General features: G+C 54.3%; 446 protein-coding genes, 8 tRNA genes, 4 rRNA genes, 1 other RNA gene and 1 riboswitch (1 of these 460 running past the window's edge). Of the genes, 292 read left to right on the top strand and 167 right to left on the bottom strand.

The window, feature by feature from the left end; genetic code table 11:
* Positions 1-7: 7 nt before the first annotated feature.
* On the bottom strand, positions 8-685 hold the full coding sequence (gene gntX, locus AC6I8N_RS18860) for a DNA utilization protein GntX (protein WP_208724321.1): 678 nt from the start codon (positions 683-685) through the stop codon (positions 8-10).
* Positions 686-719: 34 nt separating this feature from the next.
* On the opposite strand from gntX, the gene bioH reads away from it, so the two are divergent.
* The gene (gene bioH / locus AC6I8N_RS18855) at positions 720-1,496 is read left to right on the top strand and encodes a pimeloyl-ACP methyl ester esterase BioH (protein ID WP_497829680.1); all 777 of its coding nucleotides are present in this window, start codon (positions 720-722) and stop codon (positions 1,494-1,496) included.
* Positions 1,497-1,610: 114 nt separating this feature from the next.
* Entirely contained in the window at positions 1,611-1,880 is a 270-nt protein-coding gene (locus tag AC6I8N_RS18850) for a YdgH/BhsA/McbA family protein (protein WP_021184860.1), read from the top strand.
* Here the strand turns inward: AC6I8N_RS18850 and AC6I8N_RS18845 are convergent, their stop codons facing one another.
* Together AC6I8N_RS18845 and AC6I8N_RS18840 are read right to left on the bottom strand one after the other, a co-directional pair.
* On the bottom strand, positions 1,881-3,569 hold the full coding sequence (locus AC6I8N_RS18845) for a sugar phosphorylase (RefSeq protein WP_497829679.1): 1,689 nt from the start codon (positions 3,567-3,569) through the stop codon (positions 1,881-1,883).
* A gap of 125 nt (positions 3,570-3,694) precedes the next feature.
* A complete protein-coding gene (locus AC6I8N_RS18840) occupies positions 3,695-6,025 on the bottom strand; it encodes a Tex family protein (RefSeq protein ID WP_497830714.1) in 2,331 nt (776 codons plus the stop codon).
* 207 nt (positions 6,026-6,232) lie between these two features.
* Here AC6I8N_RS18840 and greB point away from each other — a divergent pair, with 207 nt between their 5' ends.
* The gene (greB, locus tag AC6I8N_RS18835) at positions 6,233-6,736 is read left to right on the top strand and encodes a transcription elongation factor GreB (protein ID WP_208724318.1); all 504 of its coding nucleotides are present in this window, start codon (positions 6,233-6,235) and stop codon (positions 6,734-6,736) included.
* A 100-nt stretch (positions 6,737-6,836) separates the two neighbouring features.
* On the opposite strand, the gene yjbE is transcribed toward greB, so the two are convergent.
* Positions 6,837-7,082 carry an exopolysaccharide production protein YjbE gene (gene yjbE, locus AC6I8N_RS18830; RefSeq protein WP_497829678.1) on the bottom strand — a complete coding sequence of 82 codons (246 nt, stop codon included), beginning with the start codon at positions 7,080-7,082 and terminating at the stop codon, positions 6,837-6,839.
* Between the two features lie 491 nt (positions 7,083-7,573).
* Here yjbE and ompR point away from each other — a divergent pair, with 491 nt between their 5' ends.
* Positions 7,574-8,293 carry an osmolarity response regulator transcription factor OmpR gene (ompR, locus tag AC6I8N_RS18825; RefSeq protein WP_001157751.1) on the top strand — a complete coding sequence of 240 codons (720 nt, stop codon included), beginning with the start codon at positions 7,574-7,576 and terminating at the stop codon, positions 8,291-8,293.
* Positions 8,290-9,648, top strand: coding sequence for a two-component system sensor histidine kinase EnvZ (envZ, locus tag AC6I8N_RS18820; protein WP_036626728.1), 1,359 nt, complete (start codon positions 8,290-8,292; stop codon positions 9,646-9,648). Before ompR ends, envZ begins: the two co-directional genes overlap by 4 nt.
* Before the next feature lie 78 nt (positions 9,649-9,726).
* Here envZ and pckA read toward each other — a convergent pair whose 3' ends face one another.
* The 5 genes from pckA to AC6I8N_RS18795 all read right to left on the bottom strand — a co-directional run bounded on the left by pckA (position 9,727) and on the right by AC6I8N_RS18795 (position 15,779).
* Positions 9,727-11,349, bottom strand: coding sequence for a phosphoenolpyruvate carboxykinase (ATP) (gene pckA / locus AC6I8N_RS18815; RefSeq protein WP_497829677.1), 1,623 nt, complete (start codon positions 11,347-11,349; stop codon positions 9,727-9,729).
* 259 nt (positions 11,350-11,608) lie between these two features.
* Positions 11,609-12,475 (bottom strand): Hsp33 family molecular chaperone HslO, encoded by an 867-nt coding sequence (gene hslO, locus AC6I8N_RS18810; protein WP_208724316.1) that lies wholly within the window; start codon positions 12,473-12,475, stop codon positions 11,609-11,611.
* Positions 12,476-12,500: 25 nt separating this feature from the next.
* Positions 12,501-12,902: a ribosome-associated heat shock protein Hsp15 gene (hslR, locus tag AC6I8N_RS18805; RefSeq protein ID WP_021184851.1), complete on the bottom strand. Its 402-nt coding sequence runs from the start codon at positions 12,900-12,902 to the stop codon at positions 12,501-12,503.
* Positions 12,903-12,915: 13 nt separating this feature from the next.
* Entirely contained in the window at positions 12,916-13,584 is a 669-nt protein-coding gene (gene yrfG / locus AC6I8N_RS18800) for a GMP/IMP nucleotidase (RefSeq protein WP_021184850.1), read from the bottom strand.
* Between the two features lie 53 nt (positions 13,585-13,637).
* Positions 13,638-15,779 (bottom strand): intracellular growth attenuator family protein, encoded by a 2,142-nt coding sequence (locus AC6I8N_RS18795; protein ID WP_208724314.1) that lies wholly within the window; start codon positions 15,777-15,779, stop codon positions 13,638-13,640.
* A gap of 405 nt (positions 15,780-16,184) precedes the next feature.
* Between AC6I8N_RS18795 and nudE the strand changes: the two genes are divergently transcribed.
* Positions 16,185-16,751 (top strand): ADP compounds hydrolase NudE, encoded by a 567-nt coding sequence (gene nudE / locus AC6I8N_RS18790; RefSeq protein WP_021184848.1) that lies wholly within the window; start codon positions 16,185-16,187, stop codon positions 16,749-16,751.
* Between the two features lie 89 nt (positions 16,752-16,840).
* Here nudE and mrcA read toward each other — a convergent pair whose 3' ends face one another.
* On the bottom strand, positions 16,841-19,390 hold the full coding sequence (gene mrcA / locus AC6I8N_RS18785) for a peptidoglycan glycosyltransferase/peptidoglycan DD-transpeptidase MrcA (protein WP_208724312.1): 2,550 nt from the start codon (positions 19,388-19,390) through the stop codon (positions 16,841-16,843).
* Positions 19,391-19,621: 231 nt separating this feature from the next.
* On the opposite strand from mrcA, the gene pilM reads away from it, so the two are divergent.
* From pilM to trpS, 12 genes are all read left to right on the top strand, one after another.
* Complete coding sequence (gene pilM / locus AC6I8N_RS18780; protein WP_497829676.1) at positions 19,622-20,419, top strand: type IV pilus biogenesis protein PilM; 798 nt, start codon at positions 19,622-19,624, stop codon at positions 20,417-20,419.
* Positions 20,419-20,961: a PilN domain-containing protein gene (locus AC6I8N_RS18775; protein WP_208724310.1), complete on the top strand. Its 543-nt coding sequence runs from the start codon at positions 20,419-20,421 to the stop codon at positions 20,959-20,961. The genes pilM and AC6I8N_RS18775 overlap by 1 nt, the downstream gene beginning before the upstream one ends.
* On the top strand, positions 20,954-21,445 hold the full coding sequence (locus AC6I8N_RS18770; protein WP_497829675.1) for a HofO family protein: 492 nt from the start codon (positions 20,954-20,956) through the stop codon (positions 21,443-21,445). The genes AC6I8N_RS18775 and AC6I8N_RS18770 overlap by 8 nt, the downstream gene beginning before the upstream one ends.
* Positions 21,435-21,824 (top strand): HofP DNA utilization family protein, encoded by a 390-nt coding sequence (locus AC6I8N_RS18765; RefSeq protein ID WP_208724308.1) that lies wholly within the window; start codon positions 21,435-21,437, stop codon positions 21,822-21,824. The genes AC6I8N_RS18770 and AC6I8N_RS18765 overlap by 11 nt, the downstream gene beginning before the upstream one ends.
* Positions 21,760-23,025, top strand: a complete 1,266-nt coding sequence (gene hofQ / locus AC6I8N_RS18760) for a DNA uptake porin HofQ (protein ID WP_497829674.1) — start codon at positions 21,760-21,762, stop codon at positions 23,023-23,025. The genes AC6I8N_RS18765 and hofQ overlap by 65 nt, the downstream gene beginning before the upstream one ends.
* Before the next feature lie 379 nt (positions 23,026-23,404).
* Positions 23,405-23,926, top strand: coding sequence for a shikimate kinase AroK (gene aroK, locus AC6I8N_RS18755; protein WP_021184842.1), 522 nt, complete (start codon positions 23,405-23,407; stop codon positions 23,924-23,926).
* Positions 23,927-23,964: 38 nt separating this feature from the next.
* Complete coding sequence (gene aroB, locus AC6I8N_RS18750) at positions 23,965-25,056, top strand: 3-dehydroquinate synthase (protein ID WP_021184841.1); 1,092 nt, start codon at positions 23,965-23,967, stop codon at positions 25,054-25,056.
* Positions 25,057-25,126: 70 nt separating this feature from the next.
* A complete protein-coding gene (locus AC6I8N_RS18745) occupies positions 25,127-26,140 on the top strand; it encodes an SPOR domain-containing protein (RefSeq protein ID WP_208724306.1) in 1,014 nt (337 codons plus the stop codon).
* A 96-nt stretch (positions 26,141-26,236) separates the two neighbouring features.
* Positions 26,237-27,049, top strand: a complete 813-nt coding sequence (gene dam, locus AC6I8N_RS18740; RefSeq protein WP_497829673.1) for an adenine-specific DNA-methyltransferase — start codon at positions 26,237-26,239, stop codon at positions 27,047-27,049.
* Positions 27,050-27,114: 65 nt separating this feature from the next.
* Complete coding sequence (gene rpe / locus AC6I8N_RS18735) at positions 27,115-27,798, top strand: ribulose-phosphate 3-epimerase (RefSeq protein ID WP_021184838.1); 684 nt, start codon at positions 27,115-27,117, stop codon at positions 27,796-27,798.
* Positions 27,782-28,459: a phosphoglycolate phosphatase gene (locus tag AC6I8N_RS18730; protein ID WP_021184837.1), complete on the top strand. Its 678-nt coding sequence runs from the start codon at positions 27,782-27,784 to the stop codon at positions 28,457-28,459. The genes rpe and AC6I8N_RS18730 overlap by 17 nt, the downstream gene beginning before the upstream one ends.
* Positions 28,460-28,475: 16 nt before the next feature.
* Positions 28,476-29,480 (top strand): tryptophan--tRNA ligase, encoded by a 1,005-nt coding sequence (gene trpS, locus AC6I8N_RS18725; protein ID WP_021184836.1) that lies wholly within the window; start codon positions 28,476-28,478, stop codon positions 29,478-29,480.
* Between the two features lie 56 nt (positions 29,481-29,536).
* Here the strand turns inward: trpS and cysG are convergent, their stop codons facing one another.
* The 4 genes from cysG to nirB form a co-directional block, all read right to left on the bottom strand.
* Positions 29,537-30,901, bottom strand: coding sequence for a siroheme synthase CysG (gene cysG, locus AC6I8N_RS18720; protein WP_415173672.1), 1,365 nt, complete (start codon positions 30,899-30,901; stop codon positions 29,537-29,539).
* Positions 30,902-30,980: 79 nt separating this feature from the next.
* Positions 30,981-31,784 (bottom strand): nitrite transporter NirC, encoded by an 804-nt coding sequence (gene nirC, locus AC6I8N_RS18715; RefSeq protein ID WP_497829672.1) that lies wholly within the window; start codon positions 31,782-31,784, stop codon positions 30,981-30,983.
* A gap of 30 nt (positions 31,785-31,814) precedes the next feature.
* On the bottom strand, positions 31,815-32,141 hold the full coding sequence (gene nirD / locus AC6I8N_RS18710; RefSeq protein WP_021184833.1) for a nitrite reductase small subunit NirD: 327 nt from the start codon (positions 32,139-32,141) through the stop codon (positions 31,815-31,817).
* Positions 32,138-34,678 carry a nitrite reductase large subunit NirB gene (nirB, locus tag AC6I8N_RS18705; protein WP_497829671.1) on the bottom strand — a complete coding sequence of 847 codons (2,541 nt, stop codon included), beginning with the start codon at positions 34,676-34,678 and terminating at the stop codon, positions 32,138-32,140. The genes nirD and nirB overlap by 4 nt, the downstream gene beginning before the upstream one ends.
* Positions 34,679-34,892: 214 nt before the next feature.
* Here nirB and AC6I8N_RS18700 point away from each other — a divergent pair, with 214 nt between their 5' ends.
* Entirely contained in the window at positions 34,893-36,176 is a 1,284-nt protein-coding gene (locus tag AC6I8N_RS18700) for a cytosine deaminase (RefSeq protein WP_497829670.1), read from the top strand.
* 33 nt (positions 36,177-36,209) lie between these two features.
* On the opposite strand, the gene tsgA is transcribed toward AC6I8N_RS18700, so the two are convergent.
* Entirely contained in the window at positions 36,210-37,388 is a 1,179-nt protein-coding gene (gene tsgA / locus AC6I8N_RS18695; RefSeq protein WP_497829669.1) for an MFS transporter TsgA, read from the bottom strand.
* 263 nt (positions 37,389-37,651) lie between these two features.
* Here tsgA and ppiA point away from each other — a divergent pair, with 263 nt between their 5' ends.
* From ppiA to argD, 5 genes are all read left to right on the top strand, one after another.
* Complete coding sequence (gene ppiA, locus AC6I8N_RS18690) at positions 37,652-38,224, top strand: peptidylprolyl isomerase A (protein ID WP_021184829.1); 573 nt, start codon at positions 37,652-37,654, stop codon at positions 38,222-38,224.
* Between the two features lie 99 nt (positions 38,225-38,323).
* A complete protein-coding gene (locus tag AC6I8N_RS18685) occupies positions 38,324-38,494 on the top strand; it encodes a YhfG family protein (RefSeq protein ID WP_208724298.1) in 171 nt (56 codons plus the stop codon).
* Positions 38,484-39,077: a putative adenosine monophosphate-protein transferase Fic gene (locus AC6I8N_RS18680; RefSeq protein WP_021184827.1), complete on the top strand. Its 594-nt coding sequence runs from the start codon at positions 38,484-38,486 to the stop codon at positions 39,075-39,077. Before AC6I8N_RS18685 ends, AC6I8N_RS18680 begins: the two co-directional genes overlap by 11 nt.
* A 41-nt stretch (positions 39,078-39,118) precedes the next feature.
* Complete coding sequence (locus tag AC6I8N_RS18675) at positions 39,119-39,694, top strand: aminodeoxychorismate synthase component II (protein WP_497829668.1); 576 nt, start codon at positions 39,119-39,121, stop codon at positions 39,692-39,694.
* Between the two features lie 87 nt (positions 39,695-39,781).
* Positions 39,782-41,002 carry a bifunctional acetylornithine/succinyldiaminopimelate transaminase gene (gene argD, locus AC6I8N_RS18670; RefSeq protein ID WP_021184825.1) on the top strand — a complete coding sequence of 407 codons (1,221 nt, stop codon included), beginning with the start codon at positions 39,782-39,784 and terminating at the stop codon, positions 41,000-41,002.
* Between the two features lies 1 nt (position 41,003).
* On the opposite strand, the gene AC6I8N_RS18665 is transcribed toward argD, so the two are convergent.
* Complete coding sequence (locus AC6I8N_RS18665; protein ID WP_497829667.1) at positions 41,004-43,079, bottom strand: YccS/YhfK family putative transporter; 2,076 nt, start codon at positions 43,077-43,079, stop codon at positions 41,004-41,006.
* Between the two features lie 58 nt (positions 43,080-43,137).
* Positions 43,138-43,770, bottom strand: a complete 633-nt coding sequence (crp, locus tag AC6I8N_RS18660; protein WP_013510795.1) for a cAMP-activated global transcriptional regulator CRP — start codon at positions 43,768-43,770, stop codon at positions 43,138-43,140.
* A 302-nt stretch (positions 43,771-44,072) separates the two neighbouring features.
* Here crp and AC6I8N_RS18655 point away from each other — a divergent pair, with 302 nt between their 5' ends.
* Complete coding sequence (locus AC6I8N_RS18655) at positions 44,073-44,477, top strand: OsmC family protein (RefSeq protein WP_021184823.1); 405 nt, start codon at positions 44,073-44,075, stop codon at positions 44,475-44,477.
* Positions 44,478-44,524: 47 nt separating this feature from the next.
* On the opposite strand, the gene AC6I8N_RS18650 is transcribed toward AC6I8N_RS18655, so the two are convergent.
* The 3 genes from AC6I8N_RS18650 to AC6I8N_RS18640 all read right to left on the bottom strand — a co-directional run bounded on the left by AC6I8N_RS18650 (position 44,525) and on the right by AC6I8N_RS18640 (position 46,693).
* Positions 44,525-45,394 (bottom strand): phosphoribulokinase, encoded by an 870-nt coding sequence (locus AC6I8N_RS18650; protein WP_021184822.1) that lies wholly within the window; start codon positions 45,392-45,394, stop codon positions 44,525-44,527.
* A gap of 61 nt (positions 45,395-45,455) precedes the next feature.
* Positions 45,456-45,674, bottom strand: a complete 219-nt coding sequence (locus AC6I8N_RS18645; RefSeq protein ID WP_036626752.1) for a YheU family protein — start codon at positions 45,672-45,674, stop codon at positions 45,456-45,458.
* A gap of 2 nt (positions 45,675-45,676) precedes the next feature.
* Positions 45,677-46,693: a hydrolase gene (locus AC6I8N_RS18640; protein ID WP_208724296.1), complete on the bottom strand. Its 1,017-nt coding sequence runs from the start codon at positions 46,691-46,693 to the stop codon at positions 45,677-45,679.
* Between the two features lie 61 nt (positions 46,694-46,754).
* Between AC6I8N_RS18640 and AC6I8N_RS18635 the strand changes: the two genes are divergently transcribed.
* The 5 genes from AC6I8N_RS18635 (at position 46,755) to tauD (ending at position 50,951) form a co-directional block, all read left to right on the top strand.
* Positions 46,755-47,357: a LysE family translocator gene (locus AC6I8N_RS18635; RefSeq protein WP_021184819.1), complete on the top strand. Its 603-nt coding sequence runs from the start codon at positions 46,755-46,757 to the stop codon at positions 47,355-47,357.
* A gap of 168 nt (positions 47,358-47,525) precedes the next feature.
* Complete coding sequence (tauA, locus tag AC6I8N_RS18630) at positions 47,526-48,506, top strand: taurine ABC transporter substrate-binding protein (RefSeq protein WP_497829666.1); 981 nt, start codon at positions 47,526-47,528, stop codon at positions 48,504-48,506.
* Positions 48,507-48,517: 11 nt separating this feature from the next.
* Entirely contained in the window at positions 48,518-49,285 is a 768-nt protein-coding gene (gene tauB / locus AC6I8N_RS18625) for a taurine ABC transporter ATP-binding subunit (RefSeq protein WP_497829665.1), read from the top strand.
* Positions 49,282-50,115 carry a taurine ABC transporter permease TauC gene (tauC, locus tag AC6I8N_RS18620; protein ID WP_021184816.1) on the top strand — a complete coding sequence of 278 codons (834 nt, stop codon included), beginning with the start codon at positions 49,282-49,284 and terminating at the stop codon, positions 50,113-50,115. Before tauB ends, tauC begins: the two co-directional genes overlap by 4 nt.
* Complete coding sequence (gene tauD, locus AC6I8N_RS18615; RefSeq protein WP_497829664.1) at positions 50,112-50,951, top strand: taurine dioxygenase; 840 nt, start codon at positions 50,112-50,114, stop codon at positions 50,949-50,951. The genes tauC and tauD overlap by 4 nt, the downstream gene beginning before the upstream one ends.
* A 46-nt stretch (positions 50,952-50,997) precedes the next feature.
* Here the strand turns inward: tauD and AC6I8N_RS18610 are convergent, their stop codons facing one another.
* The gene (locus AC6I8N_RS18610) at positions 50,998-52,905 is read right to left on the bottom strand and encodes an ABC transporter ATP-binding protein (protein ID WP_021184814.1); all 1,908 of its coding nucleotides are present in this window, start codon (positions 52,903-52,905) and stop codon (positions 50,998-51,000) included.
* 116 nt (positions 52,906-53,021) lie between these two features.
* Between AC6I8N_RS18610 and kefG the strand changes: the two genes are divergently transcribed.
* From kefG to slyD, 4 genes are all read left to right on the top strand, one after another.
* On the top strand, positions 53,022-53,573 hold the full coding sequence (gene kefG, locus AC6I8N_RS18605; RefSeq protein WP_497829663.1) for a glutathione-regulated potassium-efflux system ancillary protein KefG: 552 nt from the start codon (positions 53,022-53,024) through the stop codon (positions 53,571-53,573).
* Entirely contained in the window at positions 53,573-55,378 is a 1,806-nt protein-coding gene (kefB, locus tag AC6I8N_RS18600) for a glutathione-regulated potassium-efflux system protein KefB (RefSeq protein WP_497829662.1), read from the top strand. The genes kefG and kefB overlap by 1 nt, the downstream gene beginning before the upstream one ends.
* A 34-nt stretch (positions 55,379-55,412) precedes the next feature.
* Entirely contained in the window at positions 55,413-55,613 is a 201-nt protein-coding gene (locus AC6I8N_RS18595; protein WP_152521888.1) for a YheV family putative zinc ribbon protein, read from the top strand.
* Between the two features lie 196 nt (positions 55,614-55,809).
* Positions 55,810-56,367: a peptidylprolyl isomerase gene (gene slyD, locus AC6I8N_RS18590; RefSeq protein ID WP_021184811.1), complete on the top strand. Its 558-nt coding sequence runs from the start codon at positions 55,810-55,812 to the stop codon at positions 56,365-56,367.
* A gap of 34 nt (positions 56,368-56,401) precedes the next feature.
* Here the strand turns inward: slyD and AC6I8N_RS18585 are convergent, their stop codons facing one another.
* Positions 56,402-56,620, bottom strand: coding sequence for a protein SlyX (locus tag AC6I8N_RS18585; RefSeq protein ID WP_013510780.1), 219 nt, complete (start codon positions 56,618-56,620; stop codon positions 56,402-56,404).
* A gap of 271 nt (positions 56,621-56,891) precedes the next feature.
* Here AC6I8N_RS18585 and fkpA point away from each other — a divergent pair, with 271 nt between their 5' ends.
* From fkpA to AC6I8N_RS18375, 42 genes are all read left to right on the top strand, one after another.
* A complete protein-coding gene (fkpA, locus tag AC6I8N_RS18580; protein ID WP_021184810.1) occupies positions 56,892-57,722 on the top strand; it encodes an FKBP-type peptidyl-prolyl cis-trans isomerase in 831 nt (276 codons plus the stop codon).
* 168 nt (positions 57,723-57,890) lie between these two features.
* The gene (locus tag AC6I8N_RS18575; protein WP_013510778.1) at positions 57,891-58,613 is read left to right on the top strand and encodes a helix-turn-helix transcriptional regulator; all 723 of its coding nucleotides are present in this window, start codon (positions 57,891-57,893) and stop codon (positions 58,611-58,613) included.
* The gene (gene tusD, locus AC6I8N_RS18570) at positions 58,613-58,999 is read left to right on the top strand and encodes a sulfurtransferase complex subunit TusD (protein ID WP_497829661.1); all 387 of its coding nucleotides are present in this window, start codon (positions 58,613-58,615) and stop codon (positions 58,997-58,999) included. The genes AC6I8N_RS18575 and tusD overlap by 1 nt, the downstream gene beginning before the upstream one ends.
* A complete protein-coding gene (tusC, locus tag AC6I8N_RS18565; protein ID WP_497829660.1) occupies positions 58,999-59,358 on the top strand; it encodes a sulfurtransferase complex subunit TusC in 360 nt (119 codons plus the stop codon). Before tusD ends, tusC begins: the two co-directional genes overlap by 1 nt.
* Positions 59,359-59,367: 9 nt before the next feature.
* Positions 59,368-59,655, top strand: coding sequence for a sulfurtransferase complex subunit TusB (gene tusB / locus AC6I8N_RS18560; protein ID WP_497829659.1), 288 nt, complete (start codon positions 59,368-59,370; stop codon positions 59,653-59,655).
* 130 nt (positions 59,656-59,785) lie between these two features.
* Positions 59,786-60,160 carry a 30S ribosomal protein S12 gene (rpsL, locus tag AC6I8N_RS18555; protein ID WP_003852912.1) on the top strand — a complete coding sequence of 125 codons (375 nt, stop codon included), beginning with the start codon at positions 59,786-59,788 and terminating at the stop codon, positions 60,158-60,160.
* A 96-nt stretch (positions 60,161-60,256) separates the two neighbouring features.
* Entirely contained in the window at positions 60,257-60,727 is a 471-nt protein-coding gene (gene rpsG / locus AC6I8N_RS18550) for a 30S ribosomal protein S7 (RefSeq protein WP_013510774.1), read from the top strand.
* Positions 60,728-60,820: 93 nt separating this feature from the next.
* Positions 60,821-62,935: an elongation factor G gene (gene fusA, locus AC6I8N_RS18545; RefSeq protein ID WP_013510773.1), complete on the top strand. Its 2,115-nt coding sequence runs from the start codon at positions 60,821-60,823 to the stop codon at positions 62,933-62,935.
* A 69-nt stretch (positions 62,936-63,004) separates the two neighbouring features.
* Complete coding sequence (gene tuf / locus AC6I8N_RS18540; RefSeq protein WP_013507398.1) at positions 63,005-64,189, top strand: elongation factor Tu; 1,185 nt, start codon at positions 63,005-63,007, stop codon at positions 64,187-64,189.
* Between the two features lie 183 nt (positions 64,190-64,372).
* A complete protein-coding gene (bfd, locus tag AC6I8N_RS18535) occupies positions 64,373-64,567 on the top strand; it encodes a bacterioferritin-associated ferredoxin (protein ID WP_021186410.1) in 195 nt (64 codons plus the stop codon).
* Between the two features lie 100 nt (positions 64,568-64,667).
* The gene (bfr, locus tag AC6I8N_RS18530; RefSeq protein ID WP_021186409.1) at positions 64,668-65,150 is read left to right on the top strand and encodes a bacterioferritin; all 483 of its coding nucleotides are present in this window, start codon (positions 64,668-64,670) and stop codon (positions 65,148-65,150) included.
* 314 nt (positions 65,151-65,464) lie between these two features.
* A complete protein-coding gene (gene rpsJ / locus AC6I8N_RS18525) occupies positions 65,465-65,776 on the top strand; it encodes a 30S ribosomal protein S10 (RefSeq protein ID WP_006120582.1) in 312 nt (103 codons plus the stop codon).
* 32 nt (positions 65,777-65,808) lie between these two features.
* Entirely contained in the window at positions 65,809-66,435 is a 627-nt protein-coding gene (rplC, locus tag AC6I8N_RS18520) for a 50S ribosomal protein L3 (protein ID WP_021186408.1), read from the top strand.
* A gap of 10 nt (positions 66,436-66,445) precedes the next feature.
* Positions 66,446-67,051 (top strand): 50S ribosomal protein L4, encoded by a 606-nt coding sequence (gene rplD / locus AC6I8N_RS18515; RefSeq protein WP_013510769.1) that lies wholly within the window; start codon positions 66,446-66,448, stop codon positions 67,049-67,051.
* Entirely contained in the window at positions 67,048-67,350 is a 303-nt protein-coding gene (gene rplW, locus AC6I8N_RS18510; protein ID WP_010618574.1) for a 50S ribosomal protein L23, read from the top strand. Before rplD ends, rplW begins: the two co-directional genes overlap by 4 nt.
* Positions 67,351-67,367: 17 nt before the next feature.
* Entirely contained in the window at positions 67,368-68,189 is an 822-nt protein-coding gene (gene rplB / locus AC6I8N_RS18505) for a 50S ribosomal protein L2 (RefSeq protein WP_013510768.1), read from the top strand.
* A 16-nt stretch (positions 68,190-68,205) separates the two neighbouring features.
* Entirely contained in the window at positions 68,206-68,484 is a 279-nt protein-coding gene (rpsS, locus tag AC6I8N_RS18500; RefSeq protein ID WP_001138115.1) for a 30S ribosomal protein S19, read from the top strand.
* A gap of 13 nt (positions 68,485-68,497) precedes the next feature.
* Positions 68,498-68,830: a 50S ribosomal protein L22 gene (gene rplV, locus AC6I8N_RS18495; RefSeq protein WP_007891659.1), complete on the top strand. Its 333-nt coding sequence runs from the start codon at positions 68,498-68,500 to the stop codon at positions 68,828-68,830.
* A gap of 17 nt (positions 68,831-68,847) precedes the next feature.
* Entirely contained in the window at positions 68,848-69,546 is a 699-nt protein-coding gene (gene rpsC / locus AC6I8N_RS18490; protein WP_009087585.1) for a 30S ribosomal protein S3, read from the top strand.
* Between the two features lie 12 nt (positions 69,547-69,558).
* A complete protein-coding gene (gene rplP, locus AC6I8N_RS18485; RefSeq protein WP_002438716.1) occupies positions 69,559-69,969 on the top strand; it encodes a 50S ribosomal protein L16 in 411 nt (136 codons plus the stop codon).
* A complete protein-coding gene (rpmC, locus tag AC6I8N_RS18480) occupies positions 69,969-70,160 on the top strand; it encodes a 50S ribosomal protein L29 (RefSeq protein ID WP_021186407.1) in 192 nt (63 codons plus the stop codon). The genes rplP and rpmC overlap by 1 nt, the downstream gene beginning before the upstream one ends.
* On the top strand, positions 70,160-70,414 hold the full coding sequence (rpsQ, locus tag AC6I8N_RS18475; RefSeq protein WP_013510766.1) for a 30S ribosomal protein S17: 255 nt from the start codon (positions 70,160-70,162) through the stop codon (positions 70,412-70,414). The genes rpmC and rpsQ overlap by 1 nt, the downstream gene beginning before the upstream one ends.
* A 170-nt stretch (positions 70,415-70,584) precedes the next feature.
* Positions 70,585-70,956, top strand: a complete 372-nt coding sequence (gene rplN / locus AC6I8N_RS18470; protein ID WP_013510765.1) for a 50S ribosomal protein L14 — start codon at positions 70,585-70,587, stop codon at positions 70,954-70,956.
* 10 nt (positions 70,957-70,966) lie between these two features.
* Positions 70,967-71,281 carry a 50S ribosomal protein L24 gene (rplX, locus tag AC6I8N_RS18465; protein WP_013510764.1) on the top strand — a complete coding sequence of 105 codons (315 nt, stop codon included), beginning with the start codon at positions 70,967-70,969 and terminating at the stop codon, positions 71,279-71,281.
* 14 nt (positions 71,282-71,295) lie between these two features.
* Positions 71,296-71,835, top strand: coding sequence for a 50S ribosomal protein L5 (rplE, locus tag AC6I8N_RS18460; protein WP_013510763.1), 540 nt, complete (start codon positions 71,296-71,298; stop codon positions 71,833-71,835).
* Positions 71,836-71,849: 14 nt separating this feature from the next.
* A complete protein-coding gene (rpsN, locus tag AC6I8N_RS18455) occupies positions 71,850-72,155 on the top strand; it encodes a 30S ribosomal protein S14 (RefSeq protein ID WP_006120592.1) in 306 nt (101 codons plus the stop codon).
* Positions 72,156-72,187: 32 nt separating this feature from the next.
* Positions 72,188-72,580, top strand: coding sequence for a 30S ribosomal protein S8 (gene rpsH / locus AC6I8N_RS18450; protein WP_013510762.1), 393 nt, complete (start codon positions 72,188-72,190; stop codon positions 72,578-72,580).
* 12 nt (positions 72,581-72,592) lie between these two features.
* Entirely contained in the window at positions 72,593-73,126 is a 534-nt protein-coding gene (gene rplF / locus AC6I8N_RS18445; RefSeq protein WP_013510761.1) for a 50S ribosomal protein L6, read from the top strand.
* Between the two features lie 9 nt (positions 73,127-73,135).
* The gene (gene rplR, locus AC6I8N_RS18440) at positions 73,136-73,489 is read left to right on the top strand and encodes a 50S ribosomal protein L18 (RefSeq protein WP_013510760.1); all 354 of its coding nucleotides are present in this window, start codon (positions 73,136-73,138) and stop codon (positions 73,487-73,489) included.
* Between the two features lie 14 nt (positions 73,490-73,503).
* Positions 73,504-74,004: a 30S ribosomal protein S5 gene (gene rpsE, locus AC6I8N_RS18435; RefSeq protein ID WP_013510759.1), complete on the top strand. Its 501-nt coding sequence runs from the start codon at positions 73,504-73,506 to the stop codon at positions 74,002-74,004.
* A 5-nt stretch (positions 74,005-74,009) separates the two neighbouring features.
* Complete coding sequence (gene rpmD / locus AC6I8N_RS18430; RefSeq protein WP_021186404.1) at positions 74,010-74,189, top strand: 50S ribosomal protein L30; 180 nt, start codon at positions 74,010-74,012, stop codon at positions 74,187-74,189.
* A gap of 3 nt (positions 74,190-74,192) precedes the next feature.
* On the top strand, positions 74,193-74,627 hold the full coding sequence (rplO, locus tag AC6I8N_RS18425; RefSeq protein ID WP_013510757.1) for a 50S ribosomal protein L15: 435 nt from the start codon (positions 74,193-74,195) through the stop codon (positions 74,625-74,627).
* Positions 74,628-74,634: 7 nt separating this feature from the next.
* Positions 74,635-75,966 (top strand): preprotein translocase subunit SecY, encoded by a 1,332-nt coding sequence (gene secY / locus AC6I8N_RS18420; protein WP_013510756.1) that lies wholly within the window; start codon positions 74,635-74,637, stop codon positions 75,964-75,966.
* Between the two features lie 32 nt (positions 75,967-75,998).
* Positions 75,999-76,115, top strand: a complete 117-nt coding sequence (gene rpmJ / locus AC6I8N_RS18415) for a 50S ribosomal protein L36 (RefSeq protein WP_004160566.1) — start codon at positions 75,999-76,001, stop codon at positions 76,113-76,115.
* Positions 76,116-76,261: 146 nt separating this feature from the next.
* The gene (gene rpsM, locus AC6I8N_RS18410; protein WP_013510755.1) at positions 76,262-76,618 is read left to right on the top strand and encodes a 30S ribosomal protein S13; all 357 of its coding nucleotides are present in this window, start codon (positions 76,262-76,264) and stop codon (positions 76,616-76,618) included.
* A 16-nt stretch (positions 76,619-76,634) separates the two neighbouring features.
* The gene (rpsK, locus tag AC6I8N_RS18405) at positions 76,635-77,024 is read left to right on the top strand and encodes a 30S ribosomal protein S11 (RefSeq protein ID WP_004160563.1); all 390 of its coding nucleotides are present in this window, start codon (positions 76,635-76,637) and stop codon (positions 77,022-77,024) included.
* A gap of 32 nt (positions 77,025-77,056) precedes the next feature.
* A complete protein-coding gene (gene rpsD / locus AC6I8N_RS18400; RefSeq protein WP_013510754.1) occupies positions 77,057-77,677 on the top strand; it encodes a 30S ribosomal protein S4 in 621 nt (206 codons plus the stop codon).
* Positions 77,678-77,702: 25 nt separating this feature from the next.
* Entirely contained in the window at positions 77,703-78,692 is a 990-nt protein-coding gene (locus AC6I8N_RS18395; RefSeq protein WP_007891688.1) for a DNA-directed RNA polymerase subunit alpha, read from the top strand.
* Positions 78,693-78,732: 40 nt separating this feature from the next.
* Positions 78,733-79,119, top strand: a complete 387-nt coding sequence (rplQ, locus tag AC6I8N_RS18390) for a 50S ribosomal protein L17 (protein ID WP_003850180.1) — start codon at positions 78,733-78,735, stop codon at positions 79,117-79,119.
* 112 nt (positions 79,120-79,231) lie between these two features.
* Positions 79,232-79,603 (top strand): DnaJ family domain-containing protein, encoded by a 372-nt coding sequence (locus AC6I8N_RS18385; RefSeq protein ID WP_021186402.1) that lies wholly within the window; start codon positions 79,232-79,234, stop codon positions 79,601-79,603.
* A gap of 1 nt (position 79,604) precedes the next feature.
* Positions 79,605-80,048: a Zn(2+)-responsive transcriptional regulator gene (gene zntR, locus AC6I8N_RS18380; protein ID WP_415173407.1), complete on the top strand. Its 444-nt coding sequence runs from the start codon at positions 79,605-79,607 to the stop codon at positions 80,046-80,048.
* A gap of 43 nt (positions 80,049-80,091) precedes the next feature.
* A complete protein-coding gene (locus AC6I8N_RS18375) occupies positions 80,092-80,292 on the top strand; it encodes an alternative ribosome-rescue factor A (protein WP_208724287.1) in 201 nt (66 codons plus the stop codon).
* A gap of 36 nt (positions 80,293-80,328) precedes the next feature.
* Here AC6I8N_RS18375 and mscL read toward each other — a convergent pair whose 3' ends face one another.
* From mscL to def, 5 genes are all read right to left on the bottom strand, one after another.
* Positions 80,329-80,739, bottom strand: a complete 411-nt coding sequence (gene mscL, locus AC6I8N_RS18370) for a large-conductance mechanosensitive channel protein MscL (protein WP_021186399.1) — start codon at positions 80,737-80,739, stop codon at positions 80,329-80,331.
* A gap of 117 nt (positions 80,740-80,856) precedes the next feature.
* Entirely contained in the window at positions 80,857-82,233 is a 1,377-nt protein-coding gene (gene trkA / locus AC6I8N_RS18365; protein ID WP_021186398.1) for a Trk system potassium transporter TrkA, read from the bottom strand.
* 30 nt (positions 82,234-82,263) lie between these two features.
* The gene (rsmB, locus tag AC6I8N_RS18360) at positions 82,264-83,550 is read right to left on the bottom strand and encodes a 16S rRNA (cytosine(967)-C(5))-methyltransferase RsmB (protein WP_021186397.1); all 1,287 of its coding nucleotides are present in this window, start codon (positions 83,548-83,550) and stop codon (positions 82,264-82,266) included.
* Positions 83,551-83,598: 48 nt separating this feature from the next.
* Positions 83,599-84,543, bottom strand: a complete 945-nt coding sequence (gene fmt / locus AC6I8N_RS18355; RefSeq protein ID WP_497829658.1) for a methionyl-tRNA formyltransferase — start codon at positions 84,541-84,543, stop codon at positions 83,599-83,601.
* Between the two features lie 21 nt (positions 84,544-84,564).
* A complete protein-coding gene (gene def, locus AC6I8N_RS18350) occupies positions 84,565-85,077 on the bottom strand; it encodes a peptide deformylase (protein WP_021186395.1) in 513 nt (170 codons plus the stop codon).
* Positions 85,078-85,194: 117 nt separating this feature from the next.
* Between def and dprA the strand changes: the two genes are divergently transcribed.
* Genes dprA through AC6I8N_RS18320 form a run of 6 tightly spaced genes read left to right on the top strand, consistent with a single transcriptional unit; the run spans position 85,195 to position 88,991 of the window.
* The gene (gene dprA / locus AC6I8N_RS18345; protein WP_497829657.1) at positions 85,195-86,319 is read left to right on the top strand and encodes a DNA-protecting protein DprA; all 1,125 of its coding nucleotides are present in this window, start codon (positions 85,195-85,197) and stop codon (positions 86,317-86,319) included.
* Positions 86,291-86,764 (top strand): DUF494 family protein Smg, encoded by a 474-nt coding sequence (gene smg / locus AC6I8N_RS18340; RefSeq protein WP_021186393.1) that lies wholly within the window; start codon positions 86,291-86,293, stop codon positions 86,762-86,764. The genes dprA and smg overlap by 29 nt, the downstream gene beginning before the upstream one ends.
* A gap of 24 nt (positions 86,765-86,788) precedes the next feature.
* A complete protein-coding gene (locus tag AC6I8N_RS18335; protein WP_036628123.1) occupies positions 86,789-87,334 on the top strand; it encodes a DNA topoisomerase family protein in 546 nt (181 codons plus the stop codon).
* A 5-nt stretch (positions 87,335-87,339) separates the two neighbouring features.
* Positions 87,340-87,915, top strand: a complete 576-nt coding sequence (gene tsaC, locus AC6I8N_RS18330; RefSeq protein ID WP_208725594.1) for an L-threonylcarbamoyladenylate synthase type 1 TsaC — start codon at positions 87,340-87,342, stop codon at positions 87,913-87,915.
* A gap of 3 nt (positions 87,916-87,918) precedes the next feature.
* Positions 87,919-88,737, top strand: a complete 819-nt coding sequence (aroE, locus tag AC6I8N_RS18325) for a shikimate dehydrogenase (RefSeq protein WP_021186390.1) — start codon at positions 87,919-87,921, stop codon at positions 88,735-88,737.
* Complete coding sequence (locus AC6I8N_RS18320) at positions 88,734-88,991, top strand: DUF1488 family protein (protein ID WP_021186389.1); 258 nt, start codon at positions 88,734-88,736, stop codon at positions 88,989-88,991. The genes aroE and AC6I8N_RS18320 overlap by 4 nt, the downstream gene beginning before the upstream one ends.
* On the opposite strand, the gene AC6I8N_RS18315 is transcribed toward AC6I8N_RS18320, so the two are convergent.
* Positions 88,958-89,512: a gamma carbonic anhydrase family protein gene (locus tag AC6I8N_RS18315; protein ID WP_497829656.1), complete on the bottom strand. Its 555-nt coding sequence runs from the start codon at positions 89,510-89,512 to the stop codon at positions 88,958-88,960. The two genes, AC6I8N_RS18320 and AC6I8N_RS18315, sit on opposite strands and share 34 nt — an antisense overlap.
* Positions 89,513-89,979: 467 nt before the next feature.
* Between AC6I8N_RS18315 and AC6I8N_RS18310 the strand changes: the two genes are divergently transcribed.
* From AC6I8N_RS18310 to rrf (AC6I8N_RS18285), 6 genes are all read left to right on the top strand, one after another.
* Positions 89,980-91,521 (top strand): 16S ribosomal RNA (locus tag AC6I8N_RS18310).
* An 85-nt stretch (positions 91,522-91,606) separates the two neighbouring features.
* A tRNA-Glu gene (locus tag AC6I8N_RS18305) sits at positions 91,607-91,682 on the top strand.
* A 215-nt stretch (positions 91,683-91,897) separates the two neighbouring features.
* Positions 91,898-94,799, top strand: a 23S ribosomal RNA gene (locus AC6I8N_RS18300).
* Between the two features lie 105 nt (positions 94,800-94,904).
* Positions 94,905-95,020 (top strand): 5S ribosomal RNA (gene rrf, locus AC6I8N_RS18295).
* 14 nt (positions 95,021-95,034) lie between these two features.
* Positions 95,035-95,110: transfer RNA gene (locus AC6I8N_RS18290), tRNA-Thr, on the top strand.
* Positions 95,111-95,143: 33 nt separating this feature from the next.
* A 5S ribosomal RNA gene (gene rrf, locus AC6I8N_RS18285) occupies positions 95,144-95,259 on the top strand.
* The 16S, 23S and 5S rRNA genes sit together here with 2 tRNA genes alongside, the layout of an rRNA operon.
* A 141-nt stretch (positions 95,260-95,400) precedes the next feature.
* Here the strand turns inward: rrf (AC6I8N_RS18285) and AC6I8N_RS18280 are convergent.
* The 15 genes from AC6I8N_RS18280 to AC6I8N_RS18210 form a co-directional block, all read right to left on the bottom strand.
* Complete coding sequence (locus tag AC6I8N_RS18280) at positions 95,401-96,162, bottom strand: amino acid ABC transporter ATP-binding protein (protein WP_021183610.1); 762 nt, start codon at positions 96,160-96,162, stop codon at positions 95,401-95,403.
* 8 nt (positions 96,163-96,170) lie between these two features.
* A complete protein-coding gene (locus AC6I8N_RS18275; protein ID WP_021183609.1) occupies positions 96,171-97,271 on the bottom strand; it encodes an amino acid ABC transporter permease in 1,101 nt (366 codons plus the stop codon).
* A gap of 15 nt (positions 97,272-97,286) precedes the next feature.
* Positions 97,287-98,465, bottom strand: coding sequence for an amino acid ABC transporter permease (locus tag AC6I8N_RS18270; RefSeq protein WP_021183608.1), 1,179 nt, complete (start codon positions 98,463-98,465; stop codon positions 97,287-97,289).
* Between the two features lie 66 nt (positions 98,466-98,531).
* The gene (locus AC6I8N_RS18265; RefSeq protein ID WP_013510735.1) at positions 98,532-99,557 is read right to left on the bottom strand and encodes an amino acid ABC transporter substrate-binding protein; all 1,026 of its coding nucleotides are present in this window, start codon (positions 99,555-99,557) and stop codon (positions 98,532-98,534) included.
* Positions 99,558-100,102: 545 nt separating this feature from the next.
* Positions 100,103-100,399, bottom strand: a complete 297-nt coding sequence (gene fis, locus AC6I8N_RS18260; protein ID WP_003855228.1) for a DNA-binding transcriptional regulator Fis — start codon at positions 100,397-100,399, stop codon at positions 100,103-100,105.
* 24 nt (positions 100,400-100,423) lie between these two features.
* Positions 100,424-101,389 (bottom strand): tRNA dihydrouridine synthase DusB, encoded by a 966-nt coding sequence (dusB, locus tag AC6I8N_RS18255; RefSeq protein ID WP_036625605.1) that lies wholly within the window; start codon positions 101,387-101,389, stop codon positions 100,424-100,426.
* Between the two features lie 293 nt (positions 101,390-101,682).
* On the bottom strand, positions 101,683-102,564 hold the full coding sequence (gene prmA, locus AC6I8N_RS18250; protein ID WP_497829655.1) for a 50S ribosomal protein L11 methyltransferase: 882 nt from the start codon (positions 102,562-102,564) through the stop codon (positions 101,683-101,685).
* 11 nt (positions 102,565-102,575) lie between these two features.
* Positions 102,576-104,021 carry a sodium/pantothenate symporter gene (gene panF / locus AC6I8N_RS18245; protein WP_497829654.1) on the bottom strand — a complete coding sequence of 482 codons (1,446 nt, stop codon included), beginning with the start codon at positions 104,019-104,021 and terminating at the stop codon, positions 102,576-102,578.
* The gene (locus AC6I8N_RS18240; protein WP_208725593.1) at positions 104,011-104,253 is read right to left on the bottom strand and encodes a YhdT family protein; all 243 of its coding nucleotides are present in this window, start codon (positions 104,251-104,253) and stop codon (positions 104,011-104,013) included. Before AC6I8N_RS18240 ends, panF begins: the two co-directional genes overlap by 11 nt.
* A 74-nt stretch (positions 104,254-104,327) precedes the next feature.
* On the bottom strand, positions 104,328-105,674 hold the full coding sequence (accC, locus tag AC6I8N_RS18235) for an acetyl-CoA carboxylase biotin carboxylase subunit (protein ID WP_021183603.1): 1,347 nt from the start codon (positions 105,672-105,674) through the stop codon (positions 104,328-104,330).
* A gap of 11 nt (positions 105,675-105,685) precedes the next feature.
* A complete protein-coding gene (accB, locus tag AC6I8N_RS18230; RefSeq protein ID WP_021183602.1) occupies positions 105,686-106,156 on the bottom strand; it encodes an acetyl-CoA carboxylase biotin carboxyl carrier protein in 471 nt (156 codons plus the stop codon).
* A 21-nt stretch (positions 106,157-106,177) separates the two neighbouring features.
* Positions 106,178-106,630 (bottom strand): type II 3-dehydroquinate dehydratase, encoded by a 453-nt coding sequence (aroQ, locus tag AC6I8N_RS18225; RefSeq protein WP_021183601.1) that lies wholly within the window; start codon positions 106,628-106,630, stop codon positions 106,178-106,180.
* A 232-nt stretch (positions 106,631-106,862) separates the two neighbouring features.
* The gene (gene msrQ / locus AC6I8N_RS18220) at positions 106,863-107,465 is read right to left on the bottom strand and encodes a protein-methionine-sulfoxide reductase heme-binding subunit MsrQ (protein WP_497829653.1); all 603 of its coding nucleotides are present in this window, start codon (positions 107,463-107,465) and stop codon (positions 106,863-106,865) included.
* Complete coding sequence (gene msrP, locus AC6I8N_RS18215) at positions 107,466-108,470, bottom strand: protein-methionine-sulfoxide reductase catalytic subunit MsrP (protein WP_415174784.1); 1,005 nt, start codon at positions 108,468-108,470, stop codon at positions 107,466-107,468.
* A gap of 35 nt (positions 108,471-108,505) precedes the next feature.
* Positions 108,506-108,736 carry a hypothetical protein gene (locus AC6I8N_RS18210; RefSeq protein ID WP_208724277.1) on the bottom strand — a complete coding sequence of 77 codons (231 nt, stop codon included), beginning with the start codon at positions 108,734-108,736 and terminating at the stop codon, positions 108,506-108,508.
* A gap of 29 nt (positions 108,737-108,765) precedes the next feature.
* On the opposite strand from AC6I8N_RS18210, the gene csrD reads away from it, so the two are divergent.
* The 8 genes from csrD (at position 108,766) to tldD (ending at position 121,326) form a co-directional block, all read left to right on the top strand.
* Positions 108,766-110,712 (top strand): RNase E specificity factor CsrD, encoded by a 1,947-nt coding sequence (csrD, locus tag AC6I8N_RS18205; protein ID WP_497829652.1) that lies wholly within the window; start codon positions 108,766-108,768, stop codon positions 110,710-110,712.
* Between the two features lie 310 nt (positions 110,713-111,022).
* A complete protein-coding gene (mreB, locus tag AC6I8N_RS18200) occupies positions 111,023-112,066 on the top strand; it encodes a rod shape-determining protein MreB (RefSeq protein WP_003855260.1) in 1,044 nt (347 codons plus the stop codon).
* A 195-nt stretch (positions 112,067-112,261) separates the two neighbouring features.
* Complete coding sequence (mreC, locus tag AC6I8N_RS18195) at positions 112,262-113,287, top strand: rod shape-determining protein MreC (protein ID WP_021183597.1); 1,026 nt, start codon at positions 112,262-112,264, stop codon at positions 113,285-113,287.
* Positions 113,284-113,772 (top strand): rod shape-determining protein MreD, encoded by a 489-nt coding sequence (gene mreD / locus AC6I8N_RS18190; RefSeq protein ID WP_013510723.1) that lies wholly within the window; start codon positions 113,284-113,286, stop codon positions 113,770-113,772. Before mreC ends, mreD begins: the two co-directional genes overlap by 4 nt.
* An 8-nt stretch (positions 113,773-113,780) precedes the next feature.
* Positions 113,781-114,374: a Maf family protein gene (locus tag AC6I8N_RS18185; RefSeq protein WP_208724274.1), complete on the top strand. Its 594-nt coding sequence runs from the start codon at positions 113,781-113,783 to the stop codon at positions 114,372-114,374.
* Entirely contained in the window at positions 114,364-115,833 is a 1,470-nt protein-coding gene (gene rng, locus AC6I8N_RS18180; protein WP_497829651.1) for a ribonuclease G, read from the top strand. Before AC6I8N_RS18185 ends, rng begins: the two co-directional genes overlap by 11 nt.
* 166 nt (positions 115,834-115,999) lie before the next feature.
* The gene (yhdP, locus tag AC6I8N_RS18175) at positions 116,000-119,815 is read left to right on the top strand and encodes an AsmA2 domain-containing protein YhdP (protein ID WP_497829650.1); all 3,816 of its coding nucleotides are present in this window, start codon (positions 116,000-116,002) and stop codon (positions 119,813-119,815) included.
* 65 nt (positions 119,816-119,880) lie between these two features.
* On the top strand, positions 119,881-121,326 hold the full coding sequence (gene tldD, locus AC6I8N_RS18170; protein ID WP_208724272.1) for a metalloprotease TldD: 1,446 nt from the start codon (positions 119,881-119,883) through the stop codon (positions 121,324-121,326).
* Positions 121,327-121,380: 54 nt separating this feature from the next.
* On the opposite strand, the gene aaeR is transcribed toward tldD, so the two are convergent.
* Positions 121,381-122,298 carry an HTH-type transcriptional activator AaeR gene (aaeR, locus tag AC6I8N_RS18165; RefSeq protein WP_036625599.1) on the bottom strand — a complete coding sequence of 306 codons (918 nt, stop codon included), beginning with the start codon at positions 122,296-122,298 and terminating at the stop codon, positions 121,381-121,383.
* A 269-nt stretch (positions 122,299-122,567) separates the two neighbouring features.
* Here aaeR and aaeX point away from each other — a divergent pair, with 269 nt between their 5' ends.
* The 4 genes from aaeX to AC6I8N_RS18145 all read left to right on the top strand — a co-directional run bounded on the left by aaeX (position 122,568) and on the right by AC6I8N_RS18145 (position 126,127).
* Positions 122,568-122,771: a p-hydroxybenzoic acid efflux pump operon protein AaeX gene (gene aaeX, locus AC6I8N_RS18160; RefSeq protein ID WP_013510717.1), complete on the top strand. Its 204-nt coding sequence runs from the start codon at positions 122,568-122,570 to the stop codon at positions 122,769-122,771.
* Between the two features lie 8 nt (positions 122,772-122,779).
* Positions 122,780-123,709, top strand: coding sequence for a p-hydroxybenzoic acid efflux pump subunit AaeA (gene aaeA / locus AC6I8N_RS18155; RefSeq protein WP_021183591.1), 930 nt, complete (start codon positions 122,780-122,782; stop codon positions 123,707-123,709).
* Positions 123,710-123,718: 9 nt separating this feature from the next.
* Positions 123,719-125,671 (top strand): p-hydroxybenzoic acid efflux pump subunit AaeB, encoded by a 1,953-nt coding sequence (gene aaeB, locus AC6I8N_RS18150; protein WP_021183590.1) that lies wholly within the window; start codon positions 123,719-123,721, stop codon positions 125,669-125,671.
* Between the two features lie 186 nt (positions 125,672-125,857).
* Complete coding sequence (locus AC6I8N_RS18145) at positions 125,858-126,127, top strand: barstar family protein (protein WP_497830713.1); 270 nt, start codon at positions 125,858-125,860, stop codon at positions 126,125-126,127.
* 57 nt (positions 126,128-126,184) lie between these two features.
* Here the strand turns inward: AC6I8N_RS18145 and yhcN (AC6I8N_RS18140) are convergent, their stop codons facing one another.
* The 4 genes from yhcN (AC6I8N_RS18140) to argR all read right to left on the bottom strand — a co-directional run bounded on the left by yhcN (AC6I8N_RS18140) (position 126,185) and on the right by argR (position 128,139).
* Positions 126,185-126,448, bottom strand: a complete 264-nt coding sequence (gene yhcN / locus AC6I8N_RS18140; protein WP_013510713.1) for a peroxide/acid stress response protein YhcN — start codon at positions 126,446-126,448, stop codon at positions 126,185-126,187.
* A 103-nt stretch (positions 126,449-126,551) separates the two neighbouring features.
* Positions 126,552-126,824, bottom strand: a complete 273-nt coding sequence (locus tag AC6I8N_RS18135; protein WP_013510712.1) for a YdgH/BhsA/McbA-like domain containing protein — start codon at positions 126,822-126,824, stop codon at positions 126,552-126,554.
* Positions 126,825-126,913: 89 nt separating this feature from the next.
* Complete coding sequence (gene yhcN / locus AC6I8N_RS18130) at positions 126,914-127,177, bottom strand: peroxide/acid stress response protein YhcN (RefSeq protein ID WP_021183588.1); 264 nt, start codon at positions 127,175-127,177, stop codon at positions 126,914-126,916.
* A gap of 491 nt (positions 127,178-127,668) precedes the next feature.
* Complete coding sequence (gene argR / locus AC6I8N_RS18125; protein ID WP_013510710.1) at positions 127,669-128,139, bottom strand: transcriptional regulator ArgR; 471 nt, start codon at positions 128,137-128,139, stop codon at positions 127,669-127,671.
* 429 nt (positions 128,140-128,568) lie between these two features.
* Here argR and mdh point away from each other — a divergent pair, with 429 nt between their 5' ends.
* On the top strand, positions 128,569-129,504 hold the full coding sequence (mdh, locus tag AC6I8N_RS18120) for a malate dehydrogenase (RefSeq protein ID WP_021183586.1): 936 nt from the start codon (positions 128,569-128,571) through the stop codon (positions 129,502-129,504).
* 35 nt (positions 129,505-129,539) lie between these two features.
* On the opposite strand, the gene mscM is transcribed toward mdh, so the two are convergent.
* The 3 genes from mscM to rsgA form a co-directional block, all read right to left on the bottom strand.
* Positions 129,540-132,881, bottom strand: coding sequence for a miniconductance mechanosensitive channel MscM (gene mscM, locus AC6I8N_RS18115; RefSeq protein ID WP_497829649.1), 3,342 nt, complete (start codon positions 132,879-132,881; stop codon positions 129,540-129,542).
* A 14-nt stretch (positions 132,882-132,895) separates the two neighbouring features.
* A complete protein-coding gene (gene asd, locus AC6I8N_RS18110) occupies positions 132,896-133,792 on the bottom strand; it encodes an archaetidylserine decarboxylase (RefSeq protein WP_021183584.1) in 897 nt (298 codons plus the stop codon).
* 217 nt (positions 133,793-134,009) lie between these two features.
* The gene (rsgA, locus tag AC6I8N_RS18105) at positions 134,010-135,059 is read right to left on the bottom strand and encodes a small ribosomal subunit biogenesis GTPase RsgA (protein ID WP_021183583.1); all 1,050 of its coding nucleotides are present in this window, start codon (positions 135,057-135,059) and stop codon (positions 134,010-134,012) included.
* Between the two features lie 102 nt (positions 135,060-135,161).
* Between rsgA and orn the strand changes: the two genes are divergently transcribed.
* From orn to AC6I8N_RS18085, 4 genes are all read left to right on the top strand, one after another.
* Entirely contained in the window at positions 135,162-135,710 is a 549-nt protein-coding gene (gene orn / locus AC6I8N_RS18100; protein WP_021183582.1) for an oligoribonuclease, read from the top strand.
* 162 nt (positions 135,711-135,872) lie between these two features.
* Positions 135,873-135,948, top strand: a tRNA-Gly gene (locus tag AC6I8N_RS18095).
* Between the two features lie 26 nt (positions 135,949-135,974).
* A tRNA-Gly gene (locus AC6I8N_RS18090) sits at positions 135,975-136,050 on the top strand.
* A 25-nt stretch (positions 136,051-136,075) separates the two neighbouring features.
* A tRNA-Gly gene (locus AC6I8N_RS18085) sits at positions 136,076-136,151 on the top strand.
* A 425-nt stretch (positions 136,152-136,576) separates the two neighbouring features.
* Here the strand turns inward: AC6I8N_RS18085 and queG are convergent.
* Positions 136,577-137,716, bottom strand: a complete 1,140-nt coding sequence (gene queG, locus AC6I8N_RS18080) for a tRNA epoxyqueuosine(34) reductase QueG (protein WP_497829648.1) — start codon at positions 137,714-137,716, stop codon at positions 136,577-136,579.
* Between queG and nnr the strand changes: the two genes are divergently transcribed.
* The 15 genes from nnr (at position 137,715) to AC6I8N_RS18005 (ending at position 155,664) form a co-directional block, all read left to right on the top strand.
* Positions 137,715-139,232 carry a bifunctional ADP-dependent NAD(P)H-hydrate dehydratase/NAD(P)H-hydrate epimerase gene (gene nnr / locus AC6I8N_RS18075; RefSeq protein ID WP_497829647.1) on the top strand — a complete coding sequence of 506 codons (1,518 nt, stop codon included), beginning with the start codon at positions 137,715-137,717 and terminating at the stop codon, positions 139,230-139,232. The genes queG and nnr overlap by 2 nt on opposite strands.
* Before the next feature lie 3 nt (positions 139,233-139,235).
* Positions 139,236-139,712: a tRNA (adenosine(37)-N6)-threonylcarbamoyltransferase complex ATPase subunit type 1 TsaE gene (gene tsaE / locus AC6I8N_RS18070; protein WP_021183578.1), complete on the top strand. Its 477-nt coding sequence runs from the start codon at positions 139,236-139,238 to the stop codon at positions 139,710-139,712.
* The gene (gene amiB / locus AC6I8N_RS18065; protein WP_497829646.1) at positions 139,709-141,358 is read left to right on the top strand and encodes an N-acetylmuramoyl-L-alanine amidase AmiB; all 1,650 of its coding nucleotides are present in this window, start codon (positions 139,709-139,711) and stop codon (positions 141,356-141,358) included. The genes tsaE and amiB overlap by 4 nt, the downstream gene beginning before the upstream one ends.
* Positions 141,359-141,401: 43 nt before the next feature.
* Positions 141,402-143,243, top strand: coding sequence for a DNA mismatch repair endonuclease MutL (gene mutL / locus AC6I8N_RS18060; protein ID WP_497829645.1), 1,842 nt, complete (start codon positions 141,402-141,404; stop codon positions 143,241-143,243).
* On the top strand, positions 143,236-144,186 hold the full coding sequence (gene miaA / locus AC6I8N_RS18055; RefSeq protein WP_208724263.1) for a tRNA (adenosine(37)-N6)-dimethylallyltransferase MiaA: 951 nt from the start codon (positions 143,236-143,238) through the stop codon (positions 144,184-144,186). Before mutL ends, miaA begins: the two co-directional genes overlap by 8 nt.
* 102 nt (positions 144,187-144,288) lie before the next feature.
* A complete protein-coding gene (hfq, locus tag AC6I8N_RS18050) occupies positions 144,289-144,600 on the top strand; it encodes an RNA chaperone Hfq (RefSeq protein WP_021183576.1) in 312 nt (103 codons plus the stop codon).
* An 80-nt stretch (positions 144,601-144,680) separates the two neighbouring features.
* Positions 144,681-145,961 carry a ribosome rescue GTPase HflX gene (hflX, locus tag AC6I8N_RS18045; RefSeq protein ID WP_021183575.1) on the top strand — a complete coding sequence of 427 codons (1,281 nt, stop codon included), beginning with the start codon at positions 144,681-144,683 and terminating at the stop codon, positions 145,959-145,961.
* 80 nt (positions 145,962-146,041) lie between these two features.
* Positions 146,042-147,283 (top strand): FtsH protease activity modulator HflK, encoded by a 1,242-nt coding sequence (gene hflK / locus AC6I8N_RS18040; RefSeq protein ID WP_497829644.1) that lies wholly within the window; start codon positions 146,042-146,044, stop codon positions 147,281-147,283.
* Positions 147,284-147,286: 3 nt separating this feature from the next.
* On the top strand, positions 147,287-148,291 hold the full coding sequence (gene hflC / locus AC6I8N_RS18035) for a protease modulator HflC (RefSeq protein ID WP_021183573.1): 1,005 nt from the start codon (positions 147,287-147,289) through the stop codon (positions 148,289-148,291).
* Positions 148,292-148,349: 58 nt separating this feature from the next.
* On the top strand, positions 148,350-148,547 hold the full coding sequence (locus AC6I8N_RS18030; protein WP_013510694.1) for a DUF2065 domain-containing protein: 198 nt from the start codon (positions 148,350-148,352) through the stop codon (positions 148,545-148,547).
* Between the two features lie 169 nt (positions 148,548-148,716).
* Positions 148,717-150,015, top strand: coding sequence for an adenylosuccinate synthase (locus tag AC6I8N_RS18025; RefSeq protein WP_208724262.1), 1,299 nt, complete (start codon positions 148,717-148,719; stop codon positions 150,013-150,015).
* A 191-nt stretch (positions 150,016-150,206) separates the two neighbouring features.
* Positions 150,207-150,650 (top strand): nitric oxide-sensing transcriptional repressor NsrR, encoded by a 444-nt coding sequence (gene nsrR / locus AC6I8N_RS18020; RefSeq protein WP_497829643.1) that lies wholly within the window; start codon positions 150,207-150,209, stop codon positions 150,648-150,650.
* Between the two features lie 16 nt (positions 150,651-150,666).
* On the top strand, positions 150,667-153,105 hold the full coding sequence (gene rnr / locus AC6I8N_RS18015) for a ribonuclease R (RefSeq protein ID WP_497829642.1): 2,439 nt from the start codon (positions 150,667-150,669) through the stop codon (positions 153,103-153,105).
* A 110-nt stretch (positions 153,106-153,215) separates the two neighbouring features.
* On the top strand, positions 153,216-153,950 hold the full coding sequence (gene rlmB / locus AC6I8N_RS18010) for a 23S rRNA (guanosine(2251)-2'-O)-methyltransferase RlmB (RefSeq protein WP_208724261.1): 735 nt from the start codon (positions 153,216-153,218) through the stop codon (positions 153,948-153,950).
* A gap of 85 nt (positions 153,951-154,035) precedes the next feature.
* Entirely contained in the window at positions 154,036-155,664 is a 1,629-nt protein-coding gene (locus AC6I8N_RS18005; protein ID WP_497829641.1) for an isovaleryl-CoA dehydrogenase, read from the top strand.
* On the opposite strand, the gene bsmA is transcribed toward AC6I8N_RS18005, so the two are convergent.
* Positions 155,638-155,964 carry a biofilm peroxide resistance protein BsmA gene (gene bsmA / locus AC6I8N_RS18000; protein ID WP_021183566.1) on the bottom strand — a complete coding sequence of 109 codons (327 nt, stop codon included), beginning with the start codon at positions 155,962-155,964 and terminating at the stop codon, positions 155,638-155,640. The genes AC6I8N_RS18005 and bsmA overlap by 27 nt on opposite strands.
* A gap of 55 nt (positions 155,965-156,019) precedes the next feature.
* Positions 156,020-157,951 (bottom strand): methyl-accepting chemotaxis protein, encoded by a 1,932-nt coding sequence (locus tag AC6I8N_RS17995; protein ID WP_497829640.1) that lies wholly within the window; start codon positions 157,949-157,951, stop codon positions 156,020-156,022.
* A gap of 161 nt (positions 157,952-158,112) precedes the next feature.
* Between AC6I8N_RS17995 and yjfP the strand changes: the two genes are divergently transcribed.
* The gene (yjfP, locus tag AC6I8N_RS17990; RefSeq protein ID WP_497829639.1) at positions 158,113-158,862 is read left to right on the top strand and encodes an esterase; all 750 of its coding nucleotides are present in this window, start codon (positions 158,113-158,115) and stop codon (positions 158,860-158,862) included.
* A gap of 49 nt (positions 158,863-158,911) precedes the next feature.
* Here yjfP and AC6I8N_RS17985 read toward each other — a convergent pair whose 3' ends face one another.
* Positions 158,912-159,118 carry a hypothetical protein gene (locus AC6I8N_RS17985; RefSeq protein WP_021183563.1) on the bottom strand — a complete coding sequence of 69 codons (207 nt, stop codon included), beginning with the start codon at positions 159,116-159,118 and terminating at the stop codon, positions 158,912-158,914.
* Positions 159,119-159,506: 388 nt separating this feature from the next.
* Here AC6I8N_RS17985 and rpsF point away from each other — a divergent pair, with 388 nt between their 5' ends.
* The 4 genes from rpsF to rplI are packed head-to-tail and all read left to right on the top strand — an operon-like array spanning position 159,507 to position 160,946.
* A complete protein-coding gene (gene rpsF, locus AC6I8N_RS17980) occupies positions 159,507-159,902 on the top strand; it encodes a 30S ribosomal protein S6 (RefSeq protein ID WP_013510684.1) in 396 nt (131 codons plus the stop codon).
* Between the two features lie 9 nt (positions 159,903-159,911).
* Positions 159,912-160,226 (top strand): primosomal replication protein N, encoded by a 315-nt coding sequence (gene priB, locus AC6I8N_RS17975; protein WP_497829638.1) that lies wholly within the window; start codon positions 159,912-159,914, stop codon positions 160,224-160,226.
* A 4-nt stretch (positions 160,227-160,230) separates the two neighbouring features.
* Positions 160,231-160,458 (top strand): 30S ribosomal protein S18, encoded by a 228-nt coding sequence (rpsR, locus tag AC6I8N_RS17970; protein ID WP_000135199.1) that lies wholly within the window; start codon positions 160,231-160,233, stop codon positions 160,456-160,458.
* Between the two features lie 38 nt (positions 160,459-160,496).
* Positions 160,497-160,946: a 50S ribosomal protein L9 gene (rplI, locus tag AC6I8N_RS17965; protein WP_021183561.1), complete on the top strand. Its 450-nt coding sequence runs from the start codon at positions 160,497-160,499 to the stop codon at positions 160,944-160,946.
* A gap of 46 nt (positions 160,947-160,992) precedes the next feature.
* On the opposite strand, the gene AC6I8N_RS17960 is transcribed toward rplI, so the two are convergent.
* A complete protein-coding gene (locus AC6I8N_RS17960; protein ID WP_497829637.1) occupies positions 160,993-161,637 on the bottom strand; it encodes an OapA family protein in 645 nt (214 codons plus the stop codon).
* Positions 161,638-161,853: 216 nt separating this feature from the next.
* Here AC6I8N_RS17960 and bamJ point away from each other — a divergent pair, with 216 nt between their 5' ends.
* The gene (bamJ, locus tag AC6I8N_RS17955; protein ID WP_021183558.1) at positions 161,854-162,474 is read left to right on the top strand and encodes a BamJ family beta-barrel-assembly machinery protein; all 621 of its coding nucleotides are present in this window, start codon (positions 161,854-161,856) and stop codon (positions 162,472-162,474) included.
* A gap of 37 nt (positions 162,475-162,511) precedes the next feature.
* Here the strand turns inward: bamJ and AC6I8N_RS17950 are convergent, their stop codons facing one another.
* Positions 162,512-164,458 carry a bifunctional 2',3'-cyclic-nucleotide 2'-phosphodiesterase/3'-nucleotidase gene (locus tag AC6I8N_RS17950; RefSeq protein WP_497829636.1) on the bottom strand — a complete coding sequence of 649 codons (1,947 nt, stop codon included), beginning with the start codon at positions 164,456-164,458 and terminating at the stop codon, positions 162,512-162,514.
* A 284-nt stretch (positions 164,459-164,742) separates the two neighbouring features.
* Between AC6I8N_RS17950 and cysQ the strand changes: the two genes are divergently transcribed.
* Positions 164,743-165,489, top strand: a complete 747-nt coding sequence (gene cysQ / locus AC6I8N_RS17945; RefSeq protein WP_021183556.1) for a 3'(2'),5'-bisphosphate nucleotidase CysQ — start codon at positions 164,743-164,745, stop codon at positions 165,487-165,489.
* Between the two features lie 39 nt (positions 165,490-165,528).
* Here cysQ and AC6I8N_RS17940 read toward each other — a convergent pair whose 3' ends face one another.
* Complete coding sequence (locus tag AC6I8N_RS17940; protein WP_021183555.1) at positions 165,529-166,083, bottom strand: YtfJ family protein; 555 nt, start codon at positions 166,081-166,083, stop codon at positions 165,529-165,531.
* Between the two features lie 318 nt (positions 166,084-166,401).
* Between AC6I8N_RS17940 and AC6I8N_RS17935 the strand changes: the two genes are divergently transcribed.
* Complete coding sequence (locus tag AC6I8N_RS17935) at positions 166,402-166,608, top strand: DUF1107 domain-containing protein (protein ID WP_208724257.1); 207 nt, start codon at positions 166,402-166,404, stop codon at positions 166,606-166,608.
* A 46-nt stretch (positions 166,609-166,654) separates the two neighbouring features.
* Here the strand turns inward: AC6I8N_RS17935 and paeA are convergent, their stop codons facing one another.
* Positions 166,655-167,998: a polyamine export protein PaeA gene (gene paeA / locus AC6I8N_RS17930; RefSeq protein ID WP_021183553.1), complete on the bottom strand. Its 1,344-nt coding sequence runs from the start codon at positions 167,996-167,998 to the stop codon at positions 166,655-166,657.
* A gap of 451 nt (positions 167,999-168,449) precedes the next feature.
* On the opposite strand from paeA, the gene tamA reads away from it, so the two are divergent.
* The 4 genes from tamA to AC6I8N_RS17910 all read left to right on the top strand — a co-directional run bounded on the left by tamA (position 168,450) and on the right by AC6I8N_RS17910 (position 175,944).
* Positions 168,450-170,189 carry an autotransporter assembly complex protein TamA gene (gene tamA / locus AC6I8N_RS17925; RefSeq protein WP_497829635.1) on the top strand — a complete coding sequence of 580 codons (1,740 nt, stop codon included), beginning with the start codon at positions 168,450-168,452 and terminating at the stop codon, positions 170,187-170,189.
* Positions 170,186-173,956 (top strand): autotransporter assembly complex protein TamB, encoded by a 3,771-nt coding sequence (tamB, locus tag AC6I8N_RS17920; RefSeq protein ID WP_497829634.1) that lies wholly within the window; start codon positions 170,186-170,188, stop codon positions 173,954-173,956. Before tamA ends, tamB begins: the two co-directional genes overlap by 4 nt.
* A gap of 2 nt (positions 173,957-173,958) precedes the next feature.
* The gene (locus AC6I8N_RS17915; RefSeq protein WP_036625570.1) at positions 173,959-174,315 is read left to right on the top strand and encodes a gamma-glutamylcyclotransferase family protein; all 357 of its coding nucleotides are present in this window, start codon (positions 173,959-173,961) and stop codon (positions 174,313-174,315) included.
* A gap of 147 nt (positions 174,316-174,462) precedes the next feature.
* The gene (locus AC6I8N_RS17910; RefSeq protein WP_497829633.1) at positions 174,463-175,944 is read left to right on the top strand and encodes a glucosyltransferase domain-containing protein; all 1,482 of its coding nucleotides are present in this window, start codon (positions 174,463-174,465) and stop codon (positions 175,942-175,944) included.
* 71 nt (positions 175,945-176,015) lie between these two features.
* On the opposite strand, the gene ppa is transcribed toward AC6I8N_RS17910, so the two are convergent.
* From ppa to AC6I8N_RS17895, 3 genes are all read right to left on the bottom strand, one after another.
* Complete coding sequence (gene ppa, locus AC6I8N_RS17905; RefSeq protein ID WP_021183548.1) at positions 176,016-176,546, bottom strand: inorganic diphosphatase; 531 nt, start codon at positions 176,544-176,546, stop codon at positions 176,016-176,018.
* Between the two features lie 100 nt (positions 176,547-176,646).
* Positions 176,647-177,096: a DUF441 domain-containing protein gene (locus AC6I8N_RS17900; RefSeq protein ID WP_021183547.1), complete on the bottom strand. Its 450-nt coding sequence runs from the start codon at positions 177,094-177,096 to the stop codon at positions 176,647-176,649.
* Positions 177,097-177,166: 70 nt separating this feature from the next.
* Positions 177,167-177,580 carry a lysozyme inhibitor LprI family protein gene (locus AC6I8N_RS17895; RefSeq protein ID WP_497829632.1) on the bottom strand — a complete coding sequence of 138 codons (414 nt, stop codon included), beginning with the start codon at positions 177,578-177,580 and terminating at the stop codon, positions 177,167-177,169.
* Between the two features lie 173 nt (positions 177,581-177,753).
* On the opposite strand from AC6I8N_RS17895, the gene AC6I8N_RS17890 reads away from it, so the two are divergent.
* Positions 177,754-179,313 (top strand): methyl-accepting chemotaxis protein, encoded by a 1,560-nt coding sequence (locus AC6I8N_RS17890; RefSeq protein ID WP_497830712.1) that lies wholly within the window; start codon positions 177,754-177,756, stop codon positions 179,311-179,313.
* A 70-nt stretch (positions 179,314-179,383) separates the two neighbouring features.
* Here AC6I8N_RS17890 and fbp read toward each other — a convergent pair whose 3' ends face one another.
* A complete protein-coding gene (gene fbp / locus AC6I8N_RS17885) occupies positions 179,384-180,391 on the bottom strand; it encodes a class 1 fructose-bisphosphatase (RefSeq protein ID WP_021183544.1) in 1,008 nt (335 codons plus the stop codon).
* A 169-nt stretch (positions 180,392-180,560) separates the two neighbouring features.
* Here fbp and mpl point away from each other — a divergent pair, with 169 nt between their 5' ends.
* The gene (gene mpl / locus AC6I8N_RS17880) at positions 180,561-181,916 is read left to right on the top strand and encodes a UDP-N-acetylmuramate:L-alanyl-gamma-D-glutamyl-meso-diaminopimelate ligase (RefSeq protein ID WP_497829631.1); all 1,356 of its coding nucleotides are present in this window, start codon (positions 180,561-180,563) and stop codon (positions 181,914-181,916) included.
* 49 nt (positions 181,917-181,965) lie between these two features.
* Here the strand turns inward: mpl and yjgA are convergent, their stop codons facing one another.
* Positions 181,966-182,511, bottom strand: a complete 546-nt coding sequence (gene yjgA / locus AC6I8N_RS17875) for a ribosome biogenesis factor YjgA (protein ID WP_021183542.1) — start codon at positions 182,509-182,511, stop codon at positions 181,966-181,968.
* A 115-nt stretch (positions 182,512-182,626) separates the two neighbouring features.
* Between yjgA and pmbA the strand changes: the two genes are divergently transcribed.
* The 11 genes from pmbA to AC6I8N_RS17820 all read left to right on the top strand — a co-directional run bounded on the left by pmbA (position 182,627) and on the right by AC6I8N_RS17820 (position 192,068).
* Positions 182,627-183,967 carry a metalloprotease PmbA gene (gene pmbA, locus AC6I8N_RS17870; protein ID WP_021183541.1) on the top strand — a complete coding sequence of 447 codons (1,341 nt, stop codon included), beginning with the start codon at positions 182,627-182,629 and terminating at the stop codon, positions 183,965-183,967.
* A gap of 69 nt (positions 183,968-184,036) precedes the next feature.
* Positions 184,037-184,423, top strand: a complete 387-nt coding sequence (cybC, locus tag AC6I8N_RS17865) for a cytochrome b562 (protein WP_021183540.1) — start codon at positions 184,037-184,039, stop codon at positions 184,421-184,423.
* Positions 184,424-184,677: 254 nt separating this feature from the next.
* Positions 184,678-185,010, top strand: coding sequence for a hypothetical protein (locus AC6I8N_RS17860; RefSeq protein ID WP_021183539.1), 333 nt, complete (start codon positions 184,678-184,680; stop codon positions 185,008-185,010).
* 19 nt (positions 185,011-185,029) lie between these two features.
* Positions 185,030-185,392 carry an SFCGS family glycine-rich protein gene (locus AC6I8N_RS17855; RefSeq protein WP_152521872.1) on the top strand — a complete coding sequence of 121 codons (363 nt, stop codon included), beginning with the start codon at positions 185,030-185,032 and terminating at the stop codon, positions 185,390-185,392.
* Positions 185,393-185,394: 2 nt separating this feature from the next.
* Positions 185,395-185,694, top strand: coding sequence for a DUF4312 family protein (locus tag AC6I8N_RS17850; protein WP_013510658.1), 300 nt, complete (start codon positions 185,395-185,397; stop codon positions 185,692-185,694).
* 27 nt (positions 185,695-185,721) lie between these two features.
* Entirely contained in the window at positions 185,722-186,498 is a 777-nt protein-coding gene (locus tag AC6I8N_RS17845; RefSeq protein WP_021183537.1) for a DUF4311 domain-containing protein, read from the top strand.
* A 12-nt stretch (positions 186,499-186,510) separates the two neighbouring features.
* Positions 186,511-187,152 (top strand): DUF4310 family protein, encoded by a 642-nt coding sequence (locus tag AC6I8N_RS17840; protein ID WP_021183536.1) that lies wholly within the window; start codon positions 186,511-186,513, stop codon positions 187,150-187,152.
* Positions 187,153-187,161: 9 nt separating this feature from the next.
* Positions 187,162-188,295, top strand: coding sequence for an amidohydrolase/deacetylase family metallohydrolase (locus AC6I8N_RS17835; protein WP_497829630.1), 1,134 nt, complete (start codon positions 187,162-187,164; stop codon positions 188,293-188,295).
* Positions 188,279-189,400, top strand: coding sequence for a DgaE family pyridoxal phosphate-dependent ammonia lyase (locus AC6I8N_RS17830; protein WP_415173159.1), 1,122 nt, complete (start codon positions 188,279-188,281; stop codon positions 189,398-189,400). The genes AC6I8N_RS17835 and AC6I8N_RS17830 overlap by 17 nt, the downstream gene beginning before the upstream one ends.
* Positions 189,397-190,134 (top strand): 2-dehydro-3-deoxy-phosphogluconate aldolase, encoded by a 738-nt coding sequence (gene dagF / locus AC6I8N_RS17825; protein WP_497829629.1) that lies wholly within the window; start codon positions 189,397-189,399, stop codon positions 190,132-190,134. Before AC6I8N_RS17830 ends, dagF begins: the two co-directional genes overlap by 4 nt.
* Before the next feature lie 23 nt (positions 190,135-190,157).
* Complete coding sequence (locus tag AC6I8N_RS17820) at positions 190,158-192,068, top strand: BglG family transcription antiterminator (RefSeq protein ID WP_497829628.1); 1,911 nt, start codon at positions 190,158-190,160, stop codon at positions 192,066-192,068.
* An 81-nt stretch (positions 192,069-192,149) separates the two neighbouring features.
* On the opposite strand, the gene AC6I8N_RS17815 is transcribed toward AC6I8N_RS17820, so the two are convergent.
* Positions 192,150-193,049: a LysR family transcriptional regulator gene (locus tag AC6I8N_RS17815; RefSeq protein WP_013510651.1), complete on the bottom strand. Its 900-nt coding sequence runs from the start codon at positions 193,047-193,049 to the stop codon at positions 192,150-192,152.
* 128 nt (positions 193,050-193,177) lie between these two features.
* On the opposite strand from AC6I8N_RS17815, the gene AC6I8N_RS17810 reads away from it, so the two are divergent.
* A complete protein-coding gene (locus tag AC6I8N_RS17810) occupies positions 193,178-193,879 on the top strand; it encodes a pirin family protein (protein ID WP_021183531.1) in 702 nt (233 codons plus the stop codon).
* Positions 193,880-193,908: 29 nt separating this feature from the next.
* Here the strand turns inward: AC6I8N_RS17810 and dolP are convergent, their stop codons facing one another.
* From dolP to AC6I8N_RS17790, 4 genes are read right to left on the bottom strand one after another with little or no spacing between them, the layout of a single operon-like run.
* On the bottom strand, positions 193,909-194,481 hold the full coding sequence (gene dolP, locus AC6I8N_RS17805; RefSeq protein WP_021183530.1) for a division/outer membrane stress-associated lipid-binding lipoprotein: 573 nt from the start codon (positions 194,479-194,481) through the stop codon (positions 193,909-193,911).
* Positions 194,482-194,495: 14 nt separating this feature from the next.
* Positions 194,496-195,083 carry a DnaA initiator-associating protein DiaA gene (diaA, locus tag AC6I8N_RS17800; protein ID WP_013510648.1) on the bottom strand — a complete coding sequence of 196 codons (588 nt, stop codon included), beginning with the start codon at positions 195,081-195,083 and terminating at the stop codon, positions 194,496-194,498.
* A 14-nt stretch (positions 195,084-195,097) separates the two neighbouring features.
* A complete protein-coding gene (locus AC6I8N_RS17795; protein ID WP_013510647.1) occupies positions 195,098-195,493 on the bottom strand; it encodes a YraN family protein in 396 nt (131 codons plus the stop codon).
* Positions 195,451-197,502: a penicillin-binding protein activator gene (locus AC6I8N_RS17790; RefSeq protein ID WP_497829627.1), complete on the bottom strand. Its 2,052-nt coding sequence runs from the start codon at positions 197,500-197,502 to the stop codon at positions 195,451-195,453. The genes AC6I8N_RS17795 and AC6I8N_RS17790 overlap by 43 nt, the downstream gene beginning before the upstream one ends.
* 62 nt (positions 197,503-197,564) lie before the next feature.
* Here AC6I8N_RS17790 and rsmI point away from each other — a divergent pair, with 62 nt between their 5' ends.
* The gene (gene rsmI, locus AC6I8N_RS17785; protein WP_021183528.1) at positions 197,565-198,428 is read left to right on the top strand and encodes a 16S rRNA (cytidine(1402)-2'-O)-methyltransferase; all 864 of its coding nucleotides are present in this window, start codon (positions 197,565-197,567) and stop codon (positions 198,426-198,428) included.
* 33 nt (positions 198,429-198,461) lie between these two features.
* Positions 198,462-198,840, top strand: an RNA gene (rnpB, locus tag AC6I8N_RS17780) — RNase P RNA component class A.
* A 237-nt stretch (positions 198,841-199,077) separates the two neighbouring features.
* Here rnpB and AC6I8N_RS17775 read toward each other — a convergent pair.
* The 10 genes from AC6I8N_RS17775 to AC6I8N_RS17730 all read right to left on the bottom strand — a co-directional run bounded on the left by AC6I8N_RS17775 (position 199,078) and on the right by AC6I8N_RS17730 (position 205,961).
* Positions 199,078-200,052 carry a glutathione S-transferase family protein gene (locus AC6I8N_RS17775; protein ID WP_497829626.1) on the bottom strand — a complete coding sequence of 325 codons (975 nt, stop codon included), beginning with the start codon at positions 200,050-200,052 and terminating at the stop codon, positions 199,078-199,080.
* A 67-nt stretch (positions 200,053-200,119) separates the two neighbouring features.
* Entirely contained in the window at positions 200,120-200,530 is a 411-nt protein-coding gene (locus AC6I8N_RS17770) for a DoxX family protein (protein ID WP_036625565.1), read from the bottom strand.
* Positions 200,531-200,740: 210 nt separating this feature from the next.
* Positions 200,741-201,025, bottom strand: coding sequence for a YqjK-like family protein (locus AC6I8N_RS17765; protein WP_208724245.1), 285 nt, complete (start codon positions 201,023-201,025; stop codon positions 200,741-200,743).
* On the bottom strand, positions 201,022-201,420 hold the full coding sequence (locus AC6I8N_RS17760; RefSeq protein ID WP_200864654.1) for a phage holin family protein: 399 nt from the start codon (positions 201,418-201,420) through the stop codon (positions 201,022-201,024). The genes AC6I8N_RS17765 and AC6I8N_RS17760 overlap by 4 nt, the downstream gene beginning before the upstream one ends.
* A gap of 2 nt (positions 201,421-201,422) precedes the next feature.
* Complete coding sequence (locus AC6I8N_RS17755) at positions 201,423-201,728, bottom strand: ElaB/YgaM/YqjD family protein (protein ID WP_208724244.1); 306 nt, start codon at positions 201,726-201,728, stop codon at positions 201,423-201,425.
* A gap of 154 nt (positions 201,729-201,882) precedes the next feature.
* Positions 201,883-202,257 carry a DUF1090 family protein gene (locus AC6I8N_RS17750; protein WP_021183522.1) on the bottom strand — a complete coding sequence of 125 codons (375 nt, stop codon included), beginning with the start codon at positions 202,255-202,257 and terminating at the stop codon, positions 201,883-201,885.
* Between the two features lie 172 nt (positions 202,258-202,429).
* The gene (gene mzrA, locus AC6I8N_RS17745; protein WP_021183521.1) at positions 202,430-202,798 is read right to left on the bottom strand and encodes an EnvZ/OmpR regulon moderator MzrA; all 369 of its coding nucleotides are present in this window, start codon (positions 202,796-202,798) and stop codon (positions 202,430-202,432) included.
* A complete protein-coding gene (locus tag AC6I8N_RS17740) occupies positions 202,798-203,472 on the bottom strand; it encodes a DedA family protein (protein ID WP_013510637.1) in 675 nt (224 codons plus the stop codon). The genes mzrA and AC6I8N_RS17740 overlap by 1 nt, the downstream gene beginning before the upstream one ends.
* A 322-nt stretch (positions 203,473-203,794) precedes the next feature.
* Positions 203,795-204,568, bottom strand: a complete 774-nt coding sequence (gene exuR, locus AC6I8N_RS17735) for a transcriptional regulator ExuR (RefSeq protein ID WP_021183520.1) — start codon at positions 204,566-204,568, stop codon at positions 203,795-203,797.
* A gap of 91 nt (positions 204,569-204,659) precedes the next feature.
* Positions 204,660-205,961: an MFS transporter gene (locus AC6I8N_RS17730; protein WP_036625639.1), complete on the bottom strand. Its 1,302-nt coding sequence runs from the start codon at positions 205,959-205,961 to the stop codon at positions 204,660-204,662.
* A gap of 396 nt (positions 205,962-206,357) precedes the next feature.
* On the opposite strand from AC6I8N_RS17730, the gene uxaC reads away from it, so the two are divergent.
* Genes uxaC through AC6I8N_RS17715 form a run of 3 tightly spaced genes read left to right on the top strand, consistent with a single transcriptional unit; the run spans position 206,358 to position 210,719 of the window.
* A complete protein-coding gene (gene uxaC / locus AC6I8N_RS17725) occupies positions 206,358-207,773 on the top strand; it encodes a glucuronate isomerase (protein WP_497829625.1) in 1,416 nt (471 codons plus the stop codon).
* 2 nt (positions 207,774-207,775) lie between these two features.
* Positions 207,776-209,224: a tagaturonate reductase gene (locus AC6I8N_RS17720; RefSeq protein ID WP_497830711.1), complete on the top strand. Its 1,449-nt coding sequence runs from the start codon at positions 207,776-207,778 to the stop codon at positions 209,222-209,224.
* A gap of 4 nt (positions 209,225-209,228) precedes the next feature.
* Positions 209,229-210,719 carry a UxaA family hydrolase gene (locus tag AC6I8N_RS17715; RefSeq protein ID WP_021183516.1) on the top strand — a complete coding sequence of 497 codons (1,491 nt, stop codon included), beginning with the start codon at positions 209,229-209,231 and terminating at the stop codon, positions 210,717-210,719.
* Positions 210,720-210,805: 86 nt separating this feature from the next.
* On the opposite strand, the gene sstT is transcribed toward AC6I8N_RS17715, so the two are convergent.
* From sstT to AC6I8N_RS17700, 3 genes are all read right to left on the bottom strand, one after another.
* The gene (gene sstT / locus AC6I8N_RS17710; RefSeq protein WP_497829624.1) at positions 210,806-212,041 is read right to left on the bottom strand and encodes a serine/threonine transporter SstT; all 1,236 of its coding nucleotides are present in this window, start codon (positions 212,039-212,041) and stop codon (positions 210,806-210,808) included.
* 232 nt (positions 212,042-212,273) lie between these two features.
* Complete coding sequence (locus AC6I8N_RS17705; protein WP_036625557.1) at positions 212,274-213,245, bottom strand: TerC family protein; 972 nt, start codon at positions 213,243-213,245, stop codon at positions 212,274-212,276.
* Positions 213,246-213,608: 363 nt separating this feature from the next.
* The gene (locus AC6I8N_RS17700; RefSeq protein ID WP_021183513.1) at positions 213,609-214,592 is read right to left on the bottom strand and encodes a Gfo/Idh/MocA family protein; all 984 of its coding nucleotides are present in this window, start codon (positions 214,590-214,592) and stop codon (positions 213,609-213,611) included.
* Between the two features lie 151 nt (positions 214,593-214,743).
* On the opposite strand from AC6I8N_RS17700, the gene AC6I8N_RS17695 reads away from it, so the two are divergent.
* The gene (locus AC6I8N_RS17695) at positions 214,744-216,432 is read left to right on the top strand and encodes a chloride channel protein (RefSeq protein ID WP_497829623.1); all 1,689 of its coding nucleotides are present in this window, start codon (positions 214,744-214,746) and stop codon (positions 216,430-216,432) included.
* Positions 216,433-216,474: 42 nt separating this feature from the next.
* Here AC6I8N_RS17695 and AC6I8N_RS17690 read toward each other — a convergent pair whose 3' ends face one another.
* The 6 genes from AC6I8N_RS17690 to AC6I8N_RS17665 form a co-directional block, all read right to left on the bottom strand.
* A complete protein-coding gene (locus tag AC6I8N_RS17690) occupies positions 216,475-216,855 on the bottom strand; it encodes a Rid family hydrolase (RefSeq protein ID WP_021183511.1) in 381 nt (126 codons plus the stop codon).
* Positions 216,856-216,891: 36 nt separating this feature from the next.
* The gene (locus tag AC6I8N_RS17685; protein ID WP_497829622.1) at positions 216,892-218,250 is read right to left on the bottom strand and encodes an MFS transporter; all 1,359 of its coding nucleotides are present in this window, start codon (positions 218,248-218,250) and stop codon (positions 216,892-216,894) included.
* Between the two features lie 51 nt (positions 218,251-218,301).
* The gene (locus AC6I8N_RS17680; protein ID WP_497829621.1) at positions 218,302-218,997 is read right to left on the bottom strand and encodes an SDR family NAD(P)-dependent oxidoreductase; all 696 of its coding nucleotides are present in this window, start codon (positions 218,995-218,997) and stop codon (positions 218,302-218,304) included.
* Between the two features lie 13 nt (positions 218,998-219,010).
* A complete protein-coding gene (locus AC6I8N_RS17675; protein ID WP_497829620.1) occupies positions 219,011-220,300 on the bottom strand; it encodes a flavin-containing monooxygenase in 1,290 nt (429 codons plus the stop codon).
* Between the two features lie 131 nt (positions 220,301-220,431).
* Positions 220,432-221,355, bottom strand: coding sequence for a LysR family transcriptional regulator (locus AC6I8N_RS17670; protein WP_497829619.1), 924 nt, complete (start codon positions 221,353-221,355; stop codon positions 220,432-220,434).
* A 72-nt stretch (positions 221,356-221,427) separates the two neighbouring features.
* Complete coding sequence (locus tag AC6I8N_RS17665; RefSeq protein ID WP_208724236.1) at positions 221,428-221,928, bottom strand: M48 family metallopeptidase; 501 nt, start codon at positions 221,926-221,928, stop codon at positions 221,428-221,430.
* An 81-nt stretch (positions 221,929-222,009) separates the two neighbouring features.
* On the opposite strand from AC6I8N_RS17665, the gene rlmG reads away from it, so the two are divergent.
* A complete protein-coding gene (gene rlmG / locus AC6I8N_RS17660; RefSeq protein WP_497829618.1) occupies positions 222,010-223,128 on the top strand; it encodes a 23S rRNA (guanine(1835)-N(2))-methyltransferase RlmG in 1,119 nt (372 codons plus the stop codon).
* On the opposite strand, the gene AC6I8N_RS17655 is transcribed toward rlmG, so the two are convergent.
* Positions 223,129-225,132 carry an NADPH-dependent 2,4-dienoyl-CoA reductase gene (locus AC6I8N_RS17655; protein ID WP_497829617.1) on the bottom strand — a complete coding sequence of 668 codons (2,004 nt, stop codon included), beginning with the start codon at positions 225,130-225,132 and terminating at the stop codon, positions 223,129-223,131.
* 299 nt (positions 225,133-225,431) lie between these two features.
* On the opposite strand from AC6I8N_RS17655, the gene idnD reads away from it, so the two are divergent.
* The 4 genes from idnD (at position 225,432) to idnR (ending at position 229,675) form a co-directional block, all read left to right on the top strand.
* Complete coding sequence (gene idnD, locus AC6I8N_RS17650; protein WP_497829616.1) at positions 225,432-226,463, top strand: L-idonate 5-dehydrogenase; 1,032 nt, start codon at positions 225,432-225,434, stop codon at positions 226,461-226,463.
* Positions 226,464-226,472: 9 nt separating this feature from the next.
* Entirely contained in the window at positions 226,473-227,237 is a 765-nt protein-coding gene (gene idnO, locus AC6I8N_RS17645) for a gluconate 5-dehydrogenase (RefSeq protein WP_021183502.1), read from the top strand.
* 70 nt (positions 227,238-227,307) lie between these two features.
* Entirely contained in the window at positions 227,308-228,627 is a 1,320-nt protein-coding gene (locus tag AC6I8N_RS17640; protein WP_021183501.1) for a gluconate:H+ symporter, read from the top strand.
* Positions 228,628-228,655: 28 nt separating this feature from the next.
* Positions 228,656-229,675, top strand: a complete 1,020-nt coding sequence (idnR, locus tag AC6I8N_RS17635) for a DNA-binding transcriptional regulator IdnR (protein ID WP_497829615.1) — start codon at positions 228,656-228,658, stop codon at positions 229,673-229,675.
* Here idnR and AC6I8N_RS17630 read toward each other — a convergent pair.
* Positions 229,639-230,358 (bottom strand): purine nucleoside phosphorylase YfiH/LACC1 family protein, encoded by a 720-nt coding sequence (locus AC6I8N_RS17630; RefSeq protein WP_497829614.1) that lies wholly within the window; start codon positions 230,356-230,358, stop codon positions 229,639-229,641. The genes idnR and AC6I8N_RS17630 overlap by 37 nt on opposite strands.
* 109 nt (positions 230,359-230,467) lie before the next feature.
* Between AC6I8N_RS17630 and AC6I8N_RS17625 the strand changes: the two genes are divergently transcribed.
* The 4 genes from AC6I8N_RS17625 to AC6I8N_RS17610 all read left to right on the top strand — a co-directional run bounded on the left by AC6I8N_RS17625 (position 230,468) and on the right by AC6I8N_RS17610 (position 235,618).
* Complete coding sequence (locus tag AC6I8N_RS17625; protein WP_036625550.1) at positions 230,468-231,277, top strand: 5'-nucleotidase, lipoprotein e(P4) family; 810 nt, start codon at positions 230,468-230,470, stop codon at positions 231,275-231,277.
* Between the two features lie 569 nt (positions 231,278-231,846).
* Complete coding sequence (locus AC6I8N_RS17620; RefSeq protein WP_497830710.1) at positions 231,847-232,488, top strand: carbonic anhydrase; 642 nt, start codon at positions 231,847-231,849, stop codon at positions 232,486-232,488.
* A 2-nt stretch (positions 232,489-232,490) separates the two neighbouring features.
* Positions 232,491-233,939, top strand: coding sequence for a SulP family inorganic anion transporter (locus AC6I8N_RS17615; RefSeq protein WP_208725584.1), 1,449 nt, complete (start codon positions 232,491-232,493; stop codon positions 233,937-233,939).
* A gap of 254 nt (positions 233,940-234,193) precedes the next feature.
* Positions 234,194-235,618 carry a GGDEF domain-containing protein gene (locus AC6I8N_RS17610; protein WP_497829613.1) on the top strand — a complete coding sequence of 475 codons (1,425 nt, stop codon included), beginning with the start codon at positions 234,194-234,196 and terminating at the stop codon, positions 235,616-235,618.
* A 3-nt stretch (positions 235,619-235,621) separates the two neighbouring features.
* Here the strand turns inward: AC6I8N_RS17610 and ddlA are convergent, their stop codons facing one another.
* From ddlA to AC6I8N_RS17590, 4 genes are all read right to left on the bottom strand, one after another.
* Positions 235,622-236,716 (bottom strand): D-alanine--D-alanine ligase, encoded by a 1,095-nt coding sequence (gene ddlA / locus AC6I8N_RS17605; RefSeq protein WP_497829612.1) that lies wholly within the window; start codon positions 236,714-236,716, stop codon positions 235,622-235,624.
* 123 nt (positions 236,717-236,839) lie between these two features.
* A complete protein-coding gene (locus AC6I8N_RS17600) occupies positions 236,840-237,175 on the bottom strand; it encodes a C2H2-type zinc finger protein (protein WP_497829611.1) in 336 nt (111 codons plus the stop codon).
* A 45-nt stretch (positions 237,176-237,220) separates the two neighbouring features.
* Positions 237,221-237,679, bottom strand: coding sequence for a hypothetical protein (locus tag AC6I8N_RS17595; protein WP_497829610.1), 459 nt, complete (start codon positions 237,677-237,679; stop codon positions 237,221-237,223).
* Entirely contained in the window at positions 237,657-238,121 is a 465-nt protein-coding gene (locus AC6I8N_RS17590; protein WP_497829609.1) for an RHS repeat-associated core domain-containing protein, read from the bottom strand. The genes AC6I8N_RS17595 and AC6I8N_RS17590 overlap by 23 nt, the downstream gene beginning before the upstream one ends.
* Positions 238,122-238,825: 704 nt before the next feature.
* On the opposite strand from AC6I8N_RS17590, the gene tssB reads away from it, so the two are divergent.
* The 13 genes from tssB to AC6I8N_RS17525 all read left to right on the top strand — a co-directional run bounded on the left by tssB (position 238,826) and on the right by AC6I8N_RS17525 (position 254,285).
* Complete coding sequence (gene tssB, locus AC6I8N_RS17585) at positions 238,826-239,323, top strand: type VI secretion system contractile sheath small subunit (protein WP_021183490.1); 498 nt, start codon at positions 238,826-238,828, stop codon at positions 239,321-239,323.
* Positions 239,324-239,361: 38 nt separating this feature from the next.
* The gene (gene tssC, locus AC6I8N_RS17580) at positions 239,362-240,903 is read left to right on the top strand and encodes a type VI secretion system contractile sheath large subunit (RefSeq protein ID WP_497829608.1); all 1,542 of its coding nucleotides are present in this window, start codon (positions 239,362-239,364) and stop codon (positions 240,901-240,903) included.
* A gap of 15 nt (positions 240,904-240,918) precedes the next feature.
* On the top strand, positions 240,919-242,259 hold the full coding sequence (tssK, locus tag AC6I8N_RS17575; RefSeq protein ID WP_497829607.1) for a type VI secretion system baseplate subunit TssK: 1,341 nt from the start codon (positions 240,919-240,921) through the stop codon (positions 242,257-242,259).
* Positions 242,256-242,936 (top strand): type VI secretion system protein TssL, short form, encoded by a 681-nt coding sequence (gene tssL / locus AC6I8N_RS17570; RefSeq protein ID WP_497829606.1) that lies wholly within the window; start codon positions 242,256-242,258, stop codon positions 242,934-242,936. Before tssK ends, tssL begins: the two co-directional genes overlap by 4 nt.
* A complete protein-coding gene (locus tag AC6I8N_RS17565; RefSeq protein WP_497829605.1) occupies positions 242,933-244,522 on the top strand; it encodes an OmpA family protein in 1,590 nt (529 codons plus the stop codon). Before tssL ends, AC6I8N_RS17565 begins: the two co-directional genes overlap by 4 nt.
* 5 nt (positions 244,523-244,527) lie before the next feature.
* The gene (tssD, locus tag AC6I8N_RS17560; protein ID WP_497829604.1) at positions 244,528-245,031 is read left to right on the top strand and encodes a type VI secretion system tube protein TssD; all 504 of its coding nucleotides are present in this window, start codon (positions 244,528-244,530) and stop codon (positions 245,029-245,031) included.
* Positions 245,032-245,153: 122 nt separating this feature from the next.
* Positions 245,154-247,778, top strand: a complete 2,625-nt coding sequence (tssH, locus tag AC6I8N_RS17555; RefSeq protein ID WP_497829603.1) for a type VI secretion system ATPase TssH — start codon at positions 245,154-245,156, stop codon at positions 247,776-247,778.
* 148 nt (positions 247,779-247,926) lie between these two features.
* Positions 247,927-248,406, top strand: a complete 480-nt coding sequence (tli1a, locus tag AC6I8N_RS17550) for a Tli1a family immunity protein (RefSeq protein ID WP_497830709.1) — start codon at positions 247,927-247,929, stop codon at positions 248,404-248,406.
* A gap of 56 nt (positions 248,407-248,462) precedes the next feature.
* Positions 248,463-248,921, top strand: coding sequence for a Tli1a family immunity protein (gene tli1a, locus AC6I8N_RS17545; RefSeq protein WP_497830708.1), 459 nt, complete (start codon positions 248,463-248,465; stop codon positions 248,919-248,921).
* The gene (locus AC6I8N_RS17540; protein WP_497829602.1) at positions 248,909-250,828 is read left to right on the top strand and encodes a T6SS phospholipase effector Tle1-like catalytic domain-containing protein; all 1,920 of its coding nucleotides are present in this window, start codon (positions 248,909-248,911) and stop codon (positions 250,826-250,828) included. The genes tli1a (AC6I8N_RS17545) and AC6I8N_RS17540 overlap by 13 nt, the downstream gene beginning before the upstream one ends.
* Before the next feature lie 44 nt (positions 250,829-250,872).
* Positions 250,873-251,538, top strand: a complete 666-nt coding sequence (locus AC6I8N_RS17535; protein ID WP_497829601.1) for a T6SS phospholipase effector Tle1-like catalytic domain-containing protein — start codon at positions 250,873-250,875, stop codon at positions 251,536-251,538.
* Positions 251,539-251,556: 18 nt separating this feature from the next.
* Positions 251,557-252,600 (top strand): VasL domain-containing protein, encoded by a 1,044-nt coding sequence (locus tag AC6I8N_RS17530; RefSeq protein ID WP_497829600.1) that lies wholly within the window; start codon positions 251,557-251,559, stop codon positions 252,598-252,600.
* 335 nt (positions 252,601-252,935) lie between these two features.
* Positions 252,936-254,285, top strand: a complete 1,350-nt coding sequence (locus AC6I8N_RS17525; RefSeq protein WP_497829599.1) for a DUF4145 domain-containing protein — start codon at positions 252,936-252,938, stop codon at positions 254,283-254,285.
* A gap of 67 nt (positions 254,286-254,352) precedes the next feature.
* Here AC6I8N_RS17525 and AC6I8N_RS17520 read toward each other — a convergent pair whose 3' ends face one another.
* Genes AC6I8N_RS17520 through AC6I8N_RS17510 form a run of 3 tightly spaced genes read right to left on the bottom strand, consistent with a single transcriptional unit; the run spans position 254,353 to position 256,806 of the window.
* Positions 254,353-255,129, bottom strand: a complete 777-nt coding sequence (locus tag AC6I8N_RS17520; RefSeq protein ID WP_497829598.1) for a hypothetical protein — start codon at positions 255,127-255,129, stop codon at positions 254,353-254,355.
* 31 nt (positions 255,130-255,160) lie between these two features.
* A complete protein-coding gene (locus tag AC6I8N_RS17515) occupies positions 255,161-256,177 on the bottom strand; it encodes a phage integrase (protein ID WP_497829597.1) in 1,017 nt (338 codons plus the stop codon).
* An 8-nt stretch (positions 256,178-256,185) separates the two neighbouring features.
* Positions 256,186-256,806: a phage repressor protein CI gene (locus tag AC6I8N_RS17510; protein ID WP_497829596.1), complete on the bottom strand. Its 621-nt coding sequence runs from the start codon at positions 256,804-256,806 to the stop codon at positions 256,186-256,188.
* Positions 256,807-256,896: 90 nt separating this feature from the next.
* On the opposite strand from AC6I8N_RS17510, the gene AC6I8N_RS17505 reads away from it, so the two are divergent.
* Together AC6I8N_RS17505 and AC6I8N_RS17500 are read left to right on the top strand one after the other, a co-directional pair.
* Positions 256,897-257,133 carry a regulator gene (locus tag AC6I8N_RS17505; protein WP_497829595.1) on the top strand — a complete coding sequence of 79 codons (237 nt, stop codon included), beginning with the start codon at positions 256,897-256,899 and terminating at the stop codon, positions 257,131-257,133.
* Positions 257,134-257,167: 34 nt separating this feature from the next.
* Entirely contained in the window at positions 257,168-257,677 is a 510-nt protein-coding gene (locus AC6I8N_RS17500) for a phage regulatory CII family protein (protein ID WP_497829594.1), read from the top strand.
* Positions 257,678-257,876: 199 nt separating this feature from the next.
* On the opposite strand, the gene AC6I8N_RS17495 is transcribed toward AC6I8N_RS17500, so the two are convergent.
* Entirely contained in the window at positions 257,877-258,131 is a 255-nt protein-coding gene (locus tag AC6I8N_RS17495; RefSeq protein ID WP_497829593.1) for a hypothetical protein, read from the bottom strand.
* A 35-nt stretch (positions 258,132-258,166) separates the two neighbouring features.
* On the opposite strand from AC6I8N_RS17495, the gene AC6I8N_RS17490 reads away from it, so the two are divergent.
* The 10 genes from AC6I8N_RS17490 (at position 258,167) to AC6I8N_RS17445 (ending at position 265,497) form a co-directional block, all read left to right on the top strand.
* Positions 258,167-258,364, top strand: a complete 198-nt coding sequence (locus AC6I8N_RS17490) for a phage filamentation protein Fil family protein (RefSeq protein ID WP_497829592.1) — start codon at positions 258,167-258,169, stop codon at positions 258,362-258,364.
* Complete coding sequence (locus AC6I8N_RS17485) at positions 258,328-258,666, top strand: DUF5347 family protein (protein WP_497829591.1); 339 nt, start codon at positions 258,328-258,330, stop codon at positions 258,664-258,666. The genes AC6I8N_RS17490 and AC6I8N_RS17485 overlap by 37 nt, the downstream gene beginning before the upstream one ends.
* Before the next feature lie 69 nt (positions 258,667-258,735).
* Positions 258,736-258,963: a DUF2732 family protein gene (locus AC6I8N_RS17480; RefSeq protein WP_497829590.1), complete on the top strand. Its 228-nt coding sequence runs from the start codon at positions 258,736-258,738 to the stop codon at positions 258,961-258,963.
* Positions 258,963-259,190: a TraR/DksA family transcriptional regulator gene (locus tag AC6I8N_RS17475; RefSeq protein ID WP_497829589.1), complete on the top strand. Its 228-nt coding sequence runs from the start codon at positions 258,963-258,965 to the stop codon at positions 259,188-259,190. The genes AC6I8N_RS17480 and AC6I8N_RS17475 overlap by 1 nt, the downstream gene beginning before the upstream one ends.
* Positions 259,187-259,504, top strand: a complete 318-nt coding sequence (locus tag AC6I8N_RS17470) for a DUF5405 family protein (RefSeq protein ID WP_497829588.1) — start codon at positions 259,187-259,189, stop codon at positions 259,502-259,504. The genes AC6I8N_RS17475 and AC6I8N_RS17470 overlap by 4 nt, the downstream gene beginning before the upstream one ends.
* On the top strand, positions 259,497-261,506 hold the full coding sequence (locus tag AC6I8N_RS17465; RefSeq protein WP_497829587.1) for a replication endonuclease: 2,010 nt from the start codon (positions 259,497-259,499) through the stop codon (positions 261,504-261,506). The genes AC6I8N_RS17470 and AC6I8N_RS17465 overlap by 8 nt, the downstream gene beginning before the upstream one ends.
* Before the next feature lie 102 nt (positions 261,507-261,608).
* Positions 261,609-261,797: a hypothetical protein gene (locus AC6I8N_RS17460; protein ID WP_013510583.1), complete on the top strand. Its 189-nt coding sequence runs from the start codon at positions 261,609-261,611 to the stop codon at positions 261,795-261,797.
* A 426-nt stretch (positions 261,798-262,223) separates the two neighbouring features.
* Positions 262,224-263,159: a retron St85 family RNA-directed DNA polymerase gene (locus tag AC6I8N_RS17455; protein WP_497829586.1), complete on the top strand. Its 936-nt coding sequence runs from the start codon at positions 262,224-262,226 to the stop codon at positions 263,157-263,159.
* A gap of 2 nt (positions 263,160-263,161) precedes the next feature.
* The gene (locus AC6I8N_RS17450; RefSeq protein ID WP_497829585.1) at positions 263,162-264,799 is read left to right on the top strand and encodes an AAA family ATPase; all 1,638 of its coding nucleotides are present in this window, start codon (positions 263,162-263,164) and stop codon (positions 264,797-264,799) included.
* Between the two features lie 29 nt (positions 264,800-264,828).
* Positions 264,829-265,497: a retron system putative HNH endonuclease gene (locus AC6I8N_RS17445; RefSeq protein WP_497829584.1), complete on the top strand. Its 669-nt coding sequence runs from the start codon at positions 264,829-264,831 to the stop codon at positions 265,495-265,497.
* Positions 265,498-265,541: 44 nt separating this feature from the next.
* Here AC6I8N_RS17445 and AC6I8N_RS17440 read toward each other — a convergent pair whose 3' ends face one another.
* Positions 265,542-266,570 (bottom strand): phage portal protein, encoded by a 1,029-nt coding sequence (locus AC6I8N_RS17440; protein WP_497829583.1) that lies wholly within the window; start codon positions 266,568-266,570, stop codon positions 265,542-265,544.
* The gene (locus AC6I8N_RS17435; protein WP_497829582.1) at positions 266,571-268,337 is read right to left on the bottom strand and encodes a terminase ATPase subunit family protein; all 1,767 of its coding nucleotides are present in this window, start codon (positions 268,335-268,337) and stop codon (positions 266,571-266,573) included.
* A 150-nt stretch (positions 268,338-268,487) separates the two neighbouring features.
* Here AC6I8N_RS17435 and AC6I8N_RS17430 point away from each other — a divergent pair, with 150 nt between their 5' ends.
* The 11 genes from AC6I8N_RS17430 to AC6I8N_RS17380 all read left to right on the top strand — a co-directional run bounded on the left by AC6I8N_RS17430 (position 268,488) and on the right by AC6I8N_RS17380 (position 273,941).
* Positions 268,488-269,321 carry a GPO family capsid scaffolding protein gene (locus AC6I8N_RS17430; RefSeq protein WP_497829581.1) on the top strand — a complete coding sequence of 278 codons (834 nt, stop codon included), beginning with the start codon at positions 268,488-268,490 and terminating at the stop codon, positions 269,319-269,321.
* 16 nt (positions 269,322-269,337) lie between these two features.
* The gene (locus tag AC6I8N_RS17425) at positions 269,338-270,402 is read left to right on the top strand and encodes a phage major capsid protein, P2 family (RefSeq protein ID WP_497829580.1); all 1,065 of its coding nucleotides are present in this window, start codon (positions 269,338-269,340) and stop codon (positions 270,400-270,402) included.
* Between the two features lie 3 nt (positions 270,403-270,405).
* Positions 270,406-271,056, top strand: coding sequence for a phage terminase small subunit (locus AC6I8N_RS17420; protein ID WP_299458992.1), 651 nt, complete (start codon positions 270,406-270,408; stop codon positions 271,054-271,056).
* A 99-nt stretch (positions 271,057-271,155) separates the two neighbouring features.
* Positions 271,156-271,620: a head completion/stabilization protein gene (locus tag AC6I8N_RS17415; protein WP_497829579.1), complete on the top strand. Its 465-nt coding sequence runs from the start codon at positions 271,156-271,158 to the stop codon at positions 271,618-271,620.
* Positions 271,620-271,823: a tail protein X gene (locus AC6I8N_RS17410; protein WP_497829578.1), complete on the top strand. Its 204-nt coding sequence runs from the start codon at positions 271,620-271,622 to the stop codon at positions 271,821-271,823. Before AC6I8N_RS17415 ends, AC6I8N_RS17410 begins: the two co-directional genes overlap by 1 nt.
* A 3-nt stretch (positions 271,824-271,826) precedes the next feature.
* Complete coding sequence (locus tag AC6I8N_RS17405) at positions 271,827-272,039, top strand: HP1 family phage holin (protein WP_013510572.1); 213 nt, start codon at positions 271,827-271,829, stop codon at positions 272,037-272,039.
* Entirely contained in the window at positions 272,020-272,535 is a 516-nt protein-coding gene (locus AC6I8N_RS17400; RefSeq protein ID WP_497829577.1) for a lysozyme, read from the top strand. The genes AC6I8N_RS17405 and AC6I8N_RS17400 overlap by 20 nt, the downstream gene beginning before the upstream one ends.
* Positions 272,535-272,960: an Rz-like lysis system protein LysB gene (gene lysB, locus AC6I8N_RS17395; RefSeq protein WP_497830707.1), complete on the top strand. Its 426-nt coding sequence runs from the start codon at positions 272,535-272,537 to the stop codon at positions 272,958-272,960. The genes AC6I8N_RS17400 and lysB overlap by 1 nt, the downstream gene beginning before the upstream one ends.
* Positions 272,848-273,093: an Rz1-like lysis system protein LysC gene (gene lysC, locus AC6I8N_RS17390; protein WP_497829576.1), complete on the top strand. Its 246-nt coding sequence runs from the start codon at positions 272,848-272,850 to the stop codon at positions 273,091-273,093. The genes lysB and lysC overlap by 113 nt, the downstream gene beginning before the upstream one ends.
* On the top strand, positions 273,056-273,496 hold the full coding sequence (locus tag AC6I8N_RS17385) for a phage tail protein (RefSeq protein ID WP_497829575.1): 441 nt from the start codon (positions 273,056-273,058) through the stop codon (positions 273,494-273,496). The genes lysC and AC6I8N_RS17385 overlap by 38 nt, the downstream gene beginning before the upstream one ends.
* Positions 273,489-273,941, top strand: a complete 453-nt coding sequence (locus AC6I8N_RS17380; RefSeq protein ID WP_497829574.1) for a phage virion morphogenesis protein — start codon at positions 273,489-273,491, stop codon at positions 273,939-273,941. The genes AC6I8N_RS17385 and AC6I8N_RS17380 overlap by 8 nt, the downstream gene beginning before the upstream one ends.
* Positions 273,942-273,948: 7 nt before the next feature.
* Here the strand turns inward: AC6I8N_RS17380 and AC6I8N_RS17375 are convergent, their stop codons facing one another.
* A complete protein-coding gene (locus AC6I8N_RS17375) occupies positions 273,949-274,719 on the bottom strand; it encodes a DUF2971 domain-containing protein (protein WP_497829573.1) in 771 nt (256 codons plus the stop codon).
* Between the two features lie 125 nt (positions 274,720-274,844).
* Here AC6I8N_RS17375 and AC6I8N_RS17370 point away from each other — a divergent pair, with 125 nt between their 5' ends.
* The 6 genes from AC6I8N_RS17370 to AC6I8N_RS17345 are packed head-to-tail and all read left to right on the top strand — an operon-like array spanning position 274,845 to position 278,960.
* Positions 274,845-275,423: a phage baseplate assembly protein V gene (locus tag AC6I8N_RS17370; protein WP_497829572.1), complete on the top strand. Its 579-nt coding sequence runs from the start codon at positions 274,845-274,847 to the stop codon at positions 275,421-275,423.
* Positions 275,420-275,779 carry a GPW/gp25 family protein gene (locus AC6I8N_RS17365; RefSeq protein WP_497829571.1) on the top strand — a complete coding sequence of 120 codons (360 nt, stop codon included), beginning with the start codon at positions 275,420-275,422 and terminating at the stop codon, positions 275,777-275,779. The genes AC6I8N_RS17370 and AC6I8N_RS17365 overlap by 4 nt, the downstream gene beginning before the upstream one ends.
* Complete coding sequence (locus tag AC6I8N_RS17360; RefSeq protein ID WP_497829570.1) at positions 275,766-276,680, top strand: baseplate J/gp47 family protein; 915 nt, start codon at positions 275,766-275,768, stop codon at positions 276,678-276,680. Before AC6I8N_RS17365 ends, AC6I8N_RS17360 begins: the two co-directional genes overlap by 14 nt.
* A complete protein-coding gene (locus tag AC6I8N_RS17355; RefSeq protein ID WP_497829569.1) occupies positions 276,677-277,291 on the top strand; it encodes a phage tail protein I in 615 nt (204 codons plus the stop codon). Before AC6I8N_RS17360 ends, AC6I8N_RS17355 begins: the two co-directional genes overlap by 4 nt.
* Complete coding sequence (locus AC6I8N_RS17350) at positions 277,288-278,370, top strand: phage tail-collar fiber domain-containing protein (protein ID WP_497829568.1); 1,083 nt, start codon at positions 277,288-277,290, stop codon at positions 278,368-278,370. The genes AC6I8N_RS17355 and AC6I8N_RS17350 overlap by 4 nt, the downstream gene beginning before the upstream one ends.
* Entirely contained in the window at positions 278,370-278,960 is a 591-nt protein-coding gene (locus AC6I8N_RS17345; RefSeq protein WP_497829567.1) for a tail fiber assembly protein, read from the top strand. Before AC6I8N_RS17350 ends, AC6I8N_RS17345 begins: the two co-directional genes overlap by 1 nt.
* Positions 278,961-279,210: 250 nt before the next feature.
* On the opposite strand, the gene AC6I8N_RS17340 is transcribed toward AC6I8N_RS17345, so the two are convergent.
* Complete coding sequence (locus AC6I8N_RS17340) at positions 279,211-279,909, bottom strand: hypothetical protein (protein ID WP_497829566.1); 699 nt, start codon at positions 279,907-279,909, stop codon at positions 279,211-279,213.
* A gap of 241 nt (positions 279,910-280,150) precedes the next feature.
* Between AC6I8N_RS17340 and AC6I8N_RS17335 the strand changes: the two genes are divergently transcribed.
* The 8 genes from AC6I8N_RS17335 to AC6I8N_RS17300 all read left to right on the top strand — a co-directional run bounded on the left by AC6I8N_RS17335 (position 280,151) and on the right by AC6I8N_RS17300 (position 286,967).
* Positions 280,151-281,320 (top strand): phage tail sheath protein, encoded by a 1,170-nt coding sequence (locus tag AC6I8N_RS17335; protein WP_497829565.1) that lies wholly within the window; start codon positions 280,151-280,153, stop codon positions 281,318-281,320.
* Between the two features lie 12 nt (positions 281,321-281,332).
* Positions 281,333-281,848: a phage major tail tube protein gene (locus AC6I8N_RS17330; protein ID WP_497829564.1), complete on the top strand. Its 516-nt coding sequence runs from the start codon at positions 281,333-281,335 to the stop codon at positions 281,846-281,848.
* Positions 281,849-281,901: 53 nt separating this feature from the next.
* Positions 281,902-282,204, top strand: coding sequence for a phage tail assembly protein (locus tag AC6I8N_RS17325; RefSeq protein WP_021184493.1), 303 nt, complete (start codon positions 281,902-281,904; stop codon positions 282,202-282,204).
* 14 nt (positions 282,205-282,218) lie between these two features.
* Positions 282,219-282,341 (top strand): GpE family phage tail protein, encoded by a 123-nt coding sequence (locus AC6I8N_RS17320; RefSeq protein ID WP_013510557.1) that lies wholly within the window; start codon positions 282,219-282,221, stop codon positions 282,339-282,341.
* Positions 282,334-285,108 (top strand): phage tail tape measure protein, encoded by a 2,775-nt coding sequence (locus AC6I8N_RS17315; protein ID WP_497829563.1) that lies wholly within the window; start codon positions 282,334-282,336, stop codon positions 285,106-285,108. Before AC6I8N_RS17320 ends, AC6I8N_RS17315 begins: the two co-directional genes overlap by 8 nt.
* Entirely contained in the window at positions 285,105-285,590 is a 486-nt protein-coding gene (locus AC6I8N_RS17310; RefSeq protein WP_497829562.1) for a phage tail protein, read from the top strand. Before AC6I8N_RS17315 ends, AC6I8N_RS17310 begins: the two co-directional genes overlap by 4 nt.
* Positions 285,587-286,684 (top strand): phage late control D family protein, encoded by a 1,098-nt coding sequence (locus tag AC6I8N_RS17305; RefSeq protein WP_497829561.1) that lies wholly within the window; start codon positions 285,587-285,589, stop codon positions 286,682-286,684. Before AC6I8N_RS17310 ends, AC6I8N_RS17305 begins: the two co-directional genes overlap by 4 nt.
* 64 nt (positions 286,685-286,748) lie before the next feature.
* Positions 286,749-286,967, top strand: coding sequence for an ogr/Delta-like zinc finger family protein (locus tag AC6I8N_RS17300; RefSeq protein WP_497830706.1), 219 nt, complete (start codon positions 286,749-286,751; stop codon positions 286,965-286,967).
* Between the two features lie 253 nt (positions 286,968-287,220).
* On the opposite strand, the gene AC6I8N_RS17295 is transcribed toward AC6I8N_RS17300, so the two are convergent.
* The 4 genes from AC6I8N_RS17295 to AC6I8N_RS17280 all read right to left on the bottom strand — a co-directional run bounded on the left by AC6I8N_RS17295 (position 287,221) and on the right by AC6I8N_RS17280 (position 289,707).
* Positions 287,221-287,340, bottom strand: a tRNA-OTHER gene (locus tag AC6I8N_RS17295).
* Positions 287,326-288,120, bottom strand: coding sequence for a hypothetical protein (locus AC6I8N_RS17290; protein WP_497829560.1), 795 nt, complete (start codon positions 288,118-288,120; stop codon positions 287,326-287,328). The genes AC6I8N_RS17295 and AC6I8N_RS17290 overlap by 15 nt, the downstream gene beginning before the upstream one ends.
* Before the next feature lie 524 nt (positions 288,121-288,644).
* Positions 288,645-288,720, bottom strand: a tRNA-Ile gene (locus AC6I8N_RS17285).
* Positions 288,721-288,915: 195 nt separating this feature from the next.
* The gene (locus AC6I8N_RS17280) at positions 288,916-289,707 is read right to left on the bottom strand and encodes an SDR family NAD(P)-dependent oxidoreductase (RefSeq protein ID WP_497829559.1); all 792 of its coding nucleotides are present in this window, start codon (positions 289,705-289,707) and stop codon (positions 288,916-288,918) included.
* A gap of 136 nt (positions 289,708-289,843) precedes the next feature.
* On the opposite strand from AC6I8N_RS17280, the gene AC6I8N_RS17275 reads away from it, so the two are divergent.
* Together AC6I8N_RS17275 and mug are read left to right on the top strand one after the other, a co-directional pair.
* Positions 289,844-290,431: a TetR/AcrR family transcriptional regulator gene (locus AC6I8N_RS17275; RefSeq protein WP_497829558.1), complete on the top strand. Its 588-nt coding sequence runs from the start codon at positions 289,844-289,846 to the stop codon at positions 290,429-290,431.
* The gene (gene mug / locus AC6I8N_RS17270; RefSeq protein WP_021183470.1) at positions 290,428-290,940 is read left to right on the top strand and encodes a G/U mismatch-specific DNA glycosylase; all 513 of its coding nucleotides are present in this window, start codon (positions 290,428-290,430) and stop codon (positions 290,938-290,940) included. The genes AC6I8N_RS17275 and mug overlap by 4 nt, the downstream gene beginning before the upstream one ends.
* Before the next feature lie 47 nt (positions 290,941-290,987).
* Here mug and rpoD read toward each other — a convergent pair whose 3' ends face one another.
* From rpoD to rpsU, 3 genes are all read right to left on the bottom strand, one after another.
* Positions 290,988-292,832 (bottom strand): RNA polymerase sigma factor RpoD, encoded by a 1,845-nt coding sequence (gene rpoD / locus AC6I8N_RS17265; protein WP_497829557.1) that lies wholly within the window; start codon positions 292,830-292,832, stop codon positions 290,988-290,990.
* Positions 292,833-293,078: 246 nt separating this feature from the next.
* Positions 293,079-294,824 carry a DNA primase gene (gene dnaG / locus AC6I8N_RS17260; protein WP_021183469.1) on the bottom strand — a complete coding sequence of 582 codons (1,746 nt, stop codon included), beginning with the start codon at positions 294,822-294,824 and terminating at the stop codon, positions 293,079-293,081.
* A 118-nt stretch (positions 294,825-294,942) separates the two neighbouring features.
* Positions 294,943-295,158, bottom strand: coding sequence for a 30S ribosomal protein S21 (gene rpsU, locus AC6I8N_RS17255; protein ID WP_001144069.1), 216 nt, complete (start codon positions 295,156-295,158; stop codon positions 294,943-294,945).
* Between the two features lie 280 nt (positions 295,159-295,438).
* Here rpsU and tsaD point away from each other — a divergent pair, with 280 nt between their 5' ends.
* From tsaD to AC6I8N_RS17240, 3 genes are all read left to right on the top strand, one after another.
* Positions 295,439-296,452: a tRNA (adenosine(37)-N6)-threonylcarbamoyltransferase complex transferase subunit TsaD gene (gene tsaD / locus AC6I8N_RS17250; protein ID WP_021183468.1), complete on the top strand. Its 1,014-nt coding sequence runs from the start codon at positions 295,439-295,441 to the stop codon at positions 296,450-296,452.
* Between the two features lie 526 nt (positions 296,453-296,978).
* On the top strand, positions 296,979-303,911 hold the full coding sequence (locus AC6I8N_RS17245) for an invasin domain 3-containing protein (RefSeq protein WP_497829556.1): 6,933 nt from the start codon (positions 296,979-296,981) through the stop codon (positions 303,909-303,911).
* A gap of 345 nt (positions 303,912-304,256) precedes the next feature.
* Positions 304,257-305,461 (top strand): IS3 family transposase gene (locus AC6I8N_RS17240; protein ID WP_497829555.1). Its coding sequence is split into 2 segments (ribosomal slippage): positions 304,257-304,575 and positions 304,575-305,461, totalling 1,206 coding nucleotides; the frame shifts between segments, so codons are not numbered across the junction.
* A 243-nt stretch (positions 305,462-305,704) separates the two neighbouring features.
* On the opposite strand, the gene plsY is transcribed toward AC6I8N_RS17240, so the two are convergent.
* Positions 305,705-306,310, bottom strand: a complete 606-nt coding sequence (gene plsY / locus AC6I8N_RS17235; RefSeq protein WP_497829554.1) for a glycerol-3-phosphate 1-O-acyltransferase PlsY — start codon at positions 306,308-306,310, stop codon at positions 305,705-305,707.
* Positions 306,311-306,416: 106 nt separating this feature from the next.
* On the opposite strand from plsY, the gene folB reads away from it, so the two are divergent.
* Together folB and bacA are read left to right on the top strand one after the other, a co-directional pair.
* Positions 306,417-306,776 carry a bifunctional dihydroneopterin aldolase/7,8-dihydroneopterin epimerase gene (gene folB / locus AC6I8N_RS17230; protein ID WP_036625522.1) on the top strand — a complete coding sequence of 120 codons (360 nt, stop codon included), beginning with the start codon at positions 306,417-306,419 and terminating at the stop codon, positions 306,774-306,776.
* Between the two features lie 190 nt (positions 306,777-306,966).
* Positions 306,967-307,785: an undecaprenyl-diphosphate phosphatase gene (gene bacA / locus AC6I8N_RS17225; protein WP_021183465.1), complete on the top strand. Its 819-nt coding sequence runs from the start codon at positions 306,967-306,969 to the stop codon at positions 307,783-307,785.
* A gap of 17 nt (positions 307,786-307,802) precedes the next feature.
* On the opposite strand, the gene AC6I8N_RS17220 is transcribed toward bacA, so the two are convergent.
* Positions 307,803-309,035, bottom strand: a complete 1,233-nt coding sequence (locus tag AC6I8N_RS17220) for a multifunctional CCA addition/repair protein (protein WP_497829553.1) — start codon at positions 309,033-309,035, stop codon at positions 307,803-307,805.
* Positions 309,036-309,171: 136 nt separating this feature from the next.
* Positions 309,172-309,792: a TIGR04211 family SH3 domain-containing protein gene (locus AC6I8N_RS17215; RefSeq protein WP_021183464.1), complete on the bottom strand. Its 621-nt coding sequence runs from the start codon at positions 309,790-309,792 to the stop codon at positions 309,172-309,174.
* A gap of 203 nt (positions 309,793-309,995) precedes the next feature.
* On the opposite strand from AC6I8N_RS17215, the gene AC6I8N_RS17210 reads away from it, so the two are divergent.
* The 3 genes from AC6I8N_RS17210 to hldE are packed head-to-tail and all read left to right on the top strand — an operon-like array spanning position 309,996 to position 315,674.
* Positions 309,996-311,306: a CYTH domain-containing protein gene (locus AC6I8N_RS17210; RefSeq protein WP_497829552.1), complete on the top strand. Its 1,311-nt coding sequence runs from the start codon at positions 309,996-309,998 to the stop codon at positions 311,304-311,306.
* A 30-nt stretch (positions 311,307-311,336) separates the two neighbouring features.
* A complete protein-coding gene (glnE, locus tag AC6I8N_RS17205; RefSeq protein ID WP_497829551.1) occupies positions 311,337-314,195 on the top strand; it encodes a bifunctional [glutamate--ammonia ligase]-adenylyl-L-tyrosine phosphorylase/[glutamate--ammonia-ligase] adenylyltransferase in 2,859 nt (952 codons plus the stop codon).
* Between the two features lie 54 nt (positions 314,196-314,249).
* Complete coding sequence (hldE, locus tag AC6I8N_RS17200) at positions 314,250-315,674, top strand: bifunctional D-glycero-beta-D-manno-heptose-7-phosphate kinase/D-glycero-beta-D-manno-heptose 1-phosphate adenylyltransferase HldE (RefSeq protein ID WP_021183461.1); 1,425 nt, start codon at positions 314,250-314,252, stop codon at positions 315,672-315,674.
* A gap of 102 nt (positions 315,675-315,776) precedes the next feature.
* Here hldE and ubiK read toward each other — a convergent pair whose 3' ends face one another.
* Entirely contained in the window at positions 315,777-316,061 is a 285-nt protein-coding gene (gene ubiK, locus AC6I8N_RS17195; RefSeq protein ID WP_021183460.1) for a ubiquinone biosynthesis accessory factor UbiK, read from the bottom strand.
* A 171-nt stretch (positions 316,062-316,232) separates the two neighbouring features.
* Positions 316,233-316,382, top strand: a riboswitch (FMN riboswitch).
* Between the two features lie 109 nt (positions 316,383-316,491).
* Here ubiK and ribB point away from each other — a divergent pair.
* Together ribB and ygiD are read left to right on the top strand one after the other, a co-directional pair.
* On the top strand, positions 316,492-317,148 hold the full coding sequence (gene ribB, locus AC6I8N_RS17190) for a 3,4-dihydroxy-2-butanone-4-phosphate synthase (RefSeq protein WP_497829550.1): 657 nt from the start codon (positions 316,492-316,494) through the stop codon (positions 317,146-317,148).
* A 156-nt stretch (positions 317,149-317,304) separates the two neighbouring features.
* Positions 317,305-318,090 (top strand): 4,5-DOPA-extradiol-dioxygenase, encoded by a 786-nt coding sequence (gene ygiD / locus AC6I8N_RS17185; RefSeq protein WP_497829549.1) that lies wholly within the window; start codon positions 317,305-317,307, stop codon positions 318,088-318,090.
* A 44-nt stretch (positions 318,091-318,134) separates the two neighbouring features.
* Here the strand turns inward: ygiD and AC6I8N_RS17180 are convergent, their stop codons facing one another.
* The 3 genes from AC6I8N_RS17180 to tolC all read right to left on the bottom strand — a co-directional run bounded on the left by AC6I8N_RS17180 (position 318,135) and on the right by tolC (position 321,581).
* Positions 318,135-319,298 (bottom strand): glutathionylspermidine synthase family protein, encoded by a 1,164-nt coding sequence (locus AC6I8N_RS17180; protein ID WP_021183457.1) that lies wholly within the window; start codon positions 319,296-319,298, stop codon positions 318,135-318,137.
* 8 nt (positions 319,299-319,306) lie between these two features.
* Entirely contained in the window at positions 319,307-319,966 is a 660-nt protein-coding gene (locus tag AC6I8N_RS17175) for a DUF1190 family protein (protein ID WP_021183456.1), read from the bottom strand.
* Positions 319,967-320,108: 142 nt separating this feature from the next.
* Positions 320,109-321,581 (bottom strand): outer membrane channel protein TolC, encoded by a 1,473-nt coding sequence (gene tolC / locus AC6I8N_RS17170; protein WP_021183455.1) that lies wholly within the window; start codon positions 321,579-321,581, stop codon positions 320,109-320,111.
* A gap of 213 nt (positions 321,582-321,794) precedes the next feature.
* Between tolC and nudF the strand changes: the two genes are divergently transcribed.
* From nudF to AC6I8N_RS17140, 6 genes are read left to right on the top strand one after another with little or no spacing between them, the layout of a single operon-like run.
* Positions 321,795-322,430, top strand: coding sequence for an ADP-ribose diphosphatase (gene nudF / locus AC6I8N_RS17165; RefSeq protein ID WP_021183454.1), 636 nt, complete (start codon positions 321,795-321,797; stop codon positions 322,428-322,430).
* The gene (locus AC6I8N_RS17160; protein ID WP_013510528.1) at positions 322,427-322,852 is read left to right on the top strand and encodes a DUF1249 family protein; all 426 of its coding nucleotides are present in this window, start codon (positions 322,427-322,429) and stop codon (positions 322,850-322,852) included. Before nudF ends, AC6I8N_RS17160 begins: the two co-directional genes overlap by 4 nt.
* A gap of 43 nt (positions 322,853-322,895) precedes the next feature.
* Positions 322,896-323,723 (top strand): 3',5'-cyclic-AMP phosphodiesterase, encoded by an 828-nt coding sequence (cpdA, locus tag AC6I8N_RS17155; protein WP_208723591.1) that lies wholly within the window; start codon positions 322,896-322,898, stop codon positions 323,721-323,723.
* A 3-nt stretch (positions 323,724-323,726) separates the two neighbouring features.
* On the top strand, positions 323,727-324,308 hold the full coding sequence (gene yqiA, locus AC6I8N_RS17150; protein ID WP_021183452.1) for an esterase YqiA: 582 nt from the start codon (positions 323,727-323,729) through the stop codon (positions 324,306-324,308).
* A 47-nt stretch (positions 324,309-324,355) separates the two neighbouring features.
* Positions 324,356-326,251 (top strand): DNA topoisomerase IV subunit B, encoded by a 1,896-nt coding sequence (parE, locus tag AC6I8N_RS17145; protein ID WP_021183451.1) that lies wholly within the window; start codon positions 324,356-324,358, stop codon positions 326,249-326,251.
* 55 nt (positions 326,252-326,306) lie between these two features.
* Complete coding sequence (locus AC6I8N_RS17140; RefSeq protein ID WP_021183450.1) at positions 326,307-327,206, top strand: LysR substrate-binding domain-containing protein; 900 nt, start codon at positions 326,307-326,309, stop codon at positions 327,204-327,206.
* A gap of 15 nt (positions 327,207-327,221) precedes the next feature.
* Here AC6I8N_RS17140 and AC6I8N_RS17135 read toward each other — a convergent pair whose 3' ends face one another.
* The 3 genes from AC6I8N_RS17135 to AC6I8N_RS17125 form a co-directional block, all read right to left on the bottom strand.
* The gene (locus tag AC6I8N_RS17135) at positions 327,222-328,205 is read right to left on the bottom strand and encodes an IS110 family RNA-guided transposase (protein ID WP_497829548.1); all 984 of its coding nucleotides are present in this window, start codon (positions 328,203-328,205) and stop codon (positions 327,222-327,224) included.
* A 306-nt stretch (positions 328,206-328,511) separates the two neighbouring features.
* The gene (locus AC6I8N_RS17130) at positions 328,512-328,823 is read right to left on the bottom strand and encodes a putative quinol monooxygenase (protein ID WP_208723594.1); all 312 of its coding nucleotides are present in this window, start codon (positions 328,821-328,823) and stop codon (positions 328,512-328,514) included.
* Positions 328,824-328,854: 31 nt separating this feature from the next.
* Positions 328,855-329,436: an NAD(P)H-dependent oxidoreductase gene (locus tag AC6I8N_RS17125; protein WP_021183448.1), complete on the bottom strand. Its 582-nt coding sequence runs from the start codon at positions 329,434-329,436 to the stop codon at positions 328,855-328,857.
* Between the two features lie 153 nt (positions 329,437-329,589).
* Here AC6I8N_RS17125 and AC6I8N_RS17120 point away from each other — a divergent pair, with 153 nt between their 5' ends.
* Positions 329,590-330,357 (top strand): transporter substrate-binding domain-containing protein, encoded by a 768-nt coding sequence (locus AC6I8N_RS17120; RefSeq protein ID WP_021183447.1) that lies wholly within the window; start codon positions 329,590-329,592, stop codon positions 330,355-330,357.
* A 70-nt stretch (positions 330,358-330,427) separates the two neighbouring features.
* On the opposite strand, the gene AC6I8N_RS17115 is transcribed toward AC6I8N_RS17120, so the two are convergent.
* From AC6I8N_RS17115 to AC6I8N_RS17090, 6 genes are all read right to left on the bottom strand, one after another.
* Complete coding sequence (locus AC6I8N_RS17115; RefSeq protein ID WP_497829547.1) at positions 330,428-331,291, bottom strand: ketose-bisphosphate aldolase; 864 nt, start codon at positions 331,289-331,291, stop codon at positions 330,428-330,430.
* A gap of 135 nt (positions 331,292-331,426) precedes the next feature.
* Positions 331,427-332,278 (bottom strand): class II fructose-bisphosphate aldolase, encoded by an 852-nt coding sequence (locus tag AC6I8N_RS17110; RefSeq protein ID WP_497829546.1) that lies wholly within the window; start codon positions 332,276-332,278, stop codon positions 331,427-331,429.
* A 9-nt stretch (positions 332,279-332,287) separates the two neighbouring features.
* Positions 332,288-333,379, bottom strand: coding sequence for a PTS fructose transporter subunit IIC (locus tag AC6I8N_RS17105; RefSeq protein WP_021183444.1), 1,092 nt, complete (start codon positions 333,377-333,379; stop codon positions 332,288-332,290).
* A gap of 11 nt (positions 333,380-333,390) precedes the next feature.
* Positions 333,391-333,705 carry a PTS fructose transporter subunit IIB gene (locus tag AC6I8N_RS17100; protein ID WP_013510517.1) on the bottom strand — a complete coding sequence of 105 codons (315 nt, stop codon included), beginning with the start codon at positions 333,703-333,705 and terminating at the stop codon, positions 333,391-333,393.
* A gap of 22 nt (positions 333,706-333,727) precedes the next feature.
* Positions 333,728-334,198 carry a PTS sugar transporter subunit IIA gene (locus AC6I8N_RS17095; RefSeq protein WP_497829545.1) on the bottom strand — a complete coding sequence of 157 codons (471 nt, stop codon included), beginning with the start codon at positions 334,196-334,198 and terminating at the stop codon, positions 333,728-333,730.
* 18 nt (positions 334,199-334,216) lie between these two features.
* Entirely contained in the window at positions 334,217-335,776 is a 1,560-nt protein-coding gene (locus AC6I8N_RS17090; protein ID WP_497829544.1) for a BglG family transcription antiterminator, read from the bottom strand.
* Between the two features lie 411 nt (positions 335,777-336,187).
* On the opposite strand from AC6I8N_RS17090, the gene parC reads away from it, so the two are divergent.
* The 3 genes from parC (at position 336,188) to ftsP (ending at position 340,797) form a co-directional block, all read left to right on the top strand.
* Positions 336,188-338,458 (top strand): DNA topoisomerase IV subunit A, encoded by a 2,271-nt coding sequence (gene parC / locus AC6I8N_RS17085; RefSeq protein WP_021183440.1) that lies wholly within the window; start codon positions 336,188-336,190, stop codon positions 338,456-338,458.
* A 49-nt stretch (positions 338,459-338,507) separates the two neighbouring features.
* Positions 338,508-339,245 (top strand): 1-acylglycerol-3-phosphate O-acyltransferase, encoded by a 738-nt coding sequence (locus AC6I8N_RS17080; protein ID WP_497829543.1) that lies wholly within the window; start codon positions 338,508-338,510, stop codon positions 339,243-339,245.
* Between the two features lie 121 nt (positions 339,246-339,366).
* Positions 339,367-340,797, top strand: a complete 1,431-nt coding sequence (gene ftsP, locus AC6I8N_RS17075; protein ID WP_021183438.1) for a cell division protein FtsP — start codon at positions 339,367-339,369, stop codon at positions 340,795-340,797.
* A gap of 154 nt (positions 340,798-340,951) precedes the next feature.
* Here ftsP and dkgA read toward each other — a convergent pair whose 3' ends face one another.
* Entirely contained in the window at positions 340,952-341,779 is an 828-nt protein-coding gene (dkgA, locus tag AC6I8N_RS17070; RefSeq protein ID WP_021183437.1) for a 2,5-didehydrogluconate reductase DkgA, read from the bottom strand.
* A 204-nt stretch (positions 341,780-341,983) separates the two neighbouring features.
* On the opposite strand from dkgA, the gene AC6I8N_RS17065 reads away from it, so the two are divergent.
* Positions 341,984-342,910, top strand: a complete 927-nt coding sequence (locus AC6I8N_RS17065) for an AraC family transcriptional regulator (protein WP_021183436.1) — start codon at positions 341,984-341,986, stop codon at positions 342,908-342,910.
* On the opposite strand, the gene AC6I8N_RS17060 is transcribed toward AC6I8N_RS17065, so the two are convergent.
* The 5 genes from AC6I8N_RS17060 to AC6I8N_RS17040 all read right to left on the bottom strand — a co-directional run bounded on the left by AC6I8N_RS17060 (position 342,905) and on the right by AC6I8N_RS17040 (position 347,880).
* Positions 342,905-343,567 (bottom strand): DedA family protein, encoded by a 663-nt coding sequence (locus AC6I8N_RS17060; RefSeq protein WP_497829542.1) that lies wholly within the window; start codon positions 343,565-343,567, stop codon positions 342,905-342,907. The genes AC6I8N_RS17065 and AC6I8N_RS17060 overlap by 6 nt on opposite strands.
* A 106-nt stretch (positions 343,568-343,673) precedes the next feature.
* Entirely contained in the window at positions 343,674-344,864 is a 1,191-nt protein-coding gene (gene metC / locus AC6I8N_RS17055) for a cystathionine beta-lyase (RefSeq protein WP_497829541.1), read from the bottom strand.
* Positions 344,865-345,047: 183 nt separating this feature from the next.
* Complete coding sequence (locus AC6I8N_RS17050) at positions 345,048-346,334, bottom strand: TRAP transporter large permease (protein WP_415173185.1); 1,287 nt, start codon at positions 346,332-346,334, stop codon at positions 345,048-345,050.
* A gap of 15 nt (positions 346,335-346,349) precedes the next feature.
* Complete coding sequence (locus AC6I8N_RS17045; RefSeq protein ID WP_497829540.1) at positions 346,350-346,856, bottom strand: TRAP transporter small permease; 507 nt, start codon at positions 346,854-346,856, stop codon at positions 346,350-346,352.
* Between the two features lie 46 nt (positions 346,857-346,902).
* Positions 346,903-347,880, bottom strand: coding sequence for a TRAP transporter substrate-binding protein (locus AC6I8N_RS17040; protein WP_497829539.1), 978 nt, complete (start codon positions 347,878-347,880; stop codon positions 346,903-346,905).
* A gap of 343 nt (positions 347,881-348,223) precedes the next feature.
* Here AC6I8N_RS17040 and exbB point away from each other — a divergent pair, with 343 nt between their 5' ends.
* The 3 genes from exbB (at position 348,224) to AC6I8N_RS17025 (ending at position 350,935) form a co-directional block, all read left to right on the top strand.
* On the top strand, positions 348,224-348,946 hold the full coding sequence (gene exbB / locus AC6I8N_RS17035; RefSeq protein WP_497830705.1) for a tol-pal system-associated acyl-CoA thioesterase: 723 nt from the start codon (positions 348,224-348,226) through the stop codon (positions 348,944-348,946).
* A 5-nt stretch (positions 348,947-348,951) separates the two neighbouring features.
* On the top strand, positions 348,952-349,374 hold the full coding sequence (gene exbD, locus AC6I8N_RS17030) for a TonB system transport protein ExbD (protein WP_021183429.1): 423 nt from the start codon (positions 348,952-348,954) through the stop codon (positions 349,372-349,374).
* Positions 349,375-349,618: 244 nt separating this feature from the next.
* Positions 349,619-350,935 (top strand): MFS transporter, encoded by a 1,317-nt coding sequence (locus tag AC6I8N_RS17025; RefSeq protein WP_497829538.1) that lies wholly within the window; start codon positions 349,619-349,621, stop codon positions 350,933-350,935.
* An 82-nt stretch (positions 350,936-351,017) separates the two neighbouring features.
* On the opposite strand, the gene AC6I8N_RS17020 is transcribed toward AC6I8N_RS17025, so the two are convergent.
* From AC6I8N_RS17020 to AC6I8N_RS17000, 5 genes are read right to left on the bottom strand one after another with little or no spacing between them, the layout of a single operon-like run.
* The gene (locus AC6I8N_RS17020; RefSeq protein WP_497829537.1) at positions 351,018-351,995 is read right to left on the bottom strand and encodes a Csu type fimbrial protein; all 978 of its coding nucleotides are present in this window, start codon (positions 351,993-351,995) and stop codon (positions 351,018-351,020) included.
* A complete protein-coding gene (locus AC6I8N_RS17015; protein WP_497829536.1) occupies positions 351,992-354,430 on the bottom strand; it encodes a fimbria/pilus outer membrane usher protein in 2,439 nt (812 codons plus the stop codon). Before AC6I8N_RS17015 ends, AC6I8N_RS17020 begins: the two co-directional genes overlap by 4 nt.
* Positions 354,430-355,119, bottom strand: a complete 690-nt coding sequence (locus AC6I8N_RS17010) for a fimbrial biogenesis chaperone (protein WP_021183425.1) — start codon at positions 355,117-355,119, stop codon at positions 354,430-354,432. Before AC6I8N_RS17010 ends, AC6I8N_RS17015 begins: the two co-directional genes overlap by 1 nt.
* A gap of 25 nt (positions 355,120-355,144) precedes the next feature.
* Positions 355,145-355,654 carry a Csu type fimbrial protein gene (locus AC6I8N_RS17005; RefSeq protein ID WP_497829535.1) on the bottom strand — a complete coding sequence of 170 codons (510 nt, stop codon included), beginning with the start codon at positions 355,652-355,654 and terminating at the stop codon, positions 355,145-355,147.
* A gap of 29 nt (positions 355,655-355,683) precedes the next feature.
* A complete protein-coding gene (locus tag AC6I8N_RS17000; protein WP_013510497.1) occupies positions 355,684-356,253 on the bottom strand; it encodes a spore coat protein U domain-containing protein in 570 nt (189 codons plus the stop codon).
* A gap of 543 nt (positions 356,254-356,796) precedes the next feature.
* Between AC6I8N_RS17000 and AC6I8N_RS16995 the strand changes: the two genes are divergently transcribed.
* From AC6I8N_RS16995 to AC6I8N_RS16985, 3 genes are all read left to right on the top strand, one after another.
* Positions 356,797-358,896: a putative bifunctional diguanylate cyclase/phosphodiesterase gene (locus AC6I8N_RS16995; protein ID WP_497829534.1), complete on the top strand. Its 2,100-nt coding sequence runs from the start codon at positions 356,797-356,799 to the stop codon at positions 358,894-358,896.
* A gap of 155 nt (positions 358,897-359,051) precedes the next feature.
* Positions 359,052-361,133 carry a putative bifunctional diguanylate cyclase/phosphodiesterase gene (locus tag AC6I8N_RS16990; RefSeq protein WP_497829533.1) on the top strand — a complete coding sequence of 694 codons (2,082 nt, stop codon included), beginning with the start codon at positions 359,052-359,054 and terminating at the stop codon, positions 361,131-361,133.
* 107 nt (positions 361,134-361,240) lie between these two features.
* Positions 361,241-362,653 carry an aminotransferase-like domain-containing protein gene (locus tag AC6I8N_RS16985; RefSeq protein WP_415173194.1) on the top strand — a complete coding sequence of 471 codons (1,413 nt, stop codon included), beginning with the start codon at positions 361,241-361,243 and terminating at the stop codon, positions 362,651-362,653.
* Positions 362,654-362,755: 102 nt separating this feature from the next.
* Here the strand turns inward: AC6I8N_RS16985 and AC6I8N_RS16980 are convergent, their stop codons facing one another.
* Entirely contained in the window at positions 362,756-363,238 is a 483-nt protein-coding gene (locus AC6I8N_RS16980; protein WP_021183419.1) for a YlaC family protein, read from the bottom strand.
* A 261-nt stretch (positions 363,239-363,499) separates the two neighbouring features.
* On the opposite strand from AC6I8N_RS16980, the gene AC6I8N_RS16975 reads away from it, so the two are divergent.
* The 7 genes from AC6I8N_RS16975 to AC6I8N_RS16945 all read left to right on the top strand — a co-directional run bounded on the left by AC6I8N_RS16975 (position 363,500) and on the right by AC6I8N_RS16945 (position 373,134).
* A complete protein-coding gene (locus tag AC6I8N_RS16975; protein ID WP_497829532.1) occupies positions 363,500-364,120 on the top strand; it encodes a cupin domain-containing protein in 621 nt (206 codons plus the stop codon).
* A 123-nt stretch (positions 364,121-364,243) separates the two neighbouring features.
* Positions 364,244-365,683 carry a circularly permuted type 2 ATP-grasp protein gene (locus AC6I8N_RS16970; protein ID WP_013510490.1) on the top strand — a complete coding sequence of 480 codons (1,440 nt, stop codon included), beginning with the start codon at positions 364,244-364,246 and terminating at the stop codon, positions 365,681-365,683.
* Positions 365,677-366,606, top strand: a complete 930-nt coding sequence (locus AC6I8N_RS16965) for an alpha-E domain-containing protein (RefSeq protein WP_021183417.1) — start codon at positions 365,677-365,679, stop codon at positions 366,604-366,606. Before AC6I8N_RS16970 ends, AC6I8N_RS16965 begins: the two co-directional genes overlap by 7 nt.
* Positions 366,603-367,403, top strand: coding sequence for a transglutaminase family protein (locus AC6I8N_RS16960; RefSeq protein WP_415173196.1), 801 nt, complete (start codon positions 366,603-366,605; stop codon positions 367,401-367,403). Before AC6I8N_RS16965 ends, AC6I8N_RS16960 begins: the two co-directional genes overlap by 4 nt.
* A 20-nt stretch (positions 367,404-367,423) precedes the next feature.
* Positions 367,424-368,128 carry a proteasome-type protease gene (locus AC6I8N_RS16955; RefSeq protein ID WP_021183415.1) on the top strand — a complete coding sequence of 235 codons (705 nt, stop codon included), beginning with the start codon at positions 367,424-367,426 and terminating at the stop codon, positions 368,126-368,128.
* A gap of 143 nt (positions 368,129-368,271) precedes the next feature.
* A complete protein-coding gene (olsF, locus tag AC6I8N_RS16950; protein WP_208723610.1) occupies positions 368,272-369,978 on the top strand; it encodes a bifunctional ornithine lipid synthase OlsF in 1,707 nt (568 codons plus the stop codon).
* Positions 369,979-370,284: 306 nt separating this feature from the next.
* On the top strand, positions 370,285-373,134 hold the full coding sequence (locus AC6I8N_RS16945) for a sensor domain-containing protein (protein WP_497829531.1): 2,850 nt from the start codon (positions 370,285-370,287) through the stop codon (positions 373,132-373,134).
* A gap of 34 nt (positions 373,135-373,168) precedes the next feature.
* Here AC6I8N_RS16945 and ftnA read toward each other — a convergent pair whose 3' ends face one another.
* Positions 373,169-373,675, bottom strand: a complete 507-nt coding sequence (gene ftnA, locus AC6I8N_RS16940) for a non-heme ferritin (protein WP_021183412.1) — start codon at positions 373,673-373,675, stop codon at positions 373,169-373,171.
* Between the two features lie 467 nt (positions 373,676-374,142).
* Between ftnA and AC6I8N_RS16935 the strand changes: the two genes are divergently transcribed.
* From AC6I8N_RS16935 to mrdA, 13 genes are all read left to right on the top strand, one after another.
* A complete protein-coding gene (locus AC6I8N_RS16935; RefSeq protein ID WP_021183411.1) occupies positions 374,143-374,811 on the top strand; it encodes a nucleoside recognition domain-containing protein in 669 nt (222 codons plus the stop codon).
* Complete coding sequence (locus tag AC6I8N_RS16930) at positions 374,801-375,274, top strand: YjiG family protein (protein WP_021183410.1); 474 nt, start codon at positions 374,801-374,803, stop codon at positions 375,272-375,274. The genes AC6I8N_RS16935 and AC6I8N_RS16930 overlap by 11 nt, the downstream gene beginning before the upstream one ends.
* A gap of 10 nt (positions 375,275-375,284) precedes the next feature.
* Positions 375,285-376,388: an amidohydrolase gene (locus AC6I8N_RS16925; RefSeq protein ID WP_497829530.1), complete on the top strand. Its 1,104-nt coding sequence runs from the start codon at positions 375,285-375,287 to the stop codon at positions 376,386-376,388.
* A gap of 246 nt (positions 376,389-376,634) precedes the next feature.
* Entirely contained in the window at positions 376,635-378,224 is a 1,590-nt protein-coding gene (gene prfC / locus AC6I8N_RS16920) for a peptide chain release factor 3 (protein ID WP_013510477.1), read from the top strand.
* Positions 378,225-378,482: 258 nt separating this feature from the next.
* On the top strand, positions 378,483-379,097 hold the full coding sequence (gene osmY, locus AC6I8N_RS16915; RefSeq protein WP_497829529.1) for a molecular chaperone OsmY: 615 nt from the start codon (positions 378,483-378,485) through the stop codon (positions 379,095-379,097).
* A 113-nt stretch (positions 379,098-379,210) separates the two neighbouring features.
* Complete coding sequence (locus tag AC6I8N_RS16910; RefSeq protein ID WP_013510475.1) at positions 379,211-379,372, top strand: DUF1328 domain-containing protein; 162 nt, start codon at positions 379,211-379,213, stop codon at positions 379,370-379,372.
* Between the two features lie 143 nt (positions 379,373-379,515).
* Positions 379,516-380,568 carry a patatin-like phospholipase family protein gene (locus AC6I8N_RS16905; RefSeq protein ID WP_036625486.1) on the top strand — a complete coding sequence of 351 codons (1,053 nt, stop codon included), beginning with the start codon at positions 379,516-379,518 and terminating at the stop codon, positions 380,566-380,568.
* On the top strand, positions 380,565-381,341 hold the full coding sequence (locus AC6I8N_RS16900; RefSeq protein WP_497829528.1) for a TatD family hydrolase: 777 nt from the start codon (positions 380,565-380,567) through the stop codon (positions 381,339-381,341). The genes AC6I8N_RS16905 and AC6I8N_RS16900 overlap by 4 nt, the downstream gene beginning before the upstream one ends.
* Before the next feature lie 283 nt (positions 381,342-381,624).
* Positions 381,625-382,404 carry a deoxyribose-phosphate aldolase gene (gene deoC / locus AC6I8N_RS16895; protein ID WP_497829527.1) on the top strand — a complete coding sequence of 260 codons (780 nt, stop codon included), beginning with the start codon at positions 381,625-381,627 and terminating at the stop codon, positions 382,402-382,404.
* Between the two features lie 53 nt (positions 382,405-382,457).
* Positions 382,458-383,780 carry a thymidine phosphorylase gene (gene deoA / locus AC6I8N_RS16890; protein WP_497829526.1) on the top strand — a complete coding sequence of 441 codons (1,323 nt, stop codon included), beginning with the start codon at positions 382,458-382,460 and terminating at the stop codon, positions 383,778-383,780.
* 95 nt (positions 383,781-383,875) lie between these two features.
* Complete coding sequence (gene deoB, locus AC6I8N_RS16885; RefSeq protein ID WP_021183402.1) at positions 383,876-385,099, top strand: phosphopentomutase; 1,224 nt, start codon at positions 383,876-383,878, stop codon at positions 385,097-385,099.
* 33 nt (positions 385,100-385,132) lie between these two features.
* Positions 385,133-385,846, top strand: a complete 714-nt coding sequence (gene deoD, locus AC6I8N_RS16880; protein ID WP_013510469.1) for a purine-nucleoside phosphorylase — start codon at positions 385,133-385,135, stop codon at positions 385,844-385,846.
* A gap of 429 nt (positions 385,847-386,275) precedes the next feature.
* Positions 386,276-388,168 carry a penicillin-binding protein 2 gene (mrdA, locus tag AC6I8N_RS16875; protein WP_497829525.1) on the top strand — a complete coding sequence of 631 codons (1,893 nt, stop codon included), beginning with the start codon at positions 386,276-386,278 and terminating at the stop codon, positions 388,166-388,168.
* Between the two features lie 44 nt (positions 388,169-388,212).
* On the opposite strand, the gene AC6I8N_RS16870 is transcribed toward mrdA, so the two are convergent.
* A complete protein-coding gene (locus AC6I8N_RS16870; RefSeq protein WP_497829524.1) occupies positions 388,213-389,535 on the bottom strand; it encodes a methyl-accepting chemotaxis protein in 1,323 nt (440 codons plus the stop codon).
* Positions 389,536-389,728: 193 nt separating this feature from the next.
* On the opposite strand from AC6I8N_RS16870, the gene AC6I8N_RS16865 reads away from it, so the two are divergent.
* Positions 389,729-389,804 (top strand) — tRNA-Phe (locus AC6I8N_RS16865).
* An 86-nt stretch (positions 389,805-389,890) separates the two neighbouring features.
* On the opposite strand, the gene AC6I8N_RS16860 is transcribed toward AC6I8N_RS16865, so the two are convergent.
* The 3 genes from AC6I8N_RS16860 to adiC all read right to left on the bottom strand — a co-directional run bounded on the left by AC6I8N_RS16860 (position 389,891) and on the right by adiC (position 396,241).
* A complete protein-coding gene (locus tag AC6I8N_RS16860; protein ID WP_497829523.1) occupies positions 389,891-392,428 on the bottom strand; it encodes a M60 family metallopeptidase in 2,538 nt (845 codons plus the stop codon).
* Between the two features lie 157 nt (positions 392,429-392,585).
* Positions 392,586-394,892, bottom strand: coding sequence for an Orn/Lys/Arg family decarboxylase (locus AC6I8N_RS16855; RefSeq protein ID WP_497829522.1), 2,307 nt, complete (start codon positions 394,890-394,892; stop codon positions 392,586-392,588).
* A gap of 14 nt (positions 394,893-394,906) precedes the next feature.
* Entirely contained in the window at positions 394,907-396,241 is a 1,335-nt protein-coding gene (adiC, locus tag AC6I8N_RS16850) for an arginine/agmatine antiporter (protein ID WP_497829521.1), read from the bottom strand.
* 865 nt (positions 396,242-397,106) lie between these two features.
* Between adiC and yfiR the strand changes: the two genes are divergently transcribed.
* From yfiR to yfiB, 3 genes are read left to right on the top strand one after another with little or no spacing between them, the layout of a single operon-like run.
* Positions 397,107-397,676 carry a regulatory sequestration protein YfiR gene (yfiR, locus tag AC6I8N_RS16845; protein ID WP_497829520.1) on the top strand — a complete coding sequence of 190 codons (570 nt, stop codon included), beginning with the start codon at positions 397,107-397,109 and terminating at the stop codon, positions 397,674-397,676.
* A gap of 1 nt (position 397,677) precedes the next feature.
* Positions 397,678-398,892, top strand: a complete 1,215-nt coding sequence (dgcN, locus tag AC6I8N_RS16840) for a diguanylate cyclase DgcN/YfiN (protein WP_497829519.1) — start codon at positions 397,678-397,680, stop codon at positions 398,890-398,892.
* Positions 398,889-399,362 carry an outer membrane lipoprotein YfiB gene (yfiB, locus tag AC6I8N_RS16835; RefSeq protein WP_497829518.1) on the top strand — a complete coding sequence of 158 codons (474 nt, stop codon included), beginning with the start codon at positions 398,889-398,891 and terminating at the stop codon, positions 399,360-399,362. The genes dgcN and yfiB overlap by 4 nt, the downstream gene beginning before the upstream one ends.
* Before the next feature lie 83 nt (positions 399,363-399,445).
* On the opposite strand, the gene AC6I8N_RS16830 is transcribed toward yfiB, so the two are convergent.
* Both AC6I8N_RS16830 and AC6I8N_RS16825 read right to left on the bottom strand, forming a co-directional pair.
* Positions 399,446-400,690, bottom strand: a complete 1,245-nt coding sequence (locus AC6I8N_RS16830) for an LVIVD repeat-containing protein (protein WP_497829517.1) — start codon at positions 400,688-400,690, stop codon at positions 399,446-399,448.
* Positions 400,691-400,698: 8 nt separating this feature from the next.
* On the bottom strand, positions 400,699-401,763 hold the full coding sequence (locus AC6I8N_RS16825) for a sugar ABC transporter substrate-binding protein (RefSeq protein WP_497829516.1): 1,065 nt from the start codon (positions 401,761-401,763) through the stop codon (positions 400,699-400,701).
* Between the two features lie 205 nt (positions 401,764-401,968).
* Between AC6I8N_RS16825 and AC6I8N_RS16820 the strand changes: the two genes are divergently transcribed.
* Positions 401,969-403,054 (top strand): oxidoreductase, encoded by a 1,086-nt coding sequence (locus AC6I8N_RS16820; protein WP_208723626.1) that lies wholly within the window; start codon positions 401,969-401,971, stop codon positions 403,052-403,054.
* Between the two features lie 84 nt (positions 403,055-403,138).
* Here the strand turns inward: AC6I8N_RS16820 and uxuA are convergent, their stop codons facing one another.
* Entirely contained in the window at positions 403,139-404,203 is a 1,065-nt protein-coding gene (gene uxuA, locus AC6I8N_RS16815; RefSeq protein WP_036625611.1) for a mannonate dehydratase, read from the bottom strand.
* 370 nt (positions 404,204-404,573) lie between these two features.
* Here uxuA and AC6I8N_RS16810 point away from each other — a divergent pair, with 370 nt between their 5' ends.
* Positions 404,574-405,521: a diguanylate cyclase domain-containing protein gene (locus AC6I8N_RS16810; protein WP_497829515.1), complete on the top strand. Its 948-nt coding sequence runs from the start codon at positions 404,574-404,576 to the stop codon at positions 405,519-405,521.
* A 45-nt stretch (positions 405,522-405,566) separates the two neighbouring features.
* Here AC6I8N_RS16810 and AC6I8N_RS16805 read toward each other — a convergent pair whose 3' ends face one another.
* Together AC6I8N_RS16805 and AC6I8N_RS16800 are read right to left on the bottom strand one after the other, a co-directional pair.
* A complete protein-coding gene (locus AC6I8N_RS16805) occupies positions 405,567-407,435 on the bottom strand; it encodes an amidohydrolase (protein WP_497829514.1) in 1,869 nt (622 codons plus the stop codon).
* Between the two features lie 18 nt (positions 407,436-407,453).
* Positions 407,454-408,014, bottom strand: coding sequence for an antibiotic biosynthesis monooxygenase (locus tag AC6I8N_RS16800; protein ID WP_021183385.1), 561 nt, complete (start codon positions 408,012-408,014; stop codon positions 407,454-407,456).
* Between the two features lie 122 nt (positions 408,015-408,136).
* Between AC6I8N_RS16800 and AC6I8N_RS16795 the strand changes: the two genes are divergently transcribed.
* Complete coding sequence (locus tag AC6I8N_RS16795) at positions 408,137-409,045, top strand: LysR family transcriptional regulator (protein WP_497829513.1); 909 nt, start codon at positions 408,137-408,139, stop codon at positions 409,043-409,045.
* A gap of 2 nt (positions 409,046-409,047) precedes the next feature.
* On the opposite strand, the gene AC6I8N_RS16790 is transcribed toward AC6I8N_RS16795, so the two are convergent.
* Positions 409,048-410,637, bottom strand: a complete 1,590-nt coding sequence (locus AC6I8N_RS16790; RefSeq protein ID WP_497829512.1) for an MFS transporter — start codon at positions 410,635-410,637, stop codon at positions 409,048-409,050.
* A 217-nt stretch (positions 410,638-410,854) separates the two neighbouring features.
* Between AC6I8N_RS16790 and AC6I8N_RS16785 the strand changes: the two genes are divergently transcribed.
* A complete protein-coding gene (locus AC6I8N_RS16785; RefSeq protein ID WP_497829511.1) occupies positions 410,855-411,676 on the top strand; it encodes an alpha/beta fold hydrolase in 822 nt (273 codons plus the stop codon).
* A 127-nt stretch (positions 411,677-411,803) separates the two neighbouring features.
* Here AC6I8N_RS16785 and treF read toward each other — a convergent pair whose 3' ends face one another.
* The 4 genes from treF to AC6I8N_RS16765 form a co-directional block, all read right to left on the bottom strand.
* On the bottom strand, positions 411,804-413,462 hold the full coding sequence (gene treF / locus AC6I8N_RS16780) for an alpha,alpha-trehalase TreF (protein WP_497830704.1): 1,659 nt from the start codon (positions 413,460-413,462) through the stop codon (positions 411,804-411,806).
* A gap of 375 nt (positions 413,463-413,837) precedes the next feature.
* Positions 413,838-414,941 (bottom strand): NADH:flavin oxidoreductase/NADH oxidase, encoded by a 1,104-nt coding sequence (locus AC6I8N_RS16775; protein WP_021186359.1) that lies wholly within the window; start codon positions 414,939-414,941, stop codon positions 413,838-413,840.
* Between the two features lie 18 nt (positions 414,942-414,959).
* Complete coding sequence (locus tag AC6I8N_RS16770; RefSeq protein ID WP_497829510.1) at positions 414,960-415,910, bottom strand: zinc-binding dehydrogenase; 951 nt, start codon at positions 415,908-415,910, stop codon at positions 414,960-414,962.
* The gene (locus AC6I8N_RS16765; protein WP_013510426.1) at positions 415,903-416,403 is read right to left on the bottom strand and encodes a lactoylglutathione lyase family protein; all 501 of its coding nucleotides are present in this window, start codon (positions 416,401-416,403) and stop codon (positions 415,903-415,905) included. The genes AC6I8N_RS16770 and AC6I8N_RS16765 overlap by 8 nt, the downstream gene beginning before the upstream one ends.
* A 94-nt stretch (positions 416,404-416,497) precedes the next feature.
* On the opposite strand from AC6I8N_RS16765, the gene AC6I8N_RS16760 reads away from it, so the two are divergent.
* Positions 416,498-417,367 carry a LysR family transcriptional regulator gene (locus AC6I8N_RS16760; RefSeq protein WP_497829509.1) on the top strand — a complete coding sequence of 290 codons (870 nt, stop codon included), beginning with the start codon at positions 416,498-416,500 and terminating at the stop codon, positions 417,365-417,367.
* Positions 417,368-417,398: 31 nt separating this feature from the next.
* Here AC6I8N_RS16760 and AC6I8N_RS16755 read toward each other — a convergent pair whose 3' ends face one another.
* The gene (locus AC6I8N_RS16755) at positions 417,399-418,253 is read right to left on the bottom strand and encodes an SDR family oxidoreductase (RefSeq protein WP_208723634.1); all 855 of its coding nucleotides are present in this window, start codon (positions 418,251-418,253) and stop codon (positions 417,399-417,401) included.
* 101 nt (positions 418,254-418,354) lie between these two features.
* Here AC6I8N_RS16755 and AC6I8N_RS16750 point away from each other — a divergent pair, with 101 nt between their 5' ends.
* Complete coding sequence (locus tag AC6I8N_RS16750; protein ID WP_021186363.1) at positions 418,355-418,726, top strand: winged helix-turn-helix transcriptional regulator; 372 nt, start codon at positions 418,355-418,357, stop codon at positions 418,724-418,726.
* 89 nt (positions 418,727-418,815) lie between these two features.
* On the opposite strand, the gene yghX is transcribed toward AC6I8N_RS16750, so the two are convergent.
* Positions 418,816-419,706, bottom strand: coding sequence for a YghX family hydrolase (gene yghX, locus AC6I8N_RS16745; protein WP_021186364.1), 891 nt, complete (start codon positions 419,704-419,706; stop codon positions 418,816-418,818).
* A 232-nt stretch (positions 419,707-419,938) separates the two neighbouring features.
* On the opposite strand from yghX, the gene AC6I8N_RS16740 reads away from it, so the two are divergent.
* The 5 genes from AC6I8N_RS16740 (at position 419,939) to AC6I8N_RS16720 (ending at position 424,009) form a co-directional block, all read left to right on the top strand.
* On the top strand, positions 419,939-421,351 hold the full coding sequence (locus tag AC6I8N_RS16740; RefSeq protein ID WP_021186365.1) for a cytochrome ubiquinol oxidase subunit I: 1,413 nt from the start codon (positions 419,939-419,941) through the stop codon (positions 421,349-421,351).
* Positions 421,352-422,356, top strand: coding sequence for a cytochrome d ubiquinol oxidase subunit II (gene cydB / locus AC6I8N_RS16735; protein ID WP_021186366.1), 1,005 nt, complete (start codon positions 421,352-421,354; stop codon positions 422,354-422,356). It abuts the gene before it with no gap.
* Between the two features lies 1 nt (position 422,357).
* Positions 422,358-422,504, top strand: coding sequence for a DUF2474 domain-containing protein (locus AC6I8N_RS16730; protein ID WP_497829508.1), 147 nt, complete (start codon positions 422,358-422,360; stop codon positions 422,502-422,504).
* Positions 422,505-422,755: 251 nt separating this feature from the next.
* Positions 422,756-423,622: a helix-turn-helix domain-containing protein gene (locus tag AC6I8N_RS16725; RefSeq protein ID WP_497829507.1), complete on the top strand. Its 867-nt coding sequence runs from the start codon at positions 422,756-422,758 to the stop codon at positions 423,620-423,622.
* Positions 423,623-423,799: 177 nt separating this feature from the next.
* Positions 423,800-424,009, top strand: coding sequence for a hypothetical protein (locus AC6I8N_RS16720; RefSeq protein ID WP_021186369.1), 210 nt, complete (start codon positions 423,800-423,802; stop codon positions 424,007-424,009).
* Here the strand turns inward: AC6I8N_RS16720 and AC6I8N_RS16715 are convergent.
* The 4 genes from AC6I8N_RS16715 to AC6I8N_RS16700 are packed head-to-tail and all read right to left on the bottom strand — an operon-like array spanning position 424,006 to position 427,432.
* Positions 424,006-424,848, bottom strand: a complete 843-nt coding sequence (locus tag AC6I8N_RS16715; RefSeq protein WP_497829506.1) for a metal ABC transporter permease — start codon at positions 424,846-424,848, stop codon at positions 424,006-424,008. The two genes, AC6I8N_RS16720 and AC6I8N_RS16715, sit on opposite strands and share 4 nt — an antisense overlap.
* Positions 424,842-425,702: a metal ABC transporter permease gene (gene sitC / locus AC6I8N_RS16710; protein ID WP_208723636.1), complete on the bottom strand. Its 861-nt coding sequence runs from the start codon at positions 425,700-425,702 to the stop codon at positions 424,842-424,844. Before sitC ends, AC6I8N_RS16715 begins: the two co-directional genes overlap by 7 nt.
* Before the next feature lie 2 nt (positions 425,703-425,704).
* Positions 425,705-426,526 carry a manganese/iron ABC transporter ATP-binding protein gene (locus tag AC6I8N_RS16705; RefSeq protein ID WP_021186372.1) on the bottom strand — a complete coding sequence of 274 codons (822 nt, stop codon included), beginning with the start codon at positions 426,524-426,526 and terminating at the stop codon, positions 425,705-425,707.
* Positions 426,527-426,529: 3 nt separating this feature from the next.
* Positions 426,530-427,432 carry a metal ABC transporter substrate-binding protein gene (locus AC6I8N_RS16700; RefSeq protein WP_497829505.1) on the bottom strand — a complete coding sequence of 301 codons (903 nt, stop codon included), beginning with the start codon at positions 427,430-427,432 and terminating at the stop codon, positions 426,530-426,532.
* A gap of 373 nt (positions 427,433-427,805) precedes the next feature.
* On the opposite strand from AC6I8N_RS16700, the gene AC6I8N_RS16695 reads away from it, so the two are divergent.
* The 8 genes from AC6I8N_RS16695 to AC6I8N_RS16660 all read left to right on the top strand — a co-directional run bounded on the left by AC6I8N_RS16695 (position 427,806) and on the right by AC6I8N_RS16660 (position 434,370).
* The gene (locus tag AC6I8N_RS16695; RefSeq protein WP_497829504.1) at positions 427,806-428,249 is read left to right on the top strand and encodes a GlcG/HbpS family heme-binding protein; all 444 of its coding nucleotides are present in this window, start codon (positions 427,806-427,808) and stop codon (positions 428,247-428,249) included.
* A complete protein-coding gene (locus AC6I8N_RS16690) occupies positions 428,191-428,985 on the top strand; it encodes an SDR family oxidoreductase (RefSeq protein ID WP_497829503.1) in 795 nt (264 codons plus the stop codon). The genes AC6I8N_RS16695 and AC6I8N_RS16690 overlap by 59 nt, the downstream gene beginning before the upstream one ends.
* A gap of 19 nt (positions 428,986-429,004) precedes the next feature.
* A complete protein-coding gene (locus AC6I8N_RS16685) occupies positions 429,005-429,793 on the top strand; it encodes a siderophore-interacting protein (RefSeq protein ID WP_497829502.1) in 789 nt (262 codons plus the stop codon).
* A gap of 92 nt (positions 429,794-429,885) precedes the next feature.
* Positions 429,886-430,425, top strand: coding sequence for a PadR family transcriptional regulator (locus AC6I8N_RS16680; protein ID WP_497829501.1), 540 nt, complete (start codon positions 429,886-429,888; stop codon positions 430,423-430,425).
* A gap of 195 nt (positions 430,426-430,620) precedes the next feature.
* Positions 430,621-432,102: a UbiD family decarboxylase gene (locus tag AC6I8N_RS16675; RefSeq protein ID WP_021186378.1), complete on the top strand. Its 1,482-nt coding sequence runs from the start codon at positions 430,621-430,623 to the stop codon at positions 432,100-432,102.
* Positions 432,103-432,113: 11 nt separating this feature from the next.
* Complete coding sequence (locus tag AC6I8N_RS16670) at positions 432,114-432,692, top strand: UbiX family flavin prenyltransferase (RefSeq protein WP_021186379.1); 579 nt, start codon at positions 432,114-432,116, stop codon at positions 432,690-432,692.
* Positions 432,693-432,702: 10 nt separating this feature from the next.
* On the top strand, positions 432,703-433,425 hold the full coding sequence (locus AC6I8N_RS16665) for a DUF554 domain-containing protein (RefSeq protein ID WP_208723640.1): 723 nt from the start codon (positions 432,703-432,705) through the stop codon (positions 433,423-433,425).
* A 69-nt stretch (positions 433,426-433,494) separates the two neighbouring features.
* Positions 433,495-434,370 (top strand): LysR family transcriptional regulator, encoded by an 876-nt coding sequence (locus AC6I8N_RS16660; RefSeq protein ID WP_021186381.1) that lies wholly within the window; start codon positions 433,495-433,497, stop codon positions 434,368-434,370.
* Positions 434,371-434,418: 48 nt separating this feature from the next.
* Here the strand turns inward: AC6I8N_RS16660 and AC6I8N_RS16655 are convergent, their stop codons facing one another.
* Entirely contained in the window at positions 434,419-434,715 is a 297-nt protein-coding gene (locus tag AC6I8N_RS16655; protein ID WP_497829500.1) for an Rdx family protein, read from the bottom strand.
* Between the two features lie 245 nt (positions 434,716-434,960).
* Here AC6I8N_RS16655 and AC6I8N_RS16650 point away from each other — a divergent pair, with 245 nt between their 5' ends.
* The 5 genes from AC6I8N_RS16650 to AC6I8N_RS16630 are packed head-to-tail and all read left to right on the top strand — an operon-like array spanning position 434,961 to position 441,027.
* The gene (locus AC6I8N_RS16650; protein WP_497829499.1) at positions 434,961-437,357 is read left to right on the top strand and encodes a TonB-dependent receptor domain-containing protein; all 2,397 of its coding nucleotides are present in this window, start codon (positions 434,961-434,963) and stop codon (positions 437,355-437,357) included.
* A gap of 51 nt (positions 437,358-437,408) precedes the next feature.
* On the top strand, positions 437,409-438,440 hold the full coding sequence (locus tag AC6I8N_RS16645) for a hemin-degrading factor (RefSeq protein WP_497829498.1): 1,032 nt from the start codon (positions 437,409-437,411) through the stop codon (positions 438,438-438,440).
* Positions 438,437-439,261, top strand: coding sequence for a heme/hemin ABC transporter substrate-binding protein (locus AC6I8N_RS16640; RefSeq protein WP_497829497.1), 825 nt, complete (start codon positions 438,437-438,439; stop codon positions 439,259-439,261). Before AC6I8N_RS16645 ends, AC6I8N_RS16640 begins: the two co-directional genes overlap by 4 nt.
* Positions 439,254-440,255: a FecCD family ABC transporter permease gene (locus tag AC6I8N_RS16635; RefSeq protein ID WP_021186386.1), complete on the top strand. Its 1,002-nt coding sequence runs from the start codon at positions 439,254-439,256 to the stop codon at positions 440,253-440,255. Before AC6I8N_RS16640 ends, AC6I8N_RS16635 begins: the two co-directional genes overlap by 8 nt.
* Positions 440,248-441,027, top strand: a complete 780-nt coding sequence (locus AC6I8N_RS16630) for a heme ABC transporter ATP-binding protein (protein ID WP_497829496.1) — start codon at positions 440,248-440,250, stop codon at positions 441,025-441,027. The genes AC6I8N_RS16635 and AC6I8N_RS16630 overlap by 8 nt, the downstream gene beginning before the upstream one ends.
* Positions 441,028-441,109: 82 nt before the next feature.
* On the opposite strand, the gene acuI is transcribed toward AC6I8N_RS16630, so the two are convergent.
* The 6 genes from acuI to AC6I8N_RS16600 all read right to left on the bottom strand — a co-directional run bounded on the left by acuI (position 441,110) and on the right by AC6I8N_RS16600 (position 446,704).
* Positions 441,110-442,093, bottom strand: a complete 984-nt coding sequence (gene acuI / locus AC6I8N_RS16625) for an acrylyl-CoA reductase (NADPH) (RefSeq protein ID WP_021186174.1) — start codon at positions 442,091-442,093, stop codon at positions 441,110-441,112.
* A 171-nt stretch (positions 442,094-442,264) separates the two neighbouring features.
* A complete protein-coding gene (locus AC6I8N_RS16620) occupies positions 442,265-443,575 on the bottom strand; it encodes an NAD(P)/FAD-dependent oxidoreductase (RefSeq protein WP_497829495.1) in 1,311 nt (436 codons plus the stop codon).
* Between the two features lie 17 nt (positions 443,576-443,592).
* The gene (locus AC6I8N_RS16615) at positions 443,593-444,342 is read right to left on the bottom strand and encodes an amino acid ABC transporter ATP-binding protein (protein WP_208723647.1); all 750 of its coding nucleotides are present in this window, start codon (positions 444,340-444,342) and stop codon (positions 443,593-443,595) included.
* Complete coding sequence (locus AC6I8N_RS16610) at positions 444,339-445,148, bottom strand: amino acid ABC transporter permease (RefSeq protein ID WP_021186178.1); 810 nt, start codon at positions 445,146-445,148, stop codon at positions 444,339-444,341. The genes AC6I8N_RS16615 and AC6I8N_RS16610 overlap by 4 nt, the downstream gene beginning before the upstream one ends.
* A gap of 3 nt (positions 445,149-445,151) precedes the next feature.
* Positions 445,152-445,862: an amino acid ABC transporter permease gene (locus AC6I8N_RS16605; RefSeq protein ID WP_021186179.1), complete on the bottom strand. Its 711-nt coding sequence runs from the start codon at positions 445,860-445,862 to the stop codon at positions 445,152-445,154.
* A gap of 17 nt (positions 445,863-445,879) precedes the next feature.
* Positions 445,880-446,704 carry a transporter substrate-binding domain-containing protein gene (locus tag AC6I8N_RS16600; RefSeq protein ID WP_021186180.1) on the bottom strand — a complete coding sequence of 275 codons (825 nt, stop codon included), beginning with the start codon at positions 446,702-446,704 and terminating at the stop codon, positions 445,880-445,882.
* 191 nt (positions 446,705-446,895) lie between these two features.
* On the opposite strand from AC6I8N_RS16600, the gene AC6I8N_RS16595 reads away from it, so the two are divergent.
* The 4 genes from AC6I8N_RS16595 (at position 446,896) to AC6I8N_RS16580 (ending at position 452,442) form a co-directional block, all read left to right on the top strand.
* Positions 446,896-447,696: an IclR family transcriptional regulator gene (locus tag AC6I8N_RS16595; RefSeq protein WP_497829494.1), complete on the top strand. Its 801-nt coding sequence runs from the start codon at positions 446,896-446,898 to the stop codon at positions 447,694-447,696.
* A 43-nt stretch (positions 447,697-447,739) separates the two neighbouring features.
* The gene (locus tag AC6I8N_RS16590) at positions 447,740-448,444 is read left to right on the top strand and encodes an SDR family NAD(P)-dependent oxidoreductase (RefSeq protein WP_021186182.1); all 705 of its coding nucleotides are present in this window, start codon (positions 447,740-447,742) and stop codon (positions 448,442-448,444) included.
* 28 nt (positions 448,445-448,472) lie between these two features.
* Complete coding sequence (locus AC6I8N_RS16585) at positions 448,473-449,801, top strand: NAD(P)/FAD-dependent oxidoreductase (protein WP_497829493.1); 1,329 nt, start codon at positions 448,473-448,475, stop codon at positions 449,799-449,801.
* A 493-nt stretch (positions 449,802-450,294) separates the two neighbouring features.
* Positions 450,295-452,442, top strand: coding sequence for an ornithine decarboxylase (locus AC6I8N_RS16580; protein ID WP_497829492.1), 2,148 nt, complete (start codon positions 450,295-450,297; stop codon positions 452,440-452,442).
* 251 nt (positions 452,443-452,693) lie between these two features.
* On the opposite strand, the gene mltC is transcribed toward AC6I8N_RS16580, so the two are convergent.
* Positions 452,694-453,773 (bottom strand): membrane-bound lytic murein transglycosylase MltC, encoded by a 1,080-nt coding sequence (gene mltC, locus AC6I8N_RS16575; RefSeq protein ID WP_021186186.1) that lies wholly within the window; start codon positions 453,771-453,773, stop codon positions 452,694-452,696.
* A gap of 51 nt (positions 453,774-453,824) precedes the next feature.
* Positions 453,825-453,934, bottom strand: partial view of an oxidative damage protection protein gene (locus tag AC6I8N_RS16570; RefSeq protein ID WP_013510385.1) — the 3' end only. 163 nt of this gene lie beyond the right edge of the window; the window shows 110 of its 273 coding nt (coding positions 164-273); its start codon lies off the right edge, out of view — the gene reads right to left on this strand; it ends in the stop codon at positions 453,825-453,827.

Here is a 453,934-nt window from a genome sequence, read left to right as displayed (position 1 = left end):
CGACGCTCTACAAGGTACGGCAAAGGCATCCAATCTGTACGCTGGCCGCGCCTGCGGCCTGCAACATACGGCTGATTTCAGCCACCGTACTGCCGGTGGTCACCACATCGTCGATAAGCAGGATATGGCGTCCCTCTACCGGGATTTCAAGCTGAAACGCGCCGCGCAGGTTCTTTTTACGCGCCGATGCGCTCAGCTCATGCTGCACCGCAGCCTGACGTACGCGACTTATGCCTTCCCTGTAGTCACAACTTAGCCAGCGCGCCAGCGGTTGCGCCAACAGCGACGCCTGATTGTAGCCACGTCGCCAGTGGCGACGCTGATGCAGGGGCACGCTGAAGATGATATCTGGTCGGGGAAGCCCATAACATCGCCGCATGGCTAACCACTTTAGCAAAAGTAGCCGCGCCAGCATCACCCTGAGTGCGGTGGCGCGGCAAAACTTCAACTGATGAACCCAGTGGCTGAGCGGGGGTTGATAACCGCTGACGCAGATCAGTTGTTGCCACGGTGGCGGTCGTTGCAGGCAGCGCCCACAAACCTGATCGGCACGGGCGGGCAGGCCACAGCGTGGGCAAAGTTCGGGTAACACCGGCAACTGACGCAAACACCCGTTGCACAGACCGTGTTGCGCCATGCGTAGCGGCAAACGGCATAGCCAACACAGGGCAGGGATTGATAGCATAGCGACCTCCTTTTCACTTTCAGGATAATAACCGATGAGTTCGATCTGGTGGCACACCACCGGCACGGGGGATTGCGATCTTGTGCTGCTGCACGGCTGGGGATTGAATGCCGAAGTGTGGCAAAACATCATTCCGCGACTCAGCCCGCATTTTCGCTTGCACCTTGTCGATCTACCGGGTTTTGGTCGCAGCCAGGGATTTGGTGCCATGACGCTGCCCGCTATGGCACAGCATCTGGTGGAGCATTTGCCGGAACGCAGCCTGCTGCTGGGTTGGTCGCTGGGCGGTCTGGTCGCCAGTCAACTGGCGCTTACGGTGCCGGAATCCATTCGGGGGCTGATCAGTGTGGCTTCGTCGCCATGCTTTACCTCCAGCGAAGAATGGCCCGGTATTAAGCCGGAAACGCTGCATGGCTTTCAGCAGCAATTAAGTAATGATTTTCAACGCACTGTGGAACGTTTTCTGGCTTTGCAGACGCTGGGAACGGAAAGCGCGCGCCAGGATGCTCGCCAACTGAAAGAAGTGGTGTTATCGCAGCCAATGCCGTCAGTGGCGGTACTGGAAGGCGGTCTGGAGATTCTGCGTCACTGTGATTTGCGTGCGTCGCTGGATGCTCTCCAGCTGCCATTCCTGCGCCTGTATGGCTATCTGGACGGACTGGTGCCTCGTCGTATCGCGGCAGAACTGGATGTGCGCTGGCCACAATCACCATCGGTGGTGATGGAGAAAGCGGCCCATGCGCCATTCATCTCGCACCCGGAAGCATTTTGTCAGCATATTCTTAGCTTTAGTGGCCGTCTGCCGCGCTAGCTGGCAATTCTCCCGGAAAGGTCAATACTTTCCGGGTGGGCAGGAATGCTTTACCTCTGCAATCAATTTCCTGCCGACATCTCTGCAAATCAAATAATAACTGAGGGTGATTACATGAAAGTTATCAACACGGTTGTGGCGGCGATGGTGATGGGCGCGATTTCCTTTTCGGCGCTGGCAGCCAAAGAGGTGACTAAAGAAGAAGTGCAGAAAATGAATCTGGAGAAAATCGGTACGGTGACCACTACGGCAGAAACCACCTCGCCGATGGATGCCAAAAAAGAGTTGTCAAAACTGGCGGATGAGAAGGGCGGAAAATATTTTCTGGTGATTGCGGGCCGCGAACATGGCAAGTTCAGTGCCGTCGCGGATGTGTATAAATAATCAACCCCTTAGCCACATAAATTGCCAGGCAGCCAGTCGCACCGGCTGGTTGCCATCAATATTTCCACCACTGATTAAATCGTGAAATTGCCGAGCCTGCGGCAACATCGTCTCAATCTCGCGACCGCTAAGATTAAATACGCAAAGAACCGCTTCCTGGTTATCGGGCTGGTGACGACGCAGGACCAACAACGCGTTATCGCTGTCGAATAATGTCATCGGATTGTCGGGATGGAACGCAGGTTGACGTGTGCGCAGTTGAATCAGCGCGCTCAGGCGTTCAAACACCTGCTGACGAAGCGCATTGCCGCCGCTCAGCAACTGTTCCATATCACGCACACTGAACTTCTCGCGATTGATGGCACGGTTGTGCCCGGCGACATGCACGCCTTCGTTGTCGTTACGTGAACCGAGGATGCTTTGAATATAGATGGCAGGCACGCCGGGAAAGGCCAACAGGATGGCATGTGCCAGCAGGAAACGGCGTAGTCGCGTGTTGTCATCGTCGTCCTGACGATTTAGCGCATCCAGATAGGTAACGTTAATTTCATACGGGCTGGTGGTGCCATCCGGATTGTTTTTGTAGGAAACCAGCGCCCCTTCCAGCGCCAGGTCACGCACCAACGCCACAATTTCTACTTCCGATAAAATGCCGCGCGCGGGATTGAGGCCAATGCCATCATGTGAGGCGAGAAAGTTAAAAAAGGTGGTATCACCGCTACCGGTGTCCAGCGTGCTGGCCCACTGACGCAGCGCGCGGCCGGAGCTGGAATGAATGGCATGCAGCACCAACGGCGGCAGGGAAAATTGATACACCATCTGCGCTTCGTCGTGGCCGTTGCCAAAGTAACTGATGTTGTCTTTGTGCGGCACATTGGTTTCTGTGACGATCACCGTACCCGGCGCGACCACGTTGGCAATCGCGCGAAATAATTTCACCAGCTGATGAGTCTTGGGCAGGTGGATACAGTTGGTGCCAGGCGTTTTCCACATATAACCCACCGCATCGAGGCGCACGTAGTCTGCGCCTTTCTTCAGATAATCGAGCAACACGTTGACCATACGGATGAGGACTTCCGGGTTGGCGAAGTTGAGGTCAATCTGATCAGCGCTGAAGGTGGTCCAGATATAGCGCGTTGCGCCATCCGCCATTTCGAATGGCGTCAGCAGCGGCGAGGTGCGAGGCCGGGTCACGGCGCTGAGATCGGTGGCGGGTGGCATGCTGATAAAAAAGTCATCCCAGCCGGGGTCCTGCGCCAAAAAATGGCGAAACCAACTGCTGTGCGCTGACATATGGTTGCAAACAAAATCGAACATCAGCCGCGTATGGGTGTGGAGCGCCGCGACATGCTGCCAGTCGCCGCAAATCGGGTTGACCTGGTGATAGTCGATAACCGAAAAACCATCATCCGATGAATAAGGAAAGAACGGCAGCAGATGGACCAGAGAAAATGTGTCTTGCAAATGTTGCTGATAAAAACGCGAGAAGGTGGCAAGGGTAGGGACATCTGGTTCACGCAATTGGTCGGCGTAGGTAATCAGCACCACATCTTTCTCATCCCAGCGCAGTTTCCGTGGGATTTTGACCGTATCCCGTGCCGCACGTATGTGGGAAAGCAGACGCTCACGAGCCGCCACAGGGAAAGTGCCTGCATAAATCTCATCAAGTAAGGCGTTGATAATATCCATCAGATCGCTGTGCCACGCGGAGGGTCATTTTTTCACACGGATTTTTTCAGCGTAGCTGGATGGGACAATTTATCAACCTGATGTACGCGATGGCCTGGCGGCCACCGCGCTTTTTAACGCAGGGGTTAGCGTTTTTTGCCGAAGGCGGCAGCCAGTGCATCACCCATTGCGCTGTTACCGGCAGGCTGACTGGCCGGTTTGGCCCGGCCCTTATTCGCCTGTGTCGGGCGTGCCGACTCTTTACCGGCACTGCGGTTGCCACCACCGCGCGCATTGTTCTCGCCCGGCTGCTCGTCCAGACGCATGGTAAGGGCAATACGCTTACGTTGCAGGTCAACTTCCATCACTTTAACTTTGACGATATCACCGGCTTTGACGACCTGGTGCGGATCTTCAACAAACTTATCCGACAGCGATGAAATATGAACCAGGCCATCCTGATGTACGCCAATATCGACAAAAGCGCCAAAGTTGGTGACGTTGGTGACAGCACCTTCCAGCACCATGCCGGGTAACAGGTCATTGAGTGTCTCCACGCCTTCTGCAAACTGCGCGGTTTTGAACTCAGGACGTGGGTCGCGGCCTGGTTTTTCCAGTTCTTTGATAATGTCGGTGACGGTAGGCAGACCGAAGCGCTCATCGGTGAAATCACGCGCGCTGAGATTCCGCAAGCTACCCGGATTACCCATCAGTTCAGCGAGCGCCTGCTCGGTGGCTGCCAGAATGCGCTCAACCACCGGATAAGCTTCCGGGTGGACGGTCGAGGCATCCAGCGGGTTATCACCGTGATTGATACGCAGGAAGCCTGCGCATTGTTCAAAGGCTTTCGGGCCGAGACGGCTGACTTTCAGCAACTGCTGACGGTTCTGGAAGCGGCCATTCTCGTCACGCCAGCTGACAATGTTCTGCGCCATCATGCGGGTTAAACCGGCCACACGGGTCAGCAGCGCCACCGAGGCGGTGTTGAGATCAACCCCCACGGCGTTCACGCAGTCTTCCACCACCGCATCCAGTTTCTTCGCCAGTTGGCTCTGGCTGACGTCATGTTGGTACTGGCCGACACCGATAGATTTGGGATCGATCTTCACCAGCTCAGCCAGCGGGTCCTGCAAACGGCGAGCGATGGAAACCGCACCACGCAGCGAGACGTCGAGGTCCGGGAATTCCAGCGCGGCCAGTTCTGAGGCGGAATAGACCGAAGCACCGGCTTCGCTGACAATCACTTTCTGCGCTTTGATCTGCGGATATTGTTTCTGCACATCAAGGAAGAAACGTTCAGTCTCACGCGATGCGGTGCCGTTGCCAATCGCCACCAGCTCAACCTGATGTTTGGCGCACAGCGCTGCGACAGCGGTCGCCGCTTTGGCGGTCTGTCCGGTATGCGGATAGATGGTATCGGTCGCGACCAGTTTGCCGGTGGCATCGACCACCGCCACTTTTACACCGGTACGCAGGCCGGGATCGAGGCCCATCGTGGAACGCATGCCTGCCGGTGCCGCCATCAGTAGGTCGTGCAGGTTACGGGCAAAGACGTTGATGGCTTCATCTTCGGCGCGTTCGCGCACGGTGCCCATCAGTTCAGTTTCCAGATGCAGCAATACCTTGATACGCCACGTCCAGCTCACTACCGCTTTACGCCAGCTGTCTGCCGGGGCGTTATTCAGACGCAGATTCAGGTGGCTGGCAATCAGCGTTTCACCGTGGCTTTCGCGCGGTGCTTCGTCAAATTGCGGGTCGGCATTCAGCGACAGTTGCAGCACACCTTCATTGCGGCCACGGAACATCGCCAGCGCACGGTGTGAAGGCACGGTGCTGAGTGCTTCGTGATGATCGAAGTAGTCGCGGAACTTCGCACCTTCTTCCTCTTTGCCTTCAACCACGCGCGAAACCAGGTGGGCGTTTTTCCACAGATAGTCACGCACTTTTGCCAGCAGCGTGGCGTCTTCGGCGAAACGCTCCATCAGGATATAGCGTGCGCCATCCAACGCGGCGCGCACATCGGCGACACCTTTGTCGGCATCGACATAGCCGGCAGCCAGTTGCTCAGGATCGTGCGACGGGTCTTGCCACAGCGTGTCGGCCAGCGGTTCCAGACCGGCCTCAATGGCTGCCTGTCCACGGGTGCGACGCTTCGGTTTATACGGCAGGTAAAGGTCTTCCAGCTCAGTTTTGCTGAGGGTGCCATTAATGGCGCTGGCGAGGTCGGCGGTGAGTTTGCCCTGTTCGTCGATAGATTTCAGAATCGACTGGCGGCGCTCTTCCAGCTCACGCAGATAGCCAAGACGGCTCTCCAGCTGACGCAACTGGGTATCATCCAGTCCGCCGGTGACTTCCTTACGATAGCGCGCGATAAACGGCACGGTATTCCCTTCGTCAAGCAAGCGGATGGCTGCGTCAACCTGTTCGTCACGCGCCTTCAGCTCACTTGCGATAATCTGGCTCAGCGAATCTTTCATCATCAGTTACTGTCTTGCTTACACGGGGTTAAGAAACAGGGGACAGTTATACGGGCTGAGGCTGAAAATTGCCAGACGGCGGCAGGTGAATCCGTCATTTTCTGAATGCGGCGCGCAGAACATCGCGCTTACCTTGCTGATGTTCGGCTGGTCGCATATTGTTAGCCTCCACTATGCTAAATCAGACCTGTATCACGAGTTGACGCTATGAAAACCCAACTGATTACCCGCGAGGGCTATAACAAACTGCGTGCTGAGCACGATCATTTGTGGAATGAAAAGCGTCCGGAAATCACCAAAATTGTCTCCTGGGCCGCCAGCCTGGGCGATCGCTCGGAAAATGCCGATTACACCTATAACAAACGTCTGCTGCGGCAAATCGACCGCCGCGTGCGCTATCTGCGCAAATGTTTGGCAGAACTGAAGATCGTCGATTACGCCCCGCAACAGGAAGGGAAGGTGTTTTTTGGCGCCTGGGTCGAGGTGGAGAATGAGCAGGGCGAAGTAAAACGCTTTCGTATTGTCGGCCCGGATGAAATTTATGGTGAGGTAAAGGATTACATCTCAATTGATTCGCCGATGGCCCGCGCCTTGATCAAGAAAGAAGTCGATGACGAAGTGACGGTGAATACGCCGGAAGGCCAAAAGTTGTGGTTTGTGAACCGTATCGAGTATCTGCGAGACGCGGAAGAAAAAAGAGGCGGAGAATAATAGCTTTTGTAAGAAAGCCGGGGGTGACACTTATTCTCCGGTGGCGAAAGGGCTGGTAAACAACAGGGAAGGCGCCGCGTTCCTGCCGCGCCTGGTTTCATTACTTAGCGGGCATCGTGGTTGTGGTGGTCGAAGTTGAGGTGTTGGTGCCATGACCTCCGCCGCCTGCGGAGGCTAAGGCAACACCCAGTAATGCGGCAAGGGCACCAACTCCGATCGCTTCTGAGGTGCCTTTTGCGTTTGTGGATGCCTGCGTACCGGCGGCTTCACCGGTGGCAGTTGCGGCCTTAGCCTGGGTGAGGCCCGTCAGGATCAATATGCCCAGCAGAACGGCGATTTTTTTCATCTTCTTTCTCTCCACATGAACGCAATTTCACCCGCCATGAGGGCAGTGTCGGAGATTGTGTCGGGAGAAGAAAGTGGATGTTAATTATTGATTTTTATTGCTTTATTTAATGATGGTCTTTATTTCATATTCGGGGTGGGATTCATCCGAGAGCGTAAGGGCGGCGCAATAAACAAACGCCACATTTTATCCCCCTGGCAGGGTTCGATGGCCTATTCTCAACAGGAATGTGTACAAAAAAGGCCGTCAGGGAGGCAGAGCCAGCAACAATCATAAAATGCGCTGATTTTTCAGAGATCCCTTAAACATATTGATCAGCCGAGCAAAAAGCGCGAAATGCGCCACAATTATGCGGTGAAATTAAAGATAAGCTGCTGTTTAATATGCTTTGTAACAATTTCGGCTAGAATATAAACCATTAATGACTGTCACTGTAAGGCATCTTTTTTTAACAATATTGGCTCAGGCAATGGCGCCTTTGGGAGTTGAACATGCAAGAGAACTACAAAATTCTGGTCGTCGATGATGATATGCGTTTGCGCGCGTTGCTCGAACGCTATCTCACCGAACAGGGCTTTCAGGTGCGCAGCGTTGCCAACGCCGAGCAAATGGATCGTCTGTTAACCCGCGAATCTTTCCATCTGATGGTCCTTGACCTGATGCTGCCGGGCGAAGATGGCCTGTCAATTTGCCGCCGCCTGCGTAGCCAAAGCAACCCTATGCCGATCATTATGGTTACGGCGAAAGGGGAAGAAGTGGACCGTATCGTTGGGCTGGAAATCGGCGCTGACGATTATATTCCGAAACCTTTCAACCCGCGTGAGCTGCTGGCGCGTATCCGTGCCGTGCTGCGTCGTCAGGCCAATGAATTGCCGGGCGCACCGTCTCAGGAAGAAGCGGTGATTGCGTTTGGTAAATTCAAACTGAACCTTGGTACGCGTGAAATGTTCCGTGAAGATGAGCCGATGCCGCTCACCAGTGGGGAATTCGCTGTGCTGAAAGCGTTGGTTAGCCATCCGCGTGAACCGCTGTCCCGCGATAAGCTGATGAACCTGGCGCGTGGTCGTGAATACAGCGCGATGGAACGTTCTATCGACGTGCAGATTTCCCGTCTGCGCCGCATGGTAGAAGAAGATCCGGCGCATCCGCGTTACATTCAGACCGTTTGGGGTCTTGGCTACGTCTTCGTTCCGGACGGCAGTAAAGCATGAGGCGATTGCGCTTCTCACCTCGCAGTTCGTTTGCCCGCACCCTGTTATTGATCGTTACCTTGCTGTTCGTCAGCCTGGTAACGACCTATCTGGTGGTGCTCAATTTCGCTATTCTTCCCAGTTTGCAGCAGTTCAACAAAGTCCTCGCTTATGAAGTTCGTATGCTGATGACGGACCGCCTGCAACTGGAGGATGGTACCCAGCTGGAGGTGCCACCGGCCTTCCGGCGTGAAATCTATCGTGAACTGGGCATTTCGCTGTATACCAATGCGGCCGCGGAAGAGAGTGGGTTGCGCTGGGCACAGCATTACGAGTTTCTCAGTGAGCAGATGGCGCAGCAGCTTGGCGGGCCAACCGATGTGCGGGTTGAGGTAAATAAAAACTCCCCGGTGGTGTGGCTGAAAACCTGGTTGTCTCCCGATATCTGGGTTCGCGTGCCGTTGACCGAAATTCACCAGGGCGATTTTTCACCACTGTTCCGCTACACGCTGGCGATTATGCTCTTGGCGATAGGTGGAGCCTGGCTGTTTATCCGGATTCAGAACCGACCGCTGGTTGACCTCGAACATGCCGCCTTGCAGGTGGGTAAAGGAATTATTCCCCCTCCATTGCGCGAGTATGGCGCATCCGAAGTGCGTTCGGTGACACGGGCCTTTAACCAGATGGCCGCGGGTGTGAAGCAATTAGCTGATGACCGCACCTTGCTGATGGCGGGTGTCAGTCACGATCTGCGCACCCCGTTGACGCGTATTCGTCTCGCCACCGAGATGATGAGCGAGGAAGATGGCTATCTGGCGGAGTCGATCAACAAAGATATCGAAGAGTGCAATGCGATTATCGAGCAGTTTATCGACTATCTGCGTACCGGCCAGGAAATGCAGACTGAGCGCGCCGATCTGAATAGCGTGCTGGGTGAAGTGGTTGCAGCGGAAAGTGGCTACGAGCGCGAGATTGAGAACGCGGTGATGCCAGAGGAGTTGATACTGGATATCAATCCGCTGTCGATTAAACGAGCGGTAGCGAATCTGGTAGTGAATGCGGCACGCTACGGCAATGGTTGGATTAAAGTCAGCAGCGGTCAGGAGCTGAATCGCGCCTGGTTCCAGGTCGAAGATGACGGTCCGGGGATTAAGCCGGAACAGTTGCAGCATCTGTTCCAGCCTTTTGTTCGCGGCGACAGTGCCCGAAGCACCAGCGGCACCGGTCTTGGGTTGGCGATTGTGCAACGTATTATTGATGCGCATGACGGCTCGCTGGAGATTGGTGTCAGCGAGCGCGGTGGCCTGCGCATCCGCGCCTGGCTGCCCGTACCGGGAACCGGAACCGCGCTGGTCAACAGCAACCATAACGTCTGACGTAGCGGCGCGATTCATCGCGCGCCTTTGACCTTTACTGTCAACGTGCGCGATAAATCGCGTCGCTACGAGTACGTTTTACGGCAGTTGTGGACCCGCCTGCACCAACGCGGCCCCGGCAGCGTTGTCGGTGTATTTTTCGAAGTTGTTGATAAAACGCTGTGCCAGATCCTGTGCCGCTTCCTGCCATGTGTTCGGGCTGGACCAGCTGGCGCGAGGATCCAGAATCTCGTCGCTCACCTGGGCCAGGGTGGTGGGGATTTGCAGATTAAAGATCGGCAGCGTTTGCGTCTCCACATCATCCAGTTCACCCGCCAGAACCGCATTGATGATGGCGCGCGTCTCCTTCAGCGAAATACGTTTACCACTGCCGTTCCAGCCCGTATTCACCAGATACGCTTGTGCGCCAGCTACCTCCATGCGTTTTACCAGCACCTCGGCGTACTGCGTTGGATGCAGGGTGAGAAATGCGGCACCAAAACAGGCAGAAAAGGTGGGGGTCGGCTGAGTGACGCCGCGTTCCGTACCGGCCAGTTTGGCGGTAAAGCCTGACAGGAAATGGTACTGCGTCTGTTCTGGTGTTAAACGCGAGACTGGCGGCAGCACCCCGAAGGCATCGGCGGTGAGGAAAATCACCCGCTTCGCATGGCCCGCTTTGGAAACCGGACGCACGATGTTTTCTATATGCTCAATCGGATAGGAGACGCGGGTGTTTTCGGTTTTGCTGGCGTCGGCATAATCGACACTGCCATCACCGCGTACCACCACGTTTTCCAGCAACGCATCACGGCGAATCGCGTTATAGATCTCCGGCTCGGCCTGGGCTGACAGGTTGATGGTTTTCGCGTAGCAGCCCCCTTCAAAGTTGAAGACGCCGTCATCATCCCAGCCGTGTTCATCATCACCGATCAGTTGACGATCCGGATCGGTCGACAGCGTGGTTTTTCCTGTGCCAGAAAGGCCGAAGAATACCGCCACATCGCCGGATTTGCCCACGTTGGCTGAGCAGTGCATCGAGGCAATGCCTTTCAGCGGCAGCAGATAGTTCATGATGGCAAACAGGCCCTTCTTCATCTCACCGCCGTACCAGGTACCGCCAATCAACTGCATGCGTTCGGTCAGGTTAAAGGCGACAAAGTTTTCTGAATGCAACCCCTGAGCCTGCCAGTTCGGGTTAGTGCATTGAGCGGCGTTCATCACCACGAAGTCGGGCGTGAACTGTGCCAACTCTGCGTCGCTCGGGCGGATAAACATGTTTTTGACAAAGTGCGCCTGCCACGCCACTTCCATTACGAAGCGCACGCTGAGGCGCGTATCCGGATTGGCACCACAGAATGCATCGATCACAAACAGGCGCTTGCCCGATAACTGTTCAGTTACGCACTGCTTCAGCGCCTGCCAGGTTTCTGTTGAGAGTGGCTGGTTGTCATTCTTGCCTTCGCCGGTGTCGTTCCACCACAACGTGTCGCGCGTGGTGTCATCACGCACGATGTATTTATCTTTGGGGGATCGACCGGTGAAAATACCGGTATCGACAGCGATAGCCCCGCTTTGCGTCAGGATACCCCGCGCAAAACCTTCCAGTTCGGGGCGCGTTTCCTCCTGAAACAGAGTATCGAAATCAGGGTTGTACACCACTTCCGTAGTGCCATTGATGCCCAAAGCGGCAAGATCGTGCGATGTCAGGCCGTTAACGCGCATGTGAATGCTCCTCATCGGGGTCTGTTCTATTTGTAATTATGAAAGATGATCCTGCAGGTCGGCCCGGTCAGGGGCCGAGGATGATCGCGCGCAGTGTACCCGAGTTGGCGGGCCGGAAAAGGCTTGTCAGTCAGAAATGCGACTCAGGGCGTATTAAGCGGATAAATATGCCACTTATGAAACTAAAGTTAGGGAAAAGAAGGTAATTTCTTTGAAAATGAAGGGGATGTAAAAGGGCGGCTGGCCGCCCGGATAACCCTTAATGCAGTTGATCGCTGCTGCCCGTCGGCGTATTGCGGATGGCTGCGATATCGACCGCATCGTAAACGTAATGTGCGCCGCAATAGTCGCAGTGCATGTCGATCTCACCGTCTTCTTCGAGGATCTCATCGACCTCTTCAATCGGCAGCGTTTTCAATACTTCGCCGCAGCGTTCGCGTGAGCAGGTGCATTTGAAACTGACCGTGGTCGGATCGAACACCGTCGCTTCTTCCTGGTGGTAGAGACGCCACAGAACGTCAGTCGCAGACATCTCAATCAACTCTTCACTTTTCACGGTTTCGGTCAGGGTTGCCAGATGGTTGAAGTCGTCGAGATGTGGTTCCTGGGCAGGCAGTACCTGCAACAGGATACCGGCGGCACCTTTTTCATTGGTACGAATAAACAGGCGAGTCGGCAACTGCTCAGAACGCATAAAGTAATCTTCCAGACAACCGGCCAGCGTATCGGCTTCCAGACCGACGACGCCCTGATAACGCTCACCTTTCTCCGGGGAGATGGTGATCACCAGATAACCATTGCCAACCATCTGCTTCAGGCTGCTGCCAGGGGCGATCTCTTCCTTCACGCGAGCCACGCCGCGCAGCTCCTGACGGTTGTTACCGTTGATCACTGCCAGCGACAATGGGCCATCGCCCTGCAACTGCACGGTAATATCACCCTCGAATTTCAGCGTTGCGGTCAGCAGGCTGGTGGCCACCAGCAGTTCGCCCATCAGGTTTTTCACCGGCTCAGCGTAGTCGTGGTTTTCCACGATGTCGCGCCAGGTTTGGGAGACATTCACCAGCTCGCCGCGCACGGCCACATTTTCAAACAGATAACGATGCAGTTGATCTTGAACAGACATAGGTTTTCTCTCGTTGGGGCGCGAGTTATTCATCGCCCGACAATTTAAATTTCATCAGATCGCGGCGCTCCTTCTTATCCGGGCGGCGATCCGGGTGCGGCATACTGAGCGCGTTCATCTTGCGTGCCAGCGCCAGCTTTTCCCGTTTCTCAATGCTGACAGCCGTTTCAGCATACAGCGCCTGGGCTTCAGTGGCCGGGCGACGCTGATCGCTGATGGCGGTGATAATGACGGTGCGCTCATCATTGCCCTGACGTAGCGTCAGCTCTGCATCCAGCTCCACCAGCTTACTGGGTTTACTGCGCTGGCCGTTGTAATGCACCTTACCGCCTTCAATCATCTCGCGTGCGATGGCACGGGTTTTGTAAAAGCGCGCCGCCCACAGCCATTTGTCGAGGCGCACGCCTTCGCTGATTTTTTCTTTCATTGCGGCTCCTGATTTAACGCAGCGTCTCCAGTAGCTCCCGATAATCTCGCACTGCCGGATGACGGCTGAAAGATTGATCCGGCCGGCCTGAGTCCGGATTGCTGACGCCTAAACACCAACCGATGCCCCAACGCGTTGCGGCATCCAGAATCGGTTCGCTGTCGTCAATAAACAGCGTGCGCGCATTATTGAAGCCGGTTTGCTGCTGTACCGCTTGCCAGAGACGCTGGTCCTCTTTCGGATACCCAAAGGTATGGGTAGAAAGTAATAAATCAAGGTGGGCAGCCAATCCGGTCTGCGCCAGTTTGACGTCCAGATTGTAAGGATGGGCATTGGTCAGCAGGATGGTACGTTTTCCTGCCGCACGCAGAGCCTGCAAAAACGGCAGCGTATCCTCGCGCAAAGCGGCGCGATCGCGCTGTGCGAAGGTCATGGCGCGGATATCCAATGCCAGTTCCTGCGACCAATAATCCAGACAGTACCAGTTTAGCGTATGCGCAACGGCGTGATATTTTTCCCGAATCAGTTGATGCGCTTCGGTCAGCGTGATGGCGCGCTGGCGGCTCAGGGTTTCCGGGACATGTTCCAGCCAGAAGTGGCGATCAAAAGCGAGATCGAGCAAGGTGCCGTCCATATCCAGCAGCACGGTATCGATACCGGTCCAGTTAAGCGTAACTTGCATGTTTTTCCCCCGCCCTGAAAACAGGGCGACAGGGTAGCACAGAAGGGAAAGGCTCAGAACAGTGAGCGCACGCTCTGCATAGTACTGAGATTGTGGTTAAAACATTTGTCGTAGTATTGCTGAATCTCGGCCATCCGCAGGCGATTACGATGGACGCGACGCATCGCCAGCAGCCCATTAATCAATGCGCAACCAGCCAGGACCACCATCAACAAGGCGGTGCCGAGATAGCGCCACTGCGCCAGGGCATCTGGTTCATTATGCAGCGCGATATGACGGGTGCCATTGGCATCGGTGGTGATGCTGGTAATGATGCCGCTGGCGGTGAAGGGGGTGTGCAGCAGCATGCCGGACATATGTTGCAGCTCGCGCCATTGCGAGGGGGCATCCAGATCAAACAAGGGAACGGATGGCTGTGGCTGATTGACCAACTGACGACCTTCATCGCTGATGATCAGAAAACCACCCGGTGGCGGGCTGTTAAGGTTTTCCGCTGCGCGGCGTGTTTCACGCGAGAAGAAGGTGGAGGTAGCGGTATTAACCAGATTTTCCAACGCCTCAGCGCTAACCGGGCGCAGCAACACGTTCATGCCATTCAGGCGACCGGAATCCGCACGATGAATCAATGTATCCCAATCTTTCGCATTACCCAGATTGACCAGCGCGTTTTTCAGGCGCACGCAATCCTGCTGCTGGCTGCACAGGTCCTGGGTTTTTAACACCAGGTCGGAGAAATCATCCAGCAAAATCATCCCCGATTTCTGAATGGCTGAGGCGAGCTGCGGATTGAGTTTCGGATCGGTATTGGTTTCGGGATGCAGCTGACGTGTGGTGGTGTCGAGCAGTGCGGCTGCTTTATCGATAATATCGGACTGCGGTTGTGGCAGCGGTGTGGCGTTGTTCCAGTAAATAGCGGAGCAGTCGAACGGCATAAACGCGTAGCTGCGATTGCTTTGATAGTTGCCGGGCACAGAACACATGCCGGTGCCGCTGACCTTCAGGCTGTCACCAATATGCAGTGGCATCGCATTGAGTTTATCGACGCTATTCACTTCCAGACTTTCGGTGCCTTTGACCCAGGCAAGGCTGAGTTTGATCGGCATGCTGAGAGGTATCCAGCTTACCAACATCACCAACACCAGCAGCGAACCACAGGCCAGTACCAGATTCTTGCGCCAGCGCTGTACCGGGAAGTTACGAACTTCATCCTGTAACGACAGAAAGCGTCCCTGGCGTACCACCTGACGGTTCAGGTAAATATCGACATCCGTGACCTGGCCTAAATCATGCGCTACATAGGGCTGCCAGTGTGACGGGTAGATCAAATCGATAATGCCCAGAGAGATGTTGCTCTGTTCCTGATTTGACTCACCAAACAAACCCCAGCGTTTCGGTGCGCCGCGCAGGCAGTGCACCTCGCGCAGACCATTTTCGCCAGGGAAACGGTACAGGAACCACAGGCTGACGGCGATCAACGCGCTACCCAGCAGAACCATCCAGATCATCATGCTGCCGGGCAATATCAGACTGAGGAAGAACAACAAAAAGGCGAAACAGATGGTGGCGGCTTCGCGGGTGCCATCGGGGCGCGACAGTTGGTACTCTTCCGAAGTCTCTTTCCGTACGCGAAGTAACTCGACGTTTTCACTCTCTTCTTTGCGAATCGAAGCGTTGGTCGACATGGTTCGCACCAGCGGAGGTAGGGCGGGCTGCTCGACCACGTAATTCACCAGGGAATGGCCATTGAGTGAAATGACCAGCGGCATGGTCTGGGTGCGGATCAGTTCAACATAGTTTTCATCGGCAATGTACTGTTCCCACAGCGGTGGCAGATGAACTTCGACGGCATCCAGATAGTAGCGCCACTTTTGTGGATCATCGGTGGATAAACCATAACGGGTGATGGCGCGGGTGACGGGGTAGACGTTATTACTTTGCGCGGTCAGCGTCAGGCCTTCCGGTTCCTGCTGCTTTTTACCTGGCCGGGCTGCGGGCTGCTGACGCTGTTTTGTCAGGGCAGCAATATACTTTTCAACGGCAGCGCGTTCTTCATCGGTGAGTTTTCGGTAGGGCGGATTAATGAACGGCAGAGGTTTCGCCAACGGCGGACGATGCCGCATAGCGTACCAATAACCTATGCCCGCGAGCATGGAGCAAGCCATCACAATGGCCAAAATAATGATAATTGTGCTCATGCTCTGCTCAGTTCAGCCAAAAAACTGCCTTCACGTTAACGATCCGCTCCCGATGAATGATCAATACAGGTCAATTTTGGCGAGCTGATGTCATTCTGACAAGTGAAATGTCAGATAAAATAACGCGCAAAATCATTGAATTATAAATTATTAGATTATTCCTTAGTGGAATGTTATCGGGACTCCACTCAATTAAATATCGGTATTTTCTGAATTTCCCCTAGTGTCATTGACTTATTGTGAGAATTTTAATGCAGAAATAACAATATGTTGTTAGTACCCGTTAGCAAATATATGACAGCATAGTTTACCTGCGCTGTTTGTCGCACAATTGTTTGGGCTTCGGTATGCTGTGCCGATGCTGGCATTATCGCATCACAAGGTTGTGTAAAGTTTGAGGTTGATATGAAAACTCCACAGAAAAAACCTGACATCCTCAACGTCGAGACGGTGGCTCGCTCCCGGTTATTTACCATTGAAGCTGTCGATCTCGCTTTCAGTAATGGCGCGCGGCGGGTGTATGAACGGATGAAACCGTCCGAACGCGAGGCGGTGATGATTGTGCCGATACTTGGCGATGACGTAATCCTGATTCAGGAATATGCTGTTGGACTGGAAAGCTATGAGTTGGGATTCCCCAAAGGGTTGATTGATCCCGGTGAAAGCGCGTTTGAAGCGGCGGATCGCGAGTTAAAAGAAGAAGCGGGGTTCGGTGCCGCTAAACTGGAAACGCTTGGCAAACTGACCATGGCGCCCTCTTATTTCTCCAGCAAAATGAACATTGTGGTGGCGGAAGGCTTGTATGAAGAAAAGCTGGAAGGGGATGAACCTGAGCCGTTGATTGTGCGTCGCTGGCCGCTGAATAATCTGTTGGCGTTGCTTGATGAGCCTGATTTTCGTGAAGCCCGTAATGTCAGCGCGCTGTTTATGGTGCGCGAGTGGCTGGTGAAGCAGGGGCGTTTGACTTATTGAGGAAGGTGTCATCTGTAGCGGCGCGATTTATCGCGCCAGTTTGATTCGATGACCATAAAAAAGCCGGCAATCTATGCCGGCTTTTTCGATCAGAACAATTCGTGACTTTGTCCGTTGTCCATGATGGTGGTGCCCACGTCATGCACCGAGTATTCCGTCGGCTGGGTGCCGTTGATGAAATACTCCTGACGCGAATTACCGCCGCCATTGGCTAACTTGCCGGTGCTGCGATCAATGGTCACTGTCACCACGCCATCAGGTGGTGTGAGCGGTTGATCCGGCACACCATCCAGCGCGATTTTCATATACGCATCCCACGCCGGTTGCGCACTCTTCGCGCCACCTTCATAGCCAGAAATCTGGTCCGGGATAGCACCGGAAACGGTGGTGCGGCCCAGCGCGCGTGAATCATCAAAGCCGATCCAGACCGAGGTCACCACACCTGGACCATAACCGGAGAACCAGGCGTCTTTCGAGCTGTTGGTTGTACCGGTTTTGCCACCGATGTCGTTACGTTTCAGATCACGACTGGCGCGCCAGCCCGTTCCCATCCAACCCGGTTCACCAAAAATGTTGGTGTTCAGGGCGCTTTTAATCAGGAACGACAGCGGTGTGTTGATCACATGCGGCGCATACTGCTGGTCGCCTGCCGGTTGCGGCTGAGCGGGTACTTGCTCCAGCTCAGGCTGCGGCACGGTCTGGTTTTGCGCCTGATTAGACACCGCAACGTTTTCAACGCTTTCTTCGTTCAGGGCGAGGGATTTCTGCGTGTCGCCATAAATCACGGGCAGATTGCACTGCGGGCAGGCGATCTTCGGTTTGGCTTCAAACACCGTGGTCCCCTGTTCATTCACAATTTTGGTGATGAAATAGGGATCAATCAGGAAACCACCGTTTGCCATCACCGAGTAGCCGCGCACCACCTGCATTGGGGTGAACGAAGCTGCACCCAGCGCCAGCGATTCGGTATGCATAATATTCTGCGCCGGGAAGCCGAAACGTTGCAGATACTGTGCAGCGTAATCAACGCCCATCGCACGCATGGCACGCACCATTACCACGTTTTTCGACTGGCCTAAGCCCTGGCGCAGACGAATCGGTCCGTCATAGGTTGGCGGCGAGTTTTTCGGTCGCCAGTCGGTGCCGGCACCCGCATCCCAGCGAGAAATTGGGACATCGTTGAGAATTGACGCCAGTGTCAGACCACGGTCCATCGCTGCGGTGTACAGGAATGGTTTAATGTTGGAACCGACCTGACGCAGTGCCTGGGTAGCGCGGTTAAACATGCTCTGATTAAAGTCAAAACCACCCACCAGCGCGCGAACCGCACCGTCTTCAGGATTGAGCGACACCAGTGCGGAGTTCACCACAGGTACCTGACCCAGCCACCAGTCGTTGTCGACTTTGCGCACCCAAATCTGCTGACCCGTCTGCAACACCTGCGACACGCTACGCGGCGTAGGGCCTTGCAGCATGTCGGATTTGTAAGCACGCGCCCAGCGCACACCTGCCATCGTCAGTGACACGCTGCTGCCATCTTTCAGCATCGCAGTGGCTTCATCATTGCTGACGTTGGTGACAACCGCCGGGTTAAGTGGGCCGTACAGCGGCAGGTCTTTCAGGGCATTCTGAATGCGGGTTTTATCCCAACTGGCTTCACCCACTTTCCACAACACGTTGGTGGGGCCGCGATAACCGTGGCGCATGTCATACGCCATCACGTTATTGCGTACCGCCTGCTGTGCCGCTTCCTGTAAACGACGCGTCACGGTGGTGTAGACCTTGTAACCATCTTCGTAGGCACTGTCACCGTAACGTTTCACCATTTCCTGACGCACCATCTCACTCAGATAAGGTGCAGCAAAGGCGATTTCCGGGCCGTGATAGCTGGCCGCCAGCGGGGTGTTACGGGCGTCGTCGTACTGCTGCTGGGTGATGTATTTCTGATCCAGCATACGCGACAGCACCACGTTACGACGCGCCAGCGCACGTTGGTGCGAGTAAAGCGGGTTGAAAGTGGAGGGCGCTTTCGGCAGACCGGCAATCATCGCCATCTCACTCAGCGACAGTTGATCGACTGACTTGCCAAAATAAACCTGAGCGGCAGCACCGACGCCGTAGGCGCGGTAACCGAGGTAAATTTTATTGAGGTACAGCTCGAGAATCTCATCTTTGCTCAGCAGCTGTTCGATGCGAATCGCCAGAAACGCTTCCTTAATCTTACGCATCAGTGTGCGTTCCGGACTGAGGAAGAAGTTACGTGCGAGCTGCTGGGTAATGGTACTGGCACCCTGAGAGGCATGGCCGGACACCAGCGCAATGCTGGCAGCACGGAAAATACCCACTGGATCAACGCCATGATGCTCGTAGAAACGGCTATCTTCGGTGGCAATGAACGCTTTGATCAGCTCAGGCGGCATTTGTTGCAGGGTGAGCGGCACACGGCGTTTTTCACCGTACTGGGCGATAAGCTCGCCATCCGCACTGTAAACCTGCATCGGGGTTTGCAGGCGCACATCTTTTAATGTGTTCACGTCGGGCAACTGCGGCTCTATGTATTTGTACAAACCATAAATCGAGCCGGCTCCCAGCAAGATGCAACACACTGCAAGGATTAATAAATACTTTACGAACTTCACCTGAGATTTCCCATCTGTTGTCGTTTGGGCAGTTTATAAACAATCGCGCGGTAGTATAAAGGCAAGCCTGACGCTTTGATATACCCGGCATACTTCAAGTCCTCCAGGGGACGACTTTTGAGACAGGCGCACTGCCCCCTGACGGCTAACCTGAGAGTTTAGGCAGCAGCGCCCCTCCGAGGATACGAGATATTTCAGCTATTTACCTCTAACGATAAGGAGATCGCGCGCATGGCTTTTCAGCGCTGGCAAATTGGCCTGGATATTCAGAATGGGAAATTTTGTGCGGTGGCGATCCAGCGCCGCCGCCTGGGTTGGCAGCTCAGGTCCTGGCAACAGCAGACGCTGCCTGAAGATACGTTGAAGAATGGCGTGCTCCAGTCATCCCCCGCGTTATTGGCGGCGCTGAAGCAGTGGCGATGTCAGTTGCCAGGTCGATATTCATTGCGCATTGGCTTGCCGCCACAGCTGGTTCTGCAACGCTCGTTGCCGCTACCTGACGTCACGCTACGTGAACCGGCGCTAAATCGTTATGTTCAGGCATCGGCGCAGCGCTTATTCCCGGTAGAACCGGCATCGTTGGCTCTGGATTATCGTGCATCTTCTTCATCAACCCAGTTATGCATCACTGCGGCACGGCGTGAAGTGATCACACAATGGCTCGAACCATTGCAGCAGGCCGGTTTGCAACCTGATGTGTTCGAATTAAACAACCTCGCACTGGCACAGGTGGCATGGCGTTTACCTTTGCGTCATCAGCAATTATTGATTCACCCATTAACCGACCACTGGCTGTGGTATCTGGCAGGCTCTACGGCTACTTCGGGGGCGAGTACGGAACCCCTCTCTCTGGCGTATTTGCAAGCGACATTTCCAGAGATGGAATCCGCGTTAAGTACCACACCCATGACGGGATTCACCGCGGTTCAACCCTTTTCGCTGCTGCATTATTTGCAGTTACCCCTCCCGGACAACGAAGGGGATTACACTCTCGCACTCGGTCTGGCATTACGCCCGGAGGATGCCTGATGCTGACAGTTAATCTACTTCCCTGGCGTCTCCAACAGTGGCGGCGTCAGCGTCAACAGAGCCTGATGTTCCTGGCGAGTGGTTTTGGTATCAGCCTGCTGATTTTACTGCTGTGTGGCTGGCGCGGATATCTTGTCAGTCAGCAGCACCAGGCTGAGCAACAACAACTCGCACAACGACTTGGCGAGCTTGATCAACAGCTAAGTGATCAACAGCGGTTGCGGCTGCAACGTGATGCTTTAATACAAACGCAACGCCAGCAACAGACGCGGCAATTGCAGCATTTGGCCTGGCAGCAGTTCTGGCAGCAATTACCCGAACTGATGCCGGAAACGTTGTGGCTGAGCCGCATGGAGCGCAGGCAAGGGCAACTGGTGCTGGAAGGGCTGGCGTCGAGCATGGCGGCGATTGGCGATTTTCGCCGCCTGCTGGCGAAAGTGCCACTGTTCCCGGTGATTCGTCAGGGGAACGTGCAGCGTCAGCCAGATGGCCATTACCGTTTTACCTTACGCGCACAGGTGGTGGAGGTGAAAGGTGAATGAAGGGCTTAAGCGCCTGATGCATCTGGCGCTACCGTGGCGTGCCGCCTTGCTGTTGGCGTTGCCACTGCTGGTTTTGGCGCTGGGGTGGTTGGTGGTGCTATTACCGCAACAGCAGACGCGTGCCGGGCAAGAGCGCCAATTGGTACAGCAGGCACAACTTGAGCAGCAGCGCTTGCAACAACTTGCGTTGCATCCGACCGTTGCTGAGTTGCTGGTTGAGATCAGTGAGCTGCAACAACCTGCCACCTTCAGTCCACCCCAATTACTTGAAACTCTACTGGCGGCAAGGGGAACGCAACTGGAAGCCTGGCAGCCGGAAAGCCAGCCGCAGCATATTGTCCTCAAACTGAACTGGCAGCAATTTACGCCGCTGTTTGCTGAACTGGCGCATACGGCGTTGCCCGTGCCGGAACGTTTTCAACTTCAGGCAGATCAGGGAACGCTGATGACGCAACTTTGGCTGGAGAGCCGCGATGAGGGTTAGCGTGCTGCTGTGTTTCCTGTTGGGCAGTCCAGCGGTACTGGCGCGGGACCCTTTCCAACCGATGGCACCTGTATTCTGCCAGTCCACGATAGACCCACCGCAAGGGTGGCGGTTGCAAGGCATCGTCGGTATCCCTGATCACTATGTTGCCTGGCTGCGCTCACCACAGGGTAAAAATGTCAGATTGGAGCAACAGATGCAGTTGCCCCAAACGCCCTGGCGTGTGCAACACCTCACGGCACGCTCATTACTATTGCTGGCTGAACAGAGTTGTTCACCACAGCAAATACAGTTTCGTATAAAAGGAGGTTTCTATGTCACGGAAGACGCTATGGATGCTGGTGGTGCTGTGTCTGAACGCGCCATTGCACGCCAGTGAACAGAAATTGAGTCTGGTTTTTGACGATGCCCCAGTTGAAAACATTTTTCAGGCGCTGGCGGATTATCAGCAAACTAATTTGCTGATTGCTCCGGGGGTTGAAGGGCGGCTCTCCCTACGACTGGAAAATGTCGACTGGCAACGTGCTCTGGCGCTGGTTGCCCGACTGGCGCGACTGAGCGTGGTACAGGAAGAAGACGTGCTGCTGGTTTATCCGGAAAGCTGGCAGCAGTGGCAGGCGCAAAAAATCCAGGCGGAACGTGAGGAACAACAGCAACATATCGCATTGACACAGCAGACGGTCACTTTTTATTACGCCAATGCCAGTGATGCTGCACGTAGCTTGCAAACCGAGCGTTCGCTAATGACCTCGCGCGGCAGTGTCACCGTGGACAGCCGCACCAACAGTTTGTTGCTGCGCGACACGCCCGAGGCGTTGCAGAACACCGTAAGCTGGCTAAAAGCTCTGGACCTGCCACTGGAGCAGGTCGAGTTATCAGCCCATATCGTGACCATCAGCGAGGAGCATTTGCGCGAGCTGGGGGTAAATTGGGGGATCTCACCGGCGGAAGAGGTCACGCAAGCCCTGCGTAATCCGCAGTTGGCGATTCCGCTGGCGGTAAGCAATCCCGCCTTTCGCATGGGGGTGACACTGGGACAGGTGGGAGGTGATTTGCTCAATCTTGAACTGAGTGCGCTGGAGCAGGAAAGCCAGATTGAAATCATCGCCAGCCCACGGCTTTTTACCTCGCATCAGCAAACCGCCACCATTAAACAGGGAACTGAAATTCCTTATGAGGTGAAATCCGGTAACAGCGGTGCGACTGCCATCGAATTTAAGGAGGCGGTCCTGGGTATGGAGGTGACGCCGGTGGTACTCGGCAATGGCCGTATTCAGTTAAAACTTCGCCTGAGCCAGAACATGCCGGGCCGCAGTATCAACACGGGTGAGCATCAAACCTTAAGTATTGATAAGCAGGAAATCGACACCCAGGTCACGCTGCGTGATGGTGAAACCCTGGCTCTGGGGGGAATTTTTCAGCAGCAGCGGGCGCAAAACGAAAATCGCGTCCCCTGGCTGGGTCAGTTACCGGTGGTGGGAAATCTTTTTCGTCATCAAACGGATGAGCGGAAGAAAAAGGAACTGGTGATCTTCATTACTCCCAGACTGGTCAGGGAAGCAGCGCTTACGACCGGATAAAGAGGAAAATTCGCTCTGTGATGCCAACTGCGTTGACGCAGGACAGGAATTAGCTTACAAGGTTTAGCGATTTTTAAACGGTGTAACGGAACGCGACAAAAAATCTCCCGATGGGCGTCAGTCACAAGCGATACTGGCGTCAGATGAACATATATCCTGAAGTTCAAGGGGTAGCGGAGGTGCGTTACCGTCTCGCGAACCACAGACCGGTCCTGTTATGAGGTCGCCGGGGGCAATTTATTCGGTTGCCAAACGGCCATGAGTGTTGAGATAATTTTTCGTCTGACTCTTGCTAACGCTCATGAGGTCTCAGTTCCTGTCCCGCCAGCAAAAGCTGAACGCGGGGTATCATCAACGAATTCTTAGTAATACCGACAAAATGGCAGAGAAACGCAATATCTTTCTGGTTGGGCCGATGGGTGCCGGCAAAAGCACTATTGGTCGTCAGTTAGCTCAGCAACTCAATATGGAATTTTTCGATTCCGATCAGGAAATTGAGCGACGTACCGGAGCGGATGTGGGCTGGGTGTTTGACGTTGAAGGCGAAGCGGGTTTCCGCGATCGTGAAGAAAAGATTATCAATGAACTGACCGAGAAGCAGGGCATCGTGCTGGCTACCGGTGGCGGTTCCGTCAAATCCCGAGAAACCCGTAATCGTCTCTCCGCCCGCGGTGTGGTCGTCTACCTCGAAACCACCATCGAAAAGCAACTTGCTCGTACGCAGCGTGATAAAAAGCGCCCATTACTGCAAGTTGACTCGCCGCCGCGTGAAGTACTGGAAGCGCTGGCAGACGAACGCAACCCGCTTTATGAAGAGATCGCTGATGTCACTATCCGCACTGACGATCAAAGTGCAAAAGTAGTGGCAAATCAGATCATCAATATGCTGGAAAAAAGTTGATCCAGCGCCTGAGGGCTAAGTCATAGGTATCGGTCATCATGGAGAAGATCACTGTCTCGCTCGGGGATCGTAGTTATCCCATCACCATTGCTGCCGGGCTGTTTAACGATCCGGCTTCTTTTTGGCCGCTGAAAGCCGGTGACAATGCGATGCTGGTCACCAACCAGACGCTGGCGCCGATCTATTTGCAGAAGCTGTCGGCACTGCTGAGTGCAGCAGGGGTGAAAGTGGATCAGGTGATCCTGCCCGATGGTGAGCAGTATAAAACGTTGGCGGTGATGGATGAGGTGTTTACCGCCTTGTTGCAGAAGCCGCATGGCCGCGATACCACGCTGATTGCGCTGGGCGGTGGTGTGATTGGTGATCTCACCGGTTTCGCTGCGGCCAGCTATCAGCGCGGCGTGCGTTTTATTCAGGTACCGACGACCTTGCTTTCTCAGGTGGATTCTTCCGTTGGTGGTAAGACCGCCGTTAACCATCCGCTCGGCAAAAACATGATAGGCGCGTTTTATCAGCCTGCCTCCGTGGTGGTTGATACCGATTGCCTTGCCACACTGCCGCCGCGTGAACTGGCGTCAGGCCTGGCGGAAGTGATCAAATACGGCATCATTCTTGATGGTGATTTTTTCCAGTGGCTGGAGCAAAATCTTGATGCTCTGCTGGCGCTGGATGAAAAAGCCATGGCTTACTGTATTCGCCGCTGCTGCGAGCTGAAAGCCGAAGTCGTGGCCGCTGATGAACGTGAAACCGGTCTGCGCGCGTTGCTGAATCTGGGCCATACTTTTGGTCATGCCATTGAAGCCCATATGGGTTACGGCAACTGGCTGCACGGTGAAGCGGTTGCCGCAGGCATGGTGATGGCTGCGCGTACCGCTGAACGTCTTGGTCAGTTCAGTGCGGCGGATACTGATCGCATCATTGCGTTGTTGCTGCGTGCCGGTTTACCAGTGCATGGTCCGGAAAGCATGGCGGCGGAAGAGTATTTGCCGCATATGATGCGTGATAAAAAAGTACTGGCGGGCGAACTGCGTCTGGTGCTGCCTCTCGCTATCGGTCGCTCTGAAGTGCGTGCAGGCGTAGCACATGATATGGTGCTGGCTGCAATTAACGATTGTCAGAAATCATTATAATACCCGCCGGGTAAAGAAAAGAGTGGTGATGCGGCGCGTCGGATGCGTGCCGTTTTACGGAGGAGGCTAAATGGATGAGTTTAAACCGGAAGACGAGTTAAAACCTGATGCCAGTGACCGTCGCCCCACACGGCCCCGCAAATCGTCGTCTGCGCCAAAAGTAAAAGTACCGGTTTCCCGTCAGCATATGATGATGGGTATCGGGATTCTGGTTCTGTTATTGCTGGTACTGGGTATTGGTTCGGCACTGAACGGCCCGGATGAAAGCAAGCCAGCGAATACCGCAGGAAGTAACAGCCCAGCTCCGGCTTCTGGCGGCGCGGAAAAGAATATTGATCTCTCCGGTTCCACCTCCATGAGCGGCCAGCAGAACACGACGCCAGCGCCGGAAGGCAGCGCGTCACAACCCGCCGCGAATGCGCCAACCGCTGACAACGGCTCACAATCCATCACTATGCCTCCTGTGTCATCAACGCCGACGCAGGCTGCACCGGTAGACACGCCGGCGAATCAGCAACGTGTGACCCTGCCAGGCGATCTCAATACTGCACTGAATAATCAGCAGGGCCAGGTGGATAGCGCAGCACAGGGTGCGCAGGGCAACAGTTCATTGCCTACGGCTCCCGCGACGGTAAGCGGCAGTGGTAAAGCCATTTCCCCGCCGATCGCGCGTGAAGAAAAGCCGCGTGCCAGCAGCCAGCGTGAAACCCATACCCCAACGCATAAAGCCCCGACGGCCAGCAAGCCAGCCGTACGCGAGAGCAAACCGCAGTCGACAGTCACGCATAACGCCGCACCGGTCAGCAGTGGAGCCAGTAAGTCTCTGCCTGGCGGTAACTATACGTTGCAGCTGAGTGGCGCTTCGAAAGCGGAAAGCCTGAATGCCTGGGCGAAGAAACAGAATCTGAGCGGCTATCATGTGTATAAAACCACCCGTAATGGTCAGCCCTGGTATGTGCTGGTAAGTGGCTCCTACGCTACCCCCGCAGATGCCAAACGTGCAGTCTCTTCGCTGCCTGCCGAAGTGCGCGCGCAGAACCCGTGGGTGAAACCCCTGAGCCAGGTGAAAAAAGAAAGCGAGTAATCATTGTGGGGCCGCGTCACTGTGGCCCCGTTTTAAGCGCAAAGCTGCTGTCGGTACCGCCACAGCCAATAATTAAGATGTAATAACCACGACAGCATGAAAAAAAATCGCGCTTTCCTGAAATGGGCCGGAGGGAAATACCCGCTCCTTGATGACATTCGTCGTCACTTGCCGCAAGGCGACTGCCTGATTGAGCCATTTGTTGGTGCCGGTTCTGTGTTTCTCAACACGGATTATGACCGTTATCATCTGGCTGACATCAACAGTGACCTGATCAACCTGTACAACATCGTCAAAACCCGCACCACGGAATTTATCGACGATGCGCGTAAGTTATTCACACCGGAAGTCAACAACGCAGAGTTCTACTACGCGCAGCGGGTGGCCTTTAACGCCAGTCGTGATGTGTATCAGCGCGCCTTGCTGTTTCTGTATCTCAATCGTCACGGTTATAACGGCCTGTGCCGCTACAATTTGCGCGGTGAGTTTAATGTGCCTTTTGGCCGTTATCGCAAACCTTATTTTCCGGAAGCGGAACTGCTGTGGTTTGCTGAACGGGCGCAAAAAGCCACTTTTGTCTGCGAATCGTACGATGTTACTCTGAACCGCGCACACAAAGGCTCGGTGGTGTATTGCGATCCGCCGTATGCGCCCTTGTCGGCGACGGCCAACTTTACTGCCTACCATACCAACAGCTTCAGTATGCGCGAGCAGCAGCATTTGGCAGAACTGGCGGGCCAGCTGGCAAAAGAGAATCAGATTCCGGTATTAATTTCCAACCACGATACCCTGCTGACGCGTGAGTGGTATCGGAATGCGGTATTACATGTTGTTAAAGCCCGGCGTTCCATCAGCCGAAGCATAAGTGGTCGCACTCAGGTTGACGAACTGCTGGCGCTTTTCCGCTAGCCTGTTTCGTCCGCGACCAACGCATTACGCCAGCTCGTGCTGGCGCACAAAATTGGGAGAATCGGATGAAACAATTTTTACTGGCCCCTTCAATCCTGTCTGCTGACTTTGCCCGTCTGGGCGAAGACACCGCCAAAGCGCTGGCGGCAGGCGGCGATGTGGTGCATTTCGATGTGATGGATAACCACTACGTTCCCAATCTGACGATGGGGCCGATGGTGCTGAAAGCATTGCGCGATTACGGCATCACCGCACCGATCGATGTGCATCTGATGGTTAAACCGGTGGATGAACTTATCCCGGCCTTTGCCAAAGCCGGTGCCAGCTACATTACTTTTCACCCCGAAGCCAGCCAACATGTTGACCGCACGCTGCAACTGATCAAAGAACACGGTTGTAAAGCGGGTCTGGTGTTTAACCCGGCAACGCCACTCAGCTATCTCGATTATGTGATGGATAAGCTGGATATCATCCTGCTGATGTCGGTTAACCCTGGCTTTGGCGGTCAGTCTTTCATTCCCGGTACGCTGGATAAACTGCGTCAGGCGCGTCGTCTCATTGATCAGAGCGGCTACGATATCCGTCTGGAAGTGGATGGCGGTGTGAAGATCGACAACATCGGCCAGATTGCCGCAGCCGGTGCGGATATGTTTGTCGCCGGTTCCGCCATTTTTGGTCACCCCGATTACAAAAAAGTGATCGATGCGATGCGCAGCGAACTGGAGAAGGTAAATGGCTCATTTCACTGATATTCGCGCCCTGGCGTTTGATCTGGATGGTACGCTGGTGGACAGCGCACCGGGACTGGCCCAAGCCATCGATCATGCCCTGGGTGATTTGCAGTTGCCGCCGCCAGGTGTAGCGCGTGCCTCAACCTGGATTGGTAACGGTGCCGATGTGATGATGACCCGTGCGCTGACCTGGGCACTGGGCCGCGAACCGCAGGAAAATGAACAGCGTGATGCGCGCACGTTGTTCGATAAGTATTACGCCGAAACCGTGGAAGCGGGCAGTACGCTGTTCCCCCAGGTAAAAGCCACACTGGCAAAATTGGCAGAAAAGGGCTTGCCGCTGGCTATCGTCACCAATAAACCGACGCCGTTTGTTGCCCCTCTGCTGGCTTCGCTGGGCATCGCTGACTACTTCTCTCTGATTATTGGTGGCGATGATGTGGTAGTGAAAAAACCGCATCCGGCAGCGATTTTCCTCGTACTGGGACGATTTGGTGTGTTGCCACAGCAATTGCTGTTTGTTGGCGATTCACGCAATGATATCCTCGCAGCCCAGGCAGCAGGCGTACCGAACATTGGCATGACCTTTGGTTACAACTACGGCGAACCCATCGCCAGCAGCCAACCCGATTTAACACTCGACTCTTTTGACGAACTTTTGCCCGCACTCGGGCTGTGATTATCAGGATATAAGCATGAGCAAACCCATCGTTTTCAGCGGCGCCCAGCCTTCCGGTGAACTGACCATTGGCAACTACATGGGTGCGCTGCGTCAGTGGGTGCAGATGCAGGATGATTTCCACTGCATTTACTGCATCGTCGATCTGCACGCCATTACCGTTCGCCAGGACCCCGCCGCGCTGCGTAAAGCGACGCTGGATACTCTGGCGCTGTATCTTGCCTGTGGCATCGATCCGAACAAAAGCACCATCTTTGTTCAGTCGCATGTCCCGGAGCATGCTCAGCTGAGCTGGATCCTCAACTGCTACGCCTACTTCGGTGAGTTGAGCCGCATGACGCAGTTCAAAGACAAATCTGCACGTTATGAAGAGAACATCAATGCCGGTCTGTTTGACTATCCGGTGCTGATGGCGGCCGATATCCTGCTGTATCAGACCAATCAGGTCCCGGTGGGTGAAGATCAGAAGCAGCATCTGGAGCTGAGCCGCGACATCGCCCAGCGTTTTAACGCGCTGTATGGCGACATCTTCAAAGTGCCGGAGCCCTTTATTCCGAAATCGGGTGCACGCGTAATGTCGCTGCTGGAGCCGACTAAGAAGATGTCGAAATCCGACGACAACCGTAACAACGTGATCGGCCTGCTGGAAGATCCGAAATCGGTGGTGAAGAAAATCAAACGCGCGGTGACCGACTCTGAAGAGCCGCCAGTGGTGCGCTACGACATCAAAGAGAAGGCCGGGGTATCGAACCTGTTGGATATTCTCTCGGGTGTAACGGGCAAACCCGTCCCGGAACTTGAGCAGGAGTTCGAAGGTAAGATGTATGGCCACCTGAAAGGCGCCGTTGCTGATGCGGTTTCAGGCATGCTGACCGAGTTGCAGGAGCGTTACAACCGCTACCGCAATGATGAAGAGTTCCTCAATCAGGTGATGCGTGATGGTGCGGCCAAAGCCCGAGCACATGCGCAGGAGACGCTGAAGAAGGTATACGAAGCGGTTGGCTTTGTTGCTCAGCCATAAGCGCTAACGCAGCAAAGGTGAAACGGCGGGCCATGAGGATCCGCCGTTTTTGTTTCTCAGAACCAGCGTAGCCGATCGCGCAGTCCGACCACGCGACCGACAATAATCAGCGCCGGGCTGGTAAACTGCTGCGCCAGCGCGGCCAGTGCACCCAGCGTGCCGGTGGCAACGCGCTGCTGTGGGGTGGTGCCGTTTTGCACCAGCGCTACCGGCATCTCCGCGTCCATGCCATGTGACATCAATTGGCGCTGGATCTCAGGTGCCTGCGTCAGACCCATATAAAACACCAGCGTTTGCTGCTCGGCGGCCAATTTTTGCCACTCAATGTCGCCATGCTGCTGCAAATGGCCGGTGACAAAACGCACGCTCTGCGCATGATCGCGGTGGGTGAGCGGAATGCCGCTGTAAGCCGCACAACCCGATGCTGCGGTAATCCCTGGCACCACGCTAAACGGGATATGATGCTGCGCCAACACCTCCAGCTCCTCGCCGCCACGACCAAAGATAAAGGGATCGCCACCTTTGAGGCGCACCACGCGTTTACCACGCTGCGCCTGCTCCAACAGCAACTGATTAATTTCCGCCTGCGGCACACAGTGGTGACCGGCGCGTTTGCCGACAAAAATACGCTCCGCATCGCGTCGTACCAGATTGAGTATCGGATCGGATACCAAACGGTCATACACCACCACATCCGCCTGCTGGATATGTTGCAGGCCTTTCAGCGTCAGCAGTCCCGCATCGCCAGGCCCGGCACCGACCAGCACCACCTCACCTTGTTGTGACAGCGGCGCATCAAACAGCGTCTCGACCAGCGCCTCCGCGCGGGGATGATCACCGTTTGCCAGCGTTTGCGCCAGACGATCGCTGGCAAAGAAGCGTTCCCAAAAATGACGACGCTGAGCGATGCTGCTAAAGCGATTTTTCACCCGTTGGCGCAGTGAACCGGCCAGTGTAGCCAGTTGGCCCAGATGCTGTGGCAGCATCGCCTCCAGCTTCTCTCGCAACAGACGAGCCAGCACCGGTGCGCGACCACCGCTCGATACGGCGATCATCAACGGTGAACGGTCGACGATGGAGGGCATGATGGCGCTGGCCTGCTCAGGGGCATCGACCAGATTGCAAAAGATACGGCGAACTTCGGCGGCTGCGCCCACCTGTTGATTCACTGCATCATCGTTGGTGGCGGCAATCACCAGCCAGCAGTCTGCCAGCCACTCTTCAGTGAACGCGCCTTGCCATAACACCACTTTCCCCTGTTGTTCCCACTGTAAGAAAGCAGGGGAAAAATCCAGCGCGCCAACGTGCAAATCAGCACCGGCCTCCAGCAGCAAGCGTGCTTTGCGTTCCGCGACATCACCGCCGCCGACCAGCAAACAACGTTTGCCCTGAAGACGGCAAAACAGGGGAAAGTAATCCATAGCTCATCCTAAAAGAGTGCTGCTGTGATCCGTAGCGTCGCGATTTATCGCGCCGCTACGGACATTGGTGTGAAAAATATTATGCGGATTTAAGTTCTCTGGTCTGGGATGCTGCCCGTGGTCGTTGTGCCTGCGGCGTGGCGTACCAGTAACCAAGCCCCATCAGCACCATGCCGGAGAACATATTACCCAGCGTTACCCACAACAGGTTGTGACCGATACCCGCTAAAGTCAGGTCGGCATTATGCTGACCAAACCAGGACAACGCAAAGAGCGTCATATTCGCGACAGAGTGTTCATAGCCAGAGGCGATAAAGGCCAGCAGACACCACCAGATAGCGAGGATCTTTGCCGTCCCCTCGGTGCGAACTGCCATCCAGATCGCGAGGCAAACCAGCCAGTTACACAACGCACCCTTAAAGAACAATGCGCTGGCGGTTTGCGTGGTTTTCGCCAGAGCCGCGCTGTGGATCAATGAACCCGCATTGGGCAACAGCGCGCCCGCCGCGTAGTAATACATCAACGCTACGGCCACCGAACCGATCAGGTTGCCGAGCCAGGTTTGCGGCAGAATACACCACATCTGACCGGCGCGAATGCTGCCTGCTTTGACGCCAATGGTGAGGAACATGGTGTGACCGGTAAACAACTCCGAACCGGCGATGATGACCAGCGTCAATGCCAGGCCAAAGGTCGCCCCCATAATCAGTGGTCGCCAGGCCGGATCGGCGAGATTGCCCAGAGTGAAGATCAGGATAATCGCCAGCCCGACGTAGGCACCTGCCATCGCAGCACTGATCCAGAAGGCCAGTGGATTGTGTTGGGTGGTGCGCGCAATGCGCGCCGCATTGGCGGCGCATTTTTCCAGGGTGTCAGTAAACATAGTCATGTCTCAGAAAGTAAAAGAATTTTTTCAGACGCAGATTTCAACCCGGCCTTGGCTGACGCGCACCGGATAGCTCGCCACTGACCGCGCTTCATCCTCAAGACACAACCCGTCGCTCAGGCGGAAACGTTGTTTTTTCAGCGGGCTGGCAACCCATAGCGTCTGCTGATGCTCAGCAATGATGCCGCGCGACAATACGCTGGCTGCGGCAAAGGGATCGATGTTGCTCAGGGCAAACAGTTGCTCATCATCGTGGGGACGGAAAATGGCGATTTGTTGCCCTCGCACCAGTGCGCATACGCCAGTGGCGGGCAGAATTTGGTTAAGTTCACATACGGCATGCCACTGGCTCACAGGTCGGCCTCCTCAATCAGGTTAACGGCAATGCGTTCGGCAGGGCGCGCCGGGCGATGTTGATCGCGCAGGTTGATATTCTGTATCAACGGATCGCGTTGGCTGCTGTTGATAAAGGTGGCGAAGTGCGCCTGCGGCTTCGCATCCCTGACCGTTGCGGCCCATTCGCATTCCACCAGGCTGCGCAGACGCGTAATTTCGCTCTCCAGTTGGCTGTTCAGGGCGAGCTTGTCATCGACGATGACGCTGCGCAGATAATCAATGCCGCCTTCCATATTTTCCAGCCATACCGAGGTTCGTTGCAGGCGGTCAGCGGTGCGGATGTAGAACGTCATAAAGCGGTCCAGATAATGTAGCAGCGTGTCACGATCGAGGTCAGCGGCCAGCAGGTCGGCATGGCGTGGTTTCATGCCGCCGTTGCCGCAGACATACAGGTTCCAGCCTTGTTCAGTGGCGATCACACCAACGTCTTTGCCCTGGGCTTCAGCGCATTCGCGTGTGCAACCGGAGACGCCAAACTTCATTTTGTGTGGGGTACGGATGCCTTTGTAGCGGTTTTCCAGTTCGATGCCGAAGCCAAGGCTGTCACCGACACCGTAGCGGCACCAGGTGCTGCCAACGCAGGTTTTCGCCATACGTAACGCTTTAGCGTAGGCTTGCCCGGTTTCAAAGCCTGCGGCGATCAGCTGTGTCCAGATAGCCGGAAGATCGTCGCGCTGTGCGCCGAACAGGCCAATACGCTGTGAGCCGGTGATTTTGGTGTAGAGATGGTACTGACGCGCCACTTGGCCAATTGCCATCAACCCATCCGGGCTGATTTCCCCGCCGGGTGAGCGCGGGATCACTGAGTAGGTACCGTCTTTCTGGATATTGCCGAGGAACAGATCGTTGCTGTCCTGCAAGGGGGTCAGTTGTGGCTGAAGGATGTGCTCATTCCAGCAGGAGGCCAGCAACGAACCGATGGTGGGTTTACACACCTCACAACCATAACCCTGCCCGTACTTCGCCAGTAGCGCGTCGAACGAAGTTATCTCTTCCACGCGGATCAGGTGGTACAACTCCTGGCGTGAGTAAGGGAAGTGAGCGCACAGATGGTTTTTCACCTCGACACCCTGACGGCTCAGCTCGGCATTCAACACTTGGGTGATCAGTGGAAGGCAGCCACCGCAACCGGTTCCTGCGCGGGTTTCTGCCTTGAGTGCTGCCACGGTGTGACAGCCTTTTTTCACGGCGCTAACAATATCGCCTTTGCTGACGTCGAAGCAGGAGCAAATCTGTGCGTTATCAGGCAGTGCATCGACCCCAATGGCCGGTTTTTCACCGCTACCTGCGGGCAGGATTAGCAACTCAGGGCGCGCTGGCAGGGGGATTTTATTCAGCGCCAGTTGCAGCAGGTTGCCGTAGTCGCTGGTGTCACCCACCAGCACCGCGCCGAGCAGGGTTTGGTTATCTTCGCTGACGATCAGGCGTTTGTAGATGGATTGTTGTTCGTCGAGCCAGACATAGCTGCGTGCGCCTGGCGTGCGGCCATGCGCATCGCCAATGCCACCGACATCTACCCCCAACAACTTGAGTTTGGCGCTCATATCGGCACCGGTGAAGGCATTGTCGCGGCCCAGCAAGGTATCGCTGGCTACCTGGGCCATTTTGTAGCCTGGTGCCACCAGGCCAAATACCTGATTCTGCCATGCCGCGCATTCGCCGATGGCAAAGATGGCCGGGTCGCGAGTCTGACAGCGATCATCAATGGCGATACCGCCGCGTGGGCCGAGTGGCAGGCCACAGTGCTTCGCCAGTTGGTCCTGCGCGCGAATGCCGGTCGAGAACACAATAAAATCGACGTCCAGCGAGCTGTTATCCTTGAAGCGCAGCGTTTTACCCCCGTGGCTATGGTGGACAATTTCGTGCGTATTCTTACCGGTGTGCACCTGTACGCCCATCTGCTCAATCTTACGGTGCAACTGTTCGCCACCCTGATGATCGAGCTGTTCTGCCATCAGCACTGGCGCGAATTCGATCACATGGGTTTCAATACCGAGAGTTTGTAATGCGCCAGCGGCCTCCAGTCCGAGCAGGCCACCGCCAATCACGGCCCCGCGTTGACTGTGCTGTGCACAGGCTGCAATGGCATCGAGGTCTTCGATGGTGCGATAAACAAAGCAGTCGCTGCCATCCGCTCCCTGAATCGGGGGGATCCACGGGTAAGAACCGGTAGCGAAGATTAGCGTGTCATAGGGCACAACACGGCCAGTACTGGAATGAATCCGTTGCTTGTCGCGGTCAACAGCAATGGCGCGCTCACCCAGCAGCAGGTTGATCTGATGTTTTTCGTAGTAGCCTGCACTGACCAGCGAAAGCGCTTGCGCGCTGTGGTGGGTGAAATAAGCGGACAAATGGACGCGATCATAGGCGACCCTCGGTTCTTCACAAAAAACGGTGATGGCAAATTGACCGGGTTCTGCCTTATCAATTAATTCTTCTATGTAGCGGTGGCCGACCATGCCGTTGCCAATAATGACGACCTGATATTTGCTCATATTTTCCCCAAAACGAAGGTGTATGCGGCTACCTTAGCCGTTACAAGAATGGGGTTATTGATGCATATCAAATACCTCTTTATATACTCATTTAGAGGTATGTTACTGATATTAAAAACATTCACCTCTTAGCGGTAAATCGTGCGGCCAGGGGATGTGCAAGGGACGGGTATTGACGCTATTTTAAGATGTCGCGTTTCTACAGGAGAAGGGCATGGCTAAGACGTCGCTGCAATGGATCAACAATCTGCGTTTACCCGGCCAGCAGGGGTTGTGGCAAATCGAAATCGGGCAGGGGAAAATTTCCCGTATTGTCCCACAATCGGCCGAGTGCAGCGCCCAGGAAGGTGTACTCGACGCCGAAGGCGGCCTGGCGAGCGCCCCCTTTATTGAACCGCATATCCATCTCGATACCACGCAAACCGCGGGTGAACCGGCGTGGAATCAATCCGGCACGCTGTTCGAAGGTATTGAACGCTGGGCCGAGCGTAAGGCTTTGCTGAGTCATAATGACGTAAAGCAGCGTGCAAAGCAGACGTTGAAATGGCAAATCGCTAACGGTATCCAGCATGTGCGTACCCATGTGGATGTTTCGGACCCGACGCTGACCGCGCTGCAAGCCATGCTGGAAGTGAAAGCGGAGATGGCGCCGTGGATTGATATCCAGATAGTCGCCTTTCCGCAGGAAGGTATTCTCTCTTATCCCAATGGCGAAGCCCTGCTGGAAGAGGCACTGCGCCTCGGCGCAGACGTGGTGGGAGCGATCCCCCATTACGAATTTACCCGTGAGTATGGCGTTGAATCATTACACAAGGCCTTTGCGCTGGCGAGTCGCTACGACCGGCTGGTGGATGTGCATTGTGATGAAATCGATGATGAGCAGTCGCGTTTTGTAGAAACCGTCGCGGCACTGGCTCATCGCGATGGCATGGGGGGCAGAGTGACCGCCAGTCATACCACGGCGATGCATTCCTACAACAATGCCTATACCTCACGTCTGTTCCGTCTGCTGCGCCTGTCAGGTATCAACTTTGTCGCCAACCCGTTGGTGAATATTCATTTGCAGGGCCGTTTTGACAGCTACCCCAAACGGCGCGGCATTACCCGGGTTAAGGAGTTGCTGGAGGCGAATATCAACGTCTGTTTTGGTCACGACGATGTGTTTGATCCCTGGTATCCGCTCGGTACCGCCAGCATGTTGCAGGTGCTGCATATGGGGCTGCATGTCTGCCAGTTGATGGGTTATGAACAGATTGATGCGGGGTTGCAGCTAATCACTACCAACAGCGCCAAAACCATGCAACTTAGCGGTTATGGCCTGGAGCCGGGTAATGATGCCAGCCTGATTATCCTGCCAGCCGAAAGCGGATTTGATGCGGTGCGACGTCAGGTGCCGGTGCGTTATTCGTTGCGTAAAGGCGAGCTGGTGGCAGCAACGGAGCCTGCAAGCAGTGAGATCTATCTGGGTGAAACGGAAGCGGTAACCTTTCGGCGTTGAGTTGCAGGGCGGACTGACGTCCGCCCGCGCAGGTTAGTGCGTAATATGGCCGTGCTGGCGATGTTTAGTGACAAAGCCGAGCAGTACACACATCACAAACACCACGGCGTATAAGCCGTTAGCAGTCGCCAGTGCCGCATGCGCACCGCCTTTCGCCACAATCGGACCGGTGACCACAAAGGTCAACATGGTGCCGACGGTACCGCAAGTCAGGATAAAGTTGACCAGCTTCGGTGATGAGGCTTTGGTTTGCAGTGAACCCAGGGTGATGATGGTGGTGTAGATAGCGCTGGAGCTGAAGCCGAGTGTCATGATGATCCAGTGCAGCATATTGGCGTCATTGGTGCTGACAAACCAGTACATCAACACGGTGGCAATCGCCGCCAGTACCATCAGGATACGTTGCAGATCGAAGAAGCGCAGCAGGAAGCTGAACACCCACATGCCGACCATATAGGCGGTCCAGAAGTTACCTACTAACTGACCGGCAGCAGCGATATCCATCCCCATGGTTTTGGTGGCGTATTCCGGCACCCAGGAGATGAAGCCCAGTTGGCCGAGGATGTAGCACAGCGCGGCAATCGACAGGAACAGCACGCCGATACCCCATTTCTCTTTTTCCGCCGCCTGCGTTTCGGTGTTGTTTTTCAAAACCGGGAACTCAACGCACAGCGCCAGCACGAAGATGGCGATATAAATAACGCCAATGCAGGCGTAAACCCAGTACCACGGCAGGGCGCGCGCCAGCAGGATGCCAGCGATAATCGGGAACAGCGTACCGGCCATGCTGAAGAAGGAATCAGTAAACAGCAGGCGTGAACCGCGCTGGCGACCATCGTACAGATGGGTAATCAGGAAGGTGCCGATCGACATGGTAATGCCGCTCACCACACCAAGCACAAACATGCACAGTGAGAACACCGACAGGTTGTGGCTGGTCATCAGACCAAACACCGCCAGTACCATCAGCACGAAGCCAAAGATCAACTGACGTTTTAACGGCACAATCACCATCAGCCAGGCGTTAAGGAATACTGCGACCAGAATGCCGGTATTGAGAAAGGTGAAGGTGTTACTCATTTCCGAGATCGGCAGCCGGAAATACTGTGCAATATTGTCCAGTACCATCCCGGTCACAATCACCAGTGCGCCCGTCAGCGCATAAGAGAAAAAGCTGATCCAGGTAAGGCCAATACGATTACGGTTTGTCATGTGGGGGACCTGTTTTGAGCACCGAAGTTGGCAAAAAGTGTCATGAATTGTAAATGCAACTGTGATCTTAATAAACAAAGAGTGAAATAAGGTTATTAGATTTCACTAATAGTGTGATTTGCGTCACGCAAATGATTGCGTAGCGCCGAATTTCGGGCATTTGCCGCTGCCGCGTAAATATAGGTAAAACGCTGGCTCTTGTATTACATGCTCTTTACAATCAATCTCGTTTTGAGCTTGCACTTCATGGTAAGGAATCTTTCATGTTTAAACGTACTTTGACAGCGGCAGTTGCCCTGTTAGCGCTCTCATCTGTTTCCGCTTCTGCCCTGGCGGCAAAAGGCGATACTCACGTTCTGCTCACCACCTCTGCGGGTAATATCGAACTCGAACTGAATAACCAGAAAGCCCCGGTGTCGGTGAAAAACTTTGTTGATTACGTCAACAATGGTTTCTACAACAACACCATTTTCCATCGCGTGATCCCTGGCTTCATGGTGCAGGGTGGCGGTTTCACCACGGATATGCAGCAGAAGCAAACCAACGCGCCAATCAAAAACGAGGCAGATAACGGCCTGCGTAACCTGCGCGGCACCATCGCGATGGCGCGTACTGCGGAGAAAGACAGCGCAACCAGCCAGTTCTTTATTAACGTTACCGACAACGCCTTCCTTGATCACGGCCAGCGTGATTTTGGCTATGCGGTATTTGGTAAAGTTGTGAAAGGAATGGACGTAGCCGATAAGATTTCTCAGGTGCCGACCAAAGATGTGGGTCCGTACCAGAATGTGCCGTCAAAACCGATCGTTATCCTCTCCGCCAAAGTTCTGCCCTGATTTTTTTGCGCGCCATTTTGCGATGGCGCCTCCTGCCGCTCTCCGGCAAAGCGAATATTTGCTGCTTATACTTAGGGCAAATTGCTTGCCGGAGGCTCTATGACCAGCAAACTGACCGACAAACAGAAAGCCACGCTGTGGCAACAGCGCCGTGCTGCCAGCTATCAGGCCAGCTGCCGTCTGGCGGGCTATATGCTGAGCGAACCGGCCATTACGCTTGAACAGGCCGACGAACGGCTGACCTCGTTAAGGAGGCAATATGGCGGATAACTCACTGGCGGTACGCGATCCCTATCTGTGGCATAACGACAGCGTGCTGAAGAATCGCCTGGATATTCACGACAGCGCCCAATTGCGTAAAGCCGAGTTGGCGTTCAGCGCGGCACGGCTTGCCACCCTGGAGTTGGGGCCGCAGCGCAGAGGGATGCCATGGCTGTGTCATATTCATCGCACCCTGTTTCAGGATCTCTACAGTTGGGCCGGTGAGCTGCGCACGGTAGATATCTGGAGCGACGAGACGCCATATTGTCACTGCGCCTACATCGAGAAAGAGGGTAACAACCTGATGAGTGCGCTGGCGGATGAAGACGGGTTGAGCCATCTGGCGCAGGATGAATTTGTCAGGCGTCTGGCACATTACTACTGCGAGATTTATGTGCTGCATCCGTTCCGGGCCGGGAATGGCCGCGCACAACGCATCTTCTTCGAGCAACTGGCGTTGCACGCAGGCTATCTGCTGACGTGGGATAAACTGGACCGTGATAGCTGGCGTGCGGCGATTCGCGAGGCGGTAGGTGGCGATTTAACTCTGCTCAGTGCGCAGTTTGCAAAAGTGGTAAGCCCCGCCCGCTAAAATGCGTAGAATAGCGGCGGTTTGACCTGCCTGAGGGCGCTATGCTGCTGTTAATCGATAATTACGACTCCTTCACCTGGAATCTCTACCAATACTTTTGCCAATTGGGTGCTGACGTCAGGGTGGTGCGCAACGATGCCATCACCCTCGACGAAATGGAGGCGCTACCGCTCACTCATCTGGTGATTTCGCCTGGCCCCTGCACTCCGGATCAGTCCGGCATCTCGCTGGCGGCGATCCGCCGTTTTGCTGGCCGCTTACCGATCCTTGGCGTATGCCTCGGCCATCAGGCCATTGCCCAGGCGTATGGCGCGCAGGTGGTACGCGCGCGTCAGGTGATGCACGGCAAAACGTCGGCGATTCGCCATAACGACAGCGGTGTTTTTCGTGGGTTAAATAATCCGCTCAACGTCACCCGTTACCATTCGCTGATTGTGGCGCGCGCGACCCTCCCTGAAGAGTTCGAAATTACCGCCTGGAGCCTGCGTGATGGTGAACCGGATGAGATCATGGGATTCCGTCATAAAACGCTGCCACTCGAGGGGGTGCAATTTCACCCGGAAAGCATCCTCAGCGAGCAGGGCCATCAGCTTCTGGCGAATTTCCTGAAGACTTAAGTTGTGTTTGCCTTTGTGTGATTTTTTATGCATATTTTGTGATTATAATTTCACGTCAGCTCAACAAATAATCCGATGAGGTAGGCAATGGCAGCAGAAAAGCTAGCGGTAACCCGGGAAACGTTCGATAACGTTATTTTGCCTGTTTATGCACCAGCGCAGTTTGTGCCGGTAAAAGGCAAGGGCAGCCGAGTCTGGGATCAACAGGGCAAAGAATATATCGATTTCTCTGGCGGCATCGCGGTGACTGCGCTGGGCCACTGCCATCCGGCGCTGGTGGAGACACTGAAAACCCAGGGGGAAACCCTGTGGCACACCAGCAACGTGTTCACCAATGAACCGGCGTTGCGTCTGGCGAGCAAACTGATTGCCGCGACCTTTGCTGATCGCGTGTTCTTTGGTAACTCCGGTGCCGAAGCTAACGAAGCCGCGTTTAAGCTGGCGCGCTACTACGCCTGCAAAAAACACAGTCCGTTCAAAAGCAAAATCATCGCCTTCCATAACGCTTTCCACGGGCGCACGCTGTTTACCGTATCCGTGGGTGGTCAGCCGAAATACTCCGACGGCTTTGGCCCGAAACCGGCTGATATCGTGCATGTTCCCTTCAACGATCTGGCGGCGGTAAAAGCGGTGATCGACGATCACACCTGCGCCATCGTGGTCGAACCGATTCAGGGCGAAGGCGGTGTGATGCCTGCCACTCCTGAGTTTATGCAGGGCCTGCGTGCCTTGTGTGATGAGCACAACGCGCTGCTGGTGTTGGACGAAGTGCAGAGCGGCATGGGCCGTAGCGGCAAGCTGTTCGCTTACGAACACTACGGCATCACCCCGGATATCATCACCACCGCGAAAGCGCTGGGCGGCGGCTTCCCGGTAAGCGCGATGCTGACCACCAATGAAATCGCCTCGGTGATGGCACCCGGCGTGCATGGCACCACTTACGGCGGCAACCCGCTGGCTTGTGCGATTGCCGAAACGGCGCTCGACATCATCAACACCCCTGACGTGCTGGACGGTGTTGAATCACGCCGTCAGCAGTTTGTGGAAGCCTTGAAAGCGTTGGATAGCAAATTTGACCTGTTCACGGATATTCGTGGCAAAGGTCTGTTGATCGGTGCGGCATTGAAGCCGCAGCATGCCAGCAAGGCGCGTGACATTCTGCATGCCGCTGCCGCCGAAGGTCTGATGATCCTGACTGCTGGCAATGATGTGATCCGTTTTGTACCGTCACTGGTGATTGAACCGACCGATATCGAAGAGGGTATGGCGCGGTTCGCAGTGGCTATCGAGAAGGTGCTGGCGGCGTAACTCAGTTTTTCACCCGTAGTCCGGTCAGCCAGCGGCCATGATGTGGTCGCTGGCTCCAGGCCAGAGAAGAGATGGTGTGCATCACGTTCAGGTGTTGCAGAATGCGCTTCACATGCTGTTCGACAATCGTTATCGCCCCCTCATTGATGTTTTCCGGTGCTTCCAGAATATTGCTGTCGTTACCGGGGCCATCATGCTCCAGCCGCTGCTGACAGCGTTGCAGCGCGATCTCACAGGATTGCAGATACCTTTCCGCCAACTTAGGCGTCAGCATGGTATGTTCGCGAGCCAGGATAGTCATGGCGTTGATGTGTTCGACAATAAACTGACTGTGCGTCACCCAGAGCCGCATATCTTTCAGGTACTGCGAATTGAAGCCCGGCTCGGTCATCGCCTGATTCAGCGAGTTAAACATGGCGTTATGCGCCTGGTTGACCTTGATGCGCTGATACGCCAGTTTCTCCGGTGACTGCTCCGGTCCGAGCAATAATTGCATCGCTTCCTGGTCGGCTTCCAGCGCATCGTGCGCATTCTTACGCAGTAAGCCGCTCTGCCACTGCGGCCATAGCCAAATCATGCCGCCAAAGGCAATCAGACATCCCATTAGCGTATCCATCATGCGTGGCAGCAGGAACTGCGCGCCATTCAGCGACAGCAACTGGAGCGAATACACCGCCGTCACCGTAAAGCCAATCATTGACCAGCCGTAATATTTACGTGTCACCAGATAGCTGGCGAGGGTGATCGCCAGCATAAACAGCAGAGTGATGGATTCCGGTACGTCAAAGCGTAACGAGGCGGCAGCAATCAACAGCCCGGCAAAGGTGCCGAGCGCTCGGTGCTGAATTCTTACCCGCGTGGCGCTGTAGCCATTCTGGCTGACGAACATGGTGGTCATCAGAATCCAGTAAGGTTTGGGGATGTTGAAGAACAGCGCCAGCGCGCTACCAAACATCAGCATCACGGCAAAACGTGCAGCGGTGCGTAAGGCGGGGGATTTCAGCGACAGATAGCTGCGCAGCGCCGGAAAAAACGGCAGACGCCGTTGGCGGTCGGCCATCAGATCACGGGTATACAGCGGTTTCTGGGTGCGAAGCACGCGCGCAATGCGGCTGAAGTGATACAGGCAGAAATTCCCCACCGGATTGTCCGGGTGCTGGCGGGCAATTTTTTCCAGCGCACCCAGCTGCTTATCCATTTGAAACCGTTCCGGCAGCTGATGATACAAAATAGCATCGGCCAGCAAGCGCAGACGGGCGGAGATGGTCTTGGCATTCCAGCGAATCACCGCTTCAGCATGGCTCTGCTCCACCAACTTTTGCACTTCTTCCGGCTGATGCAGGCTGACGGAGATATGTTCCTGCAAATCGAGCGCCACCTGAAAGGCACGCGTCAGGCGTTTATGGCTGTTATCGCGGCTGGCAGACAGCATATGCATTTGCTGGTAGCAGGTGGTGATCAGATCTACCGCTTTTTGCTGGCGTGCCAGCAACGGCGGCAGCGCTTTCTCCGGGTCGGTCAGCTGCGTCAACAGGGTATATTTGGCATCGCAATAATCCGCCAGCTCACGGTACAGCAGGCTCAGCGACTCGCGCATCGGCTGCTCTTTCCACAGCCAAAACCAGAACCAGTTGAACAACCCATACCACAAGGTCCCGCCGATATAGAGCAGCGGAGGCACCCAGATCGGCATACGTCCCACCAGGCTCAGGGTAAAGATGGAGGCAATCAGCGTGGCAGGCAACAAGCGGCCATGCAACGGGCTGATTTCACCCGTCACGCCTACTAATAACGGCAGCACCAGCAGAATCAGCGGCAGGGGGACGTGATAATCCGTCAGCCACTGGATCAGAAAGCTGCCGGTCGCAAACAGGGAACCGCCAATAATCAGGCGTTTAAAAAAGCGTTTATGCGGCGTATCAAGACCGGCGATGTTGCAACAGGCGGGCACTAAGGAGAACAGCAAACCTTTTTGCAGGTCGCCAAACAGCCAGCCGAGGGCCACGGGCAGGCACAGCACCAGCGTTTGCCGCAGGGCATAGTTCACTTCGGGATGATAGATGATTCGACGCCACATCAGCTCATCGCAGACAAAAACGGCGTGATGCTGCCATCACGCCGTGGGTGAGAAGAAATTAGCGGGTGCCGTAAACGACGATGGTTTTACCATGTGCGGAGATCAGGTTTTGATCTTCCAGCATTTTCAGAATACGGCCAACTGTCTCGCGTGAGCATCCGACGATCTGACCAATTTCCTGACGGGTGATTTTGATCTGCATCCCGTCCGGGTGGGTCATGGCATCGGGCTGTTTGGCCAGATTGAGCAGCGTCTGCGCAATGCGACCGGTCACATCAAGGAAGGCAAGGTTGCCCACTTTTTCTGATGTCACCTGTAGGCGACGCGCCATCTGCGCCGAAAGACGCATTAAAATATCCGGGTTTACCTGAATCAGCTGACGGAATTTTTTGTAGGAAATTTCAGCCACTTCGCAGGCAGTTTTGGCTCGTACCCAGGCACTACGTTCCTGACCTTCTTCAAACAGGCCAAGCTCGCCGATGAAATCCCCCTGATTGAGGTAGGAGAGAATCATCTCTTTGCCTTCTTCATCCTTGATCAGCACCGCAACGGCACCTTTCACGATGTAGTAGAGCGTTTCCGCTTTCTCACCCTGATGAATCAGGGTGCTTTTGGATGGATATTTGTGAATATGGCAATGGGACAGGAACCATTCGAGTGTAGGGTCTGTTTGCGGTTTGCCGAGAACCATTCGCTATTATCCTCTGTTGTAATCGTGCCCAAAACACAGGGGGCAGTTTTCCCTGTCAGGCGGTGAAATCGTAGAGCGCTTCCTGTTAAGGAAAATTATTCGGGTGGACTCTTAAGCCAGGCTTCTGATTCTTCCCGCCTTCGTCTATTGCGACGAAAATATTTTCAGCTCTGTTTGTAGCACAGCTTTTGCTAGCTGTCTTCTGTTGTCTCGCTTCAGCAAAAGGGCGATTAGTCTGGATTGCTGTTTCTCAGGTGAAAGCGTACTCTGGCGGCAAATCAGCCTATTCAGGAGAAAGAATAATGCAGGCACGGGTTAAATGGGTGGAAGGGCTTACCTTTCTCGGAGAATCCTCATCAGGTCACCAGATATTAATGGATGGCAATTCGGGCGACAAAGCACCGAGCCCGATGGAGATGGTGCTGATGGCGGCAGGCGGTTGCAGCGCGATTGACGTCGTGTCGATCCTGCAAAAAGGGCGTAATGATGTGAAGGATTGTGAGGTCAAACTGACCTCGGAACGTCGTGAAGAAGCGCCACGCATTTTCACACATATCAACCTGCATTTTATTGTTACCGGCAAAGCGCTGGGCGATAAAGCGGTGGCGCGAGCGGTTGATCTGTCGGCTGAGAAATATTGCTCGGTGGCGATTATGCTGGGCAAAGGGGTAGAAATCACCCACAGCTATGAGGTTATCGAGCTCTAGCTCGGTCGTAACGGCGCGATTAATCGCGCCGTTACGGTTATGTTTGATTATTCGATGCGTTTGCCTTCAATCAGTCGCTGCACCAGCGGCGTCATAATCAGCTCCATCGCCAGACCCATTTTGCCGCCGGGCACTACCAGGGTGTTCATATGCGAGATAAAGGAATCCTGAATCATCGCCAGCAGATAGGGGAAGGCAATACCTTCCAGACCACGGAAATGGATCACCACAAAGCTTTCATCCAGCGATGGAATTTCACGCGCAGCAAACGGGTTAGACGTATCGACGGTGGGTACGCGCTGGAAGTTGATATGGGTGCGTGAGAACTGCGGGGTGATGAAGTTGATGTAATCCTCCATCGAACGCACCACCGAATCCATCACCGCTTCGCGTGAATGGCCGCGTTCGCTGGTGTCGCGAATCAGCTTTTGAATCCACTCAAGGTTGACGATCGGTACCACACCTACCAATAAGTCGACGTGTTCAGCCACGTTGTGCTGCTGCGTCACCACCCCGCCGTGCAAGCCTTCATAAAACAACACATCGGTGTTTTCCGGCAGCGGCTGCCACGGGGTGAAAGTACCCGGCACCTGATTCCACGGCACGGCCTCGTCATAGGTATGCAGATATTTGCGCGACTGACCAAGACCGGTTTTACCGTATTGCTTAAAGGTTTGCTCCAGCAGGCCAAAATCGTTGGCCTCCGGGCCGAAATAGCTGATATGACGGCCAAGGTCGCGCGCTTTGCGGATCGCCATGTCCATCTCAGGGCGCGTGTAGCGATGAAAACTGTCACCTTCGACCTCCGCCGCATGCAGGTTCAACTGCTGGAATATTTTGCGGAAGGCAAGGCTGGTGGTGGTGGTTCCGGCGCCGCTGGAACCGGTAACGGCAATGATCGGATGCCTGGCTGACATAACAAAGCTCCCTGTGAAGTCCGGCGATGAGCATTGTTAGCACGAAAAGCCGGGATGTGCATTAGCCGCGAAATTCACCGCGAGCCATGATATTGACGGTTTCGTGCAGTTCTGACCACACCAGCACTGCGTCACCGCGTTCCAGCTGGCGACGCACATCAGCGACTTTTTGCGCCAGACTGCGCTCCTGTTCACCGTAGTCGGTGCCTTCGCGTAATACAAAGGCTTCGATCAGGTTTTCCAGCGTTTCAGCTTCAAGTTGTTGCCACGGAATAATCACGATCATACATCCAGGTAAGTTGATAACCACTGCGGCACGCGTTGTTCCAGCCACATTTGCGGTCGTAGCAGCGTACCGCCAACAAAGCCGACATGGCCGCCTTGCTGCGTCAGCTGATATTGAATCGAGGACGACAGTTGCTCCGGCTTCGGTATTACTGCGTCGGTCATAAAGGGATCGTCCTTAGCATGGATGATCAGCAGCGGTTTGCGTACCCCGGTCAGCAGCGGCATCGCGCTGGCACGATGATAATAATCGCCTGCGTCGACAAAACCGTGCGCTCTGGAAGTGACGGCATCGTCAAAGTCGCGCAGGCGGCGCAGGGCGCGCAGTTCGCGTAAATCGACCGGCAGGGTGCCCGGCCAGGCTTTCAACTTACGTTTAGCGTTCTTTTTCAGCTGCGTCAGCAGGTAGTGCTGATAAAAACGTGAGAAACCGTTCTCCAGCTTCTGGCTACAGGGTTCCAGCAGCAGGGGCGCAGAGATGGCGACTGCGGCATCCAGCGGCGCATCATGTCCCTCCAACCCGGTCAGACATGCCAGCATATTTCCGCCCAGCGACACGCCGACGGCGGTGGTGGGGACATCGCCCCATTCCCGCTTTAACCAGCGGAGAAAGTAGCTGGCATCTTCGGTTTCGCCGGAATGGTAAATCCGGTGCAGGCGGTTCGGTTCACCGCTACAGCCGCGAAAATGCATCACCACTGCCAGCCAACCGCGTGCCTGACATGCCTGCATCAACCCATGCGCATAGGGGCTGTGAAAGCTGCCCTCTAAACCATGAAACAGCACCATGCGTGGTTTGTGCGCGGCCTGAATAGGGTCTTCACTCCACGCAAGATCGACAAAATCGCCGTCCGGTAAATCGAGGCGTTGCCAGTGTGGGCGCAGAGTCACGCGCCGCCTGAGCAGACGCGGCAGCAGAGTTTGCAGATGCGGATTGCGAAAACCGCTGAGAGGAATGAAGTCCTCTTCGGGCGGGGAGTCAAAATTACTGTGGTAAACGCTTGTCTGATGCATATCTCGCTGATAGTTTCGATGGGTTTTTTGGCTTTCCTGGGTGAGGAGCACCCGAATCAACATGGAACTGAGTCTGTTTTTGTCAATGCTGGGCTTTCTCTGGGTCGCTGCGATCACGCCAGGGCCTAATAATATGTTACTTACCGCCTCCGCTGCCAACTTTGGCTTTCTGCGTTCTTTCCCGTTGTTAATCGGCATCATGATCGGTATGCAGGCGATGCTGCTGATGGTGGCCTTTGGCGTGGGTGGCCTTATCCTACTCTATCCTGCCTTACATCTGGTTCTGAAAATCGCCGGTAGCCTTTATCTGCTGTGGCTGGCATGGAAAATCGCCACGGCGGAGTATGAGCAACTGGATACGGATTCGGCCCCGCCGGTGCCAACGCCGTTCTGGCAGGGCGGGTTACTGCAACTGATTAATCCAAAGGCGTGGCTGATGGCGTTGGGGGCCGTAGCCAGCTTTAGCCTGGCGGGGGCCGCTTACCTGCACTCGGTGGTAGCAATTAGCGTCGGTATGGCGTTGGTGAATGTGGTTTCCGGGGTGATCTGGATGGGCTTCGGCTCACTGATTGGTCGTTTGCTGCGAAGCCCGCGTGCGTGGAAAATCTTTAACCTGGCGATGGGAATCCTGACCGCCGCCTGTGTGCTGTTGATTTGGCACTGAGTCAATCCGAGGCGCGTCTGACGCGCCTTTTTTGTATTTGCGTATTCTGCATAGTCTTGCCCGATGATTGCCTAAGAACCGATTTTCATTAGGGATAATTTTTAATTCCTTTATGAAACCATTACTGCTGGCGACACTGCACCCAACATAAAAATATTGGGGTGTACGATGATGGCAGTGAAGAAAACCATAACCACATTGGCAGCAGCGCTGGCGTTGCTGACCTTCCAGGCCGAGGCGGTTAACGTCACGGTGGCGTACCAGACATCGGCGGAACCGGCCAAAGTGGCGCAGGCCGACAACACCTTCGCCAAACAGAGTGGCGCGACTGTTGACTGGCGTAAGTTTGATAGCGGAGCCAGCGTGTTGCGTGCGCTGGCGTCCGGCGATGTCCAGATTGGCAACATCGGCTCCAGCCCGCTGGCGGTAGCGGCCACGCAGCAACTGCCGATCGAGGCCTTCCTGTTGGCTTCGCAGCTCGGAAATTCCGAAGCGTTGGTGGTGAAGAAATCCATCAATAATCCCAAAGATCTCATCGGCAAACGGATTGCCGTCCCCTTTATCTCCACCACCCATTACAGCCTGCTGGCGGCGCTGAAACATTGGGGTATCAAACCCACGGACGTCCAACTGGTGAACCTGCAACCCCCCGCGATCATTGCCGCCTGGCAGCGTGGCGATATTGATGGTGCCTACGTCTGGGCACCGGCAGTTAACGAACTGGAGAAGGATGGCAAGGTGCTGACCGACTCCTCGCAGGTGGGAAAATGGGGCGCGCCGACGCTGGATGTCTGGGTGGTGCGTAAAGACTTTGCCCAGCAGCATCCAGAAATTGTCACCGCCTTTGCCCGCAGCGCCCTGGACGCGCAGAGAGCCTACATCGATAACCCACAACAGTGGCTGAAGCAGCCGGATAACCTCAGCAAGCTGTCGCGTCTGAGCGGCGTGCCGGAAGCACAGGTGCCGGGGCTGGTGGAAGGCAACACCTATCTGACCGCGCAACAGCAACTGGAGCAGCTCGGCAAGCCGGTGAACAAGGCGATTGTCGATACCGCGCACTTCCTGAAAGAGCAGGGCAAGGTGCCGGACGCCGCCAGTGATTACAGCAGCTTCGTGACTACCCGCTTCGTTGCCCCCTTAGTGAAATAACCGGAGGTCCTATGCTCAGCATCACCCATCTGAATGCGCGTTACGCCGGACAACCTGCGTTGCAGGATATCAATCTGCAACTGGATCAGCGTGAACTGCTGGTGGTGCTGGGACCGTCAGGCTGTGGCAAAACCACGCTGCTGAATTTAATCGCCGGATTCCTGCCGCTGGAGTCAGGCAGCATCACACTGGATGGCAAATCGGTTAACGGGCCGGGCGCTGAACGTGGCGTGGTGTTTCAGAACGAAGGGCTGCTGCCGTGGCGCAATGTGATCGACAACGTGGCCTTTGGTCTGCAACTGGCGGGGATGGCAAAAACGGAGCGTCATAGCATCGCGCGTCGTCTGATTCGCAAAGTCGGGCTGGAGGGAGCGGAAAAGCGTTTTATCTGGCAGCTCTCTGGGGGTCAACGTCAGCGCGTGGGGATTGCGCGTGCGCTGGCGGCTGACCCTCAGCTGCTGCTGTTAGATGAACCCTTCGGCGCACTTGATGCCTTTACCCGTGAACAGATGCAAACCCTGTTACTGACGCTGTGGCGCGATACTGGCAAGCAGATCCTGCTGATTACGCATGACATTGAGGAAGCGGTGTTCCTCGCCAGCGAGCTGGTGCTGCTGTCGCCAGGGCCAGGACGCGTGGTGGAGCGGCTGAAGCTCGATTTTGGTCAACGCTTCGCTGACGGGGAACCCTGCCGCAGCATCAAATCCGATCCGGCATTTATTGCACGCCGCGAATACGTGCTGAATCAGGTGTTTGCCCAGCGGGAGGCGTTTGCATGAGCGCATTAATTGATGACAAAGCACGGGCGGCGCGCCGTCGCCGTGGCCTGCGTTGGCCGTTTTCCCGGCAATTGTCGCTCAGTTTGCTGAGCGTCGCGGTGCTGTTGCTGGTGTGGTGGGGCGTTACGGCATTGGGATTGATTGCGCCGCTGTTTCTGCCTGCGCCGCAGCAGGTGCTGAAAAAACTGCTGTTGATTGCCAGCCCGCAGGGTTTTATGGATGCCACGCTGTGGCAGCATCTCGGTGCCAGCCTGACGCGTATGCTGGTGGCGCTGTTTTTTGCGGCGCTGATCGGCATTCCGGTTGGGATTGCGATGGGGCTGAGTCCGGCGATTCGTGGGCTGCTCGATCCGTTGATTGAACTCTACCGCCCGGTGCCGCCGCTGGCTTATCTGCCGTTGATGGTGATCTGGTTCGGCATTGGCGAAACCTCAAAAATCTTACTGATTTACCTGGCGATTTTCGCACCTGTCACCTTGTCCACGTTGGCCGGGGTGAAAAATGCGCAGCAGGTACGTATCCGTGCCGCACAGGCGCTGGGTGCCACGCGCTGGCAACTGTTGCGCTGGGTGATTCTGCCGGGGGCGTTGCCGGAAATCCTGACCGGGCTGCGTATCGGCCTCGGAGTGGGTTGGTCAACGCTGGTCGCCGCAGAGTTAATTGCCGCCACGCGCGGCCTCGGTTTTATGGTGCAGTCAGCCGGGGAGTTTCTGGCGACGGATGTGGTGCTGGCGGGCATCCTGGTGATTGCGTTGATCGCGTTTAGTTTAGAACTGGGCCTGCGCGCTTTGCAGCGCCGCCTGACGCCGTGGAATGGAGAGCAGCAATGAACGAACGTGTGACTTTTAGCGCACTGGGGCCGAATATCGGTGCGCAAGTGAGCGATGTGGATCTCAGTCGCCCGCTGAGCGATGCGCAATTTGAACAGCTTTATCATGGCCTGCTGCGGCATCAGGTGTTGTTCCTGCGTAATCAGGTGATTACCCCGGAGCAGCAGCGTGCGCTGGCGATACGCTTCGGTGATTTACATATTCATCCCGTCTATCCCCATGCGCCGGGCGTGGAGGAAATCATCGTGTTGGATACCCATCAGGATAATCCGCCGGATAACGACAACTGGCACACTGATGTCACCTTTATCGAAACACCCCCGGCGATTGCCATTCTGGCTTCTAAGCTGTTGCCGGAAAGCGGCGGTGATACGTTGTGGGCCAGCGGCATTGCGGCGTATGAGGCGTTATCGGAACCCTTTAAGACGTTGTTGGCCGGGTTGCGGGCCGAGCACGATTTTAAAAAGTCCTTTCAGGAGTTCAAATATCGCAAAACTGCCGAGGAACATCAGCGCTGGCAACAGGCGGTGGCGAAACATCCGCCGGTGACGCATCCGGTGATCCGTACTCACCCGGTTAGCAGGCGTAAGGCGTTATTCGTCAATGAAGGATTTACCACGCGGCTGATTGGGTTGAGTGAGAAGGAGAGCGATGCCCTGCTGGGCTTCCTGTTCGCCCATATTACGAAGCCGGAGTTTCAGGTGCGCTGGCGTTGGCAGGAGAATGATGTGGCGATTTGGGATAACCGTGTGACGCAGCATTACGCTAATGCGGATTATTATCCGGCACGGCGGGTGATGCAGCGCGCGACGGTTTTAGGCGATGTTCCGGTGTAACACGTCCGTATCGGCGCGATAAATCGCGCCGATACGGAATGGGCTGTTATGGTGCGGCCAGCATCTGTTCCAGCTGTTCTTGCGCATCCAGCCACGCCATTTCCACCTCTTCCAGCGCCGATTTACTCTCTGCCTGGCGCTGGAGCGCAGCGGTCAGATCCGCTTTGCGGCTCTGATCATAAATAGCGCTGTCTGACAGCAACTGCTCAGCTTCACTCAACTGGCTCTGCCACTTGGCCATCTGCTTTTCGAGTTTCTCAATCTCTTTACGCAGCGGCTGAGTCTGGGCGCGCAGTTCGGCGTCACGGCGCTTCTGATCTTTACGGGCCTGGGCGCTGTTGCCGCTATCCTGCCTGGGGGCGGCATCCTGTTGCGCCTGCTGTTTTTGCAGGTCGCTCAGCCACTGCTGGTAATCTTCCAGGTCACCTTCGAAGATATCCACTTTACGATCGTGTACCAGATAGAGGTCGTCAGTGGTGGCGCGCAGCAGATGGCGGTCATGTGACACCACCACCAGGGCGCCTTCAAAATCAATCAGCGCTTCGGTCAGAGCCTGACGCATATCGAGATCGAGGTGGTTGGTTGGTTCGTCGAGCAGCAACAGGTTGGGACGCTGCCAGACGATCAACGCCAGTACCAGACGGGCTTTCTCACCACCGGAGAAGCGTTCGGTCACTTCACTGACTTTATCGCCCTGGAAGCCAAAACCACCCAAATAATCACGTAGTTGCTGCTCCAGCGTTTTCGGCGCGATACGTGCCAGATGCTGCAATGGCGACTCATCGGCACGTAAAAATTCCAACTGGTGCTGCGCGAAGTAACCCAGTTTGATGCCTTTCGCCAGACCAATTTCGCCATCGATGGGGGATAGCTCACCGGCCAGCAGCTTGATCAGCGTCGATTTACCCGCGCCATTCCGCCCCAGCAGGCCAATACGCGAACCCGGCACCAGGTTAAGTTTGATGGCGTCAAGAATGATGCGATCGCCGTAGCCCGCAGTCACTTTTTCCATTTTTAACAATGGATTCGGCAGGCTTTCCGGCGGACGGAAGCTAAAGCTGAACGGGTTATCAACGTGTGCCGGGGCAATCAGTTCCATGCGCTCCAGCATTTTGATACGACTCTGCGCCTGTTTGGCTTTGGTGGCCTGCGCGCGGAAACGATCGATATAACTTTGCAGGTGCGCCACTTTTTCCTGCTGGCTTTGATACAACGCTTGCTGCTGTGCCAGTTTGGCGACGCGCTGACGTTCAAACGAGCTGTAGTTACCGGTGTACTCAAACATCGTTTGCTGTTCGATGTGGATGATCTTATCCACCACCGGATCGAGGAAGTCGCGGTCGTGCGAGATCAGGATCAGGGTGCCTTCGTAGCTTTTCAGCCAGCGTTCCAGCCAGATCACCGCATCGAGATCGAGGTGGTTGGTCGGTTCATCAAGCAGCAGCAAATCGGAACGGCACACCAGCGCTTGCGCAAGGTTGAGGCGCATACGCCAACCACCGGAGAAGTCACTCACCGGGCGTTGAAGCTGTTCCTGGTTGAAACCCAGACCGTGCAACAGGCTTGATGCGCGGGCATGGATACTCCACGCTTGTACGGCATCCAGCTTGCCATGCAGCAGCGCGATGGCATTGCCGTCATTGCGTGCGTTGGCATCGGCTAATTCGGACTCCAGCTGACGATATTCGCGGTCGCCATCGATAACATATTCCAGCGCGGCTTTGCTCAGCGCCGGGGTTTCCTGATTGACCCACGCCAGCGCCCAGTTGCCCGGGAAGGTGGCGCTACCGGCATCACTGCTCATTTCACCTTTGAGCAGCGACAACAGCGTGGATTTGCCGCAGCCGTTTTTACCCACCAGGCCCACTTTCTGGCCGGGGTTAATGGTCGCAGTTGCGTTATCCAGCAGCACATTGGTGCCGCGACGAATTTGTAACGAGGAGAAGACAATCATAAGCGCCGTATCGTCAGAATATGTTAATTTACTGGCAACATAATTAGATGAACTGTTAGTTGCGTCGAGCATGGTAGCGGAATTCCTGCGCTATGACGACGCTTTGGAGGGGAACGATGTCGCAGCCACCCAAAATCCTGCTGCTTTACGCCCATCCGGAATCACAGGATTCGATTGCTAATCGGGTTTTGCTGCAGTCGGCTATGGAACTGGAGCACGTCACGGTGCACGATTTATACGCCCACTATCCGGATTTTTTTATCGATATTCACTATGAGCAGCAACTGCTGCGTGAACATCAAATCGTGGTTTTCCAGCATCCGCTTTATACCTACAGCTGCCCGGCCCTGCTTAAGGAGTGGCTGGATCGCGTGTTGTCGCGTGGCTTTGCCAGCGGCGTGGATGGCAATGCGCTGGAGGGGAAATACTGGCGTAGCGTGGTCACCACCGGTGAGCCGGAAACCGCCTATTCGCAACAGGGACTGAACCGCTACCCGATGAGTGACATCATGCGGCCGTTTGAGCTGACGGCACAGATGTGCCGTATGCACTGGATGACACCGATGGTGATCTACTGGGCGCGGCGTCAGACACCGGCAGTGCTGCGTAATTTTGCGCAGGCTTACAGCGACTGGCTTTCTGCGCCGTTGCCGCAGGGAGGTGTCTGATGGAAGGTCAAACGTTGCTGACTGCGGGCGTCATCTATCTGGTGGCGGCGGTGCTGATTGTGCCGATCGCCGCGCGGCTGGGTATTGGCGCGGTGCTGGGTTATCTGCTGGCGGGTATTGCCATCGGCCCCTGGGGGCTGGGTTTCATCAGCGATGTGGATGAGATTCTGCACTTCTCCGAACTTGGCGTGGTGTTTCTGATGTTTATCATCGGCCTTGAGCTGAACCCGGCAAAACTCTGGGCGCTGCGGCGTTCGATTTTTGGTGTGGGTGCGGCTCAGGTGCTGATTTCTGCGGCGATTCTCGGTGTTCTGCTGTGGCTGACCGATTTCTCCTGGCAGGCGGCGGTGATTGGCGGTATCGGTCTGGCGATGTCATCCACCGCGATGGCGTTGCAGTTGATGCGCGATAAAGGGATGAACCGGAGTGAAGCCGGGCAGCTCGGTTTCTCGGTGCTGTTGTTCCAGGACCTGGCGGTGATCCCGGCGTTGGCGCTGGTGCCCCTGCTGGCGGGTGGCGACAGCGGCCATGTGGACTGGCTGAAGGTTGGCATGAAGGTGCTGGCGTTTGCCGGGATGCTGATTGGTGGCCGTTTCCTGTTGCGTCCTATTTTCCGCTTTATCGCTGCCTCCGGTGTGCGTGAAGTCTTCACGGCAGCTTCGTTGTTGCTGGTGCTCGGCTCCGCACTGTTTATGGATGCCCTGGGCCTGTCGATGGCGCTCGGGACCTTTATCGCCGGTATCCTGTTGGCGGAAAGTGAGTATCGCCATGAACTGGAAGTGGCGATCGAACCGTTTAAGGGGCTACTGCTGGGGTTGTTCTTTATCTCCGTCGGCATGGCGCTCAACCTCGGCGTGCTCTACACCCACATCCTGGAAATTCTGCTGGGCGTGGTGATCCTGGTGATGGTGAAAACGCTGGTGCTGTATGTGCTGGCGCGGCTATATGGCCTGCGTAGTTCGGAGCGTCAGCAGTTTGCCGGGGTGCTGAGTCAGGGCGGGGAATTTGCCTTTGTGCTGTTTTCGGCGGCCGCGTCGGCGAAGCTGTTTAGTGGCGATCAACTGCCGTTGTTGCTGGTGACGGTGACGCTGTCGATGATGACCACGCCGCTGCTGATGCAGGGGATTGATCGTCTGCTGGCGCATCGCTTTAATGAGGCGGAAGACGATAGCGAGAAGCCCTTTGTTGAAGATGATCAGCCGCAGGTGATCGTGGTCGGTTTTGGTCGTTTCGGACAAGTGGTGGGGCGTTTGCTGATGGCAAACAACAAACGCATCACGGTGCTGGAACGCGATATCTCGGCCGTCAGCCTGATGCGTAAATATGGCTACAAGGTTTATTATGGCGATGCAACCGAGCTGGAGCTGCTGCGAGCGGCGGGTGCGGCAACGGCGCAATCGATCGTTATCACCTGTAATGAGCCGGAAGATGCCATGACCATTGTGCATCTCTGCCAGCAGCATTTCCCACAACTGAAGATTTTGGCGCGGGCGCGTGGTCGTGTGGAAGCACACGAGCTATTGCAGGCGGGCGTGACGCTGTTCTCGCGTGAAACCTTCTCCAGTGCGCTGGAATTGGGACGCAAGGCGCTGATCTCGCTGGGTATGCATCCGCATCAGGCGCAGCGCGCGCAACATCATTTCCGTCGTCTGGATATGCGTATGCTGCGTGAGTTGATGCCTAACCAGCAAACCGATAGCGCGACCGTTTCACGCGTGCGTGAGGCGCGGCGCGAGCTTGAAGATATCTTCCAGCGCGAAATGCAGCATGAGAAGCGTCAGTTTGATGGCTGGGATGATGAGTAACTACACTTACCTTATCCGTGTGTAACGGGCAGGAATCAGTATGCGTAAACGTTTTATTGCCGGTGCGGTGTGCCCGCACTGTCAGCAGAAGGACACGCTGGCGATGTGGCGTGAAAACAATGTGGACGTGGTGGAATGCGTGAAGTGCGGGCATCAGATGCGCGAAGCCGATAAGCAGGTGCGCGATCAGGTACGCAGTCAGGAGCAGGTGATCGGCATTTTTCATCCCGAGTAGCGTGATGGCGCAGCTTTTTTTAAGCTTAAACTTACAGCGGGATTGAATTCCGCTACAATCGGCGCCATTAACGCTGAGCAGTATGCGGCATTGCGTTGTCAGCATCCTCAGTCTTGAACCTTTCTGGTTGGTGTTTTTGCTCGCAAAAATGGACCAATGAGACGGGATTCGCAGTTCTCAACGGTTAGGAGATATCATGAAAGTAGCAAAAGACCTGGTGGTGAGCCTGGCGTATCAGGTTCGTACCGAAGACGGTGTGTTGGTTGACGAGTCACCGGTGAGTGCACCGTTGGACTATCTGCACGGTCATGGTTCCCTGATTTCTGGTCTGGAAAAAGCGCTGGAAAATCACGCGGTAGGTGACAAGTTTGACGTGCATATCCCGGCAAACGACGCTTACGGTCAGTACGATGACAATCTGGTGCAGCGTGTACCGAAAGATGTCTTCATGGGCGTGGACGAATTGCAGGTTGGCATGCGCTTCCTGGCAGAAACCGACCAGGGTCCGGTACCGGTTGAAATCACTGAAGTTGAAGACGAGCATGTTGTGGTTGATGGTAACCATATGCTGGCGGGTCAGAACCTGAACTTCAACGTTGAAGTGGTCGCGATTCGTGAAGCGACGCCGGAAGAACTGGCGCACGGTCATGTTCACGGTGAACACGGTCATCACCACGATCACGACCACGACCACGGTCATGATCACGGCCAGGGCGGCTGCGGCGGCCACGGCGGTTGCGGTTGCAACCACTAAGTATTTCAGGGCCACCTTCGCGGTGGCCTTTTCTTTAGTAGTGCGGTGGTGGGGTTTCTTCAGATTGCGATGCAATCATGGATGGCGCGGCTGCCTTCACTTTATCGACCAACAGACGCACCTGCTCGCGCAGTTTGCTCATCTCAAGTTCATGTTGAACCACCGTCTGATTGAGCTGATCAATGGTGTGTTCCTGAAAAGCCAGTTTGCTTTCCAGCGCCTCAAGGCGTTGCTCCCATTCTGCTTGTTCCATCACCACTCCTCATATTACGGTGCTTGCGTATTGCGGGCGAGATTCTACGTGTTTTACCCCGGAATCGTCTGGTTTTTTGCGTAAATCCACAGGGGTGCTTGAATCTGGACATTATGCCACCATCTCTGATGAAACTTCCTGATGCAAAAAAGGTCAGAGGTTGACCGGATAATTACGTTGTGGGAGTGTTCGCCGCTGCCACGTAAAGTTATAGTGTGGGCCACAGTCCGCAATGATTCCCGAGGCGAGAGGCTTCGGTTTTGGAGAAAGGATGAAATCACTGTTTAAAGTCACATTGTTAGCTACCACAATGGCCATCGCACTGAATGCCCCGCTGGCAATGGCCGCAGAAGCGACCACCGCCCCGGCTGATGCTGCTCAGGCTGCGCCGCAGGCACCGAAAAATGCTGCCTTCAAAAATGAAGATCAGCAATCAGCCTATGCGCTGGGTGCTTCTCTGGGTCGCTACATGGACAACTCTCTTAAGGAACAAGAGAAACTGGGCATCAAACTGGACAAGCAACAGCTGATTGCTGGTGTTCAGGACGCGTTCGGCGGCAAGAGCAAACTCTCTGATGAAGAGATCGAGCAAACTCTGCAGGCGTTTGAAGGCCGCGTGAAAGGCGCTGCTCAGGCGAAGATGGAAAAAGACGCGAAAGAGAATGCTGATAAAGGCACCGCTTTCGCTGACAAATTCGCCAAAGAGAAAGGCGTGAAGAAAACTGAGTCTGGCCTGCTGTATCAGGTTGAGAAAGAAGGTACTGGCGACGCACCGAAAGACAGCGATACCGTGGTGGTGAACTACAAAGGCACCCTGATTGACGGTACCGAGTTCGACAACTCATACACCCGTGGCGAGCCGCTGTCATTCCGTCTGGATGGTGTGATTCCAGGCTGGACCGAAGGTCTGAAGCATGTGAAGAAAGGCGGCAAGATCAAGCTGGTCATCCCACCGCAGTTGGCCTACGGTAAAAACGGCGTGCCGGGTATTCCGGCGAACTCTACGCTGGTGTTCGATGTTGAGCTGCTCGACATCAAACCGGCGCCGAAAGCCGATGAAAAAGCACAGGCTCCGGCCGCTGCTGATAAGAAAGCGCAGTAATCTGCCTACCGCCGCCTCAGTGCGGCGGTTTCATTTCTGATGGATGACAAAGCTCTGGCATAACCCGGCGACATTTGCCAGACTAACGCCTGCACAACTACTACTATCAAAATGAGTCTGCCCCAGAGCTGCCGTGACAGGCTCCAGCCATTTAGGGTGATGTCTTCGATGTCTAATCCATTCAATCCCGGTGAACTGACTGACTTCGATTTACTGGAGCAACGTCCGTTTGAGCAAGCAGACTACGATATCCTGAAATCCTATGAGGCTGTCGTCGATGGCCTGGCGATGCTGATTGGCTCGCACTGTGAAATCGTGCTGCATTCACTGGAAGATTTAAAATGCTCCGCTGTGCGTATCGCCAATGGCGAACATACCGGACGTAAAGTCGGATCACCGATTACCGACCTGGCACTGCGCATGTTGCATGACATGCACGGTGCGGATAGTAATGTCTCAAAAGCCTACTTCACCCGTGCCAAAAGTGGCGTACTGATGAAGTCGGTGACGATTGCTATTCGTAATCGCCAGCAGCGGGTCATTGGCCTGCTGTGTATCAACATGAACCTCGATGTGCCTTTCTCGCAGATTATGTCGACCTTTATGCCGCCAGAGATGCAGCAGGTCGACTCTAACGTGAACTTTGCCAGCTCGGTAGAAGACCTGGTGATGCAAACGTTGGAGTTCACCATTGAGGAAGTGAGCGCCGATCGCAATGTATCCAACAATGCCAAGAATCGTCAGATTGTACTTAACATGTACGAGAAGGGCATTTTCGATATTAAAGACGCGATTAATCAGGTTGCCGATCGCCTCAATATCTCCAAACACACGGTGTATCTCTATATTCGTCAGTTTAAAAGCGGCGATTTTCAGGGACAGGATCGTTAATGCGCTACACCCTGCTGGTCACCGGCCCGGCTTACGGTACTCAACACGCCAGCAGCGCGTTGCTATTTGCCCGTGCATTGTTACAGGCCGGGCATCAGCTTGAGAGCGTGTTTTTTTATCGTGAAGGTGTGCTGAATGCCAATCAACTGACGGCACCCGCCAGTGATGAAGTCGATATGGTGCGCGAGTGGCAGCAGCTTCAGCAATCGCACGGTGTAGCGTTGAATATTTGCGTGGCTGCAGCGTTGCGGCGTGGTGTCACTGACGTTCAGGAAGCTGCGCGCTTGCAGTTGGCAGGCAGTAATCTGCAACCCGGATTCTTATTAAGCGGGCTTGGCGCATTGGCGGAAGCCTCACTGACCTGTGACCGTTTGGTGCAATTCTGATGAACCGTGTGGCTTTTCTTTTTACTCAGTCTCCCCACGGCAGCAGCGCTGGCAGGGAAGGGCTGGATGCGGTGCTGGCTACTGCTGCACTCAGCGAGGATATTGCGTTGTTTTTTATTGGCGATGGGGTACTGCAACTTAATTGCGATCAACAGCCTGAGCCGATTCTGGCACGTAACTATATCGCCACCTTTGGCGTGCTGGCGCTTTATGATATCGACCAGTGTTTTGTCTGCGAGGAATCACTGCACACACGCGGATTCAACGCTGCGTCACCGCGTGTGATACCCGCTGAGGTGCTGGACGCGGCTGCGCTACGCCAGAAACTGACGACTTATCATCGCATCATTCGCTTCTGAGACTTCACCATGCTCTACACCCTTATGCATTCACCCTGGCAATGCGATATCGATACCTTATTGTTGCTGCTGAAGCCGGAGGATGATCTGTTGCTGCTCCAGGACGGCGTGACGGCCGCGTTATTGGGTAGTGCCATGCTGGAAAAGTTACAAAACACCCCGGCAAAACTTTGGGTGTTGCAGGAAGATGTGGTGGCGCGTGGCCTGGTTGCACAAATTTCGACCAGCGTAACCTGCGTGGACTATACTGAATTCGTTGCTTTAACGGCGAAGCACCAGCAGCAAATAGCCTGGTAGTACGCTAAAACCTGGTTATTTCTTGACACCCTTTTGACACAGCCCTAAAATTCTGCCTCCTCGTAGTAATACGAGGCGATTTATTACGTGTTTACGAAGCAAAAGCTAAAGCAAATCCAGGAGCTATTTAATGGCAACAGTTAACCAGCTGGTTCGCAAACCACGCGTCCGCAAAGTTGCAAAGAGCAACGTGCCGGCGCTGGAAGCTTGCCCGCAAAAACGTGGTGTTTGTACTCGTGTGTACACCACTACCCCGAAAAAACCTAACTCAGCGCTGCGTAAAGTTTGCCGTGTGCGTCTGACTAACGGTTTCGAAGTGACTTCCTACATCGGTGGTGAAGGTCACAACCTGCAGGAGCACTCCGTGATCCTGATCCGTGGCGGTCGTGTTAAAGACCTGCCAGGTGTGCGTTACCACACCGTTCGTGGCGCGCTGGACTGCTCAGGTGTTAAAGACCGTAAGCAGGCTCGCTCCAAGTATGGCGTGAAGAAGCCAAAGGCTTAATGGTTCTCCGTTAAGTAAGGCCAAACGTTTTAACTTAAATGTCAAACTAAACTCGTAGAGTTTTGGACAATCCTGAATTAACAACGGAGTATTTCCATGCCACGTCGTCGCGTCATTGGTCAGCGTAAAATTCTGCCGGATCCTAAGTTCGGATCAGAGCTGCTGGCTAAATTTGTAAATATCCTGATGGTAGATGGTAAAAAATCTACCGCTGAATCAATCGTTTATACCGCTCTTGAGACCCTGGCTCAGCGTTCTGGTAAAAACGAGCTGGAAGCCTTTGAAGTAGCCCTCGAAAACGTACGTCCGACTGTCGAAGTTAAGTCACGTCGCGTTGGTGGTTCTACCTATCAGGTACCAGTAGAAGTCCGTCCGGTTCGTCGTAATGCTCTGGCAATGCGTTGGATCGTAGAAGCTGCTCGTAAACGCGGTGATAAATCTATGGCTCTGCGCCTGGCGAACGAACTTTCTGATGCTGCAGAAAACAAAGGTACTGCAGTTAAGAAACGTGAAGACGTTCACCGTATGGCAGAAGCCAACAAGGCGTTCGCTCACTACCGCTGGTAACAGCCACGTAGTTGTTGTTAAACCAGCGGGCGCTCAAACGGCCAACCCGCTGGGGTCGACTAACTTTGAACGTCCGAAAAACCGAGGAATAAAATGGCTCGTACAACACCCATTGCGCGCTACCGTAACATCGGTATCAGTGCACACATCGACGCCGGTAAGACTACCACTACCGAGCGTATCCTGTTCTACACCGGTGTTAACCACAAAATCGGTGAAGTACACGATGGCGCAGCAACAATGGACTGGATGGCGCAGGAGCAGGAGCGTGGTATTACCATCACCTCCGCAGCGACTACTGCGTTCTGGTCAGGTATGGCTAAGCAGTTTGAGCCGCACCGCATCAACATCATCGACACCCCGGGACACGTTGACTTCACCATCGAAGTAGAACGTTCCATGCGTGTGCTCGACGGCGCAGTAATGGTTTACTGTGCAGTTGGTGGCGTGCAGCCGCAGTCTGAAACCGTATGGCGTCAGGCTAACAAATACAAAGTTCCGCGTATTGCGTTCGTTAACAAAATGGACCGCATGGGTGCGAACTTCCTGAAAGTTGTAGGTCAGATCAAAACCCGTCTGGGCGCGAACCCGGTTCCGCTGCAGCTGGCTATCGGTGCAGAAGAGAACTTCACCGGTGTTGTTGACCTGATCAAAATGAAAGCTATCAACTGGAACGATGCTGACCAGGGTACTACCTTCGTTTACGAAGATATCCCGGCTGACATGCAGGACCTGGCTGAAGAATGGCGTTCAAACCTGATCGACTCTGCTGCCGAAGCTTCTGAAGAGCTGATGGACAAGTACCTGGGCGGCGAAGAGCTGACCGAAGAAGAGATCAAAGGCGCTCTGCGTCAGCGCGTACTGAACAACGAGATCATCCTCGTGACCTGTGGTTCTGCATTTAAGAACAAAGGTGTTCAGGCGATGCTGGATGCGGTTGTTGAGTTCCTGCCAGCTCCGACCGACGTACCGGCAATTAACGGTATGCTGGACGATGGTAAAGATACTCCGGCTGAGCGTCACGCTAGCGATGATGAGCCTTTCTCTGCACTGGCATTCAAAATCGCAACTGACCCGTTCGTGGGTAACCTGACGTTCTTCCGCGTGTACTCTGGTGTGGTTAACTCCGGTGACACCGTGCTGAACTCAGTGAAATCTGCGCGCGAGCGTTTTGGCCGTATCGTTCAGATGCACGCCAACAAGCGTGAAGAGATCAAAGAAGTTCGTGCGGGCGACATCGCTGCAGCAATCGGCCTGAAAGACGTGATCACCGGTGATACCCTGTGTGATCCAAACGCGCCGATCATCCTGGAGCGTATGGAGTTCCCTGAGCCGGTAATCTCTATCGCCGTTGAGCCGAAAACCAAAGCTGACCAGGAAAAAATGGGTCTGGCTCTGGGTCGTCTGGCGAAAGAAGACCCGTCATTCCGCGTATGGACTGACGAAGAGTCTAACCAGACCATCATCGCTGGTATGGGTGAGCTGCACCTCGACATCATCGTTGACCGCATGAAGCGTGAATTCAACGTTGAAGCGAACGTGGGCAAACCGCAGGTTGCTTACCGCGAAGCGATTCGCGCGAAAGTTACCGATATCGAAGGTAAACACGCCAAGCAGTCTGGTGGTCGTGGTCAGTATGGTCATGTCATCATCGACATGTACCCGCTGGAGCCGGGTTCAAACCCGAAAGGCTACGAGTTCGTCAACGACATCAAAGGTGGTGTGATTCCTGGCGAATACATCCCTGCGGTTGACAAAGGTATCCAGGAACAGCTGAAATCAGGTCCGCTGGCTGGTTATCCGGTAGTTGATCTGGGTGTTCGTCTGCACTTCGGTTCATACCATGATGTTGACTCCTCAGAACTGGCATTTAAACTCGCTGCTTCTATCGCCTTTAAAGATGGCTTTAAGAAAGCGAAGCCGGTACTGCTTGAGCCGATCATGAAGGTTGAAGTTGAGACGCCGGAAGAGAACACTGGTGACGTCATCGGTGACCTGAGCAGCCGTCGTGGTATTCTGCGCGGTCAGGAATCCAACGTAACTGGCGTTGTGATTCACGCTGAGGTTCCGCTGTCTGAAATGTTCGGATACGCGACTCAGTTGCGTTCTCTGACCAAAGGCCGTGCTTCTTACTCCATGGAGTTCCTGAAGTACGATGATGCGCCGAACAACGTCGCTCAGGCCGTTATTGAAGCTCGTGGCAAATAAGGCTACGGTTTAAAAATTGTGAACTGATGCCTTCATCACTGATGAAGGCATAACGTAAGGATTATCGCCATGGCGAAAGAGCAATTTCAACGTAACAAACTGCACGTAAACGTGGGCACCATCGGTCACGTTGACCACGGTAAAACCACTCTGACTGCTGCAATCACCACCGTTCTGGCTAAAACCTACGGCGGCCAGGCTCGTGCATTCGACCAGATCGACAACGCGCCGGAAGAGAAAGCTCGTGGTATCACCATCAACACTTCTCACGTTGAGTACGAAACCCCGACTCGCCACTACGCGCACGTTGACTGCCCGGGCCACGCCGACTATGTGAAAAACATGATCACCGGTGCTGCTCAGATGGATGGCGCAATCCTGGTTGTTGCTGCGACTGACGGCCCGATGCCGCAGACCCGTGAGCACATCCTGCTGGGTCGTCAGGTAGGCGTTCCGTACATCATCGTGTTCCTGAACAAATGTGACATGGTTGATGACGAAGAGCTGCTGGAACTGGTTGAGATGGAAGTTCGTGACCTGCTGTCACAGTACGACTTCCCGGGCGACGACACTCCGATCGTTCGTGGTTCAGCTCTGAAAGCGCTGGAAGGCGACGCAGAGTGGGAAGCGAAAATCGTTGAGCTGGCTGGCCACCTGGATACTTACATCCCGGATCCGGTTCGTGCAATCGACCTGCCGTTCCTGCTGCCGATCGAAGACGTATTCTCAATCTCAGGCCGTGGTACTGTAGTAACCGGTCGTGTTGAGCGCGGTATCGTTAAAGTTGGTGACGAAGTAGAAATCGTTGGTATCAAAGCGACTGCGAAATCAACCTGTACTGGCGTTGAAATGTTCCGCAAACTGCTGGACCAGGGTCAGGCAGGCGAGAACTGTGGTGTTCTGCTGCGTGGTATCAAGCGTGAAGACATCCAGCGTGGTCAGGTACTGGCTAAGCCGGGCACCATCAAGCCGCACACTCAGTTCGAATCAGAAGTGTACGTACTGTCTAAAGACGAAGGCGGCCGTCATACTCCGTTCTTCAAAGGCTACCGTCCTCAGTTCTACTTCCGTACTACTGACGTAACAGGTTCAGTAGAACTGCCGGAAGGCGTAGAGATGGTAATGCCGGGCGACAACATCAAAATGGTTGTTACCCTGATTCACCCGATCGCAATGGACGAAGGTCTGCGCTTCGCAATCCGCGAAGGCGGCCGTACCGTTGGTGCGGGCGTTGTTGCTAAAGTTATCGCTTAATTGAGCTGACGCAGGTGGCTATTTCGGTAGCCACTTGAGCACGAAAAGAAGAGCACTTCGGTGCTCTTTTTTTATGCCTGAATTTCCCCCCTCTGATATCTAATCCCACACAAAATCCAGGTTTGAAATAAAAACCATTCTCATTTACACTTTGATCAGAAAATGTACCGGAGTCCGTAGTAAATGTACGTCTGCCTGTGTAATGCCGTGAGTGATAAAACCCTTCGCGAAGTAGTCCGTCGCTATCAGCCCAAATCTATTCAGCATTTGCGCCAACTGGTTCCTATTGGCAAACAGTGTGGCAAATGCATCCGTGTCGCGCGTGAAATCATGGATGACGAACTCCAGCAGGTACCGCTGTATAAAGAGATCGCCTGATTCACGAACCGGAATGGAATAACCACAAAAACTGTCGCGTTTTTTTGACTTCTTTTTATCCGCATCTACGCTCTAATTAACTGGAAGCGGAGGAAGCGAAATGAAGGGCGACACTAAAATCATAAATCATCTCAACAAATTGCTGGGGAATGAGTTGGTTGCTATCAACCAGTACTTTCTTCATGCACGTATGTTCAAAAACTGGGGTTTAACACGCCTCAATGATGTGGAATACCACGAGTCCATTGATGAAATGAAACATGCGGACAAGTACATTGAACGCATTCTGTTTCTTGAAGGGATTCCCAACTTGCAGGATCTTGGCCGATTACGGATTGGCGAGGATGTGCCGGAAATGCTGCAATCCGATCTGGCACTGGAGCTGGAAGGGGCGAAGGATTTGCGTGAAGCCATCGCCTATGCTGACAAAGTCCACGATTACGTCAGCCGCGATATGATGATTGAGATTCTTGCCGACGAAGAACACCACATTGATTACCTGGAAACCGAGCTGGAGCTGATTAATAAAATCGGGATTCAGAATTACTTGCAGGTACAAATCAAAGAAGAGGGCGACAGTTAGGCTGATTTCACCCTCAAGCTATGCCCAGCCCGCAGCGTTCAGTGATCGCTGCGGGCTTTTCTTTTCCCGTTACGTCCTTTTCTGGTTAAAAACGCATCATGGGTTGCTTCCTGAACAGATTTGCGTATAATGCGCGGGCCTGCCGATATTGGCTGGCGCGATTCGAGCAGAATCGCAGGTGGTTATTAAGCTAGGCCACCTGACAATACTCCCAATTGGGGAGTTATATGCTGAACGATTACACTCCTCCATCAATCGTAATGGGTGTGGGTAGTAATTTTTTTCGTTTATAAAATGTTTGGAGCCTTGGTCTCATGTCGAACCAAAGAATCCGTATCCGTCTTAAAGCGTTTGATCATCGTCTGATCGATCAATCAACCGCGGAAATCGTTGAGACTGCCAAGCGCACTGGTGCGCAGGTACGTGGTCCGATCCCGCTGCCGACTCGCAAAGAGCGTTTTACCGTTCTGATCTCTCCGCACGTCAACAAAGATGCGCGTGATCAGTACGAAATCCGCACTCACAAGCGTCTGGTAGACATCGTTGAGCCAACTGAAAAAACCGTTGATGCACTGATGCGTCTGGATCTGGCTGCCGGTGTTGACGTGCAGATCAGCCTGGGTTAATCAGGTCATCGAGCGATTGAGAGGTTGATACAATGAGTGGTTTAGTCGGTAAAAAAGTGGGCATGACCCGCATCTTCACTGAAGATGGCGTTTCAATCCCAGTAACCGTTATTGAAGTTGAAGCAAACCGCGTTACCCAGGTGAAAACTCTGGAGAACGATGGTTACCAGGCGATCCAGGTTACCACCGGTGCTAAAAAAGCTAACCGTGTGACCAAACCTGAAGCTGGTCACTTTGCTAAAGCTGGCGTTGAAGCTGGCCGTGGTCTGTGGGAATTCCGCACCGAAGGTGAAGAGTTCGCTGTTGGCCAGAGCATCAGTGTTGAAATCTTCGCTGAAGTGAAAAAAGTAGACGTAACCGGTACCTCTAAAGGTAAAGGTTTCGCAGGTACCGTTAAGCGCTGGAACTTCCGTACCCAGGACGCGACTCACGGTAACTCCTTGTCTCACCGCGTACCGGGTTCTATCGGTCAGAACCAGACTCCGGGCAAAGTGTTCAAAGGCAAGAAAATGGCTGGTCAGCTGGGTAATGAGCGCGTAACCGTTCAGAGCCTGGAAGTAGTACGTGTTGACGCTGAGCGCAACCTGCTGCTGGTGAAAGGTGCAGTTCCGGGTGCGACCGGTAGCGACCTGATCGTTAAACCGGCTGTGAAGGCGTAAGGGGATAGCAATGGAATTAGTATTGAAAGACGCGCAGAGCGCGCTGACTGTTTCCGAAACTACCTTCGGTCGTGATTTCAACGAAGCGCTGGTTCACCAGGTTGTTGTTGCCTACGCTGCTGGTGCTCGTCAGGGTACTCGTGCGCAGAAAACTCGTGCTGAAGTAACTGGTTCAGGCAAAAAGCCTTGGCGTCAGAAAGGCACCGGCCGTGCGCGTTCAGGTTCTATCAAGAGCCCGATCTGGCGTTCAGGTGGCGTGACCTTCGCTGCACGTCCTCAGGACCACAGTCAAAAAGTTAACAAAAAGATGTACCGCGGCGCGCTGAAAAGCATCCTGTCCGAGCTGGTACGTCAGGACCGTCTGATCGTTGTCGAATCATTCTCTGTTGAAGCACCGAAAACCAAGCTGCTGGCACAGAAACTGAAAGACATGGCGCTGGAAGACGTGCTGATCATCACCGGCGAACTGGATGAGAATCTGTTCCTGGCTGCGCGTAACCTGTACAAGGTTGACGTGCGCGATGCAGCAGGTATCGACCCAGTTAGCCTGATCGCCTTCGACAAAGTCGTTATGACTGCTGAAGCAGTTAAGCAAGTTGAGGAGATGCTGGCATGATCCGTGAAGAACGTCTGCTGAAAGTACTGCGCGCGCCGCACGTATCTGAAAAAGCATCTACCGCGATGGAAAAAACCAATACCATCGTTCTCAAAGTTGCTAAAGACGCGACCAAAGCAGAGATCGTTGCTGCTGTTGAGAAACTGTTCGAAGTAGAAGTTAAAGACGTAAACACCCTGGTTGTTAAGGGTAAAGTTAAGCGTCACGGACAGCGTATCGGTCGTCGTAGCGACTGGAAAAAAGCTTACGTCACCCTGAAAGAAGGCCAGAACCTGGACTTCGTCGGCGGCGCTGAGTAAGTCGGAGGAGAAAGACAATGGCAGTTGTTAAATGTAAACCGACATCTCCGGGTCGTCGTCACGTAGTTAAAGTGGTGAACCCTGAGCTGCACAAGGGCAAACCATTTGCTCCGTTGCTGGAAAAAAACAGCAAATCCGGTGGTCGTAACAACAATGGTCGTATCACTACCCGTCATATCGGTGGTGGTCACAAGCAGGCTTACCGTATTGTTGACTTCAAACGCAACAAAGATGGTATCCCGGCAGTTGTTGAGCGTCTTGAGTACGATCCGAACCGTTCTGCGAACATCGCACTGGTTCTGTACAAAGATGGCGAGCGCCGTTACATCCTGGCCCCTAAAGGCCTGAAAGCTGGCGACCAGATTCAGTCTGGCGTTGATGCTGCGATCAAAGCGGGTAACACCCTGCCGATGCGTAACATCCCAGTGGGTTCTACCGTTCACAACGTAGAAATGAAACCAGGCAAAGGCGGTCAGATTGCTCGCTCAGCTGGTGCTTACGTGCAGATCGTTGCGCGTGAAGGTTCCTACGTTACCCTGCGTCTGCGCTCAGGTGAAATGCGTAAAGTCGAAGCTGACTGCCGCGCAACTCTGGGCGAAGTCGGTAACGCTGAGCACATGCTGCGCGTTCTGGGTAAAGCCGGTGCAACTCGTTGGCGCGGTGTTCGTCCTACCGTTCGCGGTACTGCGATGAACCCAGTCGATCACCCGCACGGTGGTGGTGAAGGTCGTAACTTTGGTAAGCACCCGGTAACTCCGTGGGGCGTTCAGACCAAAGGTAAGAAGACCCGTAGCAACAAGCGTACTGATAAATTTATCGTACGTCGCCGTAGCAAATAATTTTAGAGGATAAGCCATGCCACGTTCTCTCAAGAAAGGTCCTTTTATTGACCTGCACTTGCTGAAGAAGGTAGAGAAAGCGGTGGAAAGCGGAGACAAGAAGCCCCTGCGCACCTGGTCCCGTCGTTCAACGATCTTCCCTAACATGATCGGTTTGACCATCGCTGTCCATAATGGTCGTCAGCACGTTCCTGTCTTTGTTTCCGACGAAATGGTCGGCCACAAGCTGGGTGAATTTGCACCGACACGTACTTATCGCGGCCACGCTGCTGATAAGAAAGCCAAGAAGAAATAAGTAGGAGGAAGAGATGGAAACTATTGCTCAACATCGCCATGCTCGTTCTTCTGCTCAGAAGGTTCGCCTCGTTGCTGACCTGATTCGCGGTAAGAAAGTGTCGCAGGCTCTGGATATTCTGACTTACACCAACAAGAAAGCGGCTGTACTGGTTAAGAAAGTCCTGGAATCTGCCATTGCTAACGCCGAACACAACGATGGCGCTGATATCGACGATCTGAAAGTTGCGAAAATTTTCGTAGATGAAGGCCCAAGCATGAAGCGCATTATGCCTCGTGCAAAAGGTCGTGCAGATCGCATCCTGAAGCGCACCAGCCACATTACTGTGGTTGTGTCCGATCGCTGAGACTCTGGAGACTAGCAATGGGTCAGAAAGTACATCCTAATGGTATTCGCCTGGGTATTGTAAAACCATGGAACTCTACCTGGTTTGCGAACACCAAAGAATTCGCTGACAACCTGGACAGCGATTTTAAAGTACGTCAGTTCCTGACTAAAGAACTGGCAAAAGCGTCTGTATCACGCATCGTTATCGAGCGTCCGGCTAAGAGCATCCGTGTGACCATTCACACCGCTCGCCCGGGTATCGTTATCGGTAAGAAAGGTGAAGACGTTGAGAAACTGCGTACGGTCGTCGCGAATATCGCTGGCGTTCCTGCACAGATCAACATCGCTGAAGTCCGTAAACCGGAACTGGACGCGAAACTGGTAGCTGACAGCATCACTTCACAGCTGGAGCGTCGTGTGATGTTCCGTCGTGCTATGAAGCGTGCAGTTCAGAACGCCATGCGTCTGGGCGCGAAGGGTATTAAAGTTGAAGTTAGCGGCCGTCTGGGCGGCGCGGAAATCGCACGTACCGAATGGTACCGCGAAGGTCGCGTACCGTTGCACACTCTGCGTGCTGACATTGACTACAACACCTCTGAAGCGCACACCACTTATGGTGTAATCGGCGTTAAGGTATGGATCTTCAAAGGTGAGATCCTGGGTGGTATGGCTGCTGTTGAACAACCGGAACCGGCTGCTCAACCTAAAAAGCAGCAGCGTAAAGGCCGTAAGTAAGGAGAGTCGCTGATGTTACAACCAAAGCGTACGAAATTCCGTAAAGTGCACAAAGGCCGTAACCGCGGTCTGGCGCAGGGTACGGATGTTAGCTTCGGTACTTTCGGTCTGAAAGCTGTTGGCCGTGGTCGTCTGACTGCTCGTCAGATCGAAGCAGCACGTCGTGCTATGACCCGTGCAGTTAAGCGTCAAGGTAAGATCTGGATCCGTGTATTCCCGGACAAACCGATCACCGAGAAGCCGCTGGAAGTGCGTATGGGTAAAGGTAAGGGTAACGTGGAGTATTGGGTTGCCCTGATCCAGCCTGGTAAAGTCCTGTATGAAATGGACGGCGTACCGGAAGAGCTGGCCCGTGAAGCATTCAAGCTGGCAGCAGCAAAACTGCCTATCAAAACCACCTTTGTAACTAAGACGGTGATGTAATGAAAGCAACTGAGCTGCGTGAAAAAAGCGTTGAAGAGCTGAACGCTGAGCTGCTTAACCTGCTGCGTGAGCAGTTTAACCTGCGCATGCAGGCAGCATCTGGCCAACTGCAGCAGACCCATCTGCTGAAGAATGTGCGCCGTGATGTTGCACGCGTTAAGACTTTACTGACTGAGAAGGCGGGTGCGTAATGACCGATAAAATCCGTACTCTGCAAGGTCGTGTTGTTAGTGACAAAATGCAGAAATCTGCAGTTGTTGCTATCGAGCGTTTCGTGAAGCACCCGATCTACGGTAAATTCATTAAGCGTACGACTAAGCTGCACATCCACGACGAGAACAACGAATGCGGTATCGGCGACGTGGTTGAAATCCGCGAATGCCGTCCGCTGTCCAAGACTAAGTCCTGGACTCTGGTTCGCGTTGTAGAGAAAGCGGTTCTGTAATAGAATCTGCTTCCTCTAAAAAATAAGATGAACGGCTCTCGCGAGCCGTTCATTTTTTCTACCCATATGCAGGAACCGGTGTTATAATGCCGCGCCCTCAATTATGGGGCTTTTTAACGACCTGAGGTTTTGGGTCCCGAAGTAGTAGTTGACATTAGCGGAGCACTAAAATGATCCAAGAACAGACTATGCTGAACGTCGCCGACAACTCCGGTGCACGTCGCGTAATGTGTATCAAGGTTCTGGGTGGCTCGCACCGTCGCTACGCAGGCGTCGGCGATATCATCAAAGTTACCATCAAGGAAGCAATTCCGCGTGGTAAGGTGAAAAAAGGTGATGTCCTGAAGGCGGTAGTGGTGCGCACCAAGAAGGGTGTTCGTCGCCCGGACGGTTCTGTCATTCGCTTCGATGGCAACTCATGCGTTATTTTAAACAATAACTCTGAGCAGCCAATCGGAACGCGTATTTTTGGGCCGGTAACTCGTGAACTTCGTACTGAAAAGTTCATGAAAATTATCTCTCTGGCACCAGAAGTACTCTAAGGAGCGAACAATGGCAGCGAAAATCCGTCGTAACGACGAAGTTATCGTGCTTACCGGCAAAGATAAAGGTAAACGCGGTAAAGTAAAGAACGTCCTGACTTCTGGTAAAGTCATCGTTGAAGGTATCAACCTGGTTAAGAAACACTCTAAGCCGGTTCCGGCTCTGAACCAACCAGGTGGCATCGTTGAAAAAGAAGCTGCTATTCAGGTTTCTAACGTTGCAATCTTCAATGCGGCAACCGGCAAGGCTGACCGTGTAGGCTTTAGATTCGAAGACGGCAAAAAAGTCCGTTTCTTCAAGTCTAACAGCGAAACTATCAAGTAATTTGGAGTAGTACGATGGCGAAACTGCATGATTACTACAAAGACGAAGTAGTCCAGAAACTCATGACTGAGTTCGGCTACAATTCTGTCATGCAAGTCCCTCGGGTCGAGAAGATCACCCTGAACATGGGTGTTGGTGAAGCGATCGCTGACAAGAAACTGCTGGATAACGCAGCAGCTGACCTGGCAGCAATCTCCGGTCAAAAACCGCTGATCACCAAAGCACGCAAATCAGTTGCAGGCTTCAAAATCCGTCAGGGCTATCCGATCGGCTGTAAAGTAACTCTGCGCGGCGAGCGCATGTGGGAGTTCTTTGAGCGCCTGATCACTATTGCTGTACCGCGTATCCGTGACTTCCGTGGCCTGTCTGCGAAGTCTTTCGACGGTCGTGGTAACTACAGCATGGGCGTTCGTGAGCAGATCATCTTCCCAGAAATCGACTACGACAAAGTCGATCGCGTTCGTGGTTTGGATATTACCATTACCACTACTGCGAAATCTGATGATGAAGGCCGTGCTCTGCTGGCTGCCTTTGACTTCCCGTTCCGCAAGTAAGGTAGGGTTACTTCATGGCTAAGCAATCTATGAAAGCACGCGAAGTTAAGCGTGTGAAATTAGCAGACAAGTTCTTCGCAAAACGCGCTGAACTGAAAGCGATCATTTCTGATGTGAACGCTTCTGACGAAGATCGTTGGGATGCCGTTCTCAAGCTGCAGAGTCTGCCGCGTGATTCCAGCCCTTCACGTCAGCGTAACCGCTGCCGTCAAACAGGTCGTCCGCACGGTTTCCTGCGGAAGTTTGGGTTGAGCCGTATCAAGGTCCGTGAAGCCGCAATGCGCGGTGAAATCCCGGGTCTGAAAAAGGCAAGCTGGTAATTGTCACCATTTGAATCACGGGAGTAACACAGATGAGCATGCAAGATCCGATCGCGGATATGCTGACCCGTATCCGTAACGGTCAGGCCGCGAACAAAGTTGCGGTCTCTATGCCTTCCTCCAAGCTGAAAGTGGCAATTGCCAACGTGCTGAAGGAAGAAGGCTATATTCAAGATTTTAAAATCGAAGGCGACATCAAGCCGGAACTGGAACTGACTCTTAAGTATTTCCAGGGTAAAGCTGTTGTAGAAAACATTCAGCGTGTTAGCCGTCCAGGTCTGCGCATCTATAAGAAAAAAGATGAGCTGCCAAAAGTAATGGCTGGTCTGGGCATCGCTGTAATTTCTACATCTAAAGGTGTTATGACTGATCGTGCAGCGCGCCAGGCTGGTCTTGGTGGCGAAATTATCTGCTACGTAGCGTAATCGGAGGAAAACATGTCTCGTGTTGCAAAAGCACCTGTCGTTGTTCCTGCCGGCGTAGAGGTAAAACTCAACGGTCAGGAAATTTCGATCAAAGGTAAAAACGGCGAGCTGACTCGTACTATCAACCAAGCTGTTGAAGTTAAGCATGCAGACAACGCCCTGACTTTCGCTCCACGCGAAGGTTATGCGGATGGTTGGGCACAGGCAGGTACTGCTCGTGCACTGCTGAACGGCATGGTTATTGGTGTTACCGAAGGCTTCACCAAGAAGCTGCAATTGGTTGGTGTTGGTTATCGTGCAGCTGTAAAAGGCAACTCTGTGAGTCTGGCCCTGGGCTTCTCTCACCCTGTTGACCATGCACTGCCGGCTGGCATCACTGCCGAATGCCCAACTCAGACTGAAATCGTGCTGAAAGGCGCTGATAAGCAGCTGATTGGTCAGGTTGCAGCTGATCTGCGCGCCTACCGTCGTCCTGAGCCTTACAAAGGCAAGGGTGTTCGTTACGCCGACGAAGTCGTGCGTACCAAAGAGGCTAAGAAGAAGTAAGGTAACACTATGGATAAGAAATCTGCTCGTATCCGTCGTGCGACCCGTGCACGTCGCAAGCTCAAAGAGCTGGGTGCTACTCGCCTGGTGGTACATCGTACCCCGCGTCACATTTACGCACAGGTAATCGCCCCGAACGGTTCCGAAGTTCTGGTTGCTGCTTCTACTGTAGAAAAAGCTATCGCTGAACAACTGAAGTATACCGGTAACAAAGACGCCGCTGCAGCTGTAGGTAAAGCTCTGGCTGAGCGCGCTATCGAAAAAGGCATCAAAGATGTTTCTTTCGACCGTTCCGGTTTCCAATATCATGGTCGCGTCCAGGCACTGGCAGATGCTGCTCGTGAAGCTGGCCTTCAGTTCTAAGGTAGAGGTCTAAGATGGCACACATCGAGAAACAAGCTGGCGAACTGCAGGAAAAACTGATCGCGGTAAACCGTGTATCTAAAACTGTTAAAGGTGGTCGTATTTTCTCCTTCACAGCACTGACTGTGGTAGGTGATGGTAACGGTCGCGTCGGTTTTGGTTACGGTAAAGCGCGTGAAGTTCCAGCAGCGATCCAGAAAGCGATGGAAAAAGCCCGTCGCAATATGATTAACGTCGCGCTGACGCACGGCACCCTGCAGCACCCGGTTAAAGGTGCACACACGGGTTCTCGCGTGTTCATGCAGCCGGCTTCTGAAGGTACCGGTATCATCGCCGGCGGTGCAATGCGCGCCGTTCTGGAAGTCGCTGGAGTTCATAACGTTCTGGCTAAAGCGTATGGTTCCACCAACCCGATCAACGTGGTTCGTGCAACTATCGACGGCCTGGGCAACATGAAGTCTCCGGAAATGGTCGCTGCCAAGCGTGGTAAATCCGTTGAAGAAATTCTGGGGTAATCACGATGGCAAAGACTATTAAAATTACACAAACCCGTAGCTCAATCGGCCGCCTGCCTAAGCATAAAGCCACTCTGGTTGGCTTGGGTCTGCGTCGTATTGGTCACACCGTAGAGCGTGAAGACACGCCGGCAGTACGCGGTATGGTCAACGCGATTTCCTACATGCTGAAAGTGGAGGAGTAAGAGATGCGTTTAAACACTCTGTCTCCGGCCGAAGGGTCTAAACACGCTTCTAAGCGTCTGGGTCGTGGTATCGGTTCTGGCCTCGGTAAAACCGGCGGTCGTGGTCACAAAGGTCAGAAGTCTCGTTCTGGCGGTGGCGTACGTCGTGGTTTCGAGGGTGGTCAGATGCCTCTGTACCGTCGTCTGCCGAAATTCGGTTTCACCTCTCGCAAAGCAATGGTCACTGCAGAAGTTCGTCTGTCTGACCTGGCGAAAGTTGAAGGCGGTATTGTTGACCTGAACACGCTGAAAGCAGCAAACATCGTCGGTGTTCAGATTGAATTCGCGAAAGTGATTCTGTCTGGTGAAGTTTCTGCACCGGTAACGGTTCGTGGTCTGCGTGTCACCAAAGGTGCTCGTGCTGCAATCGAAGCTGCTGGCGGTAAAATCGAGGAATAAGTAGCAGATGGCTAAGCAACCGGGATTAGATTTTCAAAGTGCCAAAGGTGGCTTTGGTGAACTGAAGCGCAGACTCTTGTTTGTTATCGGTGCACTGATTGTCTTCCGTATTGGCTCTTTTATTCCGATCCCTGGTATCGATGCCACTGTACTTGCCAAACTGCTTGAGCAACAGCGTGGCACCATCATTGAAATGTTCAACATGTTCTCTGGTGGTGCTCTCAGTCGTGCCTCAATCTTCGCGCTGGGTATTATGCCGTATATTTCGGCCTCTATTATTATCCAGCTGCTAACGGTGGTTCATCCGGCGTTAGCGGAGATTAAGAAAGAAGGGGAGGCTGGCCGTCGTAAGATTAGCCAGTACACCCGTTATGGCACGCTGGTTCTGGCTGTATTCCAGTCGATCGGTATTGCTACCGGTCTGCCGAATATGCCTGGAATGCAGGGCCTGGTGATTAATCCGGGCTTTGCCTTCTACTTTACCGCTGTTGTAAGTCTGGTTACCGGGACAATGTTCCTGATGTGGCTGGGCGAACAGATTACTGAACGGGGTATCGGCAACGGTATTTCGATCATTATCTTCGCGGGTATTGTTGCGGGTCTCCCGCCGGCCATTGGCCATACCATCGAGCAAGCGCGGCAAGGCGACCTGCACTTCCTTCTGTTGCTGTTGGTTGCAGTTCTCGTATTTGCAGTGACCTTCTTCGTTGTTTTCGTAGAACGTGGTCAACGCCGCATTGTGGTGAACTACGCTAAGCGTCAGCAAGGTCGTCGTGTTTATGCTGCACAGAGCACACATTTACCGTTGAAAGTGAATATGGCAGGGGTTATCCCGGCAATCTTCGCTTCCAGCATTATCCTGTTCCCGGCGACGATAGCATCCTGGTTCGGGGGCGGTACCGGTTGGAACTGGCTGACAACAATTTCGCTGTATTTGCAGCCAGGACAGCCGCTTTATGTGCTACTCTATGCGACTGCAATCATCTTCTTCTGTTTCTTCTACACGGCGTTGGTTTTCAACCCGCGTGAAACAGCAGATAACCTGAAGAAGTCTGGTGCATTCGTACCGGGAATTCGTCCGGGAGAGCAAACGGCGAAGTATATCGATAAAGTAATGACACGTCTGACCTTAATCGGCGCACTGTATATTACTTTTATCTGCCTGATCCCGGAGTTCATGCGTGATGCCATGAAGGTTCCCTTCTACTTTGGCGGTACTTCACTGCTCATCGTAGTGGTTGTCATCATGGACTTTATGGCTCAAGTGCAAACTCTGATGATGTCAAGTCAGTACGAGTCTGCATTGAAGAAAGCTAACCTGAAAGGCTACGGCCGTTAATTCAGGCGCTTGAGAAGTTACGGAGAGTAAAAATGAAAGTTCGTGCTTCCGTCAAGAAATTATGTCGTAACTGCAAAATCATCCGTCGCGACGGTGTCGTACGTGTGATTTGCAGTGCCGAGCCTAAGCATAAACAGCGCCAAGGCTGATTTTCTCACATATTTTTCTTGCAAAGTCGGGTTGAGCTGGCTAGATTAGCCAGCCAATCTTTTGTATGTCGATGCGTTTCCATTTGAGTATCCTGAAAACGGGCTTTTCAGCATGGTTCGCATTTATTTAATTATAGGAGTGCATAGTGGCCCGTATAGCAGGCATTAACATTCCTGATCAAAAACACACCGTTATCGCATTAACTTCGATTTTCGGTATCGGCAAAACCCGTTCTAAAGCTATCTGTGCTGAAACGGGCATCGCTGAAAATGTTAAGATCAGTGAGCTGTCTGAAGAACAAATTGATCAGCTGCGTGATGCAGTTGCTAAATTCGTTGTAGAAGGTGATCTGCGCCGTGAAATCACCCTGAGCATCAAGCGTCTGATGGACCTTGGTTGCTACCGTGGTTTGCGCCATCGTCGTGGTCTGCCAGTACGCGGTCAGCGTACCAAGACCAACGCACGTACCCGTAAGGGTCCGCGTAAACCGATCAAGAAATAATCGGGGTGAGTAAATAATGGCAAAGGCACCAGTTCGTGCACGTAAACGTGTAAGAAAGCAAGTCTCAGATGGCGTGGCTCATGTCCATGCTTCTTTTAACAACACCATCGTTACCATTACTGATCGTCAGGGTAACGCACTGGGTTGGGCAACCGCCGGTGGTTCCGGTTTCCGCGGTTCACGTAAATCTACTCCGTTTGCTGCTCAGGTCGCTGCAGAGCGCTGTGCAGAAGCCGTGAAAGATTACGGTATTAAGAACCTGGAAGTTATGGTTAAGGGTCCGGGTCCGGGTCGCGAATCTACTATTCGTGCTCTGAACGCCGCTGGTTTCCGCATCACTAACATTACTGATGTGACTCCGATCCCTCACAACGGTTGTCGTCCGCCGAAAAAACGTCGCGTATAACGCCTCGTTTTTAGGATAGTTGGAGAAAGAAAATGGCAAGATATTTGGGTCCTAAGCTCAAGCTGAGCCGTCGTGAGGGCACTGACTTATTCCTTAAGTCTGGTGTTCGTGCGATCGATTCCAAGTGCAAAATTGAACAAGCCCCTGGTCAGCATGGTGCGCGTAAACCGCGTCTGTCTGATTACGGCGGTCAGTTACGTGAAAAACAGAAAGTTCGTCGTATCTACGGCGTGCTGGAGCGTCAGTTCCGTAACTACTATAAAGAAGCAGCGCGTCTGAAAGGCAACACCGGTGAAAACCTGTTAGCTCTGCTGGAAGGTCGTCTGGATAACGTAGTTTACCGTATGGGTTTTGGTGCCACTCGTGCAGAAGCACGTCAGCTGGTTAGCCACAAATCTATCCTGGTGAACGGCCGCGTTGTTAACATCGCTTCTTATCAGGTATCTCCGAATGATGTCGTAAGCATCCGTGAGAAAGCCAAAAAGCAATCTCGCGTGAAGGCCGCTCTGGAGCTGGCTGAGCAGCGTGAAAAGCCAACCTGGCTGGAAGTTGATGCGACTAAGATGGAAGGTGTGTTCAAGCGTATTCCTGAGCGTACTGATCTGTCTGCGGACATTAACGAACACCTGATCGTCGAGCTTTACTCTAAGTAAAGCTTAGTACCAAAGAGAGGACACAATGCAGGGTTCTGTGACAGAGTTTCTAAAACCGCGCCTGGTAGATATCGAGCAAGTGAGTTCGACGCACGCCAAGGTGACCCTTGAGCCGTTAGAGCGTGGCTTTGGCCATACTCTTGGCAACGCACTGCGCCGTATTCTGCTTTCTTCCATGCCGGGTTGCGCGGTGACCGAGGTTGAGATTGATGGCGTGCTCCACGAGTACTCCACCAAAGAGGGCGTACAGGAAGATATCCTGGAAATCCTGCTTAACCTGAAAGGGCTGGCGGTAAGAGTTCAGGGTAAAGATGAAGTCATCCTGACCCTGAATAAATCTGGCATTGGCCCTGTGACTGCAGCCGACATTACCCACGACGGTGATGTCGAAATCGTCAAGCCGCAGCATGTGATCTGCCACCTGACCGATGAAAACGCATCTATTAGCATGCGTATCAAAGTTCAACGTGGTCGTGGTTATGTGCCGGCTTCTGCCCGAATTCATTCGGAAGAAGATGAGCGCCCAATCGGCCGTCTGTTAGTAGACGCTTGCTACAGCCCTGTAGACCGTATCGCCTACAATGTTGAAGCTGCGCGTGTTGAACAGCGTACCGACCTGGACAAGCTGGTCATCGAAATGGAAACCAACGGCACAATCGATCCTGAAGAGGCGATTCGTCGTGCGGCAACCATCCTGGCAGAACAACTGGAAGCTTTCGTTGACTTACGTGATGTACGTCAGCCGGAAGTGAAAGAAGAGAAACCAGAATTCGATCCGATCCTGCTGCGCCCTGTTGACGATCTGGAATTGACTGTCCGCTCTGCTAACTGCCTTAAGGCAGAAGCTATCCACTACATCGGTGATCTGGTACAGCGTACCGAGGTTGAGCTGCTTAAAACGCCTAACCTGGGTAAAAAATCTCTTACCGAGATTAAAGACGTGCTGGCCTCTCGTGGTCTGTCTCTGGGCATGCGCCTGGAAAACTGGCCGCCGGCAAGCATCGCTGATGAATAACCCGATCACAGGTTAAGGTTTCACTGAGAAGGATAAGGTCATGCGCCATCGTAAGAGTGGTCGTCAACTGAACCGTAACAGCAGCCATCGTCAGGCTATGTTCCGCAACATGGCTGGTTCTCTGGTTCGTCATGAGATCATTAAGACGACTCTGCCGAAAGCCAAAGAGCTGCGTCGCGTAGTTGAGCCGCTGATTACTCTTGCCAAGACCGACAGCGTAGCTAATCGTCGTCTGGCATTCGCCCGCACTCGTGATAACGAGATCGTGGCAAAACTGTTTAACGAGCTGGGCCCGCGTTTCGCGAGCCGTGCCGGTGGTTACACTCGTATTCTGAAGTGTGGCTTCCGTGCTGGTGACAACGCTCCGATGGCATACATCGAGCTGGTTGATCGTCCAGAAGCTCAAGCAGAAGCTGCTGCAGAGTAATTTGCAGTAACGTAAAAAACCCGCTTCGGCGGGTTTTTTATTGCCTGCGGTTTCTTCCCATTTTCCCCCCTTCCGCTATGCTGATGGCAGTTATCCCTGTCAGGAGCACCTCATGTGGCTAATTGATCAACTCGCAGAACAACACATCCTTGCTGCTCAGGAAAAAGGCGAACTGAGCAATTTGCGTGGTGAAGGTGCACCATTGCAGTTGGAAGACGACAGCGCGATACCCGAAGAGCTGCGCATGGGATATCGGTTATTAAAAAATGCCGGTTTTTTGCCGCCAGAGCTGGAAATGCGTCGCGAAGCTCTGGAAGTAAAAGATCTGCTTCGTGAGCTGGATCCTGACGATCATCAGGCCCGCGAGCTGTCGAAAAAACTGAGCTTACTGGAGCTAAAACTGCGCCAGGCAGGAATGAGTACTGCATTTCTGCATGGGGATTATTGTGAGGCGATTAAGCAGCATCTGAGGCAGGAGAAATAATATGTACCGTATCGGTCAGTTGGCGAAGATGGCTGATGTTACCCCTGACACCATCCGCTTTTATGAAAAACAACAAATGATGGATCATGAGGTACGTACTGAAGGTGGTTTCCGTTTGTATAGTGACGATGACTTGCAGCGCCTGCGCTTTATCCGTTACGGACGTCAGCTAGGTTTTAGCCTTGATGCTATTCGTGGATTGCTATCGATCCGTATCGATCCCGAACATCACACTTGCCAGGAGTCAAAAGCCATTGTGGCGAAGCGCCTTGATGAAGTCAGCACGATGATCGTTGAGTTACAAACGATCCAGCGTTCACTGCAACGCCTGTCTGAAACCTGCTGCGGTGATTTACATAGCAGCGCTTGCTGCTCAATTCTCGAAGCTCTCGAAAAAGGTGAAGAACCGCATCCGGAAATTTGTTGTGGCAAGGATTGTATTTAACGTGGATAAGCCTATAGTTGCGCTGTCAATTATTGGAGGAAATATGAGCCGTTATCAGCATCAAAAAGGGCAGATAAAAGACAACGCCATCGAGGCGTTACTACACGACCCGCTGTTTCGCCAGCGTATTGAGCAGAATCAGAAAGGGAAAGGCAGCTATCGGCGTAAAGACAAACACGCGAAGCGAGGTAACTGGGAGGCCAGTGGTAAGCAAAGAAGTTTACCACTGGCCTTCTGGTTTTAAGGATAAAAAAACCGCCTGGTCAGGCGGTTTTCTCTATCAGATTTTGGTGTTTTGTTGCTTGAGCAGGTCACGAATTTCCGTCAGTAACAACTCTTCATTTGTTGGCTTCGGATCGGCTTTTTCTACTTCTTTCTTCTTGTACAATTTGTTCATCAGTTTGATGGCGATAAAAATAGCCAACGCGACGATAACGAAATCAAAAATACTCTGAATAAAAACACCATATTCCATGATCACGGCAGGCGCTGCGCCTTCCGCTGGTTTTATGATCCACTTAAACTGTTTAAAATCGACCCCACCAATCAGTAACCCCAGCGGTGGCATAATAATATTCGCCACCAACGATGAAACAATCTTGCCAAACGCGGCACCGATAATTACACCGACTGCGAGGTCAACCACGTTGCCGCGCATCGCAAAATCACGAAACTCTTTGAAAAAACTCATTGTTATCTCCTTGCCTTGGCCAATGTCTAAAGTCTAACAAACCTTTTAACATTTGCCATGACAACAAAGGATTAAGTTGGATTATCACAGCGGGCAACCAAAGCCTGCCCGCAGCAATTAAAGGAAGAAGGGACTTGGCTGGAACAGGCGTTCCACATCGGGCACAAATTTCTTATCGGTCAGGAACATAATTACATGGTCCCCTTGCTCGATACGCACATTTGCATTGGCGATGATCACCTCATCACCGCGTACCACTGCGCCAATAATCGTACCCGGTGGCAATTTGATGTCTTCGATCAGACGTCCAACTACGCGTGAAGTGGTTTCTTCACCATGAGCGATTGCTTCAATCGCTTCGGCAATCCCACGACGTAATGAGGAAACACCGACAATGTCTGCTTTACGGACGTGCCCGAGCAATGCAGAAATGGTGGCTTGCTGTGGTGAGATGGCGATATCGATCACGCTGCCTTGCACCAGATCGACATAGGCACGACGCTGGATCAACACCATGACTTTTTTCGCCCCCATTTTTTTTGCCAGCATCGCTGACATGATGTTGGCTTCATCATCATTGGTGACAGCGATGAAGAGATCGATTTGATCGACATGCTCTTCCGCCAGTAACTCCTGATCGGAAGCATCACCGTAGAAAACGATCGTATCCTGAAGCTGCTCCGCCAGTTCTGCTGCACGCTGCGGATTTCGTTCAATCAGCTTAACGCTGTACTGTTTTTCCAGCCGCTGTGCCAGGCCAAAGCCGATATTGCCGCCGCCCACCAGCATAATGCGTTTGTACGGTTTTTCCAGCCGCTGCATCTCACTCATCACGGCGCGAATATGCTGGCTGGCGGCGATAAAGAAGACTTCATCACCGGCTTCGACAATGGTCGAACCCTGCGGGCGAATGGGACGATCCTGGCGAAAGATCGCCGCCACACGCGTATCAATATGCGGCATATGCTCGCGCAGAATAGAAAGTGGGTTACCGACCAACGGGCCGCCGTAATACGCCTTCACCACTGCCAGGCTCACTTTGCCTTCGGCAAAATTAACCACCTGCAAAGCGCCGGGATATTGGATCAGACGGTAAATATTGTCGATTACCAGCTGCTCAGGCGAAATCAAATGATCGATAGGGACAGCTTCTGGCACGAACAACTTGTCTGCATCGCGCAAATAGTCAGCAGCACGGATACGCGCAATACGATTGGGAGTATTGAATAATGAGTAAGCGATCTGACAAGCGATCATGTTGGTTTCGTCTGAGCTGGTAACCGCAACCAGCATATCAGCATCCTCAGCACCCGCTTCCCGCAGGATGCGCGGATGAGAACCATGACCGTGCACCACGCGCAGATCGAATTTGTCCTGCAACTGACGTAAACGCGTGGGATCACTATCCACCACGGTGATGTCATTGTTTTCCCCGACCAGGTTTTCCGCGAGGGTTCCGCCGACCTGGCCGGCGCCAAGGATTATAATTTTCATCGCTTTAAGCTCTTGTCAGATTGCGCCGTACTATTTTTTCATCAGCTTAGCGTAGAAGAAACCATCCCCGCCATCTGTCGCAGGAAACACCTGCCAGCCATTATCCTGACCTTGCGGCAGCGCTTCTGCAATGGCATCGGGATGTGCTGCCAGGAAAGCACTGATTTGCTGATGATTCTCTTCCGGCAGAACTGAACAGGTTGCATAAAGCAACGTGCCGCCACGCTTCAGCCGAGGCCAGACTGCGTTGAGGATTTCCTGTTGCAGGCTGGCCAGCTCAGCGATATCACGATCGCGTCGCAGCCATTTGATATCGGGATGGCGGCGGATCACACCCGTTGCCGAGCAGGGTGCATCCAGCAGAATACGGTCAAATTGTTGTTCACCACACCAGTCAGCTGGCGTTCGCCCATCACCCTGACGCACATCCGCCTGCATGCCGAGACGTTGCAGGTTTTCTCTCACGCGCGTCAGACGTTGTTCATCAATATCGACGGCCAGCACGTTCGCCTGCGGTGCAATTTCAAGGATATGGGTGGTTTTGCCACCAGGCGCAGCACACAGGTCAAGAATCGATTCGCCATCTTGTGGTTCAAGCAGCAAAGCACAGCGTTGTGCGGATAAATCCTGTACCGTTACCCAACCCTGCTCGAAACCAGGTAATTGGCCGACTGCGGTTGGCGCTTCCAGGCGAAGGGCATCCGGAGCATCTCCGGCGAAGGCATGTTTTTCTGTCGCTTCAAGCAGTGCCAACCAGGCATCACGGGCGTGATGTTGACGGTTGACGCGCAACCACATCGGTGGACGCTGATTGTTGGCTTCGACAATCTGCTGCCATTGTTCGGGCCATGCGGTTTGTAAACGTTTGAGCAACCAGCCCGGATGTAAATAACGTTGCGTACCCTGATCAACTTCTGCAACCAACGTTTCCTGCTGCCGTTGAAACTGGCGCAGCACACCATTCAGCAAGCCTTTAAGGTTTGCACGTTTTAGCTCTTCCGCGCCAGCCACGGTCTCAGCCAGTGCGGCATGCGGAGGGACGCGGGTATAAAGCAACTGATACAGGCCGACCATGATCAGATAATGAAGAACACGCTGCTTACCTGTTAAAGGCCGCTCCATCAGCTTGCCAATCAATGCTTCGAGCTGCGGTAGGGTACGCATTACACCAAAGCAGAGTTCCTGTAGCAGCGCCCCGTCCTTATCGGACAGATTTTTCTGTGCGCCGGGCAAAATGGCGCTGAGCGATTCGCCCTTATCCACTACGCGTTCAATTAATTGCGCGGCGAGGCTACGCAGGTTTGTGTTTTTTTTCATGCGATTCATTCATTAAACAAAAAGCCCGGTATTAACCGGGCTACGGGATCAGGCCAGAATGCTGCCAGGCGTGAACCATTCACGACGTGAGTTAAGCAGATCCTGTGCAGACATGGCTTTTTTACCGGCAGGTTGCAGCGAGAGCAGGTTCAGAACGCCGTCAGCGGTCGCAATCTGGATACCTTGCTTATCGGCATGGAGGATTTCGCCGGGCTGTTTTCCCTGATGCGGTAGTACACGGGCTTGCCAGACTTTAACCGGTTGATCATCAACCATGAAATAGCTCATCGGCCAGGGATTAAAGGCACGAATGCAGCGTTCAAGTTGCGCGGCAGAAAGCGTCCAGTCGAGGCGAGCCTCTTCTTTGCTCAGTTTCTCTGCGTAGCTGACCAGTGCTTCATCCTGTTTCTCTGGTTGTGCGCTGCCATTTGCCAACTGCTTCAGCGTTTTGAGCATCCCTTCAGGGCCGAGCAGCGCCAGTTTGTCATACAGGGTGGCACTGGTGTCCTGCTCGGTAATCGGGCAGGCAAGTTTATGCAGCATATCACCGGTATCCAGGCCCACATCCATTTGCATGATGGTCACACCGGTTTCAGCATCGCCAGCCCAGAGTGAACGTTGGATTGGGGCGGCACCACGCCAGCGCGGCAGCAATGAGCCGTGGACGTTGATACAACCAAGGCGCGGCATATCCAGCACCGCCTTCGGTAAAATCAGGCCGTAAGCCACCACCACCATCACATCAGCCTGCAATGTGGCAACCAGTTGCTGGTTCTCTTCAGGTTTGAGTGACTTTGGTTGGAAAACCGGAACGTCATGCGCCAGCGCCAGCACTTTTACCGGGCTGGGAGTCAGTTTGTTGCCTCGTCCGGCAGGACGATCGGGTTGGGTAAACACGCCAACCACCTGATGCTCAGAAGCAAGCAGCGCGTCAAGATGACGCGCTGCAAAGTCAGGTGTACCGGCAAAGATGATTTTTAACGGTGCAGACACAGTTCAACCTTCTGTTTGCACTCAGGATGCGCGTGCATTCTGGCGTGCCAGTTTTTCCAGTTTCTGTTTGATGCGCTGACGTTTCAGCGGTGACAGATAATCAATAAACAGTTTGCCATCGAGGTGGTCGATTTCGTGCTGAATGCAGATTGCCAGCAAGCCATCGGTTTCCAGTTCGAAAGTATTACCGTCACGATCCTGAGCACGGACTTTCACCCATTCAGCACGCGGGACAAAGGCACGTTGTTCCGGAATGGAGAGACAGCCCTCTTCAATACCGGTTTCGCCGCCTTTCTCCAGCAGCTCTGGGTTGATCAAAACCAGGCGTTCTTCACGGCTTTCTGACACATCAATCACGATAATGCGCTGATGAATATCTACCTGCGTTGCCGCCAGGCCGATGCCCTCTTCGGCGTACATTGTTTCAAACATGTCGTCGACGATACGCTGTATCCCGGCGTCTACGGTTTTTACCGGCGCCGCGATTTTGCGAAGGCGATCATCAGGGAAATGTAATACCTGCAAAACTGACATAAATATCCAGATCTGTATGCGTTAAAGAAAAGATTACTGCCTCATATTGTAGACTTTTTGAGGCATGATTGACAGCATTCCACCGCATCAAGGCACAGGTCGAACAGGGAGTGAGACATGGATAAAATTGAGTGGATGCTCAGGCTGGCGAATGTGAAAGGCCTCAGTGGCCATCAAATTCTTCGCCTGGCGAATATGCTGCATAGCGCCAGCCATGTGGATGATGATTTGCTGACGATGCAACGGCTAAACGAAACGCAGCGAAAACAATTTAATACACTCTGTCCACGACAACTCACGCGAACCCGGCGCTGGCTGGACAATCCACAAAATCAGCTGCTTTCTGTTCTGGATAATACTTATCCCCCGGCATTGGCTGAAATCAGCCGTTTCCCACCCTTGTTATATGTGATGGGCAATGCCGCAGCCTTGCATACTCCGCAACTTGCCGTTGTCGGCAGTCGCCAATGTTCACATTATGGCAAGGAGTGGGGTGGTTGGTTTTCACAGCAGCTGGCGGTGAAGGGGTTAACCCTAACCAGTGGGCTGGCGCGGGGGATTGATGGCGTTGCACATCGTGCGGCGCTCAACGCCTCCGGCAAAACCGTCGCCGTGCTGGGAAGTGGGTTGAAGCACATTTATCCCAGAAACCATCAAAATTTGGCTCAGGAGATCATGAACAATGAAGGTGCCCTGGTCTCCGAATTCCCGTTGGATACGCCTCCTTATGCCACGAATTTTCCACGCCGCAATCGCATTATCAGTGGTTTGAGCATGGGGGTATTGGTGGTGGAAGCCTCCTTGAAAAGCGGCTCACTGGTTACGGCGCGCTATGCATTGGAACAAAATCGCAATGTCTATGCGTTACCCGGTTCCTTGGGGAGTGAAGGCAGTACAGGAACGCACTGGCTGATACAGCAAGGTGCATTGCTGGTCTCCCATCCTGATCAGATTCTCGACGATCTCCATTCGTCCCTTCACTGGCTCCCCCCAACTCAACCAGAAACAATATATTCACAAGACAGTGACGATGTTCCATTGCCATTTGCGGACGTGTTGGCTAACGTAGGTGATGAGGTTACACCTGTTGACGTCGTCGCTGAACGTGCCGGCCAACCTGTGCCAGTTATCTCAGCCCAGTTGCTGGAGCTGGAGTTAGCAGGATGGATCGCAGCTGTACCCGGCGGCTATGTCCGATTAAGGAGGGCATGCCATGTTCGACGTACTTATGTACTTGTTTGAGACCTATATCCATAACGAAGCCGAAATGCGCGTTGACCAGGATAAACTGACCGATGATTTAACCGATGCCGGTTTTCATCGTGAAGATATCTATAATGCGTTGAATTGGCTTGAGAGACTGGCTGATTACCAGGATGGCTTGGTTGCGCCGGTATTGCTGGCGAACGACCCGCTCTCAATGCGTATCTACACGGAAGAAGAGGGCCAGCGTTTAGATGCTGAATGCCGCGGTTTTATTCTGTTCCTGGAACAGATCCAGGTGCTGAATATGGAAACACGCGAAATGGTTATCGAACGAGTGATGGCACTCGATACCCTCGATTTTGATCTGGAAGATCTCAAATGGGTGGTGCTGATGGTGTTGTTCAACATCCCCGGATGTGAAAATGCCTACCAGCAGATGGAAGAACTGTTATTCGACGTCAATGAAGGTATGCTGCATTAATTTGCGATTAATGCATCGGGTTATATGAGTAAATCAGCACTTTTTACCGTGCGTAAACACGACCCCTGCCCCGCTTGCGGGGCAGAATTAGTGATACGTGCCGGCAAACATGGCCCATTCCTTGGGTGCGTCAACTATCCAACCTGCGACTATATTCGCCCGCTGAAAAATCAGGGTGATGGTCATATCGTCAAAGTGCTGGAGGGACATGCCTGTCCACAATGTGGTGCTGATAAAGTACTGCGTCAGGGGCGGTTTGGTATGTTTGTTGGTTGTAGCCACTATCCTGAATGTGATTACACCGAAACGATCGATAAGCCTGATGAGACAGCGATCGCGTGCCCACAGTGTCAAAGTGGCAAGCTGGTGCAGCGCCGCTCGCGTTATGGCAAAACTTTTCATGCCTGTGATCGCTATCCCGACTGCCAGTTTGCCGTGAACGCGACGCCTGTTGAAGGTGTTTGCCCGCACTGTCAGTTCCCTTTATTAATTGAAAAGAAAACCGCGCAGGGCATGAAACGTTTCTGCGCCAGTAAGTGCTGCGGCAAAGCCGTAGTGCAGGACAACTGATGACTATGACGCAACAACATGCTTTACCGGGCAGTGTCGATTTCTGTATTGAACAACTGCAACAGCAAGCGGTTATCGCTTATCCCACTGAGGCGGTCTTTGGTCTGGGGTGTGACCCGGATAGTGAAAGCGCGGTGATGTCACTGTTGGCATTGAAACAGCGCCCGGTTGAGAAAGGACTGATCCTGATTGCTGCGGACTATGCCCAGCTGGAGCCGTATGTGGCCGATCAGGAGCTTTCGGTGGTGCAGCGTGAGCGTATGTTTGCCAGCTGGCCTGGGCCGGTGACTTATGTGGTTCCGGCGTCGCCACATACGCCACGTTGGTTAACCGGACGTTTTGACTCGTTGGCGATTCGTGTTAGTGATCACCCTGATGTGCAGGCGCTGTGTCGGCGTTTTGGTAAACCACTGGTTTCAACCAGCGCCAATCTGTCCGGCGAGCCGCCTTGCCGCACCGCAGCTGAGGTCGCTCAGCAATTCGGCGCGGAATTTCCGGTGCTGGTGGGAGAAACCGGGGGCCGTCTCAATCCTTCAGAAATCCGCGATGTGATCAGCGGCGAACTTATCCGTCAGGGCTAATTTATGGACAACTTTGCCGTTTTTGGTAACCCAATCGCGCACAGCAAATCGCCTTTTATTCATCGTCTGTTCGCTGAGCAAACGGGTATCGATCACCGCTATGGCCGGATATGTGCGCCATTGGATGGGTTCCCGCAGGCCATTAGCGAGTTCTTTGCATCAGGAGGGAAGGGCGCCAATGTAACCTTGCCTTTTAAAGAACAGGCGTGGGAGTTTGCGGATGAGCTCAGTGAGCGCGCTGCGCTTTCCGGCGCAGTCAATACGTTGAAGAAAGATGCGCAGGGGCAGATTATTGGTGATAACACCGATGGCATTGGTTTACTGAGCGATCTTGAACGACTGGACATGATCCGCCCTGGCTATCGTGTATTGCTGGTGGGAGCGGGTGGCGCGGCGCGTGGTGTCATTTTGCCTCTGCTTTCATTAGGTTGTTCACTCACGGTCACAAATAGAACGGTTGAAAAGGCAGAGTTGCTGGCAGAAATCTTCCGCCACAGCGGTGCCATCCATGCCTGTGGTTTCGAGGCACTGGCGGGGCAGTCATTCGATCTGATTGTGAACGCCACCTCCAGCGGAGTGGAGGGTAAAGTGCCGCCATTACCGGTTTCATTGATTTCTCACCATACTCGTTGCTATGACATGTTCTACCAACAAGGCCTGACGCCATTTTTGCTCTGGTGTCAGCAACACGGAGCGCAGCAACTCGCCGATGGGTTGGGCATGCTGGTGGGGCAGGCGGCGCATGCTTTTCAGTTGTGGCATGGTGTGATGCCAGAAATCGCGCCTGTCATTAAACAGTTAAAAGAAGCGATGCAGTCGTGAATCAGGCTATCCAGTTCCCTGATCGCGAAGAGTGGGATCAGGCGCGTCTGGCGATATGTTTCCCTGTACAGGTCAACGGTATGGGACTGATGTGTGCGATCTCGGCGGATGAACTGCATGACAGATTCGGCGAGGGGGAAGCGATGGCGCTGTTTAGCGCCAATCGCTGGGATCTGGAAGAGGAAGCCGAACAGCTTATCCTGAATGATGAAGTCGATCCTCAAGGTTGGGTCTGGCTTTCCTGCGCAAGATAATCATTCTTCCAGCCAACATAGTTGTTTGCCGAGTAACACAATCCTTCAATCTCAGCTTCATTCAGTGGCCGAATTTGCTTCACCGGGCTGCCTAAATAGAGGTAGCCACTTTCCAGGCGTTTTCCGGGGGGAACCAGGCTACCTGCCCCAATCATCACATCTTCTTCTACTATTACGCCGTCCAGCAGAATCGAACCCATGCCAACCAGAACACGATCACCAATGGTACAGCCATGCAACATGGCTTTATGGCCGACGGTAACGTCTTCTCCAATCACCAGCGGATAGCCTGTCGGGTTGCTGGCTGATTTATGCGTGACATGAAGTACGCTGCCATCCTGAATGTTGGTACGCGCGCCAATGATCACCTGATTCACATCTCCGCGAATCGCGACCAGTGGCCAGATACTGACATCGTCTCCCATGATGACATCGCCGACCACAACGCTGCTGTTATCGATCATTACCCGATCGCCAATTTGTGGGTAGCTGCTTTTATAGGGACGTAAGGCTGTTGACATGATCTTTCTCCTTTTACTCATTTATCCCTAGCCTGAGCGCGATCAGGGCGGCAGACAAGCTGATTTTTGAGCGGATCGTTCGTGATCTCAGCAGAAAGGATGAAAACTCGCCACTCGAATAAAAAGATCGAAAAAAGGGGTTGTGCAAAAAATTCGGATCCCTATAATGCGCCTCCACTGACACGGCAAAGCGGCAACGCAGACGGTCAGCGAGGGACGAAGTGATTCATCCCGCCAGAGAAAAATCGCTGAAAAAAGTGATTGACTCTGAAGGAGGAAAGCGTAATATACGCCACCTCGCGACAGACGGTTAACCCGCTGCTCGCACTGCTCTTTAACAATTTATCAGACAATCTGTGTGGGCACTCGCAGGATTGATATCAAAAGTCTACGGACTTAAAAAATATCAAGTCTCAAGAGTGAACACGTAATTCATTACGAAGTTTAATTCTTTGAGCATCAAACTTAAATTGAAGAGTTTGATCATGGCTCAGATTGAACGCTGGCGGCAGGCCTAACACATGCAAGTCGAACGGTAGCACAGAGGAGCTTGCTCCTTGGGTGACGAGTGGCGGACGGGTGAGTAATGTCTGGGGATCTGCCCGATGGAGGGGGATAACTACTGGAAACGGTAGCTAATACCGCATAACGTCGCAAGACCAAAGTGGGGGACCTTCGGGCCTCACACCATCGGATGAACCCAGATGGGATTAGCTAGTAGGTGGGGTAACGGCTCACCTAGGCGACGATCCCTAGCTGGTCTGAGAGGATGACCAGCCACACTGGAACTGAGACACGGTCCAGACTCCTACGGGAGGCAGCAGTGGGGAATATTGCACAATGGGCGCAAGCCTGATGCAGCCATGCCGCGTGTATGAAGAAGGCCTTCGGGTTGTAAAGTACTTTCAGCGGGGAGGAAGGGATGATGTTTAATACGCATCGTCATTGACGTTACCCGCAGAAGAAGCACCGGCTAACTCCGTGCCAGCAGCCGCGGTAATACGGAGGGTGCAAGCGTTAATCGGAATTACTGGGCGTAAAGCGCACGCAGGCGGTCTGTCAAGTCGGATGTGAAATCCCCGGGCTTAACCTGGGAACTGCATTCGAAACTGGCAGGCTAGAGTCTTGTAGAGGGGGGTAGAATTCCAGGTGTAGCGGTGAAATGCGTAGAGATCTGGAGGAATACCGGTGGCGAAGGCGGCCCCCTGGACAAAGACTGACGCTCAGGTGCGAAAGCGTGGGGAGCAAACAGGATTAGATACCCTGGTAGTCCACGCTGTAAACGATGTCGACTTGGAGGTTGTGCCCTTGAGGCGTGGCTTCCGGAGCTAACGCGTTAAGTCGACCGCCTGGGGAGTACGGCCGCAAGGTTAAAACTCAAATGAATTGACGGGGGCCCGCACAAGCGGTGGAGCATGTGGTTTAATTCGATGCAACGCGAAGAACCTTACCTGGCCTTGACATCCACGGAATTTGGCAGAGATGCCTTAGTGCCTTCGGGAACCGTGAGACAGGTGCTGCATGGCTGTCGTCAGCTCGTGTTGTGAAATGTTGGGTTAAGTCCCGCAACGAGCGCAACCCTTATCCTTTGTTGCCAGCGATTCGGTCGGGAACTCAAAGGAGACTGCCGGTGATAAACCGGAGGAAGGTGGGGATGACGTCAAGTCATCATGGCCCTTACGGCCAGGGCTACACACGTGCTACAATGGCGCATACAAAGAGAAGCGACCTCGCGAGAGCAAGCGGACCTCATAAAGTGCGTCGTAGTCCGGATTGGAGTCTGCAACTCGACTCCATGAAGTCGGAATCGCTAGTAATCGTAGATCAGAATGCTACGGTGAATACGTTCCCGGGCCTTGTACACACCGCCCGTCACACCATGGGAGTGGGTTGCAAAAGAAGTAGGTAGCTTAACCTTCGGGAGGGCGCTTACCACTTTGTGATTCATGACTGGGGTGAAGTCGTAACAAGGTAACCGTAGGGGAACCTGCGGTTGGATCACCTCCTTACCTGAAGATACTTTCCTTCGAAGTGCTCACACAGATTGTCTGATAAAAGTCATGAGCAAGCCGTCTTGACGACGACACCCCCTGTGTCCCCTTCGTCTAGAGGCCCAGGACACCGCCCTTTCACGGCGGTAACAGGGGTTCGAATCCCCTAGGGGACGCCACTTGCTGGTAATGAGTGAAAGGCGTTACCCACGATACTTCAGAGTGTGCTGATTCAGCATACTGCGAAGTATTTGCTCTTTAACAATCCGGAACAAGCTGAAAATTTGAAACGACACGTTGTTTCATTTCTCCGTAATAAGAAATGAAAGCGATGTGTTCGAGTCTCTCAAATGCTTGCAGTCTGCATGCGTTGTAAAACGCCTGTGGGTTGTGAGGTTAAGCGACTAAGCGTACACGGTGGATGCCCTGGCAGTCAGAGGCGATGAAGGACGTGCTAATCTGCGAAAAGCGTCGGTAAGGTGATATGAACCGCAACAGCCGACGATGTCCGAATGGGGAAACCCAGTGCACTTGTGCACTATCGTTAACTGAATACATAGGTTAACGAGGCGAACCGGGGGAACTGAAACATCTAAGTACCCCGAGGAAAAGAAATCAACCGAGATTCCCCCAGTAGCGGCGAGCGAACGGGGAACAGCCCAGGACCTGAATCAGTTTGTGTGTTAATGGAAGCGTCTGGAAAGTCGCGCGATACAGGGTGACAGCCCCGTACATGAAAATGCACAGATTGTGAGTCCGATGAGTAGGGCGGGACACGTGGTATCCTGTCTGAATATGGGGGGACCATCCTCCAAGGCTAAATACTCCTGACTGACCGATAGTGAACCAGTACCGTGAGGGAAAGGCGAAAAGAACCCCGGCGAGGGGAGTGAAACAGAACCTGAAACCGTGTACGTACAAGCAGTGGGAGCACCTTCGGGTGTGACTGCGTACCTTTTGTATAATGGGTCAGCGACTTATATTCTGTAGCAAGGTTAACCGTATAGGGGAGCCGCAGGGAAACCGAGTCTTAATTGGGCGTTAAGTTGCAGGGTATAGACCCGAAACCCGGTGATCTAGCCATGGGCAGGTTGAAGGTTGGGTAACACTAACTGGAGGACCGAACCGACTAATGTTGAAAAATTAGCGGATGACTTGTGGCTGGGGGTGAAAGGCCAATCAAACCGGGAGATAGCTGGTTCTCCCCGAAAGCTATTTAGGTAGCGCCTCGTGAACTCATCTCCGGGGGTAGAGCACTGTTTCGGCTAGGGGGCCATCCCGGCTTACCAACCCGATGCAAACTACGAATACCGGAGAATGTTATCACGGGAGACACACGGCGGGTGCTAACGTCCGTCGTGAAGAGGGAAACAACCCAGACCGCCAGCTAAGGTCCCAAAGTCATGGTTAAGTGGGAAACGATGTGGGAAGGCCCAGACAGCCAGGATGTTGGCTTAGAAGCAGCCATCATTTAAAGAAAGCGTAATAGCTCACTGGTCGAGTCGGCCTGCGCGGAAGATGTAACGGGGCTAAACCATGCACCGAAGCTGCGGCAGCGACACTATGTGTTGTTGGGTAGGGGAGCGTTCTGTAAGCCGCTGAAGGTGGACTGTGAGGTCTGCTGGAGGTATCAGAAGTGCGAATGCTGACATAAGTAACGATAAAGCGGGTGAAAAGCCCGCTCGCCGGAAGACCAAGGGTTCCTGTCCAACGTTAATCGGGGCAGGGTGAGTCGACCCCTAAGGCGAGGCTGAAAAGCGTAGTCGATGGGAAACAGGTTAATATTCCTGTACTTGGTGTTACTGCGAAGGGGGGACGGAGAAGGCTAGGTTATCCGGGCGACGGTTGTCCCGGTTTAAGCGTGTAGGCTTGCATTCCAGGCAAATCCGGAATGCTTTAAGGCTGAGGCGTGATGACGAGCCACTACGGTGGTGAAGTAACTGATGCCCTGCTTCCAGGAAAAGCCTCTAAGCTCCAGGTAACACGAAATCGTACCCCAAACCGACACAGGTGGTCAGGTAGAGAATACCAAGGCGCTTGAGAGAACTCGGGTGAAGGAACTAGGCAAAATGGTGCCGTAACTTCGGGAGAAGGCACGCTGGCATTAGGTGAAGGGACTTGCTCCCGGAGCTGAAGCCAGTCGAAGATACCAGCTGGCTGCAACTGTTTATTAAAAACACAGCACTGTGCAAACACGAAAGTGGACGTATACGGTGTGACGCCTGCCCGGTGCCGGAAGGTTAATTGATGGGGTTATCCGTAAGGAGAAGCTCTTGATCGAAGCCCCGGTAAACGGCGGCCGTAACTATAACGGTCCTAAGGTAGCGAAATTCCTTGTCGGGTAAGTTCCGACCTGCACGAATGGCGTAATGATGGCCAGGCTGTCTCCACCCGAGACTCAGTGAAATTGAAATCGCTGTGAAGATGCAGTGTACCCGCGGCAAGACGGAAAGACCCCGTGAACCTTTACTATAGCTTGACACTGAACATTGAGCCTTGATGTGTAGGATAGGTGGGAGGCTTTGAAGTGTGGACGCCAGTCTGCATGGAGCCAACCTTGAAATACCACCCTTTAATGTTTGATGTTCTAACGTAGGCCCGTAATCCGGGCTGCGGACAGTGTCTGGTGGGTAGTTTGACTGGGGCGGTCTCCTCCCAAAGTGTAACGGAGGAGCACGAAGGTTGGCTAATCCTGGTCGGACATCAGGAGGTTAGTGCAATGGCATAAGCCAGCTTGACTGCGAGAGTGACGGCTCGAGCAGGTGCGAAAGCAGGTCATAGTGATCCGGTGGTTCTGAATGGAAGGGCCATCGCTCAACGGATAAAAGGTACTCCGGGGATAACAGGCTGATACCGCCCAAGAGTTCATATCGACGGCGGTGTTTGGCACCTCGATGTCGGCTCATCACATCCTGGGGCTGAAGTAGGTCCCAAGGGTACGGCTGTTCGCCGTTTAAAGTGGTACGCGAGCTGGGTTTAGAACGTCGTGAGACAGTTCGGTCCCTATCTGCCGTGGGCGCTGGAGAATTGAGGGGGGTTGCTCCTAGTACGAGAGGACCGGAGTGAACGCACCACTGGTGTTCGGGTTGTCATGCCAATGGCATTGCCCGGTAGCTAAGTGCGGAAAAGATAAGTGCTGAAAGCATCTAAGCACGAAACTTGCCCCGAGATGAGTTCTCCCTGACTCTTTGAGAGTCCTGAAGGGACGTTGAAGACGACGACGTTGATAGGCCGGATGTGTAAGTGCAGCGATGCATTGAGCTAACCGGTACTAATGACCCGTGAGGCTTAACCTTACAACGCCAGAGGCGTTTTGAGTTGAGAGACGCGAGAATTTTCAGCTTTGTTCGAACGGATTGATTCGTATGGCCTGCGAGGGCGGTGCGGATAAACAGAATTTGCCTGGCGGCTGTAGCGCGGTGGTCCCACCTGACCCCATGCCGAACTCAGAAGTGAAACGCCGTAGCGCCGATGGTAGTGTGGGGTCTCCCCATGCGAGAGTAGGGAACTGCCAGGCATCAATTTAAGTGTGCTGATATGGCTCAGTTGGTAGAGCGCACCCTTGGTAAGGGTGAGGTCCCCAGTTCGACTCTGGGTATCAGCACCAGTTATGGCATGAGTTCGGATTCAAAAGAATTTGCCTGGCGGCTGTAGCGCGGTGGTCCCACCTGACCCCATGCCGAACTCAGAAGTGAAACGCCGTAGCGCCGATGGTAGTGTGGGGTCTCCCCATGCGAGAGTAGGGAACTGCCAGGCATCAATTAAGTGAAGAAGCCCTGAACGAAAGTTCAGGGCTTTTTTACGTCTGCGTATTTCGTCGCGCCGCAACACCATCAGACAATAAAAAACCCCCTGCCGAAGCAGAGGGTTGGTAAAAAGCATCGCCAGATACTTCTCTTAATGAATAACCTGCGACAGGAATGCACGGGTACGTTCAGACTTAGGATTAGCAAAGAACTCTTGCGGCGGTGCTACCTCGACAATCTCACCACGGTCCATAAAGATCACCCGGTCAGCCACGGTGCGTGCAAAGCCCATCTCATGCGTCACGCACAGCATAGTCATACCATCTTCTGCCAGACCAATCATGGTATCGAGTACTTCTTTCACCATTTCCGGATCAAGCGCAGAGGTAGGCTCATCAAACAGCATAATTTTGGGTTTCATGCAGAGTGAACGGGCAATAGCTACACGTTGCTGCTGACCACCGGACAGTTGCCCCGGAAATTTATGTGCATGTTCAGCAATACGTACACGTTGCAGGTAATGCATCGCCAATTCTTCTGCCTCTTTCTTCGGCATTTTACGCACCCAAATCGGAGCCAGGGTGCAGTTCTGCAACACGGTCAGATGTGGGAAAAGGTTAAAGTGCTGGAATACCATGCCGACTTCGGTTCTTACACGCTCAATATTGCGCACATCGTCATTCAGATGGATGCCATCAACGACAATACGGCCCTGCTGATGTTCTTCCAGATGGTTAATACAGCGAATGGTAGTCGATTTTCCTGAACCTGACGGACCGCAGAGGACGATACGCTCACGCGGCTTCACCTGTAGGTTAATGTCTTTCAGCACATGGAATTGGCCGTACCATTTATTCACGTTTTCGAGCGTAATCATCATTGCGTCAGCAGAATTAGTCATAGATTGTGTCATGTAAAACCTCAGTGCGATTTACGCCCGGTGTGAAAGCGCTTCTCCAGATACTGGCTATAGCGCGACATGCTAAAACAGAAAATCCAGTAGACGAGGGCGGCAAAAACATAGCCTTCTGTCGACATCCCAAGCCATGTGGGGTCAACGGTTGCCTGCTGCACGCTACTGAAAAGATCAAACAGGCCGATGATGATCACCAGGCTGGTATCTTTAAATAACGCGATAATGGTGTTTACCAGACCAGGAATGGTCAGTTTGAGCGCCTGCGGCAGAATCACCAGAATCTGTGTTTTCCAGTAACCCAACGCCAGTGATTCGGCGGCCTCATACTGTCCCTTAGGTAACGCTTGTAAGCCACCGCGTACCACTTCCGCTACATAGGCAGACTGGAACAAAATCACCCCGACTAATGCACGCACCAATTTGTCGATGGTGGTGCCTTCTGCCATAAACAGCGGCAGCATCACTGAGGACATAAACAGCACGGTAATCAACGGTACGCCACGCCAAAACTCGATAAAAATCACCGAGAGAGTGCGTACAACTGGCATCTTCGAACGACGCCCCAGCGCCAGCAAAATACCCAAAGGCAGGGCACCGGCGATCCCGACCGACGCGATAATTAACGTCAGCGTCAGGCCACCCCACTGACGAGTTTCAACGCGGTCGAGGCCAAAATAGCCGCCATACATCAGAAACCAGACGATGATCGGATAGGCCACCGCCCAGCAAGCGATATAGCGGCCACGCTGTGGCATCGATTTGATGAACATCGGGATGATTGAAAGCAGGCCAATCACCAGCGCCAGGTTAATACGCCAGCGCAGCTCATGCGGGTACAACCCATACATAAACTGACCAAAGCGCGCATGGATAAACACCCAGCAGGCACCTTCTTTGGTACAGTCGGCTCGGGTTGATCCAATCCAGTTGGCCTGGAAGACCAGCCAGTTCAGCGCGGGCGGAATCACGCTCCAGATAATCCAGAAGCAAAGCAGCGTCAGCAGCGTGTTAAACCAGCTGGAGAACAGGTTTTTACGTGCCCAAACCCAGGCTTTGCTGACGGGATTGGTTGGTACTGGCGGTGTTTCGTGTGTGGTAACAGACATAATAATCCCGTTCTCTTAACGCTCAACCAGCGCGATTTTGCGGTTGTAGAGGTTCATCAGCAGTGAAATGACCAGGCTGATGATCAGGTAGACCGCCATGGTGATCGCAATCGTCTCAATCGCTTGTCCCGTCTGATTCAGTACCGTACCGGCAAACAGCGACACCATATCTGGATAGCCGATAGCGGCCGCCAGTGAGGAGTTTTTCACGATGTTGAGATACTGGCTGGTCAGCGGTGGAATGATCACGCGCATGGCCTGGGGAATAATCACCTGGCGCATGGTGACGGGATTTGGCAAACCAAGCGAGCGGGCAGCTTCATTCTGTCCATGGGGTACCGATTGAATACCTGAACGAATCACTTCTGCGATAAACGAAGAGGTATAAATCGACAGCGCCAGCGTGAGCGAAGCCAGCTCAGGGATCATCACGAAGCCACCACGGAAGTTAAACCCGCGCAGTTCCGGCACATCCCAGTGCGTTGCCGCACCGAACATCGCATGAGCGATCAAGGGAAACAGAATGATCATCGCGCTGGCAATCGGCCAGGTACGGCGCAGCTGACCGGTTTTAAGCTGATGTTTGCGGTTAAAGCGGAACAGTCCCACGCTGACTGCAATCGCCAGCATCAACGCGATAACAAATGGCCAGGTGCCGGGCGCATAGGTCGGCCAGGGGATATAAAGCCCACGATTGCTGACAAATGCCAGATCGAAGGCGTTCAATGCCTGGCGTGGGCCGGGTAGATTACGCAGCACCGCAAAGTACCAGAAGAAGATTTGCAGCAGCGGCGGAATATTACGGAACGTCTCGATATAGATCGTAGAGAGCCTGCGCAGCAGCCAGTTATCTGACAAACGCGCGAGACCGATAAAAAATCCGAGAATAGAAGCGAAGATAATACAGAGTGCGGAAACCAGCAGGGTGTTGGTTAACCCCACCATAAACACGCGCGCGTAGGTATCTCCCTCGGTGTAATCAATCAGATGCTGGACGATACCGAAACCGGCACTACGTTCCAGAAAGCCGAAACCCGATGTGATGCCACGATTGGCCAGGTTGATCACTGTATTGTGGATGAGATATCCCACTACAGCGAGCACGGCCACAATCGCGACGATCTGGTAAAGCCAGGCGCGAACCGTAGGATTACCGAACGAAAAATCCCTTTTTACGGTTGGGCGTTGTGACATGTTGAAACCTCAGTGAAGAAAACGCATTGGGCACCGCAGGGTGCGGTGCCCGACTGGAAGGCAGAATTAACGTACCGGCGGAGCGTACTGGATACCGCCCTGATTCCAGAGCGCATTTTGACCACGCGCGATTTTCAGAGCACTGTCTTTACCGACGTTGCGGTCAAAGCTTTCCTGGTAGTTACCCACCTGTTTGATGATGTTGAATGCCCACTTGTTGTCGAGCTTCAGGTCTTTGCCGAAGTCGCCTTCAGCGCCCAGCAGGTGAGCCATGTCCGGGTTAGACGGTTTGGCTGCCAGCTGATCAACGTTTTTAGAGTTGATACCCATCTCTTCCGCATTCAGCATGGCGTACAGTGACCATTTAACGATGGTGAACCAGTCATCATCACCACGACGTACTACCGGGCCCAGCGGCTCTTTGGAAATCACTTCCGGCAGAACGATAAATTCGTCTGGTTTGCCCAGCTTGATACGCAGCGCATACAGCTGAGACTGGTCAGAAGCCAGGGTGTCACAACGACCGCTATCGAGCGCTTTCGCTGACTCATCAGAACGGTCAAAAGTCACAGGGGTGTACTGCATGTTGTTGGCTTTGAAGTAATCCGCCACGTTCAGCTCGGTATCAGTACCGGCCTGGATACATACGGTGGCGCCATCCAGCTCTTTAGCGCTTTTGAGACCGGCTTTTTTATGGGTCAGGAAGCCGATACCGTCGTAGTAGTTCACGCCTGCGAACAGGAAGCCCATGCCGCCATCGCGTGATGAAGTCCAGGTGGTGTTACGGGACAGAATGTCCACTTCACCTGATTGCAGTGCGGTGAAACGCTCTTTTGCTGTCAGCGGGGTGTATTTCACCTTGCTGGCGTCGCCAAATACGGCAGCCGCAGCGGCGCGGCAGACGTCAACGTCGATACCGGTGAATTTGCCGCTGGCATCGGCATAAGAGAAGCCAGGCAGGCCATCACTGATACCGCACTGAACAAACCCTTTTTTCTTAATTGCATCCAACGTGGTGCCTGCATGCGCTTGCTGAGCAACAGCGAACAGAGAAGCTGCAGCGACCAGGGTGGAGAGCATCATCTTTTTCATAAAGCATCCTGTGTGGCGAAATCGTGTTGTTATGTGGTTGTGTTGCACACTTTTAAGTGCGCTTTTCCTGTCTGTGGCGGTCAGCCATTCCAGACTCTGCAAAGCTGATGCCAGGTTTGCAGAATCCTGAATTCATTAGAAAGATCTCTTCATAACCTGAAGCATTCAGAAAGTTCCGACTACTATCGCGCACCAAAAGGAAGCAAAGCGAGTCGCCTCGATCACAAACAGTGCAAAAAGTTTCACTATATGGAAGCAGTGTGAGCGGGGACGCAGGACAAAATGTATGAATTTGCACGTTTGCGGCTGGAGCGGTTCAGGATCACAGAGAAACAGGGCTGGCGGGCAAAAATGCAGAGAAAGGTCGAGGAGAACTGAGCCAAAATGGGACATTAAGCGAAGGGGTTTCGCCGTGGAATATCACTGGAGCAATTGCAACTAATGTTACCATTATGGTGACAATTGTTTCATGCGTTGTTAACGGCGGGAAACAGAAACAAAAACGCCAGCCCGAGGGCTGGCGTTATCGCAGCAACAAACTGAAATCAGTTCATGCCGTATTTTTTCAGCTTCTTACGCAGAGTACCACGGTTGATACCCATCATCAGAGCTGCACGGGTCTGGTTGCCACGGGTGTACTGCATCACCATGTCCAACAGAGGCTGCTCGACTTCAGCCAGTACCAGTTCATACAGGTCACTAACATCCTGACCGTTCAGTTGAGCAAAATAGTTCTTCAGTGCCTGTTTAACCGAATCACGCAGAGGCTTTTGCGTCACCTGATCCTGTGAGTTAACGGTAGAAACGGTCAGTACGTCAGAATTTACGCGTTGTTCGAACATAGTTCTTTCAGCTCTTTATTTCGTTTACGCAAGATTTTCGAAGTATGCCTCCAACGCCTCCAGCTGTTCGCTGGCATCCTCAATGGCGTTGAATGTGCGCCGAAACTGGTCATCAGGGGCATTTTCCTGCAAATACCAGGAAACGTGTTTTCGGGCAATACGGTATCCCTTGCGCTGACCGTAAAAGTCGTGCAGCTCCCGTATGTGTCCAATCAGCATATGCTTCACTTCAGCCAGCGGCTTCGGTGCCAGCAGCTCCCCTGTGTCCAGATAATGCTGGATTTCCCGGAAGATCCACGGTCTTCCCTGAGCAGCGCGACCGATCATCAGAGCATCGGCTCCTGTATAATCGAGCACTGCTCTGGCTTTATGCGGGTCAGTAATGTCTCCATTCGCGATAACCGGAATGGAAACGCTCTGCTTAACTGTCCGAATGCTGTCGTATTCAGCTTGCCCTTCAAACAAACAGGCGCGAGTGCGTCCATGAATGGTGAGGGCCTGAATGCCACAGCGTTCAGCCAATTGGGCAATCTCTACACAATTACGATTTTCTTTGTCCCAGCCAGTGCGAATCTTCAGCGTAACGGGTACATCAACTGCATTTACTACCGCGGTGAGAATAGACTCAACCAGTTGCGGATGTTGCAGCAGCGCAGAACCCGCCATCTTACGATTCACTTTCTTCGCCGGGCAGCCCATGTTGATGTCAATGACCTGCGCGCCTGACGCCACATTAATGCGCGCGGCAGCCGCCATTTCATCGGGATCACAACCGGCTATTTGCACGGCACGAATACCGGGCTCGTCACTATGCACCATACGCAAACGGGATTTGTCACTGGCCCATACTTCCGGGTTTGATGACAACATCTCGGAGACTGTCATGCCAGCGCCGTTCTCGTAACACAAGGTGCGGAATGGCTTGTCGGTAACCCCGGCCATAGGCGCAGCGATGAGTCGATTACGAAGCTGATAATGTCCAATGCGCATGAAAAAGAAGTGACCCTAACTGTTCGCAAGGCGGCGTATATTACGCATTTTTTCACGAAGATGAAAGGCCAAACTTTGAACAATTAGCAGGTAAAGATCAAGGAAATCGGACCGATCAGTAACAACTATAAGAAATACCTATATTATTCATATAATTAAAAAAATACGCTGAAATTGTGAACAAAAGTTTTTCTGAAAACTTGAGCCAAATCACAACATAAAAAACGCCACATCACCGGATTCGCAAGAGATGTGGCGGGGAGTCAAGAGTGAATGGTGCTAATTATGCGGTATTAGCGACGTACACCGGTGATGCGACACCACTCTTCTTTTTCGGCCACCGGGTCGAGAGCAAAACGCTCGGTATAGGCTTCACACACGCTTTCCGCCTGGCTGGCCAGCACGCCTGATAAGCCGAGATGTCCACCGGCTTTTGGCAATACGCTGATCAACGGTGCCAGCTCACGCAGCGGGCCGGCAAGGATATTGGCGACCACCACGTCGGCCTGCAAGTTCTCTGGCTGCTGATGAGGTAAGTACAGGGACAGGCGGTCGGCGACCCCATTGCGTTCAGCATTATCACGGCTGGCCTGAATCGCCTGCGGATCGATATCAATACCGATCGCCTGGGCTGCACCCAGTTTCAGGGCCGCGATAGCCAGAATGCCGGAGCCACAGCCGAAATCGATCACGGTTTTGCCCTGCAAGTCGAGACCATCCAGCCAGCTCAGGCACAACGAGGTGGTTGGGTGCGTCCCGGTGCCAAATGCCAGGCCGGGATCCAGCATCACGTTGACGGCGTTTGGATCCGGCACTTCACGCCAGCTCGGACAGATCCATAAACGTTCACCGAAGCGCATGGGGTGGAAGTTATCCATCCATTCGCGTTCCCAGTCCTTGTCTTCGATCTGCTCGATTTTATGGCGGAAACCCTGGCCGAGCAGCGGATGCTGGCTTAACTCTGCAACCACGTCGCTCATGTCAGTTTCGGCATCAAACAGGCCAATCACATCGGTATCGCCCCATAAAAGCGTTTCGCCCGGCAGCGGTTCGTAAACCGGGTTATCGTGGGTATCCTGAAAAGTGACGGATACTGCGCCGCTCTCCATCAGTGCATCACTCAGAGTCTCGGCGTGCCCACCAGAGCTGTTAATTTTAATTTGAATCCACGGCATAGCGTTTCTCTTTATTCCAGGGCCGCGTCAGGTTGGTCAGACGCGGTGCCAAACAGATTACCGACCAGAAAGGCCAGCAGGCTAAGGATCAGGGAAGGAACGATAGGGTGGAAGCCCCACAGTTCCAGTTTCAGGCTGGCGAGCAGCGTGTAGCATGCGGCGCCAACCACCATGCCGCTAATCGCACCGGCAGCGTTAGCGCGTTGCCAATACAGACCGAGCACCAGCGGCCACAGGAACACCGCTTCCAGGCCGCCGAAGGCCAGCAGGTTCAGCCAGATGATCATATCCGGCGGGTTCCATGCTGCCAGCAGCAGCAGGATGCCCAGCACAAAGGTAATGGTGCCGGAGAGCAGACGCAGACGCGCCTCATTTTCGCTGTGCTGCGGCGCAATGCGCAGATACAGATCCTTGATCAGGGTAGCGGAGGATTGCAGCAGCTGCGCGTTAATGGTCGACATGATCGCCGCCATTGGCGCAGCAAGAAAGATCCCTGCGGCCATAGGCGGTAAAACGGTGATCATCAGTGTCGGGATCACACGATCGGGAACGGTAAGATCCGGGATGATCGCCCGACCCAGCGCGCCAGCCAGATGCATGCCCAGCATCAGGATCACCACTACAATGGTGCCGAGGATAATGCCGCGATGCATCGCTTTGCTGTCTTTATACGAGATACAGCGCACGGCGGTATGCGGCAGACCGATCACGCCAAAGCACACCAGCACGGCAAACGAACTCAGGAAGGTGGGAGTGATGACATTACCCACCCCTTCTGTTGATACCAACTGTGGATCGATGGTGCGCAGTTTCGTGACGGCCGTCTCCAGCCCACCGGCCTGATGAATAACGGCAAACAGCAGCAGGAAGGTGCCAATCAGCATCACCAGCCCCTGCATCGCGTCATTCAATACGCTGGCTCGGAAGCCCCCGACGGCGGTGTAGAGTGCGATGGTGCCACCAAAAATCAGCAGTCCGGTGTCGTAAGGAATGCCCGCAGCGGTTTCCAGCAGACGTGCGCCACCAATAAACTGCACTGTCATCGCACCGATAAACGCCGTCAGTAGGCTCAGGCTGGCCAGCCAAATCAGCAGCGGGCTGCGGTAGCGCCCATATAACATGTCATTGAGCGTCAAGGCATTGTAGCGGCGGGCCAGAATGGCAAATTTCTTTCCCAGTACGCCGAGCGACAGCCACACGGCAGGCACCTGAATCATTGCCAGCAGCACCCAGCCCAGCCCATATTTGTAGGCTGCACCCGGCCCGCCAATAAAGGAACTGGCGCTGATGTAGGTAGCGGTGATGGTCATTGCCAGCACAAAGCCGCCCATCGAACGGTTGCCGAGGAAATATTCGGTGAGGAAGTTACCCTCACGCTGCTTGCGCATGGCAAAAACCGACAATCCGGCGATCAACACCAGATAGGCCAGCAGGGGAAGAATGATTTCACTTTCCATCGTTGTCCTCCAGTGACATATCGCGGAAAATCACCCGCACCATCAGCCAGCACAACGCAATAAACAGCACAGGGGCAAACAGGCAGGAGAGTTCAAACCAGTGTGGCAACCCGGTGATACCGGTGGCATCGCCACCCAGCCAGGCGGAAAGCCCCCACACGGCGAGATACGCCAGCGCCAGATACAACGCCCAGCGCGCCTCTTTATTCGCTTGCACAAAACGCCAATCCATCATGCAACCTCAAAGGCAACAAAAATGAAAAAGGCCGGTTTAACCGGCCTCAAAGGATCTCTGCGCTGCAAGAATTACTCTTGCAGGCCGAGTTTTTTCTCCAGGTAGTGGATATTGGTCCCACCCTGCTGGAAGTTTTCGTCGGACATGATTTTCATCTGCAGTTCGACGTTGGTCTTGATACCGTCGATGATCAGCTCCGCCAGCGCATTCTTCATGCGCGCAATCGCCACGTCACGGTTTTCACCGTAGGTGATCAGCTTGCCGATCATGGAGTCGTAGTACGGCGGCACGCTGTAACCGGCATAGATATGCGATTCCCAGCGCACTCCGAAGCCACCCGGCGCGTGGAAGCGCGTGATCTTGCCCGGACTCGGCAGGAAGGTGTTCGGGTCTTCGGCGTTGATACGGCATTCCACCGCATGACCGCGGATCACCACATCTTCCTGACGGATGGACAGCGGCTGACCGGCAGCAATGCGCAGCTGTTCTTTGATCAGGTCAACACCGGTGATCATCTCAGTGACCGGGTGTTCTACCTGAATACGGGTGTTCATCTCGATAAAGTAGAACTCGCCGTTTTCGAACAGGAACTCAAAGGTGCCCGCGCCACGGTAGCCGATATCGACACAGGCTTTGGCACAGCGGTCGCCGATAAAGCTACGCAGTTCCGGGGTGATACCCGGTGCCGGCGCTTCTTCCACCACTTTCTGGTGACGACGCTGCATCGAGCAGTCGCGCTCCGCCAGATAGATGGCGTTGCCCTGACCGTCGGCCATCACCTGGATTTCGATATGACGCGGATTCTCGAGATATTTCTCCATGTACACCATGTCGTTGTTGAAAGCCGCTTTGGCTTCCGCTTTCGTCATGTTGATGGACTGCTCAAGATCCTTGTCGCTGCGCACCACGCGCATACCACGACCACCGCCACCACCGGAGGCTTTGATGATCACCGGGTAGCCGATGCGCTTGGCGAAGGCACGGTTTTTCTCCATGTCTTCCGTCAGTGGGCCGTCAGAACCCGGAACGGTCGGTACACCCGCTTTTTTCATCGCGGTGATCGCCGATACCTTGTCACCCATCAGGCGGATGGTGTCGGCTTTCGGACCGATAAAGATAAAGCCGGAGCGTTCGACCTGCTCGGCAAAATCGGCGTTCTCAGACAGGAAGCCATACCCCGGATGGATCGCAACTGCGCCGGTGATTTCGGCGGCGGAGATCAGGGCCGGAATATTGAGGTAACTTTTGACCGACTGCGCCGGACCGATGCAGACGGTTTCGTCAGCCAGCAGTACGTGCTTCAGGTCGCGGTCTGCCGTGGAGTGAACCGCCACAGTCTTGATGCCCAGCTCTTTACAGGCACGCAGAATGCGCAGCGCGATCTCACCGCGGTTAGCAATGACAATTTTATCCAGCATGGTTCGCCTCGTTATTCGATGACAACCAGCGGCTCGTCAAATTCAACCGGCTGGCCACTTTCCACCAGAATCGCTTTCACCACGCCGGATTTATCGGCTTCGATCTGGTTCATCATTTTCATCGCTTCAACGATGCACAGGGTGTCGCCGACGTTAACTTTCTGGCCGACTTCGATAAAGGCTTTCGCATCCGGGCTCGGGGTACGATAGAAGGTGCCGACCATCGGTGAACGCACGATGTGACCAGTGATTTCTGGTTTGGCAGCTTCAGCGGCTACTGGGGCAGCAGCTGGGGCAACAGCAGCGGCCAGAGGAGCCATCTGCGGTGCAGGTGCAGCATAAGCCTGCTGCATAACAGGATAACCGACATTGGCAGGTGAACGGCTGATGCGAACGGACTCTTCGCCCTCAGAGATTTCCAGCTCAGCGATGCCGGACTCTTCAACCAGTTCGATCAGTTTCTTAATTTTACGAATATCCATGAGTGTGGTTCCGTACTCTGTTTAATTGGAATGTGTCAGGCGTTTGACCGCCGTTTGTAAAGCCCACGAGTATCCATCAACGCCAAGTCCACAAATGACGCCGGCAGATACATCGGAAAGATAGGAGTGATGGCGGAACGGTTCGCGGGCATGCACGTTCGTGAGATGCACCTCGATAAAAGGAATGCTCACCGCCAGCAGGGCATCACGCAGCGCGACGCTGGTATGCGTGAACGCGGCAGGATTGATGATGATGTAATCCACATTGCCTCTGGCCTCATGGATACGATCAATCAACTGAAACTCCGCGTTCGATTGCAGATGACTCAATTTCACATGGTGCTGATCGGCCTGTTGCGTCAGATCGCTGACAATTTGCGCCAGTGTCGTGTGACCATACTTCTCAGGCTCGCGCGTACCCAGTAAATTCAGGTTGGGTCCGTTCAAAAGCAGTATGTGAAATTTGTGCGCCATCTTGCTGCTATCTCCTGCAATTATTCAGGCATCGCGTAAAATACCGCGACATTCTTGCTTTGTCACTCTTCGGAGTGAAAAAGAAGACGTGTCTTGCAATAAAGCCGGGCATTATATCCGTTTCGTCGCAATTCGCAGCAAAATACTGGTCTTATCTGCGAAGATGATCGGATGCGGCCTGAAGGCCACACCTTTTAACAGAAATTGCAGCCGGAAGACAACCTTGCAGGAATTATCTGGACAGGAGTTTTCGCAACTTATTGTAACGCCAGGCTAACAGTAGTAGCGCCAGCAGGGCATAGATCAACGGCTGTGGTGACAGGACTTTAACAGACCAAAGATAGTGAATGGGGGCGAGGATCGCCACCAGATAGATACCATTATGCAGCGTTTGCCAGCGCCGTCCCAGTTTGCGTTGTGCGCGTTGGAAGGAGGTGACGGCCAATGTGAACAGGATCACCCAGCAGATAATCCCCAAGGTCAGATAGGGTCGGGAAACCAGTTCGCTGCCGAGTAATCGCAGATTATCGACGCCAAGTTCCAGCAAGTAGTAGCTTGTCAGGTGCAGACAGGCCCAGGCAAAGCACCACAAACCCAGCAGGCGGCGGGTACGAATCAGCAGCGGTTGTTTGGCATAGCGGGTTAACGGGCTGACCAGCAAGGTCGCCAGCAACAATTTAAGCGCCATTCTGCCGGTAAAATGTTGGATATCTTTGACCGGATCGGCACTTAACCAACCCTGATTAGCGGCGAAAAACAACCAGACGAACGGTAAAAAAGCCGCCAGGTGCAGCACCACTTTAAGCCAGGTGATATGACGTAATGTCAGGCGCACTCAATAGTTCTCCCGTAAATCCAGCCCGTGATACAACGAAGCGACCTCTTTGGCATAACCGTTAAACAGCAGCGTTGGTTGCCGTTCTACCTTCAAAATACCTCCCGGACCGATAAAACGCTCGGTGGCTTGTGACCAGCGCGGATGGTCAACATGCGGGTTAACGTTGGCATAGAAACCATATTCATTTGCGGCGATCTGGTTCCAGGTGGTGGGCGGCTGATCGTGCGTCAGGGTAATTTTGACAATCGACTTGATGCCTTTGAAACCATACTTCCACGGTACCGTCAGGCGGATTGGGGCACCATTTTGCGGAGGTAACGCTTTGCCATACACGCCGGTGCTGAGCAGAGTGAGCGGATGCATGGCTTCATCCATACGTAGCCCCTCAACATAGGGATAATCCAGTCCACCGCCAATAAAGCGGTCTTTCTGACCGGGCATTTGATCCGGGGCATATAACGTCTGGAACGCAACAAAACGGGCGTTGCTGGTGGGTTCTGCCAGTTTCAGCAGCTTGTTCAGCTCAAATCCCACCCAGGGGATCACCATTGACCAGGCCTCTACGCAGCGCATGCGATATATCCGCTGCTCCATCGCAAAACGTTTAAAGATGTCATCCATATCCAGCGTGATCGGTTTGGCGACTTCACCTTCAATACGTAACTGCCAGGGATCGGTTTTTAATGTCCCGGCATTGGCCGCTGGATCGGCCTTATCCAGGCCAAATTCGTAGAAATTATTGTAGCCTGCGACTTTATCGAATGGCGTTAACGGCAAATCGGCCTGCCAGGCGGGCGGTTTACTAAATTGCAGCGCTTTACCGGCCGGGGCTGCGGGACGATCGTTACCTTTAAACCAACTCAGGACATCGGCCTGGGCGCCGCCCGGCAGGCTGGCAGCAACGGCACCTAATCCGAGCGCTTTCAGCACCTGACGACGCTGCATATTAAAGATGCTTTCTGGCGTGACATCAGCTTCAGAAAGGGAATGCTTTGTCTTCATGGAATTCTCCGGCTGCATAAATAAAGCAAGCATGATCAAACCCTGCGCAGCCTGCCAGTAAGTGCGGCAAAATGTGAAATTTCCTGGTTGCGCTTATCTTGAGAATAGGACGAAAAAAATCCGGTGAAAGTCAGGTGGACGATGTTTGTCGTTATACTCGCCTTTGTCTGCACCGCGATCTCGGCGGAACGCTGTTTCAGACGGTGATTTATGCTATTTTGCTCAGGTTTGCGCCAGTGAGGCTCGTGCAGACGGTTCTTTTCCATTCATAACCGCAGTGATTACAGGCACAGGGATGCGATTAACCACGAAGTTTTCTGCGTTTATTACATTATTAAGCTTACTGGCGATGTTACTGATGCTGGTCGGCTGCGCTTTTAGTTTTATCTGGCTATCACAGCAGCGCGTTGAAACCCGCGTACAAACGCTGGCTACCGAAGTCGACAAAGCCCTGCTCACCCAGTCGCCCCAGGATCTGACGCAATGGCTGACGCGTCTGATGCCGGTTATCAATGCTGAACAACTCGAATTACACAGCGGTGACCGCACGTTGTTTCGCCTGGCTCGCCATGAAAACCCGATGCTGGAGGATGAGCCAAACCGCTTTATTCAGTTTGATCTGCCGCTGGTGCACTCATCCGGTCTGTCGCTGCGCGTTGTGGTACTGGACCCGGCCAAAACCTGGTTTCGTTCCTTCACGGGTGCCTACACCTTGATCGTTATTTTTAGCGTGGTGCTGATCATGGCCTCGCTGTTGGTGATGACGCATCGCTGGCTGAACCGTCATTGGCGCAATATGGAGCGGTTGGAAGCGCGCTCGGAACGTATTCTGGCGGGCGATCGTCAGTCGCGCGTTGGAGAGGAGTCGGAATGGCCGCCCAAAGCCAGCCACGCCATTGATCTGCTGCTACATGATTTACGCGAAGCAGGCGAACAGCGACTGCGTATCGACACTTTAATTCGCACCTTTGCCGCGCAGGATTCCCGTACCGGTCTGAATAATCGATTGTTCTTCGACAACCAACTGGCGACCCTGTTAGAAGATCAGGAAGATGTCGGCACGCATGGCGTGGTGATGATGGTACGTTTGCCCGATCTCGAAACGCATCATGAAACCCTCGGTCCGGCACTGGCTGAAGAGTATCTTTTTGACCTGATTAACATGTTGTCGACCTTTGTGCTGCGTTATCCTGGCGCCTTGCTGGCGCGCTATTTCCGCAGCGACTTCGCGGTGCTGCTGCCGCACCGCACCCTGAAAGAAGCGAACAGTATTGCCGATCAACTGATCAATGCGGTGGATTCATTGCCACCGATGCGCATGCTGGATCGCGATGATCTTATCCATATTGGTATCAGCGCCTGGCGCAGCGGGCAAAGCGTGCCGCAGGTGATGGAAAATGTTGAAATGGCGACCCGTCGTGCGGCGTTGCAAGGGGGGAACAGCTGGTCAATTGGCGAGGGCAACCCTCTTGAGATGGGACGTGGCAGCGTGCGCTGGCGCACCTTGCTGGAGAACACCCAGAGCCGTGGTGGACCACGTCTGTATCAGAAGCCCGCCGTGTTGTTGGATGGTAAAGTCCATCACCGTGAGATGCTGGCTCGCGTCTTTGATGGTGATAAAGAAGTGGTGTCGGCGGAGTTCATGCCGTTGGTACAGCAACTGGGCATGGCTGAAAGCTGGGACCGTCAGATGGTGACCCGAATCGCTGCGTTATCAGAGGTGTGGCCCGATGAAACGCTGGCGTTGCCGGTGAATATTGATTCACTGGTACAGCGTTCTTTTCAGCGCTGGTTGCAAAAACTTTTACTCCAGTGCAGTAAATCGCAAAGAAAACGCTTTTTATTTGAACTTGCCGAGGCGGATGTTTGTCAACACATCAACCGTTTAGTGCCGGTTTTCAAAATGTTCAGTGCGTTTGGTTGTCGCATCGCCGTCAACCAGGCGGGGTTAACGGTAGTAAGCAGCGCCTACATCAAGCAATTTCCCGTTGAGTTAATCAAACTGGACCCCGGTCTGGTGCGCAATATTGAACGACGCACGGAAAATCAGCTTTTTGTGCAAAGCCTGTTGGAGGTGTGTAAGTCCACGCCGACTCAGGTATTTGCGGCTGGCGTACGTACGCGTGCGGAGTGGCAAACGCTGGCGGGGCTAGGCGTATCCGGCGGGCAGGGCGATTTCTTTGCGCCGTCGCTGCCGGTGAACAGTAACGTGAAAAAGCATTCGCAACGTTACCGGATATAGTCCTTCTAAGCCTGATAACGACGCTGATAGTTGTTTCCAGGTGTAAACGTGAAGTTTCTCGATCTCCAGCATGATGGGAAATGTTAGATTTTATGTCCAGAATCGCCCGTGCTGGCTGGGCGAATAGCCGTAAAAGCGGCGGCTTAGCGCCGTTTATCGTTAGCTAACCGTGGCATACAATGCTGTAAAATTTAGCTAGCACATTTTTTCACCGAAGCGGAACGTTTTTGCGCCTTGTAGCGGCTTCGCGTGGTTGGTAAAGTAGGCGGATTTTATTTTCCGCCCCCAGCTTGCAGGATTATCCCTTAGTATGTTTAAAAAATTTCGTGGCATGTTTTCCAATGACTTGTCCATTGACCTGGGTACCGCGAATACCCTGATTTACGTAAAAGGACAAGGCATCGTGCTAAACGAGCCTTCCGTGGTTGCCATTCGTCAGGATCGTGCCGGCTCCCCAAAGAGCGTAGCCGCCGTTGGTCATGACGCTAAACAGATGCTTGGTCGTACACCAGGCAATATCGCCGCTATTCGCCCGATGAAAGACGGCGTTATCGCTGACTTCTTCGTGACTGAAAAAATGCTCCAGCACTTTATCAAGCAAGTGCATAGCAACAGTTTTATGCGCCCCAGCCCACGCGTGCTGGTGTGTGTGCCGGTGGGTGCAACCCAGGTTGAACGCCGTGCCATCCGTGAATCTGCGCAGGGTGCAGGTGCTCGTGAAGTATTCCTGATTGAAGAACCGATGGCAGCCGCGATTGGTGCCGGTCTGCCGGTATCTGAAGCAACAGGTTCGATGGTGGTTGATATCGGTGGTGGTACCACTGAAGTGGCCGTCATCTCGCTGAACGGTGTGGTTTACTCCTCTTCAGTGCGTATTGGTGGTGACCGCTTCGATGAAGCTATCATTAATTATGTACGCCGCAACTACGGCTCGCTGATCGGTGAAGCGACCGCTGAGCGTATCAAGCATGAGATTGGTTCTGCGTATCCGGGTGACGAAGTGCGCGAAATCGAAGTGCGCGGACGTAACCTGGCTGAAGGTGTGCCACGCGGCTTTACGCTGAACTCCAATGAAATCCTGGAAGCGTTGCAGGAACCACTGACCGGCATCGTGAGCGCGGTAATGGTGGCACTGGAGCAGTGCCCGCCAGAACTGGCTTCCGACATTTCCGAGCGCGGTATGGTGCTGACGGGTGGTGGCGCGTTGCTGCGTAACCTCGATCGCCTGCTGATGGAAGAAACCGGTATTCCGGTGGTCGTGGCCGAAGATCCACTGACCTGCGTAGCGCGTGGTGGTGGTAAAGCGTTGGAAATGATCGACATGCACGGCGGCGATTTGTTCAGCGAGGAGTAAATCCTCATCGGCTGTGACCCTGGTCAAATTGCGCAGGGAATTAGCGCCTGAACCCTTATTCAGGCTGTGGGAACGCACGTAATCAGCGTACCTGCAATTTGAAGAAAGGGGATATGACTATGATGCGTCCAGCCATGGAGGCGCAGGTCTTAACACCCGCGCTTCTTCCCTGATGTCGAGGAACACGCAGATTTTATGAAGCCGATTTTTAGCAGGGGGCCATCCCTGCAGTTGCGCCTTTTTCTGGCAGTCATTGTGGCGATCGCGATTATTATCGCTGATAGTCGCGTGGGCTCTTTTTCCCAGATCCGCAACTACCTGGACACCTCGGTCAGTCCCTTTTACTTCCTGGCAAACGGGCCAAGAGAGCTGCTTGACGGCGTCTCTGCCACGCTGGCATCTCGCCAGCAGTTGGAGCAGGAAAACAAAGCGCTGCGCCGTGAACTCTTCCTGAAGAACAGCGACCTGCTCATGCTGGGGCAATACAAGCAGGAAAACGCGCGTCTGCGCGAGCTGCTTGGCTCACCGCTGCGTCAGGATGAGCACAAAATGGTGACGCAGGTGATCTCCACTGGCACCGATCCCTACACCGATCAGGTGGTTATCGACAAGGGCAGCGTAAACGGCGTTTACGAAGGCCAGCCGGTGATTAGCGATAAAGGTGTTGTCGGACAGGTGGTGGCGGTAGGTCAGGTGACCAGCCGTGTGCTGCTGATCTGTGATGCTTCCCATGCGCTGCCTATTCAGGTGCTGCGTAATGATATCCGCGTGATTGCGGCCGGTAACGGCTGTAATGAAGACCTGCAACTCGAACATTTACCGGGCAACATCGACATTCGTGTGGGTGATGTGCTGGTGACCTCGGGCTTGGGTGGTCGCTTCCCGGAAGGTTATCCGGTGGGTGTGGTGTCATCGGTGAAAGTGGATACGCAGCGTGCGTACACCATTATCCAGGCCCATCCAACGGCGGGATTACAGCGTCTGCGCTACCTGCTGCTGCTGTGGGGTGCCGATCGTAACGGCGATATGCCAATGGCGCCGGATGAAGTGCATCGTGTCGCTAATGAACGTTTAATGCAGATGATGCCGCAGGTGTTACCGCCCGCCGGTGAAATGGGGCCACCTGCACCAGCCAGTCAACAAATGGGACCACCCGCACCTGCCAATAGTGGCAGTAGTTCGCAGGTAACACCGGCGAACTCGCGTGGAGGCCAGCCTTGAGTAGCTATCGCAGCCAGGGCCGATGGGTTATCTGGCTGTCCTTTCTGATTGCCCTCATCCTGCAAATCATGCCCTGGCCAGAACAAATCTACATGTTCCGGCCATCATGGTTGTTACTGATCCTGATCTATTGGGTACTGGCGCTGCCACATCGGGTGAATGTGGGTACTGGCTTCGTGCTGGGTGCCATCATGGACCTGGTGGCAGGCTCAACGCTGGGCGTACGTGCGCTGGCGTTGAGTATCATCGCCTATCTGGTAGCCTTTAAATTCCAGCTTTTCCGTAACTTAGCGTTGTGGCAGCAGGCATTAATGGTTATGGTGCTATCGCTGGCGGTGGATGTTATTGTTTTCTGGGCGGAATTTTTGGTGATCAATGTCTCCTTTCGTCCGGAAATCTTCTGGAGTAGCGTTGTCGACGGCATTCTCTGGCCCTGGCTATTCTTATTAATGAGAAAGATTCGCCGTCAGTTCGCTGTTCAGTAAGGAAAACTATGATAACCCTGTACCTGGCTTCCGGTTCACCGCGTCGACGTGAGCTGTTGACGCAGCTTGGCCTGCAATTTGAACGTCTGATCACGGATGTGGAAGAGCAGCGTCAGCCTGAAGAGGCTGCTGAAGCCTATGTCTGCCGTCTGGCGCGTGATAAAGCTTCGGCTGGTGTGAAGGTTGCCCCGCAGGATCTGCCGGTACTGGGTGCTGACACCATCGTGGTTTTGAATGGCGAAGTGCTGGAAAAACCACGCGATGCCGACCATGCTCAGCAGATGCTGAGTAAGCTTTCCGGGCAGACACATCAGGTTATGACCGCTGTGGCGTTGGCCGATCGTCAGCGACAGCTGGATTGCCTGGTTGTTACAGACGTGACTTTCCGCAAGATCACGGCAGAAGAAATTGCGCACTATATCGCCAGTGGCGAACCGATGGATAAAGCCGGCGCTTACGGGATACAGGGCATTGGCGGAAACTTTGTCCGCAAAATTAATGGAAGCTATCACGCAGTGGTGGGGTTACCGCTGGTTGAGACCGGAGAGTTGCTCAGCAACTTCCAGTCGCTGCGTGCGCTAAGGGGACAAGATGACGGCTGAACTGCTGGTAAATGTGACACCCTCTGAAACGCGCGTCGCCTATATTGATGGCGGCATTTTGCAGGAAATCCACATCGAGCGCGAAGCGCGCCGTGGCATTGTGGGCAACATCTATAAAGGACGCGTCAGCCGTGTGCTACCCGGCATGCAGGCGGCGTTTGTCGACATTGGCCTTGATAAGGCTGCCTTTCTGCACGCTTCCGATATCATGCCGCACACCGAATGTGTTGCCGGTGATGAGCAGAAGAATTTCAGCGTACGCGATATTGCCGAACTGGTGCGTCAGGGGCAGGACCTGATGGTGCAGGTGGTCAAAGATCCGCTTGGCACCAAAGGTGCACGCCTGACCACCGACATCACCCTGCCTTCGCGTTATCTGGTATTTATGCCGGGAGCCTCACACGTTGGCGTTTCTCAGCGTATTGAAAGCGAAGCGGAGCGCGAACGCCTGAAAGCGGTAGTGGCCGCCTATTGTGATGATCTTGGTGGCTTTATTATCCGTACTGCTGCTGAAGGCATTGGCGAGGAGGAGTTGGCGCAGGATGCTGCATTCCTCAAGCGTTTGTGGACCAAAGTCAGTGAGCGCAAAAAGCGTAACCAGACCCGTTGCCTGCTGTATGGCGAACTGGCGCTGGCGCAGCGTGTGTTGCGAGATTTCGCCGGGGCCGCGTTGGACCGCATCCGCGTAGACTCGCGTCTGACCTGCGATCTGCTGGTGGAATTCACCAGTGAATATATCCCGGAGATGGCCAGCAAGCTGGAGCTGTATAGTGGCAAGCAACCCATCTTTGATCTCTACGATGTGGAGAATGAGATCCAGCGTTCGCTTGATCGCAAAGTTGAATTGAAGTCCGGCGGTTATCTGATCATTGATCAAACCGAAGCCATGACCACCATCGACATCAATACCGGTGCGTTTGTTGGCCATCGCAATTTGGACGAAACCATTTTCAACACCAATATCGAAGCGACACAGGCAATTGCTCGTCAGCTACGGTTGCGCAATCTTGGCGGCATTATCATCATTGATTTCATCGATATGAGTAACGATGACCATCGCCGCCGGGTGTTGCATTCGCTGGAAAGCGCGTTGAGTAAAGATCGGGTTAAAACCGGGATCAACGGTTTCTCAGCGCTTGGTCTGGTTGAGATGACCCGCAAACGCACGCGCGAAAGTATCGAACATGTGCTGTGTGCTGATTGTCCGGTGTGCAAAGGACGCGGCACGCTGAAAACGGTGGAAACTGTTTGCTACGAGATCATGCGTGAAATCGTGCGTGTCCACCATGCCTACGATTCAGACTGTTTCCTGGTGTACGTGTCACCGGCGGTGGGGGAAGCGCTGAAGAGCGATGAATCACATGCGTTAGCCGAAGTTGAGATCTTCGTCGGCAAACAGGTGAAAGTCCATGTTGAGCCGCTCTACACGCAGGAGCAGTTTGACGTGGTGATGATGTAATTTTCTTGTTAATGCTGGCCTTGCACGACGTTTTGTCATGGAATCGGGCTAAAAATACCCCCTTTTTTGGGTTAACATGCGCTTTCGTCCCGATTGTTCCGCACTGATAACGGTCAGGGCATGAGAGGTATCGATCCGTAATCCGGCGGAAGACAAGGAGAGGTGTGTGAGGCGGTTGCCGAGGATTTTGTTACTGCTGCTCGCCACAATCATCGTTATTGTGGCGCTGCTGGTCAGCGGGCTGCGCCTCGTCATGCCGCATCTCAACAGCTACCGCAGCGACATTTTGCAAGCTGTATCGCGCGTCACTGGCGTGCCGGTACAGGCCAGTGAGTTGCAGGGCCGCTGGGAAAACTTCGGCCCCACGTTACAGATCCGCGATCTGCACATTGCCCTGAAAGATCAGGGGCAAATGCATATTGGTAGGGTCAACCTGGCGCTGAATATCTGGCAGTCGTTGCTTCAGGGGCGCTGGCAGTTTCGTGATCTCACCTTCTGGCAGATGCGCCTTGAACTCAATCGCCAACTCCTGACCAGCGATGAACAGAAAAACAGCTTCAAACCCACGCAAATCAACGAACTTTTCCTGCGGCAGTTTGACCACTTCGACCTGCGTGACAGCAGTATCCGTTTTCTCACGCCCTCCGGACAACACGCCGAGCTGGCGATCCCTCGCCTGACCTGGTTGAACGAAAAAACGCGCCACCGTGCGGAAGGGGAAGTGAGCCTGTCCAGTTTTACCGGGCAGCATGGCGTGGTACAGGTACGTCTTGACCTCAGCGATAATAATGGCTTGCTGGATACCGGGCGTATCTGGATGCAGGCGGATGACGTGGATGTGCGCCCGTGGATTGGTCGCTGGCTGCGTGATAACACCAGCCTCGAAAGTGCACGTTTCAGCCTTGCCGCGTGGGTCAACCTGCGTGATGGCGATGTCTATGCTGGCGATTTGCTGTTACGTCAGGGCGGGGCGCGCTGGCGTGGCGAGCAGGGCGATCATCAGTTGCAGGTGGACGGCTTAACGGCCCATCTGTCGCGCTTCCAGAATGGCTGGATGCTGTCCGTGCCACAAACCCGTCTCAGCACCGATGGTGTCGCCTGGGCACCGGGACATTTCTCGCTGCTGTGGAGACCGGAAGATAAACAGTTGCTTGGGGCGAATAACGCGCCGGAAATCCGCGTGCGTGCCACCCAACTGGATCTGCAACGTCTGGCACCGCTGGTGCCGCTGTTCCAGCCTCTCTCTCCGGCGATGTTTGATAACTGGCGGGCGCTACAGCCGCAGGGTCAGATTGAAGCGCTGGCGCTGGATATTCCGTTGCAGCAGCCGGAGCAAACCCGCCTTCAGGCCAAATGGCGAGATTTAAGCTGGCAGCACTGGGAGCTGTTACCGGGCATCAGCAATCTGAGCGGCAGCGCCAGCGGTAGCCTGAGTAATGGCATGCTGGATGTAGCGATGGGGCAGGCAGAAGTGCCCTACGGCGACATGTTCCAGGCTCCGCTACAAATTCAGCAGGTTACCGGCAAGCTTAACTGGCGACATGATGACAATGGCCTGACACTGGATGGCCATCAACTGGACGTGAAGGCGCGTTCGCTATGGGCGCGCGGGGATTTTCTTTACCAGCAAAATCTCGGCAAAGCCCCGCGTCTCGATATCCTGGCGGGTATTCGTGTTACCGATGCCGGTGATGCCTGGCGTTATTTCCCGGAACCGCTGATGGGCCACGGCCTGACCCACTATCTCAGCGATGCCATTAAAGGCGGTCAGGTGGATAACGCCACCTTGCTGTTTGCCGGCGATCCGACACTCTTCCCGTTTAAGCATAACGACGGCATGTTTGAAGTATGGGTGCCATTACGTCAGGCTACCTATCAATTCCAGCCCGGCTGGCCGGCAATCAATAATCTCGACATTGACCTCGACTTCGTCAATGACGGCCTGTGGATGAAGGCCGAACAGGCGAAACTGGGAGAGGTGGACGCCCGCAATATCAGCGCGATCATCCCGGATTACCTGAAAGAGAAGCTGATTATTGACGGCGATCTGAGTGGTGAGGGCAAGCAGATTGCCGATTATTTCGAGCAAACGCCGCTCAAACCCACGCTGGGGGCCGCCCTGCAACAATTGCAGATTAAAGGCAACACCCGCGGCCATCTCAATCTCGACATCCCGCTGGATGGCGAGCTGGTTCATGCCAGCGGTAATGTGGTGATGAACAATAACAGCCTGCACATCAAACCGTTGAATACCACGCTGAACAACCTGACCGGGCGCTTCCGTTATAACAATGGCAACCTGGAAAGCGAGGAGATGCAGGCGAACTGGTTCGGGCAGCCGGTGGGCGTCAGCTTCAGTACCCAGGAGAACCCGGACAACTTTGGCGTCAACGTTAAGCTGCTGGGCGACTGGCAGTTGGCGAAGCTGAAGATGCTGCCCGCGACAGTCACCAGCCAATTAAGCGGCAACCTGGCGTGGCAGGGGAATGTCGACATCACTCTGCCGCATAAAGGTGGGGCCAGCTACAAGGTTGATCTGAGTGGTGATGGCAAAGATGTAAGCAGTCACTTACCTGCTCCGCTGGATAAGAAAGCGGGAGCGGCGATGCCGGTGACAATCTCCGCCAATGGTAATCTCAACGGATTCGAACTGAGTGGTAGCGTGCTGGGAAATCATCGCTTTAACAGCCGCTGGCTGCTGGAACCTCAATTGCGGGTCGATCGTGGTATCTGGCTCAACGATACAAAAACCACGCCGAAGCTGCCGGAAAATCGCGGTATGGTGCTGAATTTGCCGGAAATTAACGGTGAAGCCTGGATGGGATTGCTGGCAGGCACGGGTGGTTCGCGCAATGCGCAGGGGGAAACCAGTGTCGGTGGTGCGTTGCTGCCGGGTGATGTTACGTTGCATACACCGGCGCTGACCCTGGCGGGCCAGCAGTGGCATGATGTCAATGCGACGGTGACTCAGGGGCCGACCGGTAACACTCAGGTACAGTTGGATAGCCGCGAAGCACGCGGTAGTCTGGCGACTGCGCAAAATGCTCCGTGGCAACTGGCGCTGAGTTACCTCTATTACAATCCGGAATGGGCAGGAAAAGAGGGTGAAACATCATCACCTTTCAGTGACAACACCACGATTAACTTCTCCGGCTGGCCAGCTCTGCAATTGCGCTGCCAGGAGTGCTGGCTGCGCGGGCAGAAATTTGGCCATATGCAGGCGCTGCTGCAACCGCGTGGCGATACGTTAGCACTTACTAACGGTTCGGTGGACACCGGTAGCTCGAAGCTGAGTATCAATGGTGAGTGGGTGAATAAACCGGGTGAGCAGCGTACTTCTCTGAAAGGGACGCTGAGTGGCAAAAACATTAACGATGCCACCAACTGGTTTGGCGTGAACACCCCGCTGCGTGATGCGCCGTTTAAAGTCGACTACGATTTGCACTGGCGTTCTGCGCCGTGGCAACCTTCAGAGCCGACGCTGAGTGGCACGCTGAAATCCCATTTTGGTAAAGGCCAAATCGCCGATGTGAATACCGGCCGTGCCGGACAGTTGCTGCGTTTGATGAGTTTTGATGCGTTACTGCGTAAGTTGCGTTTTGATTTCAGCGATACCTTCAGTCAGGGCTTCTTTTTTGACTCGATCAACGGCACCGCATGGATTGAAAATGGCGTGATGCATACCGATAACTTGTTGGTGGATGGTCTTGAAGCGGATATCGCCATGCAGGGTAAAGTGGACCTGGTGAAACGCGAGATTGATATGGAAGCGGTGGTGGCACCTGAGATCTCTGCCTCCGTGGGCGTCGCAACCGCGTTTGTGATCAACCCGGTGGTCGGCGCGGCGGTATTTGCCGCCAGTAAAGTGCTGGGACCACTGTGGAGTAAAATTTCGCTATTGCGTTACCACATCAGCGGCCCTCTGGATAAGCCGGAAATCAATGAAGTGCTACGCAAACCGCGCGAAAACGACAAGAAGTGAATTTGACGCCGTCGGGGAATTGCCGCAGGCTATGAAATATCTGAGCGTAAAATGAGTGAGAAACGATGACTCTGAATCTGGTAAGTGAGCAGTTGCTAACTGCGAACAGCATTAATCAGCAGGACCTTTTTTCCCTGTTAGGGCAGCTTTCAGAACGTCGTCTGGACTATGCCGATCTCTATTTTCAGTCCAGTTTCCACGAATCCTGGGTGCTGGAAGACAAAATCATTAAAGACGGCTCGTATCATATCGATCAGGGCGTCGGCGTTCGCGCGGTCAGCGGTGAGAAAACCGGTTTCGCCTATGCTGACCAGATCACCCTGAATGCTTTGCGTCAGTCGGCTGAAGCTGCACGCAGCATCGTACGCGAACAGGGCAATGGCAAAGCCCATACCCTTTCGGCTGTGATCAACCGCTCGCTGTACGCACCGGTCAATCCGCTGGATAGTCTGACGCGTGAAGACAAAATCGCCCTGTTGCATCGCGTGGATAAAGTGGCGCGTGCCGCTGATCCTCGTGTCCAGGAAGTGAATGCCAGCTTGACCGGGGTTTATGAGCAGGTGCTGGTGGCAGCGACCGATGGCACGCTGGCCGCTGATGTGCGTCCGTTGGTTCGTCTGTCGATCAGCGTTCAGGTGGAAGATCAGGGTAAACGTGAACGCGGCTCCAGCGGCGGCGGCGCGCGTACCGGTTATGAATTCTTCCTCGCCGATGAAAGCGGTGATGTGCGTGCAGATGCCTGGGCGCGTGAGGCGGTGCGGATGGCGCTGGTGAACCTCTCGGCGGTTGCTGCTCCGGCAGGGACGCTGCCGGTGGTACTGGGCGCTGGCTGGCCGGGCGTGCTACTGCACGAAGCGGTTGGACACGGTCTTGAAGGCGACTTTAACCGTCGTGCCACCTCGGTGTTCAGCGGCAAAATGGGCCAGTTGGTGGCGTCTGAACTTTGTACCGTGGTCGATGATGGCACCATCGAGGGTCTGCGTGGTTCGCTGGCGGTGGACGATGAAGGCGTACCGGGACAGTACAACGTGTTGATTGAAAACGGTGTGCTGAAGGGTTACATGCAGGACAAGCTCAATGCGCGTCTTATGGGCGTCAACCCTACCGGCAATGGCCGTCGTGAATCTTATGCGCACCTGCCGATGCCGCGTATGACCAACACCTATATGCTGGCGGGGAAATCCACGCCGCAGGACATTATCGCAAGTGTAGAATATGGCCTGTACGCGCCGAACTTTGGTGGCGGCCAGGTGGATATCACCTCCGGTAAGTTTGTGTTCTCAACATCGGAAGCCTATCTGATTGAGAACGGTAAAGTGACCAAACCGGTAAAAGGTGCCACGCTGATTGGCTCCGGTATCGAAGCCATGCAGCAGATTTCCATGGTGGGTAACGACCTGGCATTGGATAAAGGCGTTGGCGTCTGTGGTAAAGAAGGCCAGAGCGTGCCAGTGGGTGTGGGGCAGCCGACACTGAAGCTGGATAAACTCACGGTCGGCGGAACCGCCTGATTCAAGCACTGAACCGTAGCGGCGCGATAAATCGCGCCGCGACAGTACTTATGCTCAGTTTTTACGGTGCTGCTGATACTGGCGCGCTACCCGTTTGAAATACTCGGTCAGATAGTCGATACACACCTGCACTTTCAGCGGTAGCTTATCTTTTTCGGTGTACAGCGCATAAACCGGTCTGGGGGCCGACTGATACTGTGAAAACAGGATATCGATCTCACCGGTGTTGATCTCGTTTATCACCCACATCAGTGGGACATAGGCGATACCGCACCCGGCTTTCAGCCAACGGATCAGCGTTAGCGAATCATTGGTCACGAAACGTCCCTGCGGTGTCAGACGCGTGACCAGCCCTTCCGGTGCAATCAACTCAAAGGTGTTGTCCGGGCGCACGCTATATTCCAGCCACGAAAAATTATCGATCTCGCCAGGCTTTTCCGGCGTGCCGTGCTGTGCCAGATAGCTTTTGGCTGCGCATACCACCATCGGCATCGCGCCCAGGCGACGCGAGAACAGATTGGAATCCTGCAACTCACCGACGCGGATCACCAGATCCAGCCCGTTAGCAATCAAATCCGGTGCCGGAATGCCGGTGACTAAATTGACGCTCAAACCCGGATATTCGCGTAACATATCGCTGGTCATATCAGCGAGGACATTTTGCGCCATTGTCGACGAGCTGCCGATACGTAAAATACCAATGGGCGTGTTGTTGAAGGCATACAGTTGTTCGTGGACCTGCATCGCCTCTGCCAGCATGCGGCGGCAGCCCTGATAATAAATTCTGCCCGCTTCGGTCAGGCCAATGCTTCGGGTGCTGCGATTCAGCAGCTTGACCTGGAGCTCATCTTCCAGTTTCGCGACTATCTGGCTAATCGACGAAACGCTAAGATGAAGCTGACGTGCCGCGGCGGTGAAGGATCCTAATTCAACCACTTTGGCGAAGATGGACATGCCTTTAAGTCGTTCCATTGTTTACTCTGGCTAAAAAGTGATTTAGCTCACAATATGTAGATAACGTATAGTCAAGCGCGTTACTATACGCACGCTGGGTCATTTCACCGCACCTTAACACGGCAGTGAATCTGCCTGTGTTTGTCAGATGATACGCTATGATTAGCTCAAACGGCCTGAATGTTGCCATCAGTCTACCCGTCATCCCATTATCATCAACCCCTTGTGCCATGTGGCATGCGGGCAGGTATCGGTGCAATCCGGCAAGGTCGAACTAAGGAACCGAAATGAGTGTGCTTCCGGTATTTGTCGTATTTGGGCTGTCTTTCCCGCCCATCTTCATTGAACTCATAGTTTCGCTGGCGCTGTTCTGGCTGGTGAAACGCGTGCTGACGCCCAGCGGATTGTACGATCTGGTTTGGCATCCGGCACTTTTTAACACAGCGCTTTATTGCTGTGTGTTTTACCTTGTATCCCGTTTATTCGTCTGAGGTTTTAAGTGAAAGCGCTAATAAGAAAAATCGCGCGCTACGCGATTACTCTCCTGCTGGTTGTCGTCGCTATCGTGATCATCTTCCGCGCATGGGTGTTCTACACCGAATCCCCGTGGACGCGTGATGCTAAATTCTCTGCCGATGTCGTGGCGATCTCTCCGGATGTGACCGGCTTGATCACCGAGGTGCCGGTCCGTGATAACCAACTGGTGAAGAAGGGCGATACCCTGTTTGTGGTTGACCGCCCCCGTTACCAGAAGGCGCTGGATGAAGCACAGGCCGATGTCGAGTATTACCAGGCTGTCGCCAACGAAAAACGTCGTGAAGCGGCGCGCCGTAACCAACTCGGCACCAGCGCGATGTCGCGTGAAGCCATTGACCAGGCCAACAACGATCTGACCACCACCGAGCATCAGCTGGCAAAAGCTATTGCGACGCGCGATCTGGCGGCCATCGACCTGGATCGTACCACCATCAAGGCACCGTCTGACGGTTGGGTGACCAACCTTAACGTCTATGAAGGCGAGTTTATTACCCGTGGTTCAGTGGCGGTGGCTCTGGTGCAGCAGCATACGTTCTACGTGCTGGCCTATATGGAAGAAACCAAGCTGGATGGCGTACGCCCGGGCTTCCGTGCGGAAATCACCCCGCTGGGTAGCAATACCGTGCTGCGTGGCACCGTCGACAGCATCGCAGCCGGTGTTACCGACAGCAGCAGCACCAATGACAGCAAAGGCATGGCCACTGTTGATTCCAATCTGGAGTGGGTGCGTCTGGCGCAGCGTGTACCGGTGCGTATTCATCTCGACGATCAGCCTGGCAATCGCTTCCCGGCTGGCACCACCGCTACCGTGGTGATTACTGGTGAGAAGGATCGTAAGACGCAAGCCTCACCGATGAGCAAATTGTTTAATCGCCTGCGTGAGTTTGGTTAAGAGGGCGATATGATTGAGTTCCTGCGTTTCCCGGTGAAGCTGACATTTGCGCTGGTAGCGGCGCTGATTATCGGCTTTCACTTCAATCTGGAAACGCCGCGCTGGGCGGTGATGACCGCCGGGATAGTGGCGGGTGGCACCGCCTTTGTCGCCGGAGGAGATCCCTACTCCGGCGCGCTGCGCTATCGCGGCATCCTGCGTATTATCGGGACCTTTATTGGTAGCGCGGCGGCTCTGACCATCATGATCGCCACGGTGCGTGCCCCGGTAGTGATGCTGCTGTTATGTTGCCTGTGGGCCGGCTTCTGCGTCTGGCTCTCCTCGCTGATCAAAGTCGAAAATTCCTACGCTCTGGGTCTGGCAGGCTACACCGCGCTGATTATCGTCGTCACCGCCGATGCCAGTGGTGGGCTGACGCTGGCTCCGCAGTTTGCGGTTGAGCGTTGTAGCGAAATCGTGCTGGGTATTTTGTGTGCCATTCTGGCGGATATGATCTTCTCGCCCCGTTCGATTAAAAAAGTGATCGACCAGGAAGTGGATTCGCTGCTGGTGGCGCACTACAAACTGCTGCAACTCTGTGTCGCGCACGGCGATAAAGAAGAAGTCGACAAAGCCTGGAGCGCGCTGGTGCGCCGCACCACGGCGCTGAACACCATGCGCAGCCAGTTGATGATGGAATCCTCGCGTTGGAAAAACAGCAGCCGTCGTCTGCAAATGCTGAATACTTTATCCCTGACCTTGATTACGCAGGCTGCTGAAACCTTCCTGATCCAGAATTCCCGCCCGGATTACATTCCGCCGCAGTATCGATTGCTGATCGAGAAAGAGGTCAAAAGCGTTGATGACGTGCACAAGCGCATGAAAATCATGCGCCGGGTAATTGGCGTCAGCAGCAAATCCACACCGCTGACCTTAGCCAGCTGGGTGGGAGCAGCAACCGAATACTTGTTGTTGATTAACGGCGTCAGGAGCAACAGCCGCATCACCACGCTGGAAGACGGTATTCTGCAACGTGAAGTGGTGATTCAGGCGCGTTCTGCCGAAACCCACCATGCGATGATTAACGGCGTACGTACGTTTGCGGCGACGGCGATTGGCTCACTTTTCTGGTTGTACACCGGTTGGACCTCTGGCAGTGGCTGTATGGTGATGCTGGCGGTAATCACCGCACTGGCGATGCGTACCCCTAATCCATTGATGATGGCAAAAGACTTCCTCTACGGTATGACGGTCGCAGTGCCGCTGGGTGCGCTCTACTTTATCTACGTCCTGCCTGCAACCCAGCAAAGTATGCTGCTGCTTTGCATCGCGATTGGCCTGCTGGGCTTTATTGGCGGCATCTTTGTCCAGCGTCGCCAACTGGGAACGTTAGGTGCCCTGATTGGTACCATCAACGTGCTGGTACTGGATAACCCGATGAAGTTCGAGTTCAACGTGTTTCTCGACAACGTGTTGGGCCAGGTGATTGGATGTTTTGTGGCGATGATGGTGATTCTGCTGATTCGTGACAAATCTAAGGCGCGTACCGGACGTAAGTTGCTGAATCGCTTTATGTATGCGGCGGTGGCGGCGATGACCACCAATCAGGCACGTCGTCGCGAGAATCACTTACCGGCGCTGTATCAGCAACTGTTTCTGCTGCTCAATCTGTTCCCCGGCGATATCAATAAATACCGTATCGCGCTGACGCTGATTATCGGCCATCAACGCTTACGCAATGCCGAGGTGCCGATCAATGCAGATCTCTCCGCCTATCACCGCCAGCTGCGATCCACTGCTGACCAGGTGATCTCGACGCGTAGCGATGATAAACGACGTGTCTATTTTGAGCAGTTGTTACGCGAGCTGGATGTCTATCAGGAGAAACTCCAGCACTACGCGGCACCGAGCAGCGTAACGGAGCCGGTAAAACGTTTAGCCAGCATGTTGAGTAAGTATCAGAACACATTGATTCAAATCTGAAACCAGCCACCGCGTGATGCGGTGGCTCACTCTCACAAAACCCACCGGTAATGCCATCTATACTTTCCTGACGGGATGCAAACTGTCAGGGGGAAGGAGGGCATCCACACCCCCGCAGCAACACAAACATATCAACGCAGGCTACCCGGTTTAATGGGCAGTGGTACAGAAAAGAGAGTCGTCATGATGAGAATCGAACGTTTTGATTTCGATGAAATCGTCGATCAGGCGCACTTCTTCCGCCAGTTCAGTGACCGTTTTGCGCTGGTGGATCTGGCGATTACTGATTTGGACGATCTCTGGGAAGTGGTGACAGGCGAGCAACTGCCGTTACCGCTGGAGATTGAGTTTATTCACTTAGGATCAGGACAGAAGCGTCGCTATGGGGCGTTAATTTTGCTGTTTGATGAAGCAGAAGAGGAGCTGGATGGCCAGCTCCGCTTTAATGTGAAGTAACGCAAAAAGGGCCCCGGCGAGCGGGGCCAAAGGGTTCGTCAAGCAGTTGACGAGGAATTACTTATACAGTTCAGCAGTGATGTGATAGTTGTCGCCGGTGCGGGCTTCAATCACTTTATAGGCGCTGGCACCCTGTTCATCGGCTTTTTGCGACAGCTGAGCACGATAATCCATTGGTGCACCGGCAGTACCACTGATGGTCACTGTCCCCGCAGGCTGCATATTCTGAGCCTGTTCCGCCGTGACCAGTTGTGCCGCAGAGGCACCGAAGGTCAACAGTGAGAGCAGGCTAGCGGTTGCGATGGTTGCTTTGATTTTCATTGTTCGTCTCCTCATTACAATCAACAACCTGCGGTGGTAAGTGGGTAGCGGGTCGTCGATTCATATCCAGGCGCCGTTTGGGCGCCGGATAATCATTTATCGATTATTTGTACAGTTCAGCAGTGACGTGGTAGGTGTCATTCTGATTGTTTTCAATGATGCGATAGTGGCTGGCACCCTGAGCATCGGCTTTGGCAGAAAGTTCCTGACGGATGTTGTTCTGGTCGCCATCACGGCCACTCACGCTGATGGTTTGGTTCAGCGGTTGCAGATTCATGGTGTCTGCCTGCTCATTGGTAATCAGACTTGCTGCGCTGGCACCGAAAGAAAGAACGGAAGCCAGGCTTAGCACTGCGATAGATAATTTAGTTTTCATGATTCACTCTCCTGAATTTGGGTCAGCAACCTGAGCGCAATCGCGTCTCAAATGGGTTGCCTTTCACATTGTGTCTTGTTTCGGCGAACTTATTTATAAAGTTCAGCAGTCGCGTGGTAGGTGTTGTCATTACGCGCTTCGATCACGCGATAAGCTTTAGCACCTTGCTGGTCTGCTTTTTCGCTCAGTTGCTGATGGATATCCATCGGCGAACCAGCCGTGCCGCTGACACTGATGGTGCCGGCCGGTTGCAGATTCATTGCCTGATCAGCATTAATAGAATCTGCGGCGAAAGCGCCAAATGACAGGGCAGATAGAATGCTCATGGTTGCGATAGTAGTTTTAACTTTCATGATTATTTCCTCGTCTTCTGTTTTTTCTCTTTTTGTTTGGTGTGATTTGCATCACGAAAAGAAGTATAGATCTAATCACTCATGAAATTAATATTCTGCTAATAATGTTTGGTTGTTATTCTTTGTCCTTATGACAACTTTTAATAACTGAGTGTTATAAAAACCGCCTGGTTTCTGCACAACACCTGTTAATTACATGTAAAAACAATGACCTATGTCATTTTATCTTTCTGTGCGAAATATTATGGTTGATCCATCTGGCTGATACGCTGCGAGTGGGGTATATAGCTGATGCTGTTGTGTAAAGCAGTGTAAAATAGCGCTAAAGGTTAAGCAGGATAAAAGGTCCTACCAATTATTGTCGGGCGTGAGAACGGACGAGAATATGCTTAATGTATTGTTTCTTGAGGATTTCTCTTCAAGCGTGACGGCGGGTAAAGGGAATGGCCGAGTTGTTACCGGCAGGTAATCTGCCGGTAGCGGGCAGGGTTTTATAGCTCTTGTTCGAATAACATCAACACAGCGTCATGGAGCTGCTTCACGGTAAAAGCACGCGCGGGGGTAATAAAGATAGTGTCATCACCGGCGATGGTGCCGAGAATGCCTTCGGCTTTACCCAGCGAATCCAGCAAACGGGCGATGAGCTGTGCTGCGCCGGGGCTGGTGTGAATCACCACCAGAGCATCGTTGTAGTCGATATCCAGCACTAAATTTTTCAGCGGGCTGGTCGTGGTCGGCACACCCAGTTCGGCTGGCAGGCAGTAAACCATCTCCATTTTTGCGTTGCGCGTGCGCACCGCGCCAAACTTAGTAAGCATACGAGAAACTTTTGACTGATTGATGTTCTCGAAGCCGTCTTCCTGTAACGCCTGCACAATTTCACCCTGAGAGCTGAATTTCTCTTCTTTCAAGAGGGCTTTGAACGCCTTAACCAGGTCGTCTTGTTTAGATGGGTTTCGCATAGGTTACCAATAAAAAGAGGGATGCGTTGGGCAACAAGCCCATGCAGATAAATGATTATGCATTTAAATGAATTTTTATGCAATAAACAGGTGAGGGGTTCGCCGGGATAACCTGCGAGGGCGGCGATCATAACAGAGATTTACCGCTACGCCAAAATCGCGGCGTGGCGCGCAAAAGCGAAGGTTGCAATGTTGTTATATTATTGAAGTGGTAACAACAAAATGACTGATCATTGCCGACCCCTGTCTTCTGGCTGCGACCTATGATCATTCAGGCGACTTCTGAAGTGTGGATGTCTCGGGAGCCGTATTGCGGCGTCAGTGTTAATAGCGCGACGGGTATTGTCGCTATCGCCTGAGAAGTTGATTAAACTCGTAACCCGATGGAAACCCGGCAGATCTCTGCCCCACCTTAATAAGGAGTCCAGGATGAAAGTTGCCGTTCTCGGTGCCGCTGGTGGTATTGGCCAGGCGCTAGCACTGTTGCTTAAGACCCAATTACCCGCAGGTTCAGCCCTTTCGCTTTATGACATCGCCCCGGTTACGCCGGGTGTGGCTGTGGATCTCAGCCATATTCCTACCGCAGTGAAAGTTGAGGGTTTTAGTGGTGAAGATGCCACACCCGCACTGAAGGGAGCCGATGTGGTGCTGATTTCCGCCGGAGTGGCACGTAAACCCGGCATGGACCGCGCCGACCTCTTTAACGTTAACGCAGGCATTGTTCGTAACCTGATTGAGCAGGTGGCAAGCACCGCACCCAAGGCCTTGATTGGCGTGATCACTAACCCGGTTAACACCACGGTGGCGATTGCGGCAGAGGTGCTGAAGAAAGCGGGTGTGTATGACAAAAACCGGCTGTTTGGCGTAACTACACTGGATATTATCCGCGGCAACACCTTTGTTGCGGCGTTAAAAGGCAAGCAACCCGGCGAGATCGACGTACCCGTGGTCGGGGGGCATTCTGGCGTCACTATTCTGCCGCTGCTGTCGCAGGTCAAAGGCGTTAGCTTTAGTGAGCAGGAAGTGTTGGATCTCACCAAACGTATCCAAAACGCCGGTACGGAAGTGGTGGAAGCCAAAGCCGGTGGCGGCTCAGCGACCCTGTCAATGGGTCAGGCTGCGGCACGTTTCGGTCTGTCGCTGGTACGCGCCATGCAAGGGGAAGCGAACGTGGTCGAATGTGCTTATGTGGAAGGGGATGGCGAATACGCGCGTTTCTTCTCGCAGCCACTGTTGTTGGGCAAAACCGGTATCGTGGAGCGCCGTCCACTCGGACCGCTCAGCGCCTTTGAGCAACAGGCGTTAACCGGCATGCTGGATACGCTGAAGAAAGATATCGCTCAGGGCGAAGAGTTTGTGAAATAAACTGACCAGGTGCGCATCCACTGCGCACCTCATTTTTACAACCCACCCGACTTATAATTCCGTGCCGCCGGTGTGCCATTGCTGGCCGGGCTTTTCTTGCCCAGGGTTTCCATACGAACCTGGAAAGGCGGGAAGGGCATTTCGATACCGTGCTCGGCAAAACCATGCAAAATCAGCTGATGCAGTTCATGGCGTAGCGGCATGCGGTGGCCCATTTCGGCGGCGTAGACTCGCAGTTCAAACAACTGGATACCTTGTTGCAGATCGACAAGGAACACGTCCGGGGGCGGCGTATCCAGTACGTAGGTACAGCGTTCGGCCGCTTGTTTCAGGATCAAGGTCACTTCGTCGCTATTAACCCCAGCCGGTGCCGGGATAGTCAGCACCACACGCGTCACCGAATCGGAAAGCGACCAGTTAACGAACTGCTCGGTAATAAACGCCTTATTCGGCACGATAATCTCTTTGCGATCCCAGTCGGTGATGGTGGTCGCACGGGTATTGATGCGGGTGATACTCCCGGTGAGATCGCGGATGGTGACGGTATCGCCGATACGAATCGGCTTCTCGAACAGGATAATCAGGCCAGAAATAAAGTTGGCGAAAATCTCCTGTAAACCGAAGCCCAGACCAACACCCAGCGCGGCGACCAGCCATTGCAGCTTCGCCCATTCAATGCCAATCATCGAGAAGCCAATCAGCCCGCCAATCAGCATCAGGATATATTTGGTCACCGTGGTGATGGCGTAGCCGGTGCCAGGCGTCAGGCTCAGGTGCTGCAACAGCGCCAGCTCCAGCAGCGCAGGCATATTGCGCACCAACTGGGTGGTAATAATCAGCACCAGAATGGCGATCAGAATCGAACCGAGGGTAATTGGCTGGATGCTTTCCACCCCCTGCACCGTGGTGCTGACATCCCACAGGCGGATATTTTCGAGGAAACCGAACGCCGAGTGAATCTCCGACCACAACACAATCACCGACACCAGGGCAATCAGGGTCAGAATCGAACGAACCAGGCGCAGCGACTGGGCGCTGATAGCATCCAGATCGATGATGGGTTCATCCGCTTCCACTCCCACGCCCTCAATGCTGGTGGCAGGCTGCTCTTTATCCTCTTCACTGCGCGCACGGTTGGCCAGCATCTCTGCACGACGCTGGCGGGCGCGGTCAAAGGCGATACGGCGGCGTTGGATTAACATCCAGCGGCGAACAATATGGTAAATCACCAGCAGGAAGAACCAGATGCCGACGGAAGTTTCCAGGCGTGCCAGCAGTGCCTGTGCAGTCGCCAGATAGCCAATGCAGGAGGCGAGGGCCGCAACCAGTGGAATGGCGATCATCAGGTTCCACAAAATGCGGTTGATAAAGTTATCGCCGTTGCCTTCTTTATCCAGGTACAACGGGATGCCGGCGCGCTTCAGGCTGACGGTCACGATGCTTAATGCACCGCAAATCAGGATGAAGCACAGCCTGCCAAGCGTCGAGGAGAACTCACGATCTTCCAGGTTGGCAAAAGCGATCAACAGCATGATCAACGGCACAATCAGGCCAACGGTAAGCGAGTAATAACGCATTGCGCGTGCCACACGCGCCTGAGGCCAGCGGAAATGCACGACAAACAGGCCATTGGGGCGGGCAAAAGAGGCGCTGATCATAAACGCCCACAGCAGAGGCAGCGTGGCGGTGATGCCATCGCCAATTGCCACCGCTATCGGGTAGGGCCAGGCTTCCTGCAAACCATAACCGAGGGCCGCCCATAACACCGGAATCGGCACGGCGACCAGAATCGACCAGAACACCGTGCGCATTGTCAGGCCGAAGTGATCCTGTGTCACCTTGCCCACTTTGCTGGCGGCTCGTGCCAGAAAAGCATGATAGTGGCGGCGTGAACTGATGCTGAACCCAACCAGAAGCACGGCTCCCAGAATCGGTAGCACCGTTTCCTTGCTGGTAAACATCATCGCCAGTGCTTTGCCTAACTGGCCCAGCGTATCAAGCGATAACAGCCGTGCCAGGGCTTGTGCGGTATCCACTGGAAAGCTCAGGTCAACCGCACTGACATCAGCGGTCCAGAACAGATAACGATGGGTGGCATCGCGCACTTCCGTCAGTGCATCCTGTAGCTGGGTATTGGAAACTTTGAGTTTGGTGATTTCCAGAATCAGCGTATCGCAGCCGGAAATTAAAGAGTTAAGCAACTCGCGCTGAGTTTTCAGCTGGGCTTCCAGAATGCGGCTCTGTTCACTGGTGAAAGGCGTGCCATCATCCTGCTTCTCTTTGCGTAATGCCTGCTGACGCTCCAGCAAATCCTCATAACGGAGCCGTTGTACGCGCAACTGGCCCATTTCGTTGTCGATCTGCTGTGATTTGGGCATATCCGGCAGACGCGCCACCTGCGCGCGCAAGGCCTCGCCCAACAGGTTCGATGCGCCCAGCCATTGCGATTGCTCACGCAGGGTGCTCAGTGCCTGACGAACTTGCAACGTCTGATTGGTCGCCAGGCGTTGCTGCGAGGCGACCAAATCCATGCGTTGTGCCTGCTGATTAAGGTCAGCAGACAGCTCACGGTTTACCCGGAATTGTTCGCTAATGGCGCTGGGCAGATCGCCGCTGTTTTCCGCCAATTGCTCGGTACGTTCCAGTGCCTGTTCAGCCTCACGCTGGCGCTGATTGTTCAACTGATTGCGCAGCGCTTGCAGGTAATTATCCAGTTGTGAGGCCTGACGTTGATGCACTTCGGCACGCATGCGCGCCAATTCCTGACGGTTATTGGCGGAGAGTTGCGCCAGTTCCAGTTCATCCACACGCGCTTTGTTGGCGGCGTTCTCCGCCTGACGTGCATAGATCTGGGCTTGTTCCTGCGGGGTGGTGGCGGTTGACGCGCCCTGCACGCGACGGTCGCTCTCCGTCATGGCCCGGCGCGCCTCGGTCTGCTGCTGCGGCAACTGCGACAGCGAATCGCTGATTTCGCGTGCGCGATCCTGCTCCTGCTGTGCCTGACGTCCCTCTTCCAGTAACTGACTGCTAACCTGCAAAATCTCCTGATCCAGTTCGGTGCTGCTCATATTGTTGCGCACCGTTTTGCTGCTCTCACTGGTCATGCTGGTGAGTTGCTGGCGTAGTTCTCGTGCCAGACGGGGGAAGTCGTCAATTACCTGCTGATATTGCTTTGCCCGCTCCAGCGAATCATCGCGTTCAGCAAGGAAATTGAGTGCTGTTTCCAGCGTCTGAATTTGTTCGGTTTGGGCAGGGGAGCTTTTAGCGGATTTGACGGCATCCAGCTCCTGTTTCAGGTCACTGGCTTGCGGCACGCTGGCCGCAAAAACAGGGCTGCTGAGCCACAAACTCAGCAGCAGGATAAGAAAGGCACGCACAGGGAGTTGTCCTGTTAGTCGGCGAGCGGGGTGGTTTCACCCTGCTGCGGCAGCGCGATAGCCAGCGGCTGACCAAGACGGGTTTTGCTCTCCGCTTCCAGGCTCTCTGCCAGTTTGACGCGCTTCGGGGCAAACAGGTTGATGACGGTGGAACCCAGCTTGAAGCGTCCCATTTCCTGGCCCTTCAGCAGCACTACCGCGCCATCATGATCGGCTGCCGGGTAGTGCCAGCGTTTGATCACCCCTTCGCGTGGCGGCGTGATGGTACCGGCCCAAACGGTTTCGATGCTTCCCACGATGGTTGCACCTACCAGAATCTGTACCATCGGACCATGATCGGTATCGAACACACAAATCACGCGTTCGTTACGTGCAAACAGGTTTGGAATGTTACGCGCGGTCAGAGGGTTGACGGAGTAAAGGTCGCCTGGCACGTAAATCATTTCGCGCAGGATACCGTTACACGGCATATGTACCCGGTGATAATCACGCGGGGCGAGGTAAGTGGTGACAAACTCACCGTCCTGGAACTGTTCCGCCAATGCATCATTACCCGCCAGCAGTGCCTGCAACGAGTAGTAATGGCCTTTGGCCTGGAAAATCTGATCCCCTTCGATGCGACCTAACTGACTGATGGCACCATCGGCAGGCAGAGCCAGCAGCGTGGCATCGGGATCGATCGGGCGTGCCCCCTCTTTTAACGGGCGCACGAAGAAATCATTAAAGGTGCGATAGCTGGCGGTGTCTGGTTTGCTGGCTTCCGCCATATCCACTTTGTAGTACCAGACAAAAATATCGATGACCGCTTTGGTCAGCCAGCCACCACGACGACTGGCACCCCAACCGGCAAGTTCGGTCAGTCCTTTCTTAGGCAGAATATGATTCAGGCCGAGCTTAAAACGATCAAACACCTTAGCCTCCTGGCTTTATTACACATCGTTTATACAAAAGGGGGCGGATTGTAGCAGCGCCCCGGTCAGTTGGCGAATGTGCCGTTGTATACCCTTCATCCTTCAAACTGCCGGTGCGTTGGCTGCGCTCGCTCACCCCAGTCACTTACCTGAGTAAGCTCCTGGGAATCACTCGTTTGCCGCCTTCCTGCCGTTCGAATGATTTTGGGTATAACCGTTAATCTTCGCTGGCGGAAAAGTTTTTACGCGTTTTTACTTGCGCCATGCTTTCCAGAATTCGGTGGTAGTTATCGAAGCGAGAAGCATCGATGATGCCGTTCTCTACCGCTTCACGAATAGCACAGCCGGGATCATTGCCGTGCTTGCAGTCGCGAAACTTGCAACTGCCAAGAAACTCACGGAATTCGACAAATCCACGGGTGATTTGTTCCGGCTCCAGGTGCCATAAACCAAATTCGCGTACACCCGGCGAATCAATCACATCGCCGCCGTGCGGGAAATGGTATAAGCGTGCGGCGGTGGTGGTGTGCTGGCCAAGACCTGAAACATCCGACACGTCGTTAGTCAGGATCTCATCACCGGCGACATCGAGGCCCAGCAGCGCATTCAGCAGGCTGGATTTACCGACACCGGACTGCCCGGCAAAGATGCTGATACGTCCGGTTAACGCGGCTTCCAGCTCATCGAGGCCGTTTTTGGCGCGGCTGGACACCATCAGGACGCGATAACCAATGTGGCGGTAAATCGCCATCTGTTCATCAACAAAAGCACGCGCTTCATCGTCCAGCAGATCGGTTTTGTTCAAGACCAGCAGCGGCTCGATCCCCAGGGTTTCACTGGCGACCAGATAACGATCGATGATGTTAAGTGACAACTCAGGCAGGATCGCCGACACGATAATGATCTGATCGATATTGGCGGCGATCGGTTTGACGCCGTCGTAGAAGTCGGGGCGCGTCAATACGCTGGTACGATCGTATACCGCTTCGACGATCCCTTTGCCGCCGTTCTCATTGGCCGCACGCCAGACCACGCGATCGCCGGTAACCAGCGATCGAATGGTGCGACGAATATTGCAGCGATGTACCTCGCCTGCGCTGTCTTCAACGTCTGCGTGCATGCCGAAGCGGCTGATCACTACGCCATCGGTTGGCTCCCCAAACAGGCTATCATCCGGTTCCGGCTTTTCGCTCCGTTGCTTCAGACGACGCTCATGGTTCGCGCTTACGCGACGTTGTTGACCCTTCGACAGTTTATTTTTGCTCACGCATCCTCTCACGCTTTCGCCAGGCTTCGCCCCGCTGGGCAAAACGTCTATGATACACCTTAATTTAGTGTAATGACGACTTTGGCAACGGGCGGAAAATGCATGACAGCTGGAAATGAAAATAATCTGATTTGGATCGACCTCGAAATGACCGGGCTGGATCCAGAACGCGATCGCATCATTGAGATCGCTACGCTGGTTACGGATGCCAATCTGAATATTCTGGCGGAAGGGCCGGTGATGGCGGTACATCAGTCCGACGCGCAGTTGGCGCTGATGGATGACTGGAATGTGCGTACCCATACCAATAGCGGTCTGGTGGATCGCGTGAAGGCCAGCCAGTTTGACGATCGTGCCGCAGAACTGGCGACTATCGAATTTTTGCAACAGTGGGTGCCCGCTAATACCTCGCCGATTTGTGGCAACAGCATCGGTCAGGATCGTCGCTTCCTGTTCAAATATATGCCGGAGCTGGAGGCTTATTTCCACTACCGTTATCTCGATGTCAGTACCCTGAAAGAGTTGGCGCGTCGCTGGAAGCCAGACATCCTGCCAGGCTTCAAAAAAAGCGGCAGCCATCAGGCATTGGATGATATCCGCGAGTCCGTGGCGGAACTGGCGTATTACCGCGAGCATTTTTTGCAGCTTTAATCGCCTTCGGGTGCGCAGGAAAACAGCAGGTTGCTGAATTAATCGGCAAACGCGCAGAAAGCGCAAAATTTTGCTTTCAGGCTCTTGCGATGGAAAGGATTTCTCGTATAATGCGCACCCCGTACCGATGAAGAATTTCGGTGCGGCCAGAACCAAGATGATGCGGGAATAGCTCAGTTGGTAGAGCACGACCTTGCCAAGGTCGGGGTCGCGAGTTCGAGTCTCGTTTCCCGCTCCAAAATTTGGTTCAGCAGTACCTCCTATGCGGGAATAGCTCAGTTGGTAGAGCACGACCTTGCCAAGGTCGGGGTCGCGAGTTCGAGTCTCGTTTCCCGCTCCAAAATTTGTATAGCAGTACCTCCTACGCGGGAATAGCTCAGTTGGTAGAGCACGACCTTGCCAAGGTCGGGGTCGCGAGTTCGAGTCTCGTTTCCCGCTCCAGTTTTGAATATTCATTTAAGTTATTTGTCTTCGGTCACGAGCAAAACTAAAACTGTGGCAGCCAAACCGTTTTCTGGAAAGTTTGCGCAATGCTGCAAAGTCAAAAATTGATGAACTGACGACAGTCGCTGCCTTGATTGGCCAGCAGGTTATCCACAATCTGCCCGGTGCATTCAGACGGCGTTTTACCCTATATGCAAAACCGTTTTGAACAGAGTTATCCACAGGCTCTGGACGATTGCTTATATCCTAATGTATGTATAAATGTTTACGATAAATTTATAATTTATTGATTTTAATCTATTTTTTCATGTTTCAGACTGTTGTTAAACTTACTGGACGATATAACGGGGCATCCCGCTAATCGGCCTGATAATTTTATTCACAGCATGTGGAAAAGGATTTTATCCTGCAAATTTGTTCAATCACGCATCACGCGCCAGACCTTTTTCAATCGCTCGTACCAGACGCAATTTCTGTGCAGGCTGGACCTCAACTTTAAGAGCGGCACGCTTCTCGCGTTGTTGAGCCAGCGCCCAATCGATATGTTCATCCAGCAAGGGATGCTCTCCTGAACGCTGTTGCAACACGGCGATATTTTCTTCTGACCAGGGCGCATTGCCCAATGCCACCGCTACGTTACGCAACCAACGCAGATGTCCAATACGGCGAATGGCCGACCCTTCAGTCACGCGCAAAAATTTTGCTTCATCCCACATAAACAGCGTGGTGAGCGGTGGTGCATGAAGCACGGCACGCGGTGAAAAATCGTCTTGGTCGGTGAGTTGCCCATAGCGGTTCCACGGACAAATCAACTGGCAATCGTCGCAACCATAGATACGGTTGCCGATCAGCGGGCGAAACTCTTCCGGGATGGCACCTTCCAGTTCAATGGTCAGGTAAGAGATACAACGTCGCGCATCCACGGTGTACGGCTCGACAATCGCTGATGTCGGGCAGATAGTCATACAGGCGACACAACGGCCACACTGTTCTTCCTGCGGGGTATCTACTGGCAATGGCAAGTCGATCAGCAACTCGCCGAGGAAAAACCACGAACCCGCTTCACGGTTGAGAATCAGTGAATGTTTGCCGGTCCAGCCCAGGCCTGCTTTGGCAGCCAGTGGACGTTCCAGCAGCGGGGCGGAATCAACAAATGGGCGGAAATTCAGTTCGCCACACTGCTCCTGAATCTTTTCCCCGAGCTTTTTCAGTCGATTGCGTAATATTTTGTGATAATCGCGGCCCAGCGCATAGCGGCTGACATAACCCAGTTGTGGATTTTTCAGCGTGCTGGCGAAGGCTGCTTTGGCTGGCAGGTAATTCATACGAACGCTGATCACCCGCAATGTGCCGGGTAGTAACTCATGGGGACGCGCGCGCATCATGCCATGACGCGCCATCCATTCCATCTCACCGTGGTATTGTTTCTCCAGCCACGCCTGCAACCTGGGTTCTTCAAGGCTGAGATCGGTATCGCAAATACCGACTTGCTGGAAGCCGAGTTCGCGCCCCCAGAGTTTAATCTGTTGAGCAAGCTGTTGAAGATCGAGAGGGTATGACATGAGAAACCAGGAATTGAACGCTAACACGCGCAGTTTATCACACTCTGTCTGGCCTGCGCAGGCGATAGGAAAACTTGAGCGCGATGCCGCCGACAGCCTGGGACTGACCCTGTATGAACTGATGCAGCGCGCCGGGCAGGCCAGCTATGAACTGGCACGTCGCTTATGGCCTGAAGCCAGTCACTGGTTGGTTCTCTGCGGGCACGGCAACAACGGCGGCGATGGATATGTGGTGGCGCGGCTGGCGCAAGCGGCAGGCATCACGGTCACGCTGCTGGCGTGTGAAGGCAGCAAACCGCTACCGGAAGAAGCGCAGCAAGCGCGTGAAGCATGGCTGGCGGCAGGCGGAGTGATTCATGCAGCCGATGCCTGCTGGCCGGAACAGGTTGAGGTGATCATTGATGCTTTGCTCGGCACCGGGCTGAACCGTGCGCCTGCTGCACCTTATGACCATCTGATTACGCTCGCCAATGCCCATGTGGCACCGGTGCTGGCAATCGACATGCCTTCTGGGCTGGTGGCAGCCAACGGCACGGCACCGGGGGCGACTATGCTGGCCGCGCATACCTTAAGCATGATTGTGTTGAAACCCGGACAACTCACCGGCAAAGCGCGTGATTATATCGGGCAATTACATGTCGATGAGCTGGGGCTGTCGGCCTTTCTTGCGGGTAACCCGGCACCGATGCAGCGTGTTGATGCTCAGGACCTCTCTCGTTGGCTGAAGCCGCGCAAAGCCACCTCGCATAAGGGCGATCATGGTCGTTTACTGGTGGTTGGCGGGGATCGGGGGACGGCGGGTGCGATTCGCATGACGGCAGAAGCAGCATTGCGTGCCGGGGCAGGGCTTGTGCGCGTGCTGACGCATGAAGATAATATCGCGCCAATACTGACCGCCCGACCGGAACTGATGGTGGATGCACTGGTCGAAGAACGGCTACAGCAGGCGTTGGAATGGGCGGATGTGATTGCCATTGGCCCTGGCTTAGGCCAGCGCGATTGGGGTAAACAGGCGCTGAAAACGGTTGTAGCCTGCGAAAAGCCGATGCTTTGGGATGCGGATGCGCTCAACCTGCTGGCAATCAATGCGGATTACCGTCAGAATCGCATCATTACGCCGCATCCCGGCGAAGCGGCGCGTCTGCTGGGCGTCAAGACCAGCGAAATTGAGAGCGACCGCATCCATGCCGCCCAGACATTGGTCAAACGCTACGGTGGCGTCGTGGTGTTGAAAGGGGCGGGTACGGTGATCGCTGATGACCAGGGAAATCTGGTCATTGCCGATGTTGGCAATGCCGGTATGGCCTCTGGCGGTATGGGCGATATATTAAGCGGCATTATTGCCGCGCTGATGGGCCAAAAACTGGCCCTGTTTGATGCGGCCTGTACAGGCTGCGTGGCGCATGGTGCAGCAGCGGACGCCGTTGCCCGCCAGCGCGGTACACGCGGTATGCTGGCCACTGATTTGTTCGAGCTGCTGTGGCAGTTTGTTAATCCAGAGATGATCCAACAATAAAGAATGAAGACCTGTGTTATTTCTTTGCCCGATGAAGCGGCAACTCTTGAACTTGGCGCGCAGCTGGCTCGCGTATGCAACAGCGCGCTGGTGATTTATTTATATGGCGATTTGGGCGCGGGTAAAACGACATTCAGTCGTGGTTTTTTGCAGGCGCTGGGCCATCAGGGCAATGTTAAAAGCCCGACTTATACGCTGGTCGAACCCTATACGCTGGATAGCCGTACGTTATACCACTTCGACCTGTATCGTTTGGCCGATCCGGAAGAACTGGAGTTTATGGGAATTCGCGACTATTTCAGCGGCGATGCCATTTGCCTGGTTGAATGGCCACAACAGGGTGCGGGTGTCTTACCTGAACCGGACCTGGCGCTGACATTGCGTTACGTTGACAATGCGCGTGAAGCAGAACTCCAGGCGGTTTCAGCGCAGGGCGAAACCCTGCTGCAACAGTTCCAGCAGTGCAGGGATCAGGCATGATGTCACGGATGAAAATGGCGTTGCTGGCGCTGCTCTGCCTGTTCTCCACCTCGGCGCTGGCCGCCACATTAGCAGATATCAAAGTCGATAATGGTGACAGTCAGGCGACGGTCACCCTGAGCTTTAACGGTCAGCCTGTGTACGGTTTTTTTCCGTTGCACAATCCCGATCGCGTGGTGCTGGATATCCGCCAGAGCGGCAATATTCAGGGATTGCCGTTGACGTTCAGCGGCGAAAATATCGTTAAGCGTATCCGTAACAGTAAGCCACAAGATAAGCAGAGCATTCGTCTGGTATTTGAATTAACCCAGGCTGCGCGTACCCGCGCAACGACTCAGCGTGATGGCAATCAGTATCGCGTGGTGTTCACCATTCGCGGTACGCAAACGGCGAAACGCAATGCGGCACCGGTCAGCTCGGTGCGCGAAACCACGAGCAGCAATCAGGGAAATCCGTTTAACGCTAACCCGGTAACCACGGTCAGCAGCAGTAATACCACCATCCGTCCCGGTGGCGCGGTGAGTCGTAACGAACCGGTGATTGTCGCGATTGATGCCGGTCACGGCGGCCAGGACCCCGGTGCGACCGGGCAGCGTGGTTTGCATGAGAAAAATGTCACCATCGCCATCGCACGTAAATTGAAAGCATTGATGGATCAGGATCCGATGTTTAAACCGGTCCTGACGCGTACCGGTGACTACTTTATCTCGGTGATGGGCCGCTCTGACGTTGCGCGCAAAGAAAACGCCAACCTGCTGGTATCCATTCACGCCGATGCGGCACCCAGCCACTCAGCAACCGGCGCCTCGGTGTGGGTGCTATCCAACCGTCGCGCGAACAGCGAAATGGCAAACTGGCTGGAACAGAAAGAGAAACAATCAGAACTGCTGGGCGGCGCAGGCGATCTGCTGGCGAATACCCAGGCCGATCCCTATCTGAGCCAGGCGGTATTGGACCTGCAATTCGGTCATTCGCAGCGTGTTGGCTATGATGTGGCGGTGAAGGTGTTGCAGCAGTTGCGTGGCATTACGCCGTTGCATAAACGTCTGCCTGAGCATGCCAGCCTCGGTGTATTACGTTCACCGGATATCCCCTCTTTATTGGTCGAAACCGGCTTTATCAGTAATTTGACTGAGGAGCGGCTGCTGGGCAGCAGCGCTTATCAGCAGAAGATTGCACAGTCGATTTATAAAGGGTTACGTAATTACTTCCTGGCGCATCCGTTGCAATCGGTCCCAAGGGAAGAAAACCGCCCGCTGGATAACGCGCCAGTGGTAAGCGTCGCCAGTAATCCGGCGACAGGCACGGTGCAATATACGGGTGCGACACAACGCCATACCGTGACGCGTGGTGAAACCTTGTCAGGTATCGCCGCAAAATACGGTGTCAGTATGGCAACGCTGCGCGAGATGAACAGCCTGAAACGTGATGTGGTTTGGGTTGGGCAACGCCTGAAGGTGCCGGCGAAATCGACCGTCACCGCAAGTACCTCGCGTGGTCCGGTTCGCCATAAGGTAGTGCGCGGTGACTCATTAACCGCAATTGCCGCCCATTATGGCGTCAGTCCCAATGCCATCATGCAGGCCAATAATATGAAGTCCTCTAACGTGATGTTGGGGCAAACTCTGAAAATCCCGCAATCCTGATTGCTGGCCCCTGGTGGGCCAGCCAGCTACAAGGATCACCACCATGCCTATACAGATTTTACCGCCACAGCTGGCAAACCAGATCGCCGCAGGCGAAGTGGTGGAGCGTCCGGCATCGGTGGTGAAAGAGCTGGTGGAAAACAGCCTCGATGCCGGGGCCACGCGTATCGATGTGGACATCGAAAAGGGCGGCGCAAAGTTAATCCGCATTCGTGATAACGGTTGTGGGATAGCTAAAGATGAACTGGCGATGGCACTGGCGCGACATGCAACCAGCAAAATTGCCTCGCTGGACGATCTCGAAGCCATTGTCAGCCTGGGCTTCCGTGGCGAAGCGCTCGCCAGTATCAGTTCGGTGTCCCGCCTGACGCTCACTTCACGTACCGAAGATCAAACCGAAGCCTGGCAGGCCTACGCCGAAGGGCGGGATATGGCGGTCACGGTTAAACCGGCGGCACATCCGGTTGGCACCACGCTGGAAGTCCTCGACCTGTTTTACAACACCCCGGCCCGCCGTAAATTCATGCGTACGGAGAAAACCGAGTTTACCCACATTGATGAAGTGATTCGTCGCATTGCGCTGGCGCGTTTCGATGTGGCGATCTCGCTCAGCCATAACGGTAAGTTGATGCGCCAGTATCGTGGCGTGACTCAGGATGCACAGCGTGAGCGTCGACTTGGGGCGATTTGCGGCACCACCTTTATGCAGCATGCGCTGAGGATTGACTGGCAGCATGATGATTTGGCGCTGCGCGGCTGGGTGGCTGATCCGGCCGGTTCACGTCAGGTGACGGACCTGCAATATTGCTACGTCAATGGCCGTATGATGCGCGATAAACTGATCAATCACGCCATTCGCCAGGCCTATCAAACCCAGTTAGGTGATGAGCAGCAACCGGCTTACGTGCTTTATCTGGAAATTGATCCGCACCAGGTGGATGTTAACGTTCATCCGGCCAAGCACGAAGTCCGTTTTCACCAGTCACGTCTGGTCCATGATTTTATCTGGCAAGGGGTGATGAGCGCCTTGCAGGCCAGCCGTGCTGCTGAATTGCCGATTGCACACGCAGAAGAACCTGCGCCACAGTGGCAGCCGGAGAACCGGCAGGCGGCAGGCGGAAATCATTTTTCCCAGCCAGCGGCAACGCCACGTCGCTCAGGCGCGGCGGGTGGTGGCTGGCAGTCGCAAGAGCCAGGCTATAACACGCGTGAAGGGGCGGCCTATCAGAAACTGATACAAACGCCGGTCAGCGTGCCGACGCCGGCAAAAGCGCCATCCGTCCCGGCCCCCGTGCCTAAACCCGCAAGCGAAACACCGCTTGCGGCTCATGTGCAAAGCTTTGGGCGGGTACTGAGCGTGGTTCGTCAATGTTATGCCTTGCTGGAGCGTGGCGATACGCTGCAATTACTCTCTTTACCGGTGGCCGCACGTTGGCTAAAACAGGCCCAGTTGCAACCTGGAGAGGAAGGGCTGAAACCACAGCCGTTACTGATCCCTGTCAGGCTGAAAGTCGCGGCAGAGGAGATGGCGGTAATTGGCCGACAAGCGGCATTGTTAACGACGATGGGCATTGATTTACAACGGGAAGGGCAGCATGTGACGCTCCGCGCGGTGCCTTTACCGTTACGCACACAAAATTTACAAATCTTGATTCCAGAACTGTTAGGCTATCTCGCCCGGCAGCAAGAGGTTTCTGCGTTCGCACTGGCCCAGTGGCTGGCCCGTCGTGACAATGCAGAAGCCCCGCACTGGAATCACTCGCAGGCGATTACGTTGCTGGCGGAGCTGGAACGGCTATGCCCGCAACTGTTAAAGTCGCCGCCTTCTGGCCTGTTACAGGCCGTTGAGATTGAGAGCGCGATTAACGCGTTGAAGCATGAGTGAACTGAACCAGGCTAGCCGGCCTAAGGCAATTTTTTTGATGGGCCCGACTGCCTCCGGTAAGACGGCGCTGGCAATTTCGTTGCGTCAGCATCTTCCGGTGGAACTTATTAGCGTTGACTCTGCCTTAATCTATCGCGGGATGGATATTGGCACGGCGAAGCCGTCCGAAGAGGAGTTAGCGCAGGCCCCCCATCGCTTGCTGGACATTCGCGACCCGGCGGAGGCGTATTCCGCTGCCGAGTTTCGTCGTGATGCGTTGGCAGAAATGGCGGAAATCACCCAAAGGGGTAAGATTCCGTTGCTTGTTGGTGGAACCATGCTCTACTTCAAGGCGTTGCTTGAAGGATTGTCGCCGCTGCCCTCGGCCGATCCGGACGTGCGTCAGCGGATAGAGCAAATGGCGGCGGAGAAAGGTTGGGATGCCTTGCACCGTCAGCTGTGTGAAATCGATCCGGTCGCCGGTGGTCGTATTCATCCGAATGATCCGCAGAGACTTTCGCGAGCACTGGAAGTTTTTTTTATTTCGGGTAAAACTTTAACGGAACTGACAAAAACATCCGGTGAAGCGTTACCCTACGACGTGTATCAGTTCGCAATCGCTCCGGCGAATCGCGAATTGCTACATCAACGCATTGCGTTGCGTTACAACCAGATGCTGGCGTCAGGGTTTGAAGCGGAGGCTCGCGCTCTGTTTGCACGAGGTGATTTGCATACGGATATGCCTTCCATTCGCTGTGTTGGTTATCGTCAAATGTGGTCTTACCTCACTGGCGAAATCGATTACAACGAAATGGTTTATCGGGGAATTTGCGCAACCCGGCAGCTCGCGAAACGCCAGATGACCTGGTTACGTGGCTGGCCTGACGTGCACTGGTTAGACAGTGACGAGCCAGATTTAGCGCGTAATGCGGTGCTTCAGGTTGTTAGTGCGAAGCAGGGATGATTGTGTACAATTGATCCGTTATCGTGCGCAAATTTTTTACGCAGTTTTTCTGAACCACGGTTCAAAAAGTAACAAACAACAAGCATATAAGGAAAAGATAGAATGGCTAAGGGGCAATCATTACAAGACCCGTTTTTGAACGCACTGCGTCGTGAACGTGTACCGGTTTCGATCTATTTGGTGAATGGTATTAAGCTGCAAGGGCAGATTGAATCCTTCGATCAGTTCGTTATTTTGTTGAAAAACACAGTTAGCCAGATGGTGTATAAGCACGCCATCTCTACAGTGGTTCCTTCTCGTCCGGTATCGCACCATAGCAACAATGCGGGCGGCGGAAGCAGTAACTACCACCACGGCGGAAGCAACCAGGCCGCTCAGTCGCAGCCACAACAAGACGGCGATAACGCAGAATAATTTTTGTGTTGCCGTGAAGCCAGGGCTGGAGAGCGCGAACGTTTTCCCGTCCTGGTTATTTATTTTAGCGAGGTTATAGCTTGTTTGACCGTTATGATGCCGGTGAGCAGGCCGTACTGGTACACATCTGGTTCTCCCAAGACAAAGAGCTGGAAGATTTGCAGGAGTTTGAAACTCTTGTCTCTTCTGCGGGCGTCGAAGCGCTGCAGGTTATTACTGGCAGCCGTAAAGCGCCACATCCCAAATATTTTGTCGGTGAAGGAAAGGCAGTTGAAATTGCCGATGCGGTGAAAGCGAGTGGAGCATCGGTCGTTTTATTCGATCATGCCTTATCCCCTGCTCAGGAACGAAATCTTGAGCGGCTGTGCGAATGTCGCGTTGTCGATCGCACCGGCTTAATTCTCGATATTTTTGCTCAGCGCGCCCGTACCCATGAGGGTAAATTGCAGGTCGAGCTGGCACAGCTACGCCATCTGGCAACGCGTCTGGTTCGTGGCTGGACGCACCTTGAGCGCCAGAAAGGCGGTATCGGTTTGCGTGGTCCGGGTGAAACCCAGCTGGAAACGGACCGTCGTTTGCTGCGCAACCGTATCAGTCTGATCCTTTCCCGTCTTGAGCGCGTGGAAAAACAGCGTGAACAGGGACGACAGGCGCGCGCTAAAGCCGATGTGCCAACCGTTTCGTTGGTGGGATACACCAACGCCGGTAAATCCACCCTGTTCAACGCTATCACGTCAGCGGATGTTTATGCTGCGGATCAGCTGTTTGCGACGCTGGACCCGACCTTACGCCGTCTGAATGTGGCGGATGTGGGGGAAGTGGTGCTTGCAGATACGGTAGGTTTTATTCGTCACCTGCCTCACGATTTGGTGGCGGCGTTTAAGGCAACATTGCAGGAAACGCGTCAGGCCACCTTACTGATGCATGTGATTGATGCGGCTGATTTACGCGTCAATGACAACATCGAGGCAGTTAATGAAGTGTTGGCAGAGATTGAGGCCGACGAAATTCCTTCCCTGCTGATCATGAACAAAATCGATATGCTGGATGGTTTCGAACCGCGTATCGACCGTGATGAAGAGAATAAACCGATTCGCGTCTGGCTTTCCGCGCAGACCGGTGTCGGTCTGCCATTATTATGGCAGGCACTATCAGAACGTCTGGCGGGTGAAATTGCGCAGTATGATCTGCGTTTACCACCGGAAGCCGGACGTCTGCGCAGTCGTTTTTACCAGTTACAGGCGATTGAGAAAGAGTGGAATGAAGATGATGGCAGTGTAGGTTTACACGTACGAATGCCGATTGTGGACTGGCGTCGTTTATGTAAACAAGAGCCGTCGCTAGCCAGTTATATTGTTTGACCGTTGCCCAACTCATTTACCGGAACAGCCTGTACATCGGCTGTAAGGTAAAACGTAAATACAATAAATGGAGTAGAGACATGGCGTGGAATCAGCCCGGTAATAACGGACAGGACCGCGACCCGTGGGGAAGCAGCAATAATCAAGGCGGCAACTCTGGGGGAAACAAAGGAGGTCGCGATCAGGGACCACCTGATCTGGATGATATCTTCCGTAAACTGAGTAAAAAACTCGGTGGACTGGGCGGTGGCAAACAGAGTGACAACAACGGCCAGCGCAGCGGTGGTAGCGGTGGCAAATTGGTTGGCATCGTTGCCGCTGCGGCAGTGATCATCTGGGCGGCCAGCGGGTTCTACACTATTAAAGAAGCGGAGCGCGGCGTCGTCACCCGTTTCGGTAAATTCAGCCATCTGGTTGAGCCTGGTCTCAACTGGAAACCTACTTTTATCGACCATGTCCAAGCCGTCAACGTGGAGGCGGTGCGTGAACTCGCCGCTTCTGGCGTGATGCTGACGTCGGATGAAAACGTGGTGCGCGTGGAAATGAACGTGCAGTATCGCGTGACCGATCCGGAGCGTTATCTGTTTGCCGTGACCAGTGCTGACGATAGCCTGCGCCAGGCAACTGACAGCGCGCTGCGTGGCGTGATTGGTCGTTCCACTATGGATCGTATCCTGACGGAAGGCCGTACCGTGGTGCGTAGCGATACCCAGCGTGAAATAGACGAAACCATCCGTCCATACAACATGGGTATCACGCTGCTCGATGTGAACTTCCAGGCGGCACGTCCACCGGAAGAGGTGAAAGCTTCATTTGATGATGCGATTGCCGCGCGTGAAAACCGCGAGCAGTACGTACGTGAAGCAGAAGCTTATGCTAACGAAGTACAGCCGCGCGCGAATGGTCAGGCACAGCGTATCCTTGAAGAGGCGCGCGCTTACAAAGAGAGTACCGTGCTGGAAGCGCAGGGTGAAGTGGCGCGTTTTGCTCGCATGTTGCCGGAATATAAAGCCGCTCCGCAAATCACCCGAGAGCGTCTCTACATCGAAAGCATGGAACGCGTGCTCAGCCATACCCGCAAAGTGCTGGTTAACGATCGAGGCAACAACCTGATGGTCCTGCCGCTGGATCAGCTGATGCGTGGCGCTCAGGCAGCCCCAGGCCAGCCTGGCCAGAAAAATACCGATTTGATGAAGCTGCCGCCGGTTTCAGATAGCAGCGCCAGCAATAGCGACACTTCATCGTACAGTCCGAGCAGCATCATGGATCAGCGTCGCGCTAATGCGCTGCGTAACGATACCCAGCGTATGGGGAGGGAATAATCGATGCGTAAGCCAATTATCGCCGTAATTATCGTAGTGCTGGTGGTGCTTTACGCGTCACTGTTCGTGGTACAGGAAGGCCAGCGCGGTATCGTGTTGCGTTTCGGCAAGGTTCTGCGTGACAGCGAAAACAAACCGCTGGTGTACGCGCCGGGTCTGCATTTCAAGATCCCGTTTATTGAAACCGTGAAATCGCTGGACGCACGTATTCAGACGATGGACAACCAGGCAGATCGTTTTGTCACCAAAGAGAAAAAAGATCTGATTGTTGATTCCTACATCAAATGGCGTATCAGCGATTTCAGCCGTTACTACCTGGCAACGGGTGGTGGTGACGTTTCGCAGGCGGAAGTGCTGCTGAAACGTAAATTCAGCGACCGTCTGCGTTCTGAAATGGGACGTCTGGACGTGAAAGACATCGTGACTGACTCCCGTGGTCGTTTGACCACTGATGTTCGCGATGCGCTGAACACCGGTAGCGCGGGCAACGATGACGAAGTTCAGACGCCAGCGGCCGACGACGCGATAGCCAACGCGGCAGCACGCGTGGAGCGTGAAACCAACAGCAATGAACCGGCACCGAACCCGAACAGTATGGCGGCGCTGGGTATTGAGGTGGTCGACGTACGCATTAAGCAGATCAACCTTCCGACAGAAGTGTCTGATGCTATTTACAACCGTATGCGCGCTGAGCGTGAAGCGGTTGCGCGTAGTCAGCGTTCACAAGGCCAGGAAGAGGCGGAAAAATTGCGTGCTCAGGCGGATTATCAGGTAACCCGTACGCTGGCTGAAGCGCAGCGTCAGGCGTTGATCACCCGCGGTGAAGGGGATGCTGAAGCGGCGAAACTGTTTGCTGATGCATTCAGTCAGGATCCGGATTTCTACGCCTTTATCCGCAGTCTGCGTGCTTACGAGAACAGCTTTGCGGATAATCAGGATATTCTGGTTTTAAGCCCGGATAGCGATTTCTTCCGTTATATGAAGGCCCCCTCTAACGCCACGCGTTAATAACTGATATAAATTTAAGGCCGACAATGATGTCGGCCTTTTTTTTGGGGAAAGAATGATGAACACAACCATCTGGATGGCACTGGCTTTGGTGCTGGTTCTGGAAGGGCTGGGTCCGATGTTTTTACCGCGTATCTGGCGGCGTATGATTCTGGCAATGGCACAGATGCCGGATCGTTTGTTACATCGGTTTGGTGGTGGACTGGTGGTTGCTGGTGTGGTGATTTATTACATGGTTAGCGTCCATGCGAGCTAAAAATGCGCGTTCTGACTGAGCGGCATTGTGTCTCGCAGTCAATTTTCCCCCAAGATGTTGTATCGATCAAAACTCAGGCAAAAAACCACGCAATCGTATGCTAAAAGAGCTGAAAGTGAGAAAATCAGGTGGTAGAATCCATTTTTAAGCAATCGGTGATTTTGAAAAAATGGGTAAGAACGTCGTCGTACTGGGCACCCAATGGGGTGACGAAGGTAAAGGTAAGATCGTAGACCTTCTCACAGAGCGCGCGAAATACGTCGTGCGCTATCAAGGTGGTCACAATGCGGGCCACACGCTTGTCATCAACGGTGAAAAAACCGTCCTCCACTTAATTCCATCTGGCATTCTGCGTGATAACGTAACCAGCATCATTGGTAACGGCGTTGTTCTGTCGCCTGAAGCGCTGATGAAAGAGATGAAAGGCCTTGAGGAACGCGGTGTACCGGTACGTGAACGTCTGCTGCTGTCTGAAGCTTGCCCGTTAATTCTGCAATACCATGTTGCAATGGATAAAGCGCGTGAAACTGCGCGCGGTGCCAAAGCTATCGGTACTACCGGTCGTGGTATCGGCCCGGCGTATGAAGATAAAGTTGCACGCCGTGGTCTGCGCGTTGGCGACCTTTTCAACAAAGAAACCTTCGCCGCTAAGCTGAAAGAAGTGGTTGATTACTACAACTTCCAGTTGGTGCACTACTACAAAGAAGAAGCCGTTGATTACGACAAAGTGCTGAATGATGTGATGGCAGTTGCCGACATCCTGACCAGCATGGTGGTTGACGTGTCTGAACTGCTGGATACTGCGCGTCAGCGTGGCGATCTGATCATGTTCGAAGGTGCCCAGGGCACGTTGCTGGACATCGACCACGGTACTTATCCCTACGTGACTTCATCGAACACCACCGCAGGTGGCGTGGCAACTGGCTCAGGTATTGGTCCGCGTTATGTGGATTATGTGCTGGGTATCGTGAAAGCTTACTCAACGCGTGTGGGTGCAGGTCCGTTCCCGACTGAGCTGTTTGAGGAAACGGGTGAATTCCTGTGCCAGAAAGGTCACGAGTACGGTGCCACTACCGGTCGCCGTCGTCGTACCGGCTGGCTCGATGCGGTTGCTGTACGTCGTGCTGTACAGATCAACTCATTGTCAGGTTTCTGCATGACCAAACTGGACGTGCTGGATGGCCTGAAAGAAGTGAAAATTTGTGTGGCTTATCGCATGCCAGATGGTCGCGAAGTCACCACTACGCCGCTGGCTGCTGAAGGCTGGGAAGGTATTGAGCCGATTTACGAATCAATGCCGGGCTGGAGTGAAAACACCTTTGGCGTGAAAACGCTGGAAGGTCTGCCGCAAGCCGCGCGTGATTACATTAAACGTGTGGAAGAGGTAACCGGTGTGCCGATAGATATTATTTCTACTGGCCCTGACCGTGAAGAAACGATGATTTTGCGCCATCCATTCGACGCATAATCCCCTCAGGCCGGACTCTGTCCGGCCTCTGCTTATCTGCTCTTTGACTCCGCTCACACCATTTTTTCTTGCAAATATCGATAGTTGCCTGAAAAAAACGCACCGGCCTTCACACACTGGTTTATCATCATAATTAAACACCACGCCCGCTGGCGCATAACAATAACATCTGATGATTTACTGAGGTAAATGTGCAGCTTACAAGTTTTACTGATTATGGTCTGCGCGCTCTGATTTACATGGCGACGTTGCCGGAAGGCAGACAGACCAACATTACCGAAGTGACCGATACCTACGGGGTGTCGCGTAATCACATGGTCAAAATCATCAACCAACTCAGTCGGGCCGGGTTTGTGGCCGCAACGCGCGGTAAAAACGGCGGAATTCGTTTAGGCATGGACCCGGAAAAAATTGTCATTGGCGACGTTGTAAGAAAAATGGAGCCATTACAATTGGTTAATTGTAGTGAATGTTCGATTACGCCAGCCTGTCGCTTGCGTAAAGCCTTGAACGATGCGGTCCTGTTATTTCTGAAAGAACTGGATAACTACACCCTGGCCGATCTCGTCAAAGGTAACGACCCTTTGTACCAAATTTTATTGTCCGAACCGCCGGTGGCAATCCATCAAAAATGACATCGGAGGAACCGTAATGTCAAAAGACCCTTTTCAGGACAGAGAAGCTGAAAAATATGAAAACCCGATTCCAAGTCGGGAATTTATCCTCGCGCTACTAGAAAAGCGTGAAAAACCTGCCAACCGCGAGGACATCGCGCAGGAACTTAACATCACCAGCGAGGAGCAGCTGGAAGCGTTGCGTCGTCGTCTGCGTGCGATGGAACGCGATGGTCAACTGGTATTTACCCGTCGTCAATGTTACGCCCTGCCAGAACGTCTCGATCTGCTACGCGGTAAAGTCATTGGCCACCGTGATGGCTATGGTTTCCTGCGTGTGGAAGGACAGAAAGATGATTTCTATCTCTCCGCAGAGCAGTTGAAATTGTGTCTGCACGGCGACGTGATTCTGGCACAACCTGGCGGTGCGGATCGTAAAGGCCGCCGCGAGGCACGCGTGGTGCGGGTACTGGAACCGCGCAACAGCCAGATTGTTGGTCGTTACTTTACCGATGCCGGCACGGGGTTTGTGGTGCCGGACGACAGCCGCCTGAGCTTTGATATCCTGATCCCGCAGGACCAGACGCTGAATGCGCGTATGGGATCCGTGGTAGTGGTGGAGATCACCCAGCGCCCAACACGTCGTACCAAAGCATTGGGTAAAGTCACCGAAGTGCTCGGTGACAACATGGGAACCGGTCTGGCCGTTGATATGGCGCTGCGTACCCATGAAATCCCCCATGTTTGGCCGGAAGCGGTAGAAAAGCAGATCGCTCAACTGAAAGAAGAAGTACCAGAAGCGGCGAAGAAAGGCCGTGTCGATTTGCGCCAACTGCCGTTAGTCACCATTGATGGTGAAGATGCACGCGATTTCGACGATGCGGTCTACTGCGAGAAAAAACGTGGTGGCGGCTGGCGCTTATGGGTAGCGATTGCCGATGTCAGCTATTACGTGCGTCCGGGCACAGCGCTGGACAACGAAGCGCACCAGCGCGGCACGTCGGTCTATTTCCCGTCCCAGGTTGTCCCGATGCTGCCGGAAGTGCTGTCGAATGGTCTGTGCTCACTGAATCCGCAGGTCGATCGCCTGTGTATGGTGTGTGAAATGACCATCTCCGCCAGCGGTAAACTCACCGGTTACAAACACTATGAAGCGGTGATGAATTCACACGCACGTCTGACCTACACCAAAGTGTGGAACATTCTGCAAGGTAACCCGGAGCTGCGTGAGCAATATGCTCCGCTGGTGAAGCATCTTGAAGAGTTGCATCGGATGTACCAGGTGCTGGAAAAGGCGCGTGAACAGCGTGGCGGCATCTCGTTTGAAACCGAAGAAGCCAAATTTATCTTCAACGCCGATCGCCGCATTGAACGTGTCGAGCGCACGGTCCGTAACGATGCGCACAAGCTGATTGAAGAGTGCATGATCCTCGCTAACATCGCTTCAGCGCGCTTTGTTGAGAAGAACGAAGAACCCGCGTTGTTCCGCGATCACGATCGTCCCAGTGATGACAGCATCACCAGTTTCCGTACCGTGCTCAACGAACTGGGTCTGAGCCTGCCGGGTGGCAGCAAACCGCAGCCGATCGATTATGCCGAGTTGCTGACGCAAATCGCCGATCGACCGGACGCGGAAATGCTGCAAACCATGCTGCTGCGTTCGATGAAACAAGCGGTGTACGACCCGGAAAACCGCGGCCACTTTGGCCTCGCGCTGGCGTCGTATGCACACTTTACTTCGCCGATTCGCCGCTACCCGGATCTGCTGCTGCATCGCGCTATCAAGTATCTGCTGGCGAAAGAGCAGGGTGAAGAGAAGGGCAATACCACGGCTACCGGCGGTTATCACTACGACATGCAGCAGATGCTGCAACTCGGTCAGCACTGCTCGATGACTGAGCGCCGTGCTGACGAAGCCACCCGTGACGTCGCCGACTGGCTGAAATGCGACTTTATGCAGGATCAGGTGGGTAACGTCTTTAACGGTGTGATCTCCAGCGTGACCGGTTTTGGTTTCTTCGTGCGCCTCAACGATTTGTTTATCGATGGTCTGGTGCATGTGTCATCGCTGGATAATGATTACTATCGTTTCGATCCGGTGGGCCAACGCCTGATCGGCGAGTCCGGCGGACGTACTTATCGTCTCGGTGACGCGGTAGAAGTACGGGTTGAAGCGGTGCATATGGATGAACGCAAAATCGACTTCGCGCTGATTTCCAGCAAGCGTGTGCCGCGTGGTGAGGGCAAAACCGTCCGTGAGCGCGAGAAGCGTGGCGGCAAGCCTCCGGCGAAGCGTCGCCGTGACGCCGGTAAAAGCGTGAATTTCGAGCCGGATGAGGCTTTCCGCAGTGGCAAGAAAAAACCGGCCAAATCGAAAAGCGAGAAAAAAAGCAAAAAAGTCTCCGAAAAAACCCGTAAAATCGCCGCCGCCACAAAAGCGAAGCGTGCGGCGAAGAAGAAAACCAGCGAAGCCTGATGCCATAAAGTTCCGGCACATTTCGTAGCGGTGCGATTTAGCGCGCAGATTTTACAAAGCGCGCAATGAATTGCGCCGCTACTGTTCGACATCCAACCTTGAGCTAAGTAATGAGTGAAATAATTTTTGGTATCCATGCCGTGCAGGCGTTGCTGGAGCGTGACCCCCAGCGTTTTCAGGAAGTCTTTATCCTCAAAGGCCGTGACGATCGTCGCCTGCAACCGCTGATCGCTGCATTGGAAGCTCAGGGAATTGCCGTGCAAGTCGCGAACCGCCAGTGGCTCGATAGTCAGGCAGAAGGCGGGGTACATCAGGGTATCGTGGCGCGCGTGAAGCCGGGTAAAAATTATCAGGAAGGGGATCTCCCGGATCTGCTGGAATCCATCGAGAATCCGTTCCTGTTGATCCTTGATGGTGTTACCGATCCGCATAACCTCGGTGCCTGCCTGCGCAGTGCCGATGCGGCTGGTGTGCACGCGGTGATCGTGCCAAAAGATCGCTCGGCGCAACTGAATGCGACGGCGAAGAAAGTGGCTTGTGGCGCCGCAGAAAACGTCCCGTTGATTCGTGTCACCAACCTGGCGCGCACCATGCGTCTGCTCCAGGAATATCAGGTCTGGATCGTCGGTACCGCCGGTGAAGCCGATCATACGTTGTATCAGAGCAAGCTGCCGGCGTCCCTGGCGCTGGTGATGGGGGCGGAAGGTGAGGGCATGCGCCGTCTGACCCGTGAACATTGCGATGAACTGATCAGCATTCCGATGGCGGGCAGCGTCTCCTCACTCAACGTCTCGGTAGCCACCGGCATTTGCCTGTTTGAGGCCGTACGCCAACGTCAGGCGTGATCCCCGCCGCAAATTAGTTTCTGTGCCAGGCATAACTGCGCGTCGTCCTCATACTTAGTGTGACGGGTAAGCGCGAGGAGCCGTTATGACCTGGACCACTCACAACGTTTTCAATCAACCTCAGCCACTGAGCAACAGCAACCTGTTCACCCGCGATCTGCCGTTATGCGAAGCTGTCGCGCGTGAAGGTGCCAGCTGGGATCGAGAGTGGCTGGCCTCTGTGGGCCTGCAACTCGGCAGTGCCGAATCACTGGAACTGGGGCGACTGGCCAATGCCCAGCCACCGGAATTGGTGCGCTATGACGCGCGCGGCGAACGACTGGATGAGGTGCGTTTTCATCCTGCCTGGCATCTGTTGATGCAGGGATTATGCGCCAGCCGCCTGCATAATCTGAGCTGGCAACCCGATGTACAACCCAATGCGATGGTCGCGCGCGCCGCGCGTTTTATTTTGCACGCGCAGGTAGAAGCGGGCTCTCTTTGTCCGGTGACCATGACCCATGCCGCCATCCCGCTGCTGCAAAACCATCTACCTGAGCCCTACGCCGACTGGCGCGATGCGTTACTGAGCGACCGTTATGATGCGCATCATCAACCCGGTAATAAAAAGCGCGGTTTGCTGATTGGCATGGGGATGACCGAGAAGCAGGGCGGCACTGATGTGCTCAGCAACAGCACACGCGCGGAGCCGCTGGGAGGGCGTGGGCCAGGTGAGGTTTATCGTATCGTCGGGCATAAATGGTTTTTCTCGGTGCCGCAAAGCGATGCGCACCTGATCCTGGCACAGACCGCGGGTGGCCTGAGCTGCTTTTTCCTGCCGCGCCTGTTACCGGATGGCGAGCGTAACGCCATTCGGCTTGAACGTTTGAAAGACAAACTCGGCAACCGTTCCAATGCCAGCTGCGAAGTGGAATTCCAGGACGCCATCGGCTGGTTAATGGGCGAAGAGGGCGAAGGCATCCGTCTGATTCTGAAGATGGGAGGAATGACGCGTTTCGATTGCGCGCTTGGCAGTCACGGGCTGATGCGTCGCGCCTTCTCCATCGCCCTGCATCATGCGCAACAACGCCAGGTGATGGGCAAAAATCTCAGCGATCAGCCCCTGATGCGCACGGTGCTGGCACAGCAGGCGCTCCAGCTAGAGGGACAAACAGCCCTGCTGCTGCGTCTGGCTCGTGCCTGGTCAACCCCGGTCAGCGAGCATGAGCGCCTCTATGCGCGGCTGTTCACCCCCGCAGCCAAGTATGTTATTTGCCAGGCCGGGATACCCTTTGTGGCCGAAGCTATGGAGGTGCTCGGCGGCATTGGTTATTGCGAAGAAAGCGAACTGCCACGCCTGTATCGTGAGATGCCGGTCAACAGCATCTGGGAAGGCTCCGGCAATGTGATGTGCCTGGATGTGCTACGGGTTCTGAACCGGCAATCCGATATGCTGGCGATGATCAGTGATGAACTGGAGACAGTCAAAGGCTGCAACCGTCATTTCGACCGTCGCTGGCGGCAACTGCGTTTGCGTCTCGGCAATGTGCAGGAGGGGCAAGCGCGCGCGGTCACGACGGAACTGTTGCAACTGGCCACGGCGGCCATCCTGCTCAAAGTGGCTGAACCGCCACTGGCCGATGGCTGGTGTCAGCAGTTTCTCGATACGCGCGGGCAGCGGCCATTAAGCCACGATCTTAACTCGCGGTTACTGCTGCGAGCCTGTTCCGGTTGAGGGGCCATAAAGGATGGCGGTGGCGTACCAGAAACCGGGCAAAACCGTCTCATCCAGCATCAAAACCTGATAATACGTCGCACCCAACTGATTCGCTCTGGCGGCGATAGCGCGCTGGGCATCATCCGGCGAGCCGCGCACCTGAGCGCTGATGGTACCGAGTTTGGGCAGGCCGTAGCTCTGCGCTCGATTAATTTCCTGAGCATGTGTGGTGGGTGGCGGTGGCGCTTTGGGAGTTGGCGTCAGTGCCGAGCAGCCGCTCAACAGCAGGCTGAAGGCCAGAAATAACGAAACGCGCATGGTAGCTCCGGTTCAGGGAAGATGGCTCAAGTGTATGCCATCTTCCCCTGCCGCATTATGACTTGAGATGAAAAATACTCACCAGCTGGGTCAGATGATGGCCCTGCTGACTCAGGCTTTGGGCGGTGGCCTCAGATTCAGTCACCAGATCGCTGTTCTGATGGGTAGCCTGGCTGATGTGGTTCATCGCCAGATTCACCTGACCAATGCCTGCGGCCTGTTCCTGTGCGGCAACATTGATCTCACCCATCAGGGCTTTTACCTGCGTGATATGTTCCACAATGTGTTGCATGGCATCACGCGTCTGCTCAGACAGGGCATGACCTTCCGTTACCTTACTGATGGAGCTGGTGATCAGTCCGTCAATCTCTTTGGCTGCCTGGGCGCTGCGCTGCGCCAGTGCGCGAACTTCCGCCGCCACCACGGCAAAGCCTTTACCATGCTCACCGGCTCGTGCCGCTTCTACCGCCGCATTCAGTGCCAGGATATTGGTCTGGAACGCGATAGATTCAATCACATGGGTGATATCAGCGATGCTTTGCGAGGCGACGCGTATTTCGGTCATGGTACTGACCGAACGTGATACGGTTTTGCCACCCTGGGACACGGTCTGGTCAGTCTCACCCACCAATACCAGCGCCTGGCGCACGTTGGCCGCAGTTTGCGCTACGGTTGCGCCAAACTGTTCCATGCTGGCGGAGGTTTGTTCCACGCTGCTGGCCTGGCGACCAATCTGTTCGCTGATGTTCTGGCTGCTGACGGCAATATTGTCGGTGCCCTGGCTGATCTGCTGTGCAGTCTGGCGCACCTGACCGACGATCTGCTCCAGGCCATCACCAATGCCGTTAATCGCCGCCACTAACTGGCCAATTTCATCATGGCGAGTCGAGTCGAGATGCGCCTGGAGATTCCCTGCCGCATACTCCTCGGCTAAATGGATCACCTGATGAAGCGGGCGGGTGATGGCCCGGCGGCTGTACCACATAAAGCCGATGGCAAAGGCAATCACCAACGCCAGACCTATAGCGATAAACAGGTTACGGCTTTGGGTAATCGGAGCCAGCAGGCTGGCCTGGCTGACTTCCCCGGCAATAATCCAGTTCCAGCCCGGCAACTGCTGCCAGGCCAGAAGTTTGGTTTCACCGTCCAGCGGAATGGCGACCAGACCTTTTGGCTCGCTCAGCAATTGTTGCTGTGTCGCCGCACTCCACAGCGGCAATTTGCCTTCGCGCTGGCTATCAAACAGATATTGTCCCTGAGTGGCACCAGCTGCACCGTTCAGCACAAAGAAGCGCCCGCTGTCGCCGAGATGGCGGGCCAGCACTTTTTCGCGCATCAGCGCATACTGTTTATCGATTTGTACCCCGACGAACAGGATGCCGATCACCGCACCGCTGTCATCGGTGACGGGCTGATATTGCGTGATGTAACGGTGACCAAACAAGGTAGCCAGGCCACGATAAACGTTGCCCTGATTGACGTTACGCCAGGCGGCGCTGCTGCGGTCCAGTCGGGTACCGATCGCACGGTTGCCGTCTTCCTTCTTCAGCGACGTTGCGATACGGACATAATCATCACCGTCACGCACGAAAACAGTCGACACGGCACCGGTACGATCGAGGAAATCATCCACCGCAATCTGGTCAAGGTTGAGGGTTTTCAGCCCGGCACGCAGGGTCGGCGTGCTGATGTCACCCACCTGGATGCGGGCGCTTTCATCGCGACTAAAGCGCTTCGGCAGAAAACTCTGAAACAATCGGGTGTAATTCGCCACCTCGGCAGAGAGGGTGGTATTAAACATGGTGGCCATCTCGCTGATGCCCTGCACCTGATTTTGCATATCGTCAGTCGCCAGTTGCTCCAGCTGGCGAGCTGCGTTGTGGCTCAGGGTCAGGGTGAGGGTCAGCAGTACCACGGCTACGCTTAAAGACGTCAGTACAGACAGCTTGATGCCGAGACCCATTGTGCTGAGAGAGAGACGCTTCATAAAGTACCTATGTTGATGTGGATGAAGGGATACAAGATCAACGGCAAATTGGGCAAAAGGTTTAGGGTGGAAATTACTCGCACAAAAATGTGAAGTGACTCGCGTTTTGAAGTGCAGGGTTTACACTTGAGCAGGTGATAATCATTCTCAACGGAGGCGACATGATTGAACTGGCAACGGAAACGCTGGCAGGAATCCAGTGTATCCATGCGGCACCCGCGGGACAGCGCCAGGCGCGTTTACCGACCGTGCTGTTTTATCATGGCTTCACCTCGTCGAAAGAGGTGTACAGCTACTTTGCGGTTGCCCTGGCACAGGCGGGGTTTCGTGTGGTGATGCCGGATGCGGATATGCATGGTGCGCGTTATAACGGCGATACCGAAACCCGCATGACACATTTCTGGGAGATTCTCAGACAAAACATCGACGAAGTGCCGCTATTGGAAGCGGCACTGCGGGAAAAAGACTGGATTGCGGAAGAACGCTTTGCTGTGGCAGGGGCGTCAATGGGCGGGATGACGGCGCTGGGGGCAATGGCACGTTATCCGCAGATCCACAGCGTCGCCTGTATGATGGGGTCGGGTTACTTTATGCAACTGAGCCATACGCTGTTTCCACCGCTGGTGGCGCGCACGCCGGAGCAAAAAGAAACTTTTGCCGCACGTCTGGCACCGCTGGCCCCTTATGATCCTGGCCAGCACCTCGAAAAACTGGCGAACCGACCTCTGTTGTTATGGCATGGCGAAGCTGATGAAGTGGTGCCGTTTGCCGAAACGGTGCGGCTGGAGAAGGCATTACGTGAAGCGCAACTCGACGGCAAGTTAACCTCTCTGTCGGAGAAGCAGATTGGGCACAAAATCACCCCTTCAGCGTTGTGCGCGCTGGTGAGTTTTTTCAAACATCATCTGTGAAATGAATTCGGGCTGGCAATCCACCGCCAGCCCGTTACGACACACCGGACTACAATTGAGACGATAACCGTTCAGCCGCGCTGCTATTGGCGCCGGTGTGGTTATCACTGGGTGCGCCCAGCCGGTTGACGTAGACAGGGCCTGATGCCGCTTGGCTGCTGTTGCTTCGCATCTGCTGCGCATAATCAGTAGTGCTGGCAACCGCGGGAGTAGACAGGAAGAGACCCAGTAAAGCAGCGATAACGAAAGTTTTCATAATCGACTCCTCACTACAGGGAATTCACTCTCAGACGCCGACGACAAGCCGAACCGTTGCGCCCATAAATAGTTTAGTTCTTCACCCAATTGCTGCCAGCCAGGCCTGTTGAACCTGTTGTTCAGCCTTTTTGTCGTCACACCGCTTAACCCACTGAATTGTCATCGTTAGCACAAAATGACGCCTTACCTGGCACGTAGCACGCCATTTGATGAATTGTGCGCTTGAGTTTAGCGGGCAACGTCAGTATGATTACGCGTCAATTTTTCAGCTGCATTCAGAGGTGTGTTTCATTTATCGGATGAATCACAACCTATAACGTTCCTTGCTTCCGTGGGCCGCAGCTGACCCTGACAGGAGGCTGAATAATCCGTAAGGAGCAATTTCGATGCGTCATTACGAAATCGTATTTATGGTCCATCCTGACCAGAGCGAACAGGTTCCGGGCATGATCGAGCGTTACACTGGTGCTATCACTGGTGCTCAGGGCACGATCCACCGTCTGGAAGACTGGGGCCGCCGTCAGCTGGCTTACCCGATCAACAAACTGCACAAAGCACACTACGTTCTGCTGAACGTAGAAGCGCCGCAGGAAGTGATTGACGAGCTGGAAACTAACTTCCGCTTCAACGACGCCGTTATCCGCAGCATGGTTATGCGCGTTAAGCACGCGGTAACTGAAGCATCTCCGATGGTTAAAGCGAAAGACGAGCGTCGTGAACGCCGTGAAGATTTCGCTAACGAAGCGGCAGATGACTCAGATGCTGGGGATTCTGAAGAGTAATCCAACGTGATGACCAATCGACTGCGCCTCTCTGGCACTGTGTGCAAGATGCCGGTTCGAAAAGTCAGTCCGTCAGGAATTCCTCACTGCCAGTTCGTGCTTGAGCACCGTTCCATGCAGGAGGAAGCCGGGTTTCACCGGCAAGCCTGGTGTCAGATGCCGGTGATTATCAGCGGCAGCGCCCATCAGGCGATTACTCAACATATAACGGTCGGCACGCAACTCATTCTCGAAGGTTTTATTAGCTGCCATCAGGCACGCAACGGCCAGAGTAGAATTGTGTTACATGCCGAGCAGATTGAATTGATAGATTCTGGAGACTAGCCAAATGGCACGTTATTTCCGTCGTCGCAAATTCTGCCGCTTCACTGCGGAAGGCGTTCAAGAGATCGATTACAAAGATATCGCTACGCTGAAAAACTACATCACCGAAAGCGGTAAGATCGTACCGAGCCGTATCACCGGTACTCGCGCTAAATACCAGCGTCAGCTGGCTCGTGCTATCAAGCGCGCGCGTTACCTGTCCCTGCTGCCGTACACTGATCGTCATCAGTAATCGGCCGCCGTCAACCACGACTTTAAGAGGATAAGGTAATGCAAGTTATTCTGCTTGATAAAGTAGTAAACCTGGGTAACCTGGGTGACCTGGTAAACGTTGCAGCGGGTTACGCACGTAACTTCCTGTTCCCGCAGCAGAAAGCGGTACCAGCTACCAAGAAAAATCTGGAGCAATTCGAAGCTCGTCGCGCTGAACTGGAAGCCAAACTGGCTGAAGTTCTGGCAGCTGCTAACGCGCGCGCTGAGAAAATCAATGCTCTGGGCAGCGTTACCGTTGCGTCTAAAGCAGGCGACGAAGGTAAACTGTTCGGTTCCATCGGTACTCGCGACATCGCTGACGCTGTAACTGCAGCTGGCGTTGAAGTGTCTAAGAGCGAAGTTCGTCTGCCGAACGGCGTTCTGCGCACCGTTGGTGAGCACGAAGTTGACTTCCAGGTTCACGGCGATGTGTTCGCGAAACTGGTTGTGAATGTAGTTGCTGAGTAATTTTACTCGGTAATGCGGAAAAGCCGGCCTTGTGCCGGCTTTTTTGTTATTGCGCGCGGATAAAGCTGCCGTCTGGCTGACGGGTAAACAGCACCGGTCCGTTGCCGCTGTCCACGGTTAATCCTGTCACCACACCCTGGGCATTCTGACGAATTTTCACCTGCTGACCACTTTGCAACGCACTTAGCGGTTGATCGTTGCCTTCCACTCGTGCCATCGCAAACACATCATTCACCGGTAAATTGTTATCGCGAAACAGCTGCGCCAGCGTCTGGCCAGAGGCAACGGTATAGGTGTGCCACTCACCCTGTGAATCAGCGGCTGGTGTGCTCTTGTTGTCATAAATCTCCGCCTGCATCGGTACCTCTTTGGGAGCGCTTTCGCTGACCGGGCGTTCCACCGGATACTGTGGCGTGCTGCTGGGCCACAGAAAGGCTAACAGGATAACCAGCAGCGCAATCACGATACCGCGCCGGTGCAGCGCGGGCAGGGGATCCATCCAGCGAACATTGTCCAGCAAATGCCAGACGCGGTGCAGACCGCCAATAAAGCGGGAAGGGGTAGCAGAAGCCATTCGTGAAACCTCCTCACTGGCGGCCCGGCGTTTACCTTGCGGCAGCCAACGTTGCAACCAGGGTAAAAAAGTACGCGGTGCGCGCGTCCTGCGACGTCGTGGGGCGATCTGGCCCATGTATTCTCTCTTATCTCGACGGAGGAAAGGCTCATCCTCTCCTCTAGTGTAGTATGGGCAATGTGGGCACGAAGTGCCTGCCAGCATTGAAAAATTTGACGTCTGTATTGTTTCTCTTTCCCTGAGAAATGTCATCTGTGATGCGCGAGATTTTACGCCAGCGGCCTGCGCTGTTATGCTGCCGTTTCTATTTTTCTCCGGGATTAAGGAAACAAGATGACAACCCCTTCATTCGACAGCGTCGAAGCACAAGCAAGTTACGGTATCGGTTTACAGGTAGGCCAGCAGCTGCTGGAGTCCGGACTGCAAGGTTTGCAGCCGGAAGCGCTGCTCGCGGGCCTGCGCGACGCGCTGGAAGGGAATTCACCGGCAGTTCCGGTTGATGTGGTTCACCGCGCCCTGCGCGAAGTACACGAGCGTGCTGAAGGCGTGCGTCGTGAGCGCGTACAGGCGATGGCGGCAGAAGGTCAGAAGTTCCTTGAGCAGAACGCACAGCGTGAAGGCGTAAGCAGCACCGAATCAGGTCTGCAATTCAGCGTGATCAAACAGGGTGATGGGGCTATCCCGTCTCGTCAGGACCGTGTGCGTGTGCACTACACCGGTAAACTGATTGACGGCACCGTGTTTGATAGCTCTGTGGCGCGTGGCGAACCGGCAGAATTCCCGGTAAGCGGCGTGATTGCCGGTTGGATTGAGGCTCTGACCCTGATGCCGGTTGGTTCCAAATGGGAACTGGTTATCCCTCATAACATTGCCTACGGTGAGCGTGGCGCGGGTGCCTCCATCCCGCCGTTCAGCACCCTGATCTTTGAAGTAGAGCTGCTGGAAATCCTGTAAGGCTCAGGCAGGGCGGCGATTTGCCGCCCGCCATCCCTCACTGCTGTTGTAAATTTACCTGCCAAATCGCAAAACCAATCTCGTCACTTCCTACCGCTTTCATCGGATAATCCGCGTGTTGCTGGATAAAGCCAGTAGCTTTCGCGCCAGGTGCGGTTTCGAAACGGATATCTAACGGCGTAGAAGTATGAATCGCTGCCAGACGCCAGTTATGATCCGCCTGCGGTTTAACCTCGCCATGCGCTTTGGTTTCGCTGCTGATATAAGCCGCTACCACCGAGCGGTTCTCATCGGGCGAAGCAAACGCCACGAACTTATCTCCTGTCCCCGCAAATTTGCCGCCGTAAGCGCGATAGTTATTGGTTGCCACCAGGAATGTCATGCCGGGATCAATGGGTTTGCCCTGCCAGGTGAGATCCTTAATACGTGAGGCATCTTTATTGATCAGCTGACATTCGTTGTCGTAGCGCGCCGGTTGGGTGACATCAATCTGATACTGCACGCCGTCAATGACATCAAAGTTATAGGTGCGGAAGTCCCAGTTGATCAGCGATTGTGGTTTAGCGCTGTGTGGATCGATCTGGTTAAACTGCCCGGCAGAACACTCCAGCCACTCCTTCACCTGCTCCCCGCTGACCTTCATTACCACCAGGGTGTTGGGATAGAGATAGAGGTCTGCGGCATTGCGGAAGGTTAGATTGCCTTTCTCCACTTCCACGTAGCTGGCCGGATCGTTTTTGCGACCACCCGCTTTGAATGGGGCCGCCGCACTCAGTACCGGCAAGCGGCTAAGATCGGGATCGCCCTGAACAAAATGTTCAACATAGGCACGCTGGGCGTTATTGACGATCTGCACTGTAGGATCGTCCTGTACCAGCGAGAGATAGCTGTACATCACATCAGCGGATTTGCCGATCGGTTTGGCGACAAAGGCGCGCGTAGCACGATGATCCTGTGCCAGTACTTTCACCAACCCGACGTCTTCAGCAGCCAGTGATTTTTTGGTCACACTGTCATAAATCGGACGCGCCTCGGCTTTGCCCTGCTTCACCTGCCAGTGACCGCCGGCGTTATCCAACACCAGATCGACTACACCGAGGTGATCGCCCCACATGCCAGGCATCACGGCGGGCACGCCATTCAGCGTCCCCTGTGCAATGTCTGCGCCTTTAATAGCGGCAAAATCTTTACTTGGGAACACCGCATGCGCATGCCCAAACATGATGGCATCAATGCCTGGAACCTGGCTGAGGTAGTAAACCGAGTTTTCCGCCAGGGCGTGATACGGCTCACTGCTTAAACCGGAATGTGGGATAGCGATGATTATTTCAGCACCTTTTGTACGCATTTCCGGCACATAACGCTTTGCTGTTTCCGTGATGTCATCAACGCGAACTTTTCCCTGTAGATTGTTGCGATCCCAGATCATAATCTGCGGCGGAACGAAGCCGATGTAACCGATTTTTAACTTTTGTGGCTTCCCGTCGCGGTCAGTGACGGTAGTTTCTTTAATAAGATAAGGGGTAAACAGCGGTTTTCCGCTTTTCAGGTCAATAATGTTGGCGTTCACATAAGGAAAACGCGCGCCCGCCAGCGCTTTTTTCAAATAAGGCAGGCCATAATTAAATTCGTGGTTGCCGAGATTACCAACGCTGTAATCCAGCGTATTAAGCGCTTTGTACACCGGGTGGACTTCGCCGGGTTTCAACCCTTTCGCTGCCATGTAATCACCGAGCGGGCTGCCCTGAATGATGTCGCCATTGTCCACCAGCACGCTATTTTTGACTTGTGAACGCGCCTGATGAATCAGCGTGGCGGTACGTACCAGGCCAAACTTTTCTGTTGGGGTGTCTTTGTAATAGTCAAAGTCCATCATATTGCTGTGCAGATCGGTGGTTTCCAGAATGCGCAAATCCACCGTTGCGGCCTGTGCCAGAGCGGCTGAAAGGCCGAATGTCAGTAACGCCATGCTCACTTTGAACATGTTGCCTCCTTGTTGCTGTCCAATTGGCCTCTCAAAATAATGTAAAAAGGTGACAAATTGTCAGATGAAAACGTGATGTGCTTCAGGGTTTTGCCATGTGGCTGTACCGATGCCACAGAGCATCAGGTCACAGATGACGGCATGCGTTGAACTATGATATTGATATTAAAATAGATTGCGCTCGCCCCGGCGTGTGCCTCGGGTAACACGGGTCGCCTGCTAAAATGGATACAGGTTTACCGTTGGCAGCGAGTAAGCAGAATCAGCAGAAAAAGAGGTGAAGTATGTTAGAGCAAATTTGCCAGCTGGCTCGTGAGGCGGGCGATGCGATTATGCAGGTTTACAACGGCGTACAGCCGATGGATATCGAACGCAAGGCTGACGACTCTCCGGTCACGGCAGCTGATCTCGCCGCGCATAAAGTCATTGTGAGCGGGCTGAATAGCCTGACGCCTGACGTACCGGTGTTGTCAGAGGAAGATCCACCAGGCTGGGAAATCCGTCAGCACTGGCAGCGTTACTGGCTGGTCGATCCGCTGGACGGTACCAAAGAGTTTATCAAGCGTAATGGTGAGTTCACGGTAAATATCGCCCTGATTGAAAAAGGAAAACCCGTGCTGGGTGTGGTGTATGCGCCCGCCATCGGCGTGCTTTATTCCGCTGCGGAAGGCAAAGCCTGGAAAGAAGAAGGGGGCAACAAAACCCAGGTGCATGTGCGCGATGCACGCCCGCCGCTGGTGGTGATCAGCCGTTCCCATTTTGATAAGGATGAGGAACTGAAAGAGTATTTGCAGCAGTTGGGTGAACATCAGACGACGGCCATCGGCTCATCACTAAAATTCTGCCTGGTAGCAGAGGGGAAGGCCCAACTCTACCCGCGCTTTGGACCAACTAACATTTGGGATACCGGTGCCGGACACGCCGTCGCGATCGCCGCAGGCGCGCATGTGCATGACTGGACCGGCAAAACCCTTGACTATGCTCCGCGTGAATCGTTCCTCAATCCTGGCTTTCGCGTGTCGCTGTTTTGATCCGCAAACCGTAACGTAACGGCGCGATAAATCGCGCCGCTACTTCAGCAGTTGATGTAACAGCGTCATCACCTGCTGTACTTCTTGTTGCGTCAGTGCACCATCTTTGGCGAACTGCACATGCCCGCTCTTATCCAGCACCACCACCGCTGAACCGCCACTTTCCAGTTGCCAGGCTTTACGCGCGTTGCCGTTGCTATCGACGATAAATTGCGACCACGGATATTGCTGCTTATTACTTTCGATGCTGCTACGTACAAACATACCGGTGCCTGGAATGGCATCGTCAGTATTGACCACGGTGGTGGTCTGGTAGCGGTCATGTGGCAGACCGGCGGCTTTAATGGCTTCAACCAATGCCGCATTTTGTTCTTTTGCTGACGATCGCCCGGCAATATGCTGGATGACCCGCACTTTGCCGATGAGCTGCGCGCTATTCCACGGGCGATAACTAAATTTATCCTGCTGCCAGAGCAATTCTCCTTTGTCATTGATACCGACCGCAGGTACGCGCTCCCCCTGTTTGAACAGGTGTGCCGCAGCGAGATTAGGTAAAAGTAGCGCCAGTGCAAACACCAGATGTGGCAATCGCATGAAAGTTTCTCCTGAGTGATCAGACCAGTTGGTCATGTTCCTGCAATAATAAGCGTGGATGATGCGCCCTGTCGCGGCGAGTTCACAGCTTTGTAACCAACGCCACAATTCCTTAATGTCCGAAGGTTTATACTGGATTGTGTGACCGTGATAACAGAGTGTTCTGTAATGATGTGTCAATTCAGTAAAAAATTCATTTTTTCGGAACATCCGCAACGCAGGATGTTCTATAGTTTAGGCCTCATTTGCGCTTCATGGGCTCGTACCGATTTTGGCAACGGCGAAGCGTTTTACATCTGTACAGGAGTTAAGAACAGCATGAAGATCTTCCAGCGTTATAATCCGCTGCAAATTGCGAAATACGTAAAAACGCTATTTAAAGGAAGGTTGTACATCAAGGACGTTGGCGCATTCGAGTTCGATAAAGGGAAGGTGCTTATCCCGCGCGTCAAAGACGTGCAGCACTTAAGCGTGATGTCCGAAATCAATCGCCAGGTGCTGCGGCTACAAGCCGAGTACAATTAAGCAGAAGAAAGGGCGCCGATGGCGCCCTGAATTTTTTATCGCGTGGTTACGATGAGGGATTTTCAGCATCAGCGGCGGCGTTTTTCGCCACATTCAGCACCGGCGGGCGTTCATCAATACGCGTTACCAGCAACTGGTCGATGCGATAGCTGTCGATATCCACCACTTCAAACTTATAACCCGCAAACTTCACAAAATCAGTACGTTTCGGGATCTTGCGCAGCATATACATCATAAAGCCGCCGATGGTTTCATAGTTGCCCGACTGAGGGAACTCATCGATATGCAGCACGCGCATCACGTCATCAATCGGCGTACCGCCTTCCACCAGCCACGAATTCTCATCACGCGCCACAATCTGTTCTTCCAGCCCCTGACCGACCAGATCGCCCATCAGGGTGGTCATCACATCATTGAGCGTGATAATACCGACCACCAGCGCGTATTCGTTCATAATCACCGCAAAATCTTCACCGGCGGTTTTAAAACTTTCCAGTGCTTCGGATAACGTCAGCGTATCCGGCACAATCAACGCAGAGCGAATTTGCACGCCGCTGTTTAGCGTCATGCTTTGATTACCCAGTACGCGCAGCAGTAACTCTTTGGAATCGACATAACCGACAATATGGTCAATATCGCCATCGCAGACGAGGAATTTGGAGTGCGGGTGCTCAGCGATTTTCGCTTTCAGGCTGCTTTCGTCTTCGTGCAGATCAAACCAGACGATATTTTCACGCGACGTCATGGAAGATGGCACGGTGCGGGACTCCAGCTCGAACACGTTCTCAATCAGCTCATGTTCCTGCTTACGCAACACCCCGGCCAGTGCACCGGCTTCCACCACGGCGTAGATGTCATCGGAGGTGATGTCGTCCTTCCGCACCATCGGCAGGTTAAAAATACGGAAGAACACGTTCGCGAGTCCGTTAAACAGCCATACCAACGGGCGGAACACCAGCAGGCAGAAGCGCATCGGATTGATGATACGCAGCGCAATGGCTTCCGGCGCGATCATGCCAACCCGTTTCGGGGTTAAATCGGCAAACAGAATGAACATGCTGGTGACGATGGTGAAGGAGCAAATAAAGCTCAGTTGATCGGCCAGCTCTGGCGAGACAAAACGGGTGAACAGCGAGTTAAAGGCGGGGGAGAAGGCCGCATCACCGACGATACCACCGAGGATCGCCACCGCGTTCAGGCCAATCTGCACCACGGTAAAGAACATACCCGGCGTCTCCTGCATCTTCAGGACACGCTGAGCATTAATATTTCCTTCATCGGCCAGCAGTTTAAGCTTGATCTTGCGGGCAGCCGCCAGCGAGATTTCCGACAGAGAAAAAAAGGCACTGATAATAATCAGTAAAAGAATGACAAGTAAGCTATCGAGCATAAAAGGTCCGTTGGGTTAATCACTTGTCATTTTTGGCCTGGGCAGCTCAGAAAGGGCGTACATCCGGTACTTACCAGTCAAACAGGGCTATCCGTGCCAAAAATGTCTGCGCCAATTCGACAAGTCAGTAAACGTCGGGGCAGAAATGAAAGCAGGCGATGCCTGCCGGACGGTGATTATAGCAGCAGCGCTCATCATGCCGCCAGCGGAGACGTAACAGCGCTTAAGATTAGTCTGAGTGCTTGTTAAGAACCCGCAGAAGCGCCGCTTCGTTGTTGTATCGCTCCGGTCATTTGCCGACAATAGACACGATTTGGCTTAATTGCCGTTTTTACGCAGCTGTTCGGGGAAAAGAGCGGCTATGCTGATGGGTATGCCTGCACGGGTTTTACCCGCGAAACAAAAAAATGCCCCTGCGGAATAGGGGCAGGCATTATTAACAGGAGTAAGCGTGCCACGATTTCATATTTATTGCATGGCCAGCCTGTTGCTGGTAGCACCTGCCCTTCATGCGGCCAAGGTGCGATTGCAGCTGGAAGGCTTATCCGGGGATTTAGAGAAAAACGTCAGGGCGCGCCTCTCCACCATTGGTAGCGACGAGGTTTCCAACGACGGTCGTTTCCGCGCGCGTGTTGCCGTAGCGGTTAAAGAGGGGCTACGCGCCCTGGGTTACTATGAGCCTCAGATTGATTTCGAATCACGTCCGGCACCGCCGCAGGGGGGACGCCCGGTATTAATCGCGCGCGTCACGGCCGGAGAGCCCGTCAAGATTGGCGGCAGTACCATCGTGGTGGAAGGCGCCGCGAAAAACGATCCCGACTACAAAGCCTGGGTTAAGCAGGGCACCCCGAAGGTGGGTACTCAGCTCAATCATGGTGATTACGACAAATTTAAAAGCGGGTTCTCCAGCCTGGCGCTGCGTAATGGTTATTTCGACGGTGACTTTAAGCAGAGCCAGCTTGGCGTGTCAGTGGAGCGTCGTGAGGCGTTTTGGAACATCGACTATGACAGCGGCCCACGTTATCGCTTTGGTGATGTAACTTTTCAGGGATCGCAGATTAATGAAGCCTATCTGCGCAATCTGGTGCCGTTTAAAGAGGGCGATCCCTACAGCTCGCGCGATTTGGCAGAACTAAACCGCCGTCTCTCCGCCACGGGGTGGTTCAACTCGGTCGTGGTGGCACCCGAATTTGATAAAGGGCGACAAACCAAAGTGTTGCCGCTCAATGCCGTTGTTTCTCCGCGCACGGAAAACACCATCGAAACCGGTATCGGTTACTCCACCGATGTCGGGCCGCGTCTGAAAGGCACCTGGAAAAAGCCGTGGATTAATGACAGCGGCCATAGCCTAACCACCAGCGCCTATATTTCCGCGCCGGAACAGCAGCTCGATCTCAGCTATAAAGTCCCGCTGCTGAAAAACCCGCTGGAACAATATTATACCTTCTCCGGTGGGGTAAAACGCACCGACCTGAACGACACCAAAGCTGACACCACCACGCTTGGCGTGTCACGTAACTGGGACAGCAGCAGCGGCTGGCAAAGAGCCGTCAACCTGCGCTGGAGTCTCGACCACTTTACCCAGGGTAGCGTCACCAACACCACCATGCTGCTGTATCCCGGCGTCAGCCTTAGCCGTACCCGTTCGCGTGGTGGCTTGATGCCAAACTGGGGCGATTCCCAGCGCTATTCAGCAGATGTGTCGGATACCACCTGGGGTTCAGATGTCGACTTCCTGATCTTACAGGCGCAAAACGTCTGGATCCGCACGCTGGGTGAGAAGAATCGCTTTGTGCTACGCGGCAATCTTGGCTGGATTGAAACCAACGATTTTGAAAAAGTCCCGCCCGACTTACGCTTCTTCGCCGGGGGTGACCGCAGCATTCGCGGTTACAAATATCAGGGAATTTCACCGCGCGATGACAACGGTAAGCTGACCGGCGCCTCGAAACTGGCGACCGGTTCTCTCGAATATCAATACAACGTGACCGGAAAATGGTGGGGAGCGGTGTTTATCGACTCCGGTGAAGCGGTGAACGACATCAAACAAAGCAACTTTAAAACCGGCGCGGGCTTTGGCGTGCGCTGGGCCTCTCCGGTCGGGCCAATCAAACTCGATATCGCTCGTCCGATTGGTGATGATGAGGAGCATGGATTGCAATTTTATATCGGACTGGGGCCTGAACTATGAAGCTGTGGAAAAAGGTCCTGATTGGTTTTGGTATTTTTCTGCTGCTGATTTTCGGCAGCGTGGCGTTTCTGATTGGCACCACACCGGGTTTGCATCTGTTGTTGAAAGGGGCCGATCGCTGGGTGCCGGGATTATCCATCAACAAAGTCGAAGGTGGCTGGCGCGATCTGACGCTCAGTGGCGTGAAGTATGAAATGCCGGGCGTCAGCGTGGATGCCGGACGCTTCCATCTGGCGCTCAACCTGAATTGTCTGCTGCACTCCTCGGTGTGTGTCGATGACATCGGATTACAGGATGTCAGCGTGGTGGTGGATAGTAAGAAAATGGCACCGGCCAGTGCGCCTGCGCCGGAGCCGGAGAGCGGGACGACCAATCTCAGCACCCCCTATCCGATCACCCTCAGCAAAGTCGGCCTGCATAACATCAATGTCAAAGTGGATGACACGGCGATTTCGCTGCTGGATTTCACTACCGGCCTGCACTGGCAGGAGCGTGCGCTGACACTGACACCAACCCATATTGAAAGCTTGCTGATTGCGCTGCCTAAAGTAGCCAAAGTCGTCGATGAGCAGGTGGTGCAGCCGAAAGTTCAGCAACCGCAGCCGGAAGAGAAACCGCTGGGCGAGACGCTACAGGCGATGTTTGCTCAACCGCTACTGCCTGCGTTACCGGACTTTACACTGCCGCTGGATATCACCGTGCAGGAGCTGAGCGGTAAACAACTGCGACTGACCGGCGATACCGATGTCACCATCAACAGCTTGCTGCTGAAAGCCCAGACGAACGATCGCCATCTGCAACTGGAAACCTTCGATGTGGATTCCACCCAGGGGCAGGTCAACGCCAGCGGTGAAGCCACTCTGGCCGATAACTGGCCGGTCAATTTTGCGCTCAGCGGTGCGGTTAATCTCGACCCGATTAAAGGGGAGAAGATCAAACTGAACCTGAGCGGCGCGCTGCGTGATGAGTTAAAGCTGGCGCTTAATCTCTCTGGCCCGGTGCAGGCGCAGTTAGATGCTGCCGCCCAGCCTGCGGTGGTGGGGCTGCCGTTGTCGCTGAAACTTACCAGCCCGCAACTGCGCTGGCCACTGACCGGCCCGGTGCAGTATCAGGCGGATAAGCTGGATTATCAGTTTAAAGGCAAAGCCACCGATTACGTGATGTCATTGCGTACGGCGGTGAAAGGAGAAGGTGTCCCACCTGCTGACATCTCACTCGACGGCAAAGGCAATGTGCAGCAGTTCAACCTCGACAAGCTGCGGGTGACGGCGTTGCAGGGCAATATCGACCTGACCGCGCTGGTGGACTGGAGCAAAGCGATCAGCTGGCACAGTGAACTGACGCTAACCGGCATCAACACCGCCAAACAATACCCAGAGTGGCCAGCGAAGCTGGATGGCAAAATCGCCACACGCGGTAGCCTGTACGGCGGCAGTTGGCAGCTGAGCGTGCCGCAGCTACAGCTTAAAGGGAATGTGAAAAATAATGCGGTCAGCGCCGATGGTTCTCTCACCGGCAACAGCTACAACCAGTGGAAAATCCCCGGAATCAATCTGGTGCTGGGGCGTAACCATGTTGATGTCAAAGGCGAGCTGGGTGATGCACTGAATCTGGACGCCGTCATTGATGCGCCGCACCTCGACAATGCGCTGCCAGGGTTGGGCGGTGTGGTGAAAGGCAACATCAAGGCACGAGGAACGCTACAGGCACCGCAGGTGCTGGCTGACCTTACCGCTACCGGCTTGCGCTGGCAGGCGCTGAGCATTGCGCGTGTTGCGTTGCAGGGGGACGTGAAATCCAGCGACCAGGTGGCGGGTAAACTGCAACTGCGCGTTGAGCAGCTGAAACAGGATACGCTGGCGATCAATCTGCTGACGCTCAATGCTGACGGCAACGAAAAGCAGCATCAGTTGAAACTGAACGTGCAGGGTGAGCCGGTTTCCGGTCAGCTGGCGCTCAACGGCAGCTTTGACCGCAAAACGCAGCACTGGCAGGGGACGTTGAACAATACCCGCTTCGACACCCCGGTAGGCGAGTGGCGTCTGACGCGGGCGATGGCGATTGATTATCTCAACAGCAAACAAACCGTGACTATCGGGCCACACTGCTGGCAAAACCCGAATGCGCAGGTGTGCGTGCCGGAGCCGATTGAAGCGGGTGCCAGTGGTCACGCCCATGTGGTGCTGAGTCGTTTTGATTTAGCGATGATCAAACCTTTCCTGACCGATGAAACTAAGCTGACCGGCGTATTCAGCGGTGATGCACGCGTGAACTGGACGGCCGACGGCGCACTGCCGACCGGCACCGTTGCACTGAAGGGCAATGGCGTGAAAGTCGAACAGGATGTGCAGGGTAATACGTTGCCGATTGCTTTCGACACCCTGAACCTCAATGCCGCCATGCACAACGGTCGTGCCCAGCTCGACTGGCTGATTCGCATTGTGAATAACGGGCAGTTGAGTGGCGATGTGCAAATCGCTGACCCCGAGAAACGTCGTCAGCTATCGGGTAACGTCAACATCAGCAATATTTCGCTGGCAATGTTCAACCCGGCATTGATGCAGGGCGAGAAGATCAAGGGCAATCTCAACAGCGCCCTTCGGCTCGGCGGCAATCTGCAACAGCCGCAGGTGTTCGGCCAGTTGGCGTTGAGTGGCGTGGACGTTGAAGCCAGCTTTATGCCGGTTGACCTCACCGAAGCTAACCTCAACATGGTATTTAACGGGATGAGTTCGACCCTCAATGGCTTGATCCAGACCGCCCAGGGCAATATCAACCTTAACGGCAATGCTGACTGGAGCCAGCTCGATAACTGGCGTGCGCGCATTGCCGCGCAGGGCAGCCGGGTACGCGTCACCGTACCGCCAATGGTGCGTATGGATGTGTCGCCAGACCTGGTGTTTGAAGCGACGCCAGCGGCTTTCAATCTTGATGGCCGGGTGGATATTCCCTGGGCGCGCATCACCGTGCAGGAAGTGCCGGAAAGTGCAACTGGCGTGTCCTCGGACGAAGTGATGCTGGACCAGAATCTGAAACCGATTCAGCCGAAAACCACCGCCATCCCGATCAACAGCAATCTGGTTATCCACGTCGGAAACGATGTGCGTTTGTCAGCCTTCGGCCTGAAAGCGAAGCTGAATGGCGACCTGAAACTTGTGCAGGATAAAACCGGTCTTGGACTGAACGGCCAGATTAATATCCCGGACGGTCGTTTTCGTGCTTACGGTCAGGATCTGATTGTACGCAAAGGCGAGTTGCAATTCGCCGGACCGCCTGATCAGCCCTATCTGAACCTCGAAGCTATCCGCAACCCGGAATCGACTGAGGATGATGTCACCGCCGGGATTCGCGTAACCGGGTTAGCCGATGAACCTAAAGTTGAAATCTTCTCTGACCCGGCGATGTCGCAGCAGGAGGCGCTTTCTTATCTGTTGCGTGGTCAGGGACTCGATGCCAACGGCGACAGCAATGCACTAACTTCTGCGTTAATTGGCCTGGGGGTTGCACAAAGTGGGCAGGTTATGGGTAAAATCGGGGAGACATTTGGCGTCAGTAACCTTGCGCTTGATACCACCGGTGTTGGCGACAGCCAGCAGGTGCAGGTAAGTGGTTATGTGTTGCCGGGTCTGCAAGTAAAATACGGTGTTGGCATATTTGATTCACTGGCGACCTTAACCTTGCGTTATCGCCTGATGCCCAAACTCTATTTGGAAGCCGTGTCTGGCGTTGATCAGGCACTGGATTTGCTCTATCAGTTTGAGTTTTAGCAATGCGAATAATTGTCTACGGCAGTTTACGGCGCAAACAAGGAAACAGTCACTGGATGACGAATGCGCAATGGCTTGGTGACCATCAGATTGAAGGGTTTGAACTCTACAATCTGGGTCACTACCCGGGCGTGGTTGAAGGGGAGGGAAGCGTCTATTGCGAAGTCTATCGCATCGACGCCAGCACCCTGGGCGAGCTGGATGCTTTGCGCACCAGGAATGGCGAATATAAACGCCAATTGATCCAGACGCCTTATGGCAGCGCCTGGCTTTACGTTTATCAGCGCTCAATCAAAGGACTTACTCGTATCCCGAGCGGTGACTGGTTGCAGCGCGAGGATCTGCCAAAGGATGAGTAACCTGAAGGGTTAACAGTTATTAAAAAGGGTCATGTCGTACATGGCCCTTTTTTACAGTTCAGACCGGGCAGATAGACAAGCGATTGGTCTGGTGTGGTGAGTCATCCCGTTCACAGGGTTGGGACAAAAATATAAACGAGAAGGGAAATGAAAAAGTATTATAATAGTTATCTTGTTGCTGCTTTTATTTATTGTCTGCCATTGCTTATCGCTAATATTTATTATATTGATGATAATGGAAGAGCGACGCTCGGGTATACTAATTGGGGAGGAGATGGCAGGCCACTGGCTGACATCATTATGAAAATGATGTTTCTGAGTAGCCATGTGGCGGATATATTCCCACTTCCATTAATCATTTCAATTGCGCTGCTGGCCTTCGTTTTCTCTCTTTATCATAAAAAAAACTTCAGTTCTTTGCCGGGCTGGATTGGTGCATTAGCGACCCTGAGCTTTTTTGCAAACCCTTATCTTGCGGAAGTTTTCTCCTACCGTTTTGATGTATTGACACTAAGTTGTGCCCTGGCGCTAAGTTTAGCGTGGGTGCTTTTGCCACCTTTAAACAGAATCGTTCGTTTTGTTATTGGTATTGCTATCATTATCGCAATTTATAGCCTTTATCAGATTGCCGTCAATGTTGCGGTGATGATGGCCCTGGTGGTGACGTTCAGGCAAATAATAAATAATGATCGTCCTGCTGTTATCTTTATGTCTTTGCTGCAACGTGGTGTGGAAGTGCTGGTGGCATCGATAATTTATTTGAAGATTGTACTGCCATCGACATTCTCAGGCGATCACCCGGCTAATCACCCGAATATCGCAGGTAATCAGTTATGGCTGACCATCAATCATAACGTACAGGCTTACTGGGATTTCATTAGTCAGACCTTCTATAAAGACGGTAAAGGAATGGCGGTGCTGGTCGCCATTCTTATCCTGGCTGTTATCTCCGCCGCAGTTATTGCGCTGCGTTATATCAGAGCCGGGATGAAGCATTCACGCATAGCAATCGGTTTATTAGCACTGCTATTACCCCTGGTTGCGTTTGTGATGATTGCCGGTAACTTGTTGTTTCTGGAAAATGCGCTGCTCGTCCCGCGCGCTTTGCTTTCAATCAGTGGATTTATGTTGTTTAGCGCCACATTGATGGCATGGGCATTCCGAGGGAAAATGTGTTTTGTTTTCGCTGTTATGGCCGTGCCATTGCTTTACGCCGTGACCAGTATTTATGTTTACGGTAACGCGATCAAACAGCAGGATAATATTAATCAGGGTGTCGTTTATCAGTTGAAAAATGATACCGCGACGCTCGCTGATCAAAACTTTTATATGCAGTTTGTTGGGACATCACCTCGTGCCCAGGTGTATAAAAATTCATTGAGAAACTATCCGGTTTTGGGTGTGCTGATTCCAGAGTATTTTGCCAACTGGTGGTTCCCTTTCCCGTATATGGCGCTGAAAGGTTATCAGGTGCTTAACCCGTTGAAAGACGACCTTACCGTGACGAATGAGAATCTGCACGAGGGATTGTGTCAGGGAGAACGCATTGCCCACCATCAGGATTATGATCTGTATAAATATCAAAATCGCCTGACGGTCGACTTTACGTTGCTGGGTTGCCAGCGTTAGGCAGGACAGACGAAAAAAACAGGCCCGAAAATCGGGCCTGTTTACAGGATGTCTTCCGCTCGCTTTACAGATTATTTCTTCTGAGCGCGCTCGAAAGAGGAAATGATCTCAGCTTTGGCGGCTTCTGCGTTGTCCCAGCCGTCAACTTTCACCCATTTGCCTTTTTCCAGATCTTTGTAGTGCTCGAAGAAGTGGGTGATCTGCGCACGCAGCAATTCCGGCAGGTCGTTCACATCTTTGATGTGATCGTACTCTTTGCTCAGTTTGGTGTGCGGAACCGCAACCAGTTTGGCATCTTCACCGGATTCGTCGGTCATTTTCAACACGCCAACCGGACGGCAACGGATAACTGAGCCCGGCTCCAGCGGATACGGGGTCGGCACCAGTACGTCAACCGGGTCACCATCCAGAGACAGGGTGTTGTTGATGTAACCGTAGTTGCACGGATAGAACATGGCGGTAGACATAAAACGGTCTACAAACAGGGCGCCAGACTCTTTGTCGACTTCATATTTGATCGGATCGGCATTGGCCGGGATCTCGATGATGACATAGATATCTTCTGGCAGATCTTTACCTGCGGGCACCTGGTTCAAACTCATCTGGCTTTCCTTCATTAGTCGTAAGTTGAGTGTCGGCTATTATAGCCAACTGACTCCGAAAGTATGCCCTCTTTTTGGCGTTTCGGAATGGTCCAGCCGGTTACTTCGCTGCGACAAACAGCGAGACAATGCCCGCAGCAATCAATGGTCCGACCGGAACGCCCCGGAAGAACGCCACACCAATCACCGTCCCAATCAATAAGCCGCCAATCACCGAGGGTTGCGCGCTCATAAAGTGCACGCCGCGCCCCCCCAACCATGCCACAAACACCCCGACCAGAATCGCCACAATCGATTGCCAGTTGGCAAAAGATTTAATCAACGAAGACGCTGGCAGCGATCCACTGGCCAACGGTGCCATGACCGCCACGGTCAAAATAATAATCCCGAGTTGAATTCCCTGTTTTTCGACATAAGGGAAGAACTGCGCCAGCGGGGTAATTTTAATCGCCAACAGAATCAGAATGGAGATGGTGACGGCGTTGTTGTGGACGAAATAGCTCAGAACGGCGAGGCAAATCAGAATGATGGTCGAGGCATAAGCAGCCATGATTTCTCCCTGAGAATTGATGGGGCGTTGACAATTGCCAACGCGAAGCGGTTTTTACCGCCCCCATTTATCAACAATCATCGGGATTCGCGCAACTGCCTTTGTTAATAGATTGCAGCATCAGTGCCTGATTGCGTACCAAATCGACCCCTTGTGCACCAACCGAAAGCATGGCCATAGTGCCCTGACTGGCGGAAAAGTAGCTCTTGCTGGCATCAAGCCAGCTATCACGATAAGCCAGCCAGGCACGCTGGGCGTTTTTTAATTTGGCTTTAGGTGCACCAGTTAATTTTTTCATCATTTGGTTGTACTGGTTGTTCATCTCCTGATCCCATGCCTTATTAGCTGCGTCATAACATTGAGACATCCCAACAGTACTGGATTCACGGTTCAGGCAACGCTGCAATTTCTGATCGATGGGATTGTCCTGTGCGCCGGCATAACCACTCAGCAACAGACAGGCAACCGGGAGCCATTTTTTCATTCTGGAATTCCTCAATCGGGGTTGGGATAACGTTAGCATTATTGAAGATCAGGTGATCATCAGTAGATTGACCATCAACAATGGTTAAAGTTTAGCGAGGTGACTGCCGATAACTTATCCGTTTTAGGGCTGCTGGATTTCTGCCTTTTTCTACACACACGGGTACTAACATGATCAAAAATTTATCAGTACGGACCGGTCTACTCACACTACTCGCCTTTATGACATTGCTGCTGTTGGCGGTCAGCACCCTGGGAATTTACGCCATCAATGCCGGCAATCAGTCGCTGGATGTGATCAATCGTATTCAGGGCATTGAACTCAATAGCCTGTATCAAAGCAACGCTGATCTGATGCGCGCTCGCGCCAGTGGTGCGCTGGCGGTGCGCAAAATCGAAATTGGCCTGCTGGATGAGGGGGCCGCAGTGACCAAACAGGCCCAGGCTGATGTTGTCACCTCGCAAAAGCATCTGAAGGATTTTGTCGATGCTGGCACCGTGACGGCCCAGGGCAAAATCCTGGCTGATGCGGTGGCAGCCAGCTTTGGCGCTTATCTGCAACAAGGTATTGCGCCGATGATGGATGCGCTGCAAAAGCAGTACACCGATGAATATTACACGGTACTGGAAGGCAACCTCTCCACTCTGGCGGCCAACTACGCCAAAGCGGTGAACGATTTCAGCTTGTACGCCGATCAAGTCTCTGCCGATCGCCTGGCGAAGGCGGCGCGTAATGAAACGCAGATGAAAATCCTGATTGGCATTGCCGTGGTGCTGACGGTGGTGTTGATCGTACTGGCGTGGCAGATCCTGCGTCGCCTGTTGCTGACACCGCTGGAAAGTGCGATTGGCCATCTGCAACGGGTAGCTGAAGGGGATCTGTCACAAACCTTGCCCGAAACCACCCATAATGAGCTGGGACGCCTGAATCAGGCGCTGGCGGTGATGCAGTTGGCCCTGCGCGATTCCGTCAGCCAGGTGCGCGAAGCCAGCCTGCAAATTGATGTCGGCAGCCGTGAGCTGGCGGCCGGGACGGTGCACCTTTCCCAGCGTACTGAGGAGTCGGCAGCGTCGCTGGAGCAAACTGCTGCCAGCATGGAGCAGCTCACCGCCACGGTACGACTCAACGCCAGCAATGCCCAGCAGGCGCATCAATTGGCGAACAGCGTTTCTGACACCGCCGATCGTGGCGCGGAAGTGGTGTGCTATGTAATTGAGAAGATGCAGGAGATCACCCACAGCTCCGATCGCATCGCCGATATTCTCAGCGTGATCGATGGCATCGCTTTCCAGACCAACATTCTGGCCCTGAACGCGTCAGTGGAAGCGGCCCGCGCGGGTGAACAGGGGCGTGGTTTCGCCGTGGTGGCAAATGAGGTGCGTACCCTGGCAGGACGCAGTGCCACCGCCGCGAAGGAGATTCGTGAGCTGATCAGCGACTCGCAAACCCGTGTCAAAGAGGGCAGTGTCATGGCGACGCAGGCGGGTGAAACGATGGATGAAATCTCCAGTGAGGTGATGCGCGTGACCACGCTGATGAAGGAGATTTCGGTTTCCTCTGAAGAGCAGAGTCGCGGTATTGAGCAGGTCAATCAGGCGGTGACGCAAATGGACGAGGTGGCGCAGCAGAATGCGGCGTTGGTGGAGGAAGCCAGTGCGGCAACCCAATCGCTCGAAGCACAATCGCAACAATTGCAGGAGTCGATGGCGCAGTTTCGGATAGCCACGGCATAAATTTGTAGCGGCGCGATTCATCGCGCGCCTTTAAACCTGCGCGATAAATCGCGCCGCTACATGCTATCCATCAGCCCTGGTGATCATCCGGGAACTCGCGCAGGAAGCGCTCGACGTCATCCACCATCGCGTCATTACCGCAGAAGAACGGGCAGCGCTGGTGCAGGGTTTCTGGTTGAATATCGAGAATACGTTGTTTACCGTCGCTGGCTTTACCGCCTGCCTGCTCGGCAAGGAACGCCATTGGGTTGCATTCGTACAGCAAACGCAGCTTACCTTTCGGGTGGCTGGCGGTGCTTGGGTAGAGATAAATTCCGCCTTTCAACAGGTTACGGTGGAAATCTGCCACCAGTGAACCGATGTAGCGTGAGGTATAAGGACGTTTAGTCGCAATATCCTCTTCCTGACAGAACTTCAGATATTTTTTCACGCCTTGCGGGAAGCGAATGTAGTTTCCTTCGTTGATGGAGTAGGTATAGCCCTTCTCCGGGAAGGTCATACGTTCGTGGCTCAGGCAGAATACCCCAAGTGACGGATCGTAAGTAAAGGCGTGAACGCCAACCCCGGTGGTGTACACCATCATGGTAGACGAACCGTAGACCACGTAACCTGCGGCAACCTGCTTGTGACCCGGCTGCATAAAGTCAGCTTCGGTAACCGGTGTTCCCGGCGGTGAAACACGGTGGTAGATCGAGAAGATTGTGCCAACGGAAACGTTAACGTCGATGTTGGAAGAACCGTCGAGTGGGTCCATCAGCACCACGTATTTACCGTGCTCAACGCCTTCAAAGATGACGAACTCATCTTCTTCTTCAGAGGCGATACCAGCCACAATGCCGCGCGCTTTCAGTGCCGCTTTCAGCTTTTCGTTCGCGAACAGGTCCAGCTTCATCTGCTGTTCACCCTGGACGTTTTCCACGCCACTGGCGCCAAGAATATCCACCAGACCCGCTTTGTTGATGTCGCGGTGGATAATTTTAGCTCCCAGCTTGATGGCTGAAATCAGCGCCGTCAGTTCACCTGTGGCGTGAGGAAAGTCGTGTTGCTTCTCGACGATAAATTCGCCTAACGTTTTCATAACACATTCCCTGAATCTACGATGGAGTGGCAGCCACTGTAACAAACTGCCAACGTATGCGTACGCAGTTTAGCCGATTGAACTTCAAAAACCATAGGCCAAATCCGTTTCTTCCACTTGCACTCGGGGTTAAACTGAGCGCCGGACTTATGAGTAATGGAACAAACTTATGCGTATTCACATCCTTGGGATTTGTGGCACTTTCATGGGCGGCCTGGCGATGCTGGCCCGCTCGCTGGGCCACCAGGTGACCGGCTCTGACGCCAATGTCTATCCGCCAATGAGCACCTTGCTGGAGCAGCAAGGCATTGAATTAACGGAAGGTTATGATGCCAGCCAGCTCGATCCTGCACCCGATATGGTGATCATTGGTAACGCCATGACACGCGGAAATCCCTGTGTGGAAGCAGTGCTGGAACGCAACATTCCCTACCTCTCTGGTCCACAGTGGCTGCACGATTTTGTGCTGCGTGACCGCTGGGTGCTGGCAGTGGCCGGTACTCACGGCAAAACCACGACAGCCGGCATGGCGGCGTGGATTCTGGAGGCTTGTGGCCTTGAACCTGGCTTCATTATTGGTGGTGTGCCAGGAAATTTCGATGTATCAGCAAAATTAGGAAAAAGCCCGTTCTTCGTTATCGAAGCGGATGAGTATGACAGCGCCTTTTTCGACAAACGCTCCAAGTTTGTTCATTACTGCCCGCGCACGCTGATTCTTAACAATCTGGAGTTCGATCATGCGGATATCTTTGACGATCTGCGGGCGATCCAGAAACAGTTCCATCATCTGATCCGTATCGTACCGGGCCAGGGGAAGATCCTGCTGCCGGAACACGATCACAACCTGAAGCAGGTGATGGCGATGGGGTGCTGGAGCGAGCAGGAAACGGTGGGCGACAACGGCCACTGGCAGGCGAAAAAACTGACGCCGGATGCCTCACGCTGGGAAGTCTGGCTCGATGGTGCCAAAGTGGCGGAAGTGAGCTGGGGCCTGGTGGGCGAACACAACATGCATAACGGTCTGATGGCGATAGCCGCCGCGCGTCATGTCGGTGTGAAACCCGAAGATGCGGGCGAAGCGCTGGGGCGCTTTATCAACGCGCGTCGTCGTCTGGAATTGCGTGGTGAAGTGAATGCCATCAAGGTCTATGACGATTTTGCTCATCACCCCACGGCAATTCTGGCTACCCTGGCTGCGCTGCGTAGCAAAGTCGGCGGCACGGCACGTATTCTGGCGGTGCTGGAGCCGCGTTCCAATACCATGAAGATGGGCGTCAGTAAGAATGAACTGGCTCCGTCACTGGGACGTGCGGATGAGGTGTTCTTGTTCCAGCCACACCATATTCCGTGGCAGGTGTCGGACGTGGCTGATGCCTGTATCCAGCCTGCGCACTGGAGCGCGGATATCGATACGCTGGTGGAGATGGTGGCGAAGGTGGCACAGCCGGGCGATAACATCCTGGTGATGAGCAACGGCGGGTTTGGTGGGATCCATCAGAAACTGCTGGAGAGGCTGGGTCGTTAATCCGTAACGGCGCGATTTATCGCGCCGTTACGGTTCAGCAGTTTGCAGCTTATTGTGCTTCAGCCAGCTCACGCAAATACTGGAAAATCTGACGCGCGGATTTCGGTGGCTTGTTACCGGCTTTCTCTTTCTGCGCATTACGGATCATACTGCGCAGTTGCTGGCGATCCGCCTGCGGATAGAGGTTGATCACCTCGGCCATCACATCATCACCTTGCTCAATCAGACGATCGCGTAAGTTTTCCAGTTTATGGAACAGCGCAACCTGCTGGTTGTGGCGGTTTTTCAGCTTATCCAGTGCCTGGCGGATCGGATCTTCATCGCGCGCGCGCAGCATTTTGCCGATCAGCTGCAACTGGCGGCGGCGACCTTCTTTCTTAATACGCTGCGCCAGTTCAATCGCGGCACGTAAATCTTCGTCGAGTGGAATTTTATCGAGGGAGTTTTTCCCCAGATCAACTAACTCGGCACCCAGGCGCTTCAGCTCCTCGGCATCGCGTTTAATTTCGCTTTTACTGACCCAGATAATCTCTTCGTCTTCTTCTTCCTGATTATCCGGCACATCATCGAGCCAGTCTTCGGGCTGCTTGGTCATCTCTTGGCTCCCTAAAAAAAGAGGCTAATCCTACCAGTTTATCGGGTGACTGCGAAATTGTTCTCTGAGTCTGATAGACTCAAAACATTCATACATAAGATTAGACGGCAGGTCGATGAACGTATCTACTCAGGTTGCAGAACAACGTAAAGTGTTGGAACAGGCTGTCGCGCAGGCGCTGGAACTGGCGAAAGCCAGCACCGATGGCGCAGAAGTGGCGGTGACCAAAACCACCGGTATCGGTGTCAGTACCCGCTACGGCGAAGTGGAAAACGTCGAATTTAACAGCGATGGCGCACTCGGCATCACCGTTTATCATCAGAATCGCAAAGGCAGTGCTTCCTCGACCGACCTCAGCCCGGATGCCATCAAACGCACCGTGCAGGCGGCGATCGATATTGCCCGCTACACCTCAAGCGATCCCAATGCTGGCCCGGCGGATCGCGATTTGCTGGCGTTCGAGGCACCGGATCTCGATCTCTACCATCCGTGGGAGATCGATGCCGATCGCGCCATTGAGCTGGCCGCGCAGGCGGAACAGGCTGCGCTACAGGCTGACAAGCGTATCACCAACACCGAAGGCGGCAGCTTCAACAGCCACGTCGGTATCAAAGTTTTTGGCAACAGTCATGGCATGTTGCAAAGCTACTGCTCCAGCCGCCACTCGCTCTCCAGTTGCGTGATTGCCGAGCAGAACGGCGAGATGGAACGTGATTACGCCTATACCATTGGCCGTGATATCAACGATCTGCAAAGCGCGGATTGGGTTGGTGCTGAATGCGCGCGTCGCGTGCTGTCACGCCTGGCGCCACGCAAACTCTCTACCATGCAAGCGCCAGTGATTTTCGCCCCGGAAGTGGCAACCGGATTATTTGGCCATCTGGTGGGGGCCATCAGCGGCAGCAGCGTCTATCGTAAATCCACCTTCCTGCTGGATGCGTTGGGCACGCAGATCCTGCCGGAATGGCTGACCATCGAAGAGAAACCGCATTTGCTGAAAGGGCTGGCCTCAACGCCGTTCGACAGCGAAGGGGTACGCACTCAGGCGCGTGACATTATCAAAAATGGCGTGCTGCAAAACTGGCTGCTGACCAGCTACTCCGCGCGCAAACTCGGTCTGCAAAGCACCGGCCATGCGGGCGGTATCCACAACTGGCGCATTGCCGGTCAGGGCCACAGCTTCGCAGATTTGCTGAAGCAGATGGGGCGTGGCCTGGTGGTGACCGAGCTGATGGGGCAGGGTGTGAGCGCCATTACCGGTGACTATTCACGCGGTGCTGCCGGTTACTGGGTGGAGAACGGTGAGATCCAGTACCCGGTGAGCGAAATCACCATCGCCGGCAACCTGAAGGATATGTGGCGCAATATGGTCACTGTCGGCAACGATATTGAAACCCGCAGCAACATCCAGTGTGGATCGGTGCTGCTACCGGAGATGAAGATCGCCGGTCAATAATGACATCGCTTCCTGAAGGCAGCCCGCAAGGCTGCCTTTTTTGTCAGTAAAATAAAAAAGGAATAAACGATGCGTAAGCATGTGATTGCAATGTTGTCTCTGTCGTTGTTGTTCTCCAGTGCCAGCTTATATGCGGCTGACCTGGAAAAAGATATGGATACCCTCAAAGATGGCCTGAGCACGGTTAAAAAAACTGATGATGCGCAGGAGATGCAAACCGCACTGGGCAAGATGCGCCAGGCGGCGGAGGATGCCAAAAAATCCACGCCGGAAAAGCTGGAAGGTCAGCCTGCTGATAGCGCCCAGATCAAGGATTTCCATGCCGGACTTGATTCATTGATCGCCCAGATTGATGTGGTCGACCAACTGGCGAAAGCCAACAAACTGGACGAAGCCAAAACCGAAGCGAAGAAACTGGAAGATATTCGCAACGCCAACCATAAGAAATTCCGCTGATAGTCAGGCCAGCTAATTGGCTGGCCTTATTTCCCTGGTCATATCTGACTGTCTGAATGCGTTAAATCCATCATTCTGTGTAAAACGTGATGCGTTTTGCATTATTCGTGCATCCTGCGATCTGGCGCACAGTTGCTCGCATGATTTCCACTTTGAGGTGGAAAAGATGCGTCTCCACAGCCAACAGCGAACAGCGTAATTTCTTCTCAACGCGAATTAACTGTCATTGTCCGCTGTAAACAGGAGTGAGCCAGGTGAGTAGTGAAGCTGTTCCGCTGAAACAAAGCACGCCGGAAGCGATTCAGGCGCTGGCGGATAACGTGATGATGCAGATTGCCGCGCTGTATGCCGCGCACCACATTGAACCCAATGCGGTGCAGCAGCAGATGCTGGCCTCACATGTGCGAGCAATGGCCTCGCGCTCCCTGACCGGTGAAGCGTTACCGGAAGTGGAAGCGGAGCTGTTTGAGGACATCTCGCCCGAGACGATGGCGCTGGCGCAGCAGGTGGTGGATCTGTTTGGCAACCTGCCACGCGAAGAGGCGTGGTTGCTGTCCGTCCACATTGAAGTAGCAAGATCGAATTAAGTCAGCAATCAAAGAGGAATTGAACATGGTAACGGTAGTCATTGGTGATCGTTTGGGTAAAGGGCAAAAAGTCGCGGCTGGCGTAGAGAAAGCCGGTGGGCGTGCCGTGGTGGTGCCGGGGGTAGCGGCAGATATGAAGCTGGGTGACGTCATGAAGGCAGAAAATGCGGATTTCGGCATCTCCTTCTGCGGCAGCGGCGGTGCGGGGGCAATTACCGCGCAGAACAAATATGGCTACAAATCAAAGCACGGTATGCGTTCGATTGATGAAGGCGTCACGGCGATTAACGAAGGTGCCAATGTCCTCGGTTTTGGTTTTATGGATAAAGAAGAGCTGGGTGAACGGCTGGTACAGGCCTGGAACAAAAAATACGGCAGCTAAGTATGAAACAACAATACGTGACTCAGGTAACGGTACAGGGCAAAGGTGACAGCAAAGCCAAAGCCTTTGCCGATGCCCTGAGTAAGGTGCAGCAGCAGGTGCTGCGCACCACACAAAAAATTCTGCTGCGCATCGAACCCCAGGATGTCCGGGTGCTGCGCGCGCAGGAGCGCGTTAAGACAGAGAAGTTTTTGTTCTTTTTCCTCGCGCGTGAGCGACGGAACTACAGCGTGGAGCTGGAGATTACCGTCAGCGTCACCGTGATCGATACCGAACAGGTGGAATTCACGGCGGCACCTTAACAACAGACGAAAAACAAAGGTAAACGCATGTTTTTAATTATTTTGTTTAAGTCGTTAATCATTGGCGGGTTGGTAGGGGTTGGCGTTGGAGCAGGTGCGGCGCGCATGTTCCATGCTCCTACCACGCAGGGCATGGGCGCGTTCCGTACGCTGGGCGAGCTTAACTCCTGTGAGGGCGATCCGGCATCGCACTTCTCCTTTGGTCTCGGCTTTTTCTTTAACGCCTGGGCTTCATCCGTTGCAGCGGGTTCCTTCACTCAGGATGTTGACCATCGCATCCTGCCGAACTGGGGCGCGGCGGCCCTGATGGTGAAAAACCGCAACGTAGCAGAAACACTACACAACCCGAAGAAGATGGCGATTGCCTGCGGCATCATCGGCATGATCGTCGTCGCCTTCCTGAACAGCACCGCTTCTGCCGTTCCGGCAGCGTTGCAGGTTACGGCGGTAAAAGTATTGGTACCGGCGGCCAACCTGCTGGTGAACACCGTGATGCCAGTGATTTTCTGGCTGGCAGCGATTGATGCCGGTAAGAAATCGGGCTTCTGGGCTACCATTTTCGGCGGCCTGGCGCAGCTGATTATGGGCAACGCCGTACCGGGCCTGGTGCTGGGGATCCTGATCGGTAAGGGTGTCGAGGAGAGCGGCTGGAACAAAGTCACCAAGGTGATGATGACCGCCATTGTGCTGCTGTTCGTGCTGAGCGGTTTCTTCCGCGGCTTTGACATGAAACTGCTGCAATCCTTCCAACTGGGTATTCCCGGCTGGCTGGACATGATTCACAACAGCCTCAGCGGCAAATAAGGAGCCATCAGCATGAACGAAAACAAAGGGTTCTGGTACGCCGACTGGTCTTTCCCGATTTTTGTCGGCCTGCTCTCCGCCGGGGTGTTTGCCGGTACGCATATGTACTACCTGTACGGCATTGGTGCTTTTAACGAAGTGGCGTTTGTCTCCATGCTGCGTTCCGGCATGGAAACCGGGGTCTACGGCGCGGTAGCGGCGTTCGGTGCCAGCTTTCTGTTCGCCCGTATCATCGAAGGTTCGCTGGTGGGGATTCTCGATATCGGCGGGGCGATTCAGACCGGCGTTGGTCTGGGGGTTCCGGCGTTGTTACTGGGCGCGGGCATTGTCTTCCCGGTCGCGAACTTCGCCGCCTCGCTGGCAACCGGTCTGGTGATTGGCGTGGCGATTGGCTACATCATCATCCTGGCGCGTAAGTTCACCATCAATCAGAGCGACTCCACCTACGGTGCCGACGTGATGATGGGGGCGGGTAACGCCTCTGGCCGCTTCCTCGGTCCGTTGATCATCCTGTCGGCAATGACCGCGTCAATTCCTATTGGTCTTGGTTCGTTGGCGGGTTCGCTGCTGTTTTACCTGTGGAACAAGCCGATTACCGGTGGTGCGATTCTCGGTGCCATGGTGCTGGGCGCGATCTTCCCGGTTTCTCTCTAAGGAGGGGGTATGTTTGATGTCATTCTCCGTCGTGCGCGTCTGTGCGACGGACAGCTAGTGGATATTGCGTGGCAGGACGGCAAAATCGCCGCACTGGGTAGCGTAAGCGGTCAGGCGGCACAAGAACGCGACCTGGCCGGGCGCTACTACCTCAGCGCAGGCTGGATCGACAGCCACGTTCACTGTTATCCCAAATCGCCGATTTATCACGACGATGCGGATGCCATCGGTGTGGCGCAGGGAGTCACCACGGTGGTGGATGCCGGCAGCACTGGCGCTGATGATATTGACGATTTTTATCAGCTTACGCGACAGGTCACGACCGATGTTCGTGCGCTGATCAACATAGCCCGCACCGGCATTGTCACGCAGAACGAACTGGCCGATATGGCGCAGATCGACGGTGAGGCGGTGGTGCAGGCTATTCAGCGTCGTCCCGATTTTATCGTCGGCCTCAAAGCGCGTATGAGCAGCAGCGTAGTGGGCGAAAACGGTATCCAGCCGTTAATCCGGGCCAAAGCCATCCAGCAGGCGGCGGGTGATCTGCCGCTGATGGTGCATATCGGCAACAACCCGCCGGTGCTGGAGGACATTGCCGATCTGCTGACTTCCGGCGACATCATCACCCATTGCTACAACGGCAAACCCAACCGCATTCTTACGCCGCAGGGCGAGCTGAAAGCCGGGGTGAAGAATGCGTTAGCGCGTGGTGTGCGGCTGGATATCGGCCACGGCAGCGCCAGTTTCAGCTTTGAGGTGGCGCGTCAGGCGATTGCGCAGGGCATTCTGCCTGACACTATCAGCTCCGATATCTACTGCCGCAACCGTATCAATGGCCCGGTGCACAGCCTGGCGCATGTGATGTCGAAATTCTTCAGCATTGGCATGACATTGCCGCAGGTGATCGACTGCGTGACACGCAAAGCCGCTGAAGGTCTGCGACTGAAAAACAAAGGTTGCCTGGCGGTCGGTTACGACGCCGACCTGACCATTTTTACCGTCAAAGAGGAAGCCCGCCCGTTCGTCGATGCTGAAGGCGAACAGGTGCTGGGTGAGCAACATCTGGTGCCACTGGCCGCCGTGGTGGCGGGGCAATGGCATCTGACAGATGAAGGGAAAGCCAATCATGTCTTCGATTTATGAAAAATATGGCCTGAAGCAGGTCATCAATGCCTCTGGTCGCATGACCATTCTTGGCGTATCGACCCCGGCAGCAGACGTGGTCGATACCGTGAAATACGGCCTTAACCACTACTTTGAGATGAAAGATCTGGTGGATAAAACCGGGGCGTATATCGCGCAACTGCTTGAGGTTGAAAGCGCAGTGGTGGTTTCCTGTGCGTCGGCGGGCATTGCGCAAAGTGTGGCGGCGGTGATCGTGAAAGATAACGCCTGGCTGCTGGAAAACCTGCATGCCGCGCCACTCAGTGTGCCGCACGATATCGTGATGCCGAAAGGTCATAACGTCAATTTTGGCGCGCCGGTTGGCACCATGGTGGCATTGGGTGGTGGACGCCTGGTGGAAGCAGGCTACAGCAACGAATGTTCGCCAGAACAGCTGGCAGCGGCGATTACGCCGACGACCGCCGCGTTGCTGTATATCAAATCACACCATTGCGTGCAGAAAAGCCATCTCAGTGTCGAACAGGCGGCAGTGGTGGCGCGTAAGCATGGCATCCCGTTGATTGTCGATGCGGCAGCGGAAGAAGATTTGCAGTGCTACTACCAGATGGGCGCTGACCTGGTGATCTACAGCGGGGCGAAAGCGATTGAAGGACCAACCAGCGGTCTGGTGATTGGCCGCACCCAATATGTTGAGTGGGTGAAGCGCCAGAGTAACGGCATCGGTCGTGCGATGAAAGTCGGCAAAGAGGGCATCCTCGGCCTGACGCAGGCGATTGAAAACTATCTGTCGCAGGAGAAAACCACCGGCGCAGAGATGGTGGAAAAAATGACGCCGTTTATCGCCAACCTCAACACCCTGAACGGCGTCAGCGCGCGTGTGGTATGGGATGCTGCCGGACGTGACATCGCCCGTGCCGAAATCAAGTTCGATGAAGCGCAAACCGGCTGGGCCACTGGCGAGCTGGTGCAGGCACTGAAAACCGGCGCTATCGCCATCTATTTCCGTGGCTATAAAGCCAATGAAGGCATTATCGAGGCCGATGTGCGTAGCGTCAGCGCCGACCAACTGCATACCATTTTTACCGCCATCGAGGCGCTGCTCAGCGGGGAGAAACACGCATGACTCTGACTCCAAAATTTTATCAGGGCCGTCTGTGCCTCAATGTGCTGGCGGGTTCTAAACAGAATGCGCGCGATATCTGGGAAGCGGCGGATGGTTATGTGTTGGTGGGCGTGTTGTCGAAAAACTACGCCAGCACTGAGGCGGCAATTGCCGATATGCGCGAATATGCTGCGCTGATTGATAACGCGATTTCGGTTGGACTGGGTGCCGGGGATCCCAATCAATCGGCGATGGTGAGTGAGATTGCAGCTGAGCTGCAACCGCAACACGTTAACCAGGTGTTCACCGGCGTCGCGACCAGTCGCGCGCTGCTCGGCCAGCATGACACCGTGGTCAACGGCCTGATTTCCCCCACCGGCACGCCGGGCCTGGTCAAAATCTCCACCGGACCGCTGAGTGCGCAAGGGCCGGATGCCATCGTGCCAATCGACAGCGCGATTCGCTTGTTGCAGGACATGGGCGGCAGCTCGGTGAAATACTTCCCGATGGGGGGATTGAAAGCGGTAGCGGAGTACCGCGCGGTGGCGGAAGCCTGTGCGCGTAACAACTTCTGGCTGGAACCCACCGGCGGTATTGATCTCGACAATTTTGAAGAGATTGTTCGCATTGCGCTGGAGGCGGGCGTCAGTAAAGTGATTCCGCACGTCTACAGTTCGATTATCAATAGCGCGACTGGCGACACACGCATTGACGATGTGCGTCAGCTTCTGGCAACGTGCAAAAAGTTGTTGTAACAATTAAGTAACAGGTGAAGCCCGTGAGATTTCCCAACCAGCGTCTGGCCCAACTTTTCGCTGCGCTGCAAACCGAAACGCTGCCGCAGGATGAGCTGGCGCGACGTTTTTCCGTGTCCACTCGCACGGTGCGCACCGATATCACGGCGCTTAACGCGCTGTTGGCGCAGCATGGTGCGCAGTTCGTGCTGGCGCGTGGCGAGGGTTATCAACTGAAGGTGGAGGACGCGCTGCGTTTTGGTCAGCTCCAGGCACACACCGCGGCACCGCTGCGCGTGCCGCGTACCTCACAGGAACGGGTGCGTTATCTGCTCAGTCGTTTTCTCACCGCTGCATATTCGCTGAAGCTGGAAGATTTGTCGGAAGAGTGGTTTGTCAGCCGCGCGACCCTGCAAAGCGACATGGCTGAGGTGCGCGAATGGTTCGGGCGTTATCATCTGAATATCGAAACCAAACCGCGTTACGGAATGAAGCTGTTCGGCAGCGAAGCGGCGATTCGCACCTGCCTGACTGATTTGCTGTGGCAAATCGACCAGGATACGCCGGACAGCCCGCTGTTAACGGTGGAAACGCTACACAGCGGCATGCTGGAGCAGTTGCAACCGCTGCTTCAGCATTGTTTCTCGCAGCACGCCATTCGCCTCAGCGATGAAGGTGAACGCTATCTGCAAATCTATTGCGCGGTGGCAGTACGGCGCATCAGCGAAGGTTTTCCGCTGAACGATCCGGGTGCGGAGGATGTCGGCGAGGAGGTGCGTGAAGCCGCGCAGCAACTGGTTAACCTGATGCGGCCGCTGGTGGGAAAACCGATCTCTCAGGCGGAAGAGAACTGGCTACGCGTCAACATCGCTGCCCGCCAAATTCAGGCGCTGGCCCCCAGCACCATCAATGCCGATGATGCGGATGCGCTGGTTGATTACCTGCTGAATTACATCAACACGCACTACAACTATCGTCTGCAACAGGATGAACAGTTGCGTGCCGATCTGCTCACCCATATCAAAACCATGATCACCCGGGTGCGTTACCAAATCCATATCCCCAATCCGCTGCTGAGTAATATCAAGCAGCATTACCCGATGGCCTACGACATGACGCTGGCGGCGGTCACCAGTTGGGGGAAATATACCCCTTACAGCATCAGCGAAAACGAAATCGGTTTTCTGGTGCTGCATATCGGCGTCGGGCTGGAGCGTCACTATGATGTGGGCTATCAGCGTCACCCCCAGGTGCTGCTGGTGTGTGACAGCGGTAACTCTACCTTGCGCATGATTGAAGCGATGCTGCTGCGTAAGTATCCCCAGTTGCAGGTGACGGGCCGCCTGTCGCTACGTGAATACGAGGCGCTTGCGGCTATTGATGAAGATTTTGTTATCTCCACCACCCGCTTGCGTGAGAAAAACAGCCCGGTGGTGGTGATGTCGCCGTTCCCAACGGAATTCCAGCTTGAGCAGCTCGGCAAACTGGTGCTGGTGGATCGTACCCGGCCTTATATGCTGGAAAAATACTTCGATGCACAGCATTTTCTGGTGGTGGACCAGCCGATGACACAATCGGCGCTGTTCCATCAGCTGTGCAACCAGCTTCAGCGTGAAGGCTATGTGGAAGACGATTTTTATCCCTCGGTTGAGGAACGTGAAGCGATTGTTAGCACTATGCTGGGGGAGGGGATTGCGCTGCCGCACTCGCTGGGTCTACTGGCGAAGAAAACCGTGGTGTACACCGTGCTGGCACCGCAGGGCATCAGTTGGGGCGATGAAACCGCCTCGGTGATTTTCCTGCTGGCCATCAGCAAAAGTGAATATGAAGAGGCAATGGCAATTTATGACCTGTTCGTCACTTTCCTGCGCGAACGCGCAACCGCCCGGTTGCGTGACTGCGGCGATTTTGTCAGCTTCAAGGCCGTGGCGATGGATTGTTTGAGTCGCCTGTAACGGCGCGATTATTGCGTAATGCGTTGTTCGTAGCGGCGCGATAAATCGCGCCGCTACGGAAAGGTTAGTCAGCGTTGTTGATTAACCTTTCTTCGCCAGCAAACGCGGGATCTCGCGCAGACACCAGGCTTTCGCTTCACCCATGCTGTCGCGGCGCCACGCCATAATGATGTCCACCTCGCGGGTATATTCCGCACTCACCACGCGCAGACGTCCTTCGGCGATATCCTGCTCCACCAGCGAATAGGGCATGGTCGCCACACCCAGTCCGGCCAGCAGCGCTTTGCGTTTGTCTTCCATGCTGCTTACCGTCAGGCGCTGTTGCTTGTCCAGCAACTGCACGGTCAACACCGGGCGCTCGCGCGCGGTATCGGCCACTGCAATGCCGCGATACTTCACACGCGTCACCTCAGATTGTGGCTCGGCTTCCTGATGAATGGGATGATCCGGACTGGCGACATACACGCTCATCATGCTGTACAACTTGCGGGTGTTGATTTCCGTTGAGGCGCGGAAATGCATATCCGGCGCAATGACGATATCGGCACGCCCCTGCTCCAGCCGCTCCCAGGCACCGGCCAGCACTTCGGTCACCAGGGATATCTGGGTATTGGCTTTGTCCGCCAGTTTGGTCACCAGCGGGAACAGGTGTTCGGTGGGCACCAGCGCCTCGGTGACGATGGTGAGATGGGTTTCCCAACCGCGTGCCAGCGCTTCAGCGTCGGTGGTGAGTTTGTCGGCGGCTTCCAACAGCACGCGGCCACGTTCCAGCAGCATGCGTCCTACGTTGGTGAATTTAGTGCGGTGACCGGAGCGGTCAAACAGCACGACATCCAGCTCCTCTTCCAGCTTCTGCATGGTGTAGCTCAATGCGGAAGGTACACGTCCCAGCTCGTCGGCCGCAGCCGCAAAGCTGCCGCGCCGGTCAATAGCATCCATCACACGTAAAGCTTCCAGGGTTAACGCGCGCTCTTTTGCCATGCCGATTCTCTGTCAGGAAATTTGAACATGCCAGGCAGATTAACTGGCTAACAATCCGGCGTCCAGCCTTTTACCATAATCCTATAAACCTGCGGTCGTATCATCCCGCAGAGCGTCGGAGGTAAATCATGATGACAACCCGCTGCGCGTCAGCATGTGGCCAGGCCGATTTCGGTTGGTTGCAGGCGCGTTACAGCTTCTCATTTGGCCACTATTTTGATCCGAAACTGATGGGCTATGCCTCACTTCGCGTGCTCAATCAGGAAGTGCTGGCACCCGGTGCTGCCTTCCAGCCCCGCACCTATCCTCAGGTTGATGTACTCAACCTGGTACTACAGGGCGAGGCGGAGTACCGCGACAGCGAGGGCAACCATATTATCGCCCGTGCCGGTGAAGCGCTGCTGTTGTCGGCGCGCCAGGGCGTGAGCTATAGCGAAATCAATCTCAGCAAAGATCAACCGCTGACACGTATGCAGCTGTGGCTGTCGGCGTGCCCGGAACGCGAGAATCCGTTGTTGCAGAAAATGTCGCTGCCCGAGCAGACCTCTTTCCTGTTGGCTTCGCCAGACGGTGCGGAAGGCAGTTTACAGCTGCGTCAGCAGGTGTGGATTCATCAGGTAACGCTGGCTCCCGGCGAGCAACATAGCGTAAAGCTGAACGGTCCACGCGCCTATCTGCAATCGATCCACGGATCGCTGGATGTGCAGGCGAGCAGTGCGCATCAGGAAAAGCTAAGCTGTGGCGATGGGGCATTTCTGGCAGAAGAACAGCAGATTACGTTGCAGGCGAAAACGCCGTTACGTGCGTTGGTGATTGATATACCGGTGTAAAAAAGGGCGGCTGATGCCGCCCTGAAGGTTTATTTCAGAATGGTAAAGGCGGTGGTGACGTGCTTCACACCGCTTACCCGGCTGGCGATATCCGCCGCCGCTGCCGCTTCCTGTTGTGTCACCAGACCCAGCAGGAACACTTCGCCGTTTTCGGTGGTCACTTTCACGTTCGACGATTTCACCTGATCGCTGCCCAGCAGTTGTGAGCGGATTTTGGTGGTGATCCAGGTGTCATTAGAGGATGTACCGAGGCTGACTTTCTGGCCGGTACGGATTTCGTTGTACACCTCAGTCGCGCCATCGACACCCATCGCGATCTGTTTCGCGCGGCTGGCGAGATCCGCCGACGGTGACTGACCGGTCAGCAGCACTTTGCCCTGATAGGCGGTCACTACGACGCGCGCCTGGTTTTTGATCTGTTCATCTTTTGCCAGCGCGTTGCTGACGCGTAACTCCAGCGTACCGTCATCCACCTGGGTGCCCACGGTGCGGGGATCGGTGGCGGTTTTGGTGGCTACTGCGGCACCGCCAGCGACGACAGCAACGCAGCCCTGCAACATCATGGCGGTGAAAAGAATGGCGACAGCGTTCAATGCTTTCATCTTAGCTCCTTCAGTCATTCCTGGTGGGGGAACAAGGTGTTATCGATCAAATCGCACAGGCAGTTCAGCGTCAGCATATGCATCTCCTGAATACGCGCACTGCGATGTGACGGAATGCGAATTTCCACATCGTGTGGGCCGAGCAGGCCAGCCAGCTCACCGCCGTCGTAGCCGGTCAGCGCCACGATGGTCATATCGCGTGTAACCGCAGCTTCAACCGCTTTAATAATGTCACGGGTGTTGCCACGGGTGGAAATGGCCAGCAGAACATCACCGGCCTGACCAAGCGCTCGCACCTGCTTGGCATAAATTTCATCGTGCAACCGATCGTTACCAATGGCCGTCAGCATTACGTTGTCGGCACTGAGCGCCAGCGCGGGCAGGCTGGGGCGTTCGGTCTCAAACCGGTTGATCATACTGGCGGCAAAATGCTGAGCGTTGGCCGCTGACGCGCCATTACCACAGCTAAGGATTTTGTTACCGCTCAGCAGCGACTGCACCAACGTCATGGCCGCGCGGGAAATGGCATCCGGCAGCGCCTCGGCGGCAGCGATTTGAGTCTGAATACTTTCGGTAAAACACGCTTTAATTCTGTCCTGCACAAGACCACCTGGTTCTACACATCGGCATGAAAGGCATCGGGCAGCCACTCCAGCTCGCGCCCGGTAATGGCTATGATGTCAAAGCGGCAATTTACCGTGTCAAAACTGCCGTTACGTCCCAGCAGCCATAGCGCTGCGGTACGGAGTAGCTTTTGTTGTTTCTGACGCGTTACGCTGGCGGCTGCACCGCCAAAACGCGCATCGCGTCGATAGCGCACTTCGACAAAGACCCAGCAGTCGCCATCCTGCATGATGAGGTCAATCTCACCGCTGCGACAGCGAACATTGCTGGCAATCCATTGCAGCCCGGCGCGCTCCAGATAGCGGCGCGCCTGCTGCTCTTGCTCAGCGCCAATGCGCTGGCGATTTACTGTACCGGAACGATTTGTCCCTGACGATACTGGTTCCATGCCAACTTCCTGTTGATCACGCAATCCGGGGTGGCGCTCAGCTTGCCGGTGTTGCCATCAATGGCAAAGCCCGGAACCTGACGCATCTGGTTAAAGTGGTTCGCCAACGTCCAGGCATCAATGCCCATTGCGTACAGGCGTACCAGCGAATAATCATTGTTAAACGACTTCGCCGCTTGCTGCATCAGCGCCGGGTTGCTACCCGAAAGCAGCGGAATGTCACTGAATTGTAAGCCATCCATCTCCAGACGGAAGTCCGGACCCGCACCGGCCTGGAAGCTACGTGAGCTGGCGTACAACGCAATATTGTTGCGGCTGCTGGTACGCATCGCAATCATCGGCTTGATCAGCTGTAGCTCATCCTGGTTGGCGACGATATACACCGCATCAAGGCTGCCACCGCTGGTATCGGCTACCGGGGCGCTGGTCTGCGGCGCCGGGATGTTCAATCCGGCAATCGATACGCCCTGCGGCTGTGCGGGTTCCACCACCAGCGGCGTGCCACTCAGGTTGATACCGGCACCGCTGTTGATACCCTGTTTCAGCTCGCTGACGGAACCAAAACGTTGTTGCAACACGGTCGAACCACCCAGCGTCTGCCACTCTTGCGCAAAGGCCTTACCAACACGATCGCCATAACTGTTACGCGGCAACAGCAGCAGCGGCTGGCGTTTGCCTTGATCCCACATATGGTGGGCGGCATCGCGCGCTTCGTCTTCAGGAGAAAGCGCAAAGTAACAAATATTCGGATGGTTCTGGATCTGTTCCGGCTCGTTCAGGGCCAGTACGTTAAGCGGCGAGTTGCTGTTAGCGACAGTCTCTACATCACTTTTCAACAGCGGGCCGACGACGATGGTTGCGCCATCCTGCTGCGCCTGTTGCATCACCTGCTGAATCGGCTGACTGCTGGTGTCATACACCTTGACCTGGGCATTGCTATCGCCTGCGCTGGCTGCCGGGGCAGGTGCAGCAGCAGGTTGCGGCTGGGTGCTTTGATCCGGGGTGATGGCAGCAGCGGCCGGGCTGACTACGGTATTGGCGGTCGCATCTGGCGTTGCAGCGGCTGGCTGCGGCTGGGCGCTGGCTTCCGCGCTGGCCGGTGTCGCTGTCGGCTGTGGTTGTGGGGCTGCGGCCGGGGCGGTTAGCACACCGTTTTTCGCATCGTTAAAGCCTTTCTGAATGGCGTTGGCGAAGATCTGCGCCTGACCATTCAGCGGCAGCAGCAACGCGATGGTGCTGGTCGAAGCTTTGCTGAAGTTCTGCACCTGACTCAGGGCGGTCGGCAGGGTTTTGGCACCCGGATTGAGCGGATAGCGTGTTTGCCAATCTTTGATGGCGGCTTTCAGCATTTCCGGGTCCTGGCTGTTGGTATGCCAGGTGTTGAGCAGATCCAACCAGCCCTGCAAGGTATTCTCGTCGGCATTGATCACCAGGCTGTTGAGCTGATCTTTGGTCATCTGCGTCAGCGCCTGCCAGGTGGCGTCAATATTGCTCTGGTGATCGGCCGCTTTCAGCAGCGGTTCCTGAGCGATATAGGCGCGCAGCAATGCCAGCGAGGGACGATTCTGAGCGGCAGCGATTTGCAGGCCGTAGAAGCGCGCCTGTTGATCCTGCGACAGACCGTCGGTTTTCACCTGGCTCAACAGTTGCTGTGCACCGTTGAAATCCTGCTGACCAATCTGCATCTGCGCACGCAGCAACTGTAATTCCTGCTGCTGCACATCAGAGAGCTGCTGCGGCAATTGTTTGATCTGATCGCTGGCCTGTGGATACTTTCCTTCCTTCAACAAGGCACGGATGGCAAGTAATTGCCAGTCGGTCTTGCTATCATCGCTGCTTTGCTGCACCTGTTGCAGGTAATAGTCAGACTGGGCCGTGATCGGACCCTGAACATTGACGGAAGACGTTTGCTGTGGTCCCTGACCGCTACAGGCGGCTAAAATTAGCCCAGCGAGAAGAACAGGTACAAAGCGTCCTGCTTTACGACGTAAGACTTTTGAAGGAAGCATACTGTATCCAGTGATGTTTTTTTCTAGATGCTCAATATTAAATCGGCAATTCGGATGAAACAATGAAACAACTCGATCGGGCAGACATTTCTGCCAGCACGCTCTATATCGTTCCTACCCCGATCGGTAACCTGGGTGATATTACGCAGCGTGCGTTAACGGTGCTTGCGAGCGTCGATCTGGTCGCTGCGGAAGATACACGTCATACCGGGCTGTTGCTACAACATTTCGCCATCAATGCGCGACTGTTCGCACTTCACGACCACAATGAGCAGCAGAAAGCCGAAGTGCTGCTGGCCAAATTGCAGGAAGGCCAAAGCATTGCGCTGGTTTCTGATGCCGGAACGCCGTTAATCAACGATCCCGGTTATCATCTGGTGCGTCGTTGCCGTGAAGCGGGTATCCGCGTGGTGCCCTTACCGGGTGCCTGCGCGGCGATTACAGCATTAAGCGCAGCGGGATTACCGTCCGATCGTTTCTGTTACGAAGGGTTTCTGCCGGCGAAAACCAAGGCGCGCTGCGATGCTTTACGTGCTCTGGCGCAGGAGCCGCGCACCCTGATCTTCTACGAATCGACCCACCGTTTAATCGATAGCTTACAGGATATGGTCAGTGAGCTGGGGGCTGAACGTTATGTGGTGTTGGCGCGGGAAATTACGAAGACTTGGGAGTCATTGCACGGTGCGCCAGTGGCCGAGCTACTGGCCTGGGTACTGGAAGATGAAAATCGCCGCAAAGGGGAGATGGTGCTGGTGGTGGAAGGCCATAAGGCCGATGAAGAAGCCTTACCGGCAGATGCACTGCGCACCCTGGCGCTGCTACAACAGGAGCTGCCCTTGAAGAAGGCGGCTGCGCTGACGGCGGAAATTCACGGTGTGAAGAAGAACGCACTGTATCGCTACGCACTCGATCAGCAAGAGGCGTGACAAACGACGGCGGATCGCCTATTATCCCGCGCCGAAGCTGACCAGACAGTCGCCGCTTTGTCGTCGTCCCTCTTCGGGGGGAGACGGGCAGAGGGGAGGAAAGTCCGGGCTCCATAGGGCAGGGTGCCAGGTAACGCCTGGGGGGCGCAAGCCTACGACCAGTGCAACAGAGAGCAAACCGCCGATGGCCCAGTAATGGGATCAGGTAAGGGTGAAAGGGTGCGGTAAGAGCGCACCGCGCGGCTGGTAACAGTTCGCGGCACGGTAAACTCCACCCGGAGCAAGGCCAAATAGGGGTTCACAAGGTACGGCCCGTACTGAACCCGGGTAGGCTGCTTGAGCCAGTGAGCGATTGCTGGCCTAGATGAATGACTGTCCACGACAGAACCCGGCTTATCGGTCAGTTTCGACTTTTTAATGCAAAAACCCCGCTTCGGCGGGGTTTTTGTTTTTGCGCGGAATGACTGTCCACTCCTCTTTCTATGAAAAGAACGCGGCTTATCGGCCAGTTTCGACTTTTTAATGCAAAAAACCCGCTTCGGCGGGGTTTTTGTTTTCAGCATGCACTGAACCGTAGCGGCGCGATTTATCGCGCTATTCCGTGCTCGGTGCCAGAAAAATCCGCGCGATAAATCGCGCCGCCACGAATTTATCTCCGTCCGTGAGGCTCATCCCAGTTAAATGCCGGTCCAAGCGAGATCACCCCACTCGGGTTGATGGTCTTATGGCTGCAATAATAGTGATGACGGATATGCGGCAGATTGACGGTTTCGGCAATCCCTGACATTTGGTAAATATCACGCAGAAAGCCGCTGAGGTTGCGATAATCGCTGATCCGGTGGCGATCGCACTTGAAATGCGTGACATATACCGGATCAAAACGTACCAGGGTGGTCCACAGGCGCAGATCGGCTTCGGTTAATTGATCGCCGGTCAGATAGCGATGCTGACCCAGGATCTGCTCCAGGCGCGTCAGTGAATGGAACAGCGCCGTTACCGATTCATCATAAGCAGCCTGCGAAGTGGCGAAGCCCGATTTATACACGCCATTGTTTACCGTGTCGTAAATCCAGCTATTCAGCTCATCAATTTGTGGCCGCAACGCCTCGGGGTAGTAATCGCCAGCGCGTGCGCCCTGCGCATCAAACGCGCTATTCAACATCCGAATGATGTCGGCCGATTCATTGCTGACAATGGTGTGCTGATGTTTGTCCCACAGCACTGGCACGGTAACGCGCCCACTGTAGTGAGGATCGGCATGCAGATAGAGTTGATACAGGTATTCGTTCTGATATAGCGAATCTCCGGTAGCGTCGGGGAAATCGTCGTCGAAGGTCCAGCCATTTTCCAGCATCAGCGGATGTACCACCGACACGGAAATCATCTCTTCCAGTCCCTTCAGCTTGCGCATCAGCAGAGTACGATGCGCCCACGGGCAGGCGAGTGAAACGTATAAATGGTAGCGGTCGCGTTCGGCGGCAAAACCGGCTTTCCCGGTGGGACCCGCGCTGCCATCAGCGGTAACCCAGTTACGCCACACCGCTTCTGTACGTTTGAAGCGGCCACCGGTTGACTTCGTATCGTACCAGGTGTCATGCCAGACACCGTCAATCAGTTGTCCCATAAGCCCTCCACAAAAAAATGGGGCGAGGAATATCCTCGCCCCTTTTCAGTATACGCTGCTTGTGTACTTAGCGTGCGGTTGCAGTCTGGAAACGCTGACGAATCAGACGGTCGATGCTGTATGCACCTGGACCAACCAGACCCAGCACCAGGAAACCACCAGCGATTGACAGGTTTTTCATAAACATCAGCTGGTTAACACCTTCAGCGAAGTTACTGTGGAACAGGAACGCCGTCAGAATGGTGAAGCCGGCAGTAAACAGCGCCGTGAAACGGGTCAGGAAGCCGAACAGAATCGCCAGACCGCCACCCAGTTCCAGCAGAATTACCAGCGGCAACAGGAAGCCAGGGACGCCCATTGACTGCATGTACTGTGCGGTGCCTGCATAACCGGTCAGTTTGCCCCAGCCAGCGGTGATAAACAGGATGGTCATCAGAACGCGTGCCAGTAACAGGCCAGAATCTTCGAATTTTTTCATCATCTACTCCAACAAGGTTTTTATTGCAGGTTGCTGGCCTGCGGCAATGTATCCCGTCGAATCACGTCTTGTGATTCATTGGGCTGATGGCTAGAGATGATAATCGCGGGTTGGAAAGGTTGTAAGCGAGATAATCTGTCGATGTTGTTCAGGAATTCTGATTAAAGGAAAAACGGACCTGAAAAAGGTCCGTTGTCAGAAGGAGTTAGCCTAACGTGGTGGCAGCGCTGATTTGATCATCCGCCAGGTGCTCCACAGCCCAAAGCCGCGTTTCGCCCAGCGTAGTAGCCGATTAGGGCTGCGAATTGACCAGATTGCCAGCGCGCTGCTACCAATCGCCAGATAGCGGCGCAAACTGAGGAAGGTGAGCCAGCCCCGATCATACTGCGCGGTGCTCTCCAGCCAGTCACGCCTGGCTGCGCTCAGATCCAGCCGTTGCTGTTGTACCTGATTCAGCAATGCGTGGATGCGTGCTTCGCGCTCGCGGCGGCTCATGAGCGATGCTCCTCCAGCAGTTTGCGATCGGTATCCAGCTCTTTGCGCGTATGGCGCAGCAGTGTGGACTGGCGGGATTTACGCAGTGTCCAGACACCAAAAATCAGCGCCAGCAGGAAAAGGACGGCAGTGGTAATCGCAATCGCCATCAGCCGATATTGCGCATCCACCGCCCAGATGATCAGCACCATCAGGCTCATTAACCCGAAAGCGGTAAACAGCATGGTAAGGCCCACCATCATCAGCATCTGAATCAGGTTGGCTTTTTCCTCTTCCAGTTCCACCACTGCCAGGCGGACGCGTGTCTCAACGATACTGACCAACGTGGTAACGATACGTTGACCAATGTTGATGACCCCTTTGCCCGGGCCGTGGCTTTGCTGACTGTCACTCATCATTAACGCCGTGAAAGCAGAATGCCGATGACCACACCCACCGCAGCACCAATACCGACGCCGTGCCAGGGATTTTCACGCACGTAATCATCTGCTTTATGTGCGGCTTCGCGGGTGGATTGCGCCAGGCGTTCGCCAGACTCGCCCAGGCGTTCACGCGAAGTGTCGAGGGCTTCACGGGCTTTCTGACGCAATTTATCCAGCTCAGTCTTTGACTTCTCGCCGGTGCTGCTGAGCACTTCTTCCAGGGTGTCGGCCAGGTTTTTCAGTTCGGCACGCAAATGTTCTGATGTTGGTTCTTTAGCCATGAAAATCTCCTTTTATGCCCGTCATACTTCAGGCTACAGTTACGTTGGCTGCGTTCATATACCTCAGTCACTTACTGGAGTAAGCTCCTGAAGTCTATGAGCTTGCCGCCTTCCTGTAACCTGAATTATTTAGGGCATATAACAGTAAGTCCGATTAATAGCGTTCAGCTTCGAGTTGCTTTAACTCGTGCTGCGCTTCTTCCAGCTTGCGCTCGCGTTTAGCGATCTTCTCTTTGTCATTACCTTCCTGGCGCTCTTCTTTCAACTCACGCTCACGTTCGGCGACATCATGCTTTTGCGCCTCAATACGCTCATGATGTGCAGCTTTCAGTTTTTCATCGGTACAACTGGCGCGCACTTCGGTTAGCGCACGCTCCAGCCCGTTTACCCGGCGCTGGTTATCATGCTGCTTTGCCATACCAATTTCGCGCTGAATGTCCTGCTCCTTCTGCTGACATAGTGACTCTGCTGCCAGAAGTGAGCCGGAGAGGGAGAGGAGAACAGCACCCAGGAGTAATTGACGTTTCATCAGGTAAAACCTTCCTTTGTGAATGACCTGCCGCAAACCGGGCAGGAGAGGCTTCCCAGCTTGTCTTGTGCTCGCGCTACCTTTAAGCATAGACAGCGGATGAAAAAATTCAAAGAAGACGCGGGGATAGCGAGGGTTGTGGTCGCCCGGACGAGTATCCGGACGACGCAATTTAGCTGTAAGTCAGACGACTGGGGTCCTGATTTTGCTGCGATGCCTGATGACCGGCGGCCACAACAAAACCTTGTGGCAGCAGGCGACGCAGTACCTTCTGCGCGGCCAGGCTTTGCTCTTCGTTTTCGAAATGAATCACCAATGCATCACCAGAAGGCGTGATGCTTTTAATGCGCACGCCCTGGGCGGAGAGTTGCTGATACAGATAGAAGCCATCCGGCAGCGGGGTGCCGCTGTTGGCAACGCGAATCTGCACCACAGTTTCATGGCTCAGCAGCGCAGGGGCGAAACTGATGGCAACAAGAGCCAGCGCAGCGCCCAACAACCAGGGCAGAAGACGCCTTGGGATGCGGGTCAGAATTTTCATCACTGTGATTTCCCATTCTGATCAGACTGACGTTTACGCCACAGCACCACCAGTGACCCGACAAGACCAAACACCAGCAACACCAGGGGAAGCATCATCAGGCAAAACATCAATTCGTCTTCATAGCGACGGAAAATGGGGGTTTTGCCAAGTGCGAAACCGAGCACTGTAAGGATCACTACCCACAGCAAACCGCTCACCCAGTTAAAGAACTGGAAACGCGCATTGCTGAGGCCAGATAACCCGGCAATGGTTGGCAGCAGAGTGCGCACAAACGCGATAAAACGGCCAATCAGCAGGGCGGAAAGCCCATGACGATGGAACAGGCTGTGCGCGCGTTGATGATATTGCGCGGGTAAATGGGAAAGCCATTTTTGTACCGTGGGGGTATTCCCCAGCCAGCGTCCCTGAATGTAGCTAACCCAGCAACCGAGGCTGGCACCGGTGGTCAGGACCAGAATGGTGAGTGGAAAGTTCATGGTGCCTTTGGCGATCAGCACGCCAACCAGAATCAGCAAGCTATCGCCGGGCAGAAATGCAGCGGGCAGCAGGCCGTTCTCAAGGAAGAGAATCATGAACAGCACGCCATAAATGGCCCACACCAGTGTCGGGTCGGAAAGGGTTTCAAAATCCTGCTGCCATAAGGCATGCAGTAATGCCTGCAAAATATCCATCAATCGGTCCTGAACATCATTGTTAAACGTGCCCGAAGGGCTGGAGCACTAGCTGGCAGTTTGGTTATGCATTTTAGGAGCGCAGCTGAGCCGGATTTTCCGGATCCTTCCAGAATTGATTGTTAAATCAGCAACTTTTTAATGCCCTGTCGCAAAGGGTAAGAAAAGGGCGATAACTGTAACAAAAATCATGGATCTGAGACAGTAGAAAGTTCCCGCAAGAGAGGAGTTTTACCTTTAGATGCAACTGGTCAAAAGGAGCTTTACATGAGCTGACACTATTGCAGATTAACTGACTTTCCTGCCGGAAAAATCAGCAAAATTAGCGGGAATTATCAGTGCCTTCCGGCAGGATGACCGGGTTTTCAGCAAACATGTAACGATCGACATTAAACTCAAAATCGTCTGCGGTAGCGTTAAACAACATCTGTTTAGTATTTTCCAGATGTTGCCACATAGCCAGCTTACTGGCGGCGGGATCTTTGCGGATGAGTGCTTTCAGAATCTGATCGTGATCATCGCACCAACTGAGGATGTTGCGCTGATCGATATGCTCATGCAACTTCAGCCAATAGGGGTTATGCAGGCGGTGCAACCACATCTTCTCGACAATGGCGGCTAAGGCGCTGTTCTGCGTCGATTGTGCAATGCGGACGTGGAACTGCATATCCCATTCAGAATCACGAAAATGGTCTTCCTGGCGGGCCTTCTCCTGAATGGCCATCAGCGCGATGATATCCTGACGAGTCACCTGGGTTGCCGCGAACTCCGCGACATTACTCTCAATCAGCTGACGTGCCTGCAACAATTCAAACGGACCAAAACTGGCGAATTCCAACTGACTGGAGGTCACGATACGGTTTTGCTGTTGGCTGGCAATAACGTGAATGCCTGAACCTTTGCGCACTTCCACGTAGCCTTCGACTTCCAGCATGATGATCGCTTCACGTACCACGGTACGGCTGACCTGCATCTCCTCAGCAATTAAACGCTCGGCAGGAAGTTTATCACCCACCGGGTATTCTCCGGCTTCAATGCGGCGTTTCAGCTCGCTGGCCAGTTGTTGATAAAGACGTCGGGATTCGGTCAGGTCCATTGCGCGGTTCCGCTATGCAGGTAAACGAGGAGTTGTTATACCACTTCGGCCGGGCGGAAGAAATGGGCTGGCTCACACCAACCCAAAGAGATTAACTACGGACCGCCGCAGTTTGTACGGGTGGCGCGCTTTCCATTTCGGAAACCGGTTTGTTTTTCAGCACACTCCAGATAACGACCGCGCCGATCAGGTCAAACACCGCCAGAGCAGCAAACAGCGGGCTAAAGCCGAGGGTATCCGCCAGGGCACCCACCACCAGGGCAAACAGGGTGCTGGCGGTCCAGGCTGCCATACCGGTCAGGCCATTAGCGGTTGCCACTTCATTGCGACCAAACACGTCAGATGACAGGGTAATCAGTGCACCGGACAGGGCCTGGTGAGCAAAACCGCCAATACACAGCAGACCAATTGCCACATACGGACTGGTAAACAAGCCGATGGTACCGGGGCCAATCATCAGCACTGCACCCATCGTGACCACCAACTTACGTGAGACGATCAGATTGACACCGAACCAGCGTTGAAACAGCGGCGGTAAATAACCCCCCAGGATGCAGCCGAAGTCAGCAAACAGCATCGGCATCCAGGCGAACAGCGCAATCTCTTTCAGATTGAAGCCATACACCTTAAACATAAACAGCGGAATCCAGGCGTTGAAGGTGCCCCAGGCAGGTTCAGCCAGGAAACGTGGCAGCGCAATGCCCCAGAACTGGCGATTACGCAGAATCTGACCAACCGACATTTTGCTGTTGTTACCGGTTTGATGCTGTACTTCCTGGCCGGCAATGATGTAGTGGCGTTCTTCCTCGCTCAGCTTGGTTTGCTGCTTCGGATGTTTATAAAACACCAGCCAGCACAGCGCCCAAATCATGCTCAGCACCCCGGTAACGATAAACGCCATCTGCCAGCTATGCGCCACAATGGCCCAGACCACCAGCGGCGGTGCCAGCATCGCACCTATCGATGAACCCACATTGAAGTAGCCCACCGCCACAGAACGTTCTTTGGCCGGAAACCACTCGCTGCTGGCTTTTAATCCTGCTGGGATCATGGCTGCTTCTGCGGCACCGACCGCACCACGCGCCAGCGCAAACCCACCCCAACTCCCTGCTAACGCAGTGGCGGCGCAGAAGATAGCCCAAAGTATCGCAAACACCGCATAGCCGACCTTCGTGCCCAGCATATCCAGCACATAACCAGCGACCGGTTGCATCACGGTGTAACAGGCCGAATACGCGGCGACGATATATGAATATTGCTGGGTGGTGATGTGAAGCTGGGTCGCCAGCGTGGGTGCTGCTACGGCAATAGTATTACGCGTCAGGTAGCCCAGAACGGTGCCCATCGTCACCAGTCCAATCATGTACCAGCGTAGCCCTTTGATCTTACGCATCATTAACCTCTTCCAGTTTGTCGTTGCGGCGTTGCCGCTGTTGTTATCTGGAGCGGGACTGCTCGTGAGACAGCTCTCTTCACGCCCGCAGACGCTGAAACGCGCCTTTATTTCCTTGCCTGTGCCATCGGTCTGGCATCAATGGAGCGAGAGGTTAACTTGTTATACAACTTTAAAAGTTGAGAGCCATCACAAAAACCCTTCAAGGCGTGTGTGATACTGTTCTTCGACGTAATAACAGCAGGTTAGCGGTATTTTTGCGGCTTTTTTGTCCATATCCACATCAAAGATCTGTCATTAATGTGAGGTTCGTCGCAAAGAATTCCGCCGTTTATCAAAATTGGTATGATAACTTTGTGTCATTAGCCAACGGGCTACAAAAATGAGGAAGCAGGTATGTCGCGTTTTATGACTGAGGATTTTTTACTGGAAAGCGAATTTGCGCGTCGTCTTTATCATGACTACGCCAAAGACCAGCCGATTTTCGATTATCACTGTCACTTGCCGCCACAGCAGATTGCCGAAAATTACCGCTTTACCAACCTCTATGACATCTGGCTGAAAGGCGATCACTACAAATGGCGAGCGATGCGCGCCAATGGCGTACCGGAAGCCCTTTGCACCGGCAACGCCACCGACCGTGAAAAATTCAATGCCTGGGCGCGTACCGTGCCGCACACCATTGGTAACCCGTTGTATCACTGGACGCACCTCGAACTGCGCCGCCCCTTTGGCATCACCAATGTGTTGCTGTCTGAGCAGACGGCAGATGACATTTGGGATCGCTGCAATGCGTTGCTGGCACAGGATGCCTTTACCGCACGCGGCATTATGCAGCAGATGAAGGTGAAAATGGTCGGTACCACCGACGACCCGCTTGACGATTTACAGCATCATCGCGCCCTGGCGCAGGATGACAGCTTCATCGTCAAAGTGCTGCCGAGCTGGCGTCCGGACAAAGCCTTTAACATTGAGCTGGAAACCTTCCTGCCGTGGATCCACAAGCTGGAGCAAGTGGCGGATGTCAGCGTGCAGCGTTTTGACGATCTACGTCGTGCCTTAAGCAAACGCCTTGATCACTTTGCCGCTCACGGCTGCAAGATTTCCGATCATGCGCTGGATGTGGTGGTGTATGCAGAGGCTGATGAGGCCACACTTGATGGCATCCTGACGCGTCGTTTGCAGGGTGGTTCCCCATCCAGCGAAGAAACCGCGCAATTCAAAACGGCGGTGCTGGTGTGGCTGGGCAGTGAATATGCCCGTCGCGGTTGGGCGCAGCAGTACCACATCGGTGCGCTGCGTAACGCCAATCGTCACCACTTTGAGCTGCTGGGACCGGATACCGGTTTCGATTCTATCAACGATGCGCCGCTGGCGATCCCGCTGGCTCGTCTGTTGGATGCACAAAATCGGCAAAACGCATTACCGAAAACCATCCTGTATTGCCTAAACCCGCGCGACAACGAAGTACTGGCGACGATGGCCGGGAATTTCCAGGGTGAAGGGGAACCGGGCAAGATGCAGTTTGGCTCGGCATGGTGGTTCAACGATCAGCTCGATGGCATGCAGCGTCAAATGACGCAACTGGCGCAGATTGGCCTGTTGAGCCGTTTTGTCGGCATGTTGACCGACAGCCGTAGCTTCCTGTCCTATACCCGTCACGAATATTTCCGCCGTCTGCTGTGCCAGATGATCGGCAATTGGGTGGAACGCGGCGAAGCACCTGCCGACGAAGCGCTGCTGGGGCAGATGGTACAAAACATCTGCTTCAACAATGCCCGTGATTACTTCGGCATTGAGTTAGGAGCCTGATGATGCAGCGGCTAAACCGTCACGACTTTCCCGGCCCGCGCTATACCGACCGCGTAATCCAGTTTGGTGAAGGGAATTTTCTGCGCGCCTTTATTGACTGGCAACTCGACTGGCTCAATGAGCATCAGGGTACCGATGCCGGTGTGGTGGTGGTGCGGCCGCGTAATCGAGAAGTGAAAGACTCGCTGAATCAGCAGGATGGGTTGTACACCACGCTGATTCGCGGGCTGAATGCGGCGGGTGAGCAGGTGAGCGAAACCCGCCTGATTCGCAGCCTCAACCGGGAAATTCAACCCTATCAACAATTCGACGATTTTCTGGCCCTGGCGCGCGCGCCAGAGATGCGTTTTGTGTTTTCCAACACCACGGAAGCAGGCATTGCCTTTGCCGAACAGGATCAACTGACCGATGCGCCAGCCTCCTCCTTTCCCGGCAAGCTGACCCAGCTGCTGTGGGCGCGTTACCAGCATTTTGCCGGGGACGTTGCTAAGGGCTGGTTAATCGTTCCCTGCGAATTGATCGACTACAACGGCGATACGCTCCGCGCGCTGGTACTGCGCTATGCCGACCACTGGCAGTTACCGCAGGCATTTGCCCACTGGGTACAGCAGCATTGCGCGTTCTACAACACGCTGGTTGATCGTATCGTCACCGGCTTCCCGGCCGACAGTGAAGCTATCGCTACCCAACTGGGTTACGAAGATCGTTTCCTGGTGGCGGGTGAGGTGTATTACCAGTTTGTGATTCAGGGACCGGCGGCACTGGCACAAGAGCTGAAGTTGGCCGTGCTGGCACCTGAAGTGAAGCTGGTGGAAGACATCACCCCTTACAAGGCGCAAAAAGTGGCGATCCTCAACGGCGCGCACACTGCGATGGTACCGGTGGCGTTCCAGTCCAGTCTGGAGAGCGTCGGAGAAGCGATGGACGATGCGCAGATCGCGGGCTTTGTTGAAGCGTTACTGCGCGATGAAGTGATCCCCACTCTCGACTTGCCGCCTGCTGAGCTGCATGCCTTTGCTGCTGCGGTACAGCGCCGTTTCCGTAACCCATTTATTCGCCATGCGCTGCTTTCTATCGCGCTGAACGGCATGACCAAATTCCGTACCCGCCTGCTACCGCAGCTTTTGCTGGCGCAGCAACAACAGGGTAGCTGGCCGCCGCGCCTGACCTTCGCCTTTGCCGCGTTGCTGGCGTTTTATCGCGGTCAGCAGGGCGATAAAAGTTGGCCGTTGCAGGACGATGCCCACTGGCTTCAACGCTATGCCGAACTCTGGCCAGCGGTGCAATCGCAACAGTTGCCCGTGGAACAACTGGTTAGCACGGTTCTGAGCGATGCCAACCACTGGGGCGAAGATTTAACCCGGCAGCCAGGGCTGGTGGCTGCGGTAAGCCAACACCTGCAAAACATCATCCTTCACGGGATGCGAACGGCGCTGACACAACTGAGATAACGCTATGCAAGATGCGATAAGAATACATTCACGCGATAACGTCGCTGTGGCGTTGCGCGATTTGGAAGCCAATACCCTCGTTGAAATCGATCACGTCCGTGTTGAGCTGCGTCAGGCCGTGGGTCGCGGTCATAAATTTGCGCTGCAACCGCTGGCGACCGATGCGCTGGTGATCAAATACGGATTGCCGATTGCGCACGCTACGCAGCCGATTGACGCGGGTGAAATCATCCATTCGCAGAACGCGCGCACCAACCTGAGCGATCTCGACGAATATGATTATCAGCCCGATTTTCTTGCACTGCCGCCGCAGGCCGGGGATCGCGAAGTACAGATTTACCGTCGCGCCAGCGGCGAAGTGGGGATTCGCAATGAATTGTGGATCCTGCCAACCGTGGGTTGCGTTAACGGCATTGCGCGCCAAATTCTGCAACGTTTTCTCAAAGAGACGGACGATGCGGCAGGGATCGATGGCGTGCATCTGTTCAGCCATCCGTTTGGTTGCTCGCAGTTGGGCCAGGACCATGAAAACACCCGCACCATGTTGCAGAATATGGTGCGTCATCCGAATGCTGGCGCGGTGCTGGTGATTGGTCTGGGCTGCGAGAACAATCAGGTGGATGTGTTCCGCGACACCCTCGGCGCGTATGAAAGCGATCGCGTGCAATTTATGGTGTGTCAGCAGCAGGACGATGAAGTGGAGGCCGGACTTGAGCGGCTGCACGCGTTATACAACGTGATGCGTCACGATCAGCGCCAGCCGGGCAAACTCAGCGAGCTGAAGTTTGGTCTGGAGTGTGGCGGTTCGGACGGTTTTTCCGGCATCACGGCGAACCCGATGCTGGGGCGTTTCTCCGATCAGATGATCGCCAATGGCGGCACCACGGTGCTGACCGAAGTGCCGGAGATGTTCGGGGCGGAGCGCATTCTGATGAGCCGCTGCCGCGATGAAGCCACCTTTGACAAAACGGTGGCGATGATTAACGACTTCAAACGCTACTTTATCGACCATCAACAGCCGATTTATGAAAATCCTTCACCGGGCAATAAAGCCGGGGGCATCACCACGCTGGAGGAGAAGTCACTGGGTTGTACGCAAAAAGCCGGGCAGAGCCAGGTGGTGGATGTGCTGAAATACGGTGAGCGCCTGAAAACGCCAGGTCTTAATCTGCTCAGCGCGCCAGGCAATGATGCCGTTGCCACCAGTGCCTTAGCGGGCGCGGGTTGCCATATGGTGTTGTTTACCACCGGACGTGGCACGCCTTATGGTGGCTTTGTACCGACGGTGAAAATTGCCACCAATACGCAATTGGCGGAGAAAAAGCCGCACTGGATTGATTTCAACGCCGGACGACTGATTGAGGGCATGAGTATGGATGCGATGCTGGCCGATTTTGTCGAGATGATCGTCGCCATTGCCAACGGCAAGCCTGCGCGCAATGAAGCCAATGACTTCCGTGAACTGGCGATTTTTAAAAGCGGAGTGACGTTATAAACCGCGCAGCGGCGGGATTCATCGCGCAATTTCGTGCGCGATGCAGGAAAAAAACGCGCAATGAATCGCGCCGCTACGGGAAATAATTATACTGCGGTGCGCGTCTCGCGTTCTGCTTCGGCCTGACATACCGCCGCGGTAAACAGAATATCGGTTGACGAGTTCAGCGCGGTTTCGGCTGAATCCTGCAACACGCCAATAATAAAGCCCACCGCAACCACCTGCATCGCCAGATCGTTGGGTATGCCAAACATATTACAGGCAACCGGGATCAGCAGCAGGGACCCCCCCGCCACCCCTGAAGCGCCACAGGCGCACAGCGAGGCCACCAGGCTAAGCAGAATCGCCGTCGGCACATCAACAGAAATCCCCAGCGTATGCACTGCCGCCAGCGTCAGCACGGTAATGGTGATTGATGCACCTGCCATGCTGATGGTGGCACCCAGCGGAATCGAGACTGAATAGGTGTCTTCATCAAGGCCCAGGCGTTTCGCCAGCGCCATATTCACCGGAATATTGGCCGCGGAACTGCGGGTAAAGAAGGCGGTCACGCCGCTTTCGCGGATGCAGGTGAATACCAACGGGTAGGGATTACGGCGGGTCTTGCTGAACACCAGCAGCGGATTCACCACTAAGGCCATCACCAACATACAGCCGATAAGCAACGTTAGTAAGTTGGCATACTCCCACAGCGCGGCAAATCCGGTCGAGGCGAGAATCGAGGCGACCAGGCCGAAAATTCCCAGGGGTGCACAACGGATCACACAACGCACCACCCAAGTGGCGGCGTGCGAAGCATCGTTGAGAAAGTCTTTGCTGTTCGGGCTGGCATGACGAAACGCCAGACCGAGTCCGACTGCCCATACCAGAATACCGATGTAATTAGCATTCATCAGGGCATCAATCGGGTTCGCCACCATACTCATCAGCAGGCCATGCAATACCTCAGCGATCCCGGAGGGCGGGGTGATTTCAGTTTTACCGACATTCATCGACAACATTTGCGGGAACAGATGGCTGAACATGACTGCCACCACCGCCGCAAAGAAGGTACTGAGCAGATACAGCGCGATAATCGGGCGGATCTTAGTTTTCTGCCCTTGCTGATGATTAGCAATCGAGGAGATTACCAGCACCAGGACCAACAGCGGTGCCACGGCTTTCAGCGCGCGAACGAACAGTTCCCCCAACAGGCCGACCGCCAGCGCGGCATCACGCGAAAACCAGGCCAGCGCCACACCGGCAATCAGACCCAGCATAATTTGTTTTACCAGGCTGCCCGCAAACAGCGCGCCCAGACGTCCAATGATGTTTGTTTGCATATCACGATCTTTTTATATGGCGGTAATAAGTTTGCTGCGCAGAGCCACCACGCAGCCCTAGTTTAACGGGCGGAGTATAAGGAAAACATGCGTTGAAGAAAGAGAAAATTCTGTCTTTGTGGGAATGATTGGATTTTCGATCTGCTAATGATGCTATCTGTGACAGCAGTATAAAATGTGACTGTTTATTGTGGCAAAATAAAGCAGGGGCGATTAACGCCCCTGTAGCAGATTATGATGATATCTTCTTCTGGTCGTTTCTGCGGTTAACCCAGGCATTAATCAGCAGTGTTCCCCCCAAAATCACCCCAACCACCGTCAGCGAAACCCCCACCGGGATATGCCAGAACTCGACGATCAGCATCTTGATACCGATAAACACCAGCACAATCGCCAGACCGTATTTGAGCATTGAGAATCGCTCGGCCACGTTTGCCAGCAGGAAGTACATGGCACGCAGACCGAGGATGGCGAACAGGTTAGACGTCAGCACGATAAACGGATCGGTGGTGACAGCAAAGATTGCCGGGATACTGTCGACGGCAAAGATCACGTCGCTCAACTCCACCATGATCAACACCAACAACAACGGGGTGGCAAACAGCACGCCGTTTTTACGCGTGAAGAATTTCTCACCTTCCAGACCATCGGTCATACGCAGGTGCTTACGCAGCCAGCGCACCAGCGGTTTGTCGCCGACTGCGTTGTCATCTTCTTCTTTCGCCAGCGCCATTTTCAGGCCAGTGAACAGCAGGAAGGCACCGAAGATATACAGAATCCAGCTGAACTGCGTAACCAGCCAGCTACCACCGAAAATCATGATGGTACGCAGCACGATCGCGCCCAATACGCCATAAATCAACACACGACGTTGCAGTTGCGCCGGAATAGCGAAGTAGCTGAACAGCATCAACCAGACAAAGACGTTATCGACTGCCAGCGCTTTTTCCAGAATATAACCGGTGAGGAAAGCGAGGGTTTGGGCGGTGGCAACCTCGCGCCCGGCGGTGCCGTTGAGGTACCACCAGAAGGCGGCGCTGAACAGCAATGAGATGGAAACCCAAACCAGCGACCAGACAGCCGCTTGTTTGAATGACATTGTTTGTGCGCCGCGACGTCCCTGAAGAAAGAGATCGATCGCCAGCATGATAAGCACTACGACAGCAAAGCTGCCCCAGAGTAGTGGTGTGCCTACAGATTGCATAAGCGTATCCTGTCCTGAAAATAAAAAAGGCTGATGTCAGAAGACGTCAGCCGCTTTATTAGGTATAAGCAAACCTCGCCTTCCGGCAAGGTCTCACTTACAACTCAGAATAGATTCCGCGTTGCCTGATGACCGGATGGGCAAATAGCGCATCGTAATGACGATCAATCAGCTTACAAGTTACTCCCCTTTGCTGTTGCGTAAATTACGTGCTGCAAAGTGAATAAGCAATAAGAAGTCGGAAATATTTAGACATATTTACACAACAAACCACATTTCGTAGCGGCGCGATTTATCGCGCAATTTTGTGTGCACTCCAGGAAAAAAACGCGCGATAAATCGCGCCGCTACGGGAGCGTATTATCAATTAGCCTGATCTGCCGGGAAAACCACGCCAGTCTGGCGGCGGATTTCCGTCAGCAGTGCTGCGGTGATCCGCGATGCCTGCAACCCTGGATGTTCCACCAGGCCCTGGCTTACCAGTTGCGCAAAGGTTTCGGCCTCATACAGCATCGAGTTGATATGCTGTGGTTGGGTCAGATTCTGGCTCTCGCCGCCACGCGGGGTAAAACGCAGTTGCTGGCACTCGGAAATTTTCTCGATCACCAGCGAACCTGCTTCGCCCTGAATCTCACTCGGAATCAGTGAATCGCTGACTTTCGAATGCAAAATCGTCACATCAAAATCGCCGTAGCCCAACACCACCACGCCGTGCGCATCCACGCCGCTTGCCAGCAGTGACGCTTGTGCAGTGACCCGTTGTGGTTCACCCCATAACGTCACCGCCGCTGCGAGGCAGTAGTAACCAATATCCATGATCGAACCATTGGACCAGCGCGGATTAAAGGTATTGGGGTTTTCACCATCAAGATAACGCTGATAACGTGATGAATACTGACAATAATTAAGCAGCGCTTTGCGCAGCTTGCCGACCTGCGGTAACGCTTTTTGTAACTGCAAAAAAGTGGGCAGGCTGGCAGTTTTAAAGGCTTCGAACAGCACCACTTTGTTGTCACGCGCGCAGGCGATCATCGCTTCTGCTTCACGCAGGTTGGAGGACAGTGGTTTTTCGCAGATCACATGCTTGCCGTGCGACATAAACAGCAGCGCCTGCTCGCAGTGCAATGCATTGGGGCTGGCGAGGTACACCGCGTCAATGGCATCGCTGGCGGCCATCTGTTCCAGCGAGGTGAAGGTTAGCGGGCAAGGATAATCTGCGGCGAACGCTTCAGCCTGCTGCTGGCTGCGCGAATAGATGGCGCTCAGTTTCATTTTGCCGCTTTCATGTGCGGCGTCGATAAACTGGCGGGTGATCCAGTTGGTTCCCACAATAGCGAAGCGAATCACGTACGGTTTCTCCGGCAAGGGTAAAACGGCAGAGTAACACGCTGACCCGGTGGCGTAATTAGCAAACGCAGGCGAAATTTGATCCTGAGATCCGCATTCCAATATGATGATGCAGCTACGATTTTTAACCCGGAAAGAAGAGGACGCGCGGGTGAGCGGAAGTAAAAATGCCCTGAACTGGACCACATTGCTGATTGCTATCCCCGTGGGGTGTGCGGCCTCGCTGGTCACGCTGGCTTTTCGCGGGGTGATCGATCTGATTAACCGTTTGTTATTTAACAGCGATAACGAAATCACGGTGGCGATGCACGCCTGGCCGTGGATTTTCTGGCCGCTGTTGGTTGGCGCGGGCGGCCTGTTGGCCGGGTGGTTTTTACGTTATGCCGTGACCATCGAGCAGCAGGAAACGGTGAAAACCGATTATCTGGAGGTGATCAACGCCCGGCTGGATGCGGTGCCGACCAAAACATCGCTGTTTCGCGCCCTGTCATCGATCGCCAGTATCGGCAGCGGTGCCTCAATCGGTAAAGAAGGGCCGATGGTGCAGCTCTCGGCGTTGTGCGGCAGCCTGATCGGGCGCTGGTTGCCAAAATCGCTTGGCCTGCGTAACAGCGATATTGTGGCGATGGCCGCCGCAGCCGGACTTTCGTCGGTGTACCACGCACCGCTTGCCTCGGCCATTTTTGTTGCGGAGATTGCCTTTGGCATCTCCGCGTTGCAACGTCTGATCCCGCTGGTGATCGCCTCGGCGGTTGCGGTGATGACCATGTGGTCGCTGGGGTTCCGCAGCGCGCTTTATCCGCTTTCCAATGTGACTTTCCAGATGGATATCACCAGCCTGCTGCTGACGGTGGTGATTGGGCTGGCATCCGGGCTGGCCGGCTGGTTGCTGATTAAATTGATTGCGCGCAGCAAGACGATGTTCAGTCGGGTACGTTCCCTGCCGCTACGGCTGGGCGCTGGCGGGTTGGCGGTGGGCCTTCTGGCGCTAATCTCCACCGATATTCTGGGTAACGGCTATGAAGTGATCGTCAAAATCATCGATGGTCATTATCTGCTGGGTGGCTTGCTGGCGTTGTTGGTATTAAAAATCCTGGCGACCACGCTTTCGGTTGGCTCCAATGCGGTCGGCGGGTTGTTCACCCCTTCGTTACTGATTGGCGCGCTGCTGGGGGCGTTGTTGGCAAGTTTAGGGGCGGTGTTGCATCTGCCGGTCGGCGATACGTTGTTATACGCGGCGGTCGGTATGGCGGCGGTGCTGGCGGCCGTCAGCCAGGCACCGTTAATGGCGATGCTGATGGTGCTGGAGATGACGCTTAACAGCAGCCTGCTGTTCCCGTTGATGATTGCTTCGGTGTTGGCCTCGATGCTGGTGTACCGCCTGCAATCCGCCAGTACCTATCCGGTGGTCAGTGGGCATCTGAGTCGTTCCGAAGCCAAATACGATTTCGATAATATGCGTGTCGACCAACTGATCATTCCCGGTGCCGCCTTGCAGCCAGAGGAATCGGTGGGGCAGGCGCTGGCGGTCAGCTCGCTGAAGCGTGAGCGTTATGTCTATGTCATCAATGCCAGCGGCCAGTTTCTCGGCGTAGTGTCGATTCACGATATTGCGCGCAAAGTGCTGGCGGAGGAGATCACCCTGCATTCACCTGTCAGTACGGTGATGGACAGTGATTTCCCGTGTATTTATCAGAACCAAAACATGCGCGAAGGGTGGGAGGCGTTTGCCCGTGTCACGCTGGAACGTCTGCCAGTGCTGAATAACCCGCAGGAGCGCCGTTTCCTTGGCGCGTTGACCAAAACCAGTCTGATTCAGAAGGCGCAGGAATTTTTGTAATTCTGCCAGGAGCAGCGCCCGATGCAGGGCGCTGCTGGCGGCTTAACGAATGGCGTAGGTTTCAATTTCTACCCGCTGCCAGGTTCGCAGCATCGAATCCACCTGCACGATGGTGCTGGCCGGACGGATGGTGCCAAAGGTTTCAAGATGCGCCTTTGCCACCTTTTCTGCATCGTTGATGTCACGGACATACACCACGGTACGAACCACATCCTCCATTTCCATATCCGCCTGCTGAATCACGCTGGCGATGGTGTTCATGATCGATTTTGTCTGCTCGTAAGCATCGGCCTTTTCAAAGTCAGGCGTGGCGCAGGTGCCTGAGATATGCAGCTGATTGTCGGCTTTGACCGCCCGTGAGTAACCAAAAACAGACTCATAGGCACCGCCGGAAGAGATTTTAACTTTCGTGGTCAGGCTCATTTTATGCTCCATAGATACACAGGTGATAAAGAGAGGTCAGGACGGCAAGGGCTTGCCGGTACGGTCCTGCATTTTCCACAGCGCCAGCAGACCCAGCACCGCGCCGCCCATCAGGTAAAACGCCGGGATTAGCGTGATACCGGTTTTTTCGATCAGCCAGGTATTCACCAGTGGCGCGGTGCCGCCGAGCAGTGAAACCGACAGGTTGTAGCTAATGGCGAAGCAGCTGTAGCGTACGGTGGTGCCGAATAGCGAAGTCAGGGTGGCCGGGATGGTGCCCTCGAAGAACAACATGCCGAGAATTAACACCGCCATACCGATGACGATCGCCGCCAGGCCATGACTTTGAATCGCCCAGAATACGGGGATCGCAGAAAGGATAATCAGCACACAGCCGGTCAGGAGCATGCGCTTTCTGCCAACCCGGTCACCCAGCATGCCGAACAGCGGGATAAACAGCAGCAGCGCGAGGGTTGCAATCAGCGACAGCCGGGCGCTGAAGGCGGCGGATTTCCCCATAAAGCTCACCAGGTAGCTCGGGATATAACCCAGCACGATGTAGTAGTTGATATTGAAGGTGGCGACCAGACCGGCGCAACGCAGCAACTGCGGCCACTCTTTAAGGAATAATGTCCAGCGCGCCGGGGACTGCGCTTCGGCGCGGGCTTTACCGGCCTGCATTTCACGAAATACCGGGGTTTCATCGACGCGCAAACGGATAAACAGCGCGACAATGCCCAGCAATCCGGCAATCACGAACGGCACCCGCCAGCCCCAGGCAATCATGGTGTCATCGCCCAATGTATTGCTGATCACATTGACGATAATCCCGCCCACCAGGAAGCCGGAAATGTTGCCAAACTCCAGCCAACTGGTGAAAAAGGTGCGGCGTTTATCCGGGCTGTGTTCGGCGATAAAAATGCAGGAGCCGCCATATTCACCGCCGGTGGAGAGTCCCTGCAACATGCGCATCAACACCAGCAAAATCGGGGCGGCGATGCCTATGCTGTGATAACCGGGGATCAGCGCGATGCAGAGGGTGGCAATCGACATCAGGCTGATGCTGGCAACCAGCGCGGTACGGCGGCCATATTTATCGCCAATCGGGCCAAACAGAAAGCCCCCTAACGGCCGGATAACAAATCCGGCGGCAAACGCCGCATAAATGGCGATCAATTCGTTGTAGCTGTTGCTGGTGGGGAAGAAAACTTTTGCCATCGTCATCGCCATCGAGGAGTAGATAGCGAAATCGAACCATTCCACCATATTCCCCAGCGTGACGCCGGTGACTGCGCGAGTTAAATTACCGTCGCGCGCCATGTGACGCGATGTCGGTCGCTCCTTTACATAGCGAACTGCTCCCTGAAGTGCTGGATTTATTGTTTGTTGTTTCATTGTCTTACCCTGTCTGTTTGAAGTGGAGTACGACGCCTGTGAAAAAAATGCTTAACGCATATAACTGCCCCCGGAGATAACCAGGGTTTCGCCGGTGATATAGCCCGGTTGTGAACTGAAGGCCCACACCCAGTCGGCGATCTCTCCGACACTGGCCGCACGCTGCATCGGCACGGCTTTAACACCTTCATGAATACGCCCGCTTTTTAGCGTGCCTTCAGTCTCGACCCAGCCGGGGGCGATGGCGTTCACCACGATTTTTTTGCCAACCAACTCAATCGCCAGCGATTTCACCAGTGACACCACCGCAGCTTTCGAGGCGCTGTACAACAGCTGACCCGGCGAGACGGCAAAGGCATCGACTGAGGCAAACATCAGCAACGCACCACCCTGTTCGCTGATAAATTCGCTGGCGACTTTGGCGGTATTTACGCTACCCAGCACGTTGACGTCGAAAATCTGGCGATAGAGCGCATCGTTGCTGCTCTCCAGCGTGGAAACCGGAAAAATCCCCGCAGCGTTGATCAGCGCGCTAACGCGATGGCCCTGGAGCGCAGCGGCCACCGCGTCGCGTAATGCGCTGTAGCTGGTGATATCAGCCACCACCGGCGTGATGCCGGGTTGTGGCGGTATTTCGCTGCGATCGATGGCGATCACCGCCCAGCCTTCGCGCTGAAACTTCTCCATCACGGCTTTGCCCATCCCGGAGGCGGCACCGGTGACCAGGGCAACAGGTTGTTTGTTCATGGTTTTTCTCCCGTCAGGCGGTTAAGGAAGCGTTGTGCAACAGGCTGCTATGCATGGTTTCCAGCAGATCCAGCGTGCGCCAGGTTTCATCGAGGTTGGCTTGCCACAGACGGCGCACGATATCGATACGTGCCTCATGCGGCTGCTGGGCCGCCAGCAGGCTGGCGATGTTGGGGATGCCCTGTTCGCGCAGCTGAATCATGCGCGCGATAAGCCGCGTTTGCTGGCAGTAGGTCGGCCATTGCGGGCCGCGTGGGGCAGAAAGCCCGACAAAATAGAGGTTCTCCAGCGTGGTCGGCAGGGTCATGGCGGCGGTGCGTAACGGTACGCCATCCTGCCAGTCGAGCAGGGTCGCATCGAGGAACGGTAAACGGGTGTGAAAACCGGTGGCCCAAAGAATGCTGTCGTATTCTGTGGCGCTGCCATCGCTGAAATGCACCGTTTTGCCGTCGATATGATCGATGGCCGGACGCACGCCGATACGGCCATGCTGGATCCAATACATCAGCAGGGTGTTGACCACCGGCGGCTGTTGTTCGAGGTCCCAGCTTTCTGGTTGCGGCATGCCGGGATAGTTTTCCCAGCGGCCCACGGAGATCATGGTCAGCACCTGGGTGACCGCATTCTGCATTTCCGGCGGTAACTGATTAAGAAACGGGATTTCAGCGCGCGGCATACCAAGCAGCGCCTTGGGCTGGAACACCTGACCCCGGCGAATCACGATATCGGTAGTCAGACGATGCTGTGCGGCGTCAACCGCCAGGTCGCAGCCAGAGTTTCCGCAACCCACCACCAGCACCTTGCCTTGCAGCTGATCGGTGTTGCGATACTGGCCGGAATGCAGCGAGATACCGCTGAAGTGGCTCGCTTCTGCCGGGAACGCGCAGTCCCACAGGTGCCCATTGGCGACCAGCACGCCCTGGTAATGACGTGTCTGACCATTAACCGTCACCTGCCAGCCTTCGCTACCTGCCTTACCCAGCGGAACAATGCGTTCAACCGTGCTATTGAAATGGATTTGTGCTCTGAGGCCGAAGTGGTCGGCGTAGCTGTCGATGTAGTGCCGCACCTGATCGCGGCTGGGATAGACCGGCCACGACTCGGGCATTGGGAAGCCATCAAAACCGGAGCTTTTTTTCGGGGTAATCAGATGCAGGGCATCGTAGTCATGATGCCAGTGGCCACCGACCTGGCTACTTTTCTCAAAGCAATCAGCGTCGATACCCAGCTCTTGCAAGGTGCGCAGCGCCGCCAGACCAGCAGCTCCTGCACCAATCACACAATAGCGCGCCTGTGATGTCATACGTCTCTCCTGCAAAGTTATTGCAACATTGGGGTAACGTGATTGACATAGTTTTAAGCGGCTATTTGCACGGGATGAATAGGGTTATGATTTTGGTTCATATAGGTTTGCCCTATACCCACCGTTTTCCATCAGCATTCGATATGGCTGTACGCCATCTGTACCTCCTGCAAATAACGTCGCATCAGCTGCATCATTTCGCGGGTGGCGGATGAGATCGCGGTATCGGCGCGGTGGATAAAGGCAAACACCTCAAAAGCCGGAGGCTCGATCGGCACCCACTTGAGTTTGTCGCTATAACCCAGGTGGTGGAGGATCGGACGCGTAGCGATAAGATCTCCCAATCCCCGCGCCGCCAGTTCCAGCGCGGTGGCCTGGTGCTCCACTTCAATAATCGGCTCCAGCCGCGCGCCAATCTCCTGCGCCCGTTGGTTGAGCAGACGGCGAATCGGATCGCTGTTATGCCAGGTGGCTTCGCTGAGGATCAGCGGGGCGTTGAGCAGCGCCAGCATATCCTTACTGCCTTCCAGCCGCGCGTCGCTGGCTGAGATATAGCCAATCTGCGTGGACCACACCGGTTCACTGATCACCAGGTTTTTGTTGTTCACCGGCAGCATCACCAGACCTGCTTCAATTTCGCCATCAATTACCGAGCGCGCGACCTCCGAGGAGTTGGTTCCGACCAGTCGCATCCGCACCCCCGGATAGCGCGCGCGGAACTCACAAATCAGATCGGCCAGAAAATATTGGTAAGCGGAACTGAAGGTGCCAAACGAGGCGAGACCATCCTTGAGCTGGCGCACCGACTGCACCGCTTCGTAGCCACGTTGTGCCGCCTGGGTGGTGGCGCGGGCATGGGGTTCGAGACGTAGTCCGGCTTCGGTCAGGATCAGGCGACGGTTGGTGCGAATAAACAGATGGGTGCCCATCTCGCTTTCCAGTCGCAGAATCTGGTCGGACAACGACGGCTGCGAGATATGTAACGCCTCAGCCGCTTTCGAGATGGTGCCAAAATCGATAGCGGCAAGAAAATAGTTCAGCTGCTGAAGTGTCATTGCGCCAACCCATTAAGTGAGGGAAATCAGACGCCTCTGAGCATATGCGCTACCACAAGAAAAGCAAACCGGTCAGGCGGCGTTGCCGCGTAGCGCCTGGTCGGTCATCCACAGCCGCGCATCGAACTCCAGTTGATGGTAATCCGGCTCCATATGACAGCAGAGTTGATAGAAGGCTTTGTTGTGATCTTTCTCTTTCAGGTGCGCCAGTTCATGCACCACGATCATGCGCAGGAAGGGTTCCGGTGCGAGGCGGAAAAAGGTGGAGATGCGGATTTCCGCTTTGGCTTTCAGGTTGCCGCCCTGCACGCGGGAAATGGCGGTATGCAGGCCAAGGGCGTGCTTCATCACCTTGATTTTATTATCCCAGATAACTTTGCTCACCGGCGGCGCGCTACGCATATAACGGCTTTTCAGGCTTTGCGTGTAGTCGTACAGCGCTTTGTCGCTCACCACATCGTGGGTATCCGGGTAGCGCTGCTGGAGAAAAGCCCCCAGACGTTGGTGGTCAATCAGCGTCTGGACCTGGGTGAGGATATGTTCAGGGTAGCCCTGGAGGTAGATTAATGACATTGGGATTCCCGGCGAAAGACAGTATACTGCGCCCCCTTTTTAGGGCGAAAATCGCGCAAAGTGTACCACGCCGGAGATTCCATGAGCCAACTTGAACTGACTGAACGCACCCTGACGTTGCACCGCTTTCCACCGATGCGTGAAGAAAGCCCGTTGCAGGCGTGGGATGCGGCAGATGAATATCTGTTGCAGCAGGCGCTGCCGGATGGTCCGGTGCTGGTGTTTAACGACAGCTTTGGCGCGCTGACCTGCGGATTAAATCCGCGCCAGGTCTGGCACGTCAGTGATTCCTGGCTCAGTCAGCAGGCGGCACGCCAGAATCTGCATCTTAACCAGCAGGATGAAGATCAGGTGACGTTCCTCGACAGCCTGGCGGCGTTACCGTCGGCCCCGGCGGCGGTATTGATCAAAATCCCTAAGACGCTGGCGCTGCTGGAACATCAGCTGCGTGCGTTGCGCGATGTGGTCACCCCGGACACCCTGATTCTGGCGGCGGCAAAAGCCAAAGATATCCATAGCTCCACACTGCAACTGTTTGAACGTATTCTCGGCGAGAGCAAAACCTCGCTGGCGTGGAAAAAAGCGCGTCTGATTTACAGCCATTACACCGCGCCCAAGCTGCCTGACCTGGCGCAAACCACTGTCTGGCCGCTTGACGGCACCGATTATCAGATCCACAACCATGCCAACGTGTTCTCCCGCAGTTCGCTGGATATTGGCGCGCGCTTTTTTATGCAACATCTGCCGCATGATATCGAAGGGGAGATTGTCGATCTTGGCTGTGGCAATGGGGTGATTGGCCTGATGGCGCTGGAGCAGAATCCCCAGGCGGAGGTGTTGTTCTTTGACGAATCCTACATGGCGGTGGCATCCAGTCGTCTGAATGTTGAAGTGAACCGACCACAGGATGTGGATCGCAGCCAGTTCCGCGTCAATAACGCGTTGAGCGGCTTCCCGTCCGATCGTCTGCACGCGGTGCTCTGCAACCCGCCGTTCCATCAGCAGCATGCGGTGACTGACCACCTGGCGTGGCAGATGCTGCGTGATGCCAAACGATGTCTGCAATATGGCGGCGAGTTGCGCATCGTTGGCAACCGCCACCTCGATTATCACCACAAAATGAAGAAGCTGTTTGGCAACTGCACGCTGGTGGCGTCGAATGCCAAGTTTGTGGTGCTGCGTTCGGTCAAACTGCGTTAATCACAGGCTGAGCGCCAGCTCGGTGGCTTGTGCGATGGCGCGGCGGGCATCCAGCTCCTGCGCCACATCGGCCCCGCCAATCAGCCTGACCTTTTTGCCGCGCGCAGTGAGTTGATCTGCCAGCACCCGCAGCGGTTCCTGACCGGCACAAATCACCACGTTATCCACCGCCAGCACCTGGGTTTGGTCCTGATGACGCAGGTGCAGACCCTGGTCGTCAATCTTCAGATACTCCACATCGCCCCACATGGTGACGCCGTGGGCCTGCAAACTGGCGCGGTGAATCCAGCCGGTGGTGCGCGCCAGCCCGGCACCCGGTTTGCCAGATTTACGTTGCAGCAACCAGATCTGCCGATCAGCGGGCAGCGGCTGGGGGGGAATCAATCCGCCACGAGCCGCCAGTGCGCGGTCAACGCCCCAGCTTTGGTAGAAATCTTCGTGATGACCTGCCTGGTGCAGCAGATATTCTGCGGTATCAAAACCGATGCCTCCCGCGCCAATAATGGCCACCCGCTTGCCGACCGGTTTTTTATCCCGCAATACGTCGAGATAGCTGAGTACGCACGGATGATCGATGCCGGGCAACGTTAGTTGGCGCGGCGCAATGCCGGTGGCGACGATCACTTCATCGGCGTCCTCCAGTTGGTCGGCGCTGACGCGGCACTGGGTATGAATCTCCACGCCAGCGGCCTGGAGTTGGTGGCGGAAATAACGCAGCGTTTCGCTGAACTCCTCTTTGCCGGGGATCTGACGGGCGATATTAAACTGCCCGCCAATCTGTGCCTCGGCTTCGTATAGCGTCACCTGATGCCCGCGCTGTGCCGCCTGCAAGGCAAATGCCATACCCGCCGGTCCTGCGCCCACCACCGCCAGCCGTTTGGGTTGAGTGGCAGCGGTCACCGGCATCAGCGTTTCATGACAGGCGCGGGGATTGACCAGACAGGAGGTCACTTTGCCGACAAAAATCTGGTCGAGGCAGGCCTGATTACAGGCGATACAGGTATTGATCGCTGCGTCATCACCTGCCTGGGCTTTGCTGACAAAGGCGGCATCGGCGAGAAACGGGCGCGCCATCGACACCATATCCGCAATGCCGTCACGTAACAGCTCGGCAGCCACCGCCGGATGGTTGATGCGGTTGGTGGCAATCACCGGCACGGAAACGCGCTCGCGCAGGTGTTTGGTCACCCAGGCAAAACCGGCGCGTGGCACGCAGGTGGCGATGGTTGGAATACGCGCCTCGTGCCAACCGATGCCGCTGTTAAACAACGTGACGCCGCACTGCTCCAGTTTTTCCGCCAGATCCAGCGTTTCATGCAGCGTGCTGCCGTTGTGCACCAGATCCAGCATTGAGATGCGAAAGATAATAATGAAATCGTTACCGACCGCCTCGCGTACTGCACGCGTCACCGCCAGCGCGAAACGTTGACGGCGTGACACATCGCCACCCCAGTCGTCGTCCCGCTGGTTGGTGTGCGCTACCAGAAACTGGTTTATCAGATAACCCTCTGAACCCATGATTTCGACGCCATCGTAACCGGCCTGCTGAGCGAGGCGGGCGCATTGGGCGAAGTCGGCGATGGTTTGCCGAATATCAGCGTCGCTCAATGCCTGGGGCATAAACGGATTGATCGGTGCTTGCAACGGTGAGGGGGCGACCAGATTGCGCTGATAACTGTAGCGTCCGGCGTGCAGGATTTGCAGGGCGATTTTGCCACCCCCGGCATGTACCGCATCGGTGATGGTGCGATGCCAGCCGCACTGACTTTCCTGATTAAGAACGGCCCCACCCTGGGCGACCACTCCTTGCGGATTGGGCGCGATACCGCCGGTAACAATCAATGCCACCCCTTCACGCGCGCGTTCTGCATAGAAGGCAGCGAGCCGGGATGCACCATCGGCATGTTCTTCCAGGCCGGTGTGCATGGAACCCATCAGAAAGCGGTTTTTGAGTTGGGTAAAGCCTAAATCCAGCGGAACAAACAACTCAGGATGCGGAGTCATAATCACTCATAAATTAAGTGGTCGGATGAGTTAACTTTAGCGTCAATTAATTGGGAAGGAAGTGCAATGCATCCAGCTTGTGAGAAGTGTCAAAAAAGCGCGATAAATCGCGCCGCTACACCAGGGGGCCACGCGCAATTTATTGCGCGATCTTGCCTCCGACGCTGAATCAGCTTGCCCGTATCACGTTATGCGTAACAGCTTTTCCGTAACATGGTTTTGAGTGATCTTCATCACAGTTTTAACCCCTGTAACCCGGTTTTATGACCCCCATTGCAACACCACTGAATGGGGAAGTTATGAAAATCGAAACGCAATCCTGCGTGATCACCGGAAAACAACAAGTCAGCGTGGCGCAGCAGCAGGTGGAGTGGAACGGCAAAGGCACGCTGGTACGCATTACGCGCGGCGGTATTTGCGGCTCCGACCTGCATTATTATCAGGAAGGTAAAGTCGGTAGCTATGAAGTCAAGATGCCGATGATCCTCGGCCATGAAGTGATTGGTTTTGTGGTGGAAAGTGATGATCCACGCCTGAAGCCGGAACAAAAAGTGGCGGTTAACCCGTCCAAACCTTGCGGTGAATGCAAATATTGCCGCCGTGAGCAGGAAAACCAGTGCGTTTCGATGCGCTTCTTCGGCAGCGCCATGTATGTGCCGCATGTCGATGGCGGGTTTACCCAGTACAAAGTGGTGGACAGCGCGCAGTGCATCCCTTTCCCACAGGACGCAGACGAAAGCGTGATGGTGTTTGCCGAGCCGCTGGCGGTGTGCATCCATGCCACCCACCAGGCAGGCGATCTTACCGGTAAGCATGTGTTTATCTCCGGCGTTGGCCCGATTGGCTGCCTGATCGCCGCATCGGCCAAAGCGCGTGGTGCGGCATCGATTGTCTGTAGCGACATCAGCGAACGTTCACTGGCGATGGCCCAGCAAATGGGGGCCACTGACGTGATTCATGCCGCCAACGGTGACTTCACCCCTTACCTGGCAGACAAAGGCTACTTTGACGTGTCTTTCGAAGCCTCTGGTCACCCTTCTTCGTTGCAACGCTGCCTCGACGTGACCTGCGCCAAAGGTACTCTCGTGCAGGTGGGTATGGGCGGAGCAATTCCCTCGTTCCCGATTATGCAATTGATTGCTAAAGAGATTAACCTGGTCGGTTCCTTCCGCTTTACCCATGAATTCAATACCGCTGTCGAGTGGCTGGCACAGGGCGTGGTCAAGCCGCTGCCGTTGTTCAGCGGAGCATATGGCTGGCAGGACATTGATGCGGCGTTGCAGTTTGCGGGCGACAAAACCCAGGCGGCAAAAGTCCAGTTAACATTTTAAGGAGATACGATGAGTCAGCTATTTTCCCTCGAAGGTAAACGCGTACTGATCACCGGTTCGGCGCGCGGAATTGGTTTCCTGCTGGCACGCGGTCTGGCGGAAGCGGGTGCAGAAGTGATCGTCAACGCCACCACCCCAGCCGGGGCCGAGCAGGCGGCAGCGAAACTGCGTGACCTTGGCTTGCGTGCTCAGTCGAAAGCCTTTGATGTTACACAATCGGCGCAGGTGCAGCAGGCGGTAGACGAGATTGAAGCCGAGTGGGGCGCCATTGATGTGCTGGTGAACAACGCGGGTATTCAGCGTCGCCGTCCGTTCCTCGAATTCCCTGAGCAGGACTGGAATGACGTGATTGCCGTGAACCAGACCGCGGTATTCCTGGTGTCACAAACGGTGGCGAAGAAGATGGTGGGACGTCAGCAAGGCAAAATCATCAATATCGGTTCGATGCAGAGCGAATTGGGCCGCGACACCATTACGCCGTATGCCGCTTCCAAGGGGGCCGTCACCATGCTGACACGCGGTATGTGCGTTGAGCTGGCGCGTCACAATATCCAGGTCAACGCCATTGCACCGGGCTACTTTGTTACCGAGATGACCCAGGCACTGGCTGACGATCCGGCTTTCACCGGTTGGCTCACCAAACGTACCCCAGCGGCGCGTTGGGGCAAACCTGAGGAGTTGATTGGTGCAGCGGTGTTCCTCTCCTCAAAAGCCTCCGATTTCGTCAATGGTCACTTGCTATTCGTCGATGGCGGTATGCGCGTGGCGGTGTGATGTGACTGGCGCATTCACCAGGGTGCGCCTAAACCTTAATCACCTCTTGTTTCTCTATGGATAATAAAAAATGCCAATAACCATAATCGTTCTGGGCGTGGTTCTCCTGCTGGTTTTAATGATTGTTTTCAAGGTCAACGGCTTTATCGCTCTGGTGTTTGTCTCCGCTGTGGTGGGGATTGCCGAAGGGATGACGCCGCTGAATGTCATGGCGTCGATCCAGAAAGGTATCGGCTCAACGCTGGGCGGGCTGGCGATGATCCTCGGCTTCGGTGCCATGCTTGGGCGGCTGGTGTCGGACACCGGGGCCGCGCAACGGGTCGCGACCACGTTGATTGCCGCCTTCGGGAAGGAGCGACTGCAATGGGCGCTGGTGGTCACCGGGCTGATTGTTGGTCTGGCGATGTTCTATGAAGTGGGCTTTGTGCTGCTGCTGCCGCTGGTGTTCACCATCGTTGCCGCTGCCGGGTTGCCGTTGTTGTATGTCGGTGTGCCGATGGTGGCTGCGCTGTCCGTTACGCACTGCTTCCTGCCGCCGCATCCTGGTCCAACGGCCATCGCCACTATTTTCGGCGCGAACCTCGGCACCACGCTGTTGTACGGCATGATCATCACCATCCCGACGGTCATTGTCGCCGGTCCAATCTTCTCGAAGTTCCTCAAAAGCTTTGAAAAGTCACCGCCGGAAGGGCTGTATAACCCGAAAATCTTCACGGAAGAGGAGATGCCGGGCTTCGGAATCAGTATCTTCGCCGCCGTGATCCCGGTGGTGCTGATGGCGGTCGCTGCGGTGTTTGAATTAACCACGCCGAAAGAGAATCCGCTGCGTCAGTTCTTTGAATTTATCGGCAACCCGGCAGTGGCGCTGTTTATCGCCGTGGTCATTGCAGTCTTCACCCTTGGCCTGCGCAATGGGCGCAAGATGGAGCAGGTGATGGATATGTGTGGCGAGTCGATCGCTGCCATCGCCATGATCATCTTTATCATTGCCGGTGGCGGTGCCTTCAAGCAGGTGCTGGTGGATAGCGGCGTGGGTAACTACATCGCCGATATGATGAAAGGCTCCTCGCTGTCTCCGCTGCTGATGTGCTGGACGGTGGCCGCGATGCTGCGTGTCGCGCTCGGTTCTGCCACGGTTGCGGCGATTACCACCGCGGGTATCGTGACGCCAATCATTGCGGCGACTCATGCCGATCCGGCGTTGATGGTGCTGGCGGTCGGATCCGGTAGCGTGATCGCCTCGCACGTTAACGATCCGGGCTTCTGGCTGTTCAAAGGGTATTTCAACCTCAGCGTGGTTGAGACGTTGAAAACCTGGACGGTGATGGAAACGCTGATCTCGATCCTGGGTCTGGCGGGCGTGTTAATCCTTAACGCGTTGATCCACTAAATAATATGGCTGCACAGGGAGGTGAGCTATGACAACAACGTTGCAGGATATTGCCGAGCGGGTGGGCGTTACCCGGATGACCGTCAGCCGTTATCTGCGCACACCGGATAAGGTCGCAGCACAAACCGGCGAGCGTATCGCACGCGCAATGGCTGAGCTTAATTACGATCCCCAACGCCCGGTAGCGATGCCGGGTCATGCACCGGGACGTACCTTGGGGGTGTTGATCCCATCGTTTAAAAATCAGATCTTTGCCGATCTGCTGAGTGGCATCGAACAGGCCACTCGCTCCAGTCACTGTCAAACGCTGATCGCCAACTACAACTATGATCCCCGTAGCGAGGAGGAGCAGGTACGTACCCTGCTTTCCTGGAATATTGACGGCATTATCCTGAGCGATAAGCACCATACGCACCGTACCGTGAAATATCTGCGTGCGGCTAACATCCCGATTGTTGAGGTGATGGATACCCAGGGGCCGTGTCTGGATATGCAGGTGGGTTACAACAACTTCGATGCGGGCTACGACATGACGCGCACGTTGCTTGAACAGGGGCGGCGCTGCATTGTCTATCTCGGCTCGCTGGACGATCGGCGTGATGAGTGTCGGTTTCAGGGCTTTCGTAAAGCCATGCAGGAGCAGAAGTTACGGGCGGCACGTATCAACCCTCGCGCCATGTCATCCCAGCGTCTGGGAGCCACCATGCTGGAACAGGCACTGCGGCTGCACCCTGAACTGGATGCGATTTTCTGCACCAATGACGATTTGTCCCTCGGCGCTTTGTCGTGGTGCCAGCGTCAGGGGATTGCGGTGCCGGATAAGATCGCCATCAGTGGTTTTCACGGCCTGGAGAGCAGCCGTGAAATGTATCCCAGCCTCGCCAGCGTGGTCACGCCACGCTATGAGATTGGCTACCAGGCGGCAGAGCTGCTGCTGAAGAAGATCGCCGATCCGGCGTTCACGGTGGACAGCGTTGATCTTAACTACCAGATTTTTATCGGTGAAACCCTTCAGTCACGGCAGCGGATCCACGAAAAACGTGACTGATAACCACTGGCGAAATGGGTGTTGTAGCGGTAGCTGGACCCGCTCTCGGCCATACAATAGGTACACATCTCCACCACCTCAATCTGCGCAGCCGGGATACCGCGTTGTTGCAGTAAGCCCCGCGCCAGATGCGGCAAGTCAAACCAGATCCCGTGCTGTTGTGGTTGTGCCTGGGGACGGATAGCACGCAGATTTTTCGGTTGGGTTTCGGACCAGCTCAGGGAGGGCAAACCCGGTTGTTCCTGCATTTCATCCACTAAATTTCTACCCAGTTCGTAGCAGCACGGCCCAATCGCCGGGCCGATGGCGACATGCAGCGTGTTCGTTTGCGCGCCCAACGTGAGTAGACGATCGATGGTGCTGTTCAACACGCCGGACAGCGTGCCTTTCAGGCCAGCATGCACCGCCGCCACCTGGCGACTATGGGTATCGGCAAACAGCACCGGCAAACAATCGGCGGTGTACACCGCCACCGGTCGCGATCCCTCGCCAATCACCGCGTCAGATTCGCAGCTTTTGGGCGGCAGGTTATCGGTCGCCATCACCACGGTCGCGCTATGGCGCTGGTGTCCGTAGGCCGCGTCGTCAGGAGCTGCAACGCCCGCAGGCTGAAAGGCGTACTCCAGCCAGCTCAGCGCATCCAGCAAGGATGAACGTGGAACCTGGAGTGGGTGATAAGCCATAAGTATCTCCTTTATCTTGCCGATCGCTTTGTACTGCCAACCGCGTTGGTTAACTGCTACATTTTTAACGCTTTACCTAAACTGACCGCAATCGCTTAAGGATGAAATGATGAAAAAAACCACCTGGCTGGCCGCCTCCGGCCTGATGGCATTGGTGCTGACAGGCTGCGCGCAGCCAAACAAACAGCAGGCACAGATGCAGCTTGCCCAGCAATCGGTGCTGGCCGTCAACTGGTTCCAGCAGTCGGGCGAATATCAGGCGCTGAGCTGGCAGGCATTCAATACTGCGCGTATGGCGTTTGATCAGGCCCCTTCGCTGGCGGGTAAGCCGAAAGCGGTGATTGTTGATCTTGACGAAACGATGATTGATAACAGCGCCTACAGCGCGTGGCAGGCGAAGAATGGTCAGCCATTCAGCGGAAAAACCTGGTCTGCCTGGACTCAGGCGCGCCAGGCAACGGCGGTACCGGGAGCGGTCGATTTCGCTAACTACGTGAACAGTCACGGCGGCATCATGTTTTACGTCTCCAACCGTGACCAGAAAGATTACGCCGCGACGGTGGATAACCTGAAGAAACTCGGTTTTACCGGGGTGAGTGAAAAAACGGTGCGACTCAGTACCGGCAGTTCCAACAAACAGGCGCGTTTTGATGCCATCAAAGCGGAAGGCTATAACGTGGTGCTGTACGCCGGGGATAACCTGAATGATTTTGGTGGGGCGACATGGCATCAGGGCAACGCGCAGCGTCAGGCGTTCGTGAGCAGCAACCATCAGCGTTTTGGCACCCAGTTTATCGTCCTGCCTAATCCACTTTATGGTGACTGGGAGAGCGGGATGGCGGAAAACTACAACAAGTTGACGCCAGAACAGCAGTTGCAGGTACGTGAAGCGCGTCTCAAAGCGTGGAACGGTAAATAATTCGTCAGGCAAAAAAGCGCCTGTGATGCGGGCGCTTTTTTATCCGCTTTAGGTCCGGCAATATTTACTTTTCATTGCAACTATTACTCCCCTCATTATTTTCCTGATCTCTTGCCACCACAATCGGTCGATAATGGCGTGTTATTCTGCAATAAAGATTATTTTATGGTGAAATCGTCTAATCATAAATTTTATAATTAAGATATTTCCTGGTAAAAATGGTCTGTCTGGTATGGAAGATCGAAAGTCCTGATCAAAGTACGTGTATTTTTTTGTCATTGCATTAAAAACTCACCATTGAAATTAATAAATAACTTTATGATTTTAATGCGTATCATTCGACGTAACATTGCGGCCATCTCTTGCATAACCTTACATTTCTCTGACGTAAACTGAATCTCAATTTACATTGAGAGGCTTTTTGTCGCACGTAGAAATATTCCTGGTGCATAACTACTCTTAAGCTTCTATAACCATTTTCTGTGAGGGAACTCCAGTTTTTCCCCTGAATCAGGTCTTATTCACGGCGTTATTCGCCTGGATGCGATATTCCCGGACATTAAGAGAAGATAATTGTGACGACACTCAAACCCTTATTAGCGAAAAATCGCAGTTGGGCATTACAGCGCCGCCAGCGTAATCCGCACTATTTCGAAAAATATCTTCATCAGCAGAAACCCCATTCCTTGTGGATTGGCTGCTCCGATAGCCGTGTTCCGGCGGAAGTGTTGACCGGCGCGCATCCCGGCGAGCTTTTTGTCCATCGCAATATCGCCAATATGGTGGTGCCTGATGACGACAACTTAATGAGCGTATTGCAGTACGCCATTTTCTATCTCGGCGTACAACGCATTGTGTTGTGCGGCCACTACGGCTGTGGCGGGGTGCAGGCCGCGCTGGGACTGCCGGAAAGCCCGCTGGCTAAAGAGGATTCGGCGCTGGCGCGCCGCATTGCAGCTCTGCGCCGTGACCTGGCGCAGGGACTGGCGGCGTATCGTGCTGCCGATGCGCAGGAAGAGGAGAGCGACAAACTTAACCGTCTGGTGGAGGCCAACGTGCTGGCCCAATTTGCTCAACTGACTGGTAGCGAACCGGTGCGTTCGGCATGGCAGGTCGGTCAGACGCTGGACGTGTTTGGTTGCGTGTATGACCTGCAATCAGGACATCTCAAAGAGTTAATTCAGCAATCTACAGAGGAATCGATACCATGAATCTGCATACCTTGCGCCAGGATATCCCGGCCGGTCTGGTGGTTTTTCTGGTGGCGCTGCCACTCTGTCTCGGTATTGCCCAGGCCAGTGGCCTGCCGCCGTTTGCCGGTCTGCTCACCGGGGTGATTGGGGGGTTGCTGGTCACTGCGTTAAGCCCGTCGCGCTTCGCCGTGAGCGGCCCGGCCGCCGGGTTAGTCACCATTGTGGTGGCGTCAATCGAGACGCTGGGCAGTTTCTCCGCCTTTCTCACCGCATTGATTCTTGCCGGTTTGTTGCAGTGCCTGTTTGGTTTGTTGCGTGCCGGACGTTTTATCGCGCTGGTGCCGGGTAGTGTTATCAAAGGAATGCTGGCCGCGATTGGTATTTTGCTGATTATCCAGCAGATTCCGGTGGCGCTGGGGGCCGCAGGCGATGCGGAGCTGGTGTCGCTGGTCAATGGCGAGTTTGCCTTCTCCACCTCGGCGATGCTGGTGGCGGGCGTTGGCCTGGTGATCCTTTGGTTGTGGACCACGCCTGTCGTCAAATCGATCAAAGCGTTGAGCTGGATACCGGGGCCGTTGGTGGCGGTGCTGGTCGGCTGTCTGGCGACGCTCTTCGGTTTGGCTGGCCTGCCGCGTATTGCCCTGCCGGAGTTTGACAGCATGGCTCAGCTTGCTGCTGAGTTGGAAACTCCGGACTGGCTGGCATGGCGTAATCCATCGGTGTGGGTGGTGGCGGTGACGCTGGCGCTGGTTGCCAGCCTTGAAACATTGCTCAGTCAGGAGGCGCTGAAAAAGCTGCGTCCACAACATCCGGCACCGTCACCCAATAAAGAGATGTTTGCTCAGGGGGTGGGAAATCTGACCGCCGGTTTACTTGGGGCGATGCCGATCACTGCGGTGATTGTGCGTAGTTCGGTTAACGTCAGCGTGGGTGCACAAACCAAGGTGTCGATTCTGCTGCATGGCGTGTTGCTGCTGATTTGCGGTTTGTGGTTCAGCGATTTACTGAATGCTATCCCACTCGCCAGCCTCGCTGCGGTGTTGTTGTATACCGGGTACAAACTGGCGACGCCACGCTTGTTCATCGAACAAATACGTATGGGTGCGCAGCAATATGTACCGTTCCTCGCCACCATTGGCGGCATCATCGTGTTTGGCATGCTGGCGGGGATTGGCATCGGTATTGCGACCCAGCTTTTGTGTAGCCTTTATCAAAGCCATCGTAATGCGTTGCAACTCACCCGTTATGACGACCATTACGTATTGCGCTTCCAGCAGAATCTGACCTTTATTCACAATCCCAAATTGCAGGGACTACTGGCGGAGATCCCGGAAAATAGCGTGGTGATTGTGGACCACGATAATGCTGAGTATCTCGACCCGGACGTGAAGGCGGTACTCCAGGATTTTGGCGAAAGTGCGGATAAACGTGGCATTCGTCTGAGTCAGTGGCCAGTCGCGGTAAAATAGCAATCGGTTAGCCACTGAAATTTGTGTTTTGGCTTAAAAATCGGATATCTCGGATATCCGATTTTTTTGTTTACAGGGCATAATTATCCCGCTTTTCTCCAACATCCTTTAGTACCGGCGATGGATTCAGCCGCAGAGTTGAAGGATGAACACGAGCTTAATTAACGAATCAGATTACTAACTTTTCAGGTTTAATGCCTGCTGATGCCCACCGGCGTATGGCAGCGACTTTCCAGGTTACAGGGTTCAGACGTATGCGCGTTAAGCTGTTTGCAGAGAATAATTTTAAGAAGAATGCTCTCTCACTGTTCCTCATCACGCTTTTCTTCTGCTTTATCGGCAGCCATTTGCGTGTGCCGCAGGAGCTGTCGCTGTTCTGGCCGGTCAACGCGCTGATTGCCGGGTTGATGGTGCGTAATCCTTATCTGCATCGCATCTCCAGTTATGTGGTGTGCTTTGTCGCTATGGTGTTCAACGATACGGTATTTTCAGGCTGGGCGCTGCCTGCGGTCACCCTCAATGTAGCGAATATCCTGTTTATTCTGGTCGCGGTAAGCATGCTGATTAAGCATCTGCTGCCGCCCTCGGCGAATAGCCAGGTGATCAACGCGATGCGTATTTTCCCCGCCTGTCTGTTGGCGGCGCTGACCTGTGCTACCTGGGGTGCCTGGGCGCAGGAAGTGGATTTCAACGCACGCTTTATTACCGCCTGGGGCGACTGGTTCAGCGAACAATTCTCCACGTCGTTGATGTTGCTGCCGGTATTACTGGCACGCCCGCTGCGTACCGTCCCCTGGCGTTCATTATTGCATCCCGGAAAACTGCTGCCGCTAACGGGCGTGGTGCTGTCGCTCACCATTGGCGCGATGATTGGTGGCGCGGGTAGCCTGACGTTCCCGGTCCCGGCATTGATTTGGTGTGCGATTGTCCTGCCAATCCCCATCACCAGTCTGGTGCTGCTGCTCACGGGCATCACCGAGATTATCCTGGTTTCTCACGGGGTGATGAATATTCAGGGCGATGATGCCTTATTGCCCATCAGCCATCTGACCTCGGTTCGCCTCGGCGTCGCCACCATCACCATCAGCCCGTTGCTGGTGGCTGTCAGTATGGATGCCATCCGTCAGCTAAACCAACGTTTGTCATTACGCGCCAATTTTGATTTTCTCACCCAGCTGTTATCGCGTTCCGGGTTGTATGAAAATCTGCGCCAGGAGCCATTCTCACCGCAGCGAGCGGCAGGTGTGGTGATGCTGGATGTCGACTATTTCAAAACCATTAATGACAATTTTGGTCATGATGCGGGTGATGGTGTGCTGGAGGAGATCGCTCGCCGCATTCAGGATGTGGTGAATAATCGAGGTCTGGTTTGCCGTTTTGGTGGCGAAGAGTTCGTGGTGGTGGTGTTTGATTACAATCACAGCCAGCTTTATCAACTGGCCGAAGCGATTCGTCAGTCGATGGTCAGAGAGAAATTCTGGTTGCAGGGGAATACCGTCACCGTGACGGCCAGCCTGGGGCTGGCGCTTGGCAATGCAGTGAATGAGCGTGAGTGGCATGGGGTGGTGAACCGCCTGATTTCGGCGGCTGACAAAAATCTTTACCTGTCGAAGCGCAACGGTCGCAATCAAACCTCGCCCGCTGTCGAGCCACGCCCGCTGGTTAACGACGTGGCCTGATAATCACATGCTGCTTTTCAGGGCGCTGCTCTGCTGATGGCGCTCCAGCGCCAGTTCAATCAGACGGGTAATCAGCGAACGATAATCCAGACCGCCTGCCTGCCAGAGCTTTGGATACATGCTGATATTGGTGAAACCAGGCAAGGTATTGACTTCATTGACGATGATTTCCCCGCCTTCTGTCAGGAACACATCGACACGCGCCATCCCGCTGCATTCCAGTGCCTGAAACGCTTGCAATGCCACGGCGCGAATCGCTTCGCTATCTTCTGTGCTGATCGTGGCGGGGACAACTACCTGTGCACCGTTCTCGCTGATGTACTTGGTGTCATACGAATAAAACGCATCGTGCACCACCACTTCACCGCAGGGGCTGGCGACCGGCTCATCATTACCCAATACGGCGCATTCAATTTCGCGTCCCTTAATACCTTGCTCAATCAATACCTTGCGATCGAAGGTAAAGGCGAGATCGAGTGCTGCCGCAAGTTCTTCGAAACAGCTGACTTTACTGACGCCAACCGAAGAACCCTGATTCGCCGGTTTGATAAACAGCGGCAGGCCAAAACGATCCACCACCGCCTGTGCATCAAGCCGGGCACGTTGCGCCTGAGTGACGCTAATCCAGGGGGCAACCTTAAGACCGGCATCACGCAGCAGACGTTTGGTGAAATCTTTATCCATGCTGACGGCGGAACCCAGTACGCCAGAACCGACAAACGGTAGATTAGCCATGCGCAGCAGGCCTTGTAGCGAGCCATCCTCGCCCAGCGTACCGTGGACAATCGGGAAAATGACATCAACCTGCGACAACGGGTGGGCATTCTGACGCGTGATCAACTGCTGCGATGCCTGGCCGGGCACCAGCGCCACATTCTCGCCAGAGCGATTGAGGGCAATCAGTGAGGGGTTTTCTGCATTTAGCAGAAAGCCGGATGCATCATTCAGATGCCACTCGCCCTGTTTATCGATGCCCAGCAACACCACTTCAAATTTGCTGGTATCAATGGCCTCAAGAATATTTTTGGCTGATTGTAATGACACTTCATGCTCGGCTGATTTACCACCGAAAATGATCCCCACACGTTGTTTTGCCATTGTTTTTTGTCCGATTGCGATAAAGCGAATGGCTAAGATAGCACGGGGTGGTAAGAGGGGAAATCAGATGAGGAGAAGGGCGGATAGCGGCAAAAAAATCCCCTCGAAAGAGGGGATGTGTGATTATGAGATTCTGTTTCTTCGGGCATCATGATGTAACGCGCCGTGGACTTTCCTTTCGTGATTGCCACAGCTGTTTATTGATGCCAGATACTTTCCGCAATCCGGATATCTACACAGGTAAGTAAATTCTTTGGTATGCGTGTTGATATGGCTATCCAGAGCGTAGCTTGAAACCAAACGTAGCCCACAAATTGGACATTGAAACTGAAATTCAGTGTGGGAAGATGAAATATGAATACCAAGAATATCTTTTGATTTATAAAACTTCCCACATCCAGGTTCATTACAACGAAAAGATGCTTTGCTGGCATGGGCGTTTTTTATATGTCGGTTCAAATCTCCTTTTGTCTTAAAACGAGAGACACAATCCGATCTGGGGCATTATACTTCGCGTGAATTATTATGTTGTGACAGATGTTGTGAAAGTAAGGAGCGACTATTAGAACTTGCATTGCAGTCCCGGCGTGTGCAGCGGAAACTTACCGGTGCATGTTGCTTACGATGTTGATAAAAGCTCTCTTGATGTTTATATGCATTTCCACATCCCGGCCAATCGCACTTATAGAATCGAATGTTATGTTCATCACTCAGGTGCTTCGTATATCTGTTTTTACGATCGAAACTTTCACTACACCCAGGGATGCGGCAGGTGTATTTGATCGTAGGCAGTTCAATAATAACACGTTCGTCCAATAAGTTTTTCTTGTCCAGACTCCTGTAGTCTTCATTCGCTGCAACATACTCTTCATCAGTCAATTTATCATTTTTTCGATGTTTCGCGATGCCTTCTTGTGTCATCCAGAAAACAAAGCCCTCATCATGATCGATATATATATCCACCCTCTTCACGCATTCTACTATCAAGGTCGTTGAAGGTTATGGGATTATTTATGCTGATGGAGAAAACATTCATTCCATCGATTCCTCCTGCCGGATCAGGATTTATCCAGGGGGCATAATATCGATAACCATAATAAACCAGGCCAGTTATGTCGCGCTCTTTACCTGAATAATGAAGGGTTTTATAACATGCTTCTATTTGGCTTCGCGTTAACCAGATGGCTGTTCCGCCGTAAGGATAATATTCTTCGCGGCTGATGATTCCCGCTTTTTCATCAATTTCCAATGTACTGCTGTGATTCCGATTCTGAATGCTGTGGCGTTGAAGTTGGGTATCCGTCCCTTCAGGCGTACCTGACAACCAGCAGTAGATTCGCAAATTATTGACGGTTATCACCGTTAATTTTTCTTTCTGTCTGGTTACCGCATAGCGCATACGCATTTCAATTCCTGGCAAATAACGGATGACATGCTGTTGCACCGAATTGGCTTTTTTTGTGACGAGGACTTTAGCACGCGTGTGCCAGGCACGCAGTAACGATACTGCTCACGCTGCATGATATTTCCATTTGATTGCATTGTACTTTTCTCCATCAGGATGAAAAGCGCAGGATTATAGAAATCATATCCAAAAAATAGTCTTCCCTGATGTCAGGGTTGCAAAAAAAATTCCCCTCGGAAGAGGGGATGCCTAATCTATTCAGGCTAACACCAGGGAAATAATGTCTTAACTATACCAAAGTATAGTTTGCGTAAATGTCGGGTTGATCAAAAAAATGGCAAATAGATTCTGGTGAGTAGTAACAGCAGCAGGATCATGCCGACGATTTCGCTTAATGCTTGCCAGCTACGCGATGGGTTTAACTGGACGGCATTACGTAATGACTTGAAATTTATTGATGTTATTTTTTCAAGGTAACGAATTATTAATCTGATATTTTTATTTTTTTTCATATAAAAATATGAAAATTCCTGGTGTTTAATTGCACGAAACTGTTTATTGCCAGTCTTTTTTTCTGCGATACATGCCGAAATATGTAATTTCAGGCGTTGCATTCCTTCAGAACTCTCATTTATATTGCGCAAGAATTACACACGGAAAGATTTGTCCTGCCATTTTCCCTGCCATTTTTACAAGGAGTAAATATGAGCAATTCTTATCAAAATGAGATCCCGAAGGCGCGAGTCAATATCAAACTGGACCTGCATACCGGGGGGAGCCAGAAGAAAGTTGAACTGCCACTTAAGTTATTGGTAACGGGGGATTTTAGTCATGGTCAGGAAACTCGCCTGATTTCTGAACGAGAAAAAGTCGAAGTTAACAAAAACAATTTCAACAATGTACTGGCGGAGTTTTCGCCTGCCATCAATCTGAATGTACCGGATACACTTGCCGCTGACGGCAGCGAACAGTGGCTGAACCTGACTTTCCGCGAGATCAGCGACTTTGAACCGGAACAGGTTGCCCGCCAAATCCCGCAACTTAAAGCGATGCTCGCGATGCGCAATTTGTTGCGCGACCTTAAATCCAACCTGCTCGATAACGTTACCTTCCGCAAAGAATTTGAAGCCATCCTGAAAGATCCCGCGCTGAGCGATGAATTGCGCGCTGAACTGACCTCCCTGGTGCCAGAAAAGGCCTAATCACCCGTCATTTAATGGATTAATACGAGAGAATAGTCATGTCTGCAAAGAATGAAACTGCTACTGGCGGTCAAACGACTGTGCTTGAAAGACCAGCTTCGGCCGGTATTTATAACTCCCTGTTCGAAAAAATTAATCTCAATCCGGTGTCGCAACTTCGTGAGTTAGACATCTGGCAGGACAATCAGGCAATGTCCGATGCCAGTGCGGATGAACGCGTTACCGCAGCGATGCAGGTGCTACTGGAATGCCTGAAACAACATGGTTCGAAAGTTGAGAAGCTCGACAAAACGTTGCTGGATCTCCACATTGCACACCTTGATCAACAAATCAGTCGCCAGCTTGACCTGGTAATGCATCACCCCGTTTTTCAGCAAGTTGAGTCCACCTGGCGTGGTCTGAAATCTTTGGTTGATAAGGCCGATTTTCGCCAGAACGTCAAAATTGCTCTACTGGACCTTTCCAAAGAAGCCCTGCGTCAGGATTTTGAAGATTCACCGGAGATTATCCAGAGCGGCCTCTATCTGCAAACATACGTCAGCGAGTATGACACTCCCGGTGGTGAACCCATTGCGGCGATGATCTCGGCGTGGGAGTTTGATGCTTCCGCCCAGGATATTGCCCTGTTGCGTAATATCGCCAGGGTGGCGGCCTCGGCACATATGCCATTTATCGGTTCCGTCGGCCCGGCATTTTTCCTGAAAGAAAATATGGAAGAGGTCGCCGCCATCAAGGATATCGGCAATTACTTCGACCGCGCCGAGTACATCAAGTGGAAGTCCTTCCGGGAAAGTGATGATGCGCGTTATATCGGCCTGACTATGCCCCGTGTGCTGGGACGTCTGCCTTATGGTCCGGATACCGTGCCGGTGCGTAGCTTTAATTACGTCGAGGAGGTGAAAGGCCCGGATCATGATAAATATCTGTGGATTAACGCGTCCTTCGCCTTTGCCGCCAACATGGTGCGCAGTTTTATCCACAATGGTTGGTGCGTACAAATTCGCGGTCCACAGGCGGGTGGTGCAGTACAGAACTTACCTATCCACCTCTACGATCTTGGCACGGGTAATCAGGTAAAAATACCTTCCGAAGTGATGATCCCGGAAACCCGTGAATTTGAGTTTGCCAATCTCGGCTTTATTCCGCTGAGCTACTACAAAAACCGCGATTATGCCTGCTTTTTCTCGGCTAATTCGACGCAAAAGCCGGTTCAATATGACACTGCCGATGCCACCGCCAACAGCCGCATCAACGCACGACTTCCTTACATTTTTCTGCTATCGCGAATTGCGCACTATCTGAAGATGATCCAGCGTGAAAATATCGGTACCACCAAGGATCGACGTCTGCTGGAGATGGAGTTGAACACCTGGGTACGTAGCCTGGTCACGGAGATGACTGATCCCGGCGATGATCTTCAGGCATCGCACCCCCTGCGCGACGCTCGGGTGGTGGTGGAAGACATTGAAGATAACCCCGGTTTTTTCCGCGTGAAGTTGTTCGCGGTGCCGCATTTCCAGGTGGAAGGCATGGATGTCAACCTGTCGCTGGTTTCACAGATGCCAAAAGCGAAATCGTAAGGGTGGTAATCAGGGATGAAAACCGAACAACCGCTGTGGGGGCGGGGGGTGATGATCTCGCCCCAGCATTTCCAACAGCAGACGGCCTGGATGGATTGGCGCAGTGAGTGTCTGGCAAACATGGGGCTCAATCACCCCTGGGGGGTATTTCAGGCTGAGTTTGAACTGGAATCGCTAAGGCAGGGTCGGCTTCAGCCCCGGCATCTGCGGGTCCGTTTTCGCGATGGAACGTTGATTGATACGCAAAATGCCGATCCACTCCCTCCGACACTGACATTGAGTTCTGAGCACAAGGAGGGGGTCGTGGTGCTGGCGCTCCCGCAAATGTACGCCAACGGCGGCAATTGTCTGCAACCCGACCAGGTGGCGGAACGTCCGGTGCGTTTTCGTCAGCACTGGCGCGACATTCGCAATCTGTTTGGTGATGACTCAAAACAGATTGCCGTGTTGCATCCGGAGCTGGCGCTGCGCTTTGCCCATCAGGACAACAGCGATTGGTTGACCTGTCCACTGGTGCGTCTGCAACGAGATGCGCAGGGAACCTGGACAATTGACAGTCAGTTTCTTCCCCCGCTGCTGGTGATGAGTGGACATTGCGGGTTAATGACTTCTCTGGAACAACTGATGACGCAGCTGCGTGCGCGGCTGGCTCGTCTGATGGCGATGCGTCGTGAGAGCAACCAGCGTATGGCTGATTTCGCTGTCGCAGATGTGTCGTTGTTCTGGTTGTTAAATGCGTTGAACAGCGCTGAGCCGATACTGGCAAATTTCTTGCGCTATCCGCAAAGCGCGCCAGAGCGGTTATATCCGGAACTGGCACGGCTGGCGGGTAGTTTGTTGACATTTTCCCTCGAGCACCAGGTCAACGCGATACCTTGCTATCAGCATGATGATCTCAACAATGTATTTCCGCCGTTATTGAGGCTGCTTTCCCAGCTGCTGGAAGCCAGCCTGCCTTCACGCGTGGTGGCGATTGAGATGAGCCATGATCGCAGGCTGCGCCAGTGGCGTGCTCGCCTCAATGATCCTCGTTTGCGTGAAGAGGCGGATTTCTATCTTTCCGTACGCTCACCCTTACCCGTGGTGCAACTTCAGGAACAGGTTCCACGTCAGTGCAAAGTGGGCAGCCCGGATGATGTTGTCAGCCTGGTGAACACTTCACAGTTGGGGGTTCCACTCCAGCCATTGAGCCATGTTCCAGCCGCCATTCCGTTGCGGCTGGAAAATCAATATTTCTCACTCGACCTGTCGCATCCGGCAGCACGCGCGATGCTGGAAAGCGGCTGCTGCATGTTTTACGTCCCCGGTACCCTGGGGGACCCGGAACTTGAACTCTTCGCGGTACTAAGAACATGAGTGACAACCAACTGGAAAGTCCCGTGGATATTGATGCACTGATGCTGAACTGCTGGCTCCAGGTCATCAGTCTTCGGCATCAGCCACAATTCAGGGAGGGAGAGGGCAAAGCGTTATGGCAGCGTTGCGTGACTGACATCGAGCGGGTTCAGAAAGCCCTGCGTAATGCAGGCGTCAGTGACGAAAGCCGTCACGATATCCTGTGCGCGCATTGTGCATTACTTGATGAAGCGGTCAAGGGGCGTGGCGTGCAGGATGATGCCTGCACGCAGTGGTATCACCTGCCGCTTCAGGGGCACTTTCTGCATACCATCGATGCCGGTGAAACGTTGTGTGACCGGATGCGGCAGGTACTTAGCCAGCCCGCTGCGGATGCTCAGGTAGTGAAGTGCTTTCATCGGGTGATGTTGTTGGGATTCCTTGGCGGCTATCCGTCGCTGGACGTTGCGGAGCGTCAAAACCTGATCGGGGCGCTCAATGAACGTGTTCCCCCTTGCTCGCTCACCACTGATCAGCCTCTGTTGGTTGGGGCTGGCAGCGGTTTGTCGCAGGGCGTGTTGAGCCACTGGCCGGTTCGCCTGGGAATTGCCGCGTTGCTGCTGTTGGCTTTGTGGTGGGGGCTGGATCGCTGGCTGGATCAACTGATAGCGACACTGCCGCCCGAGGTGAAAGGATGAAGTCTGCACTTCAGCGTTGGAAGATGTGGTGGGCTGCTTTCCGTCGCTCTCCACATTCTGCTCCGTCATTCAGTAAGGCTTTGCCAGACGCGGGCTATCGCCTACCGGTGGTGCTGTGTTGCGGCGATGACGCAGAGGGCTGGCCGCAGGGAGAATTTGTCCGACTCGTGCCCCAGGGGTGCTGGATACGCATCACGGCCAGCAGCGAGCTCCAGCATGTTTTGCGTCAGTTGCTGCAATGTCGCCCTGGCTGGGGTGGACAGATTGCCGTCTGTATCAGCGTTAATCCGCAGCAGCATACACAACACGCAGCGCTGGAAAACCAGCTTCATGAATTACGTTGGCAAATTGGTGTGCTGCGGCGTGAAACGCGGCAGGCGTTGCCGTTGCTGATAACCATCAGAGTGGCGGGCAACGTCACGCTGACGGCAACTCCTCTGTGGCAAGTTACGACCTCAGAGGCGGGAACGCAGATCTGGTACCAGGGACAGGCACCACAATCCATCGAGCAGTGGTTAGCAAAGGCGGATAGCACCGTGCTACAGCAGCAGATGCTGTTTAACGCGGTGGAGCGCGGTTTCGGCCAGCAGGTGCGCCAGATCTTTACTGCGCAGCATCCGGATGTTGATGCAGTGCCACCTTATGCCATCCTCAGCGCGCTGCAATCCGCGCTGGTGCAGGAACAGCCGGATTCACTTTGGCGGCAATGGCTGTCCAGGCACACCGCTTTGCAGTTGGTTGCTGGCTGGTCGGCAAACCAGGATGAGTATGCCCAACCTGATTTCCTCCTACCCTTGTTACCTCGCGGGCAGGGCTTTACCCCTTTTCGCCGGGCGCTGCCGGTTATCCTGACGGGCTTGTTTGTTTCCGCGATCATCGCGATGAGTTGCAGCGCATGGCACAACCAGTCGCTTATCCGTCGTATCGCGTTTGATCTCGCCAGTTACCAGGCTATCGCCATGACTGAGGCAGCGCCAAAAGCGGCGGCAGTTGCGGTACTGAGAGAGGATGCTGCTCAGCTGAACCACTGGGCTCGACAGGGTGCACCTTTGTATCTGGGACTGGGGCTGTATCGTGGTGAGCGTCTGCACCTGCCCGTCTTGAATGCTATCCGTAGCTGGCAGCCTCCTCCATTGCATCCACACCAGCCTGAACCCCAACCGACGATTGCCCAACTTGACAGCCTGGCCTTGTTTGATTCTGGCAAAGCAGAGCTGAAGCCGGGCTCTACCAAAGTACTGATTAATGCCCTGATTGGCATTCGAGCCAGACCGGGCTGGCTGATTGTGATCAGCGGCTATACCGACAATACCGGCGATCCCGGATTTAATCAGCAGCTTTCACTGAAGCGTGCCGAAGCCGTGCGTAACTGGATGCGGGACACCGGTGCTATAGCGGAGAGCTGCTTTGCGGTGCAGGGATACGGTGTCAGCCGTCCTCTTGCTACCAACGATACATCGGAGGGGCGCGCGACCAACCGGCGTGTCGAAATCCATCTGGTGCCGCAGGCAGATGCCTGTCAGGTGCCAGATGACACCCTGCTGTCATCACGGGATGGTGACGGTAATCAACACTTAACGGAGTAAAAATTATGGCGATTCCAGTTTATCTGTGGCTGAAGGACGATGGCGGCGGGGCGATTAAAGGCTCGGTCGAGGCCGAAAACCGAGAGGGAAGCATTGAGGTGGTCGCACTGAAACATCAGGTGCATATCCCCACCGATGACAATACCGGCAAGGTGACAGGCACTCGTATCCATGCGCCATTGCAGTTTACCAAAGCGATCGACTCCTCCAGCCCCTATCTCTACAAGGCGGTGAGCACCGGCCAGACGCTTGAGAGTGCTGAACTGAAATATTACCTCATCGATAGTGGTGGGAACGAAGTGGAGTACTTCAACATCAAGCTGGAAAAAGTAAAGGTGGTGAAGGTAAGTCCACTGATGCATGACATCAAAGACGCCACCAAAGAGAAGCGCAATCACCTGGAAGAGATTGAGCTGCGCTACGAGAAAATCACCTGGAACTATAAAGACGGCAACCTTGTTCATTCTGATGAGTGGAATGCGCGACCTGTCGCGGTTGCTGCTGGCTAAACCAGCGCGGGCGGCATTGCCGCCCGCTTTTATTCTGCTCGGCAAACAACACCGGAAGTTAACACCTGATGGGCATGGGTTACGGCCAGGGGCGGTAGCGTGCCTGAATTGGAGAAAGAGATATGGAACATCAATCCGCCGTTTTGTTGCGACGCCTCAATCCCTTCTGCGCGCGAGCCCTCGAGGCTGCGGCCTCTTTATGTCAGACGCGTGCCCACGCAGAGATCACGCCTGAACACTGGCTGCTGAAGTTACTGGAGGCAGGGGAAGGTGATCTGACGGTGATCGCCCGTCGTTATGCATGGGATTTGGATGCCATCTGGCAATCTTTGTTGCGTTATCTGGATACTCTGCCTTGTACGGTACGCAGCAATCCCTCGCTTTCAGCTCGCTTGCAAACATTGCTGAAGCAGAGCTGGTTGTGTGCTTCGCTGGAAAATGAAAGCACTCAGATTCGCACGCTCCATGTGTTGATGGCGATCGTGGATACCCCAGCGCTGCTGGTGTGTGATGAACTCTGGCCGCTACTGACATTGGGTAAAACTCAGCTTGATCGCTTGTGCCCACTGCTTGAAGAACAGTCCGATGAGCGGGTCAGACCGCCTGAGATTTTTAGTGCCACAGCGGCATTGCCTGCTCCCGGTGTAAAACACGATGTACATCAGGCGGTGCTGGATCGTTTTACCCTTGATCTCACGGCCCGCGCTCGCGCTGGTCATATCGATCCGGTATTCGGGCGTGACAATGAAATCCGTCAGATGGTGGATATCCTCGCCCGCCGACGCAAAAACAATCCGATTCTGGTGGGGGAACCTGGCGTGGGTAAAACCGCGCTGGTGGAGGGGCTGGTGCTGCGTATCGTGCAGGGAAACGTACCGGATAGCCTGAAGTCAGTTAGCGTTCGTACTCTTGATCCGGGCCTGCTCCAGGCGGGGGCGGGTGTAAAAGGTGAGTTTGAACAACGGCTGAAAAATATCATTGCGGCAGTACAGCAGGCAACCAGCCCGGTGCTGCTGTTTATTGATGAAGCCCATACCCTGATCGGCGCAGGCAATCCGGCGGGTAGCGTCGATGCTGCCAATCTGCTGAAACCGGCACTGGCAAGGGGGGAACTCCGCACTATCGCGGCCACTACCTGGAGTGAATACAAACAATATTTCGAACGTGATGCAGCATTGGAACGGCGTTTTCAACGCGTGCAGGTTGATGAGCCAGATGATGAAACCGCTTGCCTGATGCTACGTGGCCTGAAATCCCGCTATGCACAACACCACGGCGTCTACATTTCAGACGAGGCGGTGCGTGCTGCGGTGGCCCTGTCGCGGCGTTATTTGACGGGCCGGCAACTGCCGGATAAAGCCGTTGATCTGCTGGACACCGCCAGTGCGCGGGTTCGCATGAGCCTGGACACTGTGCCGGAATCGCTGGTACGACTCAGGGCGCAAATTGTCGCGCTTGAGATCGAACAACAAGCATTGCTGGAGGATTGTGCTGTCGGCCATTATGACGGCAACAACCGCCTGGCGGAGACCCGGCAGCTTATCCGCCAGCATAATGACGATCTGGCTGTGCTGGAAACGCGATATCAACAGGAAAAAAAACTAACGGAACAGCTGCTGGCTTGCCGCAGCGATCCTTCCCGCGAACAGGAGATTGCCGCGCTACAGGATGAGCTGATTAAGGTTCAGCAGACTGCACCACTGCTTGCGCTCGATGTGGACGCACGCACGGTGGCGAATGTCGTCGCTGACTGGACCGGCATCCCGCTCTCCTCATTAATGAAAGATGAACAGAGTGAGTTGCTGATGCTGGACAACGCGCTGGCCCAGCGCATTGTTGGACAAGATCACGCGCTGCATGCAATTGCACAGCGGTTGCGGGCAACCAAAACCGGTCTCGCTGCGGAAAATGGTCCACAAGGGGTATTTCTGCTGGTGGGTAGCAGCGGCTCCGGAAAAACCGAAACCGCCCGGGCGCTGGCGGATACCCTTTACGGTGGTCAGCGCTCGCTTATCACCCTCAACTTCAGCGAATATCAGGAAGCGCATACTGTCAGTCAGCTTAAGGGTTCACCTCCGGGATACGTCGGTTATGGTCAGGGCGGTATCCTTACGGAAGCGGTACGTAAGCGTCCCTATAGCGTGGTGCTGCTGGATGAAGTGGAAAAAGCGCACCCAGATGTGTTGAACCTGTTTTATCAGGTATTCGATCGCGGAGTTATGCGCGACGGTGAAGGTCGCGAGATCGATTTTCGCAATACCGTTATCCTGATGACCTCCAATCTCGGCAGCGACCCACTGATGCAACTCCTGGAGGCGCATCCCGACACCAGCGATGCTGAGCTACAGGAACGGTTACGTCCACTGCTGCGTGACCATTTCCAGCCAGCCCTGCTGGCACGCTTCCAGACGGTGATCTACCGGCCACTCACACCGGCAGCGATGCGCACCATCGTTGCCATGAAGTTGGACCTGGTCAGCCAACGCCTGGCTCAACACTATGGCGTCTGTACCAGGCTTGAAGAAAACCTGTATGACGCCCTCACCTCCGCCTGCCTGTTGCCGGATAGCGGCGCACGTAATATCGACAATCTGCTGAACCAACAAATTCTCCCGGTACTAAGCCAACAACTACTGACGTTGATCGCTGCCGGGCATAAACCCACCGTCCTGACGCTGGGCTGGGATATTGAGCAGGGCATTGTGCTGTCTTTGGAAGATCAGAGCGTTGGTGTGGCTGGTGGATAAGCATGGCTACGTTCACCCGCTGCGTAAAACGATACCTGTGCTGAACAGCGTAATACTCGCTGCCGATTAAAGAACCCTTAAGGATGGAGGAGCCGAAAGTATGTCCGAAGTAATCCGTCGTATTTCGTGTGCCGCTTTTTTAGCCGGCATGGCGTTTTTGTCGATCTGTATGCCGTTAAAGGCCGGGGCCGGTGTGATTAAAGCGATTAATCACACTCACTGGGCAATTAATCGCTTCAGCATCAATGGTCAGTCCGGCATCGATATTATCGGCCCGTATCAGGGCGGCGGGGGAGGCTGTTGTTTTAGCGTACCGGAAAAATGGCAGCCGGGGATGACGGTGAGGGTGGACTGGGAGACCGGGGTGGGTGATATGGAGGGTTTTCCGGGATTCGGAGACGATGCGAAATATCTGGCCTGGGAGAAGAAAATGAAGGCCCTGAGCCGCCAGCATACCAGGACGGTGCCGCTGCCGGATTATAACGGCCAGGATACCTGCGGTATCACCATCCATTTCCTGCCCTGCGACGAGATTAAGGTGACCACCAGTTGCTGGTCGCCGCGTAATGCGAACTACCCGATTAAAGAACCCTTAAGGATGGAGGAGCCGAAAGTATGTCCGAAATAATCCGTCGTATTTCGTGTGCCGCTTTTTTAGCCGGCCTGGTGTTTTTGTCGATCTGTATGCCGTCACAGGCCGGGGCCGGAGTGATTGAAGCGATTAATCACACCCACTGGGCAATTAATCGCTTCAGCATCAATGGTCAGTCCGGCATCGATATTATCGGCCCGTATCAGGGTGGCGGGGGAGGCTGTTGTTTTAGCGTACCGGAGAAATGGCAGCCGGGGATGACGGTGAGGGTGGACTGGGAGACCGGGGTTGGCGGTTCAAAAGGATTCCCGGGGTTTGCTGATCGAGAGAAATACAAAGCCTGGAAAAAAGAAATGCAGGCGCAGAACCGCCAACATACCAGGACGGTGCCGCTGCCGGATTATAACGGCCAGGATACCTGCGGCATCACCGTCCATTTCCTGCCCTGCGACGAAATTAAAGTGACCACCAGTTGTGTCACCTATGGCAGTCCGTCCTATCCCATCAAAGAGCCCATCAGGATGAAGGAGCCGAAGGTATGTCCGAAATAACCGACAAAGCACAGGTCTGGTATCCCCCGGCATTTCCGGCGCAGGGCCGTTTACCGGCGGCTGCCTCGCTGGTGGGCGAAAACTGCAAAAAACAGAACAGCCGGGAGCGGGCGTATCGTCAGGAACTCTGTCTGGCTGCCGGACGACGGGTGGAGCCTCCCTGCTGCAAAACGCTGCATATCAGCCTGTTTTTCGACGGCACCGGCAATAACCTGAATAACGACCTGTATCTGTCTGACCCGCCACATCCGACCAATATCGCCCGGCTGTTCAGTGCCACCATCGGCAGCGGTTATGCGGGCGGTGTCGGTGCACAACAGGCGCAGTTATTCGATATCGGGGCGGAGAACTATTTCAAATTCTATATTCCCGGCGTGGGCACGCCGTTCCCGGAAATTGATGACCTGGATTACAGCACATGGGGGCTGGCATTCGCCAGTAACGGGGAGGGGCGGATTAACTGGGCGCTGTTGCGTATTATTGATGTGCTGAAAAGGACGTTAAAAGAACCCGGTCAGGACGGCCTGAAACTTTCCGAAAGCGAAAGCCGCGCAGCACTGGAAAATATGAAAACCAGCTGGGCCCACTTCGGTTTTGGCGGCAGTCATAACCGCTATGAGGAATTTACCCGACAGCTGCGGGCGCTGAAAGCCCGGCTGAAAAACGCACTGGAGCAGCCGGAGCCGGGCAAACCGAAGTTGCTGGGTATCAAACTGTATATTTACGGCTTTTCCCGGGGAGCGGCCGCCGCGCGTGCCTTTGTCAGCTGGCTCAGTGAGCTGCTGCCCCCTCCCGCAGCGGGTGAAGACAGACCTGAACAGTGTCTGGCGGTGGAGGGGATGAAAATTCCCCTCAGCGTGGAGTTTCTCGGTCTGCTGGACACGGTGGCCTCGGTGGGTGTGGCACATATGGTCCCTCTGGCTGACGGGCATATGTCGTGGGCGGATGGCACGCTGGAGCTGCCGGTTGAGACCACCTACGGCGGCCTGATTAAACGCTGTGTGCATCTGGTGTCTTCCCATGAGCAGCGCCTGTGTTTTCCGCTGGATTCCATCCGGCGCGGCAACGGGAAATACCCGGCGAACAGCGTCGAGGTGATTTATCCGGGCATGCATTCTGATGTGGGGGGCGGGTATCCACGGGGGGACCAGGGTAAAGCTAACGGTAGCGATGACAGCCTTCTGCTTTCACAGATTGTATTAAACGATTTATATGCAGAGGCATTTAAAGCGGGAGCACCGTTAAAAGTACCTGATAAAATACAGATACAAAGTTTAGAGTTACAAAATTGGAGAATAATGGGTGTTGACGTTCTTTCTGATTTTGACGTTGATACAATCTTAATCCACCGCTTCAACGCCTGGCGCGAACGCACCCTTAACCTCCCCACCCCCGACACCTTTGATGATCTTCAGGCTGCTGATTACCAGCCCACTCAGGCCCCGGTCTGCCTGGAAGTGGCCGCCGATGCACAGATGGCCTGGATAACCGGCTGGCGCATCAACCGTTATGCGCTGAAAACGCTGTTGCAGACTCCTTTCTATCAGCGCGCCACAGACACCCAGGCCAGTCCGGAGGTCCGCAGGCAGGCCAGAATCCAGAGGGATAAGGACCAGGCTGCCGTGGAGGGCAGAAGACGTAAATCGGCCAGGCTGAAAGATTATCTCCCGGAGCCGGGTATTAAAGATTTCGACCCGGATATGGCGCAGACGCAGTTAAGGGAGGCGGCACAGGAATTTGCAGAGGATTATCACAAAGTCTTTCGCAGCCTGAACAGCGCAATGGAGGTGTTGGTGGATAAGACGCAGCAGGTGGTCTTTCTGCTGAACAGCGATGATGAGGAGACGGAGTACCTCAGAATGAAAGCGGCAGGGGAGCAAAAACACCGGGAGCTGCTTGCAGGCTGAAAGATTATCTCCCGGAGCCGGGTATTAAAGATTTCGACCCGGATATGGCGCAGACGCAGTTAAGGGAGGCGGCACAGGAATTTGCAGAGGATTATCACAAAGTCTTTCGCAGCCTGAACAGCGCAATGGAGGTGTTGGTGGATAAGACGCAGCAGGTGGTCTTTCTGCTGAACAGCGATGATGAGGAGACGGAGTACCTCAGAATGAAAGCGGCAGGGGAGCAAAAACACCGGGATCTGCTTGAATCTGCTGACGGGTTGCTTATGGCGTTGTTTGATGACCAGGTGCATGACTCGCGCGCCTGGTTTCTCCACGCCAGTCTGGGCAGTCGTGAACCCTGGGGCAGCTACTTCCGCTACCGGATGATTTACTTTGGCGACAAGTGCAGCAAGTCGCTGGCACCGCTGGTGGTTGACGGGAAGGTACCGGGGATGGTCACCCGGGATGAGCCAGTCCTCCTCCGCTTCAGGGTCAAATCCGACAGGGACATTCCCCCGGCTCTGGCCGTGTACGACGTGGAGGTAGTGGACCGTCAGAGCGGAGCGCCCGTGCCGCTGCTGGCGGAGTCTGCCAGTCTGCGTCAGTTCACCCGGGAACCCGGTGTGGTGGTGGCACAACAGAGAGCGATCAACAGTGAACAGCATCTGGCCCAGGTGAAAAGCGCCCTTCAGGAAGGATGGCGTGAACAGGCACAGTCAGCGATCGCATAACCAAAGGATAATCAACGGATGATGAGCGAACTACCTCCCCAACCAATCCAGACCGGTGGAGACCCGCGTACCTTCAGCGAATACGTCACGTTGCGTGATGAGATAGGCAAACTTTCTCATCCTGCCCGGCCTGATGTGGACTGGCGACATGTCGAGAAGCTCTGTCTCGCATTGTTTGAGTTGAATGGCGTGGAGTTGCAAAGCGCCTCCTGGTACACCCTGGCGCGCATGCACACGGCTGGGGTGCATGGCTTGAACGAAGGTTTGAGTATCCTCGAGGCGCTGATTGCACGTCAATGGGCGGTACTGTGGCCGCAGGCCATGTCGGCGCGTATGGATATCATTAGTACCCTGGTACGTCGGCTCCAGAACTTTCTGCGTTGCTGTATGTTTCAGCATCAGGATGAGTTAGCGGGGTTGTACCGCAGCGAAGCATTGCTCCAGTCACTCCGTGATACGCTCACAGGCTATGGCATGAGAGATGCAGGTCAGACAGGCGCTCTGTACGAGCAGATAAAGTCTGCGATCGCGCATCTTAAGGAGGGGGCGGTAAATATGCCGCAGCCTCTCTACGAACCGCCGACTCCGAAAGTCTATGTCATTCAGCCTACAATGGGAGCATCAGCTTCAATGCTAAAGCCTTTCGTCAGCGGTGCCTGTTGCGCGCTACTGGCTGGGGCGATGGTGTTGGGAGGTGTGGTCTGGTTCAGGTATGAGCAAATGCAACAACAGGCGCACATGGAACAACAACGTAGGGTAAAAGAAGCTATTCCGTTTGAGCGCTTACAGAGCTGGCAGCAAGGAATGGCTGAGTTACACCAATTGACAGAACAGCTTAACCGTCTGGATAAAACGCGCGGCAAATACCTGACGGTAAGTGAATTGAAATCCAGCATATTTTCAGTAATGCAGGCATTTAATCAGCACCCTCCAGTTGAGGAGCAGCTACGGCGTTACGCTGAAGACGAGGGAAATCAGAGCGGTGAACAGGTTCAGATCGAGATATTGTTGAGGCAGTTGGAGTATCGGTATCAGTTGCTGCGGGAGGAGAAGGGAAACTGATGCTGCTGATAAATAGTTTGAGTATGGTGGCCCCTGCTGGGTTTGAACCAGCGACCAAGCGATTATGAGTCCCAATTTGAAGTGAGTGAAATCAGTAACTTACTGATTTTTATGTTTTCTTTAGGCCGAATAGTGATGAAAAGTGGCGCATAGCGTTGCGCTCTGCTGCCACTTTGCTGCCAATCTTGTTTGACGAGACATGTACTAAAAGTATCCTTCTAATGCTTTGCATTAGATTAAAAACTCTAAAATCATATCAAAATTTGCCGATATTATTTTGGCTTACTAAGTGTTTCTAGGTATTATCGTGCAAAAATTAAACAAGCGGAGTGATCATGTCAAGCCTAAGGGATATGGAAGAACTTATTAGTGATATAGTTGATGTTGATCTTAAAGAATATATGCGAGAAGCACTAACGTGTTATATGACGGGGGCGCATCGAGCGTGCGTAGTGCTTTCATTTATTGCTATCTTTGAAGACCTATACAAAAAGCTAGATGGAATGGCCACTACAAATAGAGTTGCCAGATCGATTTTTACAGAAATATCAAAAAAAAGAGATGAGCAAAAGGTGTATGAAAATGATCTACTTAATAAATTAAAGGCTGAAAAAATAATTACGGAAATTGATGCTGATTTTCTTACAGTGTTAAGAACTCTTAGGAATAAGGCTGCGCATCCTTCTGGCCACAAACCCACAGCTGAAGAAGCTCGGTATGTTTATTCTGAAACGATACACAGATTTCTTTCAAAGCCAGTTTTATCAACAACTCAAGTTGCCGACCAAATTCTATCTAAGTTAACCAATTCATACTTGTTCCCAACTTCTAATATTCATGACCATGCTGTTGTAGTAAATGAAGGTGTTAAGAACCTGCATCATGATGGATATTCGTATCTCTTGAAAAAACTCCTCGAATCGTTAGATAACACCAATGAACAGATAAAACTTAATGCGAAAAGATATCTATTGGGTTTGTCTTGTAAGCCACTAAATAATGATGTTATTGAACAAATAAAGAAGCAAGTTATTGTTGAGTGTAGCTCGGATGAAAGTAAAAGACTATGTTTAATGGAGTGTATTTCAACTAATGGAAATTTGCTTAATGGCATGGAGGATATTATTTACTTAAGATTAAATAAAATGATTGAGGATACAATTTTAAATACAAAATCCTCCGATCAGCATACATATTTAAGGCACCCTGTACAGATTGCTAATAGTATTCTTGGGTTGGATAAGTTGATCATTGATAGATGTTTTAAGTCTAGTTTGGATGATATTCTTGAAAAATATAAACTTAGCCCTGTATTAATGAAGTATGTCAAAAGGCATGACTGGGCAAGACAGAAGGTCATCCAATCAATTTTTGAACAGGCAGGATCTTCAACTTTTTCTGAAGCTAATTCTTTTGCTCAAAGCGCAAGTTCATACGATGGCGATATTTCAAATCTGATGGAAAACATCAGTTGTTTCGAGCTCATTGTTCATATTTGTACTGCGGGTGAGTGGGGAGCATTTGGTGCTGAAGGCATGGTTAAAGGAAAATTTAATAACATCCCTAAAATCAAGGATAAAGCGATTAAGGCTCTGCAGGGGGATATTGCCCTTTGCCAAGAAGTAATTGAAAAAATAAAACCGACTATTGGTAAAGCAGATGATTTTGAAAAAAACTATTTTTAATGTATAAGGCTGGGTGTAACCAGAGTGCGTAAATAACGCGCTCTGGTTGTAATGAGTAATGAAAGGGTTAGTTTAGAGTTTGTTGTGCTATCGACTCCAAATGATTTGACATTAACTTTTGTTTGGCAAACATCAATTTCATATTCGCCTCAAGCTTTTTGCTTTCTAATTCATTTTTCTTATTAGCACATTCAAAATCAATGTTGATTTTTTTGAATTTATCTTTGTATTCATCTTTCAATTTATTGGATTCACATTCTTTGTTTATAAGGTTGGCTTCATCGTTTATTTTTACTAAGGTGTAATCAAATTCTTCTTTTTTATTAGAGAAGTCCATGAGTATTTTAGGTGTCTCTTTTATAATGCTTTTTCTAAGTTTTTCTTTATCTCTATTGTTTAGTTCTCGAAAGTTAGAGGACTCAGCTATTTTATTAAGGCACTGTGATATACTATTTGTGCTGGATAATGACTTGTAACATTCTGAGTAAGATAATGATATGAATTGTGATAGTAGATGTACTCTTAACTCGGAATATTGCTCGGAAAATTTTCCTTGTACTATTTTTAAGTTGGTTTTTGCATCAATGGCTTCACTTTTTGCTTGATTAACTTCCTTTAAAAGTTGGCTTAATTCTGTCGACTTTTCGTTTAGTGCTTTATTCAGTTCAGAAAGAATCTTGTCTTTTTTTTCCAGTTCAAGGGTTTTTTTTGCTATATCTTCATCAAGTAATGACTTCTGATAAACAGGTAGTACGGTATAAAAATATCCAAACACTGCTAAAGCCAATACTCCGATTTGTGAAAAATTAGCAATACGTGTAGACCAGATATCAATCTTTGACATGCCTGTATCCTGTGGTAGTAATGAATTAAATTTAAAAGTTTCTAGTTAATGGATTTAAATTCATAGCCTCAGATAAATGATCTGGAGCAAAGTGCGCATATCGCATAGTCACTTTAATATCCGTGTGCCCCAATATTCGCTGAAGTACAAGGATATTACCGCCGTTCATCATGAAATGAGAAGCGAAGGTGTGTCGCAAAACATGCGTGAGCTGGCCTGCCGGTGTCTCGATGCCTGCGCGTTGCATAGCCTTTCTAAAAGCTGAATAGCATGGTTTAAAGAGCGGCTGAGCTTTCCGGCTTGATGGCAGTTCAGCCTGTAATTTTTCAGTTATTGGTACCGCTCGGTTTTTCTTACCTTTAGTTTTTACATAGATAATTTGACCCGTGCGGATTTGGTTTCCCTTTAACCCTTCTGCCTCACTCCATCGCGCCCCTGTTGCTAGGCATATTTTTACAATAGTAGTCAGATCTTGAGAACGGCTGTTCTCACATTCGACGAGAAGACTTCTGATCTCCTCGATGGTGAGGTAAGCCATTTCAGATTCACTGATTTTAAACTCGCGAACGTTCTCTAATGGATTGGGTGCAGTCCATTCATCCAACCTGCGAAGCTCATTAAACATAGCCCTAAAATACGCCAGTTCTAAGTTTACGGTACGAGGCGTAACCGTCTTCACTCGGCTGGATCGGGTAATCTTACCGCTCAATCGCTGCTCCCTATACGACGCAAAAATTTTCGCGTTAAACTCGGTTGCAAGTGGGTTTCCCATCGCCTCGCAGGCGAACGCCATTGTGGTTCGCCGCTTCTCACCATCCGCCAACGTAATGCCGTGCGTGTTGAACCACAATTCAACCAGCTCAATTACCCGCCGTTTATCCGTTTTCTCACCCAGCCAGGGCTTATCTTGAGCCTGTTCTTTTACGTATTTCTCATATGACAGTGCTTCGCCTTTTGTCGCAAACTGGCGGCGGATGCGCTTTCCGTCGCGGCCATTGGGGAAAACCTGTACCTGCCATTTGCCGGATGGTAATTTACTAACTGCCATTGACTACCTTAAAGAAGCTCGGTTCGAGTGATGACTTTCCCCAAGACTTTGATGTCAGTCGCCAGGCATTCGAATGAAGATTTTCCATTCTCAACGCGGATTCTCCCACCGGGAAAACGTACCAATTCACGAATACTCACCAAATTATCAATCTCAATGAGCCAGGTCCCATCAACGATTTCCCCTTCATAGGTATCAACCAAATAGCTGGTTCTATCGGCATTGATCACAAACGGGGCATTCAATCCGGCAGGTAGTGAACCTTTATCCAGAATGAAATCATTCATCGGTTCAAAAATCCCATTTGAGATTTTTTTCTGCGTTGCAATCACAACTCGAGATTCTTCAACCTCCGAAAAGCGTGCACCTTTGCCTGTCGTGAGCCAAGTAAGCGATGCTCCAGTTTCCATATGGCAGATGATTACCCAATCCGCAGGGAAGGTATCGCGTGCTGAACGGTTCGCGAGAGTGCTTTGTGAAACCCCCAAATGGGCGCACAACGCCTGACGGCTATTGAAACCGTAGGCTTCAACTAATCGTAAGATGGCATCTTTCCCACCCCTGTTACTTTCAACAGCTTCACGAACCATCTTCGCCTCATGCTGATTTGTGTTTTTTTTCGTTGACATATCCGATTTGTGATCCTATTCTTCGGTCTGTGATGAGATGAATAGCGTTTAATAGTGCGATCTAAAACCCAAACTGAGGAATACTGCATCATGACTCGTAAACTTTCAATGCGCCCATCAATCAATCTGGTGATTTCCGAGCCGTACCTTACGGTAGAAGAGTTCTGTCGCCGCACTGGTTACAAGGAAGGAACCGTCCGCCAGATGTATCGCGAAAACCGTTTGCCAATCAGGAAGAAAGAAGGAGTTAACGAACTTATCCAAATCAACATGGTTGCTCTCATTATCGAAGCCGCAGCTGGCTGCGAAATCGCAATGCAAGCCTGATGTATCCATATTGGGATAACGAAAGGGAATAATCATGTTTGATTTTCGTGTTTCCACACATAGCCATTTTGATGAGGCGTGCCGAACTTTTTCCGCAAAGCACAACATTATCCAACTGGCTAAAAAGGCGGGACTTAATCCCCAAACGATTAGTAACAAGCTGAACCCTGAGCAGGTGCACCAGCTCACCGTACGCGAAATGCTGATCCTCACCGACCTCACTGAAGATTCAACACTGGTTGATGGTGCGTTGGCGCAACTGCAATGCCTGCCATGTGTACCGGTGAATGAAATGGCGCAGGAAAATCTGCCTGCTTATGTGCTCAAAGCGACGGCTGAGGTGGGTCAACTCGCTGCCGGAGTGGTTAGTCATGAAAAGTTAACCACAGCCAACCGCCGCAATCTGGTCGAGAACGTCCACGCGGGGATTCGTTGTCTGGCGTTGGCAGCCCTTGCAGTGCAGGCGCGAGTTCAATCAACCCCCGCGCTGGCAGGCACTGCTGATGTGCTAAGTGGCTTGGGCGCATCTTTTGGACTGGGTTAAAACAAATGCAAAGAGAACTGGTTTATGAATTCAAACATAACGGCATTCCATGTGTATTGAAAGACAAAGACGTCGCTGAGTGCTTTCCATCAATCGCCAAAAGAGGTTGTTACACCTTCATTTTAACGGATGGGACATCGCTACACGGTGAGGATGTGAAGGAGATTAAGCGTCCCATCTCATCACCGTTGTTGAGCTGTTAACTTTGTTGTAGGCGGTCCACTAATTTTTGAATGGCATCTCGATGAAGATGAAGCGAATCTGATTGAAGAGGGAGTTTATCAAGTTCCATTCTTGCTGCGGAAAAGAATAGAGATGCATCAACTTGTTCACTGTTTAAAACGCAATTAAGCAGGCCAGTAATGATAATTTGCTGCGTTTCAACTTTCGACGAAAGCAGTTCGATTTTTTTGTTTAGCGTATCGATAAGTTCTTTTTCGGATTCATTCAACATGAGGATTCCCCAAATGACCATACGAGGGAGCAATTATGCAGGTTTTCGTCAGATTTTTAAAACACCAATCACCGTCACCGCAGTTAGCGGAATTCGGGCATGGCTGGATTGAAACAGAATCACGCAGGTGTTGGCATCCGGCTCATTCACAGGCCGAGCTACTGGCAGTTTTAAGCGTAAAAAGGAAGCAAAAATCATGGGTTACAAAGCTGAAAACATCACTGTTCAGATGAATGCCGGCCAGCGTGCCAATGCGCTGAATCATATATCAGCGCTGCGCACCATGATGTATGGCGATTGCGGCAATGAGTTAAAGCGTTTTATTAGCGATATGCGTAATAAACGCGATCAACAGTTTGAACAAAATAACCGTGCGCTGGGTGCATTATTCTTCCTGGCGAATATCAGCAAAGAGCGTCACAGCGTTGAATATAGTGAACTGACGAGTGACGAGATAGTAGCGCTGATTGGAGCAATGAATCACTTTCGTGCAGTCGTGAGCTTATTTCCTAAAAAGCTGACGCTTCCAAACTAATTAACCTAAAGCAAATAGATGGCGTAAACCCGCCGGGCATTCTTTTGCCCAAATTCTGGAGGATGAACTATGCGAAATATCGAAACCCGAAAATTTAAAGCTGATGAGGACGCGCTCAACGTTCTATTGAGTAAAGCAAAGAGTGAGCAGCGTAGTGATGATGCGCTGGCTGTTTCTGTTCGTCTTGCTGCTCTTGCAATACATGCTCGCCAAAAAGAGCTAACGGCGACTGAAATTATTGAACTGCTGGATAAAGAGTCCACGCGTTTTGAAAACCAGTCTCAGGAGCTGCACTAATGGCTGACTCAATGGATTTAGTGCAGCAGCGTGTGCAGGAGGAGCTGGCGCGCAATCTAGCAAACGCGACATTACGCCCAGCAGGGGCGAGCGAATTTTTCTGCCTGTCATGCGGTGAAGAGATCCCCGAGGCACGCCGTCGTGCTCTGCCGGGTGTCTCAGTTTGTGTCACCTGCAAAGAAATCAGCGAGCTGAAAGGTGCACATTGTAAGAAGGCTGCGCCATGAGAGTGTCTATCAACAGTAGCTACTCTGTGCGAGCAATGGAATCAAACGAGCCAGGTAAGCCGCAGAAGCTGGTGCTGGAAAAGTCCGGTTGGCAGGTGATTGATGGTGTACGTGAGCAAGTGCCGGTCACTATGGCTGTCTATGACAGCCGTATCCTGCTAATCCGAGATCTGGCCTCTGACGTGATCGGTCAGTTGGTCTTCAGGGGCGAGATGAACAACGTCACGAGCTTTGTGGCGGAAACCCGCCGCATTGCCGCATTGGCCGAGTTTGCACTGTTGGAACTGGCAAAATCTCAGGCTAAGAATGGCTGAGTCTCTTTCCGGCTTACTTACTGGTGAACACCACGCCGTTAACCAGCAACGGCGTGATTTTTTTGGTATGTCTGCCCCGGCGGATATGTCCCTATCTGAGCGTCGTCTGTGGAACGTCAATCCTGATGACCACAGTTGGCGCAGTCAGTATCTGCACGATATGCCGGACTATCTGGCCGGATACTTTGCTGATCGTTATACCCGCATCCTCTCAGGTAACAATGGCCGACGCCGTGCCAATGCGTTTCTACGCCAGACTATCGGCCAGAGCGTATTGCCACGCCTTCAGCTTGTCCGCAGCCGTTATCGTCTTGATGACGCTGCACAGCATGAACTCCCCTTTATTAAGCAGCTTGATCGCCTGCCTACGCTAGACCGTCAAGATGTGCGTGATCTTGCCTATAAAGTAGCTTCGTTCCTGTCGCTCAGTCTGGCGGAGTTTGTCGATAAGATTTCTTTGCCAAAGGAAACCGATGAACAGACTGTCACCTGCATAGCGTATAGATACGTGGCAGAACTGGCCGCGCTGACGGGAACACAGCCGCCATACTGGGCCGAATTTAAAGCCTGCAAAGGTCATTTGCCTTTGCGCAAAGCGCAATCCGGTTTGCTGCGCATGATGGCTCCAGAATGGTGGCGTGGACGCCTGAAACAGATGCGCGATCTGCAACGGGAACATATGGCGATTGCTGTTGGACAGGTGCAGAAATCTGCTTCGCCTTATGTCTCGCGCGGCACCTTGGCCGAATGGGTTGAACAGAAGAAGCGTAATCGTGATTTTTTCAAACGCTTTGACCTGGTAAACGAAGAAACCGGCGACCGCATTGCACTTGATGAGATGGTTAACCGTAGCACCGCGAATCCGGCCATGCGTCGCCGCGAACTGATGACCAGAATGCGCGGTTTTGAGGACATCGCCAACGAAACTGGCTGTGTGGGGGAGTTCTACACTTTGACCGCCCCATCTCGTTATCACTCGGTATATAGCCAGGGTGGCTTTATCTCTAAATGGAATGGCTCAAGCCCACGGGACACACAGCGTTATCTGTGCCGCGTCTGGTCACGTATTCGTGCTGCGATAGCGCGCGAGGACATTCACGTCTTTGGTTTCCGTGTCGTAGAACCTCACCACGATGGCACGCCACACTGGCACATGCTGCTTTTCATGCTTCCAGAACACCGTGAGCGCGTGCAGCAGATCATGCGACACTATGCCTGTAAGGAAGACAATAACGAGCTAACCACGCCGCAGGCGCTTAAAGCCCGTTTTCATGCTGAACCTATCGATCCCCTGAAGGGCAGCGCAACAGGCTACATCGCTAAATACATTTCCAAAAACATAGACGGCTATGCAATGGAGGGCGAAAAAGACGACGAAACCGGCGCGGATATGCGGGCAATGGCAAAGGCTGTTTGCGCATGGGCATCACGCTGGCGTATTCGACAGTTTCAGCAGATTGGCGGTGCACCGGTGACGGTATGGCGCGAACTGCGCCGCCTGGGCGATATCCGGTTGCCTAACGTAAAAATGGATGCGGTTCTGGCTTCAGCGTCGGTTGCAAGCTGCTGGGCGTCTTACACGATGGCGCAGGGCGGCCCGTTAGTAGCGCGGGAGGATTTAGTGATCCGCCTTTGTTATGAAATCACCGAAATGGGCAACGACTACGCCGAAGACGTGCAGCGCGTGCAGGGGATTTACTCGCCTCATATTCATGACTCTGAAGTGTTCACCCGGCTGGTTAAGTGGGAAAAGGTTGCCAAATTGGCCGACGCGTCAGCGGAGGCTGGTACTTCTGGCGGCATCGCCGCCCCTTGGAGTTCTGTCAATAACTGTACGGGGCCGCAGCGCCGACGGTTAGAGATGGAACTAAAAGCGCGTGGTTTTGAGGGGGATGAAGAGGAAATCAGCCTCCTATCCAGAGGTTGTAGCCTGAATGCAGGTGCCAGGCGACGGCTTTTCTACCAAAACGGCAGATTGCAGGAGGAAGCATGGGATCGGTGAGCTTATCGGGCCAATCCCATTGAAAGATAAAAAAGAGTTTCACATTGTGTCAGGTTTTATATACTGTACACATATACAGTTATTGTGACGGAAGGAGGGAACATGCAGGATTTTCTTTTGGAGTCGGTCAAGCTCCAGCGTATTGATTTATTTCTAAAACTTGTTGCTCTGAGTGACTGCACTGAATCGGAAAAGAGCATGGCTATCGAATGGGTTGCAGAGCTGACTGATGAACTTATGGCGCGCCTGCGCAATCATGAATACAGCCGCTCAATGAACCAATTGGAGTAGGAATTCGTGGTACTGATGATCCGTCTGCGAGTGTGCATGACTATGCTGCATGAAATCGCATGATCCCAAGAGGATCACATTTGCCTCGGCCCGCCAGAACTGGCGGGCTTTTGCTATGGTCATGCAGGTGCATGAAAACCACTACACAAAGCGGGCAGGCGTGGCGGGGGTACGAGCGCGCGCTTGCTATTTAAAAACGTCAACATTAGTATTTACATGCTCTTTAGTGTTTGGAACCAATTCGTTCTAGCCGGGCGATTAGCTAGGCTCTAATTTATTGTTCTCTTTAAGGGTTGCGAAAGACACGTTTTCCGCCTTCGCATCCCTTGGCTGTAGCCAATGTCTGCGAAGTCGGAAAACGTGTCTTTCGCTGTCTTTAGTAAAGAGCTTGGCCCGCTTAGGCGGGCCTCCCTAAAGAAGGTCTTTATGCTATTCATCTCTGCCGTCAGCAAGTTACATGGCACTTCTCATCAAGAGTTGTTAAGCCTTGCACAAACCGCACCTAAAAAATACAAAGTCTATGTTATTCCTAAAAGGAATAATGGTTTCAGGATTATTGCTCAGCCAACAAAAGAACTTAAAGATATCCAAAAGACCTTAGTGAATTTATTGGCTGGACGTTGTTTGGTACACGAAGCCGCAAAAGCGTATAGAAAGAATATAGGTATAAAAGATAATGCAGATTTCCATAAGAAAAATTCTTATTTTCTCAAGATGGATTTTCAAAATTTCTTTAATAAAATAAAGCCAGTTCTTTTTTTCGAAAAGTTGTCTTCTGCTGGAATAGAATTATCACTCACAGATAAATCTTTTCTTGAGGGAATGCTTTTTTGGAAACCAGGGAAGAAAAGAAGTGTGACCTTAGTATTAAGTGTGGGCGCCCCATCATCACCTTTCATAAGCAACTTTGTTATGTACGATTTTGATTCAGCTTTAACCCGTTGGTGCTTAGGAAATGGCATATCATATTCGCGTTATGCAGATGATTTAACATTTTCCACTAACAAAAAGGGGGTGCTTTTTTTAGTCCCCAAGTTAGTGAGAAGTATGCTTGCAAAGCATTCTAAGGGAATCAGTGTAAATGAGTCAAAAACAGTTTTTTCTTCAAAGGCCCATAATAGGCACGTAACCGGTATTGTTATTAATAATGACGGTAATCTATCCTTGGGACGGCACAGGAAAAGAGTTATTTCCTCTCTTGTCCATAAATATACATTGGGTGTATTGAGTCGCGAGGATATATCGAAATTGAGGGGGTATATTGGTCAGGCAATAAATGTTGAGCCGGAGTTTATTGTTAGGCTTAGGTCAAAGTACGGAAGTGATATTATTGAAAGATTAAATTCTGAAGGGGTGATCTAGTCATGGTAATTAAAGCGAAAGCGGGCGATGTGCGTTCTCTTATGCAACTTTATAATAATAAAATAAGCGAGGGGCTTGATGTCCCCAAAGGGACTATACCTGAAGAAATATCAGCCATTAATGATGCTCTAAAAAAAGACTCATTTAGGATTGTTAAACTATCACTATCCGAATATAAAAGAATAAGAGACTTATATGTTTCTTTGGATTCAAAATTGACCGTCTTTGTTGGTGATAACGGTTATGGGAAAAGCACTATACTTGATGCAGTTTTTATCATCTTAAGTTGGATGCGTGCGAATATACAAAGAGAAGACAAAAGTGGGTTTCATATAAAAGAGAGTGATATTAATAATAGAGATGATGTTGCTTATGCTTCTCTGTCGGCACAGTTTAAATTAAAAAAAATGAATTCTAATGTGCTTATAACAAGGGCCAAGGAAGGTGCAGCGCAAAAAAGGAGCAATGATCTGCTAGATATTAAAGAGATGGCTTCGATATTTAGGGTGTTGAATTCTTTTTATCCTAGATCAAGCCTTCCTGTTATGGCATATTATTCCGTTGCGCGCTCTAGTAATGGTGCAGGGATAGATAATAAAAAGAATTATACTAACTCCTATCGAGGATGGTCGAAATTTGACGCCTATGAAGACATTGAATTTGATAGAAGAGACTTTGGGGAGTTTTTAAATTGGTTTATTTTTGTAAGTAACAAGTCTATACAAGACTCATTGCGTGAAAATGAATCTGGTGAAAATACATTATTGGCGCAAATAAAAAGCATTGAAAATTCTATAGTAAGCCTAAAGAAAATTGAAGGTATTGATAAAAAAACAATTTCAGATCTTGAGAGGCAACTATCTGAAAAGAAAAAGAATTATGATATTGAGGGTTTAGGTTTCGAACCCCAAGGTAATAACAATTCTTCAGCTATATTATTTAATGTTCGCCAAGCTTTGATGCGATTCTTACCACAATTCACGGACATTGAACTAAAGTATACAGATGACGATGTTAAAATTTTACTAACAAAAAATGGAGTTAAGTTAGATATTCAGCAGTTATCACAAGGAGAGAAAACCCTATTCACTTTGGTTGGGGATTTGTCAAGAAGATTAACTTTATTGAATCCGGATATGAATAACCCACTGGAAGGGCATGGAGTGATTTTAATTGATGAGATTGATCTCCATTTACATCCTAGTTGGCAGCAAGAGGTAATAGGGAATTTAAGGAAAACATTTCCTAACATACAATTTATTGTAACCACTCATAGCCCTCAGGTTGTATCTACGGTACCAAGTAAATCCTTACGTATTCTTGAGGTTACTCAACCTATTAATAATGATAGTGAAGAGATAATAGTACGCCTCCCTGAGTATCAAACAAAGGGCACGAAAAACTCTTACGCTCTCCTATATGGAATGAAGACAGATCCAATCCCAAATGTCGATGAAGTAAAATGGTTAAATCGTTATAAGCAATTGATTGAAAATAGAAGTGAAGAGTCCTCTGAAGGAATTGCAATACGAAAAAAACTTTTAGTCCATTATGGTGAAAATCATCCTTTAATCATGGAATGTGATGGGATAATTAACTTGCTTAGACTTAAAGATAAATTAAAAAAAGATAGAAAGTGATTTATTAGAATGGAGTAAAAGAAAGCCAAATGAAAAATTTAGATAGAATTATTCCGGGGCCGATGGTGCTCCTCAATTTTGATTATAGAATACATGATTGGAAAAAACTAAAAGGTAAAAATAAAAAAATTGTTTGGGATTACTTGGTTCTAATGCAAGGTAAGCGATGTGCTTATTGTGAGAGAAAAATAAACATAAATGATAACAATGATAAGCATATTGAGCATTTTTTACCGAAAGCTGGAAATCAACATCTGACATTTGAATGGGGTAATTTGTTTGGCTCATGTGCTGCAACAGATCACTGCGGTTTTTATAAGGATAATCAGAGTTACTCCCCCGGGGACTTAATTAAAGCGGATATTGATCTTCCAGAGTTATACTTTTATTTTGGCGTTAATGGAAGTTTGAATGTGCGCGATGGATTGAATCCCAATCAAGATTTTAGAGCAAGGGAAACAATTAGAGTGTTCAATTTGAATGGCGAGCGTGGTGGTATTAAAACCGAAAGGATACAATGTATATCTGAAACTTGGAGTCTTATTATGAAGTACATTGATATAGCTAAGGAGTTCGTAATGGTAAATGAATATGATGATGTGATGAGAAGAGAGTTGCAAGTCTCGTATTATGAAGAGGTCAAAGATAGAGCTTTCTCAACTATGCTGATTAATATATTCGACACAATGCTTCCATGATGGTATCCCTAAAATAGATTTGCCTCTATTTTAGAGGCGTTTTTTTAAAAGGCGTAAGTCTTGAACTTTACGATTTCTTCTCCTGTCGATCGATTCAATTCAAGTAATCTTTGTTGGAGTGGTTCTAATTCATTTCTAACAAATACTTTTGCTGCTTTCTCAACATCCCCAAATCCCCCAGCATTACTCGGGATTATGCCCATCATCTGCGGTGGTACACGGTGCGCGGCCATCATATCGTCCCTGCTCACGTTTTTGATATTCAGAAACTCATCCTTTGCCGCCACCTCTGACAACGGGATGATCTGAATCCCGTCTTTCTTTCCGCTGGGCGAGTACATAAACAAGTTGCGGAAATTGCCCGGCCCTTTGGCGCTTTTCATTGCCTTGCGGATGTTGTCCACGTCTTCCTGATTCTGAGCGGCGTCAGTCATGTACATGATAAAACCGGCATGGCTGCCGTTAAGGTAATATTTGCGTCGGAACAGCGTTGCCGACTCGTTTAGCAGGGTAGACGGGATGGCCGACAAATACTCAGGCAGGCCGTAAACCTCCTGATTAAGGTCCGGCTCCATCAGGTGAAATACGCTGCCTTTCGTGAATTCATAGGGCTGGGTGTTCAGGCCATATTGCACAAACCAGTAGGTATCTAAATCCGTGCCGCGACGGGTGAATTTCGCCAGTGATGGCTCCAGCGATAGCACCCCGCCGAGACGGTTTGTTCGTTTCTCCAGGTAGGCATTGCCGAACACCAGATAATCCTGCACAAAGCGGCTAAATGCCTGCTGGCTCAACAACGGATGCGGGATAAAGGTGCTGGTAAGAATATTGCGCTTCACATTGATAGGTGAACTGTGATGCACGGCGGCGCGGAACGTGCGCGCCAGCCCGTCAAAACTCACAGGTGGTTCATACCAGCGATCCGTTACCACGCATTCCACGTAGTCCAGCAGCTCGCGGCGGTCCAGCACCGGCACCGGGTCGCCAAAGGTAAACGCCTCTGCTGCCGCGCCGCTGTTCATCTGTTGTTGCTGCACGGGCTGCGTGCGCGTGCGGTTCCTGCGTTTGCTCATTTAAAAAATCTCCATAATGTTGCGGGTGTGAGCGGCTTCGCCCTGTAGCGGTTCGTTTGCCAGCGCGTGCATGGTTGCCCAGGCCAAATCCGCGTGGCTGGCTTCTTCGCTGCGGCTGGCTTCATAGGTCGGGCGGTTACCGCTGGCCGTGGTGGTGCGGCGGATTGCCATGAATGATTGCGCGATGTCGAGGTGCCCGGCGTCAAACTCCAGACGCCCACCGCTGATGATGTCGAACGCCTTCAGCACCAGGGCATTTTTGACGTTCGGGTTGTAGACAAACTCTTTCACCGCCGGGAAAAACATCTTCACGTTCTCGTACACGCCGAGGCCAACGCCGGTGGAGTCGATGCCGATATAGGTCACGTTGTACTGTTGCGTCAATTTGCGGATGGATTCAGCCTGTGCGCGGAAGTCCATGCCTCGCCACTGGTGGCGCTCAAGGATGCGGAACTTGCCTCCCGGCACGGCAGGCGGTGCAATCACCACACACCCGGCACTGTCGCCGTTCTGCGTGCCTTTCGCTGGGTCGTAACCGATCCACACCTCGCGCCAGCCGAACGGGCGCAGTGCGAGCGCTTCAAAGTCGGACCACACCTCCCAGCTGTCCACCATGCATTTTTGCAGTAGCTGCAGCGGGAACACTGATGCGAGGTCGTCCACAAATTCGCACATCAGCAGGTTCTGGTATTCCGGCGGGCTGTACTCCAGGCGCAACTGGTCGAGGTCGAAAAGGTTACATCCTCCGCGTACCGCATCCTCCACGGTGACAACCTGGCGAAACTGACCGTCATCGCAGAAACGGCCTGGTGCCAGGCTGGCGTGCGCCAGGTCAATGTCCACGCGGTCGGCTTTGGCACGCCCCCGGTTGAACAGCGCGCCGGACCAGAACGGATAGGCGCTGTGCGTAAGACTCGACGGTGTGGAAAAATACGTTTGCCGCCATTTCTTATGCAGAGCCATCCCGGACGCCACCTTGCGCAGTTCCTGGAATTTCGGTATCCAGAAATATTCATCCAGATACAGGTTGCCGTGATAGCTCTGCGCGGTACGGGCGTTGGTGCCGAGAAAGTACAGGCTCGCGCCGTTACTGAGCGTCATAGGATCGCCTTTCAGTTCAACGTCCACTTCTTTGGCAAAATCAATGATGTACTGCTTAAAGACGTGCGCCTGCGCCTTACTGGCTGAGAGGAAAATCTGGTTGCGCCCGGTGGTCAGCGCATCAATCAACGCCTCGCGGGCAAAGTAGAAGGTGGCACCAATCTGGCGGGATTTGAGCACATTGCGGATGCGGTGCTTATTGCCAGCCTCCCACCACTGGCGCTGGTAGCCGAACATCGAGCTGTGGAAAATCTCCTGGAGTTTCTCGATCTGTTCGTCGCTGAAAACATTCTTTTCCGGTGGCTTACGGGGTCCGCTGTTGCGGTTTGCCACCTTCGGGTTAAGGTCCGCTTCGTTCCCGCCGTTGTTAAACTTACCGATGCGGGCGTGCCGCTCTGACTGGCGCGCCAGCAGGTCAATTTCCTTGTAGTCCTTCCCTTCTTTCGTCTCCTTCATAACCAGCTGGCAGTAGCGTGCGGCGGTGGTCAGCTGCATCTGATCCAGCGGGCCGTAGTCGCCCCACTTGTCGCGCTTTTTCCAGCTGTGAACGGTTGCGGGTTTCTCTCCCAGCATTTCAGCAATGCGGGCAATACGGTATCCCTGAAAGTACAGCAGCATGGCCTGCCTGCGGGGATCGAGGTCTTCGGGGGCGAGTGTCGTTGTCATGGCCCCAAAATACGGTCCCGCCGGTGCCTTTTCCGCTGCCCGTCATTGTGTGGTTTGCCGCACAACGCGCGTGCGTTGTTTCGAACCCCCTCCCGCCGCAAACATAAGGCTCTCAAGCGATTTACGACTTATTCCAACGGAGCCTGGCTCATGACAGTAAAAGCAAAACGCTTTCGCATCGGGGTGGAAGGTGCCACCACGGACGGACGCGAAATTTCCCGCGAATGGCTGGTGCAGATGTCAGCCGCCTACAACCCGCAGGTGTATACCGCAACCATCAATCTGGAGCACCTCAAGTCCTACGCACCGGACAGCACCTTTAACCGTTACGGCACGGTAAGCGCACTGGTTGCGGAAGAAATCACCGACGGCCCGCTGGCCGGGAAAATGGCGCTGTATGCCGACATTCTGCCGACGGACTCTCTTGTGGAGCTGGTGAAGAATGGCCAGAAGCTGTTCACCTCAATGGAAGTCAGCACCAAATTTGCCGACACCGGCAAAGCCTATCTGGTTGGCCTGGCTGCCACCGATGATCCGGCAAGCCTCGGCACCGAGATGCTGGCGTTCAGCGCGAAGGCCGAGCAGAACCCGCTGGCGAAGCGTAAGCAGCACCCGGAAAACCTGTTTACCGCCGCCACCGAAACCCTGATCGAACTGGAAGACGTGCAGGACGAAAAACCTGCCCTGTTTACCCGCATCAAAGCCATGTTCAGCAAACAGCAGCAGTCAGAGGACGCGCGTTTTAACGACGTGCATCAGGCGGTTGAGCTGATTGCCAGCGAGCAGCAGGACTACAGCACCCGCACGGACAAGACGCTGGGCGGGCAGGCGGAACGCCTGAACCAGCTGGAAGGCGAACTGAAAGCGCAGCGCGAGGCGTTCAGCGAAATGAAAACGCAGCTGGAACGCGAAGACGGCCGCAAGGACTTCCGCCAGCGCGCAACGGGTGGCGATACGCCAGCCGAACACCTGACCAACTGCTAAAGGAGCAGCAAACCCCATGAAAAAGAACACTCGCTTTGCGTTTAACGCTTACCTGACGCAGCTGGCATTACTCAACGGCGTACCGGTTGAGGAACTGTCGAGTAAATTCAACGTGGACCCGGCGGTGGCGCAGACGCTGGAGGACACCATTCAGCAGTCCGCCGCGTTCCTGACGCAGGTGAACGTGGTCGGCGTGCCGGACCAGTCCGGTCAGCTGCTCGGCCTCGGCGTGGGCGGCACCATTGCCGGAACCACCGACACCGGCGCAAAAGACCGCGAACCCACCGATCCGACGCAGATGTCAGGCGTGGAATACAAGTGTGAGCAGACCAATTTCGATACGGCTCTGACCTACGCCAAGCTGGACATGTGGGCGAAGTTCCAGGACTTCCAGACCCGCATCCGTAACGCCATCGTGAAACGCCAGGCACTGGACCGCATCATGATCGGCTTTAACGGCGTGAAGCGCGCGAAAACCTCCAACCGTCTGGAAAACACCCTGTTGCAGGACGTCAATAAAGGCTGGTTGCAGAAGCTGCGTGAAGACAAGCCGGAAAACGTCATGGGTAGCACCACCGCAGAAGATGGCACCACCACACCGGGCGAAGTGAAGGTCGGCAAAGGCGGCACCTACATCAACCTGGATGCGGTGGTGATGGATGCCGTGAATGAACTGATTGATGAAGTATTCCAGGACGATGATGAACTGGTGGTGATCTGCGGGCGTGAACTGCTGTCAGACAAGTATTTCCCGCTGGTTAACAAGGAGCAGGACAACAGCGAGAAGCTGGCCGCCGATCTGATCATCAGCCAGAAACGCATGGGTGGCTTGCAGGCGGTGCGTGCGCCGTTCTTCCCGGCCAATGCCCTGTTGATCACCCGTCTGGATAACCTGTCCATCTACTGGCAGGAAGACACCCGCCGCCGCTCCGTTATCGACAATCCGAAGCGTGACCGCATCGAAAACTTTGAGTCGGTCAACGAAGCCTATGTGATTGAAGACTATCGCGGTGCCGCGCTGGTCGAGAACATCACCTTTGGTGACTTTACCGAAGCCGAGCCAGTAGAAACCGGAGAATAACGCATGAGCCTGAGTCCCGCACGGCGTAACCGCCAGCGCGTTCAGGCCGAGCAGTCCGCCCGTATGGGCGGTTCTGCACGCCACGCGTCCGGCTATGAGCTGATGCTGTTGCAACTGACGGAAGACCGCCGCCGTCTCAAGGGTATCCAGTCCACGGTCAAAAAGGCCGAAATCAAAGTGGAAGTGCTGCCGAAATACGCCGCCTGGGTGGAAGGCGTGCTGGCCGCCGACGGCGCACAACAGGACGACGTGCTGATGTACGTGATGCTGTGGCGCATTGATGCCGGTGATTACGCCGGTGCGCTGGCGATTGGCCGTCATGCCATTAAACACGGCTGGGTGATGCCGCAGGGCTTTAACCGCAACGTGCCAACGCTGCTGGCCGAGGAAATGGCCGACGCCGCAAAGAACGCCCTTCTGGCGGATACCCCCTTTGATGCTGAACTGCTGATGCAGACGCTGGATGTGATCGGCTCGCTGGATATGCCGGACCAGTCACGCGCCCGTCTTCATAAATCCATTGGCAACGTGCTGACCGAATCACAGCCCGTATCCGCACTGAATCACTTACGCCGCGCCCTGCAACTGGATGAGAAATGCGGCGTGAAAAAAGAAATTGAGCAGCTGGAGCGGAAAATCCGTAACGCCAGCTGATAACCGGACGTGCCCACGCGCGGGGCGGCACGGGGTGGCGACAGGCAGCGCCGCATCAAAACCCCGTCCACCGCCCACCTATTCAGGAGAAACACAGCAATGAAATTCGTTGCGGCGGAGCAGGCGCAGGATACGCCCGAAATTATCCCCAATAACTCATTCTGGCCGGACGTTGATCTGGCGAAATTCCGCAGCGCCATGCGCGTTGACGGCACCGTGACGCCGGAGCGTCTGAAACAGGTGGTACTGACAGCCATGTCGGAAGTGAACGCCGAGCTGTATGTGTGGCGGGAGCGTCAGGAGCTGGCCGGTTATAACCAGCTTGCCGACGTGCCGGGCGAGAAACTGGCCGGGGAAAGTGCCCGCCTGCATCACTACCAGAATGCGGTGTGGTGCTGGACCCGCGCCGTGCTCAATGAACGCTATCAGGACTATGACGCTACCGCCGCCGCCGTGAAGCGGGGTGATGAGCTGGCAGACGCCACCGGCGATCTGTTGCGGGATGCCCGCTGGGCCATCAGCCGCGTGCAGAACCTGCCGCACTGCACGGTAGAGCTTATCTGATGAAAGTGCGTGCGCAGCAGTACGACACGCTGGACGCACTCTGCTGGCGTCACTACGGGCGCACGCAGGGCATGACCGAACAGGTGTTACAGGCAAATCCGGGGCTGGCGGAACACGGTCCGATCCTTCCGCACGGGCTGGAGGTGGAGCTGCCGGACGTGACAACGGCGGCCACCGTGCAGGTCGTCCAGCTTTGGGACTGAACTATGTGGGAAAAAATCAGCACCTTTATCACCTGGTGCATTGCGGTGGTGATGGCGTGGCTGGGTGGACTGGACCTGAAAGACGTGTCCACCGTGGCCGGGGTGTTTATCGGCCTGCTGATGGCGCTTATCAGCTGGTACTACAAGCACAAAACCTATCAGTTGCTGGCGCGCGGGCGCATCACACGGGAGGAGTATGAATCTGCAAACCGTTAAGCGATGTGCTGTCGGCGCGGTGCTGGCCATCGCCGCCACGCTGCCGGGTTTTCAGCAGCTGCACACCTCAGTGGAGGGGCTGAAACTCATTGCCGACGCCGAGGGGTGCCGCCTGAAGCCGTACCAGTGCGACGCGGGTAAATGGACCGACGGTATCGGCAACACGTCCGGCGTGGTGCCGGGCCGGAGCATTACCGAACGGCAGGCGGCGGGGAACTTCATCACCAACGTGTTACGCGTCGAGGCGGCACTGGCGCGCTGTGTGGCTGTCACTATGCCACAGCAGGTTTATGACGCGCTGGTGTCGCTGGCGTTTAACGTCGGCACCGGCAATGTGTGCGGCTCCACGATGGTGGCACTGCTGAAGAAGGGGCGATGGCGGGATGCGTGTTACCAGTTGCCCCGCTGGGTGTATGTGCTGGGCGTATTTAATCAGGGGCTGGATAACCGGCGACAACGTGAACTGGCATGGTGCCTTAAAGGAGTCCGGGGATGATGCGCACTCTGACAGTGATCCTGTTGGTGGCGGTTGTGGCGCTGGGTGTGCAGTCCTGGCGACTCAGCAGCGCACATACAAAAATCGACACGCAAAAGTCAGCCATTGAGGCGCAGGGCAAAAAGTTAACGCAGAAGAACAGCCAGCTGATTGCGCTAAACATTCTGACGCAGACCAGCAGCCGGGCACAGACGCAGCTTTACGCCGCTGCCGAGCAGAACAGCACATTACTGCGTGACCGGCAGCGCACTATTGAGGAACTGAAACGTGAAAATGACGAGCTACGCCGCTGGGCTGATACCCCTTTGCCTGATGATGTTATCCGGTTGCGGCAGCGACCGGCCCTCACCGGAGGTGAGTCTTACCGTGAGTGGCTGTCCCAAAATCACCCGGTGCCGCCTGGAACAGGCAGGCCCGCGCAGTAACGGCGACCTGAACGCTTTGCTGGATGAAACCGAGGCCGCCTGGGCGAACTGCGCCGACAAGGTGGACACCATTGTGAACTGCCAGGAAAAAGACGATGAACAAGCCGCAGTCCTTGCGCAGCGCCCTGACTAAAGCCGTTAAATATGTGGCGGATAACCCGGACCGGCTGCACCTGTTCGTGGATAACGGTTCGCTGGTCGCCACTTCCGCAGCGTCGATTTCGTGGGAATACCGCTACACGCTTAACGTGGTGATAACGGATTTCAGCGGCGACCAGAACCTGCTGATGGCCCCAATCCTGTTCTGGCTGCGCGACAACCAGCCGGATGCCTTGCAGAACAGCGCCGAACGCGAAAAGTTGTTCACCTTTGAGGTGGATATTCTCGGTAATGACCGCTGTGATCTCAGTCTGAACCTGAAGCTGACAGAACGGGTGATCGCGCGCGAGGTGGAGGGCGTAATGAAAGTGGAAGCGGTGCCTGAGCCGCCCGCACCGGACGATGAAGAGGAAGGCTGGACGGTGAAACATGGCTGATCTTCATGAAGTAGACACCTGGCTGGATGCGCTGCTGTCGCAACTGGAACCGGCGGCCAGGGCACAGATGCTGCGCGAAGTGGCACGCGACGTGCGCCGCATTCAGCAGGCCAACATCACAGCACAGCGCGCGCCGGACGGGACAGCATGGGAGCCGAGACGAGTCACTGCCCGCAGTAAAAAGGGCCGTATCCGTCGCAAAATGTTTGCGAAGCTGAAAACCACCAAATACCTGAAGGCGCAGGCAACATCTGACACAGCGGAAATCGCTTTTGTACCTGCGGTGCAGAAGCTGGCCCGCGTGCATCATTACGGCCTGCGGGACCGGGTAAACCGGCGCGGAACCGAGGTGAAATATGCTGAACGTCCGCTGCTCGGAGTTAATGTAGAGATTGAAAGTGTGGTTAGCGAGATACTTATCCGCTTTTTGACCGAGCAGACTTAAAATATTTTTACTTCATGGCTTCATCTAATGAGAGCCTATTAAACAACCAGTCAGAACTATCATACCGGCAAACATAAATTTTGCAGTCAGGGAATGATTTATTTATTTTCAACTTCATATCTGCAAGATATTCTTTGTTAAAAGAGTTTCTTACTCCAAGATATGCTTCCTTAAAACACCCCCTGTTTAATATCTCAATCTCTTTGAAAGGCTCTGAGCAAACGTTCCTTACTACTCTAACCTCCTCCTCGTAAGACCAGTGGAAAGATTTATAAAGGAAGACTCGCTGCAAAGCCTCTAATAACTCAGGATGGAATCTATATAGCAACCCTTCATATATTCCTAGATATTCTGAATTTTCAAATTCATGTTTTGGTCTGGTTGATGTGTAAATTACGCTACCATATTTCGCAGGGATTACATTCCTCCCATCATCATTAAAGTTAGCTTCATCAACGTCAATGCCAAATACTATTCCTGCATGAGAGCTATTGCCTTTATCAAGTTCAATGGCATCACTAATGAGAATCTTGTCACCCTTGGCATAATGCGCCCACATTAACGGATTCAAAGGAGTACGAGTGAGTGATAAAATCCCATAAGAATCAGAGGCAGCTAAAAGCTTAAGTAGATGTTGGTTGCGTGGCCCCTCTTTTTCATAAAATAAGCCGGTTAACTCAAATGGGTCATTAAAGGACGTAGGTTTGGAAAATTTCAACGAAGATTTTTCCATTATTTTTTCTGCTGTGCTGAAGTCAACATATTTATAAAGAATCATAAATTTTCCATAGCATCGTTTTTGACATGTAGCTGCTTAACATACTACGTGTCATTGCTATTGTATGGAATACCACACAACTTTGAGTCATTTCAGGATGTATGAAGTTGATGCAATCTTGATTTATGAACGACAAACTCACTGAAATAATGCGCCTCATCACCAACCTGATCCGCACCGGGACCGTCTCGGCAGTGGATAAGGATAAATGGCTTTGCCGGGTGAAAACGGGCGACCTTGAAACCAACTGGATTAACTGGCTCACCTGTCGCGCCGGGAATACCCGCACCTGGTGGAAACCTTCTGTTGGCGAGCAGGTTGTGTTGCTGAGTCTCGGCGGCAATCTGGAAACCGCCTTTGCGCTGCCTTCCATTTATTCCGATGCCTTCCCGCCGCCGGACACTTCAGAGAACGGCAGCACTACCGTGTTTCAGGATGGCGGCTGGTTTCAGTACGAACCGGAAACCGGCCAGCTGCTTATCAAGAACATCAAAAGCGTCCTGATTGAAGCGGAGGACGGCGTTCAGTTCAAAACCGGCCAGTTTGGCGTGATTGCGGACCAGACGCAGATTAACAGCGAAACCGTGATGAACGGCAACGTAACGCAGGGCGGCGGGAAAATGGAATCAAACGGCGTAGTAGTGGATGAGCATGACCACGGTGGTGTGCAGCGTGGCGGTAGCAGAACGGACGGCCCGCAATGACCATGTACATCGGCATGAACCGGCAGACCGGTGAAGCCATCACTGATATTGACCATATCCGGCAGTCCATGCGCGACATCCTGATCACTCCTGAAGGCAGCCGCATCGCCCGGCGTGAATACGGTTCCCTGCTGTCAGTGCTGATTGACCAGCCGCAAAACGAGGTGACGCGCCTTCAGGTGATGGCGGCAGTTTACACCGCACTGAGTCGCTGGGAGCCGCGCGTGCGCCTGGACTCGATGAGCATCACCAGCGCCTTTGACGGCTCAATGGTGGTCGAACTGACCGGCCAGCGGGCCGACGGTTCGCCGGTGTCTATGTCCATTCCAACGGGGGTAAGTAGTGGCAGTAATTGACCTTTCACAGTTACCCGCACCGGAAGTGATCGAGGTGCCGGAATTTGAAACGATGCTGGCCGAGCGCAAAGAGGCACTGATCGCGCTCTACCCGGCGGATGAGCAGGCGGCAGTCCGGCGCGTGCTGGCGCTGGAATCTGAACCGATGGTGAAAAGCCTCCAGGAGAGCGTCTACCGGGAAATCCTGCTGCGCCAGCGCATCAATGAAGCGGCGCAGGCCGTGATGGTGGCGTATGCGCTCGGCAGCGATCTGGACCAGATGGCCGCCAGGTATAACGTTGAACGCCTCACCGTTACACCCGCCGACACCGACGCGGTGCCGCCGGTGGACGCGGTGATGGAATCGGATGATGCGCTGCGCCTGCGGGTGCCTGCTGCCTTTGAGGGGCTGTCCGTTGCCGGTCCGACGGCGGCTTATGAGTTTCACGCCCGCAGCGCTGACGGGCGCGTGTCGGATGTGTCCGCAACCAGCCCGGCCCCGGCGGAGGTGGTGATCACCGTACTGAGCCGGGAGAGCGACGGTAAAGCGGCTGAGGATTTGCTGACTGTAGTGGACACTGCACTTAACGCCGAGAGCGTGCGCCCGGTAGCGGACCGCGTGACCGTGCAGGGGGCAGAAATCTTTGATTACCGCGTGGAGGCAAAGCTGCACCTGTTCGATGGTGTGGCTGCCGGTCCCTGCTTTGAGGCGGCGAACGCCGCGATGACGGCCTATATTGCTGACCAGAAAAAGCTGGGGCGCAGCGTGCGGCGTGAGTCCTACGGGGCAGTGTTGCGCGTGGCCGGTGTGGACTGGGTGGACATCACCGAACCGGCGGCGGACATCATCATGGACCGTACCCAGGCCGGAAACTGCACGTCAGTGCTGGTCACGGTGGCGGATGATGAGGTGATCGCATGAACCTGAACAGCAGCCTGTTACCGCCCGGCTCCTCAGCACTGGAGCGCCGTCTGACTGAAGCGTGCAGCGGCATTTCAGGGCTGGATGTGCCGTTGCGTGATCTGTGGAATCCGGCCACCTGTCCGATCGGCTTTCTGCCTTATCTCGCCTGGGCGTTTTCGGTAGACCGCTGGGATGAGAGCTGGGCGGAAAGCGTCAAGCGCAAAGTGGTACAGGATGCGTTTTACATCCATCAGCACAAGGGCACCATCAGTGCGGTGCGCCGCGTGGTGGAGCCGTTCGGCTTCCTTATCCGCGTCATTGAGTGGTGGCAGACCGGTGAAGCACCCGGCACGTTCCGCCTGGATATCGGCGTGCAGGACCAGGGCATAACCGAAGAAACCTATCAGGAACTGGAGCGGCTTATCAGCGATGCGAAACCGTGCAGCCGCCATCTGCTGGGGATGTCCATCAATTTACAGGTCAGCGGTGAAACACATCTCGCCGCCGCCAGTTATGACGGCGACGATCTCACCGTTTACCCCTATACCCCTGAACTTATCTCCGTCAGCGGCCCGGTTTACGGTGGCGCGGCGGTTCACGTTATTGATCTGCTGGAAGTGAGGCCATGACACAGACCTATTACGCAATCGTCACCAACCTGGGCGCGGCGAAGATTGCCAATGCTGCCGCGCTGGGGACAAAACTGAACATCACACAGATGGCCGTGGGTGATGGCAATGGCGTGCTGCCAGCGCCAACCGCCACGCAGACGGCGCTGGTGCATGAGGTCCGCCGGGCGGCCATCAATTCACTGACCATTGATACAGCCAACGGCAGCCAGATTATTGCCGAGCAGGTGATCCCGGAAACCGAAGGCGGATTCTGGATCAGGGAAATGGGGCTGTTTGCCGAGGACGGCACACTGATTGCGGTATGCAACACGCCCCCCACCTACAAACCCGCTCTACAGGAGGGCAGCGGACGCACACAGACCGTGCGCATGATAATTATCGTGAACAGTACCGACGCCATCACGCTGAAGATTGACCCGGCGGTGGTGCTGGCAACACGGCAGTATGTCGATAACGCCGTGATTGAAGTGAAAGCGTATGCCGATGACTTATTGGAAGAACATGTTGCGGCAGCAAACCCGCACAGTCAGTACCTGCAAGCGGCAAACGCCCTGGCCGAAATTAAAGACGCCGGGAAAGTTGCTGAAGCACTGAGCAATCTCGGGCTGACGCTCCTCGGTGCAGGTTCTGCCATGCCGGTTGGCGTCCCGGTTCCGTGGCCGGCATCCACTGCACCAACAGGCTGGATTAAATGTAACGGGGCGTCATTCAGCGCAACCACTTACCCGGAGCTGGCGAAAGCGTATCCCGCGCTGAAACTGCCCGACCTGCGCGGGGAATTTTTGCGCGGCTGGGATGACGGGCGCGGCGTGGACAGCGGGCGCGCACTGCTGAGTCTTCAGGATCATGCAATGCAGCTACATACCCACTACATGTACACGCAGGGTGCTCTGGCGGGGACCGTATGGGCACCCATTGACGACGCGAATAACTCCCAGACTAATGGTGATGCGGTACTCGGCAATGGCACCACGTCGGGCTTATGGACAACACAGAATAACGGCCCTGTCGGTAACTATGCGTCAGAAACCCGTCCGCGAAATGTCGCATTTAACTACATTGTGAGGGCTGCATAATGGCGAAAGTGACCTTTGATAAAGACGGGCTGGCGAAGGCGTCCGGCACAATGACCGTATACAGCTATGATGCTACCAGCGGTATTTTTACCGTTGCCTCGGACGAATATCTGATGCAGGGGCTGGGCTTACCTGCCAACTCAACCATCATAGCACCGCCGGATGTGGCAGCAGGCAGTATCGCTGTCTGGCGTGGTGAGAACTGGCAGGCGGTCAGCGATCACCGTGGCGAGACGGTTTACTCCATTGCTGATGGCTCCCCGCTGGTGATAACGCAGACAGGAGATTACCCGGCGGATACCACGCCGTTTCAGCCCGCGACCGGCTTTGATAAGTGGGACGGGGAAAAGTGGGTAACAGATGCTGATGCGCAGAAACAGGCCGAAGTGGCAGAGGCAGATAAGCAAAAGAGCGCGCTAATCAGCAGCGCCAATGCCGTTACACAGGTATGGCAGACGCAGCTGCTGCTGGGCATTATCAGTGATGCCGATAAAAGCCGCCTTACCGAATGGATGAAATACATCCAGGCAGTGCAGGCCATTGACGTCAGCACGGTGCCTGATATCACCTGGCCGCTCAAACCGGAATGATTCTTCTGTAGGCTGTGGGGTTGAAAAACTTCACAGCCTTCTCATTTATCTGGATGCTACTTTTTGAATTTCACAGCAACAAAGATATATGCAGCAATCATCACCAGGATGAATATTCCGATGCTTTTTATTGCGTATTTTTCCCAGTAGGTCACCGCGACCATAGAGAAAATGACAATCAGAATTACGGGAATTGCCCCGGAGAAATACCAGGTGAGATCTTTAAATATTCTCTTGAATAGTCTGTTTATCATTGCATTAACCTGTATAGCCCTTGCGCCAGTTCTGTCGCAGTTTTCCCAAGAGTACTGAAGTGATTGTTTCTGGAGATAATTGGTTCGATTAAAAAATACATCATCTCAAGATTCTGACTGTAGAGAACATAATAATAGGCAGGCTGAAATCGTTGTAATTCCTCAGCCTTTTTAGCCGCTTCGGTTACGTAGCTGTAGCCGGTTAATGCCCAGAGAGCGTAATTTGCTCCATTTGCGATTTTGTTACGTGCAAAATGGGAAGTCAGTGAGAATGAATGTGCAATTGACTGTGCTACAGCAAAAGTAAGGGCCCGACTTGTCAGGACACCGCTGGCGGTATGCGCGCCCATTTTTGATAATGCGCGAGCGATATTTGTGACTTTATCTTCTGACTCGTTCTTCAGATAAGTTTCCACATACAGCCTGATAAGAACAAAGATGATGTCTCTTCTTTTTACCAGTTCAATCAGACCTTTAACGAATCTGACGTCCTCATTACCCAGCCTGGTACAAACATCCTGATAATTATCAGTCAGACACGATGTATACCAGGTCGCACGGGTGAAAGCATCCGACAGCTGCTCTCCCTTTTTCAGCATCTCATCTTTGACACCTTTAAGCGCGCGATCCAGTCTGAGTGCCAGCTCTTTGTCTGCTTCCATCCAGTTAACAATGTAGTGATTATCGTAAGCCATCCCTGTTACCTTGCCGGTCAGTGTCAGTCGGTGTTGTGCACAACCTTTGTGCTGCAGTGAGTTTTTCCGATACTACACCATGAAAACCCGGCAAAAAACCGCCATAACGCATTTTCACTGCGCGGGTTACAGGCGTTAAAGCTGCCCGGTTAATGTGTCAGCCTTCACACAACGGCCAGTACGTGCCTCTATATAAAGGAGGCACGACCATAGCGAAACCCCTTAACCGGAGATTCGTTTTATGGCTCAGGATTACCACCACGGCGTGCGCGTTGAGGAAATCAACGAAGGCACCCGAACCATTACCACCGTCAGCACGGCGATTGTGGGACTGGTCTGCACCGGCGATGACGCCGACGCGGCCACGTTCCCGCTTAACCGCCCGGTGCTGTTAACCGATGTGCTGACCGCCAGCGGTAAAGCCGGGGAATCCGGCACGCTGGCCCGTTCGCTGGATGCGATCGGCGACCAGTCAAAACCCGTCACCGTTGTGGTTCGCGTTCCCCAGGGTGAAACCGAAGCGGAAACCACCTCCAACATCATCGGCGGCTCGGTCAACGGCCAGCGCACCGGCATGAAAGCGCTGCTGGCCGCACAGTCCATCTGTGGCGTAAAGCCGCGCATTCTCGGCGTGCCGGGACACGATACGCAGGCCGTTGCCACCGAACTGCTGAGCGTGGCGCAGAGCCTGCGCGCGTTTTCCTACCTGTCGGCCTACGGCTGCGAAACCGTGGAAGAGGCCATCGCCTACCGTGCCAACTTCAGCCAGCGCGAAGGGATGCTTATCTGGCCGGACTTTATCAGCTTTGACACCGTACTGAACGCAGACGCGGCAGCCTACGCCACCGCCCGCGCGCTCGGTCTGCGTGCCAAAATCGACGAACAGACCGGCTGGCATAAGTCGCTCTCAAACGTCGGCGTGAACGGCGTCACCGGCATTTCAAAGGATGTGTTCTGGGATTTGCAGGACCCGGCGACGGATGCGGGCCTGCTGAACCAGAACGACATCACCACGCTGATCCGCAAGGACGGCTATCGCTTCTGGGGTTCGCGCTGCCTGAGTGATGATCCGCTGTTTGCGTTTGAGAACTACACCCGCACCGCGCAGGTGCTGATGGACACGATGGCCGAAGCGCAGATGTGGGCGGTGGATGGCGCGCTGAACCCGTCGCTGGCCCGCGACATTATCGAGGGCATCCGCGCGAAGCTGCGCAGCCTGGTGAATCAGGGTTATCTCATCGGCGCGGACTGCTGGCTGGATGAAAGCGTGAACGACAAAGACACGCTGAAGGCCGGGAAGCTGCTGATCGATTACGACTACACGCCGGTGCCGCCGCTGGAAAACCTGCTGCTGCGTCAGCGTATCACTGACCAGTACCTGGTGGATTTCGCCAGCCGCGTCAGCGCATAAGGAGACAGACCAATGGCATTACCCCGCAAACTCAAACACCTCAACCTGTTCAACGCCGGTAACAACTGGCAGGGACTGGTCGAATCCCTGACGCTGCCGAAAGTCACCCGTAAGTTTGAAAAGTATCGCGGCGGCGGCATGGCCGGTGCGGTGGATATCGATATGGGACTGGATGACGGCGCGCTGGATACCGAATTCACCATCGGCGGCACCGAGTCCCTGCTGTTCAAACAGCTGGGTACGTCCACCGTGGACGGCATTCAGCTGCGCTTTACCGGCTCTATCCAGCGCGATGACACCGCCGAAATTCAGGCGGTGGAACTGGTGGTGCGTGGCCGTCACAAGGAGCTGGATTCCGGCGAGTGGAAGCCCGGCGAATCCAGCACCACCAAAGTGTCCGGCACCAACAGCTACGCGAAGCTGACCATCAACGGCGAAGTTCTCTACGAGATTGATCTCGTGAACATGATCCACATCGTGGACGGCACCGACCTGATGGAAGAACACCGTAACGCGCTCGGCCTCTGATAACCCCGGCAGGGGAAACCCTGCCGCTCTTAACCTCTTTAGCGGACAAAATCATGACTGACAAAATCACCGAAAAAACCGTCGAACTGGACACGCCGATCCAGCGCGGCAAGGAAATCATCACGCAGGTGCTGCTGCGCAAACCGCAGTCCGGTTCCCTGCGTGGCACCCGCCTTCAGGCGCTGATGGACATGGACGTGAACGCCATGATGGTGGTGCTGCCGCGTATCAGCGTACCGGCACTGCAACCGCACGAAATCGTGGAAATGGACCCGGCGGACCTGCTTTCCCTGTCGGTGGAGGTGGTCACTTTTTTGTTGCCGAAGTCGGCGCTGTCGGCTTTCCCGACGGCCTGACGGTTGAAGATTTAGTGGCGGACATCGCCACGGTGTTTCACTGGCCGCCCTCCGTTACGGACGATATGCCACTGCCCGAAGTGCTGGAGTGGCGGCACAGGGCAATTCTTCGCAGCGGAGCCGGTGACGATGAGTGACAAAAACCTGCGTATGCAGGTGGTATTAAGCGCGGTGGATAAAATCACCCGCCCCTTTCGTAACGCGCGTGACGGCTCTAAGGAGCTGTCCGCCGCCCTGAAGGCCAGCAAAGACAGCCTGAAATCCCTTAACGAGCAGGCTGGCCGTATTGATGGCTTTCGCAAAACCCGTTCCCAGCTTGCCATCACGGAAAAGAATCTGGCGACCGCCCGGCAGGAGGCGGCCGCGCTGGCAACACAGTTTGCCGCCACTGCGCGGCCCACGGCACAACAGGCCAGAGTGCTGGAGCAGGCAAAGAACCGCGCCAGTGAGTTACAGCAGACTTTTAACGGCCTGCGCCTGTCCGTGCAGCGCCAGCGCGAGGCACTGAACGCCGCCGGTATCGATACAAAGCAGCTGAGTGCCGCACAACGTCGTCTGAAGACGGATGCACAGGCGACCAGCGGAGCCATTGAACGCCAGCAGGGAGAGCTGCGTAAGCTGGGCGAGCGCCAGCAGAAGCTGGCCGCCATCCGGGCACGCCATGAAAAAACAACCGCGATGCGTAACAGCCTGGCCGGGAACGGTGCGGGCATGGTGGCAACCGGCGTCACCACCGGCATGACCATGCTGGCCCCGGTGCGGGCTTATGCCGAGTCGGAAGACGCCGCCACGCAGCTGGCCGCCTCACTAATGGGGCCGGGGGCAAAGGTTGCGTCGGAGTTCGCGAAAATCAACCGGCTGGCCGTCAGCCTGGGCGACAAGCTGCCCGGCACCACGGCGGACTTTCAGAACATGATGACCATGCTGCGCCGTCAGGGCATGAGCGCACAGGTGATTTTAGGCGGGCTGGGTGAAGCAACCGCGTATCTTGGCGTGCAGCTGAAAATGGCCCCCACGGATGCGGCAGAATTTGCCGCGAAGTTGCAGGATGCGACGCAGACCAGCGAAAAGGACATGATGGCGCTGACCGACATCATCCAGAAGGGATTTTATGCGGGCGTTGATTCGGAAAATATGCTCCAGGGTTACGCCAAAATCGGCAGCGCAATGGACATCATCAAGATGAAGGGACTGGAGGCGGCGAAGACCTTCGCGCCGTTACTGGTGATGGCGGACCAGTCGAGCATGGCCGGTGAGGCGGCAGGCAACGCCTACCGCAAAGTTTTTCAGGGCATGATGGACGCGAATAAAGTCGCGAAGACCAATGCGGCCCTGAAAGGGACGGGGGTGAAATTCGATTTCACCAACGGCAAGGGGGAGTTTGGCGGCATCGATAAGATGTACGGGCAGCTGGCGCAACTGCAAAAACTCAGCACGCAGCAGCGGCTGACCACGCTGAAAACGATGTTTGGCGACGATGCGGAGACGTTGCAGGTGCTGAACATCATGATAACCAAAGGCGTGGATGGCTACCGGGAAACCGCCGCAAAGCTGGAGAATCAGGCATCACTGCGCGAGCGCGTGGACGCCTCGCTTAATACCCTGGGTAACAAGTGGGAAGCCGCCACCGGTTCGTTTACCAACTCAATGGCCGCCATCGGTGAAACCGTTGCGCCCACGCTGAAACAACTGGCGGACTGGCTGGGTAATCTTGCCGGTGCACTGGGTGAGTTCGTTAAACAACACCCGCAGCTGACGGCGGGGCTGTTCAAGCTGGCTGCCGGGTTTGCCATTGCTGCCACGGCAGTGGGTGCCCTGTCGCTGGCTGCGGCGGCGATCCTCGGTCCGATGGCGATGCTGCGTCTCAGCTGCGGCGTGCTGGGTATCAAAGCTGTCAGCGCGTTCAGTCTTATTCGGGGTGCAATGGGTATTGTCGGGAATGGCGTGCTGTGGCTGGGGCGGCTGATGATGGCAAACCCCATTCTGGCGGTTGTCGGCCTGATTGCTGCCGGTGCGCTTTATATCTGGCAGCACTGGGACACGCTGGGGCCAAAATTCCTTGCGCTTTGGGAAGGCATTAAAAACTTTACTGCGGCGGCGTGGGAAGGGATCAAAGGGGCGGTTTCGGGGGCGTGGGCGTTTATCAAGTCGGTATTTATGAATTACACCCTGCCGGGCCTGATTTATAAAAACTGGGATGCGATCCGTGCAGGCATCGCCGGGGCGTGGGACAGCATCAAAGCGGCAATCGCCGGTAAATGGGAAGAGATTGTCGATACGGCTAAGGCGTTGCCGGAACGCTTTCAGGAGGCCGGTTCACAGATGATTGATGGCCTGCTGGCAGGTATCAGCCAGAGGTGGGAGGCACTGAAAAGTAAGCTGTCTTCCCTCACCGACTACCTGCCGGACTTTCTGAAGCCTGGCGGGGATAAAACCGCCGTGCCGGTTGTGCCAGGCCGCAGCGAGAAATCCGCAACCGGCTTTGCCGGGCTGTATGACAGAGGCGGGTTTATCCCGTCCGGGCAGTTCGGCATCGTGGGAGAGAACGGGCCGGAGATTGTGAACGGCCCGGCCAGCGTCACCAGCCGCCGCCGTACCGCTTCGCTGGCCGCCTCTGCCGCGCTGGCAATGGGCGTTGCCGCCGCGCCAGCCGCCGCCCGCCCGGTGCACCCGATGGCCCTGCCCGCGAAAGCGCAGACCGCAGCGGCAGGCACAGCCGGGGCCGGGCAGTCCGGGCCGCCGATCATCATGCAGGGTAAATACGATATTCACCTTGTGCAGCAGCCGGGGCAGAACACGGGCGACCTGCTGGATGAGCTGATGCGCAGGCTGGAAGAAAAAGAGCGGCACGCACAGGCACGGGCGCGCAGTTCCTACAGTGACCGGGGAGGGTTTGATTCATGATGATGACGCTGGGTTTATTCGTTTTTATGCTGAAGACGGTCCCTTACCAGCAGCTGCAACTCCAGCGCAGCTGGCGGTTTCCGACCAACAACCGGGTTGGCTTTCGCCCTTCCGTGCAGTTCCTCGGACCGGATAACGACACCGTGACGCTGTCCGGCGTGCTGCTGCCGGAAATCACCGGCGGCCGGCTGTCGCTTTTTGCGCTGGAGCAGATTGCCGAGCTGGGGCGCGCGTGGCCGCTGATTGAGGGTAGCGGGACGATTTACGGCATGTTCGTGATCGAGAGCCTGAGCCAGACCAAAGCGGAGTTTTTCAGTGATGGCGTCTGCCGCCGTATTGAGTTCACGCTCACGCTGAAGCGTACCGATGAGTCGCTGGGTGAGATGTTCGGCAGCCTCAGCGACCAGCTGACGGCAATCAAAAGCGCGGCCACCAGTGCCGCCGGTCAGTTAACTTCTGCTGTGGGTGGGCTGCTGTCATGACCGGTGCTGAATGGGTAACAGGGGCTGCTAACGCGCCCGCGTTCCGGCTGACGCTGGAAGGGGCTGACATCACGCAGAAGATTGAGAAGCGGCTTATGAGCCTGACGCTCACGGATAACCGGGGCTTTGAAGCGGACCAGCTGGATATTGAGCTGGACGACGCCGACGGCCAGTTACAGCTGCCACGCCGGGGCGTGGTGCTCACGCTGGCGCTGGGCTGGCAGGGGCAACTGCTGACACCGAAAGGCAGTTACACCGTGGACGAAATCGAGCATACCGGCAGCCCTGACCGGCTTGTCCTTCGTGCCCGCAGCGCAGATTTTCGTGAAACCCTCAACACCCGGCGGGAAAAGTCGTGGCATGACACCACTGTGGGCGACATGGTGAAAGAGATTGCCGCCAGGCACAAGCTGGAGATGGCCCTGGGTGATGATGTGGCAAAGATGGCAATTGAACATCTGGACCAGACCAACGAATCCGACGCCAGCTTTCTGATGCGGCTGGCCCGGCAGTGTGGCGCGATTGCCTGCATCAAAAACGGCAACCTGCTGTTTATCCGTCAGGGCCAGGGCAAAACGGCCAGCGGTAAAGTGCTGCCGGTGATGACGTTGCAGCGCAAAGACGGAGACAGCCACCGCTTTACCTTGGCTGACCGTGACGCCTACACCGGCGTGATTGCCAGCTGGTTACATACCCGCGAACCGGCAAAGAAAGAAGTGACAAAGGTGAAGCGCCGCCGCAAAACCAGTACGGCAACGAAGAAGGAGCCGGAGGCTAAACAGGGTGACTACCTGATTGGCACGGATGAAAACGTGCTGGTACTGAGCCGAACCTATGCCACCAGGGCAAATGCCGAACGTGCCGCCAAAATGCAGTGGGAGCGTCTGCAACGTGGTGTGGCGACGTTTTCCATTCAACTGGCGCGAGGGCGGGCCGATCTCTACACGGAAATGCCGGTAAAGGTGAGCGGGTTTAAACAGCAGATTGATGGGGGAGAATGGATTATCACCACGCTAACGCACAGCCTGAGTGACAGCGGTTTTACCACCAGTATGGATCTTGAGGTGAAAATTGATTCCCTTGAAATGGAATGAATGCTATCGCAAAAGGGAAAAAATGTTTAATATCTATCTCAATTGGGATTTTGGAGGCGGTAAAATGATGAATTGTCCACTGTGCGGGAATGCCGCACATACACGAAGCAGCTTTCAAGTATCGGCAACAACCAAAGAACGTTATAACCAGTGCCAGAACATCAATTGCAGTTGCACCTTCAAATCTCATGAGACAGTGTCAGAGATCATCATGAAACCAGGCAGCGTTAAACCTGCGCCACCGCATCCTGGAAGAAACCAGCAGCAACCACTGTGGCTATGATTATTGCAGTGATCTGAATTGCCTGCTTTGTGTGGGCTATTTATTCTTGTTGGGTACTTGTATTTTGAATGCTCATTCAAGAATCGCATGCGTGTTTCAATAAAAAATATTTTTTAATTATAAATATGTGAAAATGAAAAAGCACATGGGCGAATTTTTAATTATATCTAATGTGTTTTTTGAAGTGGATTTCAAATGGTATTGTAATGTAACTTTATGGGTTTTTTAATCAATAATATTTTCTAAAATCATATGGCTGGCCAGGGAATCGAACCCCGAATCTATCCTTCCAATAAGTACTAAAACGTAATACATATTGGAAGGATGCCCTCCGAAGAGGGCCGGACCGCTTTGACCATTAAGCTAACCAGCCTTTCGACTCTAACATATCAATCGTTTCTTCAGATTGCAAGTAATCTTGTCTAAGCATTTGTCTGATTGCATTGCGTTTACGATCCTTACGAAGCATGGCGTACTTTTGGCAAGTTTTTCCTAAAAAATCCTCGTCTATCTTTATTGCTTTACTACAGAGCTTTTTAGCTGCAAATTGCCAAGCCTTTGAAAAAAGAATAACATCTCTTATTGTGATGGCTGATGGCTTGCTTGGTAGGAAATTATATTCATCCTTGATTGATTTTAAAGTTTTCTCATCCGCCTTAATATGTAATTCTTTTTCTTTTCCCCCATGTAGTTCAACGTTTCTCATGCTCCTGTAATAATCAATGATTAATAGCTCCTTATCGCCAGCATAATCCATATAAATACTATCAGCAAGTTTTGTTTCTTGAGTCTTGTTATTTCTTGAGTGGAGGAGAATTATTGATTTTCGTAAAAAGTCAATGTCATTAATATGGTAATTATCATCGTTTTTATGATGATTTTTTGAAAACAACACTATATCAGAACAGAATGCTTCGGCTTGGCCGCTAATATATGCAATGTGAGCTAAGTTAATATATATGCTCATGTCGGTGAGGTTGATACTTTGTATATTAAGTCTGCTGTGCTTGTATTTTTTTGTCAGAATGGATAGTTCATTATTATCCATGTTCACCATTTCATGTGCTGCTATATCCGCCATGCACATTAATGGATTAATTCTTCCCAGAGATTTTCTAAAGTTGGTTTCAATATCTCTTGGTGTTCTAAACATATAATGGCTCCGTTTTTAATACATTAATTATAATATATGCAATGTTAACTTTTTCATCTGTACATTTACAATACCTGGTTTTTTTAATGTAATTTCATGTGGTTAGGTTCCTATAAGTATGGGCTTGGATATTCTCTGGTGGATCAGAACGGAAGTTATATTATGTATTGTTGAATCAACGCCACCTATCTCTGAATGGCTGCAAATCTGTCCTGAACACTCTCATTACTCAACACTGAGATGTTATTAACGTAAGTTTTAGTCACAAACCGATGCTCAAAGATATCTATTGCTGAGCAATATCCGTGCCTTCGACTTTATAAAAGAGAAGTACGTTTTTTCTTTCTACACCTTCAGTCGGTGTATGAACGAACTAGGCTGCCGGTACTGCTCTATACGCTTGGTGATGAAAGCAGAAAAGGGTACGAAAAATTCTGCTGCCATTTTGCTGCCAATGCCGAATGACAGGTACAAAAAACCCATCGTTAAAGATGGGTTAATTGCATGATTTTCATCACTAAATTTGGTGGCCCCTGCTGGGTTTGAACCAGCGACCAAGCGATTATGAGTCGCCTGCTCTAACCACTGAGCTAAGGGGCCAGCGGAGCGGGGATTATAAAGTATCTCGCCAGGGTGATCCAGCCATTGATAGCTGGTTGCTCGAAATTAGCGCAGTATCTGACTCCTTGATATCCATAAGAAAATTCGTAGATCCCTTATCCGTTGTGACAGCAATCCCCTTAATCCGTGGACGAATCTGAGACAGGGCAGGAATGCCCTGTCTGCTTGTTACCTTCATGCCTGCTGATAACGTGATGCCGGTTTGTTCAGCGACAAATAAGGTTGCAACGCTATCCGGGCGTTATCGAATTCCTGCCATAGCCCAGTGTTTTCCAGCGACGGGATGGTGACCGACTCACCAGCATCCAGTCCACTCAGCGCGGCACTCACCAGATCTTCCACTTCCATCAGCATTTCTGCCGGGAATGTCGTAATTGGGGTGCCTGAACGATCAAAAATTTCGGTACGCGTTGCACCGGGCAGGACAGCCTGGACGTGGACTCCGCTATCAGCCAACTCACGCTGCATGGCGCGCGTTAGTGTCAAAACAAAGGATTTCGTCGCGTCGTATGCGCCGTTAAAGCGCTCATGGATCAACGCCAGCACGGAAGCAATATTAATGATGGTGCCATGGCCGCGCGCACGAAAAGCCTGGGCGGCGACATGAGCTAATTGGGTTGGTGCGACAATATTCAACGCCAGCATGGTTTGAATACGTTCGATATCCGCATCAATAAATTCACCCTCTACGCTCATTCCTGCGTTATTCAGCAGCAAAGTGATTTGGTGGTTGTCACGAATTTCTTGTTCAATGCGTTGCAAATCCTGCGTTTTGGTGAGGTCGGCCGGGAGTACGGAGACTTCCACGCCTGCTGATTCTCGCAAGCTCTGCGCCAGCGCGTTAAGACGGGCAGCATCGCGTGCCACCAGAATCAGGTTGTAACCGCGAGCGGCCAGTTGTTTTGCGTAGGTTGCGCCAATACCGCTGGATGCGCCGGTGATCAAAGCCAGTTGAGATGATGACATGGTCGATTCCTCTAAATGATGGTTATCATATTTGACGTGATAAATATGACGGTCATAATATTTTTCGTCAAGCTGGAATATGATGGTCGTAATAATTACTATGATTGTCGTAACTGATGATCAGGAGGGGCAGAAGATGGAAAAGCTGAGCCACAAAGCGCGTACGCGTCAACGCATTCTGGATGAGGCGGCCAAAGTGATGCGTGAGTGTGGTACTGAGAGCATTGGCGTGGCGTCGTTAATGAAGCGTGTCGGTTTGACGCACGGTGGTTTCTATGCCCATTTCGCGTCGCGTGAAGCATTGGTTGAGGCGGTGATTGAACAGATGTTTGCTGACTCAGCGCAACGTATCGCCGTGATTGTGCAGGTCGAGGACCCGGCTCAGCGCCTGGCATTGCTAATTGATAATTATCTCTCTGATATCCATCGTGCGATGCCGGGTGAAGGTTGCCCACTGCCCGCGCTTGCCAGTGAAATGGCGCATTTACCACTGGAGGCGCGTACGTTGTTTTCCCGTCGGCGTGAAGCGGTTCGCCAGCGTCTGGCGGAACCTTTGCAGCAGTTGGGTAATGCTCAGGCCGACACCCTTGCTGCCAGCATACTGGCCGAGATGGTGGGAGCGATGGCGCTGGCGCGCGCCTGTCCGGATGAAGCCGACGCGAACGATATTTTGGCTGCCAGCCGTCAGTCAGTGAAGCAACGCGCCGGGTTGGTGTTGGCATGAGTGAACACAACATTCGCGACATCATCGCTCCGCATTTGCAGGTGTTGTTTTGCGGCATCAATCCAGGCCAATCCTCAGCGCACACCGGTTTCCATTTTGCACATCCGGGTAATCGCTTCTGGAAGGTGATTCATCTGGCAGGATTTACCCATGAGCAACTCAAGCCGGAACAGGAGCAACGTTTACTGGAAACGGGTTGTGGCATCACCATGTTGGTGGAGCGTCCTACCGTACAGGCCACAGAACTGGCGGGTGATGAGCTGCGCGATGGCGGCAGTCGATTGCAGGAAAAGGTGCTGCGTTACCAGCCGCGTGCATTGGCGGTGCTGGGCAAAGATGCCTTCCAGCGCGCATTTCGCCAGCGTAAGGTGGAGTGGGGCGAGCAGCCGCAAATGCTCGGTGCTACCCGGTTGTGGGTGCTGCCCAACCCGAGCGGCCTGAATCGCGCTTCGCTGGAGGAGATGGCTGCCGCCTATCGCCAGCTATATGAAGGATTACAGTTGTTCTGAGACAATAAAAAACCCCGGCAAGCCGGGGTTTTTTGTTTTGGACCAAATCAGTCGTCAAGGAAGCTACGCAGTACTTCGGAACGGCTCGGGTGACGCAGTTTACGCAGCGCCTTGGCTTCAATCTGACGAATACGCTCACGCGTTACGTCGAACTGTTTGCCTACCTCTTCCAGCGTGTGGTCGGTATTCATATCGATACCAAAACGCATACGCAGCACTTTCGCTTCACGCGCAGTCAGACCCGCCAGCACGTCGTGGGTTGCGGAACGCAGGCTCTCAGAAGTAGCAGAGTCCAGCGGCAGCTCCAGCGTGGTGTCTTCGATAAAATCGCCCAGATGCGAATCTTCATCATCACCAATCGGCGTCTCCATAGAGATCGGCTCTTTAGCGATTTTCAGCACTTTGCGGATTTTATCTTCCGGCATCAGCATACGCTCAGCCAGTTCTTCCGGCGTCGGTTCGCGGCCCATCTCCTGCAACATCTGGCGCGAAATACGGTTGAGTTTGTTGATGGTCTCAATCATATGCACCGGAATACGGATGGTACGTGCCTGGTCGGCGATAGAACGGGTGATGGCCTGACGGATCCACCAGGTGGCGTAAGTTGAGAACTTATAACCACGACGGTATTCAAACTTATCAACCGCTTTCATCAGGCCGATGTTACCTTCCTGAATCAGGTCGAGGAACTGCAAACCACGGTTGGTGTATTTCTTGGCGATTGAAATCACCAGACGCAGGTTAGCTTCCACCATCTCTTTCTTCGCACGACGCGCTTTGGCTTCGCCGATAGACATACGACGGTTGATGTCTTTGACCTGCTCAATGGTCAGGCCGGTTTCTTCTTCAATTTGCAGCAGTTTTTGCAGGCAACGCATAACGTCATCCTGCACTTCCAGCAGTTTTTCAGACCACGGCTTGTTCATTGCCAGCGCGGCTTTGAACCAGCTTTCACTGGTTTCGTTGCCGGTGAACAGCGTGATAAAGTTTTTCTTCGGCATTTTGCACAGTTCAACACACAGCTTCATGATGATGCGTTCCTGAGTACGCACACGCTCCATCATTTCACGCATGTTGTTCACCAGGTAATCGAATTGCTTCGGTACCAGGCGGAACTGTTTGAACACTTCAGAAAGATTCTGAATTTCGGCAACTGCGTCGACATGGCTGCGGCCCTTGGCTTTAATCACCGTGCGGGTCGTTTCATACTGTGTACGCAGCTCAACGAATTTTTCGCGCGCCAGTTCTGGATCGATAGAGTTATCGTCGTCAGAACTGTCGTCATCGCTTTCTTCGTCGTCTTCATCGTCGTCGTCGCGGTCTTCTTCAGACAGCTCAGAACCGACATGAGTCGCAGTTGGTGCCAGATCTTCTTCTGCATTCGGATCGACAAAGCCGGTGATCAGGTCGGACAGACGTGATTCGCCCGCTTCAACACGATCGTACTGATCGAGCAGATAGGTGATCGCTTCCGGATATTCTGCAACGGAGCACTGAACCTGGTTGATGCCGTCTTCGATGCGTTTAGCGATGTCGATTTCGCCTTCACGCGTCAGCAGTTCAACAGTACCCATTTCACGCATGTACATGCGCACCGGGTCGGTGGTACGGCCAATTTCAGATTCAACGCTGGATAACACCTGAGCGGCGGCTTCCGCGGCATCTTCGTCGGTATCGGCACTGTTTTCATTCAGCATCAGATCATCGGCATCAGGGGCTTCTTCCACCACCTGAATACCCATATCGTTAATCATCTGGATGATGTCTTCGATCTGATCGGAGTCGACGATATCTTCCGGCAGATGGTCATTGACCTCAGCATAGGTCAGATAGCCCTGCTCCTTACCACGGGTGACAAGTAGCTTAAGCTGTGACTGCGGGTTTTGCTCCATAAGACGGTATCCACACTTCTGTTAATTAGATTGGTGTCGGTCGGCAGCGAGCCAACAATAACAGTGAAGGCGTTGTGTTTTTGCCGCTGCCTTCGTCGCGGCCAGGGCTTTTGCCCTTCTATAATCGGCACTTAAGCCGCTTGGATTCTTTTTTCCGGGCCTGGCTTCTCGCCTGGTTCCGCTAATGCTTATCGCCCCGGTTCCCTGCCATTTTAACGGTATCGGCAACCAAGGCGCTTAAAACGATTATTTCTTTGCCAGTGCCTGGCTCAGTGCCCAGAATTCACGACGTTCGGCGGCACTTAATCCTTCGGTACGGTCGCGCGCGATAAGCGCTTCAAGGCGCTGCTCCAACGCGGAATCGTAAAGACTTGCCAGCGAATCCTGGAAGACCGCTTCGGCCTCTTCATCCACTATCATGTGGTTCCAGGTGGCCAGTGTTTCAAGTGTCTGACTAAAATTTGTCCCGCGATATAACTCTAGTAGCTGTCCGGTCGTCAGGCCAGGATTCTCAGAACAACGGCTGACTAACTCCACGAACAGCGGCAAACCCGCCATTTTTGACTGCTCAAGACCTTCGAGAGCAGGCACCATCGCGGCGAACTGCGGATTTTGCACCAACAAGGCAACCAGCACGCGCATGGTGGTGCGCTTCAGTGGCGGTGCAGTGGGTGCGGCACCACTCTCGGCCTGTTTCGGCAGTAGCTTCTCTAACTGGTTATCGTCAAGAATGCCGAGTTTATTACCTAATTCCTGGCGCATATAAATGCGCAGGGTCTCGCCCGGGATCTGGCTGATCAACGGCAGTGCCAGCGTACTCAGGCGTGCTTTACCGTCGCGCGTGCTCAGATCAACTTGCGGCAGCAGGCTGTCGAACAGAAACGTGGAGAGCGGCATTGCCTGCTCCATCCTTGCTTCAAACGCCACTTTGCCCTCTTTGCGCACCAGCGTGTCCGGGTCCTCGCCATCAGGCAAAAACATAAAGCGTAGCTGACGACCATCATTCATGTAAGGCAATGCGGTTTCGAGTGCACGCCAGGCGGCTTCACGACCCGCGCGGTCGCCGTCGTAACAGCAAATCACATTTTCCGTCGAGCGAAACAGCAGCTGGATATGTTCGGCGGTGGTTGAGGTTCCCAGCGAAGCAACGGCATAATCAATGCCGAACTGCGCAAGTGCCACCACATCCATATAACCTTCCACGACCAGCAGACGCGCTGGTTGGGGATGATTTTTCTGCGCTTCATACAGGCCATACAACTGACGGCCTTTATGGAAAATCGGTGTTTCCGGCGAGTTCAGGTATTTCGGCGTATCGTTGCCCAGCACCCGACCGCCAAAACCAATGACTCGTCCACGTTTATCGCGAATCGGAAACATGATGCGGTCGCGAAAGCGATCGTACGTCCGGCCTTTGTCATTGCTAACCAGCATGCCAGCTTCCATCAGCGACTCTCGATCATCTTTCTGCTGACCGAAGCGCTTGAGCGCGTTATCCCAACCCGGTGGAGCATAGCCAATAGCGAAGTGATCAATCACTTGCTGGCTAAGGCCGCGGGTGGCGAGATACTGCTGAGCAAGCTGTGCCTGCGGCTGGCGCAGACTCTGCTGATAAAAGGTGTTCAGGCCTTCCAACAGTTGGTAAAGGCTTTGGCGCTGATGGCGTTCCATCTGGCTGGGGCCGTTACCCGCTTCATAAGGCACTTCAAGGCCGTGCTGGGTGGCCAGTTCCTCAATGCTCTCAACAAATTCCAGACGATCGAAATTCATCAGGAAGTCGATGGCATTGCCGTGGGCACCACAGCCGAAGCAGTGATAAAACTGCTTATCGCCGTTTACGGTGAAAGAGGGCGTCTTTTCGTTATGGAATGGGCAACACGCGTGATAGTTCTTACCCTGCTTTTTCAGCTTTACGCGGGCATCGATAAGGTCCACGATGTCCGTGCGGGCAAGTAAGTCATTGATAAATACGCGTGGAATTCGTCCAGCCATAAGCCCCGATTTTTCAGCTCATAAACGGCAACAAGCCGCGCTTCCTTTCGGAAAGCACGGCCTCTTACTTGACTCTGTCTGCGTTGATCACGCGGCGGAGGCGAACCTCCGAAAGAAATTAGTACAGACGAGTGCGGCGTGCGTTTTCGCGAGCCAGTTTCTTGGCATGACGCTTAACAGCAGACGCTTTAGCGCGCTTACGTTCGGTAGTCGGTTTTTCATAGAACTCACGACGACGAACTTCAGCCAGAACGCCTGCTTTCTCGCAGGAACGCTTGAAGCGACGCAGTGCTACGTCGAACGGCTCGTTTTCACGTACTTTAATTACCGGCATGTAACTCTCACCTCGATAAAATTCGGTTTTGCTGCTGGCTGCGGCGCCAGCACATTTCAAAATGGTGCATAATTCTACTCCAACCGCGGTTGGCTTGTAAAGCACCAAGGACAAATTGAAACCAACAGGGGCGTTTGCCATTGCGGCTGCCGGTTTTTTCAGGCCGTGGAGTATAGCGCACTCTTTGCGCGGCGGAAAAACACTTTTTCCAGCCCAAAGATGTCCGGCCGGTAATCTCCCTGTGATACACTGCGCGCCGCAAGAAGAGGGTAGGAAAGCTATGCGAGTTCTGGGTATTGAAACGTCCTGCGATGAAACCGGCATCGCGATTTATGACGATGCGTCCGGTCTGCTGGCAAATCAATTATATAGCCAGGTAAAATTGCATGCCGATTACGGCGGTGTGGTGCCGGAACTGGCATCGCGCGATCATGTGCGTAAAACGGTGCCGTTGATTCAGGCGGCGTTAAAACAGGCCGGATTACAGCCGCAGCAGATTGATGCGGTGGCTTATACCGCCGGACCGGGTCTGGTCGGGGCGCTGTTAGTGGGAGCGACCGTTGGACGCGCGCTGGCGTTTGCCTGGAATGTACCGGCGGTGCCCGTCCATCATATGGAAGGCCATCTGCTGGCCCCGATGCTGGAAGATAACCCACCGGACTTCCCGTTTGTCGCGCTGCTGGTATCGGGCGGGCACACTCAGCTGATAAGCGTCACGGGTATTGGTGAATACGCGCTGCTGGGCGAATCTATCGATGATGCGGCAGGTGAAGCCTTCGATAAAACCGCCAAGCTGCTGGGCCTCGACTATCCGGGCGGGCCAATGCTATCGCGGATGGCACAGCAGGGCACACCGGGTCGCTTCACGTTTCCACGCCCGATGACCGATCGCCCCGGCCTTGATTTTAGCTTCTCCGGCCTTAAAACGTTCGCGGCCAACACCATTCGTGAACATGCAGGGGATGAACAGGCGCGTGCCGACATTGCCCGCGCCTTCGAGGACGCGGTGGTGGATACCCTGATGATTAAATGTAAGCGTGCGCTGGATCAGACCGGTTTTAAACGTCTGGTGATTGCGGGTGGCGTGAGCGCCAACCGTACGTTACGTGAGCGTATGGCTGACATGATGCAGGCCCGTGGCGGCGAAGTGTTTTACGCCCGTCCGGAATTCTGCACCGACAACGGCGCAATGATTGCTTACGCAGGCATGGTGCGTCTGAAAGGGGGTACGCGTGGTGAGTTGGGCGTCAGCGTCCGGCCACGTTGGCCATTGGCGGAATTGCCTGCCATCTGAAATCAAAAGCCAGCACATCATAATGCTGGCTTTTTTTCGTTGTGTTACAGGAAATTTCATGATTCCAGTCTGATATTAACCTGATAATTGTTGCCTGATGTTTGCGGTTCCTGTCTGAAGGTCCTATTTTCCATAGTAAGATTATCTCCCGCCGAATCTCGTTATCTTTAATTTTCAATACGGAAAGAATAACCAAATTTAACATCACCAAACCCTGAAATTGTATCCAAACAGGGTTGAATCTGTTTACTCAGAATAACTTAAGATTGTCATGATTTAGTTAGGTTTTTATCGCTTTTCGCATATAGCTCAGCGGCATGCATACCAGAAACAATTGCGCGGATGCTTGGTGTTTAAGTCACCACATCCAACGCCCTTGGCTCTCTGGTTTGAGAAATGAGTTATGACGGAACGGACTATCCCCCCCTATCTACGCTGGCAAGCTATTTTTGTCTTATTTCACTATTTATTTACTGTTTTCCTTTTTTCCCTGCCTGCACATGCGCGTTCGGGGGGAGAGAGCCTCGTGCCTTCAGCAGAAACTGGCCCGTATTATGTCAGTTGGCATAATACGGCGGGTAAATCCCTGGCTGCGGTGGCTGAAGAATTCCGTTTCACCATCGCCGACCTGGCTCGTGAACAGAAGAAGCTCATTCGTAAATCAGGCCTGAGTTCTAAACAATGGTTGTTGTTACCTTACAATGCCTCAACCATGCAGGGCTTATCTGTTGTCCAGCTTTACACCCTCAAGAGAGGCGAGGATCCCGCCGAGGTGGCGTTCCGTCATCAACTGTCTCTGGAGCAGCTCAACAACCTGAACCGCCCGTTTAAAACGGTGAGGCAGCTGAAAAACCTGCGTGGTCAGACGGTGATTGTCCCGGCAATGCTGGATCAGAAACCGGTCTCAGATGCCGCGACAGAAAAGGCTCAGCTATTGCGTGAGCAGATGGCACAGTTTTGGGGGGCCGCGCAACACGGCAGCGCTGGTGATGCGGCGCGTGGCGTGGCAAGCAGTACCGTTAATAGTGCGCTGACTGCCGAGATAGAAAAGTGGCTGAACACGGGCGGTGCCAAAGCCAGAGTCACTCTCGATACTGGCATTTCCGGCAACCATAACCGTGATGCCGGGCTGGATTACTTCTGGCCATTAATGGACTGGGAAGACAGCACGTTATTTACCCAACTGAGTTTCCATCGCTGGAACGAACGTAACCAGCTCAATGCCGGGTTAGGCTATCGCCATGATGTGAACGACCATTGGTTGGCGGGCAGCAATATCTTCTATGATCGCGACCTGACTCGCCATCACAGTCGGCTTGGTCTGGGAGGCGAACTTTGGGGTGACAACATCCATGCCTCGTTCAACTATTACCTTCCGCTCAGCGACTGGCGTCTGTCGCGTGATAACAATCTTAATGATAACCCGCAGTTATACGATTTGTATGAGCGTGCAGCACTCGGCTGGGATCTGTCCATCGACACTGCGGTGAGCCAGCACTTGGGCATCAAAGGTACCTTCTTTCAGTGGTATGGCGACAAAGTGGATGTGAACGGCACCCGCAGCCAGACGAGCCGCGATCCGTACGGCGTGACGCTGGGTGCGCGTTGGCAGCCAGTACCACTGCTGGCACTGAATGCGGAACACAGTGCCATCAGTGGTCAGGACGATGATACCCGTCTCGGTCTTAACCTGAACTGGCAGTTTGGACGTAGTCTGGCCCAGATGCTGGACCCAGACGCTGCCGCAGTACTGCCGTCTCTGAAAGACGCGCGTCATGATTTTGTCAACCGTAACAACAATATCGTGCTGGCGTACCAGCAGCGCGACAAAGATCTACGCCTCTATTTTGAGCCGATTTCACTGACCGTGAAGGCAGGCAGCGCGCCCTATACCCATGCAGTGAAAGGCGGGCGTGGCGGCTTTATTGTCTATCACTCCAGCCAACCAGAGTTTGCGCAGGTGGTGAGTGAACAAGGTGGAACTGTAGCACCACTGAAGCGCGGTGAAGTGATCATCTCTGCTGAAGAATACCAGGATGCTGCACGGTCACATTTGTATAGCCGGGCCGAATATCGCCTGACGGTACAGCCGGGAGATTTTGCCCCTTCAGTGACGGATGTGCGCATCAGTGGGGAGTCAGAAACTGGAAGTACGCTGACTGGTAGCTACACCTTCATTACCAATGAAGGGGAGGATGAAGGGGAGTCTGTGCAGCACTGGTATCGTGAAGGTACTCCGGGAGAGATATTGTCCACCACGCATCAATATCAACTGACAACTGCCGATGCAGGCAGAACATTGGTGTACGAAGTGACGCCAGTCAATAAGGCAGGACTGCGCGGCACGTCGGGTAGTGCTCAGCAGACCGGACCACAGCTCAACCTCGACACATTGGAAATTGCCGCTGTAACCGGTGGTGGGGAAAATCTGGGTAACGGGAACTTTAAGTTTAACGCCGGTGACAATGGGACGCTGGTGTTCGAAGCGACAGTGTTAGATCAAGACGGTAAACCAGTGGCAGACCTGCCGGTGTATTGGTCGCACAGCAATCCGTCGCTGGGCAAGCTGGATAAAACCCGGCAAATGACAGGTAACAACGGGCGGTCGCTAGTGAAATTCAGCGAGATAACAACCAGCGGTGAAGACATCATCGTGGCTTCCTTACAGCCTGATGTACTCAGGGTTTCTGGCGTCGGAGCCGGGAAGGACAGTATGAGCAGAAAGTCACAGCCGCTGGGTATCACCTTCAGTGCTGCGACGACGGTGAAGTTTATTGACCCGCCGCATCAGGCGAAGGTGGGGGATAATACGGTATTTACTGTGCAGGTGACTGACCAGGATGGTGTGCCGATGGAAAAGGTTGCGCTGGATATAACCAGCACAGGCAACACCACGGCGCATGAAACAGATAAAGAGGGTAAGGCGACTTTTAGCCTGACGGCTCCGTTGAGCACGGATCCGGCGGACTGGAAGGTGAGAGCGGCGCTGAACGGCAATCCGGAAAAATACGATGAAGTAATTATTGGACTGCTGGCCGGAACAGCGGCGCAGGCGAAATCCGCCATCGCGCTGAATAAAGCCAGCTATGTTTCCGGTGGCGACATGGCGGTGACGGTGACGCTGCAGGACGCGGAGGGGAATCCGGTGAGCGGTCAGGCGTCGGTGCTGAGCACCAGCGTGACGGTGCCGAACGCGGTGCCGAAGGCGGGCAGCAGCTGGCAGGACAACGGTAACGGCACCTACGGCATGACCTACACGGCGCAGAGGACCGGCACGGGCCTGAAGGCAACGCTGAAGCTGGATGGCTGGAGCAGCAACGTGCAGTCGGCGGCCTATGCGGTCACGGCGGGTACGGTGGCGCAGGCGAAGTCTGCCATCGCGCTGGACAAAACCAGCTATGTTTCCGGCACTGACATGGCGGTGACGGTGACGCTGCAGGACGCGGAGGGTAATCCGGTAACCGGTCAGGCGTCGGTGCTGAGCACCAGCGTGACGGTGCCGAACGCGCAGCCGAAGGCGGGCAGCAGCTGGCAGGACAACGGCAACGGCACCTACGGCATGACCTACACGGCGCAGAGAACCGGCACGGGCCTGAAGGCAACGCTGAAGCTGGATGGCTGGAGCAGCAACGTGCAGTCGGCGGCCTATGCGGTCACGGCGGGTACGGTGGCGCAGGCGAAATCCGCCATCGCGCTGAATAAAGCCAGCTATGTTTCCGGTGGCGACATGGCGGTGACGGTGACGCTGCAGGACGCGGAGGGTAATCCGGTGAGCGGTCAGGCGTCGGTGCTGAGCACCAGCGTGACGGTGCCGAACGCGGTGCCGAAGGCGGGCAGCAGCTGGCAGGACAACGGTAACGGCACCTACGGCATGACCTACACGGCGCAGAGGACCGGCACGGGCCTGAAGGCAACGCTGAAGCTGGATGGCTGGAGCAGCAACGTGCAGTCGGCGGCCTATGCGGTCACGGCGGGTACGGTGGCGCAGGCGAAGTCCGCCATCGAGCTGAATAAAGCCAGCTATGTTTCCGGTGGCGACATGGCGGTGACGGTGACGCTGCAGGACGCGGAGGGGAATCCGGTGAGCGGTCAGGCGTCGGTGCTGAGCACCAGCGTGACGGTGCCGAACGCGGTGCCGAAGGCGGGCAGCAGCTGGCAGGACAACGGTAACGGCACCTACGGCATGACCTACACGGCGCAGAGGACCGGCACGGGCCTGAAGGCAACGCTGAAGCTGGATGGCTGGAGCAGCAACGTGCAGTCGGCGGCCTATGCGGTCACGGCGGGTACGGTGGCGCAGGCGAAGTCTGCCATCGCGCTGGACAAAACCAGCTATGTTTCCGGCACTGACATGGCGGTGACGGTGACGCTGCAGGACGCGGAGGGTAATCCGGTAACCGGTCAGGCGTCGGTGCTGAGCACCAGCGTGACGGTGCCGAACACGCAGCCGAAGGCGGGCAGCAGCTGGCAGGACAACGGCAACGGCACCTACGGCATGACCTACACGGCGCAGAGAACCGGCACGGGCCTGAAGGCAACGCTGAAGCTGGATGGCTGGAGCAGCAACGTGCAGTCGGCGGCCTATGCGGTCACGGCGGGTACGGTGGCGCAGGCGAAGTCTGCCATCGCGCTGAATAAAGCCAGCTATGTTTCCGGCACTGACATGGCGGTGACGGTGACGCTGCAGGACGCGGAGGGGAATCCGGTGAGCGGTCAGGCATCAGCGCTGAACACCAGCAGCGTGACGGTACCGAACGCGCAGCCGAAGGCGGGCAGCAGCTGGCAGGACAACGGTAACGGCACCTACGGCATGACCTACACGGCGCAGAGGACCGGCACGGGCCTGAAGGCAACGCTGAAGCTGGATGGCTGGAGCAGCAACGTGCAGTCGGCAGCCTATGCGGTCACGGCGGGTACGGTGGCGCAGGCGAAATCCGCCATCGCGCTGAATAAAGCCAGCTATGTTTCCGGCACTGACATGGCGGTGACGGTGACGCTGCAGGACGCGGAGGGGAATCCGGTGAGCGGTCAGGCGTCGGTGCTGAGCACCAGCGTGACGGTGCCGAACGCGGTGCCGAAGGCGGGCAGCAGCTGGCAGGACAACGGTAACGGCACCTACGGCATGACCTACACGGCGCAGAGGACCGGCACGGGCCTGAAGGCAACGCTGAAGCTGGATGGCTGGAGCAGCCGCCCTGAGTCGGCAGCCTATGCCATCACGGCGGGTGCGGCAGCAGAGGAGATGTCTGCCATCACGCTGGACAAGACCAGCTACGTCGCCAACGCTGACATGGTGGTGACGGTGATGCTGCAGGATGCGGAGGGTAATCCGGTAACCGGCCAGGCGTCGGTGCTGAATACCAGCAGCGTGACGGTGCCGAACGCGGTGCTGAAGGCGGGCAGCAGCTGGCAGGACAACGGTAACGGCACCTACCGCATGACCTACACGGCGCAGAGGACCGGCACGGGCCTGAAGGCAACGCTGAAGCTGGATGGCTGGAGCAGCCGCCCTGAGTCGGCAGCCTATGCCATCACGGCGGGTGCGGCAGCAGAGGAGATGTCTGCCATCACGCTGGACAAGACCAGCTACGTCGCCAACGCTGACATGGTGGTGACGGTGATGCTGCAGGATGCGGAGGGTAATCCGGTAACCGGCCAGGCGTCGGTGCTGAATACCAGCAGCGTGACGGTGCCGAACGCGGTGCTGAAGGCGGGCAGCAGCTGGCAGGACAACGGCAACGGCACCTACCGCATGACCTACACGGCGCAGAGGACCGGCACGGGCCTGAAGGCAACGCTGAAGCTGGATGGCTGGAGCAGCCGCCCTGAGTCGGCAGCCTATGCCATCACGGCGGGCACAGCGGCGGAGGAGATGTCTGCCATCACGCTGAATAAAACCAGCTATGTCGCTGGCGATGGCATGGCGGTGACGGTGACGCTGCAGGACGTGGAGGGTAATCCGGTAACCGGTCAGGCGTCGGTGCTGAGCACCAGCGTGACGGTGCCGAACGCGCAGCCGAAGGCGGGCAGCAGCTGGCAGGACAACGGCAACGGCACCTACCGCATGACCTACACGGCGCAGAGGACCGGCACGGGCCTGAAGGCAACGCTGAAGCTGGATGGCTGGAGCAGCCGCCCTGAGTCGGCAGCCTATGCCATCACGGCGGGCACAGCGGCGGAGGAGATGTCTGCCATCACGCTGAATAAAACCAGCTATGTCGCTGGCGATGGCATGGCGGTGACGGTGACGCTGCAGGACGTGGAGGGGAATCCGGTGAGCGGTCAGGCGTCGGTGCTGAGCACCAGCGTGACGGTGCCGAACGCGCTGCCGAAGGCGGGCAGCAGCTGGCAGGACAACGGCAACGGCACCTACCGCATGACCTACACGGCGCAGAGGACCGGCACGGGCCTGAAGGCAACGCTGAAGCTGGATGGCTGGAGCAGCAACGTGCAGTCGGCGGCCTATGCGGTCACGGCGGGTACGGTGGCACAGGCGAAGTCCGCCATCGCGCTGGACAAAACCAGCTATGTTTCCGGCACTGACATGGCGGTGACGGTGACGCTGCAGGATGCGGGGGGGAATCCGGTAACCGGCCAGGCGTCGGTGCTGAATACCAGCAGCGTGACGGTGCCGAACGCGGTGCCGAAGGCGGGCAGCAGCTGGAAGGACAACGGCAACGGCATCTACGGCATGACCTACACGGCGCAGACGGCCAGGACGGGCCTGAGGGCCACGCTGAAGCTGAACTGGTTCAGTGCAGTGCAGTCGGCAGCCTATGCCATCACGGCGGGTGCGGCGGCAGAGGAGATGTCTGCCATCACGCTGGACAAGACCAGCTACGTCGCCAACGCTGACATGGCGGTGACGGTGATGCTGCAGGGTGCGGGGGGGAATCCGGTGAGCGGTCAGGCGTCGGCGCTGAACACCAGCAGCGTGACGGTACCGAACGCGCAGCCGAAGGCAGGCAGCAGCTGGCAGGACAACGGCAACGGCACCTACCGCATGACCTACACGGCGCAGAGGACCGGAACGGGCCTGAAGGCGGCGCTGAAGCTGAGCGACTGGAGCATGAGTGTGCAATCAGGGGTATATACGATCGTGTCACCACCGGTTAATGAGGCATTGATTAATGTTGAATATGCATCTAAAACGGCCCAAGTGGTTAATGGTAACGCACGCATGCCCTTTAATATTAAGGTATCACAGGAAGGCAATTTACTTTCTAATATACCAATATGTGCGGAAACTGATTTCACTCAGGCTATCCCTCGTGACCATGTTGGCAACTCCGATTCTAATGGGTTAATTACATCATTCTATATAGAGTTTCCAACCGATAATCCATTACTTGTAGCGATAATGACGCAGCTTAAGATTCGTTTTGCATATTGTAAAAATGGTAATCCGGATTTAGCTGACTTCAGTAGAAGCCCCTGGATAAAGGCATATAATGGTTAGGATTCAATTCGGAATCCCTATGTTATGACTATTACCTGTTTTGAAGGAATTTAAGACAGGTAATAGCCCAGCCTAAAAGGGAAAATAACTTATACGTTAAGTCCTATTTTCCTGATGCCACTCAGAGTTTGCAGGCAAGTAATCTGTTCAGCCTGAAGCGCTCAAACACACTCACATAACACTGTTTTGGGAAGTACCTATGCGACAACTTGATAAATCATCCCTATAGTATTCATTGCGTTCCACTGGAATCCTAGATTAGCCCCTTAGATCACCAGACACTTCGCCTCTCTTAAAATAAGAGGTAGTCTTGGAACTATGTTTAACACCAGTCAGAATAATAAGATGGTTGAAGTGTTATCAGGGCCTGAGCGGCGTCGGCGCCGCACTCCGCAGGAAAAAATAGCTATTATTCAGCAGACTATGGAGCCGGGCATGACCGTGTCTCACGTCGCGCGGCTGCACGGTATCAATGCTAATCAGATCTTCAAGTGGCGCAGGCAGTATGAAGACGGCTCACTGAACGCCGTGACTTCAGGCGGAGAAGTTGTTCCCGCTTCCGAACTTGCTGCTGCCAATAAGCAGATCCGCGAACTTCAGCGTCTTCTGGGCAAAAAAACGATGGAAGCCGAGATACTGAAAGAAGCCGTGGAGTTCGGCCGGACAAAAAAATGGATTGCTCATGCGCCCTTGTTGCCTGGGGAAGACGAATAAACGACGTCTGCCGCAGTATTGGTGTGTCGCGTGCGCAGCTGAGTCTCAGGGTCAACCGCTCACCGGACTGGCAGGATAGCCGGTTGCAGGCCAGCTTTGATGATACGGCCGTGTTATCCCGGATACATGCAATGGTGGCGGAACTGCCCACATATGGCTATCGCCGCATATGGGCATTGTTGCGACGACAGTCGGAACGGGACGCGCTTCCTGTTGTTAACGCAAAACGCGCGTACCGGATCATGCGGACTCACCACCTGCTGCTGGAGCGCAAACCCGCTGATCCTCAGCGTAGGCGTGCACATAAAGGACGCGTGTCGGTCAATGAGAGCAACCGTCGCTGGTGTTCAGATGGCTTTGAGTTCCGTTGTGACAATGGTGAAAAGCTACGGGTAACCTTCGCACAGGGCTGCTGCGATCGGGAAATCATCGACTGGGCAGTGAGCACCGGTGGCTATGATAAAGAAACGGTACAGGACGTCATGCTGGGCGCGGTCGAAAAACGCTTCGGCCAGCATCTGCCGTCAGAACCGGTGGAATGGCTGACAGACAACGGTTCAGCCTACAGAGCGCATGAAACGCGGGCGTTCGCACGAATGCTGGGGCTTGAGCCCTGCACGACCGCAGTGCGCAGCCCGGAAAGTAATGGCATAGCAGAAAGCTTCGTGAAGACGATAAAGCGGGATTACATCAGCGTGATGCCAAAGCCAGACAGCCAGGTGGCGCTGATGAACCTGACGGTGGCGTTCAGTCATTACAATGAACATCACCCGCACAGCGCGCTGGGATATCGCTCGCCGAAGGAATATATACGTAGAAAGTTATCACAACCGTAAGAGAGAAAAGGCGTCTGGATATATAGGGTCAAATCCAGAATAATATGACATCTATAGCAGCACGGTTTTCAGCGTGTTTAAGATGAGTAAGGCTGGTCCTGTACTCAGGAATAAGGGATGCCATTTTCTATCGGATCTCATCACAGATCCTCCATTTGCTACCTGCCACATTTAACGCCCTCAGGAATTATCACTTATGAAATACTGCCAATACCTAGCGGTTATTAGAAATTGTGCCGTTTTTTATTCCTTCGTCTTCTTTTTCCGCTTCCAGATTTTGTTTTCCTGGCCGCGCCACAGGCGCTGAATGTTGTCGTGATGGCGTAACAAAATCAGGCAGGAAAGCATCGAAACTGGAAAGGTGAATTGTGGCTTAAACCACCAGACGTAAAACGGCGCGATCAACGCACTGACAATCGCACCCAGTGAAGAATAGCCACTCAGCAGCACTGTCAGCAGCCAGGTTCCGGTCATCAACCCGGTCAGGTCCCAGCCAATCGGTGCGATGGCACCAAATGCCGTCGCCACGCCTTTACCGCCGCGAAAACGAAAGAATACCGGATAGATGTGACCGAGACAGGCGGCGATGGCCGTCAGGCCAAGATAGAGGGGAGCAACATGCAACAGATAAGCAATCCAAACGGGTAACATACCTTTGGCGATATCGAAGATCAGCACAGCTGCCGCAGGCACTTTCCCGCCAATGCGCAACACATTTGTTGCGCCCGGATTCCCGGAGCCTTGGGTGCGCGGATCGGGCAGGCCAGCGAGTTTGCATACCAGTATCGCGCTGGAAATGGAGCCGCAAAGATACGCGAAAATAATCATACCAAGCGCGATAGCACTCATAGTTCCATACCGTTCCTGTAGGGTCGTTTTGTTATCGGTAAGTGTGGATAATACGCATAATCCGCCGGAAGTGGTATCCGGCATAGCCAAAAACAGAGACTACATCATGGATATCGTATTTATCGAGCAACTCACCGTGTTCACCACCATTGGCGTTTACGACTGGGAGCAGGGCATGCAGCAGAAGCTGGTGCTCGATGTCGAAATGGCGTGGGACAACCGTCAGGCGGCTGCCAGCGACGATGTTAATGATTGCCTCAGCTATGCTGACGTCACCGAAGCTATTTTAAACCATCTTAACGGCCAGCGTTTTGCCCTGGTTGAACGCGTGGCAGAAGAAATTGCGGATCTGTTGATGAACCGTTTCAAAACGCCCGGCGTACGCATCCGTGTAGGCAAACCGGGGGCTGTAGCGCAGGCAGCAACGGTTGGCGTGCGTATTGAGCGCGGGACTATTCCTAAATAAATCCGATGTGATTGCCATCACAATGAAACCAAACCAAATTATGGTGTGTCTTAGTTGCAGCCGCCGCGCTTAGTGCGGCTTAGTTGCCGGAAACCTTAAGGTTTCCTTCAGACTGGCGCAGGCATAATTTAAGGCGGTAAGCAGATGCGACCGCCTTTTTACTGTTTAAAACGGATAGAGGAAAATGTTGATGGCAGATATTCATCAGCTTTGGGTAGCTGCAATCCTGGGGATAGTGGAAGGTCTGACCGAGTTCTTACCGGTCTCATCCACTGGCCACATGATTATTGTTGGCCACCTGTTAGGCTTTGAGGGTGAAACCGCCGAAACCTTTGAAGTGGTGATTCAGCTCGGTTCCATTCTTGCTGTCGTGGTGATGTTCTGGCGTCGGCTCTTTGGCTTAATCGGTATTCACTTTGGTGAAGTCAAACATGAAGGTACGGGTAAAGGTCATCTGACCCTGATCCATATCCTGCTGGGTATGGTCCCGGCGGTGGTGGTTGGTCTGGTGTTGCACGATCAAATCAAAACCCTGTTTAACCCGATCAACGTGATGTATGCACTGGTGGTCGGAGGCGTGCTGCTGTTGGCAGCGGAACTGCTCAAACCTAAGCAGCCGAAAGCGGTCGGGATTGACGATATCACCTACCGCCAGGCATTCATGATTGGTTGCTTCCAGTGTCTGGCGCTGTGGCCTGGTTTCTCACGTTCTGGTGCAACCATCTCAGGCGGTATGCTGATGGGTGTGAGCCGCTATGCGGCATCGGAGTTCTCGTTCATTCTTGCGGTGCCGATGATGATGGGTGCAACGGCGCTGGATCTCTACAAGAGTATGAGTTTTCTGACGATGCAGGATCTGCCGATGTTCGCCGTCGGTTTTGTGACCGCTTTCGTGGTGGCGCTGATTGCGATCAAAGCCTTCCTGGAACTGATTAAACGTATCTCGTTTGTCTCATTCGCCATCTACCGCTTTATTATTGCGGGCGTGGTTTACATGCTGTTTATGTAAGACCTTGCGCGGCCAGCTCAGGCTGGCCGCGTATCGATCAATCCTTCCTGCACCGCGACTCTGCGCCGACGGGTTAATTCTTCCCGTACTTCTGCCCCTTTGAATCCAGCCTCAATCACCGCTTTGGTTGGTACGGCCTGTGCCAGGGCAAAAGCCTTGCGCAGATAATCTCCCTGCGGATAAGCGTTGCTCTCCAGACCGGCACGACCACGGGCATCAGCTTCACTGGTCAGCGCCAGTTGCTCCACACGCTGTGGCTTGCGCCAGGCGTCGACGCGATCGAATAACGTAACCAACATCTCGGCCGACTGCCGCTCAATGGTGTGCACCATATCGTGAAATTCGGCGACGATCAGCGCCAAATCGCGAATCGCATTGGGGACGCGTAAGCGCTCGCACAGCGCAGCCACAATTGGAACGCCTGCCAGGCCGTGACCGTGATGGCTCGGCCACTTTTCGCGCGGCGTAACCGCTTTGCCTGCGTCGTGAAATAGGGTGGCAAAACGGACATCCAACTCATCCGAGAGCGCCGTGGCAAGGGTTAACGTCATCAGCGAATGGATGCCGGTATCAATCTCCGGATGCCATTTGACGGGTGCGGGAATACCAAACAAGTTATCCAGTTCCGGGAACAGCACCTGCAAGGCACCGCAGTCGCGCAGCACCTGGAAATAAACCTGCGGATTACGTGTCAGCAGCGCTTTTTCCGTTTCCTTCCAGACGCGCTCTGGCGTGAGGTGTGCCAGTTCGCCACTGGCGGTCATATCGCGCATCAGCGCCTGGGTTTCTTCGGCAATGCGAAAGTTGAGGTGAGCGAAACGGGCAGCAAAGCGCGCCACACGTAATACGCGCAGAGGATCTTCATTAAAAGCTGCAGAGACATGACGCAGGGTTCGATTGGCCAGATCGTGTTGACCACCGTAAGGGTCGATCAACTCACCGTTGTCTGCCTGAGCGATGGCATTGATGGTGAGATCGCGCCGTTGCAGATCCTGCTCCAGCGTGACGTCAGGGGCGAACCAGGTCACAAAGCCGGTGTAGCCATTGCCGCTTTTACGTTCAGTCCGTGCCAGCGCATACTCTTCACGGCTTTGCGGATGCAAAAAAACCGGAAAATCCCGGCCAACTTGCTGATAGCCCTGCGCCAGCATCGCATCAGGCGTAGTGCCGACCACCACCCAATCTTTATCTTTTACCGGTAAACGCAACAGCGCATCGCGCACCGCGCCACCGACCAGAAACGTCTTCACTCAACTACTCCAGAGGTCAACTGCCTTCGCGTGCCATCCACGCATCTGACTTTAATTGTTACATAGTTTGGCCAAAATTCGGACATGCCAAAAGGGGCATCTTACGATCCCCTAAAGAAAAAGAACAAGAAGGTGCTTAGTTCATCCAGCGATTGTTCTTTTTGCGACGCGGCACCATATGCGGCAGTACCAGACCCAGCAGCAAACCGACACCCAACACGCCACCGCCATACATAAACCATTGCATGATGATGGTGCGCTGCTTGTCATCTAACTGGACATTGGCGGCACTGACTTTTTTCTGCGCGACGATCAACTCGTTTTTCAACTTCTGATTTTCGTCTTTCAGATCGTTGATGGTGCTGTCGCTGTTGGCCACTTTATTTTGCATTTCCGACGTACGCTGGTTCCAGCTGTTGTCGATGTTTTGCAGCTTATCGGTGAGATCTTTCACCTGCTGTTCCAACTGTGGCACACGGGTACGCAGGCTGGGGTCGGTACTCAGCTGTGACAGGGGAATCCAGGTAGTACGACCCTGTGAGTCCTGGATTTGACCATACTGGGAGTCAGTGTTGGTTTGCAGCAACTGCACTTCCTCCCCGGCATTCAGCTTGCCAACCAGACGATATTGATCGCCAGGCCCGCTGCGTACCCAGGTGGATAATTCATCGGAGATATAACGCTTTTCGGCAGCATGGGCTGTCGAGATGGCGCTGAAAGCCAGCAAAGAAAGAGCGGCAAAAGTAATTTTTTTCATTCGATATCAAAGTTTGGTAAAGGCGTAAAAACACTGGCACAGTCTGGAGAGGCTTCCCATAAATCTGAATGAGAACTATCCTGGTCTCAATCTGGTGCGAAAAGGGTCGTAAAAGCAAAAGAAACCCAAGACAGCGCGCATTCAGTGCATTACTCTTCGCCAGATTAACTTCTTAACGTGCCAGCAGCGTATTCAAAAAAATTATGACCATCGAAATCGAATTAAAGTTCATTGCCACGCCAGAAGCGGCCGAAAAACTTGCCACCACCCTGGCGGCAATGCCCCATCAACATGTGGCGGCACGCGAACTGACCAACATCTATTTTGAAACCGATGACAATCAGTTGCGTCGCTGGGATATGGGACTGCGCATTCGTGGCGTTGATCAACGCTATGAAATGACACTTAAAACATCCGGCAAAACCGTGGGTGGTTTGCACCAGCGCCCGGAATATAACGTGGATCTTGATGCGCCAGACCTGGACATCGCGCTGCTGCCAGCCGAAATCTGGCCGCAAGGCACCGATGTCGCTGCACTACAGCAGCGGCTGGAACCGTTATTCAGCACCCATTTCCAGCGTGAGATGTGGCTGGTGCAATTTGCTGACAGTGAAATAGAAGTGGCGTTTGATCGTGGTGAGGTTGCTGCCGGTGAATTCAGTGAACCGCTGTATGAAGTGGAGCTGGAGCTGAAACAAGGTTGCCGTGCGGACCTCCTGAGTTTCGCTGCAAAGCTGATTGATATGGGGGGATTACGTCTTGGCAGCCTGAGTAAAGCCGCCCGCGGCTATCAATTGGCACAAGGTAATCCACCCCGTCTATTGCGGACCTTTCCGCTGTTGAAGATACCGGCAAAAGCGACGGTGGAGCAGGGGATGATCAACGCTTTGTCTGCGGGGCTGAATCACTGGCAATACCATGAAGAGGTCTGGTTGCGAGGTAACCCGGCAGCAAAAACGTCAGTTCTGGAAGCGCTGGACGCGCTGCGTCAGACATTTTCACTGTTCGGCGCGCTGGTACCGCGCAAGGCCAGCAGCGATTTGCGTCAGAAATTGACGCGCATCGAAGAGGTGCTGACGAATGACGACCAGGAGGCTCAGGAACTCGGTTTTTCTCTTGCCTCTGTAGAAGCTCAGTTAGCGCTTACTCACTGGCTGGTCGAATCACAGTGGCAAAACTGGTTGGATGATAAGTACAAAAGCAAATTGCAGGGTTCCTTCAAGCGCTTCAGCGACATTATGCTGAGCCGCATCGCCGCCGACCTGAAAGAAACGTTTGTTGATGTGCAGTTGTTTAATGAGTTTCAGGATAAAGCCACTCGCCTTAATCGTCAGTTGCTGGCGGTCCATCTGCTGGCAGGGGCCTATCCGGCAGAAGAGGTTAACAACTGGATGTCATCCTGGCAGACATTGCAGCACGCTATCCATATCCAGCAGGAACGTGGTTTGAATACCTTAGTGAATCAGGCGGTTAAACAGGTGCCATTCTGGCTCAATAGCGGCGTATCGCGTTAACGCGACACAAAACAAATTCAGGGAGGGGAGATGTTGTTACCGTTATCCGCGCTGATGCAGGCGCAACTGAACAGTGCGGCAGACAAATTAGGTCTGTCGCCAGACGCACTGACCCCTGAACAGGCAGGCGCGCTCGCATTCAGTGACTTTATTGTCGACAACCTGCAACAGCACCCTGAGTGGTGGCAGCAGTTGCAACAACAACCTCCCCAGCCTGAAGAGTGGCAACACTACGTCGCGTGGCTTAATGACACGCTGGCGGGCATCGGTAACGAAAGCGACCTGATGCGCGAGCTACGCCTGTTTCGCCGTCACATGCTGGTGCGAATTGCCTGGATGCAGTGCCTGCAACAGGCCAGCACCAGTGAGAGCCTGCAACAACTGAGCGTACTGGCCGAAACCCTGATTACGGCCGCACGCGACTGGGTATGGCAGGATTGCTGCCGCGACTTCGGCACCCCCTGCAATGCCGCTGACGAAGCTCAGCCGATGTTGATTCTCGGCATGGGCAAGCTGGGCGGCAACGAACTCAACTTTTCCTCAGATATCGACCTGATTTTCGCCTGGCCAGAAAATGGCGTGACGCGCGGTGGCCGGCGTGAACTCGATAATGCCCAGTTCTTTACTCGTATGGGCCAGCGTCTGATCAAAGTACTCGATCAACCCACGGTGGATGGCTTTGTCTATCGTGTGGATATGCGCCTGCGTCCGTTTGGTGACAGCGGTCCACTGGTGCTGAGTTTTGCGGCGCTGGAGGATTACTATCAGGAACAGGGACGTGACTGGGAACGCTATGCCATGGTTAAAGCGCGTCTGATGGGCGATGACCAGGGGCGCTGGAGCCAGGAGTTGCAGCAGATGCTGCGGCCTTTTGTCTATCGCCGCTATATTGATTTCAGCGTCATTCAGTCGCTGCGCAACATGAAGGGAATGATCGCGCGCGAAGTGCGCCGTCGTGGCCTGAAAGACAATATTAAATTGGGTGCGGGTGGTATCCGTGAAACCGAATTTATTGTTCAGGTATTCCAACTGATTCGCGGTGGGCGTGAGCGTTCACTTCAGCTGCGTTCCTTGCTGCCAACGCTGTCAGCCATTGGTGAGCTGGGTTTACTGACGGCACAGCAGGTGGGGCATTTGCGTGAGGCCTATTTGTTTTTACGCCGCCTGGAAAACCTGTTGCAAAGCCTGAATGATGAACAGACTCAAACCCTGCCGGAAAATGCACTGGATCGGCAGCGTCTGGCCTGGGGCATGGGGATGGCGGATTGGACAGCGCTCATTAACCAGCTTGAACGGCATATGGCCGGTGTCCGCGCCATCTTCGATGAACTGATTGGTGATGATACACCCGATATTGATGATCAGCGTGAACTGGCGGAATTCGCGGTGTTATGGCAGGACTCGCTGGAAGAAAGTGAGCTGGCCGTGCTGGTGCCGCAGTTGGATGAAACACAGCGACATGCGCTGTTTGAGGCGTTAAATGCCTTTCGCCTGGATGTGGGCCGCCGTACCATTGGGCCGCGCGGTCGTCAGGCGCTTGATCAACTGATGCCGCGTCTGCTCAGCGAGGTGTGTCCGCGCAATGATGCGGCGGTGCTCCTCAATCGCCTGACACCGCTGCTGCTCGGCGTGCTGACGCGCAGTACCTATCTCGAACTGCTGACGGAATATCATGGTGCGTTGCGTCATTTGATTCGCTTGTGTGCCGCTTCGCCCATGGTTGCCAGCCAGTTAGCGCGCTATCCGTTACTGCTGGATGAACTGCTCGATCCGGCAACGTTGTATCAACCCACCGCGACGGATGCCTATCGCGATGAGTTGCGTCAGTATCTGATGCGTATTCCCACCGACGATGAAGAGCAGCAACTGGAAGCATTGCGTCAGTTTAAGCAGGCGCAGCATCTGCGTATCGCCGCAGCTGACATCGCCGAAACGCTACCGGTTATGAAAGTGAGTGATCACTTAACCTGGCTGGCCGAAGCGATCATCGAATCAGTGGTACAACAAGCGTGGAACATGATGGTGCAGCGCTATGGCCGCCCGTCGCATCTGAGTAACGACAACGAGCGCGGTTTTGCGGTTGTCGGTTATGGCAAGCTGGGCGGTTGGGAACTGGGTTATAGCTCAGACCTCGATCTGGTTTTCCTGCATGATTGCCCGGACGATGCGGTCACCGATGGAGAACGATCGATTGATGGCCGCCAGTTTTATCTGCGTCTGGCGCAACGTGTGATGCATCTGTTTAGCACCCGGACCTCTTCAGGCATTTTGTATGAAGTGGATGCACGCCTGCGTCCATCAGGCGCGGCCGGGATGTTGGTCAGCACATTCGCTGCTTTCGATGATTATCAACGTAATGAAGCCTGGACCTGGGAGCATCAGGCTCTGGTGCGGGCACGTATTGTGTTTGGCGAACCGGCGTTGTGCGAGCAATTTAATCAGATCCGGCGCGGCATTCTTTGCTTGCCGCGTGATGCCGATACTCTACAGAAAGACGTACGTGAAATGCGTGAAAAAATGCGCGCGCATCTCAGCAACAAACATAAAGGGCGCTGGGAAATTAAAACCGATGAAGGTGGTATCACCGATATTGAATTCATCGCGCAATATCTTGTCTTAGGCTACGCCGCCCGGCAGCCAGCGCTGACCCGTTGGTCAGATAATGTGCGTATCTTTGAGCTGATGGCGCAGCACGACATTATGCCGGAAGAGGAAGCGCGTGCGCTGACGCATGCCTATGTCACGCTGCGTGATGCATTGCATCATCTGGCGTTGCAGGAGTTACCCGGCCATGTGGAGCCGGAAGCCTTCGCGGCAGAGCGCGCGACGGTCAACGCCAGCTGGCAGCGCTGGTTGGCTGGGGCTGAATCTGACAGCGCGGAACACTAAGCCATCTGTGCTATTATCCGCGCACTATTTTTATCGCAGTCTGGAGTCTCTGGAATGAAAGTAACACTGCCCGCATTTAACCAGGCCGCTGTGCTGGTTGTCGGTGACGTGATGTTAGACCGCTACTGGTATGGTCCCACCAGCCGTATCTCGCCTGAAGCACCGGTACCGGTGGTGAAAGTGGATACCGTGGAGGAGCGTCCTGGCGGCGCGGCCAACGTTGCGATGAACATTGCAGCGCTGGGGGCGGCTTCACGCCTGATCGGCCTGACCGGCGAAGATGATGCGGCGCGTGTGCTGAGTAACACGTTGCAGCAGGTGAAAGTGGACTGCGATTTTGTGGCGGTTAAAAGCCATCCAACCATCACCAAACTGCGCGTCCTGTCGCGTAATCAGCAGTTGATCCGTCTCGATTTTGAAGAGGGATTTGAACAGGTTGATCCTGAGCCGATCCATCAACGTCTGCGCCAGTCACTGGCACAGGCGGGCGCGCTGGTACTGTCTGACTATGCCAAAGGGGCGTTGAACAGCGTTCAGACCATGATCCAACTGGCGCGGGAAGCTAAAGTGCCGGTATTGATCGACCCGAAAGGCACCGATTTCGCTCGCTATCGCGGGGCGACGCTGCTGACGCCGAACTTGTCAGAGTTTGAAGCGGTGGTGGGTAAGTGCAAAAGCGAAGAAGAGATCGTCAGCCGTGGTATGCAACTGGTGGCGGATTACGATCTCTCCGCGTTGCTGGTGACCCGTTCTGAAAACGGTATGACCTTGTTGCAGCCGGGTAAAGCACCACTGCATCTGCCCACTCAGGCGCAGGAAGTGTACGACGTGACCGGTGCCGGTGATACGGTAATTGGCGTGCTGGCGGCGGTTCTGGCGGCGGGTGAAAGCCTCGAAGATGCCTGTTTCCTTGCGAACGCGGCGGCCGGTGTCGTGGTGGGTAAATTGGGTACTTCAACCGTGAGCACTGTCGAGCTGGAAAACGCCATTCACGCCCGCCCGGATAGCGGCTTTGGTGTGATGAACGAAGCGCAGTTAAAAGCGGCGGTGGCGCAGGCGCGTCAGCGTGGTGAGAAAGTGGTGATGACTAACGGCGTGTTCGACATTTTGCATGCCGGGCACGTATCTTATCTGGCCAATGCCCGCAAGCTGGGCGATCGTCTGATTGTGGCCGTCAACAGCGATGCTTCGACCAAACGTTTGAAAGGCGAAACGCGTCCAGTTAACCCGTTGGAAAACCGTATGATCGTCCTGGGCGCACTGGAAGCGGTAGATTGGGTTGTCTCATTTGAAGAAGACACGCCGCAGCGTCTGATCGCTGAAGTGTTGCCAGACCTGCTGGTGAAAGGTGGCGACTACAAGCCAGAAGATATCGCGGGTAGCAAAGAAGTGTGGGCCAACGGCGGCGACGTGCGGGTGCTTAACTTTGAAGATGGTATCTCCACCACCAATATCATCAAAACTATTCGCAGCCATTAAACTGCCTGATGTCACGTAGCGGCGCGATTTATCGCGCGTATTGTTGAATGCGTTAAAGTCAAAGACGCGCGATAAATCGCGCCGCTACGGTTTTTTAATTGATCATTTTGTTTCTTCTGGCTTAACCACATCGGCGGCTGGTGGCGCGCTGCGGCTTTCCAGTTGGGCCAGACGCTGTTCCAGCGCGGCCAGTTTCTCACGGGTGCGCAGCAACACCTGCGTCTGCACATCAAACTCTTCACGGTTAACCAGGTCCATACGGGTTAATTGTGCCTGCAAAACCTGACGAATTTTCTTTTCGACATCGTCGCCAAATTCGCGAATGCCTTTCGGCATGGCTTCATGCACCTGGCGGGCCAGTTGTTCAATTTTTTTCGTGTCGATCATGATAATTTCCTGGTTACGGGGGCCGATGACAGCGCGTATTCGGTCTTAATAAGCATTAAGTGTAATGCCAGAAACGAAAAGGTTAAACCTGAAATCTGCACCGCAGGAAATGCAAAAGCATTTGCGCTTTTGTTGATTGCCCGACCAGGTGATTGGCGTTATAGTGACTTCGCTTATTCTCAGGGCGGGGCGAAATTCCCCACCGGCGGTAAATCAGCTTCGGCTGAAAGCCCGCGAGCGCTTTCGCTGCAAAGTGAAAGGTCAGCAGATCCGGTGTAATTCCGGGGCCGACGGTTAAAGTCCGGATGGGAGAGGGTAACGACATCAAACGGGCTATGCCCGTGTCACGTTATTGCCATGTGTTTTAAACGCACTCCTAAGCTCGCCCTGATTCTGGTAACTCATATTTTTTAAATAAAGGTTTTTTACCATGAATCAGACGCTACTTTCTGAATTTGGCACGCCGGAACAGCGTGTAGAACGTGCTATCGAGGCACTGCGTAATGGTCGCGGTGTGATGGTACTGGACGATGAAAATCGTGAAAATGAAGGCGACATGATCTTTGCCGCTGAAACCATGACCGTTGAGCAGATGGCGCTGACGATTCGCCACGGCAGCGGGATTGTGTGCCTCTGCCTCACCGAAGAACGCCGTCAGCAACTCGACCTTCCGATGATGGTGGACAACAACACCAGCTCATTCGGCACCGGTTTTACCGTGACCATCGAAGCAGCACAGGGTGTGACGACCGGTGTTTCCGCCAAAGACCGTATCACCACCATCCGTACTGCTATTGCTGATAATGCGAAACCGAGTGACCTGAACCGTCCTGGCCATGTTTTCCCGCTGCGCGCCCGTGAAGGCGGCGTGCTGGCACGCGGTGGTCACACTGAAGCGACCATCGATCTGGTCACCCTGGCGGGTTTCAAACCTGCCGGCGTACTGTGCGAACTGACCAATGATGACGGCAGCATGGCCCATGCGCCAGAAGCGATTGTGTTTGCTAAACAGCATGATATGCCTGTGGTGACGATTGAAGATCTGGTGGCGTATCGCCGTCAGCATGAAACACGTCACGCCAGCTAAGCTGCGTGGACTGAGAAAAAGGCTGGATCGATGATCCGGCCTTTTTTTTCATTCAAATTCTCTGATAAAGATCATCATGGTTATCAGCGTTAATCCTGAAGTAAATCAGCGTATCGTAATGATTAATAAATCGGCACTTTTGTCAGAGGATTAATCATGAGCAACACCCGCATGCCAGCCCTGTTTCTTGGTCACGGCAGCCCGATGAACGTACTGGAAGATAACCGCTATACCCAAGCCTGGCAGAAACTGGGGGCGACTTTGCCGCGCCCACGCGCCATCCTGGCGGTTTCGGCGCATTGGTACACCCGCGGCACTGCGGTGACGGCGATGAGCAATCCACGCACCATCCACGATTTCGGTGGCTTTCCGCAGGCGCTGTTTGATGTGCGCTACCCGGCCCCCGGGTCACCAGAGCTGGCACAGGAAGTCGCGGAGCTGCTGTCACCGGTGATGGTGCATCTCGATCAGGAATGGGGATTTGATCACGGGTCCTGGGGGGTGCTGACAAAAATGTACCCGGAGGCGGATATCCCGGTGGTACAGCTGAGTGTCGATGGGACTAAACCTCCCGCCTGGCATTTTGAGTTGGGCCGCAAGTTGGCCGCATTGCGCGAGAGTGGCGTGATGATTGTTGCCAGCGGTAACGTGGTACATAATCTGCGTATGTTGCGTTGGGAAGGCGCTACCGAAGCCTACCTGTGGGCGGAAAGTTTCAACCAATATGTGCTGGATAACCTGAATTATCAGGGTGAAATTACGTCACATCCGCTGGTTAATTACCTGCAACACGAAGGCGCGAAACTATCGAACCCAACACCGGATCATTATCTGCCGCTGTTGTATGTGCTGGGCGCACGTCACGAAGATGAAGGCGTTTCTATTCCGGTGGAAGGAATGGAGATGGGTGCCATCAGCATGTTGTCGGTGCAGGTGGGATAAAAGTCGTGTTGCATCGCGGCGCGAGACATGGCGCCGCGATGAAGTTACTCAATAAAGGTATGCGGATAGAAGCGTGACAGATCCTGGGTGATCAGCGCGCGATCTTCACGGATACCGATCCCGGCGGGTTGATCGTCAATCAACCAGCTACCAATCAACGTGTAGCTATCACCAAATTTCGGTAGCGGGTGGAACTGCTGCACAATCATACCCTCTTCACCGTAAGGCCCATCAGCTCGCGCGATTTCCTGTCCGTGCTCGATGATACGGATATTGGCCCCTTCGCGTGAAAACAGCGGTTTCACCACATATTTATCCATCTGCGGCACATTGGCGGCATCGGCGAAATAGGCAGGCAACAAATTAGGATGGTTGGGGAACATCTCCCACAGCAAAGGCAGCAACGCTTTGTTGGAAATGATGCTCTTCCATGCCGGTTCCAGCCAGCGCACACCGGCATCTGCCAGTTTGGTGGAGAACATCTCGCGCAGCATAAATTCCCACGGGTACAGCTTGAACAGGTTGCTGATCACCTGATCATTGACGTCAGTAAACTGCCCCTTTTCACCCAGGCCAATCTCGTCGATGTAGAGGAATTCACTCGGTAGCCCGGCTTCGGTCGCACAATCCTGCAAATATTGCACGGTGGCGCGATCCTCTTCGGTATCACGACAGCAGGCAAAATGCAGCCAGTTAAAACCATGCTGTTGATGCAGCGCGGCAAAGCGCTCAATCAACTTCTCTTGCAGGCTATTAAACTGATCGCTACCTTGCGGCAGGTTGCCTGCATTGAGCTGATCTTCCAGCCAGATCCATTGGAAAAAAGCGGCTTCATACAGCGAGGTTGGCGTGTCGGCATTATTTTCCAACAGCTTGGCATCACCTTTGCCATCCCAGGCAAGATCGAGACGTGAATAGAGCGATGGCTGGCGTAATTTCCACGAATCACGCACAAAATCCCAGGTGTGTTTAGGAATGCAGAAGCGGGTGAGCAGCGCTTCGCTGTTCACCACTTTTTCTACCACTTGCAGGCACATTTGATGCAGTTCGGCGGTGGTGTCTTCCAGTTGCTCAACCTGCGCCAGCGTAAACTGATAATACGCTTCTTCACACCAGTAAGGCTCGCCGTGCATGGTATGAAACTGAAAACCATACTCGGTGGCTTTTGCGCGCCAGTCCGGGCGTTCGGTAATGGCAATACGTTGCATGGTGCGGCTTAGCCTCCCAGCGAGCGAGAGCTGGTACCGGTGGCACTGCTACGTTGCATGGTATTTTGCTTCGCTACGGTTTCACCAAAGCCGCCACGGGTGATGGTCGAGGTGGTCGCGGGTTTGGGAGCCAGGGCGGTTTTCGGCACGGTCATGGTGCGGCCAGAGGTGGCGGAACCGTAGTTTTTGCCGGACGCATCAACAAACTGGCCGTTAGCCGGGCTATTGGGGGTTTTGGGCGAGAACAGCGGCTGTTGCGCAAATCCGGCACCACCACCCATCATACGTCCCATCATATAACCTGCCATCAGCGGCATCCAGAAGCTGCCACTTTGTTGGGCTTCGGCATTGGTGCCTGCCTGCGCCGGGGTTTGCTGACATTGGTTTTCACCAAACTCCGCCACACAATCTTCACGCGTCGCATATTTTGGCGCAGTGCGTTCCGCTTCTTTCAATGCGTTGTTGTAGGCAGTGGTACATTGCGCGCTCTGGCTCGGATTAGCCTTGCTGCAATCATCCGCATTCTGGTACAGCGAAACTGTTTCATCGCTCTGTTCGCAGCCAGCCAGCATAAACACTGCGGTTACCGCGAGTGCAACGGGCGTCAAATGGCGCGCCTGCCAGCTTTTGCGAAAAGCGGCATGTCTAATGTTTTTAGTCCGTTTCATTTGTTTTCATCCTGTGCCCAAAGGTGACGCTTAGGATAGGGGATGAGTGGTGGAAATTGAAGCGACAGGCCGGGCAGTAAGGGGATCTTTACGTAGCTATACGTTTGAATGAGAAAGGGGCCGCTTGCGGCCCCGGAATGGCTTAGTTACTGAAAGGATTGCTGGTGCTACGTGCCGCTGCCGGACGCGCTTTGGCGGCGGCAGATGCAGAAGACGCTTTAGGACCATTATCCACGCTGGCTGCCTGCTGCGAGTTTTCCGGCGCTACCGTTTCTGGCGAGGTGGATGTCTCTTTGCCAAGCTGGCCGTTCAGCAGTTGCAGATCCTGCTCGTTGAGCGTACCCAGCGCATATTTAATATTGAGCTGGTTGATCATGTAGTTATAACGCGCATCCGCTAACTGCTGCTTCGCGTTATACAGCGTCGTGGTGGCATCTAACACATCAACAATGGTACGTGTACCCACCTGATAACCGGCTTCCATCGCATCCAGAGAACTTTGTGAAGACACGACAGCCTGTTTGTAGGCATCGATGCTACTGATCGAGGCGTTCACGTTGTTAAAGGAGGAACGCACGGTCTGAATGGCGCTGCGATGGGCGCTTTCCAACTGCTCGCTGGCGCTGACAAAACTGTACTGCGCCTGTTTCACCTGCGAAGTCACCGAACCACCGCTATACAGCGGCAGGGAGAAGCTCAGACCCACCTGATTAGAACCGGTGATGGAATCAGAAGTGCTGGAGCTTTGATTCGCACGGCTACCGCCGTATTTACTGTTCGACATACCTGTCGAGGCAGTCAGATCCAGTGTCGGCATATGGCCGGTTTCCGCAGAGCGGATTTGCTCACGCGCCAGATCCTGACTCAGGCGTGCAGACAACAGGCTGAGGTTGCGGCTTTCAGCCTCTTTTAACAGCGAACTGACGGCATCAGGACGTTTTGTTTTGAAGCGGTCAATATTCAGCTCCGCCAGCGACAGGTAATCCATGCCGGTGATCTGGCGCAACGCTTCGACAGCGTTATCGAGGGTGTTACGGGCGGTCACTTCGCTCGCCAGTACGCTATCGTACTGCGCGCGGGCGTTCTGCACGTCGGTGATAGCAACCAGACCGACATTAAAGCGTTGTGTTGTCTGATCCAGTTCACGATAAATCGACTGTTTCTGCGCTTCGGTATAAGAAAGGGTATCAATGGCGTTCAGTACATTAAAGTAGGCGGTAGCGGTGTTCAGAATCAGATCCTGTTGGGCGATCTGATAAGTGACATCCTGAATACCGGCAGTTTTTTCCTGCAACGTCAGAGCACGCCATTTCGACATATCGAAAATCGTTTGCGTTAATTGCAGTGATGCGCTGGTCGTGTTGGAATGAAGGCCGCTGCTGTCGCGGAAACCATTGTTATAGGTATAATCTGCACCCAAGCCTAATTGCGGCAGTAACGGGCTGCGCGCTTCATTAATTTTCTCAAAAGCTGCATCGCGATCGGCGGCAGCAGAACGCAGTGTCGGGTTACTTAAACGCGCCTGCTGATAAACCTGCAGCAGGTTCTCTGCCTGGCTGGCAAGGCTGAAACCGCCCAGGCTCAGTCCAATAAAAAGTGGGAGCAGTTTTTTCATTTGCATTCCTTTTGTTGCAGCAAATTGCACTGGTAGCGCTGCAGGTAAGCCAAAAAATAATCGCCGATTCTAGCAGAGACGGCGCGACAGATAAGTTGGCTGAACGTGCCTTCTTCCTCTAATTTACGTAAATAATTCAGAAAGAACCACTCGGACGGAGCACAAGGGTTGGCTTTTCTTCGCTCCATCCCAATCTGCATAAGGAGCCAGAAGATGGCGGATAAAAAAAAATCCCCTGTGACTTTCACAAAAAACGATGTAGAAATTATTGCACGCGAAACACTTTACGACGGTTTTTTTTCCATTGTTCGCTATCGTTTCCGTCATCGTCTTTTTAATGGCGAAATGAGTGGTGAAGTGCAACGCGAAGTTTTTGAGCGCGGCCATGCTGCCGTACTGCTACCCTATGATCCCCTGCGTGATGAAGTTGTGCTGATCGAACAGATCCGCATCCCGGCGCTTGACTCCAGTGCAACGCCCTGGCTGCTGGAGATGGTGGCTGGCATCATTGAACCGGGTGAAACCACGGAGCAGGTGGCGCGTCGCGAAGCCGTTGAAGAAGCGGGCCTCAAGGTTGGGCGCACCAAACCGATAGTGAGTTACCTTGCCAGTCCGGGCGGCACTTCAGAACGCCTGTCGATCCTGGTGGGAGAAGTGGATGCCAGCCAGGCGGAGGGAAATCACGGGCTGGAGGAAGAGAATGAGGATATTCTTGTCCATGTGGTGAGCCGCGAACAGGCTTATCGCTGGGTGGAAGAGGGGATTATCGATAACGCAGCGTCTGTCATCGCCTTGCAATGGCTGGCGTTGCACCATGAAAAACTAAGAGAAGAGTGGAAGCCAAAATGAGACAGCGCTATACCCCTGACTTTCCCGAAATGATGCGCCTGTGCGAAACCAATTTCGCCCAGTTACGCCGCCTGCTGCCAAAAAGCGATGAGGCAGGTGCTTCGGTGACCTATCAGGTGAATGGCGCCAGTTATCAGCTGACCATCGAGGAATCCACCCGTTACACTACGTTGGTGGAAATCCGCCAGGTCGCACCGGCGGTGAGTTACTGGAGTCTGCCGTCGATGTCGGTACGGCTCTACCATGATGCGATGGTCGCTGAAGTGTGTTCCACTCAGCAGATCTATCGTTTTAAAGCGCGCTATGATTACCCTAATAAAAAACTGCATCAGCGCGATGAAAAACATCAGATAAACCAGTTCCTTGCGGATTGGTTACGCTATTGTCTGGCGCACGGTGCTGTGGCACTGCCCGTTTGCTGATAGCGTATAATGCGCGCAATGGCGTGGAGATTAAGGAAACGCTTTGGATAGCCTGCTAACTCTTTCTGCGGCGAGTGGGGCCGATATCAGGATTTTACAAATCACGGATACCCATCTTTTCGCGGGAAAACACCAATCGCTGCTTGGGGTGAACACCTGGTCGAGTTTTGATGCGGTGCTGGATGCCATAGAGGCCCAGCAACGCGATTACGACCTGATTATCGCCACGGGTGATCTTGCTCAGGACCATTCGGTCGAAGCTTATCAGCATTTCGTGGCGGGCATTGCGCGCCTGCCTAAACCCTGCGTCTGGTTGCCGGGCAACCACGATTTCCAACCTGCGATGGTCAACACGCTGGCCGATGCAGGGATTGCAGCAGACAAACATGTGCTGCTGGGGGATCACTGGCAACTGGTGCTGCTGGATAGTCAGGTGTTTGGGGTGCCGCATGGCATGTTGAGCGAATATCAGCTGGAATGGCTGGAAAAAACGCTGGCAAAATTCCCGGAACGGCATACGTTGGTGTTGTTGCACCACCATCCATTGGCCTCAGGATGTACCTGGTTGGATCAACACAGCCTGCGCAATCCTCACCAACTGGAAGCGGTGCTACAGAACTTTCCGCGCGCGCGGAATCTGGTGTGTGGTCACATTCATCAGGAGCTGGATCTCGACTGGCATGGCCGCCGGGTGCTGGCGACACCTTCCACCTGCGTGCAGTTCAAACCGCATTGTACTAACTTCACCATAGATACCGTGGCGCCAGGCTGGCGTTGGTTTACGCTCAAGTCGGATGGCACTTTGCACACCGAAGTGAACCGTTTGCAAAGTGAGGAATTCCGGCCTGATCTTGACTCTGAGGGCTACTAAACGATGGCGGCACTGATTTATCTGCACGGATTCAACAGTTCACCGCTCTCAGCAAAAGCCACGCAACTACAGCTTTGGATGCAGCAACACCATCCGGCGGTTGAGGTGATTGTGCCGCAACTGCCACCGTTCCCGGCAGATGCCGCCCTGATGCTCGAAGATATGGTTTTACAGCACTCGGGTGAGACGCTGGGTCTGGTCGGATCTTCGCTTGGCGGTTATCTCGCCACCTGGTTATCACAATGTTTTATGCTGCCAGCGGTGGTGGTCAATCCCGCCGTTCGGCCCTTTGAACTGCTGGTGGATTATCTCGGTGAGAACCGGAATCCCTACACCGGTCAGCAATATGTGTTAGAGTCACGCCACATTTACGATCTGAAAGTAATGCAGATTGACCCTCTGGAAGCGCCCGATCTAATCTGGCTGCTGCAACAGACCGGCGATGAAGTGCTCGACTATCGTCAGGCGCTGGATTATTACAGCGCGTGCCGTCAGACGGTCGAAGAGGGCGGCAATCATGCTTTTATCGGATTCGAACGCCATTTTGCGCAGATTGTTGATTTTCTTGGGCTAAACCACCCTTGAGAACTGCGTAGTGTGCCAATATTCATATTGCTAATCAGACAGTTACGATGAGCCAATCAAGTTATAATGCCGATGCCATTGAGGTCCTGACCGGCCTTGAACCTGTACGTCGTCGTCCTGGCATGTACACCGACACCACGCGCCCAAACCATCTGGGCCAGGAAGTGATCGATAACAGCGTCGATGAAGCGCTGGCTGGCCACGCCAAACGGGTTGAAGTGATTTTGCATGCTGACCAGTCACTGGAAGTCATTGATGACGGCCGTGGTATGCCGGTTGATATCCACCCGGAAGAAGGGGTGCCGGCGGTTGAGCTGATCCTTTGCCGTCTGCATGCGGGCGGTAAATTCTCCAACAAAAACTACCAGTTCTCCGGTGGCCTGCATGGCGTGGGGATCTCGGTGGTTAACGCCCTGTCAAAACGTGTTGAAGTCACGGTGCGCCGCAACGGCGAAATCTACAACATCGCGTTTGAGAATGGCGACAAAGTACAGGATTTGCACGTTACCGGTACGGTAGCGAAGCGCAACACCGGGACCAGCGTACACTTCTGGCCGGATGAAAGTTTCTTCGACAGCCCCCGCTTTTCCGTTTCCCGCCTGAGCCATCTGCTGAAAGCCAAAGCAGTGCTTTGCCCGGGCGTGGAGATTGTGTTTAAAGATCAGGTCAACAACACCGAGCAGAGCTGGTGCTATCAGGATGGTCTGACCGACTACCTGTGTGAGGCGGTAAACGGCCTGCCGACGCTGCCGGAAAAACCCTTTGTCGGCAGCTTTGCCGGTGATGTGGAAGCGGTTGACTGGGCGCTGCTGTGGCTGCCGGAAGGCGGTGAGCTGCTGACGGAAAGCTACGTCAACCTGATCCCGACCATGCAGGGCGGTACGCATGTCAACGGCCTGCGTCAGGGGCTGTTGGATGCGATGCGTGAATTCTGTGAATTTCGCAATATCCTGCCGCGCGGCGTGAAACTCTCAGCGGAAGATATCTGGGATCGCTGTGCCTATGTGTTGTCGGTAAAAATGCAGGACCCGCAATTCGCCGGGCAGACCAAAGAACGTTTGTCTTCGCGCCAGTGTGCGGCCTTTGTGTCGGCGGTGGTGAAAGATGCCTTCAGCCTGTGGCTGAACCAGAACGTGCAGGCCGCAGAACAGCTGGCGGAGCTGGCGATCTCCAGCGCCCAGCGTCGTATGCGTGCGGCGAAAAAAGTGGTGCGTAAAAAACTCACCAGCGGTCCGGCACTGCCGGGTAAGCTGGCAGACTGTACCGCCCAGGATCTGAATAAAACCGAACTGTTCCTGGTCGAAGGTGACTCCGCAGGCGGATCGGCCAAGCAGGCGCGCGATCGTGAATATCAGGCGATCATGCCGCTGAAAGGTAAGATCCTGAACACCTGGGAAGTGTCTTCTGATGAAGTGCTGGCCTCGCAGGAAGTGCATGATATCTCGGTGGCGATCGGTATCGATCCTGACAGCGACGATCTCAGCCAACTGCGTTACGGCAAGATCTGTATCCTCGCCGATGCGGATTCCGATGGTTTGCACATCGCCACCCTGCTGTGTGCGCTGTTTGTGAAGCATTTCCGCACCCTGGTCCAGAATGGCCACGTCTATGTAGCGATGCCGCCGCTGTACCGTATCGATCTCGGCAAAGAAGTGTATTACGCACTGGATGAAGACGAGAAAGAAGGTGTGCTGGAGCAGCTGAAGCGCAAGAAAGGCAAGCCAAACGTTCAGCGCTTTAAAGGTCTGGGTGAGATGAACCCGCTGCAACTGCGCGAAACCACGCTTGATCCTAACACCCGCCGTCTGGTACAGCTCACCGTCAGCGATGACGATGTGGAGCAGACGCTGCGCGTGATGGACATGTTGCTGGCGAAGAAGCGTTCCGAGGACCGCCGTAACTGGCTGCAAGAAAAAGGCGATTTAGCCGACATCGAAGTTTAAGAAATCAGGGCGCTGCGGCGCCCTTTTTTATCGGCAACGCTGAAGGAAGTAACGTGTGAAGATCACGCTGGAAGAACTACGCGCCTGGGTTACGGTGGTGGATACCGGGTCAATTACCAGCGCCGCTGAGCAACTGCAACAGACCAGTTCTGGTATCAGCCGGGCACTGAGTCGTCTTGAGAGCAAGCTCGAAACCACGCTGCTGCATCGTACCACGCGTCGTCTGGCGTTAACGGAAGAGGGGCAAATCTTTCTCGAACATGCGCGCCAGATCCTCGCCTCCGTGGAGCTGGCGGAGGAACAAATCGCCCAACGACGTGATGTTCCCGCCGGGCGTTTACGCGTCAACGCGGCCGCTCCCTTTATGTTGCATGTGATTGTGCCGCTGGTGGACGCCTTTCGTCAGCGTTTCCCGCAGATTCAGCTGGAACTGAATACCGACGATATCGTGATTGATCTGCTGGAGCAGCAAACCGATATCGCGATTCGTGTCGGCGAATTACGTGATTCCTCGCTGCGTGCGCGGGTGCTGGGCAGCAGCGCGATCCGCCTGCTGGCCAGCCCGGCTTATCTGGCAAAACACGGCATGCCGGAGACGGTAGCCAGTCTGCACGATCATCAACTGCTGGGGTTCAGCCAGTTGGAGGCGCACAATGTCTGGCCGGTGTGGCAGCAGGAAGGAGAATTTCTGCGCGTCAAACCCACGCTGTCGGCATCGAGCGGTGAAACCCTGCGTCAACTGGCGCTGGCCGGTCAGGGCATCGTGCGATTATCCGATTTTGTCAGTCGCGGCGACCGCGTCAGTGGCAGGCTGGTACAGGTGTTGGAAGCGGAAACGCGTGAACTGCGGCTGCCGATTCACGCGGTGTACTACCGCAATCAGTCGCTGGCCTCACGGATTAGCTGTTTTCTGGATTTTTTGCGCGAACAAATCGAAGAGAAAGGCTTACTGTAGCTACCGTCTTGGACGTCAAGCGGTAGCTGCGTAATTTTCATCCCACTTTATCCGCGTTTTCAGCACCCCGAAGCACTGATGAACCAGCTTGCGCATCACCGCTCCAAGCGCGGCCTTGCTGGCTTTGCCCTTCGCGATTAGCCTCTGGTACAGCGCCTTCGCCGGGGCATTCCACCTGATCGCTACGATCGCCGCCATATACAGTTTCGCCCTTACGTCTGCCGGGCCTGTTTTTGACATCCGCGCACGCCCCCTGACTGAGCTCCCGGACGTTTTTTCCACCGGTACCACACCCAGCCACGCAGCGACCTGTGAAGCACTCCGGAACGGACACGAGCGCAGTACCGACAGCATTGTCGTGCCCACCACGCTGCCTATTCCTTTTATCGATTCCAGCAGCTCACGGTCTTCCTTCAGACCCGGATGATTATCTGTGTGGTCTGAGATGAGCGCTTCAATACGCTTCAGCTCGTCCCTGTGGGCTTTCAGGGTTCTCTCCAGCGAGTCAATGATTTCAGGCGCTGTGCGGGTTGAATGGGCTTTTTCCAGTCGGTTCTCCGCCCGCTGGACATCAGCCTGAAGTGAGTCCCGCAGACGCGTCAGCTCCCGAAGTTTACGGACCTCCGGGGAGGGAGGCACCCAGGCATCAGGCTGTTTCAGTTCGCCATAACGGGCCAGGACGTAAGCATCAACGGAGTCGTTTTTAGTCAGGATAGCCATTCCACGGGCGAACTCCCTGACCCGCTGAGGATTGCTGATGCAGACCGTGACGGGAGTATTTTCATGAAGACCGAAGGCGACGTTTTCGTGATAAATGCCGGTCGCTTCGAGCACCACCATCACCTGTTCAGGATGGCATTTTTGCCTGATTAACCAGTCATTTATCTCCCGGTCAGCGTCGGGATGATTTTTGAGGGTTTTGGTTTTCTTTTTCCCGTTGCCGGGCAACAGGCAGAGGTCGAGTTTGTTTTTACTGACATCAATACCGAGATAAATCATAAGACAGCTCCCTTTCACATGAACCATCACGCCATCTTGCCTTGTACATACGAAGTCAGAGCTTCTGGTTACCGTGCAGAGTAGATGCTGGCGTGAAAGGAGAAACGGAGGGCTTTAAGCTACGGCACAAGATCGGGTCTTAAGCGGCGCGACAAGCTGCCTCCGTTTCGTGTAACGGGTAGCTAACCAGTTACAACTTCAAGATACAAGCGGCGCGATTTATCGCGCTGGGTTGGTGCGGTTTGACTCCCTCATCCCGGCCTTCTCCCGCAAGCGGGAGAAGGAGATGATCAGCACCGGGTGCTGTTATTTTTCTGCCGCTTCCAGCACTAAAATCTTCACATCCACCACATCATCTTTGATGGTGGCGCGGTGCGCATCCATGTGCGGCATCTGTTGATGTTGCTCCAGATGACGCAGCGAATCCCACTGCTCCAGCATAAAGATCGAATCGGGTGAATTGTGCTTCCACGGTACCTGCGCCTGATGATCCACCAGCGCGTCATATTGGTGGCAACCCTCTTCCTGCAACACGGTGGGGATCAGGCGATGAATCGCCTCCAGTACCGTGGCACGACGTCCTGGCTTGATACAAATTTCTGCAACGACAGTGAGCATGAGATGTCCTTTTTTCCTGTGGTGTTTACAGTTAAGCAAAAATTTGGCTGAGATGAGTCCGATAACGTGCGATGTCGCGTGGCACATCTGGTTGTTTAATCACGTCATTACAAATAAAGGTCGGCAGCCCGGTCATACCGAGGAACTGATTGGCCTTGTGGAAATGCAGATACACACCATCAACGCCAACCCCTTCGAAGAACTGCTCAGGATCGGTAAAGGCTTCCAGTGGCGCATTCCAGGTCAGCGACAGCATATATTTCTTACCCTGGATCAAACCGCCGGAGCCGTATTTTTTGCTGTCGTCTGAGCGGCTACGACCATCGCTGGCGTAGAGTGAGCCATGACCTTCGGTAAACACGTCATCGATATATTTTTTCACCGTCCAGGGTTCACCCATCCACCAGCCCGGCATTTGATAAATCACCACATCGCTGGCGAGATATTTTTGGACTTCATCGGCCACCACGTAGTGGCTATCCGCCACCGTGATATCGACCTCATGGCCCAAATCGCGCAGCAGGCTGGCTGCCACCTCGGTTAGCGTATGGTTCAGTTCCCCTTTCGAATGGGCGAAGGTTTTACCACCGTCGATAATCAAAATTTTGCTCATGCTGCATGCGCTCCTTATGAGAAATTAACGCTCACTCTACGCGCGCGGACCAGGCAGAAAAATGCGTGTCAGATCACAAGACTTTTGCTTTTAACGCAATAATGCGCCAGCGTGTGGAACAATTGGAATGCAAACACAAAACAGAGAAGAAAAATGAAAACCATGTTATTCAGTGCGTTACTTCTGGTCAGCGGCGTCGCTCAGGCGCAATCTCACCTTGATCAGGTACGCGAAAGCAAAACGCTCAAAGTCTGTACCACCGGGGATTACAAACCGTATAGCTATTTGCGCAGTGACGGGCAGTATGAAGGGTTAGATATCAGCATGGCGCAGTCGCTGGCGGAAAGTCTCGGTGCCAAAGTGCAATGGGTACCCACTACATGGAAAACCCTCAGCGAAGATTTTGTCGCGCAGCATTGCGATATCGCGCTGGGTGGCGTGTCAGTCACTCTGAAGCGCCAGCAAATTGCCTGGTTCGCTCAACCGTTGGGGGTGGATGGCAAAATCCCGTTGGTGCGTTGCGCTGATAAAGCGAAGTATCAAACCATTGAACAAATCAACCAGCCGCAGGTGCGAGTGATTGAACCGGCAGGCGGCACTAACGAAGCCTTTGTGCACAGTCATCTGCCGAACGCTTCGCTGACGCTGTTCCACGATAACGTCACCATTTTTCAGCAACTGGTGGATAACAAAGCGGATGTAATGATCACTGATGCGTCGGAAGCCTTGTTCCAGCAGAAACACTATCCGCAGCTCTGTGCACTTAACCCGGATCAACCGATGCAGTATGGCGAGAAGGCGTACATGATCCCGCGTGATGATATGAGCTGGAAACAGTACGTTGATCAGTGGCTGCATCTCAGTACCGCCACCGGTGATTATGCGCGTATCGCGGAGCAGTGGTTGGGTGTGATTAAATAACCAAACAGCGCGATAAATCGCGCCGCTACAATACCTTGTATAATCCGTAGCGGCGCAATTTATTGCGCGATTAACGATACAAACTGGCTTTGCCCAATCCACCAAACAGGTTCATTTTGTAGCGAATCACCTCTTTTGCAGCGGCAATCGCATCCGGGTAGATCACATTCGGATCCCACCAGGTTTCACGCGCCAGAATCTCGCGCACTTTCTGGAAGTAGGCAAACTTCATGTCACTGGAGATATTGATTTTACCTACGCCCAGCGTCACTGCCTCGGCAATCTCTGCATCCGGGTTAGCGGAGCCGCCATGCAGCACCAGCGGAATGCTCAGACGCTTTGAGATGTCTCGCAGAATATGCATCTGCAATTCTGGCTTCATATCTTTGGGATAGATGCCGTGCGCGGTGCCAATCGCTACCGCCAGAGTATCGACACCGGTACGCTGAACAAAATCCTCGGCCTGGGCTGGTTCGGTGTAGATCACCTTACTCACGCCGCCTTCTACCGTGGTGCCGGTATCGCCAATGGTGCCCAGTTCGCCCTCAACGGAAACGCCCACGGCATGTGCCAGTTTCACCACCTCTTTGGTCAGCGCCACGTTCTCTTCATACGGTAACAGCGAGCCGTCGATCATCACTGAGGTAAAGCCGCACTGGATAGCGCGCAGCACCTGAGCGATGGAAGCACCGTGGTCAAGGTGTAGGGTGAAGGGGACGGTGCTTTTCAGCGTGCGCTCACGGACGTAGCCAAAAAATGCATCAGTAACGAATTCCAGTTCGCTGGGATGGATGGAGATGATCGCCGGGGTTTGAGTCGCCTCAGCTTCCTCGACCACAGCGCGAATAAAGCAGCTATCCGCCACATTAAATGCGCCAATGGCGAAACGGTTTTCACGGGTAGGTGCCAACATCTCTTTCATAGAAATCAACATGTTATGTTTTCCTTAAGGTGATGTTTAGTCAGGGCCGACGGCAACGCCGACCCGATGATGAATAAAATTGGGAAGAAATCTGTCTTCCGTAAACCTGCGCGATAAATCGCGCCGCTACGATGCTGTGCCCGGTAATTAGACCTTACCGGCCGACCCCGACCAGCTCAGATACTCGGCCACCACTTCGCGGCAGGCGGATTCCATCAGCCCGAGCAAATCTGCCAGCTCGGCGTGGGGATGTTGTTTAAGTGCCTGTTGCAAGGCGTTCTTACCGGCATCAAATACCGCTGCGCCAACATTGATCTTGGCGACGCCAAACTGGCTGACGCGGCGCAGATCCTCAGCCGGCGTGCCCGATCCGCCATGCAACGCCATTGGCAAGGGCGACACGGCGTTCAACTCCTGCAAACGCTGGAAGTCAATCTTCGGTTTGACGCCAGCCGGGTATAGCCCATGTGCTGTACCTACCGATACCGCCAGCAGGTCAATGTGCGTCTGCTCCACGAACGGCAGCACGTCGGCCACCTGGGTCATCTTCACCGCCGCATCCGCCAGTTCATAGGTTGGGGCATCGGCGATATGTCCCAGCTCACCCTCGACGCACACCCCAGCGGTATGTGCCATCTTCACCACCTGGCTGGTCTGACGAATGTTCTCCGCCAGCGGTTCAGATGAGGCATCGATCATCAGGCCGGTAAACCCGGCACGAAACGCCTGGCCAATCAGCGGGAAGGCTTTACCGTGGTCAAGTGCCAGCGCCACCGGCACCGTGGCGCTTTCCGCCAAAGCCCGCACCAGCGGCACCGCAAGCGGAGGTGGGAAATGCGTGCTATGCCCCTGATAAACATTGAGGATCAGCGGTGCGCGCTGTTGTTCGGCGGCCTGAATCGCCGCCCGAGTGGTTTCCAGGTTGAAGCAGTTAATCGCCAGCACCGCGTATTGTTGTTTCGCTGCTGCCTGAATCAGGTCATTCATCATGGCAAACATGGTGGCTCCTTATTCCAGTGTGAATTTGATTTCTTCATCGCGGACGCCGGGGGCTTCCACATCGTCGAACTCTTCATCCGCCTGGGTCACGGTTTTCTTCATCAGCGACAGCATCACGCCACACACCACGGTGCCAATGCCGAGCGCCAGACAGAACAGCCAGGGTTTGGTAAACAGCGGCACCACAAACATCCCGCCATGCGGCACCGGCGCTTCCACGCCCCACACCATAATCAGCCCGCCAGCAATCGCCGAGGCGACAACACAGCTGGCAACCACACGCAACAGGTCACGGGCCGCAATCGGGATCACCCCTTCGGTAATCATGCAGATACCCATCGGGAAAGCGGCTTTCAGCGCCTCTTTCTCCGCTTTGGTGTACTTATGCCGTGTCAGCAGGAAGGAGAGGGTGATGCCGAAGGGAGGGATGATGGAGCCGACAAATTTCACCGCCTCTGGACCGTAAATGCCATCCACCAGCATGCCGTCGGCAAACAGCGACATGGTTTTATTGATTGGACCGCCAAAGTCGAAGGTCGCCATCGCACCGAGAATCGCCCCCATGACAAACTTCGAGCCACCCTGCATCGATTCCAGCAGATGAATCAGCGCCTTCTGCAACCAGACAATCGGCTGGCCGATAAAGGTCATCATCAGCAGCCCGGCGATGATGGTACTCAGCAGCGGCAGCACCATGATCGGCATCAGTCCCTGCATTGATTGCGGCAGTTTGATGGTGCGGCGCAGCAGCAACACGGTATAACCGACGAGGAAGCCACCGAGAATGCCACCAATAAATCCGGTGCCGATCTGGCCGCAAATAAACCCGACGATCAAACCTGGGGCAAAACCGGGACGATCGGCAATCGAGTAAGCGATAGCCGCGCTGATCAGCGGCACGATCAGCCCCATCCCCCAGCCACCGATCTGGTTCAACATCCAGGCGATGGTGCCGGTTTGCTTACCGACATCCGGCCCGCCGATCACCTGGCCCAGGGCGATACAGATCCCGGCAGCGACGATCAGCGGGATCATCCAGGAGATACCGGTAAGCAGATGGCCTTTGATCTCCTGACCGTACTGACGTTTGTTGTCACTCATGATGGATCTCCTCAGGCACGCGCCAGTGAATCCGCCACTTTTTCGAGGAATTTCACCGGTGACTTGATCACCACTTCGGTTTTGACCCTCACGATAGGTTTGCCCTGAAAGCGCTCTTCGCCTTTGATCTTGACGTCAACGGCGAGGATCACCACATCGGCTGCGGCGATCGCTTCACGCGTCAGTTCCGTCTCGGTGCCGATGGTGCCCTGAGTTTCGACGTGGATGGTGTGGCCCAGTGCATGGGCGCCCTTAATCAGTTTTTCGCGGGCGATATAGGTATGCGCGATGCCTGCCGTGCAGGCCGCTACACAGACAATATTCATGTGTCACCTCAGAGGAGTAGGGTTAACAGAGGTCGGTTTCGGCGTACTGACTAAACAGCCGGATGATATTGCTGGGGTCGTTTTCCGCCAGCAGTTGGGCAATCACCTCATCATCGGCCAGCGCGCTGGCCACCTGCGACAACAGGCGAATGTGGGTGGTGTTCTGATCTTCCAGTCGCACCGCGAACAGGATGATGCAGCGTACCTGGCTGCCATCGAGCGTTTCCCAGGGAATATCCTGCTGGGTGCGGCCAATGGCTAAGGTGGTTTGCCGCACGGCGGCAGACTTGCCGTGCGGGATGGCGATATGGTTTTCAAATCCGGTCGAGCCTTCCGCTTCGCGCAGCCAGACATCGGTGATAAACGCTTCGCGATCGCTGATGGCGCCGTCCTGATACAGCAACTCGGTCAGCTCATTGATCACTTCTTCTTTGCTGGTGGCAGTCAGGGCCAGATTGACGCGGCGCGGCGTCAGAATGCGAGAAATATCCATCAGTCAGACCTCATTCAATTAATGTTCAGCCAGGACGCAGCGCGTCCCCTGTGGCAGCTGGCTGCCAATCATGGCGTCGGTAACCCGCCGGATATCGTCATCGTTAAAAAATGCACTGACATACACGCTGGGGATGGCACCGCTGTTGAGGTGAATCGTGGTAATCACCAAATCCACCGTTTCGCGCTGACAAAATGCCGCGTGGTTGCTGGCTGATACCACGCCTGCGATTTCCCAGTCCGGGAAGGCGCGCAGGATGCGACTTTTCAGCAAATGCGACGTACCCACTCCGCTGGAGCACACCACCAGAATGCGTTTATGGGCAATTTGCCGTTCCAGCGCGGCCTGAAAATGGACGCAAAGGTAACCAATTTCGTCATCGGCGACCGGTGAGAGATCGAACGTGCGCGCTGTCAGTTGCATTGCCTGTTGTGTCAGTGAAAATATTTCTTTCATTTCCTGCTGAATATCATCCAGCAATGGATTACGAATATGGATGTGATATTTAAGGCGATTTAATAAAGGCTTAATATGCACCAGTAACCCGTCAAATAATAAACGGTCCTGAGATAAATCCTGCTGAATAAAGGCCGAGAAGCGATCAATTAATTCACAGGTTATTTTAACCGACTCCGCCGTGGAAAATTGGTTATGCATTGGCGCATGGTCGCCACGTTCCTCCACCACAATGCCGGATGAGACGATATATTGATAAATAAAACCGACTTCATCGGCGGGTAGCGCACAATCGATACGTGCCTCAATCTGCGTAACCATCTGTCGGGCGATGGTCAGGATACGCTTATCGAGATCCTGCGCCGCCAGCATGGTCTGCAACGCCAGTACGTTCCCCTGCGCCATACGGTGCATCATGATCAAAATGTGGGTGCACAGATTGAGATACCAGGCATCGCCCAGCGGGTAACTCAGTTGCTGCTCCATCTGTTGCAGCAGCGCCTGGACAAAGGCCACATCCTCATCGCCAAAATAATGGACCAGTGCCTGCTGGCTGCCGGGATCAAGCCGTGGCAGCAAGGGCGTCCCGGCGACGTTTTGCTGCATCACATCATTAATCAGCGACACCATCGCCTGACGCAGCGTCTGTTCGTTGCCCTCGATATGGGTGCCGCCTGGGCCGCGCGCCAGCGTCAATCCCAATGGTTGCAACCACTCTTCAATCACCTTCAGGTCATTAACAATGGAGGCATGGCTGATAAAATAACGTTCGGACAACTTACTGATTGAGGTTTCGCGTGGTGCATCACTCAGCAACTGGGAGGCAATTTTTACCCGACGGTTGTTGTGGCTCAGCGCTTCGCTGTTGTCATCGCCATTCAGTTGTTGTTCCAGTTGCAGGCGTTGCTGAACATCATCAACCCGCAAGCGTACGCCGCGGCCAGGGGTTTTCTCCAGCACCATCGCCCAGTTGTTCAGCCAGTTTTCCAGCCATTGCAGGTCACGGTAGATGGTTTTTTCGGATACGCCGAGCTGTTGCGCCAGTTGCTTCAGGGGTTGCGGCGCGGCCTGCTGCAACAGCAGTTTCACTAATCGGTGTTGTCGCGAAGTCAGTATTTGCATTCGTTCACCTTTATTTTGGCAAAACAGTTTCCCGTCAGGTTGTTTTTTATATTTTCCAGATGCCAGAAATCAGGAGCGCAAAAAATATTTCTTATGGAGTATGAATTTAGAAAAGGACGGGGAAAGCAACAATACTAAATGTTGTCCTCCGAAGAGGACAGGATTAATACGAATTGGATTATCTGAAAATTAATTGAGATCGTGATCACAGCGCGTTGGAATTATTCATTGTGATCCTGATCGCATTCTATTTTGTTTTTTTAATCTGCCTCACATTTATTTTCCAACCATGATTCCTGATGTCAGAGATGGCTTCCCCTGTGACTAAGCCACGGGAATAAGGTACTATCCTCGCCAAACGACCGCCGGATGTCCCGCCGCCGTGGGCCACGAAGTGAGGATGCAAGCTTAATGAGCGAATTGACGCAGGATGGTGCAGAGCGTCTTGCCCTGCACAAATTTACAGAGAACGCGTACCTGAACTATTCCATGTACGTGATCATGGACCGTGCGCTGCCCTATATCGGTGACGGCCTCAAGCCGGTACAGCGCCGTATTGTCTACGCGATGTCTGAGCTGGGTCTGAACGCCAGCGCCAAATTTAAGAAATCAGCACGTACCGTGGGTGACGTGTTGGGTAAATACCATCCGCACGGTGACAGCGCCTGTTATGAAGCGATGGTGCTGATGGCTCAGCCGTTCTCCTACCGCTATCCGCTGGTGGACGGTCAGGGCAACTGGGGTGCGCCGGATGATCCGAAATCGTTCGCCGCGATGCGTTATACCGAATCGCGCCTGTCCAAATATGCCGAAATCCTGCTGAGTGAGCTGGGCCAGGGCACGTCGGATTTTATCCCCAACTTTGACGGCACCTTGCAGGAACCGAAGATGTTACCGGCGCGTCTGCCGAACATCCTGCTGAACGGCACCACCGGCATCGCCGTAGGTATGGCGACCGACATCCCGCCGCATAACATTCGCGAAGTAGCGCAGGCCGCGATCACCTTGATCGAGAAGCCAAACACCACGCTGGATGAACTGCTGGATATCGTACACGGACCGGATTTCCCGACCGAAGCCGAGATCATCACCCCGCGTGATGAGATTCGTAAGATTTACCAGAACGGTCGCGGTTCCATCCGCCAGCGCGCGGTGTGGAAAAAAGAAGAGGGTGAAGTGGTCATCACCGCGCTGCCGCACCAGGTTTCGGGGGCGCGCGTGCTGGAGCAGATTGCTGCACAGATGCGCAATAAAAAGCTGCCAATGGTGGAGGATCTGCGTGACGAGTCCGATCACGAGAACCCGACCCGTCTGGTGATTGTGCCACGCTCTAACCGTGTCGATCTGGATCAGGTGATGAACCACCTGTTTGCCACCACCGATCTGGAAAAAAGCTACCGCGTTAACCTGAACATGATCGGGCTGGATAACCGTCCGGCGGTGAAAAACCTGCTGGAAATTATCTCTGAATGGCTGGTGTATCGTCGCGATACCGTCACCCGTCGTCTGAACTACCGCCTGGAACGCGTGTTGCGTCGCCTGCATATCCTTGAAGGTTTGTTGGTGGCGTTCCTCAATATTGATGAAGTGATCCACATCATCCGTACCGAGGACGAGCCGAAAGCGGTGCTGATGTCGCGCTTTGATATCAGCGAGACGCAGGCCGAAGCGATTCTGGAATTAAAACTGCGCCACCTCGCTAAACTCGAAGAGATGAAGATTCGCGGTGAGCAGGCAGAGCTGGAAAAAGAGCGCGATCAGTTGCAGGCGATCCTCGCCTCTGAGCGCAAGATGAGCAACCTGCTGAAGAAAGAGTTGCAGGCTGACAGCCAGACCTACGGCGACGATCGTCGTTCACCGCTGCGTGAACGTGAAGAAGCCAAAGCGCTGAGCGAAACTGAGCTGGTGAGCGCCGAGCCGGTCACCATTGTGCTGTCGCAGATGGGGTGGGTACGTAGCGCCAAGGGCCACGATATCGACCCTGCCGGTCTGAGCTACAAAGCGGGGGACAGTTATCTGGCTGCCGCGCGAGGTAAGAGCAATCAACCGGTGGCGTTTATCGATTCCACCGGCCGCAGTTATACCCTTGATCCGACATCGCTGCCGTCGGCGCGTGGTCAGGGCGAGCCGTTAACCGGCAAACTGACGCCGCCACCGGGTGCGGTGATGGAGCAGGTGCTGATGGAGCCGGATGAGCAGAAACTGCTGATGGCTTCGGATGCGGGTTATGGCTTTATCTGTACCTTTGCCGATCTGGTGTCGCGCAACCGTTCGGGTAAAGCGCTGCTGACGCTGCCGGAAAACGCCAAAGTGATGACGCCGATGGCGGTGAATCACGAAGATGACATGCTGCTGGCGATCACTCAGGCTGGCCGCATGCTGATGTTCCCGGTGGGCGAGCTGCCACAAATGTCGAAAGGCAAGGGCAACAAAATCATCTCTATCCCATCCGCAGAAGCCGCAGCGGGTAGTGACAAGCTGGTGTGGTTGCTGATTCTGCCGACCGGCAGCGCGATTACCTTACATGTAGGCAAGCGCAAGCTGGTGCTGCGCAGCGAAGAGTTGCAGAAGTTCCGCGCCGATCGTGGTCGTCGTGGTACGTTGTTACCACGCGGTTTGCAACGTATCGACCGTGTTGAGCTGGATGCCCCAACGCGCCACAGCGAAGCGAGTGAAGAATAACCCTGCAAAATAATAAAGCAGGCAAGGGTATGCCATTATTGAGGAAGCTATGTTACTAATTTTACGGGCTATTTTTGTAATCATCTATTCGATTCTGGTCTGTGTGTTTGGTTGTATTTGGTGCCTGTTTTCACCGCGTAACCCGCACCATGTGGCCACTTTTGGCCACATGTTTGGTCGCTTATCATCGGTGTTTGGTGTCAAAGTGGAACTGCGTAAACCGGCCGATGCCGCGAGCTATGGCAACGCCATTTATATCGCAAACCACCAGAACAACTTCGACATGATCACGGCAGCCAAAATTGTGCAGCCCACCACGGTGACCGTTGGCAAAAAAAGCCTGTTGTGGATCCCGTTTTTTGGTCAGTTGTACTGGCTGGCGGGCAACCTGTTAATTGACCGTGATAATCGAGCCAAGGCACATGGCACCATTGGTGAATTGATCGATCAGTTTAAAAAGAAACGCATTTCGTTCTGGATGTTCCCGGAAGGAACGCGCAGCCGCGGGCGTGGCCTGCTGCCGTTTAAAACGGGTGCGTTTCATGCCGCGATGGCAGCAGGGGTGCCCATCATCCCGGTGGTGGTGTCCAACACCCATGACAAAATCAAACTCAATCGCTGGAACAACGGTCTGGTGATTGTTGAGATGTTACCCCCGGTGGACACTGCCGCGTTTGCCGACAGTTCAGTACGTAAGCTGGCGACCCACTGCCGCGAATTAATGTCGGCAAAGCTGGAAGAATTGAACGCCGAAGTCGCCGAGCGTGAAAAAAACGGTAAAATCTGACCGTTCCCACGGGGCAGGCAATCTGTCCCGTGCCATCTCCCCGCTTGGGGGACAGCACAGCAATAGCAATTAGAAAAAATGGACGGCGTCCTCACGCCACGCTCAAAGGGTCTGAAGTTTTATGTCTTGCAGCAGACGTCAGTTTATTCAGCTTTCTGCCGGTGTTGCGCTTGCTACCAGCGCTATGCCATACACCGCGCGTGCCGCTTCCGCACCCGCTGGTGATACACCTCTTCCGGTCCCGCCGTTGATTGAATCACGCCGCGGTCAGCCACTCTTTCTCACGCTCCAGCGTAGCCACTGGTCATTCAATGGCGACAGCAACAAAGTGCCGGTTTGGGGCATCAATGGCATGTATCTTGGCCCGACCGTACGTGTGTACAGCGGCGACGACGTAAAACTGATTTACAGCAATCGTCTCAATGAGCCGGTGGCGATGACGGTGAGCGGTCTTCAGGTGCCAGGCGCCCTGATGGGTGGCGCGCCGCGTATGATGTCGGCGGGTGTTGACTGGGCACCCGTGCTGCCAATTCGTCAGGGAGCAGCGACCCTGTGGTATCACGCCAATACCCCCAACCGTATGGCCCCGCATGTCTACAACGGGCTGGCGGGGATGTGGCTGATTGAAGATGACGTCAGCAAGACGCTGCCGCTGCCAAAGCATTACGGTGTGGATGATTTCCCGCTGGTGATTCAGGACAAGCGTCTCGACAACTTTGCCACCCCGGTGTACGACCCGCCGCAGGATGGCGGCTTTCTCGGCGACACCTTACTGGTCAATGGCGTGCAAAATCCCTATGTGGAGGTTTCACGCGGTTGGGTGCGTTTGCGCCTGTTGAACGCGTCTAACTCACGTCGTTACGATCTGGCTTTCTCCGATAATCGCCCGTTTACGGTGATCGCCAGCGATCAGGGCTTTTTGCCTGCGCCGGTCGCGGTGCAGCGTCTGTCGCTGGCTCCGGGTGAGCGGCGTGAAGTGCTGGTGGATATGTCGCAGGGCGATGTCGTGTCGATCACCGCAGGCACTGCGGCGGGTCTGATGGATCGTTTGCGCGGGCTGTTTGAACCTTCATCGATTCTTGCCAACACCCTGGTGTTGACGCTGCGACCGACCGGTTTGCTGCCTTTGGTGACGGACAATCTGCCGATGCGTCTGCTGGCGGATCAGATTCTGGATGGTGCGGCGGTACGTACCCGTGAATTCCGCATTGGCGATGGCATGCCGGGCATCAATGGTGCGCTGTGGAATATGGGGCGTATTGATACCACCGCGCAGCAGGGCAGCTTTGAACGCTGGATCCTGCATGCCGACCGCCCGCAGTCACTGCATATTCAGGGCGTGATGTTCCTGATTAAAAGCGTCAATGGCGCGCAGCCGATGGGTGAAGATCGCGGCTGGAAGGATACGGTATGGGTTGATGGTGATGTCGAATTGCTGGTGAGCTTTACGCAGAGTTCGTCGGATCACTTCCCGTTTGTTTATTACAGCCAAACGCTGGAGCTGGCGGATCGCGGTACAGCGGGGCAGTTATTGGTTAATCCATCGGCGTAATCTCTTTCCCTCACCCTAACCCTCTCCCGCAAGCGGGAGAGGGGATTGAGAGGAGCACGAGCCGGCAAGCGGGAGAGGGGACTGAGAGGTGCACGGGTACTTCCTCCCTCTCCCGCTTGCGGGAGAGGGCCGGGGTGAGGGCAATAGCGCGCACCTAACCGCCAAATTTCTCCGGATCTGGTCCCAACCGCTTACCAATATCCAGCGTGGTGATCTCACTGATCTCCGGTTTCTCCAACCGGAAATCAAACACCTTAAAGTTCTCCTCAATACGCGCCGGCGTCACAGACTTCGGAATCACCACCAATCCGCTGTCCAGATGCCAGCGAATAACGATTTGCGCCGGAGTTTTGCCATATTTCTTCGCAAGGCTTTTGATCACTTCCTGATCAAACACCCCCTGGCCGCCTTGCGCCAGCGGACTCCAGGACTCAGTCTGGATTTGGTGCAGGGCATTCCACGCGTGCAGGGTGCGCTGCTGCAACATCGGGTGCAGTTCTATCTGGTTTACCACCGGGGAAACCCCGGTCTCATCCATCAGACGTTTCAGATGCGCTTCGTTGAAATTACACACCCCAATACTTTTGGTCAGCCCCTGTTGCTGCAACTTAATCATCTGTTCCCAGGCACTAAGGTACAGATCTTTAAACGGACAGGGCCAGTGCATCAGGTAAAGATCCACCTGATCCAGTTTGAGTTTTTCCAGGCTGGTTTCCAGCGCCTGCTGCGCATTTTTCTGGTCATCATTCCACAGCTTGGTGGTGACGAAAACCTGTTCGCGAGGCACGTCCGTTTCCTGCAGCGCCTGACCAATCGCCTCCTCGTTTTTGTAGGCGGAAGCCGTATCGATAGAGCGATAGCCCACCTCCAGCGCTTTTAATACCGCTTTGCGTGCTTCATCAATACTTGCCTGCCAGACACCCAGCCCGAGCTGCGGCATCATATTGCCGTCGTGCAGTTTAATCAGTGGTTGGTCTGCCATAGTTGCTCCTTATTTGTCGCAGTGACTCACCGGAAACACTGAGGTTAAGTCTAGTCAACAAACCTTAGCCTCGGGTTCATTGTGGCAACTCTGCGGCATTTTTGTGCTGTCTGTTTCTGCCGGAATCTTGCCTGATTCTCCAGCAAGCTGGAGCTTTCGCCCGAGGTGCGGCAAACTGCCTTTTTTGCTGCGAGAGACTATGCCATGCCTTATGACACGCTTTGCCGTCAGCTTGCCCGTCAGGTGATTGCGCTGATGAAGCCTGGTAGCCAGCCGCTATGTCAGCTGGATAACGTGCGATTGATCTACGCCGACGAGCCGTTACCGCGCACGCCGATGATGTATCAGCCCGGCATTGTTATTCTGTTTCAGGGGCGTAAAACCGGCTATCTCGGCAGCACGGTGTTCCATTATGACGCCACCAAATACCTGATGCTCACCGTGCCGCTGCCGGTGGAGTGTGAAACCGAAGCTACGCCAGAAGAGCCGCTGGCGGGGATGTGTCTGACGGTCGATAACGCCAGCCTACAGGATTTGTTGATGGAGATTGGCGACGATCAGGATTTTCAGCCGCAGCCGCAAACCTCTGGCATTCATTCCGCTTTTCTCAGTGAAGAGATGCTGTGCGCCGCTGAGCGTCTGCTGGATGTGATGCGGAAACCGCGTGACGCGCGCGTGCTCGGGCCGCAAATCGTGCGGGAAATTATCTACTACGTGCTGACCGGGCCTTGTGGCGGTGCGCTGTTATCATTGATCAGCCGCCAGACGCAATTTAGCCAGATCGCCCGTGCGTTGCGCCGTATCGAAAGTCATTTTAGTGAAAACCTTAGCGTGGAGACGCTGGCGGCAGAGGTGAACATGAGCGTATCGGCGTTCCACCACAACTTTAAAGCCGTAACGCAAACCTCGCCGTTGCAGTATCTGAAACGTTATCGCCTGCATCAGGCGCGCCTGTTGATGTTACAGGATGGGATGCGTGCCAGTGCCGCGGCGGTACGCGTCGGGTATGAAAGCCCTTCGCAATTTTCACGCGAGTTTAAGCGCTATTTCGGCGTCACGCCGGGAGAGGAGGCAAGCCGCGTGCGTCAGACGGTGTTTGAGTCCACCGCCGACGCCGCGCAGCTTCTATGACGCCTTCGGGCGTCTTTTTTTCCAGATCACCAGAATGCTGCCCGCCAGCCCGACGAACAACAAAACTACCGGCAGCAGCATCAGAATCGCCATCACCTGATCTTCATGGCGTTTGATAAACGGCACCTGGCTGATGCCATAGCCGAACGCCACCACAATGCATACCCACAGCCAGCCGCTCAGCCAGTTAAAAAACTGAAAACGACCATTCTGCAAACCGGAAATGCCTGCCATAGTTGGCAGCAGGGTACGCACAAACGCCAGAAAGCGACCCACCAGCAGCGCCATCAACCCGTGGCGGTTAAACAACTGCCAGGCGCGTTGGTGATATTGGGCTGGCAGGTGCATCAGCCAGCTTTTGACAAGTTTGGTGTTGCCCAGCCAGCGTCCCTGAAGATAGCTCAGCCAGCAGCCAAGGCTGGCCGCGGTGGTCAAAATCAGCATGGTCGGGACAAAGTCCATCACACCTTTGGCAACCATCGCCCCAGCCAGCAGCAGCAAGCTGTCGCCCGGCAGAAAAGACGCTGGCAATAAACCGTTTTCCAGAAACAGCGTCACAAACATCACACCGTAGACAATCCACACCACATCCGGATTGGCCAGCGCGGCAAAATCCTGATGCCAGAGCGCCTGGACAATCTCATGTAAAACACCCATCTGCTATTCCATCAAGTCACAAGGATTTTATTTTAACGGCCTGCGTAGCAGCAGACGTTGATCTCTGCCACGCGGCATCAGGCTTGTTGAGGCTTTGTTGAAGATTTTAGCGTTTCAGGCGCTCAAACCCGGCTTGCAGATCCTCAATCAGGTCGGCAACGTGTTCCAGACCAATATGTAGCCGCACCAGCGTACCGGTAAAATCGACGCCACCTGCCGGGCGAATCTCAGCCAGCTCTTCCGGTTGATTGGCGAGGATCAGCGACTCATAACCGCCCCAGGAGTAGGCCATGCTGAAGTGGTGGAAACCGTCGAGATAGTGCGCCAGCTGCTCGCTGCTCAGCTTCTCATGCAGGATGAAGGAAAACAGGCCGCTACTGCCGGTAAAATCTCGCTGCCAGAATTCATGCCCCTTGCACTGCGCCAGCGCCGGATGGTTAACGCGCGCCACTTCCGGGCGAGCGGCCAGCCACTCCGCCACCTGTAAACCACTCTCTTCATGCTGGCGCAGACGCGTACCCAGCGTGCGCAGACCACGGCTCGCCATATAGGCGGTATCGGCGTCCACCATCTGGCCCATCAGGTAGGAATTTTCACGCAGTTGATCCCAGCAGCGGGCGTTAGCGACGGCAGTGCCGATCATCGCATCGCTGTGACCGATCAGGTATTTGGTCCCGGCCTGGATCGAAATATCGACGCCATGCTCCAGAGCGTTAAACAAAACGCCCGCCGCCCAGGTATTATCGATCATGATGATGGCATCAGGGGCTTTGCTGCGCACTGCGGCGACAATCGCCGGGATGTCCTGCACTTCCATGGTGATGGATGCCGGGGATTCCAGGAACACCACGCGGGTATTGGGTTGCACCAACGCGCTGATTTCGCTGCCAATGCAGTGATCAAAAAAGGTGGTGGTGACCTGAAGTTTGCTGAGGATTTTGGTACAGAAGTCCTGAGTCGGTTCGTAGACCGCGCCACTCATCAGTACATGATCGCCAGCGGCGACAAACGAAAGAATAGCGTTGGCAACCGCAGCAGCACCACAAGGATAGAGCACGCAACCGGCACCGCCTTCCAGTTCGGTCATCGCATCCTGGAGGGAAAAGTGTGTCAGGGTGCCACGACGGCCATAAAACAGTTCGCCTTTCGCCCGCCCGGCGGTGGCGCGTTTTTTATCGGCGACGGTGTCAAACACTAGCGATGAGGCACGCTGAATCACGCTGTTGACTGAACCCTGAGTGTAACGTTTGCTGCGTCCCGCGCTGACCAGCGTGGTGTCTATTTTTTTCGTTGCCATCACTGCCTTTCCTGCCGCATTTCACAAAACCACCACGTTAACACGAATCGGTCCTGTGCGTTGCCCCTGATTACGGAATATCAGACAGTCACCTTCATTGAACGAAGCGTGATCCGTAGCGGCGCGATTTATCGCGCGATGTGAAAAACCTGCGCCATAAATCGCGCCATTACGGGCGTACCTTTACATCACTCCCATGATATGTGGCAGCCACAGCGACAGCGCCGGGATATACGTGATTAACATCAACACCAGAAACAGCATGCAGTAGAACGGCAGCATCGCGCCGACCACCTGTTCAATCTTCTGTTTACTGACCGCACTGGCAACGAACAACACGGTGCCGACAGGTGGCGTAATCAGGCCGATACCGAGATTGGTCATCATGATCATGCCGAAATGCACCGGATCCACGCCGAGTGAGGTAGCGACAGGCAGCAGCACAGGCGTCAGGATCAGGATGATTGGTGCCATATCCATCAGCGTACCGATTACCAGCAGCAGCACGTTAATACACATCAGGATCACGTACTTGTTGTCCGACAGGCTGGTAAAGGCTTCGGTAATCGCGGTGGGCAGTTGCATAAAGGTCATCACTGCGCCAAAACCGGCCGCGAAGGCAATCAACACCATCACGATGGTGACGGTTTTGATGGTGCGAAACAGCAGGATGTGCAACTGGCTCCACTTAAAGTCACGATAGATAAACATGGTGACGAAGAATGCCCACAGGCAGGCAATGGCCGCAGATTCCGAGGCGGTGAAAATCCCGGACAGAATGCCGCCGAGAATAATGACGATGGTGAACAGCCCCCAGAAGGCATCAAAGAAGATCTTCAGCGCCTGGCGAAACGGGATCGCTTCACCTTTGGGATACCCACGTTTGCGCGCAAATCCCAGACACATCACCATCAGGCAGCCACCCAGCATCAGTCCCGGCAAAATACCGGCGACAAACAACGAGGAAATGGTCACCACGCCGCCCGTTGCCAGAGAATAAATCACCGAGTTATGGCTGGGTGGCGTCAGCACCGCCTGCACCGAGCCGCTGGCGGTCACCGCCGCCGCAAAATCGCGTGGATAACCTTTCTCCTCCATTTGCGGGATCATTACCGAGCCTATCGAGGCGGTATCTGCCACGGAAGAACCGGAAATCGCACCGAAAAACGTCGATGCGACGATATTCACCAGCGATAAGCCGCCACGAATAAAGCCGACGAAGATATAGGCAAAATTCACCAGGCGTCGGGCGATCCCACCTTCAGCCATGATCGCGCCCGCCAGAATAAAGAACGGGATGGTGAGTAACGAAAACTTATTGATGCCGTTGGTCACCTGAATCACCACCGCTTCAAGCGGCAGGTCAATCCACCAGGCACCGATAAAGGCGCTAAACCCGACCGCGAAAGCGACCGGAAAGCCGACCAACAGCAACAGAATCAGACTGCCAATCAGGATGAATGCGTCCATCACGATGCTCCGAGATTAGTGGGTGCCGCCAAGCGTGACGATTGGGCGCTGGCTCTGGTCGCCATTCAGCAGACGTTCCAGGGCAAACAGCAGGGTAAAAACGGTGCCAATCGGGATCGGTAAATACATTTCGCCATAGGTGATATTGGGCAGTGAGGCCAGCGGCTGAATCCACATCGCGGCACACAGGTTGTAGCTGGCACGGAACAGCACCACACATAAGGCGATTAACAGCAGGTTACACAGCAGCAGCGCCCATTTTTGCCCGCCAGGTGACAAGCGATCGGTCAACATAGAGACACAAATATGGGTGCCGGCTCGCAGGCCGACCGGCGCGCCGATAAAGGTAAAAATGATCATGCAGATAATGGCTACCGGCTCTGGCCATGAGAGCGCGCTGTTCAATACATAGCGCGCAAAGATGCCGACGGGAATGACCGCTACCATGATCATCAACGCTGCCGCCGCCACCCACATGCACAGCAGGTACAACCGATCCATCCACCGGGAATATGCGTTCATAATTGGATCCTGAGTGAAACGCCACGCCTGCGCGCGGCGTGGGGGGTTATTTCACCTCGTCGATCTGTGTCATCAGATCCTGATACTTGCCGCCAAACTGATCGCGTACCGGTTGGGTAGCTTTGACAAAGTAGTCGCGATCGATCTGTTGGAAGGTGACGCCTCCGGCCTTCATTTTCTCAATCGATTGCTGGGTGTAGCTGGCCCACAACTGACGTTCCTCATCCTGAGCTTCTTTGCCCAGCTTCTTCAGTAACGCCTGATCGTCAGCAGAGAGGCGATCCCACGCCGGTTTGGAGAACAGGATCATCTCTGGCTGAATAAAGTGGCCGGTGAGGGTGTAGTACTTCGCTACGGGCAGGTAGTTATGGGCGACAAAGGTCGGTGGGTTATTCTCGGTGCCGTCCACCACACCGGTTTGCATGGCGCTAAACACTTCGCTGACGCCCATCGCTACCGGGTTAGCGCCCATTGCTTTTAGCGTGGCGAGCGAGATGGCGCTGTTCTGCACGCGGATTTTCATACCTTGCAGATCTTCCGGCTTAGTCAGCGGCTTTTTGGTGATCATGTTGCGCGTCCCGGCATCGGTCCAGCCGAGAAACACCATGCGGGTGTTGGGATCTTTATTGAATTTATCGACGATCTGCTCACCTACGCTACCATCCAGCACTTTGTGCATATGATCTTCATCGCGGAAGATAAAGGGCAGGGTAAGCACGCTGGTTTCCGGCGCGATGGTGGTCACCGGGGCCAACGAAACGCGGATCATATCAATCGCGCCCAGTTGAACCTGTTGTAAGGTTTGATCTTCATCGCCAAGCACGCCACCGGCATACACCTTCATCTCCAGACGACCATCGGTGGCCTGTTTCAGTTTCTCCCCCATATGCTCCAGCGCGACCACGGTGGGATAACCGGCGGGCTGCACTTCCGCCACCTTAAGAACTTTGGCCTGCGCATTACAGGCCAGCAGGGCGATCATGGAGGACAACGAAACTGCGAGTAGTCTTTTTTTCAGCGTCATTTTTTGCTCCAGCAAGAGGTAGCGAAATCGGACAGTGCAACGGCACCGTTAAAAGGCAGGGCTGGTTCAGAATAATGAAAATCGTGTGGTGAAAAAGTGGGCAGATGTTGATTGAATGAAATGCATCACATTTTGAAATGATGTTTTAATAATTTTATACAGTACGTCACATTTATAAAACCTGCTCACAATCGAAAGAAACTGTGGTGGAAAAACGCACTTTTCGTTTGTAAATAGTAATGAGAACTACTATCAAATCGGCCCGCTAATTTGTTATGATCCGGCGCTCGATCGTGAACTATGCAATTGAAGTTGGAGATGCAGCGTGGTAGCCAGTGATTTGATGCAGACGGATCTCTCCGTTTGGGGCATGTATCATCATGCCGATATCGTGGTAAAGGTGGTCATGATTGGCCTGTTGATGGCTTCTGTGGTCACCTGGGCAATCTTCTTTGGTAAGTTTGCTGAGTTGAGTTCAGCCAAGCGCCGACTGAAACGCGAACATCTCGCCCTGAGTGATGCGCGTTCATTAGATGACGCCTCCAGCACTGCCGCCAGCTTCAAGGGTAACAGCCACAGCGCCGTGTTACTTAACGATGCACAGAACGAGCTGGAACTTTCAGCCGGTGTTGAAGACACCGATGGTATTAAAGAGCGTACCAGCTTCCGTCTGGAACGCCGTGTTGCCGCGTTCAGCCGTCATGCTGGCCGCGGTAACGGTTTCCTCGCCACCATTGGTTCGGTTGCTCCGTTTATCGGCCTGTTCGGTACGGTATGGGGCATCATGAACAGCTTTATCGGCATCGCACAGACGCAAACCACCAACCTCGCGGTAGTCGCTCCTGGGATTGCGGAAGCGCTGCTTGCGACCGCGATTGGTCTGGTCGCTGCTATCCCTGCCGTGGTCATCTACAACGTATTTGCCCGTATGATTGCCGGCTACAAAGCGTCGCTCGGTGATGTGGCGGCGCAGGTGCTGCTGCTGCAAAGCCGTGACCTCGACCTGGGAAACGTGACTAACGAAGTGGCTCGCCCGGCTGCCGCACAGAAACTGCGCGTAGGATAATTGCGATGGCGATGCGTTTAAACGACGACCTGGAAAGCGATGGCGAAATGCATGAAATCAACGTGACGCCGTTTATCGACGTGATGTTGGTTCTGCTGATCATCTTTATGGTGGCCGCGCCGCTGGCAACCGTGGATGTTCGCGTCAATCTGCCCGCTTCCACCAGTGCGCCGCAGCCGCGTCCGGAAAAACCGGTTTATTTGTCGATTAAAGAAGATAACCAGGTTTATATCGGCAACGATCAGGTGACCAAAGAGACGCTGGTCAATGCGCTGACGGCGCAGACGGAAGGCAATAAAGAAACCACTATCTTCTTCCAGGCTGACAAATCAGTAAGTTATGAAACCCTGATGTCGGTGATGGACCAACTTCGTGAAGCCGGATATCTGAAGATTGGCTTGATGGGTATGGAAACGGTGAAGAAGTAGTTTCACTGAAAGTTATGAGGGCGCCCTAATGGGCGCCCTTTTTGTTATGGGCGTAATGGACGACCAAAAAGGAAAACCACGAATCAGGCGGATTAACGGGCAATTATCCTGCGGTTCAACTTTGTTAATGTTTGGTTACGTATAACCCTGCTTTTGTAAAGTGCAATGGTGAATTGGATCACATTCATCAGGGAGACGTCACGATAAAAGGGACATCCCCGCATGGAAGACACTGGAAAATCCTATGAGCTCACCTTCTTCTTTACAAAAGTCATCGCAGAGCGGTGCCAAAACTATCTTTAGCGTAACCAGCGGCAACTTCCTTGAAATGTACGATTTCATGGTGTTTGGTTATTACGCGACCGCGATTGCAAAAACCTTTTTCCCCGGTGATAACCCGTTTGCGTCATTAATGCTGACGCTGATGACCTTTGGCGCAGGCTTCCTGATGCGTCCGTTAGGGGCGATTGTGCTCGGTGCCTACATTGACCATCATGGCCGCCGCAAAGGCTTGCTGGTCACCCTCGGTATTATGGCGCTGGGTACGCTGACGATTGCGGTGGTGCCAGGCTATGCCACCCTTGGGGCGGCAGCACCGGTGTTGATTCTTATTGGTCGTTTGTTGCAGGGCTTTTCCGCCGGTGTTGAATTGGGTGGCGTGTCTGTGTATCTGGCTGAGGTGGCCCCGAAAGGGCGTAAAGGCTTCTACGTTAGCTGGCAATCTGGCAGCCAGCAGGTGGCGGTTATCTTCGCGGCGCTGCTGGGACTGGGCCTGAACCACCTGTTGGAAAAAGAGGCGGTGACTGACTGGGGCTGGCGTATTCCGTTCGTCATTGGCTGTCTGATCGTACCGTTTCTGTTCTGGATTCGCCGTATGCTGGAGGAGACTGAAGCCTTCAGTCAGCGTAAACATCATCCGACCATGCGCCAGATTATGCGCTCGGTGGGACAGAACTGGGCGCTGGTGTTAGCCGGTATGCTGATGGTGGTCACCACCACGGTGATGTTCTATATGATCACCGCATTTACCCCCACATTCGGCAAAACCGTGCTGATGATGAGCGATAAAGATAGCTTTCTGGTAACGCTGTTTGTCGGTCTTTCCAACCTGTTCTGGTTGCCGGTGATGGGCTCGTTGTCCGACCGGATTGGTCGCCGTCCGTTGCTGATAACCTTTACCATCCTGATGCTCCTCACGGCCTGGCCGGTGCTGCACTGGCTGGTCGGATCGCCGACCTTCGCCCATCTGGTGGTGGCTGAACTCTGGTTATCCTTCCTTTACGCCAGCTACAACGGGGCGATGGTGGTCTATCTGGCGGAAATCATGCCAGCCGAGGTACGCGCATCCGGTTTCTCACTGGCTTATAGCCTGGCAACCGCGCTGTTTGGCGGCTTTACCCCGGCTGTCTCCAGCTATCTGATTCACGCCACGGGTGACAAAGCGATGCCAGGCGTATGGCTGTCGTTTGCGGCGGTGTGCGGTTTGATCGGCACATTGCTGATAGGCCGGATGGTGAAGCAGTATCGCACCCGCCACAGCGCGACGGCGGTGAATGCCTGATTATTCGAGTCGTAGCGGTGCGATTTATCGCGCTGTTTTCTGGCATTAAACTCGCGCAATAAATTGCGCCGCTACGGAAAATCTAAAACGACAAATCTACCACCACATTATCCGTGTAATTACCCGCAGCCGGGGTATTTTGCGTGGTCAGAATCTGCGCGGTATAGGTATAGCCGCGTGTCAGGCCATCGGTGCTGATGGTCGTTGAGGTGCTGCTGCTCCAGCGGTCCGTACCGGTGGGTCCCCAGCGTGTGGTGGTGGTGGTTCCCTTGTAGATGTCATAGCTTAACCGGTTGGTGCCATTCGCCATATTCCGCACGCCATTCGCCGCGTAGCTGCCGTTACTCAGGCCCACGGTATAGGTGCTGCCTTTACTGCATACCACGCTAATGGTCTGCTGCACGGTGGAAAAGCTGCTGACCAGTGGCGCGCTGCCAAAACTGACATTAGGTGCAGTGATGGTGGTGCAATCATTCGATATCACCACCGTCACGGTAATCGGAATGGTGCCGGTTCCGGTCTGCGGTGTCAGACAAAGTCCACCCACGCCAAGGCTGGTGCAAATGTTATAGGTGACGTACAGGTTGAGCGTCGCCGTATAGGTACCTGCCGCCACCGTCTGCCCCGTCACCGTTTTCAGATACACCGGTAAGGCAAAGTTCAGGCTGCCGAACAGACCGGCAAGGTTCGCCAGCACCGCTTGTGAAAAGGTATAGGTCGATCCCCCCACTGTCAGCTCAGTGGCGCAGGCGCTGTCCATACACAGGCGCAGCGGAATGTTATCGCTGCCGGTATCGCCGCTGCGTTTCAGGGTGCCACGCGTGCCATTGACGTTGGACGCGCTGGCAAGCTGAAAGGTAATTTGGTTGGTTCCTAATAAGGTCAGGGCTGAACCTGCGCCACAGTTCACGTTCGCGGTGGTTGAGGTGGAACTGATGGTCGAATTGACCACAAAGGTGGTGACCGAGCCAAAACTGGCCGTTGATGCAGGTAGGCTACAGGCGGCTTGTACCAGACCTGGCATCAGTAACAACGTCAGCAGGAGCAGCATTTTTTTCATGGTGATATGCCTGTTGTAGAGTTTTCGTTATTGGGTAGCGCAGCGCCAGGTGGCGGCGGTGGCAACGCGCAGGTGAGCGGGCCATAGGTTTTCAGCGCCAGCGGCTGACCATTGGCGATCGTGAGTTCAGTGCGACAACTACGACCATCCGGCGTGGTGACCTGGATAGGATTGCTGGCCTCCAGGTTCTCCATCCAGGTAATCCCATCCCAGCCGACATACTCGGTTGCCTGCCCGGCACGTAGCACCTGGCTGGAGACGGGGAGCGGTTTTCCGTTGCTGTCATGCAGAATGACGCTGGCAGAACGCAGTTTCTCTACCGGGAAATTAAGCAGATAGCCGCTCTGGCGCTTCACGGCGAAACGCTGTTCGACACGCGGTGATGTCATATCCGCAGGCAGGTCCAGCGTATCGATATCGTATTTCGCGGCGTAGTAACTGCTAATCGACGGAACCAGCAGATAACCTTCTTTATCGGTGCGTCCCATTGATTGGTTTTCGTAGCGGATGTTGACGTCGGGATAGTTGGTTTTCACCAGCACAAAGGCGTCGTTGATCTGATTGGCGACAAACAGGCGGTTATCCATCAGCACCAGCGCACCGCTGAAATCTGCCCACTGGGTGATGTTATCGTCGTCGCCATAAAAGCCCGCCGACGTATCCACTTTGTTGTTGCGGTAGCGCAGGCTCCCCTGGCGATAATCGCCGCTGTTGCCGCCCTGATTAGCCCAGGAAGCATCCCACGAATAACCGCCGTCGCTCGGCATGGCGCGTGACAGGTAAATGCGTTGGTTGTTTTCTCCCTGCTGGTCGCGTTCCATACTGACCGAAGCACTGCCTTGTTCGCCAAACGGGATCACCAGCGAGATGGCTCCGCTCCATTCCCTTTGCTGTTGATCGCGGCTGGCGGAAATATACAGGCTGCTGTTACCCCAAAGATTTTTGCTCCACGACAGGTTCCACAGGCGTGTACGTTCGCCATCGCCGCTGTTGATATCGAGGTACGCCAGTCCGAGGCTCCCGTATTGATTCATCGACACGCTGGCGGTGTATTGCGCACTGCGACGTGCCAGCGAATAAGAGGTGTCCTCCGAGTCACTGCGATTGCCTACCAGCGCCAGATTGCCAAAATCCACGGTCCGCAGCGTGTGTTGCGTGCCAAGGCTGAGCCAACTGTTGTTGTACTGATAACCCCAGCTATATTGCGTGCCGGGTTTACCGCTCATCTGGCTCTGCGCCAGCGCGCCATTGATCACTCCCCAACTGCCGAGTTTCACCTGACCGCCAGCACCGCCCATCGCGACCTCATCACTGCCTTCGGCGTGAGTTTCCAGCGTCAGCCAGTCAGTCAGACCGTAGCGATATGAACCGCTGGCCGCGGCTGCGCCGTAGTCGAAGTTTTTGATGCCGTAATTTTCACGCATCGCCCCGGCGGAAAATGAGTAGTCGGACAAGCCTTGTCTCAGCAGATTGCTGGAAACGTAAAACGGCAGCGTGGTGGTGACCTGACGGCCCACCGCGTCGGTGGTGGTGATCACCGCATCGCCAGCACCGTTGACAAAGGGGACATTGGTGAGTGACCAGGGGCCGGGTTGAACGTTGGCCTGGCTGGAACGATAGCCATTAATAAACAGATCAACGGTGGACGGCACCGCCGCCTGGCCGGAAAACTGTGGCAACGGGTAAGTGACCAGGTCCGGACGCACGCTGAAGTCACGGCCAATCTGCACGCCGCCGAGACGCACGCTGTTGCTCCAGGAGAGAGAATCGGTGATGAGATCCCCGGCGCGCCAGCTGACTATCGCTTCCTCGTTTTCGTTACTCCACCAGGTGTCATAACGGATATAACCCTCCTGCTGCTGCGGAGCGCTGCCCTCCAGTTGCTGCTGCCACACGCCGTTGCTGGAGAATTGTCCGGCAGCACCAAATAAGCGCAACTCATTCCAGGTCGCGAGACGCGTGCCGCTATGATCGGTGCGGGTGGCGTAGAAGTCGTAATTGAGCAGCGCTCCCGTGCTGCTACGACCGGGATAGCGCGGGCCATTGTGCGACTGACCAATCACCTGGCCCGGTAACCAGGCCGGGGGAACGGTCAGCAGCAGGCGTTGACGTTGGTTGTCATAATCCACTTTGACGCTGTTCAGCTGGTTAACATTGATCTGCTGGCCCTGCAACTTGTCTGCCGGGATCCCGGCGCGTTCCAAATCGCCGCGCCGCAGCCAAAAATCCCCGTTCTTTTGTTCAACCGGGACGATATTGCCTTGTTCTCCCTGATTGATGATCAGCTCCAGCATGTATTGCTGTCCCGCCGCGTTATTTTGCAGGGCAGGAGGAGGCGGCAGCTCGGAGAACGTCTCCGCGCTACTTATCAGGGGGATCAGACAGCACAGGGCGCTGGTCACCGCCAGCGCGCAGGGATGTGGCGAAAATCGCATTAGCGCAGAGCAGCGCTACGCCAGTGGCCTTTATTCATCTCGGCCTCCAGTTCTCCGCTCACGCTGCTGTTAAGCGGCCAGCGGTTGCTGCTGTTTGCCAGAACGTAGCCGAACAGACCGTCACCCAGCTTGCGCCCGCCAATGGTGACATTGCTCAGGCGCGCATGGCCGTTGCCGTGATTGGTCAACAGCAGCCAGCGCCTGCCCCCGCTGTTCTCCACCTGCCAGCTCAGGTCGGGTTTGGCACTTTCGACAGTCAGACCGCTGCCATACACAAACAGAGGCACCGAGTAGCGCATCTGGAAAGTGAGCCCAGCCTGATTGGCACCGGGACTCCGTGGCGTAGGGATTTCATCCAGTACCACGCGATAGGCCATCTCCTGACCGGCAGCAGGCGGGGTTTGCTTGATTAAGCGCACCAGCTGTTTCTGCCCCGGCTCGACGCGGACCAGTGGCGGGCTGGCGACCACCTCAGTCTGGGTCTGATATTGTTCACGTTGATTTACCTGCTGCCAGGCGAAAATCCGCACCTGCATTAAGGTGGTCGCATCGCCACGATTCTCCAGCCAAAGCTCACTGGCTTTGTCGTCGGGATTGATGGCGGGATCAATCGGCCAGATCATCAGCGAGTTAGCAGCATGGCTGAGAGCGCTGAACGTGAGCAGCCATATCAGCAGCAGGTTTTTCATGTGTTATTCCTTCTTTGTGGTTCCTTCACCAACTCAGGGTGACGGTTAGCGTATCGGTGTAAACCCCGGCGCGCGTCGGCCCGGGTAACTGCAACACGCCGTAAATCGGCAACGTGATGTTATTGGCGTTGCTGTAACTCAGCGTGATGGGTGAATTCACCCCAATCGCGGTGGTGTGGCTGGCGTTGCTGTATAAGTTGTAGGCCACGGTATTGGTGAAACTGGCCAGTTTCAGGTTGCGGGTGGTGGTGTAGTTGCTGCCGCCATTGATCGACATGCTGACCGTGGTGCCTGGCGTGCAGGCAAGGCTGATGGTGGAACTCTGGACAAAAGTGGCACTGACGCTGTTGCTGGCGACGCCAGACTGGGTGCCAAAATTGAGCGTGCCAAAAACGCCGGGATTAGTACCGGAAACCACGCAGCCAGCCACCACTGAGGCAGAGACCTGAAAGGTTGCGCTCGGCAACCCCCAGGCGTTGACACTCCCTATCAGCAGGGCCAGACCGCCAACAATGCGCGTCCACCCATTGACCACTCTCACCCTGTTTAACCGAAGTTTCTGCCTCAGTAATTCACAGCAACGTTAATGGTATCGGTGTAAGTTCCCGCCGGAATTAACGGGTTGAAACCACCACCGACTACGCGACCATAAATGGCGTAGTTGGTCCCCAGGGTTGGGTCGGTGGTTCCGCTCGGCGCGATATTAGTGTTATTGGCGATAGCGGTGGTGAAGGCTGCATCGCTGTACAGGGTGTAGGCGATGCCTTGTGTGTTGTTGGAACCGAGGATTAAATAGCGTGGTTGTCCACTCACGGTGCCATAAATGGTGGCTGGCGCAGCATTGCTGCTGGTGACCTGCACGTTAAAGGTTTGACCGGTGGTGCAGCGAACATAGATACCATTGCCAGATGCCCCAACCAGGGTGGCATTCAATGTATCAAAAGTGGCAGCGCTGCTACCGAAGTTCAATGTACCGAAGTTCACCCCGGTCGTGGCTGATTGACCATTCACCAGGCAACCGGTAGTCAGGGTAAGCGTCGCGTTAATGGTTCCCGTTGTGGTGGCAGCGAAAGCAGCGTACGGCGGGAAGGTGGCGCTCAGGCTGGCGGCCAAAAGAAAAAGCTTGAGTTTCATAATCATTCCTTACTGATTATCCAGGGTCAGTGCTTTTTCACCTGATGATGTATTTATGAAATCAACCGAAAAATAACAAGAAGCCACGTTTGGCGGTACAGCAAAACCCCTGCTGTCTAAGAAAGTTCTTATGCGGCAGGGAAATGATTTATATCAGTTTTCTTTACTATAGTTCAGCAAAGCGAAGCCTGTCAGGTCCACCAATAACTTTTCCCTAATCAATTTGTTCAATTCGCCGATAATTCAGTGATGGCAAGGGATCCCGGCAGGTCAAAAAAACTAAACAAGGAATTATTTCTCCCTCTACCGCGATGCAAGGTTCAGTGTTATGTTCATGCATTAATCAGACATAATAACGATTCTCCACTTAGCGATAGATAATGAACATAAAAAAGCCCCAGCGCGCTAATCCCCAGATTCTCCTGGCTCGATTAGCGGCTGCATCGCTTTAAAAGTTAACTGACCGTTTATGCATGCTTTTTAATCTTTGTTCCTGTTCGATAATTCAGCACCTGCTCGCTAGCGGGTTAGTGAGGAGCGCTCATGTTGCTGATTACCTGGGATAGCGTTCTGGTGGCGAGCTCATTAATCGTCGCTTTTATCGCCTCATTTACGGCACTGGATACTGCCGGACGCGTTGCGGTGTCGCGTGGCTGCATCGCTCGTTTGTGGTTGGTCGCTGGTGGCACCGCGATGGGTATTGGTGTCTGGGCGATGCATTTCATCGGTATGCTGGCGATGATGCTACCGATGACCATGCGTTACGATGTGCCGCTCACCTCATGGTCACTGGCGGTGGCGATCGTCGCAGCCATCTTTTCGTTTGCCCAGGTGGTACGCGGTAGCCACCTGACATGGCGTCGGTTGGTGCGCGGTACATTAATCCTCGGCAGCGGGGTGGTGGCGATGCACTATCTCGGCATGAACGCGCTGATGATCGAACCGGCCATTCACTGGAATATCGAGCTGGTTGCGTTGTCGGTGGTGATTGCTTATGCCGCATCCGGCGCTGCGCTCTGGCTGGCATTTCATCTGCGCCAGGGCGATGGCCTGTTGTTGATGCGGGGTTGTGCCTCCCTGGTCATGGGGGCTGCCGTTGCCGGAATGCATTATGTCGGAATGGCCGCTGCGCAGTTCAACAACACCAGCAGCATGATGGAACACGGTGTCAGCGATCAGGGGCTGGCAGTATGGGTGACCATCATCACCCTGACCATCCTTGGGATCACGTTGTTGCTGTCGATGCTGGATGCGCAGCTACGCGCGGCGCGACTGGCAGCGAAGCTGAAGCATGCCAACAATGAATTACGCCAACTGGCGATGCACGACAATCTCACGACCTTACCTAACCGGGTGTTGCTGGAGCAGCAACTGGACGCCGCCGTCAAACATGCCACGCTCAACGATCAAACCTTCGCATTGATGTTTATGGATCTGGATGGCTTTAAGGCGGTCAACGATACCTGGGGACATCACGTTGGTGATCGCTTACTTGTCGCGGTAGCAGCGCGCCTGCGTAATCAACTGCGTGAGGATGTCATTCTGGCGCGTCTCGGGGGCGATGAATTTGTGCTACTCAGTCCCGACAGTGACGGTTTACAGGCCGCGACCATCGCCCAGCGCCTGGTGAATACCATCGATGCCCCTTTTGAACTCGACCGTTATTCGCTACGGGTGTCACTCAGCGTTGGCATTGTCATCTTCCCGCTGCATGGCCGCAGCAAGCAGGAGATGATGTTCAACGCCGATTCCGCGATGTATCACACCAAACACAGTGGGCGTAACGGCTGGTGCCTGTTTGAACCGGCGATGAGCACCGTTGCGCAGCACCAGCTGGCGTTGGCTAATGATCTGTGGCACGCGCTGGAACATCAGGAGATGCGCCTGTTTTATCAACCGAAGTTTCGTGCCGGTGGGACCTTGCTGATGGGGTTTGAGGCCCTGCTGCGCTGGCAGCATCCGCGCCGTGGCTTGTTGATGCCGGATATGTTCCTGCCGCGAGCGGAGAAAACCGGACAGATCATCGCGCTGGGCAACTGGGTGATCAACGAAGCCTGTCGCCAGTTGCGCCAATGGCATGAAGAGGGGAACAGCCACTGGAGCGTCTCCGTTAACCTGTCGGCATTGCAATTCCATCAGCGCGACCTGATCGACAGCATCAGTGAAATTCTGCAACGGCATGCTTTACCGGAAGGCGCGTTGATGCTGGAAATTACCGAAACTATCGCCATGCGTGACCCGCAATTCAGTCAGCAACGTATTGCTGAGCTGCACCAGTTGGGGGTGAAGGTCGCGATTGATAATTTCGGTATTGGTTATGCCAATCTGCTGCATCTGAAACATCTTGAAGCGACCGAGCTGAAAATTGATCGTAGCTTCATCAATAGCCTGCGTGCCGACAGCGAAGACGCCACCGTCGTCAGTGCGATGATTACCCTGGCACAAAGCCTGAATTTGCGCATGGTCGCCGAGGGTGTGGAGACGGAAGAACAGCAACGCTTATTAACCGGGTTGGGTTTTGATACGTTGCAAGGTTATTTACTGGGCAAACCTACCCCGGCAGATCGTATCGGCGAGTTCACGATGACAATGGCCGCACCGCTGGTTATTCCTGAAAATATCGCCCCCCTGGCGGGTGCGTGACGAGCAATTTTGATTTTCTGAATCGTAATCTTTCATCGTTCAAAGACCAATAACGGCAGCATGACTGCCGATAAATAATACAATAATATTTATATATTTTACGTTTTATTAACAACACCACAGCTGTTAATCCAGCTATGACTTGGGAACTCACTATGCTAGTGACTTCGTACGATTGGTATACCGTCATCGTCTCGGTGTTGGTGGCGATGCTGGCCTCCTTCACGGCACTGGATATGGCGGGAAGAGTAGCGACTGCCAGTGGCAAATCAGCGCTGGTATGGCTACTGGGCGGCGGCTTTGCCATGGGGGTGGGCATCTGGGCGATGCACTTTATCGGCATGTTGTCGATGAGCCTCGATATGGTGATGAGTTACGACCCAATGCTCACCGCGGCATCGATGGTGATTGCGGTGCTGGCATCGATCTTTGCATTGTGGCTGGTGTGCTCGGGCGAACTGCCCTGGCCGCGACTGTGCGGTGGCGCATTGGTGCTGGGTTTTGGCGTGGTGGCAATGCACTACACCGGCATGGCGGCGCTGATGTTCTCGCCTGGCATCGTCTGGAATGGTTACTGGGTTGCGGCATCTGTCGCGATTGCCCTGGTGGCTTCTGGCGTGGCGCTATGGCTGGCGTTTACCCTGCGTGAAGGTACTGGCCGCGTCACCCTGTTGCGTCTTGGCGCGTCGGTGGTAATGGGCTGTGCCATTGCCGGTATGCATTACACGGGTATGGCGGCGGCGAATTTCCCGATGCACAGCCACGCTACCCATATGGGGGTTAATAGTAACTGGCTGGCAATGCTGGTGACGGTAGTGACGCTCGCGATCCTCGGCATCACTCTGCTGGTTTCAATGCTCGATGCTCGCATGCAGGCGCGCACCTCGATCCTGGCCCGTTCACTGGCGGAGGCGAACCGGGAACTGGCACAGTTGGCGCTGCATGACAATCTGACGCGCCTGCCGAACCGCATTTTGCTGGAAGACCGCCTCGATCAGGCGATCAACAAAGCTGACCGCGAACAGTCTCACTTCGCGTTGATGTTTATGGACCTGGATGGCTTCAAAGCGGTCAATGATGCTTTTGGTCATCATGTCGGAGACAACCTGCTGATTGCCGTGACCGAGCGCATGACCGGGCAGATGAAAGGGCATTACACCCTGGCGCGCATGGGAGGCGATGAGTTTGTCCTGCTGATTGAGATTGATGATCCTAATGATGCGGCAGCGGCGGCTGATGCGCTGGTGAAAGCGATCGAGAAGCCGTTCAGCATCTCGCGTTACGAGTTGGTGGTGTCGTTGAGTATCGGTATCGCTGTGTACCCTGGCGATGGTGCGGATGAGCGCGAGCTGATGTTTAATGCGGATGCAGCGATGTATCACACCAAAAACAACGGACGCAACGGCTACAACTTCTTCCAGCCCTCGATGAACACCCTGGCGCAAAGCCAACTGCAACTGAACAACGATCTGTGGCAGGCGCTGGATAATGACGAGCTGCGGTTGTTCTACCAGCCGAAATACTGCGCACCGCGTGGACCCATTATTGGTTTTGAAGCCTTACTGCGCTGGCAGCATCCGACGCGCGGCCTGCTGACGCCGGACAAATTCCTGCCGATGGCGGAAAAGACCGGGATGATCGTCAATATTGGTAACTGGGTGATTAACGAAGCCTGCCGTCAGCTGCATAGCTGGCATTTGCAGGGGCATCCTCACTGGTCGGTGGCGGTGAACCTGTCGGCGTTGCAGTTTGAGCAGTGCAATCTGGTGGAAACCGTCACCACCGCCTTAACTCAGCACCAGATTCCGGCAGAGCTGCTGACGCTGGAGGTCACCGAAACCACGGCGATGCGCGATCCTGAAGAGAGCGTGCGTATTCTCACGGAACTGACCAATATGGGGGTGAAAGCCTCGATTGACGATTTTGGTACCGGCTATTCCAGCCTGTTGTATCTCAAACGTTTACCGGCCAGTGAGTTGAAAATTGACCGTGCTTTCGTCAATGAACTGCAAGCGAAATCGGAAGATGCCACCATCGTCTCCGCGATTGTGGCGCTGGCGCAATCGCTGGATTTAAAAGTGGTGGCCGAAGGGGTAGAAACCGAGGAACAACAGGCGTTTCTCACCGGGCTGGGATGTAATTCATTGCAGGGTTATCTGCTGGGGCGGCCCCTGCCGCCAGACCGCATCGGCGAACTGCCGGAGTTTGTTGGCGTGTTGGAAGAGACTGCGAAATAAGCATTTTGCATAGAGTAGCGGCGCGATTTATCGCGCCACTACAATCGCTTGCGGGAGAGGGTTAGGGTGAGGGAAAATCCCCACATTACATTCTGACGGAGATTCAGGTGGCGAAATACCAGCAGCTGGTCGATCAACTGCGCGAACAAATCGAAGCCAATATCTGGCAACCCGGAGAAAAATTGCCTTCGCTGCGTCAGCAGGCCGATCAATCCGGCCTCAGCCTGATGACGGTGATGCACGCCTACGAAGTGCTGGAGAGTCAGGGCTGGATTTTGTCAAAACCACAATCCGGTTATTACATTGCGCCGCGTGCTGCGGCGCTGCGACCGCGTCTGGCGACGCAAACGGTCGAACGCCCGGAGCAGACCGATACCAACAGCTTTGTATTTGATGTCCTCCAGGCGACACGCGATCCGGCGATTATGCCGTTTGGTTCCGCCTTCCCCGATCCGGAGTTGTTTCCTCAGCGCCAGTTGATGCGTTCGCTGGTCAAAGTCTCGCATAACCTGAAACCGACGGACGCGCTCAACAATTTGCCGCCCGGTAACCCTGAGCTGCGCAAAATCCTGGCGCAACGCTACGCACAGCAGGGGATCACCATTTCACCGGACGACATCGTGATCACCAACGGGGCGATGGAAGCCCTCAACCTGAGTTTGCAGGCGGTAACCGAGCCGGGGGATTGGGTGGTGATCGAGAATCCCTCATTCTATGGTGCATTGCAGGCGATTGAACGCCTGAAGCTGAACGCCATCGCCATAGCCAGTGATGTCGAGCAGGGCATTGATTTTGACGAACTGGAACAGGCGCTGCAACGCTGGCCGGTCAAAGCCTGCTGGCTGATGACCAACCGGCAAAATCCGCTGGGTTTTACTCTCAGCAACACGCGCAAGGAACAACTGGTGGCGCTGCTGGCGCGCTATGGCGTGACGCTGATTGAAGACGATGTTTACAGTGAGTTATGGATTGGCGAGGAGAAACCATTACCGGCGAAAGCTTTTGATCGCCTTGGTGATGTCATGCATTGCGGCAGCTTCTCGAAAAATCTGGTGGCGGGCTTTCGCATCGGCTGGGTGGCGGCGGGCCGACATGCGCAACGTGTCCAGCGTATTCAGTTGATGAGTACGCTCTCCACCAGCGCGCCGATGCAACTGGCGCTGGCGGATTTTCTCTCCACCCGCAGTTATGACAGCCATCTGAAACGGCTGCGTCAGACCTTAGCAAAACGTAAACAGCTGGCACGCACTGCGCTGCGTCAGGTACTGCCAGCGGATGCCCGCATCAGCGATACGCCGGGCGGCTACTTTTTATGGGTAGCCTTACCCGAGGGCATCAATACCACGCAGCTTTATCATCTGGCGTTAGAGCAGGGGATCAGTATCGCGCCGGGGCAGCTATTTTCCAGCAGTGAAGATTTCCGTCACTGCTTCCGCTTCAATACTGCCTGGCCGTGGGATGCGCGCGCCGAAGCGGCGGTGGAAAAATTAGGTCAGTTAATCAAACAACTGCACCCGTAGCAGCGCGATTTATCGCGCAGTCTTCTGCGGCCAGACTCCCTCATCGCGACCTTCTCCCGCTAGCGGGAGAAGGAGATGTGCAGTATGCCGGTCAGGTTGCATTTAAACCTGCGCCGCCTGCCGATGTCCCCAGGTCAGGTAATACACATCGTAAAAATCCACTTCGCCTTTCTGCTGCATCAGGCGATGAATACCGCTACGCACGCGGTCAGGCGTGCCTGGGTTATCCAGAATCTTGTTGATGCCCTGAGAGGATACCGGCTGAATGTAATACCACTCGCCGTTGTAACAAACGCGCAGATCCAGCGCATCAATGTCCTCAAAGCGGTATTTCGGATTGATATCCAGCAGCATTAAAAAGCTCATCACCAGCACGAAAACCGTGGCAAACCAGAATGCGGGCCAGCCGAGCATGTCGGTGGAAAAAATCAGCGCCACGCACAGCCCGTAGCACAGGTACATCACCGCCCACAGGCCAGGGTGCGTTTTCAGAAACGAAAAGCTAAAACGTGGCAAATTGTCGCGACGTTCTTCGCGATTCAGTGTGGCGATTTCATCAAGCAGGATTTGTTTTATGGCGTCCATTGTTCACCTCTCTTTCACTGCCTGCCAGTAAAGCACGTAACAGTGAAGGGCGGCAGACACAGATCAGTGAAGAATTTTTATAACAGTTGCGCACAAAATCGCAGGGCAAGGTCATTACGCCCAAAATGTTAAAGAGGTTAATCATTAATTTGGCTTTAGTTAGCAAAATCATGCTTTTATGTGAATTTTGCGGGCCTGAGCACATTGTATTGTCATCCGTTTTTGCCACACTTAAGCAACGTGGCTAACCGGAGAAAGAGTATGACTGTCTACCCATCCAGCCTGCTGTTACTGATGTCTTTCGCCGCTGGCACCTTTTCCGCAGGGGCTTCCAGTAACCCGCAGCATCTGATGTTATCTATCCCGTCTGGCGGGGTGCCGAATAATCCGTTGCCGCTGATCATCTGGCCGGGGGTTGCCCCCGATAACGACAGCGAAGACGAGGAAAATCAGGACACCGCCATCTGGTTTGAAGAAACTTTTACCCGCAACGGCTGGCCCGCTGCGTGGCGTTCCCCCATCTTTCCGTATACCCATTACCACCCGAATACGCATGAAATAATCGGTGTCGGCGCGGGCTGGGCAGAAGTGTTATTTGGTGGTGACAGTGGTCGCATGGTGACGTTGCGCGAGGGGGATGCGGTGCTGATCCCGGCGGGTGTCGGCCATAAACAGATCCACGCCAGTGAGGATTTCTTCACCGTTGGCGCCTATCCTGAAGGTATATCGCCGGAAACGCTGCGCGATGAACCGCGTTTTCTGAGAACCTCTCAGGTGCAGATTCAGCGCGTACCCATGCCGAAGCGCGATCCTTTCACCGGCGGGGAGGGAGCAATGACGGAAATCTGGTTACCGGTCGCACAGCAGCTTCTGCACCAATAAGGTGCGTTGCACCCATTTCCGGCGTTAACTCACTGATAAGGTGCGCGTGCGGTGCAGCACGCACGCGCTGGCACAGTTTGTGCAGCAGTGAAATCAGGTCCTCTGATAAGCGCCGGGTAAATCATGAAAGAAAGCTACCAGATAGCATCACACTTCTATGATGAGATGTTGCTGAGCGACGGCCAACACCGCGCTCACTATCAGCACTACTGGGAATGGTTGCAAGCGGCGGACAAAGAGGCAGTGGCGCGTAAACGTGAGGAAGCGGAACTTTTGTTTCATCGCGTTGGCATCACCTTCAACGTCTATGGCGAGGACGGTGGCGCAGAGCGCCTGATTCCGTTCGATAGCGTGCCGCGTATTATTCCTGCCAGCGAATGGGCAATGCTCGATCGCGGTATCCGACAACGGGTACAAGCCCTCAACGCCTTCCTGCACGATATCTACCATCAACAGCACATCCTGAAGGCGGGCATCATTCCTGCCGAGCAGGTGCTGGTCAACGATCAGTACCAGCCTTGCATGCAAGGTGTTGATCTGCATCGTAATATCTATGCGCATATCGTCGGCGTGGATATGGTGCGCAACAACGATGGCGAATATTACGTGCTGGAAGATAACCTACGCACCCCGTCTGGCGTCTCCTATATGCTGGAGAACCGCAAGATGATGATGCGCCTCTACCCGGAGTTATTTGCCGAGCAGCATGTGGCCCCGGTCGAGCGTTATCCATCGCATCTGTTGCAGACGTTGCGTGAAAGCTCGCCGGTGAACGATCCGGTGGTGGTGGTGCTGACGCCGGGCCGCTTCAACAGCGCCTATTTTGAGCACAGCTTCCTCGCCCAGCAGATGGGCGTCGAGTTGGTGGAAAGCGCCGATCTGTTTGTTAAAGATGGCGCGGTGATGATGCGTACCACCGCCGGACCTTGCAAGGTGGATGTGATCTATCGACGCGTGGATGATGCCTTCCTCGATCCGCTGGCGTTCCGCCCGGACTCGATGCTCGGCGTACCCGGATTGCTGTCGGTGTACCGTGCCGGGAATGTGGTGCTGGCGAATGCCATCGGTACCGGGGTAGCGGATGACAAATCGATCTACCCCTATGTGCCGGATATGATCCGTTTCTACCTCGACGAAGATCCGATCCTCAATAACGTGCCAACCTGGCAATGCCGCAACCCGAAAGATCTTTCCTACGTGCTGGCCAACCTCGATCAGATGGTGGTGAAGGAAGTGCACGGCGCAGGTGGCTACGGCATGTTGATTGGTCCGGTGGCGAGTCAGCAGGAGCTGAGCGACTTCCGGGCGCGTCTCCAGGCAAGGCCGGATAACTATATCGCGCAGAATACCCTGTCGCTTTCGACCTGCCCGACCTTTATCGACAACGGCCTCGCACCACGGCATATCGACCTGCGTCCGTTTGCGCTGTGCGGGGCGGATATCCGTCTGGTACCGGGCGGTTTAACTCGCGTGGCGCTAACCGAAGGTTCGCTGGTGGTGAACTCATCGCAAGGCGGTGGCACCAAGGATACCTGGGTTCTGGAGGATGACGCATCATGCTAAGCCGCACGGCCAGTGGCCTCTATTGGATGGCGCGCTATCTGGAGCGCGCGGAACAACTCGCCAGGGTATTGGATGTGACTAACCGGCTGTCGTTGATGCCGGTGCGTAACAGCCACGGTGATGAGCTGCTGTTGCCGCTCAATCTTACTGGCACGCGTCAGCTGTTTGAAACGCTCAACGGGCGTTTCACCATGCCGCAGTTGTTCAACTTCTTTGCTCTCGACGATCGCAATCCCAGCAGCATTTTTTGCTGCTGGCAATCGGCATGGAACAACGCCCATGCGGTGCGCGGTAGCCTCTCGTCTGAAGTGTGGGAAAGCATCAACTCCACCTGGATTGAGATGCGTAGCATGCGCCGTCGTGGCATTTCCAGTGCCAATGCCGACAGCTTTTTTGACTGGGTCAAGGAGCGTTGCCATCTGTTTCGTGGTGCGATGTTTGGCACCCTGTTGCGCGGCGATGCCATGAGTTTTATTCGCCTCGGCACCCTGATGGAGCGTGCTGACGGCAGTACGCGCCTGTTGAGCGTCAATCAACAATTGCTGGAGCAGCATCCTGATTCGGTACGCGAATATTATTGCCTCGACACCTTGCTGCGTGCGGTATCCGCTCGCGAGGCCTATAACGCCATCTTCAAACAACAGCTGATGCCGGATCTGGTCAATGAAATGCTGATCCTGCGCAGCGAAAGCCCGCGATCCTTGCACTCCTGCATTGAAGAGATCGCTAACCAACTGGAGCAGATCGGCAGCAGCGGTGAAGATCGCCCGCGCTATCTTGCCACTGTATTGCTGGCTGAGATGCGGTTCAGCACCTGGGAAAGCCTGACGCGTGACGGCCTGAATAACTGGCTGAACCATTTCCTGGCAGACATTAACGCATTGGCTGACAGCATCAATCACACCTATCTGGAGGCGAAATGAGACTGAACATCGAGCATAAAACCTGGTATGCCTGGGAGCATCCGGTCAAACTCAGCACCCAGTATCTGCGCCTGACACCGCAAAACTCGGTGCATCAAAAAATTCTGTCGTGGGAGCTGGCGCTGCCCTGCGATGCGACCCGTACCGTTGATGCTTACGGCAACGTGATGCATGTGCTGACGCTGGACACGCCGCATCAGATGCTGGAAATCGCCGCGCGCGGTGTGGTGGATATTCTTGATGAAGGCGAACTGGCGGCCGATCCGGAGTCAACGCTGTCACCGCTGATTTTCCTGCGCGGCACGCCGCTGACGCAACCGGATAGCGCCATCCGCGATTTTGCCCTGCGTTACTGGCGACCCGAAGCACCGCTCGCCAGCCTGGAAAAATTGATGGGAGAACTGCTGCTGAAAATGCCTTATCGTCCCGGCAGCACCCAGGTGAGTGATACCGCCGCGAAAGTATTTGCCGCCGGCTCTGGTGTTTGCCAGGATCACAGCCATGTGTTTCTCGCCTGCTGTCGCAGTCTGGGGATTCCGGCGCGGTATGTCAGCGGTTATCTCTATACTGACAATGTCGAACACGTTGCCACCCATGCCTGGGTTGAAGCCTGGTTGGATGGCAGTTGGCACAGCTTTGATATCACCAATAATACCCGCAGCACCCGGCAGCACTTACGGCTGGCGGTGGGCGTGGATTATCTCGACGCCTGTCCGGTTCGCGGCATGCGCCTGGGCGGCGGGGGTGAAGATATGCTGGCGGTGGCTGCGGTGCAACAGGTGCACTCGCAGCAGTAATTCTCTTTGCAGGCGTGACTATGACTTATTGTGTGGCAATGCGTTTATCATCAGGGATGATTTTTGTTTCCGACTCACGCACCAACGCGGGCGTCGACCATATTTCGTCGTTTCGTAAGTTGCATGTGTTTCAGGTGGATGATGAACGCACGTTGGTGCTGCAAAGCGCTGGCAACCTCGCCACCACGCAAAGCGTGATGAGCCTGCTGCGACGCGGTAATGATGACAGCGACCAGCCCAATCTGCTCAACGGGAAATCGTTGTATGACATTGCGTTACTGGTGGGCGAAACGCTGCGCGAAGTGATCAAGCGCGATGGTGAAGAGTTTGGCGGCACGCTGCTGCTGGGTGGACAGATCCGTGGTGAAGAGCCGCGGCTGTTCCAAATCTATCCGCAGGGGAATTTTATTGAAGCCAGCGTCGATACCCCGTATTTCCAGATTGGCGAAAGCAAATACGGCAAACCGATCATTGACCGTGTGCTGCGCTACGAAACGCCGCTCAGCCAGGCGATGCAGTGCGCGCTGATTTCGATGGATTCGACCCTGGCGAGTAATATCTCGGTCGGGTTGCCGCTGGATGTGATGATCTATCACAGCGACAGTTTCAGCGACAACGAGCAGTACCATATCACTGACCAGCATCCCTATTTTTCACAGATCCGCCAGCTATGGAGCAAGGGGCTGCTCAGCGTGTTCTCGCAGCTCCCGCCGCTGAAATTGTAGTTCCTGCCAACAAGCGCGATAAATCGGTGCTGTAGCGGCGCGATTTATCGCGCGTCTGTTAAACCTGATAACGACGTTCATAAATCTGAAAACAAGCCGTTTTACCTTCGGGGCGATAACCGCTCCCTATAAGAAGGTGAACAATGTTTTCTGTTGATCAGGTTCTCAATACTTACTGGCCAGGCTTCCAGGCGGCGGGATGGCAAAAACGCCTGCTGAAATGGGCGCTGCGTGAACACGAATTCCAACAATTTGCCGCTCGTTATCGCCACCTGCAAGGGGTGGACATGGTGGAGCAGGTGCTGGAGCACCTTGATGTGCGCTGCGAGTTAAGCGAGCGCGATCTGGAGCAAATTCCTTCTCATGGCCCGGTGGTGATTATGGCTAACCACCCCCTGGGCGCGTTGGATGGTCTGGCGCTGCTGGCTGCGGTATCGCAGGTCAGGCGCGATGTGAAAATTGTCGCTAACCGCATGCTGATGATGCTGGAACCGCTGAATAACCTGATGCTGCCGGTGGATAACATGGGTAACCGCACCAGTCGTGAGCAGTTGACGCGTATGCAGCAGCATCTCGACAATCAGGGCGTACTGATTGTTTTCCCGGCAGGGGAAGTTTCACGTCTGACCACCCGTGGCGTGCGTGATCGCCGCTGGCATCACAGTTTCCTGCGCCTTGCCGCCCGCGCCCGTGCGCCGCTGGTGCCGGTGCATGTGGTGGGGCGTAACAGCGCGGCTTTTTATGCCGTCAGCCAGATTGCCCAGCCGCTGGCCTTGCTGATGCTGGTGCGTGAGATGTTTCGCCAGCGCGGTTCGCGTATCAAGCTGCATATCGGTGAGCAGATCCCCTTTGCGCACTGGCACGATGGCCACACGCCAGGTAAAGAGCTGGCGAAGCGGCTGCGCAAGCATCTGTACCGTATCAGTCAGGGACGACGTGGCCTGTTTCAGACCGAGGCAGCCATCGCTCGCCCGGAAGATCGTGCTGAGCTGAGAAAAGCGTTGCTGGAGAGCGAGCGGCTTGGCACCTTGCCGGATGGTAAGCAGATCTACCTGTGGCGGCGCAACGGCGCAAGTTGGGTGCCGTTGTTGCGAGAACTGGGCCGCCTGCGTGAAATTGCTTTCCGCGCGGTAGGCGAGGGCAGCGGCCGACGACGTGACCTGGATAAGTACGATGATGATTACTATCACCTGATTTTGTGGGATGACGCCGAGCTGGAGATTGTGGGCGCGTACCGTTTTATTCCGGGGGGAGAGCAGCTGGAGCGGCGCGGCCTGGAAGGGATCTACAGCGACAGCCTGTTTCATTATGACGAACGTATGCTGCCGATAATTCGCCAGGGACTGGAGCTGGGACGCAGCTTTATCCAACCCGCTTACTGGGGCAAACGGGGTCTGGATTACCTGTGGATGGGGATTGGTGCCTATATCGCCCGCTACCCGGAAACCCGTTATCTGTTTGGCCCGGTCTCGATCTCCGGCGGGATGCCGCTGGCGGCCCGCGACCTGCTGGTGGCGTTTTATCGCCTCTATTTCCCGACCGAGCTGCCGCTGGCAACATCGCGTCGTCCCTATCCGGCTTCGCTACCGGAAGTGCTGGCGCAGTTTACTGGCGACAATTACCAGGAAGATTTACGTCGCCTGAAGCATCTGCTTGCCAACCTCGGTACCGCTATTCCGACGCTGTACAAGCAATACTCGGAACTGTGCGAACCGGGTGGAGTGCAGTTTATTGATTTCGGTAGCGACCCCGATTTTAACCATTGCATCGATGGCCTGGTGTTGGTCGACCTGACGCGCGTCAAAGCCGCACGTTATGAGCGCTATATCGCGATGCATCTGGTCCCGTAGCGGCGCGATTTATCGCGCAGGTTTTTCCCGCATCACGCACGTATGGCGTGATAAATCGCGCCACTACCAATTTGTGTCGTTCTCAGTGGATGTCACGGTACTGTCATCTGAATGCCGTCAACACAACGTAATTCATTGCGTATCCCACTGAACAATTTCTCGCCACTGCCGATAACCAAACTACCAACTTTCGCCTGTAAGCTGATAGCGCTTGTCAACGCTGCGTATTTGCTATTAAGTCTGCAGAGCAATTAAGAATTTTCCTGGGTTACCAGGTGACATCAGGCCAGCAATAGGCAAATAACAATGGATAATAATTCTGACGTCATGTATCGCTTGCTTGTGCAAAGCGTGCTTGATTACGCCATTTACATGCTCAAGCCGGACGGTACGGTAGCGAGCTGGAACGCCGGCGCACAACGCGCCAAGGGCTACACCGCTGAAGAAATTGTCGGTAAGAATTTCGCGCTGTTTTACAGTGAAGACGATCGTAAAAATGGTGCACCGCTGCGTGGCTTAGCCAATGCCACCGCCACCGGACGTTTTGAGACTGAAGGCTGGCGTTACCGCAAAGATGGCAGCGCTTTTTGGGCGCATGTGATTATTGATGCGATCCGCGATCAATATGGCGAGCTGCTCGGCTTTGCCAAAATCACCCGTGACTGTACCCAGCAACAGGAGCAACAACGCAGGCAGCGTGAGCAGGAAGAACGGTTCCGCCTGCTGGTGGAAGGTGTCACCGATTACGCCATCTATATGCTGGATCTGGACGGCAACGTCGAAAATTGGAATGCCGGTGCGCAACGCGCCAAAGGGTATGTCGCGGAAGAGATCGTCGGACAGCATTTTTCACGCTTTTACAGCGCACAGGATCGCCTCAACCATATCCCGGAGAAGAACCTCGGTATCGCGTTTAAAACCGGGCGCTTTGAAGATGAAGGCTGGCGTTATCGTAAGGATGGCAGTGCCTTTTGGGCGCATGTGATTATCGATGCCATCCGTGATGATGCCGGCAAGTTGATCGGTTACGCCAAAATTACCCGTGACTGCACCGAACAGCAGGCGTTACTGCGCGCTCAGCGTGAGCAGGAAAAAACCTTTCGGCTGTTGGTCACCGGGGTGCGGGATTACGCCATTTACATGCTGGATGTGCAGGGGCGGGTGGTGAACTGGAATGCCGGGGCGCAACGGGCGAAAGGCTATCGTTCCGAAGAGATTGTCGGCCAGCATTTTTCGGTGTTCTACGGTGCACAGGAGCGCCAGTCGAAAGCGCCGGATGCCAACCTGGGTATCGCGCTGAAAACCGGTCGCTTTGAGGATGAGGGCTGGCGTTATCGTAAGGACGGCTCCGCCTTCTGGGCGCATGTGGTGATCGATGCGATCCACAATGAAGAAGGCCGACTGATTGGCTTTGCAAAAATTACCCGTGATGTGACTGAACGTCGTGAACATGAGCAGCAGTTGCTGCGTGCACGGGATTTGGCCGAAGCGCAGAGCGCCAAAGCCTCTGAGTTGTCGAAATTCCTCGACACCATCATTACCCATATCCCGTCGTGTGTGATTGTTGAAGACGCTATCACCCGTGAAATTCTGATGGTCAACGACAAAGCCGAGCAGTTGTTCGGCATCAATAAGTTATTGATCATGCATAAACGGCCGCATGAATGTATGTCGGCAGAGCTGAGTGATTACTTCAACAGCCTGGCGGATATTGCCCTGCGCAGTGAAGGTATCCACACGCGCGAGCAACTGTTGCTGACGGCGGGCGGCGAGCGCATTCTGCATACCCGCGCCACCACTATCGCCGGAAAAGATCTGCGGCAGAACTTCGTGATGCTGATTGTGGAGGACGTGACCGACCAGCGTGAAGCGGATGCGCGTATTCACCATATGGCACACCACGACAACCTGACCAGCCTGCCCAACCGCATTCTGTTCCGCCAGAAACTGAGTGAGGCACTGCGCGCGGATACACAGGGCGGGTATATCACCGCCACGCTGTGTCTCGATCTCGATAACTTCAAAAACGTCAACGATGCGCTGGGCCATCAGATTGGTGATGACCTGTTGCGTACGGTGGCGAAGCGTTTGCGGAATGTATTGCGCGATCACGACACCCTGGCGCGTATTGGCGGTGATGAGTTTGCGATTGTGCTGCCTGGCATTCGTAACGCCGATGAAGCCGCTGTGGTGGCGCAGCGACTGATTGAAGCGATTCGTCCTCCGGTCAATCTGGAGGGACATAATCTGTCAGTCGGGTTGAGCGTCGGGATTGCGCTGAGTTCACAGGCCGCTAACACGCCGGAACATATGCTGCGCTGCGCTGATATGGCGCTGTACGAAGCCAAACGTAATGGCCGAAATCGTTATGAGCATTTCACGCTGGAGATGGATGACCTGGCGCGGAGTCGCCGGGTGATCGAGAACGATCTGCGCGATGCGATTAGCGGACGTCAGCTCAAGCTCTACTATCAGCCGATCACCGATGGTGATGAGAAAGGGATCATTGGCTATGAAGCGCTGATGCGCTGGCATCACCCGATCAAAGGGTTGATCATGCCGAACGATTTTATCCCGATCGCCGAAGAAACCGGTCTGATCCATCTGCTGGGGGCGTACGCGCTGTATGAAGCCTGTCGTGAAGCAGCAAGCTGGGAAGGGGAGCAATCGGTGTCAGTTAACCTGTCGCCGTTGCAGTTCAAAAACAGCTCGTTGGTATCGGTGGTAGAAGGCGCGTTGCGTGAGTCCGGACTGGCACCGCATCGTCTTGAGGTGGAGATCACCGAATCGGTGTTGCTGGATGATACCCTCGGTAATATTCGTACTCTGCAAAGTCTGAAAGCGCTGGGCGTGCAAATTGCGCTGGACGATTTCGGCACGGGTTATTCATCTCTCAGCTACCTGCGATCCTTCCCGTTCGACAAAATCAAAATCGACAAGTCGTTTATCAACGATATGGGTGACAGTCGTGAAGCGCTGGCGATTATCCGGGCTATCACCGGGATGAGCCGGAGTCTGGATATTCAGATCACCGCAGAAGGGGTGGAGAGCAGCGAGCAGTTTGCCCGGTTGCGTGAAGAGGGCTGTACGTTGTTTCAGGGATATTTGTTTGGTCGTCCACAGCCTTCGGAACTGCGACTTAAAACGCTGGAATAAAAACAAAACGGCCCGCAATGCGGGCCGTTTTATCTTATGCGCCGTGGCTTTCGGTATTCATACGGCCCAGATCTTTGTCGATCAGGAACAGGCCTTCACCTTTGCTGCCCACCAACGCCAGTTTATCCAGCACGGTTTTGAACAGCTTCTCTTCTTCATGCTGCTCCGCCACGTACCATTGCAGGAAGTTGAAGGTGGAATAATCCTGCGTGGTCATCGCTGCATGAGCCAGTTCATTGATTTTGCTGGTGATCAGCTTTTCATGATTTAACGTTTCTTCGAACAGTTCAGCCAGGGAGTTCCAGCTGACCGGCGGCGCCGCGATGCTGCCCAGTACCGGCAGCGAACCGGCATCGCTCAGGTAGTCAAACAGGCGCTGCATATGTTCCATCTCTTCGCGAGAGTGCATTTTCAGGAAGGAGGCAGCCCCTTCAAAACCTTTGTCACTGCACCAGGCACTCATTTGCAGGTAGAGGTTGGCAGAGAAGAATTCCAGATTCAGTTGGTCATTCAGACGAGCAGTCATTTCAGCAGTTAACATGGCTGATTCCTTTTTTAAATTTTTCAGGTGAGTGCGGTGAATTATGCATCAACCTATACTTTTTTGTGAAGTGATTTTCGTCAAAAAGTTGAATTTATCTCATTGATTATAAATGGAATTATTCAAGTTTTTGAATGCGACCGATTCTCATTTTTGTCTTCTTTTCATTCGGATTTATTGCACCATGATGGTGCGTCGAGGTTGCCTGTTTAGCGTGCACTCACTGCGTTATTGATTTTATTTTCAGCGATCTGATTACCTGACGAAAATATTGATGTGAGAAATAAAGGCATCTGCGCTGAATTTTTTCAGGCAGAAAGATTGATATTTCGGTCATTTAATTGTTACTGAACAAAATTAGCGCTTTCGCAATTAAAGAAAATACCAGCTGGCATAAATCCTGCTTAGAACTTAGTTCCATATATTGCAACTGTCTGGTTAAAAAATAACGCCAGCAGGAGGGTTTTATGTCTGAAGAAAAAATCATTGCTACCCATGAACGGGTGTCGGCGGGTATCGGCGGTTACGTCGCGTTGATATTGGCCATTCTGTTTTTCTCCGGCTTATTTTATAAGGTGGACGGATTTAGCTGGTTAGGGGCGTTTGATTTCACCACGCTGGGCGGCAGTTTCGGCACCATGAAAGAATCGACCAATACCTTCCTCGGTGCCGGTGGCCTGAGCGCCAAAGCAGGCTTTCTGTTTGCGTTGTCGCTGGCCCCAACGGTGATGCTGGCGTTGGGCGTTCTGGAGATCTTTACCCATTACGGTGCGATTCGCGCCGCGCACAAGTTGTTGACGCCGCTGCTGAAACCGTTGATGGGTTTGCCGGGTCGCTGTGGCCTGGCATTAATTACCGATCTGCAAAGTACCGATGCTGGCGCTGCATTAACCAAAGAGATGTACGACCAGCAACAGGTCAGCAAAAAAGACATCGTGGTGATGTCCGCCTGGCAATATTCCGGTGCCGGTTTGATCAATAACTATTTTGCTATCGGCTCGGCGTTGTTTGCTTCAATGACGGCTCCGATCATTATTCCGCTGGTGTTAATGTTTGTTCTCAAATTCGTCGGTGCGGCTTTTGTCCGTTTCATGTTAAATAGTGTTTATAAAAAGGATTTTGCCGATGTCAAATAATGCTCCGTCACGGGTGAATAATAACCCGTTCGATATTTTTATCGTGGGTGCACGTAAAGGCTTCCATATCGCTATCCATAATCTGATGCCAAATGTGGTGATGGCTTATGTGCTGGCGGAAGTGCTGAATCTGCTGGGCATTATGCAATTCCTCGGGCATCTCTTTGCCCCGGTGATGGGGCTGTTTGGCCTACCGGGGGAAGCCATTACTGTGTTGCTGACGGCCTGGTTATCCTCCTCGGCAGCAGTGGGGGTGGCAGTCAGTCTGCTGACCAAAGGGACTCTGAGCGGAGCGGATATCACTATCCTGGCTCCGGCAATTTTCCTGATGGGATCACAGTTGCAATACATGGGCCGCCTGTTGGGTGTTGCCGATGTGCCGAAGAAATACTGGCCGCTGTTGATGCTGACCAGCATCATCAATGCGGTGATCGCCATGCTTGTGATGCGTTTTTTTGTTTAGGAGCTAACCGGTGTCCAACGTCTTAGAACATTATCATTTTCTGCATGAAATCCCGGAACTGGGTTTTCAGGAGTTTAAAACCTCAGCCTATATCGCCGACCAGCTGGAACAGGCGGGGATCAAAGTCACTCGCGGCATTAACAACACCACCGGCATTGTGGCGGAAATTGACAGCGGTGTGCCCGGCCCGGTGCTGGCATTGCGTGCGGATATGGATGCACTGGGACATGTCATTGATGGTGTCGCTTGTGCACGCCATACCTGCGGCCATGATGGTCACTCCTCGGTGGTACTGACTGCCGCACAGGAGCTGTTGAAAGAAGGGGCAATCAAAAAAGGCCGCCTGAAGTTATTGTTCCAACCCGCTGAGGAACTGGGCGCAGGCGCGCTGTCGATGATCGAGGGCGGGGCGATGGAGGATGTCGAGATGATCCTCGGTTTCCATGTGCGCCCGCTGGAAGAATGCCATGTGGGACAGGCGACGCCTGCGGTGATCTATTCTGCCTGTAGCACGCTGGAAGCGACCATCAAAGGCGTTCCGGCCCATGCGGCACGCCCGCACCTTGGCGTGAATGCGCTCGACGCGGCGGTACAGGCGGTGCAGGCCGTGAACAGTATCCATCTGTCACCGGGGCTGAACTGGAGCGTCAAAGCGACACGTTTTCTCTGTGATGCCGGTGTCACCAACTCGGTACCGGATGAAGCGCGCGTGGTGTGGGACCTGCGTTCGCAGGAAAACGAACCGATGGATATCCTCAAACATAAAGTGACGCAGGCGGTGCTCAATAGCGTTGCGGCACTGGGGGCAACTGCCGAGGTGGTGGTGCTCAAGGAAATGCCTGCGGCGGAGATCCATGAGGAAGCGACGGAGGTGATTCGGGCGGCGATTGTTGATGTGCTGGGCGAAGAGGGGCTGCTGGGCGCGAAAACGACGCCAGGCAGTGAAGATTTCTTCTATTACCCGGTGAAATGCCCAACGGTGAAAGCCGGATTCTGGGGATTAGGCACCAACCTGGTGCCGGGCCTGCATCACCCTGAGATGCGTTTTGAACTGAGTTCGCTGGAAATTGGGGTGAAGATCTTCAAAGCCGCCGTAACACGGGTGCTGGGTTAGTTTTTCCTTGCCCTCACCCTAACCCTCTCCCGCCAGCGGGAGAGGGGACCGATCGAGCATATAGCACACCTCCTTCTCCCGCTGGCGGGAGAAGGCTGGGATGAGGGGGCAGCGTGCACCCAACATTCCCCACCTCACTGAAATATTGTATGCTATGCCGCCTGAATAACCGCTGGCTCAGCCCCGGTCACCCTGATTTATTCGCAGCGCGCGGCTCGTGCGTTGCCCTTTGAGAAGATTTCACTGATGTCTAATGCTCCCTTTTTACAAGAGGTGGCGCGCCGCCGTACCTTCGCGATCATTTCGCACCCGGACGCCGGTAAAACCACTATCACCGAGAAAGTTCTGCTGTTCGGACAGGCGATCCAGACCGCCGGTACGGTAAAAGGCCGTGGATCAAACCAACACGCCAAATCCGACTGGATGGAGATGGAGAAGCAGCGTGGTATCTCCATCACCACCTCGGTGATGCAGTTCCCCTATCGTGACAGCCTGGTGAACCTGCTGGATACCCCCGGGCACGAAGACTTCTCGGAAGATACCTACCGTACGCTGACGGCGGTGGACTGCTGCCTGATGGTGATCGATGCCGCCAAAGGTGTTGAAGATCGTACCCGTAAGCTGATGGAAGTGACCCGTCTGCGTGATACGCCGATCATCACCTTTATGAACAAACTTGACCGTGATATCCGCGACCCGATGGAGCTGCTGGATGAAGTCGAGAACGAGCTGAAGATCGCCTGTGCGCCTATTACCTGGCCGATCGGCTGCGGCAAACTGTTTAAAGGCGTGTATCACCTCTACAACGATGAAACCTATCTGTACCAGACTGGTCAGGGGCACACCATTCAGGAAGTGCGTATCGTTAAAGGGCTGAACAATCCGGATCTCGACAAAGCCGTCGGTGAAGATCTGGCGCAGCAGCTGCGCGATGAGCTGGAGCTGGTGCAGGGTGCATCCAACGAATTTGATGAAGAGTTGTTCCTGAGCGGCGAAATCACCCCGGTGTTTTTCGGCACCGCGCTGGGTAACTTTGGCGTTGACCATATGCTGGATGGCCTGGTTTCCTGGGCACCGGCACCGATGCCGCGTCAGAGCGACACCCGTACCGTGGAAGCTAAAGAAGAGAAGTTCAGCGGCTTCGTGTTCAAGATTCAGGCCAACATGGACCCGAAACACCGCGACCGCGTGGCTTTTATGCGCGTGGTATCCGGTAAATATGAGAAGGGCATGAAGCTGCGTCAGGTTCGCATCGGCAAAGATGTGGTGATCTCTGACGCGCTGACCTTTATGGCCGGTGACCGTTCACATGTGGAAGAAGCCTATCCGGGCGATATCATCGGTCTGCACAACCACGGCACCATCCAGATTGGCGACACCTTCACCCAGGGTGAGAACATGAAGTTCACCGGTATTCCGAACTTCGCCCCTGAGCTGTTCCGTCGTATTCGCCTGCGCGATCCGCTGAAGCAGAAACAATTGCTGAAGGGTTTGGTGCAGCTGTCGGAAGAGGGCGCGGTACAGGTATTCCGTCCGGTGCATAACAACGATTTGATCGTTGGTGCGGTGGGTGTGTTGCAGTTTGACGTGGTAGTCGCGCGCCTGAAAAGCGAATACAACGTTGAAGCAATTTACGAATCGGTCAACGTGGCAACCGCGCGTTGGGTTGAATGTGCTGACGTGAAGAAATTCGATGAATTTCAACGTAAAAACGAGATCAACCTCGCGCTGGATGGCGGTGATAACCTGACCTATATTGCCCCAACCATGGTGAATCTGAATATCACCCAGGAACGTTATCCTGACGTGACTTTCCGCAAAACGCGCGAGCATTAATCGCCGTTTTCTCCAGGGCCTGTGGTTTCCACTGGCCCTGTTTTTCCCTTCCAGACTCCTCTTAAAAACGCTGTTTTTTTCGCTTTTTGGCGAGATATCAACCACAAATACCGGCAAAACCCTCAGTCCCGTCTATGATCATTCTGTCGGACGAGAAAAGAAACTTCAGGTTTCATTGCGTCCATTATCGCAGCAACGCCGTTTGTTGCTGGCTCATTCGCGATTGCGGATGCGTAAACGGATAGAAGGATGATATCGATGATTAAGACTAAGATTGCCAAAACCCTGATTGCCGCTCTGGCGGGTTCGGCCCTGATGAGTGGCGCAGCACTGGCCGATGAATCCCTGACGCAAAAAGCGCAGGCGACCGCCGACAGTGCCGGGGCAAAAATCGATAGCTCTATGAAAAAAGTCGGTGGGTATATGGATGACAGCGGCATCACCGCCAAAGCGAAAGCGGCGCTGGTGGATGATGAAGCGATAAAAAGCACGGATATCTCAGTAAACACGCATCAGGGCGTAGTGACCTTGAGCGGTTTTGTCACCTCTCAGGATCAGGCGGAAAAAGCCGTAGCCGTGGTGCAGAAAGTTGAAGGGGTGAAATCCGTCAGTGACAAACTGCACGTTAAAGACAGCAAAACCACCTCACTGAAAGGTTATGCCGGGGATGCGGCAACCACCAGTGAAATCAAAGCTAAACTTTTAGCGGATGACATCGTGCCATCACGCAACGTGAAGGTGGAAACCACGGATGGCGTGGTGCAGTTGTCCGGTACGGTTGCTAACAAGGCGCAGTCGGACCGCGCTGAACAAATCGCCAAAGCCATTGACGGCGTGAAAAGTGTCAAGAATGACCTGACGATTAAATCTTAACCCTGGGCGCTGCGGCTTTTCGTATCCGCCGCAGCGTAATAACAACATCTTTCTGCACACCCACATTGGGATGAACTAAGCAGTTCGATTTTCACGATGGTAAGGAGAGGCTTATGTTTCGTTGGGGCATTATCTTTCTGGTGATCGCACTGATTGCTGCAGCATTAGGATTTGGCGGTCTGGCGGGTACGGCAGCATGGGCGGCTAAAATTGTCTTTATTGTCGGTATTATTCTGTTCCTCATCAGCCTGTTTACCGGGCGTAAACGACCCTGATTCTGAGTCATAGTTCGCTCACCCGGCAGTAGCCTGAAGCGGAGACCAGTCAGGGCATAATAAAGACTGGTTCTCCGGGTTGCGGGCGGTGGCGATTCTGCGCTTTAGCACCCCTCAGAGAAAGAACCGCTGAGGGACACATCTTGGGTATACGCATCCCTGTGACGCTGGGAACCATCGAACCCTTAGCGCTCACGCCCTTCAAATCAAACAAAATTGCGCTGGTGTGCGAAGGTGGCGGTCAACGCGGTATCTTTACCGCCGGAGTGCTGGATGAGTTTCAGCGCGCGGGCTTCAATCCTTTTGATCTGATGCTTGGCACCTCCGCAGGCGCACAAAATCTCTCAGCGTATGTCTGCGCCCAACCGGGTTATGCGCGGCGCGTGATCACCCGTTACACCACCAGCAAACTCTTCTTTGATCCGGTGCGTTTTGTGCGTGGCGGAAATCTGATCGATCTGGACTGGCTGGTAGATATCACCAGCCAGGAGCTGCCGTTGGCGATGAGCACGGCGGAGGGGCTGTTTGCCAAAGGCAGTGAGTTTTATATGTGCGCTTGCCGCAGCGATGATTACAGCGCGCATTACTTCAGCCCAACCCGCAATACCTGGCTCGATATCATCAGAGCCTCCAGTGCCATTCCGGGGTTCTATCGCAGCGGCGTGGAGATGGATGGCATTAGCTATCTGGATGGCGGTATCAGCGATGCCATTCCGGTGCGTGAGGCGGCCCGGCGGGGTGCCGATACCGTTGTGGTGATTCGCACCGTTCCGTCGCAGATGTCGTACACACCGAAATGGATCAAGCGCATGGAACGCTGGCTGAGCGACAGCGCTTTGCAGCCAATGATCAACATCCTGCATCAGCACGAAGAAAGTTATCATGATATTCAACAATTTATCGATCAGCCGCCGGGTGATTTGCGCATTATCGAGATCTTCCCACCCAAACCGTTAGCCAGTAACGCGCTGGGCAGTCGCATCGCCTCCCTGAATCAGGATTACCATCTGGGGCGGCGCTGCGGCCGCTATTTCCTGGCCACGCTCGGGCAGTGGCTGAGTGATGCCGAGCCATTTGTGCGGCATACTGTCGTTACGCCACCTGCTGCGGTGGCGAATGCGCCGGATAACCGCGAGGTCAACACGCCAGACGTGGCCGGTAACGATGCTGACTATGATGCAGGTTCGCTGGCATGAGATTTATCGATACCCACTGTCATTTTGACTTCCCGCCGTTTGTTGATGCGGCGGAAGCGAGCATTGTGCGTGCTGCGCAGGCAGGGGTTGAACGTGTAATTGTACCCAGCGTCGATGCCAGCCGCTTTGCGCTGGTCAGCCAGCTGGCACAACAACATGCCGCGTTATATGCCGCGCTGGGGCTGCATCCGATTCAGATCGCCATGCATCAGGATACGCACCTCGATCAACTGACGGATTGTCTGCACACCCCAGACGTAAAACGCGTGGCATTGGGGGAGATCGGACTCGATCTGTATATGGACGATCCCCAGTTCGACAAACAAACCCGGCTGCTGGATGGGCAGTTGAAGCTGGCCAAACGCTTCGATCTGCCGGTGATCCTCCATTCACGTCGTACCCACGATCAGATGGCGCTGCATTTGCGCCGTCACGATCTGCCGCGCCGTGGTGTGGTGCACGGTTTTGCCGGTAGCCTGCAACAGGCACAGCGTTTTATCCAACTTGGCTATGCGATCGGCGTCGGTGGCACCATTACCTATGAACGCGCCAGTAAAACGCGTAACACCATCGCAGCATTGCCGCTGGATTCCCTGTTACTGGAAACCGATGCGCCTGATATGCCGCTGAATGGTTATCAGGGCGAACCCAATCGCCCGGAGCGAGCACGGCTGGTGTTTGATGTCTTGTGCCAGCTACGCCGTGAGCCGCCGGATGTCATCGCTGATGCGCTATGGCAAAACAGCCTGCGCGTCTTCAATCTCCCCGACTGAGCCTGGTCTGATCCCTGCGTGCTGCTCTGAATTGGCTACATTTACAGGGTGGTGGCGACACAACTTTCTCAATTAATGTGATAATAATAACATCTTCATTTCCGATCGTATCGGGCATGTAATGGTGATATTTTGTGATTTTTATCACCTAATAAATGTATTATTTGCACAGTTTTCTTTTTTCATGTGATGAATGATCGAATATTTCGTCGCTCAAATTGTTAGAATTATCACATTCCCTGGCGGGCGACTTCCGCCCAGGCTGACTTTTTTGGAGAGCACCATGACTGATTTCACCGCAGCCGCGCAGCGCGCACTGCAACTGATGGATTTGACCACACTGAACGATGACGATACTGACGAAAAAGTGATCGCGCTGTGCCGCCAGGCCAAATCACCCGCCGGTAACACCGCCGCTATCTGTATCTACCCGCGCTTTATCCCGGTGGCGCGCAAAGCGTTGCGTGAGCAGGGCACACCGGAAATCCGTATCGCCACGGTGACCAACTTCCCGCATGGCAATGATGATCTGGATATCGCACTGGCGGAAACCCGCGCAGCGATCGCTTACGGTGCCGATGAGGTGGACGTAGTGTTCCCGTATCGCGCGCTGCTGGCGGGCAATCGTCAGATCGGTTTTGATCTGGTGAAAGCCTGCAAAGAAGCTTGTGCGGCATCTGGTGTATTGCTGAAAGTCATTATCGAAAGCGGTGAACTGAAAGATGCGGTGTTAATCCGTGAGGCTTCCGAAATCGCTATCGATGCCGGTGCCGACTTTATCAAAACCTCCACCGGTAAGGTGCCGGTCAACGCCACGCCGGAAACCGCCGCTATCATGCTGAGCGTGATCCGCGATAAAGGCGTGCAGCAGCAGGTCGGTTTTAAACCGGCAGGTGGCGTGCGCAGCGCAGAGGATGCGGCCCATTATCTGCAACTGGCCGACGACATCCTTGGTGCGGGTTGGGCGGATGTGCGCCATTTCCGCTTTGGCGCTTCCAGCCTGTTGGCGAGCCTGCTTAATACGCTGGGCCATGTCACCACCGCCAGCAAAGCTGGGTATTAATTGTTTTCGTAGCGGCGCGATTTATCGCGCGATTTTCAGCCGGGGAGGCAACCTTGTTCCTGCCACAAGAAATTATTCGCAAAAAACGCGATGGTCGTGAGTTGAGCGAAGCGGAGATCCGTTTCTTTATCAACGGTGTGCGTGATAACAGCGTATCAGAGGGACAAATCGCCGCGCTGGCGATGACCATCTGGTTCCACGATATGTCGCTGGCCGAACGCGTGGCGCTGACGATGGCGATGCGTGATTCCGGCACGGTGTTGAACTGGCAGTCGCTGAACCTCAACGGGCCAATTGTCGATAAACATTCAACTGGCGGCGTGGGTGATGTGACTTCGCTGATGCTTGGCCCGATGATCGCCGCCTGTGGTGGTTATGTGCCGATGATCTCGGGTCGTGGTCTTGGCCATACCGGCGGCACGCTGGATAAGCTGGAAGCGATCCCCGGTTTTGACATCTTCCCGAGCGATGATCGTTTCCGCGAGATCATCAAAGAAAATGGGGTGGCGATCATCGGTCAGACCAACTCGCTGGCACCGGCTGACAAACGTTTTTACGCGACACGCGATATCACCGCCACCGTTGATTCGATCCCGCTGATCACCGCCTCGATCCTGGCGAAAAAGTTGGCGGAAGGGCTGGATGCGTTGGTGATGGATGTCAAAGTGGGCAGCGGTGCCTTTATGCCAACCTTTGAAGCCTCAGAAAACCTGGCACAGGCGATTGTCGGCGTTGCCAATGGCGCAGGGTGCAAAACCACCGCACTGCTGACCGACATGAATCAGGTGCTGGCTTCCAGCGCCGGTAACGCCCTGGAAGTGCGCGAAGCGGTGCAGTTCCTTACCGGCGAAGCGCGTAATCCCCGCCTGCTGGAGGTGACGCTGGCGCTGTGCAGTGAAATGCTGATATCCGGCAAGCTGGCGTCAAATGACTCCGAGGCTCGGCAGCAACTGCAACGGGTGCTGGATAACGGCCAGGCGGCAGAGGTGTTTGGCCGTATGGTAGCCGCGCAGCAAGGCCCGACGGACTTTATCCAGCGTATGGACCATTACCTGCCTGCCGCCATGCTGAGTAAAGCGGTGTATGCCGACCAGCCGGGCATTGTCAGCGCGATGGATACCCGCGCCCTCGGCATGGCGGTGGTGGCACTGGGCGGTGGCCGTCAACGCGCCAGCGATGCCATTGATTACAGCGTCGGTCTGAGCGAAATGATTACCCTTGGGGCGCAGGCTGATGCACAACGCCCGCTGGCGGTAATCCACGCCGCAACCGAAGCGCAATGGCAGCAGGCTGCCGCTGCGGTCAAAGCAGCCATCAACCTGAGTGACAGTGCGCCGCCTGAGACGCCGGTGGTTTATCGCCGCATCAGCGAATAGTTGCCGCCGCTGCGTGCCAGGCCGAAGCCATTCGGGTATACTGATCTGATCGCTTTTTTTTGACTTGTCATCGCGCAGTTGCGCAGGAGACTTGCATGAAACGTGCTTTTATTATGGTGCTCGATTCCTTTGGGATCGGCTCCAGCAAAGACGCCGCTAAGTTCGGCGATGAAGGATCGGATACGCTCGGCCATATCGCCGAAGCGTGCTTTGCAGGCCAGGCCAATGAAGGCCGCGAAGGTCCGCTGCACTTGCCAAACCTCACCGCGCTGGGGTTGGGTAAAGCCGCTGAACTCTCCACCGGGCGTTTCCCGCCAGGGCTGGATCCGCGTGCAGAAATTATCGGCGCCTATGCCTACGCCAGTGAACTCTCCTCCGGTAAAGATACGCCGTCAGGTCATTGGGAAATCGCCGGTGTGCCGGTACTGTTCGACTGGGGCTACTTCAGCGACAAGGAGAACAGCTTCCCGCAGGAACTGCTGGATAAACTGGTACAACGCGCCGATCTGCCAGGCTACCTCGGCAACTGTCACTCATCCGGGACGGTGATCCTTGACCAACTCGGCGAGGAGCACATGAAAACCGGCAAGCCGATTTTCTACACCTCGGCGGATTCTGTATTTCAGATTGCCTGCCATGAAGAGACGTTTGGACTCGAACGGCTGTACGAGCTGTGCGAAATCGCCCGTGAGGAGCTGACCGAAGGTGGCTACAACATTGGCCGTGTGATTGCGCGCCCGTTTGTTGGCGACAAGGCCGGTCACTTCCAGCGCACCGGCAACCGCCACGATCTCGCGGTTGAACCACCGTCACCGACCATGCTGAAAAAGCTGGTGGATGAGAAGGGCGGCGAAGTGATTTCCGTGGGCAAAATCGCGGATATCTACGCGCAGCAGGGCATCACGCAAAAAGTGAAAGCCACCGGTCTGGATGAATTGTTCGACGCCACGATCGCGCAAATGAAGAAAGCGCCGGATCAGTCGATTGTGTTCACCAACTTCGTCGATTTTGACTCGACCTGGGGCCATCGTCGCGATATCGCCGGTTATGCTGGCGGGCTGGAGCTGTTTGACCGTCGTCTGCCTGAGCTGATGGAACTGGTGAAGGAGGATGACATTCTGATCCTGACCGCCGACCACGGTTGTGACCCCAGCTGGCACGGTACCGAACATACCCGTGAGCATATTCCGGTGTTGATCTACGGCCCGAAAGTTAAACCCGGCTCTCTGGGTTATCGTGATACCTTTGCCGATATCGGCCAGACAATCGCACACTATTTTGGCCTGTCCAGCATGGACTACGGCAAAAGCATGCTGTAAAACAGCGACCAATTTTTAATAAGGAAAATAACGATGGCAACGCCTCATATTAATGCAGAAATGGGTGATTTCGCGGACGTGGTTCTGATGCCGGGCGATCCGCTGCGTGCGAAGCACATTGCAGAAACCTTCCTCGAAAATGCGGTTGAAGTGAACAACGTACGCGGCATGCTGGGTTACACCGGGACGTACAAAGGTCGCAAAATTTCGGTGATGGGCCACGGTATGGGTATCCCATCCTGCTCGATCTACGCCAAAGAACTGATCACCGAGTTTGGTGTGAAGAAGATTATCCGTGTAGGTTCCTGCGGCGCGGTGCGTGCGGATGTGAAACTGCGCGATATCGTCATTGGTATGGGTGCCAGCACGGATTCCAAAGTGAACCGTATGCGCTTCAAAGACCACGATTTCGCTGCGATTGCTGATTTCGACATGGTGCGTAACGCCGTTGATGCGGCTAAAGCTCTGGGTGTTGACGCGCGCGTTGGTAACATCTTCTCCGCTGACCTGTTCTACACCCCGGACCCGCAGATGTTCGACGTCATGGAAAAGTACGGCATCCTCGGTGTGGAGATGGAAGCGGCGGGTATCTACGGCGTGGCAGCAGAATTTGGTGCCAAAGCGCTGGCTATCTGTACCGTGTCGGATCATATCCGTACCCACGAGCAGACCACTGCGGCTGAGCGTCAGACTACCTTCAACGATATGATTAAGATCGCGCTGGAGTCGGTGCTGCTGGGGGATTAAGTCCTCTGCGCCAGGTTACCCTCACCCCGGCCCTCTCCCATGAGGGAGAGGGAGACGTGCAATATGCTCGATCGGTTGCCTCTCCTGCTTGCGGGAGTTAGAAATACGCTCGATCGGTTGCCTCTCCTGCTTGCGGGAGTTAGAAATACGCTCGATCGGTTCCCTCTCCTGCTTGCGGGAGTTAGAAATACGCTCGATCGGTTCCCTCTCCTGCTTGTGGGAGTTAGAAATACGCACGATCGGTTGCCTCTCCTGCTTGTGGGAGTTAGAAATACGCTCGATCGGTTCCCTCTCCCGCTTGCGGGAGAGGGTTAGGGTGAGGGGTGAAACCATCTGTCACACTTTTACCCAGGCTTGTGCATCTTCCTGCTGGCTCTGACGCGAGAACTCCCTATCATTAGCGGGCTAACGATGAGATAAAGCCCCCCGATGAATTTCCGTAATTTCGAAGCCGAAGAGAAACTGTTTGTTCGCCGCGCGATCGTGGCCTTTGCGTTGGTGGTGATCTGTTTCACTATCCTCGGTGTTAACCTCTACCATTTGCAGGTGGATGAGCACAGCTACTACGCGACGCGATCCAACGAAAACGACATCAAAATGATCCCCATCGCGCCGACGCGCGGGCTGATTTACGATCGCAACGGCATTCCGCTGGTGCGTAATGTCACCTGGTACGACATCCTGCTGACCCCTTACAAAATCGATGATATGAAGGCGACCATTGCAGCGCTGACGCCGATTGTCGATTTAACCCCGGAAGAGATCGACACCTTCTGGAAAAACCTCAAGCAAAACAGCCGCTACAAACCGGTGGTGCTGAAAGAAGAACTGACTGACGAGCAGGTGGCGCGATTTGCAGTCAACCAATTCCGCTTTACCGGCGTGAGTATCGATACCTACCAGGATCGCCAATATCCCTATGGTGCTGACCTGGCGCATGTGGTCGGTTACGTGTCGAAAATTAACGATAACGACTACAAACACCTGAACGAAGAGGGCGTGGGTGAAAACTATGCCGCTGACCACAACATCGGTAAGCAGGGCATTGAAGGCTATTACGAATCGGTTCTGCATGGCAAAACCGGTTATCAGGAAGTCGAAGTGGATAACCACGGCCGCATCGTGCGCGTCCTGAAAGAAGTGCCGCCGGTTGCCGGGAAAAATATCTATCTGACGCTCGACCTGCATCTGCAACAGTATGTCGAGAGCCAACTGGTGGGGCAACGCGCGGCGGTGCTGATTGAGGATCCGCATGATGGCAGCGTGCTGGCAATGGTTTCCAGCCCCAGCTATGACCCGAACCCCTTTGTGAAAGGCATCAGTTATCAGGCGTATAAAACCCTGTTGCAGGATAAGAACCTGCCGTTGATTAACCGTGTGACCCAGGGCCTTTACCCGCCTGCTTCAACGGTGAAACCCTATATGGCGATGTCGGCGCTGCTAACTGGTGTCATCACCCCGCAAACCACCTTCTTTGGCGCGCCGACCTGGACGCTGCCGGGGACCGATCGCAAATACCGCGACTGGAAAAAAAGCGGTCACGGCATGCTGGATGTGACGCGCGCGATTGAGGAGTCGGCGGACACCTTCTTTTATCAGGTGGCGTTTATGATGGGGATTGACCGCATCCACCATATGCTCAGCCAGTTTGGCTACGGTAAACCGACCGGTATCGATCTCAATGAAGAGTACGCCGGACTGCTGCCGAGCCGCGAATGGAAACAGAAAGTTCATAAGAAGGGCTGGTATCAGGGCGACACCGTCTCGGTGGGGATTGGACAAGGCTACTGGATTGCGACGCCGATTCAGATGGTAAAAGCGTTGGTGGCGTTAATTAACAATGGTCGGGTAATTAATCCGCATCTGTTAGGGAAAGTGCAGCTTGGCACCACCCAGCAAGCATATGAGCCAAAAGATCCGCAACCGCAAATTGGCGACCCAAAATCACCCTACTGGTCGCTGGTACGCCATGCCATGTTTGGAATGGCTAATGCACCTAACGGCACCGGTTATAAATATTTCCACACCGCCCCTTACGGCATAGCGGCAAAAAGCGGGACATCACAGGTATTTAGCCTGCGGCAGAACCAGGTCTACAACGCGAAAATGATCCCGACGCGCCTGCGTGACCATATTTTTTACACCGCCTTTGCGCCGTTCAACGATCCTAAAGTAGCGGTGGCGTTGATTCTGGAAAACGGCGGGAATGAAGGGATTACCGCTGCGCCGGTGATGCGTAATATCCTCGACCATATCTTCCTGCCGCCGCCAGCCGTGCCGCTGGAGACCGCGAATATCGCTAACGCGGCTGCGGCTCATTAATGGAACCACCCCGCTGTGTCACCAGGTCAGCGGGGTCGTGCCGATTACTCGCCTTTTAACGTCTTGGTGACGTGGCTAATGGCACGCACGACATCGTCGGCACTGTCACGGATTTCTGTCATCACGCCGCCAGCCTGTTGTGCCAGCACAACGCCCTGATCGGCGCGCTTCAGGTTGGACTCAATCCCTTTCAACGCCTTATCCGCCAGTTGGTGGTTCTGCTGCACCTTGCTCTCAATTTCGCTGGTGGCGCGGTTGATGTTTGCCGCCAGGGTTCGCACCTCGTTGGCGACCACCGCAAAGCTGCGACCGTGTTCACCGGCGCGCGCAGCTTCAATTGCCGCGTTAAGCGCCAACAGATTGGTTTGATTTGCGATACTGCGAATACTTTCCACAATCGCGCCGATACGGTCGGAGGAATTGCTCAGGTTATGGATATCGCCGGAAATATCCTGAAGCTCACTGGCAAGGTCATGCATGGTTTGCACGCTGTTCTCAATCACCGTTGCGCCAAGTCGCGTGTTTTCCGTGGTTTGTTGGGCGGTTTGATAGGCCTGCTGGGCCGCCTTGCGCTCCTGTTGGTTCTTCTCTACCTGTGCCGTGACGTCGGTGGCAAACTTCACCACTTTATACAACTCACCGTGTTCGCTAAATACCGGGTTATAGGTGGCACGCAGCCAGACGATGCTGCCTTGTTTGTTCATGCGCTGAAACTGGCCGGAAATAAACTCACCTCGATTCAGTTTCTGCCAGAACTGCTGATATTCTGGGCTGTTACGTAGCTCCTCCGTGCAGAACAGGCTGTGATGCCGACCCACGATCTCATCGGCATGATAATGCATGGTGTTGAGGAAGTTAGCATTGGCTTGCAGCACTTCACCTTTCAGGTTAAAGGCGATGACGGCCATAGAGCGCTCAATGGCCGTGGTCATGGCACGTTGTTCCTGGGCATCAACAATATGCTCAGTAATATCCGTCGCCAGCTTAATGATTTTAATCACCCGACCGCTGCGATCCTGCACCGGCACATAATTGGCTTCCAGCCAGATGGGACGGCTGTTTTTAGCCACCCGCAGAAACTTATCGCTGAAGGCTTCGCCGCGATTCAGCCGCCGCCAAAAATCACCATATTGGGGTGACTGGATCAGATCGGCCGTACAGAACATGTTGTGATGTTGACCGACGATTTCCGCCAATGTGTATCCCATACAACTGAGAAACAGGTCATTGGCGGTCAGGATACGTCCTTGCGGTGTGAACTCGATGATGGCGATAGCATCATGCAACGCGTGAAGCGTGGCTGAGGGATGGCTGCGCCGCTGCCACGCCAAACGTGACAGAATGCCTGATGTGATAGTGGTAAACATGGTGAACCTTATTTTATTGGTATGGTATCAGTTCGGTTATCGGCGCGGTCGATTAAAAATTCACCGAAAAAGCGTGGCTGGACATGAATTTTTACCACTTAGTCCGTTGGTTGCTGCAAAAGACGGCAGTCAGTTGCATTTCGCTGAAAAGCGTTTGACGGTACGGGCTGGTTAGGGTTTAATGCGCCCCGTTGCCCGAATAGCTCAGTCGGTAGAGCAGGGGATTGAAAATCCCCGTGTCCCTGGTTCGATTCCGGGTTCGGGCACCAAAATTCAGAAAACCCAGCCTTATGGCTGGGTTTTTGCTTTTTGGGCCAGAACAAACCTTTTGCTCAGGGCAACGAATCAGCAAGGATTAATGGTATTTCCACGCCTGAGTCCAACTGATTCCTTTACCTGGCTCATAATGCATCTGTGACCACTGGCCCGTCTGGCTGCACCAGCCGGCAACGGTACACTCAAACAGCTTACCGTCATGTTTCACCACATCACCTTTCGCATAACGGGTGCCATACAACCAGGCTGGGTAATCGCTACCTCCGTTCGCAATAGCCGGAACCGTAATTTCCTCCTCCAGATCGCGACTATGGTTACCTGCGGTGACGGTCACTTTAACCTTCAGGGTTTGTGGCTGAGTGGTTTTTGTCACCGTGAAACTTTGGTTAGCCCAGCCGTTAGTGCCACCGTGAGCCACGGCGGGAAAGGTCCAGCGATAAGACGGGGTGCTGGTTGCGGTGACGTCAGCGGAGACGCCGCCGCTAAAGACCATGCTTTTACCTTTGTCATTGGCAATCATCTTCAGCTTCGCAGCGGTGACAAATGCCTGATCACTATTCTGTACCGGCGTAGTCACATTGATGGTGTGGTTTTGTGAGGCGGTGCGTGCACCTGCGACACTGGTTGCGGTCACTTTTACGGTGTAGCTACCCGCTTCCAGACCGGATTTCACCTGCCCATGTTGGTCAATTCCTGCGGTAACAACCTGGTTGCCTTTTAACAGTGACCAGTCATAACTGGCTTGTTCAAAGTTAGCCTGCGCCTCCAGTCGAACCGGTGAAGTCGAATCCATACTTACCGGGCCGATAATGTCGACGGCTGGCGCGATGGCGGAGACGGTCAGCGTTTTTCTGTCGCTTCCGTGCTTACTGCTCGCCGTAACTTCAAAACGCGTAGAGACGTTAGCCACATTCTTAGGAATTACTACCTCCACTGTCGCGGTGTTGTTGGTTTTGGTGTAGATACGCGCATCGCCATCAATGCGCTTCCATTGATAGCTGACATCATTCTGGTCGCTGCTGGCGGTGACGCTATAACCAAAACCATTGTTGTAAGTTGCGACAGCGACGATGTTGTCCCGACTCAGATTCACCTGGGGTGCCGGCTGCTCGCCTTGCTCTTCACCTGGTTGTGGTAGTTTGAGATCAGCAACTTTCTGTCCAGCCTGGGCGCTGAAATTCAGTCCCCACAGCGTGAAGTACTGGCGTAAATCCTGCCCGGCAGCCTGGCTGTAAGCCACCACACTAAAGTCGATGACCTTTTGTTTTGAACCTATAACGGAATCGGTCTTTTCTGCGATGGTAGTGCCTGGTGCCTGCTGAATTGCCTTCAAACGCCTTTGGTTAACGTGAGGGAAGAAATCTTCACCATACGAGAAGCGTAAACGTGAAAAGAAGTTGAGTTGCTTCCAGAGGTTATTAATGGCGCTGTAATCTGGATAATGTATGCCGGAAGCAATAAAGTTAGCCACTGCCTGCTTGTCCCAGATACCCTCTTCAGGAGAAATATCGACATGGCAATGGTTCAGGGGAACTTCGCGCCCCTTAAACATTTGGCAAGCTTCAATGGAATAGCGGTTAACCTGGATTTCAGAGAAGGTACTAAATGCCTCTTTAATCGGCTCGTACTCATGACCAATTTCATGCCAGACTCCCCAGTTATCGCCGTTCTTATCATTCATGCGATTGGCATGGAAGCCGACACCGATATAACCGTTGCGATAATCCGCGAAGCAACAGTTATCGTAATTCGTGAACATCGAACCCCTGGGGGAGGTGAACAGATATTCTGTGCCATCCATACCATTAATCTTTTCGTACAGCGCCGCGACACGCAGGTTGTCACCCAATACTTTGCCAACCATTTCATCGGTTTGCTGTGCGATTCGGTTCGGAACTACCGTGTTTGCATGCCCGTCATATAAGAGCGCAAAACCAAATTTACCTGCAACCGTTTTACTTCCCGCCCAATCACTTTGGCGACTCTGCCCTAAAATAAATAAATGGCTGTTGCTGCCGCCATTTATTTTAAAGGGAACAAATTCGCTCACTTGTTGTTTATCCGGATCACCACAGCCTAATAATAAAACGCCGGATTTTTTAAACGTGTAGGTGTTGTCGCTTTGCCCGGTTAATTGTTGTTGATCCAGATACATGGCATCTGTATCCGCAAACTCACGCCCAGTCGCCGCATAGCACTTTGCGCCCGCAGGGATATTGCCAACACTCACGGTGATATTTTGCCCGGCTTCGCCAAAGGTTCGGGTAAAAAAGAAAATACCACGACCCATAGTGGCATAAGGCGCGTTGATCCAATCTTTAGTTTCATGGTGGGCCACCGGCATATTGTAACGATCCGGGAACCCGGGAGGGTACATCTCCATCGTTCGTTTCAGCCAGAATAAAGGTGTGCGGCTATCGAACGAATCTCGGAGTCCTTTGTCCGTATCCTGACGTAATTCTTCCAGGCTGGTGCCAATATGCGGCAGCGCCTCAATAAACCCGGCATTGCTGCTAAATTCTTCCCACCACGGAGAGCTGCTGGCGCTTGCATGACCTGTAAGCAGCAGCGGGGAAAGTGCCAGGGTGATCCCCATAGCTAATTGATTTAACTTCACGATTTTTCATTCCATTGAGATGTAGTCCCGGTATTCTTGTGGCTGTTGAAATATTTTGAAATCAGATAGTGGAATGGATGACCAAGATAATTCCTGGTCGCACTCAGATGTGGCGAAGGATTGCCTGGTCGTTACACCGACCAGGCATGATTCACCGCTACGGCTTTAATACCCAGATGTGATAAACACCGTCTTTCATTTCCGCGCCTTCCGGCTCTTTCTCGAAGCCTGGAAAGCGTTCGCCCCATTCGGCAATACTGCGGATATAACTGAGCCACGGGCCGTCTGCTTCACCAAAGCTTTCCCCAGGCATCACGATTGGGATACCGGGAGGATAGGGTATAACGCCGACGGCGGAGGTTCGTCCGGCCAGTTGCGTTAGCGGTAACTGCTCGCAATGACCAGCCATGTGCTTCTGAAACGCGTCACGCGGTAGTGTCACCGGTCGTGGTAGCTTGCCAAAGGCTTCCGATTGCAGGCGATCCATCTGGCTGGTGCGCATATAAGCGAACATCTCATCACAAATATCTTTCAGGCCCATTTTGCCGTAACGATCTTCATGGCCAGCAACCAGGTCAGGCAGGCAGCTTACCAGCAGCGTATTGGCATCATAATGCTGCTTAAATTCCAGCAAAACGTTAATCAGCGTGCCCCATTTTCCTTTGGTCACACCAACCGAAAACAGGCACAACACCATAAAGTCAGTGGTACGTGAAGGGACAATGCCATGCTGGCTCAGGAAGGCCGTCAGCATCGCAGCAGGGATACCACTTGCCTGCATTTCACCATCATCACCCATTCCGGGGCACAAAATGCCGGCTTTGATGGGGTCCAGCAGACACCATTCCTCCTCCAGATCGCCAAAACCGTGCCAGGCTTCGCCAGGTTTCAGTACCCAGCAATTGGGATCACTAACCAACTGTTGGCGTGAAGCATCAACAAACGGAATGCGTTTACCGCTGGCGGCATCGGTGATTTCGGTCGCGTTCCACGGGGCGAAAAACCACTCCCCACGAGATTTGTAGGTCGCATTGACCTTTGCCAACGCGAGGCGAAAATCGACCGCTTCGTTAATCACCTCTTGGGTCAAGGTTTCCCCTTGCTTGCCGTCCATCATGGCGGCACCAACTTCGTTTGCGGCGATAATGGCGTAGAGCGGGGAGGTGGTAGCCTGCAACATATAGGATTCGTTAAAACGCGAATGCTCGACCGGTTTTTTGCCGTTGCGCACATGAATCCACGATGCCTGCGACAGTGCCGCAAGTAATTTATGCGTTGAATGCGTGGCAAACACCGTCGGTCCGGAAGGATCGTGATCGGCGGGATCGCCGCGCATCGCGAAGCGATCTTTATAGAAGGGATTGAAGCGGGCATAGGCATACCAGGCTTCATCGAAGTGGATCTGATCAACGCTCTCGGCCAACAGCGCCTCCGCCACGCTGGCGTGATAGCACATACCGTCGTAGGTGCAGTTGGTGACCACCGCGTACACCGGCTTATCGTGAACTGCCAGTTCAGCAAACGGATGATGTTTGATTTTTTCCCGGATGGCGGCAGGTTCGAATTGACGCCGGGGGATCGGGCCAATAATGCCGAAGCGGTTACGTGTTGGTACGAAGAAGACCGGGATCGCACCGCTCATCACCAATCCTTGTTCGATCGATTTGTGGCAATTACGATCGCACAGGGCGAACTCTTTATCACCCAACACGGCTGCCATGATGGCGCGGTTGGAACCGGAGGTGCCGTTCAGCACTGAATAGCTTTGATGCGAGCCAAATATCCGTGCGGCATAGGCTTCAGAGTCTTTTATTGGTCCGGCGTGATCCAGCAACGAACCCAGAGAACCGCGTTCAATACCGGTATCGGTGCGGAACAGGTTTTCACCGAAAAAGTCATAAAACTCACGGCCCACGGCGGTTTTAGTAAAGGCAATCCCTCCCTGATGCCCCGGCGCTGCCCATGAATATTCCGGGGAGTGCTGGGTGTAATTAAACAGCGCTTTGGTAAAGGGGGGCAGCAGGCGGTCAAAATAGCGATCTATCAGCGTGATGGCGCGGGCGGCAATAAATTCCGCGGTATCCTCCAGCATCCAGACGAATTCATTCACCAGTTGCAGGACATCGAGATTGAGTGAATCGATGCAGGAGTGTTCAGCCATCAGTAATACCGGCACTTCACGATTGCGCTGACGAATGGTCTGCAACAGAGTAAAGGCCTCACGGTGGGTATCGTCGTCATTTTTACCTAAGGTCCAGTCGACAAACACGCAACACACCGATGAATCAGACATGATGGTGGCGACGGCATCGGTAAAACTGGCTGAGCCAATGACCGCCAGATTGTTCTCTTCCAGTGCTTCAATCAGCTCCAGCACAGCGCGACCACCGGTGGTATTGGGGGCAACAATGCTGTCGTCTACCACTAGCACGGTGCGTTTCTTATGTTGGCTCATATCTAACATCGTTGACTCCTTGTTTAGTCGTTCTGCGGCTGGGCATCAAGGGGATAGGGGTTTTTATGGCGGCGGTTGTAGTTGATGGTATACATCGCGGTGATCACCATCAGGGCGACAAAGGACCACATGACTTCCTGGGCACCAGAACCCACCACTGCCCAGATGCAATACAGGAACGCGAGCAGGGTGATGCCAGCATAGGCAGGACGTTGATTACCCAAATGACCATGTCCCACCAGCAGCAGGGCGGCGCAGGTGTAGAGATAAGGGACAAGGGTAAAAATCACCGATACGGAAGAAACCAGGGCGAACTGGGCGGTGGCATTGGGGGAAATGGTGGTCAGCTGAAATATCGTCATCAGAATGCCGAGAATCACCAGCCCGGCGACCGGTACGCCCTGTTTATTGGTTTTGCTGAATATCGGCGGGAAGAGACCATCATTGGCGGCGGCCTGCGCGGTCTGGCTGGCTAGCAGGGTCCAGCCACCTAACGATCCCAGACAACCTGCGGCGGCACAGAAGGTCACCAGTGCACCCGCGGTATTCCCTAGCGCCATGCGTGCCGCATCGCCAAAGGGCGAGTCGGACACGCGCAAGTCAGCATTGGGTATCATGCCCATAATCGCTGTGGTGGAAAGGACATAGCACACTGCCGCAATCAGCACTCCGCCAAGGGTGGCTATCGGTACGTTACGTTTGGGATTCTCCACCACGGCGGCTGCCACTGAGGCACTTTCGACGCCAATAAATGACCAGAGCGTCACGCTTAAGGTACTTTGGATGGCGCCAAACGTCCCCTGTCCGCTGACATTCCACGCGCTCATATAAGTGGCACCGCTAAACCAAAACCAGCCAAAGATGGCGACGGCCAAAATAGGAAATAATGCCAACACGGTGGCAACGGCCTGCACTTTAGTGATCATCCGTGGGCCAACAATATTTAAAATCACGAACAACCACAGAACCGCAATACAGGTAAAGGTCAGTACCAGTGGGTTTTTTAATGCCGGGATGAAATAACTTAAGTATCCGACACCTATCACCACCATCGCAATATTACCAATCCAACAGGCCAGCCAATAAAGCAGGTTGGTCTGGTAGCCTAAAAATGGACCAAAAGCGCGTCGGGCATAAGCATAAGAGCCACCAGGACTGGGATCGAGTGAGGACATTTTGGCATAGACAATCGATAATGACAGCGCGCCAATAATGGTCACCAGCCAGCCGTAAATGGCGATGCCGCCGGTGTTGGCAAGGCTGGCGGGCAACAGAAAAACGCCGGAACCCATGATATTGCCAGCCACCATTAATGTCACAGGCACTAATCCAACTTTCTTACTTTCAGGCGTAGCCATACACCCTCCATGTCGTGTTATTTAGGGTATAAACAGCGGGGAATTTTTTCAGTGAATCATATCTATAGTTGATAATTATTTGTTTTGCACAAGTGGAAGTGGGTAATTTTTATCGTCGCTTCGTTTAAATTTATCCTTTGTGTTGTTTTATAGGGGTTTTTAAATTTTCAAACTGACATATCAGAAAATGAAATAAGGTTTTTTTTCATTGGTAATATCTGTTAAATAACATTTAAATTAGTAACCAATTAAATTTATCCCCCTATAACAATCAGGGCAATCAGCCGGGTTGACAGAACACAGCAAATTCGCGCAATCTGCCCGCCTTCTTTGTTCCAATGACCTGACAGGAAACATTGCACTGTGAATGCTGCTGGGGGGTGTGAACCCCTGCATGACAGAGTGCGTGCCCTCGGTTTTGCTGTGCAGGTGTATGTACCCTATGGTGCCGACTGGTATGGTTACGCACCCGACGTTTGCAGGAGAATCCGCGCATCGCCGGTTACATACTGCGAGCATTGATTAAGCGCTAACGACAAAACCGCCAGTCACAAGTGACTGGCGGTTTTCGTTGGTGAGGCAGAAAAATCCGATAAACTGTACTTCCCGGCATTTATTCATTTAAAAATGGATCTGTTTTTTATTATTAACTACATGAAAAATATGTCTATTAATTTTATTAACAGATCCATTTAATCATCATGTTTTTGTTTGCTGTCAGGACCAATAATTATCAAACCTTCGTCACAATACCCGGTACAATTTGCCTCAGTTCTGCGTTATTTCTCTTAGGGTAATGGCCGGGCTCTATTCATATTTCGACGACGATGGTAAAATTTTACCCATAACCTTCAGGGATGGATGTATGCCAATAAAATCAGAAAAACTCCGCATCCCGAGTGGAATGCATTCCTTTATGTCGGTTATTACCCTGACCAGGATGTTCATTATCTCTCTCCCTTGTATCTTCCTGTTTATTTTAATGCCCTCGCGTGCCGTCGCTGCACAAGACGACGCTGCGAATCGCATTGTCAGCGGGATTATCAGCTTTACGCATTGGCCGGGTCTGGAACGTCTGCCGAAACTCTGTGTGCTGCCTTCTTCACAGCATCTCTCTTTGCCGTCAACCCAGACGGGCAATGGCTATACGGTGAGTTATCTCGCCAGCGAGAATGATCTGTTAACCGCGCAGTGTGATGCCGTGTATTTTGGCGCTCAGTCCCCGCAGCAGCAGGCACAGTGGCTGGAGCAAATCAGCAGCAGACCCGTTCTGGCGATTGCTGAAAATAACCCGGAATGTACCATTGGCGCGGCTTTTTGCCTTATTTTCCATCAGGATAAAACGGTGTTTTCTGTCAATCTCGATTCACTGGCCCGGAGCGGTGTGAAAGTAAATTCAGAAGTGTTGTTACTGTCTCGCAAAGGAAGTCAGTAAGATGAAATTCGAAGATATAAAAACAGAAAAATCATCTATACGGAATAAGTTACGCAAAATCAGTACCATCAATGCTGCGGTTATTTTACTGCTGTGCTGGTTATTACTTTTTTCCACCTCCATGTTGTTTATTAAAAGTTATGAGAAAAGAAACCTCGAACTTATCGCGAATACGTTAAGTACCAGCCTGACTGCGGCCACCGTATTTGAAGACAGCTATGACGCGAAGAAAAAAGTGGTACTGCTGGGTTCTCAGGGGATGTTCTCTGCGGCAAAACTGGTCTCGTCGGAACAAACGGTGTTAGTGGACTGGCAGGATACGACCAATGACGATAGCCGGTTTCAGCGTCTGCTGCGCCAATGGATCTATGCCGAACCTTTAACGGTGAATGTAACCCATGAAGATGCTGTGGTGGGGACGCTGACGCTGTCGGGGACCGTAGCCAATGTGGCTGATTTCATTGAATACTCAGTCATTATTCTGTCCTGTAGCATGATTTTCGTTTTTATTGTTTCGTTTCTGGTCAGTGAGCTTTTGCATCGTGGCATTCTTGCCTCCTTCAGAAATATCACCAGCACCATTCATTATGTCATCCGTTCCGGGGATTTTTCCCCACGTATTTCTGGCAGTTCCACCAAAGAGTTTCAGGTGTTCTCCGAGGACCTCAACTCGTTGCTGGCAGAGATGCAAACCCTGAAAGCTTCACTGCTGCGGGATAATAAGTCACTGGCGGCTAAAGCGCTGAAAGATCCATTGACCGGGCTGGCAAACCGGACGGCATTTATCAGCAAACTGAATCAACTGCTGGATCAGCAACTGGCGCAGGAAAATTTCGTGCTGTTGTTTCTGGATGGTGATCGTTTTAAAAGCATTAACGACACCTGGGGCCATGCCGCAGGCGATGAAGTGCTGCAAAGCATCGCTTCCCGACTCTCTGGCCTGGTGACGAAGAGTGACCTGGTGGCGCGTCTGGGAGGCGATGAGTTTGCTATTTTGATCACCAGTATGACCAGTGAAGAGGAGTTGCAGCAGCTCACCACCAGGATTGAAACGAGTATCACGCAAAAGATCGCCATTTCGGCAGGCGTCAATATCACCACGTCCGTGACGATTGGTTATGCCTGGTCGCAACACGGTGATTCTGTGACCTCGATTCTTGAACGTGCAGATATGCACATGTACAAAAATAAAGGGATTACAAAGGTATCAGGATGAAAATTAAAGCTTTCCTTCTCTTGTGCATCATTGCTTGCGCCGGATGTCAGTCAAAAAGAACCTTCACGGATGAGCAAATTGCGGCTATGCGTCAGGAGGGCTTCAGCCCGAATGCCGAAGGCTGGGGACTGGGGATATCTGACAAAATTCTGTTCGGTATCAATGAGTCAGAACTGACGCCAGAAAGTAAAACTACCATTAACCGTATGGCGACCAATCTGGCCGCGACCGGTATTGAGCATTTGCGTATTGATGGTCACACTGATAATTACGGCACCGACAGTTACAACGAACAGCTGTCACTGAAGCGCGCCAACGCGGTGGCAACGCAGTGGGCTGAGGGGGCATCGCTGCCGCGCAGCAACATTGAAACGCGTGGTTTAGGAAAGAAATATCCGGTGACCAGCAATAACAACGCCCAGGGACGTGCGCAGAACCGGCGTGTGGCGGTGGTGATTACCGCGCCATAGCCCTCTCTGTCGCGCGATAAATCGCGCCGCTACAAACGATTGAACATTCCGTAGCGGCGCGATTTATCGCGCAGAAAAGTTGGCTACCCCAGATACTCAATAATCGATAACCCACCGTTGTAATCGGTGCTGTAGATTATCCCCTGCGCATCGACAAACACATCACAACTCTGAATCACCTGTGGGCGATCGGGCCGGGTGTCCATCATGCGTGCAGGTGCTGCGGGCACCAGCGCGCCCGTTTCTTTGGGTTGATACGGATTGGAGATGTCGTATGCGCGCACGCCAGCATTCTGGTAAGTGGCAAAAATCAGCGTGTCACTAACAAAGCTGCCGGGTCGATTCTCATGCAAATTATGCGGGCCAAAATGCGCCCCTTTTGCCACATAATCGCGTTCATCAGGTTGCGGGAAGGTGGCGATGCTCACCGGGTTGGCCGGTTCGCGGATATCAAACAACCAAATCAGCTTCTCGCCATCTTGTTGGTTATCCAGCACCGCTTCATCCAGCACCACCAACAGATCGCGCGCCGGTAACGGCAGCGCGGTATGAGTGCCGCCGCCAAAGGGAGGGCTCCAGTTGCGATGGCTGATGAGTTGCGGCGCGCTGCGATCGCTGACATCCAGCAGCGTCAACCCGCCATCGCGCCAGCATCCATAAGCGGTATCGCCGCTGATAATCGCGTGGTGCAATGCATAACGTTTCCCTTCCGGCCAGTCAGGCGCTTCACCGCCAGCGGTATGCATGCCCGGCAGCCACCAGCGTCCGGCGACGGCAGGGCGTTGCGGATCGGCTAAATCAATGGTCAGCAAAATATAATCGCTGAAACCCGCAATCAGCGCAGATACATAGGCCCAGCGCCCGCCAACATACCAGATACGATGGATGCCAATGCCATCGAGCGCGAGAAAGGCGATTTCACGCGGCTGCGCCGGTGAGGAAATATCAAAAATGCGCAGCCCGGATTGCCAGCTTGTTTCCTGAATATCCGCCGTGGTCTGGCCAACCGCGCGGGTGTAGTAGACCTTTTCATCCGCGAAACGCACATCAGCAAACAGATCACGCGCGTTGATCACCAGCAACAGGTCGTCATGGGCCTGCAAATGCACATTCCAGGTACCGGGCGGCGCGGCGACATAGTTGACGGTTTTGGGTTGGCGCACATCGCGCACGTCAATCACGCTAAAGCCTTGTGACACCATATGGCCGACGTAAGCAAAACCGCGATGCACCATCACCTGCACGCCATCCGGGCGTCCACCCTGATCGCTGTGCCCAATCAGCCGCATGTTGCGGCTGTATTCCGGGGTGGGGAGTGAGGTTGTCATGGCTGACCTCATTGCGCTTTGGCGGCCAGGGTGGCAAACCAGGGCGCGACAAAATCGTTACTCTGGCCCCAGCCGGGGATTACTTTTTGCAAAGCTGCCACGTTGGCCGCGCCGGGTTGGCCGGTGACCAACGATTGTGGGATAGCTGAAGCTTTAAAGTCATAACTGGCCGGAGTGGCTTCACCCGCCAGTTTATACGCAATCAGGCGCATATTGATGGCACCAATCAGCCGGGGATCGACTGCCACGCTGACCTTCCACGGGCTGTTTTTTTCGCGCATCAACTGCAAATCACCGTTGGAGATATCGATGCTGTAGAGTTTGATTTCAGTGCGTCCATTCTCCTGCAAGGCTTTATAGGCACCCTGGCTGAAGGCATCCCAGGTACCCCAGATGGCATCGATTTTCCCTTTCGGATATTTCGCCAGCAGCGCACCGACTTTGCTGGCGGTATCGCCCTGCACATCGGCAGAAACCGCGCCTACGGACTCCAGTTCATGAATGCCGGGATTGGCTTTCTTGATCTCCTCCCAGGCGGCCTGACGGCGCTCCATCGGCGGGAAGCCCGCCACCCACAATTTGATGATGTTGGCTTTGCCGTTGAAGTCTTTGATTAACGGTTGCAGCGACAGCTGTGTCAGTGACGCGTCATCCTGCTGCGTCACCGTAACGCCCGGCGGCGTGTTATCCACCGATGTATCAAAAACGGACAGCGCAATGCCGCTGTCATGAATACGTTTCACCAACTCGGTGGAGTAGGGCGCGCGTCCCTGTGACAGGATGATGCCGTCATATTTCTGGCTGATCGCCTGATTCACAAAGTCCTGAAAACGCGCATCGTCGCCCTGACTCAGGAAGGTACTGACTTTAAAGCCCAACTGTTTACCCTGCTGGATGGCTCCGGCGACAAACTGGGTGGTGTTATCGTCGGAACCCAGATTGCGGATCACTGCCACCCGAATCGGTCCCTGATGATTTGCCAACGCCGCAGGCAGCGGTGCCAACGTTTGTGTGGCACTGGCAAAGCTGCTGATCAGGCTCAGCGATAACAACGTAATGGCCAATGATTTCATGCAATTTCCCCGAATGGTGATGAATGATAAGCAGGTGGCGCGCCGCCGATTTTTTTTTGTGGGAAGCGGGCGATCTGTGCGGATTTTTCATCCTCCGCGTAAGGTTGGCAATCAAGGAAAAGGCATAAGTAATGCCAGATAAATCATTAGCTTTGCAGGCAGCGGAGGTTGACGATAACGGTTTCTTTTTCAGGGAAACCCCATTATGAGCGAACATCCGATTCAGGTCGTACCCGGCCCGGCCAACTACTACTCACATCCCGGCGCCATTGCCCGACTACGTGATTACTACAGCGAAGATCAGCTGCGCCATGCCATCTGGGTGGGTGGGCGCCAGGCACTGGCAGCGGCACGGCACTGGCTGGAGCCGTTGACGTTGCCAGGGGCGATTGTTGATATCTTTGGCGGCCATTGCAGCGCGCATGAGGTTACGCGGTTGGCGCAACGGGCAGGCAACGATCGTCAGGTGGTGATTGGCGTCGGCGGCGGTACGGTGCTGGATACCGCCAAAGCGCTGGCGCATCGGTTGAATTTGCCGGTGGTGACGATACCGACCATCGCCGCCACCTGCGCGGCCTGGACACCGCTTTCCGTCTGGTATAACGAGGCAGGCGAAGCGCTGCATTTTGAAATCTTTCCCCACGCCAACCATCTGTTGTTGCTGGAACCGGAGATCATCTTGCAGGCACCAGCGCGTTATTTGCAGGCGGGCATCGGCGATACGCTGGCGAAGTGGTACGAGGCGGTGGTACTGGCACCGCAGCCAGAAACCCTGCCGCTGACGGTACGGCTCGGGCTGGATGTGGCGCAGACGCTGCGTGATGTCTTGCTGGAGAAAAGCGCCGCCGCGCTCAGCGACCAGCGTGCGCAGCAACTGACGCTGGCGTTCCGCGATGTGGTGGACGCGATTGTCGCCGGGGGCGGCATGGTCGGGGGACTTGGTGAGCGCTATACACGGATTGCGGCGGCACATGCGGTGCATAACGGCTTAACGACCCTGCCACAAACGGCAGCGTTCCTGCACGGCACGAAAGTTGCGTATGGGATTCTGGTGCAGAGCGCGTTACTGGGGCAACACGACATCACCCGGCAACTGATTGCCGCCTATAAACGCTTCGATTTACCCACCACGCTGGCGCAGTTGGACGTGGATATCCGCCAGCGCGATCAGGTCGATCGTGTTATTCAGCACACGCTGCGTCCGGTAGAATCGATTCATTATTTGCCGGTTACGTTGACGCCTGCAACGCTGTGGGCTGCGATTGAGCAGGTAGAGGCGCTGGGCGTTTAAACAAAACTGCGCGATAAATCGCGCCGCTACAGCACGGAACATTGTGTAGCGGCGCGATTTATCGCGCATGTCAGTACAAAAGGATCAACGCTTACTCAGCGCTTCCCACAGTCCCAGCAGGTAGGTGGTGCCCAGTGCGCGGTCATACAAACCATAACCCGGGCGGCCGGTTTCTCCCCAGATAAAGCGACCATGATCGGAACGGATATAACCGTCGAAACCATTGTCGTACATCGCCTTCAGCACCTGATACATATCCAGCGAGCCATACTCGGTGGGGTGTGCGCATTCATAGAAATCCTTGTCCTGAATGATTTTGATATTACGCACATGGGCAAACGGGATGCGTTTGCGGCGTGAGAATTCGGCCAGAATCGCATACACATCGTTCTGCGGATCTTCGGCGATCGAGCCGGTACACAGGGTAATACAGTTGGCTGGTGAATCGACCACATTACAAATCCAGTCGAGATCGTCGCGGTTTTTGACCACGCGCGGCAGACCGAAGATCGAGTACGGTGGATCATCCGGGTGGATCGCCATCTTCACACCCACCTCTTCACACACCGGGATCACCGCTTTCAGGAAATATGCCAGGTTTTCACGCAGTTTTGCGTCATCCACCCCTTCATATTTAGCAAACAGCTCCTGCACTTTTGCCAGTCGCTCCGGTTCCCAGCCAGGCAGAACAAAACCGTTGGAGCTGGCCAGTACCTCTTTCACCACTTCGTCGAGACTTTTATCGATACCTTTCTTCTCGAACGCCATAGTAATGGAGCCATCCGGCAACACGTAATTCATTTCGGTCTTCATCCAGTCGAACACCGGCATGAAGTTGTAGCAAATCACCTTCACCCCGACTTCGGCCAGGTTACGGATGCTTTGCTTGTAGTTCTCAATATATTGGTCGCGACTTGGCAGGCCGATTTTGATGTCGTCATGAATGTTGACGCTCTCAATCACTTCCACGGTCAGGCCCGCAGCATGTGCCTGATCGACCAGCGCTTTGATCTTATCTTTCGGCCAGGTTTCACCCACTGGCACATCGTAGAGTGCACCGACGATGCCACGCACGCCCGGCACCTGGCGAATATATTCCAGCGAAACTTTATCTTCTTTCGGACCAAACCAACGCATTGTCAGCTGCATAATGTCATCCACCGTCATCGTGTTTCTGTGATAACTGCTAAGCTACCATTCTAGTATTCATGATGACAGCACCCTGCTGCCGATAACCCTTGATCCGTGTCACAGAACACAATTTATCCGTTGGCCGCGCGCGGGCGACCACGGATAAACCGCACCACCCTAAAATGCAATCTTAATCCGGTCGCAGATATGTCTCATTCACTACCAGAAATAGTTAAAAACAGCGTGGTTTGCTGCTAATCAGCAAGCGGAACGGTATAACATCTGATTTTGTGGCGATTTAACGCCACTGATCGGCTTTTCAATTGGGGCATTTACAGAATATTCCTGGCAGGCACAATAAACCTTATTTGCTCGCCGTCCGTGAATTATGTCCGATGAAGCGCTGCTCCAGCAGATTCAGAACCTGAAAAAGCATAATGCGCGACTCAAGCGTATAGCGCATGACGCCCGCAATAAGCTGAGCGCAGCGCTGGACGGCACCGGGCTGTGCCTGTGGCAACTGGATATCCCCAGCGGCAAATTGGTGATTTTTAACCGACGTTGGGGAGCGATGCTGGGCTTCCAGCCGAAAGAGTTGAACGCGAAGTTTGAAGTGTGGCGCGAGCATCTGCACCCCGAAGATGCGGATGAGGTGCTGAAAGCGTTCTACGACCATATCGAAGGCCGTGCTCCTTATTACGAAGCGTTGCATCGGATGGTGGCGAAAAACGGCACCATCACCTGGGTGCTGGATCGTGGGCGCGTCAGCGAATGGGACGAGCAGGGCAACCCGCTTAAGGTGACGGGTACGCATATCGACATGACCAAAGAGAAGAATTATGAAGCGCAGCTATCGACGCTGGCGAATCATGATCCGCTCACCGGTCTTACCAACCGTCATTCACTGCAAACCCATTTCAGTCAGATGAAAAAGCAGGGGCCGCTGTGCCTCGCTTATATCGATCTGGATAACTTTAAACACGTCAATGACACCCTCGGGCATCGCAGCGGCGATGAAGTGTTGATGCAGCTCAGTCAGCGGATGCGGGATGCGGTGCTGTCTTCGGTGGTGATTGGTCGTATTGGCGGTGATGAGTTTGTGCTGTTGATGCCGTTTTTGATCGACTTCCCTAAGGTGAGAATCATGGCTCAGACTTTGCTGGACGCCGCCCTCACACCGTTCGAACTGGGGAATGGCACGGCAGAAATTGGCGCATCGATTGGGATTGCGCAGGTACAGGTGCAGGATGGCTTCGACGACGCACTGATGCGCGCCGATGAAGCCATGTATAGCATTAAAAAGAACGGCAAACAGGGCTTTGGCCTGGTGCCCTAACAGCGCGATAAATCGCGCTGCTACGTCTCAAAACAGCGCACCATCTTAAAACGCAAAGCAGGAACACCCCAGCGCGCCCCAGAAGGCATTGTTATCGGACACTGGCACCGATGACTGACGCGCAACATCATGCGCATGGCTGTGCACGCCACACGGCCCGCTGCATTGATGCACTTTCGGCATCATCGCGGCGCGACCCGTTGCCTGCGGTGGGGCGCTACGATAATGACCTGGCACCGTCACCACTGGCGACCACTCCGGCAACACCGGCACCGGCGGCGGTGCCAGCGGGGTAAAGCTACCTGCCGCATACACCACAGCGCCATCAACAAGGGTCAGTACGGATTCAATTCCCTTGATCTCCTCTTCTGCCACGCTGAAGAAATCTTTCGACAGCAGCACCAAATCTGCCAGCTGGCCGACTTTGATCTCTCCTTTAGCATTTTGTTCGCTGGAGAACCAGGCGCTGCCTTTGGTCCACAGCATCAGCGCGGTTTCGCGGTCGATGCGGGCGTTATCATCATACAGTTGCATTCCCCCGACGGTGCGGCCAGAAACCAGCCAGTAAAGCGCGGTCCACGGGTTGTAACTGGCAACACGCGTTGCATCCGTACCCAGACCCACCGGGACATCTGCATCCAGCATCCGCGCTACCGGCGGCGTCTGTTTTGCGGCTTGTTTGCCATAGCGATCGACAAAATATTCCCCCTGGAACGCCATGCGGTGCTGCACCGCGATACCGCCGCCCAACGCTTTGACGCGCTCGATATTGGCTTCGGTGATGGTTTCTGCGTGATCGAAGAACCAGTGCAGGCCGTTAAACGGAATGTCACGGTTAACTTTCTCAAACACATCCAGCATGCGACTGATCGATTCGTTGTAAGTGGCGTGCAAGCGGAACGGCCAGCGATGCTCCACCAGGTGGCGTACCACACGCTCCAGCTCATCTTCCATACCGGGTGCAAGGTCAGGGCGTGGTTCGAGGAAGTCTTCAAAATCGGCCGCCGAGAACACCAGCATTTCTCCCGCACCGTTGTGCCGCAGGAAATTGGTGCCCTGGCCGGGTTTCAGCATATCGGTCCATTTTTCAAAATCTTCCAGCTCATGGCCGGGACGCTGGGTAAACAGGTTGTAAGCGATGCGCACCGTTAGCTGCTTTTTGGCGTGCAGCTCAGAAATCACATCATAATCATCCGGGTAGTTCTGGAAACCGCCACCGGCGTCGATGGCGCTGGTCAGACCGAGGCGATTCAACTCGCGCATAAACTGACGGGTGGAGTTGACCTGCTGCTCCAGCGGCAATTTTGGCCCTTTCGCCAACGTGGCATACAGCAACATGGCGTTGGGACGGGCAATCAACATCCCGGTCGGGTTACCGTTGCTGTCGCGCTGGATTTCGCCGCCCGGCGGATTCGGCGTATCTTTGGTGTAACCCACCACCTTGAGCGCCGCACGATTCAGCAATGCACGATCATACAGGTGCAGAATAAACACCGGCGTATCCGGTGCTGCCGCGTTGATTTCATCCAGCGTCGGCATACGACGTTCGGCAAACTGGAATTCGGTCCAGCCACCCACCACGCGAACCCACTGTGGCGAGGGGGTGCGCAGTGCCTGATCACGCAACATTCGTAGCGCATCCGCCAGTGATGGCACGCCTTCCCAGCGCAGTTCAAGATTGTAGTTCAGACCGCCGCGAATCAGGTGCAGGTGCGAGTCGTTCAGGCCGGGAATGCCGGTATGGCCTTTAGCATCAATAATTTGCGTATCGCTACCGGCAAAGCGCATCACCTCGGCTTCGCTGCCTACGGCAAGGAATTTGCCATCTTTAATCGCCACAGCAGTTGCCAGCGGATTGGCGCGGTCAACGGTGTGGAATTTGCCGTTGGTCAAAATCAGTGAAGCGGTGGTCATGTTTCGTCTCCTGTCAGATTATGCTTTGCGGCCAATCAGCCATTGTTTCAACACGCGGGTCAGCAGTGGCATCCACAGGAAAACCACCAAAGCCACGACGCTGGCATTATCGAGAAAGTTCCCCCACAGCGTGCCGTGGCTTACAGGCAACACCGTATTCCAGAACCAGGGGACCAGGTTGGCTGAGGGAAAAATCACCCCCAACGTGAGTAAGTATTGTTTCCATTTGGCCGGTTTGACCTGACCTTTTTGCGTCGGGGTAAACCAAAACGCGGCGCCGGGACGCACTTCAATATGTTCCGGTTGCGCCAGGATGGCCGGGAGTTCCTTGACCAGGTCCTGACGGGCCGGTGATTTCAGCCAGGCGTACAGCTCATCCATACCGACAAAACGAATCAGCACGGTGTAGGCGTTGTCGCCGTGGACCGGGCGTAGCACGTTCACTCCGAGGTGTCCCGGAAAGCTGGCTGCCTGCGGCATGATGGTTTCCAGCCACTTTTCATAGTCGGCCTGTTTTTCCGGCTGGATGCTGTGCGTGATCACCAGCGTGACGTGATGAGCCTGTTGTGGGTAATTCATGATGGATTCCTCGCTGGTGAAAGTGCTTGCGTCGTTGAGGAAAAAAATACGAAATGAGAGCGTTTATTGATAACGGATTGTTTTTGGGTTGTTGTTCAACAAATTTTGGGGAGGCGGTTGGAATGCGTTTAAACCTCGAGGCGCTGCTGATTCTGGATGCGCTCGATCGTCATGGCACCTTTGCCGCGGCGGCGGCACGGCTGTTTAAAACCGCGTCTGCACTCAGCTATACCGTGCAGAAGATGGAGAGCGATCTCAAAATCACGCTGCTGGATCGTTCCGGTCATCGTGCCACCTTTACGCCAACCGGGCGTCTGATGCTGGAAAAAGGCCGGATGCTGCTGCGTGCGGTGAATGAGCTGGAGCAGCAGGCGCGCTACGTGGAGAGCGGTTGGGAGAGCCAACTGGTGATCAGCGTCGATGCCTCGGTGCCGTTTAGCCTGCTGACGCCACTGATTGATGAGTTTTACCAGCAGCATTCGCATACCCAGCTGCAATTCCGTCATGACGTGCTGGCGGGGTGCTGGGAAGCGCTGCATTACGGTGAAGCGGATATCGTGTTTGGTGCGGTGCAGGAACCGGCCACGCGTAAAGAGATTGGCTGTCAGCCGTTGGGTTGGCTGGAATACGTGTTTGCCGTTGCGCCGGAGCACCCGCTGGCGTCTGCACCGGAACCGTTGTTGCGCGAGCAAATTCGTCAGTATCGTGCGGTGACGGTGCATGATTCATCACGCCACGGCGCAGGGATGGATTTGCGCGTACTGGATGAACAGAAGACCCTCAGTGTGCACGATTTTCCGTCTAAGTTGCAGGCACAGCTTGCCGGATTGGGCTGCGGTTACCTGCCGCGCTATCTGGCGGAGCCGCATTTGCGCAGTGGGGCGCTGGTGGAGCGTCAATTGGATAGCGAATGCCGACGCGATATGGCCTATCTGGCGTGGAACGAAAGCGCCAGCGGAAATGCCGCCAACTGGTGGCGTGAGCGCTTACTCACGCTACCGGGGCTGCACGACATCTACCTGCCAGCCTGAGATTAGATAGAGATATGGTGGCTGACCTGTGGCGGTTCGTCACCCTGATGATATTGCAGCACCGCCTGTTGCAGCGCCACATCGGCGCGTGAGACGCGCTGGTGTTGGCGCAGGTGCTCCTGCCATGACTCCACCAGGAACCACTCCAGCAGGGCGGTGGGGTCGTCGCTCTGCTCCATCAATCCCCAGGCATAGGCACCATCGCGGCGGCGTGCGGCGGCCAGTTTGCGCATGGCGCGTTTGAAATCGGCACGATCCTCCTGCGGGACCTGATAGCGCACCTGAATCATCACCGGGCCACGAAGGCCGTTCATTTCTCCGCTTACCGTCGGGTCAGCCCAGTGCTGTGCTGGTTGCAGATCCGCCTCACCGGCAGGCAGCACCAGACGTTTCAGCAGCAGGGCGGTGATCAGCAACATGCCACCAGCCAGCAGCAGCGCCTGCGCCAGCCCGATATGCTGGGCAATCAACCCCCACACCAGGCTACCGCCTGCCAGCGTACCGTTGAATACCATCAGATAGACCGCCAGACCGCGTCCACGTACCCAGTCCGGCAGTACCGCCTGCGCCACCCCGTTCAGGGTAGTGAGGGCGATAATCCAGCCAACGCCGAGCAGTACCATCAACAGCAGCGCCAGCCACTGTGCCGGGCTGATTGCCAGCGCCAGCATCACGCCCGCACTGAGCAGGGCGGAGAGCAGCAGCAGGCCATCGTTACCCATGTGCTGGCGCAGACGTGGCAACAACAAGGCCCCGCCAATCGCCCCGACACCGACCGCGCCAAGCAGCAAACCGTAGAACCCAGCGGTGCCCTGCAACATATTACGCGCCACCAGCGGCAGCAGCGCCCAGACGGCGCTGGCGAAGGCGAAGTACAACGCGGCGCGCAGCAGCACCCGGTGTAAATCGCGGCTGGCGCGCACATAACGCAGCCCGGCACGGAAGGCACCGAAGAAGTGTTCGTTAAGTTCGGTTTTGGCCTTCGCCGGACGTTTCCAGTACAGCAGCGCGGCGACCACGAAGAAGTAACTGGCGACATCTGCGCCGTAGGCCGCCATCGCGCCGAAACTGGCCAGCAGCAAACCGCCGGTGGCCGGTCCGATAGCGCGCGCGATATTTATCCCCAGTGAGTTGAGCGCCACGGCGTTTTTCAATTCATGGCGTGGCACCAGCTCCGGCACAATCGCCTGCCACGCCGGACCAAACAGCGCCGCTCCGATGCCGCCGACGAAGGTCAAACCGATCAACCATTCGGTGGTCAGCCAGTTGTTATGTGACAGTACCAGCAGGGTGCCGCTGACACTCGCCATCAATATCTGTACCGCAATCAGCAAACGGCGACGGTCAACGATATCGGACAACACACCAGCAGGCAGCGCCAGCAGAAACACTGGCAACGTGGCGGCGGTTTGCATCAGGGCGACGGCGGTAGGGTTATCCGACAGTCCGGTCACCAGCCAGGCGCTGGCGACATCCCGGATAAAGCTGCCGGTGTTGCCCAATACCGAGGCGGTCCAAATCAGGGCAAACAGCCCGTAGGCGAAGGGGGAAAAAGCGCTGCTGCGCAGGGCGTTGGTTGGGGGCTGGCTCATGGTCATTCTCCAATAAGGTTGCGATAACTGCACCTTACGAACCCTGGCCGATGGTTGATAGCGGAAAAAATCGGCCATCTTGTCCAGGCTTTTTTGACAGCTTAGAAGCGCAAAAAAGTTTGAACAAGTTGTCAAAATCTCTGCTTTAGGTTTTTCCGGCAGTGCAGGGTAGTTTGATTAGCGAGACACAACATTACTCACCTGACGGAGAAAAATTATGAGCACTTTCAAGGCTAAAGACGGCGTTAACCTGTACTACAAAGATTGGGGCAAAGGCCAACCGGTACTGTTCAGCCACGGCTGGCCGCTGGATGCTGACATGTGGGACAGCCAGATGAATTTCCTGGCGGAACGTGGCTACCGGGTAATTGCCTTTGATCGCCGTGGCTTCGGTCGCTCCGAACAGCCGTGGGAAAGTTATGACTACGACACCTTTGCCGATGATATTCATGGCCTGATTGAGCATCTGCAACTCAGCGATGTCACCCTGGTGGGCTTCTCGATGGGTGGCGGCGATGTGTCGCGTTATATTGGCCGTTACGGCACCGCGAAGGTGAAAGGACTGGTGCTGCTGGGCGCAGTCACCCCCATTTTTGGTAAAACCAGCGATCACCCTGAAGGGGTGGAAAGTGCGGTATTTGATGGCATTAAAGCGGGATTACGTCAGGATCGTGCGCAATTTATTAAAGATTTCGCGGTTCCATTTTATGGCACCAATGCCGGACAGACGGTGTCGGATGGCGTGATGATCCAGACGCTGAATATCGCGTTACTGGCTTCGCTGAAAGGTACGCTGGATTGTGTCACGGCGTTCTCTGAGACTGATTTCCGTGCCGATATCGCCAAAGTGGATGTGCCGACGCTGGTAATCCACGGCAGCAATGACCAGATTGTCCCGTTTGAAGCCACCGGTAAGCTGGTGCATGAGATGATTAAAGGGTCTGAGCTGAAGGTGTATGAGAATGGTCCGCACGGCTTTGCGGTAACGCACCAGGATCAGTTGAATGCGGATTTGTTGGCGTTTTTACAGCGCAACTAAAATCCGTGCGGTAAATCGCGTACCCAAACCCGCGCGATAAATCGCTAAAAACTTGCGCGATGAATCGCGCCGCTACGGATTTTGCACACATCGTGTAGCGGCGCGGTTTACCGCGCATTGTTAGATATCAATCCGCCAGTAAATGTCCGTACATCGCCAGTAGGCGACGGGCGACACCGTTAGTCCAGCCGAAGCCATCCTGTAACGGATACTCACCACCCCCACCCGGACGGGCGCGCTCGCCGCTGATGTCATACTTCTCCACCAGCTTATGATGCAGCGAATAGAAGTTCTTCACCGTGGTCAGCCAGTTCACCGCAATCTCCGTGGCCAGCGTCTCTTCGCCGTAGTTATTTAACCCGACAATTGCCATCCATTGCAGCGGTGCCCAGCCATTGGGTTTATCCCACTGCTCACCGCTTTCCACCATTGAGGTCACCAGCCCGCCCTGAGTCAACAGTAACTGACGCAATGCCACCGCCTGCAAATGTGCCTGCTCAGGCGTCGATAAGCCGAGGAACAGCGGCACCACCGCCGCCGCCGTGAAGGCACCAAAACGTTGGCGACGCCAGTCGTAATCGCGATACACCCCGGCGGTTTTATCCCACAGATAACGATGAATCGCACGCTTACGCACTTCGGCCTTTTTCTGCCATGCCAGAGCGGTCAGCTCCTCGCCTTTGGCGTGCGACAAGGTGGAGATCATCAACTCCAGTTTGTAGAGAAACGCGTTCAGATCGACCGGGATGAACTGTGTGGTGCGAATGCTCGCCAGGCGGTGGGGATCGCGCAGCCAGCGGGAGGAGTAATCCCAGCCGGAAGCCGCTCCGGCACGCAAATCGCGGTAAACCTCATTGGCCGGACGACTTGATTTGCTGGCGGTTTCCACATCTTCAATCCAGGATTCATCGCGCGGCGTGTCGCGGTCGTCCCAGTAGCGATTCAGCAACGAACCATCAGGCATACGCACCACATGGCGGTAGGCCTGATCGGGCATCAGCGATCCGGCACCGTCCATCCAGAACTGATACTCCTTCATCAGATGGTCGAGATAACGTTTCGCGCCGCGAATCCCGTCTTCTTCAAACAGCTCCACCATCAACGCAAACACAGGCGGTTGCGAGCGGCTGAGATAATAGGTGCGGTTGCCGTTGGGCACATGGCCATAGTTATCAATCAGCCAGGCGAAGTTATCCGCCATATCGCGCAGTAAGTCGTCGCGCCCACTCTCCGCCAGACCGAGCATGGTGAAGTAAGAATCCCAGTAGTAGGTCTCACCAAAGCGTCCCCCCGGCACCACATAAGGTTTCGGCAGTGGCAACAGCGACGAGTGCGGCATATGTTGTTGCGGCATTTTAGTTAACACCGGCCACAACTCATCAATATGTTCTGTCAGGGTTTTGTCCGGGTTCGATACATAAAAACTTTCATGGTGCTGCGGCAGATAAAAATGATCATGCACGAACTTAGTGAGATCGAATTGGGCAGAACGTTTCCGGCGGCGATAGTGGATTAAAATATCCAGCGGATCATATTTCGGTGCACAATCGGGAAAGGTTTTGCTGTCGGCAAATATCCGCGACATTTGTACATGCTCGAAAAGCTCCAGATAACGATCGGCAGGCGTCAGCGCATCCGGGGCGGGCAGGCCTTCAATCAGCTCCGGCTCCGGCTCCGAATCCTCCATGCCTTCAAGAATTAGCTCGTGAGGATCGTATTGATACTCCAGTTCAGCATCAGTACGTTTTTCCTCGAACGCATTATTTTGCTGTTGGTTAGTATTAATAGCGGCCTCCTGGAAACTCCGGTTTATACAAAGTGCAAATTATAGATCTCTCAACCCTCAGGGCAACAATGCGAAATATCTATGAACGTAATAAATCATGTCGATTGATCGGCTATTTTGGCGATTTTTCAGCGATAACAATGCTCTATATTTCAGGAAATGAAAACAGCATTTGAAATGAAGCTATAAATAAGCAGGCAGAATTATCTGTAAATAAGAAAAACGCCATTGGCGGGCAAAATCTGGCGGGAAATATTGATCAATTGATGGCAAACGCAGCGGCAATCCGTAGCGGCGCGATTTATCGCGCAGTTCCGTGCGCTGTGCCGGAAAAAACCGCGCGATAAATCGCGCCGCTACGCCAGGTGTTAAAACTTACTCTTCGCTGACGCGATAGCGCTCCAGCCAGTGGGCATACGGTGCCGGTAGCACCCACGACGGCTCACTTTTACCCAGCGCCAGCGCAGCATGATACGGCCAGTGCGGGTTTTTCAGGTGCGCACGACCTACCATCACCAGGTCCAGTTGACCTTGTTCAATGGTGGCGTTGGCGATGTGCGGCGTATCAATACCCCAGGCGGAGGCAACCGGAATGTCAGCCTCACGGCGCACACGCTCGGCGATCGGGGCCATAAACGGGCTGCCCCAGGGAATATTGGCATCCGGGGTAGAGAAGCCCATGCTGACGCTCAACAGATCCATGCCGTTGCTGCGCCAGTATTTGGTCAGGGTGATGGCTTCCTGCATTGTCTCTTCGTCGCGGCCATCAAACTCCAGCACACCAAAACGAGCGGTCAGCGGCAGGTTTTCTGGCCACACTTCACGAACCGCATCAAAGGTTTCACGCAGGAAACGACTGCGGCCAAAGGCATCGCCGCCATATTCGTCAGTGCGCTGATTGGCGTGGACTGAGAAGAAACTCTGCGCCAGATAGCCGTGGGCGAAGTGCAACTCCAGCCATTCGAAACCGGCGTCACGCGCACGTTTGGCGGCACTGACGAAATCATCGCGCACGCGTTTGATGTCATCCAGCGTCATGGCTTTTGGCACGCGCGGCAGGTTGTTACCAAAGGCGATGGCCGATGGGGAGAGGGTTTCCCAGCCGTTGGCGTCGCTTTCCGCGATATGATCGTCACCTTCCCACGGTTTATTGGCGCTGGCTTTACGTCCGGCATGACCAATCTGGATGCCGGGCACCGCGCCTGCGGCTTTAATCTCCCGCGCGATACGTGCCAGTTTTTCGGCCTGGGTATCGTTCCAGATCCCCAAACAGGCCGGGGTGATGCGGCCTTCTGGTGATACTGCGGTGGCTTCAACAATCACCAGACCGGCTCCGCCGCGCGCCTGGCTACTGTAATGCACGTAGTGCCATTCGTTGCTCAGACCATCAATGGCGCTGTACTGGCACATTGGTGGAATCGCGATACGGTTACGCAGCGTCACGTCTTTCAGCGTGAACGGAGAAAATAACCCTGACATAACAACCTCTTAATATGGTTAAAGCAAAATAATCTGTTTGCCGCTGAAGTTACGATGCTGTAACGCCTGCAACTGTGCAGGTAGCTGGTCGTAAGGAAAATGCAGCAGTAACTCGCTGTGTAAGGTTCCCTGCGTGATTTGCGCCAGCATACGTTCACCTTGTTGCGTCAACGTATGCCACTTCTGCGCGTCACCATGCAGATGCAACGCGCCCAGCGCCACTTCGTGTAGCGACAACGCACGCCCGAACGGTGTGCAGGGCCACTGCTCAACCCGGCCCTGAATGCAGACCAGATGGCCGTTTGCCAGTAACAGATCGGCCAGACTGGCGGCATGTTCCGGGCTGATGGCATCAATCACGGCATAGAAACGCGTGGCATTCTGCCGGGGATCGCTGAGCGTGTGCTTCGCTCCCAGTGCTTGCAGACGTGAAAAGTGACGTTCACTGCTTTGCGTTGTCACTTCAAATCCGCGAGCCTGCGCCAGTTGCACCAGAAAATGCCCGACGGAACCACCTGCACCGGCAATCAACAGCGGGGCACCCGGTTGTGCAGGTATTTTCTCAATCGCCTGCCAGGCGGTAAGGGCCGGGCAGGGGAAGGCGGCAGCGGTGGCAAAATCGATAGCGTCCGGGACGCGCATCAACACCTGAGCGGCGATCGGGGTGAATTCGGCAAAACTGCCAGGACGTTGCAGGCTTTGGTGATAAGCCACACGCGTACCAAGCCAGCGTTGATCGACCTCCGGGCCAATCGCCACCACGGTACCTGCGCCATCCACGCCGGGCACCTTGCCGATTTGGCTGTCGAGCACCTTCCAGTCCACCGGATTGAGGCCAATCGCTGCGTTCTGTACCAGTACATCGCCGGGTGCTAAAGGGGCGGTCGTCAGATAACGATCCTGTAAATCATTCGGCGTGTTGCCGCCTTGCCATACCCAGCCACGCCAGTCGTCAGGCAGGTTAAACATAGGCACCTGCCGAGTAGGTCAGCTCGTAGCTGTGGCTGTAGATCTCAATGATGTTGCCGAACGGATCTTCCATATACACCATGCGGTACGGCTTCTCGCCGGGGAAATATTCACGCACCGGCATACGTTGTTTGCCGCCAGCGGCGACGATTTTCGCTGCCAGACCTTCAACATCCGGGTCCTGGACGCAGAAATGGAACACGCCGGTTTTCCAGTATTCGAAGTTGTTCTCTGGTTTTTCCGCCGCTTTAAATTCGAAGATTTCTACCCCAACGCGATCGCCCGTGGAGAGATGCGCGATGCGGAATTTCTCCCAGCCACCGCCAAATACGTCACTGCACATCACGCCAATCGCGGAATCATCTTCCTGAATTTCGGTCGGCGGCATAATCAGGTACCAGCCCATCACTTCGGTATAAAACTTGACGGCCGCGTCGAGGTCGGTGACCGACAGGCCAATATGGGAAAAGGTACGCGGGTAAGGAGCAGTCATCTGCGTTCTCCATTTGTCGAAAAGATCTACAGGCTACTGCGCAACAGGTATAATGAAAACAGTGATTCAGTTATGGGTTTTATAAAATTTCATTATGTTCAATCCACAGTGGTTAAAATCATTCGCCATGCTGGCGGAATTAGGGAGTTTTACTGACAGCGCGGATCGGCTGGGGATTACCCAGGCGGCGGTAAGTCAGCATATCCGCCATCTGGAGCAGCAACTGGGGCCGTTGATCCTGCGCAGCAAACGCCCGCTGGAGCTGACACCCGCCGGACTGGCGCTGCTGGATTATTGTCAGGAAGTGGATCGCGCTCAGCGCCATCTGACGCTGCGTTTAAGCGAAGAGGATCTGACCTGTGGCGAAGTCAGCCTGATTTCACCGGGCAGCATCGGTCTGCGCCTCTACCCGCTGCTGCTGGAACTTCAGCAACAGTATCCGGAGCTCAGTATTCGGCATCGTTTTGCACCGGATAGTGAGGTGATAGATGCGGTGCTGCATAACCGCTACGAAATGGGGCTGGTGACGCAAAAGCCGGATGATAAACGGCTGGTGGCGGAGAAATTCGCCGAGGAGCCGCTGGAGTTGGTGGTGCCCGCCGGGGTGAAGATCCATAGCTGGGCGGATCTGGAAACGCTGGGTTATATCGATCATCCTGATGGTCAGGCGATGGCGACGCGTTTGCTAAGCCGCCGTTTTCCCGGCAATCCGGGAGTACGGAATTTGCCGCAGCGAGGTTTCAGTAATCAGATCAGTTTGATCCTTGAACCGGTGGCGCTTGGGTTGGGGTTTGCGGTGATCCCACAATCGGCGCGGCTGGCGTTTGCCCGTCAGGATGCGATTCAGGTAGAGCGTTGCGGCGTGTCGCTGGTGGATACCATTTGGTTGATCCATCGCGCCGAATGGCCGCTATCGGGACGTGCGCGACAAGCGCTGATGTGGCTCGATGATAAGCTGCTGTAGCGGCGCGATTTATCGCGCCGCCACGGGAGGGTTATTTCGCTAACGCAGCCTTGATGACTTCCGCGTAAGCGGTGGTCGGACGCCCAATCAGCTGACTCAGGGTTTTGCTGTTATCAAACAATCCACCCTGTGCAGCACCGGCATCTGAATCCGCCAGCATCTCTGCCAGGCCGTCCGGCAAGCCCGCACCTTTCAGCGCTGCGGCGAAGTCAGCCTGCGGCAGGTTGACATAATCCACCTTCTCGCCGGACTGCTTAGCAATTTCTGCCGCGAATGCTGCCAGGGTATAGCTGTCGTCACCTGCCAGCTCATAGATTTTACCCGCCTGATCGTCACGGCTGATCACTTCCGCTGCCGCTGCCGCGTAGTCAGCACGCGCGGCCGAGGCGATGCGGCCTTCACCTACCGAACCGATAAACGCATGATGCGCCAGTGCCGGTGGGATGCTGGCAGCATAGTTTTCGGTGTACCAGCCGTTGCGCAGCAGCGCGAACGGAATGCCGGAAGCCTTGAGCTGCGCTTCGGTGGCTCTGTGCTCGACACCAAGACCCAGCGGCGTGGTATCCGCATGCAGCAGGCTGGTATAGGCAATAAAACCCACGCCAGCCGCTTTGGCCGCGTCAATCACCGCTTTGTGCTGAGCTTCTCGCTGTCCCACTTCGCTGGAGGAAATCAGCAACAGTTTGTCGACACCGGCAAAGGCCGTTTTCAGCGTCTCTGGCTGGCTGTAATCCGCGGTACGCAGCGTCACACCCAGCGCAGCCAGATCGGCAGCCTTCTCTGGCGAGCGAACGGCGGCAATCACTTCACTGGCCGGGACTTTTTTCAGTAACGCGTCAATCACTAAACGGCCAAGCTGACCGGTGGCACCTGTAATCGCAATCATGTTGTTCTCCTTCAGTTTGAACTGGTATGCCATCAGGTTAGGAGATAAACTAACTTATAGTAAGTACTTACAGATTTGTTAGTTTGAAGGGATGACATTAAATGTCTGAAAACCTGAGTGAAAAATTTAGTCGTGGTGAGTTGCTTAACGTGAATTGCCCGTCGCGTGAGGTGCTAAAACGCATTACCAGCCGCTGGAGCGTGCTGGTGCTGCTGGCGCTACGTGAGGAAACCCTGCGTTTTAGCGAACTGCGACGCAGAATTGGTGGTGTCAGCGAACGCATGCTGGCACAGACGCTGCGCTATATGGAAGAAGATGGCTTTGTGCAACGCATTGCCTATGACGTGGTGCCGCCGCATGTGGAGTATCACCTCACGGAACTCGGACGTGAGGTGGAAGGACAGGTGATTGGTCTGGCTGACTGGCTGGAAAGCAACCTGCACCGGATTCTGGATGTGCGTGATAATGTCTGATGAGCGTAGCGGCGCGATTTATCGCGCGGTTCCGTGCGTGGTGCCAGAAAAATCCGCGCGATAAATCGCGCCGCTACGTGCGGAATGGGTTAACCGTGCAAATATTTTTCAAACCATCCTAATGTGCGGCTCCACGCCAACTCGGCTGCCGCCTTGTCGTAACGCGGTGTCGAATCATTATGGAAACCGTGGTTCACGCCGGGATAAATGTACGCCTCATACACTTTATGATTGGCTTTCAATGCGGCTTCATAAGCCGGCCAGCCCTCATTGATACCTTTATCCAGCTCAGCGTAATGCAGCAGCAGCGGAGCCTGAATGCGCGGGACATCCTCCGCCTTCGGCTGGCGGCCATAAAACGGCACCGCGCAGGCCAGTTCCGGGAAGGCCACGGCGGCGGCGTTGGCGACCCCGCCGCCATAACAAAAACCGGTGATGCCGACTTTGCCGGTGCCCGCTTCGTGGTGCATCAGAAAATCTACCGCCGCGAAGAAATCATTCATCAGCTTGACCGGATCGATCTTCGCCTGCATCGCTTTGCCTTCTTCATCGTTGCCCGGATAGCCCCCCACTGAACTCAGGCCATCAGGGGCCAGCGCGATATAGCCCGCTTTTGCTACGCGGCGCGCCACGTCTTCGATATAGGGGTTCAGGCCGCGGTTCTCATGCACCACCACCACCGCAGGCACTTTGCCACTGGTTTTCGCCGGACGCACCAGATAACCGCGCACTTCGCCGTGGCCTTGTGGCGATGGATAGTGGATGTATTCGGGGACAATGTCGGGATCGGTAAATTCTACCTGCTGCGCCAGCGCATAGTTCGGGCTCATCGCGCTGAGCAGCGCCGCGCCCGTCATCCCGGCGATGGTGAACTTCGCGGCCAGCGCGATGAACTCGCGTTTGCTGATTTTGCCGTGGGCGTAGTAGTCGTAAAGCTCCAGCAGTTCCTGCGGAAAATCCTGTGCGGTAAGACGTGTCATAACCTCTCCTTCGCTGATTAACCAGATGGTATTGCCGCTCTAACAAAGCACAGCTTTTAACATCTGGCAAATCGCATGCCGCAGAGGGTTAATAACTTTTTATCCTGGTGCCAAAACTAAAGGTCCGCGTTGTTTTGTTATAGTTTTATCGCTCCCCACTGTTTATTTCTGTTTTCACCACTTCCTTTTACAGTTGTGATCCCTCTCTTCTGTTGTAGCGAAGTCGTAAGCAATGTTCGGATTAGATGCTTTTCACCTGGCAAGGATACAGTTCGCGTTTACTGTCTCCTTTCATATCATTTTCCCGGCCATCACCATCGGTCTTGCCAGCTTTTTGGCGGTGCTGGAAGGTCTGTGGCTGAAATCCCGTAACGAAACCTATCGCGATCTCTACCATTTCTGGTCCAAAGTCTTTGCCGTCAACTTCGGTATGGGCGTGGTTTCTGGCCTGGTGATGGCGTATCAGTTTGGTACTAACTGGAGCGGCTTTTCACAGTTTGCGGGGAGCATCACCGGCCCGTTGCTGACCTATGAAGTCTTGACCGCCTTCTTCCTTGAAGCCGGTTTTCTCGGTGTAATGCTGTTCGGCTGGAACCGTGTTGGCCCGGGCCTGCACTTCTTTGCCACCTGCATGGTGGCGCTGGGCACCATCATCTCTACCTTCTGGATTCTGGCATCCAACAGTTGGATGCATACCCCACAGGGTTACATCATTGAGAACGGTATCGTGGTGCCGCAGGATTGGTTGAAAATCGTTTTCAACCCCTCGTTCCCGTATCGTTTGCTGCATATGTCAACGGCGGCGTTCCTCGCCAGCGCCTTTTTTGTCGGGGCATCAGCGGCATGGCATCTGTTGAAAGGGAATGACAACCCGGCCATTCGCAAGATGTTTTCTATGGCGCTGTGGATGGCGCTGATCGTTTCGCCGATTCAGGCGATGATCGGTGACGCGCACGGTCTGAACACCCTTGAACATCAGCCAGCGAAAATCGCGGCGATTGAAGGACACTGGGAAAATCCGCCAGGTGAAGCCACCCCGTTGATTTTGTTCGGTATTCCGGATATGGAGCAGGAGCGCACCAAATACGCGCTGGAAATCCCTTATCTCGGCAGCCTGATTCTGACCCACAGCCTCGATAAACAGGTTCCGGCACTGAAGTCGTTCCCGAAAGAAGATCGGCCAAATTCCACCGTGGTGTTCTGGTCGTTCCGCGTGATGGTGGCGCTGGGCTTGCTGATGATCACCCTTGGCGTGGTCAGCCTGTGGCTACGTTTCAAAGGCCGCCTGTATCAGTCGCGCCCATTCCTGTGGTTTGCGCTGCTAATGGGACCCTCGGGACTGCTGGCGATTCTGGCGGGCTGGTTCACCACAGAAATTGGCCGTCAGCCGTGGGTGGTGTACGGCGTGCAGCGCACTATTGATGCGGTTTCCGCCCACGGTGACCTGCATATGAGCATCAGCCTGTTGGCGTTTATCCTCGTGTACAGCTCGGTATTCGGTGTGGGCTATGTCTACATGATGCGTCTGATAAAGCAGGGGCCGAAAGTCGGTGAAGGTCACGATGTGAATCCGGGTGGTCCGGGTCAGAGCAACACCCCGGCACGTCCACTGTCTGCCGTATCTCATCAGGAAGGAGAACGCTAAATGATCGATTTTTCAATTATCTGGTTTGCGATCATCGTCTTCGCCATCCTGATGTATATCGTGATGGATGGCTTTGATCTCGGTATCGGTTTGCTGTTCCCGTTCAACAAAGATGCGGTTGAACGCGACATGATGGTCAATACCGTGGCCCCGGTCTGGGACGGCAACGAAACCTGGTTGATCCTCGGCGGTGCCGGGCTGTACGGGGCGTTCCCGCTGGCCTACTCGGTGATTGCCGACGCGTTAACTATCCCGCTGACGGTGATGCTGATTGGCCTGATTTTCCGTGGCGTGGCGTTCGAATTCCGCTTCAAAGCAACCGAATCACACCGTCCTTTCTGGGACAAAGCCTTTATCGGCGGTTCGATTCTCGCCACCTTCAGCCAGGGTGTCTCTGTCGGTGCCATCATCAACGGCTTTCCGGTCAGTGGCCGTACCTTCGCGGGTGGCCCCCTGGACTGGCTGGCACCGTTCCCGCTGTTCTGCGGTGTTGGTCTGGTGGTGGCGTATGCGTTGCTCGGCTGTACCTGGCTGATTATGAAAACCGAGCACGACCTGCATCGTAAGATGTCAGCGCTGGCAACGCCGCTGGTAATCGCCTTGCTGGTGATTGTCGGCATTATTAGCCTGTGGACGCCGTTCAGCCATCAAGCCATTGCACAACGCTGGTTCAGCCTGCCAAATCTGTTCTGGTTCCTGCCGGTTCCGGTGTTGGTGCTGGTGTGTGCGTGGGGCATTGTGCGGGGCATCAAACGCGAAGCACACTACAGCCCGTTCCTGCTGACGTTGCTGCTTATTTTCCTCGGCTTTTCTGGCCTGGGGATAAGCGTGTGGCCCTATATCATTCCGCCTTCCATCACCCTGTGGCAGGCAGCATCACCGGCGATCAGCCAGGCATTTATGCTGGTGGGGGGGCTGCTGATTATCCCGGTGATCCTGATGTATACCTTCTGGAGCTACTACGTGTTCCGGGGAAAAGTGAAAGCCAACGAAGGATATCATTGATATGTCAGGACACACTGAAGTGAAAGCACCACTGTGGAAGCGGGTAGTGTGGCTGGTGATTATTTACGCTGCAAGCGTGCTGGCACTCGGTGTGGTGGCATCGCTGTTTCGTATGATGATGACGGCCGCGGGGATGCGCTCGCATTGATCAAAAATGTAGCGGCGTGATTTATCGCGCGTTTTTTTCTGACATCGCGCACGAAATTGCGCGAGAAATCGCGCCGCTACGTGATCTGCGTCAGCATTCATTGCTGGCGAAAATATTAGCGAACTAAGCAATTAATGCTTTTCCCATTGCGCTTTCTTTACCCTTCCTTACATTAGCAATACATTTTTGTTATATTTGTGTGACCGAATACGCAATTCTGCGTCTCCATTTCCTTTCGATCATCACAGAAAATGCTTAGCCTGACTCTGAAAAAACAGTACATCAACGATTTGGTGGACTGGATTGAAGCGAACCTGACCGACGAACTCAACATCGATCTGATTAGCCTGAAATCCGGTTATTCCAAATGGCACATGCAGCGCATGTTCAAAGAAATGACCGGACAAACGCTGGCGTCGTACACCCGCAAGCGTCGTCTGACCATGTCAGCGATGGCGCTGCGCCTGACGCGTATGCCGTTGATTGATATCGCCGTGCGTTTTGGTTTTGATAACCAACAGAATTTCACCCGCGTGTTCAAAAACCATTTCTCGCTGACCCCGGGTGCATATCGCCGCATTCCGGAACTTCAGTTAAAGGATTTCCACAGTCGCATCCCCACGCAGCATCGCTGGGTTGACGTGCGGCTGGCGGAGAAGCCCGAGTTGCGCCTGTGCGGTGAAGTGATTGAATGGGAATGTCGTTTTGGGGAGTACATCCACGATCATGGTGATGTGGTCGCCCAACATGCGCGCGATTTCGTGGCTTTTGCCGGACAGCATGTGAACAAAGGCTGGCTCGGTTTTCAGTTCAGTCCGGGGGAAGGCTCCGCCGACCAGCAACATATCAGCCTGTTTCAGGCGCTGGAAAGCCAGCATGGCGATGTGCTGCCGGGTAATGCGGTGAACTGGACCGGTGAAAGTGGTTTGTATGCGGAAATTGACTGGCAGGGTATGCCGGAGCAGATCAACGCCTTTACCGCCGATATGTACTATATCCATCTACCGGCGTTGGGCGTTGCCCGTCGTGAGGGCAAGGATCTGCTACGTCTTGATCTGAAAAACAGCACCCCGGATCTGTTAACCGGCACCTTCTTCATTCCGGTTAGTGCCGGATAATGCATAATTCGTGCGGTGAACTGTGATAAACCGCACGATTTTATAAAATACTTCCCATAACCGGCGTAAAATTCTCCATCGAAACCTGATCCCCCGCGTAAAACCCTGACGCCCCCGAATCAGGCTGAATAATCACCTGCATTCCTGGTCCAGCCCGGACCACTAAAGAGAAGAAAAATGATGCGACTTTTACCGTTGTTCCTTGTGACAGCGCTGACCGCGTTTTCGGCTATTGCCGGCGCTCAGCTCTCTGAACCATTCTCACCGCCAGCCGGTTTGCATCCGCACCAGAGCTGCCAACAGCATGAGATTTCCGGTGATAACCCGTTACCGCAAAATAATGGCGGCATGCTGGAGTGTGGTCACAACGACGCGCTGCAAAACTAAGTTTGCAGCGTCTGACGTTCAGCCCGCCGCGCCAGCAAGCTGGCACGGATAAACGCGACGATAAACACCGCGGAAAATAACACCACGATGGTGGGCGCAGGTGCGCTATCCAGATAAAACGACAGATACACCCCGCTAAGCGAAACCAGCACCGCCACCGTCACCGCCGCCATCAGCGCGTGTGAAAAGCGTTGCGTCAGCAGCAAGGCAATTGCCCCCGGCGCAATCAGCAACGACACCGACAAAATAATGCCCACCGCCTTCATGGTGGCGACGATGGTCAGCGCGACCATGCACAGCAGGCCGTAATGTAACCAGCCGGTGCGCAAGCCGCTGGCCTGTGCCTGTTGTTGATCGAAGCAGAACAACAAAAAATCCCGCCACTTCACCGCCATGATCAGCAAAATCACCGCTGCGATAAGCGTGGTTTGCACCATGTCGCCGAGGGTGATGCCCAACATATCGCCGAACAGGATATGATCCAGATGGACTTCCGGTTTGGTGGCGATATACAGAATCAACCCGACCGCGAACATCCCGGAAAACACAATGCCCATCACCGTATCCTGCTTGATGCGGCTGTTGTCCTTCAGGTAGCCGCTGGCGACAGCGCAAAATACGCCGGCAACAAAAGCGCCCAGCGCCAGTGGCAGACCGAGTATCCACGCCAGCACAATCCCCGGAAACACGGCATGACTCATGGCATCGCCCATCAAGGCCCAGCCTTTCAGCACCAGAAATACGGATAACAACGCGCAGGGAATTGCCACCACCAGCGCAATCAACAATGCCTGATTCATAAAGGCAAACTGGAAAGGTTCCAGCAGCAGCGTCAGCATGGGATATCCTCCTGATGCGCGCGGGCGCGGCGGCGTTGCGCCAGCAGCCCCTGCTGCGGAGCAAAGACAAATGCCAGCAAAAACAACAGCGTTTGTGCCACTACGATGATACCGCCGGTGGCACCGTCAAGATAATAGCTGGCCCAGGCACCAAGAAAACTGGTGACGCTGCCGATAGCCACGGCGATAGCCAGCAGACGCGGGAAGCGATCGGTCAACAGCCAGGCGGTAGCCCCCGGTGTCACCACCAGGCAGATAACCAGAAATGCGCCGACAGTTTGTAGCGCTGCCACGGTGGAGAGCGCCAGCAGGGTGAAAAACAGCAGCTTCAACCGTTGTGGATTGAGGCCGATGGCGCGCGCATGGTTCTCATCAAAAAAGGTCACCAGCAGATCTTTCCATTTGAAAAACAGCACGCAAATGGAGACTGCGCCAATCAGCGTCAGTTGCAGGATATCGGCGGGAGCGATGGCGAGAATGTTACCTAATACAATGGTTTGGATATTCACCGCTGTCGGATTTAGCGACACCATAAACAGCCCGAGACCGAAGAACGAGGAGAAAATCAGACCGATAATCGCATCCTCTTTTAAGCGAGTACGCTGGTTGAGAAACAACATGCTGCCCGCGGCCAATCCTCCCGAGAGAAAGGCACCGAGGGCGAAGGGTAAACCGAGCATATATGCGCCTGCCACGCCGGGCACAATGGAGTGCGACAACGCATCGCCAATCAGCGACCAACCTTTCAGCATCAGATAGCAGGAGAGAAAAGCGCATATCCCGCCAACCAGTGCCGATACCCACATGGCGTTCAGCATGTATTGGTAGGTAAAGGGTTCCATCAGCCATTGCATAGTCAGGCCCTCTCACTGCCTGGCGGCAGATGTGACACAAACGGCCGTTCATCATCGGTGATGATGCGGTCTTCCGAGCCGTTCAGCACCACATGGCGCAGCACCCCGCTAAAGGCACGTTCGAGATTTTCCGCCGTGAAGGTGGTGGCAGTTGGGCCGCTTGCCAGTACCGTGCCTTTCACCATCACCGTGTAGTCACAGAATTCGGTAACGGAACCGAGGTTATGGGTCGATACCAGCATGGTTTTGCCCTCGTCTCGCAGCTCACCCAGCAGGCTGATGATCTTCGCCTCCGTCTGCACATCCACCCCGGTGAAAGGTTCATCCAGCAGGATGACTTCTCCCTGCTGGGCTATCGCGCGTGCCAGAAACACGCGTTTTTTCTGCCCACCGGACAGCTCGCCAATCTGGCGTTGGCGAAAGGCCAGCATATCAACCCGTTCCAGAGCGGCATTGACGATGGCGTGATCGTGCTCTTTGGCGATACGCAGCATCCCCATATGGCCATAACGCCCCATCATCACCACGTCTTCGACCAGCACCGGAAAGGACCAGTCAACCTCTTCGGCCTGGGGCACGTAGGCAACCAGATTGCGCCGCAGCGCCTGGCGCGTCGGCATGCCGAGAATGCGGATTTCTCCCTGTGCCAGGCGCACAAAGCCCATCACCGCTTTGAACAGCGTTGATTTGCCGGAACCGTTAACCCCGACCAGGGCAGCGATCGAGCCGCCTGGTACGTTAAAATTGGCCTCACGCAGCGCCGTGTGTCCGTTACGGTAAGTGACGCTGACCCCGGAAGCGCTAATCGCTGGCAGCTTTGTCATGGATTACTCCTTCAAACCGTCTTTGATGCCTTGCACCAGGGTGCGGGTGGTGACGTTGAGCAGGTCGAGATAGGTCGGCACCGGGCCATCAGGGCCGCTCAGCGAGTCGACATACAACACGCCGCCATAATGCGCGCCGGTTTCGCGTGCCACCTGACGTGCCGCTTTATCGGATACCGTGCTTTCACTGAACACGGCGGGGATCTGATCCGCACGCACGCGGTCAATCACCCGACGAACCTGCTGTGGTGTGCCTTGCGAATCGGCATTAATCGGCCACAGATAGAGTTCTTTCAGCCCCAGATCGCGCGCCAGATAGGAAAATGCACCTTCGCTCGACACCAGCCAGCGTTTGTTTTCCGGCAGTTGTGCTACCTGCTGACGCAGTGGTTGCAGCGTATCAGTGATTTTTTGTTTGTAAGCGGCGGCGTTGCGCTGATAGATCGCTGCATTGTCTGGATCGTATTTCACCAGCGCATCGCGAATATTATCGACGTAAATCAGCGCGTTATCGGGTGACATCCAGGCGTGAGGATTCGGTTTGCCGTTGTACGGGCCTTCGGTGATGCCCATCGGTGTCACGCCCTGGGTGACGATAACCTCGGGCACATCTTTTAAGTGCTGATAAAAACGACGGAACCACAGTTCGAGGTTCATCCCGTTGGCGAGAATCAGCTGAGCACCCTGCGCGCGTTTGATATCGCCTGGCGTCGGCTGGTATTCATGAATTTCTGCCCCCGGTTTGGTGATGGAACTCACCTCTGCGGCATCCCCGGCGACGTTTTTCGCCATATCGGCGATCACCGTAAAGGTGGTGATGACCTGCAGTTTTTCGCGGGCGTAAGCGCCGGGGTTGAACAACGTGCTCAGCAGCGCGCCGAGCACGATTCCTTTCATCATTTTCATACCGTCAGTTCCGAAGTGATTGAAAATCGATCTGATATAGCAATTGCTATACTTTATAGCAGTTGCTAATGAAATGAGAAAGGTCTGGAGTGTAAAGCTGTGTATGCGCTGGCGTAGCGGAGTAAATAGGTTGCACTTCTCCTTCTCCCGCTGGCGGGAGAAGGCCGGGATGAGGGAATCAGTCCGCACGAAATTCCGCGCGATACATCGCGCCGCTACGGATAGCTGGATATATCTGCGTACGTAGATAGCATTTTTCGGCATTGCGCTTAAGATATATCATAACTATTCTGTCCAGCGTCAGATGAGAATGAGTTTCGCTTTCATATTTGATTCATGCGCGGGCTTCTGACGCCCGACGCGAGGCAAAATAATGGATAAAAAACCTGAATCGACCAGCGCAGTGCTGGCCCGGACCTATCACTCGATTTCGCTGGCGGCGGCACGCACCGTTATCTCGGCAGCACTGGAAACCGCTGCACAGCATGACTGGCATATCAGCGTAGCGGTGGTAGATCGCGCCGGTGAGTTGGTCAGTCTTGACCGCAGCGATGCGGCAATTGGCATCAGCCCGAGTGTCGCGCAGGGTAAAGCGCGGACTGCCGCGTTGCTGCGCGCTCCTTCGAAAGAGTTTGAAAGCTTTATCAACAGCGGCAGCCCGAGTTTTCTTGCCACACCGGGTGTGACGCCGCTGGAAGGCGGCATTCCGCTGTGGTTGCACGGCGAGGTGATTGGCGCGGTAGGCGTGAGCGGGGCACATGGCGCGAACGATTCGCTGGTGGCTGAACTGGCGGCTGAAGCGCTGGCCGCATTCTGAGGAGCAGGGAATGGCATCATTACAGGCTAAACATCTGGTGGTGATTGGCGGCAGCTCCGGCATTGGCTGGCAGGTGGCTCAACTGGCGGCAGCGCAGGGGGCGCAACTGACCCTTCTCGGTCGCAATGCCGAACGTCTGGCACAGGCGCAAGCCACGCTGACGCAGCAGGGCGCTCAGGTAGCGACGCTGGTGGTCGATGCACACGATCATGACGCACTGCGCAGTGCGTTTAAACAGCTCGCTGCCTTCGATCATCTGGTTTCGATGGTCGGCGATGCGATGGGCGGTGGTTTCCTCAGCGCCGATATGGCGCTGATTGAGAAAGTGATTTACTCAAAATTCCTCACCAATGTGCTGATTGGCAAACTGGCGGCAGAAAAAGTGCGGGCAGGTGGTTCTCTGACCTTCACCGCCGGTACCGGCGGCCGCGCTCAGGATGCCTGCGCCAGTTATGTGGGTAATCAGGGCATTGTGTCGCTGGCGCAGGGCCTGGCGGTGGAGCTGGCACCCAAAGCGCGCGTCAATTGTGTCGCCCCTACCTGGACGGTGACGCCGTTCTGGCGACAGCAGGCGGCGGAGCAGGTGGAACAAACCCGGCAGCACTTTGCTGAGATCATTCCGCTGGGACGCACCGCTGAGATTGATGAACTCGCCAGCGCTTATCTGTTCTTAATACAAAACGACTTTATTACCGGACAACAAATTGCGGTGGACGGCGGCATTATGCTCGGCTGATCCTCGCGGGAGATATGACTTGAGAAAACAGACCTCTTCGGGCAACCCACGCGCACCCCGTCGCGTACGCAATGAACTGCGTTTTCGCCACATTACCGTAGCGAGCAAAACACGCATCGCCGGACAATTCTGGCGTATCGTTTTTACCGGCAGCGATTTGGCCGGTTTTAACTCGCCTTCTTATGATGACCACATCAAAGTGTTCTTCCCGGAGCCGGGTAGCGCGCTGACACTGCCGACCATGACCGACGAAGGCGTGGTGTGGCCTGCTGGCGTACGTCCGGCCGCGCGTGATTACACCCCGCTGGAATTTAACGGTGTCGATTCGCTAACCCTCGATTTCTATATCCACGATGGCGGCGTCGCCAGTAGCTGGGCTAACGACGCGCAGCCGGGCGATCAGTTGGCGATGGGTGGCCCGCGCGGTTCCTGTGTGGTCCCGGTTGATTATGGCTGCCAGGTTTATGTCTTTGATGAGACCGGTCTGCCCGCTATCAAACGCCGTCTGGCGGAAGTTGAGGCGCAGGAGGTGCATCTGCTGGCGTTTGTTGATGAGGCCACCGGGCGTGATTATCTGGGCGATCTCGACGGTGTGAATATTAGCTGGCTGGGCAGCGGCACCATGCAGAGCGATAACCTCGGCGCGCTGATTGCAAAGCTGGATAAGATCTCCATCCCCAGCGAGGAGTACTTTATCTGGCTGACCGGGGAAGGTGAGGCGGTGAAACTGCTGAGCGATTACTTTACCCAGCGTCGCGGTGCAGATACCGATTTTGTTCGCGCTGTCGCCTACTGGCATCAGAAATAACCGACTCTTGCCCGTCCAGTTGCCGCCTGTGTTGAATTTTGCCAGGCGGCAGACTACTATCAACCTCCCTTAACCGACCCCTCAGGCAGGCAATGAAACAGCATCGCGACTCTCCCTGGCACGGCGACCACGCCCAGCGTGCATTTTGTGCAGGCGCACGTAAAAAGCGTCGGGAACGTATGCTTGATGCCAGCGATATCCGCCTGTTGATGCTGCACTTTCTTGCCCAGAGCGACGCTCACGGCTATGAGCTGATCAAATCGGTTGAAGAACTCTCCAAAGGGGAGTACTCCCCCAGTCCCGGTATTATCTACCCCAACCTGACGCTGCTGGAAGAAACCGATGCCATTCGCGTGGTGGATGCGCAGGAGTCGCGTAAAGCCTACACGCTTAACGACAATGGCCGCGCGCTGCTGGCTGAAAATCGTGAAAATGTGGATACCATTATTAGCCGCTTAACCTCGCTGGCTATTCTGGTCAATAATCGCAGCATTCCGGCAGTAGAACAGGCAATTCACAATATTAAATTCACGTTAAATCATCGTCTGGCGCAGGAAAATATTTCTGAAGATGCATTGAATATTGTGATTGCCGCACTGAATGAAGCTGCGGAAAAAATTGCAAAGAGTTGATCTAAATCATTTTTACGCCGAAATTTGTTGCAACATTGTTTTATTTAAATAAACAAATAAAAACAAACCTGTAGCATAAATATCATCCAAACCAAAAAGGTTTGGGTGGTAAATATAAACGGTAGTTTTTCCCGCAATTATTCAGCGCTACTTTCCCCTCATCGCATTCACTCTGAAGCGTTAAGGGAAAAGAATATGTCTGAAACAAAAAAACAGCCGGTGCATGATCTGCGTTCGGCTATCGCATTGCTGCAAAGTCTGAAAGGCGAATTCGTCAGTACCGATACCGAAGTCGACCCCCATGCGGAACTCTCCGGCGTATACCGCTATGTTGGTGCTGGCGGCACCTGTGAACGTCCGACGCGCAAAGGCCCGGCGATGATGTTCAACAAGGTGAAAGGTTTTCCTGATGTGCGCGTGGTGACCGGCCTGATGTCCACCCGTGAACGTGTTGGTCATCTGCTGGATTGCGCACCGGAAAAACTTGGTTTTCTGCTGAAAGATTCGGTGCATCACGCGGTGGCACCGGTAGTGATCAGCGAGAAACCCTTGTGTCAGGAAGTGGTGCATTACGCGGAAGACCCTAATTTTGATCTGCGTACCCTGCTGCCTGCGCCAACCAATACCGAAGAGGATGCCGGTCCTTACTTCACCATGGGGATGTGCTACGCCTCCGACCCGGAAACTCACGAATCGGATATCACCATTCACCGTCTGTGCATCCAGAGCCGCGACGAACTGTCGATGTGGCTGACTCCAGGCCGCCATATTGATGCCTTCCGTGAGAAAGCCGAAAAAGCCGGCAAACCGCTGCCAATCTCCATCAGCATCGGTGTTGACCCGGCAATCGAAATCGCCGCCTGCTTTGAGCCGCCAACAACTCCACTGGGCTTTAACGAGCTGAGCATTGCCGGTGCATTACGTGGCAAACCGGTGGAACTGGCTCCCTGTGTCAGCATCAACGAGAAAGCCATTGCACACGCTGAAATCGTGATTGAAGGCGAACTGCTGCCAAATGTGCGGGTGCGTGAAGACCAGAACACCAACACCGGCAAAGCGATGCCGGAATTCCCGGGTTATACCGGCGAAGCGAAAGCCGAGCTGCCGGTTATCAAGGTGAAAGCGGTGACGCACCGTAAACATCCGATTCTGCAAACCACCCTTGGTCCAAGCGGCGAACACGTCAGCATGGCCGGTATCCCGACCGAAGCCAGTATTCTCGATATGCTGGAACGCGCGATGCCAGGCCGTGTGCTGAACGTCAATGCGCACACCTCCGGTGGCGGCAAACTGCTGGCGGTGATCCAGTTTAAAAAATCAGCGCCAGTGGATGAAGGTCGTCAGCGTCAGGCTGCCCTGATTGCTTTTGCCGCGTTCTCAGAACTGAAACACGTCATTCTGGTGGATGACGACGTGGACGTGTTCGACACCGACGACATTCTGTGGGCCATGCAGACCCGCTTCCAGGGCGATGTCGATATCGCCACCATCGCCGGGGTGCGTTGCCATCCGCTCGACCCATCGCAGCAGCCAGGCTACAGCGCCAGCATTACCCAGCAAGGGATGACCACCAAAACCATCTTTGACTGCACCGTGCCGTGGCATATGAAAGCCCACTTTGAACGTTCGAAGTTCAAAGAGGTAGATGTAAAACGTTTCCTTCCCGATTTTGAGTAAGTGAGGTTGTAGTGAGCAGAAGGCGCATTATCGTCGGCATTAGTGGCGCATCCGGTTTTCAGTACGGCATGAAGGCGCTGCAACTGCTGCGCGATCAGGATATTGAGGTGCATCTGGTGGTGACCAAAGGTGCAGAGGTGACGCGTTCCATGGAAACCACCTGGCAGCGGCAGGAGATTACCGATTTGGCGGATGAGGTGCACAGCATCAGCAATCTCGGCGCCTCGATCTCCAGCGGCTCGTTTAAGACCCTCGGCATGCTGATTGCGCCCTGCTCAATGAATTCGCTGGCGTCCATCGCACATGGGCTGACCGGCAATCTGCTGACCCGTGCAGCAGATGTGATCCTGAAAGAGCGGCGTCGGCTGGTGCTGATGGTACGTGAGACGCCGCTCAATCTGGTGCACATTCGCAATATGGCGGCAGTGACGGAAATGGGCGGGATCGTTTATCCGCCAGTTCCGGCCTTTTACCAGAAGCCACAATCCGTGGATGAAATGGTGCATCACAGTGTATCGCGTGCCCTCGACCTGTTTGATCTCGACGTCGGCAACCTGAAGCGCTGGGGTGAAAAACATAATGAAGCCTAAGGAGTAAATTATGGTAGTGGGACCCTTTGTCAACGGCAGCGCCGTGCTGATTGGTGGGATGGCAGGCGCTTTTCTCGGCACCAAAGTGCCGGAACGCTTACGCGTAGCACTGCCGATGACCTTCGGCCTGTCGTCGATGGGCCTCGGGATTGTATTGATTGGTAAGATTCACAGCTTACCGGCGGTGATTCTGGCGCTGATTATCGGTGCCGCTCTCGGTGAACTGGTGTTTCTGGAGGAGAAAATTGGCCGCCTCGGTAATCTGGCAAAAGGGCTGGTTGGGCGTTTCCAGGGTGAACAAACCGAAACCGGTCTGACGGGCGCGGCCTTTACCGAGAAGTACGTGGCGATTATGGTGTTGTTCTGCGCCAGCGGTACCGGCATTATCGGGGCGATGACCGAAGGGATGACACACGATCCCAATATCCTGTTTGTTAAATCCATTATGGATATCTTCACCGCCGCGATTTTTGCTACCTTGCTGGGTTATGCGGTAGCGGTGATTGCCGTACCACAGCTCATCATTCAGCTGGTACTGGCGTCAGCCGCAGTACTGATTATGCCGCACACCACCGCAACCATGATGAGTGACTTTACCGCGGCGGGTGGATTTATCATGTTGGCGGCGGGTTTCCGTATCGCCGGAATTAAATCATTCCCGGTGGCGAATATGTTACCCGCGTTGGTGCTGGTGATGCCGATCAGCCATCTGTGGACGATGTTTATTCATTAAGCAGTACGACAGCCGCGGTTGGATCGGGGTTAGCCATGTCGTATCAGGCGCGAGGAGGCGCGGAGCATCATGGATCTCAAACGATTGCATTACTTTTGCACAATAGCGGAACAGGGCTCCATCAGTAAAGCCGCAAAGCTATTGAACATCGCACAACCGCCGCTGGGTAAACGTCTCCAGGAACTGGAAGAGGAAATTGGTTCGCCGCTGTTTACCCGCACCCCACGCCGTATGGTGCTGACCGAGGCCGGAACTTTTCTTTATCGTCAGGCATGCGACATCCTGAGCCGGGTCAATCAACTGAAGCGTCAGACCATCACCATTGCCACGCGTAAGCAGCGTCGGGTGAATATCGGTATCTCCTACCTGTATCTGCGCTATTTCAATACCATCCTGATGGATTACTACCGCAACCGCCCCGACTGGGATATTAACGTTATCGTGTCTGACTCCAGCCATCTGGAAGCGATGCTGCTGGATAACACCGTTGATATTGCGTTGATGCAAACCCCTGGCGATCGTCAGGCGTGGTTTGTGCGCGAGCTGGAACCGATTGATACCATTGCGGTGATCTCTTCACATTACGCGCCAATGCTGGCGGGAAAAGCGTTGCAGTTTGCCGATCTCAGCGGCATTCCACTGATTCTGCTACACCGCATTGGTGGGGAAGGAACCTATGAAGTGCTGCGCAGTAAGCTGTTCAGTAGCCTTGAACAGGTGAACATCAGTATCAAGGTATCCGAACCCCGTCTGGTGCTGGAAATGATGGAGCAGGGGTTTGATGGTGCAGCCTTTTTACCGCGATCGGAGTTTATCCCCAGTGCGCAGGGCAGATATATGGTGTGTCCACTGGCGGAACCCTTCGCGATTTACCATCCGGCGATTGTTGCGTTGAGCACCGCGCAGGATCGCCTGCTGTGGCCGTTGGAACATGAAGTGGCGTAGCGGCGCTGGCAAAGGTGCGCGATTTATCGCGCATTTTGATGGAAAGAATCAATTCCCCGCCGGTTTCTTCTTATCCACATGGCCCAGCTCCCGATCCGGGAAGCAATAATCCCGCACCCGCTGCTTTAACGCCGCCGCATCGGGGAAGCCGCCTTCCTGCTTGCGTTCCCAAATCACGTTGCCATCGATGGTGATTTCAAACACGCCTCCGGTGCCGGGTTGTAACGTCACCGAAGCTAAATCATCAGCAAAAGTATGCAGCAACTCCTGCGCCATCCACGCTGAACGCAGCAACCAGTTGCATTGCGTACAGTAATGAATATTCACCGCGGGTTTCTGTGCCATGTCATCGCTCATCTTAATTAATTGATTAGTAATAAGTTAACTATGGTTAACAAATTGTGCTGTCTAAGATACATCTTAGTGTAAATGCTATTGATAATGATTACCACTTACATTACATTCCTGACGAAATCATTTATAACATAAAAAAAGTCTGTAACTTTTTACGGTTTTATATACAAAACCTGTGGTTTTCTGGCAGCAAGCAAGTGAGCGAATACTAACAATTAACCAGGTATTTCGCGTCTATGTCCTCATTATTTTCGGGGTTAACTCACCAGCGTCTTTTCAAAACGGCGATCTTAGCGTCAGCGATTCACGCGGCTTGTGGCTATGCAGCGACCAGTGATAATCAAGAACTGACCATTTCAGGCAAGAAAACCACCACCAATGAACCGGTGATGACCGTCACTGCACCGAAACAACCGTTGGTTGCTGGCAGCCGTAACACCATCTCAGCTGAAGAAATGCAAAAGCAGGGTGGTAATGATTTCGGTTCAATTATGCGTTATCAGCCGCTGGTTAGCGCGCCGGGCGCTGCAGGCGGTAGTAACACCGGCAAAAGTGGCTACACTGGCGACCGTGGTGGTTATACCGGTTATAACATCCGTGGCCTGGAAGATAACCGTGTCTCTATCGACGTAGACGGTATCGAACAGCCTTTTGCAACGGGGCGTAGCTCCGTAGGCCGCACCGGTTCAGGCACCTTCGGGATTGGCCGCGACTATATCGATCCTTACATGTATGGCTCAGTCGGTATTGTTTCCGGTGCGACCGATGTTTCCTACAAGAATAACGCCCTCGGTGGTTCGGTGTCCTTCCGTCCCAAATCACCGGATGATTACCTGTCGCCAACTAAGCAGACCTACTTCGGTTATCAGAGCGACTACGATTCTTCCAACCGTAGCTGGCACAATGGCATCACCGCCGCAGCAGGTGATGAAACCCTGCGTGGTATCGTGGTGATTAGCCGTCGTGACGGTCAGGAAACCCGTAACAATAGCGGCACTATCGATGCCTACCCGGCCAACTGGCACTCGGATGCCATCGCTGCCACCGGAATCTGGCAGCCGAACAGCGAGCATCAGTTCAGCGCCACGCTGGACTACTACCACAAAACCAATCACACCAACTTCGATTACTGGGGCACAGGCACCACGACCATTTATGGCCGTGCCGATCAGAGCAGCCAGACTCGTCGCTGGAGTGGCATGTTGAAAGATCTCTGGACGCCGGACAATAACCTGCTGGTAGATTCGCTTGAAAGCAGCATCTATTACCAGGAAACGCAGGCACACGATGATACTGCCGTGCCAGTCGCCGGTTCCGTTGCAGCGCACAATATCTATTCAGACTACAACACCAAAACCTATGGTTTTGAAACCAAAGGTGAAAAGAGCTGGCTGTTTAACAACTTCAGCTATGGTCTGAACGCCAGCATCGCGAAAACTGAGCGTCCATACTGGATGGACCCGGCGCAGACGTCTTACAACAATATCACTCCGCCAGAAGCCAACAGCCGTAGCTGGACTTTCGGGGCTTTTGTTGAAGACACCATGAGCTGGGATTTGAACGGCCATACCTTCTCCGTGATTCCTGGCGTGCGTTACGCTTATCAGAATACCAAGCCGCAGAACCTCTCCAGCATTTCGGGCGGGGATGCCGATGTATCAACGGGTGCAGTGTCAACGCTGTATGGCAAGAGCTTTAGTGATGGTCAGCTGCTGCCGTCAATCGCCTTCCAGTACAACCTGACGCCGAAAATGATGGCTTACCTGCAATACAAGCGCGGCGCACAGTTCCCGAACCCAAGCCAGTTGTATGGTTCATGGAACCTGACATCCAATTATGGTGGTTCAAATCAGTATGCGCTGTTGGGTAACACCGACCTGAAAACCGAAACCAGCAATAACTTTGAGTTCGGTCTGAAAGGCGAAGCGGTTGAAGGGATCACCTTCTCCGCGGCGACCTTCTACAACAGCTACAAAAACTTTATCGACTACACCCGTTACAGCCGTAGTTCGAATCCGGAAGTCTTTACTGACATCCCGAGCAACATTGGCATTGCTTACCGTGCGGAAAACCGTGACAAAGCCTATATCTACGGTGCGGAATTCGGTAGCAAGTTCAACATCGGCACATGGGTGCCAGAAGTCGATGGCCTGAGCGCACGTCTGGCATTTGGTTATGCGCAGGGCGCGTCTAAGTCCAGCTACCTGGGTGATAAATACGTGCCGTTGGAGAGTGTGCCGCCGATGCGTCTGATTACCGGTGTGGCCTATGACGATCCGGATCAGCGCTACGGTGCAGCCGTTACCGCTACCTTTAATCATGGTAAGCGTGCAACGTATACCCAGCGTCAGACCTATACCAATGCTGGCAGCGCGATTGGCACCACCAGCAATACCTACTACCAGAATATCCCCGGTTATGCGTTGGTTGACCTGACGGCTTACTACCGCGTCACCAAAAACGTCAAGATCAGTGGCGGTATCTACAACCTGACGGATCGCAAATACTGGGACTACCTCAGCAGCCGCGATCTGGAATCCACCACCAGCAAAACCGATCAGAACTACTATGATTCACAGCTTGCTGTGATGCCCGGACGCACCTTCCAGTTGGGTGTGAACGTCGATTTCTAATAAATCACTTCGCCCTGCGGCAACGCAGGGCATTTTCATGGAGCATGCGCAATGAACGAACGTTACGAACACTATCTGGCCCTGAAAGGCGAACATCCAAAAAAATACGCCCGCGATCTGGCGGCGCTGATGGGCATTGGCGAAGCGCAACTCTGTGAGGCGCGCGTCGGCCACGATGCAAAAGCGCTGAAAACCGATTTCCCGGCACTGCTGGCCGCCCTCGAAGCGGTGGGTGAAACCAAAAGCATCACCCGCAATGAATATGCGGTGCACGAGCAGGTTGGCAAATATGAAAACCTGCACCTCGGCGAACATGCCGGACTGATCCTCAACCCGCGCGCACTGGACCAGCGTCTGTTTCCTCAGCAGTGGCATAGCGCCTTCTTCCTGCAAGAGATGACTGCGCGCGGTGAACGTCAAAGTATTCAGATTTTTGACAGGCACGGTGACGCGGTGCTGAAAATCTACACCACCGACAACACCGACATCGCTGCCTGGGATGCGCTGATAGCGCAGTTCACCACCGCAGACCACGCCGCACTGGAGTTGACACCAGCGAGTCACCCGCAGCACAGCACGACCGTGGATGCCAGCACCATCGAAGCCGAATGGCGTGCCATGACCGATGTGCACCAATTCTTCGGCCTGCTGAAACGCCATAACATTTCACGTCAGCAGGCATTCCGCGCGGTTGCAGACGATCTGGCATGGCAGGTCAGCAATGATTCGCTGGCCCAGTTGTTGAACCAGGCGCAGCAGGACGGCAACGAAATCATGATCTTTGTCGGCAACCGTGGCTGCACCCAGATCTTCACCGGCGCGGTAGAAAAACTGATGCCGATGGATAACTGGATCAACATCTTCAACCCGGCGTTCACGCTCCATCTGCTGGCGGACCACATCAGCGAAAGTTGGGTGACGCGTAAGCAGAGCGGCGATGGTTTCGTCACCAGCCTTGAACTGTTCGCCGCTGACGGCGCTCAGATCGCGCAACTTTACGGCCAGCGCAGCGAAGGTACGCCGGAGCAGGCGCGCTGGCGTGAACAGCTGGCATTGCTTACCACCCCAGGAGCTGCCGTATGAAACGTCTGACCCTGTTGTTGCTGACTGCGCTGGCACTGCCGACGCTGGCAGCGGAACGCGTGGTTTCCATTGGCGGAGATGTCACGCAAATCATCTATGCGCTGGATGCTCAGCAGGACCTGGTGGCGCGCGACAGTACCAGCCAGCAGCCTGCCCAGGCGAATAAACTGCCGAACATCGGTTATATGCGTCAGTTGAATGCGGAAGGCATTCTGGCGCTGAAACCGACGCTGGTGCTGAGTAGTGAACTGGCAAAACCATCGCTGGTGCTGCAACAGGTGGCGCAGGCGGGGGTAAAGGTGGTGGAAGTTACCGGCAAAAACAGCATTGAGGCGATCCCGGAAAAAATCGCCACCATCGGCAAAGCGCTGCATCGTGAAGAAGCGGCCAATGCCCTGACCGAGCAAGTGCAGAAACAACTGGCGCAACTGCCGAGCCAGCCACTGCCGGTGAAGGTCCTGTTTATCATGGCGCACAGCGGCATGAACACCCTGGCGGCGGGATCGCAAACCGGGGCAGATGGCGCGATTCGCAGTGCCGGTCTGGTGAATGCAATGGCGGCAGTGCCGCATTATCAGCCGCTGTCGCAGGAGGGTGTGGTGGCTGCGGCACCGGATCTGGTGGTGGTGGGCCAGGATGGCCTGCGCACCCTCGGTGGTGAGGAGAAAGTCTGGTCGCTGCCGGGACTGGCGCTGACGCCAGCCGGACAGCATCACGCGTTGCTGGTGGTGGATGAAATGGCATTGCTGAGCTTTGGTCTGGACACGCCAGATGCCATCGTCAAGCTGCGTCGTGCAGCTGAAGCGGCCAAACATGACTAGCGTTGCACTGCTGCGCTGGCTGAGCCTGATGGCCGTCAGCATGGTGATATGTATGTTGATGGCCGCCAATTTTGGCGCGATGCCGCTCTCGATCCGTACCCTGTGGCATGCGCCGCTCAGCGATATGGTGTGGCAGATCTGGCTGAATATCCGTCTGCCGCGTGTATTGCTGGCGGTACTGCTTGGCATGGCGCTGGCGGTATCCGGTGCGGTGATGCAGGGGCTGTTTCGCAACCCGCTGGCCGATCCGGGATTGCTGGGTATCAGCAGCGGAGCCGGTCTGGCAGTGGCCCTGGCGATTATTGTGCCGGTGGCTTTGCCACCCATTCTCGCGTTGTGGCTGCCCATGCTGGCGGCCTTTATCGGCAGCCTGGTGGTGACGTTGCTGATCTTCAGCTTTAGTCGGCTGGCACTGGGTAACCTGTCGCGTCTGCTGTTGGTGGGTATCGCCATTAACGCGTTATGTGGCGCGGCGGTCGGGGTACTGTCGTGGATCAGCAATGATCAACAGTTGCGTCAGTTGGCGCTGTGGGGCATGGGCAGCCTCAGCTCCGCGCAGTGGCCGAGTCTGACGGTATGTGCGCTGCTGATTTTACCGACGCTGATTGCCATTCAGACGCGTGCGCGCCGTCTTAACCTGCTGCAACTCGGTGAAGAAGACGCGCATTACATGGGGATCGATGTAAAACGCACCCAGCGTCAGCTGCTGGTGCTGAGCGCGTTGCTGGTGGGAACGGCCGTTTCGGTCAGCGGGATTATCGGCTTTGTCGGGCTGGTGGTGCCGCATGTGATGCGTTTCTGTCTGGGGAGCGATCATCGCTGGATGTTGCCGGGATCGGCGCTGGCAGGGGCGATCCTGTTGCTGCTGGCGGATACTCTGGCGCGCACGGTGGTGATCCCGGCAGAAATGCCGGTGGGTCTGTTAACCAGCCTGATTGGCGGCCCGTGGTTTCTTTGGCTGATCCTGCGTCAACAGAGAGGGATAAATGAGTGATCGGATGCAGGCGCGCGGTCTGCAATTTAGCCACGGCGCACGGGCGCTGATTGATAATGTTTCGGTGACTCTCGAACCGGGCAATATGGTGGCGTTAATCGGCCCGAACGGTGCCGGTAAATCTACGTTGCTGCGTCTGTTAACCGGCTTCCTTACACCGGATGCAGGGGAGTGCTGGCTGGGTGATCGCCCGCTGGCAGACTGGCCGCGTGAACCGTTGGCCCAGCGTCGTGCAGTGATGCGCCAGCAAAACACCATGACCTTCCCGATGCCAGCTGAAGATGTGGTGGGGATGGGACGTGCGCCCTGGCCGACCACGGGAGCGAAGGCGGTGATTGAGGAGGTGATGCATATCACCGGTAGCCTTGAGTTGGCACGACGTGATTATCGCTCGCTGTCCGGTGGTGAGCAGCAGCGCGTGCAGTTGGCGCGTGTGCTGGCGCAGTTGTGGCATGCGGATGGTCCGCGTGGCTGGCTGTTCCTCGATGAACCTACCTCGGCGCTGGATCTGTTCTGGCAGCAGCATAGCCTGCGGCTGCTGCATCGCTTAACGCGTAATGGCCGGTTTAGCGTATGTACCGTATTGCACGATCTCAATCTGGCTTCATTGTGGTCTGATCGTATCCTGTTGTTGCATCAGGGAAAACTGGTGGCAGAAGGGGCGCCGCATGAGGTGATGACCGAGCAGACACTGACGCGATGGTATCAGGCGGAGCTGGACGTGGTACGGCAAGCGAAGCAGGGCAGACCGCAAATTCAGTTACGCGCCTGAGTATGATTGCGCGATAAATCGCGCCGCTACGATTGGGGGCAGTTAGTAGCGGCGCGATTCATCGCGCGGTTTTTATCAGAGCCTACCGACAATCGACGATCAGACGTCCACGCACTTCACCCGCCAGCAGCTGTTCTGCTCCTTCACGCGCCGCACTCAGCGGGATCACGCGGGTGAGTTTTTGTAGTTGCTCACCATCTACCAAATCTGCCAGACGTTGCCACGCCTGCTGACGCAGCGGCAGTGGGCACATTACGCTATCTACGCCCGCCAGAATCACGCCACGCAGAATAAAGGGAGCGACGCTGGTAGGCAGATCCAGACCTTGCGCCATACCGCAGGCAGCGACCACGCCATCACGTTTGATGCCCGCCAGCACGTTACTGAGCGTATGACTGCCGACGCTATCGATAGCGGCGGCCCAGCGCTCTTTCGCCAGCGGTTTGCCGGGTTGACTGAGTTCATTACGATCAATGACCGACGCTGCACCGAGGGTGGTGATCAAATAGTCGCTATCGCTGGCTCGACCGCTGGAGGCCACCACTTCATAACCGAGACGCGCCAGCAAGCTGACGGCAAAACTGCCAACGCCACCGCTGGCGCCAGTGACCAGAACCGGACCGTGCTGCGGGGTAATTCCTTGTTTTTCCAGCGCCATTACGCACAGCATCGCGGTAAACCCGGCGGTGCCGATTGCCATGGTTTGCAGCGGGCTGAGTGCGGTGGGGACTTTGACCAGCCAGTCACCGGAGACGCTGGCTTTCTGCGCCAGGCCACCCCAATATTTCTCGCCGACGCCCCAGCCGGTCAGCAGCGCGACATCATCCTGCTGCCATTGCGGGTGGCGACTGTTGATCACCCGACCAACAAAATCGATGCCTGGTACCATCGGGAACTGGCGTACGATTGGGCCTTTATTGCAGATAGCGAGGGCGTCTTTGTAGTTTAGGGTGGAGTAGCTAACTTCGAGGGTGACATCCTGATCCGGTAGTTGTTTTTCTTCCAGATCTTTCAGGGTAGTGCGGTATCCCTGTTCGTCATTATCAATGACCAGTGCCTTAAACATGCAGCCTCCGGCTGGTTGAGGAAAGTGGGGTCATGGTACTCCCACAACCTGAAGGCTGCCAGTGGGTTAGATCAAGACAAACTTATTCGTAGCGGCGCGATTTATCGCGCAGTTCCGTGCGTGGTGTCGGAAAAAACTGCACGATAAATCGCGTCACTACGGGGGGAGGCTTCAATCCCGCGCCTTATCCACCGCATCGCGGAAACGATACCAGCCGGTCACCAGCGGTAAAAACCACGGTTTGCCACCATACAGCGGGATCGGTTTAAAGGTGTTGCGCTCAAACGACAGCGGGCGCGGCTCGGTGCCGAGCAGCTTTTGGGCGGCACGATAACCGAGCCAGCTCATCAGTGCTACGCCGTTACCGTTACAGCCAACGGCAAAACGCGCATTATCCATTTCACCGGCATAAGCGGTTTTATCCCACGTCATCCCTACATATCCGCTCCAGGCATGACTGATGCGATACGGTGCCAGTTCCGGCCAGATTGCCAGCATACGTTGGCGAATACGGATCGCCGCGGTTTTATCGTCGCAATCCATAATGCCGGGACGCGATCCAAACAACAGACGCGTACCGTCCGGCGATGGGCGGGTGTAGATCAGATCGCGGCGACTGTCGGTGATCATGCGGCCGCCGGGGATCAACTTCGCCATCAACTCAGGTGGCAGTGGCTCGGTGGCGATCTGATAACTCTTCACCGGCACAATACGTTTTGCCAGATTCGGCGATGCCTGGGCGTCGGTGTAACCGTTGGTCAGAAAAATCACCTGACGTGCGCGCAGCGTGCCGCGCTCGGTGTAAATCACTTTGCTACCGCCCTCGGTTTCCACGCCAGTCACGCGGGCATGGGAAAACAGTTGCGCGCCCAGTTTACGCGCCAAATCGCGTAATGCCCGGTTGTATTTACCCGGATGTACGCCACCGTACTCGTCCACCAGAATGCCGCCGTGATAAAAATCGGAACCGATGATCGGTGCCTGAGTTGCGCGATCGATCTTATGCACCGTGACACCGGTAACGCGATGCAGGATATCTCCCATCTGATACAAACCAGCCAGCTGCTTTTGCGTGTGCGCGCCAAAATAGCGGCCACCGATAAACAGATCCGCGTCCAGTTGCTCCTCGCGCACCAGATCCTGAATAAAGGCAAAGGAGGCGATCGAGTCGGCGATCATGCGCTGGAACAGCTCCGGTGGGATGCCTTTGATTGCGCCACCTACCACCAGTTTCTGCCCGCTGCTGATCATCCCACCGGTACGAGTGCTGCCGCCGCTGCCCAGCTCGTTAGCCTCCAGTACCACGACTTTTTTGCCATGACGAGCCAGCTCGATCGCGGCATTCAGCCCGGCAAAACCGGAGCCAACGATCGCGATCTCGGTTTCCGCCGGGAGCGGATCGCAACAGGTTTCCGGCGGTGCGGCTTCCCACCAGTACGGGGTGGTTTTGAAATCTTCAGTAAAAATTGCCTGATCAGACATGATGTCTCTCAACTCCGTTACAACACCTGGCCGAGGAACTCGCGCGTGCGCGCATCCTGCGGATCGTCAAAGAGCTGCGCCGGGGGCGCCATCTCCACAATTTTGCCTTTGTCGGTGAAGCACACCCGGTGCGATACCTCGCGTGCAAAACGCATTTCATGTGTCACCAGCAGACAGGTCAGGCCGTCATCCACCAACTCACGAATGGTGTTCAACACCTCTTTCACCGTTTCCGGGTCCAGCGCGGCGGTGACTTCATCAAACAGGATGATCTCTGGCTGCATTGCCAGCGCGCGGGCAATGGCGACGCGCTGCTGCTGGCCGCCGGAGAGTTCGCCCGGATAGCGTCCCTCTTTTCCTTCCAGCCGCACTTTTTTCAGCAGGCGTAGCGCACGCTCGTGTACTGCTTCACGTTGATGTTTCAGTACCTGCATCGGTGCCATCATCACGTTGTCGAGCACGGTTCGATGCGGGAACAGGTTGTATTGCTGGAACACCATTGCCACCTGGTGGCGCAGCGGGCGCATCGCTTTTTCGCTCTCGATCTCATGTACGCGGTGCTCACCAACACGGATAAAGCCGTCGTCGATCGGCAGCAGGCCATTGATACAACGTAAAATGGTGGATTTCCCTGAGCCGGAAGGACCGATGATGCATACCGCTTCGCCTTTGGTGACTTCCAGCGAAATGCCTTTCAACACCTCGGTGTTGCCGAAAGATTTGTGAATATTGTCCAGTTCGATCAGGGACGGAGTGCGAGCGATCATATGGCATCCCCTTTGGTTTGGTTTTCCAGCCGACGTGCCAGTAGGGCAATCGGGTAGCAATAACAGAAGAACATCAGCAGCACGGTGACGTAGAAGTAGACCAGCGAGCCTTCACTTTCGGTTGCCAGCGTGGTGCGTAGCAACGTCACCACCTCCTGTACGCCGGTCACGGTCGCCAGCGCGGTGGAGATGGCCAGCAGCGCATACAGATTCATCCAGCCAGGAATGATGCGGCGCAGCGCCTGCGGCAGGATCACGATGCGATAGATTTGCCACTGACTGTAGCCAAGCGAACGTGCTGACTCCCACTGGCCGCTATGCACCGAATTTACCGCACCGCGAATCACCTCGGCGAAGTTGGCGGCAGTGGGCAGGCTCAGTCCAACAATCGCTTTAAACAGCGGCGACAGCGTAAACTGGAAGCCCAGCCATTCAACGCGGTATGGCAGCAGATACAACATCGAAAACAGCAGCACCAGCCACGGTGCGTTGCGCAGGAAGTTCATCACAGCGCGTGCCGGAATGCTTAACCAGCGGCGTTTTGCCAGCATCATCAAACCGAGAAACAGTCCGAGCACCGTGGCAATCGCCATGCTGGCAATGCCGATAAAGATGTTGAGGATAAAACCGCCGTTGAGCGGCCAACCGTGCATAGAACCGGTCAGCAGCAGCGGCAGTTTTTCCCACACCTGACGCCACTCACCGCCACGATCGGTCACCATGCTGAACAGCAGGATCAACAGACCAATAAACAGAAAGGCGTGACGCGTCTGCTTTTTACGTTTCAGGTACAGAACATCGCTCATGGATCAGGCTCCATAACCAGGATAGGCAAGGGCGCGCTGCACCCAGCCAATCAACCACACCACCAGGCTTACCAGTACCACGTAGATCACCAGGATCAGCAGCATCACTTCCAGCGTGCGGAAGGTGTCGTTGTAGATTTGCCCGGCGGCATACATCAGCTCCGGGACGGTGATCACCGATGCCTGCGAGGTGGTTTTGAACAGGTTGGTCAGCACGTTGGTGAGCGGTGGCAGGCAGATGCGGGAGGCAATCGGTACCTGCACATGACGGAACAATCCCCAGCGCGTGTAACCCAGCGAGCGCGCCGCTTCCAGCGTGGCCTTCGGCACGGCATCGAAGCCGGACCGAAAGGCTTCGATGCACAACGCGCCACCGAACAGGCTGAGCGACACGGTGGCTGACATAAAGGCGCTAATCAGCGGCACCTGTAAGCCGGTCACCGGGTCTTCCGTGGTGAAACCAATCTGCGTTAGCGTGAAATAGAAGAACAACATTTGCAGCAGTGGCGGCGTGTTGCGAAACAGCTCGACGAACAGCTCGATACTGGCATCCAGCCATGCGAGACGGAACGTCAGGCAGAAGGCACCCAACAGGCCGATAACAATGGCGAACGCTGATGAGAGCGCCGCCAGTTCCAGCGTTTGCAGCACGCCCTGAAGCAGCCATTGCTGATACGTGGGATCGAGCAGCCAGGAGAAATCGAGTCCGAACATATTTCGCTCCTGACGGCTTATTTGGCCGCAGCGCGCGCCGCTTCCGCACGTTTGGCGATATACGGCGACGGTGGCATATCAAACTCTTTTTCCCAGCCAATCAGCTTGTCTTCGCCTTCTGCTTTAACGATCGCTTTATCGACGGCGGCGCGGAAGGCATCGTCTCCTTTACGCAGGCCACCGGCCATCGGCAGGTATTCATAGGGTTTCACCGCGATTTTGTAGTCGCTCCAGCCCGGCTCTTTCAGCTTGTTTTGCAGCGACATGTCATCAAACACCATCGCCACACAGCGATTGTCCTGCAACGCGCGATAGGCTTCCGGCAGCGCGGTGAAGTTCACCAGTTGCAGGCCATATTTTTCTGTCACGGTTTTATTGAAGTAAGACCCCTGGATACCACAGATTTTCTGGCCTTTTAATTGCTCCCACTGGGTAAATTTCACCTCTTTGCGCGCCAGGATCGACGGGCCAGCGGCGGAGACGTACTCATCGGTAAAATCGATCTGTTTGGCACGATCCGGCGTGACGCCGAGGGTTGCCATGATGATGTCGATCTGCCCGGAGTTGAGGAATTGCATACGGTTGGAGGCGTTTACCGGCACCAGCTTAATTTTGTCTGGTGAGCCGAGCAGTTCGTTGGCGATATAGCGCGCCAGGCTGATCTCGAAACCGACGGTGTTGCCGTTGTTGTCCATGTAGCCGTAAGGCGGGTAGTCATTCTTCACCCCGACCGTTAACACGCCGCGGGCCTTGATGTCGGACAGGGTGTCCGCGTGGGTGATTACCGGGGCAGCCAACAGCAACATCGAGGCAGCCAGAATACGCATGCGATGGTTTTTCATAGATATTTCCTCTGTCGGGGTGAATCTGCAGGTGTTGTAAATTTTGTTCTGTGAGCGACTTTTTTTGTTGAAACGCGTTGCTCACTTGTCAACCGAATATGAAATCTGCTAGAAAATTAGTCAACAAAAAACCATATATTGAAATCTTATGATTTAAAGTTTCACAATGTGGAACTTTAGCGGTGAGGCCGATGAGCGAAAATTCGGGGAAAAATGGGGTACAACTGCTGGATCGTGCGGTGATGTTGCTCGATCTGGTCGCCGATGCGGGCAGTGAAGGGGCGACGTTAAAAACGCTGTGCGAGCTTTCGGGTCTGAATAAAGTCACCTGCCACCGCATTCTCAATTCGTTGGTGGAACATCAGTTGTTGCAGAAGGTGCAGAGTGACAAATGTTATCGGCTGGGCACCAAGTTGCTGGTGTTCGGTGCCAAAGCGGCGCGCGGGCCTGGCCTGCGTCGCCAGTTCCAGCCTGCGCTGGAGCGGTTACGGCAGCAGACCGGTGAGACGGCGATGCTGATGGCGCGCGATCGTGATGATTCGGTGTGCATTGACCGTTACGACAGCGAATACCAGATGCAGACGCTGACCGGTTCGGTGGGCGGAGCGGTGCCATTGGGCCTTGGGCCTGGCAGTCTGGCGATCCTGGCGTTTCTGGAGGAGGAGCAGCAGCAGGCGATTCTGGCGCGTAACCGGGCACGGCTTGATAGCTGGCCGCAACTTACGGTGCAAACCTTGCAGCACAAGCTGGAACAGACGCGGCAGCAGGGTTTCGCTATTGATCCGGGGGAGTTAATTCCGGGGATCGCCGGGATCGCCGTGCCGATCATGGTGTCCGGCGCTGGCGTGGTGGGATCGTTGGGGTTGACCTTCCTCTCACCACGTCTGAACCCTGAGGTGCAGCAGCGTTATGTGGCGTTGTTGAAAGAGGAAGTGGCGGCGATTGCGCCACTGATCAGCCCGCTGGATACGCGGTTGCGGGCATCGTTGTAAACACGCGCGATTTATCGCGCAAAAAAATTTACCGGGGAGAACCATGAGCAAATCAACACGTAAAGTCGCGTTAATCAGTGGTGCCAGTCGCGGTATCGGGGCGGCGATTGCCGCCAATCTGCTGGCAAACGGTTGGGCGGTGAGCCTGGGCTGCCGGTCACCAGAGGATGTGCTGGTTAGCGATAGCGAAAATCAGTTGGTATGTCGTTTTGATGCGTTTGATGCCGCCACGGAACAGGCGTGGGTCGATGCCACCCTCGCGAAGTTCGGTCGCATTGATGCGGTGGTACATAACGCCGGCATGATGCTGCCGCTGTCGATCCTGGAAGCCACTGACGACGAGTTCGATCGTACCTTTGACGTTAACGTCAAATCACCGATGCGGTTGAGCCGTCTGACATGGCCCCATTTGCAGGCCAGCGGTGCCGGGCGCATCGTAATGCTGGTGTCGCTTTCCGGAAAACGCGTCAAAGCCGAACGCTCCAGCCTGTATGCCATGAGCAAGTATGCCGCGCTGGCGCTGGCCCACGGGTTGCGCAAAATCGGTGATGCCGATGGCATTCGCTGTACCGCCATCTGCCCCGGCTTTGTCGCCACTGATATGGGGACGGCATTGACCGAGGTGCCCGCAGAAAAAATGACGCAGCCGGAAGATCTGGCGCACCTGATTCGTACGGTTCTGGAATTACCCACCACCACCAGCATCGCCGAAATTCCGGTGAACTGGACGGTGGAAGATAACTATTGATGCCCTTTTACCTGACGAGGAAATAATCATGGGTCCCAGCGTTGATGCAGTTCCCTCTTCGGAAACCTTTCCGACGAGCGCCGATGTGGTGGTGATTGGTGGCGGGATTATCGGCGTGGCGACCGCGTTGTCGCTGGTGCAGCGCGGTGTCAGAACCGTGCTGTTGGAGAAGGGCACGGTGGCGGCAGAGCAGTCGAGCCGTAACTGGGGCTGGTGTCGTCGTACCGGGCGTGACCTGCGCGAGCTGCCGCTGATCAACCTCAGCATGCAGTTGTGGGAGGGGATGAATGTGCGTGTAAACCGCGAAACCGGTTTTCGTCGCAATGGCATCGTTTATGCCTCACGCACCGAACAGCAGCGTGAGCGCCATCAGCGCTGGGTCAATGAAGCGCAACACTACGGCATTCACAGCGAGATGCTGACGTCGCAACAGCTGAGTCAGCATCTGCCGCAGCTACAGGGCAGCTATCCCGGTGGGTTATATACCGCGCTGGACGGGCGCGCCGAACCGCAGAAAGCGGCTCCGGCGATGGTTGCTGCCGCGATGGAGCAGGGACTGAATCTGCAACAGCATTGCGCGGTTCGCACCATTGAACGTACCAATGGGCGTGTGAGCGAAGTGGTCACCGAGCACGGCGCCATTCGTTGTCAGCAAGTGGTGGTGGCGGGGGGAGCCTGGTCACGCCTGTTGTTGCAAGGGCTGGGCGTGACGTTGCCGCAATTGAAGGTGTTGTCGACGGTGCTACGAACCCGTCCGGTGGATTTCGATCCTGGTGCCTGCGCCAGCTTCGGTAGTGTTGCGCTGCGTAAACGGCTGGATGGTGGCCTGACGGTCGCCAGTTCGGCCACCAATACCGCCGATATCACGCTGGATTCGTTACGTTTTAGCCCACGCTTTATGCCTGCCTTTTGGCTGGAACGTAAATCGTTGCAGTTGCGTCTCGGTAAGCGTTTTGTCGATGAAGCGCTGCGCTGGAAGCCCGGCCAGGCAGATAAACGATCGATCTATGAAGTGCTGCGCGTGCTCGATCCGGTGATTAATCCGTTGATCGTACAGCGCATGCGTCAAAACCTGGCAGAGTTGCTGCCACCGCTACGCGATCTGCCGGTGGCGCAGAGCTGGGGCGGGTTAATTGATACCATGCCGGATGCCATTCCGGTGATCTCCGGGATTGATCAGGTAGCCGGGTTGTATCTGGCGACCGGTTTTTCTGGTCACGGATTCGGTATCGCGCCCGGAGCCGGTCAGCTGATGGCGGATCTGGTGCTGAACAGCACGCCGTCGGTGGATGCCCAGCCGTTCCGCTTTAGCCGGTTTAGCGATGGTGAAAAGATTCGCGCGCAGCATTGGTTGTAATGCTTTGTTATCAATATCCGCGCCTTGCATAAATTTGCATAAGGTGCGGATAATTAAGCACTTTTAATTTTATCGCTTAATAAAAAACATTTTTTATCAATAAGTTATCGCTATGCGGAAATTGCGGGTAGCGGGTTGTTCCGGCAAAAAAAAGATGACATTATTGCGCCCCTGATAGTTATCAACCCCCTTAATCACTGAGGACGCCGCCATGGTCGGTACAATGCGCATCTGCACTTGTTCCCGTTCGCTTCGCTGCAAGCGTTCCTCCGTCATCTGTTGTTCGCATTTCTCGCTCACCATGCGGTGAGGCCAGCCACGCGCTCACTGTTGGACATGAGTAAAGACAGACATTTTCTGACTTTACTGATGTCTATCGGTTGCGGCTGTGATCTCTTTTTGCACCGATCCGTCTGACGTTATTCGCCGGGGAATCTTCCTCATTGCTGTGCCACTGGCACCCACTCATCCTTGACCTCTGGGGATTTGTGTTATGACACCACTGAAAATTGCTGCCAGCGCTGCTGTAGCGCCAAACCTGAGCCTGAACACCATGCGCGACGTGGTGACACTGGACAATACTGACTTTACCGATGTGGCGGCTGTTGTCGTCTCTTTGGCAGATACGCGGAGTGGCGTGTTGGCGCTGTTGCGCCATACCGGCTTCAATCTGCCGGTGTTCGTTGCCAATGCCTTTGACGAAGAGGTGCTGCAACTGCCGGGCGTCGTTGCCGAGATCAACGGTGCACCGGAAGAGTGGGACGCGTTGGAAGAAGCGGCGCAAGCTTATGAAGCGGAACTGCTGCCACCGTTCTTTGACACCCTGACACGCTATGTTGATATGCAAAACAGCACCTTTGCCTGTCCGGGGCATCAGGGCGGAGCCTTCTTCAAAAAGCATCCGGCTGGTCGTCAATTCTATGAATTCTATGGCGAAAACGTCTTCCGTTCCGATATGTGCAACGCGGATGTCAAACTGGGCGATTTGCTGATCCACGAAGGCTCAGCCAAAGACGCACAGAAATATGCGGCCAAAGTCTTCAACGCCGATAAAACCTATTTCGTGTTGAACGGCACTTCCAGCGCCAACAAAGTGGTGACTAACGCACTGCTGACGCGTGGCGATCTGGTGCTGTTTGACCGTAACAACCATAAATCCAACCATCATGGCGCGTTGATTCAGGCCGGTGCCACGCCGGTATATCTTGAAGCGGCGCGCAACCCGTTTGGCTTTATTGGCGGTATTGATGCGCACTGCTTTGACGAAGCTTATCTGCGCGAGCAGGTAAAGAAAGTCGCGCCGAAGCGTGCCAAAGAGCAACGTCCGTTCCGTCTGGCGATTATCCAGCTCGGCACCTACGACGGCACGGTGTACAACGCACGCCAGGTGGTGGACCGCATTGGCCATCTGTGTGATTACATCCTGTTTGATTCGGCCTGGCTGGGTTACGAGCAATTTATCCCGCTGATGGAAGGCTGCTCACCATTGACGCTGGAGCTGAACGAGAACGATCCGGGAATTTTCGTCACCCAGTCGGTGCATAAGCAACTGGCCGGTTTCTCGCAAACCTCGCAAATTCACAAGAAAGATAACCATCTGCGTGGGCAGAAACGTTTTTGTCCCCACAAGCGCCTGAACAATGCCTTTATGCTGCACGCCTCAACCAGCCCGTTCTACCCGTTGTTCGCCGCGCTGGATATCAACGCGCGTATGCATCAGGGCGAGGCGGGTCGTAGCATGTGGCACGAGTGCGTCACGCTGGGCATTGATGCACGTAAAGCGATTCTGGAACGCTGTGAGATGATCCTGCCATTTCTGCCGGAGCAGGTGCACGGTAAACCGTGGCAGGCAGCGGAAACGGAGGCTATCGCCGCCGATCCGGCTTACTTCAGCTTTGAACCAGGCGCGAAATGGCACGGATTTTCCGGATATGCCAGCGAGCAATATCTGGTGGACCCCTGCAAACTGTTGCTGACCACGCCGGGCATTGATGCCGCCAGCGGGGAATACACCGAGTTTGGCATTCCGGCCACCATTCTGGCGAACTACCTGCGTGAAAATGGCATCGTGCCGGAAAAATGCGACCTCAACTCGATTCTTTTCCTGCTGACGCCAGCGGAAAGCGCCGAGAAGATGGCGCATCTGGTCGCGATGCTGGAGCAGTTTGAGCAGCACGTTAAAGAGGATGCGCTGCTGGCGGAGGTACTCCCGAGCGTGTATCGCAAAAATATGGTGCGTTATCAGGGCTATACCCTGCGCCGTCTGTGCCAGGAAATGCATGATTTGTATGTCAGCTATGGCGTGAAAGATCTGCAAAAAGCCATGTTCCGCGAAGCCTGCTTCCCGCCGGTTAAGGTGAACCCGCAGGATGCGCATCAGGCATATATTCGCGGCGACGTTGAGTTAGTGCCGATTGCCAAAGCGGAAGGACGTATCGCCGCTGAGGGTGCGTTGCCTTACCCTCCGGGCGTGCTGTGCGTGGTGCCGGGCGAGGTATGGGGTGGGGCGGTGCAGCGCTATTTCCTCGCACTGGAAGAAGGTATTAACCTGCTGCCGGGATTCTCGCCGGAGTTGCAGGGGGTTTACACCGAAGAGGATGACAGCGGGCGTAAGCATTTAGTGGCGAATATGATGGTTTGATTGTGCTTGCTGTTGCCCTCATCCCGGCCTTCTCCCGCAAGCGGGAGAAGGAGATGTGCAATATGCTGAATCTTCGCCCTCTGCCGTAAGCGGGAGAAGTCTGCCCGATCTACCCCCTCTCCCGTCGTGCGGGAGAAGTCTGCTCGATCTGCTCCCTCTCCCGTCTTGCGGGAGAAGTCTGCTCGATCTGCTCCCTCTCCCGTCTTGCGGGAGAGGGTTGGGGTGAGGGCAAAGAGGGCAACAAACCACAGTCAGTAACGGTGATAACTGCGCTGGGCGCTGTTCACCTTGTACAGATAACGACGTGATTCCGCTGATGGATGGTTGGTGGTGAGCGTCTGATATACCTGCCCCGGCGACATACCATTAATCATCGCAAACGCGCGATCTTTATCGCTGGAGAACACCCGCAACACGCTGCCCGCGCCGCCATTATAAGCGGTAATCACTGCATAACGGCGTGATACCGGGTCCTGGATTCCACCCAGATAGGTGTTCTGCAACAACGACAGATAGGCCGTACCGGCATCAATGTTGTTCTCCGGATCAAGCAGATAACTACGGCTGGGTTTACCCCATTTGCCCTTCATGCGGAACACATCAACCCCGGCGGTATGTTGCACTACCTGCATCAGTCCCAGTGCATCAGAATTACTCACCGCATAGGGGTTGAAGCTCGATTCGGTCTGCATAATTGCCAGAATCAATGACGCATCCACGCCATACTCTTCTGCGGCTTTGCGTACCATTGGCAGGTATTTGTGCGCACGCTTGTCGAGATGGTTCGGCACCATCGGGATGGTCACCGACCAGATAACATGCAAGCCAGAGGTGCGTTTTTGCAGTTTGTTCTGAATCAGGTAGTCAGCAAAGTTACCAGCACGGCCCTGCCAGCGAATGGCCTGGCCGGTGTTGTCCAGCACCTGGCCGTACAGCATCGGCTCTTTACTGATCTGAATATCGTTGGCGTCTGAATAGAGATCCACATTACCCGGTTCATCACCCATCAACAGCGTGGTGATGATCGCCTGACGCAGGCTCGCCATCGGATCGGTGCCGGAAATGGTTTCAATGGTAATGCTACCGCTATCAAAGTTGATATGGCTGCGGGTGTAATAGTTGTCGCTATATTTGACGTAATCTTTGGGGCCTGCGATCAGAACCTCATTGATTCCCCAAATATTTTCAATGTTATGGGCGAACTGACCCATCAGAATGTCGAAACCGTTGGTGTCCTTAACCCACTCTTCGTGATATTGCCCTTGTTTGTGTCCGGAGCAGGAAACCAAAAGCGGTGCGATTGCCAGCAGGGCGATCAATTTTTTATTCATTGTTAATGCAAGCCTGACCTGAAAAGGGCCTCAAGGTGAGGCCCAGAAAGTTTATTTTTCCGGCGGTGTGTAACCTTCAATGTGCACATCTTTGCCTTCAAACAGGAAATTCACCATCTCCTGTTCCAGCACTTTGCGATCGCCTGGGTTCATCATGTTGA

The sequence above is a fragment of the Pantoea sp. X-Soil-TKNS-1279 genome, assembly GCF_059730565.1.
This window is presented reverse-complemented; position numbering and strand designations above follow the sequence as displayed.

What these genes read in the sequence shown, in the direction of transcription:
- gntX (WP_208724321.1), bottom strand. Translation starts at nt 685, where the DNA reads ATGCTATCAATCCCTGCCCTGTGTTGGCTATGCCGTTTGCCGCTACGC.
- bioH (WP_497829680.1), top strand. Translation starts at nt 720, where the DNA reads ATGAGTTCGATCTGGTGGCACACCACCGGCACGGGGGATTGCGATCTT.
- AC6I8N_RS18850 (WP_021184860.1), top strand. Translation starts at nt 1,611, where the DNA reads ATGAAAGTTATCAACACGGTTGTGGCGGCGATGGTGATGGGCGCGATT.
- AC6I8N_RS18845 (WP_497829679.1), bottom strand. Translation starts at nt 3,569, where the DNA reads ATGGATATTATCAACGCCTTACTTGATGAGATTTATGCAGGCACTTTC.
- AC6I8N_RS18840 (WP_497830714.1), bottom strand. Translation starts at nt 6,025, where the DNA reads ATGAAAGATTCGCTGAGCCAGATTATCGCAAGTGAGCTGAAGGCGCGT.
- greB (WP_208724318.1), top strand. Translation starts at nt 6,233, where the DNA reads ATGAAAACCCAACTGATTACCCGCGAGGGCTATAACAAACTGCGTGCT.
- yjbE (WP_497829678.1), bottom strand. Translation starts at nt 7,082, where the DNA reads ATGAAAAAAATCGCCGTTCTGCTGGGCATATTGATCCTGACGGGCCTC.
- ompR (WP_001157751.1), top strand. Translation starts at nt 7,574, where the DNA reads ATGCAAGAGAACTACAAAATTCTGGTCGTCGATGATGATATGCGTTTG.
- envZ (WP_036626728.1), top strand. Translation starts at nt 8,290, where the DNA reads ATGAGGCGATTGCGCTTCTCACCTCGCAGTTCGTTTGCCCGCACCCTG.
- pckA (WP_497829677.1), bottom strand. Translation starts at nt 11,349, where the DNA reads ATGCGCGTTAACGGCCTGACATCGCACGATCTTGCCGCTTTGGGCATC.
- hslO (WP_208724316.1), bottom strand. Translation starts at nt 12,475, where the DNA reads ATGTCTGTTCAAGATCAACTGCATCGTTATCTGTTTGAAAATGTGGCC.
- hslR (WP_021184851.1), bottom strand. Translation starts at nt 12,902, where the DNA reads ATGAAAGAAAAAATCAGCGAAGGCGTGCGCCTCGACAAATGGCTGTGG.
- yrfG (WP_021184850.1), bottom strand. Translation starts at nt 13,584, where the DNA reads ATGCAAGTTACGCTTAACTGGACCGGTATCGATACCGTGCTGCTGGAT.
- AC6I8N_RS18795 (WP_208724314.1), bottom strand. Translation starts at nt 15,779, where the DNA reads ATGAGCACAATTATCATTATTTTGGCCATTGTGATGGCTTGCTCCATG.
- nudE (WP_021184848.1), top strand. Translation starts at nt 16,185, where the DNA reads ATGAAAACTCCACAGAAAAAACCTGACATCCTCAACGTCGAGACGGTG.
- pilM (WP_497829676.1), top strand. Translation starts at nt 19,622, where the DNA reads ATGGCTTTTCAGCGCTGGCAAATTGGCCTGGATATTCAGAATGGGAAA.
- AC6I8N_RS18775 (WP_208724310.1), top strand. Translation starts at nt 20,419, where the DNA reads ATGCTGACAGTTAATCTACTTCCCTGGCGTCTCCAACAGTGGCGGCGT.
- AC6I8N_RS18765 (WP_208724308.1), top strand. Translation starts at nt 21,435, where the DNA reads ATGAGGGTTAGCGTGCTGCTGTGTTTCCTGTTGGGCAGTCCAGCGGTA.
- hofQ (WP_497829674.1), top strand. Translation starts at nt 21,760, where the DNA reads ATGTCACGGAAGACGCTATGGATGCTGGTGGTGCTGTGTCTGAACGCG.
- aroK (WP_021184842.1), top strand. Translation starts at nt 23,405, where the DNA reads ATGGCAGAGAAACGCAATATCTTTCTGGTTGGGCCGATGGGTGCCGGC.
- aroB (WP_021184841.1), top strand. Translation starts at nt 23,965, where the DNA reads ATGGAGAAGATCACTGTCTCGCTCGGGGATCGTAGTTATCCCATCACC.
- AC6I8N_RS18745 (WP_208724306.1), top strand. Translation starts at nt 25,127, where the DNA reads ATGGATGAGTTTAAACCGGAAGACGAGTTAAAACCTGATGCCAGTGAC.
- dam (WP_497829673.1), top strand. Translation starts at nt 26,237, where the DNA reads ATGAAAAAAAATCGCGCTTTCCTGAAATGGGCCGGAGGGAAATACCCG.
- rpe (WP_021184838.1), top strand. Translation starts at nt 27,115, where the DNA reads ATGAAACAATTTTTACTGGCCCCTTCAATCCTGTCTGCTGACTTTGCC.
- AC6I8N_RS18730 (WP_021184837.1), top strand. Translation starts at nt 27,782, where the DNA reads ATGGCTCATTTCACTGATATTCGCGCCCTGGCGTTTGATCTGGATGGT.
- trpS (WP_021184836.1), top strand. Translation starts at nt 28,476, where the DNA reads ATGAGCAAACCCATCGTTTTCAGCGGCGCCCAGCCTTCCGGTGAACTG.
- cysG (WP_415173672.1), bottom strand. Translation starts at nt 30,901, where the DNA reads ATGGATTACTTTCCCCTGTTTTGCCGTCTTCAGGGCAAACGTTGTTTG.
- nirC (WP_497829672.1), bottom strand. Translation starts at nt 31,784, where the DNA reads ATGTTTACTGACACCCTGGAAAAATGCGCCGCCAATGCGGCGCGCATT.
- nirB (WP_497829671.1), bottom strand. Translation starts at nt 34,678, where the DNA reads ATGAGCAAATATCAGGTCGTCATTATTGGCAACGGCATGGTCGGCCAC.
- AC6I8N_RS18700 (WP_497829670.1), top strand. Translation starts at nt 34,893, where the DNA reads ATGGCTAAGACGTCGCTGCAATGGATCAACAATCTGCGTTTACCCGGC.
- tsgA (WP_497829669.1), bottom strand. Translation starts at nt 37,388, where the DNA reads ATGACAAACCGTAATCGTATTGGCCTTACCTGGATCAGCTTTTTCTCT.
- ppiA (WP_021184829.1), top strand. Translation starts at nt 37,652, where the DNA reads ATGTTTAAACGTACTTTGACAGCGGCAGTTGCCCTGTTAGCGCTCTCA.
- AC6I8N_RS18685 (WP_208724298.1), top strand. Translation starts at nt 38,324, where the DNA reads ATGACCAGCAAACTGACCGACAAACAGAAAGCCACGCTGTGGCAACAG.
- AC6I8N_RS18680 (WP_021184827.1), top strand. Translation starts at nt 38,484, where the DNA reads ATGGCGGATAACTCACTGGCGGTACGCGATCCCTATCTGTGGCATAAC.
- AC6I8N_RS18675 (WP_497829668.1), top strand. Translation starts at nt 39,119, where the DNA reads ATGCTGCTGTTAATCGATAATTACGACTCCTTCACCTGGAATCTCTAC.
- argD (WP_021184825.1), top strand. Translation starts at nt 39,782, where the DNA reads ATGGCAGCAGAAAAGCTAGCGGTAACCCGGGAAACGTTCGATAACGTT.
- AC6I8N_RS18665 (WP_497829667.1), bottom strand. Translation starts at nt 43,079, where the DNA reads ATGTGGCGTCGAATCATCTATCATCCCGAAGTGAACTATGCCCTGCGG.
- crp (WP_013510795.1), bottom strand. Translation starts at nt 43,770, where the DNA reads ATGGTTCTCGGCAAACCGCAAACAGACCCTACACTCGAATGGTTCCTG.
- AC6I8N_RS18655 (WP_021184823.1), top strand. Translation starts at nt 44,073, where the DNA reads ATGCAGGCACGGGTTAAATGGGTGGAAGGGCTTACCTTTCTCGGAGAA.
- AC6I8N_RS18650 (WP_021184822.1), bottom strand. Translation starts at nt 45,394, where the DNA reads ATGTCAGCCAGGCATCCGATCATTGCCGTTACCGGTTCCAGCGGCGCC.
- AC6I8N_RS18640 (WP_208724296.1), bottom strand. Translation starts at nt 46,693, where the DNA reads ATGCATCAGACAAGCGTTTACCACAGTAATTTTGACTCCCCGCCCGAA.
- AC6I8N_RS18635 (WP_021184819.1), top strand. Translation starts at nt 46,755, where the DNA reads ATGGAACTGAGTCTGTTTTTGTCAATGCTGGGCTTTCTCTGGGTCGCT.
- tauA (WP_497829666.1), top strand. Translation starts at nt 47,526, where the DNA reads ATGATGGCAGTGAAGAAAACCATAACCACATTGGCAGCAGCGCTGGCG.
- tauB (WP_497829665.1), top strand. Translation starts at nt 48,518, where the DNA reads ATGCTCAGCATCACCCATCTGAATGCGCGTTACGCCGGACAACCTGCG.
- tauC (WP_021184816.1), top strand. Translation starts at nt 49,282, where the DNA reads ATGAGCGCATTAATTGATGACAAAGCACGGGCGGCGCGCCGTCGCCGT.
- tauD (WP_497829664.1), top strand. Translation starts at nt 50,112, where the DNA reads ATGAACGAACGTGTGACTTTTAGCGCACTGGGGCCGAATATCGGTGCG.
- AC6I8N_RS18610 (WP_021184814.1), bottom strand. Translation starts at nt 52,905, where the DNA reads ATGATTGTCTTCTCCTCGTTACAAATTCGTCGCGGCACCAATGTGCTG.
- kefG (WP_497829663.1), top strand. Translation starts at nt 53,022, where the DNA reads ATGTCGCAGCCACCCAAAATCCTGCTGCTTTACGCCCATCCGGAATCA.
- kefB (WP_497829662.1), top strand. Translation starts at nt 53,573, where the DNA reads ATGGAAGGTCAAACGTTGCTGACTGCGGGCGTCATCTATCTGGTGGCG.
- slyD (WP_021184811.1), top strand. Translation starts at nt 55,810, where the DNA reads ATGAAAGTAGCAAAAGACCTGGTGGTGAGCCTGGCGTATCAGGTTCGT.
- AC6I8N_RS18585 (WP_013510780.1), bottom strand. Translation starts at nt 56,620, where the DNA reads ATGGAACAAGCAGAATGGGAGCAACGCCTTGAGGCGCTGGAAAGCAAA.
- fkpA (WP_021184810.1), top strand. Translation starts at nt 56,892, where the DNA reads ATGAAATCACTGTTTAAAGTCACATTGTTAGCTACCACAATGGCCATC.
- AC6I8N_RS18575 (WP_013510778.1), top strand. Translation starts at nt 57,891, where the DNA reads ATGTCTAATCCATTCAATCCCGGTGAACTGACTGACTTCGATTTACTG.
- tusD (WP_497829661.1), top strand. Translation starts at nt 58,613, where the DNA reads ATGCGCTACACCCTGCTGGTCACCGGCCCGGCTTACGGTACTCAACAC.
- tusC (WP_497829660.1), top strand. Translation starts at nt 58,999, where the DNA reads ATGAACCGTGTGGCTTTTCTTTTTACTCAGTCTCCCCACGGCAGCAGC.
- tusB (WP_497829659.1), top strand. Translation starts at nt 59,368, where the DNA reads ATGCTCTACACCCTTATGCATTCACCCTGGCAATGCGATATCGATACC.
- rpsL (WP_003852912.1), top strand. Translation starts at nt 59,786, where the DNA reads ATGGCAACAGTTAACCAGCTGGTTCGCAAACCACGCGTCCGCAAAGTT.
- rpsG (WP_013510774.1), top strand. Translation starts at nt 60,257, where the DNA reads ATGCCACGTCGTCGCGTCATTGGTCAGCGTAAAATTCTGCCGGATCCT.
- fusA (WP_013510773.1), top strand. Translation starts at nt 60,821, where the DNA reads ATGGCTCGTACAACACCCATTGCGCGCTACCGTAACATCGGTATCAGT.
- tuf (WP_013507398.1), top strand. Translation starts at nt 63,005, where the DNA reads ATGGCGAAAGAGCAATTTCAACGTAACAAACTGCACGTAAACGTGGGC.
- bfd (WP_021186410.1), top strand. Translation starts at nt 64,373, where the DNA reads ATGTACGTCTGCCTGTGTAATGCCGTGAGTGATAAAACCCTTCGCGAA.
- bfr (WP_021186409.1), top strand. Translation starts at nt 64,668, where the DNA reads ATGAAGGGCGACACTAAAATCATAAATCATCTCAACAAATTGCTGGGG.
- rpsJ (WP_006120582.1), top strand. Translation starts at nt 65,465, where the DNA reads ATGTCGAACCAAAGAATCCGTATCCGTCTTAAAGCGTTTGATCATCGT.
- rplC (WP_021186408.1), top strand. Translation starts at nt 65,809, where the DNA reads ATGAGTGGTTTAGTCGGTAAAAAAGTGGGCATGACCCGCATCTTCACT.
- rplD (WP_013510769.1), top strand. Translation starts at nt 66,446, where the DNA reads ATGGAATTAGTATTGAAAGACGCGCAGAGCGCGCTGACTGTTTCCGAA.
- rplW (WP_010618574.1), top strand. Translation starts at nt 67,048, where the DNA reads ATGATCCGTGAAGAACGTCTGCTGAAAGTACTGCGCGCGCCGCACGTA.
- rplB (WP_013510768.1), top strand. Translation starts at nt 67,368, where the DNA reads ATGGCAGTTGTTAAATGTAAACCGACATCTCCGGGTCGTCGTCACGTA.
- rpsS (WP_001138115.1), top strand. Translation starts at nt 68,206, where the DNA reads ATGCCACGTTCTCTCAAGAAAGGTCCTTTTATTGACCTGCACTTGCTG.
- rplV (WP_007891659.1), top strand. Translation starts at nt 68,498, where the DNA reads ATGGAAACTATTGCTCAACATCGCCATGCTCGTTCTTCTGCTCAGAAG.
- rpsC (WP_009087585.1), top strand. Translation starts at nt 68,848, where the DNA reads ATGGGTCAGAAAGTACATCCTAATGGTATTCGCCTGGGTATTGTAAAA.
- rplP (WP_002438716.1), top strand. Translation starts at nt 69,559, where the DNA reads ATGTTACAACCAAAGCGTACGAAATTCCGTAAAGTGCACAAAGGCCGT.
- rpmC (WP_021186407.1), top strand. Translation starts at nt 69,969, where the DNA reads ATGAAAGCAACTGAGCTGCGTGAAAAAAGCGTTGAAGAGCTGAACGCT.
- rpsQ (WP_013510766.1), top strand. Translation starts at nt 70,160, where the DNA reads ATGACCGATAAAATCCGTACTCTGCAAGGTCGTGTTGTTAGTGACAAA.
- rplN (WP_013510765.1), top strand. Translation starts at nt 70,585, where the DNA reads ATGATCCAAGAACAGACTATGCTGAACGTCGCCGACAACTCCGGTGCA.
- rplX (WP_013510764.1), top strand. Translation starts at nt 70,967, where the DNA reads ATGGCAGCGAAAATCCGTCGTAACGACGAAGTTATCGTGCTTACCGGC.
- rplE (WP_013510763.1), top strand. Translation starts at nt 71,296, where the DNA reads ATGGCGAAACTGCATGATTACTACAAAGACGAAGTAGTCCAGAAACTC.
- rpsN (WP_006120592.1), top strand. Translation starts at nt 71,850, where the DNA reads ATGGCTAAGCAATCTATGAAAGCACGCGAAGTTAAGCGTGTGAAATTA.
- rpsH (WP_013510762.1), top strand. Translation starts at nt 72,188, where the DNA reads ATGAGCATGCAAGATCCGATCGCGGATATGCTGACCCGTATCCGTAAC.
- rplF (WP_013510761.1), top strand. Translation starts at nt 72,593, where the DNA reads ATGTCTCGTGTTGCAAAAGCACCTGTCGTTGTTCCTGCCGGCGTAGAG.
- rplR (WP_013510760.1), top strand. Translation starts at nt 73,136, where the DNA reads ATGGATAAGAAATCTGCTCGTATCCGTCGTGCGACCCGTGCACGTCGC.
- rpsE (WP_013510759.1), top strand. Translation starts at nt 73,504, where the DNA reads ATGGCACACATCGAGAAACAAGCTGGCGAACTGCAGGAAAAACTGATC.
- rpmD (WP_021186404.1), top strand. Translation starts at nt 74,010, where the DNA reads ATGGCAAAGACTATTAAAATTACACAAACCCGTAGCTCAATCGGCCGC.
- rplO (WP_013510757.1), top strand. Translation starts at nt 74,193, where the DNA reads ATGCGTTTAAACACTCTGTCTCCGGCCGAAGGGTCTAAACACGCTTCT.
- secY (WP_013510756.1), top strand. Translation starts at nt 74,635, where the DNA reads ATGGCTAAGCAACCGGGATTAGATTTTCAAAGTGCCAAAGGTGGCTTT.
- rpmJ (WP_004160566.1), top strand. Translation starts at nt 75,999, where the DNA reads ATGAAAGTTCGTGCTTCCGTCAAGAAATTATGTCGTAACTGCAAAATC.
- rpsK (WP_004160563.1), top strand. Translation starts at nt 76,635, where the DNA reads ATGGCAAAGGCACCAGTTCGTGCACGTAAACGTGTAAGAAAGCAAGTC.
- rpsD (WP_013510754.1), top strand. Translation starts at nt 77,057, where the DNA reads ATGGCAAGATATTTGGGTCCTAAGCTCAAGCTGAGCCGTCGTGAGGGC.
- AC6I8N_RS18395 (WP_007891688.1), top strand. Translation starts at nt 77,703, where the DNA reads ATGCAGGGTTCTGTGACAGAGTTTCTAAAACCGCGCCTGGTAGATATC.
- rplQ (WP_003850180.1), top strand. Translation starts at nt 78,733, where the DNA reads ATGCGCCATCGTAAGAGTGGTCGTCAACTGAACCGTAACAGCAGCCAT.
- AC6I8N_RS18385 (WP_021186402.1), top strand. Translation starts at nt 79,232, where the DNA reads ATGTGGCTAATTGATCAACTCGCAGAACAACACATCCTTGCTGCTCAG.
- zntR (WP_415173407.1), top strand. Translation starts at nt 79,605, where the DNA reads ATGTACCGTATCGGTCAGTTGGCGAAGATGGCTGATGTTACCCCTGAC.
- AC6I8N_RS18375 (WP_208724287.1), top strand. Translation starts at nt 80,092, where the DNA reads ATGAGCCGTTATCAGCATCAAAAAGGGCAGATAAAAGACAACGCCATC.
- mscL (WP_021186399.1), bottom strand. Translation starts at nt 80,739, where the DNA reads ATGAGTTTTTTCAAAGAGTTTCGTGATTTTGCGATGCGCGGCAACGTG.
- trkA (WP_021186398.1), bottom strand. Translation starts at nt 82,233, where the DNA reads ATGAAAATTATAATCCTTGGCGCCGGCCAGGTCGGCGGAACCCTCGCG.
- rsmB (WP_021186397.1), bottom strand. Translation starts at nt 83,550, where the DNA reads ATGAAAAAAAACACAAACCTGCGTAGCCTCGCCGCGCAATTAATTGAA.
- def (WP_021186395.1), bottom strand. Translation starts at nt 85,077, where the DNA reads ATGTCAGTTTTGCAGGTATTACATTTCCCTGATGATCGCCTTCGCAAA.
- dprA (WP_497829657.1), top strand. Translation starts at nt 85,195, where the DNA reads ATGGATAAAATTGAGTGGATGCTCAGGCTGGCGAATGTGAAAGGCCTC.
- smg (WP_021186393.1), top strand. Translation starts at nt 86,291, where the DNA reads ATGTTCGACGTACTTATGTACTTGTTTGAGACCTATATCCATAACGAA.
- AC6I8N_RS18335 (WP_036628123.1), top strand. Translation starts at nt 86,789, where the DNA reads ATGAGTAAATCAGCACTTTTTACCGTGCGTAAACACGACCCCTGCCCC.
- tsaC (WP_208725594.1), top strand. Translation starts at nt 87,340, where the DNA reads ATGACGCAACAACATGCTTTACCGGGCAGTGTCGATTTCTGTATTGAA.
- aroE (WP_021186390.1), top strand. Translation starts at nt 87,919, where the DNA reads ATGGACAACTTTGCCGTTTTTGGTAACCCAATCGCGCACAGCAAATCG.
- AC6I8N_RS18315 (WP_497829656.1), bottom strand. Translation starts at nt 89,512, where the DNA reads ATGTCAACAGCCTTACGTCCCTATAAAAGCAGCTACCCACAAATTGGC.
- AC6I8N_RS18280 (WP_021183610.1), bottom strand. Translation starts at nt 96,162, where the DNA reads ATGACACAATCTATGACTAATTCTGCTGACGCAATGATGATTACGCTC.
- AC6I8N_RS18275 (WP_021183609.1), bottom strand. Translation starts at nt 97,271, where the DNA reads ATGTCTGTTACCACACACGAAACACCGCCAGTACCAACCAATCCCGTC.
- AC6I8N_RS18270 (WP_021183608.1), bottom strand. Translation starts at nt 98,465, where the DNA reads ATGTCACAACGCCCAACCGTAAAAAGGGATTTTTCGTTCGGTAATCCT.
- AC6I8N_RS18265 (WP_013510735.1), bottom strand. Translation starts at nt 99,557, where the DNA reads ATGAAAAAGATGATGCTCTCCACCCTGGTCGCTGCAGCTTCTCTGTTC.
- fis (WP_003855228.1), bottom strand. Translation starts at nt 100,399, where the DNA reads ATGTTCGAACAACGCGTAAATTCTGACGTACTGACCGTTTCTACCGTT.
- dusB (WP_036625605.1), bottom strand. Translation starts at nt 101,389, where the DNA reads ATGCGCATTGGACATTATCAGCTTCGTAATCGACTCATCGCTGCGCCT.
- prmA (WP_497829655.1), bottom strand. Translation starts at nt 102,564, where the DNA reads ATGCCGTGGATTCAAATTAAAATTAACAGCTCTGGTGGGCACGCCGAG.
- panF (WP_497829654.1), bottom strand. Translation starts at nt 104,021, where the DNA reads ATGGAAAGTGAAATCATTCTTCCCCTGCTGGCCTATCTGGTGTTGATC.
- AC6I8N_RS18240 (WP_208725593.1), bottom strand. Translation starts at nt 104,253, where the DNA reads ATGGATTGGCGTTTTGTGCAAGCGAATAAAGAGGCGCGCTGGGCGTTG.
- accC (WP_021183603.1), bottom strand. Translation starts at nt 105,674, where the DNA reads ATGCTGGATAAAATTGTCATTGCTAACCGCGGTGAGATCGCGCTGCGC.
- accB (WP_021183602.1), bottom strand. Translation starts at nt 106,156, where the DNA reads ATGGATATTCGTAAAATTAAGAAACTGATCGAACTGGTTGAAGAGTCC.
- aroQ (WP_021183601.1), bottom strand. Translation starts at nt 106,630, where the DNA reads ATGGCGCACAAATTTCACATACTGCTTTTGAACGGACCCAACCTGAAT.
- msrP (WP_415174784.1), bottom strand. Translation starts at nt 108,470, where the DNA reads ATGAAGACAAAGCATTCCCTTTCTGAAGCTGATGTCACGCCAGAAAGC.
- AC6I8N_RS18210 (WP_208724277.1), bottom strand. Translation starts at nt 108,736, where the DNA reads ATGGAAAAGAACCGTCTGCACGAGCCTCACTGGCGCAAACCTGAGCAA.
- csrD (WP_497829652.1), top strand. Translation starts at nt 108,766, where the DNA reads ATGCGATTAACCACGAAGTTTTCTGCGTTTATTACATTATTAAGCTTA.
- mreB (WP_003855260.1), top strand. Translation starts at nt 111,023, where the DNA reads ATGTTTAAAAAATTTCGTGGCATGTTTTCCAATGACTTGTCCATTGAC.
- mreC (WP_021183597.1), top strand. Translation starts at nt 112,262, where the DNA reads ATGAAGCCGATTTTTAGCAGGGGGCCATCCCTGCAGTTGCGCCTTTTT.
- AC6I8N_RS18185 (WP_208724274.1), top strand. Translation starts at nt 113,781, where the DNA reads ATGATAACCCTGTACCTGGCTTCCGGTTCACCGCGTCGACGTGAGCTG.
- rng (WP_497829651.1), top strand. Translation starts at nt 114,364, where the DNA reads ATGACGGCTGAACTGCTGGTAAATGTGACACCCTCTGAAACGCGCGTC.
- tldD (WP_208724272.1), top strand. Translation starts at nt 119,881, where the DNA reads ATGACTCTGAATCTGGTAAGTGAGCAGTTGCTAACTGCGAACAGCATT.
- aaeR (WP_036625599.1), bottom strand. Translation starts at nt 122,298, where the DNA reads ATGGAACGACTTAAAGGCATGTCCATCTTCGCCAAAGTGGTTGAATTA.
- aaeX (WP_013510717.1), top strand. Translation starts at nt 122,568, where the DNA reads ATGAGTGTGCTTCCGGTATTTGTCGTATTTGGGCTGTCTTTCCCGCCC.
- aaeB (WP_021183590.1), top strand. Translation starts at nt 123,719, where the DNA reads ATGATTGAGTTCCTGCGTTTCCCGGTGAAGCTGACATTTGCGCTGGTA.
- AC6I8N_RS18145 (WP_497830713.1), top strand. Translation starts at nt 125,858, where the DNA reads ATGAGAATCGAACGTTTTGATTTCGATGAAATCGTCGATCAGGCGCAC.
- yhcN (WP_013510713.1), bottom strand. Translation starts at nt 126,448, where the DNA reads ATGAAAATCAAAGCAACCATCGCAACCGCTAGCCTGCTCTCACTGTTG.
- AC6I8N_RS18135 (WP_013510712.1), bottom strand. Translation starts at nt 126,824, where the DNA reads ATGAAAACTAAATTATCTATCGCAGTGCTAAGCCTGGCTTCCGTTCTT.
- yhcN (WP_021183588.1), bottom strand. Translation starts at nt 127,177, where the DNA reads ATGAAAGTTAAAACTACTATCGCAACCATGAGCATTCTATCTGCCCTG.
- argR (WP_013510710.1), bottom strand. Translation starts at nt 128,139, where the DNA reads ATGCGAAACCCATCTAAACAAGACGACCTGGTTAAGGCGTTCAAAGCC.
- mdh (WP_021183586.1), top strand. Translation starts at nt 128,569, where the DNA reads ATGAAAGTTGCCGTTCTCGGTGCCGCTGGTGGTATTGGCCAGGCGCTA.
- orn (WP_021183582.1), top strand. Translation starts at nt 135,162, where the DNA reads ATGACAGCTGGAAATGAAAATAATCTGATTTGGATCGACCTCGAAATG.
- nnr (WP_497829647.1), top strand. Translation starts at nt 137,715, where the DNA reads ATGAGAAACCAGGAATTGAACGCTAACACGCGCAGTTTATCACACTCT.
- queG (WP_497829648.1), bottom strand. Translation starts at nt 137,716, where the DNA reads ATGTCATACCCTCTCGATCTTCAACAGCTTGCTCAACAGATTAAACTC.
- tsaE (WP_021183578.1), top strand. Translation starts at nt 139,236, where the DNA reads ATGAAGACCTGTGTTATTTCTTTGCCCGATGAAGCGGCAACTCTTGAA.
- amiB (WP_497829646.1), top strand. Translation starts at nt 139,709, where the DNA reads ATGATGTCACGGATGAAAATGGCGTTGCTGGCGCTGCTCTGCCTGTTC.
- mutL (WP_497829645.1), top strand. Translation starts at nt 141,402, where the DNA reads ATGCCTATACAGATTTTACCGCCACAGCTGGCAAACCAGATCGCCGCA.
- miaA (WP_208724263.1), top strand. Translation starts at nt 143,236, where the DNA reads ATGAGTGAACTGAACCAGGCTAGCCGGCCTAAGGCAATTTTTTTGATG.
- hfq (WP_021183576.1), top strand. Translation starts at nt 144,289, where the DNA reads ATGGCTAAGGGGCAATCATTACAAGACCCGTTTTTGAACGCACTGCGT.
- hflK (WP_497829644.1), top strand. Translation starts at nt 146,042, where the DNA reads ATGGCGTGGAATCAGCCCGGTAATAACGGACAGGACCGCGACCCGTGG.
- hflC (WP_021183573.1), top strand. Translation starts at nt 147,287, where the DNA reads ATGCGTAAGCCAATTATCGCCGTAATTATCGTAGTGCTGGTGGTGCTT.
- AC6I8N_RS18030 (WP_013510694.1), top strand. Translation starts at nt 148,350, where the DNA reads ATGAACACAACCATCTGGATGGCACTGGCTTTGGTGCTGGTTCTGGAA.
- AC6I8N_RS18025 (WP_208724262.1), top strand. Translation starts at nt 148,717, where the DNA reads ATGGGTAAGAACGTCGTCGTACTGGGCACCCAATGGGGTGACGAAGGT.
- rnr (WP_497829642.1), top strand. Translation starts at nt 150,667, where the DNA reads ATGTCAAAAGACCCTTTTCAGGACAGAGAAGCTGAAAAATATGAAAAC.
- rlmB (WP_208724261.1), top strand. Translation starts at nt 153,216, where the DNA reads ATGAGTGAAATAATTTTTGGTATCCATGCCGTGCAGGCGTTGCTGGAG.
- AC6I8N_RS18005 (WP_497829641.1), top strand. Translation starts at nt 154,036, where the DNA reads ATGACCTGGACCACTCACAACGTTTTCAATCAACCTCAGCCACTGAGC.
- bsmA (WP_021183566.1), bottom strand. Translation starts at nt 155,964, where the DNA reads ATGCGCGTTTCGTTATTTCTGGCCTTCAGCCTGCTGTTGAGCGGCTGC.
- AC6I8N_RS17995 (WP_497829640.1), bottom strand. Translation starts at nt 157,951, where the DNA reads ATGAAGCGTCTCTCTCTCAGCACAATGGGTCTCGGCATCAAGCTGTCT.
- yjfP (WP_497829639.1), top strand. Translation starts at nt 158,113, where the DNA reads ATGATTGAACTGGCAACGGAAACGCTGGCAGGAATCCAGTGTATCCAT.
- AC6I8N_RS17985 (WP_021183563.1), bottom strand. Translation starts at nt 159,118, where the DNA reads ATGAAAACTTTCGTTATCGCTGCTTTACTGGGTCTCTTCCTGTCTACT.
- rpsF (WP_013510684.1), top strand. Translation starts at nt 159,507, where the DNA reads ATGCGTCATTACGAAATCGTATTTATGGTCCATCCTGACCAGAGCGAA.
- priB (WP_497829638.1), top strand. Translation starts at nt 159,912, where the DNA reads ATGACCAATCGACTGCGCCTCTCTGGCACTGTGTGCAAGATGCCGGTT.
- rpsR (WP_000135199.1), top strand. Translation starts at nt 160,231, where the DNA reads ATGGCACGTTATTTCCGTCGTCGCAAATTCTGCCGCTTCACTGCGGAA.
- rplI (WP_021183561.1), top strand. Translation starts at nt 160,497, where the DNA reads ATGCAAGTTATTCTGCTTGATAAAGTAGTAAACCTGGGTAACCTGGGT.
- AC6I8N_RS17960 (WP_497829637.1), bottom strand. Translation starts at nt 161,637, where the DNA reads ATGGGCCAGATCGCCCCACGACGTCGCAGGACGCGCGCACCGCGTACT.
- bamJ (WP_021183558.1), top strand. Translation starts at nt 161,854, where the DNA reads ATGACAACCCCTTCATTCGACAGCGTCGAAGCACAAGCAAGTTACGGT.
- AC6I8N_RS17950 (WP_497829636.1), bottom strand. Translation starts at nt 164,458, where the DNA reads ATGTTCAAAGTGAGCATGGCGTTACTGACATTCGGCCTTTCAGCCGCT.
- cysQ (WP_021183556.1), top strand. Translation starts at nt 164,743, where the DNA reads ATGTTAGAGCAAATTTGCCAGCTGGCTCGTGAGGCGGGCGATGCGATT.
- AC6I8N_RS17940 (WP_021183555.1), bottom strand. Translation starts at nt 166,083, where the DNA reads ATGCGATTGCCACATCTGGTGTTTGCACTGGCGCTACTTTTACCTAAT.
- AC6I8N_RS17935 (WP_208724257.1), top strand. Translation starts at nt 166,402, where the DNA reads ATGAAGATCTTCCAGCGTTATAATCCGCTGCAAATTGCGAAATACGTA.
- paeA (WP_021183553.1), bottom strand. Translation starts at nt 167,998, where the DNA reads ATGCTCGATAGCTTACTTGTCATTCTTTTACTGATTATTATCAGTGCC.
- tamB (WP_497829634.1), top strand. Translation starts at nt 170,186, where the DNA reads ATGAAGCTGTGGAAAAAGGTCCTGATTGGTTTTGGTATTTTTCTGCTG.
- AC6I8N_RS17915 (WP_036625570.1), top strand. Translation starts at nt 173,959, where the DNA reads ATGCGAATAATTGTCTACGGCAGTTTACGGCGCAAACAAGGAAACAGT.
- AC6I8N_RS17910 (WP_497829633.1), top strand. Translation starts at nt 174,463, where the DNA reads ATGAAAAAGTATTATAATAGTTATCTTGTTGCTGCTTTTATTTATTGT.
- ppa (WP_021183548.1), bottom strand. Translation starts at nt 176,546, where the DNA reads ATGAGTTTGAACCAGGTGCCCGCAGGTAAAGATCTGCCAGAAGATATC.
- AC6I8N_RS17900 (WP_021183547.1), bottom strand. Translation starts at nt 177,096, where the DNA reads ATGGCTGCTTATGCCTCGACCATCATTCTGATTTGCCTCGCCGTTCTG.
- AC6I8N_RS17895 (WP_497829632.1), bottom strand. Translation starts at nt 177,580, where the DNA reads ATGAAAAAATGGCTCCCGGTTGCCTGTCTGTTGCTGAGTGGTTATGCC.
- fbp (WP_021183544.1), bottom strand. Translation starts at nt 180,391, where the DNA reads ATGAAAACGTTAGGCGAATTTATCGTCGAGAAGCAACACGACTTTCCT.
- mpl (WP_497829631.1), top strand. Translation starts at nt 180,561, where the DNA reads ATGCGTATTCACATCCTTGGGATTTGTGGCACTTTCATGGGCGGCCTG.
- yjgA (WP_021183542.1), bottom strand. Translation starts at nt 182,511, where the DNA reads ATGACCAAGCAGCCCGAAGACTGGCTCGATGATGTGCCGGATAATCAG.
- pmbA (WP_021183541.1), top strand. Translation starts at nt 182,627, where the DNA reads ATGAACGTATCTACTCAGGTTGCAGAACAACGTAAAGTGTTGGAACAG.
- cybC (WP_021183540.1), top strand. Translation starts at nt 184,037, where the DNA reads ATGCGTAAGCATGTGATTGCAATGTTGTCTCTGTCGTTGTTGTTCTCC.
- AC6I8N_RS17850 (WP_013510658.1), top strand. Translation starts at nt 185,395, where the DNA reads ATGAAACAACAATACGTGACTCAGGTAACGGTACAGGGCAAAGGTGAC.
- AC6I8N_RS17845 (WP_021183537.1), top strand. Translation starts at nt 185,722, where the DNA reads ATGTTTTTAATTATTTTGTTTAAGTCGTTAATCATTGGCGGGTTGGTA.
- AC6I8N_RS17840 (WP_021183536.1), top strand. Translation starts at nt 186,511, where the DNA reads ATGAACGAAAACAAAGGGTTCTGGTACGCCGACTGGTCTTTCCCGATT.
- AC6I8N_RS17835 (WP_497829630.1), top strand. Translation starts at nt 187,162, where the DNA reads ATGTTTGATGTCATTCTCCGTCGTGCGCGTCTGTGCGACGGACAGCTA.
- AC6I8N_RS17830 (WP_415173159.1), top strand. Translation starts at nt 188,279, where the DNA reads ATGTCTTCGATTTATGAAAAATATGGCCTGAAGCAGGTCATCAATGCC.
- dagF (WP_497829629.1), top strand. Translation starts at nt 189,397, where the DNA reads ATGACTCTGACTCCAAAATTTTATCAGGGCCGTCTGTGCCTCAATGTG.
- AC6I8N_RS17815 (WP_013510651.1), bottom strand. Translation starts at nt 193,049, where the DNA reads ATGGCAAAAGAGCGCGCGTTAACCCTGGAAGCTTTACGTGTGATGGAT.
- AC6I8N_RS17810 (WP_021183531.1), top strand. Translation starts at nt 193,178, where the DNA reads ATGATGACAACCCGCTGCGCGTCAGCATGTGGCCAGGCCGATTTCGGT.
- dolP (WP_021183530.1), bottom strand. Translation starts at nt 194,481, where the DNA reads ATGAAAGCATTGAACGCTGTCGCCATTCTTTTCACCGCCATGATGTTG.
- AC6I8N_RS17795 (WP_013510647.1), bottom strand. Translation starts at nt 195,493, where the DNA reads ATGGAACCAGTATCGTCAGGGACAAATCGTTCCGGTACAGTAAATCGC.
- AC6I8N_RS17790 (WP_497829627.1), bottom strand. Translation starts at nt 197,502, where the DNA reads ATGCTTCCTTCAAAAGTCTTACGTCGTAAAGCAGGACGCTTTGTACCT.
- rsmI (WP_021183528.1), top strand. Translation starts at nt 197,565, where the DNA reads ATGAAACAACTCGATCGGGCAGACATTTCTGCCAGCACGCTCTATATC.
- AC6I8N_RS17775 (WP_497829626.1), bottom strand. Translation starts at nt 200,052, where the DNA reads ATGGGACAACTGATTGACGGTGTCTGGCATGACACCTGGTACGATACG.
- AC6I8N_RS17770 (WP_036625565.1), bottom strand. Translation starts at nt 200,530, where the DNA reads ATGAAAAAATTCGAAGATTCTGGCCTGTTACTGGCACGCGTTCTGATG.
- AC6I8N_RS17765 (WP_208724245.1), bottom strand. Translation starts at nt 201,025, where the DNA reads ATGAGCCGCCGCGAGCGCGAAGCACGCATCCACGCATTGCTGAATCAG.
- AC6I8N_RS17760 (WP_200864654.1), bottom strand. Translation starts at nt 201,420, where the DNA reads ATGAGTGACAGTCAGCAAAGCCACGGCCCGGGCAAAGGGGTCATCAAC.
- AC6I8N_RS17755 (WP_208724244.1), bottom strand. Translation starts at nt 201,728, where the DNA reads ATGGCTAAAGAACCAACATCAGAACATTTGCGTGCCGAACTGAAAAAC.
- AC6I8N_RS17750 (WP_021183522.1), bottom strand. Translation starts at nt 202,257, where the DNA reads ATGAAACGTCAATTACTCCTGGGTGCTGTTCTCCTCTCCCTCTCCGGC.
- mzrA (WP_021183521.1), bottom strand. Translation starts at nt 202,798, where the DNA reads ATGAAAATTCTGACCCGCATCCCAAGGCGTCTTCTGCCCTGGTTGTTG.
- AC6I8N_RS17740 (WP_013510637.1), bottom strand. Translation starts at nt 203,472, where the DNA reads ATGGATATTTTGCAGGCATTACTGCATGCCTTATGGCAGCAGGATTTT.
- exuR (WP_021183520.1), bottom strand. Translation starts at nt 204,568, where the DNA reads ATGGACCTGACCGAATCCCGACGTCTTTATCAACAACTGGCCAGCGAG.
- AC6I8N_RS17730 (WP_036625639.1), bottom strand. Translation starts at nt 205,961, where the DNA reads ATGCGTAAGATCAAAGGGCTACGCTGGTACATGATTGGACTGGTGACG.
- uxaC (WP_497829625.1), top strand. Translation starts at nt 206,358, where the DNA reads ATGTCGCGTTTTATGACTGAGGATTTTTTACTGGAAAGCGAATTTGCG.
- AC6I8N_RS17720 (WP_497830711.1), top strand. Translation starts at nt 207,776, where the DNA reads ATGCAGCGGCTAAACCGTCACGACTTTCCCGGCCCGCGCTATACCGAC.
- AC6I8N_RS17715 (WP_021183516.1), top strand. Translation starts at nt 209,229, where the DNA reads ATGCAAGATGCGATAAGAATACATTCACGCGATAACGTCGCTGTGGCG.
- sstT (WP_497829624.1), bottom strand. Translation starts at nt 212,041, where the DNA reads ATGCAAACAAACATCATTGGACGTCTGGGCGCGCTGTTTGCGGGCAGC.
- AC6I8N_RS17705 (WP_036625557.1), bottom strand. Translation starts at nt 213,245, where the DNA reads ATGCAATCTGTAGGCACACCACTACTCTGGGGCAGCTTTGCTGTCGTA.
- AC6I8N_RS17690 (WP_021183511.1), bottom strand. Translation starts at nt 216,855, where the DNA reads ATGAGCCTGACCACGAAAGTTAAAATCTCTTCCGGCGGTGCCTATGAG.
- AC6I8N_RS17685 (WP_497829622.1), bottom strand. Translation starts at nt 218,250, where the DNA reads ATGAAACAACAAACAATAAATCCAGCACTTCAGGGAGCAGTTCGCTAT.
- AC6I8N_RS17680 (WP_497829621.1), bottom strand. Translation starts at nt 218,997, where the DNA reads ATGAACAAACAACCTGTTGCCCTGGTCACCGGTGCCGCCTCCGGGATG.
- AC6I8N_RS17675 (WP_497829620.1), bottom strand. Translation starts at nt 220,300, where the DNA reads ATGACATCACAGGCGCGCTATTGTGTGATTGGTGCAGGAGCTGCTGGT.
- AC6I8N_RS17670 (WP_497829619.1), bottom strand. Translation starts at nt 221,355, where the DNA reads ATGACACTTCAGCAGCTGAACTATTTTCTTGCCGCTATCGATTTTGGC.
- AC6I8N_RS17665 (WP_208724236.1), bottom strand. Translation starts at nt 221,928, where the DNA reads ATGTCATTAATCTACCTCCAGGGCTACCCTGAACATATCCTCACCCAG.
- rlmG (WP_497829618.1), top strand. Translation starts at nt 222,010, where the DNA reads ATGAGCCAACTTGAACTGACTGAACGCACCCTGACGTTGCACCGCTTT.
- AC6I8N_RS17655 (WP_497829617.1), bottom strand. Translation starts at nt 225,132, where the DNA reads ATGACTCCGCATCCTGAGTTGTTTGTTCCGCTGGATTTAGGCTTTACC.
- idnD (WP_497829616.1), top strand. Translation starts at nt 225,432, where the DNA reads ATGAAAATCGAAACGCAATCCTGCGTGATCACCGGAAAACAACAAGTC.
- idnO (WP_021183502.1), top strand. Translation starts at nt 226,473, where the DNA reads ATGAGTCAGCTATTTTCCCTCGAAGGTAAACGCGTACTGATCACCGGT.
- AC6I8N_RS17640 (WP_021183501.1), top strand. Translation starts at nt 227,308, where the DNA reads ATGCCAATAACCATAATCGTTCTGGGCGTGGTTCTCCTGCTGGTTTTA.
- idnR (WP_497829615.1), top strand. Translation starts at nt 228,656, where the DNA reads ATGACAACAACGTTGCAGGATATTGCCGAGCGGGTGGGCGTTACCCGG.
- AC6I8N_RS17630 (WP_497829614.1), bottom strand. Translation starts at nt 230,358, where the DNA reads ATGGCTTATCACCCACTCCAGGTTCCACGTTCATCCTTGCTGGATGCG.
- AC6I8N_RS17625 (WP_036625550.1), top strand. Translation starts at nt 230,468, where the DNA reads ATGAAAAAAACCACCTGGCTGGCCGCCTCCGGCCTGATGGCATTGGTG.
- AC6I8N_RS17610 (WP_497829613.1), top strand. Translation starts at nt 234,194, where the DNA reads ATGCGCGTTAAGCTGTTTGCAGAGAATAATTTTAAGAAGAATGCTCTC.
- ddlA (WP_497829612.1), bottom strand. Translation starts at nt 236,716, where the DNA reads ATGGCAAAACAACGTGTGGGGATCATTTTCGGTGGTAAATCAGCCGAG.
- AC6I8N_RS17590 (WP_497829609.1), bottom strand. Translation starts at nt 238,121, where the DNA reads ATGCGTATGCGCTATGCGGTAACCAGACAGAAAGAAAAATTAACGGTG.
- tssB (WP_021183490.1), top strand. Translation starts at nt 238,826, where the DNA reads ATGAGCAATTCTTATCAAAATGAGATCCCGAAGGCGCGAGTCAATATC.
- tssC (WP_497829608.1), top strand. Translation starts at nt 239,362, where the DNA reads ATGTCTGCAAAGAATGAAACTGCTACTGGCGGTCAAACGACTGTGCTT.
- tssK (WP_497829607.1), top strand. Translation starts at nt 240,919, where the DNA reads ATGAAAACCGAACAACCGCTGTGGGGGCGGGGGGTGATGATCTCGCCC.
- tssL (WP_497829606.1), top strand. Translation starts at nt 242,256, where the DNA reads ATGAGTGACAACCAACTGGAAAGTCCCGTGGATATTGATGCACTGATG.
- AC6I8N_RS17565 (WP_497829605.1), top strand. Translation starts at nt 242,933, where the DNA reads ATGAAGTCTGCACTTCAGCGTTGGAAGATGTGGTGGGCTGCTTTCCGT.
- tssD (WP_497829604.1), top strand. Translation starts at nt 244,528, where the DNA reads ATGGCGATTCCAGTTTATCTGTGGCTGAAGGACGATGGCGGCGGGGCG.
- tssH (WP_497829603.1), top strand. Translation starts at nt 245,154, where the DNA reads ATGGAACATCAATCCGCCGTTTTGTTGCGACGCCTCAATCCCTTCTGC.
- tli1a (WP_497830709.1), top strand. Translation starts at nt 247,927, where the DNA reads ATGGCGTTTTTGTCGATCTGTATGCCGTTAAAGGCCGGGGCCGGTGTG.
- tli1a (WP_497830708.1), top strand. Translation starts at nt 248,463, where the DNA reads ATGCCGTCACAGGCCGGGGCCGGAGTGATTGAAGCGATTAATCACACC.
- AC6I8N_RS17540 (WP_497829602.1), top strand. Translation starts at nt 248,909, where the DNA reads ATGTCCGAAATAACCGACAAAGCACAGGTCTGGTATCCCCCGGCATTT.
- AC6I8N_RS17535 (WP_497829601.1), top strand. Translation starts at nt 250,873, where the DNA reads ATGGCGCAGACGCAGTTAAGGGAGGCGGCACAGGAATTTGCAGAGGAT.
- AC6I8N_RS17530 (WP_497829600.1), top strand. Translation starts at nt 251,557, where the DNA reads ATGATGAGCGAACTACCTCCCCAACCAATCCAGACCGGTGGAGACCCG.
- AC6I8N_RS17525 (WP_497829599.1), top strand. Translation starts at nt 252,936, where the DNA reads ATGTCAAGCCTAAGGGATATGGAAGAACTTATTAGTGATATAGTTGAT.
- AC6I8N_RS17520 (WP_497829598.1), bottom strand. Translation starts at nt 255,129, where the DNA reads ATGTCAAAGATTGATATCTGGTCTACACGTATTGCTAATTTTTCACAA.
- AC6I8N_RS17515 (WP_497829597.1), bottom strand. Translation starts at nt 256,177, where the DNA reads ATGGCAGTTAGTAAATTACCATCCGGCAAATGGCAGGTACAGGTTTTC.
- AC6I8N_RS17510 (WP_497829596.1), bottom strand. Translation starts at nt 256,806, where the DNA reads ATGTCAACGAAAAAAAACACAAATCAGCATGAGGCGAAGATGGTTCGT.
- AC6I8N_RS17505 (WP_497829595.1), top strand. Translation starts at nt 256,897, where the DNA reads ATGACTCGTAAACTTTCAATGCGCCCATCAATCAATCTGGTGATTTCC.
- AC6I8N_RS17500 (WP_497829594.1), top strand. Translation starts at nt 257,168, where the DNA reads ATGTTTGATTTTCGTGTTTCCACACATAGCCATTTTGATGAGGCGTGC.
- AC6I8N_RS17495 (WP_497829593.1), bottom strand. Translation starts at nt 258,131, where the DNA reads ATGTTGAATGAATCCGAAAAAGAACTTATCGATACGCTAAACAAAAAA.
- AC6I8N_RS17490 (WP_497829592.1), top strand. Translation starts at nt 258,167, where the DNA reads ATGCAGGTTTTCGTCAGATTTTTAAAACACCAATCACCGTCACCGCAG.
- AC6I8N_RS17485 (WP_497829591.1), top strand. Translation starts at nt 258,328, where the DNA reads ATGGGTTACAAAGCTGAAAACATCACTGTTCAGATGAATGCCGGCCAG.
- AC6I8N_RS17480 (WP_497829590.1), top strand. Translation starts at nt 258,736, where the DNA reads ATGCGAAATATCGAAACCCGAAAATTTAAAGCTGATGAGGACGCGCTC.
- AC6I8N_RS17475 (WP_497829589.1), top strand. Translation starts at nt 258,963, where the DNA reads ATGGCTGACTCAATGGATTTAGTGCAGCAGCGTGTGCAGGAGGAGCTG.
- AC6I8N_RS17470 (WP_497829588.1), top strand. Translation starts at nt 259,187, where the DNA reads ATGAGAGTGTCTATCAACAGTAGCTACTCTGTGCGAGCAATGGAATCA.
- AC6I8N_RS17465 (WP_497829587.1), top strand. Translation starts at nt 259,497, where the DNA reads ATGGCTGAGTCTCTTTCCGGCTTACTTACTGGTGAACACCACGCCGTT.
- AC6I8N_RS17460 (WP_013510583.1), top strand. Translation starts at nt 261,609, where the DNA reads ATGCAGGATTTTCTTTTGGAGTCGGTCAAGCTCCAGCGTATTGATTTA.
- AC6I8N_RS17455 (WP_497829586.1), top strand. Translation starts at nt 262,224, where the DNA reads ATGCTATTCATCTCTGCCGTCAGCAAGTTACATGGCACTTCTCATCAA.
- AC6I8N_RS17450 (WP_497829585.1), top strand. Translation starts at nt 263,162, where the DNA reads ATGGTAATTAAAGCGAAAGCGGGCGATGTGCGTTCTCTTATGCAACTT.
- AC6I8N_RS17445 (WP_497829584.1), top strand. Translation starts at nt 264,829, where the DNA reads ATGAAAAATTTAGATAGAATTATTCCGGGGCCGATGGTGCTCCTCAAT.
- AC6I8N_RS17440 (WP_497829583.1), bottom strand. Translation starts at nt 266,570, where the DNA reads ATGAGCAAACGCAGGAACCGCACGCGCACGCAGCCCGTGCAGCAACAA.
- AC6I8N_RS17435 (WP_497829582.1), bottom strand. Translation starts at nt 268,337, where the DNA reads ATGACAACGACACTCGCCCCCGAAGACCTCGATCCCCGCAGGCAGGCC.
- AC6I8N_RS17430 (WP_497829581.1), top strand. Translation starts at nt 268,488, where the DNA reads ATGACAGTAAAAGCAAAACGCTTTCGCATCGGGGTGGAAGGTGCCACC.
- AC6I8N_RS17425 (WP_497829580.1), top strand. Translation starts at nt 269,338, where the DNA reads ATGAAAAAGAACACTCGCTTTGCGTTTAACGCTTACCTGACGCAGCTG.
- AC6I8N_RS17420 (WP_299458992.1), top strand. Translation starts at nt 270,406, where the DNA reads ATGAGCCTGAGTCCCGCACGGCGTAACCGCCAGCGCGTTCAGGCCGAG.
- AC6I8N_RS17415 (WP_497829579.1), top strand. Translation starts at nt 271,156, where the DNA reads ATGAAATTCGTTGCGGCGGAGCAGGCGCAGGATACGCCCGAAATTATC.
- AC6I8N_RS17410 (WP_497829578.1), top strand. Translation starts at nt 271,620, where the DNA reads ATGAAAGTGCGTGCGCAGCAGTACGACACGCTGGACGCACTCTGCTGG.
- AC6I8N_RS17405 (WP_013510572.1), top strand. Translation starts at nt 271,827, where the DNA reads ATGTGGGAAAAAATCAGCACCTTTATCACCTGGTGCATTGCGGTGGTG.
- AC6I8N_RS17400 (WP_497829577.1), top strand. Translation starts at nt 272,020, where the DNA reads ATGAATCTGCAAACCGTTAAGCGATGTGCTGTCGGCGCGGTGCTGGCC.
- lysB (WP_497830707.1), top strand. Translation starts at nt 272,535, where the DNA reads ATGCGCACTCTGACAGTGATCCTGTTGGTGGCGGTTGTGGCGCTGGGT.
- lysC (WP_497829576.1), top strand. Translation starts at nt 272,848, where the DNA reads ATGATGTTATCCGGTTGCGGCAGCGACCGGCCCTCACCGGAGGTGAGT.
- AC6I8N_RS17385 (WP_497829575.1), top strand. Translation starts at nt 273,056, where the DNA reads ATGAACAAGCCGCAGTCCTTGCGCAGCGCCCTGACTAAAGCCGTTAAA.
- AC6I8N_RS17380 (WP_497829574.1), top strand. Translation starts at nt 273,489, where the DNA reads ATGGCTGATCTTCATGAAGTAGACACCTGGCTGGATGCGCTGCTGTCG.
- AC6I8N_RS17375 (WP_497829573.1), bottom strand. Translation starts at nt 274,719, where the DNA reads ATGATTCTTTATAAATATGTTGACTTCAGCACAGCAGAAAAAATAATG.
- AC6I8N_RS17370 (WP_497829572.1), top strand. Translation starts at nt 274,845, where the DNA reads ATGAACGACAAACTCACTGAAATAATGCGCCTCATCACCAACCTGATC.
- AC6I8N_RS17365 (WP_497829571.1), top strand. Translation starts at nt 275,420, where the DNA reads ATGACCATGTACATCGGCATGAACCGGCAGACCGGTGAAGCCATCACT.
- AC6I8N_RS17355 (WP_497829569.1), top strand. Translation starts at nt 276,677, where the DNA reads ATGAACCTGAACAGCAGCCTGTTACCGCCCGGCTCCTCAGCACTGGAG.
- AC6I8N_RS17350 (WP_497829568.1), top strand. Translation starts at nt 277,288, where the DNA reads ATGACACAGACCTATTACGCAATCGTCACCAACCTGGGCGCGGCGAAG.
- AC6I8N_RS17345 (WP_497829567.1), top strand. Translation starts at nt 278,370, where the DNA reads ATGGCGAAAGTGACCTTTGATAAAGACGGGCTGGCGAAGGCGTCCGGC.
- AC6I8N_RS17340 (WP_497829566.1), bottom strand. Translation starts at nt 279,909, where the DNA reads ATGGCTTACGATAATCACTACATTGTTAACTGGATGGAAGCAGACAAA.
- AC6I8N_RS17335 (WP_497829565.1), top strand. Translation starts at nt 280,151, where the DNA reads ATGGCTCAGGATTACCACCACGGCGTGCGCGTTGAGGAAATCAACGAA.
- AC6I8N_RS17330 (WP_497829564.1), top strand. Translation starts at nt 281,333, where the DNA reads ATGGCATTACCCCGCAAACTCAAACACCTCAACCTGTTCAACGCCGGT.
- AC6I8N_RS17325 (WP_021184493.1), top strand. Translation starts at nt 281,902, where the DNA reads ATGACTGACAAAATCACCGAAAAAACCGTCGAACTGGACACGCCGATC.
- AC6I8N_RS17315 (WP_497829563.1), top strand. Translation starts at nt 282,334, where the DNA reads ATGAGTGACAAAAACCTGCGTATGCAGGTGGTATTAAGCGCGGTGGAT.
- AC6I8N_RS17310 (WP_497829562.1), top strand. Translation starts at nt 285,105, where the DNA reads ATGATGATGACGCTGGGTTTATTCGTTTTTATGCTGAAGACGGTCCCT.
- AC6I8N_RS17305 (WP_497829561.1), top strand. Translation starts at nt 285,587, where the DNA reads ATGACCGGTGCTGAATGGGTAACAGGGGCTGCTAACGCGCCCGCGTTC.
- AC6I8N_RS17300 (WP_497830706.1), top strand. Translation starts at nt 286,749, where the DNA reads ATGATGAATTGTCCACTGTGCGGGAATGCCGCACATACACGAAGCAGC.
- AC6I8N_RS17290 (WP_497829560.1), bottom strand. Translation starts at nt 288,120, where the DNA reads ATGTTTAGAACACCAAGAGATATTGAAACCAACTTTAGAAAATCTCTG.
- AC6I8N_RS17280 (WP_497829559.1), bottom strand. Translation starts at nt 289,707, where the DNA reads ATGTCATCATCTCAACTGGCTTTGATCACCGGCGCATCCAGCGGTATT.
- AC6I8N_RS17275 (WP_497829558.1), top strand. Translation starts at nt 289,844, where the DNA reads ATGGAAAAGCTGAGCCACAAAGCGCGTACGCGTCAACGCATTCTGGAT.
- mug (WP_021183470.1), top strand. Translation starts at nt 290,428, where the DNA reads ATGAGTGAACACAACATTCGCGACATCATCGCTCCGCATTTGCAGGTG.
- rpoD (WP_497829557.1), bottom strand. Translation starts at nt 292,832, where the DNA reads ATGGAGCAAAACCCGCAGTCACAGCTTAAGCTACTTGTCACCCGTGGT.
- dnaG (WP_021183469.1), bottom strand. Translation starts at nt 294,824, where the DNA reads ATGGCTGGACGAATTCCACGCGTATTTATCAATGACTTACTTGCCCGC.
- rpsU (WP_001144069.1), bottom strand. Translation starts at nt 295,158, where the DNA reads ATGCCGGTAATTAAAGTACGTGAAAACGAGCCGTTCGACGTAGCACTG.
- tsaD (WP_021183468.1), top strand. Translation starts at nt 295,439, where the DNA reads ATGCGAGTTCTGGGTATTGAAACGTCCTGCGATGAAACCGGCATCGCG.
- plsY (WP_497829554.1), bottom strand. Translation starts at nt 306,310, where the DNA reads ATGAGTGCTATCGCGCTTGGTATGATTATTTTCGCGTATCTTTGCGGC.
- folB (WP_036625522.1), top strand. Translation starts at nt 306,417, where the DNA reads ATGGATATCGTATTTATCGAGCAACTCACCGTGTTCACCACCATTGGC.
- bacA (WP_021183465.1), top strand. Translation starts at nt 306,967, where the DNA reads ATGGCAGATATTCATCAGCTTTGGGTAGCTGCAATCCTGGGGATAGTG.
- AC6I8N_RS17215 (WP_021183464.1), bottom strand. Translation starts at nt 309,792, where the DNA reads ATGAAAAAAATTACTTTTGCCGCTCTTTCTTTGCTGGCTTTCAGCGCC.
- AC6I8N_RS17210 (WP_497829552.1), top strand. Translation starts at nt 309,996, where the DNA reads ATGACCATCGAAATCGAATTAAAGTTCATTGCCACGCCAGAAGCGGCC.
- glnE (WP_497829551.1), top strand. Translation starts at nt 311,337, where the DNA reads ATGTTGTTACCGTTATCCGCGCTGATGCAGGCGCAACTGAACAGTGCG.
- hldE (WP_021183461.1), top strand. Translation starts at nt 314,250, where the DNA reads ATGAAAGTAACACTGCCCGCATTTAACCAGGCCGCTGTGCTGGTTGTC.
- ubiK (WP_021183460.1), bottom strand. Translation starts at nt 316,061, where the DNA reads ATGATCGACACGAAAAAAATTGAACAACTGGCCCGCCAGGTGCATGAA.
- ribB (WP_497829550.1), top strand. Translation starts at nt 316,492, where the DNA reads ATGAATCAGACGCTACTTTCTGAATTTGGCACGCCGGAACAGCGTGTA.
- ygiD (WP_497829549.1), top strand. Translation starts at nt 317,305, where the DNA reads ATGAGCAACACCCGCATGCCAGCCCTGTTTCTTGGTCACGGCAGCCCG.
- AC6I8N_RS17180 (WP_021183457.1), bottom strand. Translation starts at nt 319,298, where the DNA reads ATGCAACGTATTGCCATTACCGAACGCCCGGACTGGCGCGCAAAAGCC.
- AC6I8N_RS17175 (WP_021183456.1), bottom strand. Translation starts at nt 319,966, where the DNA reads ATGAAACGGACTAAAAACATTAGACATGCCGCTTTTCGCAAAAGCTGG.
- tolC (WP_021183455.1), bottom strand. Translation starts at nt 321,581, where the DNA reads ATGAAAAAACTGCTCCCACTTTTTATTGGACTGAGCCTGGGCGGTTTC.
- nudF (WP_021183454.1), top strand. Translation starts at nt 321,795, where the DNA reads ATGGCGGATAAAAAAAAATCCCCTGTGACTTTCACAAAAAACGATGTA.
- AC6I8N_RS17160 (WP_013510528.1), top strand. Translation starts at nt 322,427, where the DNA reads ATGAGACAGCGCTATACCCCTGACTTTCCCGAAATGATGCGCCTGTGC.
- yqiA (WP_021183452.1), top strand. Translation starts at nt 323,727, where the DNA reads ATGGCGGCACTGATTTATCTGCACGGATTCAACAGTTCACCGCTCTCA.
- parE (WP_021183451.1), top strand. Translation starts at nt 324,356, where the DNA reads ATGAGCCAATCAAGTTATAATGCCGATGCCATTGAGGTCCTGACCGGC.
- AC6I8N_RS17135 (WP_497829548.1), bottom strand. Translation starts at nt 328,205, where the DNA reads ATGATTTATCTCGGTATTGATGTCAGTAAAAACAAACTCGACCTCTGC.
- AC6I8N_RS17130 (WP_208723594.1), bottom strand. Translation starts at nt 328,823, where the DNA reads ATGCTCACTGTCGTTGCAGAAATTTGTATCAAGCCAGGACGTCGTGCC.
- AC6I8N_RS17125 (WP_021183448.1), bottom strand. Translation starts at nt 329,436, where the DNA reads ATGAGCAAAATTTTGATTATCGACGGTGGTAAAACCTTCGCCCATTCG.
- AC6I8N_RS17120 (WP_021183447.1), top strand. Translation starts at nt 329,590, where the DNA reads ATGAAAACCATGTTATTCAGTGCGTTACTTCTGGTCAGCGGCGTCGCT.
- AC6I8N_RS17115 (WP_497829547.1), bottom strand. Translation starts at nt 331,291, where the DNA reads ATGTTGATTTCTATGAAAGAGATGTTGGCACCTACCCGTGAAAACCGT.
- AC6I8N_RS17110 (WP_497829546.1), bottom strand. Translation starts at nt 332,278, where the DNA reads ATGTTTGCCATGATGAATGACCTGATTCAGGCAGCAGCGAAACAACAA.
- AC6I8N_RS17105 (WP_021183444.1), bottom strand. Translation starts at nt 333,379, where the DNA reads ATGAGTGACAACAAACGTCAGTACGGTCAGGAGATCAAAGGCCATCTG.
- AC6I8N_RS17100 (WP_013510517.1), bottom strand. Translation starts at nt 333,705, where the DNA reads ATGAATATTGTCTGTGTAGCGGCCTGCACGGCAGGCATCGCGCATACC.
- AC6I8N_RS17095 (WP_497829545.1), bottom strand. Translation starts at nt 334,198, where the DNA reads ATGGATATTTCTCGCATTCTGACGCCGCGCCGCGTCAATCTGGCCCTG.
- AC6I8N_RS17090 (WP_497829544.1), bottom strand. Translation starts at nt 335,776, where the DNA reads ATGCAAATACTGACTTCGCGACAACACCGATTAGTGAAACTGCTGTTG.
- parC (WP_021183440.1), top strand. Translation starts at nt 336,188, where the DNA reads ATGAGCGAATTGACGCAGGATGGTGCAGAGCGTCTTGCCCTGCACAAA.
- AC6I8N_RS17080 (WP_497829543.1), top strand. Translation starts at nt 338,508, where the DNA reads ATGTTACTAATTTTACGGGCTATTTTTGTAATCATCTATTCGATTCTG.
- ftsP (WP_021183438.1), top strand. Translation starts at nt 339,367, where the DNA reads ATGTCTTGCAGCAGACGTCAGTTTATTCAGCTTTCTGCCGGTGTTGCG.
- dkgA (WP_021183437.1), bottom strand. Translation starts at nt 341,779, where the DNA reads ATGGCAGACCAACCACTGATTAAACTGCACGACGGCAATATGATGCCG.
- AC6I8N_RS17065 (WP_021183436.1), top strand. Translation starts at nt 341,984, where the DNA reads ATGCCTTATGACACGCTTTGCCGTCAGCTTGCCCGTCAGGTGATTGCG.
- AC6I8N_RS17060 (WP_497829542.1), bottom strand. Translation starts at nt 343,567, where the DNA reads ATGGGTGTTTTACATGAGATTGTCCAGGCGCTCTGGCATCAGGATTTT.
- metC (WP_497829541.1), bottom strand. Translation starts at nt 344,864, where the DNA reads ATGGCAACGAAAAAAATAGACACCACGCTGGTCAGCGCGGGACGCAGC.
- AC6I8N_RS17050 (WP_415173185.1), bottom strand. Translation starts at nt 346,334, where the DNA reads ATGGACGCATTCATCCTGATTGGCAGTCTGATTCTGTTGCTGTTGGTC.
- AC6I8N_RS17045 (WP_497829540.1), bottom strand. Translation starts at nt 346,856, where the DNA reads ATGAACGCATATTCCCGGTGGATGGATCGGTTGTACCTGCTGTGCATG.
- AC6I8N_RS17040 (WP_497829539.1), bottom strand. Translation starts at nt 347,880, where the DNA reads ATGACGCTGAAAAAAAGACTACTCGCAGTTTCGTTGTCCTCCATGATC.
- exbB (WP_497830705.1), top strand. Translation starts at nt 348,224, where the DNA reads ATGCAGACGGATCTCTCCGTTTGGGGCATGTATCATCATGCCGATATC.
- exbD (WP_021183429.1), top strand. Translation starts at nt 348,952, where the DNA reads ATGGCGATGCGTTTAAACGACGACCTGGAAAGCGATGGCGAAATGCAT.
- AC6I8N_RS17025 (WP_497829538.1), top strand. Translation starts at nt 349,619, where the DNA reads ATGAGCTCACCTTCTTCTTTACAAAAGTCATCGCAGAGCGGTGCCAAA.
- AC6I8N_RS17020 (WP_497829537.1), bottom strand. Translation starts at nt 351,995, where the DNA reads ATGAAAAAAATGCTGCTCCTGCTGACGTTGTTACTGATGCCAGGTCTG.
- AC6I8N_RS17015 (WP_497829536.1), bottom strand. Translation starts at nt 354,430, where the DNA reads ATGCGATTTTCGCCACATCCCTGCGCGCTGGCGGTGACCAGCGCCCTG.
- AC6I8N_RS17010 (WP_021183425.1), bottom strand. Translation starts at nt 355,119, where the DNA reads ATGAAAAACCTGCTGCTGATATGGCTGCTCACGTTCAGCGCTCTCAGC.
- AC6I8N_RS17000 (WP_013510497.1), bottom strand. Translation starts at nt 356,253, where the DNA reads ATGAAACTCAAGCTTTTTCTTTTGGCCGCCAGCCTGAGCGCCACCTTC.
- AC6I8N_RS16995 (WP_497829534.1), top strand. Translation starts at nt 356,797, where the DNA reads ATGTTGCTGATTACCTGGGATAGCGTTCTGGTGGCGAGCTCATTAATC.
- AC6I8N_RS16990 (WP_497829533.1), top strand. Translation starts at nt 359,052, where the DNA reads ATGCTAGTGACTTCGTACGATTGGTATACCGTCATCGTCTCGGTGTTG.
- AC6I8N_RS16980 (WP_021183419.1), bottom strand. Translation starts at nt 363,238, where the DNA reads ATGGACGCCATAAAACAAATCCTGCTTGATGAAATCGCCACACTGAAT.
- AC6I8N_RS16975 (WP_497829532.1), top strand. Translation starts at nt 363,500, where the DNA reads ATGACTGTCTACCCATCCAGCCTGCTGTTACTGATGTCTTTCGCCGCT.
- AC6I8N_RS16970 (WP_013510490.1), top strand. Translation starts at nt 364,244, where the DNA reads ATGAAAGAAAGCTACCAGATAGCATCACACTTCTATGATGAGATGTTG.
- AC6I8N_RS16965 (WP_021183417.1), top strand. Translation starts at nt 365,677, where the DNA reads ATGCTAAGCCGCACGGCCAGTGGCCTCTATTGGATGGCGCGCTATCTG.
- AC6I8N_RS16960 (WP_415173196.1), top strand. Translation starts at nt 366,603, where the DNA reads ATGAGACTGAACATCGAGCATAAAACCTGGTATGCCTGGGAGCATCCG.
- AC6I8N_RS16955 (WP_021183415.1), top strand. Translation starts at nt 367,424, where the DNA reads ATGACTTATTGTGTGGCAATGCGTTTATCATCAGGGATGATTTTTGTT.
- olsF (WP_208723610.1), top strand. Translation starts at nt 368,272, where the DNA reads ATGTTTTCTGTTGATCAGGTTCTCAATACTTACTGGCCAGGCTTCCAG.
- AC6I8N_RS16945 (WP_497829531.1), top strand. Translation starts at nt 370,285, where the DNA reads ATGGATAATAATTCTGACGTCATGTATCGCTTGCTTGTGCAAAGCGTG.
- ftnA (WP_021183412.1), bottom strand. Translation starts at nt 373,675, where the DNA reads ATGTTAACTGCTGAAATGACTGCTCGTCTGAATGACCAACTGAATCTG.
- AC6I8N_RS16935 (WP_021183411.1), top strand. Translation starts at nt 374,143, where the DNA reads ATGTCTGAAGAAAAAATCATTGCTACCCATGAACGGGTGTCGGCGGGT.
- AC6I8N_RS16930 (WP_021183410.1), top strand. Translation starts at nt 374,801, where the DNA reads ATGTCAAATAATGCTCCGTCACGGGTGAATAATAACCCGTTCGATATT.
- prfC (WP_013510477.1), top strand. Translation starts at nt 376,635, where the DNA reads ATGTCTAATGCTCCCTTTTTACAAGAGGTGGCGCGCCGCCGTACCTTC.
- osmY (WP_497829529.1), top strand. Translation starts at nt 378,483, where the DNA reads ATGATTAAGACTAAGATTGCCAAAACCCTGATTGCCGCTCTGGCGGGT.
- AC6I8N_RS16910 (WP_013510475.1), top strand. Translation starts at nt 379,211, where the DNA reads ATGTTTCGTTGGGGCATTATCTTTCTGGTGATCGCACTGATTGCTGCA.
- AC6I8N_RS16900 (WP_497829528.1), top strand. Translation starts at nt 380,565, where the DNA reads ATGAGATTTATCGATACCCACTGTCATTTTGACTTCCCGCCGTTTGTT.
- deoC (WP_497829527.1), top strand. Translation starts at nt 381,625, where the DNA reads ATGACTGATTTCACCGCAGCCGCGCAGCGCGCACTGCAACTGATGGAT.
- deoB (WP_021183402.1), top strand. Translation starts at nt 383,876, where the DNA reads ATGAAACGTGCTTTTATTATGGTGCTCGATTCCTTTGGGATCGGCTCC.
- deoD (WP_013510469.1), top strand. Translation starts at nt 385,133, where the DNA reads ATGGCAACGCCTCATATTAATGCAGAAATGGGTGATTTCGCGGACGTG.
- mrdA (WP_497829525.1), top strand. Translation starts at nt 386,276, where the DNA reads ATGAATTTCCGTAATTTCGAAGCCGAAGAGAAACTGTTTGTTCGCCGC.
- AC6I8N_RS16870 (WP_497829524.1), bottom strand. Translation starts at nt 389,535, where the DNA reads ATGTTTACCACTATCACATCAGGCATTCTGTCACGTTTGGCGTGGCAG.
- AC6I8N_RS16855 (WP_497829522.1), bottom strand. Translation starts at nt 394,892, where the DNA reads ATGTTAGATATGAGCCAACATAAGAAACGCACCGTGCTAGTGGTAGAC.
- adiC (WP_497829521.1), bottom strand. Translation starts at nt 396,241, where the DNA reads ATGGCTACGCCTGAAAGTAAGAAAGTTGGATTAGTGCCTGTGACATTA.
- yfiR (WP_497829520.1), top strand. Translation starts at nt 397,107, where the DNA reads ATGCCAATAAAATCAGAAAAACTCCGCATCCCGAGTGGAATGCATTCC.
- dgcN (WP_497829519.1), top strand. Translation starts at nt 397,678, where the DNA reads ATGAAATTCGAAGATATAAAAACAGAAAAATCATCTATACGGAATAAG.
- yfiB (WP_497829518.1), top strand. Translation starts at nt 398,889, where the DNA reads ATGAAAATTAAAGCTTTCCTTCTCTTGTGCATCATTGCTTGCGCCGGA.
- AC6I8N_RS16830 (WP_497829517.1), bottom strand. Translation starts at nt 400,690, where the DNA reads ATGACAACCTCACTCCCCACCCCGGAATACAGCCGCAACATGCGGCTG.
- AC6I8N_RS16825 (WP_497829516.1), bottom strand. Translation starts at nt 401,763, where the DNA reads ATGAAATCATTGGCCATTACGTTGTTATCGCTGAGCCTGATCAGCAGC.
- AC6I8N_RS16820 (WP_208723626.1), top strand. Translation starts at nt 401,969, where the DNA reads ATGAGCGAACATCCGATTCAGGTCGTACCCGGCCCGGCCAACTACTAC.
- uxuA (WP_036625611.1), bottom strand. Translation starts at nt 404,203, where the DNA reads ATGCAGCTGACAATGCGTTGGTTTGGTCCGAAAGAAGATAAAGTTTCG.
- AC6I8N_RS16810 (WP_497829515.1), top strand. Translation starts at nt 404,574, where the DNA reads ATGTCCGATGAAGCGCTGCTCCAGCAGATTCAGAACCTGAAAAAGCAT.
- AC6I8N_RS16805 (WP_497829514.1), bottom strand. Translation starts at nt 407,435, where the DNA reads ATGACCACCGCTTCACTGATTTTGACCAACGGCAAATTCCACACCGTT.
- AC6I8N_RS16800 (WP_021183385.1), bottom strand. Translation starts at nt 408,014, where the DNA reads ATGAATTACCCACAACAGGCTCATCACGTCACGCTGGTGATCACGCAC.
- AC6I8N_RS16795 (WP_497829513.1), top strand. Translation starts at nt 408,137, where the DNA reads ATGCGTTTAAACCTCGAGGCGCTGCTGATTCTGGATGCGCTCGATCGT.
- AC6I8N_RS16790 (WP_497829512.1), bottom strand. Translation starts at nt 410,637, where the DNA reads ATGAGCCAGCCCCCAACCAACGCCCTGCGCAGCAGCGCTTTTTCCCCC.
- AC6I8N_RS16785 (WP_497829511.1), top strand. Translation starts at nt 410,855, where the DNA reads ATGAGCACTTTCAAGGCTAAAGACGGCGTTAACCTGTACTACAAAGAT.
- AC6I8N_RS16775 (WP_021186359.1), bottom strand. Translation starts at nt 414,941, where the DNA reads ATGTCAGGGTTATTTTCTCCGTTCACGCTGAAAGACGTGACGCTGCGT.
- AC6I8N_RS16770 (WP_497829510.1), bottom strand. Translation starts at nt 415,910, where the DNA reads ATGTTTAACCTGCCTGACGACTGGCGTGGCTGGGTATGGCAAGGCGGC.
- AC6I8N_RS16765 (WP_013510426.1), bottom strand. Translation starts at nt 416,403, where the DNA reads ATGACTGCTCCTTACCCGCGTACCTTTTCCCATATTGGCCTGTCGGTC.
- AC6I8N_RS16760 (WP_497829509.1), top strand. Translation starts at nt 416,498, where the DNA reads ATGTTCAATCCACAGTGGTTAAAATCATTCGCCATGCTGGCGGAATTA.
- AC6I8N_RS16755 (WP_208723634.1), bottom strand. Translation starts at nt 418,253, where the DNA reads ATGATTGCGATTACAGGTGCCACCGGTCAGCTTGGCCGTTTAGTGATT.
- AC6I8N_RS16750 (WP_021186363.1), top strand. Translation starts at nt 418,355, where the DNA reads ATGTCTGAAAACCTGAGTGAAAAATTTAGTCGTGGTGAGTTGCTTAAC.
- yghX (WP_021186364.1), bottom strand. Translation starts at nt 419,706, where the DNA reads ATGACACGTCTTACCGCACAGGATTTTCCGCAGGAACTGCTGGAGCTT.
- AC6I8N_RS16740 (WP_021186365.1), top strand. Translation starts at nt 419,939, where the DNA reads ATGTTCGGATTAGATGCTTTTCACCTGGCAAGGATACAGTTCGCGTTT.
- cydB (WP_021186366.1), top strand. Translation starts at nt 421,352, where the DNA reads ATGATCGATTTTTCAATTATCTGGTTTGCGATCATCGTCTTCGCCATC.
- AC6I8N_RS16730 (WP_497829508.1), top strand. Translation starts at nt 422,358, where the DNA reads ATGTCAGGACACACTGAAGTGAAAGCACCACTGTGGAAGCGGGTAGTG.
- AC6I8N_RS16725 (WP_497829507.1), top strand. Translation starts at nt 422,756, where the DNA reads ATGCTTAGCCTGACTCTGAAAAAACAGTACATCAACGATTTGGTGGAC.
- AC6I8N_RS16720 (WP_021186369.1), top strand. Translation starts at nt 423,800, where the DNA reads ATGATGCGACTTTTACCGTTGTTCCTTGTGACAGCGCTGACCGCGTTT.
- AC6I8N_RS16715 (WP_497829506.1), bottom strand. Translation starts at nt 424,848, where the DNA reads ATGCTGACGCTGCTGCTGGAACCTTTCCAGTTTGCCTTTATGAATCAG.
- sitC (WP_208723636.1), bottom strand. Translation starts at nt 425,702, where the DNA reads ATGCAATGGCTGATGGAACCCTTTACCTACCAATACATGCTGAACGCC.
- AC6I8N_RS16705 (WP_021186372.1), bottom strand. Translation starts at nt 426,526, where the DNA reads ATGACAAAGCTGCCAGCGATTAGCGCTTCCGGGGTCAGCGTCACTTAC.
- AC6I8N_RS16700 (WP_497829505.1), bottom strand. Translation starts at nt 427,432, where the DNA reads ATGAAAATGATGAAAGGAATCGTGCTCGGCGCGCTGCTGAGCACGTTG.
- AC6I8N_RS16695 (WP_497829504.1), top strand. Translation starts at nt 427,806, where the DNA reads ATGGATAAAAAACCTGAATCGACCAGCGCAGTGCTGGCCCGGACCTAT.
- AC6I8N_RS16690 (WP_497829503.1), top strand. Translation starts at nt 428,191, where the DNA reads ATGGCGCGAACGATTCGCTGGTGGCTGAACTGGCGGCTGAAGCGCTGG.
- AC6I8N_RS16680 (WP_497829501.1), top strand. Translation starts at nt 429,886, where the DNA reads ATGAAACAGCATCGCGACTCTCCCTGGCACGGCGACCACGCCCAGCGT.
- AC6I8N_RS16675 (WP_021186378.1), top strand. Translation starts at nt 430,621, where the DNA reads ATGTCTGAAACAAAAAAACAGCCGGTGCATGATCTGCGTTCGGCTATC.
- AC6I8N_RS16665 (WP_208723640.1), top strand. Translation starts at nt 432,703, where the DNA reads ATGGTAGTGGGACCCTTTGTCAACGGCAGCGCCGTGCTGATTGGTGGG.
- AC6I8N_RS16660 (WP_021186381.1), top strand. Translation starts at nt 433,495, where the DNA reads ATGGATCTCAAACGATTGCATTACTTTTGCACAATAGCGGAACAGGGC.
- AC6I8N_RS16655 (WP_497829500.1), bottom strand. Translation starts at nt 434,715, where the DNA reads ATGGCACAGAAACCCGCGGTGAATATTCATTACTGTACGCAATGCAAC.
- AC6I8N_RS16650 (WP_497829499.1), top strand. Translation starts at nt 434,961, where the DNA reads ATGTCCTCATTATTTTCGGGGTTAACTCACCAGCGTCTTTTCAAAACG.
- AC6I8N_RS16645 (WP_497829498.1), top strand. Translation starts at nt 437,409, where the DNA reads ATGAACGAACGTTACGAACACTATCTGGCCCTGAAAGGCGAACATCCA.
- AC6I8N_RS16640 (WP_497829497.1), top strand. Translation starts at nt 438,437, where the DNA reads ATGAAACGTCTGACCCTGTTGTTGCTGACTGCGCTGGCACTGCCGACG.
- AC6I8N_RS16635 (WP_021186386.1), top strand. Translation starts at nt 439,254, where the DNA reads ATGACTAGCGTTGCACTGCTGCGCTGGCTGAGCCTGATGGCCGTCAGC.
- AC6I8N_RS16630 (WP_497829496.1), top strand. Translation starts at nt 440,248, where the DNA reads ATGAGTGATCGGATGCAGGCGCGCGGTCTGCAATTTAGCCACGGCGCA.
- acuI (WP_021186174.1), bottom strand. Translation starts at nt 442,093, where the DNA reads ATGTTTAAGGCACTGGTCATTGATAATGACGAACAGGGATACCGCACT.
- AC6I8N_RS16620 (WP_497829495.1), bottom strand. Translation starts at nt 443,575, where the DNA reads ATGTCTGATCAGGCAATTTTTACTGAAGATTTCAAAACCACCCCGTAC.
- AC6I8N_RS16615 (WP_208723647.1), bottom strand. Translation starts at nt 444,342, where the DNA reads ATGATCGCTCGCACTCCGTCCCTGATCGAACTGGACAATATTCACAAA.
- AC6I8N_RS16610 (WP_021186178.1), bottom strand. Translation starts at nt 445,148, where the DNA reads ATGAGCGATGTTCTGTACCTGAAACGTAAAAAGCAGACGCGTCACGCC.
- AC6I8N_RS16605 (WP_021186179.1), bottom strand. Translation starts at nt 445,862, where the DNA reads ATGTTCGGACTCGATTTCTCCTGGCTGCTCGATCCCACGTATCAGCAA.
- AC6I8N_RS16600 (WP_021186180.1), bottom strand. Translation starts at nt 446,704, where the DNA reads ATGAAAAACCATCGCATGCGTATTCTGGCTGCCTCGATGTTGCTGTTG.
- AC6I8N_RS16595 (WP_497829494.1), top strand. Translation starts at nt 446,896, where the DNA reads ATGAGCGAAAATTCGGGGAAAAATGGGGTACAACTGCTGGATCGTGCG.
- AC6I8N_RS16590 (WP_021186182.1), top strand. Translation starts at nt 447,740, where the DNA reads ATGAGCAAATCAACACGTAAAGTCGCGTTAATCAGTGGTGCCAGTCGC.
- AC6I8N_RS16585 (WP_497829493.1), top strand. Translation starts at nt 448,473, where the DNA reads ATGGGTCCCAGCGTTGATGCAGTTCCCTCTTCGGAAACCTTTCCGACG.
- AC6I8N_RS16580 (WP_497829492.1), top strand. Translation starts at nt 450,295, where the DNA reads ATGACACCACTGAAAATTGCTGCCAGCGCTGCTGTAGCGCCAAACCTG.
- mltC (WP_021186186.1), bottom strand. Translation starts at nt 453,773, where the DNA reads ATGAATAAAAAATTGATCGCCCTGCTGGCAATCGCACCGCTTTTGGTT.